Here is a 448,994-nt window from a genome sequence, read left to right on the forward strand (position 1 = left end):
TTACATTCCGAACCCGGAAGCTAAGCCTCACAGCGCCGATGGTACTGCAGGGGGGACCCTGTGGGAGAGTAGGACACCGCCGGACTTCTTTTAAGAAAAAGAGCCACCCAATGCTGGGTGGCTCTTTTTCGTTGTATGGCCATGTGAGAGCCGCCCGCTCAGCGCGCCAGCCGCGCCTCGAGCACGGATGCGGTGCCGTGCACGGCATCCGCCAGCGTCTCTTCCGTGACGTCGTCCCCGGCCCAGGTGACGGCGACGGCGGCGACCGGCCATCCGTTGTGATCGCGCACTGCGGCGCCGACCGAACGCAGGCCGTCGGCCACCTCGCTGTCTTCGGTGGCGTACCCTCGAGCGCGCGCCTCACGCAGCACCTCGCGGAGCTCGCGCGGCGTTCGCGGTCCCACGCCCGTGCGGTCGGGGAACGCCGAAGTGCTGGGGTACAGGGCCCGCACCTGCTCGCGGGGGAGCGCGGCCAGCATCGCTCGCCCGCTCGCGGTCAGATGCGCGGGCAACCGCACGCCCACGTCGGTCACCAGGGCCGGTCGTCGAGGTGCACGCTCCTCGACGATGTACAGCACGTCGCCCCCGCTCATCACGGCAAGGTGCGTGCTCTCCCCCAGTCGGTCGGAGAGGGCGGCGACGAGGGGGCGCCCCAGCCGGGCGAGCGGCTGTTGGCGGGCGTAGCCGCCGGCGAGCTCGAACGCGGAGGTGCCCAGACCCCACCGGCGGTCTTCGCGCAGGTGCACGACGAAGCCGTGCGTGGCCAGCGTTCCGAGCAGGTGATACACGGTCGATCGGGGTAGCGCGAGATCGCGTGCGATGGCCGATGCCGCAACCGGCGCCGGGCGCCCGGCCAGATACCGGAGGATTCGTAGCGTGTGCTCCGCCGCCGGCACCTGCGCGGGAGCGTCGGCCGCGGCATCCTTACTGTCTGGGATCACAGACACAGGATGTCATGTTCCGCTGTCGTGGGCGACCCCTCGGGTGTGGAATCGAAACATGAGTGAACTCGCCCCCGTGCTCGTCGGCGCCACCCCGCTGGCTCCCGCCGATGTCGTCGCCGTCGCCCGCCACGGCGCTCCCGTCGTGATCGCCCCCGAGGCGTTCGCTCGCGTCGCCGAGACCCGCGCCGTGATCGACGGGCTCGCCGCCGATCCGCACCCGCACTACGGCGTCTCGACCGGCTTCGGCGCGCTCGCTACCACCTTCATCGCCCCTGATCGTCGTCTGCAGCTGCAGGCGAGTCTCATCCGTTCGCACGCGGCGGGCACCGGCGCCGAGGTCGAGGCGGAGGTCGTGCGCGGCCTGCAGCTGCTGCGACTGCAGACCCTGGCTTCGGGGCGCACCGGTGTGCGGCCCGTGGTCGTCGAGACCTACGCGGCGCTGCTCAACGCAGGGATCGTCCCGGTCGTGCGCGAGTACGGCTCTCTCGGCTGCTCGGGTGATCTCGCCCCGCTCGCCCACATCGCGCTGGCGGCGATGGGGGAGGGCGACGTGCGCACGGCCGACGGCGCGCTGGTCCCGGCATCCGAGGCTCTGGCGTCCGCGGGCATCGAGCCGGTGACCCTCGTCGAGAAGGAGGGCCTCGCCCTCATCAACGGCACCGACGGGATGCTCGGGATGCTGGTGCTCGCGCTCCACGACCTCGAAGAACTGCTCCTCACCGCCGACATCGCCGCGGCCATGTCGATCGAGTCGCAGCTGGGCACGGATGCCGTCTTCGCCGCCGATCTCATGGCGCTGCGTCCGCAGACGGGACAGGGCGTGTCGGCGACGCACCTGCGCGCGTTCCTCGGCGACTCGCCCATCGTGCACAGTCATAAGGGGCCGGAGGACGGACGGGTGCAGGACGCGTACTCGCTGCGATGCTCACCGCAGGTGCACGGCGCCGCGCGCGACACCGCGGGCTACGCGGCGACGATCGCCGGACGCGAGCTCGCGAGCGTCATCGACAACCCGGTCATCACGCTCGACGGCCGGATCGAGTCGAACGGCAACTTCCACGGGGCGCCGGTCGCCGCCGTGCTCGACTTCCTCGCGATCTCGGTCGCCGACGTCGCCTCGGTCTCGGAGCGGCGCACCGACCGCGCGCTGGATCCGGCGCGCAACCACGGTCTCCCGCCGTTCCTCGCCGACGAGGTGGGCGTCGACTCCGGCCTCATGATCGCGCAGTACGCCGCGGCCGGCATCGTGTCGGAGCTCAAGCGCCTGGCCGTTCCGGCCTCCGTCGACTCGATCCCCTCCTCGGCCATGCAGGAGGACCACGTCTCGATGGGCTGGGCGGCCGCGCGCAAGCTGCGCCGCTCCATCGACGGCCTCGGCCGGGTGCTCGCGATCGAGATCCTCACCGGCGCGCGGGCCCTCGATCTGCGCGCGCCGTTGCAGGCCGGCCCCGCCACGGGGGCCGTGCGCGACCTCGTGCGCACGGTCGCCGCCGGCCCCGGCCCCGACCGCTTCCTCTCTCCCGACATGGAGGCCGTGACCGCTCTCGTGCAGTCCGGCGCCGTCGCCCGCATCGCAAAGGAGCACGCGAATGACTGACCAGAAGCCCACCCTCACCGACACGACGCGCACCGTCCGCGCCGCACGCGGCAATCAGCGCACGGCCAAGACCTGGGGCGCCGAAGCAGCCAAGCGGATGCTGATGAACAACCTCGACCCCGAGGTGGCGGAGCACCCGGAGAGCCTGGTCGTCTACGGTGGCACCGGTCGCGCCGCCCGCAGCTGGGAGGCGTACGACGCGATCGTGCGCACCCTCGACGAGCTCGAGCCCGACGAGACGCTGCTCGTGCAGTCGGGCAAGCCGGTGGGCGTCTTCCGCACGCACGAATGGGCGCCGCGGGTGCTCATCGCCAACTCGAATCTCGTGGGGGACTGGGCGACGTGGCCCGAGTTCCGCCGGCTCGAGGAGCTGGGTCTGCTGATGTACGGCCAGATGACGGCCGGTTCGTGGATCTACATCGGCACGCAGGGCATCCTGCAGGGGACCTACGAGACCTTCGCCGCCGTCGCCCGCTCGCTCGGCCGCGACTCGCTGCGCGGCACACTCACCCTCACCGGCGGCGCCGGGGGCATGGGCGGTGCGCAGCCGCTCGCGGTGACCATGAACGACGGCGCCGTGCTGATCGTCGACGTCGACGAGTCGCGTCTCGCCCGCCGGGTCGAGCACGGGTACCTCGACGAGTACACGACCGATCTCGACGCCGCCGTGGCGCGCGTGCTCGCCGCGAAGGATGCCGGAGAAGCGCTCTCGGTGGGGGTCGTGGGCAACGCCGCCGAGGTGTTCCCCGAACTCCACCGCCGCGGCGTGCCGATCGACATCGTGACCGATCAGACCAGTGCGCACGATCCGCTCGCGTACCTGCCCGTCGGCGTCTCCGTCAGCGACTGGAAGGCGGAGGCGGAGCGCGACGCCGAGGAGTTCACGCGGCGCTCGCGGGAATCGATGGCGGCGCACGTCGCCGCGATGGTCGCCTTCCAGGACGCCGGTGCCGCGGTCTTCGACTACGGCAACTCGATCCGTCGGGAGGCGGAGCTCGGCGGGTTCGACCGTGCGTTCGCGTTCCCGGGGTTCGTGCCGGCCTACATCCGGCCGCAGTTCGAGGAGGGTCGCGGGCCCTTCCGCTGGGCCGCGCTCTCGGGCGACCCCGAGGACATCGCGAAGACCGATCGGGCGATCGCCGAGCTGTTCCCCGAAGACACCGCGCTGCACCGCTGGCTCGACAAGGCCGGCGAGAAGGTGCACTTCGAAGGGCTTCCCGCCCGCATCTGCTGGCTCGGATACAAGGAGCGGCACCTCGCCGGTCTGAAGTTCAACGAGATGGTCGCCTCGGGCGAACTCTCGGCACCCATCGTGATCGGGCGCGACCACCTCGACGCAGGCTCCGTGGCCTCTCCCTATCGCGAGACCGAGGCGATGAAGGACGGCTCCGACGCGATCGCCGACTGGCCGTTGCTCAACGCGCTGCTGAACACCTCCTCGGGTGCCTCGTGGGTGTCGCTCCACCACGGCGGAGGCGTCGGCATCGGCCGGTCTCTCCACGCCGGTCAGGTGACGGTCGCCGACGGCACCGACCTCGCCGCCCAGAAGCTCGAGCGCGTGCTCACCAACGACCCCGGCACCGGGGTGATGCGGCACGTGGATGCCGGGTACGAACACGCCCGTGAGGTGGCGCGCGAGCGCGGCCTGAACGTCCCGATGCTCTGAGCTGTGCTTCCTGATTCTGAAAGGCTGACGCCATGACGACGCTCCTCACGAACATCGGCGAGTTGACGACGAACGTGCCGGCGGTGGGCCCTTCGATAGACGCAGGGACCCAGGTGGACGCGGCTGTCCTGATCGACGGCGACCGGATCGCATGGGTGGGGGCGGCGGCGGATGCTCCGACCGCCGACGAGATCGTGGATGCCGCGGGGCGTGCGGTCGTACCCGGGTTCGTCGACAGTCACAGCCACCTGGTGTTCGGGGGCGATCGGGCGGTCGAGTTCGAGGAGAGGATGGCGGGACGCACCTACGCGGCCGGCGGCATCCGCTCGACCGTGGCGGCCACTCGTGAGGCGAGCGACGCCGAACTGCGTGCGCGGGTGCGCGGATTCCTCGACGAGATGCTCGCGCAGGGCACGACGACCGTCGAGATCAAGAGCGGCTACGGGCTCAGCGTTGCCGACGAGGAGCGTCTCGTGCGTCTCGCCGCCGAGGTGACGTCCGAGGTGACGTTCCTCGGCGCGCACGTCGTGCCGGCCGAATACGCCGATCGGGGTGACGAGTACGTCGACCTGGTGACCGGTCCGATGCTCGACGCCTGCGCCCCGCACGCGCGGTGGATCGACGTGTTCTGCGAGACCGGGGCCTTCACCGTCTCGCAGTCGCGTCGCGTGCTCGAGGCCGGGATCGCCCGGGGCCTGGCACCGCGGGTGCACGCCAGCCAGCTCGGACCGGGGGAGGGCGTCGCGCTCGCTGTCGAGCTGGGTGCGGCATCCGTCGACCACGGCACCTACCTGACCGACGAGGATGTCGCGCTGCTCGCGGCATCCGACACCGTGCTCACCCTGCTGCCGGGCGTCGAGTTCTCGACCCGCCAGCCGTACCCCGACGCGCGCCGGCTGATCGATGCCGGCGTCACGGTCGCGCTCGCGTGCGACACGAACCCGGGGTCGAGCTTCACCTCGTCGATGCCGTTCTGCATCGCCGTCGCTGTGCGCGACATGGGCATGACCCCGGCGGAGGCCGTGTGGGCCGCGACGGCGGGCGGCGCCCGGGCGTTGCGCCGCGACGACATCGGGATCGTCGCCCCGGGGGCGCGGGCCGACCTCGTGCTGCTCGACGCGCCCACCCGCATCCACCTCGCGTATCGCCCCGGCGTGCCGCTCGTGGCGCGCGTGTGGAAGGACGGCGTCGCGATCTGAGCCGCCGTTTCAGGCGGTCAGACGGTCAGGGTCAGGAGGGCAGACGGTCAGGCCGTCAGCCCGGCGAGCAGTCGGCGCAGCCCGTAGTCGAACGCCTGGCCGACGTCGCCGCCGAGCCGGAACGCGCCCGACAGCTCCATCTGCAGGAATCCCGTCGCCCAGGCCGTGAACAGGCGCGCGGCGTCGAGGGCATCCGCCTCGCCGACGAGGGCGGCGGATGCGCGCAGCACGGGTTCGGACGCGCGATGCAGGGCGTCGACGGGAGCGGACGCCATGAACATCAGCCGGAAGCTCTCGGGATGCTCGTGGGCGAAGGCGCGGTAGACCTCGGCGAGGCTGGTGAGGTCGGTGCCCGCGGTGTCGGTGCCCGAGCGGTCGAGGCGCGAGCCGAGCTCGTCGATCGCTGCTTCGGCCACCGCGGTGAGGAGGGCATCGCGGTCGCGCACGCGCTTGTAGAGGGAGGGGGCGCGCACGCCGACCCGGGTGGCGACGGCCTGCATCGTGAGGCTCGCCGGCCCCGACTCCTCGAGGATCGCGCGCCCGGCGGCGACGATGGCCTCGGTCGAGGTGCGTTCGGGTGCCGGCATGGGCCCTCCTTGATAGCTATTGACAATAGCCATGATAGCTACGTATCGTAGCCTTCGCAATCGTCCGCCGATCGCACCCGTCCAGAAAGGACCCCCACCATGCTTCTCGCCCCGCACCTGCACCGTCTCGGCAACGACATCGTCGCCTCCTACCTGATCGACGCACCCGAGGGCATCACGCTGATCGATGCCGGACTGCCCGGCCACTGGCGCGATCTGCATCGCACCCTCGCCGAGATCGAGCGCCCGCTCACCGACATCCGCGGCGTCGTGCTCACCCACGGCGACAGCGACCACATCGGCTTCGCCGAACGACTGCGGCGCGAGGTCGGGGTGCCCGTGTTCATCCATGCCGCCGATGCGCACCGCGTGCGCACGGGCGAGAAGCCGAAGACCGCGATGGGGCCGGCGCGGCTCGGGCCGATGCTCGGGTTCCTCGGCTACGGGCTGCGCAAGAACGCCTTCCGCACACGCCATGTCGCCGAGGTCCGCGAGGTCGGCGACGGCGACGTGCTCGACCTGCCCGGCTCGCCCGTCGTGATCGGGATGCCGGGGCACTCGCCCGGCAGCATCGCCGTGCACGTCCCCCTCGTCGAGGCCGTCTTCGTCGGCGACGCGCTCACCACCCGGCACGTGCTCACCGGAAAGGTCGGTGCACAGCCCGCCCCGTTCACGGATGAGCCTGCCGACGCGCTCGTCTCGCTCGACCGGCTCGCCGGGGTGTCGGCATCGTGGGTGCTGCCCGGGCACGGAGCCCCCTGGCGCGGATCACCGGCCGACATCGCGGCAGCCGTGCGGTCAGCCGCCTGAGGCTTTCCTGTCTGGGGCTTTTCCTGTCTGGGGCGGGGGTTCAGCGCCCCGCGAGCACCGTCGCCGTGTCGCTGATCGTGATCTGCGGCGGGTAGAGACCCATCACCTGAACGGCGGCGGCATGGTTCTCGGCGGTCGACCCCGCACAGGCATCGGCCGCGAGGGTGACGTGGGCCCCGGCATCCGCGGCGGCCAAGGCCGTCGAGATCACGCAGCAGTCGGTGGAGACACCGGCCAGCACGATGTGCGCTCCGCGTCCGACGATCCGCTCGATCTCGACGCCCCACTTACCGAACGTCGGCAGGTCGAGCGTCGGCAGCGGTGACAGTGCGGATGCCTCGGGCACGAGAGCGAACAACGGGTCGGTCGGCGGCCGATCGGCGAACGGCCACGCGGTGAAGTAGTCACCCCAGGAGGTGGAGCGGTCGGCCGTCGGCATCCACCGCGTCACGAGCACGCGCTCGCCGAAGGACTCCGCGAGGGTCCGGATACGGGGCATCGCCTCGGCGAAGAACGGCGAACCCCATGCGGAGTCGGGCGCCGCGAAGATCGTCTGCGGGTCGATCACGACCAGCCAGGGCTGCTCCGTGGCGGGCGCTCCCGCTCCGGTTCCCACCGCCGACGTCGCCCCGGCCGAGGTGCTCACGCCTCCTGCCGCCGGATCTTGCCCGCGCGCGCGATGTAGGTCACGAGGAACGAGAGCACGAGAGCGAAGAAGACGCCGAGGTTGGCGTACGCCCACTCGCCCTCCTTGCCCCCGATCAGGAACAGCAGATAGCCCTGCCAGTTGTTCCACGCGGCATCCGCGGCGAAGTTGTTCACGACGAGACCCCAGCCGATGGCGCTGGTGATGACCATCGTGCCGATCGAGGTCCAGTCCCAGGCGCCGTAGCGGCCGCTCGCGTCGAAGAGCGCCTCTTCGTCGTAGTCCTTGCGGCGGCGCAGGATGTCGGCGATGAGGATGCCCGCCCACGAGGCCAGCGGAACACCGAGCGTGATGAGGAAGCTCTGGAACGGGCCCAGGAAGTCGGTCGCGAAGAAAACGACGAAGATCGTGCCGATCGTCAGGATGACGCCGTCGATCGCGGCGGCCGAGGGGCGCGGGATGCGGATGCCGAGGCTGAGTAGCGTGAGGCCCGAGGAGTAGATGCCGAGCACCGCGCCCGAGACGAGGGCGAGCACGGCGGTGAGCAGGAACGGCACGAGCACCCACAGCGGGAGGATGGTCGCGAGGGCGCCGATCGGGTCGGCCTGCACGGCGGCGAAGAGATCGTCGTTGGATCCCGCGAGCAGCAGACCGAACACCACCAGGATCACGGGCGCGACCGAGCCGCCGATCGTGTTCCACGCGACGATCGCCCCGTCGGACGCGGTGCGCTTCTGGTAGCGCGACCAGTCGGCGGCGATGTTGATCCAGCCGAGGCCGAAGCCGGTCATCACCATGACGAGGGCGCCGATGACCTGGCCGATCCCGCCGTCCGGGCGGGCGAGCACGGCCTCGAGATCGATGCTGGGCGCGGCGAGGATCACGTAGAGGATCGTCACGGCGCCGGTGAGCCAGGTGAGCACCGACTGCATCTTCATGATGGCGTGATAGCCGAGCACCGAGGCGCCCACGATGAGCGCCGCGACGATGACGGTCGCCGTGATCTTGAGCGCGATGCTGTCGCCGTCGCCGCCGAGTTGCGTGATGACGGTGGCGGTCGCGAGCACGGCCATGATGGCGAGGAACGTCTCCCACCCGATCGACGTCAGCCACGACACGATGCCGGGCACCTTCTGCCCGTGCACGCCGAAGGCCGCGCGCGAGAGCACCATGGTCGGCGCGGATCCGCGCTTGCCGGCGATCGCGATGAGGCCGCAGAGCAGGAACGACACCACGATGCCCACGATCGAGACGATCGTCGCCTGCCAGAACGAGATGCCGAAGCCGAGCACGAACGATCCGTACGACATGCCGAAGACCGACACGTTCGCCGCGAACCACGGCCAGAACAGGTCGCGCGGCTTCGCGGTGCGCTCGGACTCGGGGATGATCTCGATGCCGGCGCGCTCGATGAGGCCGGGCGGGTTCTGCGTCATCCCCTCATCCTGGCACCGGCCACGGACAGGCGGGCGAAAAAGACGACCTCGGGGGGGTCAGGACCGGAAGAACGCCTCGGCGGTGCGGGCGAGATCGTGCAGGTCCGAGACGCCGGCGAGCTCGCGCGCGGAGTGCATCGACAGGATCGGGATGCCCACGTCGACGGTGCGGATGCCGAGGCGGGTCGCCGTGATCGGTCCGATCGTCGAGCCGCAGGGCACGCCGTTGTTCGACACGAACTCCTGGGTCGGTACGCCGGCCCGCTCGCACCAGGCATGCCAGGCGGCGGCACCGAGAGCATCCGTCGCGTAGCGCTGGTTGGCGTTCAGCTTGAGGATCGGACCCGATCCGAGCACCGGCTGAACGACGGGGTCGTGCTTGCCGACGTAGTTCGGGTGCACCGAGTGGCCGACGTCGCTCGACAGGCACCACGACGATGCGAAGGCGCGGCGGCGCTCCGAGGCATCCGCTCCGAGCCCGTCGGAGATGCGCCCCAGGATGTCTTCGAGGAAGGGGCCGGCGGCGCCGGAACGCGAGTTCGACCCGAGCTCCTCGTGGTCGAAGGCTGCGAGCACCGCAATCGGGGCACCTGCCTCGGTCTCGTGCGCGGCGAGGGCGACGACGCCCGCGTGCACCGAGGCGAGGTCGTCGAGGCGACCCGAGGCGAAGAAGGCGTCGTCCTTGCCGAACACGGCGCCGCGCGCGGTGTCGGCGATCACGACGTCGTAGCCGCGGATGTCGGCGGCGTCGACTCCGGCGGATGCCGCGAGCTCGCCCAGCACGTCGGCCTCGCTCGGGTCGCCCAGCCCCCACACCGGCTGCGTCTCGACCTGCTTGTCGAGCGCGAGTCCGCTGTTCGCGGTGCGGTCGAGGTGGATGGCCAACTGCGGCAGGCGCAGCAGCGCGCCGGTATCGGCGAGCACGACGCGGCCGCCGGTCAGCGCGAGCCGTCCGGCGAGACGCAGCTCGCGGTCGAGCCAGGAGTTCAGCAGCGGACCGCCGTACACCTCGACGGCGGCCTGCAGCCAGCCCCGGGTGCCGGTCGTCGGCTGCGGCTTGAGCTTGAAACCGGGGGAGTCGGTGTGCGCGCCGAAGACGTGCACGGGCGTGGTGGGCGCGGCATCCGTCGGTACCACCCAGGCGATCGTCGCGCCGTCGCGCACCACGACGAAGCGACCGCCGGGCTGTGCGGGCCAGGCGTCCTCCTCGTTCAGGCGCGTGAAGCCCGAGTCCTCGAGGCGGCGGGCGATCTCGGCCGCGGCGTGATAGCTCGAAGGGGACGCGGCGACGAAGTCGGCGAGGTCCTCGGCGTGGGCGAGGGCGACCGGAGTGACGGGCATGGAGGGCCTTCCTGCAGACGGGCGTCCTTCGAGCGTACCCGCGGATGGTGCCGTATCCGATCGTTCACCGTGGGGGAGTAGGGTGCACCTCGATAGCGCCTAGGGTTCCGGGGTTCGCCCGACTGGTCCGAGCGGCGCCACGGTTCGTCTCCGCAGGCGAGCCGTCATCTGACCGGACAAAAGCCCGGAGGAACCCTGTTCGTCGCGCCCGCGGCGGCCGGAAGGGTTCCCGTATGTCCGCTCTCGCCTTCGCGCTCGTCATCGGAGCCGCACTCTCGCACGCCGCCTGGAACATCATCGCCCACGGCATCAGCCGCGCCGGTATGCCGTTCCTGTGGTGGGGAGCGGTCGGCAGCACGGTGGTGTGGGCCGGGGCGATCCCGTTCACGGGCGGGATCGGGGCATCCGATCTCGGTTCGTTCCTGCTGGGCGTCGGAGTCTCGGCAGTGCTGCACGTCGGCTACATGTTCGTGCTGCAGCGCGGCTACCAGGAGGGCAACCTCTCGACCGTCTACGCCACGGCTCGGGGCACGGGGCCGTTCCTCTCGGTGATCATCGCGGTTCTGCTGCTCGGAGAGCGTCCGTCGGTGGTGGCGTTGCTCGGAGTGGCGGCGGTGATCGCGGGCGTGGTCGCGATCGGTTTCGTCGACCGCGGGGGACGTGGCGATGCGCGACGTCGGATCGACCCCGCGCTGGTGTTCGGTGTTCTCACCGGTGTCGCGATCGCGATCTACACGATCTGGGATGCCCACGCCGTGCGCACCTGGGGTCTCTCGCCGGTGGCGTTCATGGTCGGAACGACGCTGCTGCAGGTGCCGTTCTACTCCCTGGCCGTCGGAGTGCGCGGACGGTGGGCGGCGGTGCGGATGCTCGGGCGAACCCAGTGGCGGCGCATCGTGGCGTTCGGGGTGCTGTCGCCGCTGTCGTACATCCTCGTGCTGACGGCGATCCAGATCGCTCCGGTCGCGCTCGTCGCGCCGCTGCGCGAGGTGAGTGTGGTGATCGTGAGCCTGTTCGGGGTGCTGGTGCTGCGCGAATCGCGCCCGTGGTGGCGGGTGGGCGCGTCGGCGGTGGTGGTCGCGGGGATCGTGCTGCTCGCAGTGTGAGGTGGTGCTTGTCCCCTCAGTTGGGTCCCTGGATTTTGTCGAAGGGTCCCGCCCCGCATGCACTCGTTCTGCACCGGTGCTGCGCTGTTCCGAGTTCTCCACCATTCGCGCCGATAGTGCCTGTGGCCTGGTCTTTTCGCGTCCGAATGTCGGTGGCCCCTGGTGGACTGAGTGACATGAACAGCACCGCCGAACTCCTGGACCGGGTCGCCACCGACCTGACCACGGTGCTGCGCGCAGATGTCGTGGCGGGGCTGTCGGATGCGGAGAAGATGCAGGTCCTCCGCGCCGCCGGCGAGGTCGCGAGGCGGGTCGACGCGGTGATCGTCGAGACGGTCGCATCGGTCGATCAACGCCCCGCCGGGTCCGGAGAACTCGCATTCTGCGGACGGTTCGGATGCCGGACGATGAACGAACTCGTCCAACGGGTCCTCCGAACGGACGCGGCCGGCGCGGCACGGGTCGTGAAAGCCGGGAAGATCGTGCGGCGGGAGTTGGACTTCTCGTCCGGGGTGCTGTTGCCTGCCCGCTGGCCGGCCCTGCGGGACGCGTTGCTGGACGGGGCGGTCGGGATCGCGGGGCTGCTCGCGGCGACCGGGCCGGTCGAGCAGGCCGGCGTCCGGATCGGTGCGGCGGACCGATTGCGGGCGGACGCCGAACTGGCCGAGTACGCGCGCGGATTCGTCGTCGTCGATGATGGTGATGCCGATGACGTCGACGATCCGGATGCAGCATCGGATGTGGAGGCGGGACCGCCCGCGACGCCCGAAGACCTCAAGCTCCTGTCGCGGGTGATCGTGACCTACCTCGACCCCGACGGCGCCGAACCCGCCGAAGAACGCGCGATGCGTGCGCGGGGAATCGTGCTCGGCCGGGTGAAGGGCGGAGTGATCCCGATCCGTGGATCCCTCCTGCCCGAGACGGCGGGGCAGTTGCAGCGCATCTGGGATGCGTACCTGAACCCGAAAGTCGACGGACCACCCGTCCCGGCGACCCCGCGATCAGAAGAGGGGATGGTGGGCGGAGTGAGGTTCGTGCCGACCGTTGACGACGCGCCGCTGTGTGGAACGAACGACTTCCTCGATGGTGATGCTCTCCCCTCCGGTGATCCCAGCGGGATGGTCGATGGCCGTTCCCGTGCGCAGAAGCAGCACGACGCCCTCGCCGCGGTCCTCGGCATCGCGGCCCGTCACGGTGACATGCCCTCCCTCGGCGGTGCCGCCCCGACCCTCGTGGTGTCGGTGACTGCGGAGGACTATGCGACCGGGCGGGGCTGGTCGCATGTCGACGGTGTGGATGATGCCCCTGTCTCCCTGTCGACCGCCCGGCACACCGCCTGCGGCGGCAGCATCCAACGCGTCACCTCCGACCCGGCAGGGCGCATCATCGGCATCGACACCACCGACCGGGTGTTCACCGCCCACCAACGTCGTGCGATCACGCTCCGCGATAGGGAGTGCCTCATCCCCGGATGTCACGTGCCCGCGAGCTGGTGCGAGATCCACCACGTCACCGAACACGCCCGCGGCGGCCCCACCAGCACCGACAACGGCGTCACCCTCTGCTGGCACCACCACCGCACCCTCGACACCTCCGGCTGGCACATCCGCATGCACAACGGCACACCCGAGATCCGCGGACCCGCCTGGTGGGACCCCCGCCAGAAATGGCGAACACCCCGCCCTGCATCACACGCCGCCGCCGCTGCCGCCACCGCTGCCGCCACCGCTGCCGCGACCGCTCCCGCGAATGCGACGGCGACCGCCAGCGCGACCGCGACCGCGAGACACCGGACACGAACGCCGATGCGCGCATGAGTACAGCTTGGCGACCGCGACCGCCTCCGGTCATCCGAGATCCGCGGCGAGCCCCGCAGCCACTCGGGCCCGGCCGCATCCTCAGTAGATGCTGATCACCAGGTGACGCTCGGCGTCGGCGGCCTGCTGGTGCACGCGCCGCAGTTCGGCGAAAGCATCCGTCAGCTCGGCCCGCAACTGCGCGGGGTCGTCGGTCCAGATGTTCGGGTAGACCCGCGCCGAGGCGAACGCCGCGAAATCGACCCTCGCGAGCGCCTCGTCGAGGTCGACCGCGTCGAGGGCTTCGATGATCGGCTCGAGCTCGTCATTCTCTGTGCAGCCGACGAAGTCGTCACCGCCGAACGCGTGCACGCCCACGATGGCCTCGCTCAGCGGGTCGTCCTCGCGCGGAGCGGATGCCGACACCCCCGTGAGCAGGAAGTGCAGACCGTCCCACATCTTGTCGACGTAGACCGTCGGCGCCCCCGTCTCTTCGAGTTCCTCGAGCGTCGAGAGCAACACCTCGGGCGACAGCGACACCAACCGATCGAGCGTGCCCTCATCGATCAGTGTGTATGCAGCCCTCATGCCCATCCGAACCCTCCCCGTTCGTCGCGGTACCGCTCCCAGCCTAGAGGGACGTCAGGCTCCGACCGCGCGCATGAAGTGCCCATCGGTCGAGATGCCCGAAGCGGCGACCGTGAAGCGCACGACCTCGCTGAGATACCGATCCTCGGACGCTTCGAAGATGCGCCCGTCCGCATCGCGCGAGGTGCGGCTCAGCCGCAGGATCGGTGTGCCCTGCGGTACCTGCAGCAGCGCGGCATCCTGCTCGTCCGCCGCGACGGCGTCGATCACGTGCTGCAGGCCCACGATCGGATGCCCCTGCGAACCCAGGTACTCGGTGATCGAGACCTCGTCGAGATCGACGTCGAACAACCGACGACCGGCGGCCTCGGTGTAGAACAGCCGCTCGAGCATCGTGGGGCGACCATCGAGCAGTCGCAGACGCACGACGCTGACGATCGTGTCCTCCGGCTCGACGCCGAGCGCCGCGGCATGATCACCGGCGCGTCGCAGGCTCAGCTCCTGGGTCTCGGCACCGGGCTCGACGCCCAGGTCGCGCGCCCACCGCGTGAACGGCACCGACACGTCGACGGCCTGGCTGGCCTTGCGTGCGACGACCCGCGCGGGTCGGCCGCGTCCCGTCTCGATCAGCCCCTCGCCGCGCAGGGCGGCGAGCGCGTTTCGGATCGGGCCACGCGAGGTATGCCACCGCTCGGCCAGCTCGGCCTCGGTGGGAACATCGTCGCCGGGGCGCAGGATGCCGGACGCGATCTGCGCGCGCAGATCCTCGGCGATCTGGGTATAGACAGCTTCTGCCACATAGGCATATTACTTGTCCACGCGGCCAAGTCCAGCCCCGCGATCGTGCAGAAGTCCGCCCGGGAACGCGCGGGTGAACGACCGTTGAACTCTGCCGAGTTAGGTATATTTCTCGCCCGCCGACCTGAGAGAGTCATCCGTGGATCACCCCTCCCACCTCTGAAAGGTCCTCATGAAGCTCCGTGCTCTCCCCGCTCTCGCGGGTGTCGCGTTCCTCGCCCTCGGCCTCGCCGCCTGCTCCGGCACCGCCGAGGCGACCGGCTCCGACACCGACGCGGCGGCGTCCTCCGCCTCCGGTTTCGCGGTCGACGAGAACACCCTCGTCTTCGGCGTCGTTCCCGACTCGGTCGACACCGAGACGAACTACCAGCCGCTCATGGACTACATCGCCGAGATCACCGGCAAGACCGTCGAGTACCACGAGTCCACCGACTACGCCGCGCTCATCGAGGCCGCCGTCGCCGGCAAGGTCGACGTCGCCTCGTTCTCCGGCTTCACCTACGTGACCGCCACCAACAACGGTGCGAAGCTCACCCCGATCTCCTCGATCGTCACCGAAGAGGGCCAGGAACCCGGCTACTACTCGCAGGCGATCGTCCCCGTCGACAGCGACATCGACAGCATCGAGGACTTCGCGGGCAAGAAGGTCTGCTTCGTCGACCCGTCGTCGACCTCGGGCTACCTCTTCCCCTCCTACAACCTGCTCGAGGCGGGCATCGACCCGAAGACCGACATCACCCCGGTCTTCGCGGGCAAGCACGACGTCAGCGTCCAGAAGGTCGGCGAAGGCGTCGAGTGCGAGGTCGGGTTCGCCGAGGACTCCGAGGTCGAGAAGTCGGATGCCGTGAAGGTCATCGACGAGACGATGGTGCCCGGCGCCCCGCTGGTGTACTCCTCGACCCTCCCGGACGAGGTCGCGCAGGAGCTCATCGACGGCCTCGCTGAGATCACGATCGACGACATCATCGCCGCGGGCATCGACGGCGCCGACACCGACGGGTTCCGCAGCGTCTTCCACGCCACCGAGCCGGTCGACGACGCGTACTACGACCTCATCCGCGACATCTGCACGGAGACCGAAGCGGAGCAGTGCAAGGCCTGACCCAGGTCTGCTGACCCGTCCGGAGCCGATCGGGACGCCCACCGTCCCGATCGGCTCCACTCCCACATCCACGATCACGCTCACGATCCCGACATCCGCAGGAGCCACGCCATGACCACGACCGACGACCTGATCCGCCTCGACGGCGTGACGAAGACCTTCGGGTCGACCACCGCCCTGAAGGATGCCTCGCTCCAGGTCTCCCGCGGCGAGATCGTCGTGCTGCTCGGCCTCTCCGGCTCGGGCAAGTCGACGCTCCTCCGCCACCTCGACGGCCTCGAGACCCCGACCTCCGGCTCGGTCGAGGTGCTCGGCTCCCAGGTCCCGGCCCTCCGGGGGCGTGCGCTGCGCACGCTGCGCAGCCGGGTCGGCTTCATCTTCCAGCAGTTCGAGCTGGTGCCCTCGCTCACGGTCCTCGAGAACGTGCTCACGGGCTCGCTCTCCGGCATCCGCGGTCCGCGACTGGGTCTGTGGGGCTACTCGAAGGCCGCGAAGCTGCGCGCTCTCGAACACCTCGACCGCGTCGGCATCCTCGACCGCGCCTACCAGCGCAGCGACACGCTCTCGGGCGGGCAGCAGCAGCGCGTGGCGATCGCCCGCGCCCTCATGCAGAAGCCCGACATCCTGCTCGCCGACGAGCCCGTCGCCTCGCTCGACCCCGAATCCAGCGACCAGGTCATGGCGCTGATCCGCGAGATCGCCGCAGACGAGGGACTCACGGTCGTGTGCAGCCTGCACCAGGTCGACCTGGCCATCTCGTGGGCCGACCGCATCGTCGGTCTGCGCCACGGCGAGATCGTGCTCGACACCCCCACCACCGACCTCACCAAGGCCGAGGTCATGGAGATCTACGGCCGCGTCGCGACATCGACCGCCGAGATCACCGCCGTGGCGATGGAACTGGCGGATGCCGCGACACAGGTGGCGGCCTCATGACGCTCCTCGCCGATCGGCCGTCGGGCACCTCGGGCACCTCGCACACCTCGGTCGCGGAACGCGCGCCGAAGCATCCGATCTCGCCCGAGCGCATCGCGGCCGGACTCACCCTGCTCGCCCTCGTCGTGCTCGGCGTGCTCGCCGTCGGCGAGGTCGGCATCTCGATCCCGGCGATGGTGGAGAGCTGGGGCAACGCCGAGAACTTCATGGCGCGCGTGGGTGGACTCACGTTCCCCGAGCCAGGCGACCTGCTCTGGCTGATCGCGCTGACGGTCGGACTCGTGCTGGTCGGCACCCTGCTCGCCGCGGTGCTCTCGGTGCCGATCGCGTACCTCGCGGCATCGAACACGACCCCCGGAAACGGCTGGCGCGCCGCCGCCCGTTTCGTCGGCGTGCTCACCCGCGCCCTGCCCGACGTCGTGCTCGCGATGGCGTTCGTGCTGATGTTCTCGCTCGGAACCCTCCCCGGCATCCTCGCCATCGGCATCCACTCGATCGGCATGATCTCGAAGATGTTCGCCGATGCGATCGAGCAGATCGACGAGGGGCCGCGCCTCGCGATCCGCGCCGCGGGCGGGTCGAAGCTGCAGGAGTTCACCGCCGGCGTCCTGCCGCAGGTGCTGCCGAGCTGGGTCGCGACGGTGCTGCACCGCAACGACATCAACCTGCGCGGGAGTGTCGTGCTCGGGTACGTCGGCGTCGCAGGTCTCGGACTCGAGATGTCGTACGCGTTCAAGGCGCTCGACTACGGCAAGGGCCTCGGCATCGCCCTCGTGATCTTCGTGCTCTGCATCGCGATGGAGATCGTCTCGAGCCTGGTGCGCGGCGCGATGCTCGGCCACGAGAAGCAGACCCGCTCGTGGATGGACCGGATCGTGCACCCGCGGCTCTCGCCCTCCGCCGCGGCCGGAGACAGCGCCTCCGGCGCCCGCCCGGCGTGGGCGACCAGCCCGCAGACCGCGGTGCGTCGCCCCTGGACCCGCCAGCGCGTGCGCAACACCGCCGCCGGTATCGTGGCCGTGCTCGTGGTGCTCGGCAGCGTGGTCGTCAGCGACATCACCTGGACCGACTTCCTCACCTTCTGGGCGAAGCTCCCCGAGACCGCCGCGAAGTTCTGGCCGCCCTCGTTCGGCAACTACGACGCGGCGTCCATGATCGAGGCCATGCGCGACACCGTCGCGATCGCGCTCGCCGCGACCGTGCTCACCCTGCTCCCGTCGCTGCTGCTCGGTTCGCTCGCCGCGAGCAACGTCGCCCCGAACGGGGGAGTGCGCGCCACCGCCCGGTTCCTGCTCGTCGGCATCCGCGGTATCCCCGAGCTGATCCTCGCGATCGTGCTCGTCGTCATCACGGGCCTCGGGCCGCAGGCCGGTGTGATCGCGCTCGCGATCGGCGGCATCGGTCTGCTCGGCAAGCTCATCGCCGACTCCTTCGAAGAGGTCGACCGCGGCCCCGAGCGCGCGCTGCGCGCCGTCGGCGCCACGCGCCTGCAGACCTACAGCTCGGCCACGGTGCCGCAGGGCATGCAGGCGCTCATCGGGCACAGCTTCTACATGCTCGACACCAACATCCGCGCGGCGACGATCCTCGGCATCGTCGGCGGTGGCGGCGTGGGCTACTACCTGCTGAATGCCAGCCAGGGATCGCGCTACGAGACCGTCACGGCGATCGTGCTGATGATCCTCGTCACGGTGCTCGTCGTGGAGGGGCTCGCGATGTGGATGCGCAAGGTGTTCAAATGAGCGGTGTTCACCTGAGTGGTGTTCACACGAGCGGGCGCTGCGACACCGCCGACCTCGTCGTCGTCGGCTCGGGGATCGTCGGCCTCGGTGCCGCCTACGCCGCAGCGCGTCGCGGGCTGCGCGTGATCGTCGTCGATCGGACGGATGCTCCCGCCGGCGCCACGATCCGCAACTTCGGGCACCTCTGCATCGGCGCCCAGGCCGGAGAGGCGCGTCGGTACGCGGACGCCTCCCGCCCGCTGTGGCTGCGGTTGGCGCGCGACGCCGGGTTCTGGCTGCGGGAGTCGGGCACGCTCGTCGCCGCGCGTCACGACGACGAGATCGCGGTGCTCGAGGCCGCTGCCCGCGACGGCGGGATGCGGATGCTCGACGCCGAAGAACTGCTGCGGCTCGCTCCGCTGCGCGCCGAGGCGGTCATCGGCGGCGCGCACATCGACACCGACCTGCAGACCGATCCGCGCAGCGCGGCGGCCGCGATCGTCCGCCACCTCGCGCGGCTCGGGGTGGACTTCCGCTTCCGCACCGCGGTCACCGCGGTCGCAGGGGAGCGCGTCGAGACGACGCGGGGCACGCTCACCGCTGCGCACGTCGTCGTCGCCGTGAACCACGACATCGACCAGCTCCTCCCCGAGATCGCCGAGCGGCGCGGGATCGAGCGGTGCGCGCTCGACATGATGCGGGCCGCGGTGACGCTGCGGCATCCGCTCTCGGCCCCGCTGCTCACGGGCTGGTCGCTCGTCCGGTACGGCCGCTTCGCGGGCACGCCGGAGGGCGCGCGCCTGCGCGAGCGCCTGCACGCCGAGCGCCCCGATCTCGCCGCCCTCGACCTCAATCAGATGTACACGCAGCTGCCCGACGGCACGCTGATCATCGGCGACTCGCATGCGACGGCCACCACGCCCGCTCCGTTCCAGCCCGAGGCGGCGTTCACGGCGTTCCTCGACGAGGCCGCCGCGCTGCTCGACATGCCGACGCCGCGTGTGCTCGAGCGCTGGCAAGGCGTCTACGCCAAGGCCGCCGGCGACTTCCTCGTCGAGCGCGGCGACGCCGGTGCACTCGTGCTCGCCGCCACCACCGGCATCGGCATGACGACCGGGCTCGGCCTCGCCGAAGAGAACCTCACCGCCGCCTTCGGGTGGACCCCCGCGATGGAAGGAACCCCTTGAACACTCCGCTCGATTCCCCCGTCCCCGTCGAGCTCGTCGTGCTCGACATGGCCGGAACCACCGTGCTCGACGACGGCGTCGTGGAGCAGGCGTTCCAGCGCGCCGCCGCACGCACCGGCGTCGCCGATCGGATGCCGTGGGCCGAGGCCCTCGATCACGTGCGCGTCACGATGGGGCAGTCGAAGATCGACGTGTTCACGCACCTCGCGGGGGGCGATGTCGCCGCCGCCGAGCGGGCGACCGCCGCGTTCGAAGACGCCTACGCCGAGATCGTGCGCGAGCAGGGTGTCAGCGAGATCCCCGGGGCCGCCGAGGCGATCCGCGGGCTGAAGGACGCCGGGCTGCGCGTCGTGCTCACGACGGGTTTCGCCCCGGTCACCCGCGACGCCCTGATCGACGGTCTCGGCTGGGGCGACCTCGTCGACCTCGCCCTCTCGCCGGTCGACGCCGGTCGCGGGCGCCCCGCTCCCGACCTCGTACTCACGGCCCTCCTGCGCACGGGCGCGTCGTCGGTCGCCGCCGTGGCGGTCGCCGGCGACACGGTCAGCGATGTCGAGTCGGGCATCCGCGCGGGTGCCGGATTCGTGGCGGGTGTGCTCTCGGGCGCGCACGACCGACGTGCCCTCGACGAGGCCGGAGCGGATGCCGTGCTCCGCGACGTCACCGGCCTGCGTGCGGCCCTCGCCGAGCGTGGCCTGCTGCCGCTCGTCACGAGCTCCTGAGGATGTGACGTCATGGGAACGATGCTGACCCGCCCACCCGGGCACCGGCGCGACGTGGCGCTGCGACCGGCGGCCACCGCGATGGTGTTCGTCGGAGAGGGGCAGCCCCACGAGACGATCGCCGTGCCGGGCGTCGCCCTCTCGGACGGCGACGTGCTGGTCGCGGTCGAGCTGTCGACCATCTGCGGATCCGACGTGCACACCGTGCAGGGGCATCGACCCGCCCCGGTGCCGCTGGTGCTCGGACACGAGAGCGTCGGCCGGGTGATCGCGCTCGGCGACGCCGGGGCGACGGCCACCGACGGCGCACCGCTGCGGATCGGCGACCGGGTGGTCTGGTCGATCACGGTGTCGTGCGCGAGCTGCGACCGGTGCCTGTGCGGCATGCCGCAGAAGTGCCGCACGCTCGGCAAGTACGGGCACGACCGCATCGGTGCGCACGGAGAGCTGACCGGAGCCTTCGGCAGTCACATGCAGCTGCGTGAGGGAACCACGATCGTGCGGGTGCCCGAGACGCTCCCGGCATCCGTGCTCGCTCCTGCCTCGTGCGCGACCGCGACGGCCTGGGCGGCCGTCGCCCGCGCGGCCAGGCATCGCGATCTGGACGGTGCGCGGGTGCGCATCCACGGAGCCGGCCTCGTGGGGCTGTCGGCCGCCGCGATCGCCGCCGAGCAGGGGGCGCTCGTCGAGGTGCTCGACCCGAACGACACGCGTCGCGCCCGTGCGCAGGAATGGCTGGCACCACGCGGAGCCCGGTCGCTGAGCGGGCGGAGCGAGACGACGGGCGGCGCGGTGTCGTCCGGTGCCGCCGGGACCCCCGAGCCCGACGTCGTGATCGAGGCATCCGGTCATGCGGTGGCCGAGGCCCTCGACGGGGTGGGTGTCGGCGGGATCGTCGTGCTCGTCGGCAGCGTGTTCCCCGCCGACCGGGTGCCGCTCGACGCCGAGAGCATCGTGCGCCGCCTCGTCACGGTCGCCGGCGTGCACAACTACACGGGCGCCGATCTCGCCGAGGCGGTGGCGTTCCTCGCCGGGCGCGGACGCGCCTATCCCTTCGCGGATGCCGTGGGCGCCGTGCGGCCTCTCGCCGCGATCGACGAGGCGCTCGCCGAAGCATCCGCCCCGGGAGCGCCCCTGCGCGTCGGACTGGTTCCGGTGCGGTGATCGCGCCGGCGGTCCGTCAGCGGTCCGCCGAATCCGGACCCGGCGTGCCCTCTGCGGGACCGTCGGGAGCCGCGGCGTCGTCGGGGCCCGCTGCCGCCTCATCGTGCGCGTAGTCGGGTCGCGGCGGCTGCAGCGGCTGGTCGTCGTACTCGCCGCCCTTGCGCCCACCGAAGGGGCGGCCGTGGTCGGCGAACTCCTCGCGGTGGTACACGAACGTCCACGGTCCGGCGGTGAAGCGTGCGCCCGTGCGCAGGGTCTCCGTGCTCGGTGCGGAGTGGGTCCCGTCGGCGTTGTCGCTCGCGTTGCGCTCGCCCTCGCCGTGGAGTTCGAGCACGTACTCGTCGCGCTCGTCGTGGGTGATCGTGGCGTGCACCGGATCGGTGTCGGCGAGACGCAGTTCGTTGCCCGCCGCCGAACCGATGCGCACGACGTCGACGTCGAGGAGGAACTCGGTGCGCTCGTCGTCTCGCGAGATGCGCAGCTTCGGTGCGCCCGCGCCCCACTCGGCGTGGGTCGTGGTGGGGGTGTAACCGTCGGTGCCTGAATCGGTCATCCGTCATCGCCTCCTCGGCAGGTTGGATCTCGACTCTAGGGTCGCGGGTCACCGCCGTCGCAGGGGCTTGACTTCGCCTCGGCGGGGTGCCACGTGACCCCGTATTCCGTGCAGCGAACGAGGAGGGCATACGCTTATCTCATGGGGTGATCCCGACGGCCGGGTCGGAGAACCGAAGCATCGCACCAAGGAGCACCTGATGGGGAAGTTCGTCTACGAAGGCGGAGTCAAGACAGAGATCGAGGACCGAGCGCTCACGCACCTGCAGCTCGTCATCACCGCGAAGCTGCGCCGGGGCGAGCCGTTCCCGTTCAGCTGGCGTGAAGACGCGAGCGTCGGCGGTGGACGCACGACCGTGTGGATCCAGCCGGCGAGCTCGTTGGTCTTCAAGTACTTCGGCAGCCGCCAGCCGTCGATCAACCGCGCGTGGATCGAGGCGCTCGCGTTCACCGCGAACGCGCCCAGCGGTCTCTACCTCGTGCCCGAGCCGGCCGAGAACGGCGAGGCCCCGACGACGACCGAGATCCCCGCAGCACCGTAGAGCTGAGCGCTCCGGGTCGGAGCATCCGCCTGTCAACCCCCTGGAAACGGGGAGGGGCTGACGGCATCGTCGGTACCTCGCGAGACGAGACCGACGATACGGAACCCCAGGTGACGAGATGACTGCTTCCCCGACCGACCCCCGACACGCCCACCGCGAGGAGGGGTTCCCGGCGCAGCAGCAGGATCAGCCGGGGCTCACCGGGCTGACGCTGCCCACCCCCGACCACGGGGAGTCGAGCTACGTCGGCCACGGCCGCCTCGACGGGCGGCGCGCGCTGATCACCGGCGGTGACTCCGGCATCGGCCGAGCGGCGGCGATCGCCTTCGCACGCGAGGGCGCCGATGTCGCGATCGCCCATCTCCCGGAGGAGCAGGCGGATGCCGACGACACGGTGCGCCTGATCCGCGACGCGGGGCGCACCGGCGTGAGCCTCGCCGGGGACCTCCGCAACGACGAGTTCGCGGCGGCGATCGTGTCGCACACCCGCGAGGCCCTGGGCGGTCTCGACGTGCTCGTGCTCAACGCCGGGTACCAGCACGACATCGACGGGTTCGAGACGCTCGACCCCGATCGGATGCGCCGGGTGTTCGAAACGAACCTGGAGGGGATGCTGCTCACTGCCCGCGCCGCCTTCCCCGACCTCGAGCCGGGAGCGAGCATCATCGTCACGGCCTCGGTCCAGGCGTACAACCCCTCACCCGGACTCATCGACTACGCGATGACGAAGGCCGCGCAGGTCGCGTTCGTGCAGGCGCTCGCCGAAGAGGCGGGACCCCGCGGCATCCGGGTGAACGCGGTGGCGCCGGGACCGATCTGGACCCCGCTGATCCCCGCCACCGGATGGGACGAGGAGCGCCTCGCGACCTTCGGTCAGGACACTCCGCTGGGTCGTGCCGGGCAGCCGGCGGAGCTCGCGGGGGCGTACGTGTACCTCGCCTCCGCGGAGTCGTCGTACACCTCGGGCATCGTGTTGCCGGTCACCGGGGGCAAGCACCTCTGACGTGAGCGCGGACGGCGCGGAGCTACGCTGGAGCAGTGCAGAAATCCGCGTCGTCCCGGACCCTGACGGGCGTCGCCCTCGTCATCGGTTCCTGCCTGTCGCTGCCCTTCGGGGCGGCCGTTGCTGCACAGCTCTTCCCGGTGCTCGGGCCCTGGGGCGTGACCTCGCTGCGCGTGGCGATCGCCGCCCTGCTCCTGCTCGTCATCGTGCGTCCGCGCCCCCGGCGCTGGACCCGGCAGCAGTGGACGGCGGCGCTGCTGTTCGGGCTCTCGCTGGCCGCGATGAACGGCTTCTTCTACGCCGCGATCGACCGCATCCCGCTGGGGCCGGCGGTCGCGATCGAGTTCCTCGGGCCGCTCGTACTCGCCGCGGTGCTCACCCGCCGGCTTCCGGATGCCGTCTGGGTCGGTGTCGCGGTGATCGGCATGGGGCTCCTCTTCGTCGACGGGGTCGTGGGCGCCGAACCGCTCGATCCGCTCGGCGTGGTGTTCATCCTCATCGCCGCCGGATTCTGGGCGATGTACATCCGCACGAGCGCGAAGGTCGGAGCGGTGATCCCCGGAAGCGGAGGGCTCGCGATGGGACTCGTCGTCGCCGCGGTGCTGCTGCTGCCGGTCGGCATCCCGACCGCGACCGTCATCGCCGCCGACCCGCAACTCCTGCTGCTGGCGGGAATCACCGCCGTGCTCTCGTCGGTGATCCCCTACAGCTTCGAGCTCGCGGCGCTGCGGCGCCTCCCGCAGCGCGTGTTCGGGGTGCTGCTGAGCCTCGAGCCCGCCTTCGCGACGCTGGCCGGCTGGCTCGTCCTCGGTCAGGATGCCTCGCCGCTCCGTCTCCTCGCGATCGCCCTCGTCGTCGTCGCGAGCATCGGCACGACCCTCGGCATCCGGCAGGCCCGGCGGCGGGCACAGGACACCGACTCCGGGACCGGTCGCGGGACCGGCTCAGAGACCGGCCCTGAGGCCGGCCCTGAGACCGGGGTGTTCACCGCGCCGATACCGCTGCCCGACTGACCGGTGCCGTGGAGCCGGCGGCACCCGCCGCGCCGGTCGTCGCGAGCGGGTAACGGCGACGCAGCAGCATCCGCTGGACGAGCGTCCACACCACCGTGACCGTCAGGTACAGCGCGGCGGCGAGCGGCACGAACACCGCGAACACGGCCGTCAGATAGTGGAGCGACCCGAACACGCGCTGCATCGCGGGCGAGTTCATCGCCGCGCCCATCGACGAGTCGTCGTCGACCGGAGCGGGGCGGAACACCCGGCGCGTGACCTCTGCGGTCGCGACGATCACGAGCAGCAGCGCCCCGAACACGAGGAACGTCGCAGGCGTCGCCGTGCCCCCGAACACCGCGGAGACGAGGCTCGTTCCCAGCGGAGCCCCGAACAGGTCGTGCGTCAGCAGGTCGTTCGGATGCCCGGCGATCTCGGGGCGGATGAACAGCGTGTACAGGATGCCGACGACCGGTGCCTGCGCGAGCACCGGGAGCATGCCCGCGAACGGCGAGGTCTTCTCGTCGCGGTAGAGCGCGAGCATCTCCTTCTGCAGCCGTTCGGGGTTCTTCTTGTGGCGACGCTGCAGTTCGCGCAGCTTCGGGGCCAGGCGGGTACGCGTCTGCTCGGCCTTGGCGGTCGAGAAGCCGACCGGGATGAGCAGGGAGCGCACGAGCAGGGTGACGAGGACGACCGCCAGGGCGGCGGCGGATGCCCCGGCGAGGGGGTCGAGCAGAGTGGAGAGCCCGGCGAGGGCGCCGTAGGCGGCGTCGAGCAGGGCGGCGAGGGGTGGGAAGGCGAAGAGGTCCATCGGAGTGTCCGTTCAAGAGGTCGGGAGGGGTCGGCGAAAGCCGCGTGGTCCCTCCCGTTCCCGGGCGGAGGACTACGCGGGGATCGCGACTCCCGGCGCTCGCGGACGCGGGTGACCGGCCGCATCGGGATCGCTCTGCGCGAGCAGCGCGGACGCGTCGATCGCGCGCCACGGATGCGGGGCGCGGGTGTCGACGGTCGTGCGGATGCTCATCGCGACGGCCAGCACGAGGGCCGTCACGGCGATGAGGGCGATGGCCACACCGAGGGCCGCGGCATCCGGCATCGCCACGAGACCGAGGGTCGCGAGCAGCACGCTCAGCATCCGCTCGATCCACTCACCCATGGTGCGAGGGTAGCACCGGGCCCTGTGGCGAGGGCGGGAATAGGCTCGGAGCATGACTGATCTGCGTGGTCTTGGTCCACAGAGCCTCGGTGAGCTTCTCGGTGTCGAGCATCCGATCGTGCAGGGGCCGTTCGGCGGGCTGTCGTCGGTCGCGCTCGCCGCCGCGGTGAGCGAGGCGGGCGGGCTCGGGTCGTTCGGCCTCTACGGGTACGACGGCGACCGCATCCGCACCGTCGGGGCCGAACTGCGCGCGGCCACGGCCCGCCCGTTCGCGCTCAACGTCTGGCTGCCCACCGGCGACGAGGTCGAACCGAACGCCCAGCACATGATCTTCGCCCAGGCGCTGCAGCCCTTCTACGACGCGGTCGGCATCGACACTCCCGCTCGGCCCGAGCGATACCTCGCCCCGCTCGACGAGCAGCTCGACGCGATCTGGGAGGTCGCGCCCGCCGTGCTCAGCGTGGTGTTCGGTGTGCCGAGCGCCGAGATGGTCGACGAGGCGCATCGCCGCGGCATCCGCGTCGTCGGAACGGCCACGACGGTGGCCGAGGCCGTGGCGCTCGATGCGGGCGGAGTGGATGCGATCGTCGCGACCGGGATGGAGGCGGCGGGGCACCGGGTCTCGTTCCTGCGGCCCGCGGAGGACTCCCTCGTCGGCACGTTCGCGCTCGTGCCGCAGGTCGCCGACGCGGTCTCGGTACCCGTCATCGCCGCCGGTGGAATCGCGGATCGTCGCGGGGTCGCCGCGGCGTTCGCGCTGGGAGCCGGCGGGGTGCAGGTGGGCACCGCGTTCCTCGCCACCGACGAGTCGGCGGTCACCGACGCGCACCGCGCGGCGATCCACGCGACGTCCGCCGACGAGACCGTGCTCACCCGCGCGATGAGCGGACGACTCGCGCGCGGTGCCCGCAACCGGGCCGTGCGCGCCATCGAGGCGAGCGGCACGATCGCCCCGTTCCCGATGCAGAACTGGCTGACGGGGAAGTTCCGCGCGGCGGCGGGGGAGCAGGGCCTCGGTGAGCTGCAGTCGCTGTGGATGGGGCAGGCCGCTCCTCTCGTGCGCCTCGGGACGGCGGACGAGGTGTTCGCCGAACTCCGGGCGGGCGTTCCGCGGGGGTGACCTCTGGTTCCTGGCCATGTACCTGGCTAGGATGGCGTCATGCCGGAGCACAACGTCTTGGATGCGCGCAACAGCCTCTCGCGCCTGATCGCCGAATCGCAGGCCGGTGAAGAGGTGGTCATCACCAAACGCGGAACCCCGGTGGCCCGCCTCGTGCCGATCGGCCCGGTCGATGCCGTGCGCAGCGGGCGCGTGCTCGTCGACTGGATCGAGGCGAACCGGTTGCCGGCGCGTTTGGCGACGGATGCCGCGGTGCTCGACGCCCAGATCGACGAGAACCGAGGTTCCTGGGAATGATCTACGTCGACGCCTGCATCCTGATCTACGCGCTCGAAGACACCGGCGCCCGCGGTGACGCCGTGCGCGCGGCACTGGCCGAGGTGGACGAGCCCGTGGCGTCGAGTCCGCTCGCGCTGCACGAGTGCCTCATCAGGTCGCTGCGCGAGCGCAACGTCGAGGTGCGCGACCGGTACCTCGCGCTGTTCGATCACCTGGTGATGATCGATCTGGATGCGACGGTGTTCGTCCGCGCGGCCGAGCTGCGGGCGGACTTCGGACTGAAGACGCCGGACTCTCTGCATCTGGCAGCCGCGCAACTCTCGGGTTGCACCGAACTCTGGACCAACGATCGACGCCTGGCAACGGCATCCCGCGGCCTCGCCGTCGATGTCGTCGGACGTCCCGTCGTCGAAGATCCCGTCGTCGAAGATCCCGTCGGCGAAGGTCCCGTCGTCGCTGGTTCCGGCGACGCTCGGTGAGGATCCCTAGAGGATGACCGTCGAGCGGCCGTGCACGATCACGCGGTCCTCGGCGTGCCACTGCACCGCGCGGGCGAGCACGAGGCGCTCGACCTCGGCGCCGCGGCTCTGCAGGTCGGCGGCCGACTCGCCGTGCGTCACGCGGGTGACGTCCTGCTCGATGATCGGCCCCTCGTCGAGGTCGGCCGTGGCGTAGTGCGCCGTCGCGCCGATCAGCTTCACGCCGCGATCCTTCGCCCGCGCGTAGGGGTTCGCGCCGATGAAGGCCGGCAGGAACGAGTGGTGGATGTTGATGACCGGGGCGCCGACGCGCTCGATGAAGTCGTCGGTGAGGATCTGCATGTAGCGCGCGAGCACCACCAGATCGACGTTGCCCTGCAGCAGCTCGAGCTGACGCGACTCCATGGTCGCCTTGTCGCCCGAGGGGATGTGCACGAACGGTACGCCGAACGACCGCACCGACTCGGCGAGGTCGGGGTGGTTCGAGATGACCATCGTGATGTCGATGTCGAGCTGGCCGCGCTGCGTGCGCCACAGCAGTTCCATGAGGCAGTGGTCGTACTTCGACACGAAGATCGCGACGCGCTTGCGGCGGGAGACGTCGTGCAGCGACCACTCCATCGAGAAGCGCTCGGCGACCTGCGCGATGCTCGCCTCGAGCGCGGGGCGGGCGGCGGCGAGGCCCGGCAGGTGGATGACGGTGCGCTGGAAGAAGCGGCCGCCCTCGGAGTCCGTCGAGTGCTGATCGAGCGAGATGATGTTCGCTCCGTGCTCGGCCAGTGCGTTGGCGACGGCCGCGACGATGCCGGGCTGGTCGTCGCACGCGATCAGAAGGCGAGCGGTATCGGGCTGTGACATGGCGTCTCCTCGGGGTGTGCATCGATTCTGCCGTGCGAGCGCCCCTCCCGACGAATCGCGCCCGTCACGAGCCACCGCTCGATAGCCTGGAGGGATGCATCCGACCGCTTCCGACCTGCTGACCCATGCGGTCGCCGACCTCGCGGGCGCCCCGAAGGAGGGACTCGGCGAGGAGCGCGACTCCCGGTGGCGGGGCAAGCGGATCGTGCGCGTCGGCGAGGCCTGGCACCTGGGCGTGCTGCTGCTCACCGACACGCACGCGCTCGCGACCGCCGAGGTGCTGCGTGCCGCCGATCCCGGTCGTCGCGGCTACACGGCCGAGTCGGCCCGCGAACGGGCGGAACGCCGTGCCGAAGCCCTCAAGGGCGGGTTCGACGAGGGCGAGGTCGTGCACGTCGGGTGGAGCGTGATCGACGTCGACGCGGTGGATGCCGGGGGCTCCTCCGGGCCGCTCGCGCTGGTGGACGGCATCCCCTCGGTGCGATGGAGCGCGGCCGGGGGCTTCATGCCCCTCGAGGCATACCTGCGCGAACGCGTCGAACTGCTGCGCGCGACGAGCTAGGCGCGCTCGATCGGCTCAGGCGCTCAGCGCGTGCGCTCGGCTCAGGCGAACGTCTCGGCGAAGCGACGCAGCAGCGCCGCGCCCTCGGTGACGGATGCCGACAGCACCTGTCCCTGCACGCGATCGAACTCCGCCGGGTCGAAGTACCCGGTCGTGCGGTAGAACGTCATGCGGTCCGCGAAGTCGCGCGGAGTGGGCTCCGGGTGGAACTGCGCGGCGTACAGGTGCGTGCCCACGCGATACGCCTGCACGGGGCAGTCATCGTTCGTCGCGAGAAGCTCGGCGCCCGCCGGGAGAGCGGCGGCGCTCTCCTTATGCGCGGTGAAGACGGTGAGCGCGGGCGCGCTCGGGCCGAACACCGGGTCGGCGGCTGCGGCATCCGTCGTGCGGATCACGGTCGCGCTCGCCGACTCGGGCGTCGAGGTGACGACCTCGCCGCCGAGCAGGCGGGTGACGACGCCGATGCTGAAGCAGGTGAAGAAGACCGCGGTCTCGGCGGCGATCGCGCGGCGGGCGATGTGCTCGAGGTCGGCTTCGACCCGCAGCTGTACCGGAGACTTCTCGGCGTCGGAGACATTGAACGGCGAACCGCCGACGACGATCCCGCGGTAGCCCCGCAGGCGCTGCGCGTCGAGCGGCTCGTCGAGCAGGTCGAGGCGATCCACGACGTCCACGCCGAGAGCACGCCGGAACGAGGCGTGCTCGGCATCCGCGGCCCCGACCTCGGGTCGCACGCAGACGTAGAGAAGCGAGGACATCAGAAGATTCTAACGAGCGCGCGGCGGCCGGGCGGTCGGCGGTGACTCACCGTGACGACTGCCCTCACCGTGACGACGGCCCTCACCGGGACGAGTGCGCCGTGCGGCCGCGGACGATGCCGACGAACGTCTCGACGTCGGGCGTCGTGCGCTCGCGCGCCCAGGCGAGGGCCACGGTCGAGGTCGGGCCGTCGACGAGCGGGCGGTAGTCGGCATCCTTGCGGTGATGCAGCCGTGCGAGCGACATCGGCACGACGACGGCGCCGGCACCGGTCGCCGCGGTGGCGATGGCGTCGGGGGTCGACAGCGGCGCAAAGCGCGGCGCGAGGGCGCCCGGTGCGTCGAGCGCGGGAAGGGTGTCGTCGGTGAGCGCGATGAGAACCTCGCCGGCGAGGTCGGCGAGGTGCAGGTCGTCGGCGGCGAGGAGATGCGACTCGATCGACGCGACGACCACGGGGACCTCGTCGTACAGCGAGATCACGTGCAGCGCGTCGAGGGTGTCCGCCCCGAGGGGCAGGCGCACGAGGGCGGCGTCGAGGTCGTCGATCGCGGCGTCCTGATCGGACACGGCGACCGGAACGACCTCGAGGGCGACGTGCGGCATCCGCAGCTTCCACGCGTCGATCCACTTGCCGGGGGTCGCGCCGGGGACGACGCCGAGGCGGAACGTGCGCGGCTCGTCGTTCTGCGCCACGGCGGCGTCGAAGACGACCTTCTTCGCCTGCGGGGGCTTCGTCGCATGCTTCGGCTGGCCGGGCCGGCGCTTCTGCTGCGGCGGCTTCGTCGTCTTCTGCGGCCGCCGCTGCGGTCGCCGTCCCTGAGTCGCCATGCGATCAAGGGTATCTGGCGGGAGCTCCCTCAGGCGGCGAGCCAGAGGCCCTTGCGATTGGTCGAGACCGTGAGGCCGGCCGCGACCGTCTCATCGTCGCCGATGCGTGCGCCTCGCACGATGCGTGCGCCGGCACCGATCTCGGTGCGGACGCCGATGTGCGCGCCGTCACCGACGGCTGCGCCCTCTCCGATGTGCGCGTGCGCCTCGATGTGCGCGCCGTCGCCGATCACGGCATCCGGTTCGATCCACGCGCCGCGCGCGATGGTGGCTCCGGCGCCGATGCGTGCGCCGGGTTCGATGTAGGCGCCGGCTTCGATGTGCGCCTTCGGGTGCACCTTCGCGCCGTGCGCGACGAGTCCTCGGCCGTTGGCGTGCTTGCGGTAACGCAGCGTGTCGCCTCGGTCGTTCTCGATGTCGACGTAGTTCTTGCCCACGATTCCTCCCGTGCTCCGGGGTCTTCCCCGGTGATAGCAATAACCACGGGGCTACGGGATTCATTCCCCGGTATGGAACCGGTCAGCGCTGGCACACGGGGCACCAGAAGGTGATGCGCTCGCGGGTCGGATCCGCGCCCTGCTCGCCCCTCCGGATGGGCGTGCCGCATCGACGGCACGGACGCCCCGCCCGGCCGTAGACCCACGTGCCCTGGCCCGGCCGATCGACGCCGGTGAAGGTGCGATTGCGGCGGTCGCGGTTGGCGCGGATCGTGCGCGTGCCGAGGCCGAGGAGAGCAGGGGCGTCGACCTCGGTGGCGGGGGTGGTCGGCAGGATTCCCCGGAGGAACAGGAGTTCCGCGGCGTACTCGTTGCCGAAGCCCGCCACGTTGCGCTGGTCGAGGAGGGCGACATGGATGCTGCGGGCATCCGCCGAGAGCCGCCGGGCGGCCTCCGCGGGGTCCCATTCGGCGGAAAGCGGATCGGGGCCGAGGTAGCCCACGAGATCGTCTTCGTCACGGGTCGGCACCAGCTCGATCTCGGCGATGTCGACGCCGACGGCCTCGTGCTCGGCGGTCGCGACGATCGCCCGCACCTTGAACGCCGGATGCCGCCACTTCTCACCCGGCCGGTAGACGAACCAGGCGCCGTCCATGCGCAGATGGGAATGCAGGATGCTGTCACCGATGCGCATCAGCAGGTGCTTGCCGCGCGGGTCGACGCCGTGCACCGTCTGCCCGGTGAGATCGGCGGTCGCGAAGCGCGGTACCCGCAGGTCGAACCGGGTCACGGTGCCGCCGGCCAACGCCTCGTCGAGGCGCCGCGCCGTGCGGAAGACGGTGTCTCCCTCGGGCATCAGTGCGGCCCTGGACGTTCGAGGAGACGACCGTTGCGTTCCTGCATGCTGCGGTTGCGTTCCTGCATGCTGCGGCTGAGCATCGTCGAACCGGCGACGGCGGCGGGCATGACCGCGACGGCGCCGCCGGGGATGAGGAAGCAGAGCTGGGTGGCGACGCCGAAGCCGAGCACGCGCGCACGACTGACGGCGAACAGGGCCGCGCGGTCGGCGGGGTCGAGGTCTCGGGCGTCGAACGCGCGCCCGGTGAGTTCGCGTGCGAGGAGGCGTCCCGACAGGATCACGCCGAGCACGGGGCCGACGAATCCTCCGACGAGCGGCAGGAGGCCGGCGACGAGCACGACGATGGCGATGAGAACGCCCAGCACCACGAGGCGCAGGCCCTCGCCGACAGTCGTCCAGAAGCTGCCGCCGTCGGCCGGGGGCGGGTCGCCGAGGTCGACTTCGACCGCGTGCCAGATGCGCTGGTAGAAAGGGTCGCCGATCGTGAGGGTCAGGGCCGTGAACACGGCGCTCGCGAGGAAGATGGCCGCGGCGACGATGACGAAACCGACCGCGGTGCGGAACAGCGACCGCCAGGGCTCGACCCAGCCGTCGGCGAACGGTGTGGCCCACGCCGTGATCGATCCCATGCCCAGCACGAGCGGGAGGATCGCGGCGATGAGGAGCACGAGCGCGATGACCGCCGGTACGAGCCCCAATGCCATGAGTCCGGGACGGGTGCGCCACACGGAGAACCCGCGCAGCAGGAGGCGGACGCCGGTGCTGAATTCTCGGATCATGACTCTCACAGTAGAGGGGGTGGGATGAGTGGGCGGTCGGGGTGTCGGCCTGCGGTCAGACCGCTTTGCGGAGCGTGAACCCGCGCGGGGTCGCGACGAACCCGGCCTCCTGCAGGGCGAGCGCGAGCGGGGTGCCGTACACGCCCTCGCCGTCGATCTTCTCGACCGTGAGGGTGTCGAGCCGGCGGGCGCGGGCGGTGCCGGCGAGATCGGCGGCGGCGGCGCGCAGCACCTCGGCGTCGTCGGTGAAGGACAGTACCGTGCGCCCGCCGCGCTCGAGGTACAGCACGAGGGCGCCGTCGACGATGACCACGAGTCCGCCGGCCTTGCGCCCGGGGCGATGCGAGACGCCCTCCCGGCGGGGCCAGCCGAGGGCCGCGCCGTAGGGATTCGCGGGATCGGTGGCGGCGAGGGTCACGGTCTTGCGGGGCGGCGGGTCGGCGAGGCCGGCGAAGGTGCGCAGTCGGTCGACGGTGGCGGATGCCGCGAACTGCGCCGCTCCGAGCTTCTCGATCACGTAGCCGCGGCGGCAATGCCCGGCCTCTTCGAAGCCGGCGAGCACCCGGTAGGCCTGTGCGAACCCGCCCGGCACTCCCTCCGCCTGCACGGCGCCGCGCGTCACGACACCGTAGCGGTCGAGCAGGAGTCCGGCGGTCACGGTCGCACGACGGGCGGGGTCGGTCTCGGCGTTGGGCAGGAGCGACCAGCGTCCGCCGATCGCCGTGGGGCGTGCGGGGGTGCGGCCGAGAGAGACGCCGCGGTAGGTGCGCGTGCGCGGGGCACGACGGGTCACCCGATGCGCCTGCGACCCGCCCGCGAGGAGCGAGCGGATCGGGGCGAACGTGTCGTTGGTGACGTGCCCCGACCAGGTGAGCGACCAGAGCGCCTCGAGAACCGACTGCTCGTTCTCGGCACCCGTCATCTCTTTGAGCTGCGCCGCGAAGTACGCACCGCCGATGCCGCCGGCGGCCCCGGGACTGACGGCCCCCTCGCGTGAACCCGGCCCGCCGAGTGCCCCGAGCAGGCGGGCTTCGAGTGAGTCGGCCGCGATCTCGGTGTCGGGCTCGGGCAGCGTGAACGGCGCGAGATCGGCGGGATGCAGCGATACCCACCCGTCGCGCCCCGGGAGCGTACCGTGCCCCGACCAGATGACCTCTCCCGAGGAGGTGAGCTCGTCGAGCATGCCCGAGGTGTAGTCCCGAACTCGGGAGGGCAGCACCAGCGATTCCCAGGCGCTTGCGGGGATCGGTACCCCGGCGAACTGCTCGATCACGGCGAGCACGCCGTCGATGCCCTCGAGCGGCCGGGCGAGATGCTGCCAGTCGGGCAGGAACCGCGCGTACGCCTCGGGCGAGACCGGTTCGACGCTGCCGCGGATGGCGGCCAGCGACCGCATGCGCAGGCGGCGCAGCACTTCGGTGTCGCACCACTCGAGGTCGTCCCGGGTGCCCGCCCCCGGCGCACCGGAAGACTCGGCGCTCGGGGCCGATGCCTCGGGCAGGAAGTACCCGCTCGTGAGGCGGCCCGCATTTTCGAGCCGCTGGAGCGTGTGCCGCGCGACGGCCGCGCCGAGGCCGAAGCGGGTGGCGACGGCATCCGTCGTGAAGGGGCCGTGCGTGCGCGCGTGACGCGCGACGAGGTCGCCGAGCGGATCGGCGAGCGGCTCGAGGAACGCGACCGGGATGCCGGTGGGGAGCGCCGCGCCGAGCGCATCGCGGAGGCGCCCGGCGTCTTCGATCGCCGCGATGCGCGTCACCCCGGCGATCGTCACGGGGATCGCGCGCCGGGACTGCACGAGGGCCTCGAGGTGGGCCGCGGCGACGGCCTCGTCGGCCTCGACCTCGTCGTCGGGTGCGAGCCGCGCGGCGACCTCGGCGGCGTCGAGCGGTCCCAGCAGCCGCAACAGATCGGCCGTGCCCTCGAGCCCCCGCGCGCGGCGCTCGGGGTCGAGGCGCTGCGCCTCGCGTTCGAACTGGGCGATGACCTCGGGGTCGAGCAGCTCGCGCAGCTCGACCGTGCCGAGCAGCTCGCCCAGTAGCGCGGGATCGACCGAGAGCGCGGCGGCCCGGCGCTCGGCGAGCGGTGAGTCGCCCTCGTACATGAACGCGCCCACGTAGCCGAACAGCAGGTCGCGGGCGAACGGTGAGGGCTGTGCGGGCTGCGTCTCGACGAGGCGGATGCGCCGGTCGGCGATGGAGGTCGCGAGCCGCCGCAGCGAGGGCAGGTCGTAGACGTCCTGCAGCACTTCGCGGAGCGTTTCGAGGATCACCGGGAACGTCGGATGCCGGCGCGCGACCTCGAGCAGCTGCGCCGAGCGCTGGCGCTGCTGCCAGAGCGGGGTGCGGCGGTTCGGGTTGGTACGGGGCATGAGCAGCGCGCGGGCGGCGCACTCGCGGAAGCGCGAGGCGAACAGCGCGGAGCCGCCGACCTCCTCGGTCACCAGGTGCTCGAGCTCGTCGGGGTCGAAGACGAACAGTTCGGCGCCGGGCGGTTCGGCCTCGGCATCCGGAATGCGCACGATGATGCCGTCGTCGCTCGCGACCGCCGATCCCTCGACACCGAGGCGTTCGCGCACGCGCGCGTTGATCGCCAGCGCCCACGGCGCGTGGACCTTCATGCCGTAGGGGGAGTGCAGGATCACGCGCCAGTCGCCGACCTCGTCGCGGCCGCGCTCGACAGTGAGCGTGCGATCGGTCGGGAGGGTGCCGGTGGCCTCCCGCTGCTCGCTGAGGTGGGCGAGCAGGTTGGCTCGGGCCTGCGCATCGAGCCCGGCGTCGATGAGGCGCTGCGCCGCCTTCTCGGGGGTCGCCGCCGACACCTCGCGCGAGAACGCGCCGAGCGCCTCGCCCAGCTCGAACGGGCGGCCGATGCCGTCACCGTGCCAGAACGGCACCTTGCCGGGCTGCCCGTAGGCGGGGATGACGTTCACGCGGTCGTGCGTGATCTCGGCGATCCGCCAGCTGGTCGTGCCGAGCGTGAACACGTCGCCCACGCGCGACTCGTAGACCATCTCCTCGTCGAGCTCGCCGACCCTGGCACCGGTGGACTCACCCGCCACGAACACCCCGAACAGTCCTCGGTCGGGGATCGTGCCGCCGCTCGTGACGGCGATGCGCTGCGCTCCCGGACGCCCTGTGAGGGTGCCGGCGTCGCGGTCCCAAACGAGGCGCGGGCGCAGCTCGGCGAACTCGTCGGACGGGAAGCGCCCGGCGAGCAGGTCGAGCGTCGCCTCGTAGGCCGAGCGCGGGAGGGACTGGAAGGGCGCCGAGCGGCGTACCGTCTCGAACCACTCCTCGACGCTGATCGCCCCCAGCGCGCTCGCCGCGACGGTCTGCTGCGCGAGGATGTCGAGCGGGTTGCGGGGCACCTGGATGGCTTCGATCTTGCCCGCGAGCATCCGCTCGGTCACGATCGCAGTGTGCAGCACGTCGCCCCGGTGCTTGGGGAACAGTGCCGCGCGACTAATCTCGCCGACCTGGTGCCCGGCCCGGCCGACGCGTTGCAGGCCGGATGCCGCCGACGGCGGAGCCTCGACCTGGATCACGAGGTCGACGGCCCCCATGTCGATGCCGAGCTCGAGGCTGCTCGTCGCGACGACGCAGCGCAGCACGCCCGACTTGAGCTCCTCCTCGACGAGCGCGCGCTGCTCCTTCGAGACCGAGCCGTGGTGGGCCTTGGCCAGCACGGGATCGGCGCCCGCGGTGGCGCCCGCCTGCGCCATCATCTGTGCCGGCACGGTCTGGTCGGGCAGCTCGACGCCGGTGCGCTCGGAGTAGATCTCGTTCAATCGACCGGTCAGGCGCTCGGCGAGGCGGCGCGAGTTCGCGAACACGATCGTCGAGTTGTTCTGCAGGATGCGGTCGACGATCGCCTCTTCGACGTGCGGCCACACCGATCCCGTCACCTCGGTGTATTCGGCATCCGCCGTGTCGCCGGGCCCGGTTGCTGAGCCCGACGAAGTACCCGGAGGCGGCGGCGGATTCGTCATGTCGTCCATCGGCACGACGACGCCCAGCTCGAAGGTCTTCGATGCGCGGGGCGCCACGATCTCGACGGGCGCCGAGCCGCCGAGGAAGCGGGCGACCTCGTCGATCGGACGCACGGTCGCCGAGAGGCCGATGCGCTGCGCGGGCGCCTCGGCGCCGTACGACGACCGCAGTGCGTCGAGGCGCTCGAGGCTCACCGCGAGATGGGCGCCGCGCTTGGTGGCGGCGACCGCGTGCACCTCGTCGATGATGACGGTGTGCACGCCGCGCAGCGTCTCGCCCGCGCGGCTCGTGAGCATGAGGTAGAGCGACTCGGGCGTGGTGATGAGGATGTCGGGCGGATCGGAGACCAGCTTCCGCCGGTCGCTCGACGTCGTGTCGCCCGAACGGACGCCGACGGTCACCGCGGGCGACGGGGCGCCGAGCCGCCGGGCGGACTGCCCGATGCCGACGAGCGGGGAGCGCAGGTTGCGCTCGACGTCGACGCCCAGCGCCTTGAGCGGCGAGATGTACAGGATGCGTGTGCGCGGGGCGTCGTCCTTCTTCTTCGCGGGTGCATCCGCCTCGGCCATGCGCTCGCGGAAGACGCTGTCGATCGCCCAGAGGAACGCCGAGAGCGTCTTGCCCGAGCCCGTCGGCGCGACCACGAGGGCGTGCTTGCCCGCGGAGATCGCGTCCCACGCGCCCGCCTGCGCCGGAGTGGGCGCGGGGAACGCACCCCGGAACCAATCCTGCGTCGGCGGGGTGAAGCGCTCGAGCACGTCACTCATACGTCCATCTTGGCCCGGGGCACCGACATGGGGCTCGACCGTTGTCGGAGGCGGGGCGCATGCTGTATCCATGGCGCACACCACGAACTACGTCGACACCTTCATCGAGGTCGCCGAGGACTGCCCGACGGAGCACGCGCAGGAGCCCCCCGCGACCGAGAATCCCACGATCGCCGCACTGCACTACCGCCTCCTCGCCGAGCAGCCGTACTCCCGCACGTCGGACGACGTGGTCTTCGAGACGTACGCCCTGCGCGCGGGGATCGCCGTCGATGACGCCGTCGAGCGCGCCCTGTTCTTCTCCGTGGGGCGCCCGTGCCTGCGTTCCTCGCCGCTCGGCAAGCGCTACGGCTGGGGCCTCCACCACGACGCCGACGGCCGTGTCGCGCTCGTCGCGCGCGAATCGGACGAGTATTCGCGCCGCGCCGCCGACCCCGCGATCTCCCACACGCGGGCGATGCGGAGCCGACGGGCCTGAGGCACTCTCACACCTCCTGCAGCATCCCCTCGCCGTCGATCTCGAGCGTGAGGTCGAGATCGAGACGAGCCAGGAACGCGTCGTCGTGACTCACGACGAGCACGGCGCCCCGGTAGGCCGTCAGCGCGTCGACGAGCTGGTCGACGGTGTCGAGGTCGAGGTTGTTCGTCGGCTCGTCGAGCACCACCAGCTGCGGTGCGGGATCCGCCAGCAGCAGCGTCGCCAGCGCGACCCGGAACCGCTCGCCTCCCGACAGCGCGGCCACCGGACGATCGGCCGTCGCGCCGCGGATGAGGAAGCGCGCGAGTCGGTTGCGCAGCTCCTTCTCGGGCACGTGCGGGGCGGCTGCGGCGATGTTGTCGAACACCGTGCGCGTCTCGTCGAGGCCGTCGACCCGTTGCGGCAGATAGCCGATGTGCTCGACGTGCGCCTCGGCATCCGCCCCTTCGCCTCGAGGCGCGGTCCCGGCGACCAGGCGCTCCAACAGCGTCGTCTTGCCCGCGCCGTTGCGCCCGATCAGCGCGACCCGCTCGGGCCCCTGCACCACCCACGATCTCTCCGCGTCGCCGATCGTGGCGATGCGGCGACTGCGCGAGACCTGGGGATCGGGCAGCTCGATCTTCATCGATGCCTCGGAGCGCACGCGGCGCCCCGCCTGGTCGAGGGCGGCGCGTGCGGCATCCTCCTTCGCCCCGACCTCCGTGCGCAGCTTGCCGGCCGACACCTCCGCGGCCATCTTCCGCCCGTGCGCGATGATCTTCGGCACGCGCTTCTCGACCTCGGCCTTGTGGGCGGTGCGCGCGCGGTGCGCGAGCTTGGTCTCCGCCTCGATGCGCTGGCGCTTCTCCTTGCGCATGACCTGGGCGGCATCGCGCTCGGCCTGTCGCGCGGCATCCTGCTCGGCGTCCAGCCACGCGCGCCATTCGGAGTACGGCCCACCGAACACGCTCAGCGTGCGGCCGAAGAGCTCGGCGGTGTCGTCCATCCCGTCGAGCAGCGAGATGTCGTGGCTGACGACGATCAGCGTGCCCTTCCACGCGGCGACCATCGCGGCGAGCTTCGCGCGGGCGTCGCGGTCGAGGTTGTTGGTGGGCTCGTCGAGGAGCGTGATCGGCGCGCGTCGCAGACGGATGCCGGCGATCGCCACGAGCACGGCCTCGCCGCCCGAGAGCTCGCCGACGCGACGGTCGAGGAACTCGGGCGAGAGCCCGGCCTCGGCGAGGGACGCCGCGGCTCGCGCCTCGATGTCCCAGTCGTCGCCGACCGCCTCGAAGTGGGCGGGGTCGACGTCGCCGGCCGCGATCGCGCGGACGGCATCGAGCGCCCCCGCGACCCCGAGCAGCTCGGCGACGCGTCGTTCGACGTCGAGCGTGAGCTGCTGCGGCAGGTACGCGACCTCGCCGGTGGTAGTCACCGTGCCCGCTGTCGGGTCGAGGTCTCCGGCGATGAGGCGGAGCAGGGTGGACTTGCCGGCACCGTTGCGGCCGACGAGGCCGGTACGACCCGAGCCGAAGGCGCCCGAGACGGAATCGAGGGCCGTGGAGCCGTCGGGCCAGGCGAAGGTGAGACGGTCGAGCGTGACCGATGCGTGAAGGGTGGGGGTTGACACGGGGTGTCTCCTGTCGAGTGCGAGGGTGCACTGACACCGGGCCTGCACGGCGGTCTCCTGTCGGGAGGGTCTCCTGCGCGGCGCCGTCGAAGGCGGGAGGAGAGCGGCCGTGGGAATCGGCGATCGTCGGGTCAGCGCGCGGAAAGAGGAGCGCGGAGGCGACGGATCAGATCAAAGGACTTCCAGACACGGCGGACAGGACGTGACGACGATACCCCCGGCGGATGCCGTCGTGCAACCCGGGCGTGTCGCGCCGGGTGCCGCGTGGTTCACTCCGCGGCGATGCCCTCGAGCCAGAGCGTGAGGAACTGGTGCACGTCGCCGAGCTCCTCCTCGGAGATGCTGTGCGTGAGCCCGGTGTACACCCGGCCCGAGAGCGTGGAGTGGTCGGGGAGCCACAGCGAGGTGTGTGTGATGAGCGCCTCGGGGATCACGTCGTCGGCCGATCCGCGGCCCCAGAACACCGAGGGGCGCAGTTCGCGCAGGGCCGCGTCGTGGGGCAGCTCGCCCGGGGCGACGTAGCCGCTCAGGGCGACGACGGCGCCGAGCCGCTCGGGGGCGAGGCGCAGGGCCTGGAGGGCGACGGCTGCGCCCTGCGAGAAGCCGAGGAGCGCCACGGACGGCGCGTCGGCGGCGGCGACCTCGAGCCACCGCAGGAACGCGCGGGCTGCGACCGTGATGTCTTCGGACCGGCGACCGTTCAGGCCCTCGATGGGGTACCAGGACCGGCCCGGCGTCGGGAACGGAGGGTCGAGGGGCGCGGCGACGGATGCCACGGCGACGCCCGAGGGCAGATACGGCGCCAGGCCGATGAGGTCGTGCTCGTCGGCGCCGTAGCCGTGCAGCAGCACCAGCAGCGGCATCCCCTCACGGTCGCCCGGCATCCACCGGGTCGCGGCGTCGTCGATCGTCAGCTCCTCGCTCATGCCGTCCATCCTGCCAGGGGCCGCCGACACCGGCTCGGCCGCCGACACCGGCCCGGCCATAGGGGAAGTCGGATGCTGCTGGTAGAAAGGACACATGGCGGTGCGCACACCTGATCCCGACCCCGAGCCCGACGACGACGGCCTCGGTGGCTTCGGTGACGGCGCGCCCCAGCCCCCCGCGCCCGACGCGAACCCCGGGTGGTTGAGCGACGTCGAGCTCGAAGAGGCGCGTCGGCACCTGCCGATGCTCTACGTCGAGGCGATCCCGGTGCGCACCGACGGCTCCGGCCAGGTGAGCGAGATCGGCATCCTGCTGCGCTCGACGCCGATGGGCGAGATGACGCGCACGATCGTCTCGGGTCGCGTGCGCTTCGGTGAGACCATCCGCGACGCGCTGTTCCGCCACGTCGAGAACGACCTCGGTCCGATGGCGTTCCCGCTGCTCCCGCCCCAGCCGCTGCCGTTCACGGTGGCCGAGTACTTCCCGATCCCCGGCGTGAGCGCCTATCACGACGACCGGCAGCACGCCGTGTCGCTGGCCTTCGTGGTGCCCGTCACCGGCACTTGCGAGCCGCGTCAGGACGCGCTCGAGGTCACCTGGTTCTCGCCCGAGGCAGCGGGTTCCGACGCGGTCTGGTCGGAGATGGAGGGCGGCCGCGGCACGCTCATCCGGCAGGCGCTGGCGAGCCTCGGCCTGTTGCGCTGAGAGCGCTGCTGCACTGAGCACGCTGCTGCGCTGCGGCGCTGCGGCGCTGTTGCGCTGAGCGCACGCGCCGAGGCGCCGCCCGGCGTCAGGCGGTGAGGCGCGCGAGCTCCGCGACGAACGCGTCGACGTCGTCCTCGTGGGTGTCGAAGCTGCACATCCAGCGCACCTCGTTGCGTGCGGCATCCCAGTCGTAGAAACGGAACGACTCGCGCAGGGCGTCGGCGACGCCGTCGGGCACGGTCGCGAAGACGCCGTTGGACTGCGTGGGCTGCGTGAATGCGACGCCATTGATCGAGCCCGCGGCGATGCCCTGCTCGATCTCGGACCGCAGGCGGGCCGCCATGGCGTTAGCGTGGCGCGCGTTGCGCAGCCACAGGTCGCCCTCGAGCAGTGCGATCAGCTGCGCCGACACGAAACGCATCTTCGACGAGAGCTGCATGTTGAACTTGCGCGAGTAGACCAGCCCGTCGGATGCCTCGGGGTTCAGCACCACCACGGCCTCGCCGAGCATGGCGCCGTTCTTGGTGCCGCCGAAGCTGAGCACGTCGACGCCGGCATCCGTGGTGAAGGCCGCGAGCGGCAGGTCGAGAGCGGCGGCGGCGTTCGAGAGGCGGGCGCCGTCGAGGTGCAGCTTCATGCCGCGCTCGTGCGCGTGGTCGGCGATCGTGCGGATCTCGTCGGCGGTGTAGAGCGTGCCGAGCTCGGTCGACTGGGTGATCGAGACCACCAGCGGCTGCGCGCGGTGCTCGTCGCCCCAGCCCCAGGCCTCGCGGTCGATGAGCTCGGGGGTGAGCTTGCCGTCGTCGGTCGGCACCGTGAGCAGCTTGAATCCGCCGATCTTCTCGGGGGCACCGCCCTCGTCGACGTTGATGTGCGCGGTCGTGGCCGCGATCACCGCACCCCAGCGGGGGAGCATCGACTGCAGGCCCGTGACGTTCGCGCCCGTGCCGTTGAAGACGGGGAAAGCCTCGGCGCGCTCGCCGAAGTGGGAGCGCACGACCTCCTGCAGGCGGGCGGTGTACGCGTCGCTGCCGTAGGCGCCCTGATGGCCGTCGTTGGCGGTCGCGATCGCGGCGAGCACCTCGGGGTGGATGCCGGAGTAGTTGTCACTGGCGAAGCCCCGGATCGCGGGGTCGTGCTGAATGGTCACCGACCCAGCCTATTCGCCCGGACCCGTATCGGATGTCGGTGGTCCTGAGTACCCTCGAACCCATGCAGCGGACCGCAGCGAACCGGGCGTTCCTCAACGTCCTCGTCAATACGCTGATCGCCAACGTGACGACCAGCTTCCTCTGGTTCGCGCTCACTTTCTGGGTCTACATCGAGACGCAGTCGGTGCTCGCCACGGGCGTCATCGGTGGCGCCTACATGCTGTTCGTCGCGTTCTTCGCGATGATGTTCGGCACGATCGTCGACCGGCACCGCAAGCACGCGGTGATGGTGCTCTCGAGCGTGATCTCGGCCGTGGCCTTCCTCGTCGCCGGTGTGCTCTACCTCTCGCAGCCCGAGGCGGCCCTGCTCGATCTGGGCGGCCCGTGGTTCTGGCTGTTCTCGGGGGTGATCCTGTTCGGCGGGGTGATCGAGCAACTGCGCAACATCGCGCTCTCGACCACCGTGACCCTGCTCGTGCCCGAAGAGAAGCGCGCCAATGCCAACGGTCTGGTCGGCACCGTGCAGGGCATCGCCTTCCTCGTCACGAGTGTGTTCTCGGGACTCTCGATCGGGTTCCTCGGCATGGGGTGGACCCTCGCGATCGCGATCGCCGCGATGGCGATCACCTTCGCGCATCTGCTCTTCATCCGCATCCCCGAGAGCGAGCCGCAGGCCGATCCCGAGGCGAAGAGCGCGGTCGACTTCCGCGGCAGCGTGCGTGCGATCCGGCAGGCGCCCGGCCTCTTCGCGCTCATCATCTTCTCGACGTTCAACAACCTCATCGGCGGCGTCTACATGGCGCTCATGGACCCCTACGGGCTCACCCTGTTCGATGCCCAGACCTGGGGCTTCGCCCTGGCGTTCGCGTCGACCGGCTTCCTCATCGGCGGCGGCCTGGTGGCCAAGTTCGGCCTGGGCAAGAAGCCGATGCGCACCATGCTGCTCGTCGTGATCGCGATGGGCTTGCTCGGCGCGGTGTTCATGCTGCGCGAGTGGTGGTGGCTGTACGTGCTCGGCATGTGGGCCTACATGGCGCTCGTGCCGCCGGTCGAGGCGGCCGAGCAGACCGTGATCCAGAAGGTCGTGCCGTTCGAGCGCCAGGGGCGGGTCTTCGGCGTCGCGGCGGCGATGGAGGCGGCGGCCGCGCCCATCACGGCGTTCCTGATCGCTCCGCTCGCCGAGTTCCTCATCATCCCCTACATGGACAGTCGCGAGGGCCAGCAGCAGTGGGGCTGGCTGCTCGGCGAGGGAGAAGCCCGCGGCATCGCCCTGATCTGCCTGTTCGCCGGGCTCATCATGGTGGTCGCGGCGACGCTCGCGTTCTTCACGAAGTCGTACCGCAAGCTCACGGTGCTCTACGCCGAGGCGCCCGCGCAGAGCATCCCCGACGAGGCGGCTACCCCGGGCGGCGGTGGCGACGGTGATGGCGCGGCGCAGGGCCGAACCCCGGACGCCCCGCCGATCGTCCCGGGGGCGTCGCAGCTCTAGCCGCGGGGATCGTGCCCCGCTCAGTCCAGGTCGATGACGCAGTCGTTCAGCTCGGCGGCATCCGCGTCCCAGAGGCCGACGATGCGCGGCGCCAGCGACTCCGGGTCGAGCGCCTTCGCGCGGAACACGACGGATGCCGCACGCAGCGGCTCTCCGCCATCCCGAGCCGTCTTCGCGAACCCCTGCGCGACGGCGCGCGTCCACGCCTCGCTCGCGGCCTTGACCGCCGCGTAGTTCGCTCCGCCGGCGAGCGGTCGCGCGACGGCGGTCGACGACACGATCGCGAAGCGTCCGGCATCCGATTCCCGCAGCGCCCCGTCGAACGCGCGGCTCGTGGCGCGCACGGCTTCGAGCGCGGGCAGCAGCGCCGCGAAGTCCTCGTCGCTCTGACCGGCGAGTCCGCCGCCCCCGCGCCACCCGCCCACGAGCGGCACGACGGCGTCGACCGCGACACCGTCGGAGACGAGTCGCTCCGCCAGCGCGATCATGTCACCGAGCGCGGTCGCATCGGCGACCTCCACGTGCGCTCCGGCATCCGCCAGCGGCTGCAGACGGTCGGCGGAGCGTCCGGTCGCGACGACGCGCATGCCCGCCGCGATCAGTGCGCGGCTCACGGCGAGGCCGGCGGCGCTCGTGGCCCCGGCGAGAACGATGGTCTTCATGTGCTCCACTGTCGCAAGAAACGGACCCTCGGAGAAAGGCTTCTGCGGTCGGTGCGGGCGGAATCATCCGCAGAACCCGCACCGACCGCAGAAGCAGGGCGCCCCAGCGTCACATCTCGTCCGCACTCAGCGTGCGGGAAGGATCAGTCGTCGGTGCCGCGGATTCCCACGGTCGACTCGATCACGGTCTTCATCTTCTTATCGAGCGCCTCGAAGAACATCGACAGCGGGAACTCGTCGTCGAGCACCGCGTCGGTGTAGCCCTTGGGGGCGCCCGCGAGGATCTCGTCCGACAGTCCACGTGCCCAGGCCGACACCGGGTGCGGCGTCAGCACCGAGCGGACGAGGTCGTAGGCGGCCAGCCAGTGCGCCGTCTTCGGGCGGTCGATCGAACGCCAGTACAGGTCGTCGATCGCGTCGCCGAGCGCGACGACGGCGTCGGGCACGCCCGCCCAGTCGAACGCGAGCGCCGTGTCGGTCCAGTGCAGCACGCCGCGCTGGTGCAGCCATGCGAACAGCAGCTGCCCGCCGAGGCCGTCGTAGTTGCGCACGCGCGACCCCGTGATCGCGAAGCGGAAGATGCGGTCGAAGATCACCGCGTACTGCACGAGCGGTGCGTGCTCGAGCATCTCGCGCTCGGAGTCGGTGAGGTCCTCGCCGGCCTCGCTGCGCGCGGTGAGTGCGCGCTCGATCTTCACCGACTCGCGGAACGCGGTCAGGTCGCAGCGCATCTCTTCGAGCGAGTAGAGGAAGAACGGCATCCGCTGCTTGATCATGAACGGATCGAACGGCAGGTCGCCGCGCATGTGCGTGCGGTCGTGGATGATGTCCCACATCACGAACACCCGCTCGGTGAGCGCCTGGTCGTCGAGCATCTCGGCGGCGCGTGCGGGCAGGTCGAGCTTGGTGATCTCGGACGCCGCGCGCGTGACGCGACGGTAGCGGGCGGCCTCGCGGTCCTGGAAGATCGCGCCCCAGGTGAACGAGGGGATCTCGCGCATCGCGACGGTCTCGGGGAACAGCACGGCCGAGTTCGTGTCGTACCCGGGCGTGAAGTCGACCAGGCGCAGAGAGACGAACAGCTTGTTGCCGTAATCGCCGGCCTCGAGCGCGCCGATGAACTCGGGCCAGATCGTCTCGACGATCAGGGCTTCGACGAGGCGGTCGCTCGACCCGTTCTGCGTGTACATCGGGAAGACGACGAGGTGACGGATGCCGTCGACACGGTGCTCCTGCGGCTGGAAGGCCATGAGCGAGTCGAGGAAGTCGGGCACGCCGAAGTCCCCGGCGGCCCAGCGGTCGAAGTCGACCACGGAGGCGGCGAGGTAGGCGGCGTCGTGCGGGAAGGCGGGGGCGAGCGCGCGGATGCCGGCGGTGATCGCGGCGACGAGCTCACGGGCCGTCGCGTGGTGCGCGGCGTCGGGGATCGATCCGTCCTTGATCTGCATCTCGCGGATCGCGACTGCGGCATCCTTGAGCTGTGCCCAGGCGGCGCTGGATTCCACGGAATGCGCCTGCATGGAGCCTGTCGAAGTGTCCTCGACGACCTCGGGTTCGCCGACGATGGCCTGAACAGCGGAACTGTTGGCGGAAATGATGGACATCGGGACCTCCGATCGGAGAATTAAACGGAAACTTTCCTGCATAAACGGAAAGCTAACGATATTCTTACACGCATGGATGACTCTGTCGACCGCGCGATCCTTGCCGAGATCTCCCGCGACGGGCGCGCCACGCTCTCGCAGCTGTCGGATGCCGTCGGGCTGTCGGTCTCGGCCGTGCAGTCGCGTCTGCGCCGCCTCGAGACGCGGGGCGTGATCACCGGGTACCGGGCGCTCCTCGACCCCGAGAAGGTGGGCACGCCGCTGTCGGCGTTCATCGAGATCACCCCGCTCGACCCCGCCCAGCCCGATATCGCGCCCGAGCAGCTCGAACACCTCGACGCGATCGAGGCGTGCCACTCGATCGCCGGTGACGCGAGCTACATGCTGTTCGTGCGCGTGGCCTCGCCCCGGGCACTCGAGGAACTCGTGCGCGACATCCGGCTCGCGGCATCCGTGAACACCCGCACGACCGTGGTACTGCAGACCTACTATGAGCATCGACCGATCATCCCGATCGCGCACGACTGACCCCTGAAGGAGACACCGATGTCGTTCCAGGCCTACCTCGACAAGGTCGAGACCCAGACCGGTCTCACGCCCCGGCAGTTCATCGCGCTCGCGAAGGAGCAGGGCTTCGACGAGACGACGAAGTCGACCGTCGTGCTGAACTGGCTCAAGGAGACCTACGGTCTCGGCCACGGGCACGCCCAGGCGATGGTGCACGTGATCCTCAAGGGGCCGAAGATCAGCTCCACGCACGTCGGCAAGGGCGGAGCGCACGGCGACAAGAGCGACGAGCTCTGGCTCGACGGCAAGGACTCGAACCCGAATCCCTGACCGCCCGGGGCGTCATCGGCTCGCACAGTAGGATTCCCTGCGTGGCAGCATCCTCGAAGCGCAAGACCTCCGCGCCCCGCAAGACGAACCAGACCCGCGTGAGCGGCAACCCGGCGAAGCGGGCGAGCGGCGACCCCGCGCGACAGACCGTGATCGACGCCGGACCCGTCACGCTCGGCGACTGGATCGGCGCCTCCCGACTTCGCACGCTGCCTCTCGCGATCGCCCCGGTGCTCATCGGCACGGGAGCCGCGCGCAGCACGGGCCCCGAGTTCCACTGGGTGATCGCTCTCGCATGCCTTGCCGTCGCCGTCTTCCTGCAGATCGGCGTCAACTTCACCAACGACTACAGCGACGGCGTGCGCGGGACGGATGCCGTGCGCGTCGGCCCCGCGCGCCTCACCGCGTCGGGCCGTGTGAAGCCGCGCACCGTGCTGATCGTCGGGCTGGTGTTCTTCGCGCTCGCCGCCGCGGCGGGCATCGCGATCGTGGTGCGCACCGAGCAGTGGTGGATGCTGGCCGTCGGCGCCGCGTGCATCGTCGCCGCCTGGTTCTACACCGGCGGCAAGCGCCCCTACGGCTACGCCGGTCTCGGTGAGGTGTTCGTGTTCGTGTTCTTCGGGCTCGTCGCGACCCTCGGCACCACCTGGGTGCAGATCTTCGACCTGCCGCAGCAGGCGTGGCTCGGGGCGATCGCCGCGGGACTGTTCGCCTGCGCGGTGCTGCTCGCCAACAACCTGCGCGACATCGACCAGGATCGCCTCGTCGGCAAGCGCACCCTCACGGTGCTCATCGGCCGCCGGACGACGCAGGTGCTGTTCACGCTGTTCGTGCTCGCGCCCTTCGCGATCGCGATCCTGCTGGCGCTGCTGTTCCCGATCGCGTGGCTCTCGCTGCTCGCCCTGCTCGCGGGACTCCCGGCGATCCTGATCGTCTGGACCTATCGCCAGCCCAAGGAACTCGTCATCGCCCTCGCGCTGACCTCGCTGACGTCACTGCTCTACGCCGGCGCCCTGTTCTGGGCGTTCGCCGGCTGAGCCCGGTTACTTCTCGTCGCGCGGCTCTTCGGCCCGCGGCTCGCTCTCGCCGTCGACCACCGCGTCCTCGGCGTCGGCATCCTCCTGGCCGGTCGATGCGCGCGCCTCGCGGCGCTCGACGATCGCCGCCGACGCCTCGGTGAGCGGGCGGCGCAGGAACAGCATCGAGATGCTCGTGCCGATCAGCGCGGCGAAGATCGCGGCGAGCCACCAGAACTCCCGGAAGATCGGGAAGAAGAACCAGAGGATCGCGAGCGGGACGAGGAACGCCAGCAGCCGCAGCACGGAGTAGACGAAGAAAGGTGCAGGCTTCACCCGACAAGTCTACGAGCGTTCGCCGGGGCGGACTCCTCCGCCGACCCTCACAGCCCGATGCGGGCGAAGGGGATGCCGCGCACGACCCGGTGCCGTGGATGCTCCCCGAGCGTCCACAGCATCCGCTCCTCCGGATCGAGCGCGAGATCCTCGCACCCGGCGGGCAGGGGCAGGGTGTGTCGGGTCAGGCCATCGCGCGTGCCGGTCCACAGCCGGCCGGGGGTCTTCAGCGCCGACTGCGACACGAGGATCCGGTCGCCCCACCGCACCGCGCCCTGCATGCGCGGGATGCCCGGCGCGAACCGCTCGTGAGCGACGAAACCGTCATCGATGCCCTCGGGGATCGTGAACTCGCCGATGCGTCCCTCGTCGTCGCGGAGGTACTCGCCGATCAGCACCCGCCGCAGCGGTGCGCCGTCGGCATCGAACGCGCGTCCGAGGAACGAGCACCGCAGGTCGATCGGATGCACACGCGTGCGCACCGCGACCAGCGCGGAGCGCGGCCACCATCGGCCGGCGATCCCGCGCACGCGCCGGGCGATAGGGCCGTGCACGCGGCGGATGTCGGACAGGTCGAACTCCCAGATCCCCCGTCCCGTCGCCGCAGCGAACAGCCGATCGCCGAACCAGGCGAGCCCGCCGGTGTGGATCTGCGCGGGCTGGAGGTCGCCCGCCTCGTCCTCGATCGCGAGTGCGATATCGACGTGCCGGGCCCGCTCGGTGTCGATCATCACGACGCGCGAGGCGAGATGATGGCCGGTCCGATCCTGGCGGAACCAGCTGACGGCGAGCGTGCGGCGTCCGTCGCGTTCACCGATGTCGATCCCCTGCGGATACCAGCGGGTCGTCCAGGCGCGCGCCGAGAGCCATCGCAGATCATGGGTCTCGCGGCGTCGTCGCAGCATCCGTCGACCGTTCGACCCGCGTGAGGAGAGCATCGCTCCATCGTCGCCGATGCGCGCGGCCCCGCCTACCAGGACACCCCGCGTTCACCCGCGCGTCGCCGGGCGGCAAGGAACGCCTGAGACGATTCCCGACCGACCGACCATCACTGGGAGTCCCGTGCGCAGTCCGCTCGTCACCGTCATCCTTCCCGCGAAGGATGCCGGCTCCTACATCGCGACCACGCTCGAGACCCTGACGCGCCAGTTCGACGACCCGGAGGCGCTCAAGCTCGTGGCGATCGACGACGGATCCGGCGACGACACCGGCGCACTCATGCGCCGCTACGCCGATCGGTTCCCGCACGCCGAGGTCATCCGCAACGACTCGGCCCGCGGGCTCGCGAGCGCCCGCAACCAGGGACTCGCGCACGTCGAGGGCGAGGCGTTCTGCTTCCTCGACGGCGATGACTGGATGCAGCCGCAGCGGCTCTCCGTGCTCGCGCGCCGGCTACGCGGGCTGGAGGCCGACTTCCTTCGCACCGATCACGTGACGGTGACGAATGCCGATCGCGCGCTCGTGCGCGCCCCGCACCCGTGGCGGGAGAAGGTCGTGCCCGCGCGCGACGCGATCCTGCCGGCGACCGAGAGCACGATGGTCGACTACCCGTTCGCGTGGGCGGGCATCTTCGACCGCCGGATCATCGATCGCGGGCTCGCCGCCTTCTCCGAGGGCCTGCACACGGCCGAGGATCGACCGTGGATCTGGCGGCTGCACCTGTCGGACGCCTCGTTCGCGGTGGTCGACGCCCCCGCGCTCCTGTACCGCCGCGGGGTGACGACCTCGCTCACGCAGGTGCGCGACCGGCGGCAGCTCGACTTCGCCCGTGCGATGGCCGAGGCCGTCGCGATCGTCGAGGCGGATGTCGAGGCCGCACGGTTCCTGCCGAAGATCACGTTCTCGTCCCTGGCGCTCAGCTCCCACCACCTCGTGCGCGCCCGGCGGATGCCGCGTGCGCTGCGCGGCGAGATGCGCGCGGGGATCGTCGAGCTGCTGGGGGCGCTGCCCGACGCCGAGGTGCGGAAGGCGGTACGCGAGCTGTCGGGACCGCGGCGCCGGGTACTGTCGCGGGTGCTGCGACGGGCGGGACACGACTCATGACCCAGATCTTCGCGCTGCACAGCGCTTACGGACTCGCGACCGTCGCCGCGGCCATCGACGAGGGGGTCCTCGGGCCGGGTCTCGGTGGAGCCGGCGGCGACCGCGTGCTGGTGCCGTTCGTCTCGGCACGGGTGCCCGAGATCGTGACCGGGATCGGTGCCGATCCCGCGCTCGCCCCGCTCCGCTCCCGCTTCGACCGGATCGAAGAGCTCGACACGCTGCTCGGCCCGCTGCATCCGAGCGGGTGGGCACCGGAACCCGCCGACCTGCCGCTGCTCGAGCGGCTGTTCACCCGGGCCTGGAACCTCGACGCCGATGATCTCGAGCTGTTCGTGCAGAGCCCGCAGGTCGCCCCGGCGCGCACGCTGATGTCGCTGTTCCCCCGCGCGCGGATCACGATCGTGGGCGATGGGCTCATGACCTATTCGCCGATGCGGGTGCCCCTCGGCCACGCCGTGAGCAGTCGGATCGTCCGGGTGCTGCACGCCGACGTCGTGCCGGGGGTCGCGCCTCTCGTAGGCTCCCCGGTCGCGGCATCCGTGCCCGTGCCCGTCGCCGCGTTCGGACGCGTGCTCGACGAGACCGACCTCGGGGAGCCCCTCGTCGACACGGCGGGGCATCCGCTCGACGACGGCGCCCCGACGGCGATCGTGCTCGGGCAGTACCTCTCGGTGCTCGGCCTGCTGAGCGCGCGCGAGGAGATCGCGCTGCAGCGCGACCTGATCGACCGGGCAGCGGCCGCAGGGCCCGCCCGCATCGTGTTCAAGCCGCATCCGGCGGCGCCGCCGCTGCAGACGGATGCCGTACGCGAACGCGCCCTCTCGCACGGTGTCGAGTTCGCGGTGTACCGGGGTCCGCTCGCCGCCGAGGTGCTCGCCCGCCGCGTCGATGCCCGTGCGGTGGTCGCGGCGTTCTCGACCGCACTCCCCACGGTCCAGGCCCTGCGCGGCACGATGATCGCCTCGGCGGGGGCGGCGATGCTGCTGCGACGCCTGCGCCCGTACGAGAACAGCAATCGGGTGCCGCTGACGATCGTCGACGCACTCACCCGCGAGGACTCCCCGTACGCCGATCCCGAGCTGCTGCAATTGCTCGTCGATGCGGTGGGCTACGCCATGCAGCCCGAGATCGCCGGGCACCTGCGCGAGCGCGCGGAACTGCTGCTGCGCGGCCTGGCGCCGGCGGAGCGCGAACGGTACTTCGCCCCCGAGCAGCTGCGCGACCTGCGCCTCCCCGGAGCGTCGCCCGAGGGTGCGGCGCGACGGATGCTGCGATCGGCCGGAGGCACCGGGCGTGTGGAGGAGCTGCGGTTGACGGCGATCGGGGCGCGGCGACGTGCGGGCCGGGTCTGGCGAGTGATGCGAGGGCGATGACATGAGCGATGACGCGAGCGATGACGTGAGCGATGCGACGACCGAACCGACGGCCGGGCTGACCGTCGCGATCATCCCCGCCCGGGGCGGGTCGAAGGGCGTGCCGCGCAAGAATCTGCGCACCGTCGGGGGAGTGCCGCTGGTCGTGCGCGCGATCCGGGCGGCGCGCGACGCCGCGGGCATCGACCTCGTCGTCGTCTCGACCGATGACGATGAGATCGCCGCCGTGAGCGCGGAGGCGGGCGCGCGGGTGGTCCGTCGACCCGCGGAGATATCCGGCGACACGGCGTCGTCGGAGAGCGCGATCCTGCACGCGGTCGACGAGATCGAGTCCGGGATCGAGGCCCGGCGCGAAAAGGTCGGGGTCATCGCGTTCGTGCAGGCCACCTCGCCGTTCATCCCGAGCGAGGCGCTCGCCGGAGCCGTCGCCGAGGTGCGTGCTGGCCGCGGCGACAGCGTGTTCTCGGCGCACGAGACCTACGGGTTCCTCTGGCGGCGGGAGGGCGACGGTGATGGCGCCCAGGCCACGGCCATCAACCACGAGGCCGCGCATCGCCCGCGTCGGCAGGACCGCGAACCGCACTACCTCGAGACCGGGGCCTTCTACGTCTTCCGTGCCGCGGCCTTCCGCCGTAGCAGGCACCGCTTCTTCGGCCGGATCCGTATCGCCGAGGTGCCGGAGTGGACGGCGATCGAGATCGACGACGAGCAGCAACTCCGCCTCGCCGACGCGCTCGCCGCAGTGCACGACCAGACCCAAGATGCCGCCGCACGCATCGACGTCCGCGCCGTCGTCACCGACTTCGACGGCGTGCACACCGACGACACCGCGATCATCGACGCCGATGGCGGGGAACGCGTGCGGGTGAGCCGAGAGGACGGCATGGGCGTCGCACTGCTCCGGCGCGCCGGCATCCCGATGCTGATCCTCTCGACCGAGCAGAACCCGGTCGTGCGCGCGCGGGCCGAGAAGCTGCGGGTGCCGGTGCTGCACGGCATCGACGACAAGGAGCAGGCGCTGCGCGCCTGGGCGGAGGGCGAAGGCATCCGCCTCGACGACATCGCCTACCTCGGCAACGACGTCAACGACCTGCCCGCGATGCGCATCGTCGGGTGGCCGGTCGCGGTGGCGAACGCGCACCCGCGCGTGCTCGCCGCCGCGCGCGTCGTGCTCACCCGCACAGGGGGAAACGGGGCCGTGCGCGAGCTCGTCGAACGGGTGTTGCCCGACTGACCGGTGCCGGTAACCCGGGCGTCGTCGGGTGTTCACCCCCGGGGCGTAGCCAGGAGGGGCGGGGGTTTTCCGCATCGCTCGACCACCGGAGGAACCATGACTGTCAGCATCGGATCGCGTGTGATCGGCGGCGGTCGCCCCGCCTACGTCATCGCCGAGATCGGCCTGAACCACAACGGCGACGTCGAGATCGCGAAGCGCCTCATCGACGTCGCGGCCAAGGCCGGTGCCGACGCCGTGAAGTTCCAGAAGCGCACACCCGAGATCTCCACCCCCGCGCACATGCGCGACGTGCCGCGCGAGACGCCCTGGGGCACCATGAGCTACCTCGACTACCGCCGCCGCGTCGAGTTCGGACGCGAGGAGTACATCGCGATCGGCGACCACGCCACGATGCTCGGCCTCGACTGGTTCGCCTCGCCGTGGGACGTTCCGAGCGTCGCCTTCCTCGAAGAGCTCAACGTGGTCGCCCACAAGGTCGCCTCGGCGAGCCTGACCGACACCGAGCTGCTCATCGCCCTGCGCGAGACCGGCAAGCCCGTCATCCTCTCGACCGGCATGTCGACGATCGAGCAGATCGACCGCGCGCTCGACACACTGGGCACCGACCGCGTGGTGCTGATGCACGCCACCTCCACCTACCCGCTGGAGCCCGAAGAGGCGAACCTGCGGGCGATCGCCACGCTGCGCGACCGCTACGCCGGGATCCCCGTCGGCTACTCCGGTCACGAGCGCGGCCTGCAGATCTCGCTCGCCGCCGTCGCGATCGGGGCGGTCGCCGTCGAGCGCCACATCACCCTCGACCGCACGATGTGGGGGTCGGACCACGCCGCCTCCCTCGAACCGACCGGTCTCGAGCACCTCGTGCGCGACATCCGCGTGATCGAGAAGGCCCTCGGCGACGGCGTCAAGCGCGTCTTCGACAGCGAGCTCGCCCCCATGGCGAAGCTGCGCCGCGTTCCCGCATGACCGACCTGCGCGCCGACGGTGCCGGAGGGCTGCGGGTCGTCGCGATCGCCGATGCCGACTCCTTCGTGAAGTGGTCGGCCTCGCTGCTCGCGGCGGTGCCCGGCATCCGTCCGCAGCTGCTGCTCGTGCGCACCCCGCTCACCGCGAGCGCGGCCCAGCAGCGCACGGCGCTCGCGGGCACCGGCATCCGTGAGTCCGATGTCGCGCGCATCGCCTTCCGCGAGGCCGAGGCCTGGCTCACCCGGCACGAGCCGGACGTCGTGGTCCTTGCGGGGCGCGCGCCCTTCGTGCGCCTGATGGGGCGCGTGATCGACGCGCTGCCCCAGCGTCCCGTCACCGTCTCCGGCCTGCCCGGCATGGCGATCCCCGCGCAGCGCGGCGCCCTCGACTATCGGCGCCACACCGACCTGCTGGTCGTGCACTCGCACCGCGAGCAGCGTGCCTTCGCCGAACTCGGACGCCGTATCGGCGTGCAGGTGCCGACGGCCCTCGCGACACTGCCGTTCGCCCGCGGCAGGGAGCGGATGCTGGCGGGCGATCGCGCGCGGGTGCTCGCCGCCGGAGCGGCGGGGCCGTCGGCGGCAGGCGCGGTGGCGGTGGCGGGCGTGGTGGCGGTGGCCGAGCGTCCGCGTTCCGCCGAGCCGGTGGCGCATCGGCCCCCGGCGACCGACATCGTGTTCGCGGCCCAGGCGATGGTTCCCGCGGAGCGCGCCGACCGCGAGAAGATCGCCGAGATGCTGATCCGCGCGGCCGAGGTCGACCCCACCCGCCGCATCGTGGTGAAGCTGCGCTCGCGACCGGGCGAGGCCGAGACGCATCTCGAGCGCGACTCCTACCCCGAGCTGCTCGCGGGCCGGATGCCGTCGAACCTCGTCGTCTCGTACGCGTCCATGGCCGAGGCGCTCTCGACCGCCGCCGGACTCGTGACCGTGAGCTCCACCGCTGCGATCGAGGCGGTCGCGCAGGGCGTGCCCGTGATCGCGCTCGACTCCTACGGGGTCAGCAAGTCACTGCTCAACACGGTGTTCGTCGGAAGCGGTCTGCTCGGCGGCGGGCGCGAGGTCGTGGGCGGCAGGTTCCGTCAACCGCACCCAGACTGGCTGCGCGACAACTACTTCCACCCGTCTAAGGAGTCGACGTGGTGGGAGCGCGTCGAGGAGCTCGTCGCGCTGCGGCGGGCGGGCGGTCTGCCGGCCCGGCGGGTGCCCGCACCCCGCGGCGGAAAGCTGCACGAGGCGTGGCACCGAGCGAGCGTGCTCGGCCGGGAGGATCGGTCGGTGAGGGGTGCGGTCGCGCTGGCGATCGGGGTGCCGGCGACCCGCCTGATCTCGGCGCTGCGCCGGGGACGCACGCAGGGCGGTGGGCGCACCTGGGCGGATGCCTCGACCGACTACACGCTCGAGCCGAGCCCGCTGCGCGACTCCATCCGGCGGTGAGGCACGCGGGTGTCGTGACACCGAGCGTTCGATGACCTCACGCGAAGTAGTCGGGTGTCACTTCGAGGAATGTCCTCGCTTTGCCGCGGACGCCCGGGTAACGTCAGTGCCATCGCGGCGATCCGGGCGGTCCCGGGCCTCAGCTCATATCTGATGGCGTTGCGGGTTCGACTCCCGCCGTCGCGTCCACTCCTCTCGACGGGACCCCGGGTCACTCCACCCGTTCGTCCAGCCAGTCGAACATCCGCTGCGCGGTGATCGTGCGGCCGAGCGGCTGGCAGTGCCCGTCGGCGCCCTCGGCGGCGGTGAAGTGCACGAGCGTCGAGACACCGGGTGTCAGGGCGGCGAGCCGATCGGCCTGGCCGGGCCAGAACTGCTCGTTCTCGGGGGAGAGGATCAGCAGCGGGGTCGTGATCTCGGCGGCGATGTCGGCGACCGAGTACTGACGTACGGCCTGGATCGTCTCGCCGTACCCCCGTGTGCCGTAGGGTCGTGCGCGGAAGCGCCAGGTGCGCGCCGTCTCGGGCGAGAGCTTGAGGCCGAGCTCCATCTCGCGGTCGAACTTCTCGACCTGCCCCTCGTCGAGCAGCTTCAGCAGCCCGTGCGGGAGGTGCCCGGTCCACGAGGTCGAGACGTCGACGATCCCCGGGTCGGTGATCGCGGCGGCGAAGCGATCCTCGAAGGCCAGGGCGCGCGCCACCCAGTAGCTGCCCTGGCTGATGCCGTACACGGCGATGCGCATCGCATCCACGCCGTCGAGGCGGGCGACCGTGTCGAAGACCGGGGTGAGCACGTGCTCCCAGTCGGGGCGGAACGGCACGTCCTTCTCGAAGAGCTCCGACTGCTGTCCGGGGCCGTCGAACACGAGCACGTTGTACCCGCGGCGCAGGGCGGGAGCGACGACGGCGGCGTAGAGGGAGGCGCGTGACCCGTCGCTGCCGTTGACGGCCACCAGGGTCGGGGGCGTCGCGCCCTCCGGTGCGGGTGCGGGGCGGAAGAACCACCCGGGCAGCGTCCCGCCGCCGCTGGGGATCGAGACGTCCTCGACCACGCTCGACGTGTGCGCCACGAATCCGCGCCACGCGGCCTCCTGCTTCGCGAACGTCGGCGACATCGCATCCGGGTCGGCGAGCGCGCTCGCCGCGTTGACCGCGACCCCGTAGTACGCCGAGGCGCGCAGGAAGGCGGATGCCGCGCTCACCGGGTGCCCCGCCTCCGCACTCGCGGATGCCGTGGCGACCGTGCGGTCGGCGAGCTCCTTCCAGGCGTCGAACCAGGCCTCGTGCTCGCCGTCGCGGATGCCCGCGACGGCGGCGAGGATCTCGCCCGGCTCGCCGGCGCCCTCCACGCTCGCGCCGAGCGCGCTGCGGATCTCGAAGTCGAAGTCGGCGCTCTCGGAGAACGCGCGGATGTGTGCGGAGTGGTGGGTCATGGGGGGACTCCCTTCCCCCTCCACTATCGGGCGTCGTCGACCTCGCTGACAAGGCGCGCCTCGATCGGCGCCCAGCCGCTCTCGAGAACGTGGAACCCGGCGTCGAGCGTCGCGAGCTGATCGTCGCTGTCGGTGACGAGCAGCTGGAGCTGCAGCACGAAGCGCGCGTAGACGCGGATCTCGGGGGTGGGCGCGGGGAGGTCGAACTCCTCGGCGATCACGTCGGAGAGCGCGTCCTCGTGGCGCAGCCACATCTTCGCGGCGTACTCGCGCAGCGCCGGGGTCTCGTTGAGGAAGTGCAGGAAGATGCGCGCGACGTCCTCGCCGTGCTCGTTCAGGTTCTCGCCGATCTCGACGGCGTAGAAGTCGCGGATCGCGCGGTTGATCGTGACGCCCTCCCCGCGCTCGCGCACGGCGCCGACGAGGCGGTCGCGCTGCTCGTCGTCTTCGTCGAAGACGAGCGCCTCCTTCTGCGGGAAGTGCGCGAAGACGGTGGTGGGGGAGACATCGGCCGCGTCCGCGACCTCCCGGATGCTGACGTTGTCGAAGCCGCGTTCGAGGAACATCATCGTCGCGACATCCGAGATGTTCTTGCGGGTCGCCGCCTTCTTGCGCTCCCGACGGCCGAGGGGGTTCGTTTCGGTCATGCCCTCACCATACCCCGAACTCGATACAAAACTGGCTTGACACCAAAACTGGTATGGATACACTTTCGGTATGACTTCACCTGTTCTCCTCACGGCGCGTGCCACGAACCGCGCCTGGATCATGCTCATCGTCCTGACGATGCTGACCGTCATCGGCATGACGGTCGTCCTTCCGGTGCTGCCGTTCGTCGTGCTGCAGTACGTCTCGCACGAGAGCGATCTCGCCATCTGGGTCGGGGTGCTCGAGGCGATCAACGGCCTGTGCGCCTTCCTCGTCGCCCCGTTCCTCGGCCGCCTCTCCGACCGCTTCGGCCGGCGGCCCGTCATCATCGCCGCCGCTTTCGGAGCTGCGCTCTCGATGGCGCTGTTCGGGATCGGCGGCGCTCTCTGGGTGCTCGTGCTCGCGCGCGTCATCCAGGGGCTCACCGCCGGTGACCTTCCCGCGCTCTTCGCCTACCTCGCCGACATCACCCCGCCCGAGAAGAGGGCGCAGCGCTTCGGTCTGCTCGGCGCGCTCTCGGGCATCGGCATGATGGTGGGCCCGGCGGTCGGCGGACTCCTCGCCGCGATCAGCCTGCAGCTGCCCGTGTTCGTGACCGCCGCCGTCGGCCTGACGATCGCGATCCTCAGCATCTTCCTGCTGCCCGAGAGCCTCGCGCCCGAGAACCGCATCGCACGGATCGCCGCCCGCGACGTGCAACCGTTCGCGGTCTTCCGCAACGCGTTCGCCCGCCGCGAGCTGCGCGGACTCCTCATCGGCTTCGCTCTTCTCGCCCTGCCGTTCGGGTTCTTCGTCAACAACTTCAGCGTGCTCGCCCTCGATGCGATCCAGTGGGGGCCCACGCAGATCGGGCTGCTCACCGCGGCCGTCGGCATCATCGACATCCTCATCCAGGGCGTGCTGCTCGGCATCCTGCTGCCCCGCATCGGCGAGCGCGGCGTGATCGTGAGCGGAATCGTCGCGCAGGCGATCGGCCTCGCGGGACTCGCGGTCGTCGCCTCGCTGCTCGCGCAGCCGTGGGTGTTCATCGTCGGCGCGCTGATGCTCGCCGCCGGGCAGGGCGCCGCGACCGCCGCGATGGACGGCGCGATGTCGAACGCCGTCGGCGATGACGAGCAGGGCTGGCTGGGCGGGGTGACGCAGTCGCTCAACGCCGCGATGGGCACGGTCGCCCCGCTCATCGCCGCCGCGCTCTACACCGGCATCAGCCACGCCGCGCCCTACTGGCTGGGCGTCGCACTGATGGTCGTCGCCGCGATCGTCGTCGGCCGCGCGCACATCGTCAACACCGCGAAGAAGGAGCAGCGCGGCGCGCTCGACGGGCAGATCGACGAGAAGGATGCCGCTGCCCCCGTGCCGATCGCGGGATGACACCGATCGCGGGATGATGGATGCCATGTCCACCTCTGCTCGCCCCGGCCTCCGGGTCTCGTCGGGTCTCACGATCCCCGAGTCCGAGCTGTCGTGGCGGTTCTCCCGCTCCTCGGGGGCGGGCAGGGCGTGAACACGGCGGACTCCCGCGTGGAGTTGGTGTGGGATGCCGTGAACTCCGCGCAGCTCTCTCCGGTGCAGCGGGAGCGGCTCCTCGAGAGGCTGGCCGGCCGGTTGGTGAACGGCGTGCTCACGATCGCGGCATCCGAGCACCGCGCCCAGCTACGAAACCGTGAGGCGGCGCGGGAGCGGCTGGCCGGGCTCGTCGCCGAGGCGATCCGGCCGCCGGCCCCGCCCCGCCGCCCGACGAAGCCCAGCCGCGGATCGAAGGAGCGGCGGCTGAAGGCCAAGCAGCGCCGCACCGATGTGAAGCAGCTGCGGCGGCGGCCCCGCGACGTCTGACCGTCCACAGCCGCCCGCGGGTGTGCGCGCTGCCTGCGATGATGGTCGCTGGCCCGCTCAGGGGGAGCGCGGTTCCGACCTTGGGAGTGACAGATGACCGAAGAGAACGACGCCGTCCAACCGCCCGAGCCGCCCGCCGCGCCACAGCCGCCGGCCGGACAGCAGCCGCCCGCCGGATACCCGGCTCCGGCTCAGCCGCCCTACGGTCAGGCTCCGGCCCAGCCGCCCTACGGTCAGGCTCCTTACGGTCAGGCGCCCACCGCCTACCCGGGGCAGCCCGCGTACGGTCAGACGCCGCCTTCCTACGGACAGGCTCCGACCGGATACCCGGTCCCCGGCTACCCGGTCCCCGGCTACCCGGCCCCCGGCTACGCCCCCTACGGCTACCCGCCGATCAGCGGTCGACGCTACTGGGCGCTGCTCTTCCTCGTCTACATCCCCTACGTCGGAGCGCTCGTCGCCGCGATCGTCGGGATCGTGCAACGGTCGTCCGCGACGCGCTCGCCGCATCCGATCGTGCGCGAGAACGCGCGCTGGGCGGCGAACTGGGCGCTCAGCTACCTGCTGTATCTCATCGCGCTCTTCGTCCTGCTCATCACGATCGGCGTCGGGACGGCGCGGCCGCGCTCCTACGATGAGTACGGCTACAGCTCCGGCGGTGACCCATCGGGCTGGATCGCCGTCCCGGGGCTGCTGATCATCGGGATCGGGATCTACTGCCTGGTCACCATCATCCGTGGCACGGTGATCTCCGAGCGGGTCGTGCACCGGCCGGCCCTGGCGATCCCGTTCTTCCGGGCCTGAGCCGCCGCGACGACACGACGCACGAACACGAGAGAGGACGCGAGCCGGGAAACGGCTCGCGTCCTCTCTCGTTTCTCGTTCGATTCGGGCGCGGTCAGTTCACGTCGCTGTCGGCGTCGGCATCCGCCCACCGCAGCGATGCGACCGGCTCGCGCACGGGTCGCTCCTCGCGGCGGTCGTCGGAAGCCTCGTACTCGTCATCCTCGATCAGCACTCGGGCGTCGGTGAGCAGAGCGGCGCGCGCGAGCGCCTCGGCGGCGCGGATGCTGCCGAGCACCTGCGTGTTCAGGCGCTGCGCGACGTCGGTCACCACCCACGGCGGCCCGTCGAGAGCGATCAGCGTGCGCTCGTCGTCGAGCAGGCGGCCGTCGAGCACGAGAGTGTCGACGCGGGCCTGCTGCAGAGCCTCGATCACCGCCGGGAAGCCTTCGGCGCCACCCGAGCCGTCGTCGGCCGCCGCGCGGTCGCGCACGTCCGCGATCTCCCGGCGGCGCCGCTCGTCGATCTCGTGGGCGATCGTGTCGTCGAGCGCCGTGCGATCGGCACCGTCGGCCCGGGTGTTCGCATCGACGTCGACGAGCAGCGCGCGCTCGTCGCCCGTGAGCTCCTCGGCCAGCAGCTGTCGTGCGCGCACGTCGCCCGACACCGCGACGAACGCGGGCCGCTCCTCGCGGATGAGTGCGCTCAGTGCGGCCGCGACATCCTTCTGGTTCTGCTTCCAGACGTTCTCGACGTAGTTCTGGTACTTCGCGTCTCCCAGGCCGCCCGTGCGCACCTTCGAGATCTCGTCGGTGTCACCCTCGATCTCGGTCTCGCGCTCGCTGCCGCCGCGTCCCGAGGTCTCGAGGCGGATGTCGGCGCCGTCGCGGCTCGTCTCGACGACGAGGTAGCGGGTCTCCGACGCCGTATGGCGCAGGAGGGGGAGGATCGACGGCAGGGCGCCGTGCTCGAGGCGCTCCGGGCCGAGGCGCGCTCCGATGAAGCTGCGATCGAGCACCGTCTCTCCGTCGCGGGCGATCACGACCCGGGCTGACGGACTCGGCAGGCCGTTGCGCTCGCCCAGTGCGGTCTCGATGGCCGCCGCGTCGTCTTCCGGCGCTCCGACCTCGTCGATCAACTGGTCGCGCACGGCGTGGTGGCGAGCGCCCTCCTCGACCTGCGGCAGCTCGCCGGTGCCGTCGACGTAGGCGGTGGTCCAGGGGCCCGAACCCTGCAGGATCTCGGTCAGCGTGTGTTCGCTCATGACTTCTCCTTCATCGGTCGTCGGTCCTCCCGACGCTAGGAAAAGACAGGGGAGAGGTCGACAGGGTTGACGAATCGGATGCCCGACGTTAGCCGCGCGCGCGGCCCCGGCGACGGGCGCGCCAGAGAGAATCCGGCTACTCCTTACCGCCGCGCACGAGCTCCAGCCCCGCCCCGGCGAACTGCCGCAGCGTCGCGTCGGGCAGGAACGCCCGGGTGAGTGCCCCACCGATGCGGGTGAGGTCGCTCTCGTCGCGGAACAGCAGGTACATGGTCTCGTAGCGGGGGTGGAACTTCTGCTTGAAGCGGTGCAGCGAACCGAAGCCGTACACCGGTTCGAGGGCCTCGGCGAGGCGGTCGCTCAGCGCGGCGATCATCCCGGCGTCCGGCGGATAGTCGTGGGCGAGCGGTGCGCCCGAGAGCGACATGATCTCGGCTCCCTCCTCGGAGAACTGCTTCGCCGATGCGCCGATCAGGTACTCCATGACGGGCGCGAACCCGCCCTCGCGGCGGCGCATCAGGTCGAGCGTCCAGCCGCGCACCGTTCCACCCGCGCCGTACACCGGCAACCACGACAGGAAGCCGTCGACGTCGCCGTTGGGGGCGAGCGCCAGGGCGATCCGCACCTCCGGGTCCTCGGCCTCCTCGAGCGTGCCGAGCGTGAAGCGCATCTCGGGCAGGTCCTTGTCGCCGACCCACGCCTCCGAGATCGCGCGCAGTTGCTGCTTCACGCCCCACGACTCGTCGCCGAGCCGCGTCATCCGGAACGTCATGTCCTCGCGACCCGCCCGGTTCAGCGAGGTCCGCACCGACGCCCACTGCTTGCCGGTGAACTCCAGGCCCGGCAGATCGACGATCGTGTCGTCGGCGACGACGATGCTGCGCCACGTCGACGGCACGGCGGCGAGGGTCGCGGCATCCGCACTGAAGAAGCACGGAACCATCCCCGCCTGCTCGGCCGCATGGATGAAGTCCGTGACCGCTTCGGCGCGCGCAACCGCGGGGCCGATCGGGTCGGCGAGCGCGAGGGCGACTCCGTTGCGGCGCTGGTACGCGACGATGCCGCCGGCCACCCGGGCGTAGCTGTTGCCCTCCCAGGTCGTCATCCACGACAGCGTGCCGCCGCCGTGCGCACGCAACTCGGTCTTGACGTCGTCGACGGTCGGGGCGGGCGGGATGCCGAGGGGTGAGCGCCGCTTGGCGCGGAACGCCCGCCGCACCCACACGAGGTAGACGAGCACGATCACCCAGAGGAAACCGTTGGCGAGGGCGAGCTCGGTCTCGCCGTCCCAGCGGATGTCGAGTTCGGCCTGACTGGTGAGGATGATCAGCGTCAGCACGAGGGCGGCGACGAGCACGTTGAAGATGCCCAGGAGCAGCGCCAGCACCCACGACCAGCGCCGTCCGCGGCGCAGACCGTTCACGAGCACGAGGATCACGACGAGGTCGATCGCGAGGTCGATGAAGCCGCCCGAAGCCGGGTCGGTGGGGCCGAAGGGGCCGTCGGTGGGCACCAGGGTCGTGATGATCTCGACCGCGCCGAGCACGAGGATCGCCATCACCGCGATGAGCCGCTGCTCCCGCACGGTCGTACGCCGCACGCGCAGCGAGCGGTCGACGACGAGGATCAGCAGTACGGCGAGCAGGTGCTCGAGGTCGGCGACCTTGCCCCAGAACAGCATGGCGACGAACACGAAGCCGAGCAGGATCAACCAGCCGCGCACGCGCCACGGCGGGCGGAACAGGCCGACGGCCGCGGCGATGCACGCCATGGTGCCGCCGGATGCCCCGACATCGAGCGCCTGAGCCTGCGCCGTCGCCCACGCCCACGGGAACTGCGAGAGCACGAACAGCAGGAGGGCGGTGGCGAAGATCGCGAACAGCTGCCCGATCGCGTAGTAGGCGACGGCGACGCGAGACCCGCGACGGTACTCGAGGTACGCCATGCCCCAGAACCCCGAGATCGTGAACACGTACACCCACGGCTGGTTCACGAAGAACGTGCCGGTGAGGGGCGTCCACCACTTGCCGTCGGCGAGATTGGGGAGCCCGTAGGCGACGGTCTCGAACAGCGCGGACTTCTCGAAGGGGGCCCAGAGTCCCTGCCAGACCACCCCGACGGCGAGGATCAGCACGACGAACGTCAGCGTCGCCGGCATCCGTCGAACGACCGAGAGCACCGAGGACCGCACGGGTGTCGACGAGGCGCTTCGCTCTGCGTGCATGCGCTCAGCGTAGCGAGCGGCACCCCTGCGGGTCTTCCTCCTTTCGGCGCGAGAGGGTTGGATGGGAGGCATGTCCCTCTCGCGCAGGACCGCCACCGCCGCACTCACGGTCGCGGCTTCCCTCGCGTTTGCCGGATGCGTTTCCCCGACCCCGACGCCCGTCCCGACACCCGAATCCGCCGAGTCCGACGCAGCGACGATCCTCACCACCGTCGTCGCCACGGGGCTCGACGCCCCCTGGTCCATCGCCTTCCACGGCGAGACGGCGCTCGTGAGCGAGCGCGACAGCGCGCGGATCGTCGAGGTCACCGTCACGGGCGGCACCCGCGAGGTGGGGCGCATCGACGGGGCGCGCGCGGGCGGGGAGGGCGGGCTCCTCGGCATCGCCGTGCACGACGATCAGCTCTACACGTACTTCACAGCCGACGCCGGCGACGGCGGAGCGACCGAGAACCGCATCGAGCGCCGCGATCTCCGGGGGGACCCGGGATCGCTCGCGCTCGGAGACCCCGAGACGGTAGTCGACGGCATCCCGGCCGCCGGCAATCACAACGGCGGCCGTATCGCCTTCGGCCCCGACGGGATGCTGTACGCCACGACGGGCGACGCCGGCGATCGCGAGAGCGCGCAGGATCCCGACGCGCTTTCGGGAAAGATTCTCCGCCTGACCCCCGAAGGCGGCGTTCCCGACGACAATCCGACCCCCGGCTCGGCGGTCTACACGCTCGGCCACCGGAATCCGCAGGGCATCGCCTGGGCGGCGGACGGCACGATGTACGCGAGCGAGTTCGGGCAGGACACCTGGGACGAACTCAACGTGATCGTCGCGGGCGAGAACTACGGCTGGCCGACGGTCGAGGGCATCGCCGACCGCGAGGGCTTCGTCGATCCCGTGCAGCAGTGGTCGCCGTCGACCGCGAGCCCGAGCGGCATCGCGGTGGCGGGGGGCCAGATCGTGATCGCCAACCTGCGGGGCGAGCGCCTGCGGATCGTTCCGCTCGCCGACACCGACACCGCATTCGAGCTGCACGGCGGCGAGTACGGACGCCTGCGCGATGCGGTCGCCGCCCCCGACGGGTCGGTCTGGGTGCTCACGAACAACACCGACGGGCGCGGCGACCCCCGCGACGGCGACGACCGCATCCTCCGGCTCGACCTGGGCTGAGACGCACGGTTCCCGCCCGCTCCGAGTGAGCGCTACTCGCCCCGGAGCACCCGACGCAGCCCCGCGATCTCGTCGTCGGTCATCCCACCGCTGCGCAGGTACCCGATCGCGTCGCCGTGCTCGGTGGTGATCCAGTCCAGCGCGGCCTCGATCGCGGGAGCCGGCGACTCGGTCGCGAGCGTGCGCAGGCGCGGCGTCAGCGGCACCCCGATCGCGGTGATGAGCTGCGTGAGCGAGGCGGCGAAGCCGCGCGCGAGGTTCGTGCCGGTCTGCGTGTAGTCCTCGACGATCGCCTCGCGCGGCACCCCGGCGACCGACAGCAGGATCGCCGCGGCCAGGCCGGTGCGGTCCTTGCCCGCCGTGCAGTGGAACAGCACGCCCGGCCGCGCGGTGCCCGCGGCGTCGAGCACCGCGCGCGCCACGGTCGCGAACTGCGGGGCGCTCGCCGCGAGGATCGCGACGTACAGGTCCTCCAGCGTCGGCACCTGATCGAGCACCGCCGCCATCTGCTCGTCCGTCAGCGCGTGCTGCCCGCTCGCGGGCAGCAGCTTCTGCACCATCTCGTCCATCGCTCCGCCCTGCACCGACAGCGGCACGAGCGTCACGCTGCCGTCGCCGGGCAGACGGTCGGCGGCGCGGGTGCGCTCGGCGTCGGTGCGCAGGTCGATCACGGTGCCGATGCCCAGGTCGGCCAGCGCCTGCAGGCCCTCGTCGGTCAGGCTCGCCAGCGCATCCGATCGGAACAGGATGCCGGGGGCGATCGTCGCGCCGTCGGCGGTGGCGATCCCCGCGAGTCCGCGGGCGTTGTGAGTGACCGTGAGAGCGGAGGAGATGTCCATGGTGGCGAGCGTAGCGAACCCCGCCGCGCGCTCCCGTCGCTACGCTCGGATCATGCCGACGAACGCCGCCACGCCTCCGGGGCTCCGGGCGTGGTCACTGGTTCGTTCCGCGGCGGCGACGGCCGTGCGGCTGGTGCGTCGCCGAGTACTGCTGGTCGTCGTGGTCGCCATCGCCGTGCAGGGGCTCTACGTCTGGGCAGTGCTGCCGCTGCTGCTCCGCCTGTTCCAGGTCGCGCTCGACGCGAGCGGCGTCGACGGACTGAGCCTGGCCGGCCTCCCCGCCCTCCTCACCAGCCCGCTCGCCGTGCTGGCGCTGCTCGTGCTCGCGCTCGTGGCGACGTTGTTCGCCCTCGTCGAGGTGAGCGTCTTCTCGGTCGTCGCCGATCTCTGCCTGCGGGGTGACGCGCCGACGGCGCCGGCGCTGCTGCGCGGACTCGGGCGGATGACGCGCCGGGTGCTGGGTCCGCAGGTCGCGCTGTTCGCGGGTTATGCGCTCCTGATCCTGCCGCTCTCGCACGTCGGCGTCGGCTCGACGGTGACCTCGCACATCGCGATCCCGCAGTTCATCAGCGGAGAGCTCACGAAGACACCCGTCGGCACCGTCGCCTACGTGCTGGTGGTCGCCGGGATCGTCTACCTCGCGCTGCGACTGGCGGCGACGGTCCCGGCCCTGGCCGGAGAGCAGACCACCGTGTGGGCGGCGATGCGGCGCAGTCTGGCACTCACGCGCCGCACGCAGGTCTTCGTTGCCCTGTTGCTGCTCGTCGTCGGCGCGGCGGCGGCCGCGGTCTTCCTCGCGGCGGCGCTGCTGGGCACGATCCCGGTCGCCCTGGCCTCGACGGCGGGCGAGGGACCCGGGGCCTCGGCGGCCGGGGCGATGCTCGCCGTTCTCGACCTCGTGCGCTTCGTCGTGACCGGATTCGTCGCGGCGTTCCTGGCGTTCTTCTTCGTCGCACTGGATCGCGGGAACGCGGCATCCGAGCGCGGTGGACCGGATCCGTCATCCGAGACCGCGGCGGTCGGTGCGCGGGTCCGCGACCGTCTGTCTCGGGTGCTCGCCGGTGCGGTGCTCGTCGTGTTCGCGGTGCTCGCCGTGCCGCCGACGGTGTTCGCGACGCTCGCGGCGGTGCCCGCCGATCCGCCGCTGGTGATCGCCCACCGCGGGTACACCGCGCTCGGCGTCGAGAACACGCTGTCCTCGTTGCGCGCGGCGTCGGATGCCGGAGCCGACGTGGTCGAGATGGACATCCAGGAGACGGCCGACCAGCGGTTCGTCGTCATCCACGACACCGACCTGCAGCGATTGGCCGGCGACCCCCGCGACGTGTACGACCTCGATGCCGACGAACTCGCGGCGACGGTCGTGCGGCAGGGCGACCTCGAGGACCGCATCCCGACGCTCGAGGAATACCTGCGCGAGGCCGACGACCTCGGTGTCCGCGTGCTCGTGGAGGTGAAGCCCCATGGGCACGAGGCCCCGGGATTCGCCGACCGCGTCGTCGACGCCCTGGAGCGTCTCGATCCCGAGCGACGGCACCTGGTCCAGTCGCTCGATCCGGCGCTCGTCGACCGGATCGTCGCCGCCGACCCCGAGCGCACGGTCGTGCTCGTCACCGGCTTTCAGATCGGCGACGCCCCGCGCACGCCCGCCGACGCCGTCGCGGTCGAGGACTGGTCGTACTCCGACGAGATGCTCGTGCGCCTGCGCGACGAGGGCAAGCGGCTCTTCGTCTGGACGGTCGACGACCCCGCCCTCCTGGAGGAGTACGCCGGTCGCGGCGTCGACGGCGTCATCACCGACCGCGTCGCCGAGGCGATCGCGATCCGCGACCTGCAGCAGACGGTCACGAACCCGGTGAGCCGATATCTGGCGATCGCGAGCCGGCGGATCGCCGTGTTCTGAGCCGCCGGCGCACCGCACGGTCCTTCGCCCGCACGGCGCGCCGCCCGGCACTCAGCCCCGAACGGCCCGGGCGACGGCCTCCTCGAGGTCGTCCCACTCCTGCAGCTGCACGTACCGGCCGTCGACGAAGAACGACGGGGTGCTGGTGATGCCGAGCGACTCGCCGTCGGTCTTGTCGGCCTGGATCCGGGCGAGCGTCGCGGGGTCGGCGATCGCGGCGTCGTAGGCCGCCATGTCGAGTCCGATCGACTCGGCCATCGTGCGGAACACTGCGGGCGTCTCGCCCGTCGCGTGACTCCACTCCTGCTGCGTCTCGAACAGCCGGTGGTACATGTCCTCGAAACGATCCTGCTGCGCCGCCGCCTCGGCCGCGAGGGCCGCCTGCGTCGAGTTGATGTGTCCCGGCAGCGGGAAGTACCGCACGACGTAGGTGATCTCGCCGTCGAACTGTGCGCGCACGTCTTCGACGATCGGGTAGAAGGCGCCGCACGCCTCGCACTCGAAGTCGAGGAACTCGACGACGGTCACGGCATCCGCCCCGCCGTCGTCGAGCACGTGCGAATCGGCCCGGGTGGTCTGCAGGGTGCCGTCGTCGGCGACGTCGGGCGCGGGCGCCTGCTGGGTGATGGCGTAGACGATGCCGGCGATCGCGAGCACGACGGCAAGGGCGAGGGCGATCAGCGTCGCCTTGACGGGCGTGGTCAGGCGGGGCTTCGGGGCGTTGCGGGAGGGGGTGGCGAACATGGGTGTCTCCAGACACAGGAAGAGGGACGGATGACGGACGAGGATGCCGCAGGCAGCGGCCGGGTCGACGCGTCGTCGCTCAGGTGCGGGAGATCGAGAGCTCGGTGAGGGTGAGGGCGGTGCGCGGCGGGTGGGGTCCGGCGCGCGGGGCGGCGACGGCGAGGGTCGCACGCGGGAGCAGGATGCCGGGGCCGCGCCGCAGCGTGCGCACGAGCAGCACGACGAGCGCGAGGAACCAGAGCACGACGAAGCCCGTCAGGGCAGCGGGTGAGGAGCCGTGCGAGGAGGAGGCATCGAGCGGCGCGACGTCGTCGTGGTGCGACGCTCCGGCTCCGGCATCCGACGCGGAAGCCCCGGACGCCAGGCAGAGCGACGCGTGCACATCGGCCTCGCCGTGCGAGGTCGACCAGGCGCCCACGACCAGCAGCAGGGCGAGGCCCAGCGCGGTGAAGAGGGTGGTCAGCGACCGGGTCGACGTCATGGTGCGCGAAGTCTAACAAGCGGTCCTCTGCACCCGCCGGGCCGCGAGTCCGCCGACCGCTTACACTGGAGGGGTGGCGAGACTACTGATCATCGGCGGCTTCCTGGCCGCCGTGTTCTGGGTGTTCAGCATCGTCGACTGCGCAGTGCAGCCGGCGACGCGGCACCGTGGCGTGCGCAAGGGCATCTGGATCCTGATCGTCGTGCTCCTCCCCGTCATCGGCGGGATCCTCTGGTTCGTGATCGGTCGGCGCCGCAAGAACGACCCCGGTCCCGCTCGCGTGATCGCCCCCGACGACGACCCGATGTTCCTGCGCGGCATCAGCAAGACCGAGCAGGACGCCCGCATCGCCCGTCTCGAAGAAGAACTCGCACGCCTCGATGCCGAGACGGATGCCGCGAACGAGGCGCAGATCGACGGCGACAACGACAGCGGCTCCACTCCCGGGCCGACGCCCGAGCCCCGCCCGTGACCCTTCCTCGTCCGGCCTCGTCGCCGGCGACGGATGCCGCGGCATCCCTCCTCGCCGATCTGATCGCCCACGGCGTGCGCGACCTCGTGCTCTCACCCGGTTCGCGCTCGCAGGCGCTCGCGCTCGCCGCAGTGCGTCTGGCCGACGCCGGCGACCTGCGCGTGCATGTGCGGATCGACGAGCGGGTGGCCGGCTTCACAGCTCTGGGGCTCGCCCGCGAGACCGGCGTACCGGCGGCGGTGCTGTGCACCTCGGGCACGGCGGCCGCCAATCTGCTGCCGGCCGCGATGGAGGCGTTCCACGCGGGCGTCCCACTGCTGCTGCTGACCGCCGATCGTCCGCCCGAGCTGCGCGGAATCGGCGCCAACCAGGCGACGACCCAGCCCGGCATGTTCGCATCCTGGGTGCGGGAGAGCGTCGACGCTCCGGTTCCCGGTGAGTCGGGGGCCGGGGATGACTGGTCGGGCCTCGCGGTCCGCGCGGTCGCGATCGCGCTCGGCGCGGACGCCCCGCACGGCCTTCCCGGGGTCGCGGGCCCGGTGCACCTGAACCTGCCCGCGCGCGAGCCGCTGTCGGGCGAACCGGTCGTCGTCCCCATCACGTCCGGCACGGCTCCGATGCCCGCACCGCGCGAGCCCGTCGTGCTCGCGCGCGGGCTCCGCACGGTCGTGATCGCGGGAGCGGATGCCGGGCCTGATGCCGAGGAGATCGCCCATGCCGGGTCGTGGCCGCTGATCGCCGAGATCGTATCGGGCGCCCGCTTCGGCCGTCATCTCGTGCACGGCTATCGCGCGCTGCTGCGCCGCGCGGATCTCGGCGGCGCCGTCGAGCGTGCGGTCGTGCTCGGGCATCCCACACTCAGCCGCGAGGTCGCGGCGCTCCTCGCGCGACCCGACGTCGAGGTGATCGCGGTGCGGCACGGCGGCGAAGAGCTCGACCTGAACCACCGCTCGCGGGCCGCGGCATCCGTCGTCGCCGCGCCGTCGGACGATGACGACCGTGCCGCCGATCGGACCTGGCTCGGCGCCTGGCTCGAGGCCTCGGCCGCGCAGGCCGTCGACCTCAGCGAGCGCGCTCCGGATCACGACGGTCTGGCCTCCACCGATTCCGCGACCCGTCGCGACGCCGTCAGGGCCGAGCTCGAAGCCGTGCGTCGGCCGCTCGACCGCGAACTGCTGGTCGACGCGGTGTGGCGGGCGACGTGGCCGCACGACCGGCTCGTGTTCGGGTCGTCGCGTCTCGTGCGCGTGGCCGATGCGGTGCTCGGTGGCAAGAAGGTGCCGGTGCACGCCAACCGCGGTCTCGCGGGCATCGACGGCACGATCGCGACCGCGACCGGCATCGCGGTCGCGAGTCAGGCCGGGGGAGCGGCGGGCGTGACCCGCGTGCTGCTCGGCGACCTCACCCTGCTGCACGATGTGGGCGCGTTGCTGCTGCCGCCCGACGAGACGGAGCCGCGTCTGCAGGTGATCGTCGGCAACGACGGCGGTGGCACGATCTTCGACGGGCTCGAGGTGGCGCAGGTCGCCCCGGCCGCCGACCTCGACCGCGCGTTCTACACGCCGCACCAGGTGCGCCTCGAGCACCTCGCCCTCGCTTACGGCTGGGAGTACCAGCGCGTGACGACCCGCACCGCGCTCGACCAGGTGCTCACCCGCTCGGTCGGCGGACGCCAGCTCATCGAGGTGCCGCTCGCGCGCTGAGGTTGCGCGCGCTGAGACACCGCTCGCACGCCGACTGCGGCATCATGAGCAGATGAACGCTCACCAGTGGACCGAGTCCCTCCGCGTCGGCGCCGGCTTCCGCCTCGACGACGTCGACGCCGAGAGCACCCCCGGCTATCACGGGCACAAGGCCGACGGCGCCCGCGACCTCGCCGAGGGGCTGGTCGCGCTGAACGACCTGCAGGAGCGCCTGTTCGCCGAGAGTCGCACCGGCACCGCGACGGATGCCGTGCTGCTCGTGCTGCAGGCCATGGATTCAGCGGGCAAGGGCGGCATCGTGCGGCACGTCGTGGGTGGCGTCGATCCGCAGGGCGTCTCGCTCGCGGCGTTCAAGGCCCCGACCGATGAAGAACGAGCGCACGACTTCCTGTGGCGCATCGAGAAGCGCCTCCCCGAGCCCGGGTTCATCGGCGTCTTCGACCGTTCGCACTACGAGGACGTGCTGATCGGCCGTGTCCGCGCCCTCGCGCCGCCGGAGGAGATCGAGCGGCGCTACGACGCGATCAACACGTTCGAGGCGGATGCCGCGGCGAACGGCATCCGGATCGTCAAGGTCATGCTGCACATCTCGCCCGAGGAGCAGAAGTCGCGGCTCCTGGAGCGCCTGGAGCGCCCCGACAAGCACTGGAAGTACAACCCCGGCGACGTCGACGAACGGCTCGTCTGGCCCGAGTACATGCGGGCGTATCAGACGGTTTTCGATCGCACCTCGACGGAGGTCGCGCCCTGGCACGTCGTGCCCGCGAACCGCAAGTGGTACGCGCGCCTCGCGGTGCAGGAGCTGCTGCTCGCGGCGCTGGAGGACATCGACCCGCAGTGGCCGGTCGCCGACTTCGACGTCGAGGTCGAGAAGAAGCGGCTCGCCGCGAGCTGAGCCCCGCGGGCGACTCTGAAACCGGCTCAGGCCAGCGCGTCGACCAACGGGCGGAACTTCACCCGGGTCTCGAGCAGTTCGGATTCGGGGTCGGAGCCGGCGACGATGCCCGCGCCCGCATAGGCGGTCACGGCGATGTCGTCTGCGGTCGCGGTGAACTGGGCGCACCGCAGCGCGATCGCCCACTCGCCGTTGCCCGCGGCATCCACCCATCCGACCGGGCCGGCGTAGCGACCGCGGTCGAAGGGCTCGAGCTCGCGGATCACGCCGATCGCGATCGTCGTCGGGGTGCCGGCCACGGCGGCGGTCGGATGCAGCGCCCCGACCAGGTCGAGTGCCGATTCGCCCTCGGCGAGCTCGCCCTCGACGTCGGTCGCGAGGTGGAAGAGGTTCGGCAGCTTCAGCAGGAACGGCTGCTCGCTCGCTGCCAGCGCGCGAGTGTGCGGGCGCAGCGAGGCGAGCACGCTCTGCACCGCGTACTGATGTTCGTCGAGATCCTTGGTGCTCGAGGCGAGGGCGGCCGAGGCGGCGGTGTCGGCGTCGGCATCCGCTCCGCGACCCGCGGTGCCCGCGAGCACGCGCGCGGTGACCGTGCGCTCGTGCACCGTGACGAGGGTCTCGGGGCTCGCGCCGATCAGGCCGTCGACGGCGAATGCCCAGGTGTCGGGGTAGCCCGTCGCCAGCGCGCGCACGAGACGGCGCAGGTCGGAGCCTGCGGGGATGCTGCCGGTGAGGTCGCGCGCGAGCACGACCTTGCTCAGCTCACCCGCGGCGATCCGGCCGAGCGCCTGGCGAACCGAGTCCTGATAGCCCTGGGGCGACTGCGCGCCGGGGCCGACGGTACCGGCCCAGTGCGGGCCGTACGGCTGATCGGCGACGGCGCTCGGGGCGGCACTCGGGGCCGTGCTCGGAGCGGCTGCATCCGCGTTCTCGTCGGCGTAGCCGATGGTCGTGCGCCAGAACCGGTCGCCGTGGCGTCCGATCACCTGAGAGGGGATGACGAGCACGCTGTCGTTCGCCGAGCGCTCGTCGAACGCGAGGGCACCGAAGGCGACGAGTCCGGTGCCGGGCAGGCCGACCGGGTCGTCGATGCGGGCAGTGGAGGCGAGGCGGCGCCAGGCGGTGGCGAGGGCGGCGCTGCGCAGTCCGGTCGCCCCGGCCCCGGTCGCCCCGGCCCCGGTCGCCCCGGCTGAGGCGCGCAGCTCGCGCAGGGGCTCGCCGACCGCCACGATGCCGTCGCCGCGGCGCAGCCAGGCGAGGGGGCGGGAGGGGGAGGCCGAGGCCAGGAGGTCTTCGATCGGATCGATCTCTCGGGTCTCCACGACCAGCGCGCTGCTCACGGCTCCAGCCTAATCTCTGCGTTCTAGGCTGAGCGCATGAGCGATGCCCGTCCCGTCGTGGGAACCCCGATGATCGTGCAGTGGCGCAAGTGGGACGGCTCGCCGCACTGGCGTCACGAGAGCGTGTACCTCGGGGCGGATGCCTGGGGCGACTGGGTGGGGCAGCCCGCCGGGTGGCGCAGCAGTCGTCCGGGGCGGGACTACCTCGCCGGTGGTCCGAACGTGACCCTGATCCCGCGTCAGGGCGAGTTCGCCCTGACGGTGAACCGCCGGCATTCGAAGGGCATGCGCATCTACGTCGACCTCGGCTGGGACGTGCGCTGGACGGACGACCCGCTGCTCGCGACGGGCATCGACATGGACTTGGACGTCGTGCGCGTCGAGGGTGAGCGCGGCACCTGGGTCGACGACCGCGACGAGTGGGCGGAGCACAGCGCGCGTTACGGGTACCCGGTCGAGATCATGGAGCGGCTGGAAGCGCTGGCGCTCGATCTCGAGGAGCGGGTGCGCGCGCAGGTGGCACCGTTCGACGACGCGACGGCGGATCGATGGCTCGACCTGCTCGAGTCTTTCGGATTCGATGCACAGACCCGACGCCTAGACTGATCGGGTGACCTCGAACGACCCCCGCAGCGAGCCCAACCGCGCCGATCTCGGCAAGGACCCCGCGCGCGTCAGCGGCATGTTCGACCAGGTCGCCGCCGGCTACGACCGCACGAACACCGCCATGACCTTCGGCAACGACGTGCTATGGCGCGCAGCGACGACGCGCGCCGTCGCGCCGAAGCCGGGGGAGCGCATCCTCGACCTGGGGGCGGGAACGGCGTCGTCGTCGGCATCCCTCGCCCGCAGCGGCGCCCAGGTGGTCGCGGCCGACTTCTCTCCGGGCATGCTCGCCGAGGGTGAGCGCCGCCACGGGGCGATGCGCAACCTCTCGTTCGTGCAGGCGGATGCCACGGCTCTCCCGTTCGGCGACGACGAGTTCGATGCCGTCACGATGTCGTACGCGCTGCGCAACGTCAACGAGCCGAAGCAGGCGCTGCGCGAGCTGTTCCGCGTGACCAAGCCGGGCGGGCGCCTCGTGATCAACGAGTTCTCCACGCCGCCCGCACCGCTCTTCCGCGGCGCCTATCGGTTCTACAACGCGCAGGTGCTGCCGCGGGTCGCCCGCGTCGCCGGCACCAACGGCGAGGCCTACGACTACCTCAACGAGTCGATCGCGGCCTGGCCCGACCAGAAGCGCCTGGCCGAGTGGATCCGCGAGGCCGGATGGATCGACGTCGCGTACCGCAACCTCACCTTCGGGATCGTCGCCCTGCACCGGGCGCGAAAGCCCCTCTGAGACGACGGTAGGCTGACAACGTGACTTCGAGCCCCGTAGCCCCGGGATCGCGACTGGCGAGCCGTCTGGGTTTCAGCGACCGTGTCTTCATCGGTCCTGCTGCGCGGCGCGTCGCGCGCGCGATCGAAGACGGGCTCGAGCTCGTCGAGACCGGATTGGCCGAGGACGTGCGCGTCGCCGATCCCCTCGCCGACGCCGCGAGCCGGTACCTGTACGAGGCCGGGGGCAAGCGCATCCGCCCCGTGCTCACGCTGCTCGCCGCCCAGCTCGGCGACGGCAACACCGACAAGGTGATCGATGTCGCCAAGGCGCTCGAGATCACGCACCTCGGCTCGCTCTACCACGACGACGTCATGGACGGAGCCGACCGCCGCCGCGGGGTTCCCGCCGCCCATGCCGTGTGGGGCAACAACATCGCCATCCTCACCGGCGACATCCTCTTCTCCCGGGCCAGCCAGCTCATGTCGCGTCTCGGAGAGCGGGCGATCCGCCTGCAGGCCGACACGTTCGAGCGCCTCGTGCTCGGGCAGATGCACGAGACGCTGGGAGCGCAGCCCGACGACGACCCGATCGACTTCTACATCCAGGTGCTCGCCGACAAGACCGGTTCGCTGATCGCCGCCGCGACGCAGGGCGGGGTGATCTTCTCGAACGCGCCCAGCGAGTACGAGGAGCCGCTGCGCGTCTACGGAGAGAAGATCGGCGTCGCCTTCCAGTTGCTCGATGACGTGATCGACCTGTCGGCCAAGCCCGAGGACACCGGCAAGGTGCCCGGCACCGACCTGCGTGCGGGAGTGCCCACCATGCCGTACCTGCTGCTGAAGGCGCAGGACGACGCGGATGCCGCCGACCTCGCCGCTCGCATCGATGCGGGCGTCGTGCGCATCGCCGACGGCGCGGACCCCGCGATCCTCGACGGTCCGCTCGCCGAGCTGCGCGATCACGCGGCCACGCAGAAGACCCTCGATCTCGCCCTGACGTGGACGCGCGACGCGATCGCCGCGCTCGCACCGCTGCCCCGGGGCACCGTGCGCGAGGCGCTGACGCGCTTCGCCGAGACCCTCGCCGAACGCTCCAGCTGACCGGCAGCCGCGTCCGAACGGGCGCAGCTGTGCGGCTCACGCGACGGCATACGAAAGGACCTCCATGACCAAGCTCAGACTGGCCATCGTCGGCGCAGGACCCGCCGGGATCTACGCGGCCGACCTGTTGCTGAAGGCCGAGCGCAAGTTCGACGTCTCGATCGACCTGTTCGAGCAGTTGCCGGCTCCCTACGGACTGGTCCGCTACGGCGTGGCTCCTGATCACCCCCGCATCAAGGGCATCATCAACGCGCTACGCGATGTGCTCGATCGCGGTGACATCCGCCTGTTCGGCAACGTGCGCTTCGGTGAGGACATCACCCTCGACGACCTCAAGAAGCACTACAACGCCGTGATCTTCGCGACGGGCGCGATCCGCGACACCTCGCTCGACATCCCCGGCATCGATGCGGTCGCGTCCTACGGTGCGGCCGACTACGTCAGCTGGTTCGACGGGCACCCCGACGTGCCGCGCGAGTGGCCGCTGGATGCGGCATCCGTCGCCGTGCTCGGTAACGGCAACGTCGCCCTCGACGTGTCGCGCATGCTCGCCAAGCACGCCGAGGACCTGCTCGTCACCGAGGTGCCCGAGAACGTCTACGAGGGCATGAAGGCCAGCGCGGTCACCGACGTGCACGTGTTCGGACGCCGCGGTCCGGCGCAGGTGAAGTTCACCCCGCTCGAGCTGCGTGAGCTCGGCGAGCTGCGCGACGTCGACATGGTCGTCTACGACGAGGACTTCGACTACGACGATGCCGCCAAGGATGCCGTCGCGAGCAACAAGCAGGTCATGGTCATCGACCGCATCCTGCAGTCGTGGCGCAAGCTCGACTCCGTCAACAACGCCGGCGGCACGGCATCCCGTCGCCTGCACCTGCACTTCTGGGCCCGCCCGGTCGAGGTGCGCACCGATGACAGCGGTCGCGTCGCGGCGCTCGTCTACGAGCGCACGCAGCCCGACGGCCAGGGCGGCGCGATCGGCACCGGCGAGATGCGCGAGCTGCCCATCCAGTCGCTGTACCGTGCGATCGGCTACTTCGGCTCACCGCTGCCCGGCGTGCCCTTCGACAAGAAGCACGGCGTGATCCCGAACCGCGAGGGGCAGGTGCTCGCGAAGGACTCGAACGACCAGGTCCCGGGCATCTACGCGACCGGGTGGATCAAGCGCGGACCGGTCGGCCTCATCGGTCACACCAAGTCCGACGCGATGGAGACCGTGCGTCACATCATCAACGACCAGGGGTCGTGGTGGCACCCGGAGGACCCCTCGGAGGAGGCCATCCCGGCGCTGCTCCAGGAGCGCGACGTGAAGTGGACCGACCTCGACGGCTGGCACCGCCTCGACGAGCACGAGATCGCCCTCGGTGCGCCGCACGAGCGGGCGCGCGTCAAGGTCGTGCCGCGCGACGAGATGGTGCGCGTCTCCCGCGGGGAGTGAGTCGCCCTCGGGGTGTGGGTCGCCCTCGGCTAGCCTGGCCGCATGGCTGACACCGGCTCCGCGCAGTGGGTCCCCGACGTCCTCGGCGACGAGTTCGAGCAGCTGACGCTGCCGCTCGTAGACGACGACCAGGGGCCGGTCGTGGCGACGCTGGTGCGCGCTCTCCCGGCATCCGTCGGGTGGTGGGAGCGTCTGCGGGGGCGGATGCCGGGGCGGATGCCGCTTCTCCACGACGTCGACGTGCTCTACGTGCACGGCTGGTCGGACTACTTCTTCCAGAAGCGCCTCGCGCGGTTCTGGACCTCGCGCGGTGCGCGGTTCTTCGCGCTCGATCTGCGCAAGTACGGGCGCAGCCTGCGCGACGGGCAGACGCCGGGGTACGTGACCGATCTCGCGACCTACGACGAGGACATCGCTGCGGCGCTGGATGCGATGGGCCGGGGATCGGATGCCGCGGCATCCGATCGGCGCCTCGTGCTGCTCGGGCATTCGACGGGCGGGCTGACGCTGAGCCTGTGGGCGTCACGGCATCCGGGGATGGCGGATGCCGTGATCCTCAACAGCCCGTGGTTGGAGTTCCAGTTCGCGGCGGCCCGCGCGGCGATCGCACCGATGGTCGAGCTGCAGGCGCGACTGCGCCCGCTCGATGCGGCGCCGCAGATCGATCTCGGCTTCTACAGTCGGGCGCAGGAGGCGGTGGCCGATCCCGACGATCCGATGGAGGTCGACCTCCGGTGGCGCCCGCAGCAGACCATGGCGGTGCACGCCGGGTGGTTGCACGCGATCCTCAGTGGGCATCGCACGGTCGCGGCGGGTCTGTCGATCACGGCGCCGGTGTGCGTGCTGTTGTCGGCACGGTTCGCGTCGCCGACGCGCTGGTCCGATGAGCTCACGCGGGCGGACACCGTGCTCGTGGTCGAGGACATCGCCCGCGCCTCGCTGCGGCTCGGGCCGTCGGTCACCGTCGAGCGGATCGACGGAGCGCTGCACGACGTGTTCCTCTCGGCGCACGACGCACGCGAGGACGCATACCGGCGGCTCGACCGCTGGGTGAGAGGCTGGCGAGCCGCTGGGTGACGGGAGGCGTCAGACGTAGTACATGGCGCGGGCGAGACGCTCGGCCCCGTCGCCGTCTCCGCGTTCCACCGCATCGCGGAAGTCGGCGTAGATCTGCGTCATGTGCGCGCGGTCCTCGACCGGCACCACCCAGGTGCGGAGGTTGCGGAACAGGGCGATGCTCGAGTCGTTGACGAGGGCGCTGTGCTGCGGGTTGCCCGCGCGATGGGTGAGGTACGAGAAGACCGCCCACCGGCTCTCGGACGTCTTCGCGGCATCGTCGAGCGTCGTGTGCAGCTGCTCGACGAGCCCCGCCAGGTAGGCGCGCTCCACGTCGGTCAACTTGGGCACGCCCATACGTGCGGAGACGCCCGCCTGGTAGCCCGCGAACTCGAGGGTGCCGAGCACGATCTCGGGTGTGACGAGCGTGACTTCGGTGTATCTGCTCGGGTACATCGTGACCAGTCCCAGGCGCTCGAGGCGCTGCAGGGCTTCGCGTACGGGCGTGCGTGAGACGTGGAGCTCGTCGGCGACGGTGACGTCGCGAATCCGGTAGCCCGGCTCCATCACCCCGTCGATGATCTGCTGGCCGATGTGGTGGAACACCTCGTCTGCGAGGAGCTGTTTGCCTTCGCCGATGTGTGTGGTTTCGATGCTGCTCATCGACTTACCCCCAGTAAGTTCGTCGTTGCACGACCGCAGGCGTCGCGCCTCCCGTTCGCGCGGTGCGCCTGCTGTCGTGCTGTCCTGCTGTCTGCTGTCTTGCTGTCGTGCGGTTCTGCTGCCTTGCGCGAGCGCCCCATACGCTCTCGCAGGAAACTACATCATGCACCTGTGCAGCCGCCGTGCCTATGTTTCTTGCGGTGACCTTGCGCTTCTCTCTCCTCTCGTTCGCCTCGCACGGGCCCGCGGATATCGCCGGTGCGCTCACGCACTCGGATACGGGTGCGTTTACGCACTCAGGTGCTGGTGCGTTCACGCGCTCAGACGCTGTCGGTGAACCTGACGGTGTTCTGCTCGGGTGGGTGGTCGATGTAGGTCGTTCCGGTCGGGCTGGTCCACGCGAGGTCGCCGGGTTGTCGGTGGTGGACACGCCACCGCGAGTGGTGTTTGAGCATGTGGTGTCGTCGGCAGAGGTGGGCGAGGTTGTCGGCGCAGGTCTCGCCGCCGCTCGAGGCGGCGTGGGTGTGGTCGATGTCGCATCGTCGTGCGGCGATGTTGCAGCCGGGGAAGCGGCAGCGTTGATCGCGGGCGCGGAGATGTCGGGTGAGTTGGTCGGTGGGGCGGTAGCGGTCGATGGCGAGGAGCGCGCCGGTGATCGGGTGCGTGAGCACCCGTTCCCAGCCCGTCGCCTGGCCTGCGAGGTGTCGTGCCGTGTCGGTGTCGATGGGGGAGCGGCCGTCGAGCTCTGCCGGGGGTGCCCCGGTGCGGCTGCCGCCGTTGTGGCCGCCGGTGTCGTCGTCCATGAGTGTGAGGACGGGCACGGTGACTTCCACTCGTGCACGGATCTCACCGAGCAGTCCGGTCTCGGTGTCGTGCCCGGCCGGAGCGCCGGTGAGTGCGATGTCGGCGAGCAGGTCGGCGCGCAGCTGGTCGGTCGTGCGCGGGGTGGGAGCATCCGCGGGCGACTCGATCGCCGGTCCACGGTCGCCGTTCATGGCCTTCGATGCTTTCGCCGCCTGTGCGCCTTGGCGGGTGATCGTGCGCGCCATCCGCGTGAGCCGGTCGTGGATGCCGTGGACGAGCACGGCGGGGCCGAGCATCCCGAGTTCGGCCATCCCGTCGTCGAGGTCCTTCACCCACACCCGCCGCAGTTCCCGGGCGTCCCGGTGACGTTCGGTCACCGTGCGGGCCTGGTACTGCTCCGCGATCCGCCGCGCCACCCGCCGCAACCTGTTCGGCGACTCGACCACCGCCGCCTCCACCGCGCGCGCCGCATACCGCGCCCGGTCGGCAGGGTCGTCGAGATGCGCGCCCGCGTCGACGATGACCCGGGCGTGGGCGGCACTGATCCGCCCCGCGCCCTGCGCCGCCCACACCTCGACGAATCGCTCGACCGTCCACGACGCCTCGTCCATCCGCCGTTCGATCGTGCGGTCGCTCACCCGCACCGCCGCCCCGATCTCCGCCGCCACCGCCCGCAAGGCGATATCGCCGTGATCCGGATGCGCCGCCCGTCGCGCGATATCGATCGCGACCCGCGAAGCCACCGCGAGCATCCCGTCACGCACCGCGAACAACCGAGCGATCGTCTCCTCGACCGCCCGCAGCGAGCCCACCAGATCGGCGATCATCGCCGTCTGGGAGTCCGTCGCATCGAGTACTTCCGTCATGAGAACAGCCCACCACACCCCACCGACATTCGAACAAAGATACGAGAATCCGCATTGATGGCGAACGACTGTCGGTGGCCCGTGGCAGGCTCCGGTGATGGACGAACTCACTCTGCGCCCGTGGGGCGCCGGCGACCTGCCGCTTCTTCAGCGGGCCAACGCGCCCGCGATGACGGCGCACCTGAACGGCTCCGAAAGCGACGCCCAGGTCGAAGAGCGCCATGCGCGTTATCTGCCCCTGAACGCATCGGGCGAAGCGCATATGTCGGTCATTCTCGACCGCGGAAGCCCGGTCGGATCGATCGGCTTCTGGCCCGTGCGCTGGCGCGACACCGACGCCTGGGAGGCAGGCTGGTTCGTCCTCCCCGAGGCGCAGGGGCGCGGGATCGCGGCGCGCGCGGTCGAGCTGATCATCGCGCAGGCGCAGGCGTCGACCGACCCGGGGGAGCGGCGGATGCTGGTGGCCTTCCCCGGCGTCGACAACGCCGCATCGAATGCTGTCTGCCGTCGCGCGGGATTCGCCCACGTCGGCTCGGTCGTCGAGGAGTTCCGTGGTGCGGCACTCGCAGTCAATGAGTGGGCCCTCGATCTCCGCGAGACGCACCCCGGAAACGCGTGAAGCCCCGCCGGAGCGGGGCTTCACGAACGGGTGACGGCGCGGTCAGCGGTAGTTGATGAACTGCAGGTCGACGTCGAGGTCGGAGCCCTTGAGCAGGGCGATGACCGACTGCAGGTCGTCGCGGCTCTTCGACTGCACGCGCAGCTCATCGCCCTGGATCTGGCTCTTGACGCCCTTGGGGCCCTCGTCGCGGATGATCTTGTTGATCTTCTTCGCGTTCTCCGAGGAGATGCCGTCCTTGAGCGTCGAGACGATGCGGAACTCCTTGCCGCTGGCGAACGGGTCGCCCGACTCGAGGCTCTTGAGCGAGATGCCGCGCTTGATGAGCTTGGACTGGAACACGTCGAGCACGGCCTTCGCGCGCTCCTCGGTGCCGGCGATGATGAGGATCTGCTCGCCGCTCCAGGCGATCGACGCGCCCGCACCCTTGAAGTCGTAGCGCTGCTCGATCTCCTTGCGGGCCTGGTTCAGGGCGTTCTCGGCCTCCTGGTGATCCACTTTCGAGACGATGTCAAAGGAACTGTCAGCCATACAGGGAGTGTACCGAGAGTGCGGATCCCGCGCCCCTCGCGTCCACCGCGCGGCGACACGCGGGCGCCTCGGCGTTGCTCCGCGTGCAACCGATACTTCGGTCGTAGCGTGAAGGCATGGCACGAGTCGGTGGACGCAACCTGGCGATGAGCTGGTTCGCGGGAGTGGTCTGCGCCGGTGTCGTCGCCGGGCTGGTCTGGCTCTCCCTGCCGATGATGCCCGTGCTCGCCGCGTTCGCCGGCGACACATTGCGATCGATTTTCCCCTGAGCGGGACCGTCGCTTCCCGAACGCGCCGGAGGGGTGAATGCCGACACGTCGGCACGCCTCCCGGAGCGTGTCCGCGGGCGGCGGTACCCTCGCACTGCACACTTCCGATGAGAGGCGCACCCCATGAGTGACCCCGAGGTTCCCCAGCCCGAGCGGCCGAAGGACGTCAACGACGTCCTCGACAGCGCGAACGAGGGTCTCGACGCCGCCGCCGCGGCCGGTGCCGACGTGCCCGCCGGCGACAACGCCGCGATCCATGACGCCGCGACCCGCGACAACGCCTCCAGTGCCGCCGTGCCCGACGCTGCGACGACGGATGCCGCGACCGCAGCCCCCGCGACCGAGCGCTCCGCCGCTCCCGTCGTCGACCCCGATCTCGCCGCCTTCGAGGCAGCCGAGCGCGACCACCCGGGCACGTTCTCGGCTCCGGTCGAGCGCCGAGATCCCGCCTACGGTGCCGAGGCGGCCGAGGCCACCGAGGTGATCGCCGCTCCCGCCGCGTACGTCGACGAGACGCCGACGGTGGCCGACACCGCTTACTCGTCTCGTGCCGATGCCGAGACCACGATCGTCCCGTCGGAGCCGGCGTTCGCCGCCGCTGCTTCCTCGCACCCGCAGCCGATCTTCGTGCAGGCTCCCGAGCCGCCGCGCGATCGCGGCAACCGCGGCACGGCCGGCGCGATCGGACTCCTCGCGACCCTCGCCTTCGCGGTGCTCTACCTGGGTGCCACGCTCGGGCTGGGCGCGCTCGCGGGCGACGTCGACGGCAACAATATCGGTCAGGCTGCTCTGGCTCCGCTGCAGACCGCGGGCTACTGGGTGCCGGTCGCCGTCTTCTTCCTCGGATTCTGGCTGCTCGGCGCGATCATCAACCGTGGTCGTTGGGGCCTCTGGGTCGTCTTCGGCATCATCGTCGGCGCGATCGCGTACGGCGGTCACCTCCTCGGCCAGCTCTTCCAGGCGCAGTTCTGGACCCTCACCGCGTCCGAGGGCGCCGACCTCATCGGCGGCCAGCTCCTCGCTCCGCTGGCGATCGTCGCCTTCGTGTTCGCCCGTGAGCTCACCATCTGGTTCGGTGCGTGGGTCGCCCGTAGCGGTGCCCGCAAGACCGAGCTCAACCTCGAGGCGCAGCGCGAGTACGAGCGCACCCTCGAGGCCGGTCCGACGCTGTCGAGGTAATGACGCACACGCCGATGCCGAACCCCCGTGGACCCGAGTCCGCGGGGGTTTCGCCTGTCCTGGCGGTGGTCTTCGCGACCATCGGCTTCTTCGCCCTGGCGATCTTCGGCCTCGGCGGGGTGAGCGTGCTCACCGACACCGACATCATCGCGACCCCGGGTCTCGGTCAGTGGCCGGGCATCGGCGGTATGGCCGCGGCGGTTCTCGCCTTCGCGCTGATGCTGTGGTCGGTGGTCCGTCGCCCGGGGCCGTCGTTCTTCTCGGCGCTCGTGATCGCGGTCGCCACCGCGCTCGTGCATCTGGCCGCGGTCTGGATCGCGGTGGCGAGCGTCGCTTCGAGCGCATTGCTCGCGACGGCGGTCGCCGGCGATCTGGTGCGCGGGGGAGCGAGTGCCGTGCTGCTGCTGGCCGCGGCGATCGGTGCCTGGGCGGGGATCGCCCTGCGGCGCACCCGTGCCCGGCATCCGCGCTGGCCCTGGGAACGCGACGACGACGCGGAGTGACGCCCGGCGATGACGCGCCGCTTTCCGGTCGTGTCGCCGCGAACGACCGTGCCGCGCGTACCCTGGTGGGGTGGAGCGCTCGTTGGAGACGCAGGTCGACCAGGCCGTCGAGGCCTGGTTGCGCTGGGTGCCGCGCTGGGAGCCGGCGACCCATCGCGGTCGCATCGCGCCCTGTCGTCGGTGCTTGGGTTCGCCGCTGCTGTCGGCCGCGGGGATCGGCGCGAACGTCCCCCACGGGGTGCAGCACGGCCTCTCGACGCGGTTGAAGACGATCGTCGATCATGCGGTCGCCGATTACACCGCGCGGAACCTCCCGATGCTGCAGCGCGAGCTCGACCAGCAGGCGGCGCGCAATCGTGCACGCAGCTACCGCCCCTCGGAAGACCTCGATCCCGAGTTCGACGGACTGCCGCTCGACCCCGATCCGGTCCCGGGCGCCCCGTTCCTCTTCACGATCGCCGGCCTCGCCGACGACGCCACCGAGGCTCTGCCGCCCCTGCCGCCGCTGACCGAGGAAGCCAAGGTGGCGCTCCGCCAGGAGGTCGGTCTCGCCGACGAGTACGCCAACATGGTGGGCCGGGAGATCTGCGGTCTGCTGCTGCGCCACCGCCTGGGGATCCAGGCCGCGATCTCGCAGCACATCGAGCCGCAGATCGAGGCGCTCCTCGCCGAGTTGACGCAGTCGCTCGACTCGCCCTTCGACGCGGACCCGAGTTAGCGGCGGCATCCGTACCGAAGCGCTTGCCGCCATTTGACCGGCACGTTACGCGCCATTACACTTGGTCAGGTGTGTGCACGTCTCGACGTGCGCGCTGGGCGCCGGCCCCATGGCCGGTCCGCCCCCACGGCATACCCACCACACCAAAGGCGCGTCTGTTCAGGCGTGCCGGTGGGTCATGATGTGAAACCCATCACGCTGTCACCGTGCAGCATTATGAGGAGAGAACGTGCCAACCATTCAGCAGTTGGTTCGCAAGGGTCGCTCGCCCAAGGTCACCAAGACCAAGGCACCGGCGCTCAAGTCGAACCCGCAGCAGGCCGGGGTCTGCACCCGCGTCTACACCACCACCCCGAAGAAGCCGAACTCGGCGATGCGCAAGGTCGCTCGTGTGAAGCTCCGCAACGGCACCGAGGTCACCGCGTACATCCCCGGTGAGGGCCACAACCTCCAGGAGCACTCGCTGGTGCTCGTCCGTGGCGGTCGTGTCAAGGACCTCCCCGGTGTGCGTTACAAGATCGTCCGTGGCGCCCTGGACACCCAGGCAGTCAAGAACCGTAAGCAGGCTCGTTCCCGCTACGGCGCGAAGAAGGGTTGAGTTAGATGCCTCGTAAGGGTCCCGCCCCCAAGCGCCCCGTCGTCAACGACCCGGTATACGGCGCTCCGATCGTCACCTCGCTGGTGAACAAGATCCTCGTCGACGGCAAGAAGTCGCTGGCCGAGTCGATCGTCTACGGCGCCCTCCGCGGTGTCGAGGCGAAGAACGGTCAGGATGCCGTCGCCACGCTCAAGAAGGCGCTCGACAACGTCCGCCCGACCCTCGAGGTCCGCAGCCGCCGCGTCGGCGGCTCGACCTACCAGGTGCCGGTCGAGGTCAAGCCGCACCGCGCGAACACCCTCGCGCTGCGCTGGCTCGTCAGCTACGCCAAGGGTCGTCGCGAGAAGACGATGACCGAGCGTCTCCAGAACGAGATCCTCGACGCGTCGAACGGCCTGGGAGCCGCGGTCAAGCGCCGCGAGGACACCCACAAGATGGCCGAGTCGAACCGCGCGTTCGCTCACTACCGCTGGTAAACAGCTCCGCCCGCTCCCAGCCCCGGCCGGGAGCGGGCACCCCCCTCTTCGCAGTACGACTGCCAGAAAGATAAGGACACTCCCGTGGCACAAGACGTGCTCACCGACCTGAGCAAGGTCCGCAACATCGGCATCATGGCGCACATCGATGCTGGCAAGACCACCACGACTGAGCGCATCCTGTTCTACACGGGTGTCAACCACAAGCTGGGCGAGACCCACGACGGTGCATCGACCACCGACTGGATGGAGCAGGAGAAGGAGCGCGGCATCACGATCACGTCTGCCGCCGTGACCTGCTACTGGAACAAGAACCAGATCAACATCATCGACACCCCCGGTCACGTGGACTTCACGGTCGAGGTGGAGCGCTCGCTCCGCGTCCTCGACGGTGCCGTCGCCGTCTTCGACGGCAAGGAGGGCGTCGAGCCCCAGTCCGAGACCGTGTGGCGTCAGGCCGACAAGTACAACGTCCCGCGCATCTGCTTCGTCAACAAGATGGACAAGCTCGGCGCCGACTTCTACTTCACCGTCGACACCATCATCAACCGCCTCGGCGCGAAGCCGCTGGTCATCCAGCTGCCCATCGGCGCGGAGAGCGACTTCATCGGTGTCGTCGACCTCGTCGAGATGCGCGCACTGGTCTGGGCGGGTGACGCCAAGGGTGATGTGACCATGGGCGCCTCGTACGAGATCCAGGAGATCCCGGCCGACCTCAAGGAGAAGGCGGACTCGTACCGTCAGCAGCTCCTCGAGACCGTCGCCGAGAGCGACGACGCGCTGCTCGAGAAGTTCTTCGGTGGCGAGGAGCTCACGGTCGCCGAGATCAAGGGCGCCATCCGCAAGATGACGGTCGCCTCGGAGATCTACCCGGTCCTCTGCGGTTCGGCCTTCAAGAACCGCGGTGTGCAGCCGATGCTCGACGCGGTCGTCGACTTCCTCCCGAACCCGCTCGACGTGGGTTCGATCGAGGCGCACGACCCCAAGGACTACGACACGATCATCGAGCGTCACCCGGACGCGAACGACCCGTTCGCTGCTCTGGCGTTCAAGGTCGCGGTGCACCCGTTCTTCGGTCGCCTCACCTACGTGCGCGTGTACTCGGGTTCGCTCGAGTCCGGCTCCGCGGTCATCAACTCGACCAAGGGCAAGAAGGAGCGCATCGGCAAGATCTTCCAGATGCACGCCAACAAGGAGATCCCGGTCCCCTCGGTCACGGCGGGCAACATCTACGCGGTCATCGGCCTGAAGGACACCACCACCGGTGACACCCTGACCGACCCGGCCTCCCCGGTCGTCCTCGAGTCGATGACGTTCCCGGAGCCCGTGATCGAGGTCGCCATCGAGCCGAAGACCAAGGCCGACCAGGAGAAGCTGGGTGTCGCCATCCAGAAGCTCGCCGAAGAGGACCCGACCTTCCGCACCGAGCTCAACCCCGAGACCGGTCAGACGACCATCAAGGGCATGGGCGAGCTGCACCTCGACATCCTCGTCGACCGCATGAAGCGCGAGTTCAACGTCGAGGCCAACGTCGGAAAGCCGCAGGTCGCGTACCGCGAGACGATCCGCAAGGCCGTCGAGAAGCACGACTACACGCACAAGAAGCAGACCGGTGGTTCGGGTCAGTTCGCGAAGATCCAGTTCACCATCGAGCCGATGGACCTGGACTCCGAGAACACGTACGAGTTCGTCAACGCCGTCACCGGTGGCCGCATCCCGCGCGAGTACATCGGATCGATCGACGCCGGTTTCCAGGACGCCATGAACGTCGGAGTCCTCGCGGGCTACCCGATGGTCGGCGTCAAGGCGACCATCGTCGACGGTGCCGCGCACGACGTCGACTCCTCGGAGATGGCGTTCAAGATCGCCGGCTCCATGGGCTTCAAGGAGGCGGCTCGCCGCGCCAGCCCGGCTCTCCTCGAGCCGCTGATGGCCGTCGAGGTCCGTACTCCCGAGGAGTACATGGGCGACGTCATCGGTGACCTGAACTCGCGTCGTGGCCAGATCCAGTCGATGGAGGATGCCGCCGGCGTCAAGGTCGTCCGCGCCCAGGTGCCGCTGTCCGAGATGTTCGGCTACATCGGCGACCTGCGCTCGAAGACCTCGGGTCGCGCCGTCTACTCGATGGAGTTCCACAGCTACGCTGAGGTTCCCCGCAACGTGGCCGACGAGATCGTCCAGAAGACCGCGGGCGAGTAACAACTTCTGGGAGCCGGGTTCCGGCCCGGCTCCCAGGTCCCCTACAACTTCACATTCCCTCTCTACTAAACTGAGATTCACACCCGTAGAGAACCGGTCGCAATCCAGTGCCCGGCATCCTCTACACGACGTCCTGAGGAGGACCCAGTGGCTAAGGCCAAGTTCGAGCGGACCAAGCCGCACGTCAACATCGGAACCATCGGTCACGTTGACCACGGCAAGACCACGCTCTCCGCAGCGATCTCGAAGGTGCTTGCTGACAAGTTCCCGTCTGACACCAACGTGCAGCGCGACTTCGCTTCCATCGACTCGGCGCCGGAAGAGCGCCAGCGTGGTATCACCATCAACATCTCGCACATCGAGTACGAGACCCCGAAGCGCCACTACGCGCACGTTGACGCCCCCGGCCACGCCGACTACGTCAAGAACATGATCACCGGTGCGGCTCAGATGGACGGCGCGATCCTCGTGGTCGCCGCCACCGACGGCCCGATGGCTCAGACGCGTGAGCACGTTCTGCTCGCCAAGCAGGTCGGCGTTCCGTACCTGCTCGTCGCGCTGAACAAGTCCGACATGGTCGACGACGAGGAGATCCTGGAGCTCGTCGAGCTCGAGGTCTCCGAGCTCCTCGCCTCGCAGGGCTTCGCCGAGGACGCTCCTGTCGTCCGCGTCTCCGCTCTCAAGGCCCTCGAGGGCGACGAGAAGTGGGTCCAGTCGATCCTCGACCTCATGGAGGCCGTCGACGAGAACGTGCCCGACCCGGTGCGCGACAAGGACAAGCCGTTCCTGATGCCCGTCGAGGACGTCTTCACGATCACCGGTCGTGGAACCGTCGTCACGGGTCGCGCCGAGCGTGGCACCCTGGCCATCAACTCCGAGGTCGAGATCGTCGGACTGCGTCCGACCGTCAAGACCACGGTCACGGGTATCGAGATGTTCCACAAGCAGCTCGACGAGGCCTGGGCCGGCGAGAACTGTGGTCTGCTGCTCCGCGGCACCAAGCGTGAGGACGTCGAGCGCGGTCAGGTCATCGTCAAGCCGGGTTCGGTCACGCCGCACACCGACTTCGCGGGCACCGCGTACATCCTGTCGAAGGACGAGGGTGGCCGTCACAACCCGTTCTACACGAACTACCGCCCGCAGTTCTACTTCCGCACCACCGACGTCACCGGCGTCATCACGCTGCCCGAGGGCACCGAGATGGTCATGCCCGGCGACACCACGGACGTCACGGTCGAGCTGATCCAGCCGATCGCGATGGAAGAGGGCCTCGGCTTCGCCATCCGTGAGGGTGGACGCACCGTCGGCGCCGGTACGGTCACGAAGATCATCAAGTAAGCATCTGCTTCCTGCACAAGGGGTCGGACCTTCGGGTCCGGCCCCTTTTGTGTTGCCCCGCAACCCCGAGAATCCGGTATCCCAAACCCCTCCCCTTATCCACTTGAATAAAACACGAAGTGTTGGATAGTGTGAATACCGCTATGCGAAAGCATGGCGAAGCAGGCATGTGTTCGAGCCCTAGGTCGAACCGGCGCTGCAGCGGCCAGGGAAACCCGAAGCTTCCCTGAGCCGCTGATCTGCGCGCGCCTGCCTGTGTCGGGGAGAGCCTGCGCGCCGGGGAGTGGCGCGCGGGATAAAGGGGAGTATCACCATGCGTCCGAACGAGCGTGCCGGTAAGCAGCATCGCGCCCGGAGACTGACGGCCATCACCGCCGTCGTCTCCCTGATCGCAGGAGCCTTCGCCGTCGGCGCGGGCGTGCAGATGGCTACCGCAGCCGACTGGGCACCGAGCCTCTCGGTGCAGAACGTCGATCCGGCATCCGCGGGCAAGGACTTCGTCCTCTCCGGCGAGAACGTCGGCTTCGACGTCGCCGTCTCGAATGCCGACGGAGGCAAGCAGTTCAACCTGAGTCTGCTCGCCATCGTGCCCGACTCGGTCTCCCTCGTCTCGGCGGGCGCGTTCGGTTCTCCGACCGTCTACCGGTCCGGCGACGTCCTTCCCAACCGCTCCCGCACGGCCGGCGCCGCTTCGCAGTCGTGCGCCGATCTCGGACTCGTGTCCGCGGCGCCCGGACCACTGTGCGCCGTGCCGACGGGCCAGCAGGTCTGGGTCTGGTCGAACGTCAACGATCTGCCCCAGGGCGGAACGGTGTCCTCCACGGTCACCGTCGCCCCGCTCGACGACGTGTACCCGGTCGGGGGCGAGGTCGCCTTCTCGATCCGCGCGTTCACGAGCAACGACCCGTCGCGTCTCCCCACGTTCGACGGTTCGCCGAGCGTCTCCCAGGTGGTCGACCACACCTCCGCCGCGGCATCCGGGAACGACACCGTCCCCGTCCAGGCCCTTCGTATCGTCAAGACCGAACCGAGTGTCGAGGACGAGCTGCTCCGCGGCGCGCACGACAGCGTCACCACCTACTCGCTCCGTGTCGAGAACACGACGCGCGGCGCCAGCGACGCGGTGACGGTCACCGACTACCTTCCCGCCGGACTCGAGTACCTCGGGCTCGCGAACGGCGACAACACCACGGTGGGCGTCGAGTACCCCGCATCCGGTCCGATCCGCGGCGGCGTCACCGCGGGCGAGACGGTCGACACCGTGCAGCTCTCCGCCGCCCAGGCGGCGGCACTGGGGCTGCCCGGCGCCGGTGTGTACACCAAGATCACCTGGTCGCTCGGCGACCTGCCCGCGGGTGCCACGCGCCAGATCCAGTACCGCGCGGCCGTGCCGCTCTTCGCCAACGCGCTGTGGACCGAAGGCTCCGCACCGACGCCCGAGAGCGGGGCGCAGGCGGCGAACCTCGACAACAACACCGGCGCGTCGACGCGCCACGGCGGCGAATCGAACCCCGCTTCCGGACAGACCATGCGCAACGTCGCCGCGGTCGCCGGCACCTACCAGGGCGTCGTCCTGGGTGGGAACGACGCTCTGCGTGCCGCGACCGACGACGATGACGAGATCATCGAGGCCGTCGACGTGCGTGTCGTGAAGAGCGTCGACGCGGGTCGCCTCTTCGAAACCGGCTCGGTGGCGACCTACTCGGTGAAGGTCGACGTCAGCGAGTACGTCGACGCCAGCGGCATCGTGCTCACCGACGTGATCCCCAACGGCCTGTGCCCCGCCTTCCCCCGCGACCCGTCCGGTGTCGCGCTCATGATCGACGGCCTCGAGGTCCCGCAGAGCAGCTGGAACTCATCGGTTCCCGGAGACGCCTGCAACTTCCCGACGACCGCGAACGGCGCGGAGATCTCGGACGAGCTCACCATCGTCTCCATCGACTACACCCGTTCGGACGGCACCTTCACCGTGCGCTTCTCGGTCGACGACATCGCGGCAGGAGACTCCGTCACCGCGCGCTACTCGGCGATGCAGCGTCCCAACTACAGCGGTGCGAACGGCGGCACGAGCTCGGGTGACCGGTTCCTCAACACCGTCACCGTCACGGCCCAGACCGACCCGATCGCGGCGATCGCGAACGACCCCGAACTGTCGCAGCGCGTCGGGGGAACCCGCTACGTCTCGGACGATTCCGCCGCGCTCATCACCTCGCACTTCACGGATCTCGACAAGACCGTGCTCGAGCGCGGCCAGAACCCCACTGACGCCGACGCCGTCTGGAGCAAGCAGGCGACGCAGCCGTTCTCGCCGGGTGACACGGTGTGGTACCGCGTCATCGTGCCGTTCGCGACGGGTATCGACACGCGCAACCCCGTGCTCAGCGACTACCTGCCCGAGGGCATCGCCTTCTCCGAGGCGCTCTACACCTACCGTGGCATCCCCGGCTTCACGAACGCCACGACCCCGGTCGCCATCGATGCGGCCGGATTCCCGACCGCGTACATCCCCCAGCCGGCCACGGACGCGACGTCGCTCACGTGGGAGTTCGGCTCCCGGAACCGCGATGGCAGCGGCGACCGCTTCATGCCCGCCGGCAGCTCGGTCACGGTCTACCTGCGTGCCGACGTCCAGGCGCAGTCGGCTTCGCCCGAGGAGGTCGACAACCCGCGCAATCAGGCGAAGTACCAGCAGGTCAACGTCGACGGAGAACTGTCGTTCCTCCGCGACGACGCCGGCATCGATCTCGACTGGGGCTCGACCCTGACGAAGGGCATCCGGGCGGTCAACGCGACCGTCAGCGGGCCGACGTTCGGTGCGCGCCCGGCCACGGCCCAGGTCGTTCAGGACGATCGCGTCGAATACCGCATCGACGTCACCGCGCCGCAGAACCCCACCACCGACTACGTCGTGTGGGACGTGCTCCCGGCCGGGGTGAAGAAGGCCGACGTCGGCTCGTTCACCGCCGAACTCTCGAACGGGGGCGTCGCGTCGCCGGTCGCCGCATCGGATGTGGATGCCGTGGCCTACGACCCGGGCGAGATCCCTGGGGGCATCGCACCGAGCAGCGCCTACGCCGACCGGTCGATCATCGCATGGACCGTTCGCGCCTCGGTCGCCGGGTCCACCCCGGCGGCGGACGGTGAGCCCGCAGTCGCGCGTGGGCTCTCCCTCGGATACACGCTCACCGTGCCCGCCGGCATCGCCGACGGCGGCGCTCCCGCGCAGCTCACGCAGAGCTACGTGAACACCGCCGGCATCGTGAGCTACGGCATCGAGAACTCCGCGACGAAGACCACGACGGTCGTCCCGCAGGCGGATGCCGGGGGCCAGCAACTCACGAACCGCACCCCGCAGGCCGGGGAGATCGAGGTGTCCGACATCGACACGGTCGACACCGCCGAGGTGCACCTGCCCGACGTCGCCGTGGCGAAGAGTCTCGTCTCGACGGAGGTGGGCCCGACGACGGGAACGCCGTACGGCGAGGTCGACCTCGGCGCGTCGACGCGCAATGCCGCCAACCAGATCGTGCAGGGCGAGCACGCGACCTTCGAGTACTCGATGACGATCCCCGCCCGCACCACGATCCGCGGTGCCGTGCTCTCCGACGGCGGCTCGCTGAGCACCGGTGGCGCCGGTGTCACCTATCAGTACGTCCCCGGCAGCGCGACCTTCTTCGATCCCTCGGGCGAGGAGCTCTCGATCGAGGACGGCACCGACACGTTCCAGACGGCGGAGACGGTCGGGAACACGCACGGCGTGCTCACCTTCCCGTCGACGTACACGAACAGCAGCACCGAGCCGCAGACCTTCCGGGTGCAGATCACCGCGTGGGTGAAGGATCGTGATGCCGCTCCGGCGAACGCCGCCGCACCGCAGATCGCCAACGGCACGCAGCTGACGAACACGGCGACGCTGAGCTTCCTCGACCCGAACGCGACGGGCGGCTCGCGCCTCACCCGCACCGCCAACGCACAGGTGCAGTTCATCGAGCCCGCACCCAAGCTGACCAAGACGGCATCCGCCGCGACGGTCGGTGCCGACGGCACGGTGACGTACACGCTCCGGGCCGAGAACGGCGCCAACCGCGTCTCGTTCTACGATTCCGTCGTGCTCGACTGCGTCCCGGCGGAGATCACCCCCAGCAACCTCTCCGCGACGGCCGGTGACCCGCGCATCGTCGGGGACTGCGCGATCGGAACGGGCAACGTCATCCAGCCGGGTTCCGGACCCGGAACGCTCATCGAGTGGACCATCCCGGTGATCAACGGCACCGGCCCGACCGGCGCCCCGACGCTCACCTACACCGGAACCGTCGAGACCCGGGCCGGCGGCGGTTCGACCTTCACCAACCGTGCCGAGCTCAAGGGATACACCCTGCCGCTCGCTGTGGGCGATGACACCGACACGTCGGACCGTCGCGGCACGGTCGCGGCGGTCAGCGCGGCGACGGTGCGGATGCCCGAGGCATCCATCGCCAAGACCGTCAGCCCCGGCACCGCACCGGTCGGCGATGTCGTGACGTACACGCTCACGACCACGCTCCCGGCGAGCACCAACTTCTACGACGTCGTGCTCACCGACCTCCTTCCCGTCGGTGTGGAGTACCTGCCCACGGGCACGCGCACGCAGACGACGAACTGGGCCGGTGCGCCGAACGCGCCGACGATCGGAGCGCCGACCCTGAACGGGCGTACTCTCAGCTGGAGCATCGGACCCGACGACATCACCGCCTGGTCTGCCACCCGCACCATCACCGTCACCTTCCAGGCGCGCGTGACCTCGAACGTCACCGCAGCGGCTCCGAGCAACACCGGCACGTTCTCGTGGAGCTCCGTCGACGGTTCGACGGTCCCCGCCGATCGCAAGTCGCCCACCTCGACCGCGACGGTGACCCTGCTCAATCCGAGCGTGACGATCGCGAAGGCCGTGAAGACGGCCGGAGCGGATGACTCGACGTACGCCGCGAGCAAGACCGGCGACCCCGACCGGACCTTCACCTACCGCGTGCGCGTCACGAACGCCACGGGCGCGGGCACGGCACCGGCCCACGGAATCGTCGTGACCGATCGCGTCGATGCCGGTGTGCGCATCGACACGGCGCAGGCGGCGTTCGCCGAGGCGACGTTCTCGGACGAGCAGGCGATCCAGGACGGACGCGGTGGCACGATCACGTGGACGCTCGCCGGCCCGCTCGGCAACACGAGCGGCAGCAACGTCCGCGATCTCGTCTACCAGGGCACGTTCGTCGCCTCCGCGTCGCTGCGCGCGGTCGCGCTCGACAACGCGGTGGCGGTGACGCAGTACTCGTCGGCCGCAACGGACGGCTGGATCTATCGTCCCGGCGGAACCCGCCCCGGCGGTGCGACCATCCCGACCACCAACACCACCGCCACCGCGAGCGTGACTCCGCTCTTCCCGAGCATCCAGCTGCAGAAGAGCGTCACGAACCCCGGAACGCAGGCCTTCGTCGGCGAATCGTTCTCGTGGAGCCTGCAGGCGCGTAACACCGGTGCGGGCTCGGCGCAGACGATCACACTCGTCGACACCCTGCCCAGGAACTGGCGATACGACGAGACGGTGACCCCGCGCATCAGCATCGGCGGTCAGTCCGCGATCTCCCTGGCCGCACCGGCGGTCACCACCGAGAACGACCGGCAGGTTCTCACCTGGGTCGTCGCATCGTCGACCACGGCCCCGCTCCTCCCCGGCACGACGGGGGGATCGACGGATGCTCAGCGCACCGTTCTGGTCACCTTCTCGGCGAAGCCGCTCGCGGAGGCGACCACGACGGCCGGTTCGAGCCTGGCGATCAACCACACCAACACCCTCTCGGGAACGGCGACGGACACGACGGGCGTGACCCGCAACGCGACGGGCATCTACGTCGGCGCGAGCGCTCAGGCCGATGCGCAGATCGCGCGCGCCGATCTGAAGATCGTGAAGCAGGCGATCGGTGGCGACGCGGACGGTGCATGGACCGCCGGCGACACCGTGCGTCCGGCTGCTGAGGGTCGCGCCGCGTACACGCAGCCGCAGTGGCGCATCACGGTCACGAACCAGGGGCCCGATACGGCGAACGGTCCGTTCCGCGTGACCGACGACGCCTCCCTCCCCGACGGCGTGACCACCGGTGCCTTCACCGCGCGGTACTACAGCGGTGCCGCCGACACCGTCGGCTCGGCGCTCAGCCTCACCGGGTTGGGTACGCCCGAATCGCCGTTCGTCGCCGGTACGACCGGCACGACCCTGAAGTCCGACGGCTCCGACCGGATCGTCCTGGTCGCGAACGTCACGATCCAGGCGCCCGCCACCGGCACGGCCGAGAACACCGCAGCCGTGACCGGCCGCACCTACGAGGCTCCGGCCGACATCGCGAAGGACAACGAGGCCACGGCCACGAAGCCCATCTCGAGCGCCGCCGATCTCGCGATCGAGAAGACCGTCAACACCGCAGAGGTGACGGCCGGACGCTCGATCACGTGGAGCATCCAGGTGCGCAACAACGGCCCCTCGGTGTCGGCATCGACGACCGACGAGAAGATCACCGTGACCGACACGATCCCGGAGGGGATCACCGGTGTGCTCGACCCGTCGGCCGGACTCACGGCGTGGACCGCCTCGGCATCCGACGGCTGGCCCGCCACCGCCGGTGACACGATCACCTGGACCTTCACGGGCACGCAGCTGGCCGTCGGTCCGGCGCAGGACCTCTCGCTGACCGGTACGGTGCTCGCATCGTGGACGCCCGACGACGGCGACATCGCCAACATGGCGACCGTCACCCCGGGTGCGACGACCGACCCGAACACGTCCAACGACACCGACGAGGTCACCGTCACCCCGGGGGATGCGACGACCCTCGCCATCACCAAGACGCGCGTCGTGAACGACGACGGCGTCTGGAAGGATGCCGCGCAGTTCGGCGGGCCGCTGCCCGCCGTCGTCGCCGGCGAGACGGTGAGCTACCGCGTCGTCGTGACGAACAACGGACCGGCGGATGCCCGCGACGTCAGCGTCGAGGACGAGGTGCCGAGCATGCTCGCCTTCGCATCCGTCGATGACGTGACGGGCACCTGGACCCGCGTGGCGGGCCCCGACAGCCACGACACGTTCACCGTCGACGGCACCGTGCCGGCGGCCGCGGGCGACAACACCCGCGCATTCGTCGCGACCTACACGGTCGATGCGTCGCTGGAGCCCGGCTCCGCGGTGGAGAACTGGGCGACCGCATCGGCGACCAACGCCACCAACGAACCGCGCGACGGCGACACGACGGATTCCGACCGTGTCGCGGATCTCGCGATCCTCAAGCAGGCGCTGGATGCCGAGGGCGTCGCCGTCGCCGAGGGGGAGACCCCGGAGGTGACCGCGGGAACGCAGACGCGATTCCTGCTGACCGTCACGAACGAGGGGCCGAGCTACTCGAGCGCGCCGATCACGATCGCCGACCAGCTCCCGGCAGGCCTCACGTACACCTCGTCGACCATCTCGATCGCGGGAGCCGAGGCATCCGCCGCAGCCCCCACGGTCTCGGAGAACGGCCGGTCGATCTCCTGGACCGCGCTGACCGAGGAGCAGACGCTCGAGGTCGGATCGACCATCGAGATCGTCGTCACGGCCGATGTGGCCGCGGACGTCCGCCCGCAGACGCTGGTCAACGAGGCCGACGTGACGGGTCCCGACGACTTCGATCCCGTGAACAACCACAGCGAGGCCGAGATCGACATCGTCACCCTCGCCGAGATGACGGTGCAGAAGGACGTCGCCGATGGTCCGTGGATCGCCGGCACCGAGGTCGAGTACACCATCACGGTCGACAACGAGGGCCCGTCCGTCGCGGACGCCTTCCTCGCCGACGTGCTGCCGACCGGCCTCACCCCGGTCTCGATCGCGGGCGAGGGCTGGACATGCGACGAGGATGCGCAGAGCTGCATCCGTCGCGGGCACCCGCTGGGGGAGAGCACGATCACGGTCGTCGCCCTCATCGAGTCGAACGTGCTCACGGGCTCCGAGCTGACGAACACGGCGAACCTGTCGTGGACCGACAGTCGCAGCACCTCGCCGCACTCCGACAGCGACGACGCCGCGATCGACGTCACCACGGATGCCGACCTCGGCCTCGTCAAGACGGCGGTCGACGCCGAGGGTGCCGAGATCACATCCGCGGTCGCGGGGGAGAGCGTGCGCTACCGGATCGAGGCCGAGAACGTCGGACCGAGCGATGCGGTCGGGCCGATCACGGTCACAGACGCGCTGCCCTCCGGCATCCGCTTCACCGGGCTGACCGGCGACGCCGCCGAGGCGTGGTCCGCGCAGGCCGACGAGGCCGACCCGCAGACCGTGACCTTCACGCTGCTGCCGGAGGACGCGGGACTCGTGAACGGTGCCGCTGCACCGTCGATCGAGTTCGAGGCCGCCGTCGACCCGTCGATCGCGCACGACACCGTGCTCACCAACACGGCATCCGTGTCGTCGGGCACGCCGGACTCGAACCCCGAGAACGACGGCGACTCCGCCGATCTCACGATCGCTCGCGAGGTGGATCTCTCGATCACGAAGACCCACGACGCCGCGGCCGTGCGCATCGGCGACGAGCTCGCCTTCTCGCTCGAGGTCCGCAACGCCGGTCCGTCCGAGGCGACGGATGTCGTCGTGACCGATGTCGTGCCCGCCGGGCTCGAGGTCACGACGGTCGTCGGCGACGAGGTCGGAACCGACTGGTCGATCGAGAGCATCGAACCGGTCGATGCGGAGGACGCGACGGCCGGGACCCGTGTGGTCGCGCGCTACGCGCTGCCCCTCGCGCCGGGCGAGACGGCATCCGTCCTGGGTGTGAACACGCGTGTGCTCGTCGCGGCATACTCCGAGGTCGTCAACGTGGCGGATGTCTCCGCCGCCGAGATCACGGAGGAGCACCCCGACCGCACCCCCGACGACAACCGTGCGTCGGACGTCGTGACGGTTCCGCCGATGTCCGCCCTGGTCGTGAGCAAGACCGCGGTCGGGGAATTCCAGGTCGGCAAGGCCGGGTCGTACGAGATCGTCGTGCGCAACGACGGTCCCACCGCCGACCCCGGGCCCATCACCGTGACGGATGCGCTGCCCACGGGGCTCTCGTTCGCCGGATCTCCCGATGAGGGAGTGCAGGTCGACGGTCAGGTCGTCACCTGGACGCTCGCGGAGGGCCTCGCCGTCGACGAGGAGATCACCCTCACGCTGCGGGTGAACGTGGGCGAAGCCGCGTATCCCTCGGTCACCAACGTCGTCACGGTCTCCTCGCTCAGCGAGCAGACCGAGGACGCCGTACTGACGGACGATGCGACCGTCGAGGTGACGGCGGCCGATCCGCTCGCCACGACCGGTGCCGAGATGGCCTGGGGCCTGCTCGCGATCGCCCTGCTGATGATGGTGTCGGGAGGACTGTTCGTCGCCGCGCGTCGACGCTCTTCCGCCGGCGCGTCCGTGCATGCAGAATGAGGGTGCCCGGAATCGATCCGGAGCACATGACCAGTAGGGGACGCACATGGGTATCGAGGACGCCGTCAACAAGGGCAAGGACTTCGTCGAACAGAACAAGGACAAGATCGCCGAGGCCGTGAAGAGCGAGCAGGCCGAGGACATCAGCGATAAGGTCTTCGACGGCGTCGCCGACTTCGCCAAGAAGATCGCTCCGGGTGCGTCCGAGAAGATCGACGAGATCCGCGACGCGGCCGACAAGCAGGTCGGCAACCAGTAGTCCATCGCGCAGGCAGTCCATCGCGCAGAGGGCGGTGATCTCCGGGAGGAGGTCACCGCCCTTCGTCGTTCGCTGTGATATTCCGGCGAATGCTCGCGCTGAGGTGCGCGGATGCGTAGAATTCAAGAGACCGCACTGGGGATAGGGCGGTCGGGGAGCCCGGAGGGGTCCGGTCTCCTGAAGCACGCGGTTCGTCCGCGTTCAACTGGGGAATGCGATCTTGGGGATCATCTTGCGACGTGCGCACTCGCTGCGCGCCTTCGTCACCCCGCCTGCACGGCGGCGTCATCGCCGTGCCCTCGATCGAGGATCTCGGCGTCCCTTCACGCCGGATTCCTCGCGTTCGGTGTGCCCCCTCGCACTGAACGCCCTCCCCGAACGGGGCGAGGCATGGGGATGCCTCGCCCCGTTCTCACCTCGCGGCTGAGGCTTCGGACGAGGCGCGACACGCCCGGGTTTGCGCAAGTGAAATACCCCGTGGCAGAATAGACAGGTTCGACATTTCGGTGCGCTCAGCGTGCACTGGATCACTGCCAGGGCAGTGCATAGACGGCGTCTCCTCTGAGAGATGCAGGGTTCTAGGCCGCGGGTAGCAGAACACACAACCCCGACACCTTCCTTTCGAGGTCTTCGCCGTGCGCGGCGGAGGTCGGGATGACAGCAGAACAGTGGTGCGCAGATCGACTCCCCGGAGTCGTTCGAGTGCCGAGGCGCGAACAGCGCCGACGTGCGTCCAATGCCCCTGAGCCACCGGGTTCAGGTCGGTAAGACGCTTAAAGAGAGTGAGCAGACAATGGCGGGACAGAAAATCCGCATTCGCCTGAAGTCGTATGACCACGAGGTCATCGACTCGTCGGCACGCAAGATCGTCGACACCGTGACCCGTGCGGGCGCGACCGTCGTCGGCCCCGTGCCGCTTCCGACCGAGAAGAACGTCGTGTGCGTCATCCGGTCGCCCCACAAGTACAAGGACAGCCGCGAGCACTTCGAGATGCGCACCCACAAGCGTCTGATCGACATCGTCGACCCGACGCCCAAGGCCGTCGACTCGCTGATGCGTCTCGACCTCCCGGCCGATGTCAACATCGAGATCAAGCTCTGAGGTTCGACATGGCTGACATCAACGCAAAGATTTCCAAGGGCATGCTCGGCACGAAGCTCGGCATGACCCAGGTGTGGAACGAGAGCGGCAAGCTCGTTCCCGTCACCGTCATCGAGCTCGCGCCGAACGTGGTCACGCAGGTTCGTACCCCCGAGAAGGACGGCTACAACGCCGTGCAGATCGCGTACGGCCAGATCGACCCCCGCAAGGTGAACAAGCCCCTCACGGCTCACTTCGAGGCCGCCGGCGTCACGCCGCGCCGCCACGTCACCGAGATCCGCACCGCGGATGCCGGCGACTACTCGCTCGGCCAGGAGCTCACGGTCGACGGCACGTTCGAAGCCGGCCAGCTCGTCGACGTCGTCGGCACGAGCAAGGGCAAGGGCTTCGCCGGTGTCATGAAGCGTCACAACTTCAAGGGCGTCTCGGCATCGCACGGTTCGCACCGCAACCACCGCAAGCCCGGCTCCATCGGCGCATCGTCGACCCCGAGCCGCGTCTTCAAGGGCATGCGCATGGCCGGCCGTATGGGTGGCGAGCGCGTGACCGTCCTCAACCTCACGGTGCACGCCGTCGACATCGAGAAGGGTCTGCTGCTCGTCAAGGGCGCCGTCCCCGGTGCTCGTGGCCGCATCGTCTACGTCCGCAACGCAGTGAAGGGTGCCTGATCATGGCTGACTCGACTCTCGCGCTCGACGTCCTCAAGGCAGACGGCAAGAAGGCAAGCTCGATCGAGCTTCCCGCCGCGCTGTTCGACGTCAAGACGAACATTCCCCTCATCCACCAGGTCGTCGTCGCGCAGCTCGCGGCGGCTCGCCAGGGAACCCACTCGACCAAGCGTCGCGGTGAGGTCTCGGGTGCCGGCCGCAAGCCCTTCAAGCAGAAGGGCACGGGTAACGCCCGTCAGGGCTCGATCCGCGCGCCGCACATGACCGGTGGTGGAATCGTGCACGGCCCCAAGCCGCGCGACTACTCGCAGCGCACCCCCAAGAAGATGATCGCGGCCGCCCTCCTGGGTGCGCTGAGCGACCGCTTCCGTGGTGACCGCATCCACGTCATCGAGTCCTTCGGGATCAACGGTGCGCCTTCGACCAAGACCGCGGTGAACTTCCTGAACACCGTCGCCTCGTCGAAGAACGTGCTCGTGGTCATCGAGCGCAACGACGACGTCACGCTGAAGAGCATCCGCAACCTGGACAACCTCCACGTGCTGACGTTCGACCAGCTCAACGCCTACGACGTGCTCGTCTCCGACGACATCGTCTTCACCCAGGCCGCTCTCGAGGGCTTCATCGCCTCGAAGACCGGCGCCAACCAGGAGGTCTCCGCATGAGCGAGCAGGCATCTGTTCTCCAGACGGCCCTGAACAAGGACCCGCGCGACGTCATCCTGAAGCCGGTCGTGTCCGAGAAGAGCTACGGACTCATCGACGAGGGCAAGTACACCTTCCTCGTCGACCCGCGCGCTTCGAAGACCGAGATCAAGCTCGCCATCGAGAAGATCTTCGGCGTCAAGGTCGCGTCCGTCAACACGCTCAACCGCGTCGGCAAGGCCCGCCGCACCCGCTTCGGCACCGGCAAGCGCAAGGACACCAAGCGCGCCATCGTGACCCTGAAGTCGGGCACCATCGACATCTTCACGGCAATCGGCTGATCCGGGGGATAAGGACAATCATGGCAATTCGCAAGTACAAGCCCACGACCCCGGGCCGTCGCGGCTCGTCGGTGGCTGACTTCGCCGAGATCACCCGATCGACGCCGGAGAAGTCGCTGCTGCGCCCGCTCTCGAAGACCGGTGGTCGTAACAACCAGGGCCGCATCACGACCCGTCACATCGGTGGTGGCCACAAGCGCCAGTACCGCGTCATCGACTTCCGTCGCAATGACAAGGACGGCGTGAACGCCAAGGTCGCTCACATCGAGTACGACCCCAACCGCACGGCGCGCATCGCGCTGCTGCACTACTTCGACGGTGAGAAGCGCTACATCCTCGCTCCGGCGAAGCTGAAGCAGGGCGACATCATCGAGTCCGGCGCGGGTGCCGACATCAAGCCGGGAAACAACCTCCCGCTGAAGAACATCCCGACCGGTACGATCATCCACGCGATCGAGCTCCGCCCCGGCGGCGGCGCGAAGATGGCACGTTCGGCCGGAGCATCCGTCCGTCTCGTCGCCAAGGATGGCAACTTCGCCCAGCTGCGTCTCCCCTCGGGCGAGATCCGCAACGTCGATGCGCGCTGCCGCGCGACCATCGGCGAGGTCGGCAACGCCGAGCAGTCGAACATCAACTGGGGAAAGGCCGGCCGTATGCGCTGGAAGGGCGTTCGCCCGACCGTGCGTGGTGTCGCCATGAACCCGGTCGACCACCCGCACGGTGGTGGTGAGGGTAAGACCTCTGGTGGTCGTCACCCCGTCTCCCCGTGGGGCCAGGCTGAGGGTCGCACCCGTCACGCCAACAAGGAAAGCGACAAGTACATCGTGCGTCGTCGTAACGCCGGCAAGAAGCGTAAGTAGGAGTAAGAGAAGATGCCTCGCAGTCTTAAGAAGGGCCCCTTCGTCGACGATCACCTGCTTCGCAAGGTGGTCGTGCAGAACGAAGCCGGCACCAAGAACGTCATCAAGACCTGGTCCCGCCGGTCCATGATCATCCCGGCCATGCTGGGTCACACGATCGCGGTCCACGACGGTCGCAAGCACATCCCTGTGTTCGTGTCCGAGTCCATGGTCGGTCACAAGCTGGGCGAGTTCGCGCCCACCCGCACCTTCCGCGGCCACGAGAAGGACGACAAGAAGGGGCGGCGCCGCTAATGGTCGAATCGATCGCACGCGTGAAGCACATCCGCGTGACCCCGCAGAAGGCTCGTCGTGTCGTCGCGCTCATCAAGGGCAAGCAGGCCCAGGAGGCTCTCGCGATCCTGAAGTTCGCGCAGCAGAGCGCCAGCGAGCCGATCTACAAGCTTGTCGCGTCGGCCATGGCCAACGCGCAGGTGAAGGCGGATCGCGACGGCGAGTACCTCGACGAGCAGGACCTGTACGTGGCCAACGCGTACGTCGACGAGGGCACGACGCTCAAGCGTTTCCAGCCTCGTGCACAGGGTCGCGCTTTCCAGATCAAGAAGCGCACGAGCCACATCACGGTCGTGCTCTCCACGCCGGAGGCGGCTGCGCCCGTTGCCGGTGACAGCAACAAGAAGGCGAGCAAGTAATGGGACAGAAGGTAAACCCGTACGGCTTCCGTCTCGGCATCACCACGGACCACGTGTCGCGCTGGTTCTCGGACTCGACCAAGGCCGGTCAGCGTTACGCCGACTACGTCGCCGAGGACATCAAGATCCGCAACCTGCTGAAGACGCAGCTCGACCGCGCCGGTGTCTCGAACATCGAGATCGAGCGCACCCGTGACCGCGTCCGCGTCGACATCCACACCGCCCGTCCGGGCATCGTGATCGGTCGTCGTGGAGCCGAGGCCGAGCGCATCCGTGGCGACCTCGAGAAGCTCTCGGGCAAGCAGATCCAGCTGAACATCCTCGAGGTCAAGAACCCCGAGGCCGACGCTCAGCTCGTCGCACAGGGCATCGCCGAGCAGCTCTCTGCTCGCGTGGCGTTCCGTCGTGCGATGCGCAAGGGTCTGCAGGGCGCTCAGCGCGCCGGCGCCAAGGGCATCCGCATCCAGGTCTCCGGCCGCCTCGGCGGCGCGGAGATGAGCCGGTCGGAGTTCTACCGCGAGGGTCGTGTGCCGCTGCACACGCTCCGTGCGAACATCGACTACGGCTTCTACGAGGCCAAGACCACCTTCGGCCGCATCGGCGTCAAGGTCTGGATCTACAAGGGCGACCTGACCGCGAAGGAGCTCGCTCGCGAGCAGGCCAACGCACCCAAGGCTCGTCGTGACGACCGTGGTGGCGACCGCCGCCGTGCCCCGCGCAACGAGGCACCTGTTGCAGAAGGAGCGTCCGCCTGATGCTTATTCCCCGTAAGGTCAAGTTCCGCAAGCAGCACCACCCCGGTCGTTCGGGTCAGGCCACCGGTGGCACGAAGGTCTCCTTCGGCGAGTACGGTATCCAGGCCCTCACGCCCGCTTACGTGACGAACCGTCAGATCGAGTCCGCTCGTATCGCGATGACCCGTCACATCAAGCGTGGTGGCAAGGTGTGGATCAACATCTACCCCGACCGTCCGCTCACGAAGAAGCCTGCCGAAACCCGCATGGGTTCCGGTAAGGGTTCGCCCGAGTGGTGGGTCGCCAACGTCAAGCCGGGTCGCGTCCTCTTCGAGGTCGCCGGTGTCGACGAGGAGCTCGCACGTGAGGCACTCACGCGAGCCATTCACAAGCTGCCGCTGAAGGCACGCATCATCAAGCGCGAGGAGGGCGACGCGTAATGGCGATCGGCACCAAGGAGCTCGCTCCGGCAGAGCTCGACACGTTCGAAGACCAGCGCCTCGTTGAGGAGCTGCGTAAGGCCAAGGAGGAGCTGTTCAACCTCCGTTTCCAGTCGGCCACCGGCCAGCTGGAGAGCCACGGCCGCATCCGCGCCGTCAAGCGCGACATCGCGCGCCTCTACACCGTGATCCGCGAGCGCGAGCTGGGCATCCGTGCGACGCCCGCTCCGGTCGAGGCTCCGGCCAAGAAGGCGTCCAAGTCGAAGGCGAAGAAGGCGGATGCCGCTGACGACGCCGTGAAGGAAGAGGCTGAGTGATGGCCACCAAGAAGGAAGCCGCCGTCGAGGCTGAGCACGCTGCTCACGATGTGCGCGATGCGGATGCCCGTGGGTACCGCAAGTCGCGTCGTGGCTACGTCGTCAGCGACAAGATGGACAAGACCATCGTGGTCGAGGTCGAGGACCGCGTGAAGCACCCGCTTTACGGCAAGGTCATCCGCCGCACCTCGAAGGTCAAGGCGCACGATGAGGCGAACTCCGCCGGCATCGGCGACCTGGTCCTGATCAACGAGACCCGCCCGCTCAGCGCCACGAAGCGCTGGCGTCTGGTGGAGATTCTGGAGAAGGCCAAGTGATTCAGCAGGAGTCCCGCCTCAAGGTCGCCGACAACACCGGCGCCAAGGAGCTGCTCACGATTCGCGTGCTCGGTGGCTCGAAGCGCCGCTACGCCGGCGTGGGCGACACCATCGTCGCGACGGTCAAGGATGCGATCCCGGGCGGCAACGTCAAGAAGGGCGACGTCGTCAAGGCGGTCATCGTCCGCACCGTCAAGTCCACGCGCCGTCCCGACGGCTCGTACATCAAGTTCGACGAGAACGCCGCCGTGATCCTGAAGAACGACGGGGAGCCCCGCGGCACCCGTATCTTCGGACCGGTCGGTCGCGAGCTTCGTGACAAGAAGTTCATGAAGATCGTCTCGCTGGCGCCGGAGGTTATCTAAGTCATGGCGAAGATCAAGAAGGGTGACCTCGTTCAGGTCATCACGGGCGCCAAGCCCGAGCGCGGCGGAGACCGCGGCAAGCAGGGCAAGGTTCTCGAGATCCTTGCCGAGCGCAACCGCATCATCGTCGAGGGCGTGAACTACGTCACCAAGCACACCCGCGTCGGCCAGACGCAGCGTGGCACCAAGACCGGTGGCCTCGAGACCGTCGAGGCTCCCATCCACATCTCGAACGTCGCACTCGTCGACCCCTCGACCAAGAAGCCGACCAAGGTCGGCCACCGGGTCGAGGAGCAGACCAAGGACGGCGTCAAGCGCACCGTTCGTGTGCGTTTCGCGAAGAAGTCAGGTAAGGACCTCTGATGGCAACCACCGACGCCGCGGTGGCTGGCAAGATCCAGCCCCGCCTGAAGGCGAAGTACAACGCCGAGATCAAGAAGGCGCTGCAGGAAGAGTTCGGCTACGCGAACGTCATGCAGATCCCCGGACTGGTCAAGGTCGTCGTGAACACCGGTGTCGGCGAGGCAGCTCGCGACAGCAAGGTGATCGACGGCGCGGTCGACGATCTCACCAAGATCACCGGCCAGAAGCCGATCGTCACGAAGGCCCGCAAGTCCATCGCGCAGTTCAAGCTGCGCGAGGGCCAGGCCATCGGCGCGCACGTCACCCTCCGCGGTGACCGCGCGTGGGAGTTCGTGGACCGCCTCGTCTCGCTCGCACTGCCCCGTATCCGCGACTTCCGCGGTCTCTCGGCCAAGCAGTTCGACGGCAACGGCAACTACACCTTCGGTCTCCAGGAGCAGAGCGTGTTCCACGAGATCGATCAGGACCGGATCGACCGTGTTCGCGGTTTCGACATCACCGTCGTCACCACCGCGAAGACGGATGACGAGGGTCGGGCACTGCTCCGTCACCTCGGCTTCCCGTTCCGCTCGGAAGACGCACAGGCGTAACACCGTCGACGGGCTCAGTGGTCATGTGTCACTGAGCCCGTCGATGTGTGCGTACAATTGAAGATTGCGTGTCATCGCAGGCCGTCTGTCGTGTAACGGCAGCCGGAACCTCATGAACAAAGGAAAACAACAATGACAATGACAGACCCGGTCGCAGATCTGCTGACCCGTCTGCGTAACGCGAACTCGGCGCACCACGATTCCGTGACCCTGCCGTCGAGCAAGCTGAAGACGCACATCGCCGAGATCCTCCAGCAGGAGGGTTACATCTCCGCGTGGGAGACCTCGGACGCCCGCGTGGGCAAGAACCTCACGCTGACGCTGAAGTACGGCCCGAACCGCGAGCGGTCGATCGCCGGCATCAAGCGCGTGTCGAAGCCCGGCCTCCGCGTCTACGCGAAGTCCACCGAGCTCCCGCGCGTCCTCGGCGGCCTCGGCGTGGCCATCCTGTCCACCTCCTCCGGTCTCCTCACGGACCGCCAGGCAGAGCAGAAGGGCGTGGGCGGAGAAGTTCTCGCCTACGTGTGGTAATTCGAAATGTCGCGTATTGGACGACTTCCCATCGACGTTCCCGCGGACGTGACCGTTTCGGTCACCGGCCGCGAGGTCGCGGTGAAGGGCCCCAAGGGTGAACTCACCCTTACGGTGGCCAGCCCCATCGAGGTCGCGGTCGAGGCGAACCAGGTTCTGGTCACCCGTCCCGACGACGAGCGCGAGTCGCGGTCGCTTCACGGCCTGACCCGCACGCTCATCAACAACAACATCATCGGCGTGACCCAGGGCTACACCAAGGGTCTCGAGGTCGTCGGCACCGGTTACCGCGTCCAGCAGAAGGGCGGCTCGGTCGAGTTCGCACTCGGCTTCTCGCACCCGGTTCTGATCGACCCGCCGGCGGGGATCACGCTCACGGTCGAGGGCACGAACAAGCTCACCGTCAGCGGTATCGACAAGCAGGCTGTCGGCGAGGCAGCTGCCAACATCCGCAAGATCCGTAAGCCCGAGCCCTACAAGGGCAAGGGCGTCCGCTACGCCGGCGAGAACGTGCGTCGCAAGGCCGGAAAGAGTGGTAAGTAACCATGGCTCTCAAGTCAAAGTCCGACGCCCGCGCGCGTCGCCACGCCCGCCTTCGCAAGAAGGTCGTCGGCACCGAGGTGCGTCCGCGCCTCGTCGTCAACCGTTCGGCCCGCCACGTCTTCGTCCAGCTGGTCGACGACAGCAAGGGTCACACCGTCGCGTCGGCATCGACGCTCGAGACCGACCTGCGCGGCTTCGAGGGTGACAAGACCGCCAAGGCCCGCAAGGTCGGCGAGCTCGTCGCCGAGCGCGCGAAGGCCGCCGGCGTTTCCGAGGCAGTGTTCGACCGTGGCGGCAACCGCTACGCCGGTCGTGTCGCCGCCATCGCCGATGGCGCCCGCGAAGGGGGTCTGGCACTGTGAGTGACAACAAGGAGAACGAAGTGACCGAAGCGGCTGCTGCCACTTCCGAGACGGCTGCCGGCACCACGCAGGCTGAGCCGACTCGCGACCAGCGCGACGGTCGTCGCGGTGGACGCGGTGACCGCAACCAGGGTGGCCGCGACCGCAACTCGCGCGACCGTGGTGACAACCAGTTCCTGGAGCGCGTCGTCACCATCAACCGCGTCTCGAAGGTCGTGAAGGGTGGTCGTCGCTTCAGCTTCACCGCTCTCGTGGTCGTCGGTGACGGCAACGGTCTGGTGGGCGTCGGCTACGGCAAGGCCCGTGAGGTCCCCCTGGCGATCTCGAAGGGTGTCGAAGAGGCCAAGCGCAACTTCTTCCGCGTTCCGCGCGTCGGCAGCACCATCCCGCACCCCGTGCAGGGTGAGGCTGCGGCCGGTGTCGTGCTGCTGCGTCCGGCTGCTGCCGGTACCGGTGTCATCGCCGGTGGTCCGGTCCGCGCCGTGCTCGAGTGCGCCGGTATCCACGACGTCCTGTCGAAGTCGCTCGGCTCGTCGAACACGATCAACATCGTGCACGCGACCGTCGCTGCCCTGAAGCAGCTCGAGGAGCCCCGTGCGGTCGCCGCACGTCGTGGCCTCGAGTTCGACCAGGTCGCACCGGCGCGTCTTGTCCGCGCCGAGGCCGAGGCCATCGCCGCACAGAAGGTAGGTGCCTGATGGCCGCCCGGCTCAAGGTCACGCAGATCAAGTCCAAGGTGAGCGAGAAGCAGAACCAGCGCGACACGCTGCGCAGCCTCGGTCTCAAGCGGATCGGTGACACCACCGTCCGCCCCGACGACGCGCAGACGCGCGGTTACGTCAAGACCGTCGCACACCTCGTCAAGGTTGAGGAGATCGACTAATGGCTGAGAAGAACGAGGCCGTCGAGGCCGAGAAGGCCACGAAGAAGGCTGCAGCTCCCAAGGCTGCCGCCGAGAAGAAGCCCGCCGCGAAGAAGGCTCCGGCCAAGAGCGCTGCGGCCGACGCCAAGGCTGAGGCTCCCGCCAAGAAGCCGGCTGCCAAGAAGGCTGCGCCGAAGGCGGATGCTCCGGCATCGCGTCCCGGCGTGCTGAAGGTGCACCACCTGCGTCCCGTCCCCGGATCCAACACCGCCAAGACTCGCGTCGGCCGTGGTGAGGGCTCGAAGGGTAAGACCGCCGGTCGTGGAACCAAGGGCACCAAGGCTCGCAACACCGTTCGCGTCGGTTTCGAGGGTGGGCAGATGCCGCTGCACATGCGCACCCCGAAGCTGCGCGGGTTCAAGAACCCGTTCCGCGTCGAGTACCAGGTCGTGAACCTGGAGAAGCTCGCGGAGCTCTACCCCCAGGGTGGCGACGTCACCATCAGCGACCTGGTCGCCAAGGGTGCGGTTCGGAAGAACGAGAAGGTCAAGGTTCTCGGAAACGGCGACATCGCCGTGAAGCTCACCGTCGCGGTCGACAAGGTCTCGGGTTCCGCCGAGCAGAAGATCGTGGCTGCGGGCGGTTCCGTCAAGTAACCACAGCAGGGAAGGGGTCGGAGATTCTCCGGCCCCTTCTGTGCACATGGATGCCGAGAACCGCGTTTAGGTTACTCTGGTCTTTCAGCCGCCCATCGGTTGCGGCAACCCCTTTCAGGAGGCACGTTCTTGTTTAGCGCCATCGCGCGGATCTTCCGCACTCCCGACCTGCGTCGGAAGATCGGTTTCACCCTGGCCATCATCGCCATCTACCGACTCGGCTCCAACGTTCCCGCTCCGTTCGTGAACTTCCCGAACGTCGAGGAGTGCCTCGCGGCCAACAACGGGACCGAGGGCCTCCTCGGACTGGTCAACCTCTTCTCGGGTGGCGCACTCCTGCAGCTGTCGATCTTCGCGCTGGGTGTCATGCCCTACATCACCGCGACGATCATCACGCAGCTCCTGCGCGTGGTCATCCCGCACTTCGAGGCGCTGCACAAGGAAGGCCAGGCCGGCCAGGCCCGCCTCACCCAGTACACGCGTTACCTCACCATCGCCCTCGCGCTCCTGCAGTCGACGACCCTCGTCACCGTCGCGCGCAGCGGCCAGCTGTTCGGAACGACCGATCTCGCGGCCTGCCAGAACCTGCTCACGAACGACGTCTGGTGGGCACAGCTGCTCATCATCATGGCGATGACCGCCGGTACCGGCCTCATCATGTGGTTCGCCGAGCTCGTCACCGAGCGCGGCGTCGGCAACGGCATGTCGCTCCTCATCTTCACCTCGATCGCCGCGACCTTCCCCGGCGCGATGAGCCTCATCTGGCAGACGAAGGGCTTCGAGGTCTTCCTGCTCGTGCTGCTCGTCGGAATCATCGTCATGGGTCTCGTCGTGTTCGTCGAGCAGTCCCAGAGACGCATCCCTGTGCAGTACGCCAAGCGGATGGTCGGACGCCGCACCTACGGCGGCACGAACACGTACATCCCGATCAAGGTCAACATGGCGGGTGTGATCCCGGTCATCTTCGCCTCGTCGCTGCTGTACATCCCGGCGCTGATCGCGCAGTTCAACACCCCGCAGGACGGCTCGACACCGGCCGCGTGGGTCACCTGGATCAGCACGTACTTCACCACGGGCAACCACCCGATCTACATGGCGGCGTACTTCCTGCTCATCATCGGATTCACCTACTTCTACGTCGCGATCACGTTCAACCCGGTCGAGGTCGCCGACAACATGAAGAAGTACGGCGGTTTCATCCCCGGCATCCGCGCGGGTCGTCCCACCGCCGAGTACCTCGACTACGTCCTGACGCGCATCACTCTGCCGGGCTCGATCTACCTGGGTCTGATCGCCCTCATCCCGCTGATCGCCCTGGCAACGGTCGGTGCCAACCAGAACTTCCCGTTCGGTGGCGCATCGATCCTCATCATCGTCGGTGTGGGTCTCGAGACGGTCAAGCAGATCGACGCCCAGCTGCAGCAGCGTCACTACGAAGGGCTCCTCCGATGACGGCATCCGCACGTCTCCTGATCGTCGGCCCGCAGGGCTCCGGCAAGGGCACGCAGGGTGTGCGCATCGCCGAGACCTTCGGCATCCCCGTGGTCTCGACCGGAGACATCTTCCGCGCCAACATCAAGGGCGGCACCGAGCTCGGCCAGAAGGTGACCGCGATCCTCGACCGCGGCGACCTGGTTCCCGACGAACTGACGGGCGAGATCGTCCGCGACCGTCTGGCGCAGGACGACGCCTCGAGCGGCTTCCTCCTCGACGGGTATCCGCGCAACACCGCTCAGGTCGGTCATCTCGAGGAGTTCCTCGCGGGCCGTGGCGAGTCGCTCGACGCCGTGATCCTCCTCGACGTGCCGCGTGATGAGAGCATCTCCCGCCTGAGCCTCCGTGCGATCGAGCAGGGGCGCTCCGACGACACCGAAGAGGCGATCGCCCACCGGCTCGACATCTACGAGCGTGAGACCGCCCCGATCATCGACGTCTACAGCGAGAAGGGCATCGTCGATCGCATCGACGGCGTCGGCTCGCTCGATGAGATCACCGAGCGCATCGTCGCCGCGCTCGACGCGCGCGGTCTGCGCGTCGCCGTCTGAGCGGCTCCGGGATGTTCCGCCGGTCGATCTACAAGACCCCGGCCCAGCTCCGATCGATGATCGAGCCCGGGCTGATCACGGCGGCGGCGCTCGACGCCGTCCGTCCGCTGATCCGCCCCGGGGTGACGACTCTCGAGCTGGATGCCGAGGCGAATCGCGTGATCCTCGCCCGAGGCGCGGAGTCGAACTTCCAGCTCGTACGCGGCTACCACCACACGATCTGCGTCTCGGTCAACGAGCAGGTCGTGCACGGCATCCCGGGCGATCTGGTGCTGCAACCGGGTGACATCGTCTCGGTCGACTGCGGTGCGCAGTACCAGGGGTGGAACGGCGACAGTGCGATCACGGTCGTCGTCCCCGACGAGACCCGCCCCGAGGTCGTCGCGAATCGCGAGGAGCTCTCGCGCGTGACGGAAGGGTCCATGTGGGCCGGCATCGCCGCGATGGCGACGGCCCGGCACCTGGGTGACCTGGGCGCCGCGATCCAGGGCTACATCGAGGCTCAGGGCCCGTCAGCCGTGTCGGGGGAGACCTACGGCATCCTGCGCGAGTACGTCGGCCACGGCATCGGTCGCAAGATGCACGAGGCGCCGAGCGTCTTCAACTACCGCACGCCCGACCCCGGCGCCGAAGTGAAGCCGGGCCTCGTGCTCGCGATCGAACCGATGGTCACCGCCGGCGGCGAGGAGACGTTCATCGAGGACGACGACTGGACCGTCTCGACCGTCGACGGCTCGGACGGCTCGCACTGGGAGCACAGCGTCGCCGTGCACGAGAACGGCCTCTGGGTGCTCACCGCGCCCGACGGCGGTGCAGCGGGCCTCGCTCCCTTCGGTGTGATGCCGGTCCCCGTCGCCTGACACCCCCGTCGCCCTCTCGTCTCACCGGCTGTCCCGGGCATCCGTTACGCAAGCGTGAGGTGCAGGCAAGGTTCCCCTCACACGAAGCCCATAGGCTGATGCAGGAAGATCACAGGGTACTTGCGTCCGCAATCACTGCGGCGAGACCGAGAGAAACGGAAGACAATGGCAGCGGCGAAGAGCAACACCAACTGGTTCGCGATCGGGGTGTCCGCAGCAGTCGTCGTCGTGCTCGTCGTCCTCGGCGGGCTCGTGGTGTTCCTGAACAACCAGGCCACGGCCCCCGGCGTCGCGCCCGAGGGTGGCAACGTCAACCAGGAGACCGGTGCGATCAGCTTCGGCGGCGGCGATGACGAGGTCGACGTGTTCGTCGACTTCATGTGCCCCATCTGCGGCGACTTCGAAGACGCGTACGGAGAGCAGCTGCAGGCCGCCGCGGCGAGCGACGACATCACGCTCAACATCCACCCGATCTCGATCCTCGACCGGTACTCGCAGAACACGAAGTACTCGACCCGCGCCGCGGGCGCCGCGTACTGCGTCGCCGAGAACGCGCCGGACTCGTTCCTCGACTTCTTCAACTTCATGTTCACCAACCAGCCGCAGGAGAACACTGCCGGCTACACCGACGAAGAGCTCGCGTCGTACGCCGAGCAGGTCGGGGCCGGCGTGGCAGCCGACTGCATCGCGGACGGCACGTACATGAACTTCGTGCGCGACCAGACCAACCAGCACGAGATCCAGGGCACGCCCACCGTCGAGATCAACGGTGAGCGTATCGAGAACGCCGACATCCAGTCGCGTTTCGCGCAGATCCTGCCCTGATCGGATCGACGACACGGCGAGGGCGGTCCCGTCACGGGGCCGCCCTCGCCGTGTGCACGACGGGCGACGCGCGGATGCCGACGGCTCAGGTTGCCGGATGCTCCGGCGTCGTCTAACATAGATCTTTGGTGCCTTGTGCACTGATTCGGCGTGTCCGTCGGCGCAGCACCAACAAACCAATCACCCACCGCAGATCGACCGGTCTGCAGAAGCGTCAGCGAGGCTATGGCTAAGAAAGACGGTGTCATCGAGATCGAGGGCGTGATCTCCGAGGCTCTTCCCAACGCGATGTTCCGCGTTGAGCTCAGCAACGGACACAAGGTCCTGGCAACGATCTCCGGCAAGATGCGGCAGAACTACATCCGTATCATCCCCGAGGACCGCGTGGTCGTGGAGCTCAGCCCCTACGACCTCACCCGCGGCCGTATCGTCTACCGCTACCGCTGATCGGTCGAGAAGTAACGGCCTGCCCCGCAGCGGGGCGGTACGAAGACAGCGAATAGGAAACATCATGAAGGTCAACCCCAGCGTCAAGCCGATCTGCGATCACTGCAAGGTGATCCGCCGCCACGGCCGCGTCATGGTGATCTGCAAGAGCAACCCGCGCCACAAGCAGCGCCAGGGCTGATCACTCTTCGGATCCGACACACAACTGAACACACGAACGGCAGGATCAGATCCCACGCGAGTGGGGGACACCTCGGGGCGGAGGCCCGGGCACCGATCCTGTTCCACACCTCCACAACACTCAGGAGAACCGCATGGCACGTCTTGCCGGCGTTGACATCCCGCGCGACAAGCGCGTGGTGATCGCCCTTACCTACATCTACGGCGTCGGCCGTACCCGCTCGGTCGAGATCCTCAAGGCGACCGACATCGATGAGAGCATCCGCGTGAAGGACCTCAGCGACGACCAGCTGATCGCCCTCCGCGACCACATCGAAGGCAACTACAAGGTGGAGGGTGACCTCCGTCGCGAGGTCGCCGCAGACATCCGCCGCAAGGTCGAGATCGGCTCCTACGAGGGCATCCGCCACCGTCGTGGTCTCCCGGTCCGCGGTCAGCGCACCAAGACCAACGCCCGTACCCGCAAGGGCCCGAAGCGCACCGTCGCCGGCAAGAAGAAGGCCCGCTAAGCGCGGCCCCAGGGACTAGGAGAACATTTTCATGGCTGCACCCAAGGCCGCCGCGCGCAAGCCGCGCCGCAAGGAAAAGAAGAACATCGCGCTGGGCCAGGCCCACATCAAGTCGACGTTCAACAACACGATCGTCTCGATCACCGACCCGACCGGCGCCGTCATCGCGTGGGCATCGTCGGGTGGCGTGGGCTTCAAGGGCTCGCGCAAGTCGACCCCGTACGCCGCAGGCATGGCAGCCGAGTCGGCTGCCCGCCAGGCCGCCGAGCACGGCGTCAAGAAGGTCGACGTCCTCGTGAAGGGTCCGGGCTCCGGCCGCGAGACCGCGATCCGCTCGCTCCAGGCCGCCGGCCTCGAGGTGGGATCGATCCAGGACGTCACCCCGCAGGCGCACAACGGATGCCGCCCGCCGAAGCGTCGCCGCGTCTGATCCGGCTCGCGAGCCGCTCGCCCCGTCCCGTTCTCTGAACGGTCGGGGCCGAGCGGCTCGCCCGCCCGTTCGCGGGCATCGACTTCCACAACTCAAGACCTCACCCACCACATGTCATATAGCGGTCATGTGATCGAAAGGAACACAGAGTGCTCATTGCACAGCGTCCCACACTCACCGAGGAAAAGATCGTCGAGAACCGGAGCCGGTTCATCATCGAGCCTCTGGAGCCCGGCTTCGGATACACGATCGGCAACGCGCTGCGTCGCAGCCTGCTGTCGTCGATCCCCGGTGCCGCTGTCACCAGCGTCCGTCTCGACGGCGTGCTGCACGAGTTCAGCACGATCCCCGGTGTGAAGGAGGATGTCACCGAGATCATCCTCAACATCAAGCAGCTCGTCGTTTCCTCGGAGCGCGACGAGCCCATCACCGCGTACCTGCGCAAGACAGGTGCGGGCGAAGTGACCGCCGCTGACATCTCGGCTCCGGCCGGTGTCGAGGTGCACAACCCCGAGCTCGTCATCGCGACGCTCAACGACACCGCGAAGTTCGAGCTCGAGCTCACGATCGAGCGTGGCCGTGGCTACGTCTCGGCGACGCAGAACCGCAACGAGTACGCCGAGGCCGGTCAGATCCCGATCGACTCGATCTACTCGCCGGTCCTCAAGGTGAGCTACCGCGTCGACGCGACCCGTGCCGGGGAGCGCACCGACTTCGACAAGCTCGTCCTGGACGTCGAGACGAAGAACTCGATCAGCCCCCGCGACGCCGTCGCTTCGGCTGCCAAGACGCTCACCGAGCTGTTCGGTCTCGCCCGCGAGCTGAACGTCGAGGCCGAGGGCATCGAGATCGGCCCGGCGCCGGTGGAGGCTGTGAACTCCAGCGAGCTGTCGATGCCGATCGAAGACCTCGATCTGTCGGTCCGCTCGTACAACTGCCTGAAGCGTGAGGGCATCAACACCGTTTCGGAGCTCGTCGCCCTCTCGGAGACGCAGCTCATGAACATCCGTAATTTCGGCCAGAAGTCGGTCGACGAGGTGCGCGACAAGCTCATCTCGCTCGGTCTGTCGCTCAAGGATTCGGTGCCCGGTTTCGACGGCGCCCACTTCTACGGCGGCAGCGAAGACGAGTCCTTCTGATACCCGACCTTTCTGACCAGGAGTTAGACGATTATGCCCAAGCCCACTAAGGGTCCCCGCCTCGGAGGCGGCCCCGCCCACGAGCGCCTGCTGCTTGCCAACCTCGCCGCTGCGCTGTACACCCACAAGTCGATCAAGACGACCGAGACCAAGGCCAAGCGCCTGCGTCCGCTCGCCGAGCGTCTCATCACCTTCGCCAAGCGCGGAGACCTGCACGCACGCCGTCGCGTGCTGTCGGTCATCGGTGACAAGGAAGTCGTGCACACGCTCTTCGCCGAGATCGCTCCGCTGGTCGCTGACCGCGAGGGTGGCTACACGCGCATCACCAAGGTCGGCAACCGCAAGGGTGACAACGCCCCGATGGCCGTGATCGAGCTCGTCCTCGAGCCCGTCACGCCGAAGGCGAAGTCGACCAAGAAGGCCGCTGCCGCCCCCAAGGCGGAGAAGCCGGTCGAGGAGGCTCCCGCCGAGGAGACCGCCGAGGTCGTCGAGGAGGCTCCCGCCGAGGAGGCCCCCGCAGCCGAAGACACCACCGAGGCGCCCGCCGCCGAGGAGAAGTCCGAGTAATCACTCGACTCGAGAGAAGCCCGTCACCGTGAGGTGGCGGGCTTCTCTCGTCGTGGGCCGCGATCATGGTGCCGACGTGATCGTGTCAACGTGCTCGCAGATCCTTGCGGAGGATCTTGCCCGATGTCGATTTGGGGATCGCATCGATGAACTCGACCTGCCGCACCTTCTCGTGGGGTGCGACGCGCTCGGCGACGTGCGCCATCACTCCCGCCGCGTCGATGTCCGCCCCCGCCTGCACCACGACGAAGGCCTTCGGCACCTCCTGACCGTCGTCGTCGGGTGCACCGATCACGGCGGCGTCCGCGATGGCGGGATGGTCCAGGAGCACCGCTTCGAGCACCGCAGGGGCGACCTGGTAGCCCTTGTACTTGATGAGTTCCTTGAGTCGGTCGACGATGCGGAAGACCCCCTCGGAGGTCACCGTGCCGACGTCACCCGTGTGCAGCCATCCGTCGTCATCGAGCATCTCGGCGGTCGCGTCGGGCCGGTTCAGGTACCCTTTCATCACCTGCGGTCCGCGGATCAGCAGTTCGCCGGGTTCGCTCGTCCCGCCCGCCGGCGCCTCCAGGTCGGCCCCGCTCTCGGGGTCGCGCAGTCGTGCTTCGGTGCCGCTGAGCAGCAGGCCGACGCTCGCCCGATCGATGTCGTCGCGGTCGTACGGGATGGCATGGGTGACCGGACTCGTCTCGGTCATGCCGTATCCCTGACAGACCGTGCAGTCGAGGCGGCGCGCGACGGCCGCGGCCAGGGAGCCGTCGAGGGGCGCGGCGCCCGAGAAGATCACCTTGACCGAGGAGAGATCGTACTCGTCGACGAGCGGATGCTTGGCGAGGGCGACCGCGATCGGCGGGGCGATGAACACCCAGGTCGTGCGGTGCTCGGAGACGACCCGGAGGAAATCGGCGAGGTCGAACCGCGGCATCGTGACAAGTGCAGCCCGTTGACGCAGGGCGAAGTTCAGCAGCACGGTCATGCCGTAGATGTGGAAGAACGGCAGAACGGCGAGTACGCGGTCGTCATCGGCGAGGGAGATCGTGGAGCGGCACTGGCTCACATTGGCGACGAGGTTGCGGTGCGTGAGCATCACGCCCTTGGGGCGCCCGGTCGTTCCGGATGAATAGGGCAGCACGGCCAGATGCTCGGCGGGGTCGAAGGACACGTCCGGCGCCGGATGCCCCTCTCCGAGCAGCGCTGCGAGCGACGGGTGGCCCTCGGCGCCGTCGAGGACGACGAGGTGCTCGGCGTCGATGCCGACCCTCTCGGCCGCCGCGCGGGCGCCCGGGAGCAGGGGGGAGACGGTGATCAGCCACTCGGCTTCGGCATCCGTGAGCTGGTTCGCGATCTCGTCGGGGGTGTACAGGGAGTTGATCGTGGTGGCCGTCGCACCGGAGCGCAGGATGCCGTGGAAGACCGTCGCGAAGGCGGGGGTGTTGGGGCACAGCACTCCGACCCGCGTGCCGACACCGACGCCGCGAACGGCGAGGGCGCCGGCGAAGAGCTGGATCTGCTCGACGAGGGTGCGATAGCTCGTCTCGGCACCGCTCGTCCCGTCGATGAGCGCGATCGCGTCCAGGCGCTGCTCGTCGAGATCGCCGAACAGGAAGTCGTAGACCGAGAGGGCCGGGACCTCGACGTCGGGGAGGGTGCTGCGAACCATGAGATCTCCTTCGATCCGTGCAGGGACGGCGTCGTCCCGGCGATTGGCATCAAGTGTCGCATAGGAGGGGACTGCGTCCCAGGGGTGTTCGAATCGGTGGTCGGACGCTCGCCCGAAGCGGTGTTCGGGCGGGAGTAGGCTGGCGGACGGTGCGGCCACGTCCCAGGGCCGCGGGAGAAGGAGAGACGTGAACGACGCGGCCACGAGACCGTTCCGCGGACCGCGGGCCTACACGACGTTCATCGGGATCGGCCTGCTCGCCGGGCTCCTCTCCGGACTCTTCGGGGTCGGTGGCGGCACGGTGATCGTCCCGTTGCTCGTGCTCCTGCTGCACTTCGACCAGCGCCTCGCCGCCGGTACCTCGCTCGCGGCAATCGTCCCGACCGCGGCGGTCGGTGTGATCTCCTACGCCGCCTCGGGTTCCGTCGCGTGGATCCCGGCCCTGATCCTCGCCGCGGGTGCCGTCGTCGGCGCCCAGATCGGCACCCGCCTGCTGCCGCGCATCTCGCAGACCGCTCTGCGGTGGGGCTTCGTGGGCTTCCTCGTGGTCGTGATCGTGAGCCTCTTCCTCGTGATCCCCTCGCGCGACGCCGTGTTCGAGCTGTCGTGGGGCACGGGGATCGCACTCGTGGCGGTCGGGGTGGGAACGGGCGTGCTCGCCGGTCTCATCGGCGTCGGCGGGGGAGTGATCGTCGTGCCGGTGCTGATGCTCGCTTTCGGCACGAGCGACCTCGTCGCCAAGGGCACGTCGCTGCTGATGATGATCCCCACGGCGGTCTCCGGCACGATCGGAAACCTGCGCACCCGCAACGTCGACCTGCTCGCCGCCGCCATGATCGGAGTCGCCGCCTGCACGACGACCGCTCTCGGCGCCTGGCTCGCGACGCTGATCGACCCGGGGGTCGGAAACATCCTCTTCGCGGCATATCTCGTCGTGATCGCCGTGCAGATGGCACTGAAGGCGATCCGGGGCCGCAAGAAGAAGGACTGACCGCACCTGCGAGCAGGGCGGCTGTCGGCGACCCTCGATAGGATCGAGGGGTGCCAGTGAACTCAGAACTGGTCGGCCGGGAGTTCCCGCCGACGCCCCCGTACCTCGTCGGTCGTGAGAAGGTGCGCGAGTTCGCTCGCGCCGTCTTCGCCGATGCTCCGCAGCACACCGACGTCGAGGCGGCCCGCGCGGCCGGCTTCGCCGACGTGGTCGCGCCCCCGACGTTCCCGATGGTCATCCAGGACCTCACGCTCCAGCAGCTCCTGGGCGCCGAGGACTCGGGCATCGTGCTGGCCCGTACGATCCACGCCGAGCAGCGCTTCGCGTACACGCGGCCGATCGTCGCGGGCGACGAGCTCAGCGCGCAGCTGCGGGTCACCGGCATCCGCATGATGGCCGGAAACGCGCTCATCACGAGCGAGGCCGAGATCACGGATGCCGCAGGAGCCCATGTCGTGACCGCGACCAGCGTGCTGCTGGTCGGAGAGGGGGAGTGATGGCGTACTCGATCGGAGACGTGATCGCCGAGCGCACCGTGCACCTGACGCGCGAGTCGCTGGTGCGCTACGCCGGAGCCTCCGGCGACTTCAACCCCATCCACTATCGCGACGACGTCGCGGCATCCGTCGGGCTGCCCGGCGTGCTCGCGCACGGCATGCTCACGATGGGCATCGCCTCGTCGGTGGTCGTCGCGGCCCTCGACCCGCAGACCCGCATCCTCGACTACGGCGTGCGCTTCACCAAGCCCGTCGTCGTCGATCCCGAGAACGGTGCCGACGTGCACGTGCTGGCCACGATCGGCGCCGTCGACGATACATCCGCGCGCGTCGACCTCAAGGTCACCTTCGGCGAGGCCACCGTGCTCGTCAAGGCGCAGCTGCGCATCGCCGTCTGATGGGCGACGCCGAGGCGCACGAGATCACGCCGATCCCGCTTTCCGCGCTCACCACCATCGCCACGGGCGGTGCGCCCGAACGGATGCTCGACGCGACGACCACCGAGGGGCTCGTCAGCGCGCTCCGCGAGACGTGGTCGAGCGGCGACGAGTGGTTCGTGCTCGGTGGAGGGTCGAACCTCTTCGTCGGCGACGAGCGGTTCGAGGGCACCGTCATCCGGGTGCTCACCCGCGGCATCGACGAGCTGCCCTCGCCGCACGAGGGTCGCATCCGACTGCGCGCCCAGGCGGGCCACGGCTGGGACGAACTCGTCGCGTACGCGGTCGAGAACGGCTACGCGGGGCTCGAAGCGATGAGCGGCATCCCCGGCACCGTGGGTGCCGCCCCCGTGCAGAACATCGGGGCGTACGGTCAGGAGATCCAGGAGACCCTCGTCGAGGTCGAGCTGATCGACGCGGCGACCGGCGAGATCTCGACGGTTCCCGCCGCCGAACTGGGCCTCGGATTCCGCACCTCGGTGCTCAAGCACCACTACGGCAGCGAGCCCGAGCGGCGTGCCGTGATCCTGTCGATCACGGTCGACCTGCTGATCGCGCGGGAGCGCATCGTGCGCGGCGAGCAGTTGCGCCGGGCGCTGACCCTCGGCGACGACGCACCCGTGCCGCTGTCGTGGGTGCGCGAGCGCATCCTCGCCACGCGCGCCTCGAAGGGCATGCTGTGGGATCAGGTCGATCCCGACACGCACGGCGTCGGGTCGTTCTTCCAGAACGCGATCGTCACCGAGACCGTCGCACGCGCGCTTCCGCCCGAGTGCCCGCGCTGGCCGGTCTCGCCCGACCTCGACACCGTCACGGTCATCCCTCTCTCCTCCTACGGCGGTCTCATCCCGGCACCGGCGCGCGAGGTGGCCGACGTGAAGGTCAGCGCCGCGTGGCTCATCGAGCAGGCCGGCATCCGCAAGGGATTCAAGCTGCCGCGTTCGCGCGCCTCGGTCTCGACCAAGCACGCGCTCGCCCTCACGAACCGGGGCGGTGCGACCGCCGCCGAGGTCGCAGAGCTCGCGCGCTTCATCCAGAGCCGGGTGCACAGCGAGTTCGGTCTCGTGCTGCAGCCCGAGCCGGTGCTCGTCGGCGTCGAGCTCTAGGCCCGTCGTGCTCGACTGGTTGATCGCCGAGTGGCAGCAGGTGCTCGGTTTCGTGACGGGGGCCGTCTGCGTGCTCCTGGCGGGGCTCCGCAACGTCTGGACGTATCCGATCGGCATCGCCAACAACGTCGTGCTGTTCGTTGTCTTCCTCGGAGCGGGCGTCTACGCCGCCGCCGGGCTGCAGGTCGTCTACCTCCTGATGGGCGTGCACGGCTGGTGGCGCTGGACGCGGGGTGAGGAACAGAGCCGCACGTACATCGCGAGCACTCCGCGTCGTGCGGTGCCGTGGCTGGTGCTCGCGGGGATCGCCGGCGCCGCCGTGCTGATCTGGGTACTGACGTCGTTCACCGACTCGGAGGTCGCGGTCGCGGATGCGCTCACGACCTCGGCGAGCCTCGTCGCGCAGTACATGCTCAACCGCAAATGGATCCAGAACTGGTTCGTCTGGATCGGCGTCGACGTCGTCATCATCGGCATCTCGATCGTCACCGGTCTGTGGGTCATCGCGGCCCTCTACCTGCTCTTCATCGGCCTGTGCGTGTTCGGCTACACCTCGTGGCGGCGAGTGGCCGCCGGGGAGCGCGACCGCGAGCGCGTCGAGGCGACCGCGTGACCCCGACGCCCCCGCGCCGCCAGGGTCACGGGCTCGTGATCGGCAAGTTCTATCCCTTCCACAGCGGGCATGCGCACCTCATCCGCGAGGCCGAGCGTCGCAGCGAGCGCGTCACGGTGCAGGTGCTCGGAGCATCGGTCGAGTCGATCCCGCTCGAGACGCGGGCCGACTGGATCCGCGAATCGCACCCCGGGGCGCGGGTCGTGGCGGCCATGGACGACGCCCCGGTGGACTTCGACTCGGATGCCGCGTGGCGCGAGCACCTCGCCGTGATCGAGTCGCTGCTCGACGAGCCCGTCGACACCGTCTACTCGTGCGACGCGTACGGCGGGGAGCTCGCGCAGCGCCTCGGAGCGCGCTGGGTGCGGATCGACGAGGGCCGACGGATCAATCCCGTGTCGGGCACGGCGATCCGCGCCGACCCCGCGGCGCTCTGGCACGAACTCGCGCCGGCCGTGCGGGCGTCGCTCACTCCGCGGGTCGTGGTGCTCGGCGCCGAATCGACCGGGTCGACGACGCTCGCCGAAGCTCTGGCCGTGCACCTCGGCACGCTGTGGGTACCCGAATACGGGCGGGAGCACTCCGAAGTGCGCGAGGGCGGCCTCGAGGCTCCCTGGCGCAGCGACGAGTTCGACCTGATCGTCGACCGGCAGATCGCCCTCGAGGACCGGGCGCTGCGCCGCGTGCCGCGCCCGGTGCTGGTGTGCGACACCGATGTGCTCGCGACCGCACTCTGGCACGAGCGCTACGTCGGCACGATCGCCGAGCGCCTGCACCGCGCCGCCGACCGGCACCGGCCCCTGCTGTACGTCCTCACGGGCGACGAGATCCCGTTCGAGCAGGACGGCATGCGCGACGGCGAGCACATCCGCCACGGCATGCAGCAGCGCTTCCGCGACGTGCTCGCCGCGCAGCCGGTGCCCTGGCTGGAGGTGCGCGGCGACGTGCCCGCGCGCGTGGAGGCCGCGGCATCCGCTCTCGAACCGCTGCTCGCCGCGCACCTGAGCTTCGCGATCCCGCTCGAGGCGCGCCCGATGGACGAGCAGCGCGCCCTGCAGCGGCGATCCGCGCAGGGGGCCGCGGGGGAGGCCTGAGCCGCCGCCCGTAGGATGATCGCATGTCCGATCGCTGGAGCCGCGTGTCCGCATCGCCCACCAACCCGGGAGCCGATCACGGCGTCGGGCAGATGACCGCCGAGGAGCTCTTCCGCCCGGCAGCGGCGGCGACCGCGGTGCCTCTCGACGAGAAGCTGCGTCAGGCGTACTATTGGATGGTCAACCGCGCCGTCATCTCGCCGTACTACGACATCGAGTTCTCGCACGGCGACCCGCTCTCGATCGCGCTCGGCGATGCCGATGCCCGGGTCTCGTTGCCCACGCAGGCATCCTTCTCGTCGAACGTGTTGCTGCCACTGCTCACCTTCGCGGTCGGTGGCAAGTGCCTGCTGATCGGTGGGCCGGGTCGCGGCAAGACGACGGTCGCCGTGCTCATGGGCGTGCTCGCCGGCACCGGTGCCGACGACGTGCGCAGGGCCGTGCAGCAGGGGCAACCGCAGCTCACGGTCAGCGACCTCGTGGGCATTCCGCTGCCGCGCGACCTCGTCGAGGCCGAGAAGCTCAGTGACATCCGCATCGCCTGGCGGGACTGGCTCGGCCTGCCGGTGAAGATCATCGACGAGTACAACCGCATCCCCACCAAGACGCAGTCGGCGCTGCTGACGATGGTCGCCGAGGGATACGTCGAGAGCCATGACCAGATGCGGCGCACCGCACCGCACGGCGGCGTCGAGAGCTGGTTCTTCACGGCGAACGACGACGCGGGTGGCGGAACGTTCCCGGTGATCCAGGCGCTCCGAGACCGCATGGACGTCACGGTGCAGGCCGCGGGCTTCAACAGCCGCTTCCTCGACGAACTCATCACGCGGGTCGAGGCGGGCGAGAAGCCCGAGGAGCACGTGCCGACCGAACTTCGATTCGACGCGGCCGAGCAGGAGCGGATGCGCGCCCTGATCCGCGCCGTGCCCATCCCCGACGGCGTGCGCCACCGCCTGCGGTTCTTCCTCAGCCACTTCGAGTTCGTGCAGCACGGCGGACGCCGCTTCGAGTACCGCACGAAAGACGTCGTGACCACCGCGGGTGGCAGCGTCGGCGAGGTCATCGAGGCGAACAGCGGGGCCGACCTCGAGGTCGACCTCGGCGCCCAGACGCGCAACGGCCTGTCGGTGCGCGCCCTGCAGACGCTCATCCTCTACGCGAAGGCGATGGCCTGGTTCCGGGGAGCGGATGCCGTCGAACTCGCCGATATCGCCGCGATCCTGCCCTTCGTGCTGCGGGGCAAACTGCTGCCCAACGACACCCACCCGCGCTTCGACGTGGGCGCCGAGCGCGAACTCGCCACCGACACGGTCAGCTGGTTGAACGATCTGTTCGTGCAGTCGTGCCGCCAGTACGACATGCTCGGACGTGATGCCGATGACCCGGTCGCCACGCTCCTCGGCGAGCTCGACCGCGGACTCGACGGCGTCTCGGCCCTCGACGTCTCGCGTCGGATCACGGCGATCGAAGCGCAGCTGCGCCGCATCGCCGGCATCGGCAAGCTCTACGGTCGCGACTTCGACGACGTGATCGCGCTCAAGTACCTTCACCAGCGCTACACCGCCTTCGCCCGCTGGCAGGAGACCCGCGGGTGATCCGCCGCCCGCTGCAGCTCGCGAACGCGCGGGACTCCTTCCCACCCGCGTCGCCGCCCGACCTGACGGCCGCCCGACTCGACATCGCCGCCGCGATCGAGGGCGTGCGTCGCGCGCACGGCGAAGTCGGGCTGTTCGTGCGGGCGCTCGCAGCGGGGTTCGCGGAGGATGCGGATGCCGCGGCCGATCGCGAGCGGGCCCTCGACCTCGTCGCGATCGCGGCGTGGCGGTCCGGCGCCCTGGCCCTGCGCACCGATGCGCTGACCCGGCTCGAACGGATCGAGGCTGCGGTCGAGCGGCGGGCGGCCGCCGCGACCCTCGGCATCGGCATCGAGCTGCTCGAAGCCTTCCTGCGCCGACAGTGCACCGACCGCTTCTGGTGGCCGGGACGCGCGGACGAGCGCGGCTACGTGCTCGCGACCGGCGGTTTCCGCGGAGTCGGCGGCGCCTGGATCCGTCCGCCCGACCGGGTCGTGCGCCTCGCGGATGCCGGAGCGTTCGCGTTCCTCGTCGCGGGGGAGTGGTGGCGTCTCGACGCCGACGTGTGGGGCGCGCGGTTGACGGTATCCGTCGAACCCGAAGCTGCGGCATCCGGACCTGCGGCATCCGATCCCGCGGCATCCGCACCCGCAGCCGACGGTGTGAGCGTCGTCATCGGCCCCGACACCCACCTCGCCTGGGTGCACGTGCGAGACGCCGCGTGAGGACGGGCAAGGTTCCCCGCGTAGCGGTCGATGAGACCGTGCGCGCGGCCTGGGAGCGCGCGCTCACGCTGTGGGGTGTGCGACTGAACGACCCGATCGTGCTGCCCGGTGCGCACGCGAAAGCCGGGGCGCCCGCCTGGTTCACCTTCCCGCCGTCGGTCTCGATCGACCCCGACTACCTCGCCGGCCGCGGCCTCGCAGACGAGCTCTGGAGCATGCTGGCGCACGAGGTCGGGCATCACGTGCTCGCCCCGAGCACCCGGATCGACGGGCTCAAGGTGCGGCACCAGATGGCACGGGCTCTCGCGGCGGTGTCGCAGCGTGCGCCCGCGGCATCCGACATCGGCCTGCTCGCCAACCTCTGGAACGATCTGCTCGTCAACACCCGGCTCGCGCAGTTGCAGCGGGCCGAGGCTGATGCCGCGGGCGAGGCGGGGATCATCCGTCTCGGGCGTGTGCTGTACCCCGCGCCCGCCGGCAGCGTCGACCGCCTGTGGTGGGTGTACTGCCGGGCCTACGAGATCCTGTGGCGGCTGCCGGCCGGCACGCTCTGCGCGGTCGACGCCCCGCCCGCCCCGCCGCCCGCCATCGCGCACGAACAGTTGCCGCCGCTCGACACGATCGCCGAGCGGCACCGCGAGAAGGAACGCATCCTGCGCGAGCGCAAGGCCGAGAGTGCGCGCATCGCTGCGGAGCTCGCGGGCGCCCGCACGACGAATCCCGTGGTCGACGCCGCGCTGGTCGCCGACGCCGTGCGCACGTTCGGCGCCGACCCGGTGTCGGGTGCGGTGCGATTCGGGGTGATCGCCGCGCCCTACATCGCCGAACGGCAGGATGCCGCACGCGAGGTACCCAGCGTCAGCGGGGTCGGCTGCGCGGCCGACGAGAAGGGGCCGAGCGCCGAGGAACTCGGGCGCATCCTCGCGGATCAGCGTCTGCGCGGCGACCTCCCGGCGCACCCGGGGGCTGTCGAGGCGGAGGCGCAGGAGGGCGACGACGCGTCGCCGCAGCCGGGGCAGCGCCTCGACGTCGCCCGCACGCTGGGGCTGTACTCCGGCCTCGATCAGGCCGAAGTGCTCGCCGCCTGGTATCGCACCGAGGCATCGAGCTGGGTGCGCCCCTACACGCGGCGCGCGCCGGCGCAGCCCGCCGGTGGCCTCCCCGGGCCGCTCGAGCTGTGGGAGACCGGAGACGCGATCGGCGACATCGACTGGGTCGCCACCCTGCGCGGTGGCCGCGTGATCCCCGGGGTGACCACGCGGCGCCGCTCGGAACTGGACGACGACCCGGTCGTGCGCGAGACGAGCATCGAGATCGACCTCTACATCGATTCGTCCGGGTCGATGCGCAACCCCCGCGCCGGGTCTCCGGCCGTTCTGGCCGGCACGATCCTGGCCCTCTCGGTGCTCCGCGGAGGAGGGCGCGTGCGGGTGACCAGTTTCTCGGCTGCCGGGCAGGTCGCCGGCATGGAGCGCGCCAGCCGCGACCCCGCCGAGATCGTCGGTGCCCTGTGCGTGTTCTTCGGCGGTGGCACTTCGTTCCCGCTCGATCTGTACGGCTCCCGGTACGCGGCTCTGCCGCGCGCGACCGACGAGGTGCAGCGCCACGTCGTCGTGCTCTCGGACGACGGCCTCGTGTCGATGTTCGGCGTCGGGAACGAACCCTTCGCCGGCGTCGCCCGCGCGGTGAAGGAGAAGCTCACCACGGGTACGCTCGTGCTCATGGACCGACTCCACCGCGTCTCCGACCTCGCCTGGCGCGACGGCTACGACGTGGTGTACCTGTCGAGCATGGACGACGCCCCGGCGGCCTGCGCCGCCCTCGCGGAGCGGTTGCATGGCTGAGAGGGACACGGGAGAGAACGAGCGGACGTCGACGGACGATCTGCTCGCAGCCTGGAGCGAACGATCCGGCGGCGAGCAGGAGGCGTGGGCTCGGGCTCGCCCCGGCCCCGCACTCGACGGGATCGCGGCCCGGCTCTCGGCCGTGCCGCAGATGTTCCTCGACGACCGCGTCTCCGTGCGCGCGCTCGCGGGCGACGTGCTCGGGATGGCGCCGGCCTGCGTGCCCTTCGCCGCCGACGAGCGCGTGCGGCGGGGTGCGGCGATCGCGCTCTGGATCATCGCGAGCGAAGAGCTCGTCGCCCCCTTCTCCTCCCCCGTGGGAGGGGGCGCCGCAGCGCTCGCGGTCGACGCGCTCGCGCTGCGGCTCGCCCCCGTCTCCGACCCGCTGACCTGGATCTCCGACGACGAGCGGCGCATCGAGGCGGCGCGCACCTTCCTGCTCTGGCGCGGGTACCTGCCGCAGGGCGAGGACGCGCAGACTGCCTCATCGCTCCTCGCCGCGGTCGACTCCCTCGCCCGTGACAAGGCGCTCGCCGACGCCTACGAGGGGCACCGGCATCGCGCCGAGATCGCCCGCAAGCTGCAGGAGGCGCGTCGCAAGGAGGCGGCGGCGCGGTACTCCAGTGAGTGACGCCGCGGGGCTCGGAATTCCCACCCATCCCCACGCTGTCCGTCCGGACGCCGACGATCCCGACACCGTCGATCCGCTCGCGCTCGCCGAGTACGCCCCCGGGGCGGCAGCGGTGCTCACGGATGCCGAACGCTGGCCGACCCTCGACGACGCGGGGGCCGCCCGCCTCGCCCGGTGGCGACGGCATCCGGACGCCCCGCGGTGGACGCACGCGACCGGTGACCGGCTGAGCGCTGCGCAGGTCGAGCGGGTGCGGCATCCGCTCCCGACGGAGGGGTGGCTCGCCGAGCACCTGACCGTCGTCCGCCGCACGCTGCGGCATCGGGCGATGCCCGCGGATGCCACGCTGGCCGAATATCCGACCACCCGACGCGCCGACCTCGTCGCCGACCTCGGCGCGCACGTGCCGCTCGACGCCGACCTCTCCCGGATGCTGCACGGTACGAGCTCGGGCTCGACCGGGGCCGCGCTCCTCATCCCCGACGACGTCGAGGAGGTCGCGCGCGGTTTCCACCTCCTGCGCGCGCTGGCCGCGCAGGAGGGCGTGACCCTCAGCGAGGACGGGGAGCGGATGGCGGTCGCGAACCTCGTCTTCCAGCGTCAGGCGTTCACCTACGTCTCGGTCATCAGCAGCTTCGCGCACCGGGCGATGGCCCGGCTCAACCTGCACGTGTCGGCGTGGCCGGATGCCGACGCCCGACGACGGTTCCTCGCCGACGCCGACCCGCAGATCCTCAGCGGGCATCCGACCAGCCTCGCCGAGCTCGTCGATGCGGGACTCGACGGGGTACTGCATCCGTCGGTGATCTTCTCGGGGGCGATGGCCCTGTCGGCCCCGCTACGCGCGCGGCTCGAGCGCGCGTTCGGATGCCCCGTGATCGACGTCTACGGCCTGCACGAGACCCGGCCGATCGCCGCGCGCGCCGACGACGGCCCGTTCCGGGTGCTCGATCGACGCGTGCTCGTCGAGGTGCTCGATCCGCGGCGCGACGTCGCGGTGGCCGACGGCGAGGTCGGTGAGATCACGGTGACCGCGGGGGAGAACCCACTGCTGCCCCTGGTGCGCTATCGCACCGGCGACTTCGGACGGCGCGTTCGACTGCCCGACGGCGGGGTGGGGATCGCCGATCTCGAGGGCCGCGAGAACACCCGCTTCCGCGCGGGCGACGGGTCGCTCGTCGCCAGCGTCGACCTCACCCAGCACCTGCAGGCGCACGGCGCCGAGGGCTGGTCGGTCGTGCAGGGCGACGACCGGGTCGTGCTCGCGATGGTCGCCGGGGGAGATGCGGAGGCCATCGAGGCGGCGCTCTCCGCGCTGCTGGCGGTGCCGGTCGAGGTCACCGCGGTGGCGCGGGTGATCGACCTCGGCGAGGGCAAGCCGCGTCGCTACCGCAGTACACTCGCGGGATGAGCGGACTCATCCCCTACCTCCTCTTCCCCGGCAACGCCGCGGAAGCCTTCGCTCACTACCAGGGCATCTTCGGCGGCGAGCTCCAGCTCTTCGACTACGCCGAGCTCGGCCGCCACGACGGCCCCGCCGACGCCATCGGGCACGGCATGCTGCGCGGGGTGGTCGAGCTCGCCGGGGCGGATGCCGGGGCCGACGACGACGCGGTGCAGATGGGCGGGATGTTCTTCTCGCTGCTGGGCACCGCGGATGCCGAGACCCTCACGCGCTGGTTCGATTCGCTCGCCGCAGACGGCCGGGTCATCTCGGCGCTGACCACCCGCCCGTGGGGCGACGTCGACGGGTCGCTCGTGGATCGCTACGGCATCCGCTGGTTGATCGGATACCACCCGGAGGAGTGAGCCTCCGCCCGGGTGGCACCGTCATGCCTCAGGAGGCGAACAGGCGCTGCAGGCGCTGGATGCCTTCGAGCAGTGCGTCGTCGCCGAGCGCGTACGACAGGCGCAGGTAGCCGCTCGGGCCGAAGGCCTCGCCCGGAACGACCGCGACCTCGGCCTGCTCGAGGATGAAGTCGGCGAGCTCGAGCGACGTGGTCGGGGTGACGCCGCCCCAGGTGCGACCGAGGAGGCCCTGCACGTCGGGGTACACGTAGAAGGCGCCGAGCGGGTTCGGCACGACGATGCCGTCGATCTTCGACAGCTCCGAGACGATGAGCCGGCGACGGCGGTCGAAGGCTTCGCGCATCTGCTCGGCCTCGGTCTGCGGTCCGTTGAGGGCGGCGATCGCGGCCTTCTGAGCGACGTTGTTGACGTTGCTGGTCAGGTGCGACTGCAGGTTGCCGGCGATCTTGATCGCGTCGGTCGGGCCGACCATCCAGCCCACGCGCCAGCCCGTCATGGCGTAGGTCTTCGCAACGCCGTTGACGAGGATCGTCTGGCCCGCGACCTCGGGGACCGCCTCGACGATCGAGACCGCCTTGGTGCCTTCGTAGGTGAGGTTCTGATAGATCTCGTCGCTGATGACCCAGATGCCGTGCTCGAGGGCCCACTCGCCGATCGCCTTCGTCTCCTCGGCCGTGTACACCGACCCGGTGGGGTTCGACGGAGAGACGAAGACGAGCGCGGTCGTGCGCGGGGTGCGGGCGGCTTCGAGCTGCGCGACCGTGACCTTGTAGTCCTGGTCGGCGCCCGCGAACACCTCGACGGGCGTGCCGTCGGCGAGACGGATCGCCTCGGGGTAGGTGGTCCAGTACGGCGCCGGCAGCAGCACCTCGTCGCCGGGGTTCACCACGGCCTGGAACGCCTGATAGACCGACTGCTTGCCGCCGTTGGTCACGATGACCTGGCTCGGCGAGACCTCGAGGCCCGAGTCGCGCAGCGTCTTGGCGGCGATCGCCTCGCGCAGCGCCGGCAGGCCCACGGCGGGCGTGTAGCGGTAGCTCGCGGGGTCGGCCAGGGCCTCGGCCGCAGCATCCACGATGAACTGCGGCGTCGCGAAGTCGGGCTCGCCGGCGGCGTACGAGATGACGGGCTTGCCCTCCGCCTTCAGTGCCTTGGCCTTCGCGTCGACCTTGAGGGTCGCGGACTCGGCGATCGCGGACAGTTTGCGGGAGAGAGGAGCGCGTTCGGTCACGACTACGAGCGTACTCGGGGGCGCGGGCGTTGTGCGGGCCGCGACGCGAGCAAGATCGTCGGTTCTTGACGTTGAGGCACCCGGTGAGGGGGTACAACACGCCCTAACGAGGCGTGCGCGCGAGGCGTGTCGTGACCCCTCACGAGAGTGGAGGAGGCTCAGAGCCCGTGGGCGATGGCGACGGCCTCGAGGGTGATGCGCCCGGCCTGCACGTTCAGGCCCTTCGCGAGCGACGGGTCATCGGCGGATGCCTGCGCCCACCCCTTCCCGGCGATCGCCGAGACGTAGGGGAGGGTCGCGTTCGTGAGCGCACGGGTCGCGGTCTCGGGAACCGCGCCGGGCATGTTGGCGACGCAGTAGTAGATGGAGTCGTGCACCGCGAAGGTGGGGTCGTCGTGGGTCGTGGGGCGCGAGCCCTCGAAGCATCCGCCCTGGTCGATCGCGATGTCGACGAGCACCGAGCCCGGCTTCATACCGGCGACCATGTCGTCGGTGACGAGCTTCGGGGCGGCTGCACCCGGGATGAGCACCGAACCGATCACGAGGTCCGCGGTCGCGAGCTCCTCGGCGATGTCGTAGCGGCTCGACGCGCGGGTCTGGAGCGCGCCGCCGTAGCGGTGCTCGAGATCGCGCAGGCGCGGCAGTGAGATGTCGAAGACCGTGACCTGCGAGCCCAGGCCCAGAGCGTTCGCTGCGGCGTGCTCGCCCGCGACGCCGCCGCCGATCACGACCGTCTTGGCGCGCGGGGTGCCCGCGATGCCGCCGAGCAGAAGCCCGCGGCCACCGTTCGAACGCAGCAGCGAGTACGAGCCCATCGTCACCGACAGGCGGCCGGCGATCTCGCTCATCGGCACCAGCAGCGGCAGGCTGCGGTCGGGCAGCTGCACGGTCTCGTAGGCGACGGCGGTCGTGCCGGCGGCGACCAGCGCCTCGGTCAGCGGGCGATCGGCGGCGAGGTGCAGGTACGTGAAGAGGGTGAGGTCGGGGCGCAGGAAGCCGTACTCCTGCGCGATCGGCTCCTTGACCTTGAGGAGGAGGTCGGCCGCGCCCCAGGCCTCGGCGGCGGTGTCGACGATCTCGGCACCGACGGCGCGGTAGGCGTCGTCATCGATGCGCGACCCGAGTCCGGCGCCGGACTGCACGAGCACACGGTGTCCCTCGTGCACGAGACGGTCCGCGCCCGCGGGGGTGAGCGCGACACGGTTCTCGTTGTTCTTGACCTCGGTCGGCACGCCGATCTTCATCGATACTCCACTGCTCGGGGGCGGTTGTTGCAGAACAGGATCGCAGAAACATCGGCGGGACAACAGATTCCGCGAAGATCATTCGTAGATCGTCCGAATCCTGAATAATGATTCACATGGAGACGTCTACCACCCCGGATCGCCCGAACACTCTTCGGGCGCCGGCGCTCGACCCGGTCGACCAGCGCATCGTCGCGCTCCTCGCGGAGGACGGCCGCATGACCAACGCCGAGCTCGCCGGCACGCTCGGCGTCGCCCCGTCGACGGCGCACGCGCGACTGCGATCGCTCATCGAGCGCGGCGTGATCACCGGGTTCCACGCGAGCGTCGACGAGCGGATGCTGGGCGCCGGACTCCAGGCCATCATCGGCGTGAGCCTGCGCCCGAGCGCGCGCCGCGAGAGCATCGTCGAGTTCGCCGACCGGGTGCGCGCGCTGCCGCAGGTGATCCAGGTGTTCTTCCTGGGCGGTGACGACGACTTCCTGCTGCACATCGCGGTGGCGGACTCCTCGGAGATGCGCGAGTTCGTGCTCGAGCACCTCTCGGCCCAGAGCAGCGTCGCTTCGACGCGCACGAGCATCGTGTTCGACTACCACCGCAACTCGGTCGCGGCCTCGTTCAGCTGAGCCGCGGCACGAGCTTTCATGTCAGGCGCCGAAGGCGCTGGGCAGGGCGCAGTAGTCCGCGAAGCGGCGGGTCGGGGCATCCGGGTCGGTGACGTCGACGATGACGGATGCCGCGGTGTGCGGCTGTTCGTCGCCGGCGAGCTGCCAGACGGTGAAGTTCCAGAGGCCGCGGGCGCTCGCGCTCACGAGTGCCGCGGGTCCGGAGACGACGAGCACGCGGTCGCCGCGGTCGGCGCGGAACGGCGCGATCACGTCTGCGCGCAGTGACGCCTCGTCACCATCGCCGGTGTGCGCCCGTTCGACCGTCTGGCCTGCCGCGGTGAGCGCCGTGGCGAGATCGTCGGCCGCGCGGCGCGAGCGCTCGGCATCCGCTCCCGCCACCGCGAGCAGGCGTCCGCCGCTCGGGTACAGGTGCAGGAACTCGCTCGCGATGTCGCCCCAGAACTCGGTCATGTCTTCAGGCTACGCCCGAGAGCGGATGCCGCGGGCGGTTCAGCCGCGGCATCCGCTCTTCCTCATCGTCAGGACGTCAGTCGAGGTACCGGGCGTAGGCGCCCAGCGTCAGGAAGGTGGGGAACTCCTCGCGCAGCGCGACCTCGCGGAAGATCTCCGCGGCGTCGTCGAACCGGTCCCCGGCACTGCGCGTCGCCTCGCGCAGCACGGCGGAGATGAGCTCCTCGACGTACTCGGCGGTGATCGCCGTGCCGTCCTCCGTGGTGCGGTCCTGGTGGATCCACTGCCACACCTGCGAGCGGCTGATCTCGGCGGTCGCGGCATCCTCCATGAGGTTGTCGATCGCCACCGCGCCCAGTCCTCGCAACCAGGCCTCGAGGTAGCGGATCGCGACCGACACGTTGTCGCGCACGCCCTTCGCCGTGATCGGTCGGCCGATGTGCAGGTCGATCAGATCGGATGCCTGCACGTGCACGTCGTCGCGCTGCCGGTCGACCTGGTTGGGCCGGTCGCCGAGCACCGCGTCGAACTCGGCCTGCGCGGTCGGGATGAGATCCGGGTGCGCCACCCAGGTGCCGTCGAAGCCGTCGCCGGCCTCGCGCTTCTTGTCGGCCGCGACCTTCTCGATCGCGCGCGCCGTGGCCTCGGGGTCGCGGCGGTTGGGGATCGAGGCGCTCATGCCGCCGATCGCGAAGGCTCCCCGCTTGTGACAGGTCTGCACGAGCAGCTCGGTGTACGCCCGCATGAACGGCACGGTCATCGTCACCTCGCTGCGGTCGGGAAGGACGAAGCGGGCGCCGCGTCCGCGGTAGTTCTTGATGATCGAGAAGATGTAGTCCCAGCGTCCGGCGTTGAGGCCCGCGCAGTGGTCGCGCAGCTCGTAGAGGATCTCGTCCATCTCGAACGCCGCCGGCAGGGTCTCGATCAGCACCGTGGCGCGGATCGTGCCGTGGGGGATGCCGATGTACTCCTCGCTGAACGAGAACACGTCGTCCCACAGCTTCGCCTCGTCGCTCGACTCGAGCTTCGCGATGTAGAAGTACGGGCCGCGCCCCGCCTCGATCAGCGCCTGCGCGTTGTGCAGGAAGTAGAGACCGAAGTCGACGAGCGACCCGGATGCCGCGGTGCGGCGCCCCGCGCGGTCGATGAACGCGATGTGCTTCTCGGGCAGGTGCCAGCCGCGCGGTCGCATCACGATGGTCGGTGTGCGCGCGGCGGTGACGCGGTACTCCTTGCCCTCGGGGGACGTGAATCCGAGCTCGCCGCGGATCGCATCGCGCAGCGACAGTTGGCCCTCGACGACGTTCTTCCAGGTGGGGCTCGTGGCGTCCTCCTGGTCGGCGAGCCAGACCCGCGCGCCCGAGTTCAGGGCGTTGATGGTCATCTTCGGGTCCGTCGGTCCGGTGATCTCGACGCGGCGGTCCTCGAGGCCGGGTCCGGCACCGGCGACGCGCCAGGAGGCGTCGTCGCGGATGTGCGCCGTGTCGGCCCGGAAGTGCGGGTCGTGCCCGTTGCCGATCTCGAAGCGGCGGCGCATGCGATCGGCGAGCCGGTCGTGGCGGCGGGACGCGAACCGGTGGTGGAGCTCGGTGAGGAACGCGATCGCCGCAGGCGTGAGGATCTCGTCGTAGCGGTCGTGCAGCGTGCCGGTGATCTCGATCGCCGGACCCTGCAGGGTCGTGGTGGGGGGTGTGATGGTCATGATGGGTCCTTGTCTCGTGGAGGGTGCTTCGACAGGCTCAGCAACCCAGTGAAGAGGGAGAGTCAGTGGAACTGCGCGGTCTCGGTGGAGCCGGCGAGGGCGAGGGTGACGCTGTCGGGGTTGAGCGCCGTGGAGATCACGTCGAAGTAGCCGGTGCCCGCCTCGCGCTGGTGCTTGGTGGCGGTGTAGCCATCGGCCTCGGCGGCGAACTCGGCCTCCTGCAGCTCGACGTACGCGCTCATGGCGCGATCGGCGTAGCCGCGGGCGAGGTCGAACATGGAGTAGTTCAGGGCGTGGAAGCCGGCCAGCGTGATGAACTGGAACTTATAGCCGAGATCGGCGAGCTCCTGCTGGAACGTCGCGATCTCGGCATCCGAGAGGTGGCGCTTCCAGTTGAAGCTGGGGGAGCAGTTGTAGGCGAGCAGCTTGCCCGGGAACTCGGCGTGGATCGCGGCGGCGAACGCGCGCGCCAGCTCGATGTCGGGCTCGCCGGTCTCGACCCAGAGCAGGTCGGCGTAGGGGGCGAACGCCAGGCCGCGGCTGATGACCGCGTCGATGCCCGGCGTCACCCGGTAGAAACCCTCGGGCGTGCGCTCGCCGGTGGTGAACGACTGGTCGCGCTCGTCGACGTCGCTGGTGAGCAGGTCGGCGGCGAGAGCATCCGTCCGCGCGATGATGACGGTCGGGACGCCCGCGACGTCGGCGGCGAGCCGCGCCGCGTTCAGCGTGCGGATGTGCTGCTGCGTGGGCACGAGCACCTTGCCGCCGAGGTGGCCGCACTTCTTCTCGCTCGCGAGCTGGTCCTCCCAGTGGATCGCGGCGGCGCCGGCCTGGATCAACGACTGGGCGAGCTCGTAGGCGTTGAGCGGTCCGCCGAACCCGGCCTCGGCGTCGGCCACGATGGGGGCGAGCCAGTCCTGTGTGATCTCGCCCTCGCCCGTCGCGGCTTCGGCATGCTCGAGCTGATCCTGGCGCAGCAGGGCGTTGTTGATGCGGCGCACGACCGCCGGCACCGAGTTCGCCGGGTACAGCGACTGGTCGGGGTAGGTCTGACCTGCGAGGTTGCCGTCGGCGGCGACCTGCCACCCCGAGAGGTAGATGGCCTTGAGGCCGGCGCGGACCTGCTGCACGGCCTGGCCGCCGGTGTAGGCGCCCAGCGCGCGGATGTAGTCCTCGGTGTGGAGCAGGTTCCAGAGATTCTCGGCTCCACGGTGGGCGAGCGTCGACTCCTCGCGGATCGAACCCCGGATGCGGATGACGTCGGACGCGGTGTACGTGCGCTCGACGCCGTCCCAGCGGGGATCGGTGTCCCAGATCTCCTGGAGCTCGGCGGCGGTCTGGACCTGGTCGCCGGCTCGCAGACCTGCGGGGCGGGGTGCGTGCGTCGTCATGGTGTCTCCTTCGGTCGATCCGGCGGCGGTGCCGGGTGGCGTGTGATCCACTGTGGGTGAAGAACGGATGGTTCGATGACGAGTTCGAGTGTGAAGATCAGGCGAAATTCTGTTTCTGTGACAGAATCGCCGTCATGGACCCTTCGACAGGCTCAGGGACCCCGGCGGGAACCGCAGAAGAGACCGACGCCCTCACGATCGGGCGGCGCATCCGTCGCCTGCGTACGGCGCGCGGGCTGACGCTCGACGACCTCGCGAGCGCCGTCGATCGCGCGCCGAGCCAGCTGTCGATGATCGAGACGGGCAAGCGCGAGGCGAAGCTCTCGCAGCTCCAGGCGATCGCGCGCGCCCTCGGGGTGACGCTCGATGCGCTGCTCGAGGGCGAGCCGCTCGACGAGCGCAGTGCCATCGAAATCGCGCTCGAGCGTGCGATGAAGGGGCAGACGTTCCAGGCGCTCGGCATCGAGCCCTTCCGCATCGCGAAGTCGATGCCGACCGAGGCGCTCACCGCCCTGCTCGCGCTGCACGGCGAGATCGACCGCCTCCGCGACGAGCGGGCGGCGACGCCGGAAGAGGCTCGGCGGGCGAACGTCGAGCTGCGCCACCTCATGCGCCGGCAGGACAACCACTTCGCCGACCTCGAGAAGAAGGCCGCCGAGATCCTCGACGCGGTCGGCCACCCGGGCGGCCCGCTCACCCAGCGCACGGCATCCGAGATCGCCGCCTACCTCGGCTTCACCCTGCACTACGCGCCGGACCTGCCGCAGACCACCCGCAGCGTCGCCGATCTCGCGCACGGGCGCCTGTACCTGTCGAGCAGCGTGCCGGCCAAGGGCGATGCCCGTACCGCGGTGCTGCAGGCGCTGTCGAGCCGTATCCTCGGGCACTCCGAGCCGCGCAGCTACGCCGAGTTCCTGCGGCAGCGGGTCGAGACGAACTACCTCACCGGTGCGCTGCTGATCCCCGAGGCGCACGTCGTGCCGGCGCTCCGCGACGCGAAGGCCCGCCGGGCGATCTCGATCGAGGACCTGCGCGACGCGTACTCCGTCTCGTACGAGACGGCCGCCCACCGCTTCACGAACCTCGCGACGCGGCACCTCGGCATCCCCGTGCACTTCCTCAAGGTGCACGAGTCGGGCACGATCACGAAGGCCTACGAGAACGACGACGTGAACTTCCCCGCCGACCGGCTCGGGGCGATCGAGGGCCAGATGTGCTGCCGAAAGTGGACCAGCCGCGTCGTGTTCGACGAGGACGACCGATTCAACCCCTACTACCAGTACACCGACACCGGCAACGGCACCTATTGGTGCACGGCCAGGGTCGAGGCGTCGAGCGAAGGGCTGCACTCGGTGAGTGTGGGCGTGCGCTTCGACGACACCAAATGGTTCGTCGGACGAGACACTCCGCACCGCGGCGTCTCGAAGCACTCGGTCGAGGTGTGCTGCCGCCGGGCCCCGGCCGACCTCGAGGAGCGCTGGCGCGAGAATTCGTGGCCGAACGTGAAGACCCCGCGTACGCTGCTCGCGACGCTCCCGACCGGATCGTTCCCCGGCGTCGACACGACGGATGTGTACGAGTTCCTCGAGGCGCACGCGCCGGAGTGAGCGGGTTCAGTCCCGCGCCGTCTCGAGCAGTGCCCACAGCTCGGCGCGCGCCGGGAACGACGACAGGTCGATGTCGAGCAGCGTGCCCGCCTGGGCGATGCGCGAGCGGAGGGTATGCCGGTGCACGCCCAGGGCGGTCGCGGCCTGCTCGGCGCGCGCGTCGTGCTCGAGCCACACCCGCAGCGAGTGCTCCAGCCCCGACCCGGTGTCGGTGTCGTGGGCGCGCAGCGGTGCGAGGCGCGACTCGGCGACCAGGCGCGCCTCGTCGGTGGCCAACGCCGACAGGATGCTCGAGCCGACGGCATCCGCGAATCGGGCGGCGCCCATCGTGCCCCGCTGGCGCAGCGCGGTGAGGGCCTGCGCGTGCGATCGGGAGAACGCGGCGTAGGAATCGGGTGCGGAGACGCCGATACGGATGCCGAAACGCGCCGCCAGTTCGTCGATGAGTGCGTCGTCGTCGGCCGCGACGCACATCGTCACGCCGTCGTCCGACTCGGCCAGGAACGATGCCACGCCGTGCTCGGTGCGCTGGCGCTCCCACCAGTCCACGAGGGCGGTGGCGGGAGCATCGCCGGAGACGGCGACGACGATCGGTGCGACGGGCAGCGCCCCGAGCACGCGCCGCGCGATCGACGGGTCATCGGTCAGCAGGGAGCGCAGCAGTTGGGAGTGCAGGCGGCGTCTGCTGCGCGCGAGCTGCTCGCTCTGCTCGAGTGCCAGCCCCGACATGGCGATGACCGAGGTGACGACGGCGCGGGCCTCGGAATCGAGGGCATCGATCTCGAGGGCGAGCACCCCGCGCAGGTGTCCACCGCGACCGATGGTCGAGAGCAGGAAGGTGCGATCGTCGATCGTGAGCGACTGCCCGGCCTCGAGCCCGCGGGCGAGTACCTCGGTCACGCGCTCGCCCAGGGCGTCGAGTAGCCGGCGGTCGACCGCGTCGCGCGCGGGGGAGTGCGCGAGGGCGCCCGCCGCGTCGAACATCCCGGCCCACACGCCCAGCCGACGGCTGAGTTCGGTGATGATCGCATCGAGTCCTCGGGGACGGAGGGCGGCCAGGGCGAGTCCGCGCTGCGCGTCGAGTGCCCAGGAGCGCCGAGCGTAGGCTCGCGCGGCGATGGCTTCGGAATGGGCGCGGGCGATGGCGATGAAGGGGGTGCGATAGGGCACCTCGAAGAGCGGGATGCCGTGCAGGGCGCAGGCCTCGACGAGGGCGTCGGGGATGCCGGACCGGTGCACCTCCGTGCCGAAGCCGAGACCCAGCACGCCGCGGTCGGCGAGCCGGGCGACGTACGCGCCGATGTCGGATGCCGCGTCGAACTGCGTGCCGGTGGTGAGGAGGGCGAGGTCGTCGGAGAGGAACGGGGTGGGGTCGGCGAGGTCCGAACTGTGCACCCAGCGCAACGGCTTCTCGAGGGCGCCGTCGCGGAGCGCGGCCGGTTGTGACACCAGGCGGAGGTCGAGATCGCGGCGACGGAGGAGGGCCTGCAGGGTGGGCTGATCGGCCATCGGGCACCTCTCTTATACGTCTCGGCGAAGTCTCGCCACCGATTGTACAGTCGGGTGAATGCGCGATGTCGGTGCCCGGTCGTACGCTCGCGACATGGCACTCCTCGACACCGCATCCCCCGTCGTCCCCCTCGGAGGACCCGAGCTCCCCCAGGAGCGTCGCCTGGTCACCGAACTGCCCGGCCCGCGTTCGGCCGAGCTCCTTGCCCGCAAGGCGGATGCCGTCGCCGCGGGTGTCGGCCACACGGTTCCGGTCGCCGCGGTCGCCGCGGGTGGCGGCGTGGTCGTCGACGCCGACGGCAACTCGCTCATCGACCTCGGTTCCGGCATCGCCGTGACCTCGGTCGGCAACGCGCACCCGAAGGTCGCCGCGGCCGTCGCCGCGCAGGCCGCGCAGTTCACGCACACCTGCTTCATGATCTCGCCCTACGAGTCATACGTCGGCGTCGCCGAGGCGCTCAACCGCATCACGCCCGGCGACTTCGCCAAGAAGAGCGCCCTGTTCAACTCGGGAGCCGAGGCGGTCGAGAACGCGATCAAGATCGCCCGCAAGTACACGGGCCGCCAGGCCGTCGTCGCCTTCGATCACGGCTACCACGGCCGCACCAACCTCACCATGGCGCTGACCGCCAAGTCGATGCCGTACAAGAGCGGTTTCGGCCCGTTCGCGCCCGAGGTCTACCGTGCACCGATGTCGTACCCGTTCCGCGACGGTCTCGAGGGCGGGGAGGCCGCGGCCCGTGTCCTCCTGCAGCTCGAGAAGCAGGTCGGCGCCGACAACCTCGCCGCCGTCATCATCGAGCCCATCCAGGGCGAGGGCGGGTTCATCGTGCCCGCCGAGGGCTTCCTCCCCGCGATCGCCGAGTGGTGCCGCGCGAACGGCGTCGTCTTCATCGCCGACGAGGTGCAGACCGGATTCGCCCGCACGGGCCATATGTTCGCGAGCGAGATCTTCGGCATCGAGCCCGACCTGATCACGACCGCCAAGGGCATCGCGGGCGGTCTGCCGCTCGCCGCCGTCACCGGCCGCGCCGAGATCATGGACGCATCGCATGCCGGTGGACTCGGCGGCACCTACGGCGGCAACCCGATCGCCTGCGCTGCGGCCCTCGCCTCGATCGACGTCTTCGAGAACGACGGAGTGATCGAGCGCGCCCGCGAGATCGGCGAGGTCCTCACCGCTCGACTGCTCGACATCCAGAAGAGCGACGCGCGCATCGGCGACGTGCGCGGACACGGCGCGATGATCGCCGCCGAGTTCGTCGACCCCGAGACGAAGGCACCGGATGCCGCGCTCACGGCCGCGGTCGCGAAGGCCGCCATCGCGCAGGGCGTGATCGTGCTCACCTGCGGCACCTACGGCAACGTCATCCGCTTCCTCCCGCCGCTCTCGATCGGCGACGAGTTGCTGAACGAGGGCCTCGACATCGTGGCGGCGGCGCTCGCCGCGGCGTAGGTCGACGGGCGCGTTTCGCGCCACCCGGAAAACGTCCGGCCGCGACCCTGATCGGGGGATTGGGGGTCGCGGCCGGCACTCTTCACCACCGATCACCCCGACAGATTCACCCGACAGTTTCATCCGACGAAGGAGTTGCAATGGCTGAGATCACGCGAGACGTCCTCATCATCGGCGCCGGCGCCGCCGGCCTCACGGCGGCGAACGACCTGCGCAAGGCCGGACTGTCGGTCGCCGTCCTCGAGGCGCGCGACCGCGTCGGCGGGCGTCTGTGGACCGACGTCATCGACGGCGCCATGCTCGAGATCGGCGGCCAGTGGGTCTCTCCCGACCAGCAGGCCCTCATCGACACGATCGACGAACTCGGCCTCGAGACCTACAGCCGCTACCGCGAGGGCGACAGCGTCTACGTCGGCCCCGACGGCACGACCTCGCGCTTCACGGGGGAGATGTTCCCCGTCTCGGCCGAGACCGAGAAGGCGATCGCCGAGATCACCGAGCGCCTCGATGCGATGGTCGCCGAGATCGACCCCGACCGTCCGTGGGCGCACCCGAAGGCCGCCGAGTGGGACGCCGTCACCTGGGACGCGTGGCTGCGCCAGCAGACCGATGACGACGAGGCCGTGCGCAACCTGGCCTTCGCCACCGGCTCCGCGATGCTCACCAAACCCACTCACGCGTTCTCGCTGCTGCAGTCTCTGCTGATGGCGGCATCCGCGGGTTCCTACTCGCACCTCGTCGACGCCGACTTCATCCTCGACAAGCGCGTCGTCGGCGGACTGCAGCGGGTGCCGATCCTGCTCGCCGAACGCCTGGGCGACGACGTCTTCCTGAACCAGCCCGTGCGCTCGCTCGAATGGGGAGCGGCCGGGGTGACCGCCACCACCGACGACCTCACGGTGAGCGCGCGCTTCGCGATCCTGGCGCACGCGCCCGTGCTCTACAGCCGCATCTCGTTCGTGCCGCCACTGCCTCGCCGTCAGCACCAGCTGCACCAGCACCTGTCGATGGGCTTCGTGATCAAGGTGCACGCCGTCTACGACCGGCCGTTCTGGCGCGAGCAGGGGCTCAGTGGAACCGCGTTCAGCCCGTACGAGCTGTCGCACGAGGCCTACGACAACACCAACCACGGCGATGAGCGCGGCACCCTCGTGGGCTTCGTCTCCGACGCGAACGCCGACGGCGTGTTCGAGCTCTCGGCCGAGGAGCGCAAGGAGCGCATCCTCGAATCGCTGTCGCACTACTACGGCCCCGAGGCCAAGAACCCGGTCGTCTACTACGAGAGCGACTGGGGCAGCGAGGAGTGGACGCGCGGCGCCTACGCCGCCAGCTTCGACATGGGTGGCCTGCACCGTTACGGCGCCGACCTGCGCGCAGCCGTCGGCCCGATCCACTTCGCCTGCAGCGACATGGCCGGTGCCGGGTACCAGCACGTCGACGGCGCGATCCGCATGGGTCACCTCGCCGCCGAGAACATCATCGACGCGGGTCGTGCCGGCACGGCAGCGAGCGGCGCATGACCTCCGCGATCGTCGTCGGCTACACGGCGACGGATGCCGGGGCCGATGCCGCGGCCCTCGGCGCACGCCTCGCGCGCAGCCTCGACGCGACCCTCCACCTGGTGATCGTGCTTCCCGCCGAGGGGACGCGCAGCCCGGTCGTCCCGCCCGAGCGGGCGTATGAGGACCACATCCGTGCGCAGGCGAAGCGCTGGCTGGAAGACGCGATCCTGCGCCTCCCGCACGAGGTGCACAGCCGCGGTCACGTGCGGATCGCCGAATCGTTCGCCGAGGGGCTCATCGCCGCCGGCGAGGAGTTCGACGCCCGCCTCATCGTCGTGGGCGCGGCCGCCGGCAGTCTCTTCGGGCGGCACCGTCTCGGCACCGTCGCCTCCGAGCTGCTGCACTCGTCGACCATCCCGGTCGCGCTGGCTCCGGCGGGCACGGCGACGCAGGACGACCACGTCCTGCCGCGCGTCACGGCGGCCGTCGGAACCCGACCGGGTGCAGAGCTGCTGCTCGACGAGGCGGCAGCGCTCGCCTCCGACGGAGGCGTCGACCTGCGCCTCGTCTCGCTCGTGCCCTTCGACGTTCCCCCGGGACTCGACACCGGCGCGATCCGCGTCGTCGGCGAGGAGCACGCCCACGAGGTGCTCACCCGGGCGAAGGACCGTCTTCCCGACACCCTCGGTGCCGTGGTGGAAGAGGCCCCCGGAGACAGCGTCGAGGACGCGGTCTCGAATCTCTCCTGGCTCCCCGGCGAGGTCGCTCTCGTCGGCTCCAGCAGGCTCGCACAGCCGCGACGTCTGTTCCTGGGCAGCACGGCGGCGAAGATGCTGCACGAGCTGCCCGTTCCCATGATCGTCGTCCCGCGCACGCGCGGGGAAGCAGGAGACCGCTGATGAGCAGCACGAATCGGGCGACGGAGCCCGAAGCAGTGACCACCGGCCTGTCGAGCAAGGGCCTGAGCGCCGGCACCATCGGGCTCATCGGAGCCGTCGTGATCGGCATCTCGTGCATCGCTCCGGCGTACACGTTCACCGCCGCGGTCGGCCCCACGGCATCCACCGTCGGTGCGCAGATCCCCGCGATCATCCTCGTCGGCTTCATCCCGATGCTCCTCGTGGCCTTCGGCTACCGCGAGCTCAACAACCGGATGCCCGACTCGGGCACGTCGTTCACCTGGGCCACTCGTGCCTTCGGGCCGTGGATCGGGTGGATGGCGGGATGGGGTCTCGTCGTCGCAACGATCCTCGTTCTCTCCAATCTCGCCGGCATCGCGGTCGATTTCCTCTTCCTCTTGATCTCCCAGATCACGAACAACCCGGCCATCGCCGACCTCGCGAGCGTCACCTGGATCAACATCGGCGTCTGTCTGCTCTTCATGCTCGGCGCGACCCTCGTGTCGTACCGAGACATGCAGACCACGCAGAAGCTTCAGTACTGGCTGGTGGGCTTCCAGCTCCTCGTACTGGTCTTCTTCGCCGGTGCGGCGATCGTGCAAGCCGTCAGCGGCAACGGCTTCGACTATCAGCCGTTCGATCTGAACTGGTTCAACCCGTTCGCGATCTCGTCGTTCAGCGCGGTCGCCGCCGGGCTCTCGCTCTCGATCTTCATCTTCTGGGGGTGGGACGTCACCCTCACGATGAACGAAGAGACCAAGGACCCCGAGAAGACCCCGGGTCGCGCGGCCACCGTCACGGTCGTCACGATCGTGACGCTGTACCTGCTGCTCGCCGTCGCGATGATCATGTTCGCCGGCGTCGGCACGGGTGAGCTCGGACTCGGTAACGAGGAGATCCAGGAGAACGTGTTCTTCCACCTCTCCGGCCCGATCCTCGGCCCTCTCGCGTTCCTGGTCTCGCTCGCCGTTCTCACGAGCTCGGCGTCGTCGTTGCAGTCGACGTTCGTCGGCCCCGCCCGCACGCTGCTCGCGATGGGGCACTACGGTGCCCTGCCGAAGTCGTTCGCGAAGGTCAGCCCCCGCTTCTTCACCCCCGGGTACGCGACCATCGTGTCGGCGATCGTGGCCTCGGCGTTCTACGCGGTCATGCGCGTCGTCAGCGAGAACACGCTGTGGGACACCATCCTCACGCTCGGCATGATGATCTGCTTCTACTACGGGATCACCGCGTTCGCCTGCGTCTGGTACTTCCGCAAGCAGTGGTTCGACTCGGTGCGCAACGTGTTCTTCACGTTCCTGTTCCCGCTCGTGGGCGGGGCGATCCTCGCCGTGCTGTTCGTCACGACGCTGATCGACTCCATGGACCCGGCCTACGGCTCCGGTGCCCAGGTCGGCGGCGTCGGGATCGTGTTCATCCTCGGCATGATCATCATCGTCGTCGGCATCGCGGTGATGATCTGGAACGCCGTCAAGCGCCCCGCGTTCTTCCGAGGGCAGACCCTCGGCATCGACGCCCCGCCGAGCCTCCGCCGCCGCTGACACCGACCCGCCTCCTCAGAGAAGCCTCCGCAGAGAAAGAGAACCATGACCACGCAGATCGCACCGGCCGAGCAGGCCCTCCTCGACAGCATCCCCACCGGCCTCTTCATCGGCGGCGAATGGACGGATGCCTCCGCCGGCGGCACCTTCGACGTCACCGACCCGTCCACCGGGGCCGTGATCCGCACGATCGCCGACGCGACGCCGGACGACGGCATCCGTGCCCTCGACGCGGCCGTCGCTGCACAGGCGTCGTGGGCGGCGACCGCGCCGCGCGTGCGCAGCGAGATCCTGCGTCGTGCGTTCGACCTCGTGCAGCAGCACAAGGAGGACCTGGCGCTGCTCATGACGCTCGAGATGGGCAAGCCGCTCGCCGAGGCGCGCGGAGAGGTCGTCTACGGCGGCGAGTTCCTGCGCTGGTTCAGCGAGGAGGCCGTGCGCATCAGCGGCCGCTACGGCATCAACCCCGAGGGCACCGGCCACATGGTGGTCTCGCAGCGACCCGTCGGTCCCTCGTTCTTCGTCACGCCGTGGAACTTCCCGTTCGCGATGGCGACGCGCAAGATCGCTCCCGCGCTCGCCGCGGGGTGCACCGTCGTGATCAAGCCCCCGGCACTCACGCCTCTCACGACCATCTTCTTCACGAAGCTGCTCGAAGAGGCGGGGCTCCCGAAGGGCGTCGTCAACGTCGTCCAGACCTCGAAGTCGAGTGCTCTCTCGGCGCCGATCATCGCCGACCCGCGACTGCGCAAGCTGTCGTTCACCGGGTCGACCGAGGTGGGGCGCAAGCTCATCGCCCAGGCCGCCGAGGGCGTGCTGCGCGTGTCGATGGAACTCGGCGGCAACGCCCCGTTCGTCGTGTTCGACGACGCCGACCTCGACAAGGCCGTGGAAGGCGCGCTGCTGGCGAAGTTCCGCAACATCGGCCAGGCATGCACGGCCGCGAACCGCTTCATCGTGCACGAGGACGTCGCCGAGGAGTTCGCCCGCAAGGTGACCGAGCGGGTCAATGCCATGAAGGTCGGCCGCGGCACGGAGGAGGGCGTGGCGATCGGCCCGCTCATCGACGAGGGTGCGGTGGCGAAGGCCTCGGAGCTCGTCGGCGATGCCGTCGAGCGGGGCGCGAAGCTGCTCGCCGGGGGCAAGGCGCTCGACGGCGTCGGCACGTACTACGAGCCGACCGTCCTCACCGACGTCGTCCCCGGCAGCGCGATCCTGCGCGAGGAGATCTTCGGGCCGGTGCTCGCGATCTCCACCTTCTCGACCGAGGAGGAGGCCGTGCGCCTCGCCAACGACACCGAGTACGGGCTCGTCTCGTACGTGTTCACCGAGAACCTGCAGCGCGGTCAGCGGATGATCGACGGCCTCGAGACCGGCATGATGGGTCTCAACGTGGGCGTCGTCTCGAACGCCGCGGCACCGTTCGGCGGCGTCAAGCAGTCGGGCGTCGGCCGCGAGGGCGGCTTCGAAGGCATCCACGAATACCTGTCCACCAAGTACACGCTGATCCCGGTCTCCTGACCGCTCGAGGAAGAGGACACGCCATGACCGACTACGCCGTCATCAACCCCGCCACCGGAGAGACGCTGGCGTCCTTCGACACCTTCACGGATGCGCAGATCGAGGAGGCGCTCGCCGCTGCCGACGAGGCGCACCGCGAATGGTCGCGCACCTCGACCGTCGCCGAGCGCGCTGCGCTCCTGCGCCGTGCCGCCGAGCTGCACCGCGAGCGCCGCGAAGAGCTGGCCGACGTCTTCGTGCGCGAGATGGGCAAGCCGCGCGAGGCGGCTCTGGGCGAGGTCGACTTCGCCGCCGACATCGCCGAGTACTACGCCGATCAGGCGGAGTCGATCATGGCCGACCAGCCGATCGCGATCCTCGGCGACGGGTCGGCGATCATCCGCCGCTCGTCGCTCGGGCCGCTCGTCGGCATCATGCCGTGGAACTTCCCCGCGTATCAGATCGTGCGTTTCGCGGCACCGAACCTGATCGTGGGGAACACGATCCTGCTCAAGCCCGCGCCCCAGTGCCCGGAGTCGTCGACCGCGATCGAGGCGATCTATCACGACGCCGGATTCCCGAAGGGCGCGTACCAGAACGTGCTCGCCACGAACGAGCAGATCGCGACGATGATCGCCGACTGGCGCGTGCAGGGAGTCTCGCTCACGGGCTCGGAGCGTGCCGGTGCTGCGGTCGCCGAGATCGCCGGACGCAACCTCAAGAAGGTGGCCCTCGAACTCGGCGGGTCCGACCCGTTCATCGTGCTGTCGACGGATGACCTCGACGCCACCGTGCAGGCCGGCGTCGATGCGCGTCTCGACAACAACGGTCAGGCCTGCAACGGCGCCAAGCGCTTCATCGTCGTCGACGGCCTCTACGACGCCTTCGTCGAGAAGTTCACGGCGGCGATGGCGGCGGTCGAAGCATCCGACCCGACTCTCGACGACACGGTCCTCGGACCGGTGTCGTCCGAGACCGCGGCCGAGAACCTGCAGAAGCAGATCGATCAGGCCGTCGAGCAGGGCGCGACTCTGCTGACCGGCGGCACCCGCGAGGGCGCGTTCTTCGCCCCGACCGTGCTCGCCGACGTCACGCCCGCGATGAACGTCTACCGCGAGGAGCTCTTCGGGCCCGCGGCAGTCGTCTACCGCGTCGCCGATGAGGATGCCGCGGTCGATCTCGCGAACGACACGACCTTCGGTCTCGGCTCCTACGTGTTCACGACCGATGCCGCACAGGCCGAGCGCGTGGCCGACAAGATCGAGGCCGGCATGGTCTACGTCAACCTCGTGCTCGCGGACAGCCCCGAGCTGCCCTTCGGCGGAGTCAAGCGCAGCGGCACGTCGCGTGAGCTCGGGCACCTCGCCGCCGACGAGTTCGTCAACAAGAAGCTCATCCGCATCGGCTGATCGCGCCCTCTCGCGAGAGGTCAAGAGACGCCGCCTTCCATCCCGGGAGGCGGTGCTTTCTGACTTCTGGCGGTCTCGCCCGCACCTCCCCGTGAGGGGTCGCAACACGCCGCAGAGTATGGCGCGCGAGCGGCGTGTCTCGACCCCTCACCTGCTCTCCACCGAACCTGAATCTCGCTTGTTCGGCACAGCGCCCGGGGTGTGGGGGCCTCGAGGAGCTCGGGACGTAGCGGGAAGAGGCACGATCGGCGGATGCGTCCATCCCCGCTCCCGGCACGTCTGCCCACCGCGTTCACCATCTCTGCAGCGCTCACCGAAGGAGTAACGCTCAAGCGGCTACGGGCGAAGGACCTCGCTCGGCCGTTTCACGGCACGCGGGCGCGGGGTGCGCTCGCGAACAGCCAGAAGCTACGACTCCTCCTCGAGGCGTTGCCCTCGCATGCCTTCGTGTGCGGTACGACGGCAGCGTTGCTCTGGGGGCTGCCGCTGCCGATGACGGAAGAGGCGGATGCCTGGGCGCGCCCGAGAATCGGAGTGGCTCGGGCCGAGACCCGGATCCGACGGGTCGGCGTCTCCGGGCATCGACTCGAGACGGAGGAGGACGATGTCCTCGTCGTCGACGGCATCCGTGTTCTGGCACCGGCTCGAATGTGGGTCGATGTGTCACGAGTCCTTTCGCTTTCTCACCTTCTCGCTTTCACCGACGCCGTCATCAGCAGGCGGCATCCGATCGCCACTCTCGATGAGTTGCTGGCCGTTCACCATCGGTTTCGGGGCGGACGCGGCGCGAGGTCGAGAGAACGCGCCCTGGAACTGGCCGACGATCGAGCCGAATCGCCACGCGAGTCGATGGTCCGTCTGATCCTGATCGAGGCTGGCCTCCCCACGCCGCAATGCAATGTGGAGATCCGGGACGGGCACCGCTTCGTCGCCCGGGTCGACATGTTCTATCCCGAGGCGCGCCTGATCATCGAATACGACGGCGACCACCATCGCGATCCCGACCAGTGGAGCCGCGACCAGATCCGGCGGGCGGAGCTCGAGGCGCTCGGGTACCGATATGTGTCCGTCACGCGGCGCGACTTCGACGATCCCGTCGCACTCGTGCGGCGCGTGCGGCGGCTGCTCGCGAATGCGTCGTGAGTAGTCAAGAAACGCCGCCTGGCGCTCGGGGAGGCGGCGCCTTCTGACCTCTCACCTTCCTCGTCGGAAGGCGCTTCCTGTGAGGGGTCACGACACGCCCCATGCTCCCGAGCGGATGCGGCGTGTTGTGACCCCTCACGGGCGCGCGCGTGGTCACCCGGCCCGACGGATGCCGAGTCCGCACTCGACACCCGACCAGGCTCCGCACACCGGGGCGGGCGTAGGGTCGAAGCATGGCCAATGTCGCTGAGAACATCGTCAAGACTCTGCACGCCAACGGGATCGACCGGGTCTACGGACTTCCGGGTGATTCGCTCAACGGATTCACCGACGCCCTCCGCAAGGACGGCACGATCCGCTGGGTGCACGTGCGCCACGAGGAAGCCGCGGCCTTCGCCGCCGCTGCGGATGCCGCCACCACGGGAGACCTCGCCGTCGTCGCCGGTTCCTGCGGGCCGGGCAACCTCCACCTGATCAACGGCCTGTACGACGCCAACCGCTCGCGCGTCCCGGTGCTCGCGATCGCCGCGCACATCCCGACGAACGAGATCGGCACGGGGTACTTCCAGGAGACGCACCCGCAGGAGCTGTTCCGCGAGTGCAGCGTGTACGTCGAGTACGTCGCCGACGCGAAGCAGATGCCGCGGCTGATGGAGATCGCGATGCGCGCGGCGATCGAGAAGCGCGGCGTGGCCGTGCTGGTGATCCCGGGAGACGTCGCCCTCGCCGAGATCGCCGACGACCGCAGCGTCGTGATCGAGCGCACCCGCCCGGTCGTCGTGCCCAGTGGCCCGGAGCTCGAGAAGGCGGCGACCCTGCTCAACGCCGCGAAGAAGGTCACGATCCTCGCGGGCGCCGGCGTCGAGGGAGCGCACGACGAGGTCATCGCCCTCGCGGACGCTCTCGGCGCCCCGATCGTCCATGCCCTGCGCGGCAAGGAGTTCATCGAGCACGACAACCCGTTCGACGTGGGCATGACGGGGCTGCTCGGATTCGCCTCGGGCTATCGCGCGATGGAGTCCGCCGACGCGCTCCTGGTGCTCGGCAGCGACTTCCCCTACGAGCAGTTCTATCCCGACAAGGCGACGACGATCCAGGTCGACATCCGCGGCTCGCAGCTCGGCAAACGACATCCGCTCGATCTGGGGCTCGTCGGCGACGTCCGTGCGACGGCCGAAGCGCTGCTCCCGCGCATCGCCCGCAAGGACGACCGCGGCCACCTCGATGACGCACTCGCGCACTACCGCAAGACGCGGGCGAAGCTGGACGACCTCGCGGTGCCGACGAAGCCGGGGCGTCCGATCCACCCGCAGTACCTCGCGAAGCTGCTGAACGACCACGCCACCGACGACGCCGTCTTCACCGCCGATGTCGGATCTCCCACCGTCTGGGCCGCCCGATACCTGCACATGACCGCGAACCGCCGCCTGATCGGCTCGTTCACGCACGGGTCGATGGCGAACGCGCTGCTGCACGGCATCGGGGCGCAGGTCGCGCACCCCGGCCGTCAGGTCGTCGCGCTCGCGGGCGACGGCGGACTCGCGATGATGCTCGGTGAGCTGATCACCCTCACCCAGAACCACCTGCCGGTGAAGACGATCGTCGTGAACAACTCCTCGCTCAACTTCGTCGAGCTCGAGATGAAGGCGGCGGGCTTCGTCACCTACGGGACCGACCTGAAGAACCCGAGCTTCGCGGCGATCGCCGAGGCGATGGGAATCTTCGCGCGCCGGGTCGAGAACAGCGAGGACCTGCCGGATGCCGTCCGCGAGGTCCTCGCACACGACGGTCCCGCGCTGCTCGATGTCGTGACCGAGCGCCAGGAGCTCTCGATGCCCCCGGCGATCGAGGCGGCGCAGGTCAAGGGCTTCGCGCTCTACGCCATCCGCACGGTCATGTCCGGGCGCGGGGACGAACTCCTCGACCTCGCCCGCGCGAACTGGCGCCAGTTCCTCTGACCCTCCGCTGCGCTCAGGGATCCAGGAACCTGGGTCCCTGAGCTTGTCGAAGGGCCCGCCCCGAAAGACTCAGCTCTCGACGAGTGCCCGCACCTCGGCAGCCTCGTCATGACGGCCGAGTCCTTCGAGCACGTCCCCGAGCTCGAGGGCGGCGACCTGACGCAGCTGCGGGAACTCCGCCCCGTGCTCGATCGCACTGCGGTACACGGCCACGGCGTCGGACCCACGCTCGTTCGAGACGAGCACGCGGGCAGCGAACAGCTCCGAGCCGCCCGCGGAGCCGACGTCTCCGATGGTCGCGAAGGCGTCGGCAGCGGTGAGCGCCGCGGCGACGGACTCGTCGATCCGGCCGAGCTGGGCGAGCGCGCGCCCGCGGGAGTCCGTGACGTCGGCGCGCAACCAGTCGGCCTCGTGCTCGGTCGCGAGGGCTGTGACCTCGTCGAAGAGTGCGAACGCCCGCTCGTCGCCGCGTCCGCCGTAGGCCTGCCCGAGATTGTGGAGCACGTCGGCCATCACGCCCACGGCGTCGGGTGCGCGACGAACGATGTCGGCGGCCGATTCGAGCAGCGCGAGCGCGTCGTCGTTCTCGTCGAAGCGGGCGAGGATCTTGGCCTGCTCGCTCATGGCGCTGGCCTGGTCCGCGAACTCCTCGCCCTGGCCGAACAGGTCGGCGGCGTAGCCGTACGCGCCGACGGCCTGGCCGAACTCTCCCGCCGTGGCGAGCGAGCGGGCGAGCAGCATCGCGGTCGCGGCACGCGAAGCGGGTTCGACCTCGGCCTTCTCCTCGCGCTCGAGAACCGAGCCGAACAGCTCGGCGGCCTCTTCCGCGTCTCCGGCCGCGAGCATCGCGCGCGCCATCCGGAAGTCGGCGCCCGTGGCATCCGCTCCCTCCTGTGCGGCGATGCGCGCGAGCACCCGGAACCGCGCGACGGCCTTCTCGGGTTCGCCGGCGTCCTCCCACAGCGAGCCCGCCAGCAGGTGCGCCGAGCCGAGCGCCCGCGTGGCCCCGAGGCCCGCGACCAGGCGGCAGACCTCGTCGGCATCGGCGGCGCCCTCGGCGAAGTCGCCGCCTCCGCCACGGATTCGGGCTCGCGTCTCGAGAGCGTGCGCCCGATGACCCGTGCTGAGATCGTCCTGCGCGATCAGTCGATCCAGCAGAGCGGATGCCGCTTCGGTGTCGCCCTTGTGCAGCAGTGCCGAGATCGCGACGAGCGTCGTCGTGTTCGAGAGGCGGGCGTCGTCGGCCTCTGCGAAGGCGCGTGCAGCCTGTTCGGCGAGGTTCAGCGCGGCGTCCGCGTCGGCGTCGTCGCCGCGCAGATGCAGCGATGCCCGACTGAGGGCGAGGTCGCCGCGTGACCACGCCGGCAAAGCGGCGCCGTCGGCGAGCTCACGGTCGAGGGCGGTGGCATTCTCGGGGGTGGCGAGCCCGAAGGTCGCGAGCCCCAGGCGCTCCTCGAGATCGGCCTGCTCGGCCTTCCCCGCCGCGCGCAGGGCGGCGACGCGCTCGGGCAGCAGCGGCCACGCCTCCTCGGCGCGATCGAGCGCGACGAGGATGCCGAGGCGCATCGACAGCAGGTGTGCGCGCTTCTCGGGGTCGGTGACATCGAGGGCGTGCGGGAGTGCGGCGAGGGTGCCCTGCTCGTCGCCGTACTGGGCGAGCTGCATCGCGCGCTCGTACCAGCCGTCGGCATCCGTCGGATCGACGGTGGCGGGCTGTGCGACGAAGGCATCCGAGCGGATCGGCACGTCGTAGCTCTCGCCGCCGAGCGCACGCATCCGCTCGAGCGTGCGGGCGTGACCATCGGTACCGTCCCGGCGGTCGAACTCCGCGCCGAGCCGCTCGGCGGTCGCCCAGGCGGCTGCGGCGAGGTCGGCGGCGCTCCACGTGCCGTCGTGCGCTCCGAAGAACGGCACGAGGGCTGCGGCATCCGCTCCCCGCACCGGGGTCTCGCCGTGGCCGGTCGCGGCGACGCGGTCGAGCGCGACCGCGAACGCGGCCAGCGCGGCGAAGTGCGCGTCGACGTTCAGGCCGTCGTGCGCGAGCCAGCCGATGTGCCGTTCGACGAGCGACAGCGCGCGCGCCTCGTTGCCGGTGATGGCGGTGAAGACGATGTTGTTCGCGACGATCCGGAGGTTGTCGGGGTTGTCCTTCGCGAGCCGGTAGCTGCGCAGGTGCGCGGTCTTGGCATCGTCACCGCGCCCGCTGCGCAGGTACGGCACCAGTACGCGCGACAGGGCGTGCTCGGGCTCCTCACCGCACGAGAACCCGCCCTCGATCATCTCTTCGACGAGGCGGATGGCGTCGGCATCCCGATCCGTCTCGGCGAAGAACCCGGCGAACTGGCTGCGCCCGCAGGCGTCGCAGTGGCTGTGGTCGTCGCGCGGCGTCGCCTCGAGCTGCACGCGCAGGGCCTCGGCATCGTCGAGGCGTCCGGCATCCCAGGCGTCTTCGAAACGCGCGGTGAGTACACCGCTGAGTCCGAGGTCGGCCGCGCGGTAGTGCGTCTCCATGTCGTCGAGCACCGCGGCGATCTGCTCCTGCGAGAACGCGGGGGACGAGCGCAGCGACGACGCCATCCACTTGAACTGCCACATCAGGTCGGCGCCGCCGTACTCGAGGTCGGCGGGGAATCGGCCGGGGTCGGCGTCGTGGCGCGCGAGGCACCAGGCGAAGGAGTTGAGCATGACGTCGGTCGCGCCGTTCATGTTCGCCGACGCCGTCTGCCGCATGCGCGCCTGGTACTCGAGCTGCTCATCGCCGATCTCCTGTGCGAGGGCGACGGCCTCGGCCACGAGCGCCTGCTCGGCGGGCCCCCAGGGCGTGCGGTCGATCTCTTCGACGAGCTGCGAGAAGCGCTTCTTCGGACGGGTCATGGTCATCTCCTCGATGGGGGATTCAACGGGTGGGGCCGTCGGCGTCGCCGTCGAAGGGGAGAGGATCCTCTTCGAGGCCGGCCGAGAGCGAGACGAGGTCGCTGAGAGCGGTGGTCATCAGCGTGCGGTCGGCGTCGCTGAGGGGGTGGTGCCCGGCGAGCAGGGCCTGGATGTAGAGCAGTTGGAGGGTGCGCGCGAACACGGCGTCGTCGTCGACGCGCACGAGGGCGCGCACGACGCGGTTCGACCAGTTCAAGCACAGGCGTGCGCTCAGGTCGTCGTCGCGGGCGGAGGACAGCGTCTGGTCGATCTTGTCGAGCACACCGCTCCAGAGCGAGCCGGTGATGCCCTTCGTGCGGCCGCGGTCGATCGCGCGCAGCACGTCCGGGTCGGCGACGTAGAGGCCGGTGAGATCGGGGCGGTCGATCGACCGCACCACGACGGCGCACGACGAGGCGGCGAGCACGGCGCTCGCCCGAGCCTCGAGGGCCACGGCGGCGTCGCGGTCGTCGAGCGGGGGAGGGTCGAGCCTGTCGAGCTCACCCGTGACGTCGACCTTCTCGATCGTCACGGCGGGGTAGAGATCCGGCAGCATGCGCACGAGGTCGGCGTCGTAGAGGTAGCCGCCGTTGACGAGCACCTCGGATGCCGGGGAGATGCCCGCGACCTGGCGGAACTCGTCGACCGACGACGCGTAGCGCACGTGCGGGTAGCGTTCGACGAGGTCGCCCAGCTGCATCGTGCCGTGCGTCGTCTCGACGGTCAGCCACCGGGTGATGAACCGGGCCAGCTCCTCGTCGTGACGTACGAGCGACTTGAGTCCGAGTTCGTGGATCGCGACGAACTGCGCCAGTCGGTGCGGCTCGCGCAGGCCGAGCTCGAGGATCCAGCGGCGGATGCCGGCGCCCAGCTGTTCGCGCACGCGTTCGAGCGCCGTGTCCTCGACGAGCGATTCGCGGCTCGCGGTGGGGGCGAGGCCGGTGGAGTCGATGACCGCGCGCACGAAGAAAGCCCAGTCGGGGAGCACGTCGGCTGCGCGCTCCGAGAGGAGCATCCGGCCGAGGTACATGCGCGTGGCCTGCCGCGCCCCGGGAGGGGGTGCGAAGGGCAGTACGTAGGCGAGGCCGCGCGTGCCGGTGGCGGGCTCGTGCAGCTCGATGACGTCGAGGGGTGCCGCGCCGAGCAGTTCACGGCCGTACTGTACGGCGGTCTCGGGGGTGCCGTCGAGGAACGGGGCCGGGTGCGTGATGTCGACATCGCCCGCTCCGGAGTCGATCGTGACCCGAACCGGGAGGAACTCGCCGAACGCGGTCGCGAGCTCGTTCACCGCGGCGGGGCGCAGCAGATCTCCCGCGTCGAAGCGCGGCACGAGGTGCACGCTCGTGCCGATCGGCAGCTCCTCGTCGATCTCGGCGACCTGGAAGGTGCCGTCGGAGCTGCCCGTCCACTCGACCGATGCGCCGCCCTTGGCGCTGCGGGAGCGGATGACGATGGTGTCGGCGACCATGAAGCAGCTGAGCAACCCTATGCCGAACTGGCCGAGGTAGTCGCTGCGGGGCAGGTCGAAGATGTCGCGCTTGGAGCTGCGGCCGACCGTGGCGAGCAGATCGGCGACCTCGGTGAGCGTGAGGCCCACTCCGTCGTCGCGCAGCACGAACTCGCCGTTCTCGGCGGTGAGCGGGGTGATGCGTATGTGTCCGCCCCCGCCGTCGACCTCTCGGCGGGCGGTGATCGCGTCGCGGGCGTTCTGCAGCAGTTCGCGCAGATAGACCCGGGGGCTGGAGTAGATGTGGCGGCTCAGAAGGTCGACGACGCCTCGCAGATCGACCTGGAACTGCTGCACATCCGCTGTCATCGACACCCCTCCCAGAGAATCCCCGCACCGAAGCCTACAAGAGGGGTCGGACGCCGCCCCGGTTCGGCGGGCGACGTCGGATGCCGTACACTGGGTGAGCAGTTTGTTCTCTGCATTCTTTCGCCGTGCCCCGGGTCGCTCCGAGACATTTCGTGAAAGGATGGGGAACACCCCGAGACCTCCCGGTCTCTAGGGCGGTAGCTCAATTGGCAGAGCAGCGGTCTCCAAAACCGCAGGTTGCAGGTTCGATTCCTGTCCGCCCTGCGCGTCAGCGCACGCTGACACACGAAAGGTACATTCAGGATGAGTCAGGACGAACCGCGCGGCGAGGTCATCGCGGCTGGCGCCGCCCGCGAGAAGAAGGGCAACCCCTTCTCCCGGTTCTTCGGAAGCATCGCCCTGTTCATCCGCCAGGTCATCTCCGAACTGCGCAAGGTCGTCACTCCGACCCGCAAAGAGCTGTTCAAGTTCACCGCGGTCGTGCTCGTCTTCGTCCTGATCGTGATGGGTATCGTCTACGGCCTCGACACGTTCTTCGCGTTCGTGACGCACTACGTGTTCGGTATCCCCGGCTGATGACACCCCCGCGGCTCGCGCCGCAGGCTGACCGACAAGTCTCCACGGCTCTCGCCGCGGTGAGTGGAAAGAAGCAACGTGTCTGAACGATATTCCGACGATGCCGACTGGGCACCTGCCGCAGAGCAGTCCAGCGAAGAGGACGAGGCCCAGGAGGGCAACATCCTGGCCGCGGAAGAGCGTGCATCCGAGTCGGCGGAGCACGTGGCCGTGCACGTCGAGGACGAAGACGGCGATGACACCGACGACGACATCGAAATCGAAGACCCGGAGGCGGACGCGATCGTGAACGACGCTCTCAACCTGGACGAGGCAGCGGAGTCCGAAGCCGCCGCCGAGGTCCTGAACGACGCAGTGGCCGAAGAGACGGCCGAGCTCGAGGCCGCCGAGGCCGACGAGGTCACCCCCTACGACGGGCCCGACGTGAACGGCGAGGAAGACCGCCCCGCCGCCGACGTCGAGGCCGACGAGGACTCCGAGGAAGACCCCTACGAGGCGTTCCGCCTCGACCTGCGGATGCTTCCCGGTAAGTGGTACGTCATCCACTCGTACGCGGGCTTCGAGCGCAAGGTGAAGGCGAACATCGAGCAGCGCAAGTCGACGCTCGAGGTCGAGGACGAGATCTACCAGGTCGAGGTCCCGATGGAGGACGTCGTCGAGATCAAGAACGGCCAGCGCAAGATGGTCACCCGCGTGCGCATCCCCGGCTACGTGCTGGTGCGCATGGAGCTCACGGAAGACACCTGGTCCGTCGTGCGCCACACCCCGGGTGTCACGGGCTTCGTGGGCAACGCCCACAACCCCACGCCGCTGCGCTTCGAAGAGGCCTTCAACATGCTGAAGTCGCTCGTCGAGGTCAAGGACGTGCCGACCGCCAAGAACATCGCGTCGAAGGGCGGCGTCGCCGTCGCCCGTCCGCTGCCGGCCGAGGTCGACTTCGAGGTCGGCGAGACCATCACGATCAAGGAGGGCTCGTTCGCGGGTCTTCCCGGTTCGATCAGCGAGATCAAGCCCGAGAGCGGCAAGCTCACGGTCCTCGTCTCGCTCTTCGAGCGCGAGACCCCGGTCGAGCTGTCGTTCGACCAGGTCACGAAGATGATCTGACCCAGGACTCCTTACGCAGAACGCCCCGCCGGTCCGTCCGGCGGGGCGTTCTGCGTTCGGTCGCTAGTCGCGATCAGCTGCGGCGACCATCGCGATGACGAAGTGCGCGACGCTGTCCTCGGGGCCGTTCTCCACCCGCTTGAACGCCTTGCTCAGCGGATTGGAGTAGTTGCCCTTCGGGCCGACGACCAGAAGGTCGAACGGAGCCCAGAGCGGCACGTCCTCCGGAGTCTTCACCCAGCGATGGCCGTGCTGGCGCACCATCACCTCGCCCACGTAGAACCCGGCGGCGAGCACGGTCTCCGCGACGGCGTCGCTGCCCGGTTCCTCGAAGTTCCCGAGCACGCCGTCCACCGTGCGCAGACTCTGGACCGAGTAGTCGAGGGTGATGCCGTCGATGTTCTGCACGGCGTCGGCGAACGTCTGCGCGTGGGCCGCGGCGAACTCCGCCTCGGGCGGATGCTGCAGGCGCAGACCGCGGCCGGAGAATGCGGGACCGCGCGGGGCAGTCGCTGCGGCGGGAGCCTGGCCGCGAGAAGCATCCGTCCCGGCGATCTCGGCGGCCAGTTCCGCCTCGAGGTCGCCGCGGATGATCGGCATCGCCGTCGTCGGCGGGGCCGCTTCGACGCGCGGTGCGGGCGGGGGAGTCGGGGTCTTCGGCTTGCGGCGGAACAGTCCCATGCGTGCTCTCCTTCTCGTGTCCGGTGCGGCACCGGACCTTTTCACCCTCCCATCCGCATCCGACTTCCGGCTGAGAACTCCCGCGCGTCGTCGGAGGTGCGAGCCGCGGCATCCATCCGGTAGACTTCTATGGTTTGTGCGCCGTTTCTGCGCGCGCGCGAACGTCACCGCTGTCCGGAATCGCCGGATCGCGGGAGAGCGGATGCATCCGGCATCCGTTCGAGGAAAGGAAGAGGAAATGGCACCGAAGAAGAAGGTGACCGGCCTGATCAAGCTTCAGATCAACGCCGGTGCAGCCAACCCGGCGCCGCCGATCGGGCCCGCGCTCGGTCAGCATGGCGTCAACATCATGGAGTTCTGCAAGGCGTACAACGCCGCGACCGAGTCGCAGCGCGGCAACGTCATCCCCGTCGAGATCACCGTCTACGAGGACCGCAGCTTCACGTTCATCCTGAAGACCCCGCCCGCTGCGGAGCTCATCAAGAAGGCCGCCGGCGTGCCCAAGGGCTCGGCGACCCCGCACACCGTCAAGGTCGCGAAGATCACCAAGGACCAGGTCCGTCAGATCGCCGAGACCAAGCAGGCCGACCTGAACGCGAACGACATCGAGGCCGCCTCGAAGATCATCGCCGGAACCGCCCGTTCCATGGGCATCACGGTCGAGGGCTGAGGAGAATAATCATGGCTAAGTCCAAGGCTTACAAGGCTGCCGTCGAGAAGATCGAGGCAGACCGTTTCTACACCCCGACCGAGGCAGTCGCCCTCGCGAAGGAGACCGGCTCGTCGAAGTTCGACTCGACCGTCGAGGTCGCGCTGAAGCTCTCGGTCGACCCCCGTAAGGCAGACCAGATGGTGCGCGGCACCGTCATCCTGCCCCACGGCACCGGTAAGACCGCCCGCGTCATCGTGTTCGCCACCGGCCCCGCGGCCGAGGCAGCGATCGCCGCAGGTGCCGACGAGGTCGGCGGCGCCGAGCTCATCGAGAAGGTCGCCGGCGGCTGGACCGCGTTCGACGCGGCCGTCTCCACGCCGGAGCTCATGGGCCAGGTCGGTCGTCTCGGTAAGGTCCTGGGTCCGCGTGGCCTGATGCCGAACCCGAAGACCGGCACCGTGACCCCGAACACGGCCAAGGCCGTCGAGGAGATCAAGGGCGGAAAGATCGAGTTCCGCGTCGACAAGCACGCCAACGTGCACTTCGTCGTCGGCAAGGCATCTTTCACCGCTGAGCAGCTCGACGAGAACATCGGCGCCGCTCTCGAGGAGATCGTCCGCCTCAAGCCGTCCAGCTCGAAGGGCCGTTACATCCAGAAGGGTGCGGTGTCGACCACGTTCGGCCCCGGCATCCCGCTGGACGTCAACTCCATCTGACGCTGAGTCACCGAAACGCCCCCGGGTCTGCCCGGGGGCGTTTCTGCGTCCAGGCATCCGTGCCCGATATACCAAAAACGCAACGCAACGTCATCGCCGGCCCGCCATCCCCTCGACTCCACGTACTGTGGGGGAGTCCCGTCGCGGACGCGTAAAATCGCACCCGCGCACCTTATGCCCCAGGAGGGTTCATGTCCCGTCGTCTCATCGCCGTCACCGCACTCGTCGTCGCCGCCGCGGCGCTCACCGCGTGCAGCGGTTCGAGCACGCCCGCCAGCACCTCGAGCGATGAGAGCTCGGCATCCTCCGACTTCGGTCTCGCGACGGAGGGAACGCTCACGGTCGGCACCGAGGGCACCTACCGCCCGTTCAGTTTCCACGACGACAACGGCGCGGGCGAGCTGACCGGTTACGACGTCGAGATCATCGAGGCCGTCGCCGACAAGCTGGGCCTCGAGGTGAAGTTCGAGGAGACCCAGTGGGACGCGATCTTCGCCGGCCTCGACGCGGGTCGCTTCGACGTGATCGCGAACCAGGTCACGATCAACGACGAACGCACGGCCAAGTACCTCTTCAGCACGCCGTACACGGTCTCGCCCGGCGTGATCGTGGTCGCCGATGACGACGACTCCATCTCGTCGTTCGCCGACCTCGAGGGCAAGACCACCGCGCAGTCGCTCACGAGCAACTGGAACGACCTGGCCACCGAGTCCGGCGCCAAGGTCGAGGGTGTCGAGGGCTGGGCGCAGGCCGTCGAGCTGCTGCGTCAGGGCCGCGTCGACGCGACCATCAACGACAAGCTCACCTTCCTCGACTACGAGACGACCAACAGCCCCACGGGCCTGAAGATCGCCGCCGAGACGGATGACGCGGGCGAGCAGGCCTTCGCTTTCACGAAGGACAAGGAGTCGCTCGTCGAGGCCGTCGACGCCGCTCTCGAGGAGCTGCGCGCAGACGGCACCCTCGCCGAGATCAGCGAGAAGTACTTCGGCGAAGACGTCTCGCAGTAACCGATGGAGAGCCCCTGGCAGCTGTTCCTGGATTCGCTCGGGCCGATCGCCCTGGCGGGTCTGACGGCGACGGTCCCGCTCGCGCTGGCGTCGTTCGCCCTGGGGCTCCTCATCGCGGTCGGCGTCGCTCTGATGCGGATCTCGGTGAACCCGATCCTCTCGGTGATCGCTCGGTTCTACATATCGGTGATCCGCGGCACCCCGCTGCTCGTGCAGCTGTTCGTGATCTTCTACGGCATGCCCTCGATCGGCATCACGATCGATCCGTGGCCGAGTGCGATCATCGCCCTCTCGCTGAACGTCGGCGGCTACGGTGCCGAGGTCGTGCGTGCGGCGATCCTCTCGGTGCCGCAGGGGCAGTGGGAGGCCGCGTACACGGTCGGCATGAACCGCACCCGCACGCTGACACGCATCATCCTGCCGCAGGCCGCGCGGGTGTCGGTGCCTCCGCTGTCGAACACCTTCATCTCGCTCGTGAAGGACACCTCGCTCGCGTCGCTGATCCTCGTGACCGAGCTGTTCAAGGTGGCGCAGCAGATCGCGTCGACCACCTACGAGTTCATGGTGCTCTACCTCGCCGCCGCGCTGGTCTACTGGGTGTTCTGCCTCGTACTGTCGTTCGGACAGAGCGCCCTCGAGAGGAGGCTCGACAGCCGTGTCGCCCACTGACCCGATCGCACTCCCGCCGCAGGCCCCGCAGGGCGAGGAGCTGCTCGCCGCCCGCGGGCTGCGCAAGAGCTTCGGCGACAACGAGGTGCTCCGCGGCATCGACCTGACCCTGCACCGCGGCGAGGTCGTCGTGCTCGTCGGCCCCAGCGGTTCCGGCAAGACGACCGTGCTGCGCGCGCTCAACGGCCTCGAGACCCCGGATGCCGGCACGATCGTCGTCGCCGGTGGACCCGAGATCGACTTCGCCCCGGACGCCCGCCCGAAGCCGCGCGTGCAGAAGCAGAAGCGCCTCGCCCTGCGCGACCGCTCCGCGATGGTGTTCCAGCACCACAACCTCTTCCCGCACCTCACCGTGCTCGAGAATGTGATCGAGGGGCCCTGGCGCGTGCAGGGCCGTCCGAAGGCCGAGGTCGTGGCCGAGGCGCGGGCTCTGCTCGACCGCGTGGGGCTCGCCGACAAGGCGGATGCTCGGCCCCACCAGCTCTCGGGTGGCCAGCAGCAGCGCGTCGGCATCGTGCGAGCGCTCGCGCTCAAGCCCGATCTGCTGCTGTTCGATGAGCCGACCAGTGCGCTCGACCCCGAGCTCGTGGGTGAGGTGCTGCTCGTCATCAAGGAGCTCGCCGACGAGGGCTGGACCATGGCCGTCGTCACGCACGAACTGAGCTTCGCCCGCGAGGCCGCCGATCACGTGCTGTTCATGGACGGCGGCGTCGTGGTCGAGCAGGGCCCGCCGGCCGAGCTCTTCAGCGCCCCGAAGCACGAGCGCACGCAGCGCTTCCTCACGCGCATCCTGCGTCCGCTCGACGGCATCTGAGCCGGCGGCATCCGAGCCGGCGGCGCAGCGCGCTCGGGCGCGCTCTCAGCCCAGAACGGGCAGCACGAGGCTGACGGCGAGGGCGATCATCACGACGGCGATGAGCGCGTCGAGGATCCGCCAGGAGCGCGGCGTCCGCAGCCAACGACCCAGGTAGCGGGCGCCGAACCCGAGGGCGGTGAACCACAGGATGCTGGCGGTCACCGCTCCGGCGGCGAAGAGCCAGCGCTCCTCGCCGTGCGTCGCGGCGATCGAGCCGAGCATCAGCACGGTGTCGAGGTACACGTGCGGGTTCAGCCAGGTGAGGGCGAGAACGGTGAGGATCACCGGCGCCAGGGCGGTGCGCGCGGCGGTGGCCGTGCCGCCCCCGGAGGGGGCCGTCTCGCCCGCGGGCTCCGAGGCATCCAGCGACTGGCCTTCCCCGCTCCAGGCGCGACGGGCCGCGAGGAGCCCGTAGGTGAGCAGGAAGAGTGCTCCGGCCCAGCGGGCGACGACGACGAGCCAGGGTGCGGCGGCGATCACGAATCCGAGTCCGGCGACGCCGGCGATGATGAGCGCGGCATCGGAGAGCGCGCAGATCACGACGACCGCGAGCACGTGCTCGCGGCGGATGCCCTGACGCAGCACGAAGACGTTCTGCGCGCCGATCGCGACGATGAGGGAGAGGCCGAGGCCGAGGCCGGAGAGCACCGAGAGCATGGTCTCAGCGTAGAAAGCGCGTCGATAAAGAACCAGCGCAGATTCCTTCAGAACCATTAGCATCGCTAACGTGAGGATCGATCCCGAACTGGCCGCCACGCTCGCCGCCGTCGCCGACGAAGGGACGCTCGACGCGGCATCCCGCGCCCTGCGGATCACCCCGTCGGCGGTCAGCCAGCGGGTGAAGACGCTGGAGCAGCAACTGGGGCGCATCCTGCTCGTACGCACCAAGCCCGTGCGGCTCACCGAGGCGGGGGAGTCGGTGGTGCGCCTCGCTCGCCAGATCGCTCTGCTCGAGCAGGACGCCCTGACCGGACTCGGCGTCGACGACGGCGTACCGACGAGCAGGCCCGTCATCCCGCTGGCCGTCAACGCCGATTCGATGGCGACGTGGTTCCTGCCTCCGCTCGCCCGCCTCTCGGAGCGGCACGGCGTCGACTTCGATCTGCATCGCGACGATCAGAACTTCACCGCGCGCCTGCTCGAGTCCGGCGATGTGATGGCCGCCGTGACGAGCGAGAGCGCCCCGGTGGCGGGTTGTTCGGTGTCGCCCCTCGGAGTGCTCGAGTATCGCGCGGCCGCGGCGCCCGGGTACGCGCAGCGATGGTTCCCGGACGGAGTGACGGCGGAGGCTCTCGCCGCGGCGCCCTTCGTCGACTTCGACCGCCGCGACACGCTGCAGCACGAGTGGCTGCGCACACGGGACGTCCCGCCCGAGGGCATCCCGCGGCACTACGTTCCGGCATCCCACGACTACGCGCGCGCGGTCGAACTGGGGCTCGGATGGGGGATGGTGCCGGCCGTGCAGGAGGCGGAGGGGCTGGTTCACCTCGGCGCCCCGGCGCTGCGCGTGCAGCTCTACTGGCAGCAGTGGAATCTGCGCTCCGCACTGCTCGACACGATCGCCGCCGAGATCGCCGTCGAGGCGCGGGCCGTCCTTCAGTCCTGAGCGGGGGACGGCATGCCGGGTGTGCCGCCCGAGGCGAGGGCGTGCAGGAGGCCGGTGAGGCTCTCGATGTCCTCGACCTCCCAGTCGGTGAGGGACTGCATCAGCATGCCCTCTTGAGGCTTGCGAGCGAGCGCGAGGCGCTCCTGCCCGTGCGGCGTGAGCCGCAGGATCGATGAGCGGCGATCGGTCGGATCGGCCGTGCGCTCGACGAGGTCGAGTTCCTCGAGCTCGCGGACGGTGCGGCTGGCCTGCCCCTTGTCCATCAGCATCCGCTCGGCGAGCATCGACACGGTCGCTTGCTCGCAGCGAGCGATCGTCGTGAACGCCTTGTATGCCCCGGGGAGCATGCCGGGGCTCACCCGGTTCGCGTTCTCCAGGATGAGGCGACGGAAGTGAGTGATCAGATCGCCGAACTCCGCCTCGAGGGCGCGGACCGCAGCGGTCCGCGCCTCCGAGGCGTCGATCGGGTGATCAGCGGCGGTCACCGGAGGCCGTTCCCGCCGAACCGCGGCCGTCGACGACGGTCAGAGTGCCGGTCGTCGCCGCGCCGGACAGGGCGACGGAGTCTGCGATCGCCGTCTCGCCGACGTTGTCGGTCGCCGCATCCGCCGATGCCCGTTCGCTCGTAGTCATCGTCGTCAGCGGCCGGTTCGGGAGGAACAGGATCGCGACGAGGCTGATGACGGCCAGCGGGATGCCGATGACGAAGGCGTTCGAGATCGCCTGGGCGTAGAAATCCTCGATGATCGAGCGCACGGGCTCGGGGAGCAGACGCACCTCGGGCAGCGTGCCGCCGGTGAGCTGCGCCGCGACGTCGGCGCCCTTCTCGCCGAGCTGCGCGATCGCGGCGCCCAGACGCTCCTTGCCGTCGGCGAACAGTCCGGTGAGCGAGTTCGCGAGCACCGCACCCATCACCGAGACACCGACGGTGCCGCCGAGGCTGCGGAAGAACGTGACGCCCGAGCTCGCGACGCCCATCTCGCTCGGCTTCGCGACGTTCTGCACGATCAGCACGAGGTTCTGCATCGTCATGCCGACGCCGGCACCCATGAGGAACATGTAGAGCGAGACGAGCGCGAAAGGCGTGTCGTAGTGCAGCGTCGACAGCGTCACGGAGCCGGCGATCAGCAGCACGGCGCCGAGGACCAGGTAGCCCTTCCACTTGCCGAAGCGCGTGACGAGCTGGCCGATCACCATCGACGAGATCAGCAGGCCGGCCATCATCGGCAGCGTCATGAGGCCCGCTTCGGTGGGCGTCGCGCCGCGCGAGAGCTGCATGTACTGCGCGAGGTAGACGGAGGTGCCGAACATCGCGACGCCGATCGAGATCGACGCGATGACGGAGAGCGTGAACGTGCGTCCGCGGAACAGCGTGAGCGGGATCAGCGGCTCGCGCACCTTCAGCTCGACGATGACGAAGGCGATCGCGGCGACGATCGCGCCGCCCACCATGAGCGCCGTCTCGGTGCTCCACCAGTCGAAGGTCGACCCGGCATTCGTGATCCAGATGAGGATCAGTGACACGGCGGCCGAGAGCAGCACGATTCCGACGTAGTCGATCGACGCCTTGCGGGTGCGCTCGGTCGAGATCTTCAGCGTGCGCTGCAGGATGATCAGCGCGGCGACCGCGAACGGCAGCGAGACGAAGAAGTTCCAGCGCCAGTTCGCGGCATCCGTGATCCATCCGCCCAGCAGGGGGCCGCCGACGGTGGCGACGGCCATGACGGCGCCGAAGAGACCCATGTACCGACCGCGCTCGCGGGGGCTGATGATGTCGGCCATGATGACCTGGCTGAGGGCGGCGAGACCGCCGCCGCCGAGACCCTGGATGGCGCGGAAGGCGATGAGGGTGTTCGTGTCCTGAGCGAAGCCGGCCGCGGCCGTCGCGCCGACGAAGATGATGATCGCGATCTGGATCAGCAGCTTTCGGTTGAACAGGTCGGCGAGCTTTCCCCAGATCGGCGTCGAGATCGCGGTGGTCAGCAGGGTGGCGGTGATGACCCAGGTGTAGGCGGCCTGGTCACCGCCGAGGTCGTGGACGATGACGGGCATCGACGTCGAGACGACCGTGGTGGCGATCATCGAGACGAACATGCCGAGCAGCAGGCCGGTGAGGGCCTCGAGCACCTGGCGGTGCGTCATCTTGGCGGGAGCGGAGTCCGTGGACATGCAGGACCTTTCGCAGTCGGAGAGTGTATGCCGCGACAGCTCTGGCGCGCACGAAGATGGTTGAACTTCGTCAACTATAGGACGGTGGTTGATGTTCGTCAACTATCGGTCGGTGCCAAGTCGCGAACGCGCAACGATCGGGACCGCCGGCGAAAGACCTCTTGAACGACCGTGCAGTCTCGGGAAGGATGGCCGAAACGCAACGGTGCGCGGCCTCTGAGGGGTGGCCATACGACGTACCGGAGCGACCGATAAGAATTCCTGAGGGGGAATCGCACATGGTTACGAAGGATCGGAAGCGCAAGACTCTGGCAGTACTGGCGGGCGGGCTCGTGCTCGGCGTCGGAGTGGCGGTGACGCTCGCGGCCTGGAACGACTCCGAGTTCGCGACCGGCACGTTCACCGCCGGCTCGTTCAATCTGCAGGGTTCGGTCGCCGGCGACGTGAGCGCCAGCTACAGCGACCACAACGTCGACACCGGGGGAACCGCGGCAACGCTCGCCTTCACGCTGCCCACCGGCGTCGTCGGCAACATGGCACCGGGGGACGCGGTCTACGCGGGCTTCTGGGTGCGGCTCGCCCCCGGCACGACGACGGGTGCGAACCTCTCGGCCGCCGGCACGACGACGGGCGCCGCCGCGACGACGAACTCCGGCAACCTGTCGTACCAGGTGTACCAGCTCGCCCCCGGCGCCACCTGCAACGCGGCATCCGCCACCGGCACCCCTGTCGCGACCGGGGCGACGATGGACGTGCAGACCGGCGTGACCGCGATGACGCTCACCAAGGGAGCGGATGCCGCGACGGCCGGAACGGCCGTGCAGCTGTGCTTCAAGGTCACGGCGGGGACGGCGCTCAAGCAGGGCGTCGCCACGACTACGACCTGGAAGTTCACGGCGACGTCGACGAGCTGAGTCCGTCATGCAGACCCGCAGAGCGATGCGGGAGGCGAAGCGACTCCGCTCCCGTCGGATACGAGCCGCCCTCGCGGGCGGGCTCGTGTTCGGCGTGGGGGCGGCCATGACGCTCGCCGCCTGGAACGACTCCGAATACGCGACCGCGACGTTCACCGCTGGACGATTCGACATCGTCGGCGCGACCGACGGGGCGACGTTCTCCAGCCATGCCACGGCCGGTGCGGCGGCGACGCTGAGCTTCGCGGTCGCGCCGACGGCCATGGTGCCCGGCACGACCACGTACGCGCTGTTCAGCGTGAAGACGGCCAATCCGTCCGGCGCGGGCACGCTGCAGCTGACGGCGGGGACGCCGAGCGGCACCGGGCTCGCCACGCATTTGACGTACGGGGTGCGCCTGGTGCCGACCGCGGCGACCCCGAGCCTGTCGTGCACGGCCGCGACGTACGCCGCGGCATCCGCCTCGACGTCCGTCGTCGTCGCCGACGGGTCGGCGCTCACGACGAATGGCGCAGCGACCGGCACCGTGCCGCAGGCGGTGACCGCGAACGGCGGCAACCAGCTGAACTACTGCGTCGCAGTGACGCTCCCGACGACTGCGCTCAACGCGGCGCAGGGGCTCACCATGACGCAGACCTGGCAGATCCAGGGAACATCCACCTGACCGCTCGCAGCGGTCGACCACGCGAGGAGGGGTGATGAGCACGCCGACGACGAGGAGGGGTCTGCGCGAGCAGGCGGTCGCGTCGGGTGCGCCCGCGATGGCACCCGCGCCCGCCGCGCCGCACCGTCGTGGCGGAGTCGGGCGGATGCTCGGCGACCTCGCGTTGTGGATCGCGGCTGCGGCCGGGGTCGTGTGCATCGTGCTCGTGATCCTCGCCATGACGGCCCAGATCACGCTCATCATGTTCCGCACCGGGTCGATGTCTCCGACGATCCCTGCCGGATCCGTGGCCGTCGTGCAGCGGGTGGATGCCGCCCAGGTCGAGGTCGGAGACGTCGTCACGGTCGACCGCGACGACGAGCTGCCCGTCACGCACCGCGTCACCTCGATCGAACCCGGCGCGAGCGAGTCCGAACGCGTCATCACGATGCGCGGCGACGCGAACGCCACCGACGATCCCTTCCCCTACACCGTGACCTCGGTGCGGACCGTGCTCTTCTCGATCCCGGGCATCGCGACCGTGATCGTCGGGATGGGCGACCCGTGGGTGCTCGGCGGCCTGACCGCGGGCGCCACGGTGCTCGTGATCTGGGCGTTCTGGCCGCGGTCGGGTTCGGCCGCGAACCGGAAGGAGGAGGGGCTCACATGAGGCGCCGACTCGCGATCCTCCTGCCGGCGCTCGCCGCCACCGGCATCCTCGCGGCTGCGCCCGGGATCCTGGCTGCCGCTCCCGCGTGGGCCGCGCCGACGACCGAGGTGATCCAGGGCCGCGTGCTGCGCCTCGTCTCGGTCGCCGACTGGTCGCAGGCGTCGCGGCTGCTCCCCGGGGAGCCGGTGCAGTGGGACGTCGCAGTGAGTGCGACCCCGCCCGATCCCGGCACCGTCACGATCGCCGTGAGCGCGGACGGAGACGCGCCGTTGCTGGTCGACGCGGCCCTCTGCATGCAGGAGTGGCAGGAGAGCGGATGCCCCGGCGGCGCCGAAGAGCTCGAGTCGGAGTGGAGCATCCCACGGGACGGCTCCGAGATCGCACTCGCCGCGTTCCCCTCCACCGACGTCGCGCACCTGCGGCTGTGGATCACTCTCGACGCCGACGACGACAACGGCATCACCGACGTGCGCGTTCACGCGCAGGGCGTGGGGGAGGCGGTGGTCACCGGACCCGGTGGCGATCCTCTTCCGGCAACGGGCGGGACGGTCGCGCCGTGGCTGATCGGAGCGGGCGTGGGGCTGGCCGTGGCCGGGATCGGCCTCGTGGTGCTGCGCCGGCGCGACGGTCGCAGCGCGCAGATCCCCGGAGGTGGCGCATGAGCGGGCGCGAGCCGGCCCGGAGGCGCAGCGGGAAGCGACGGCGGATTCTCGCGGGCATCCTGGGCCTGTCGATGCTCGCCGCCGGGGGGACGGTCGCGACGGCGCAGTCCACCGAGGCGCTGTTCACCGATACCGAGTTCGTCGCCTCCGGCACGTTCACGGCATTCCGAGTGCCGGTGCCGACGATCACCGGGTGCACGGCGGTGAACAACGCACTCGGCATCTTCGAGAGCGTCACGCTGGTGTGGACCTCGCCGTACCCGGTCAACGGCGTGCGGCTGACGCTGCAGCAGGGGGCGACGACCGCCGTCGTTCCGGCCGCGAACATCACGACGACCGGCCCTGTCGGCGGGGTGTACACGCACACGGCCTTCCTCAATCAGGGGCTCCTGGTGAGTCTGCTCGCGAACCTGCTCGGCAGTTCGACGACGATGACGGTCAACAACCTGCTCGCGGGCACATCGTGGGTGTCGGTCGGGGCAACCCGCACGCTCGCGGTCGGGGCCCTCGGGATCGGGTCGTCCTGCACGTAGTCAGGCGCGGACTCGCGGGTCCGTGCGTGGGCTCAGTCCGCGAGCGCGAGGGCGCGGAAGGCGTCGCGCTCGCGTAATTGCTCGCGGCGGCTGGCCGCGGCATCCGTCGTGCGGGTCGGCACCTGCTGCCCGGTCGTGCGGCGGTAGAGCTCGTCGATGAGGTCGGTCGCGAGGCCCACGAGCTTCGCGATCTCGCGGTCGTCGCGGTCGATCCACACGCAGCGCGGTTCGTCGTGGACGGGGGCGAAGTCGACGTGCTCCTCCCAGACGAACAGCGTGCGCTCGGCGCCCAGCACGTGCTGCTGCCACCACACCTGACGGAGGTAGGTGCGGGGGATGCCACGGAAGGCCTTGTTCGTGGTCTTGATCTCGGCGAGTTTGACGCGGCCGTCGGCGTCGACGGCGATGCCGTCGGGGGTCGCGAGGTGCCGATGCTCGACCTCGGCGCGGAACAACGCCGACGACGGCAGGATGCCGTGGGTCGCCGCGACCCAGGCGGCGATCTCGGGCTCGCGACGTCGACCGTGGTCGGTGTACGCGTTGCCGCCGAAGCGCGGTCCGCCGCCGAGTTTGGAGTCGGCCGCGCGCGCGATCGACCGCTCGGAGGTGAGTCCGGCGACGTCGGTCGCGGTGATGCCTCGTGACCGAGCCCGCAGCCAGGCAACGCGGTCGCGGGAGTCCGCGACGATGCGTGCGGCGAGTTCGGGGGTCACCCATCGAGCGTAACCCCGCCCTCCGACCTCCGCCCCCGCACACGCCGCCTCCCCTTGCCCCCGTCGAGATCCCCCTTTGCGTTCGAGGTATCCCTCTGCGTACGCCATGTAAGGGGGGATTTCGTACGCAGACGGGGAGTTCGGCCGAGGCATCCGGCCACGCTCCCTTTCTGCACAACGGCGCGAAACGACGGATGCTTCCGCATATGCTCCTCTGCGAGATCTCCGTCGATCACGCTGAGGCATCATCGCCGGATGCGACACGCCTCGATCCATGAACTGGATGCCCTGCTGATCAGCCGTCGGCAGTGGGAGCGCGCCGGTGGGAACACTCGGAGCATCCGAGTCGCCGTCGATGCGGGGCGGATGCATCGGCTCCGACGTGGCTGGTTCATGCACCGCTCGGACTGGGACGATCTGTGGCCGGAGTCGCGGCATCGGGCGGAGGTTCTCGCCGCCGCGCATTCATCGACGGGCCGGGGGCCTGTCTTCTCGCATCTTTCGGCCGCGGTCCTCTGGGGCCTTCCGCTGGTGCACATCGTCCCGGAACGCGTCCACGTCACTCTCGACGGATCGGTGCGCCACAGCATCCCCGGCCTCATGCGTCACCGCAGTGCACTGCCGTTCGATGACGTCGCAGAGATCAGTGGCGTGCGTTGCACCTCACTCCTGCGAACCGTCGACGACGTCGTTCGCACGGTGGCCCCCGAGGCTGCGCTCGCGCTGACGGATGCGGCACTCGCGACGAAAGGAGGGCAGCCCTGGGACTTCGATCTCCCCGCCGCAGAGGAGTGGGCCGATCAACTGCGCATGCGCGCCGCCCGGCCAGGGGCCCGCGGTGCCGTGCAGGCTCGCCAGATCGCCGATCTGGCGGATGGCCGCGCCCAGCTGCCGCTCGAGAGCATGACGAGATGGCGTCTGCACCAGCTGGGGTTCGAACGACCGCGGCTGCAGGTGCCGGTTCCGGCGGCGGGCGGCCGCACCTATTGGATGGATCTGGGCCTCCCACAACTGCGGACATTCGTCGAGTGCGATGGAGCGATGAAGTATCTCGACCCGGAGATGCGGGGCGGGCGGGGGTCCGACCGCGTGGTCCTCGACGAGAAGATTCGCGAGGACTGGGTGCGGGGTGCTACCGGATGGCGCGTCATCCGCGTCGGCGCAGAGGACATGCGCACCATCGACTCGGCGGCCGCCACCTTCCGCGCCTTCGGGCTTCACCCTCACCGCCGCCGCGAGCCGTTTGCCGCATTCGGTGAGGTCCCCCTATGAGGCCGAGATCCCCCCTAAAAAGCGGTCTGCAGAGGGGGATCTCGTCCCGAAACGGGGACCTCGGCGGGAGAAGGTGTTCTTCGCAAACCCCGCGATTTGGGGGAGCGGATGCCGTGGGGTACAGTTGAACCAACCGAAGACCGCTGGTCATCGATGAGCGCGCAAGCGCTCGCCGATCGAAGCTCTGCATCGCAGGGGCCCGCGCAGGTGTCACGATCTTTTCAGAGCTCCGTGCGCTTGCGCCGGAGCTCTTCTTGTTGTTGCGGGCGGTCCAGGTCGGCGCCCCACCACCGTGCGGCGCCTCGTACACACCAAGGAGTGACCATGGCGCAGAAGGATGCATCGGTCGCCGAGCTCACGAAGTCATTCGAGAACTCGTCCGCCGTCCTGCTGACCGAGTACCGCGGTCTGACGGTTGCCCAGCTCAAGGAGCTGCGCAACAGCATCCGTCAGGACGCTGAGTACGCCGTGGTGAAGAACACGCTGACCAAGCTTGCGGCCAACAAGGCCGGCATCACCGCGCTGGACGACGACCTCAAGGGTCCGTCGGCCGTCGCGTTCGTGCACGGTGACTTCGTCGCCACCGCCAAGGCTCTGCGTGACTTCGCCAAGGCCAACCCGCTTCTCGTGATCAAGGCCGGCATCTTCGAGGGCGAAGCCCTCACCGCCGACGAGGTCAACAAGTACGCCTCGCTCGAGAGCCGTGAGGTTCTGCTGGCGAAGGCTGCGGGCATGATGAAGGCGACGATGGGCAAGGCTGCCGCCACCATCGACGCGCTTCGCGAAAAGCTGGAGACCGCAGAGGCCGCGTAAGCGTCCGGCGATCTCGTCTACAAACCCCATCTATCTAGGAGATACATCATGGCGAAGCTTTCCACCGAGGAGCTGCTCGAGCAGTTCGCCGGCCTCACCCTCATCGAGCTCAACGAGTTCGTGAAGGCGTTCGAGGAGAAGTTCGAGGTCACCGCTGCTGCACCCGTCGCCGTTGCCGGCGCTGCGGGTGGCGCAGGCGCTGCTGAGGCTGAGGAAGAGAAGGACTCCTTCGACGTCATCCTCGAGTCGGCTGGCGACAAGAAGATCCAGGTCATCAAGACGGTCCGCGAGCTCACCTCGCTGGGCCTCGGCGAGGCCAAGGCCGTCGTCGACGGTGCTCCCAAGGCCGTGCTCGAGGGCGCGAACAAGGAGACCGCCGAGAAGGCGAAGGCTGCTCTCGAAGAGGCAGGCGCCACGGTTACCCTCAAGTAATCGCGTCTGAACGCTTCACGAATGCCCCGGCTCCGGCCGGGGCATTCGTGCGTTAACGGGGGCGTCAGCGCGGCGCGGCTGTCGATCCGCGCACCACGAGGGCGGATGCCGCGGCGAGCTGCTCGACCGCGGCATCCGGGTCGTCCATCCTCCGCGTCAGGAGGCGGACGGCGTCGTGGCCCTGGTCGCGCGGCGACTGGCGGATCGTCGTGAGGGCGAAGAGCTCGGCGTGCTCGTGGTCGTCGATACCGACGACACTGAGCTCCGTCGGCACGGCGATGCCGAGGCGCCGCGCGGCGATGATCGTGCCGATCGCGGCCTCGTCGCACACTGCGACGATCGCGGTCGGCCGGTGCCTCCGATCCCCGAGGAGGCCGACGGCCGCGGCGTAGCCTTCGGAGAGGGTGGGGCCCGATCCCGCCACGCGCGCCTCGTCGGCGATCCCTGCGGTGCCGAGGGCGGCGAGATAGCCGTCGATGCGCCTCTCGTCGCCGTAGCTGAGCGCCGCGGCATCCGTCGTCCCGCCGACGAAGGCGATCGCGGTGTGGCCCAGCTCGATCAGATGCTCGGTGGCGATGCGCGCAGCGGCGGCATCGTCGATCGAGACGGCGCTCGATCCCTCGCTGTAGGGTCCGACGCTGACGAGCGGGCGTCCTGTTTGCTGCAATCGCTCGAGTTCGTGGGCGCTGGGCTGGATGCCGACGGCGATGATGCCGTCGAAACGGCGGCGGGGGAGCACGCTCGAGAAGAGGCGTTCGCGGGTCTCCGACCCCTCGGGGACGCCGTAGAGGGCCAGGTCGTAGTCGAGCGCGAACAGCGCCTCTTGGATGCCGGAGAGGAGCTCGGCGAAGAACCAGCGGTCGACCGGGGGCATGACCACCCCGACGGTCTGCGTGCGCCCGGTGGCGAGGCTGGTGGCGGAGGAGTGCGCGACGTACGACAGTTCGGCAGCCGCCTGCTCCACGCGCTGACGTGTGTCGTCCGATACGTAGCCGCGTCCGCTGAGCGCCCTGCTCGCGGTGGCCTTCGAGACGCCGGCGCGTGCTGCGACGTCGGCGATCTTGCTCATCGGTCCTCCTCGACCAACTTCGGCATCGAGGGTTCTCTCCGGTGCTTCGACGCCGGCGCGCGGGGGGACGCGCCGAAGTCAGCGTAACCGGTGGAGCAGCGAAAAAGGAACCGGTTCCACACGAAAACAATGAGAGCGCTCCCATTCTGCATCCCGATATGCCTCGAAAGGATGCAATCTTGTGACCTTCCCCAGTTGTGCCGCGGGAGGAAAGGTCTGTAGGTTTACCTGGAATCGGTTCCCCAATGGTTGCGGCGATTGCTCCCTTGGGCGGACGATGATCCACCTGAAGAGGAGAAGTAAATGGCTTTGTCACAGCGATACCGCCTTCTTGCCCCGATCGCGCTCGTCGGAGCAGCGACCCTGGTCCTGGCCGGCTGCGCCGAGGGCGGCAGCGGCGACGGCGGTGGAGATGCGAAGACCACCGTCCGCATCTCCGGAGGCATCACGGGCGTCGAGGCCGACGACCTGAACAAGTCCTTCGAGCAGTTCACCGAAGACACCGGCATCACCGTCGAGTACACCGGCGACAAGGGCTTCGAGGGAAACATCGTGACCAAGGTCACGGGTGGCGACGCCCCCGACATCGCGATCGTCCCCCAGCCGGGTCTGCTCAAGACCCTCGTCGAGACCGGCAAGGTGAAGGCGGCCCCCGAGGCCGTCGAAGCCGCCGTCGACGAGAACTGGTCCGAGGACTGGAAGAAGTACGGCACCTTCGACGACACGTTCTACGCGGCGCCGATGCTCGCGAACCTCAAGGGCTACGTCTGGTACTCGCCGAAGCAGTTCGCCGAGTGGGGTGTCGAGGTCCCGACCACGTGGGACGAGATGCTCACCCTCACCCAGACCATCGTCGACACGACCGGCGCTCCCGCCTGGTGCGCCGGCTTCTCGTCCGAGGCGGCGTCCGGCTGGCCGGGCACCGACTGGATCGAAGACCTGGTGCTCCGTCAGTCCGGCCCCGAGGTCTACGACCAGTGGGTGGCCGGTGACGTCAAGTTCACCGACCCCGAGATCAAGGACGCGTTCGACGCGGTCGGCGAGATCCTGCTCAACCCGGAGTACGTCAACGCGGGCTACGGCGACGTGAAGAGCATCAACTCCACCGCCTTTGGCGACGTGGCCGCGACCCTGGCGAAGGGCGACTGTGCCCTGACCCACCAGGCCTCGTTCCTGTCGGCGAACTTCCTCGAGGCGCAGACCGCCGACGGAAACACGCCCGAGATCGGGCCCGAGGGCGACGTCTACGCGTTCATCATGCCGGGCGAGACCGCCGGCGAGGTCCAGGTCGAGGGTGGCGGCGAGTTCGTCGCCGGCTTCTCCGACGACGACGCGACCCAGCAGGTGCTCGAGTTCATGGCCTCGCCGGAGTTCGCCGACGCACGCGTGAAGCTCGGCGGCGTCATCTCCGCCAACAAGAAGGCCGACCCGAGCCTCGCCTCGAGCGAGTTCCTCACCGAGGCCATGGAGACGATGCAGAGCGACACCACCACGTTCCGCTTCGACGCGTCGGACCTGATGCCGTCGACCGTCGGCTCGGGTTCGTTCTGGAAGGGAATGGTCGACTGGATCGACGGTAAGGACACCGACACGGTTCTCTCCGACATCCAGGCAGGTTACGAGAACTGATCGTCTCGGTACGATCAGCGTGAGCTGAGCGGGGTCGGGCTCCAGAGCCCGGCCCCGCTCCTCCCATCCATTCGCCCGAGTACGCGGCAGTACTCAGAAGGGGACTCCCATGTCGCAAGCGACCATCGAGAAGTCCGTCGAAGCCGACGAACTTCCGGTGACGAGGCACGGCGCCGATCCGAAGGGGCGCGCGATCACGCGCGTCGTCCTCGCGGTCGGCTTCGTCGTGCTCGTCGCCCTCGCCCTCCTGCTCGTCTTCACCACCTCCACCGAAGAGTCCGCCCGCACCACCATCGGGTTCTCGCTCAACAGCTTCTTCGTGTCGCTCGGCGGCATGCACCCGCTCGTGCAGATCCCCGTGATCCTCCTCGTCTTCGGCGTGGTGGTGGGGATCATCCTGGTGCTCATCGAGTTCGCCCCGCGCCCCGGCCGCGGCTACTTCATCATGCGGCTGGTCGCCTGCCTGGTGATCCCGGTGCTCGCGTTCCTGCTGCTGCGCCCCTACCAGAACGCCGTGCTCTACGTCGTGGCGATCGCTCTTTTGGTCGGCGCGCTGCTCTTCTTCGCGGACTTCCGCGCACGCCAGGGTGCCGGCTACCTGTTCCAGCTCGTGCTGTTCATGGCACCGGCGTCGATCATGCTGATCCTCGGTCTCATCTACCCGGCGATCTCGACGATCTTCAAGTCGTTCTTCGACAAGACCGGCGCGAACTTCGTCGGCTTCGAGAACTACGTCTGGGTGTTCACGAACCCGGTCGGCACGTCGTCGGTCATCAACACGATCCTCTGGGCGCTGCTCGCTCCGGTGATCTCGGTCGTGATCGGACTCGCCTACGCCGTCTTCATCGACCGGGCGCGCGGCGAGAAGATCCTCAAGGTGCTCGTGTTCATGCCCGTCGCGATCTCGTTCGTCGGCGCCGGCATCATCTGGAAGTTCATGTACGACGCTCGCCAGGGCGACCAGATCGGTCTGCTCAACGCGATCGTCACGGCGTTCGGCGGCGACCCCGTGCAGTGGCTCGCCATCAAGCCGGTGCTCAACACGCTCATGCTCCTCATCGTGTTCATCTGGACGCAGACGGGCTTCGCGATGGTGATCCTTTCCGCCGCGATCAAGGCCGTGCCGATCGAGCAGATGGAGGCCGCCGAACTCGACGGCACCAACGCGTGGCAGCGGTTCCGCAACGTCACCGTGCCCGGCATCCGCTCGTCACTGATCGTGGTGCTCACCACGATCACGATCGCCTCGCTGAAGGTGTATGACATCGTCGCCGTCATGACCGGTGGTCGTGACGAGACGAGCGTGCTCGGTTTCGAGATGGTCAACCAGCAGCAGAGGTTCCAGAGCTACGGGCACTCCTCGGCGCTGGCCGTCGTGCTGTTCCTGTTCGTTCTGCCCCTGATCGTCTACAACGCCCGATCGATGGCCAAGCAGAGGGAGATCCGCTGATGAGCGCCACACAACTCGTCGTCACGCCCGACAACCGCACCAAGCGGCAGGTCGCCCGCGACACGCGCAAGAACGAGGCGATCGCGCACAAGAAGCTGACGTCGAAGGGCGCGACGATCGCCGCCGCGATCATCGCCATCTTCTGGACGATCCCGACCTTCGGCCTCTTCGTCACCTCGTTCCGTCCCGGTGCCGACACGCAGAACTCGGGCTGGTGGACGGTCTTCACGAACCCCGAGTTCACGCTCGACAACTACGTGCAGGCGTGGAACTCGGGCGGCACATCGACCACGCTCGCCTCGGCATTCGTGAATTCGCTCGCGATCACCATCCCCGCGACGGTGTTCCCGATCGTGATGGCGGCGCTCGCCGCGTACGCGTTCGCATGGATCGACTTCAAGGGTCGCAACATGCTGTTCGTGTTCGTCTTCGCGCTGCAGATCGTGCCGCTGCAGATGGCCCTCGTGCCGCTGCTGAGCCTGTTCTCGGACGGCCTGTCGATCAACGACGTTCCGATCTTCCCCGGCTTCGGTCTGAACGAGGTGCAGTACAGCTTCGCCCGTGTGTGGATCGCGCACGCGATCTTCGCACTGCCGCTCGCGACGTTCATGCTGCACAACTTCATCTCGGAGATCCCCGGCGAGATCATCGAGGCGGCCCGTGTGGACGGTGCCGGTCACGGTCAGGTGTTCTTCCGGATCATCCTGCCGCTGGCCGCTCCCGCGATCGCGTCGTTCGGCATCTTCCAGTTCCTGTGGGTGTGGAACGATCTGCTCGTCGCGACGATCTTCGCCTCGCCGGGCGCGCTGCCGATCACCCAGGCCCTCAACTCGTTGTCGGGCACCTGGGGCAACAAGTGGTTCCTGCAGTCGGCCGGAACCTTCATCTCGATCATCATCCCGTTGATCGTGTTCTTCGCCCTGCAGCGCTTCTTCGTTCGCGGCCTGCTGGCGGGCGCGACGAAGGGCTGAGCGAGCTCCGCTCCGGTTCCTGAGCGAGCGGAGCGAGACGAAGGACGGATGCCGTGGCGCAACACTCGAGCGCCACGGCATCCGTCGTTCTACGCTGAACCTATGAAGTACGCAGATTCGATCGTCGACCTCGTCGGCGACACGCCCCTCGTGAAGCTCCGGCACGTGACCGAGGGCGTGGACTGCACGGTTCTCGTGAAGCTCGAGTACTTCAACCCCGGCGGCTCGTCGAAGGATCGCATCGCCTCGCGCATCATCGACGCGGCGGAAGCGGCAGGGCAGCTCAAGCCCGGGGGGACGATCGTCGAACCGACCAGCGGCAACACCGGTGTCGGACTCGCGCTGGTCGCCCAGCAGCGCGGCTACGCGTGCGTGTTCGTGGTGCCCGACAAGGTCGGCGACGACAAGATCGACGTGCTGCGGGCCTACGGCGCCGAGGTCGTCGTGACGCCGACGTCGGTACCGGCCGACAGCCCCGAGTCCTACTACAGCGTGAGCGACCGGCTGGCGCGCGAGATCCCCGGCGCGTTCAAGCCCAACCAGTACGAGAACCCGAACGGACCCCGCAGCCACTACGAGACGACGGGTCCCGAGATCTGGCGCGACACCGACGGCACGGTCACGCACTTCGTCGCCGGCGTCGGCACGGGCGGCACGATCAGCGGCACGGGGCGCTACCTGCGCGAGGTGTCGGACGACCGCGTGCGCATCATCGGCATCGACCCCGAGGGCAGCGTCTACAGCGGCGGCACCGGGCGACCGTACCTCGTCGAGGGCGTCGGCGAGGACATCTGGCCCGGGTCGTACGACCCGGCGGTGCCGCACGAGATCGTCGCGGTGGGTGACGCGGAGTCGTTCGCGATGACCCGCCGTCTCGCCCGCGAGGAGGGCATCCTCGTCGGCGGGTCGAGCGGCATGGCCGTCGTCGGCGCGCTGCGCATCGCGAAGGACCTGCCCGCGGATGCCGTGATGGTCGTGCTCCTGCCCGACGGAGGTCGGGGCTACCTCGGCAAGATCTTCAACGACGGCTGGATGCGCTCCTACGGGTTCAGCGAGGTGGAGGAGGGCGAGACCGTCGCCGACGTGATCGCCGCCCGTGCCGCGCGCCAGGGTGACGCGATCCCGGATCTGGTGCACGCGCATCCGACCGACACCGTGCTCGAGGCGATCGGCATGATGACCGAGTACGACGTCTCGCAGCTCGTGGTGCTCAGCGCCGAGCCGCCCGTCATGATGGGCGAGGTCGTGGGCACAGTCGACGAGAAGGGGCTGCTCGACCTGCTGTTCCGCGGCGACGCGAATCCGGCCGACGCCGTGGGCGATCACGTGGGGGAGCGGCTGCCGCTCATCGGCATCCACGCGTCCGTCGCACAGGCGCGCACGGCGCTCGCCGACGCCGATGCGCTGCTGGTCACCGAGGGCGGCAAGCCGCACACCGTGCTGACCCGTCAGGATCTGCTCGCGTACCTCTCGAAGTGACGCGCGACGTAACAGGACCGGCGCCGCTCCGGAGCCCGCACGTAGGCTGAGGGGCATGTCCGAGCACTCCTTCGCCACCCGAGCCATCCACGCAGGTCAGGAACCCGATCCCCGCACCGGTGCGATCATCCCGCCGATCTACCAGGCGTCCACGCACGTGCAGGACGGCATCGGCGGCTTCCGCGAGGGCTACGAGTACAACCGCGCGGGGAACCCCACCCGGTCATCGCTCGAAACCCAGCTCGCGGCGCTCGAGGGCGGTGTCTCGGCACTGTCGTTCGCCTCGGGGCTCGCCGCCGAGGACGCGCTGCTGCGCGGCATCCTGAAGCCGGGCGACCACGTCGTGCTCGGGAACGACGTCTACGGCGGCACCTATCGCCTGCTCACCCGCGTGCTCGCGCCGTGGGGCATCGAGACGACCACGGTCGAGCTCGGCGACCTCGACGAGGTGCGCGCGGCGATCCGCCCCGAGACGAAGATCGTCTGGCTCGAGACGCCCAGCAACCCGCTGCTCAAGATCGTCGACATCGCGGTCGTCGCCGAGGTCGCGCACGCGGCCGGCGCCGTCGTCGTGGTCGACAACACGTTCGCCTCGCCGGCGCTGCAGCAGCCGCTCGCGCTCGGAGCCGACCTCGTCGTGCACTCGACCACCAAGTACCTCGGCGGGCACTCCGACGTGCTGGGCGGCGCGGTGGTGTTCGGCGACGACACCCACTTCGACGCGATCAAGTTCCAGCAGTTCGCCGTGGGAGCGGTGTCGGCCCCGCTCGACGCCTGGCTCACCACCCGCGGCATCAAGACGCTCGCGGTGCGTGTGCGGCAGCACTCCGAGAATGCCCATGCGATCGCCGAGTGGGCCGAGAGCCGTCCCGAGTTCGAGCGCGTCTTCTACCCGGGTCTCGCTTCGCACCCGGGCCACGACATCGCGGCCCGCCAGATGAGCGGCTTCGGCGGCATGCTGTCGCTCGCGCTCGCCGCAGGCCCCGCCGCTGCCAAGGCCTTCGCGGAGTCGACGGAGATCTTCCAGCTCGCGGAGTCGCTCGGCGGCGTCGAGTCGCTGATCGGCTACCCGCCGGACATGACGCACGCCTCGGTGCGCGGCACCGCTCTCGCGGTTCCGGAGAACGTCGTGCGCCTGTCGGTCGGCATCGAGGACGTGCGCGACCTGATCGCCGACCTCGAGCAGGGCCTCGCTCGCATCGGTTCCTGACGCGGGGTGTCGGAGCGCGAGACACCACATCCCTCGCGAGGCACCACGTGGGCCGCGGTGTCTTGTCTCTGTTGTGGTGTCTCGGCACGCCCGCGCGGGCGTGCCCGTAGAATGGGTGGCTGGGTCGAATCGATTCGACCGTCCGCCCTCGCTCCGAAAGGCCGTCGTGCCCGACGCTCCTCGCACCGACTCCGTCCCGACGATCCCCGCACACGCCACGCCCGAACGAACGGCGACCGGCAGCATCCGCATCCCCGCGTCGACGGGAGCGATCCGCACGCTCGGATCCAACCCGATCACCGCGCCGATCATGCTGCACCCGGGAGACTCGATCTCGAACGGCCGGCGCGCGCTGTACATCATCCTTCTCGGAGCGCTCACCGCCCTCGGGCCGTTCACGATCGACCTCTACCTCCCGGCGTTCCCGGTGCTCGAAGAGGACTTCCAGACGACCGCCGCGGCGATCCAGCTCACGTTGACCGGAACCATGATCGGCTTCGCGGTGGGGCAGTTGCTCGTCGGTCCGCTCAGCGACAAGATCGGCCGGCGACTCCCGCTCATCATCGTGACGGCGCTGCACGTGCTCGCAAGCCTCGCCGCCGCGTTCGCGCCCACGCTCGAGCTGCTCAGCGCCTCGCGCGTGCTCATGGGCATGGGCGCCGCGGCCGGCGGTGTGGTCGCGATGGCGATCGTGCGCGACCTGTTCGGCGGGCGCCGACTCGTGGTGATGCTCTCGCGCCTCGCGCTCGTCTCGGGCGTCGCACCCGTCGTCGCGCCGCTGATCGGCTCGTGGCTGCTGACGCTCATGCCCTGGCGCGGCATCTTCGGTGTGCTCGCGGCCTACGGCGTCGTGATGCTGATCTCGACCCTGATCTTCATCCCCGAGACCCTCCCCGCGGCCCGTCGTCAGGGCGGCGGCGCCACGGTGCTGCAGCGCTACCGCTCGGTGCTCTCCGACCGGGTGTTCCTCGGCGTGCTCGTGATCGGAGGCATGACCTTCTCGGGCCTCTTCTCGTACCTGTCGGCCTCACCGTTCCTGTTCCAGCAGACGCACGGGCTCGACCCGCAGCAGTACGGTCTGCTCTTCGCCGTGAACTCGCTCGGCGTCGTCGTCGGCGTGCAGACCGCCTCGCGCCTCGCCGCGCGCTTCGGCCCGCAGTGGGTGCTCGCGTACTCGACCTCGGTGCTGCTGCTCGCGGGCACCGCGATCATCGTGACCGACCAGCTCGGGCTCGGGTTGTGGGGCACCGTCATCCCGCTGTTCGTGTTCATGACCGCGTGCGGCTTCACGTTCCCGAACGTGCAAGTGCTGGCGCTCGACCGCCACGGGAAGGCGGCCGGGACCGCTGCCTCGATCCTCGGCGCCACGAACTTCGGCGTCGCCGGCCTCATCTCGCCGGTGGTCGGCTGGGTCTCGCACGACGCGGGCATCACGGCTACGACGATGGCCGCGGTGATGGCCGGGTGCGCGGCGATCGGCATCCTCGCGCTCTGGTTCGTCGTGCGCCCGCGCACCGTCGGCCTGCTCACTCCCTGACCCGGCGGGCGGGTCGTCCGATTTCCCAGGCTCGCTCCGACAGAATGGGGCGATGAACAGGCGGATGCTTCTGTGGTCGGGTGTCGGATGCGTCGCGCTGACCTTCGCGCTGGGAGCGCTGATCACCCTCGGGGTCGCGCACCCGTTCGTGTTCGACGCCTGGTGGAACGACGTGGTGGTGTCGTTCCGCTCGGACGCGGTCGTCGCCTTCGCCCACGCCCTCGACACGGTCGGCGGCGGGTGGGTCGCGGTGTATCTCGTGCCGCTCGTCGTGATCATCGCATTCCTACTCGCGCGTCGCTGGCGCTCGGGGATCTTCGCCGCGCTCGCATTCCTCGCGAGCGCGGGAGCGGTGCAGCTGCTCAAGCACCTCTTCGGGCGCGCGCGGCCGGAGGACATGCTGGTCCTCAGCGACTACGGGTCGTTCCCCTCCGGGCACACCGCGAACGCCGCGACACTCGCCCTCGTCTTCGCCGTGCTCTTCCCGAAAGTGTGGATCCGCATCGCGGGCGCCCTGTGGATCGTGCTGATGGCGCTGTCGCGCACCTTCCTCTCGGTGCACTGGGCGACCGACACGATCGGCGGCGCTCTGCTCGGGGCCGGGGTCGTGCTACTGCTGGCGGCGTGGCTGCTGCCGTGGGTGCGGCGCCCGGGCGCGGCGGAGCCGCCCGCCGATAGTCTGGACGACGCCCCACTCACCGACGCACCCACTCACTGAGGAGTCCCCGTGTCGAGCATCCGCCCGTACCGTCCGTCCGATCGCGCGTCGCTGTTCGACGTCTGCGTGCGCACCGCCGACGCGGGGGAGGACGCCACCGGTGCGTTCTCCGACGACGAGCTCTGGGGCCTGCTGTTCGCGGTGCCGTACGTCGAGCGCGACCCGAGCTTGGCGTGGGTCGTCGAATCGGACGACGGCCGCGTGATCGGGTACATCGTCGCGACCGACGACACGGATGCCTTCGAGCAGTGGTTCCGCGACGAATGGTGGCCACGGTTCGCCGACCGCTTCCCGCAGCCCGCGGAGCCGCAGACGCGCGAGGAGAAGATGCTCGCGTACGCCTACGGACGTCGGCCCGGCGCCGAGACGAACGCCGCTGAGTACCCTGCTCATCTGCACATCGATCTGCTGCCGGAGACGCAGGGGCAGGGCATCGGCCGCCGCCTCATCGAGACGCTGTTCGACGAGCTCTCGCGTCGCGGCGTGCGGGGTCTGCACCTGGGCATGGATCCGGCGAACACCGGCGCCGCCGCCTTCTACGAGCGCCTCGGCATGACGCCGCTCCCGGCCGCCCCGGGCGGGCAGAGCTACGGCGTGACCTTCGCGGGCTGAGGCTCTCTTCGCGAACGGGCGCGTGCGCGGAAGGTAGTGTCTCGCTGACGTCCGGGCTGGTCAACGCCCTGTGGCGGCGTCGATGGCACCCGTATCGTTCATGGTTCGTGACAGATCGGAGCTGGGCCATGAGCGATTCCCGCAACACGCAGGGAACCCCCGGGGCGAATGACGACGCAGGCGCCGAGTCGGGCGATGCGTCGGAGAACGGAGCTTCGGAGGAGACCGAGAAGATGCTCCGGGACGAGAGCACCGATGACGACGGTATGCCCCTCGAGAATCCCTCGGGGGGATGATGTCGACGTGGGCTGATCACCGCAGACATCGTCTCGGTGGACACGCCGCACCCCGGACACAAGAAGGGCCCCGCGCGAATGCGGGGCCCTTCTTCGTCATCTGGCGGTGACGGCGGGATTCGAACCCGCGGTTGCTTGCACAACACACGCTTTCCAAGCGTGCTCCTTCGGCCGCTCGGACACGTCACCAGGGAACAACTTGTCCATCCTATCCGATGCGGCAGATGCTCCGTGACGCGGCGTACGATCTTGAGGTGGCAACCCCCAAGATCGTCCTCTTCTACGTCTTCACCCCGCTCGCCGATCCCGAGGCGATCCGGGTGTGGCAGCGCGACCTCGGCGAAGCGCTGGGTCTGCGCGGACGGCTGCTGATCTCGGGCGACGGAGTGAACGGCACCCTCGGCGGCGATCTGCCCGCGCTCAAGAAATGGGCGCGCTCCTTCCGCGCGTACGCGCCGTTCAAGAACGCCGACATCAAGTGGAGCGAGGGCACCGGCGTCGATGCCGAGGGGCGCAGCCTCGACTTCCCGAAGCTGAGTGTGAAGGTGCGCGACGAGATCGTCTCGTTCGGCGCCCCGGGAGAGCTGAGGGTCGACGAGAACGGTGTGGTCGGCGGTGGCACCCGGCTGAGTCCGGAGGAGCTGCACGCCCTGGTCGCCGAGCGCGGAGACGAGGTCGTGTTCTTCGACGGCCGCAACGCGCTCGAGGCGCAGATCGGGCGTTTCCGTGGCGCGGTCGTTCCCGACACCGAGACCACGCGCGACTTCGTCGACCTGCTCGACTCGGGCGCCTACGACGACCTCAAGGGCAAACCCGTCGTGACCTACTGCACCGGCGGCATCCGTTGCGAGGTGCTGTCGAGCCTCATGACCGCGCGCGGGTTCGGCGAGGTCTACCAGCTCGAGGGCGGGATCGTGCGCTACGGCGAGAAGTACGGCGACGACGGCCTGTGGGACGGCTCGCTGTACGTCTTCGACAAGCGCGGATCGATCGACTTCTCCGACCACGCGGCCGTGATCGGGGAGTGCATCGGGTGCGGCGCCGCGACCTCGCGCACCGCCAACTGCCCCGACCTCTCGTGCCGCACGCAGTTCGTCGTGTGCGCGGACTGCGACCGCGTCGCCTGCGCGCTACACGCTGCGTGACGGACCCGACTCACGATCGGAACCGGCCGAAACACTAGGTCGCTGCGAGCGTGTCGACTCCGCGCGCGACGAAGAGCGAGCGCGGTACCAGGAGCGCCCGCGTGCGCGCCGGCGCATCGACGCTTCGGCGCAGATCGCGCAGCACGGTGCTCAGATCCGACGCGAGGTCGGCGGCGTCCGCTCCGGATCGGGCATAGGTCGCTCGCTCGACCGCGTCTGCCAGGCGTCCGATCGCCATCGCATCGACGCCACGTTCGCGGATCAACACCGCCGCACGCATCCGCGGCGAATCAGCATCCGACGGGGGGATGCCGAGATCGACGAGTGTGCTCCGTACCTCGGTCCACGCGGCGCCCGCGTCGCCGTCGCGCGCGCGATCCCGGCGACGGGCGCGCACGAGCGTGCGGATCAGCGCGGGCAGCAGCAACAGCACGATCGCGCCGAGAACGACGAACATCACCGGCGTCGGGTCGACCGTGCGCAACTCGCCCGAGGAGGAGCTGTTGTCTCCGGCATCCTGGCGGTCGACCTCCGGAGCCGTCGTCTGCTCGGCCTGCGGTGCGGCGGACTCCGGTGTACCCGACGGGGTGGTGCCCGAACCGGTGGAACCCGTCACCGCGGCGCGGAACTCGGTCGGCACGCCGAGCGAGGCCGTGGGCTCGAAGGGCACCCAGCCGATGCCCGGGAACAGCACCTCCGGCCAGGAATGCAGGCGATCGCTCGTGACCGAGTAGATCGACTCGTCGCCGCGCTTCTCGCCGGTGAGCGACCCTGGCAGGTACCCCACGACGATCCGGGTCTCCATCCCGAGGCTCTCCGCCATCAGGGCGAACGCGCCGGCGAAGTGCACGCAGTACCCCGAGCGCACGTCGAGGAACCGGGCGACGGCCTCGGCGCCCGTGCCGTCGAAGTCCTCCTCGACCGGGGTGTCGAGCGAGTACGTGAATTCGCTGCGGAACCAGTCCTGCAGAGCGAGCAGACGGTCGTAGTCGGTGCCCTCATCGGCGGTGACCTCGCGCGCCAGCTCGCCGACGACGGCGGGGATCTCGACGTCGTCGGTCTCGGCCGTGGACTCCGCCGCCGACGCCGCGCGGATCTGCTCGAGAGTGGGGTTCACACGCACCGAGGAGACCGTGTAGTCGGCGCCGACGGCATCCGCATTGCGCGAGACCAGCGTGCGGTTGTCGGGCATGACCCGCCACGCGCGGGGCACGCCCTGGATGTCGGTCGCGGGGTAGGGGACGGGCAACCACGAACTCGACATGCGGAGGATGCGGATCGAGGTCGTCGTCTCTGTCACCTCGACGTCCGCACTCCACTCGGGGTCACCGAACCCGTCGGCCTGCGACTGCAGGCCTCCGCGATCGGGCTGCCACACCTCTCCGTCGAAGTCTGAGAGGGTCGTGAGGCGCAGGTACGGAGCCGAGCCGCCCGCCGTCGCCACGGTCAGCACCTCGACGGGGTTGGGTTGACGCAGATCGTCGCCGAGTCGCAGCGATGCGTCGACCGTGATGCCCGTGCCGGTGCCGGTGAGCCCGGCGGCGAGCGGCAGACCGGGCGCGATGGCAAGGGTCACGGCGATGGCGGCGGCGCCGATGCCCACCGCGACGGATGCCGAGGTGCGGCGCGGCGTCTGCGGATCGGTGCGGGTGGCGTAGCGCAGCTGTGCGAGCACGAAGAGGGCGAACAGTACGAACCAGACCACGTTCGCGTCGCCGAGGGTGACGATCATCGGGATGGATCCGACGAGACCGACGAGGAGGATCGGGAGGATCGCCGCACGGGCGGCCGCGAGTTGGTCGAGCAGCACGGCGACGACCGCGAAACCGAGCGCCATCGTCGCGGCGAGCCCGCGCGAGGCGGCCAGCGGTGCAGAGCCGACCGCGACCTCCTGCCAGGCCGCTCCGGTCAAGGCGCCGAAGGCCGAGAGGGTGGCGGGTGAGGGGATGACTCCGAAGAAGGCGGTGTCGCCGGCCGTCACCTGGGTCACGAGCGCCATTGCGACCAGCAGCTGAACGATCAGGGTGCCGACATCTCGCAGCCATGCGCGGCGGTAGCGCAGCAGTACGCGCATCACGAGACCTGCGAGCGGGATGAGCGTGACCGCCGCGACGACCGCGAACGACCAGGCGCCCGCCTCGATCACCGAGGTGAAGGGCCACATCGCGACGAGGCCGCCGACCGCAGCGAGAACCGAGGGTGCGAGGATCGCCACCGGGGTCTCCTCGTCGCGGTGCCACGCGACCTTCGACCGGGAGCGCGCACGCGAGCGCGAACGGGACTGGCCGGAAGCGCTGCCCGGCACCTGCTCAGCCCGGAACATCGCCGACTCCGATCCGCTCCGGGAGGGCGTCCGCCCATGCCGCGGCCACGTCGTCGCCGAGCGGGGCGAACGACCAGCCATTGCGCGTCGCGGTCTCTGCCGCACCTTGCTCCGGGTCGGTGGCGAGCAGGATTCCGGCGGCCGCGCCGGCGGTGCGGAGCGTCGCGGCGTCGTCCTCCGACAGTCGGCCCGTGATGTACACCAGTGGGCCGGGAGGGGCGCCACCGATCAACGTCGTCACGTCGCGGTGGTCGCCGCGCGGGGCGATCAGCGCCAGGGCGACGAGCAGCGCATCGCGGTCGTCCTCATGGCCGCGCAGGGTGCCGAGCAGCACGCCCGCGCTGTCGATCACGTCGACTCCGTAGCCTTCGTCGGCGAGATGCACGGCCGACGAGGCGCAGAGCGAGACCGCGGCCTCGAACGCGGCATCCGCCTCGTCTCCCGGTCGATCCCACCGCTCGGCGCTGCGGTCGAGCACGACGATCGCATCGGGGCTCGACTCCTCCTCTTCCTGCCGCACCATGAGCTGCCCGCGGTGCGCGGTCGCACGCCAATGGATGCGGCGCATCGAGTCGCCCGGCAGGTAGAACCGGGGCGAGAGGTTGTCGGCGCCCTGGCCGAGACGCGTCGACGACGTGTGCGCCGTGCCCCCGGCCGCGCCGACGCGCACGGCGAGGGGCGCGAGCGCGAAGACCTCGGGCACGACCGTGACGGTGCGGGTCTCGCCGAACTCCTGCTCGCGCTGCGCGAGGCCGAAGGGATCGACGGTGCGCAGCACGAGCGGCCCGATCGGCCAGACGCCGCGACGCACGCCCGTGATGCGGTACCCGAGTTGCCCGGACTGCGTCGGATACTCGCCGCCGGCGTCACCGCTGACGGCGTCGGGCAGCGTGTCGTGCCACAGCGCGTGGGGCACACGCAGCGAGCGCAGGGCGAAGCGGATGCTGACGCGCGAGGTCTCCGACACCGTGAGCAGATCCGTCGAGACCTGTCGCGAGACGGTGCCCGTGCGCCGCGGCAGCCAGGCCATGAGCGCCGAGAAGCCGGTGAGGAGGGCGAGCAGGATGCCGATGTAGAGGAGGATCGGCGCGGCGACGAGGTTCGCCCCGATCACGCACAGCAGCGCCGCGACGAGCGCGCCCGCACCGCGGCGGGTCAGGGATCGACGGCGTCGCATCGCGCGCCTCAGACGCGGCTCGCGACGGGCACGCGCACGCGCTCGACGATGTGTGCGAGAGCCGTCTCGATGGGCTGTGCTCCCGCGCGGTGCGCACCGCGGGCGGGCAGCAGCCGGTGCGCGAACACCGGGATGAGGAGGGCGGTGACGTCGTCGGGGATCACGAAGTCACGGCCGTCGAGCGCGGCCCACACCTTCGCGGCACGGATCAGCTGCAGCGTCGCGCGGGGGCTCGCCCCGAGGTGCAGGCTCGGGTCGGTGCGCGTGGCCTGCGCGAGAGCGACCGTGTACTCCTCGAGCGCGGGCGCCACGTGCACGGCGCGGGCCCAGGCGATGAGCTGCGAGATCGAGCCGGCATCGGCGACCGCTGCGACGGCCGCGAGCGGGTTCACGACGTCGCGCTGGCGGATCATGAGGGCCTCGGCCGCGGCATCCGGGTAGCCCATCGAGATGCGCATCATGAAGCGGTCGCGCTGCGCCTCGGGCAGGGCGTACGTGCCCTCCATCTCGAGGGGGTTCTGGGTGGCGACGACGAGGAAAGGCGAGGGGAGCGGATGCGTCGACCCGTCGACGGTGACCTGGCGCTCCTCCATGGCCTCGAGCAGTGCCGACTGCGTCTTGGGTGAGGAGCGGTTGATCTCGTCGGCGATGACGATGTGCGCGAAGATCGCGCCGCGCTTGAACTCGAACTCACGGTCGACGGGGTTGTAGACCGAGACGCCGGTCACGTCGCCCGGGAGCAGGTCGGGGGTGAACTGGATGCGACGCACGGTCGCATCGACGCTGGCGGCGAGGGCGCGGGCCAGCATGGTCTTGCCGACGCCGGGCACGTCTTCGATGAGCAGGTGGCCCTCGGCGAGCAGGCAGATCAGCGCACTGCGCACCGCATCGGGCTTTCCGTCGATCACCTCTCCCACGGAGGCGAGGATCGCGGAGGTCTGGGCGGCGAACTGTTCGGCCGTGATCAGGGGGGAGTTGTCCGTCATGCGTTCCCTCTCGTCGGCGCTGCAGCGCGCGTTACTCGATCGTAACCCGCAGGGCATCCGCGTGGGGCTGGCAGATCGCTGTGCTTCCCCGGGCCGTCGACGCCCTCGGAAGTCTCAGCCCCAGACGCGGGCGCGGGGTCGTGCGACGTCGACACGGCCCTCGCTGCTCCGGGCGACGCGGAGCAGGGCGAGACCCTGCGCACCCTGCAGCTCGTGCAGCGTGCACATGCCGATGAGCTGCCGCCAGTGGCGCTCGAACACCTCGGCATCACCGCGCCGCCGCGCGATCGCGCGCGGCACCGGCAGGAGCGTGCGCCCCGGGGAGAGGCGGTCGGCGAGGCGTTCGAACAGGCGCGTGGACGCCGCGGCGCCGCGGTCGATCCGCAACAGGAAACGGGGAGTGCGCACCGCCGCGAACAGCTCTTCGACGGCATCCGTCACCACCTGACGATCCGCGGACGTGCCGCCCAGCTCGATGCGCACACGGGTGCGGTCGTCGTCGACGTGCGCGACGATGTCGGCGTCGTCGACGGGCCCGATCCGCCCCGCATCGCGGAGGGTGCGCGCGACGACCAGGGCCGCCAGCCGGTACACCTCGGCGGGGTGGCGGCGATCGCGCAGGCTACGCCCGAGCAGGGGGAGGAGCGTCGTCGCGGCGGCCAGCGCGCCGCCGGCCACGACGAGCGCGGCGCCGAGCGCCGGGTGCACCACGAGTCCCTGGCCCGCCAACACGGTGAGCAGCACGCCGACGCCGAGCGCCCCGCCCACGGCGGACGTCGCCCCGTCGGCACGCGCGACCTGGGCGCTGCGCAGCAGGGGAGCGGCCGCCGCGTGCCGCACCGTGATCTCGTCGCGCTCCCGCGACGTGTACGGCTCACCGATGCGCCATTCGGCGCGCGTGGTCGCCCGCGCAGGCCACGCGGCGCGCAGCAGATCGTCGACCCCGCGGATCGAGGCATCCGGATGTTTGTCGAGCACGGCCTCGAACTCCTGCGCCGCCGCCGAGGGCAGGGCGTGCGCGAGTCCGCTGACGATCCGGCCGTCTCGGTCGGCGTGCAGGCCCCACAGGTGCGAGTGCTTGCGGCGCAGACGATCCGGCTCGCTCGTGTCGTCGAGAGCGACGTCGGCGGGGATCAGACAGGCCACCGACCAGTTGTGCGCCACCTTCTCGGGCCACTCCGGATCGAGGCGCAGGGTGCGCCCCCGCAGCTGCTGCGTGGCGGATGACGTCGCGACGGCGGTGAGATCGATGAGCGTGTTCACGGCGGGGCAGTCCCATCCCTCACCGAGCAGGCCGCGGGTGCCCACGAGAACGCGCACCTCCCCGCGACGGATCAGCTCCGAGACCGCGGCGACGATACGTCCGCTGCCGGCGCCGGCCGCTCGTAGGTCGCTCGTGGCCCCGGCGGCGTCTCCGACGTCGACCGGCACGCCCAGCAGGTTCGTCAGCATCGGCGCGAGCGTCGCGGCGTCCTCGCCGCGCACGCGCAGGTACTGCGCGGTCAGCAGCACCGGCCGCAGCGTGGCGACCAGGGGGTCGGCGACGAGGGTGTCGAAGGTGCGCAGGGCCCCGGCCGCGGCATCCGCACCGCGTCGATTGCCGTGCGTCACGAAGTCGGTGACGACGACGGCACGGATGCGCTCGCCGTCGTCGCTCGCGAGCTCGCGGTGCAGGACCTCGACGGCCGCGGCATCCTTCGCCTCCGAGGATGCCAGCGTCGTCTCGACCGGGTTGCGGCCGCGGCGCAGCCCGCGATCGGTGAGCAGGTAGCCGAAGTCGGCGAGCGAGCGGCGCACGTGCTCCCACTGATTCGCCGCCGAGGGGTCGGCCAGCAGGCGCGCCTGCGCGAACCGCACGAGGACGGTGAGCAGATCGTCGGTCGTGCAGCGGTCGAGCAGCACGTGCGGGATGGCGGCGACGAGCGGATGCTGCGGCACGACCTCGCGCAGCACCACCGCGCACGAGCGAGTGAGGGCGAAGTCCGCGGAGAGCGCGCGGTCGATGCGGGCGAGCGGGTCGTCGTCGGCTGGTCCGCCCGCGGGCTGCAGTTGCTCCTCGAGAAAGGAGATGCCGTCTGCGGTCGACAGGACGTCGACGATCGTCGAGTGCAGCAGCGCCTCGTGCCGACGGATGAATCCGGCCTCGGCCGGTGTCGGCTCGGTGAGCAGCACGAAGTCGCGGTACGGCGCGAGGTGCCCCTCCTTCACCACCGCCGGGGTCGGGACCTCGTAGTCGACCTCACCGAGCAGCTGGCTGTAGTTCTCGTACTCCGTCTCGTCGTCGGGCGACGGCAGAGTGGCGGTGAGGCCGATCAGCAGCGGCTCGACACCCGTCTCGCGGATGCGCGCCGCGAGGTATGCGACGACCAGCGCCCAGTGGTCCAGCAGGTGGTGGCACTCGTCGAGCACGACCGTGCGCACCCCTGCGGCGACAAGGCGGTCGATGAGCGCCGTCGCGTTCGGATGCAGCACGCGCGCGAGTTCGGCGGGATTGCGCCGGGCGAACTGCGAACGCAACCGGCGCGTGCGACGACGGATGCCGGAGCGGTACTGCGCCGGGTTGTCGATCGCGAGCTCCGCGAGCCAGGTCGCGGCATCCGCTTCAGCCCGCCCCGCCTCGACCAGCTCCTCGGTCCACACCACCCGCGCCAGGTCGTCGAAGGGCGAGCCGTCGCCGGTGACGCCGAGCGCCTGGTACGTGAGAGCGGTGAGGTCGGCGATCCGTTCGGGGTCGTCCGACACGGTGTCGGCGTCGGGGGCGAGGTCGACGGCGGTGCGCAGCCACTGCTGGCGGATGGTGACGGTCGGGGCGAGCACGAGGGTCCGATGGCGTTCGCGGGCCGCGAGCAGCAGGCCCAGCAGGGTCTTGCCCGATCCGGGCGGGGCGACCACGTGCAGCGGGTCGCGTCCTCCGACCGGCAGGCGGGTGAGGACCTCGGCCTGATACGTGCGCAACTCGCCCGAGAAGATCCAGCCCGCGAGCGGGGTGGCGACGGGCTCGGGCGGCATGACCTCCCCAGTCTGTCAAAAGGTGGGCCCGCGCATCGGTTAGACTTGTCGACGGCTCTCCGCGTGGCGGCATCCAGGCCAATTCCCCCAGGGCGGAAACGCAGCAAGGGTAACCGGGCTCTGCTGGGTGCGCGGAGGGTCACTTTCTTTTTCAGCCTCCTCCGGGGCTGTCCTGTCAGGATCGTGATGTGACCGGCGCCACCACTCCTCCGCGGCAGAACGCTCTCTCGCGCTTCGCCTCTCCCGTGCTGCTCCTCGCCGCGATGTGGGCGATCCAGTTCGCCGACCAGCTCCTTCCCGGATCGTTCACCGGGTTCGGCATCCGTTCCTGGGATCCCGAGGGCCTGCTCGGCATCGTGCTCGGACCGCTGCTGCATGCGAACTGGGCGCATCTGATCGGCAACTCCGTGCCGTTCCTCGTACTCGGGCTGCTCGTCGCAGTCGAGGGCACCCGCAGATTCTGGACGGTGACCGCGATCGTCGCGGTCGTCGGCGGCCTCGGTACTTGGGTCTTCAACGCCCCGGGCACGGTGACGGTCGGGGCATCCGTGCTCGTGTTCGGCTACTTCGGCTACACGGTCGTGCGGGTCTTCGCGCCGGGCCGCGTCGCGCACCGCATCGGGTACGCCCTCATCGCGCTCGTCGTGATCGGCGTGTACGGGGCGACGATGCTCGCGGGCGTGGTGGGCGTGAGCCAGGGAATCTCGTGGCAGGCGCACCTGTTCGGGGCGATCGGCGGCGCGCTCGCCGTGTTCGTCGGGCGACGCGGGGGCTCCGCCGAGTGAGCGCGCCGCGGTCGCGCTCGCGCACACCCGCTCGACGCCGGAAGAAGCGTCGGCCCGCGGCCCGGCGCCGACCGGGCGTCCGCGCACGGGCCGCCCGGCGTCGGCGGCGGATGCTGGTGCTCCGGCGTGTGCTGATCGGGGTCGTCGCTATCGCGCTCTTCGCCGGGATCGCCGTACTCGTGCCGCTCGGGCTCGCGCACGAGAAGCCCCTCGCGATCTGCGCGAGCGATCCGCGCACGTACCCGTCGGCCGGGATCGAGGGGTGGCGCGGGGAGCAGCTCGAGAACGCCGCGACGATCATGGCGACGGCATCCGCCCTGGGGTTCGCGCGCGACGGGCAGATCCTGGGCGTGATGACCGCGATGGGCGAGAGCAGCCTGCGCAACATCGACTACGGCGACTGGGAGACGAGCGGATTCACGAACCCCGACGGCTCCCGCACCACGAGCATCGGCCTGTTCCAGCAGCAGGAGTGGTGGGGGAGCGTTGAGCAGCGCATGGATCCGGCCACGTCCGCGACGCTCTTCTACGAGCGGTTGGCGCGGGTGCCGGACTGGCCCGCGATGGACCCGTCGCTCGCGATCCACCGCGTGCAGATCAACCTCGACCCCACGTACTACTCGCGGTACGCGGCCGACGCGACCGCCGTCGTCGACGCGCTGTCGGCGCCGTGCTGACCTCCGGGCATCGAGTGGGGATTAACTCCGGTCCGCTCCCAGGGCGTGCCGAGTGAGGTTCGCCTAAGCTGGAGCCGTGGCGCGGAGCATCTACATCACCTCGGCCGAAGGTCATACCGGAAAATCGACGATCGCCCTCGGCGTGCTCGACGCGCTCATGCGGGTCACCCCGCGGGTCGGCGTGTTCCGGCCGATCGCGCGCTCGGTCACCGAGCGCGACGAGATCCTCGAGCTGCTGCTGGCCCACGACGGCGTGCACCTCGACTACGACGACTGCATCGGCGTCAGCTACGACGACGTGCGCCACGACCCGGAGCACGCGCTGTCGACGATCGTCGCGCGGTTCAAGGCCGTCGAGGCGCAGTGCGACGCCGTGGTCATCATCGGCAGCGACTACACCGACGTCGCCAGCCCCGCAGAGCTCGGCGTCAACGCCCGCATCGCCGCGAACCTCGGCGCCCCCGTGCTGCTCGTGCTGTCGGGGCGCGACCAGCAGCGCCAGGCCGAGCAGCTCGGGACGACGACCGCGCGGGTCCCGGCTGCGGTGGGGCAGATCGCCGCGCTCGCGCTCACGGAGCTCGAGCAGGAGCGCGCCGAGCTGTTCGCCGCGATCGTCAACCGTGCCGACCCCGCCGAGCTCGACGCGATCATCGAGGCGGTGCGCGGTGTGCGGCCCGAGAAGAGCACACCGGTCTGGGCGATCCCCGAGGACCGCACACTCGTGGCGCCGTCGATCCGCGGCATCCTCGCCGCCGTCGACGGCCGTCTCATCAAGGGCGACGAGGGGCGGCTGACCCGCGAGGCGCTCTCGATCGTCGTCGCCGGCATGTCGATGGTCAACGTGCTGCCGCGCATCACCGAGGAATCCGTCGTCGTGATCCCCGCCGACCGCACCGAGGTGCTGCTCGCGACGCTTCTCGCCGACGCCTCCGGCACCTTCCCCCGGGTCAGCGGCATCATCCTGAACGGGCCCTTCGACCTTCCCGAGCCCATCACGCAGCTGCTCGACGGGTTCCCCTCGACGGTGCCCATCATCGCCACCGATCTCGGCACCTACGACACCGCCGTGCGGGTCATGGGCGCACGTGGCCGGCTCTCCGCCGACTCGCGCGCACGGTACGACCGCGCGCTCGGGCTCTTCCAGACCCACGTCGACATCGCCGAACTCGCGACGGAGCTCGGGCTCGCCGAGTCGCGGGTCGTGACCCCGCTGATGTTCGAGTACGGGCTCATCGAGCGCGCCCGCGCCGATCGTCGGCGCATCGTGCTGCCCGAGGGCGGTGATGACCGCATCCTCCGTGCCGCCGCGACGCTGCTGGCCCGGGAGGTCGCCGACCTCGTGATCCTCGGCGACGAGGCCGCCGTGCGGGCGCGGGCCGTCGAGCTCGGCATCGACATCGCCGCGGCCCAGGTGATCAGCCCCACCGACCCCGAGTACGTCGCCCGGTTCGCCGAGGAGTACGCGCGACTCCGGGCGCACAAGGGCATCACCCTCGCGCAGGCCGCCGACACCGTGACCGACGTCTCGTACTTCGGCACGATGATGGTGCACCTCGGGCTCGCCGACGGCATGGTCTCGGGGGCGGCGCACACGACGGCGCACACGATCCGTCCCTCGTTCGAGATCATCAAGACGAAGCCGGGCGTGAACGTCGTCTCGAGCGTTTTCCTCATGGCCCTCGCCGACCGGGTGCTCGTCTACGGCGACTGCGCGGTGATCCCCGATCCCACGAGCATCCAGCTCGCCGACATCGCGATCTCGTCGGCCGCGACCGCCCGCCAGTTCGGGATCGACCCGCGCGTTGCGATGCTGTCGTACTCGACCGGCGAGTCCGGGTCGGGGGCCGACGTCGACAAGGTGCGCGAGGCGACAGCGCTCGTGCGCGAGCGCGCACCCGAGCTGCTCGTCGAGGGGCCGATCCAGTACGACGCGGCCGCCGATGCCGCCGTCGCGAAGGCGAAGCTCCCCGACTCCGCGGTCGCGGGGCGCGCCACCGTGTTCGTCTTCCCCGACCTGAACACGGGCAACAACACCTACAAGGCCGTCCAGCGCTCCGCCGGCGCGGTCGCGATCGGCCCGGTCCTGCAGGGACTCAACAAGCCGATCAACGATCTCTCGCGCGGCGCGCTGGTCGAGGACATCGTCAACACCGTGGCGATCACCGCCATCCAGGCGCAGGGAGAGACCGCATGAGCGCGATCCTCGTGATCAACAGCGGCTCGTCGTCGCTGAAGTACAGCCTCCTCGACATCGAGCGCGAGCACGAGCTCGCCTCGGGCCTCATCGAGAGGATCGGTCAGGACACCGGTGCGGCCTCGCACACGGTGCGACCCGACACCGATGCGGATGCCGTGCCCACGATGCTCGATGCGACGTACAGCGACGAGCGTTCGATCCCCGATCACCATGCGGCCTTCGCCGTGATGCTGGAGCAGTTCGCCGAGCACGGACCTTCGCTCGCCGAGCATCCGCCGGTCGCCGTCGGACATCGGGTCGTGCACGGTGGAGCCCGCTTCTTCGCACCGACCCTGATCGATGCCGACGTCGAGCGGCAGATCGAGGAGCTGTCGGTGCTCGCGCCCCTGCACAACCCGGCCAACCTCGCCGGCATCCTCGCGGCGCAGGCCGTCTTCCGCGGCGTGCCGCACGTCGCCGTCTTCGACACCGCGTTCCACCAGACTCTGCCGGCTGCCGCGTACACCTACGCGATCGACGCCGAGCTGGCGAAGCAGCATCGCGTGCGGCGCTACGGCTTCCACGGCACCAGCCACCAGTTCGTCAGCCAGTCGGCCGCGGCGTACCTCGGCCGCGATCTCGGCGATCTCCGCCAGCTCGTGTTCCACCTCGGTAACGGAGCGTCGGTCACCGCGATCGACGGCGGACGCTCGGTCGAGACGTCGATGGGGCTGACCCCGCTCGAGGGCCTGGTGATGGGCACCCGCTCCGGAGACCTCGACCCGGCGGCTCTGGTGCACCTGTCGCGTCGCGCCGGCCTGTCGATCAACGAGCTCGATGCGTTGCTCAACACCCGCAGCGGGCTGCAGGGCCTCGCGGGGCGCAGCGACATGCGCGACATCCTCGCGGGCGTCGATGCGGGGGAGGAGGCGGCGACCCTCGCCTTCGACGTCTACGTGCATCGGCTGCGCGCCTACGCCGGAGCGTACATCGCCCAGCTCGGCGGCGTCGACGTGATCTCGTTCACGGCCGGGGTCGGTGAGAACGCCGCACGCGTGCGCGCGGAGGCCCTCGCGACGCTCGGATTCGCCGGCGTCGAGGTCGATCAGGAGCGCAACGCCGAGCGCGGTCGCGGCATCCGGAGGATCTCCACGGATGCCTCGACGGTGACCGTTCTGGTGGTCCCGACGAACGAGGAACTGCAGATCGCCCGGCAGACCGCCGACATGCTCTGAGCGCACGCTTTCCACAGGGGTTACTCTGGGTCGCGGCTCCCCATTACGCTGTCATGGTGGCACGGAGGAGTGCCGAAACCCTCGACCTTCTCCCTGGAGGCTTCTGTGCCGGAAAACCTGCCCGATCTGCTCGCCGCAGAAGGGGTGCTGTTCGACCTCGACGGCGTGCTCACCCCGACGGCAGAGGTCCACATGCGGGCCTGGAAAGCCGTGTTCGACGACGTGTTCGCCGAGTGGGGCATCACGCCGGCCTACACCGACGCCGACTACTTCGACTACGTCGACGGCAAGAAGCGCTACGACGGCGTCGCGAGCCTGATGCACAGCCGCAACGTCGAGATCCCGTGGGGCGAGGTCGATGACCCGCCCTCGGCCGACACCATCTGCGGCATCGGCAACCGCAAGAACGACGCGTTCGCCGCCGAGCTGCGCCGTGACGGCATCGCCCCGTACCCGGGTTCGCTCGCGCTGGTCCAGCGTCTGCACGCGGCCGGGATCCCGCTCGGCGTGGTGTCGAGCTCGAAGAACGCCGAAGAGGTCCTCGCCGCGGCCGACCTCCGCTCGTACTTCCGCATCGTGGTCGACGGCGTCGTCGCCGAGCGCGACGGCCTCGCATCCAAGCCCGCCCCCGACATGTTCCGCGCCGGCGCGGTGGCGCTCGGCGTCGACCCCGCTCTGAGCGTCGCCGTCGAGGACGCGACCTCGGGCGCGGCGTCCGCATCCGCCGCCGGCTACGCGCACGTCGTCGGTGTCGACCGTGGCACCGGGGCCGACGCCCTGCGCGCCGCAGGCGCCACCGTCGTCGTCGACGATCTCGACCGCTTCCTCCCGACCACCCCGAACTCTGCACCGGAGACCACCGCATGATCGACCGCGACCGCTTCCCCGTCGACCCGTGGCGTCTCATCGAGACGCGCTACTCCGAGGAGGGCGTCGGGGAGACGCTCTTCTCCATCGGCAACGGATACCTCGGGCTCCGGGGCAATCACATCGAGGGCCGCGGTGCCCACGAGCACGGCACCTTCATCAACGGCCTGCACGAGACGTGGCCGATCCGTCACGCCGAGCAGGCCTACGGCTTCGCCGAGGTCGGCCAGACCATCGTCAACGCCCCCGACGCCAAGGTCATGCGGGTCTACGTCGACGACGAGCCGATCTCGTTCGACGAGGCGGACGTGCGCGAGTACCGCCGCACGCTCGACATGCGCACGGGCGTGCTCGAACGCCTCGTCGTGTGGGAGACGCCGTCGGGCAAGCGCGTGCGCATGCGCGACGAGCGCATCGTCAGCTTCGAGGAGCGCCACCTCGCGATCCTCCGCCTCGAGGTCGTCGTCGAGAACTCCGACGCCCCCGTCACGATCAGCTGCCAGATCCTCAACCGTCAGGACGGTGCGGGCGTGTACGCCGGCACCCCGACCCAGGCCCAGAAGCCGGGCTTCGACCCGCGCAAGGCCGAGAAGATCGCCGATCGGGTGCTCGAGCCGGGTGAGCACTGGCAGGACGGTCTGCGCTCGGCGCTGTCGTACCGCGTCGCCGACTCCGGCATGACCGTCGCCGTCGTCGCCGACCACATCGTCGAGACCGAGAACGAGTACAGCGCACGCGCGCTCGTCGAGGCCGACATCGCGAAGAACGTCTTCCGGGTTCAGGCCAAGGCCGGGGTTCCGATCACCGTCACCAAGCTCGTGAGCTACCACACCTCGCGCGGTGTGCCTCCGCGCGAGCTCGTCGACCGCTGCCGCCGCTCGCTCGACCGCGTCGCCGTCGAGGGCATCGAGACGCAGTTCCAGCGCCAGCGCGACTGGCTCGATGCGTTCTGGGAGCGCAGCGACGTGCAGATCGGCGGTCACGACGACCTGCAGCAGGCGACCCGCTGGTGCCTCCTCCAGCTCGCGCAGGCCGCGGCCCGCGCCGATGGCACCGGTGTCCCCGCCAAGGGCGTCTCGGGTTCGGGGTACAGCGGCCACTACTTCTGGGACACCGAGATCTACGTGCTCCCGTTCCTCGCCTACACGTCGCCGCAGTGGGCGCGCAACGCACTGCGAGCCCGGGTGCTGATGCTGCCGGCGGCCCGCCGGCGTGCGGCCCAGCTCAACGAGGCCGGGGCGCTCTTCCCCTGGCGCACGATCAACGGCGAAGAGGCCTCGGCCTACTACGCCGCGGGCACCGCGCAGTACCACATCAACGCCGACGTGAGCTTCGCACTGGGCAAGTACGTGCGCGCGACGGGGGACACCGAGTTCCTCCGCCGCGAGGGCGCCGACGTCGCGGTCGAGACCGCGCGTCTGTGGGCGACGCTCGGGTTCTGGCGCTCGGCGCAGGTCGTCGAGAACGCGGATGCCGCCGACGGTCTGCAGACCTTCCACATCCACGGCGTCACCGGTCCCGACGAGTACACCACCGTCGTGAACGACAACCTCTACACGAACGTCATGGCCCGCTACAACCTCCGTTTCGCGGCCGAGGTCGTGCGCGAGATCCGCGAGACGTACCCCGAGGACTACCGCGACCTCGTCGAGCGCACGGGTCTGTTCGAGGGCGAGGCGGAGTCGTGGGAGCGCGCCGCCGAGGCGATGTTCATCCCCTACAGCGAGAGCCTGGGCATCCACCCGCAGGACTCCCTGTTCCTCGAGCGCGAGGTCTGGGACCTGGCGCACACGCCGTCGTCGCAGCGCCCGCTCCTGCTGCACTTCCACCCGCTGGTGATCTACCGGTTCCAGGTGCTCAAGCAGGCGGACGTCGTGCTCGCGCTGTTCCTGCAGGGCAACCACTTCTCGCCCGAGGAGAAGCGCGCCGACTTCGACTACTACGACCCGCTCACCACGGGTGACTCGACGCTGTCGGCGGTCGTGCAGTCGATCCTCGCGGCCGAGGTCGGTTACCAGGACCTCGCGCTGAAGTACTTCGAGGAGTCGATCTTCGTCGACCTCCACGACCTGCACAACAACGCGGCCGACGGCGTGCACGTCGCCTCCGCCGGTGGCGTGTGGACCGCGCTCGTGTGCGGTTTCGGCGGCATGCGCGACTACGAGGGCGAGCTGAGCTTCGACCCGCGTCTGCCCGCGGCCTGGCCCTCGCTGACTTTCCCGATGAAGTGGAAGGAGTCCGAGGTCACGGTCACGATCACGGCCCACGAACTGCGTCTGCGGGTGCGCGCGGGTGCACCGGTGCCGTTCACGGTGCGCGGCGAGGCCTACATCGCGACCGAGGGTGAAGAGGTCGTCGTCCCGCTCGCCGATCAGGGCCCGCTGATCCCCGGTCGTCCGACGCTGCGTCAGTTCGCCGATGCCCGTCGTGAGGACGGAACGCGCCTCTCGGCATCCGTCCCGGTGATCACGACCTCGATCCCGGTGCTCGCACCGCCGGCGTGATCGCTCGCGGCAGGTGCGTCTCCGGACGCACCTGCCGCGATGTCCGTGGCACGCCGTAGGCTGTTGTGGTGACCACAGCCCTCTATCGCCGCTACCGCCCCGAGACGTTCGGCGAGATGATCGGGCAGTCCCAGGTGACCGATCCGCTCATGACCGCGCTGCGCGGCGACCGCGTCGGCCACGCCTACCTCTTCTCCGGCCCGCGCGGGTGCGGCAAGACCACGTCGGCGCGCATCCTCGCGCGCTGCCTGAACTGCGCCGAGGGGCCGACCGACGTCCCGTGCGGCACGTGCCCCAGCTGCGTCGAACTCTCTCGCGCCGGTGGCGGATCGCTCGACGTGGTCGAGATCGACGCCGCGAGCCACAACGGTGTCGACGACGCGCGCGACCTGCGCGAGCGGGCGACCTTCGCCCCCAGCCGTGACCGGTTCAAGATCTTCATCCTCGACGAGGCTCACATGGTGACGCCGCAGGGGTTCAACGCGCTGCTCAAGCTCGTCGAAGAGCCCCCGCCGCACGTCAAGTTCATCTTCGCGACGACCGAGCCCGAGAAGGTGCTCGGCACGATCCGCTCGCGCACGCACCATTACCCGTTCCGGCTCGTGCCGCCCGCGGCCATGCTCGAGTACGTCGAGAAGCTCTGCGTCGAAGAGGGCGTCGTGGTCGAGCAGGGTGTGCTGCCGCTCGTTGTTCGCGCCGGTGGCGGTTCGCCCCGCGACACGCTCTCGCTGCTCGATCAGCTCATCGCCGGTTCCGACTCGCCCGCGGGATCCGAGACGGTCACGGTCGCCTACGCGCGAGCCGTCGCCCTCCTCGGCTACACGCACGCCGCGCTCCTCGACGAGATCGTCGACGCTCTCGCGATCGCCGATGCGGCCACGGCGTTCCCTGCCATCGACCGTGTGGTGCAGACCGGCCAGGACCCGCGCCGCTTCGTCGACGACCTGCTCGAGCGCCTGCGCGACCTCATCGTGATCGCGGCCGTCGGCAACGGCGCGTCGGCGGTGCTCCGCGGCATCGCCGACGACGAGCTCGAGCGCATGCGCACGCAGGCGGCCGCCTTCGGCGCCGCACGTCTCTCGCGCACGGCCGACGTCGTCAGTGCCGCGCTCGACGACATGTCGGGAGCCACCTCGCCGCGACTGCACCTCGAGCTCATGGTCGCCCGTGTGCTGGCCGGGGGAGCGGATGCCGCGGCCGGTGCCGTGGCTTCCGGCGCCGCCGTCGCGCCCGCCGCAACCGCACAGCCTCAGGCTGCTCCGCGACCGTCGGCTGCACCTGCTGCTGCACCTGCACCTGCTGCTGCGCCTGCGGCAGCGCAGGCGCCCGCTCCGACGGCAGCTCCCTCCCCGGACGCGACGCCCGCGACGGCCGAGGTGGCTGCCGCCGCTGCACCGGCTGCTGCCGCCGAGCCCGTTACTGCCGAACCCATTGCTGCCGAGCGCGCGCACGCCGCCGCCGAGCCGGTTGCTCCCACCGCCGAACCCGCGCCCGCCGCCGCACCGTCCGGCCCGGTGACGTTCGATCGCATCGTCTCCGCGTGGCCGGCTGTGCTGACCCGCCTCGAGGGCATCAGCCGGTCGTCGTGGCTGGTCGTCACAGCGGTGCAGCCACTCGCCTACGACACCGAGTCCGAGGTGCTCACGATCGGGTTCGCGAGCCAGCACGATGTCGCGAAGTTCAAGGGAACGACTCCCGGCGCCGGCACGTCCGATCACCTGCGCACCGCGCTCCAGCAGGAGCTCGGTGTGGTCGTGAAGTACCGCCCGGCTCCGCTCCCCGCGGGGGGATCTCCGTCGTCCGGCGGCGCGCCGCGTTCGGGCGGATCCTCGGGGCCTGCCGGCGGCGCTCAGGCGCCGGCCGATCCCGCCCCGACGGAGCCTGCTCCTGCGGGGTCTTCCCGTACTCAGAGCCCGCGTCCCGCTTCCGCGTCCGCATCGGTGACCGAGTGGGCCGTCGCCACGATCCCGACCTCCGATGCGGCGCCCACCGCAGAGGCGGCGCCTCCTGCGCCCTCCCTGCCGGTCGACGACGAGCCCGAAGAGGTCGAGGCCGCGGCATCCGCTCCGGTCCCTCCGGCCGATGGCACGATCGATCGGGACGAGCCGCCGCTCCCGGGCGACGACGAGGTGCCATTCCCCGATGACGAGCCGCCGTACGACCCCTCGTACGAGCCGGCTCCGCACACGGCCCCGCCGGCACCGGTCGCCGCGTCGGCACAGGTTGCCTCCGTCGTCGCACCGTCTGCCGCACCCGCACCCGCACCCGCGAGCGCCCCGACGCGTGTCGCCTCGGCCCACGCCGCTCCGCGCGTCACCGAGCGTGCGCCGGCGCCCGGGGGAGTGCAGCGCTACGGTGAGGCCGTGATCCGCCAGGTGCTCGGCGCGACGTTCGTGCGCGAAGAGCCCTATGAGCCCCCGACGAGGTTCGCCTGATGTACGACGGAATCGTTCAAGAACTGATCGACGAGTTCGGGCGCCTGCCCGGCATCGGTCCGAAGTCCGCCCAGCGGATCGCCTTCCACATCCTGCAGACACCGACGTTCGACGTCGTACGCCTGTCGGAGCTGCTCAGCGACATCCGCACCCGCGTGCGCTTCTGCGAGGTGTGCGGCAATGTGGCCGAGCAGGAGCGGTGCGCGATCTGCCGTGACCCGCGCCGCAACCAGGCGCTCATCTGCGTGGTCGAAGACGCGAAGGACGTCGCGGCGATCGAGCGCACGCGCGAGTTCCGCGGGCTGTACCACGTGCTCGGCGGGGCGATCAGCCCGATCGCCGGCATCGGTCCCGACGACCTCCGCATCGCGCAGCTCATGAGCCGCCTCGCCGACGGAACGGTGCAGGAGGTCATCCTCGCCACCAATCCGAACCTCGAGGGCGAGGCGACCGCGAGTTACCTGAGCCGGTACCTCACCACGATGCAGATCACGGTCTCGCGCCTCGCCTCCGGGTTGCCCGTCGGCGGCGACCTCGAGTACGCCGACGAGGTCACTCTCGGTCGCGCGTTCGAGGGGCGGCGCGTGCTGTGACGATGCCTCGCGCGGCTCGGCGATGAACGCGCAGCACACCGGATTCTCGCAGCGCGGATGGCTGCTCTTCGGGGCGATGGCGCTGCTCTGGGGTGTGCCGTACCTCTTCATCAGCATCGCGGTGGAGTCGTTCTCGCCGCCCGCGATCGTCGCCGGTCGCACGCTCATCGCCGCACTCCTGTTGCTGCCCTTCGCCCTCCGCAGCGGCGCGCTGAAGGCGGCGTGGAAGCGCTGGCCCTGGGTGCTCGCCTTCGGCGCCATCGAGATGGCCGGACCCTTCGTGCTCCTCGGGCACGCGGAGATGACGCTGCCCTCGGGTATGACCGGTCTCCTCGTCGCGACCGTGCCGCTGTTCGCAGCCCTCATCGCGCTCGGCGGCGGTGACCGCGGAGTGCTCAGGCCCGCGCGATCCATCGGGCTGCTCGTCGGGTTCCTCGGTGTGGCGATCGTCGTCGCGGGTCCCGGCCTGTTCGGCGGCGAGGTCAGCCTTCTGGCCGCCGGTGAGGTGCTGCTCGTCGCGGTGCTCTACGCCACCGCCCCGTTCATCGTCGCGCGCAAGCTCACCGATGTGCCCTCGCTCGGAACGATCACGCTCTCGCTCCTCATGGTCGGCATCTTCTACCTGCCGATCGGCCTGCTCACCCAGCACGAGGTGCCGACCCTCCCCGCCATCGGTGCCCTGCTCGCCCTCGCGGTGATCTGCACCGCGGTCGCGTTCATCGCCTTCTTCGCGCTCATCCGCGAGGTCGGTCCGGTGCGCGCCCCACTGTTCACCTACGTGAACCCCATCGTCGCGATCGTGCTCGGTGCGATCGTGCTCTCCGAGCCACTCACCCCCGGGTTGCTGATCGGGTTCCCGCTCGTGATCGCCGGGTGCTGGTTCGCCGCCACCGGTGGACGGCTGCGGCCGGCGGCATCCGCTCTTCCTCCGCCCGCCGTTCCTTGATGCCCGTTCTCCTCCGGCCCTCCCGCGGCGTCACATGCGCAGCGGGGCATATGGCGCGATCGTAGAATGAGCGGTGGGCGGATCCGCCCGACATCCCCGGGAGTGAACGTGGCCCTCATCGTGCAGAAGTACGGCGGCTCATCCGTCGCCGACGCAGAGAGCATCAAGCGCGTCGCCAAGCGCATCGTCGACACCCGTCGTGCCGGTCACGACGTCGTGGTCGCGGTCAGCGCGATGGGCGACACCACCGATGAGCTCCTCGACCTCGCGAACGAGGTGGCGCCGATCCCGGCGCCGCGCGAACTCGACATGCTGCTCTCGAGCGGCGAGCGCATCTCGATGGCGCTGCTCGCGATGGCTATCCACTCGATGGGTTTCGAGGCGCGCTCCTTCACGGGCAGTCAGGCGGGCATGATCACCGACTCGCAGCACGGTGCCGCGCGCATCGTCGATGTGACGCCGATCCGTCTGCGCGAGGCTCTCGATGAGGGCGCGATCGTCATCGTCGCCGGATTCCAGGGCTTCAACCGCGACACCCGCGACATCACCACGCTCGGCCGAGGCGGCTCCGACACGACCGCCGTCGCCCTCGCCGCCGCCCTCAAGGCCGACGTCTGCGAGATCTACAGCGACGTCGACGGCATCTTCACCTCCGACCCGCGCGTGGTGCCGGGGGCGCAGAAGCTCGACCACGTCTCGAGCGAGGAGATGCTCGAGCTCGCGGCCAACGGGGCGAAGGTGCTCTACATCCGCGCCGTCGAGTACGCACGCCGTCACGGCGTGCTCATCCACGCCCGGTCGTCGTTCTCGTCGGCCGAGGGTACGTACGTTTTGGGCGAGGGCATGAAGAACCCCCGCGAAGCCGAGGGAGCAGCCATGGAAGAACCGATCGTCGCCGGCGTCGCCACCGACCTCAGCCAGGCCAAGATCACCGTCGCCGGTGTGCCGGACGTGCCGGGCAAGGCGGCGGAGATCTTCAAGATCGTCGCGAAGTCGGGCGCGAACGTCGACATGATCGTGCAGAACGTCTCCGCCACCGGGCGCACCGACATCTCGTTCACGGTTCCGAAGGCGGATGCCGCGGCGGCGCTGAAGGCTCTCGCCGGAGATCAGGCCGAGGTGGGCTTCCAGAACCTCGTGCACGACGACCAGATCGGCAAGCTCTCGGTCGTCGGCGCGGGCATGCGCACGCACTCCGGCGTCTCGGCCGTGCTCTTCGAGGCGCTGTCGGCCGGCGGCATCAACATCGAGATGATCTCGACCTCCGAGATCCGCATCTCGGTGGTGCTCCGCGGCAGCGACCTGCTCGAGGCCGCACGTACGGTGCACACCGCTTACGGGCTCGACGGCGACACCGAAGCCGTCGTCCACGCCGGCACCGGTCGCTGACCCGGCGCCCGGCCGTCCGGCTGCGCGATAGACTCGCCGGAACCCTGACATCGGCGCCAGGCGCGGCATCCGCATCCCGACGCCGCGCCTCGCGCCTCGTACGCAGTACCGCACGACGCCAAGGAACATCATGACCCACATCTCCGACTCAGGACTCTCCGTCGCCATCGTGGGCGCCACCGGCCAGGTGGGCACTGTGATGCGCGAGATTCTCGCCGAGAGGTCCTTCCCGATCCGCGAGCTGCGCCTGTTCTCGTCGGCCCGGTCGGCCGGCACGTCGATCGAGTACGGCGGCACGTCGGTGATCGTCGAAGACGTCGAGCACGCGGATGCCGCGGGCATCGACATCGCCCTCTTCTCGGCCGGCGCGACCGCCAGCCGCGCCTATGCGCCGCGCTTCGCCGCCGCCGGGGCCGTCGTGGTCGACAACTCGAGCGCGTGGCGCATGGACCCCGAGGTACCGCTGGTCGTCAGCGAGGTCAACCCGCACGCGATCGACGAGCGCCCCAAGGGCATCATCGCGAACCCCAACTGCACGACCATGGCCGCGATGCCGGTGCTGAAGGCGCTGCACGCCGAGGCGGGCCTCGAACGCCTCATCGTCTCGACCTACCAGGCGGTCTCGGGCTCCGGCCTCGCGGGTGCGCAGGAACTCCTCGGCCAGGTCGAGGGCGTGCTCGCCCAGGGAGACACCCTGCGCCTCGTGCACGACGGCTCGTCGGTCGACTTCCCCGAGCCCGAGAAGTACGTCGCCCCGATCGCCTTCGACGTCATCCCCTTCGCAGGCAACCTCGTCGACGACGGCGACAACGAGACCGACGAGGAGAAGAAGCTCCGCAACGAGAGCCGCAAGATCCTCGAGCTGCCCGATCTGCTCGTGGCGGGCACGTGCGTGCGCGTGCCGGTCTTCACCGGGCACTCGCTCTCGATCCACGCCGAGTTCGCGAACGACATCACGCCCGAGCGTGCCACCGAGCTGCTCTCCGCGGCGCCCGGCGTCGTGCTCGACGAGGTGCCGACGCCCCTGCAGGCCGCGGGCAAGGACCCGAGCTTCGTCGGTCGCATCCGCGCCGACCAGTCGGCTCCGAAGGGCAAGGGCCTGGTGCTCTTCGTCAGCAACGACAACCTGCGCAAGGGTGCGGCCCTCAATGCGGTGCAGATCGCCGAGATCCTCGCTGAGCGCCTGAGCGCCTGAGCGCCTGAGCGCCTGAGCGGGGCCGCGCGCCATAGCGCGACGGCATCCCCGCGATGCGGAAGCGGTCTGATCGGGTCGGCCCCGGTGGTCGGCCCGGTCGCGTCCGCGAACTAGACTGTCGTGGTGACCGAAACAGTCGATGTCGTCCTGATCGGTGGTGGCATCATGAGCGCCACCCTGGGTACTCTGCTGCACGAGCTGCAGCCGGAGTGGAAGATCGTCGCGTTCGAGCGACTCTCGGATGTCGCCCAGGAGAGCTCGAACCCCTGGAACAACGCCGGCACCGGGCACGCCGCCCTCTGCGAGCTCAACTACATGCCGCAGGGCACGGGTCCCCTCGACCCCGCCAAGGCCGTCTCGATCAACGAGCAGTTCCAGCAGAGCCGCCAGTTCTGGTCGTCGCTCGTCGACAAAGGCGTGCTCGACGCTCCCTCCACCTTCATCAACGCGACCCCGCACATGACGTTCGTGCGTGGTGAGAAGGACGTCGCGTACCTCAAGGACCGCTACGAGGTGCTCAAGAAGCAGCCCCTGTTCGACGGCATCGAGTACAGCGAGGACTCTCGCGTCATCAACAAGTGGGCGCCGCTGCTCATGCAGAAGCGTCGCAAGGGCGAACCCTTCGCTGCGACGCGCGTGCCCGCCGGCACCGACGTCGATTTCGGGGCCCTCACCCACCAGCTCTTCGACCACCTCACCGATTCGGGCGTCACGCTGCGCACGAACCACGAGGTGCGATCGCTCAAGCGGCAGAAGGACGGCACCTGGCTCGTCAAGTACCGCACGACGCTCGGCCGCACGCCGAACGAGATCAAGGCGAAGTTCGTCTTCGTCGGCGCGGGCGGATGGGCGCTCAAGCTGCTGCAGAACTCGGGCATCCCCGAGATCAAGGGCTACGGCGTCTTCCCGATCGGCGGCCAGTTCCTCAAGACCAGCAACCCGAAGATCGTCGAGCAGCACAAGGCGAAGGTCTACTCGCAGGCATCCGTCGGCGCGCCGCCCATGTCGGTGCCGCACCTCGACACGCGCGTGGTCGACGGCGAGGCCTCGCTGATGTTCGGGCCCTTCGCGACCTTCAGCCCCAAGTTCCTCAAGAACGGCTCGATGCTCGACATCGTCTCGCAGGTGCGCACGCACAACCTGTGGCCGATGCTGCGCGTCGCCTTCGCGAACCCCGACCTGATCACGTACCTCGTCGGCGAGCTCATGAAGAACCACCGCAAGAAGGTCGACAGCCTGCGCACGTTCATGCCGACGGCGAAGGACGAGGACTGGACGCTCATCGATGCGGGCCAGCGCGCGCAGGTCATGAAGAAGGACGCGAAGAAGGGCGGCATCCTGCAGTTCGGCACCGAGGTCGTCGCCGCGGGCGACGGGTCGATCGCCGGTCTTCTCGGTGCTTCGCCCGGTGCCTCGACGGCCGTGCCGATCATGCTCAACCTGCTGAAGACCTGCTTCCCCGACGACTACGCGGGCTGGGAGCCGAAGCTGCGTGAACTGATCCCGACGTTCGGCGAGCAGCTCAACAAGGATGCGGTGTTGGCGAAGGATTCGACGACGGCGACGGCGGCGACCCTCGGCATCAACGTCTGAGGTCGGCAAGTGGCGAAGCTCTACTTCCGCTACGGCGCGATGAACTCGGGCAAGTCGACCGCTCTTCTGCAGGCGGCCTACAACTACGAGGAGCGCGGGCAGCGGGTGCTGCTGGCCAAGCCCGCGATCGACACCAAGGGCGCGTCCGAGATCTCGAGCCGCCTGGGGATGACGCGCGAGGTGGACTTCCTCATCGCGCCCGGTGACGATGCGAAGCAGCTCTTCCTCGCGCGCCGCGACGACGCTCGGGCGCACGCCGACGACATCGCGTGCCTGCTCATCGACGAGGCGCAGTTCCTCACCCCGGAGCAGGTCGATGACCTCTTCCGCATCGCGGTCGAGGAGGGCATTCCGGTGCTCGCCTACGGCATCCGCAACGATTTTCTGACGCACGCCTTCCCCGGATCCGCTCGTCTGCTGGCGATCGCGCACTCGCTCGAGGAGCTCAAGACCATCTGCCGTTGCGGCCGGAAGGCCGTGTTCAACGGTCGGGTGATCAGCGGGCGCTTCGTGTTCGACGGAGACCAGGTTGCGATCGATGAGGGGGCCGACGGCCAGGCCGCTCCCGAGGTGACGACCTACGAGTCGCTGTGCGGCACCTGCTACCTCCAGGAGTCCGGCGGGCGCCTGGGCTGAGCCCCCCTCCTGCCGTCACTCGGGGGAGCGGTGATTCGTGTACCCGCGTTGCGTGGTCAGACCACACCGCGTAGAGTGTGGTCAGACCACAGCGCGGACCACCGATGGCCGCGCGCGGTGAGACCCAGGAGAGAGCGGATGGCGGAGCAGCCGGTGCGCGCATGGCGAGTAGTGCTCGACCACATCGAGCGCGACCTCCTCGAGGGGCGTCTGAACCCGGGCGACCGGCTCGCCTCCGAGCGTGACCTCGCCACCGACCTGGGCGTGGGCCGCTCCAGTGTGCGGGAGGCTTTCCGCGTGCTCGAGGTCATGGGGCTCATCCGCACCGCGACCGGCTCCGGCCCCCAGGCGGGCGCGATCGTCATCGCGACGCCTACCGGGGGCATGTCGCAGCTCCTGCGGTTGCAGGTGGCCGCACACGGCTTCCCGCTGGCGGATGTCGTCGCGACCCGACTCGTGCTCGAGGATGCCACCGTGCACGCGCTCGCCACGGCGCACGACCGCGACACCGCCGCCGCCCATCGGATGCTCGCCGCCATGGATGCTTCCGGTCTCACCCCCGCGGAGTTCCTCGCGCTCGACGCCCAGCTGCACCTCGCTCTCGCCGAGGCCAGCGGCAACACCGTGATCGCCGCGATGATGGCCGGACTCCGTTCGTCGATCGAGTCGTACGTGCAGGCCGGTGCCGCATCGATCCCCGACTGGGACGTCATGGCCTCGCGCCTCCGGGAGGAGCACCGCGCCCTCGTCGCGGCGATCGACGCCGGCGATGCGGCATCCGCCCGTGCCCTCGTGCATGCGCACATCACCGGCTACTACACCGCTGCGGGCCTGACCCGCAGTGCCTCGACCGACACGACCCCCGACACCACTCCCGAACACTGAGAGGACCACCATGGTTCAGCGCCAGGTGCCCAAGCCCGCCGAACTCTTCGACCTGATGAAGTTCAAGAAGCCCGAGTTCAACGGGCGCAAGCGTCGCCTCGACGCCGCGCTCACGATCGACGACTTGCGCCTGATCGCGAAGCGCCGCACGCCGAAGGCGGCGTTCGACTACACCGACGGTGCGGCCGAGGGGGAGCTCTCGCTCACGCGCGCGCGCCAGGCCTTCCAGGACGTCGAGTTCCACCCCGGCATCCTGCGTCCGGCGCCGACCGTCGACACGAGCGTCGAGATCCTCGGCGGCCCGTCTGCGTTGCCGTTCGGCATCGCTCCGACCGGCTTCACCCGGCTGATGCAGACCGAGGGCGAGTCCGCCGGTGCCGGTGCGGCGGCCGCCGCCGGTATCCCGTTCACGCTGTCGACGCTCGGCACGACCTCGATCGAGGGCGTGAAGCAGGCCAACCCGCACGGGCGCAACTGGTTCCAGCTCTACGTCATGCGCGACCGCGAGATCTCCTACGAGCTCACCCGCCGGGCGGCCGCCGCCGGGTTCGACACGCTCCAGTTCACGGTCGACACCCCGGTCGCCGGGGCCCGTCTGCGTGACAAGCGCAACGGCTTCAGCATCCCGCCGCAGCTCACCCTCGGCACGATCATCAACGCGATCCCGCGCCCCTGGTGGTGGTACGACTTCCTCACCACCCCGAAGCTCGAGTTCGCCTCGCTGAGCACCACCGGCGGCACCGTCGGCGAACTGCTCGACGCCGCCATGGACCCGACCATCAGCTACGACGACCTCGCCGTGATCCGCGACATCTGGCCCGGCAAGATCGTCATCAAGGGCGTGCAGAACGTCGAGGACTCCGTGCGTCTGCGCGATGCGGGCGTCGACGGCATCGTGCTCTCGAACCACGGCGGGCGCCAGCTCGACCGCGCCCCGATCCCGTTCCACCTGCTGCCGAGCGTGCGCCAGGCGGTCGGTGACGACTTCACCGTCATGATCGACACCGGCATCATGAACGGTGCCGACATCGTGGCCGCCGTGGCCCTGGGCGCGGACTTCACGCTCATCGGACGTGCGTACCTCTACGGTCTGATGGCCGGCGGCCGCCAGGGCGTCGACCGCACGATCGCGATCCTGCGCAGCGAGATCGAGCGCACGATGCGTCTGCTCGGCGTCTCGACGCTGGCCGAGCTCGAGCCCGGGCACGTCACCCAGCTGCAGCGGCTCGTGCCGGTGGCTCGCCCCGCCGCCGAGGCAGTGGTGCGCTGACGCGGCATCCGTTCTGTCGAACGACGAAGCGCCGTCGTGCCCCGCTCAGGTCTGGGGTGCGACGGCGCTTCGTCGTGGAGGCCAAGGGATGAGCATCGAGGTGGTGCGGCGGTACTCGGCGTACGCGGGGTACTTCGCGGCGGTGATCGACTCGGTGAAGATCGTCGAGCCGATGAACAGGACCGAGAGCAGCGCGGCACCGACGATCGTCGGGTTCAGCGCACCCCCGACGGCTCCCGCGCCTGCGGCGACCGCCGCGCTCGCGCCCAGCGCGTAGAACGCCCACCACTGCGCCTGCTCGAAGAAGAAGTTGGGATGGCGGCTGTAGCGGAAGAGCCCGGTGGTCGCGAAGCCGGGGGAGAGGGTTCCGCCGGCGGCCTTCTTGCGCTGATGGAAGACCCACTGCTGCTGGTCGGCGATCGTCTCACCGGCGAGGAAGGCGAGGAAGGCGGCGATGAACAGCACGTCCCAGCCGGTCATCGCGGACGGATGCCGGGCGGCCACCATCGCGGGGAGCGTGATGAGCACGAGCAGGGTCATCTGGTAGGCGATGATGAAGAACAGGTTGAAGAGCTGGAACTGCCAGGGGCGCATGCGTCCGCGCAGGATCGCCCAGCGGTAGTCCTCCATGCCGGTGTAGCCGCCCTTGCGGGCGAAGTTGAACGTGAGGCGTGCGCCCCAGGCCGTGGCGAGGACTCCCATCGCGACGAGCCGCGCCGACCCGTCGCCCTCGGCGAAGGCGACACCGACGAAGATCCAGACGTACGCGACCGGCACGATCGACCACGCACGATCGACCCAGGAGGTGTCGCGGGTGATCAGCGACAGCACCCAGCAGACGAGGCTGGCCGCGGCCGCCACGATGATGACGATGAGCAGAGCGTCCATGCCGCCATGCTAGGCCCGGAGCGGGCGGGACGGGCGGATGCCGGTGACGGCGGGTCAGAGGGTGGGGAGGAGAGCGTCGAGCTTGTCGGCCGTGTCCTCCCAGCCCTCGACCGCGACCGAGGGCACGCCGATCGCGAGCACGGGGTAGTCGTTGCCGCCCTCGTCGAGACGGTCACCGTAGAACAGCATGTCGGTGAGCGGGATGCCGGTGAGGTCGGCGAGGCGCGTCATCCCGAACGCCTTGTCGATGCCGGCGCGGGTGATGTCGATCGACGTCGACCCGCCCGAGCGCACCTCGAGGCCGGGGAGGCGGGCGGCGACGGCGTCGCGCAGTGCGGCGCGCTTCGTGCCCGACGGGTCCCACACGTGCTTGGCGTCGCTCGGCGCGCGTTGTCCGAGGGCCGAGAAGGTGATCTGCGAGCCACGGTCCTCGAGGATCTCGCCCCAGGGCTCGGCCTCCCACAGGTCCAGGCGCTCGGCCTCTTCCCGCAGGGCGGTGAGGGCGGCCGACTTCTCGTCGTCGGTGAGGTCGTGCGCGTAGACGGTGGCGAACTCCGTGCCGTCATGGCGCAGGTAGCGGGTGCCGCAGGTGGGCAGGAGGTGCAGTCGGCCGAGCGCAGCGGCATCCGCATCTTTCAGCTGTGCGATGACCTGCGTGCGGAACTGCGTCTCGTTGCCGCCCGAGATGATCGCGACGTCGACCCGGTGCAGCAGGGCCTGCAGCAGGCTGGCGATACGTGGTGTGATCGCCGCCTTCGAGGTGGCGAGCGTGTCATCGAGGTCGAAGGCGACGAGAGAGGGCGCGGTCATGATGCTTCCAGCCTACGAGAGGGCGGGGGTGAGGTGAGCGCGGCGGCGAGAAGTGTGGACAACACGGCCAGGACGACACCGATGGTCGCCCCGGTCGAGTTCGCGATCACGTCGGAGACGGTCGCCGCGCGGTGCGGGAGCGCCAGCCGCTGGAACACCTCGATGCCGATCGAGATCGCGGGACCGACGAGGAAGGCGAGGCCCCAGACCGGGCGGGGGAGCAGGACGAACGCGAAGATGCCGACGGGCACGAAGACGAGGACGTTCGCGAGGATCTCGAGGCGGGTGAAGTCGAGTGACGCCCAGCCGAGGCGGTGCGCGGTCGACAGCACGAGGTCGAGCAGGTTGGGCAGGCGCTGCTCGACGCGCGACGGTGTGAGCGTGAGTGCGACGAGCCCGGCGAGGAACGGGATCCCGAGGCCCAGGGCCCAGGCGCGCGTGAGGCGACGAGGAGGGGGGAGGAGCGAGCCCATGCCGTCCCTTCGATCCGTGGCCGGGGAACAGAGAAGGCCGCCCCGCAGGGCGGCCTTTCCGGTGTTACTGGTCGGGGTGACAGGATTTGAACCTGCGACCTCTTCGTCCCGAACGAAGCGCGCTACCAAGCTGCGCCACACCCCGTTTTGCAACCCTCCGAGTCTACAAGGAAAAGTCGCGAGCGCCCAATCGAGCGCTCAGGCCCGCGCGGTGAGCGTGAGCAACGTCGCCTCCGGCCGGCAGGCGAAGCGCACCGGGGCGTAGATCGAGTGCCCGCAGCCCGCGCTGACGTTCAGCGGCACGGCGCGGTCGCCGTGCGTCCACGTGCTCAGTCCCTTGGCCTGCTTCAGGGGGATGTCGCAGTTCGCGACCAGAGCGCCGAAGCCGGGGAGGCACACCTGGCCGCCGTGCGTGTGGCCGCCGAGGATCGCATCGGCGCCGAGGTCGATGAACCCGTTGAGCACCCGCTGGTAGGGCGCGTGCGTGACGCCGAGCACCGGCGTGCCGGTCGGTGCCGGGCCGAGCGACGCGATCGCGGCGGGCAGATCCTCGAGGCGGTCCCAGTCGCGGTGGGCGTCGTTCACACCGAAGAGGTCGATGTCGCGCCCTCCGACCGAGAGGCGCGCCGCGGTGTTGTTCAGGTCCGTCCACCCGAGGTCGTCGGTGAAGTAGCGATCCATCGCATCGGTGTCGAGCAGGCGCGGGGCGCTCGTGTGCTTCGACGGGCCGGTGAAGTACTTGAGCGGGTTGCGCGGCGAGGGCTCGTTGACGTCGTTCGAGCCGTGCACGAAGACGCCGGGGATGCCGGCGAACGGATCGAACGCGCGACGGATGCCGTCGAGCCCCTCGCGGTGCCCGAGGTTGTCGCCGGTGTTCACGATGAGGTCGGGCTTCAGCTGGGCGAGCGAGGCGAGCCAGTCCTGCTTACGGTGCTGCCAGGGCGCCATGTGGGCGTCGGAGAGGTGCAGGATGCGCAGGGGAGCGGAGCCGGGCGGCAGAGCGGATGCCTCGACCTCGCGCACCGTGAACAGGTAGCGCTCGATGCCGATGCCCCAGACCGCGGCTGCAGCGCCCACGGCCCCCACCGCGCCGAGCGCGATGAGGGCCGGGTGCACCGAAGAGGTGCGGGTCACTCGCAGACCACGGTGACGGTCGTGGTCTTGCTCGCAGCACTGCCCGGGGCCGGGTCGGTGCTGATCACCTTCTTGCCGCCGCCGTTGCAGGAGGCATCGAACTGCAGCGACTCGAACCCGGCGGCGAAGAGGGAGGCCTGGGCGGCGCTTCGCGACTTGCCGATCAGGTCGGCCGGGACCGTCGTGGCCTGTCCATTGCTGGGCGAGATCGTCACGGTCGCACCACTCGGCGCCTGCCCGGACGGATCCTGCGCGGCGACGATGTTGGTCGCCTGCGAGCCGTCGACGGGCGCTCCCACCGACACCGAGAATCCGGCGCCCTCCAGGGCAGCGGTCGCCTCTTCGATCGTCATGCCGACGACGCTCGGAACGTCGGTGAGGATCTGACGAGAGAGGTTGGGGTCGGGCTGCGGGAAGGCGTTTCCGCCGTAGACGTCGTTCGCAGCGGCCTGCGCAGCCTTCGCGATGGGGTAACGGATCTCGTTGAGGAGCCCGCCCTTCTGCGAGGGCACCTGGAAGATGTCGGCCTGGCCCTTCCACCGTCCGGCCCATACCGCGGTCGCGACGTTGGTGCTCGACTCGATCATCATCGTGCCCTCGCGGTTGTGCGTTCCGGTCTTGCCGATCAGCGGCGTGCCGTCGAAGGGGTTGCCCCTCGAGCCGGTGCCGCCGCCCGCCATGACGCCCTGCAGCGCGAAGGCGGCGGTCGCGGCGACCTCGGGGGAGATCACGCCCTCCTTGCACGCCACGGGTGGGATCGGGTGCTCGGTGCCGTCGGCGTTCAGAACCTTCTCGATCGCGCGCGGGGCGCAGTAGGTGCCGCCGTTCGCGACGGTCGCGTAGGCCGCCGCCATCGCCATCGGCGAGATGTTCTTCGACCCGAGCACGTCGTAGGGCGCGTTCTTCTCGGTGACCTTCTCGCCGGTGCCGAAGGTCACACCCATGCGGTCGGCGACCTTGTTGATGTCGCAGATGTCGAGCTTCGCGGCCATGGCGAAGTACCCGCTGTTGAGCGACTGCGCGGTGAAGTTGAGCACGTTGCTCGTGTATCCGCGGTTGCCGCCGAAGTTACCGATCTCCGACGTGTCGACGGTCTGCGTTCCGCCGCACACGTTCATCTTGAGATTCTTCTGAACGGCGCCGTTGAGCGTCTCTCTCACGGAGTGCCCCTTCTCGAGCCAGTCGATGAGGGTGAAGAGCTTGTAGGCCGATCCGACCGGGAAGCCGTCGGAGTTTCCGTGGACGCGGTCGCCCGCGAACACGATCGAGGTGAACGCCTGGTCGTCGGTCACCGTCTCGCTGAACGTCGTGTTCTGCGTCATCGAGATGATGTTGCCGTTCGTGGTGTTGAGCGAGACGCCGGTGGCGCCGAAGTACTGGTTGTCCATGTTGCCGGGGGCGTTGTCGGCCATGGCCTGGGCGGCCGGGCCCTGCACACGCAGGTCGAGTGTCGTGTAGATCTTCAGACCGCCGCGGCGCAGCAGCTCGCTGCGGTCCTGGCGGGTCTCGCCGAAGATCGGGTCGTTCTCGATGATCGACTTCGCGTACTGGCAGAAGTACGCGTTCTGGCCGGCGGTCGCGCACCCCTGCACGGTCGGCGTGATCGCGGGCTCGATGGGCGAGTCGTATGCCTCGTCGTGCTCGGCCTGGGTGATCTTGCCGTCGGTGAGCATGCGGTCGAGCACGTAGTTGCGACGGTTGAGCGTGTCGGCGTAGCCGTCCTCAGCGGAGTTCTGCCCTTCTGCGCGGTCGATGCGCAGGTTGTTCGGGTTCTGCACGATGCCGGCCAGCGTGGCGGCCTGGGCGATCGTGAGGTTGGATGCGGATGCCGAGAAGTAGTACTTGGCCGCGGCCTCGATGCCGTAGACCGTTCCGCCGAAGTTGGCGATGTTGAGATAGCCGAGCAGGATGTCGTTCTTCGACGAGACCTTCTCGATCTGGATGGCGTAGCGCATCTCCTGCAGTTTGCGCTCGATGCCGTCCGCGCCCTTGGCGTTGGTCGCGTCGAGCCAGCACTGCTGCAGGTCTTCCGAGTACGTCTCCGAGGCCGTGTCGGCCTTCTGCTCGCACTCCTGGATCTGCACGTTCTTCACGAACTGCTGCGTGATCGTCGAGGCTCCGCGACTCGAGGTCTTGCGCAGGTTGTCGATCACGGCCTTGACGGTGGCTCCGAGGTTGACGCCGCCGTGGCTGTAGAAGTTCTTGTCCTCGCTCGAGAGGATCGCGTTGATGAGCGTCGGCGAGAGCTGCTCGTACGTCACCGGCACACGGTTCTGCTCGTAGAACGAGGCGAGCGCGATGTTCTCCCCGGTGTTCGGGTCGGTCGCGTAGATGGTCGACTGCTCCATCGGCGCGTTGACGTCGAGGTTCGCGGGGAGTTCTTCGAACAGCGTCACGGCGCTGTTGCCGGCGATGCCGGCCATCGCGAGAACGGGCGTGACGCTGGTGGTGACAAGAAGGCCGGCGACGGCGCTCAGACCGACGAGCCCGAGCAGACCGCCGAGCACGCCTTTCACCGTACGGTTCTTTTGAGGCATACGCTTGATCGTAGGGGAGTTCCCTGAATACCGCCTTTGACGGGCCCGCGTTCGTCCGCCGCGCCCGCACGACGATTCGATGGAGTGCCATGACCACGTGGGAATACCTCACCACGCCGCTACTGATCCACAACACCGCGGCGATCCTCAACAACTGGGGCAAGCAGGGCTGGGAGCTCGTCCAGGTGGTGCAGGGTCCCGAGGGTGGACTCGTCGCCTACTTCAAGCGCCCCGTCACGCAGGACGGCTCCAACGAGACCGGCCTCGCGGCCGCCGCCCAGGCCGCCCGCCAGTTCGAGGGCGGTGCCGCGTGAGCATCTCCGCCCGCCTCGCCGAGCTCGGCATCGAGCTGCCCGCCGTCGCCGCCCCGGTCGCCGCCTACGTGCCGGCCGTCGTGCACGCAGGGCTCGTCTACACGTCCGGCCAGCTCCCGTTCACCGATGGGGCTCTTCCCGCGACCGGCAAGGTCGGCGCGGCGGTCGACGCCGCCGACGCCCAGGCCTACGCCCGTACCTGCGCGCTGAACGCGCTCGCCGCCGCCGCGGATGCCGCGGGCGGTGTCGACCGGATCGCCGGCGTCCTGCGCGTCGGCGGGTTCGTGGCATCCGTTCCCGAGTTCTCGGGTCAGCCCGGCGTCATCAACGGGGCGAGCGAGGTGCTCGGCGAGATCTTCGGTGACGCCGGCCGTCACGCCCGCGCCGCCGTCGGCGTGCCCGTGCTGCCGCTCGACAGCCCCGTCGAGGTCGAGGTCACCTTCCTCCTCGCCTGAGCATTCTTGTCCGCTATCGGGAGGCGAGAAACCTGGTGAACGACTCTCGTCATCGCGGAGCGGACCCCCGAGAAACTACTTCACCTGCGACGAGATGATCGTCATGACGGCGGTGTCGGCCAGCGTCGTCGTGTCGCCGACCTCGCGCCCCTCGGCGACGTCGCGCAGCAGGCGGCGCATGATCTTGCCCGAGCGGGTCTTGGGCAGCTCGCCCACGATGTAGACGTCGCGCGGGCGCGCGATCGCCCCGATCTGCTCGCCGACCCACAGACGCAACTGCTGGGCAAGACCTGCGGGGTCGTGGGCCGAGAGGTAGCTCTCCTTGATGATGACGAAGGCGACGACCGCCTGCCCCGTCGTCTCGTCGGATGCGCCGACCACGGCCGCCTCGGCGGTGGCCTCGTGGGCCACGAGCGACGACTCGATCTCGGCCGTCGAGAGGCGGTGGCCCGACACGTTCATCACGTCGTCCACGCGCCCGAGCAGCCACAGGTGACCATCGTCGTCGAGACGCGCGCCGTCACCGGCGAAGTAGTAGCCCTTGTCCTCGAACTTCTCCCAGTAGGTCTCGCGGAAGCGCTCCGGGTCGCCCCAGATGCCGCGCAGCATGCTCGGCCAGGGTTCCGTGACCACGAGCAGGCCGCCGTTGCCGTTGCCGACTTCCTGACCCTGCTCGTCGACGACATCGATGCGGATGCCGGGGAGCGGCACCTGCGCCGAACCGGGCTTCGTGGCGGTGACGCCCGGCAGCGGCGAGACCATGATCGCACCGGTCTCGGTCTGCCACCACGTGTCGACGATGGGGGCGCGGTTCCCGCCGATGACCTCGCGGTACCACATCCACGCCTCGGGGTTGATGGGCTCGCCCACCGATCCGAGCACGCGTAGCGACGAGAGGTCGAACTTCTGCGGGACGCTGCGCCCGATCTTCATGAACGAGCGGATGGCGGTCGGGGCGGTGTAGAAGATCGACACCTTGTACTTCTCGATGATCTCCCACCAGCGCCCGGGGTGCGGGGCATCCGGGGTTCCTTCGTAGATGACCTGCGTCGCTCCGTTCGCGAGCGGGCCGTAGGTCACGTAGGAGTGCCCGGTGATCCAGCCGATGTCGGCCGTGCACCAGTAGACGTCGCTGTCGGCGTGCAGGTCGAAGACGTACTTGTGCGAGTACGCGGCCTGCGTGAGGTAGCCGCCCGAGGTGTGCAGGATGCCCTTCGGCTTTCCGGTGGTGCCGGAGGTGTAGAGGATGAAGAGCGGGTTCTCGGCGGGGAAGGCCTCGGCGGTGTGCTCGGCGGACGCCGCGGGCACGGCCTCGTGCCACCACACGTCGCGTCCGTCGACCCAGTCGACCTCGTTGTCGCCGCGCTTCACGACGAGCACGTGCTCGACCGTGAGCTGCTCGCCGTCACCGCGGTCGCTCAGCGCCTGGTCGACGGCGGGCTTGAGAGCCGAGACGCGACCCTTGCGGTAGCCGCCGTCGGCGGTGATGACGACCTTGGCGCCGGCATCGTCGATGCGTGCACGCAGGCTGTCGGCGCTGAAACCGCCGAAGACCACCGAGTGAATGGCGCCGAGGCGCGCGACCGCGAGCATCGCGGCGACGGCTTCGGGGATCATCGGCAGGTAGATGGCGACGCGGTCGCCCTGGCCGACTCCGAGATCGGCGAGCACGTTGGCCGTGCGTTTGACCTCGTCGGTCAGCTCGGCGTAAGTGATGCTGCGGCTGTCGCCGGGCTCGCCCTCCCAGTGCAGGGCGATGCGGTCGCCGTTGCCCTGCTCGACGTGGCGGTCGAGGCAGTTGTAGGCGACGTTGAGTTCGCCGTCGTCGAACCATTTGGCGAACGGCGGTGCTGACCAGTCGAGAACCTGGGTGAACGGCGTGTGCCAGTGCAGCAGTTCGCGCGACTGGTCGGCCCAGAAGCCTTCGCGGTCGGTGGCGGCGCGCTCGTAGAGCTCAGGGGAGGAGATCGACTGGGCGACGAACTCCTCGGACGGCGGGAACTGACGGTTCTCATCGAGAAGGTGGTCGATCTGACTGCTCATCGGCAGACGCTCCTTTGCGGCTGGGGTCGATCCCGGGTGGTGCGTCCGGGACAGGGCGAATCTAGTCTCGCCCACGGGGGATCAATACTGCCGAAAGTCGGTAGTCGCGTCGGTTTTGTCAGGACGGTTGCCTTGCGTACACTCGACCTCAGCCGAATACTCATTCCGGCCTTGGCGCGCCCGATTCCCCCGATCGGTGCCCGCCCCTGGCGGCACCTCATTCCCCCCGTGAGGTGCCGCCTTTCTCGTTTCAGGAGAGGCGTCGCGATCGGTTCTGCACGGCACCGCGATGACGCGGGTTCTGCACAGCGGCCGCATCCGTGGAGAGACGGGGTCCCACCCGTTGCCTAGCGTCGGGGCATGGCCGATCCGTTCATCCTCCAGCCCCGGGGCGCAGAGACTCCGCAGGGTGCTTCCTCGCCATCCGATCCGGCGCCGCTGCGGATCGATCCCGCGTTCGGGATGCTGGCCGAGCACTGCGCCGATGACGCCGTCACCGATCTCTTCGTCAACGGCGACGGAGGGCTTTTCCTCGACCGGGGTGAAGGCGCCGAGCGCGTCCCCTCGTGGCGGGCATCCGAGCGCGAGGTCCGCGATCTCGCGGTCGCGCTCGTCGGGCTCGGAGGGCGTCATCTCGACGATCAGTCGCCGTGCGTCGACGTGCGGCTCGATTCGGGCATCCGCGTGCACGCCGTGCTCGCCCCCGTCGCGGCGAGCGGAACCGCGATCTCGATCCGCATCCCCCGGGTGCGCGCCGCCGACCTCGATGCGCTCGCGGCGCTCGGCTGCTTCGACGCGCGGACGCAGCGGTGGCTCACGACGCTGGTGCGCGAGCGGGCGAATCTGCTGATCACCGGCGGCACGGGCACGGGCAAGACCACGCTGCTGTCCGCGCTGCTGTCGGAGGCCGCGGACTCCGAGCGTTTGGTGACGATCGAAGACGTCGCCGAACTGCAGCCGCGGCATCCGCACCATGTCGCGCTCGAAGCGCGGCAGGCGAACCTCGAAGGCGCGGGAGGGATCAGCCTGGCGCGCCTTGTGCGGGAGTCGTTGCGCATGCGACCGGACCGGCTGATCGTGGGCGAGTGCCGGGGCGAAGAGATCCGCGAACTGCTCACCGCGCTCAACACCGGCCACGACGGCGGGGCAGGAACCCTGCATGCGAGCGGACTGACCGACGTGCCGGCGCGACTGGAAGCGCTGGGGGCGCTCGCGGGAATGGACGCCACGGCGCTGGCGCGGCAGACCGTGAGCGCCTTCAGCACCGTGCTGCACCTCGTGCGCGATCCCGGCGGGACCAGGCGCATCGCACAGGCCGGGGTGTTCGCGCTCGCGGACGACCGGTTGACGATCGAGGAGGTGCGGCCATGGTGAAGAAGCGAATGCGCGGCGGGGCATCCGATGCGGATGCCGCGACCTCGGTCCAGACGCTCGCCGTGCTCTTGCAGGCGGGGGCCATGCCGACCGTCGCCTGGCGGCATCTCGCCGAGACCGGTGACCGCCACGCGATGGCCATCGTCTCGCGTATCGACGCCGGTGAGCCGATCGCCGCCGCGATCGAGGCGGAGGGCGGAGTGTGGGTGGACCTCGCCGCGGCGTGGGAGATCGCGACCACGGTGGGCGCACCGCTCGCCGAGGTGCTGCGCACGCTCGCCGAGACGCTGCGCGACGCCGCGTCCGCGGCCGATGACGTGCGCATCGCCCTCGCCGAACCCGCCGGCACGGCGCGACTGCTGCTGTGGATGCCGCTCGCCGGTCTGCTCCTGGGGTTCGCGCTCGGCTTCGACACGATCGGCGTGATCACTCGAAACCCGATCGGAGCCGCCTGCGTGGTCGTCGGGGGAGGGCTCGTGCTCCTCGCGAGAGCCTGGACGGGGAGCCTGCTGCGGCGGGCGCGTCCGTCGCCAGGGACGCCGGGCATGCGCGCCGAGCTCGTCGCCGTCGCCCTGGCGGGCGGAGCCTCGATCGACCGGGCGCTGGGGCTCCTCGACAAGGTGGGCGCGGTCGCGCACGAGGGAGAGGACCGCGTGCCCGACGTGCTCGAACTTTCACGCGCGGCCGGCGTTCCCGCCGTCGAGCTCCTCCGGGCGTCGGCAGCTCAGGAGCGGCACGCGTCGCGGGTCGAGGGCAGGTTGCGCGCATCGCGCCTCTCGACACGGCTGCTGCTCCCGCTCGGCGTCTGCACGCTTCCGGCCTTCCTGCTGCTGGGCGTCGCGCCGATGCTCCTCAGCGTCCTGACCTCCACGCCGCTCCCGATATGAGCGGTACGACGACGCGACCGCGTCACACCAGAAAGAAGGAACACCATGAACCCACTTCCCCCTCTCGACCGACGTCGGGCCGCATCGCTGTTCGGCGACGAATCCGGCGCGGCGACCGCCGAGTACGCGATCACCACGATGGCGGCCGTGGCGTTCGCGGGGCTGCTCGTGATCATCATGCGCTCCGACGAGGTCCGCGGCATCCTCACCGACCTGGTCCGCCGGGCGCTGACCGTGGCGTGATGCCGCGATTCCGATTCGTGCGGCTCGGCGGCGATCGGGGATCGGTCGCCGCCGAGTTGGCCCTCGCTCTGCCGACGGTCGTGCTCGTGCTCGCCCTCGGTGCCGGAGCGCTCGGCGCCGCAGCCCGACAGGTGTCCCTGCAGGATGCGGCGGCCGATGCCGCACGTCTCCTCGGGAGAGGCGAAGATGCGGGGCGCGCCGCCGATGCCGTGGGGCGTGCGGCGCCCGGAGCCACCATGTCCTCCTCGAACTCGGGTGACCTCGTCTGCGTGACGGCGCACGCCGAGGTGGCCGTCGGGAATCTCCTCACCGTGCCGCTGCGGGCGTCGAGCTGCGCGTTGGCGGGCGGCCTCTGATGGCCGGATCCGCGCTCGCCACCGGCGTTCTGATCGCAGCGACCGGCCTCGCGCTCGGGCTCGCGGCCGTGGGAGGTGCGGCCGTGACCGCGCAACGCGTCGCGGGCGCGGCGGACGCGGCGGCGCTCGCCGCGGCCGACGCCGTGAGCGGCGCGGTGATCGTCGCCGAAGACCCCTGCGCGGTCGCTGCGCGGGTCGCCGAGGCGGCGGGAGCGACCCTCACCGGATGCTCGATCGAGGGCTTCGTGGCGACCGTGCAGGTGGAGTCGGCGTACGCTGGACTCGCTGCCGTCTCCCGAGCCCGCGCTGGGCCACCCGCGGGCGAATGACGGCGGAACGTACTCCCTCACTGCGAACCACCCGATTGGTGGGGTGTGTATGGTGTGCTTCGAAGAAAGGACGCACCCTTGGCTGAAGGCAAGAAGCTCGTCATCGTCGAGTCCCCGACGAAGATGCGGTCGATTCAGGGATACCTCGGCGACGGCTACGAGGTGCTCAGCTCCGTCGGTCATATCCGCGACCTCGCCGACAAGCGGGACATCCCGGCGGCCGACAAAGAGGCGTACGGCAAGTACTCGATCGACATCGACAACGGGTTCGACCCGTACTACGTCGTGTCCGACCGCAAGACGAAGACCGTCGCCGAGCTCAAGCGTGCGCTCAAGACCGCCGACGAGCTCCTGCTCGCCACTGATGAGGACCGCGAAGGCGAGGCGATCGCCTGGCACCTGCTCGAGACCCTCAAGCCCAAGGTCCCCGTCAAGCGCATGGTCTTCCACGAGATCACCAAGGACGCGATCCAGGCCGCGGTCGGCAACACCCGCGAGCTCGACCATGCGCTGGTCGACGCTCAGGAGACCCGACGCATCCTCGACCGCCTGTACGGCTGGGACGTCTCGCCCGTTCTCTGGTACAAGGTCAAGACCGGCATCTCGGCCGGCCGCGTGCAGTCCGCCGCCACCCGCCTGATCGTCGATCGGGAACGCGAGCGCATGGCGTTCGTGTCGGCCGAGTACTGGGACGTCGACGCCGCGGCCGCTGCGACCGGCACCTCATTCCGCATCCGCCTCGTGCGCGTCGACGGGGGCCAGCTCGCCCGCGGTACCGACTTCGACGATCGCGGTTCCCTGAAGAAGGCCGTCGTCGTCCTCGACGAGGCCAAGGCGCACGCGCTCGCCCAGGCCGTGGAGTCGGCCGGTGCCGGCACGGTGACCAAGGTCGAGGCCAAGCCCGGCACTCGCAGCCCCTATGCCCCGTTCACGACCTCCACGATGCAGCAGGAGGCGGGACGCAAGCTCTCGATGGGGGCGAAGCAGGCGATGAGCGTCGCCCAACGCCTCTACGAGAAGGGGTACATCACCTATATGCGTACCGACTCCACGTCGCTGAGCACCCAGGCGGTGCAGGCGGCGCGGAGTCAGGCGGTCTCGCTCTACGGCGACTCGGCGGTGCCGCTCAAGCCCCGCGTCTACAAGTCGAAGAGCAAGAACGCGCAGGAGGCGCACGAGGCGATCCGTCCCTCGGGCGACACATTCCGCACCCCCGCGTCGCTGTCGTCAGAGCTCGACCGCGACGAGCAGCGCCTCTACGACCTCATCTGGAAGCGCACCATCGCCAGCCAGATGGCCGACGCGAAGTACGAGACGACGACCGTCACGATCGCGGTGAACGCCTCCGGGCAGGTCGCGGAGTTCACGGCATCCGGAACCGTCTACACGTTCAAGGGCTTCCTCGAGGCGTACGAAGAGGGTCGCGACGAGAAGCGCGGCGATGCGGATGCCGCCGAGAACCAGTCGCTCCCGGCCGTCGCCGTGGGCGATGAGCTGTCGGTCTCCGAGGCCGAGGCCAAGGGCCACCGCACGACCCCGAAGCCGCGGTACACCGAGGCATCGCTCGTGAAGGTGCTCGAGGAGAAGGGCATCGGGCGTCCCTCGACGTTCGCGACGATCCCCGAGACGATCCTCGATCGCGGCTACGCGGTCAAGCGCGGCCAGGCGCTCGTGCCGACCTGGCTCGCCTTCAGCGTCGTGCGACTGCTCGAAGAGCACTTCGCCGAATTGGTCGACTACGACTTCACGGCCTCGCTCGAAGACGATCTCGACACGATCGCGCGCGGCGAGCAGGACCGCGTCGAGTGGTTGAAGGGCTTCTACTTCGGTTCCGACGCGCACGTCGGCCTGCGCAAGGTCGTCGACAACCTCGGCGAGATCGATGCGCGAGCGCTCAACTCGACGCCGATCACCGACACCGCGACCCTGCGTTTCGGCAAGTACGGCCCCTACCTCGAGGTCGCCGACCCCGAGAACCCCGAGGCCAAGCCGCGCATCGTCAACGTTCCGGAAGACCTCGCGCCCGACGAGCTCACGGCCGAGAAGGCGCAGGAGCTCATCGACGCTCCGGTCGCCGGCGACCGCGTGCTCGGGGAGAACCCCGAGAACGGGAAGATCGTCGTCGTCAAGGACGGACGCTTCGGCCCCTACGTACAGGAGAACGACCCGGTGTCCGAGGACGCCGCGGTCGACGAGACGACCGGTGAGGTCGTCGAAGCTCCGAAGAAGCGGGGAGCGAAGAAGGACGCCGCGCCCAAGCCGCGCACCGCGTCGCTCTTCAAGTCGATGTCGGTCGACGCGATCGATCTCGACACCGCATTGCAGCTGCTCACACTGCCGCGCGTCGTCGGCGTCGACCCCGAATCGGGCGACGAGATCACCGCGCAGAACGGCCGCTTCGGTCCGTACCTCAAGAAGGGCGCCGATTCGCGCTCCCTCGAGAGCGAGTCGCAGATCTTCGACGTGACCCTCGAGCAGGCGCTCGAGATCTACAAGCAGCCCAAGTACGGTGCCCGTCGGGCCTCCAGTGCGCTGGCCGAATTCGACGCCGACCCGGTCAGCGGCAAGCCGATCCGCATCCGCGACGGTCGCTTCGGCGCCTATGTGACCGACGGGGAGACGAACGTCACGATCCCGCGCGGCCAGAAGCCCGAGGACATCACGTTCGAGATCGCCGTGCAGATGCTGGCCGACAAGCGCGCGAAGGGCCCCGCTCCCAAGCGTGGCTCGCGGACGGCAGCGAAGAAGGCTCCCGCGAAGAAGGCCCCGGCGAAGAAGGCCCCGGCGAAGAAAACCGCGGCCAAGAAGGCTCCGACGGATGCCGAGAAGTCGGCCGCACGGTCGGCAGCGGCGAAGAAGGCAGCGGCGACGCGCGCCGCGAACGCCGCAGCGAAGAAGGCCGGTTCGTGACCGCAGGTCGCGGTCGCTGGATCACGCTCGAAGGCGGTGACGGCTCGGGCAAGACCACGCAGTCCGATCTGCTCGCCTCATGGCTGTCGGATGCCGGTCACGAGGTGGTGCGCACGCGCGAGCCCGGCGGGTCGGAGGTGGGCCAGCTGATCCGCGACATCGTGCTGCACCACCGGGGCGATATCGCGCCGCGCGCCGAGGCCCTGCTGTACGCGGCAGACCGAGCGCACCACGTCGCGACGGTCGTGCGCCCCGCGCTCGAGCGGGGCGACATCGTGCTGCAGGATCGCTACCTCGACTCGTCCGTCGCCTACCAGGGGGCGGGCCGCGTGCTCGATGCCACCGAGATCCGCGACCTGTCGCTCTGGGCTGCCGAGGGGGCGCTGCCCGATCTCACGGTGCTGCTCGACCTCGATCCGCAGACCGCGCGTGCCCGGCTCGACTCGGCCGACAAGCCGTTCGATCGGCTCGAAGCCGAGAAAGCCGAGTTCCACGGCCGTGTGCGCGATGCGTACCTGTCGCTCGCCGCCGCCGAACCGGAGCGCTTCCTCGTGATCGACGCCTCCTCGCCGGTCGACGTGATCGCCGCGGAGATCCGCGCACGGGTCGCGTCGTTCCTGGCCTGAGTCGCGTCTTCTGCTCAACCGCCCGATCGCATGCGGTCGGTGTCGGCGGTGCCGATTAGGCTGAGTGCATGCCCGAGACCATCGCCGCCCCTTTCCCGTGGGCCGATGTGTGGGGGCAGGATGCCGCGGTCGAGACTCTGCGCGACGCGGCATCCGATCCGTCGGCGCTGTCGCATGCCTGGTTGATCACCGGCCCGCCGGGGTCCGGGCGTTCCACCCTCGCGTACGCCTTCGCTGCGGCGCTGATCGCCGACCGGCCCGACGACGAGGCGGCCATGCGGCAGGTTCTCGCGGGCACTCACCCCGATGTGACGGCGCTGCGCACCGACAAGGTCATCATCACGATCGCCGAGGCGCGCGCCCTGGTCGAGCGCTCCTACTTCGCTCCCTCTGCCGGGCGTTATCGCGTCATCGTCGTCGAGGACGCCGATCGCATGGTCGAGCGCACCTCGAACGTCCTGCTGAAGGCTCTCGAGGAGCCGCCCGAGAAGACCGTCTGGATCCTCTGCGCCCCCAGCGAAGCCGATCTGCTCCCTACCATTCGTTCGCGCGTGCGCTCGCTGCGCCTTCGCGAGCCCGACGTCGCCGACGTCGCGCGGTTGATCAGTCTGCGCACGGGAGTCGACGAGGTCGTGGCCGAGCAGGCCGCCCGCCACTCCCAGCGACACATCGGCATGGCGCAGCGACTCGCCACCGACGAGGCCGCCCGCCGGCGCCGTGACGACACGCTCCGCTCCGTGATCGGCGTGCGCGGCGTGGGAGACGCGGTCGAGGTCGCCGGGCGCATCATCCAGGCCGCCACCGAAGACGCGAAGGCGCTGACGGCCGAGCGCGACGCGGCCGAGCGCGCGAATCTGTTGCGCATGGTCGGCGTCGCGGAGGGGCAGGCCGTTCCGCCGGCACTGCGTTCCCAGCTCTCGGCGCTCGAGGACGACCAGAAGAAGCGCGCCACTCGCAGCCTGCGTGACGGCATCGACCGTGTGCTCACCGACATGCAGTCGCTCTTCCGCGACGTCGTGATGCTGCAGTTCGGTCGCCCCGACGAGCTGATCAACCGTGAGCTCCGGGCCGAGCTCACCGCGCTCGCGGAAGCGTGGCCCGAGACCCGTACGCTGGTCGTGCTCGACCACCTCGCCGACACCCGGCAGTCGCTGGAGCGAAACGTCGCACCGCTGCTCGCCCTCGAGAGCTTGCTCGTGACCATCACGAGCGGGAGGACACCGTGAACATCCGCAAGACTTCCCGTATCCGGCGCGCCGCCGCGCTCGTCGCCGGCCTCGCCGTCGCCGCCGTGGCCCTTTCCGGCTGCCTCTACTCGATGATCCCCGAGCAGTCGGCGACGCGCCCGTCGGCGACCGGCGCGCCCGACACCGATGGCGTGTCCGAAGAGCTCCTCCCGTTCTACTCGCAGGAGCTGACCTGGGAGTCCTGCGGCGGAGCCGGCTTCGACTGCACGACGGTCACCGCGCCGCTCGACTGGGAGAACCCCGCCGAGGGCGAGATCGAGCTCTCCATCATCCGGCACCAGGCCGAGCAGACCCCGATGGGCTCGCTGCTCACCAACCCCGGTGGCCCCGGCGCGAGTGGCGTCGCCCTCATCCGCGACAGCCTCGACTACGCGGTCGGCGCCGATCTCATCGAGAATTACGACGTCATCGGCTTCGATCCGCGCGGCGTGGGCGAGTCGACGGCGGTGCGCTGCTTCGACGCGGCCGAGATGGACGCCTACCTCTACGACGTTCCGACCTCGCCCCGCGGCAGCGCGGAGTGGGAGGCCGAGCTCACCGAGCGCAACACCGCGTTCGCCGAGGCGTGCGACGCGAACAGCGACGGGATCCTGCCGTACATCACGACGATCAACGCCGCGCGCGACATGGACCTGATCCGCGCGGTGCTCGGCGATTCGCAGCTCAACTACCTCGGCTACTCGTACGGCACCTTCCTCGGTGCGACCTATGCGAACCTCTACCCCGAGAAGGCCGGCCGCCTCGTGCTCGACGGCGCGATCGACCCGTCGGTGCCCGGGCTCGAGGTCGGAGCGACGCAGGCGCTCGGATTCGAATCCGCGCTGCGCGCGTACATGCAGGACTGCCTCGATTCCGGGAGCTGCCCGTTCAACGGCTCGGTGGACGACGCAATGGCGGATCTCGGGGCGCTGCTCGCGAGCGTCGATCGCACGCCGCTCGAGAACGGCGACGGACGGATGCTCGGAGCCGACTCGCTCATGACGGGCATCATCGCGGCCCTCTACTCGCAGGACAGCTGGACGTTCCTCACGCAGGCACTCGACGAGGCGCTGCAGGGAGACCCGGCGACGGCGTTCGTGCTGGCGGACTTCTACAACAGCCGTGAGGCCGGGTCGTACACCGACAACTCGACCGAGGCCTTCCGTGCGTACAACTGCATGGACTACCCGGTCGAAGACGACCCTGCCGCCGAGGCGGCGACCACGAAGAAGATCGAAGAGGGTGCGCCGACCATCGCCCCCTACTGGACCGGGCCCGACTCGTGTGAGGTGTGGCCCTACCCGCCCACGGGGACGCGTGGCGAGATCACGGCAGAGGGCGCCGGACCCATCCTCGTCATCGGCACGACCAACGACCCGGCCACGCCGTACGAATGGTCGGAGGCGCTCGCGGACCAGCTCGACGAGGGTGTGCTCATCACTCGCGTGGGCGAGGGGCATACCGGCTACAACAAGGGCAACGGATGCGTCGACAACGCCGTGGAGGCCTTCTTCCTCGACGACGTGGTGCCCGAAGACGGCCTCCGCTGCGAGTGACGTCCGCGACTCACCTGCGTGACACGCGCGTGAGTCACGCTCGATTCGCGAGCGAGCGCGAGACAGGGTAATATCGGTGATCGCGCCGGTTCGCCCGTCGCACGCCGCTTTAGCTCAGTCGGCAGAGCATTTCACTCGTAATGAAAAGGTCGTCAGTTCGATTCTGACAAGCGGCTCCGACAGCCCCCGTGATGCGAAGAACATCACGGGGGCTTTCCCGTTCCCGGCGGCGTACGCTCGAATCATGAGCAGAGCGCTTCTCATCGTCGACGTCCAGAACGATTTCACCGAGGGCGGTGCCCTCGCGGTCTCGGGCGGTGATGCCGTCGCGGCCGCGGTCTCGGCGTACCTCGCCGCCCACGCCGGCGACTACGACGTGATCGTCGCCTCGCGCGACTGGCACGACCCCGAGGGGGACAATGGCGGGCACTTCGCCGAGAGTCCCGACTACGTCGATTCCTGGCCGGTGCACTGCGTGGCGGGCACGCCGGGTGCCGAGTACGACCCGCTGCTGGTGACGGATGCCGTCACCCACCACGTGCGCAAGGGACAGGGGCTGCCCGCCTACTCGATGTTCGAGGGCGTCACGGACTCCGGAGAGACGGTCGGGGCCGTGCTGACGGCGGCCGGGGTGATCAGTGCCGATGTGGTGGGGATCGCCACGGATCACTGCGTCCGAGCATCCGCTCTCGATGCCGTCGCCCACGGGGTGCGCGTGCGGGTGCTCACCGATCTTGTCGCGGGCGTCGGGGCAGATTCGAGCGAGGCGGCGCTGATCGAGCTCGCCCACGCCGGTGCCGAGCTCGTCGCGAGTGCCGAGGCGTGACCCGCAGCGTCCTGCTGCTGCGGGCCGTGAACGTCAGCGGCCGCAATCGCGTGCCGATGGCCGAGCTGCGTTCGGCGTTGACCGACGCCGGGGTGCTCGAGGACGTGTCGACGTACATCGCGAGCGGCAACATCGTATGTCGGCATCCGTCCGATCCGGTCGCGGCCTGCGCGAGCGTGCGGTCGCTCATCCACGACGAGTTCGGGGTCGACACTCCCGTGATCCTGCGCACGCACGACGCGCTCGTGCGAGCCCTCGCGTCGCAGCCGTTCGCCGATCCGGTCGACAAGCTCCTGCACGCGATGTTCCTGGAGGGTGCTCCGCAGAAGGGCGCGGTCGCGGCGCTGCGTGAGCGTCTGGTGCCGGGAGAGGAGATCGCCCTCGTCGGGCACGATCTGTGGATCTCCTACGCCGAGTCCGGCGTGCATGCGTCGAAGCTCACGAAGCCCGTTCTCGATCGCGAGCTCGGAGTCGCCGGCACGGCGCGGAACCTGCGCACCGTGAAGAAGCTCGTCGAACTCACGGCGTGAGGGTCGGCGATTCTCCGATGCTGCGGCTCATCGCGATCGGCGGCAGAGCGGCCGACGACGCGCTCGACGGGCGCAGATCGACGCGACGTGCTGCGCACGCTCCGCATCGCACGTAGACGACGATGCCCTCGCTCGTCGAGTGGCGGGACTCGGTGAGCCAGGAGTGCTCGTGCGCCACCGGGGCGGTGGTCGGCCGGGGGATCGGAAGGGTGTTCGTGGAGGTCATGAGACCAGCGTGATGTAATGGCCTTATGCATCTCAACCCTTACGGCGAGTACGCAGTTCTTCTGGCGACCTCACTCGCCAACGACTGGCCGGCCGACCGTGCCGGGATCGAGGAGCGCACGATCGAGATGGGCATGACGATGACGTTTCCGCCCGCCGACGACGACCATGCCCGCGTGCGCGACGTCATCGACGACTGGCTGCGGATCGTCGACGAAGCCGATCCCGATGCGCGCGCAGAACTCCTCAACGCCCAGCTCGCGGAGGCGGCGGCATACCCGCGGCTCACGAACCACGACGGAGAGGGATGGCACCTCCACTATCGCGACGACGTCCCCTCGCTGCCGTACGTGCTGCGGGCGATCATCAATCTCGGCACCTCGCTCCACCTGGTCACTCGCGGCATGAGAAGACTCGGTCGATGCGCGGCATCCCCGTGCACAAACGTCGTCGCCGACGTCACCCGCAACGGTCGCCAACGATTCTGCTCGGTGCGATGCGCGAACAGGGCCGCGGTACGGCGGCATCGCGCCCGGGGAGGTGCCTGATCCTGCCCACGGCGGCATCGCGCCCGGGGAGGTGCCTGATCCTGCCCCGGGCGCGATGGTGATGGTGGTCAGGCGGTCTGGCCCTCGTGGCGGCCCTCGCCGATCTCCTCGACGACCTTCGCGTTGAACGCCGGCAGGTCGTCGGGGGTGCGGCTCGACACGAGTCCCGCGTCGACGACGACCTCCTCGTCGACCCAGGTCGCTCCGGCGTTGCGCAGGTCGGTCTTCAGGCTCGGGTAGCTGGTGAGCGTGCGCCCGTCGACCACACCGGCCTCGATGAGGATCCAGGCGCCGTGGCAGATGACTCCGACGGGCTTGTGCTGCGCGAAGAACTCCTTGGCCAGGGCGACGGATGCTTCGTCCAGCCGCAGATGGTCGGCGTTCACGACACCACCCGGCAGCACCAGCGCCTCGAACTCGTCGGCGCTCGTGTCGCCGGAGATGAGGTCGACCGTCTGCTCGTGGCCGTTCTTGCCGGTGATGCTGCCCGCCGCCGGGGCGATCAAGGTGGCGCTCGCTCCCGCGGCCGTCACCGCCTCCCACGGGCTGGTCAGCTCGCTGTCCTCGAAGCCGTCGGTCGCCAGGAATGCCACGCGGTTTCCGGTGAGAGTCGCCATGGTCGTCGTCCTTTCAGGGGGGGGGAAGTGGATGCTCCGACTCTGCCGCGAGGGGCGGATGCCGTGAAGGGGGTGGCCAGTGCGCGACGAGGGTGATAGCGCGCGGCGGCGTGGAGGGTCTCTCCCGACCGGTGAACGGTGAGGGGAATGCGGTGGGCCCCGTGGGGCTCGAACCCACGACCCGCGGATTAAAAGTCCGATGCTCTGCCAACTGAGCTAGAGGCCCGTGCTCCCAGTCTAGGGCGCAGAAAGAGGGCCGTTGACGACACAGCTATCGTCAACGGCCCTCCTGTTACCTCAGGTCATCCCTCCCCGGATGATGTGAGGCCTCGTGCCGGGGTCCAGTCGGCACTCTCCCGCTCTTACTGAGCCGGGGGCATCAGAACCGTGTCGATGAGGTACACGGTCGCGTTGGCGGTCTGCACGCCACCGCAGATCACGTTGGCGCCGTTGACCATCAGCTCGTCGCCGCTGCCGGTGACCTCGAGGTCGGCACCGTTGACGGTCGGGTGCGTGCCCACGATCTCGTCAGGGGTGATCTGGCCGGGGACGACGTGGTACGTCAGGATCGAGCTCAGCGTGTCGCTGTCGGTCTTGAGTGCCTCGATCGTGGCGGGGTCGATCTTCGCGAATGCGTCGTCGACCGGAGCGAAGACCGTGAACTCGTCACCGTTGAGCGTGTCGACGAGGTCGACGTCGGGGTTGAGCTGACCGCTCACCGCTGCGGTGAGGGTGGTGAGGATCGGGTTGTTCGACGCGGCGACCGCGACCGGGTCCTTCGACATGCCCTCGACGGAGCCGGCGCCGTCCGGAACCTGCTCGGCGTACGCGGCGCAACCGGGGCCGACGAGGTTCGCGGCCGGGTCCATCTCCATAGGCTCGGACGACTGCGAGCTCTCGGGCGCCATGGGCTCCTCGGACTCGGTGGTGGTGTCGCCGCTGCCCATCGAACATGCGGAGAGCAGGAACGCGCTCGCCACCGTGAGCGTCAGTGCTGCGGTGACCTTCTTCTTGGTGCTGAACATTTCAAGCTCCTTCAGACATTCTCGCCGCGGCCTCTCCGTGGCGTTGACAGGTGTTCGGAACCCCTCGCCGATCGGATGGGAAGAATTCGAAACTTCTTCGAGATCCGTCCGGATCGGGTGCGCCCGATCCGACCGGGCCGCGAGTGCGGACAGCATCCGACGGAAAAGAGCACGCGCGCGAGCGTGACGGGATCGTGATGCAGTCCGTGTGGCGCGGAATCCTGTTGGAATCCGCGCGAATTCGCCGTTTTCAGGCGTCGGATGCAGAGTCGGAGGGCTGGAATACGGCATGCTTGTGGAGATGGTCATCGATGGGATGGATGTTCCCGAGGACGGGACGGCGCGGGATGCCGTCGCCGACCTCCTCGTCGCCGTCGCCACCGGAGACCAGCGGGCCTTCGCAGAGCTCTACGACCTCCTCTCGTCCCGCGTGTTCGGCCTCATCCTCCGGGTGCTCGTGAACCGCTCTCAGAGTGAAGAGGTGCTCCAGGAAGTCTTCCTCGAGATCTGGCAATCCGCTTCGCGCTTCGCTCCGAACAAGGGGCAAGGACGAACATGGATCATGACGATGGCGCACCGCCGAGCGGTGGACCGCGTGCGATCCTCGCAGTCCAGTTCGGATCGAGATGTCCGGGCGGGACTACGGGACATCGGCGTGGCCCACGACAGCGTGGCGGAGCAGGTCGAGTTGAGCATGGAAGGGGAGCGCGTCGTCGGCGCACTCTCCGGCCTACCCGAGGCTCAACGTGAAGCGATCGTCCTCGCCTACTACGGCGGTTACAGTCAGAACGAGATCGCGGCGCTCCTGGGTGCGCCGCTGGGGACGATCAAGACACGGATGCGGGATGGACTCACCCGCCTCCGCACGGCAATGGGGGTGATGGCATGAACGAGAAGGACTTCGCAGAACTCGCGGCTGGCGCCGCCCTGCATGCGCTCTCCCCTGAGGACGAGGCGCGCTTCCGTCGTACCCTCGACGAGCACCCCGAGTGGGAGCGCATCGTCGAGGCGGATGCCGCCACCGCCGCCACACTCTCGGCTCCGTTCACCGGCGACGTGCCGCGGCCCGACATCCGTGCCGCGCTGCTCTCCCGGATCGCGCAGACGCCGCAGGACGGCCGTGCGGACGACGAGCAGGCCGCGCCCGCCGCGGCGCCTTCCGACGCGACCGACACCTCGACGGTCGACAGCATCCGCCCGCCCCGCCGGTGGTCGCGGGCGATCTTCGCGCTCGCCGCGTGCCTCGCACTCCTGGTCGGCGTCGGCATCGGTTCCGTCGCGCTGAACGACTACCTCAACCGCCCGGCGAGCGTCGTGGCCCTCGAGCAGATCACGGGAGCGTCGGATGCCGCGCAGGCGAGTGTCACGCTCGACGACGGCACCACGGCCACGGCCCACTGGTCGGCGTCGCTCGGCTCCGCCGTGCTCGTGACCGACGGCCTCGCGGCTCCGGCCGACGGCAAGACATACGAGATGTGGTTCGTTCGCGGGGAGACCCCGGTGCCGGCCGGCGTGTTCGACGCCGATGGCACCACGGCCACCGCCGTGCTCTCCGGCTCGATGCACGAGGGCGACATCATCGCCGTCACGGTCGAGGAAGAGGGCGGTTCGCCGAGCGGCCTGCCCACGACCGACCCGATCATCGCGATCCCCACCGCCTGAGCGTCGCCGATCGCGCGTACCCTGGTGGGATGCCCGAGCAGCACCACCGCCCCGTGCGACGCCCCTCCGCCTCCTTCGACAACCTCGTGGGAGCGCATGATCCCGCCGAGGAGACGCGCATCGCGCACGCCACGGCATCCGCCCTGCTGGCGCGGGTGCGCGCCGATGAGAGCGGTGTGAGCGCCGATCGCCTCGTGGCCTTCACTGCCGAACACGGGATCGACGAGATCGCGGAACTGTGGTCGAAGGCGCCCTCGCGCACCCTGCCCGGCGCGCTCTGGCGGCTGTACCTGTTGCAGTTGGCGATCCACACCGATCCGCAGACCTCGGCGCTGCTGTACGAGCGCGGACGCGTCGAGCTGCCCTCGGTCGATGCGGCGATCGCCGGGGCACCGGTACCGGCGAGCCCGGAGGAGATCGTCGCGCTGGTCGACACGATCCTGCGCGGAGCGTTCCGCGGCGACTTCGCGGTGGCGCTCGAGCGCGCGGCGGCGTTCTGCCGTGTGCAGGCATCCGGGGCGACGCACACGGCCGACGACTACGAGGCGACCGAGCCGGGGAGGGCCAGCGAGCTCACGACCCGAGCGCTGCGACTGAGCAGCTATGCGCAGGACCTCTCCGCGGCGAGTGTGCTGTGGCGGTCGGGCGCACTGGCCTGAGCGGGCGAGCGCGGCCCGGAGGGAGAATCCCGGGCAAGAAGAAGACCGGGCCGCAAGAACGCCTCTCGGCGGAAGGCCGCTCGCAGCGGCGAAAAATGGAGCCCGGGGTTATGCGGCCCGGCCTGTACCAGTGTAACGCGAGACGAGCGAAGGTATTCCCGGCGCTCTAGGCTCGGATCATGAACCGGCGCTTCGCACTCATGATCGATCCCGTCACCGCGGACGAGCGGCGCTCCGACTACGGCGACACGTTCACCCACGTCGACGCGACCGCTCCCGCCCTCAGCGTGGGCGAGCTGAGCACGCAGCGCGGCGACGGGGTTTTCGAGTCGATCGGCGTGGTCGACGGCCACGCGCAGGAGGTCGTGCCGCACCTCGAGCGTCTCGCGCACTCCGCACGCCTGTGCGACCTGCCCGCGCCGAACCTGTCGCAGTGGCGGCAGGCGATCGATCAGGCCGCCGCCGAGTGCGGCGAGGGCGAGGCCGTCATCAAGCTCATCCTCAGCAGGGGAGTGGAGCACGGCCCGACGCCCACGGCATGGGTGACCGCGGCCCCGGCGGCGGACTTCCGCGCCGTGCGCGAGAACGGTGTGCGCGTGGTGACCCTCGACCGCGGGTACGACCTCGGCGCCGCCGAACGGGCGCCGTGGCTGCTGTTGGGCGCCAAGACCCTCTCGTACGCCGTGAACATGGCCGCACTGCGCGAGGCGCACCGCCGGGACGCCGACGACGCGATCTTCCTCTCCAGCGACGGGTTCGTGCTCGAGGCGCCGACCGCCTCGCTGATCCTGCGGTTCGGTGACCGTTTCGTCACACCGGCCCCGAACGGCGGCATCCTGCACGGCACCACCCAGCTGAGCGTCTACGAACACCTCGCCGCGCGCGGATTCGAGGTCGGGTACGACAGGATCCCGGCATCCGACCTTCCCCGAGCGCATGCCGCGTGGCTCGTGTCGAGCGTGCGTCTCGCGGCGGCGATCACCGCCGTCGACGGTGTCCCGCTGCCGGTCGACCAGGCGCTCACCGACGAGCTGAACACCTACCTGCTCTCGCCCCGCGACTGAGGCGCGCACCAAGTCCCATCGCCCGTCACGGAGCACAACTTCGGAGATTCGGGTCGACACGCCGCGGAACGGATGCCCCGCCCCGGCGTGTCGCTACAGATCTCCGAAGTTGTGCGGGAATGAGTCGACCACGGAAGCCTGAGCGGCATCAGGGACGGCGGGACATGGTGCCGACGATGGCGCGTTCGACGAGGTCCCAGTCGTGGACGATCATCGCGTAGTCGAACCTCAGCGTGGCATGTCCCCAGGAAGCGGCGTTCGCATCGCGCACGAGATCCTTGTGGCGGTGGGAGGGCGCCTCGTGGTTCGCGCCACCATCCGCTTCGACGATCAGCCACCCGTCGATGAGCAGATCCACCCGCCCTGTAGCCACGACCCGAAGCTGCGTGCGAATCTTCCATCCGTGCGCACGGAGACGCAACCGCACGAGCGATTCCAAGCCGCTATCCGAATCCGAGCGGGAGAACTCGACGAGCCTGCGCCCCCGCGCGTTGAGCGTGCGGCGCAACCAACGAAGGCCCGCGTCGTCGATGAACCCCTGACGGCGGGCTGATTCAAGGGCGACGAAAAAGGCCTCGTCGCCGCGGCATCGATGGATCTGCACCAGCAACCGCGGAACGGTCGGGAGATGGAAGGGTGTTCCGCGCGGCGCGTCATCCCAGTGCACGATGCAATCGCATGCGGGATCATCGTGCAAGTACTGATGTTGATCACTCTGGATCCAGACATGCACGGCCGGAGTATCGAGCACCCAGAGCCCCAGATGCCGCGCGGCCGACTCGCATCCCAAGGTCCCTCCGTGCGCTGCCGCGGTGACGACGTCGCTGCAGGCATCCGCACTCGCGTACACGCCGCGCCGTACGCGGCAGAGTCGGCCGGAATCCATCAATCGTTCGATCTCACCGCGTCGCAGGGTTTCTCGGAGCGAGCGATACGCCCAGATCTGCTGGCCAACTCTCGTGCACATCAGCCGAGCGTGCCGCACCACACGAACTCCGCCGCGCCCCCAGCACGCGTCTCGGGGAGAACTCGCCAACGCGAGAGCCGGTGCAGCAGAACTCCGCTCCGCACAACTTCGGAGATCGGCCGAGACACGCCGAGCGGGCGGATGCTTCGCCCGGCGAGTCGCCTCGAATCTCCGAAGTCGTGCGGGGCCGGGGAGGGGCGGGCACGCGACAGGGCTCGGCGACCGAAGTCCCCGAGCCCTGCCAGACGGCCGACGCGTCAGATCATCCGAAGCGACCCGAGACGTAGTCCTCGGTGGCCTGCACGGACGGGGTGGTGAAGATCGACGTGGTGTCGTCGTACTCGATCAGCTTGCCGGGCTTGCCGGTGCCGGCGATGTTGAAGAACGCGGTCTTATCGGACACGCGGGATGCCTGCTGCATGTTGTGCGTGACGATGACGATCGTGAACTCGTTCTTGAGTTCGCCGATCAGCTCCTCGATCGCGTACGTCGAGATCGGGTCGAGGGCCGAGCACGGCTCGTCCATCAGCAGCACCTCGGGCGAGACGGCGATCGCGCGGGCGATGCAGAGACGCTGCTGCTGTCCACCCGAGAGGCCCGAACCCGGACGGTCGAGGCGGTCCTTGACCTCGTTCCACAGGTTCGCGCCGGTGAGCGACTTCTCGACGAGGTCGTCCTGGTCGCTCTTCGACATGCGGCTGTTGTTGAGCTTGACGCCCGCGAGCACGTTCTCCTTGATCGACATCGTGGGGAACGGGTTGGGGCGCTGGAAGACCATGCCCACCTGGCGACGCACGAGCACCGGGTCGACGCCGGGGCCGTAGAGGTCCTTGCCGTCGAGGAGCACCTCGCCCTCGACGCGAGCGCCGGGGATGACCTCGTGCATGCGGTTCAGGGTGCGGAGGAACGTGGACTTGCCGCAGCCGGACGGACCGATGAACGCGGTGACGCTGCGCGGCTGGATGTCGAGGGAGACGCCCTCCACGGCGAGGAAGTTGCCGTAGTAGACGTTGAGGTCGTTGACTTCGATGCTCTTGGACACGTGAATTCCTGTTCTGAGTGGTCGGGCGCTCAGCGGCCGGAGGTCTTCGGGGCGAACAGCTTCGCGACGAGGCGCGCGAGCAGGTTCAGCACCATGACGATGAGGATGAGGGTGAGAGCAGCGGCCCAGGCCCGGGCGAGCGACGCGTCGGGGTTCGTGCCCTGATTCATGTACTGGTTGTAGGCGAACACCGGCAGGGTCATCATCTGACCATTGAAGATGTTCGTGTTCAGGCTCTGCGTGAACCCGGCGGTGAGCAGCAGCGGGGCCGTCTCGCCGATCACGCGCGAGATCGCGAGCATGACCGAGGTCGTGATGCCCGCGATCGACGTCGGGAGGACGACCTTGAGGATCGTCAGCCACTTCGGCACACCGAGCGCGTACGACGCCTCGCGGAGCTCGTTCGGCACGATCTTGAGCAGCTCCTCGCTGCCTCGCACGACGACCGGCGTCATCAGCACGGCCAGGGCGAGGGCGCCCATGATGCCCATCGAGATGCCCGGCTTGAAGATCAGCGCGAAGACCGCGTAGATGAACAGACCCGCGACGATCGAGGGGATGCCGGTCATCACGTCGACGAAGAACGTGATCGCCTTCGCGATCTTGCCGCGACCGTACTCGACGAGATAGATCGAGGTCATGAGTCCGATCGGCACCGCGATGACCGTCGCCGTGAGGGTGATGAGCAGCGTGCCCCAGATCGCGTGGACGATACCGCCGCCGTCGCCGATCACGTTGCGCATCGAGTAGCTGAAGAATTCAGCGTCGAAGCGCTCGATGCCGTTGGAGACGACCGTCCACAGCAGCGAGATCAGCGGCAGCAGCGCGATGAGGAACGCGGTCGCGACGAGCGCCGTCATGAGGCGGTCGACGGCCTTGCGGCGGCTCTCGACGATCGAGGAGATGACCGTGATGAGCACCATGTAGAGCAGGAGCCCGACGATCACGGTTCCGGTGATGTTGAAGTCCGCGAGCGAGCCGACCGAGGTCACCGCGAAGACAGCGGCGCTGACGGCGAGGGACCCGCCGAGCAGGGCCCACGGGGCCCACTTGGCCAGCTTGCCCGCGGTGAGCGCCGCGGCCGGTGCCGAGGCGACGGCGGTCGGGGTGGGGGTGAGGACGGTCATGTCAGTTCGCTCCCGAGAACTCGGCGCGGCGGGCGACGATCCATCGCGCCAACGCGTTGACTGCGAAGGTCACGATGAAGAGGATGAGGCCGGTCGCGATGAGCGTGTTGACTCCGGTGCCGTGCGCCTCGGGGAAGGCCAGGGCGATGTTGGCGGGGATCGGCGTCGGGTTCGTCGCGGTGAGCACGAGGAAGCTGACGACGGCCGAGGGGGAGAGCACCATGGTCACGGCCATGGTCTCGCCGAGTGCGCGGCCGAGGGCGAGCATCGCCGCCGAGACCATGCCGCCGCGGGCGAAGGGCAGAACGGCCATCCGCACCATCTCCCAGCGGGTGGAGCCGAGCGCGAGCGCGGCCTCCTCGTGGAGCTTCGGCGTCTGCAGGAAGACCTCGCGGCAGATGGCAGTCATGATCGGGATGCACATCACGGCCAGCACGAGGGATGCCGTGAGGATCGTCTTCCCCGTCGACGACACCTGACCGCCGAAGAACGGCACCCAGGAGGCGTTGGTGTTCAGCCAGGCGTAGATCGGCTGGAGGAGGGGGGCGAGCACGAGGCCGCCCCAGAGGCCGAAGACGACCGAGGGGACCGCGGCGAGCAGGTCGATCACGTAGCCGAGGAACGCGGCGAGGCGACGGTGCGCGTAGTGCGAGATGAAGAGCGCGATGCCGATGGAGATCGGTGCGGCGATGATCAGAGCGATGAACGAGGCCCAGAGCGTTCCGAAGACGAGGGGCCAGACGTACACCCAGAAGGATTCGCCCTTGAGGATGTGGTTGTCGGTGGTGTCGAGCTGGAACGCCGGGATGCTCTGGATGATGAGGAACGCGGCGACCAGCGCGAGGACGACGAGGATGATGATCCCCGCTCCGAGCGCGGTACCGGAGAAGACCCGGTCGCCGAGACGCTGCTTGGCCTTGATCGGTGCGGGCGGCGCTACGGGCGCCTGCGCGGTCGTGCTCATGGTCTCCCTGTTTCGGGCGGGGCTGGGCGGGTGGAACGGGGCCTTACCGGGCGAGGCCCCCGCGTCCGCTCGGGACGCGGGGGCACCGCCATCAGTCGATCGGCTGGATCAGCCGACCTGGATCAGGTCGATCGCGGCCTGGACCTGCTCGCGCAGCGAGTCCGAGATCGGGGCGCTGCCGGCGTTGTCCGCGGCAGCTTCCTGGCCCTCGGCGCTGGCGATGTAGGTGAGGTACTCCTTGACGAGCTCGGCGACGTCGGTGTCCTCGTACTGCTCGCACGCGATCAGGTAGCTGACCAGGGCGATCGGGTACGAGCCCTCGGCAGCGGATGCCGGGTCGACGTCGAAGACGAGGTCTCCGGCGCCACGGCCCTCGACGAGCGGCGAGCCCTCGACGAGCGCGGCAGCAGCCTCGGCGGAGTAAGCGACGAAGTCGCCGCCCACGCCGACGTGCACCTGGCCGAGGTCGCCGACCTGCGAAGCGTCGGCGAAGCCGATCGCACCGTTGCCGGCGGTGATGGCCTGGACGACACCCGAGGTGCCCTGAGCGGCTTCGCCGCCCTCGATCGGCCAGACGTCAGCGGCCTCGTAGGTCCAGACGTCACCGGCGGTCGCCGAGAGGTACTTGGTGAAGGTCTCCTGCGTGCCCGAGGGGTCGGAGCGGTGGACCGGCGAGATCGCCAGGTCGGGCAGCTCGACCCCGTCGTTCAGCGCCGCGATCTCGGGAGCGTTCCAGTTGGTGATCGTGCCGGCGAAGATGCCCGCGATCGTGGCGGCGTCGAGGTTGAGCGTGTCGATGCCCTCGATGTTGAACGCCACGGCGACCGGCGAGATGTAGAGCGGGACCTCGACGATGTCGTCGGTCACGCAGGCGCCGAAGCCGCCGGCGGCGATCTCCTCGTCGTTGAAGGCGCGGTCGGAGCCGATGAAGTTGCTGCCGCCCTCGAGGAAGTTCTCGCGGCCGGTGCCGGAGCCGGTGGGCTCGTAGTTGACGGTGACGTCGGGGTTCGCGGTCTGGAACGCGGCGACCCAGGCCTCCTGCGCAGCGGTCTGCGACGACGCGCCGGTGGCGTCGATGGTGCCGGAGAGCGTGGACTCGGAGGGGGCGTCGGACGAGCCGCCGGTGCCGCCTTCGTTCGCGGCGCAACCGGCCAGGGCGAGAGCAGCGACGGCGCCGATGGCGCCGATGCGAGCGATTCGGGAGATCTTCACTGTGGATCCGTTCGATCGTGGGAGGGTTGAGGCCCGGTGCAGGGCACACAGTGACGCTAAGCGCGGCGGTTAACGAGACTCTCCCGCGCGGGTGAACGGAAGGTGAACGGCAGTCGACTCTCTGGGGTGCGAACCCCGGAATTCCGGGCCGCGTCAGACCTTCGGAATGTGCGTCTCGATCGAGATGATGCCGGATCCGGGGTTCGTGGCCGAGAGGTGCACCACCGAGAACGCCGCCGGTTCGAGATCGGCCGCGCTGCTGAGATAGGAGCCCTGGATCGTGCCGGTCGCGAGCGCGATCTCGGAGAGGAGACCGGGCAGGACAGGTCCGTGGCTGCAGAGCACGGCGGGCTTGCCGGAGCGTACGCGTCGCCCGACCACGGAGCGCAGATCGGAGTTCCCGTCCTCCCAGGCGTCCTGGCTGAGGAGCTCGGTGCGCACGGCCTTGCGATCGAGCGCCTTGGCGAGCGGCTTCACGGTCTCGACACACCGGACGGCGTCGCTGGTCACGATCTTCCGCACGCCGAACGCACGCAGGGGACCGACGATCGATTTCGCCTGACGGCGCCCGCGCTCGGTGAGGGGGCGCTCGGCATCCGCTCCGTCCCATTCGGAACGGGACAGTGCTTTCGCGTGCCGGAGCACGATCAGGGGGAACGTGCGCAGCGCACCGTCGTCGACCAGCCGGGCGAAGAAGTCGATGATCTCGAGATCGATCGGATAACTGAGGCGTTCGCGGGCCTTCTTGACGCTGACCCACTCGAGTGCGGCGATCTCACGGTTCGGCACGAAGGTCGACGCGCGGATCGCCTCGTCGGTCGCTTCGGCGGCCCAGTAGTGCACGACCTTCTGCTTCATCGACGCGAGGTTGTAGCGGCTCACGCCGACGGGTACGCCGAGCGAGACGCGGATGCCGGTCTCCTCCTGCACTTCGCGCACGGCGGTCTCGGCGAGCATCTCGCCGGGATCGACCTTGCCCTTCGGGAGCGTGACGTCACGGTACTTCGTGCGATGGATGAGGAGGATGCGCAGCTTGCCGTCGACGATGCGCCAGACGACGGCACCGGCCGCGTAGACAGCCTTGTCCGTCCACTTCGACCGCTCTGCGAAGGTCTGTCCGACCGTCATCGAACCGCCCGCGCACGCCGGCGTCGCTGGATCTGACCCATGGTCTTATCCTGCAGGTCGATCAGCGGCTTGCCGTCGGCATCCGCGGCGTGGCGCTCCCAGACGCCGGCCGCACCGAGGTGCCAGGAGCTCGTTCCCGGGTTCATCGCGAGGTCGAAGAACGCCAGGAGCTCCTTCAGATGCGCGGGTTCGGTGACGCGGACGAGCGCCTCGACGCGTCGGTCGAGGTTGCGGTGCATCATGTCGGCGCTGCCGATGTAGATCTGCGGATCGCCGTCGTTCTCGAATGCGAAGATCCGCGAGTGCTCCAGGTAGCGACCCAGGATGCTGCGCACCGTGATGTTGTCGCTGATGCCGTCGAGATCCGTGCGGAGGCTGCAGATGCCGCGCACCCAGACGTCGACCTTCACGCCCGCGACGCTCGCGCGGTAGAGCGCGTCGATGATCTCCTCGTCGACCATGGAGTTGACCTTGATGCGGATGTGCGCCGGCTTGCCGGCGACGGCGTTGGCGCGCTCGTGGTCGATCTGGCGCACGAGTCCCTTGCGCAGGTGCAGAGGAGCGACGAGCAGACGCTTGAACTTCTTCTCGATCGCGTAGCCGCTCAGCTCGTTGAAGAGGCGGGTGAGGTCCTTTCCGACCTGCGCGTCCGCGGTGAACAGCCCGAAGTCCTCGTAGATGCGGCTGGTCTTCGGGTTGTAGTTTCCCGTGCCGACGTGCGAGTAGTGCTGGAGCTTGCCGTCTTCCTCGCGGATCACGAGGGCGAGCTTGCAGTGGGTCTTGAGTCCGACCAGGCCGTACACGACGTGCACGCCGGCCTTCTCGAGCTTTCGCGCCCAGACGATGTTGTTCGCCTCGTCGAATCGGGCCTTGACCTCGACCAGGGCGAGCACCTGCTTGCCCGCTTCGGCGGCGTCGATCAGCGCCTGCACGACGGGGCTGTCGCCCGAGGTGCGGTAGAGGGTCTGCTTGATGGCGAGCACGTGCGGGTCGCGGGCCGCCTGCTCGAGGAACGCCTGCACGCTCGTGGTGAACGACTCGTACGGGTGGTGCACGAGAACGTCTGACTTGCGGATCGCCTTGAACATGTCGGCGCGTGTACTGCTGTCGCCGGGCTGGAACGCGACGGCCGTGGTCGGCACGTGCGGCGGGTACCGCAGATCGGGGCGCTCGACGCGCGAGAGTCCGAAGAGGCCGCGCAGATCGAGCGGCCCGGGGAGGCGGTAGACCTCCTGGTCGGTGATATCGAGCTCCTTCACGAGAAGCTCGAGGGTCACGTCGTCCATGTCGTCGGTGATCTCGAGGCGGATCGGCGGGCCGAATCGGCGGCGCAGCAGCTCGGCCTCGAGCGCCTGGATGAGGTTCTCGCTCTCGTCCTCCTCGATCTCGACGTCTTCGTTGCGGGTGAGGCGGAAGGCGTGGTGGTCGAGCACCTCCATGCCGGGGAAGAGGTCGCCGAGGTGGTTGGCGATGAGCTCTTCGAGGCGAAGGTAACGGGAGATCTCGCTGTTGCCCGGCACTTCGACGAAGCGGGGCAGCATGGGCGGCACCTTCAGTCGCGCGAACTCCTGGCGACCGGTGCGCGCGTTGCGGATGCGGATCGCGAGGTTGAGCGACAGCCCCGAGATGTAGGGGAAAGGATGCGCCGGGTCGACCGCGAGGGGCATGAGCACCGGGAACACCTGGGCCTGGAAGTACTCGGTCAGACCCGCGCGCTCGTCGTCGGTCAGCTCGTCCCACTCCGTGATCTCGACGCCGGCGTCGGCGAGGGCCGGGCGCACGAGTGACGTCCAGGCATCCGCGTGCCGCAGCTGCAGCGCATGCGCCTCGCGCGAGATGTCGGCGAGGGCGTCGGAGGGGGAGCGGCCGATGTTGGTCGGCACGGCGAGGCCGGTGATGATGCGCCGTTTGAGGCCGGCGACGCGCACCATGAAGAACTCGTCGAGGTTGCTGGCGAAGATGGCCAGGAAGTTCGCTCGCTCGAGTTCGGGGAGAGTCGGGTCCTCGGCCAGCTCGAGCACGCGCTGGTTGAACGCGAGCCAGCTCAGCTCGCGATCGAGGTACCGGTGGTCCGGGAGGAGCGCGTCGGGGGCCTCGACGGCATCGAAGTCGTCGTCTTCTGCGTCGCCGAGACCGGCATCGACGAGTGCGGGATCCATCATGGGGTACATCTAAGCACCGAGAGGTGACACGTGCGTGAACGGATGCCTTCGGTTACCGCGAGCCGACCAGGGTGTCGTCCTCGTACACGTTGAAGCGGTAGCCGACGTTGCGGACGGTTCCGATGATCTGATCGGCGTCGCCCAGCTTGGCGCGCAGGCGCCTCACGTGCACGTCGACCGTGCGCGTGCCGCCGAAGTAGTCGTAGCCCCAGACCTCGCTGAGCAGCTGCTCGCGGGTGAACACCCGCGAGGGGTGCGTGGCGAGGAAGTGCAGGAGCTGGAATTCCTTGTAGGTGAGGTCGAGCGGCTTGCCGTGCAGCTTGGCGGAGTAGGACTGCTCGTCGATCGTGACGCCGGAGGCCTGCACGCGCGTCGGGGCCGCGGCATCGTCTCGCCGCGCGATCGCGAGTCGCAGACGGGCGTCGGTCTCTGCAGGGCCGGCGGTCGACAGCAGGACGTCGTCGATGCCCCAGTCGCCGGAGACGGCGCTCATGCCGCCTTCGGTGACGATGAGGAGAAGGGGTGCTTCCTGCCCGGTCGCGCGCAGCAGGCGGCACAGCGACTTGGCGCCGGCGAGATCGGTGCGGGCGTCGACGATCACGATGTCGTACTCGGGCGCGCTCACGAGCCGTGCGGGCTCTGCCGGGATCTGACGGACGGTGTGGCTGAGCAGTTCCAGGGCGGGCAGGACCGGCTCCTCGGCAGGAGCATTCGTCAAGACCAGGATCTGGGGCACACGTACTCCTTCACCGGCGCGCGGGTGTACGCCGTGCGGCAATAATACCGGGGCCGATGAGTGAGAATGGACGCATGACCCAACCCGCACTCGCTCCGCGCAGCCCGCTCGTCGGCGTGGTCGCCGTCTGGGCGGTCGCTCTGGTGGGCGCCGTGGCGATCGGCATCCTGGTCGGTGAGGAGTGGCGCATCCCGTGGATGCTGGTGGCCTTCGGCGGCGCCGTGCTGCTCTCGTTCGCCGTGCAGCTCTGGTACGGCCGCACCGAGGGATTCATCTTCCGCGTGGCCGGGAGCGTCATCGGGGCGCTGCTTCTCATGGGCGTGATCTCGGTCGGATTCGGGCTCGCCGCCCTCGCCACCGCCTCCGCCTGACAGTCCCGCCCGCGCGCGGTAGTGTAGGAGCCATGGATCTCATGGCGCTCGAACTCTTCTTCATCGGCCTGCTGGGTCTGGCGAGCCTCGCGATCGTCTTCGTCTCGGCGGTCGTGCTGCGCAACCTCTTCCGCGGCCAGCGCTGAGCCGATCGTGCTCGAGCTTCCCACCGACCTTCCGGCCGACCTCGCTCCGCTCTCGTGGCTGATCGGCGTCTGGGAGGGAACCGGGGTCATCGACTACCCCGTCGGAGATGAGCAGCTGCAGGGCGAGTTCACGCATCGCGTGAGCTTCAGCCACGACGGCGGCCCCTTCCTCAACTACTCCGCCACCGCCACCTTCCTCACCGAGGAGGGATCCCCGGCCTCCGCACTACTGGCCGAGACCGGTTTCTGGCGTCTCGCGCGTCCGGCGACGGACGCGGATGCCGGCCCGGCACTGCTTCCCCCGACCGCGGAGGTCGTCGCCCGCACGGTCGACGACGTCGAAGAACTGCGCGCCGAGAGCGGTGGTTTCCCGATCGAGGTGTCGCTCGCTCACGCCGACGGTGCGCTCGAGCTGTACCTGGGCGAGATCAACGGTCCGCGCATCGACATCGCGACGGATGCGGTCGTGCGAAGTGCCGGAGCCAAGGTGCACACCGCCTCTTCCCGGATGTACGGCCTGGTAGACGGCCACCTGCTCTGGGCGTGGGACATCGCCGCGCTGGGCACCCCGCTGCGTTCGCACGCCTCCGCGCGGCTGGCCAAGGTCTGACGTGGGCGGATTCGCCGACATCGACGGTGCCGTCTCCGACGGAGCGGTGATCGCGCACTTCGGCGACGCGTTCCGCGAGCAGCGCCGTCTCGCCGAGGGGACGGCCTTCGCCCCGCTCGGCGATCGGGTCGTGATCGAGGTCGCAGGGCCCGAGCGTCTGAGCTGGCTCGACTCGATCACCTCGCAGTCGGTCGGTCGTCTCGCTCCGGGAGAGAGCACCGAGTTGCTGATCCTCGACCCGCAGGGGCGGGTCGAGCACGCGGCCGGAGTCCTCGACGACGGCGCGTCGACCTGGCTGCTGACGGATGCCGGTGACGCCGAGGCGCTCGCCGGATGGCTGACCCGCATGAAGTTCCGTGCACAGGCGACCGTCGGCGTCCGCCCGGACCTCGTTCCGGTCGGATTCATCGACGGCGGCGCGATCGCGCCCGTGGCATCCGCTGCGGCGGCCGCACCGGCCGGTGTGCCGCTGATCTGGGCCGACCCGTGGCAGCACGTGGCGGCTGGTGGGCATCAGTACGCCGAGGTCGCAGCGCACCCCGCTGCCGACTACGCGTGGCGCGTCGCGCTGCTTGCGACCGACAGCGCCGACGCCCTCTCCGTGTCGGCCGATCGTGACGCGCTCGCCGGGCTCCTGGCCGCGGAGGCGCTGCGCATCGCCGCCTGGCGTCCGCGCTGGGCCACCGAGGTCGACGAGCGCTCCCTGCCGCACGAGTCCGACTGGATCCGCAGCGCGGTGCACCTGAACAAGGGTTGTTACCGCGGGCAGGAGACGGTCGCCAAGGTGCACAACCTCGGGCACCCGCCGCGGCGCCTGGCCGCGCTGCAGCTCGACGGCAGCGACGCGGTGCTGCCCGAGGCCGGGGCATCCGTCTTCGCGGGCGACGACGAGGTCGGGCATCTGACCTCCGTGGCCCGGCACTTCGAGGACGGCCCGATCGCGCTCGCGATCCTGAGCCGCCGCGCCCCGATCGGCGACCTCGTCGTGCGAGCGGACGGCATCGAGATCGCGGCTTCTCAGCAGGTGATCGTCCCCGCGGATGCCGGTGCGACGGCCGATATCCCGCGTCTCACCCGACTGTCCCGTCGCCCGTCGGCACCGGACCCCCGCGCGCAGGTCTAGCGCGAGCTCTCGGCGACCCGCTCAGGTCGCCGGTGCGACCGCCGTCCACGGCAGCGTGAGTTCGCCGAGCCGCCATCGGGTTCGCCCGCCGAGGACCGGCCACCCCTGGGCGCGCAGCGCGCTCGCCGCGGCGAGGAAGCGCTGGGTCGCTCCGAAAGTCGACAGCCCCGCCGCCCGATCCCATTCCCGGTCGAGGTCGACCAGGAGGGCATGGATCCGTTCGCCGGGCACGTTGCGGTGGATCAGCGCCTTCGGGAGGCGCTCGGCGACGATGCTCGGACGCTCGAGATCGGCGAGCCGGAGAGAGAGGGTGAAGCGCAGGGGAGTGGCGTCGGGGGCGACGTCGATCCAGCTCGCGATGCGCCCGATCTCGTCGCAGGTGCCCTCGAAAAGCAACCCTCCCGGGGCCAGACGCGACGTCATGCGCGCCCAGGCATCCGGAACGTCCTGCTCGTCGTACTGGCGGAGCACGTTCATCGCCCGGATGGCCGCTGCGCGGCGTCCGGCCGGCAACGGCACCTCGAACCCGCCGCGATCGAACGAGACGGGAAGATCCTCGGCGAACGGCGTGCGGCCCGCGCGTACCTCGGCGAGTTGCGCCTCGGCGCTCGCGACGCGCGCCGGATCGATCTCGAGCCCGCGCACCTCGACGTCGGGCCGCACGCGCACGAGGCGGGTCGCGAGCTCGAACGCGGTCACTCCGCTCGCCCCGTACCCGAGGTCGACGACGAGGGGATCGGATGCTTTTCGGAGGGCGTCGCTCGCGGCGATCCAGCGATCGTTGCGCCGCAGTCGGTTGGTCCCGGTGGTACCGCGCGTGGGCCTGCCGAGGGGAGATGACGCCATGTCTCCATCCTTCCAGCATCCTGTTCGGTCGCACCGTCCGGGCGGATAAACTGACGACATGACTGCGAAGCGCACCCTCATCCTGCTCCGTCACGGCCGGAGCGAGTGGAACGAACTGAACCTCTTCACCGGCTGGGTGGATGTCCGCCTCAACGAGCAGGGGCAGAAGGAGGCGCGCCGCGGCGGCGAGCTGCTCGCCGAGTCCGGCATCCTGCCCGATGTGCTGCACACCTCGCTGCTGAGCCGCGCGATCCAGACCGCGAACATCGCCCTCGACGCCGCCGACCGCCTGTGGATCCCGGTGACGCGCTCGTGGCGTCTCAACGAGCGTCACTACGGTGCGCTGCAGGGCAAGGACAAGGCGCAGACGCTCGAGGAGTTCGGTCCCGAGCAGTTCCAGCTGTGGCGTCGCTCGTTCGACGTGCCGCCGCCCGTACTCGACGACGACAGCGAGTTCAGCCAGGTGCACGACGTCCGCTACGCGGGCATCGACGGCGAAGTGCCGCGCACCGAGTCGCTCAAGCTCGTCATCGATCGCCTGCTCCCGTACTGGGAGAGCGCGATCGTCCCCGATCTCGACGCCGGCAAGACCGTGCTCGTCACGGCGCACGGCAACTCGCTGCGCGGTCTCGTGAAGCACCTCGAGGGCATCAGCGACGACGACATCGCCGAGCTCAACATCCCCACCGGCATCCCGCTCGTCTACGAGCTCGATGAGAACAACGTACCGACCGGTCCCGGCCGCTACCTCGACCCCGAGGCCGCCGCCGCCGGTGCCGCTGCGGTCGCCGCGCAGGGCAAGAAGTAACCTCCACGCACGACACGACGAAGCCCCCGGCGCTCAGGCGCCGGGGGCTTCGTCGTGGAGGATGCCCGCGTCAGGCGTGACCGAGCTCCTGCTGCTCGACGGCAAGGGCGATGTCGTCTTCGGCGACGGCCCAGTCGCCGGTCGACAGGTAGACGTACTTCTTGGCGACGGCGACCGCATGGTCGGCGAAGCGCTCGTGGTAGCGGCTGGCGAGCGTGGCGTCGACGGTCGCGGTCGCCTCGCCCTTCCAGTTGTCGCTGAGCACCTTCTCGAAGACGCTGGCGTGCAGCTCGTCGATGTCGTCGTCCGCGTTGCGGATCGCGTCGGCGAAGCGGAGGTCCTGCGTGCGCAGCAGCTCGGAGAGCGTGCGGGCGACCTCGACGTCGAGCTCGCCCATCTTCACGAAGGTGCCTTTGAGGCCCTTCGGGATCGCGCGCTCCGGGAAGCGGAGGCGCGCGAGCTGGGCGATGTGCTCGGACATGTCGCCCATGCGCTCGAGGGAGGCGCTCACGCGCAGGGCCGTGACGACGATGCGCAGGTCGCGGGCGACCGGCTGCTGGCGGGCGAGGATCTCGATGGCCTGCTCGTCGAGGGCGACGGCGAGCTCGTCGATCTTGGCGTCGTCGGCGATGACCTCTTCGGCCAACGCGACGTCGCTCGTCGCGAACGCACGGGTCGCCTTGTCGATCGAGACCGTGACGAGGTCGGCGATCTCCACGAGGCGGGACTGCAGGTCCTCGAGGGACTGGTGGAAGACTTCGCGCATGGTGGGGCGCAACCTTTCATGTGAATCTCGACTGGTGTCAGCGCGAGACGGCGGGGTCGTCCGCACGGGAGGAGCAGGACCGCGCTCCCGCACAGGCCCGAAGCGATTGTCTGCTCCGAAGGTTAACGAACGGTGCCCAGCACGTGAATAGTACTTCTCTCGTTGGCTCTGTGGCCCGGAAACCCGCCGGAGAGAGGGTGAACGCACTCTACGCTGGAGACATGACCGAGACGCAGATCGCCTTGATCGCCCTGGCCGTCGGGCTGGCGATCGGCATCGGGCTCTCGCTCCTCCTCGCCTGGGCGTACCGGGCACGGGCCCGCGTCGCCGAGGAGACGTCGAACGCAGTTCCCGAGGGGATCGTCGACGTGCTCGCGAGCATGGACGACGCGGCGTGCGTGGTCGATACCTCGGGACTCGTCCTCGCGGCGTCGGCCGCCGCCTCTCGGTTCGGGATCGATGTGGGCTCGACGCTCGACAATCCGGAGTTGCGTCTGCTCGTGCGCGGCGTGCGCTCCGACGGCGGCACCGCGACGGAGTCGATGCGCATCACCCGCGGAGGCCTGAGCCTCGACCCGCGACTCGTCTCGGCGCGTGCGAGCGTGCTCGGGCCCCGTCTGACCTTGCTGATCATCCGCGATGTGACGGAGCAGGAGCGTCTCGACCAAATGCGCCGTGACTTCGTCGCGAACACCAGCCATGAGCTCAAGACCCCGGTGGGCGCGGTGACGCTGCTCGCAGAGGCGATCGAGTCGGCCGCCGACGACCCGGCGCAGGTGCGCATCTTCGCGTCCCGCATCTCGGCGGAGGCCGGTCGTCTCGCCCAGCTGACGGGGCGCATCATGAGCCTCTCCCGGCTCCAGGCCGACGACGGCCTGGGCGATGTCACCCCGGTCGCGATCGACGAGGTCGTCGCGAAGTCCATCGAGGCGCACGTCGTGCAGGCGGATGCCGCGGGAGTGGAGATCACCCGTGGCGGCGACCGAGGGATCTGGGTGCGCGGCGACGCGCAGATCCTCGTCGAGGCCGTCGGCAATCTGATCGTGAACGCGATCGTCTACTCGCCGAGCGGATCTCGTGTCGGCGTGGGCGTGCGTGCCGAGGAGGGTGTCGTGGAGATCGCGGTGTCCGACCAGGGCATCGGCATCGCCGAGACCGATCGCGAGCGCATCTTCGAACGGTTCTACCGCGCGGACGAGGCGCGCTCGCGGCGCACCGGCGGCACCGGCCTCGGCCTGTCGATCGTCAAGCACGCCACGCAGCGGCACGGCGGGGAGGTGCGCCTGTGGTCGCGCCCGGGGCGCGGTTCGACGTTCACGATGCGGCTTCCCCTGATCGACGCACCGCCGAAGGCGGAGAGCGGCAAGAAGAGCAAGAAGAAGCGCGAGCGCAAGGCCGCCAAGGCCGGTGTCGCTCGCGTCAGGAAAGGTGATCTCGCATGACCCGCATCCTCCTCGTCGAAGACGAACCCGATCTCGCCGACCCGCTGGCCTACCTGTTGCGCCGGGAGGGCTACGAGGTCGAGATCGCCGAGGACGGCCCGACGGCCCTCACGGCGTTCCGTGAGCGCGGTGCCGACATCGTGCTGCTCGACCTCATGCTGCCGGGGATGCCGGGCACCGAGGTGTGCCGTCAGATCCGTTCGTCGTCGGCGGTGCCGATCATCATGCTGACGGCCAAGGACTCCGAGGTCGACATCGTGGTGGGTCTCGAGCTCGGGGCCGACGACTACGTCACGAAGCCGTACTCCTCGCGTGAGCTCCTCGCTCGCATGCGCGCGGTGCTGCGCCGGGTCGTGCAGGCCGACAGTGAGCTCGACGAGCGCGTGCTCGACGGTGGTCGCGTGTCGCTCGACATCGACCGGCACACGGTGTCGGTGGCGGGGCAACTGATCAACATGCCGCTGAAGGAGTTCGAACTGCTGGAGGTGCTGATGCGCAATGCGGGCCGCGTGCTCACCCGCGGTCAGCTGATCGACCGGGTCTGGGGCAGTGACTACTTCGGCGACACCAAGACGCTCGACGTGCACATCAAGCGCATCCGCTCGCGCATCGAGGTCAACCCCAGCGAGCCGGTCATGCTCGTCACCGTGCGGGGTCTCGGTTACCGCTTCGAGGCCTGAGGCGCCCCCTCGCGGTGAATGCAGAGAAGGCCGGCTCCCGAGGGAGCCGGCCTTCTCTGCGAGCGGAGGTCAGTTCTCTTCGGGAACGAGATCCGCGTAGTAGGGGAGGCCGCCGTCGAGCACCGGTACGGCCGTCTTCACGCCGGTGGAGTCGCCGGACTGGAAGTGGATCTCGACCGTGGAGCCGGGCATCGAGTCGAGGCCGACGATGCGCAGCGGCTCGGCGTCGGCGCCGAGGCTGATGCGGTCTCCGGCAGGAACGGTGATGGTGAACGCGTCGTTGCCGGCGAAGGCGATCGTGATCGTCGCCCGCTCGTCGGTCGGGTTCACGAAGGCGCCGATGAGGTTGCCCACCGTGCCGTCCTCGTTCGCGACGATGAACACGTTGCGCGCGTCGATCGGGCCGTCCGCGTCGGAGACGTTCACGCCGTCCGAGGCGGCGTACTCGATCTTCGTCGCCTGCGGCGAGATGAACGTGCATCCGGTCGCGCCGAGAAGAACGACGGCGCTGAGGGCAGCAGACGCAACAAGGCGCGATTTCACGGGTCCTCCTGGGGTACGACGGGATATCCGCATCCATTCTACGGGTACGCGGACCGCGCCTCGGGACGAGGGGGCGCAAACCTTAGCGCATAACCCCTGTGGTATCCTTGAGGTTGCCGAAAGGATACGTTTTTATGCTTTTTGAGGTTGGCGAGACCGTCGTCTATCCGCACCATGGCGCTGCGACCATCATCGAGGTCAAGGAGCGCATCATCAAGGGTGAGGCGAAGAAGTACCTGAAGCTCAATGTGACGCAGGGCGATCTGATCATCGAGGTTCCTGCCGAGAACGTCGACCTGGTCGGTGTGCGCGACGTGATCGGCAAGGAGGGCCTCGACCACGTGTTCGAGGTTCTGCGCGCTCCGTTCACCGAGGAGCCCACCAACTGGTCGCGCCGCTACAAGGCGAACCTCGAGAAGCTCGCCTCCGGCGATGTGATCAAGGTGAGCGAGGTCGTGCGCGACCTGTGGCGCCGTGACCAGGACCGCGGTCTGTCCGCCGGAGAGAAGCGGATGCTGGCGAAGGCTCGTCAGATCCTCATCTCCGAGCTGGCGCTCGCGGAGAAGACCGACGAGGACAAGGCGGGCGCGATGCTCGACGAGGTCCTCGCGTCCTGATCCGAGTTTCCCGAAGGGGGCGGATGCTTCGGCATCCGCCCCCTTCGTCGTTCGCGGCAGGCGGTAGCGTGAAGACGTGACTCTGCTTCCCGTGCCGCACGTCGCGGTCATCGTCGTCGCCGCCGGATCCGGTACCCGCCTGGCGGCGGGTGCGCCGAAAGCCCTCGTCGGCATCGACGGGCGTTCGATCCTGCGCCACGCCCTCGACGGCGTGTTCGCCGCCGCCCCCGCGCAGGTGATCGTCGTCGCGCCCGCGGGCTTCGAAGGCGACGCCGAGACCGAGGTGCGCGAGGCCGCAGGGGATCGCGTCGACCTCGCACGGGTCGTCGTGGGAGGAGGCACGCGCCAGGAGTCCGTCGCGGCGGGGATCGCGGCGCTCTGGGGCGATGTGCGCACCGTGCTGGTGCACGACGCCGCCCGTGCGCTGACCCCGCCCGCACAGATCGACGCCGTCGCCGCCGCTGTCGCCGACGGCACCGGCGTCATCCCCGCGCTCCCCGTGATCGATACTCTCAAGCGGGTCGACGGCGACAGCATCGTCGCCCCGGTCGATCGTTCCGAGCTCGCTGCGGCGCAGACCCCCCAGGGCTTCCCGCGCACCGCGCTCGAGGCGGCGTACGACGCGGCGCGCGCCGCGGGCATCGAGTACACCGACGATGCGGCACTGTTCGCCGCCGCGGGGTACGCCGTCCGGCATATCCCCGGCGACGCCCGCGCGTTCAAGATCACCACGCCCGACGACCTCGACCGTGCACGCAGGCTGCTCGCCGAGGAGCCTGCGCTGCCCCTCCGCGTGCCGGCATCCGCCCCGAACCTGCCGCGCGTCGGTCTCGGTACCGACGTCCATGCGTTCGGCGGAGCGGGCGACCTCTGGTTGGCCGGACTGCCGTGGCCCGGAGAGCCGGCGCTCTCGGGGCACTCCGACGGCGACGCGGTCGCGCACGCGATCGTCGACGCACTGCTCGGCGCTGCCGGCCTCGGTGACATCGGTGAGCACTTCGGCACCGCGCACCCCGAGTACGCGGGCGCGCATGCCGCGGTCTTCCTGGCGCGCACCCGCGAACTGCTCGGCGAGGCGGGCTTCGTGATCGGCAACGTCTCGGCGCAGTTCCAGGGCAACCGTCCCCGCTTCAGCGCGCGTCGCGCCGAGGCCGAGCGGGCGCTCTCGGATGCTCTCGGCGGCGCCCCTGTGTCGGTGACCGCGACGACCACCGATGCGCTCGGCTTCCCGGGGCGTGGGGAGGGGATCGCCGTGACCGCGGTAGCTCTGGTCTTCCCGGTTTCGGCGCGCTGACCCGCCCACCGGGCCTGCGCGTCACTCCCGCGGCGCGCGGGGGCGGGCCGAGTAGGCTTGAGCGGTGACTCTCCGCCTCTACGACACCCGTGCGCAGGACCTGCGCGACTTCGTGCCGCTCGATCCCGGAAACGTCACGATGTACGTCTGCGGTCCGACCGTGCAGTCCGGCCCCCACATCGGGCACGTCCGCGCGGCGCTCAGCTTCGACCTGCTGCGCCGGTGGCTCGAGAAGCGGCACGGCCGGGTCACCTTCGTGCGCAACGTGACCGACATCGACGACAAGGTACTCGCGAACGCCACCGAGACCGAGCCCTGGTGGGGCCTCGCCTATCGGATCGAGCAGGAGTTCGCCGCCGCCTACGCCGGCATCGGCATCCTGCCCCCGACCTATGAGCCGCGCGCCACGGCATCCGTCCCGCAGATGCAGGAGCTCATCGCGCTGCTGATCGAACGCGGCCACGCCTACCCGGCCGCCGATGGCTCGGGCGACGTGTACTTCGACGTGCGCTCGTGGGACGAGTACGGCGCACTGACGCACCAGTCGATCGACGCGATGGAGGCGGCCGAGGACGCCGACCCCCGAGGTAAGCGCAACCCCCAGGACTTCGCCCTCTGGAAGGGCTCGAAGACCGACGAGCCCGCGGATGCCCGGTGGGTGTCACCCTGGGGTGAGGGCCGGCCCGGCTGGCACATCGAGTGCTCGGCGATGGCGAAGCGGTACCTCGGACCGGAGTTCGACATCCACGGCGGGGGACTCGACCTGCGCTTCCCGCACCACGAGAACGAGCTGGCCCAGTCGACGGCCGCGGGCGACGCGTTCGCGCGTTACTGGGTGCACAACGGCCTGGTCACCGTGAACGGGCAGAAGATGTCGAAGTCGCTCGGCAACTTCACGCTGGCCGCCGACGTGCTCGCCGCCCGCGATCCGCTGGTCGTCCGTTACGCACTCGCCGCCGCGCACTACCGATCGAGCCTCGACCTCACGGAGTCGTCGTGGACCGAGGCCGAGGCCGCACTCGGACGCATCCGCATCTTCCTCGAACGGGGCGAGCGGCTCGCGAAGCCGGGCTGGGGGCAGGCGAAGGAAGGGCTCCCGCAGGAGTTCGTCGAGGCCATGGACGACGACCTCTCGGTACCCCGGGCGCTCGCCGCGATCCATACCAGCATCCGGTCCGGAAATGCGCTCCTCGACGCGGGCAAGTACGATGAGGCGAGGCAGGACGTGATGGACGTCATTCAGATGACGCTCGTCCTGGGGATCAATCCGCACTCTCCGCAGTGGAACGGCACCGGCGGGGGAGCCGAAGCCGCCGCACTGGACGCACTCGTCCAGACGATGATCACCCAGCGCGCACAGGCGCGTGCCGACAAGGACTGGGCGGCAGCCGATCGCATCCGTGACGCGATCGCAGCCGCAGGAATCACGCTGGAGGACACTCCGGCCGGAACTCATTGGAGTATCGATGGCTAAGCCACAGCGCCCCGGCGCGAACAAGGGCAACAAGAAGGGCCCCACCAAGGGCACCGGTGGTCTCGGGCGCAAGGCGCTCGAAGGACGCGGACCCACGCCGAAGGCCGAGGACCGCGCCTGGCACCCCGCGGGCAAGCGCAAGGCCGCGGCCGAGCGCTATGCCGCATCCGGCGGCAAGGGCAAGCCCGGCGGCCGTCAGACCGGGGGAGGGAACCCCAACCGTTCCGCCCGCGCGAAGGACAACACCACCGAGACCGAGAGCGTCACCGGTCGCAACTCGGTGCTCGAGGCGCTGCGCGCGAAGATCCCGGCGACGGCGTTCTACATCGCTCAGCGAGTCGAGATGGACGACCGCGTCAAGGAGATGCTGTCGATCGCGACCCACCGCGGCATCCCGGTCATGGAGGTCACCCGTCAGGAGCTCGACCGCATGGCCGGCTTCGACGGCGTGCACCAGGGCGTCGCGATCAAGGTGCCGCCGTACGAGTACGCGCACCCGCAGGACCTGCTCGAGAAGGCGATCGACAAGGGCCAGGTTCCCCTGTTCGTCGCCCTCGACGGCATCACCGACTCCCGCAACCTCGGGGCGATCATCCGTTCGGCCGCCGCATTCGGCAGCCACGGCATCATCCTGCCCCAGCGCCGTTCGGCCGGCGTGAACTCGGCCGCCTGGAAGACGAGCGCCGGTGCCGCCGCACGCCTGCCCGTCGCGCTCGCGACGAACCTGACCACGCAGCTCAAGGAGTTCAAGAAGCAGGGCGTCTTCATCCTCGGCCTCGCCGGGGACGGCGACGTCGACCTGCCCGCGCTGGAGCTCGCCGATCGCCCCGTCGTGATCGTCGCCGGTGCCGAGGGCAAGGGGCTCTCGCGCCTCGTCCGCGAGACCTGCGATCAGATCGTCTCTATCCCGATCTCCACGGCCACCGAGTCGCTGAACGTCGGCATCGCCACCTCGGTCGCCCTGTACCAGGTCGCGACCATCCGCTCCACGAAGTAGTCGCCGCAGCATCCGAAGGGAAGAGCCCGCATGAGCCGTATCGTCGTCCTCGGAGGGACCGGTTACGCCGGTCGTCACATCGCTGCCGAGGCGGTGAGCCGCGGCCACGAGGTCGTCGCGGTCTCGCGCTCGGTGCCGACGGATGCCGTGGAGGGCGTCGCGTACATCCAGGGCTCCGTGCTGGATCTCGCGCCGCTCGCCGGCGCGTTCGCGGGAGCGGATGCCGTCGTCTCTGCGCTCTCACCGCGCGGGGACATGGAGAACCGCGTGCTCGACGCGCTCGAGGGCGTGGCCCGACAACTCAGCGGAACCGGAACCCGCCTGGGCGTCGTCGGGGGAGCGGGCGGCAGCCTGGTCGCCCCCGGTGGCCCGCGCCTGTTCGATCAGGGCTTCCCCGAGGAGTACAAGCACGAGGCGCAGGTCGGGATCGATTCGCTCGCGTTCCTCGAGAGCACGGATGCCGCGCTCGACTGGTTCTTCGTGCACCCCGCCGAGGTCTTCGGGCCCTGGGCCGAGGGCGAGCGCACCGGGCACTACCGCGACGGTGGCGATGTGATCGTGCGCGATGCCGACGGCAAGTCGTACATCTCGGGTGCGGACTTCGCGGTCGCGATCGTCGACGAGATCGAGCAGGGCAACCACCACCGCGAGCGATTCACCGTCGGCTACTGACCGCGAACGGGCGCCGCGCCCCGCGCGGCCGGCGCCGCGGCGCGATCAGACCAGGTCGCGCCAGTCGATGTCGCCGTCCTCGTCGTCGTCGGTCGTGCGCGTGGCACCGGTGATGACCGGAAGGCCCATCGTCTCGGTGGGGGGACCCATGATGGTCGCCTCGTCGCGGCGGTGGCGCAGCACCTCGTTGATGTAGCTCGTCAGCACCTCGGCGAGGGGCACGGGGCGACCCTGCGCCTGCGAGAGGTACCACCGGTGCTCGAGCACCTGGTGGAACACCTCGGCCGGCTCGAGCTTCGCGCGCAGGTCGTAGGGGATCGCCCGCACGACGGGCTCGAAGACACGGGTCAGCCACTCGTGGGCGTACATCTCCTCGTCGGCCCACTGCTTGGTGGAACGCGCGCGGAACTCGTCGAGGTCGTTGAGCAGGCGACGGGCCTGGTTCTCCTCGACGTCGAGGCCGGTGAGGCGGATGAGTCGGCGCTGGTGATGGCCGGCATCGACGACCTTCGGCTGGATCTCGACGACCGCGCCGTCGGACGTGGTCGTCATCGACATCTCGTCGATGTCGAAGCCGAGGGCGTTCAGCCGTTCGACGCGCTCGGTGATCCGCCACGTCTCGGATGCCGAGAAGGAGTCCTGTGCGGTCAGCTCGGCCCAGAGCGACCGGTACGAGGAGACGATGCCGTCGGCGATCGCGACCGCGTCGACACCGTTCTCGAGTCGCCCGCCGGCGGCGAGATCCATGATCTCGCCGGCGATGTTCGTGCGGGCGAGGTCGAGGTCGTAGGCGCGCTGCCCGTCGGTCAGCCCCTCCTCGTGCAGCTCACCGGTCTCGGCGTCGACGAGGTACGCGGCGAACGCGCCGGCATCGCGGCGGAAGAGCGTGTTCGACAGCGACACGTCGCCCCAGTAGAAGCCGACGTTGTGCAGGCGCACCAGCAGCAGGGCGAGTGCGTCGACGAGTCGCGTGGCCGTGTCGGGGCGCAGGACGCGGGTGAAGAGCGCGCGGTAGGGCATCGAGAAGCGCAGGTGCGAGGTGACCAGGGCGGCCGGGAGCGGTTCGCCGTCGGCATCCGTTCGTCCGGCGATCACGGCGACCCGGTCGACGCAGGGAACGTCGAGGCGGGCAAGGTTGCCGAGCATCTCGTACTCGCGGCGCGCCATCTCCTCGGTGGTCTCCTTCACCGCGACGACGCGGCCGGAGAGGTCGGCGAAGCGCACGAGGTGCCGCGACAGACCCTTGGGGAGCGAGACGATGTGCTCGGAGGGCCAGCGGGCGAGAGTCGTCGACCAGGGGAGGCCGAGGAGGCCGGGGTCGACGGTGCTGGCGGTGATGCGCAGCGATTCCTGCATGGCGCTCCTGGGAAGTCGGGGTGGACGCAGACGCGGCGCGGGCGACCGAAGTCGACCCGCGCCGCGAGTGGTGTGTGCGATCAGGCCGAGACGACCGGAGCCGTGTTCAGGCGGCTTCCCGACTCGAGGTCGAACGCGTGAACGTGGCCCGGGTTGGCGGCCAGGGTGACCGTCTCGCCGGCGTTCGGGTGGTTGCGACCGTCGACGCGCGCGACGAGGTCGGTGCGCTTGCCGTTGATGTCGGTGTGGCCGTAGAGGTAGCCGTCGGCGCCGAGCTCCTCGACGAGGTCGACGACGACCGAGAGGCCCTTGCCGTCGGCCGGGCCGACCGTGATGTCCTCGGGGCGCACGCCGACCGTGACCTGCGTGCCGTTCGCACCGGTGACCGCGTCGCGCTCGAGCGGGACGACCTCGGTGCCGAAGCGCACTCCGCCCTCGGCGAGGTCCGCCGTGAACAGGTTCATGGCGGGGGAGCCGATGAAGCCGGCGACGAACACGTTGTTCGGCTTCTCGTACAGGTCGCGCGGCGTGCCGACCTGCTGCAGGAGGCCGTCCTTGAGCACCGCGATGCGGTCACCCATGGTGAGGGCCTCGGTCTGGTCGTGCGTGACGTAGACCGTGGTGACGCCGAGACGGCGCTGCAGCGACGCGATCTGCGTACGCGTCTGGACGCGGAGCTTGGCGTCGAGGTTCGACAGCGGCTCGTCCATGAGGAAGACCTGGGGCTGACGCACGATCGCGCGACCCATGGCGACACGCTGACGCTGACCACCAGAGAGGGCCTTCGGCTTGCGGGTCAGGTACTCCTCGAGGTCGAGTAGCTTGGCGGCCTCGAGCACGCGGGTGGCACGCTCTTCCTTGCCGACGCCGGCGATCTTGAGCGCGAAGCCCATGTTCTCGGCGACCGTCATGTGCGGGTACAGCGCGTAGTTCTGGAAGACCATCGCGATGTCGCGGTCCTTCGGCGGAACGTCGGTGACGTCGCGGTCGCCGATGAGGATGCGGCCCGCGTTGACCTCTTCGAGGCCGGCGAGCATGCGGAGCGACGTGGACTTACCGCAACCGGAGGGTCCGACCAGGACGAGGAACTCGCCGTCGGCGACCTGGAGGTCGAGCTTGTCGACGGCCGGGCGGGTGCCGCCCGGGTAGAGGCGGGTGGCCTCGTCGAAAGTCACAGATGCCATTGTGTTTCTCCTTCACCGGCAGGTACGTGCCGGACGATCCGTAGTGATGGATGCGGCGGTTCGACCCGCCGTGACCCCTCATTGGGTCGCACTCAGTATGACATGGACCGCGGCATCTGGGTATTTCTCAGGTGCGATGGTTAGCATCGAATCCGGCCGTGCAACGCGGCGATCGTCGCCTATCCGATATCCGATGATCGGGGCCACCCTGCCCCCGTGAGATCTTCAAGAGGAACGATGTCGAGCGACGAAACGCCGAACGTCCCCACCCCTCGCAATTCCCGCGAGGCTGTGCGGGAGAAGGCACAGCGAGTGCATGCGCAGCAGTCCCGTGCGCGCATCATGCGACGGATCATCATCGGGACCCTCGCGGTGGTCGCCGTCGGCGCGATCGGTACCGCGGTCACGCTCGCGGTCTCGGCGCAGGTCTCCAAGCCCCAGCTCTCGCCGACCGGCATGGACGGAGACGGCGTCGTCGTCTCCGAGCTCTCGGCGTCATCGGCATCCGACGCGGGGACGGCCGCGCCCACTCCCGACCCCTCCGAGGCCGAGGCTCCCGCCGAGCCCACGGCCGAGCCGACCTCGGTCGAGAAGGTCGACATCCACATCTACGTGGACTACCTGTCGGACGACGCCGGTGAGTTCGAGCGCGCCAACGCCCGTCAGCTCACCAACTGGATCAGCGAGGGTGCGGTCACCGTGACCTACCACCCGGTCGCCCTGCTCACCGCGAGCTCCAACGGCACCAAGTACTCGCTGCGGGCCGCCGCCGCGGCAGCCTGCGTCGCGACGCACTCGCCCGCACAGTTCTACGCCTTCAACCACGACCTGCTCGACGACCAGCCCGAGGTGAACACCGACGGTCTGTCCGACAGCGAACTGGCGGATCTCGCGGGTGCCGTCGGCGTCGACAACACGAAGACGGTGCGCAACTGCATCCAGGACGGCGACTACCTGACCTGGGCCAAGGAAGCGACGACCCGTGCTCTCGAGGGGCCGCTCCCCGGCTCCGATGACCTCGTGCTCGCCTCGACGCCGATGATCGTCGCCAACGGCGAGGCCTACGTCGGCGCGCTCGACGACCCGGCCGAGTTCTCGCAGTTCGTGCTCACCGTCGCCAGCGACGCGTACTACCAGGCGACCCCGACCCCCACGCCGACACCGACGGAGACTCCGGCCGAGTAAGTCGGAAGCCCGAGAGGTCGGGAGACCTCCGCCACCATCGCTAAGCTGGTGGCACCCGCCGACTTGGCGCAATTGGTAGCGCACCGTACTTGTAATACGGGGGTTACGGGTTCGAGTCCCGTAGTCGGCTCTCAGATCTGAACATTTTCCGTCCCCTTCACGAGACCACGACTGATGACGCAGCCGCAGTACCGGACCCGTGCCTCGCGACGGCAGAGCATCCGCGCCGACATCCAGGGCCTCCGCGCCGTGGCTGTTCTCCTCGTGCTGCTGTTCCATCTCTGGCCGAACCGGGTCACCGGGGGATACATCGGCGTCGACGTCTTCTTCGTGATCAGCGGGTTCCTCATCACGGGGCATCTGGTCCGGGACTTCCAGAAGAACGGTCGGATCAGTCTGACCCGTTTCTGGTCTCGCCGCGCGATCCGTCTGCTCCCCGCGAGCCTCGTCGTGATCGTCACCTCGCTCCTGGCGGTGCTCGTGCTGGTTCCGGCGAGCCAGATCGTGCAGTTCGTCACCGAAGGAGCGGCGAGCGCGGCGTACGTCGTCAACTGGGTTCTCGCGGCCTTCAGCGTCGACTACCTGGCGGCCGACAACCTTCCCTCGCCCTTCCAGCACTTCTGGACGCTCTCGGTCGAGGAGCAGTTCTACATCCTCGTGCCGCTGCTGCTGGTGGTCGCCGCGGCCATCACGCGCAGCCACTCGCTGCGCACCTTCCGCATCGTGCTCGGGAGCGCAGCGCTCCTGTCGCTCGGCTACGGCATATGGCTCACCGCCACCACGCCCGCCGTCGCCTACTTCTCGACGTTCACGCGCGCGTGGGAGTTCCTCGCCGGCGCTCTCCTCGCTCTCATCCCGATCGCCCTTTCGCGCGGCGCATCGGCGGTGGTCGGCACCCTGGGCGTCGCGGGAATCATCGCCTCCGCGTTCCTGCTCGACTCCGCGGACGCGTTCCCCGGCTGGATCGCTCTGCTCCCCGTACTGTCGACGGTCGCCGTGATCGCGGCGGGTTCCTCATCATGGGTCGACCGCGCATCGCGGTTCCGCCCGGTGCTGTGGCTGGGAAACATCTCCTACTCCCTGTACCTGTGGCACTGGCCGCTCATCGTGCTCGTCCCCTACGCGACGGGTCGGCCGCTCAGCACGACCGACAAGATCTTGATCGGAATCGCGTCGATCGCCCTCGCATGGCTGTCCTACCGCTTCGTCGAGTCGCCGGTGCGATTCAGCCCACGGCTCGACCGCGCGCGCCGGCCCGGTTTCGTGTTCGTCGCGATGGCCGCGTCGATCGCTCTCATAGCGGGAGTGAGCTTCGGTGCCGGCGCGTACACGAACGTGAAGGTGGAGGCCGCGAACGAGGCGGCGCAGGCGATGATCGCCGATGGCGCGAACAGCGAGTGCTTCGGCGCCGGTGCCGTCGACCCGACTCGCGACTGCCCGCCGGATCCGCTCGGAGACGCGCTCATCCCCGACCCTGCGGCTCCGGGCACCGACACCAACCGCGTCGAATGCTGGACCGGCGTCGACAGTGCAGCGGTCAACGTCTGCAGTCTCGGGCCGGAGTCCGGATACACCCGCACGCTCTTCGCGGTCGGCGACTCGCACAACAGCACCCTGATCGACACCTATGAGACGATCGCCGAGGAGATGAACTGGCGGATCGATCTCACCGGTCACAACGGGTGCTACTGGACCGCTCGGGAGCAGGACGACCCGAACCTCGGACATCGCCAGAACTGCACCGACTGGAAGGCGAACATCACGGACTGGCTCGACGAGCGACCGGTCTACGACGGCATCTTCACCATGCATGCCTCGTCACGGTGGCAGGCCATCCCGGTCGACGGTGAGACTCAGAACGAGGCGACGGCGAACGGCATGAGCGAGGTCTGGGCGACGCAGACGGAGCGTGGCGCGAAGATCCTCGCGATCCGCGACAATCCGGTGCAGCGCGATGATGTCAAGGCGTGCATCGACATGAACCGCGACGATCCGAACTCGTGCGCGCTGCCGCGGGACGAGGCGCTCGCCTGGTACGACGGGTCGGAGGATGCCGTGGCGGCCACGCCGGGTGCGACCCTCATCGACTTCACGTCGATCCTGTGCAACGACTCCGTGTGTCCCGTCGTCATCGGCAATGCCGTCGTATACAGCGATCGGGACCACATGACGGGGGAGTTCGCGCAGACCCTTGCGCCGTACATCGCGGATGCCGCGAGCAAGGCATTCGGAGACTGAGTCAGGTCGCGCTCACTCGTGCGGGTGTTCTCCGCGCAGCAGTTCCGCCCGCTGATCGTCGACGCCGCTCGGGATCGTCTCGCCGTAGGTCGTGACGTCGGGGCCTGCAGAGGTCTTCTCGATGCCGCAGACGGCCGCGCCTTCGTTGCCGTCGCGATCCGTCGGGACGACCACGAACCAGGTCGTCTGCTCGGCCAGCCACTCGACGGTGCCCCGGTCGCTCGCGTACGTCGCGCCGTCCGCGTACGCATCGACCTTCTCGACGCACAGCTGCACGAGCTCACCGTCGGTGGGGTCGGCAGCGGCCGGGGGCGACGAGGGAGCGGGCGCCGTGGACGGGCTCGACGACGGAGTGGGTGTGGCCGTGGAGGTGGGCGCGGTGGTTGCCGTTCGCGTCGGAGCCGGTGTCGCCGACGAGGCGGGGATCGGAGTTCCCGTGCAGCCGGCGAGCAGCGCGACGAGAGCGATGAGGGGGACCACGGCAGAACGGCGCATTCCTGAATGCTATTTCACGGTGATCACGGACTGCGCGTTGGTCGCCGTGTCGCACGTCGTGATCCGCCAGACGTCGGAACCCGCATCATCGACCCGGGCCATCTCGATGATGAGAGGGCTGGGCCACTCCTCGCCCGAGCGGTCGGCCGCCGTGTACGCACTCGTTCCGGCCGTCTGCTCCGCCTTCGTGAGGGTGACGTCGCGGCTGGCGAACACCTCGAGGGTCCGCACGTCGGCGAGCGTCTCCCGCCCCGCCGCGGGGTCGTCGACCCGCTCGCCGAACGCATCCGTCCGGCCGCTCGCGCTGCGGATGCGCCACGCCCACCGCTCATCGATGTACTCCAGCCGCAGGCCGACGACGGAGCCGCCGACGGCCTCGGATTCGCTCGGCAGGGATTCGAGGAAGTCCGTCGGCCAGGTGAACTCCGCGGGCATGCACGTGCCGGGGTAGTTCTCGCCCACCGCAGCGGGCGGGTCGGGGACGGATGCCGCGCACCCGCCGAGCATTCCGGCGAGTGCGACGGCGAGGATGGCGACGGATGCTCGGCGCAGGATATGCATGCGGTGAGAGTATCCCGAATCGGAAATACGCCACGGGATTCGTCGGTTGCGCCGAGTATGACTCGTATCGGAAACAGTGACCTTGATGTCTTCCCGCTCTCGCTCGGCGGCAACGTGTTCGGCTGGACGGCCGACCGCGACACGTCCTTCGCGGTTCTCGACGCCTTCGTGGCGGGCGGCGGCGACTTCGTCGACACCGCCGACGGCTACAGCGCCTGGGTGCCCGGCAACTCCGGTGGCGAGAGCGAGACGATCATCGGCGAGTGGTTGGCCTCGCGCAAGCCGCAGGGCATCACCGTCGCCACGAAGGTGAGCACGCACCCGGAGTTCCGTGGGCTCGCCGCGACGAACATCCGCAAGGCCGCCGAGGCATCGCTGGCGCGCCTCGGCGTCGACGCGATCGACCTCTATTACGCGCACTTCGACGACGAGAGCGTGCCGCTGGAGGAGACCGTCGGAGCCTTCGGTCAGCTCGTGGCCGACGGCCTCGTGCGCAACGTCGCCGTCTCGAACTACTCCGGCGACCGCATCCGCGAATGGGTCGAGATCGCCCAGCGCACGGGGGTCGCCCTGCCCGTCGCCGTGCAGCCGCACTACAACCTCGTGCACCGCAACGACGTCGAGAACGACATCATCCCGGTGGCCGAGGAGTTCGGCCTCGGACTCGTGCCCTACTACTCGCTGGCGAGCGGCTTCCTCACGGGCAAGTACCGCTCCACCGAGACCGCGGGGCAGTCCTCGCCTCGCGCCGAAGGCGCGGCGAAGTACGCGACTCCCGCCGGTCTGAAGATCATCGATGCCCTCGAGGAGATCGGCTCCGCGCACGGAGCCTCGATCGCCGCGACGTCGCTGGCCTGGCTCCGCGCGCAGCCGACCGTCGTCGCCCCGATCGCGAGTGCCCGCACGGTCGAGCAGGTTCCCGACCTCCTCGCCGGCGCCCGCCTCGAGCTGAGCGCCGACGAGGTGCAGACGCTCGACCGCGTCTCGGAGTGGACCCCCGCGCACGCCTGAGAGGCCACCGGCATCCTCACCAGAGGAAGGTGACGCCGACCGCGGCCGCGACACCGATGGCCGCGGTCGGCCACCAGAACCATCGTCGACGCGCGGGGAGGAACGGGAGCGAGCGACCGCGCAGCACGAGCAGTCCGACCGCTGCCAACGTCGGCGCGAGAGCGACGCCCCACACCCAACCGCCGACCGCGAACCATGGGCCGCTGTGCCAGAGCAGCAGGAGCCCGGCGAGCGCCCAGACGAGGTCGCTGAGCGAGGGGAGCAGCGCTTTCGCTCGGAGGGCCCGGAGCAGCGCGACGACGCCGAGCACCAGCGCAATGCCGAAGACCGACCATCCCAGGATCAGATACGGCTCGGCTGGGCCGGGGATCGGCGCACCCGAGAGATACGACATCGCGACGAAGTCGACGGTAGCGACGGTGTTCGACAGGGCGATGAAGGCCGTGCCGGCGTCGCGGTCCATCGTGAGGATCGTGCGGAAGCCCGCTGTGCCGCCGTTGTGCCAGGTCTGAGTTCCGGCGCCGTCGAAAGACGGAGAGGTGATCCAGCCCCAGCCGATCTCGCCCTCCGCTCCCAGGGGAGCTGTCGGATCGAGTGCGGCTGCGCCCGGCGCCGAGCCGTCGAGGTTCGCCCGCGCCCAGATCGCCAGGTCGGATGCCGTGGTGAACGTCGACGACCCCGCCGGAAGATATCCCTCCCCCCACCAGCGCGGTGCGGGTGTGCCGTTGAGGAGGAAGCCCGGAACCGCATCGGCCGGCACCTCCGCGGCCGTCGCGGCGACCGTGGTGTGCTCCATCCCGAGCGGACCGGTGAGGCGCTCGTCGAGCAGCGTCGCGTAATCGTCGGCGCCGGCCGTCTCGACGAGCGCGGTTCCGAGGAGCGAGACGGCGAAGTTCGAGTAGACGGCGCCCTGGTCGGGATCGACGGGGGCGATGGCCGCGTCGGCGATGAGCTGCGCCGTGGTCGACGACGCGTAGGCGTTGTCGTTGAGGATCAGGCTCGTCACCGCGCCGTCGGCGGCCGTCGCGCCCAGACCGGGGAGTCCGGAGGAATGCTGCGACAGGGACGCCAGGGTGACGTCGCCGGCGGCCGTTCCTTCGAGGGCCGTGAGGTGCTGCGCGAGGCGATCATCGGGGGCCACCTCTCCGCGTTCGATCGCGTCGGCGAACAGCGCTCCGGTGAAGGTCTTCGTGATCGAACCGAGTTCGAACACGGTGTCGGGCCCGGGCGCCCCCGGGGTTGCGGGATCGGCGTCGCCGAGACCCGCGAAGACGACGCCGTCCGGATCGATCTCCGCGACCGACAGCGAGCGGAATCCGTCGAGGCCTCCGGGCAGAGTGCGGATGCTCTCCGCCAGGGCCTCGTCACCGATCCAGACCGAGCTCACGGTCTGCTGCTGCGGCCCGACGGCCGCGCCGAGGGCGACAGCCGCGATCGCGGCAGTCGCCAGGAGGCCGAGCACGGGGCCGGGGGAGCGTCGCGCGGGCGACGTCGACGCCGCTGTCGTGGTGTGATCGGCGAGTGCGGGGGTGGGGGAGGTCACGGTGCGGCTGCTCCTCAGCTCGAGGCGATCATGGTCAGGACGAGGAGCGGCACGACGCGCGCCCCCGGCACCTCGTAGAACCCGCGGCGCGGGGAGGACAGCCACCCCGCGCTCACGAGCTGGCGGAGGTGGTGGTAGAGCTGGCCGGACGAGGCGAACTGCTCCAGTTCGAGCAGCTCAGCGGTGGTCTGGGTGCCGGCGAGGATGACGCGCACGAGCTCGAGACGCACCGGATGCCCCAGCGCTTCGAGGGGACGAGCGAGTTCGCCCCAGTCCTTGCCGAGGAGCTCTTCCGCGTAGAGGCCGTACTGCCAGCGGATGGGCCCGGCGGGCACCTCGACGGCACCCGCCATCATCACCGCGCCGGGAGCCCTGCGTCCGAGTTCATTGACGAACCAGAGCGGATCGGCGGCGGGGTCCGATGTCGCAGCCCCCGGTTCAGGCGCCGCGGTCGAGGTGTCGGCCGACGGCTCCCCGACTTGCGCCCTCAACCGCTCGAGTTCGCGTTCGAGGGCGTCGACCCGGCTTTCGATCGCGTGCAGCGCGTCACGTTCCATGGCTACGACCGTAGCAATAGTTCGTAATTACGGAGAAATCGAACTTCTGTACTCAGCTGAACAGCACGATCACGTACACCGCGAAGACCGCGAGGTGCGCGGCCCCATGCATGGCCGTCACCCGCTTCGCGGCGAACGTCGTCACCGAGAGCAGCAGGGTCACGCCCAGCATCAGGAGGTTCGCGGGCGATTCGGCGAGCACCACGGCCTGACCGGTGAGGATGCCGATGACCAGCACGGCGGGGATCGTGAGCCCGACCGTCGACACGAGCGCACCGTGGCAGAGGTTCACGACCCGCTGCGCCTCGCCGCCGAGGGCGGCGCGCACCGCGGTGAGGGACTCGGGCAGGAATACGATCGCCGCGATCAGCACGCCGGCCAGCGCAGCAGGCGCACCGAGCCGACCGAGGGCGTCGTCGAGGAGCGCCGCCATGTCGTGCGAGAGCAGCACGATCGGGGTGACGGTGACCACGAGCAGGACGAGGCGCACGAGGACTTCGGTGCGGTGCTCGGCGAGAATCTCGCGGATGCCGGTGCGCGGCGCCGGTGCCGCGGCATCCGTCCGTCGCCGCAGGCGTTCGTCGACCTCGGTGAAGTCGCCCGCCTGCGCCCCCATCTGCCGGAACAAGAAGAACGCGTAGATCCCGAGGGTCAGGATCACGATCGGGATCTCCTGACCGAGCGTGTACGAGCCGTCGCGGCCGATGAGAGCCGGCAGGGCGAACGCGAGCGCGACGAGCACCACGAGCATCGCCAGATAGGCCGAGGCGCCCGTGCGGTTGTGCGCCATTCCTCGATGGCGGAGCCCGCCGAGGAGAAGAGCGAGACCGATCACGAGGTTCAGGATGATCATCGCGACGGCCATCACCGAATCGCGGGCGATCGTGGCGTGCTCGCCCGGCCCGAGCATGACGGCCGAGATGAGGATCACCTCGATCAGCACGATCGACAGGGTGAGCACGAGCGATCCGTACGGGTCGCCCAGGCGATGGGCGAGGGCCTCGGCCTGCTTCACCACGCCGAACGCGCACACCAGGATCACTCCGATGATCACCCCGAGGGCGACGATCAGCAGGGGGACGGCGACGGGCGCCGCGAGCAGGGGATGCGCCAGCAGCACGACGAGATAGGCGCCCCAGCCCAGGGCGATTCGGGCGATGTCGGGTCGTCCGACGAACTGCTTCACAGCGGTGGGGATCATCATCCGGTTCCTTCACGGGGCCGTCCCCGGGTGATGACGCGAACCGGGTCGTCCCGGCCGCAGCGTGCGCCGTGCACGCCGATGATTCTACCGGCTCTCCCCGACGGATTCCTGGGCAGATCTGTGCTGCTCGCCCGTTGCCGCATCAGGCGAGTACGCCGCTTCAGGCCATTCCGGCCGGTGCAGGCCTGTGCTCGCAGGATCGCCTGATCCGGCCGGTACCGCCGACCTCCTACTCGCCCCCGTCGTCGTCGCTGCGCAGGTGCGCGATGTGCGCCGCGTGCCGCTGCAGATGGTTCGGCGAGCGGCGCACGAAGAACCAGGCGACGACGAGCAGCGCGAACCAGATCGGCGTCACGAGCAGGGCGGTGAGGGTGTCGGGCTGGGTGGTCAGGGCCCAGAGGATGAAGACGAAGAACGCCAGCACGACGTAGACCATGAAGACGCCGCCCGGCATCCGGAAGGCGGAGGTCGCGGCCTTCTCCGGACGCCGGCGGCGGTAGACGACGTAGCTGAGCAGGAAGATCGTCCACACGAACATGAAGCACACGGCGGAGACCGTCGTCACCATGTCGAAGGCGGTGCCGATGTCCTCGCCCGCGTAGAGCAGCACGACGCCCGACAGCAGCAGGATGCAGGAGAGGAACAGCGCGTTCTGCGGCACGCGGCGTTTCGACAGGCGGCCGAAGAGCTTCGGGGCGTCGCCGTCCTGCGCGAGCCCGAAGACCATGCGCGAGGTGGAGTAGATGCCGGAGTTGGCGCTCGACATCGCCGAGGTCAGGACCACCAGGTTCACGACGGTCGCAGCGATGCCGAGACCGGCCAGGGCGAACATCGCGATGAAGGGGCTCTCGCCGGCGACGTACTCGGTCCAGGGGGTCACCGCCATGAGCACGATGAGGGCGCCGACGTAGAAGAGCAGGATGCGGATCGGGATCGCGTTGATCGCCTTGGGCAGGTTCCGCTTCGGGTCCTTCGTCTCGGCCGCCGCGGTGCCGACCAGCTCGATCCCGACGAACGCGAAGACCGCGATCTGGAAACCGGCCACGAAGCCCATGAACCCGTGCGGGAACATGCCGCCGTGGCTCCAGAGGTTCGCGAACGACGCGGTACCGGCGTCGTGCTGGAAGCCGGTGAAGATCATCACGAGACCGGTGACGATGAGCGCGACGATCGCCACGATCTTGATCAGCGCGAACCAGAACTCCATCTCGCCGAAGGCGGCGACCGTGGGGAGGTTCAGCGCGAGCAGGATGACGACCACGGCGACACCCGGGATCCACAGCGGGATGCCGGGGAGGAGGGTGTTCGTGTACCCCGCGATCGCGATGACGTCGGCGACGCCCGTCACCACCCAGCAGAACCAGTACGTCCAGCCCGTGAAGAACCCGGCCCACGGCCCCAGCAGGTCGCTGGCGAAATCGCTGAACGACTTGTACTTGAGGTTCGACAGCAGCAGCTCGCCCATCGCGCGCATGACGAAGAAGAGCATGAACCCGATGATCATGTAGACGAAGATCACCGAGGGGCCGGCCACCGAGATGGTCTTGCCGCTGCCCATGAAGAGCCCGGTCCCGATCGCACCGCCGATCGCCAGGAGCTGGATGTGGCGGTTGCTCAGCGCTCGCCGGAGGTGCTGTTCTTCGTCGGTACTCTGCACGGTCACCCGATGCAGAGTAGCCGACGAGAACGGGTCACTCCGAAGCGACACCCGTGCGACGCAGCGCCAGGGCACCGAGCGCGAGGAGCGCGAGTGCGACGAGCGCGACCGGCCCTGCGGGGAAGTCCGACCCCGTCGTGGCGAGCGCGTCACCGGCCCCCGATCCTGCGCCGGGGCCCGATCCGGCACCGCTGTCGCCTCCGCCATCACCGCTGCCGCCGTCGGCGACCGCGGCGAGCACGGTCACCGCGAGTTCGCCCGTACCCGAGGCCGCCGTGGCGGTCAGGGTGTGCGCGCCGGGTGTGACGGATGCCGGAGGAACGACGACCGTGCGTGCCGTGCCGTCGGCTCCCGCGGTGAGAGTCGCGAGGCGCACCGGGTCGGAGTTCAGCACGAGCTCGATCTGCTCGCCCTCCGCGAAGCCCGAGACGGTGATCTCGGAGGGCGAGCCGATTCGAAGGGTGCCGCCCGTGACCGCGATCCGCTTCTCGGTGAACGCCGCACCGAACGACAGCTCGACGGTCTGCGAGGGGAAGAGCTTGAACTCGACGGGCGAGAGGTCCTGCGCCTCGGTGCCGTCGCCGTAGATGTCGACCGTTCCCGAATCGAGCAGCAGGCGCACGGAGGTTCCGTCGGCGAGGTCGCGCACGCCCGCGATGCCCTCGTAGGAGCCGGGCCAGTTCTCGAGCCCGAGCGTGCCGGATGCCGCGACCGGGGCGTCGTCCAGCGAGCCGGACCACCCGAAGAGGGCGAAGCGGCCGGTGTCGTCGGCGCTGCCGCCGACGATCAGGTAGTCACCGGACTCGGCGCGGGCCACGTCGCGGATCGCGCGTCCGCCGAGGTCGAGGAGGATCGGGTCGCCGACGACGGCATCCGCGCCAGCGACGACGTCGGCGATGTCGGCGATGGGCACGATGAGCGCATCCGCGTCGTCGCCGACCTCGGGCGAGCGGAAGCCGAGCCACAGCGTCGTGCCGTCCGGCGCGATCGCCGCTCCCTCGATGTTGAGCGAGTCGGGGCCTTCAGCCGAGACGCCCGGCTGGGTGGCCGCGAGGAACCCGAAGCGGTCGGCGCCCAGGCCGTGCTGGTCTTCGTGATCCCAGGCGACGAGCGCGTCACGCAGCACGTTGCGGTAGCCGACGAAGGAGAGCGTCGCGTTCGCGCCGGATCCGGAGATCTGCGTCTGCAGCACGATGTTGCGATCGAGGCGCACGTTGCCGCTGCGGGTGTTGCCGGTCGATCCGATCCAGAAGACCTGATCTCCGGCCTGGGCGACGGCCTCGAAGTCGTGGGCCTCGCCCGCGCGTTCGAACTCGATGCGGTCGCTGAAGTCGAAGGCCGCGACGGCCTCCCCGCCCCGCTCCGAGAACAGGCGGATCGCGTTCGAGTCGTCGTCGGCCGCGAAGAAGAACCCGTCACCGGCGTCGATCGCGGCGGAGGCATCCGACATCCCGAAGTGCCCGCGGGCGTTCTCGTCGGCGAAGGCCGGGGCGACGCGGTAGGGGAGCTGCGAGATCGCGGTGCGCCCGTCGTCGGTGCGCAGGTGGACGGTGAGCACGGCGCTACCGGTGGCCGCGGGCGTCGCCGCGAGCCGGAACGATCCGTCTTCGGCGACATCGAGACGGATGGCCTCGTCGGGCACCACGGTGGGGTTGCTGCTGGTCACGGTCGCCGTGACGGCCTCGCCCGCGGCATCGGAGATCACGCCGGTGGCGACGGGATTGGTGCGCTGTCCGAGCACTGCGGCGAGGGCGCTGCCGGCGCCGCCGGGGACGCGCACGTCCCACGACAGGGTCGGCTTCGCGAGGATGGGACCTGCGGCATCCGTTCCCGGCTCGAACCCGGGCGCGAAGGCGACACCCCGGAAGGCGGTCTGCGGCGCGGCCGTCGCGAGGACGTCGGTCTGCGCGGTGAACGCGGCGTCGTCACCGGTGTCGACGATGCGCACGATCTCGTTGCCCTGGTTGAGGCCGCGCACGGCGTACAGCACCGAGTCGTCGCCCGCCTGGCGCGCCTCGAGGCCCCAGAAGTCGCCCGGCAGGGTCTCGACCCAGGTCCAGGTGGCGCCGGTCCGGCGGTACTTGGCGATACCTTCGCCCGCACCCTCGGTGTAGCCGACGTAGAGGTGGTCGCCGGCGAAGGCGAAGTCGTGCGCGACGGATGCGCCGACCGGCGCCGCGGCCACGAGCGTGAGCGGTGCGCCCGCGGCGGTCGGGATGCCGGTGCCGACCGTGTTGAGCCCCGAGAACCCGCTGCGGTCGCTCGTGAGGTAGAGCTGTCCGTCGTGGATGTCGACCACGCGACCGTTGTTGAGGTTGCTGCTGCCGGAGACGACGGCGGTGGGGTCGGACCCGCCGGCCTCGACCGTGAGCACGCCGCCGGCGGGAGCCGTGGAGTCGCCGCCGTGACCGCCCGCCCAGTAGCGGGTGCCGTCGATCGTGGCGGTGCCGCGGATGTGGCGCAGCGAGAATCCTCCGGCGAGCGTCGTGGCGGTGTCGACGTCGCCCTCCGACCCGATCCGGGCGATCACGCGCAGCGTGGCTGGGGCAGCCGTGTCGTTGAGTGAGCCCGATCCCGGGGCCGCGTCGTATCCGCCGAGCGTCACGTAGCGGTGGTCGGCCGACTGCTGCAGCGCACCCTGCTGGTCGCGGTTCGCCCCGAGGGTGAACGCGTGCTGGTCGCCGGCGGCCGCCGTCGGCAGCGCGATCGTGTCGCCGAGCTCGCCCTGCCCGTCGAGGAGCTGGATCGTGACCGGAACCGCGTCGTTGCCGGTGGTCACGCCGTCGCCGACCACCGAGACGGCGAGCTGGTCGGCGACGGCATCGGCGGCGACGGCCGCCTGCGGGGCGACGATCGCCGCGCTCGCCGCGACGAGCGCGGCGAGGCCGAAGGAGAGGGAGCGGGGGATGGGCACGGCGAGTACCTCCGGTCGGGGGTCGGGTAGATCCGACACAAACGGAAGCGGAAGAACGGATGCCGACGCGGGGGTGAACGGCAGGCGAACAGCGCACCGGGAACATGACGGATGTCATCCGCACCGCGTGACATCGACCTCCGGTGCGGGCCGTGCGCGCGGCGCTTCACTGGGAGCATGAGCCAGTCCCTCGTCGCCCCCGCCGATCGCCCTCCCGCAGACTCCGCGCCCGCCGTCGATCTCACCGGCATCGTCCGCCGCTTCGGGCACGGCGCGAATCGGATCGTCGCGGTCGATCACGTCGACCTCCGCATCGAGCGCGGTGAGGTGGTCGCTCTGCTCGGCCCGAACGGCGCGGGCAAGACCACCACGATCGACGTGCTCCTCGGACTCTCCGAACCCGACGAGGGCACGGCGCGCGTGCTCGGCACGCATCCGCACCGCGCGGTCACGGCGGGGCGCCTCGCCGCGGTGCTGCAGACCGGCGGACTGCTCTCCGATCTGACCGTGCGCGAGACGATCTCGGTGGTCGCCGGGCTGCACGGCGCCTCCGGTCGCATCGCCGAGGTCATCGATCGCGCCGACCTCACCGCGATCGCGCGTCGCCGCGTCGGCAAATGCTCGGGTGGCGAGAAGCAGCGCGTGAAGTTCGCGCTCGCGCTGCTGCCGGACCCGGACGTGCTGGTGCTCGACGAGCCGACCGCGGGGATGGACGTCACCGCCCGTCGCCGCTTCTGGGAGGCGATGCGGGCGGATGCCGACGCCGGCCGCACGATCGTGTTCGCCACCCACTACCTCGAAGAGGCCGAGCAGTTCGCGCGGCGCACGATCGTCATGAATCACGGCCGTGTGGTCGCCGATGGCGCCACCGCCCGCCTGCGCGCGTCACTGGGCGGCCGCATCGTCTCGGCGACGATCCCCGGCGGGATCGCTGCGCTCGCCGCGGAACTCCGCGCCGACGCCTCCGTCGCCGAGGTGTCGAACGACGCCGATCGGCTCACGGTGCGCGCCGAGGCATCCGATCTGCTCGCCGGACGGCTGCTGTCGCTCGGTGCCTGCGATCTCGAGATCACCGCTCCCACCCTCGAATCCGCCTTCACCTCGCTCACGGAGGACCCGTCATGACCACGCTCGTCGCCCCCGCGCTGTACCGCACCGAACTCGTGCGGCAGATCCGCAACCCGTACACGCTCGCCTTCACCCTGGCGATGCCGGTGGCCATGTATCTGCTCTTCGGCGCGAGCATGTCCTACGCCTCGCAGAGCGTGGGCCAGGCGAACGTCTCGTTCTACGTGATGGTGTCGATGGGGGCGTACGGCACGGCCACCGCGATGAGCTCGCTGTGCTCGCTCGCCGCCTCCGAGGTCGGACAGGGGTGGGGGCGTCAGCTCGCGCTCACCCCGCTCTCGACCGCGGGATACGCGGTGACCAAGGTGCTCGCCGCGGTGTCGTTCTCGGCCCTCGCCGTGGTCTTCGTCTATGCCGCCGGCCTCGCGACGGGTGCCGAGGCATCCGACACCTGGCGCTGGTTCGCTGCCGCGGGGATCACCCTGGGGCTCGGCCTGATCTACGGACTGTTCGGACTCGGCGTCGGCCTCGCCTTCAACTCCGACTCGGCCGCCGCTCTCGCGTCGATCTCGATCACCTTCTTCGGTTTCTTCGGGAACGTCTTCATCCCGCTCGACGGCGTGATGCTCGACATCGCGAAGTGGACCCCGATGTACGGCTACGTCGCGCTGGTGCGCTGGCCGGCCACCGACGGCACCCTCGTGGCGGGTGGGGCCGACCCGCTCTGGGCCGTGCTGCTGAACGTCGTCGTCTGGGCCGTGCTGTTCGCCGCGCTCGTGCGTCTCGGCGTGATGCGCTCGCGCAGCCGTCGTTAGGCTGGGCCGATGACCACCGAGGCTGCCGCGACCCCGGCGCACACCGGCCCCTGGGAGCGCTGGGGATGGTTGATGGCCGTCGTCTGGATGGTCTTCCTCGTCTACCCGGTGCTGGCGCTGCTCGCCTCGGATGCCGCGAGCGGATGGGTCGTGCTCGGATGGGCGGGACTCGTGGCATTCGCCACCGTGTACGTGATCGGATTCGTCATCGGGATGCGCTCGTCGTGGGGACGACCGCGCCCGATCGTGCGCACGCTGTTCTGGGTGCAGATCGCGTGCGCGCTCGCGACGATCCCGGCGATCGAGACGAACGCCCTCAGCTTCCTGCCGTACCTCATGTCTTACGCCAGCTACGGACTGCGGGGTGTCTGGCACTGGGTGACGACCCTCGCGGGCATCGCGATCGCCGCGACGACGATCGTCGCGACGGGGCGGTTCGGCGACCACTTCCAGATCCTCGTCATCGTGCTGCTCATCGCGGTCGTGAACACCGTGAACACCTGGTTGATCTCGCGCTCGGTCGACGCCGACAAGGTGCGGATGGATCTCGCCACCAGCGAGGAGCGCACGTCGATCGCCCGCGACGTGCACGACCTGCTCGGGCACACCCTCACGGCCGTGAAGCTCAAGGCCGAGCTCGCCGAACGTCTCGTCGACCAGGACCCCGAGCGTGCGAAGGCCGAGCTCGTGCAGATCGTGCACCTCACGGGTGAGGCGATCGCCGGCGTGCGCAGCACCGTCACCGGCATCCGCAGCGTCGCGCTGGCGGAACAGATCGACGCGAGCACGGTCGCACTCGAGTCGGCGGGACTGCACGTCGACGTCGAGGGCGACCCGTCGGCGCTGTCGCCCGCGCAGGCCCTGCCCGCCGGGTGGATCGTGAGGGAATCGACCACGAACATCCTGCGCCACGCGGAGGCCCGACGGGTGCGGATCACGATGGCTCCCGGGGTGATGGCCATCGAGGACGACGGACGCGGCGCTCGCGGACCCGCGGGCAACGGCCTGCGGGGCATGGCCGAACGCGCCGCGGCGGCCGGTGCCGTGCTCGCCGTGGAGGATGCCCCGACGGGCGGGACGAGAGTGAGCGTGACCTGGTGAGCGATCCGATCCGGCTGTTGCTCGTCGACGATCAGGCCCTCGTGCGGGGCGCGATGGGTGCGCTGCTCGAGCTCGAGGACGATCTGACGGTCGTCGCCGAAGCCGCCGACGGTGCCGAGGCGGCGGACAGGGCCGCGCAGGCGCAGCCCGACGTGTGCCTGATGGACATCCAGATGCCCGGCATCGACGGCGTCGCCGCGACGCGCGCGGTGTGCGAGGTGAGTCCGTCGACGCGCGTGCTGATCGTGACGACCTTCGCGCGCCCGGGGTATCTGCGTCAGGCTCTGGACGCCGGGGCGAGCGGCTTCATCGCCAAGGACACCCCGGCCGCCCAGCTCGCCCACGCCGTACGACGGGTGCACCAGGGGCTCCGCGTCGTGGATCCCGCGCTCGCCGAGGCCTCACTGTTCGAGGGCGCCAACCCGCTGAGCGAGCGAGAACAGCAGGTGCTGCGGCTGTCGGCCGACGGGCGCGCGATCGCGCAGATCGCCGCCGAGGTGTTCCTGTCGGCCGGGACGGTGCGCAACCATCTGTCGTCCGCGATCGGGAAGACGGCGACCGAGAACCGTGCACAGGCGGCCCGCATCGCCCGGGACAAGGGCTGGATCTAGGACCCCTGGATCTCGGGGGCGGGTCTCGCGAAAAGCTCGGGATCGACGGGCCGCTGCGCACGGGGCAGCTTCTCGACGACCAGCAGGTACGACTCGGTGACCAGCTCGGTCACGAGCCCCGGTTCGAGCGAGGGACCCGGGCGCAGCGAGATCCAGTGCCTCTTGTTCATGTGATAGCCCGGAACGATGTCGGCGAACGTCTCGCGCAGCGCGACCGCGTCGTCGGGATGCGACTTGACGGTCACCCGGCCCGTGCCGTCGAGGGGGAGCAGGAGAAAGACACGTCCGCGCACCTTGTAGACGTCCCACTCCGGTCCGAAGGGGTTCGTCAGCTCGGCACCGGGCAGTTCTTCGGCGCGTTCGGCCGCCGTGGCGGTGAGGGCATCGGCATCCATCGTCAGAACAGCCGATCCGAGCCCTTGTCGTCGGATCGCGCCGTGACGGCGACGCGATCGTCGAGGGATGCCGCCGCGAGCAGCGCCTCGTCGATGAGCTCGCGATCGCCCTGGGCGGTGAGCCATTCGTGGGCGAAGGCGGTCGGGATGAGGACCGGCATGCGGTCGTGCACGTCGACGAGATGGGCGGGCGCGGGGCGCATCACGATCGAGTAGCAGGTGAACCATTCGCCGTCAGCGGTGCGGCCGCGCTGCGTGACGGCCGCCATGCCGAACAGGGTGCCCCCGCCCATGCCGAACTCGTGCCACACGCGCTCGGGCTTCTTCATCTCGAACCAGCCGGTCGCCGGCACCAGCGCGCGGGTCTTGAGCGAGCCGGGGCGCTCCTGCAGACGCTCGGAGCGGGTGTTGATCGAGGGGAACTTCGCGGGTTCGCCGTTCACGAGGAATCCCCACCACGCGGGCTCCAGCGCGGTCTGGCCGTCGGCATCGACGACCACGGGATTGAGGTTGCGGAGGTTCTTGCCGGTCGGGCGCAGGGTCTCACCCGCGTTCTGCTGCGCCCACTGGCGCAGGCCGTCGAGCACGTCGGCGTCGGCCTCGGCCAGCAGCTCGGCGTCGGTGAATCGGGGATCCAGTCCATAGCTCGCGCACATGCCCACAGGCTAGTCCGGGCCACCGACATCCGTCAGGGGCGCGAGGGCGAATCCGGTACCGTGAAACGAGTGACTCCGACCCGTTCGCTCCCCGCGCCGCTCGCGATCGGCGGCGCCGTGGCGATCGGCGTCATGACCGCGATCCAGGCGCGCATCAACGGCGTCCTCGGTATCCGTCTGGGCGATGGCGTCGTCGCCGGCCTCGTCTCGTTCGCCGTCGGCACGGCCGTCCTGGCCGTCATCGTCGCCTCGCTCCCGTCCGGGCGCGCGGGCATGGGCAGGCTCGTCGGCGGCATCCGAGGGAGGAAGATCCCGCCGTGGATGCTCCTCGGCGGCGCCTGCGGCGCCCTCACCGTTTCTACGCAGGGGCTCACCGCCGCCGTGCTCGGGGTCTCGCTGTTCACCGTGGGCGTGGTCGCGGGCCAGACCCTGCACGGGCTCGTGCTCGACCGGATCGGCTTCGGTCCTGCGGGCGTCGTGGCCGTCACCATGGGACGCGTCGCCGGTGCCGCGCTCGCGCTGGTGGCCGTCGGGGTCTCCCTGGGCGGTGACGTGCTGCGCACCGCTCCGCTGTGGATGCTCGTGCTCCCGTTCGCCGCCGGAGTGGGCATCGCCTGGCAGCAGGCCGTCAACGGGCGGCTGGCGCAGCGCGTGTCGTCGCCGATGGTGGCGACCATGACGAGCTTCATCGCCGGGACCCTCGTGCTCGCCGTCGCCGCCGCGATCAGCGTCGCCGCTCAGGGAGCGCCGCACGCGCTGCCCGCCGAGCCGTGGCTGTACACGGGCGGCTTCCTCGGCGTCGTCTACATCTTCCTCGGGGCGTTCCTCGTGGCACACACCGGCGTGCTGCTGCTCGGACTCGGCTCGGTGCTGGGGCAGCTCGTCGCTGCGGTCGCGATCGACCTGATCTGGCCCACCGAGGCGGGGCCCGCGAGCTGGCAGATCGTCACGATGGTGGCGATCGCCGCGGCATCCGTGCTCGTGGCGGTCGTGCGCCGTCGGCGCTGACTACTTCGCTTTCTTCTTTTTCTTCGTCGCGTTCTTCTTCGCGGACTTGTCGTCCGTGGTCGCGCCGTCCGACGGCATCCGCGTCAGCAGTGCATCGGCATCGACGGGCGTACGCCGCCCCGGTGACTTCGCCGGCTTGTCGCCGACGTAGAGCCACCCCAGCAGCACCTCGTTCTTCGCCAGTCCGTGCGCCCGCGCGACCGCCTTCGACCGGGTGTATCCGCCGGTGCGCCAGAACACGCCCCACCCGGCTTCGTCGAGCAGCAGGCTCAGCGTGTGCGCGACACCGGAGGCGACCGCCTCCTGCTCCCACACCGGCACCTTGTGGTTCGTGCGATAGCTGCCGACCACCGCGATCAGCAGCGACGCGCGCAGCGGCTTGGTCGACGGCTTCTTCTCGCCCTCGGCCTTCGCGATCGCGGCGCCCAGGGCGAGCCGGTCGTCACCGCGCAGCTCGATCAGTCGCCACGGCCGCAGCGACGAATGGTCGGCCACGCGCCCGGCGGCGGCGATCAGCGGAAGGAGCTCCTCGCGGGAGGGCGCCTCCTCGGTGACCTTCGACCAAGACTGCCGCGAGCGGACGGCGTCGAGCGCGCTCACGCCTCGGGGGCCTCGGGAGTGAAGTTCATCGCCAGCGAGTTCATGCAGTAGCGGTCGCCGGTCGGGGTGCCGAAGCCGTCGGGGAAGACATGGCCCAGGTGCGATCCGCACGTCGCGCACCGCACTTCGGTGCGGACCATGCCGAGCGAGGTGTCCTCGATGAGCTCGACGGCCTCGGGGCGGATCGACTCGTAGAAGCTCGGCCAGCCGCAGCCGGAGTCGAACTTCGTGCCGCTCTGGAAGAGCTCGGCGCCGCATGCGCCGCAGGTGTAGAGGCCGGCGCGTCCCTCGTCGAGCAGCTCGCCGGTCCAGGCGCGCTCGGTCGCCGCCTGGCGCAGCACGGCGTACTGGTCGTCGCCGAGCTCCTTGCGCCACTCGTCTTCGGTCTTTTCCACGCTGTACGACATGAGTCCTCCTGGGGTCCTCTCCATTCTCCCCTGTCGCGGGGCGCCGGGCTGCGTGCATCCACAATGGAGGGATGACGGATGCTGTTCGCGAGCGCTACGCGCGCTTCGCCGAGAAGGAGGCGCCCGGTCGCAGCGCGCTGTACGCGGAGTGGGCGGCGGGCGTCGCCGGCGACGGCCCGGTGCAGGACGTGCTCGCGCGCATCCCCGAGAACCGGCGTCAGCCGCCGCTGGTCTTCGCGGTGACCCGCCTGCTCGGGGCGTCGCTCGACGGATACCCCGTGTGGCGGGAGTTCGTGCTCCGCACTGCGGATGCCGTCGTCGCCGAGTGCACCGCGCGATCGCTGCAGACCAACGAACCGCTCCGCCTCGCGGCGCTCCTCCCGGTGCTGTCGGAGATCGACGGACCGATAGCGCTGCTCGAGATCGGGGCATCCGCGGGTCTCTGCCTGTACCCGGATCGCTACTCGTACCGCTTCATCGGGCCCGACGGCGAGGTGCGGGTGGCGCTCGACCCGCCCGACGGGGTCTCGCCGGTCGTGCTCGACAGCCGGGTCGAGGGTGAGCTTCCCGAGCTGCGGCTACCCGAGATCGTGTGGCGCGCAGGGATCGATCTCGCGCCGCTCGATGCGCGCGATGTCGACGACCGTCGGTGGTTGCAGGGGCTCGTGTGGCCGGGGGAGAGCGGCCGCGAGCAGCGGATCGCGGCGGCGCTCGACATCGCTGCCGCCGATCCGCCGCTGCTCGTCGCCGGCGATGCACTCGAACGCCTTGATGCTCTCGTCGCCCGAGCGCCGGTCGGGGCGACTCTCGTGATCACCACTCCCGGCGTGCTCGTGCATATCCCGCGCGCGGCCCGCTCGGCCCTGGTCGACCGCATCCGGGCTCTGCCGGCGCGGTGGGTCACGATCGATCCACCCGGACTCCTCGACGTCTGGGAGCCGCCGATCGACGCCGACGTGTGGCCCGGGTTCGCCGTCGCGCTCGACGGCCGGGTGCGCGCTGCGGCCGACCCGCTCGGCGCATGGTGGGAGTGGCGCGGCGCCGAGTCACCGTGCGCGCCCTAATCTGGGCACATGATCGGTGACCTCACGGAGCGCGACCGCGCGATCCTCGCGCTGGAGACGGTCTGGCCCCGGCACGGCGGTGCAAAGGAAGAGGCCATCCGGGCGCAGCTGGGTATGAGTGCGGCGCGCTACTACCAGCTCCTCGGCCGGCTCATCGAGTCGGATGCCGCGCTCGAGTTCGATCCGATGCTGATCCGCCGGTTGCGCCGTCTGCGCGATGCGCGCGTCGTGCGTCGTTCGGCACGCACCCCCGGTTTCGTGGGCTGACCGCGCTCTCGGATAGCATCGTGGGGTGTCCAAGCCCACCCGTGATCGTTTCGACGACGTCCCCCGCTCATCCGGCCGCGTCGGGGCGCACCGCGCCGAAGCGCCGGGCATGAACGGTTGGGTGGTGCTGCTGTGGTCGTTCGTCGCCGCCCTCGTGCTCATCATCGTCGGCATCTTCGGCTCGCTGGTGGTGATGGGTCGCATCGACCTCTTCCCCGAAGCGGTGCCGACCGCCGAGCCGACTCCCGTCGAGACGGGTGTGCTCGACACGACGTTCGAAGTCACGATCCTCAACGCGACGCCCGATGAGGGACTCGACGAGCAGATGCGCGAGACGTTGCTGAACGCCGGGTTCACCACCGTGTATGCGAGTGACAGCGGCAGCCAGGACTTCGAGACCACGACCGTGTACTACGTCGACGAGGCCGATCGTCTCGCCGCGCTCGGTGTCGCCGATCTCATCGGGGGAGCGGAGATCGAGCAGAGCGACTTCTACGCCGACCTGAACGACGGCGAGGCGAAGCAGCTCACGATCGTCGTCGGTCTCGATCGCTCCGCCACGGCTCCCGAGACTTCTGCCGAGACGCCCGCTCCCTGAGACGCGTCGGGCACCCTCCGTCCGCGGCTTGCACTCGCAGGGGTCGAGTGCCAGAATGGCGTTAGCACTCTCTCACTCTGAGTGCTAAACCCAACGTCTACGTCCAGGAGGGACGAAAAAACTCATGGCAAAGATCATTGCTTTCGATGAGGAGGCCCGCCGCGGCCTCGAGCGCGGCCTCAACATCCTCGCCGACGCCGTCAAGGTGACCCTCGGTCCGCGTGGCCGCAACGTCGTGCTCGAGAAGAAGTGGGGCGCCCCCACGATCACGAACGACGGTGTGTCCATCGCCAAGGAGATTGAGCTGGACGACCCGTACGAGAAGATCGGCGCGGAGCTCGTCAAGGAGGTCGCCAAGAAGACCGACGACGTCGCCGGTGACGGAACCACCACCGCCACGGTCCTCGCTCAGGCTTTGGTCCGCGAGGGCCTGCGCAACGTCGCAGCCGGCGCCGACCCGATCTCGCTCAAGCGGGGCATCGAGAAGGCCGTTGCCGCGATCACCGAGGAGCTGCTCGCCAGCGCCAAGGAGATCGAGTCGAAGGAGCAGATCGCCGCCACGGCATCCATCTCCGCCGCTGACCCCGCGATCGGCGAGCTCATCGCCGAGGCGATCGACAAGGTCGGCAAGGAGGGTGTGGTCACCGTCGAGGAGTCGCAGACCTTCGGCACCGAGCTCGAGCTCACCGAGGGCATGCGCTTCGACAAGGGCTACCTGAACCCGTACTTCGTCACGGACCCCGACCGTCAGGAAGCGGTCTTCGAAGACCCCTACATCCTGATCGCGAACCAGAAGGTCTCCAACATCAAGGACCTCCTGCCCATCGTCGACAAGGTGATCCAGGACGGCAAGGAGCTCGTCATCATCGCCGAGGACGTCGAGGGCGAGGCTCTCGCGACTCTCGTGCTCAACAAGCTCAAGGGCATCTTCAAGTCGGTCGCCGTCAAGGCTCCCGGCTTCGGCGACCGTCGCAAGGCGCAGCTGCAGGACATCGCGATCCTCACCGGTGGTCAGGTCATCACCGAAGAGGTCGGCCTGAAGCTCGAGAACGCCACGCTCGACCTGCTGGGTCGTGCACGCAAGGTCATCGTCACCAAGGACGAGACCACGATCGTCGAGGGTGCCGGCGAGGCCGAGCAGATCGAGGGTCGCGTGACGCAGATCCGCCGCGAGATCGAGAACACCGACAGCGACTACGACCGCGAGAAGCTGCAGGAGCGCCTGGCGAAGCTCGCCGGTGGCGTCGCCGTCATCAAGGCGGGCGCGGCTACCGAGGTCGAGCTCAAGGAGCGCAAGCACCGCATCGAAGACGCCGTCCGCAACGCGAAGGCAGCCGTCGAGGAGGGCATCGTCCCCGGTGGTGGCGTCGCGCTCATCCAGTCGGGCACCAAGGCTCTCGACGCTCTGTCGCTCACGGGCGACGAGGCGACCGGTGCGAACATCGTCCGCGTGGCGATCGAGGCTCCGCTGAAGCAGATCGCGCTGAACGCCGGTCTCGAGCCGGGCGTCGTGGCGAACAAGGTCTCCGAGCTCCCCGCGGGCCAGGGCCTCAACGCCGCCACGGGCGAGTACGTCGACATGTTCGGCGCCGGCATCATCGACCCGGCGAAGGTGACGCGCTCCGCGCTGCAGAACGCCGCGTCGATCGCCGCGCTGTTCCTCACCACCGAGGCCGTCGTGGCCGACAAGCCCGAGAAGGCGTCCGCTCCGGTCGGCGACCCGTCGGGTGGCATGGACTTCTGATCCATCGCGCATGGCAGAACGCCCCCGGCTTCGGCCGGGGGCGTTCTGCGTTCCCGTGGACGACGGGGAGGAACCGCCGTCCACGGGAGGTCGGTGTCGGCCGACGGGTGTCGGCCGACGGACGTCAGCGGAACAGGCTGGCGGAGTACTGGTCGGCGTCGCTGTACTGCATCGCGGCCGAGCCCAGCGAGGTGCCGATCGAGTCGAGCACCTGCTCGACCTGCAGGGCAGCGGTGCGCCACTGCTCCGCGCACCCCTGGAACGCGGTCGAGGCGCTGCCCACCCACGACGACTGCAGCTGCGTGAGCTGCGCCATGAGGGTGGTCGATTCGGACTGCAGGCGCTCCATGGTGGCGCGGGCGGCGCTGTTCGCTGCCTGGACTGCTTCGGTGTCGACGGTGAAGACGGACATCTGGATTCTCCTTCGTGATGGGAGTTCCGAGATTAGGTCGAGCATCCGCCCGTCCGTCCCCGCGATGCGCGTGCTCGACGGCGTCCCGGAAGACCCTGCGCGATCGCCCGTCCGTGCAGGACGAGTGTCGGGCGCGACGGGGCGGGTGCCGGGCCGGGCGGGGCGTGTGCCGGGCGCGGCCGTGTCAGAGATCGAGTGGCTCGAGCGGCTGCGTGTCCTCGAGCAGGTGCGCGGGGGTCGCGCGCGACGGCGCGAGAGGAAGGGTCACGGTGAACGTGGCACCGCCGCCCGGGGTCTCCGAGACGGCGACGTTGCCGTTGAGCGCTTTCATGATCGACGCGACGATCGCCAGGCCCAGACCCGAGCCGCCGGTCTCCCGTGCGCGCGACGTGTCGGCGCGCCAGAAGCGCTCGAAGATCTGCTCGCGGATCTGCGGCGGGATGCCCTCGCCGTGGTCGACGATCGCGATGCTCGCCGTACCCTTCACTCGGTTCGCGTCGACGACGATCTCGATCGGGCCGTCCTCGGGCGAGAACCGGCGTGCGTTGCCGAGCAGGTTCGTGACGACCTGCCGCACCTTGTTCTCTTCGCCGAGCACGATCGGGGGTGTGCGGACCGGGGTGTCGGGGGTCTCCGAGAAGTCGATCGCGGGGATCTGCTCGGTCGGCGTCGGCGTCGAGCGGGGGCGCCGTCGCAGGCGCGAGAGCGCCGCACGGGAGAGTCCCCGAGGGGGAGGCGGCGGCGCGGGCACCGAGGCGATGCGCACGCTCGCGGTGTCGCTCGTCTCCGCCGTGCGGTCGATGACCGTCACCACACGTCCCGGAGCGGCCGCGCGCAGGTCGAGCGCGGCGTCGCGCGCCACCGGGCGCAGGTCGAGCGCGGCGATCTCCGGCTCGCGCTCCTCGTCGAGGCGGGCGAGGGCGAGGAGATCCTCGACGAGCACGCCCATCCGGATCGCCTCCTTCTCGATGCGCTCCATGGCGCGGGCGGTGTCCTCGTCGCCCTGGATCGCGCCCATCCGATACAGCTCGGCGTAGCCGCGCACGCTCACCAGCGGCGTGCGCAGCTCGTGGCTCGCGTCTCCGATGAACCGGCGCATGTGCCGCACGGTGCGCTCGCGCTGCGCCAGCGAACGGTCGACGCGGTCGAGCATGGTGTTGATCGCGGTGTTGAGCCGGCCGACCTCGGTCGTCGGCTCCAGATCGGTGAGTCTCTGGCTGAAGTCGCCCGCGGCGATCGACATGGCCGTCGCCTCCACCTGGCCCAGACGGCGGAAGGTGAGGGTGACGAGCCCCCGCGTGGCGAGGGCGGCGATCAGGATCGTGATCAGGGCGATCGTGATGTAGATGCCGAAGTACTGCGAGATGATCCGGTCGGCCTCGTCGAGCGGCATCGCGACGAGCTGGATGCGCAGGGCGCCCCCGTCGGCGGGGATGATCGCGACGGCGCTGCGGTAGACGCTGCCGTCCTTGCCGAGGAGGTCGGTCACCTCGTCCTCGTTCGCCGCGGCATCCTGCGGGGAGTACGACGAGGGGAAGAGCGGGGCGGATTCGAGCGGCATCGCCCCGGACGACGCGAGCAGGTCGCCATCCGCGTTGTAGATCGCGACGGCGAAGTCGCGCGGGGTGTCGCGGGGCGTCAGCGTCTCACCGTCGTCGGCGAGCACGAAGTAGCGGTCGGCGAGGTTGCTCGACACCAGGGCGGGCAGCTGCGCATCGATGTTCAGCACGAGCGCATTGCGCAGCACCGGGACGGTGCCCACGCCGGCGACGAGCAGCCCGAGCGCGAGGATCGCGACGGTGACGCCCGTGACCTTGGCGCGCAGGCTTATCCGCCGCCACCATGCGGTGACCGCATCCGGCTTGTGCGCCATGCGGTCCTCCCGGTGCGGCGTGGTTCTGGTCGAGCGGGCTCGGGTCAGGCGGACTTGCCGACCTTGAGCATGTAGCCGAACCCGCGCTTGGTCTGGATGAGGGATTCCTCGGTGTGCGGATCGATCTTGCGGCGCAGGTACGAGATGTAGCTCTCGACGATGCCCGCGTCGCCGTTGAAGTCGTACTCCCACACGTGGTCGAGGATCTGGGCCTTCGACAGCACACGGTTCGGGTTGAGCATGAGGTAGCGGAGCAGCTTGAACTCGGTCGGGCTCAGCTCGATCGGCTCCTTGCCCACGTGCACGTCGTGCGTGTCCTGATCCATCGCGAGCTCGCCGGCACGGATGATCGACTCCTCGTCGGCCTGCATCGTCCGGCGCAGGATGGCCTGGGCGCGTGCCACGATCTCGTCGAGGCTGAAGGGCTTCGTGACGTAGTCGTCTCCGCCGGCGTTCAGACCCTCGATCTTGTCGTCGGTGCCGTCCTTCGCCGTGAGGAAGAGGATCGGGGCCGTGAACCCGGCGCCGCGCAGACGCTTGGTGACGCTGAAGCCGTTCATGTCGGGCAGCATAACGTCGAGGATGATGAGGTCGGGCTCCTCCTCGAGCACGGCCGAGATGGTGGCGGCGCCGTTGGCGACCGTCTTCACCTGGAACCCCGCGAAGCTGAGGCCCGTGGAGAGCAGGTCACGGATGTTCGGCTCGTCGTCGACGACAAGGATGCGCGCAGCAGTCATGACCCCATTATGGTGACTCCGCCGATGCTCTGGCTGATTATCTGCCGGTGCGCCCCGTCGATCAGCGGTCAGCGAACGATGCGGCGAGGTCGTGTGCGTCGAGGATCGTGTAGCTGTAGCCCTGCTCCGCGAGGAACCGCTGACGGTTCTGCGCGTAGTCCTGGTCGATCGTGTCGCGGGCGATCAGCGTGTAGAAGCTGGCCGTGTGACCCGACTGCTTCGGGCGCAGCAGGCGACCGAGGCGCTGGGCCTCCTCCTGGCGCGATCCGAACGATCCGGACACCTGGATGGCGACGGATGCCTCGGGCAGGTCGATCGAGAAGTTCGCGACCTTCGACACGACGAGCAGCTCGATCTCGCCCTCGCGGAACTGGCGGTACAGCTCCTCGCGCTCGTCGACCGGCGTCGCACCGGTGATCTGCGGCGCATCCAGCGCCTGCGACAGCGTCTCGAGCTGGTCGAGGTACTGGCCGATCACGAGGATCCGCTCGCCCGGATGCTTCGCGATCAACTCACGCACGGCGCTGATCTTCGCCGGCGCCGAGGCGGCGAGGCGGTAACGTTCGTCGTCGGTGGCGGCGGCGTATTCGAGCCGGTCGTCCGGCGGCAGGTCGACGCGCACCTCGTAGCAGGCGGCGGGGGAGATGAAGCCCTGCGCCTCGATCTGCTTCCACGGCGCGTCGAAGCGCTTGGGACCGATCAGGCTGAAGACGTCGCCCTCGCGTCCGTCCTCGCGCACGAGCGTGGCCGTCAGCCCGATACGGCGTCGCGCCTGCAGGTCGGCGGTGAGCTTGAACACCGGCGCGGGCAGCAGGTGGACCTCGTCGTACACGATCAGACCCCAGTCGAGCGCGTCGAGGAGCGCGAGGTGCGCGTACTCGCCCTTCCGCTTGGCCGTGAGGATCTGGTACGTCGCGATCGTGACCGGCTTGACCTCCTTGGACTGGCCGGAGTACTCGCCGATCTCCTCGGGCGTGAGGCTGGTGCGCTTGAGCAGTTCGTCGCGCCACTGGCGTGCCGACACCGTGTTCGTGACGAGGATGAGCGTGGTCGTCTTGGTGGCCGCCATGGCGCCGGCGCCGACGATCGTCTTCCCCGCGCCGCAGGGGAGCACCACGACCCCGGAGCCGTCCTTGGCGAAGGCGTCGACGGCATCCTGCTGGTAGGGGCGGATCTTCCAGGAACTCTCGGCGAGGTCGATCTCGTGCGGTGTGCCCGGCGTGTACCCGGCGAGGTCCTCGGCCGGCCAGCCGATCTTGAGGAGCTCCTGCTTGATCTGGCCGCGGGCCCAGGCGTCGACGACGAAGGTCTCGGGGGTCGGGTGGCCGATCAGCAGCGGCTGGATGCGCTTGTTGTGCGCGACCTGCGACAGCACGGCGGGGTCGGAGGAGCGCAGGATCAGCACGCCCTCGTCGTCGCGCTCGATCACCAGACGGCCGTAACGGTTGACCGTCTCCTTGAGATCGACGGCCACCGAGGGAGGCACGGGGAAGCGCGACCAGCGGTCGAGGGTCTCGAGCATGTCGTCGGCGGTGTGCCCGGCGGCACGCGCGTTCCACAGTCCGAGGCGCGTGATGCGATACGTGTGGATGTGCTCGGGGGCGCGCTCGAGCTCGGCGAAGATCGCGAGTTCGTGACGCGCGCTCTCGGCATCCGCGTGGGCGACCTCGAGCAGCACGGTGCGATCGCTCTGGACGATCAGGGGGCCATCAGACATAGCAGACAATCCTACCCGCGCCCGGCTGTACGGGGCGCCTACGGGGCGACGATCGTCGCGCTGAGGATGCTCGACACGGGCAGGGTGCGCTCGACGTCGGCCGCTCGGTCGCGACCGCGCAGGCGTCCGCCGCCGAGCCCGGTCGCTTCGAGCAGGAGTTCTCGGCTCGATCCGTCGGGCATGCCGACGGTCACGCGCAGCACCGCACGGGCGCGGACGGCCGCATCGAGTTCGCGGTCGAGCCAGGCGGCATCCGCGTCGGGTCCCTGTCGAGAGCGCAGGCGGGCGATCAGCGGGGCGTAGTCGACGACGGCCGCTGCCGCTCCGGATGCCGTTCGCGGCGGATGCCGGTCGCCGATGAGGGGCGCGCCGTCGGCCCCGATCAGCGTGGCCGGGTACCGGGCATCGGTGAGCGCCCAGTAGACCGTGTCGCGACCGACCTTGCTGGTGAGGGACCCGACGTGCGCGGTCAAGCCGAGGGGGCGCAGACTCTGGTCGACGGCCATCGCGTCGATGAGGTTCCGGTCGTCGCTCTCGATGCGCGTGCGTCCGGTCTCATCGTCGGTCGAGACGCGCACCAGCCCGTGCCGCTGCGCGGTCTGGGCGATGAGGTAGGCGAGCGGCTGGGGGATACCGGTCAGCGAGATGCCGCCGAGGAAGTCGAGGATGCCCTGCTCGCTCTCGCCGACGACGAAGGCGTGCGCGATCGACTCGGCGGTGAAGCGGTACGAGGAGGCCTGCGCGGCGGACTCGCGGGCGGCGATCGTGCGCAGCCGCACGTCGAGCGCGGGAGTGAGCGGTCCGGGGGCGATCGCCGTGAGGTCGTTCTGCAGGAAGATGCGATCGACCTCCGCGGGGAGCAGCACGGTGAGCTCCGAGGTGTCTGCCGGGCCGCCTTCCCGCAGCGACGTCGCCCACGCGGGCTCGCTGCCGTTCTCGGCGACGAGTCCGAGCAGGCGGGCCGTCTCCCGCAGCGCATGGCTGCGGTCGGGCCAGGCGGGGTCCCAGGGGTGCGCGTCGATCCAGTTGTCGGTGGCGATCCATCCGCCGTTCGGGGTGCGCACGCCACGGGGGAGCGCGTCGCGGAACGACGTGGCGAGCCTCGTCCAGCGATCGGATGCCGAGGAGCGCAGCCAGCCGTCGCCGTCTGCCGTCACGCGCAGACGGCGCTCGGCCGCGGTGGCGAGCCCGGCGTCGACCGCGATCGACACGAGCGCGTCCACCAACTCGACCGCGATCCCCGCGTCGGCGAGCTGGCGCTTCTCGGCAGCGCTCACCGTGCCGCTCGCGAGGAGGGAGAACGGTGCATCGCGGGTGATCATCAGCAGGTCGGCGAGAACGGCGACCGTGGTGAAAGCGCGCTCGGCGGCATGCGCCGCCGCAGGTTCGGAGGGCTGCCGCAGCGATGCTTCGAGCGGCACGGGGATGGGACGCCCCTCGAGTGCCGTGGCGAGCTCCGGCCAGGTCGAGCCGTCGGGAGCCAGCAGTGCGAGGGCATCGAGGGCGTCGCGCTGAGTGCCGGCATCGCCCTCGTCGTGCGCACGCAGCAGCGCCGCCGCCTCATCGGAGGTGAGCCGGGGCAACGCTTTGGCAAGGGACGACGGATCCAGCAGCGCCTCGGCGGCGTCGAAGAAGTCGTGCCATCCGGGATCGGCGCGCACGCCGCGCGCGGCGAAGAGCCGGATGAGGTCGTCGTCGCCCGCCGCAGCCAGGCGATCGGCCAGCGGTCGTGCGTGCGTGCTCATGACGAGGCCGCTCTCAGGGTCGCGATGCGCGACCCTTCCGGATGAAGCTCATGGTCAGCAGCGTGATGATCATCGCGAAGGCGAGGGGGAGGCCCCAATAGGGGATGAAGGCGATGACGGGCCAAGCGCCGTGGCCGAACGCCTTCTGATCCATGCCGAGCGCGGTTCCGATGATGATCGCGAAGAAGCAGACGACGGACGCCGCGGCGATGCCGAGGGCCGTGAAGGCCAGGATGCGATCCACTCGGCGGATCGGAACATCCGGCTGGGAGTTCTGCGTACTCATCGGTCTCACACTACCCGCACCCGGGCCCTCGAGATCTCGCGGCCGGTGACCGGTAGGCTGGAGGGGGTCGCGCACGTGCGCGGCTGTCTTGTTCTGCACCGATTCAGCGAGGTTCTCCCATGCCCACCGGCAAGGTCAGGTTCTACGACGAAGACAAGGGCTTCGGCTTCATCGCATCCGATGATGGCCAGGACGTCTTCCTGCATGCGTCGGCGATGCCCGCCGGCACCGCCGTCAAGGCGGGCGCCCGCGTCGAGTTCGGCGTCGCCGACGGTAAGCGCGGTCTGCAGGCGCTTTCGGTTCGCGTGCTCGAGGCTCCCGTCAGCCTCGCGAAGGCCAAGCGCAAGTCGGCAGACGACATGGCGATCATCATCGAGGATCTCGTGAAGCTGCTCGACGGCATCGGCGGCGATCTGCGTCGCGGCCGCTACCCGTCCTCCTCCCACGGTCGCAAGATCGCGGCCGTCCTGCGCAAGGTCGCTGATGACCTCGAAGCCTGACGCCGACGCGCGTCTCATCGATGCCCACGACCTCGCGCTCGCCGCGCTGCGCGAGATCACTCCGGCCAACACCATCGGCCCCGCCGCCGGCTTCCTCCCCGAGGAGGACGGCTCGGTCTCGCTGCGCTTCGAGAACCGGCTCGCCGGCTACCCCGGTTGGTACTGGATCGTGACGGTCGCACGGGTCGACGACGAGGACCCGACGGTGCTCGAGGTCGAGCTGCTGCCCGGTGACGGTGCGCTCCTCGCGCCCGACTGGGTGCCGTGGGCCGAACGCCTCGCCGACTACCGCGCGCACCAGGTCGAGCTCGCCGAACAGGCGGCCGCCGCCGGTGACGATGCTGCCGCCGCGATCGACGGTGCGGACGACGAGGGTGACGACGATCTCGACGAGGACGATCTCGAGGACGACGAGCCGGACATCCTCCACGCCGGCGACCTCGACGGCGTCGACATCGACGAGCTCGACGACGAGGCGGATGACGACGACTCGGAAGAGGACGACTCCGACGAGGAATCGGATGACGATTCCGACGACGACGATTCCGACGACGAGGACTCCGACGACGAGGAGTGATCCTCCCCGGCATCCGGGGAGGGGCGCGGGCTCCGTGCCCGCGCCCGCACCTCAGGACGCGGTGTTCGCGAGCACGAAGTCGAGCGCGCGGGTGAGCTGGCGCACGTCGTCCGGCTCGATGGAGACGAAGGTCGCGACGCGCAGCTGATTGCGCCCGAGCTTGCGGTAGGGCTCCGTGTCGACGATCCCGTTGGCGCGGAGCGTCTTCGCGATCGCCGCCGCGTCGATGCTGTCGTCGAAGTCGATCGTGACGACGACGGGGGAGCGGTGCGCCGCCTCCGTGACGAAGGGCGTCGCGACCTGGGAAGCCTCTGCCCAGTCGTACAGCACGCCCGAGGACTCGGCGGTGCGAGCGGCAGCCCAGCTCAGGCCGCCGTTGTCGAGGATCCACCGCAGCTGGCTGTCGAGCAGGTGCAGGGTCGTCAGCGCCGGGGTGTTGAGCGTCTGGTTCAGGCGCGAGTTGTCGAGCGCGTTCTTCAGGCTCAGGAACTCCGGGATGTACCGATCGGATGCCGCGATCCGCTCGATCCGCTCGATCGCCGCCGGCGAGGCGACGGCGAACCACAGTCCGCCGTCGGACCCGAGGTTCTTCTGCGGCGCGAAGTAGTAGAGGTCGGCCTGCGTGGCGTCGAAGTCGATGCCGCCCGCGGCGCTGGTCGCGTCGATGACGGTCAGTGCCCCCTCGGAGGCGACGCGCTCGACGGGAACGGCCACGCCGGTGGAGGTCTCGTTGTGCGGCCAGGCGTAGACGTCGACGCCGTCGACGATCTGTGCGGTCGTCGCCGATCCGGGCTCGGCCTTGCGCACGTCGGGGGCGTCGAGCCAGGGAGCTCCTGCCGCGGCGGCGAACTTGCCGCCGAACTCACCGAAGACGAGGTTCTGGCTGCGGCGCTCGATGAGACCGAAGGCCGCCGCGTCCCAGAACGCCGTGGATCCGCCGTTGCCGACCAGGATCTCGTATCCCTCCGGGGCGCGGAACAACGCGGCGAGCTGCTCGCGCACGCTGCCCACGAGGTTCTTCACGGGCGCCTGGCGGTGCGAGGTGCCGAGGATCGACGCTCCCGCGGTCACCAGAGCCTCGAGCTGCGCGGGGCGCACCTTCGAGGGTCCGCAGCCGAAACGGCCGTCGACGGGCAGGAGGTCACGCGGAATCTCGATCGCCATGCGTAGATTCTACGGGGGCGCGCGTGGCGTGTTTCACCGTGCGCGGGCCCGATGTCCGTGCGGGAATGTAGGCTTGCCTAAGAACCTCGGAGGGCCAGAACATGACGGATCTGATCGACACCACGGAGATGTACCTCCGCACCATCCTCGAACTCGAGGAGGAGAACATCGTCCCGCTACGTGCGCGCATCTCCGAGCGCCTCGGCCACTCGGGCCCCACGGTCTCACAGACCGTCGGCCGGATGGAGCGCGACGGTCTCGTGATCGTCTCCGAGGACCGCACCCTCGAGCTCACCGACGCCGGCCGCCGCAAGGCCGTCGACGTGATGCGCAAGCACCGCCTCGCCGAGCGCCTCCTCTCCGATGTGATCGGACTCGACTGGGCGTTCGTGCACGAAGAGGCCTGCCGGTGGGAGCACGTCATGAGCGAGCAGGTCGAGCGTCGTCTCGTCGAGCTCCTCGGGCACCCGACCGAGTCGCCCTACGGCAACCCGATCCCCGGACTCGACCAGCTCGGCGACCTCCCGGCGCGCACTTTCGACGAGGGCGTCATCGGCCTCGTGCAGAAGCTGAACGCGGCGGGTGAGCCGATCGACGGCACCGTCCGGCGCCTCGCCGAGCCCGCGCAGGTCGACCCCGAACTGCTCGAGCAGCTGCGCGATGCGGGTGTCATGCCCGGTGCGCGCGGCGACTTCCGCTTCAACGAGGGCTACGTCCTCATCCAGATGGAGGGCAAGGAAGACGGGCTCGAGCTTCCGGTCGAGCTCGCCTCGCACATCTTCCTCGTGGGGGAACCCGCCTGAAAATGGCTCCTGAACTGGCTCTCCGAGGATTGCCAGGTTCACAGGGTGACATGATCGTTATCTTCCGGTAACCTCGGTCGAGTCGTCGGCGAAGCCCGCAGACGATCAACCGCGTCGGTTGCCTCCCAGGCTCGTCGTCGATGCGGTGAGAAACGCACAACGTACCCGAGATACACACGTGCCACGAGAGCAGAGTGCCGACGAGCCAGCGCTACCCGAGCGCGCAGGCGCTGGAGGATGTTTTGGTCGCAGACAACGAATTGCCCGTGAAGAAATCTGAAGACCGCACTATCGCCCGCCGTACCGGCGGGAAGACCGGCGCCCGCTCCATCGCGAAGCCGATCCGCTCGGTGGCCATCTTCGCGGCAGTCGGTGCCCTCGTCGCCGCCGTCGCCCTCCCCGCCTACGCCGCCACCAAGCCGGCAGAGGCGGCCACCACCGTGCAGCAGCTCGCCGCCGTCGACGCGCAGTCGCTCGTCGTGGCGTCCGAGGCCACCGCAGCACCCCTCGATCGCGGAACCTTCACGGCGACCACGCCGGAGGAGATCGAGAAGAAGAAGGCCGAGGAAGCCGCGGCTGCGCGTGCCGCCGAGGCGGCCAAGGCCGCCGCTGCCTCCACCAGCACCAACTTCAACACCGCGGGCTATGCTCTCGTCGCGCCCGGCTCGGGCGAGGTCCGTTACCCGCTTCCGCTCGGCTCGTGGAACGTCAGCCGCACGGTCGGCGGCGGTCACAACGGCGCCGACATGCTCGCCCCCGCGGGCACTCCGATCTACGCGGCCGCTGCCGGCGTCGTGCGCGCCTCGGCCGAGAGCATCGGCGGATACGGCGTCTGCATCATGCTCGACAGTGTCATCGGCGGCCAGCGTGTGCAGACCACCTACGGTCACATGATCTACGGCTCGCGTCAGGTGCAGCAGGGCCAGACCGTCGAAGCCGGCCAGCTCATCGGCTACGTCGGAAGCACCGGTCGTTCGACCGCCAACCACCTCCACTTCGAGGTCTGGGTCAACGGCGGACTCGTCGAGCCCATCGGTTGGCTCGGCGCCAACGCCGGCTGACCTGTCACCCGCTGACCCGCCCCCCGACCTCTCCGAAACCGTTCGGGCGAGGGGAACACGCCCGAACGTTCACCGGCTGTTTCGCCCTGCACCCTCTGCAATGGGTTAGCCTGAACCCGTCGTCGAACTGACGGGAGAAGCCGATGGACACGAAGCCGAGTATCCGCACCATGGATGCCCTCGGTCGTCACGTCCTCCGGCATTGCCCGCAGGGACGCCGCGGTTCCTCCGCGCGCAAAAGGCGCTGTCTCTAGACAGCGCCTTTTTTCGTCCCTGCGATCGTTCCTCCTCCAGCACGACGTCGTGTGAGTCGAGAGTGCCGGGAAGCCGTCCCGGCGGATCGAGAGGATGACGAATGCGCACACTTGTCCTGAACGCGGGCTACGAGCCCCTGGCGATCGTGTCGTTCAAGCGAGCCCTGGTGCTCGTGATGAACGACAAGGCCTCCGTGATCGAACGTATCGAAGGGGACCCCGTCTGGGGGAGCCGCGGTGCCTACGACCGCCCGGCGGTGATCATCCTCTCGCGCTACGTGCGCGTGCCGAACAGCAGACGCGTGCCGGTCACCCGTCGCGGCGTGCTGCGCCGCGACAATCACCGGTGCGGTTACTGCGGCAAAGCGGCATCCACCATCGATCACGTGATGCCGCGTTCGCGTGGCGGAGCCGACTCTTGGGAGAACCTCGTCGCCTGCTGCCTGCGCTGCAACAACGTGAAGAGCAATCGCACGCCGCAGGAGATGCGCTGGGAGCTGCGGTTCGTCCCTCGCCCTCCGCACGGCACGGCGTGGACCGTACGCGGCACCGAGCGCAGCGACCCGCGGTGGGAGCCGTACCTGGCGCTCGCGGCCTGAGCCCGCGCGGCAGAGAAGCGCCTCAGACGACGCGGCTCAGAGGAAGTAGTCGAGCGTGAGCTTCGCGAGGATGCCGATCGAGCCGAGGACGATCCCGATGATCGCCATCGTCGTGTGGGCGCCGTTCGTGGCCAATCCCTGACGACGTGCCGTCGACTGCGCGCGCAGGGTGAACACGCCCATCCCGATGCCGATGAATCCGGCGATCCAGGGCAGGACGATGATCGAGACCGCTCCGGCGACGACCGAGATGATGCTGCTGGTCTGCGGTGACGTCTGCTTTCGCCCCGCGGGCGCGGGGGCCTGTCCGGGATAGCCGTAGGGGGCGACCTGCTGCGGGGGCTGGACCGGCTGCGGGGGTGTCGAGTACTGCGGCACGACCGGGGGTGCGTACTGCGGCGCGGGCGGCGGTTGGTAGCCGAGCGGGCTGGCCGTGGGTGCCGGGGGAACGGGCGGGACCGACGCGGCCGGCGGGACGCCCGGGCCCGGTGCGGGCGGCGGAGCGTACGGGTTCTGCGTCGGATCGGTCATCGTCGTGTCCCCACTCGTCGTCGGATGATCAGCGTGCCCTCGACAGGATTCGAACCTGCGACCTGCCCTTTAGGAGAGGGCTGCTCTATCCTGCTGAGCTACGGGGGCCTGGTGTCCAGTCTAGCGACCGGATACGACAGGCCCCCGAGGTGCAGTGGAGGCTCGGCGGAGTGTCAGTCCAGGCCCTGGCGCCACAGCTTCGACGGCCACCAGATCTTCTTGCCGATGTCGTAGGCGAGAGCGGGCACCAGCAGCGAGCGCACGATGAACGTGTCGAGCAGCACCCCGAACGCCACGATGAACGCGAGCTGCACGAGGAACAGGATCGGGATCACCGAGAGCGCGGCGAACGTCGCGGCCAGTACGAGACCGGCCGAGGTGATGACGCCGCCCGTGATCGACAGGCCGCGCAGCACGCCCTCGCGCGTGCCGTGCGCCAGCGACTCCTCGCGCACACGCGTCATCAGGAAGATGTTGTAGTCGATGCCGAGGGCGACGAGGAAGACGAAGCCGTAGAGCGGCACGGCGGGGTCGGCACCGGGGAAGTCGAAGATGCCGTTGAAGACCAGCGCCGAGACGCCCATCGCGGTGCCGAACGACAGCACCGTCGTGAGGATCAGCAGCACGGGCGCGAGGATCGAGCGCAGCAGCATCATCAGGATCAGCATGATCACGACGAGGATCACCGGGATGATGAGGTTGCGATCGTGGATCGACGCGTCGTTCGTGTCGATCGCCGTGGCCGTCACACCGCCGACGAGGGCGTCGATGCCGGTGAGCTCGGCGCGCAGGGAACGCACGGTCTCGGCTGCGGCATCCGAATCCGCGGCGTCGGTGAGCGTCGCCTGCGGCAGCACATCGCCCGAGATGACCGTCGGGTCGGGGGCGGGGGTTCCGGGAGGGCCGACCGCGACGATGCCGTCGGCCGTGATGCTCGCGGTTCCACTGGGGGAGTCGGATGCCGTCACCGCGACGCTGTCGACGCCGTCGTTCGCGAGCAGTACGTCCGCGGCATCCTGCAGCGAGTCCTCGGCGACGATCACGTAGGCCGGGCTGCCGGAGCCACCCGGGAAGTGCTCACCGAGCGCCGCCTGGCCGTCGCGCGCCTCGGACTCGCCGAGCACGAGATCGGACTGCGGCACGCCCACCGCGTTCAGCTGAGTGATGCCCGCCGCGCCGGCGAGCAGCACCAGCGTCGTGACGATCCAGATCACACGCGGGCGACGGGTGATGACCCCCGCGAGGCGCGCCCAGAGGCCCGTGGTGCGCATGCCGTGCTCCTCGGCGACGACCTCCGGCTCGAACCGCGGACGTCGCGGCCAGAAGACCGCGCGGCCGAAGAGCAGCAACAGGGCGGGCAGCAGGCTGAGCGCGGCGAGCATCGCGAACACGATGCCGATCGCCGCGACCGGACCGAGGGTGCTGTTCGACTTGAGATCGCTCAGCAGGAGGCACAGGAGACCCGCGATCACCGTTCCGCCGGAGGCGACGATCGGCTCGAACGACCCCTTCCACGCGGCCATGACGGCTGTGCCCTTGTCCTCTGCGATGCGCAACTCCTCGCGGAAGCGCGCGACGAACAGCAGCGCGTAGTCGGTCGCGGCGCCGATCACGAGGATGAAGAGGATTCCCTGGGTCTGACCGCTCAGCAGCAGGATCTCGAACTTCGCGAGCCACCACACCACCAGCAGGGCGACGCAGAGCGCGAAGAGGCTGGTGGAGAGCACCACGAGAGGTAGCAGGAACGAGCGGTAGACGAGCACGAGGATCACCAGCACGGCGAGCAGGGCGACACCCAGCAGGAGCCCGTCGATGCCCGCGAAGCCGGCGGCGAGGTCGGCCGTGAATCCGGCGGGGCCGGTGATGTACACGCTGACCCCGTCGGGTGCGGAGGAGCGCAGCTCGTCGCCGAGCTCGACCGTCACGTCCTTCAGCTCCGCGTCTCCGCTGATCGGGATGAACGCCTGCACCGCGTATCCGTCGTCGGAGACGAGCGCGGGCGAGACGTCCTCGCCGATGCCGTCGAGTGAGGGGGTGTCGGCGACGGCATCCGTGATCGTCGAGATCTCGGCATCCGTCAGCTTCGTTTCGGACGTGAACACCGCGATCGCGGGGATCTCGTCGCTGTCGCGGAACTCACCCAGCAGCTCCTGCACCTGGGTGGCGTCCGCCGACTCGGGGAGATACGTCGTCTGATCGTTGGAGGAGACCTCGTCGACCTTGCCGAAGAGCGGACCGCCGAGCGATGCGCCCACGAGCCAGACCAGGATGAGCGCGACCGGCAGGAACACGCGCACCCAGGAATGGCGGCGCGAGCGTTCGCGGATGGTCGGCGTCGTGGCGCGGTCGGAGAGGGGCATGGTCGGGCCTTTCGGGTGGTGCGGGTGCTGCGAGAGGACGGTCAGGAGACCCAGGCGAGGATGAGGATCATCGTCGCGAGGAAGCCGGCGAAGTAGTTGAGGAAGATGAAGCGGCGCCAGGCCCGGTTGGTCGCGCCGGAGTCGTCATCGCTCACGCGCCACCAGGGCGCGGCGTTGATCAGATAGGGGAGCGCGAGCAGAGCACCGAGTGGCCCCGGCCAGGCCGTCAGCAGCATCAGGATGCCGGCGAGCGCCCACAGCCCCAGCGAGAGGCGCACGGTCGCGGCGGCACCGATCACGGTCGCCACCGAGCCGATGCCCGCTTCGCGGTCGGGGCCGACGTCCTGCACCGCGCCGAACGCGTGCGCCGCCATGCCCCAGAGGAAGAAGGCCACGAGCACGAGCACGATGTCGCGTGAGACGCCCGACCCCGCCAGGGCCAGTCCGACGATCGCCGGGGTCACGAAGTGCAGGCTCGATGTCACCGAGTCGAGGAACGCGCGCTCCTTGAAACGCAGGCGCGGCGCCGAATACGCGACCACCGCGAACACGCTCACCGCGAGCCACACGGTCGACGCGGCATTCCCCACCACGACGAGGTAGATCAGGAACGGGATGTTCGACGCCGCCGCCGCCCACAGCGTCGGACGGTGCATCCGCGGGGCGAGGAGTGCGCCCTCGATGCCGCCCTTGCGCGGGTTGGCGAGATCCGAGGCGTAGTCGAACACGTCGTTGATCCCGTACATGGCGAGGTTGTAGGGGATCAGGAAGTACACGAACCCGATCACGAGCGTGAGGTCCAGCTCGCGCGTCGTGAGCAGATACCCGGCGGCGAACGGGAACGCGGTGTTGATCCAGCTGATGGGGCGCGAGGAGAGCAGGATCTGCCCGAGGTCGCGGGCGAGCGACGGGCGGGCGGCGGGGGCGCTCATGCGCGGGTCCTGTCAGAGGAAGGGGCGCCGTCCACGGTTTCGCCCGGAGCGGTGCGCCGCGAGCGGAGCAGCGCCCACAGCGCCGGCAGAAGCACAGCGCCGGCGAGCGGATACGCGAAGTCCTCGATCGGGGCGAGGCCGATGTGCACGCCGAGAAGCTGCGTCCCGGCGTAGTGGAAGAGCTCGCTCGCGATCATGATCGTGTCGAAGACCGCTGTCAGCGTGAGCAACACGAGGACGGTCAGGGCGACGGCACCGGCGTGCGGCCCCCGACCGCGGGCGAGGAGCGTCAGGGCGATCGCGAGCACCACGGCGGCACCGAGGAACCACGCGGCGAGCTGCAGGTAGGTCATCGCGCCTCCTCGCTGCGCGCCGGACGAGCGCGGCCACGTGTGAGCAGGCGCGCCGCCCCGGTGTAGACGACCATGGTGCAGATCACCAGGAACGTGAGGAAGACCGGCTCCTCGAGCGGCATCTCGGGAGCGAGCACGATGCCGGTCGCGATCGCGCTCTCGCCGCGGTAGAAGATCCCGGTGACGATACCGAAGACGTCCCAGATCAGGAAGAACGCGAGACCTGAGATCGTGACGACGGTCGCCGCGACCGCATCGCGCCAGAAGAACAGTCGGAAGCGCCGGTCCAGCAGCAGCATGCAGCCCGTCGATACCAGCAGGGCCGCCAGGTACACGAAGCCCATCAGCGCGCCGTCGATTCACGAGGAGCGCGCGCGGGCGTCGGCAAGGGGCCGGCGGAGTGGTCGCCACGGATGCGCTTGAGCACGATCTCGGCGCTGATGAGGCACATCGGCACGCCGACGCCCGGTGCCGTCGTGGCCCCGGCGTAGTAGAGGCCGCGCACCCGTTTCGAGGCGTTCTGCGCGCGAAACATCGCGCTCTGCGACAGGATGTGGGCCGGACCCAGCATCCCCCCGCTCCACGAGTGGTAGTCGTCGCGGAAGTCGGCAGGGCCCTTGGTCTCGCGCACCACGATCCGCTCGCGCAGGTCGGGGATGCCCGCCCACGTCGAGACGAGGTCGATCGCGGCATCGGCGGCCCGCTCGATCGTCGCCGATCCTGCGCCGTCGGCACCCCCGTGACCGAGGTCGGGGTCGGCGGGGATCGGCACGAGGATGAAGAGGTTCTCGTGGCCTTCGGGTGCGACCGCATCGTCGGTCGCGCTCGGGCGGCAGACGTAGGTCGAGGCGGGGGAGGGGATGCGCCGCTCGGACCCGAAGATCGCGTCGAAGTTCGCATCCCAGTCGTCCGTGAAGAACAGGGAGTGATGGGGGAGCTCCGGGAGTGCACCGCGCACTCCGAGCATGACGAGCACCGCGCCCGGGCCGCTCGTGCGCCGCGTCCACCAGGACTCGGGATAGCTGCGCTGCTCGGCGGGGAGGAGCGCCGTCTCGGTGTGGTGCAGGTCGGCACCGGACACCACGATGTCGGCGTCCTCGACGTGGCGTTCGCCCGCGGCATCCGTCCATTCCACACCGGTCGCCCGCGTCGCCCGACCGCGGCCGGTGGTGCGGATGCCGGTGACCTCCGCCTCCGTCACGATGTCCACGCCCGCCTCGCGGGCCAGCGCCTCGATGCGCTGGGCGACGCCCCAGAACCCGCCCTGCGGGTAGCTGACGCCCTCGTCGAGATCGAGCGCGCTCATCAGGTGGTACATCGCGGGGGCGCTGCGCGGATCGGTGCCGAGGAAGACCGCCGGGTATCCGAGGATCTGCCGGAGCAGCGGGTCGCGGAACCGTCGGCCCGCGAAGGACTGAAGCCGAGTGCCGAGGAGGGAGAACAGCCGCGGCGCGGCCTTCAGCACCTCGCCGGTCGTCAGCGTCGTCAGCCGGGTGAAGGGGTTGTAGAGGAAGTACTTCTCGGCCATCGACGTCGCATGGTGGGCCGAATCGAGGTAGTCGGACAGGGCGCTCGCTGCACCCGGCTCGCGCGACTCGAACAGCCGGGCGACGGCGTCGCGCCCCGCCGGCACCGTGACCTCCGAGGTCACCGCATCGCCCTGCGGCTGGCGGAACACGCGATACCCGGGGTCGAGCGGCACGAGGTCGAGCTGTTCGGCGGCCGACGTGCCCATCATCGCGAACCAGTGGTCGAACACCTCCGGCATCAGGTACCAGGAGGGGCCGGTGTCGAAGCGGAAGCCGTCGCGCTCGATGCTGCCGGCCCGCCCGCCGATCTGCGCGTTCTTCTCGAGGACCAGCACCTCGTGGCCGTCACGCGCGAGCAGGCCGGCCGTCGCGAGGCCCGCGACGCCTGCTCCGATCACCACGACCCGGCTCATCGGGGCTCCACCGCGGTGACGAGCACGGAGCGCGCGGCGAGCAGTGCCTTCAGCGGGTCGGGCACGCGTACGCGCCGTCGGTAGAGGTCGTCGACCGGGGTCTTCGCGACGCGTCGGGTGAGCGCGGCGAACAGGGCGAGGGCGCTGCGCACGGCGGCGCGCGCATCCTTCGGGAGCAGCGGGATCGAGGCGCGGGCATCGTCGAGCTGCCTCTCGACGGTCGCGACCCAGGTGTCGCGGTCGGCGTCGGTGAGACGTTCGGAGGTGCCGAGGTAGCTGCGGCGCAGTCGGTCGGTGTCGTCGGCGAGATCGCGCAGGAAGTTCACGTTCTGGAACGCGGCGCCGAGCTGGCGTGCGCCGTGCTCGAGCGTCTCGCGCTGCGCGGGCGTGCGCTCGGCGTCTCGCAGGAACACGCGCAGGCACATCAGGCCCACCACCTCCGCGGAACCGAAGACGTACCGCGCGTGGGCATCGGCGTCGTACGAGGCCGCGGCATCCGCCGTCGGGATGTCGGCGCGCATCGAGTCGAAGAACGGCTGCGTGAGGTCCTCCCCGATTCCGCACGCGCGCGCGGTCTGCGCGAAGGCGTGCAGGATGAGGTCGCTGCTGTACCCGGTGCGCAGAGAGCGGTGGGTCTCGGCGATGTACGACGTCAGGGCGTCGGCCTGCGCCCCGGCGTCGAGTCCCGCCTCGGCGGCCACGCCGTCGACGATCTCGTCGGCGATCCGCACCATCGCATAGATGTTGCGGATGTGCTGACGGTGTCGGGGGCCGAGCAGTTTCGTGGCCATGCCGAACGACGTCGAGTAGGCGCGGATCACCCCGGCGGTGGCGATCTCGGCGGTGCGGCTGAACCGGCGCAGGGACTCGTCGCCCCCGGGCGCGGCGGTCACGATGCGCGCCCCTGGATACGCGCGATCAGGGTGCGGATGCTGTCGACGACATCGCCCGAGACGATGTGCGCGGACTCGATGTCGACCGCGACCGCGGATGCCGCGGCGAGTTCGTCGGTCACGAGGCCCTGTACGAATCGTTCCGCGCCGCAGTCGCGCAGGTGCTCGCGGATGCGCACGGCCCCGTGCTCGTCGAGAACCGCAGAGCCGAAGTGCTGTCGGATGTGGGGCCACGCGGTCGTCATCCGCGCGTACGCGATGATGGCCGTCTCCTTGCCCTCGCGCAGGTCGGAGAAGGCGTCCTTGCCGTGCACCTCGTGGTCGCCGAACACGCAGAGCAGGTCGTCCTGCAGCTGGAAGGCAAGACCGAGATGGCGGCCGATCATGGCGAGGTCGTCTTCCAGCTCGACCGAGGCGCCGGCGAGGATCGCCGCCGCGCGCAGGGGGAGCGAGAACGAATACGTCGCCGTCTTGTAGGTGCTCATCTCGAGGATCGTACGGAGCTCGGGTTCGATGATCCCGTCGCCCAGGCCGACGTCGATGTGCTCCCCGGCGACGGTCTCGACGATGGTGTGCTCGACCAGATCGAGCAGACGCAGGCGCGCGGCGGTCGAGACGCGAGCGCGGGCGAAACCGAGCACCGAGGTCGCCAGCAGCAGATCACCCATCAGGATGGCGCTCGAACGGGCCCAGTGGAGCTCGGAGTCCTCGCGTCCCCGGCCCGTGGCCGCGGCGAGGGTGCCGATCAGGTTCGGCTGCCGCCGGCGCACGAGATCGCCGTCGATCACATCGTCGTGCAGGAGGAAGGCATAGTGGAGCAGCTCCACCTCCGCCGCGATCTCGATGGCCGTCGTCTGGTCGACTCCCGCGCCGGATGCCGTCAGCGCCCGATGCATCTCGAGGAGCAGGCGGGGACGGATCATCTTGCCGCCCATGGCGTGAGCGGCGGCGGCGCGCCAGAGCGCGGCGAACGGCTCTCCGTAATTCTCCGCGGCCGTTCCCCGCTCGAGGAAGCGCTGACGCAGCGCTTCCTCGACCCGGATCCCGAGTTCGTCCTGTGTCGCGACGGCCGCCATGATCAGAGTGCGCCGCTCTCTCGGAGTAGCAGGAGCTGTTCGACGAACCAGGGGCTGAAGGCGAAGGGCGTTCCGGCGACGGCCGCGGCGACGTCGGCGGCATCCGCCCACGCCCATTCCGCGACCTCGTCCACGTGGGGCGAGAGATCGCCCTCGAGTCGGGCGACGTAGACGGGGCACACCTCGTTCTCGACGATGCCGCTCGCGTCGACCGCGCGGTACCGGTAGTCGGGGAGCGCGAGGCGCAGGTCGACGACGCTCGCGCCGAGTTCTTCGTGGGCACGGCGGTGCACGGCATCCGCGATCGCCTCACCGGGGCGGGGGTGCCCGCAGAAGCTGTTCGTCCAGACGCCCGGCCACGTCTTCTTGCCGAGCGCGCGACGGGTGACGAGGATCTTCCCCCGCTCGTTCAGGAGGTGGCAGGAGAACGCGAGGTGCAGAGGGGTGTCGGTGGTGTGGACGTCGCTCTTCGGCAGGGAACCGATCGCGGTTCCGTTCTCGTCGAGAAGGGTCACGTCGTCCATGGCGTCCTCTACAGGTCATTTCACTAGCTTGGCGAGTAATTAACTTAGCATGAAATAGATCGTTGTGTAACATGATCGCATGGACACTGCACCCGGCACTACCCCGAAGACGGGGTCGCCGGTCGACGGTTCGCGATCGGATGCCGCGGCCGACGGGCTGAGTCACGCGGCGATCTACGACGTCGAGGCGAGCGACCCGCGCGGTGCGCTCATCGATCGCACGGGTGTCGCGCCGGAGGATCTGCAGCAGATCGCTCTCGTGATGGGGGCGCTCGGAGAGTTGCGTGAGGCCGAGCAGAAGCTGTCGCGCGCATCGCGTCGCTATATGCAGCTCAACGAGACCGACATGCGCGCGCTGCATTACCTCATCGTGTGCGCCAATCGGCACGCGATCGCGACGCCGGGTGGCATCGCGCAGCATCTGGCGATCTCGACCGCGTCGACCACCAAGTTGCTCGACCGTCTCGAGAAGGGCGGGCACATCGTGCGCTCGCCGCATCCGACCGACCGTCGGGCGCTCGCGATCACGATCACCGAGGAGACCCGGCACGCCGCGATGCAGACGGTCGGTCGTCAGCAGGCGAAACGGTTCTACGCCGCGGCCCGACTCGCGCGCGAGGAGCGCGCGGTCGTCATCCGCTTCCTCGAGGACATGACGCAGGAGATCGCCCTGCCCGATGAGGCGTGGGCGACCGATCACAACGAATGAAGGCTCCCCCGGAGGAGAGCCTTCATTAATTTCGTTCGTGCGCGATCAGTGCGCTTTGTTGTATGCCTCGATGACGGGCGCGGGAATTCGTCCGCGCTCCGAGAGCGAGTATCCGTTGTCATTCGCCCAGGCGCGGATGGCCGCGACCTCGGGGTTGCGCGCGGGGCGCTTACGGGCGGAGCCCGAGGAGCTGCGCGGGGAGCTCGCGGAACCCGCACGACGCCCGGCGGAGATGTAGGGCTCGAGTGCCGTGCGGAGCTCCGCGGCGTGCTCCGAGTTCAGGTCGATCTCCCACGCGGTGCCGTTGAGGGAGAAATGAACGGTCTCTCCTTCGCCGATCTCCAGGACGCTGCCGTCGATATCGTCGACCAGCTGATGCACAATTCGTCTCGCCATGTGTGGGACATTACTCGTCATATTGAACGGGGGCAAACAATTCCGCGGCGTTTCCTTTTGCGTACAGCAATGAATGCAACCGGAATTCCGGTGTGATTTAAGCGTTCAGGGCAGGAGTCCCGCGCGCCGGGCTCGGGCGACAGCGGAGTGCCGGGTCGACGCGTCGAGTTTCGACATGGCGGTGCCGAGGTAGGCCTTCACCGTTCCCTCTCGGAGGCCGAGCTGCGTCGCGATCTCGGCATTCGTGGCACCGAGAGCGGCGCAGGAGAGGACGTCGGTCTCGCGCGGGGAGAGGCGAACCACGGGCGACGGGCCCGTCGAGGTCGGTACGTGCTCACCCGAGAGGGCGAGCAGGCGCCCTTCGACGCGAGCGAGTCGGGCGCGAAGCTCGTCGTCGTCGATCGAGGCCGCGATGCTCCGGAGATCGGCGAACGTCTCGCGCAACTGCTCCTGCTGACCGGCCTGCAGAGTGGCGGATGCCGGGGCGCCGGCGCGCAGTCGGCGCTCGACCTCCTCGCGGATGCGCAACTCGTCGGCGACCGACTGTGCGACCTGCATGGCCGGGGCGGTCGTCACCCCGCCGATCTGCTCGTCCTCCCAGGCGCCCGCGTAGAGCACCCCGCGGGAGCGCCCCGCCACGACGATCGGAACCGCCAGGAGGGTGCGCAGCCCCTCTCCGAGCACGAAGACGTCGTAGTCGTGCGTGATCTGCTGAGAGGAGCCGTAGTCGCTCGTCATGCGCGGACGGAGCTCCATCATGGCTCGCCCTCCGAGCCCCCGCTCGGGCCGAACCCGCAGCCCGTCGAGGCTACGGGTGCGGTTACCGACGATCGTCGTCACGTGCACGACACCATCGTCGAGGAGGCCGCCGAAGGCCACGGGGAAGCGGGTGCGGCGGGCGAGCTCCCGCACGGCGCGGGCGATGAGCTCGGTGTCGGATTCGGCTCCGGTCGGAGTGCTCACGGCCACCTGCCTTCCGTGTGACGGCGCCGTTCCCGCCACGCCGCGAGATTACCACCGACGCCCTTCCGGCGCGGGTCCCGACGGCCTACTCGGCGGGACCCGCGCCGATCCTGTTCGCGCTAGGTGCCCGGCCCGCCGGATTCGAGGTCGAGGAGGAACCGCTTGCGTTCGGGGTGCGCTCCGTAATGCCCGGGAGAGCCGTCGGAGCGGATGACCCGGTGCACGGGCACGATGACCGAGAACGGGGTGACGCGGCACGCCGTGCCCACGGCGCGGGCCGCGCCCGGGTGGCCGGCGAGGACGGCGACCTCGCCGTAGCTCAGGGTCTCGCCCCACTCGATCGCGCAGATCGCCTCGAGCGCTCGCCGATGGAAGCCGTCGACGAGGCGCCAATCGAGGGAGAGATGCTCGTCGAACCGGATCGGTGCGCCGTCGAAGTACCGGCCGAGGAGGTCGGCCAGCTCGTCGGCCGCGCCCGGATCGGGCTCGGGGATCTCCCGCAACTCCCGCGTGACGTTCTCGAGGAGCCACGGGACCGAGGGGTCGTCGGACTCGGACAGATCGAAGCGCACGATGCCCTCGTCGGAGAACACCGCGAGCGCATCGCCGAAGGGCGTGGGGGCGAAGTCGTAGCGGAAGGTCATGCGTCCATCCTGACGCCCGCCGACCGCCTGCCGGGTGGCGCGGTCCACGAACGGGGGAGAGCCCCACTCGACGCACGACGGTGCAGAAGGAGTTCGCCGCGGCATCCTCGACCGGAATTCCGCGAAACCCGCCCGGGATACCGGGCGTCGCGCCCGGCGCGCTTAGTGTGTGAGATGTGTGGCGACGGGAAGGCAAGACGGTAGAAGACGCGGGAGCGGCGCTCGCCGTGACCCTCGGCGACCTTCGGGCCTCGTCGACCGGTGTCATCGTGACCCACGCCGCCGAAGGCGAGCGCTCTCGACTCCGCGGAGAAGCGGCCGATCTGGGTGGCCCCTCGCCGTTGACCAGCTTCCGCGACGGAGCCGAGTCCGGCATCGACATCTCCAAGGCGCACCCCGGCAGCCTGCCGCAGTTCATCACCGGCAAGTCGACGCTGCTGTCGAACCTCTTCCGCGACGAGGTCGGTCTGCGCACCGCACGTCTCGCTGCCGAGCGCATCACCGCGAAGAACACCGAGCTGCGCACCGTGCGCGGCATCGAAGCCGTGCACCTCGCCGTCGGCGTCGCCCGCTGGCGTATCGGGGGAGCGGTCTTCGCCGCCCCCGTGCTGCTGCGCCCGCTCGCGATCCGCCGCCACCACTCCGACTACGAGCTGAAGCTGCAGGGGGCGTTCGAGGTCAACCCCGAACTCGTCCGCATCGCCCGCGAGCACTTCGGCATCTCGATCGACGCGTCGACCCTGGCGTCCCTCGCCTACGACGGCGGGATCTTCAAGCCCCAGCCGGTCATCGACAGTCTGCGTGCGATCACCCGCACGATCGACACGTTCTCGGTCGAGCCGCGCCTGGTGGTGTCGACCTTCGCCGATGTCGCCGGCTCCATGTCGCGCGACACCCGCACGCTCGACCACCAGGTGCTCAACGCCCTCGCCGGTCACGTCGGTGACCGCGAGCAGGTCAGGGCCCCGCGGGCCACGCCGCACTTCACTGGTCCGGACGACCGCGCCCCGGCATCCGACACCCTGCTGCTCGATGCGGATGCCGAGCAGGAGGCCGTGCTCTCACGGATCGCGGCGGGCCACTCGCTGACCGTCGCGACGCTGCCCGGCACCGGCGGCACGCAGACCGTCATCAACGCGCTGGGCGAGCTCGTGCGAGCGGGCCGCCGCGTGCTCGTCGTGTCGGCCCGTCGTTCCACGCTCGACGGCGTGCGCCACCGCCTCTCGGGCATCGGTCTCGACAGCCTCGCGATCTCGCCGGCGAGCGTGCGCCGCGACCTCGTTCGCGCCATCGGTCGCAACGAGAAGGCGAGCGCTCCCAAGGTCGGCGAGGTCGACGACGCGCTCGTGCGGCTGCGCACGGTGCTGCGCGACTACCGTCACGCGCTCACCTCTCCCGTGCCGGGGATGGATGCCTCCGTACTCGAGGCGACCCGTCACCTCACCCGTCTCGCCTCGCTGCCGACGCCGCCGTCGACCACGGCGCGACTCAGCAACGAAGCCCTGCGGCGTCTCGCCGGGGATCGCGGGCCGGCCGCGGCCGCCCTCGCCCAGGCCGCACGTCTTGGCGAGTTCCGCTTCGGTCCCGACGATTCGCCCTGGTACGGCGTGACCTTCACCACGACCGAGGCCGCACGGGCCGCGCACGACCTGGCGGGCCGCCTGCACTCCGACAGTGTTCCCGCGCTGCTCGAGCGCGGCTACGAACTCATCGCCCAGACGCACATGCGCCCGTTCTCGACCATCGACGAGCTCGGCGACTACCTGCGACTGCTCGAGGGCATCCGCGACTCGCTCGACCGTTTCAGCCCGACCGTCTTCGAGCGCCCCCTCGGCGAGCTGATCCAGGCGCACGGCTCCCGTCGCGATGCGCCCGGGATGTCGTCGGCGAACCGCCGCCGACTGCGTCGCCTGGCGAAGGAGTACGTGCGCCCGGGCGTGCACGTCACCGAGATGCACGAGGCACTGCTGCGTATCCAGGCCCAGCGCACGCAGTGGCAGCGATGCGTCGACGCGGGTGTCGCCCCCGAGATCCCACTGGGGCTCGGCGAGGTCGCGGCCGCCTGGCAGCGCGTCGAGGCCGAGCTCGCCGAACTCGACGCCGCTCTCGGCCGCCGCGAGCCGCTGGCGACCCTGCCGGTGGCGCGCCTGGTGCGCACGCTCGCCGGTCTCGCGGCGAAGTCCGACGTCTTCGAGAACCTCGTCGAGCGCGCCGAGCTGCGCGACGAACTCGCCCTCCTCGGCCTCGAGCCGCTGCTCACCGACCTCTCGGTACGCCATGTCTCCGAGTCGCGCGTGGGCGACGAGCTCGAGTTCGCCTGGTGGCAGTCGCTCCTCGAGCGCGCCCTGCAGGACAACCGTGCCCTCCTCGGCGCGAACACCGCGGTCGTCGATCGTCTCGAGCGCGACTTCCGTCTCGTCGACGAGGCGCACGCCGCGATGGCCGGACCTCTGCTGGCCTGGCAGCTCGCCAACCAGTGGAAGATCGCGATCGTCGACGAGCCGCAGGAGTCCGCGAACCTGCGCCGTGCGCTGACGCAGAGCGCGACGACGTCCGCCGAGGTCGTGAGCGCCGCCCCGACGCTGGTCTCCACGCTCGCTCCGGTCTGGATCTCGTCGCCCTACCTCGTTCCCGAGATCCCTGACTCCGTCGAGTTCGACGCGGTGCTCCTGGTGGATGCCGCGGCGATCAACCTCGCCGAGGCCGCCCCCGCGATCCGTCGTGCCCGCCAGGTCGTCGCGTTCGGAGACCCGGTGACCCAGCGCCCCTCGCCGTTCCAGATCGCCGTCGACCCGGATGACCTCTGGGAGCCCGAGGTCGAGTTCGACGAGACCTCGGTGTTCGAGCGCCTCTCGGAGCTGCTCCCGGTGATGACGCTCACCCGCAGCTACCGCGCCGGGGGAGAAGATCTCGCCGAGCTCATCAACGATGCTTTCTACGGCGGCGAGATCGTGTCGCTGCCCTGGGCCGGGTCGTACCTCGGTCGCGGAAGCCTCACGGTCGACTACGTCGAGGGCGGCACGGGAACCCCCGACCCGATCTCGGGTGCGGTCGAGAGCCCCGACGCCGAGGTCGCCCGTGTGGTGACCCTCGTGGTCGAGCATGCCGTGCACCGCCCGTCCGAGTCGCTCATGGTCGTGACCGCCAGCGCCCGCCACGCCGAGCGCGTGCGCGCCGCCGTCACGGCAGCCTTCGCCGGTCGCTCGGACGTCGCCGACTTCGTGGGGCGCGACACCGCCGAGCCCTTCGCCGTTCTCACCCTCGAGCAGTCCGTGGCCGAGAGCCGCGACCGCGTGATCTTCTCGCTCGGCTTCGGCCTGACGAAGCACGGCCGCGTGCTCAGCGATTTCGGTGATCTCTCGACGCCCGACGGCGAGCGACTGCTGACGGTCGGCATGACGCGCGCCCGCCGTTCCATGGTGATCGTGTCGTCGATCCGGCCGTCCTCGTTCGACGATGGACGCCTCGAGCACGGGGCCGCGACGCTCATGTCGATCCTCGGCGGCCTGGCCGCCCGTGCCCGCGACGCGCGCCTCGAAGACCTCGCCGACCCGTTGACCCTCGCGCTCGCCCGCGAGCTGCGCCGGCTCGGAGCATCCGTCGACGTGGACTACCGCGGTCTGCTGCCGCTGGTCGCGCAGCACGGCGGCAAGGCCGTCGTGATCGAGTGCGACCCGGAATCGCGCGGCGACTCGCTGCGCGAGACCCTGCGTCTGCGCCCGCACGTGCTGCGCCGACTCGGCTGGCACTACGTGCGCGTGCACGCCTTCGACCTCTACAGCGACCCGGCCACGGCGGCGACGCGGATCGCCTCGGTGCTCGGCATCTCGCCGTCGACCGCGCGCGCCGAGAACGACACGCAGCCGCTCGACCTCGACGACGGCGCGAACGGCTGACCGAGCGGATGCCTGAGGATGCCTCCTCGGAGGATGCCGAATCGGATGCTCCGCGGCAGCGCGTCGAGCGTGTGCCGGGTTCCCGCCGCGCGCGCCTGACGCCGGTGGCGGGGAGCGATCCCGACCCCGAGAGCGGTCCCGAATCGGTCGCGACAGACCGGAAGCGGCGCCCGAACGGCCCCGCGGGTCCCAACGACGACCGCATGATGCAGGACGTCCCGCCCCACTACTGAGCGTTGTGCGACGCTGCGGAGCGGAACGGGACGTCCGGTGCGGCTGCGGTTGCAGCGAGGGGCGTGTCCGTCAGTCGCGGGCGTTGCTCTTCGCGAGCAGGTCGCGGATCTCGACGAGCAGCTCGGCCTCGGTCGCGGCGGCCGGCTCCTCCTCGGGCTGCTCCGCGGAAGTGCCCTTGCGTGCCTCGACGTGGGCCTTGAAGGTGTTCATCGGCAGGACGAACACGAAGTACACGACGAGGGCGACCGCGAGGAAGCTGATCACGGCCGAGATGAGGTCGCCGAGCGGGAACGTGACCGTGTCGCCGTAGATGTTGGTGACCTGCGGGCCGAAGCCGCCCATTGCGTCGGCCTTGAAGAAGAGGGCCACGAGCGGGTTGATGACACTGGCGACCACGGCGTTGACGATCGCGGTGAACGCCGTGCCGATGACGACGGCGACCGCGAGGTCGATGACGTTGCCGCGGAGGATGAAGTCCTTGAATCCTTTGAGCATGCGAACCTCCGAGTGGTGGGGATCAGGATGAGGTCGGGCTCGACGCGGGCGCGGGGGCGCTCGTGCTCGTCGACTCCTTCTTCGATGATGTCGAAGCATCCGATGATCCGCCACTCTTGGCCCGCGAGTCCGTGCGATAGAAACCGGAGCCGTTGAAGGTCACGCCGATCGATCCGTACTGCTTGCGCAGGGCGCCGCCGCACTCGGGGCAGACGGTGAGCGACGCGTCGGCGAAGCTCTGCACGGCGTCGAAGCGGTGGCCGCACGACGTGCAGGCATAGGCGTAGGTGGGCATGGTGTCCTCAGGGGGTCAGCGTCGCGTCTGCGACAGGGAGAGGGTCTGCGTCGGCGTCACGATGCCGTCGACCGGCTGGTCGTGCACCTCGCGCGGCAGGGAGTCGAGTATCTCGGAATCATAGATGACCGCATATACGGGCGGGCATTTCTCCATCGACCCGATGGTCTTGTCGAAGTATCCGCGGCCCCAGCCCATGCGCATGCCCGAGCGATCGACCGCGGCGGCGGGCACGATCATGAGATCGACGTCGTTCACGGCGATGGGGCCGAGCACCTCGCCGGTCGGTTCGGGCAGGCCGAAGAGCCCCTCGGCGACGTCGTCGTCATCGTTCGCGACGGCCCAGTCGAGCAGTCCGTCGGCGCGGGTGACGGGGAGGAGCACGCGGATGCCGCGGCGCACCGCCCGGGTGACGAACTCGCGCGTGCCGGGCTCGACGGTCGCCGAGAGGTAGCACGAGATCGATCGCGCACCGAGGCTCTCGACGAGTTCATCGAGGCGTTCGCCGATCGAGGAGGCGGCGGCGTCGCGTTGCGCGTCGGAGAGGAGCGCCCGGCGTTCGCGGAGCTCGGCGCGCAGTGCGCGCTTGGCGTGCTCGACCTCGTTCGACATGGCTCAGAGTCTACGCGGCGCCCACCGGTAGGCTGTCGGGATGGGTACACAGAAGTTCAAGGCGGTCATTCCTGCGGCAGGCCTGGGGACGCGCTTCCTGCCGGCGACGAAGGCCATGCCGAAGGAGATGCTCCCGGTCGTCGACAAGCCGGCCATCCAGTACGTGGTCGAAGAGGCGGCGGATGCCGGGATCGACGACATCCTCGTCATCATCGGGCGCAACAAGAACGCGATCTCCAACCACTTCGACTCGGTGCCCGAGCTCGAGGTCAAGCTCATGGAGAAGGGCGACCACGGCCGCCTGGAGCGCGTCGTGCGATCGAGCGACCTCGCCGACATCCACTTCGTGCGCCAGGGCGAGCCGAAGGGCCTGGGCCACGCCGTGCTGCGCGCCCGCACCCACGTCGGTGACAGCTCCTTCGCTGTGCTGCTCGGTGACGACCTCATCGACGAGCGCGACCCGCTCCTGACCGAGATGCTGGCCGAGCACGAGCGCTCCGGCGCCGCGGTCATCGCCCTCATGGAGGTCGACCCCGCGAGCATCCACCTCTACGGCACCGCCGCGATCGAGGAGATCGAGGGGTCCGACGCCGTGCGCGTCACGGGTCTCGTCGAGAAGCCCGCCCGTGAGGACGCCCCCTCGAACTTCGCGGTGATCGGGCGCTACGTGCTGCCCGCCTCGATCTTCGACATCCTCGAGCGCACCGAGCCAGGCAAGGGCGGGGAGATCCAGCTGACCGACGCGCTGCAGGAGATGGCGGCGGATGCCGACGGCCCCGGTGTGGTCGGCGTGGTCTTCCGCGGTCGTCGGTACGACACGGGTGACCGCGTCGAATACATCAAGGCGATCGTGCAGTTGGCTTCCGACCGCGACGACCTCGGCCCCGAGCTGCGTCCCTGGCTGAAGGAATTCGCCGAGCGCCTCTAGGCCACGGGCGGGTCGGGCGCGAGATGATGGATCTCATGGCGGGCATGCGACACGGATCGATCGAGCTGCGCCTCGTGCGCACGAAGGATGCCCGCGTGCTCCAGCAGGAGCTGCTCGCGAATCGGTCCTGGTTGCAGCCGTGGGAGGCCACCGTGCCCTACGGCTCGGTGTCGTTCGACATGCGCCTGAGCATCCGTCGTCTGCTCCAGCAGTATCGCGACGGCGCCGGATACCCGTTCGTCATGGAATACGACGGCGAGGTCGCCGGTCAGCTGAACGTGTGGGGGGTTTCGCGCGGATCGCTCTGCTCGGCGACGATCGGGTACTGGGTCAGCGAGAAGTTCGCGGGCAAGGGCATCACGCCCACCGCGGTCGCGCTCGCGACGGATGCGTGCTTCGTCGAGTACGGCCTGCACCGTATGGAGATCTGCATCCGCCCCGAGAACGCGGCGAGCCTGCGGGTGGTGCAGAAGCTCGGTTTCCGTTACGAGGGGCTGCGCCGTCGGTACATCCATATCGACGGCGATTGGCGCGACCACTACGCGTTCGCGCTGACGAAGGAGGACGTGCCGCAGGGGGTGCTGGCGCGCTGGTTGAGCGGTCAAGTTCCCCCGGATGCCGCAACGATCCCTCCCTCAGACCGCCTCTCGGTCTGACGACACGCCGACTCCGGCGATATCTCTGGTCGCGACACGCGCCCGGCTCTCGGCCCGGGCACGGTTGTTCCCTTACCGTTATCGATATGGACGGGCCGGTGCTGAGCGGGGGAGTGATCGTGCTCGTCGCCGTGCTCCTGTGGATGCTCTATCTGCTGCCCTCGTGGCGTGGCCGTTTCCAGTACAACGCCGCCGAGCGCAACGCCGTACGCCTGAACCAGGCCCTGCGGATCCTCGCCGAGACGAGCGAGACCCCCGAAGAGGTGCGCGTCGAGCTGAGCGCTCGCACCGCGCTGGCGCAGCAGAAGCTCGCCAAGCGCGTGCAGTCCGAGCGCGAGTCCGCAGAGCTCGAATCGCTGCGTGCCGAACTCGCGGCGACGCGGGCCGATCCGGTGATCCGTCAGGCGCGTGCGCGCCGTCGGGTGCGGATGCTGTCGACCGTCGCCGCGCTCGTCGGGGTGGTGCTCGCGGGACTCGGCGTGTGGCAACTGCTCGCGACCGGAGTGTCGACCCTGCTGTGGGTCGGCGGATCTCTGGCCCTGCTCGGCGCGATCGCGCTGCAGCGGATGGCCGCCGTCGCTGGTCGAGTCGCCCGTGCGAGTCATGTGGTCGCCGAGGCGCCGCGAGAGCGCGTCGCGCCCGAGATCCACGACCAGGGTCGTGCGACGTGGACCCCGCGTCCCCTGCCCGAGCCGCTCGTCGCGGTCGCCGGATCGCGGGCGCAGACCGCCCGCGCCGAGATCGACGCGCAGGAGCAGCTCCGCAAGGCCGCACGGCTTGCGGAACTCCGCGCCCGCGCCGAGCAGATCGCCGCCGAGCAGGCCCCGGCGCCCGTCCGGATTCCCGCCCCGCGTCCGGCTCCCGCGGCCGAGGCCTCGCCCTACGCGAAGATGGGCTTCGTCGACGACGCCGAGATCGAAGCGCACGTGCGGGACATGCTGGCCCGTCGCGCGGCCGGGTGATCGCGACGTCCGAGGTGGGGTCGGCGTCGTGATAATGTTGATCTCCGTAAGGGCCTATGGCGCAGTTGGTAGCGCGCCTCGTTCGCATCGAGGAGGTCAGGGGTTCGAATCCCCTTAGGTCCACCACGACAGAAAGCCCCGGGTTCTCCCGGGGCTTTCTGCTTCTCCTCAGCGCGCGGCGAGGCCGGCGAGCAGCTCCAGCACGCACAGCGCGGCGAGGCGCACGGTGCGGGCGTCGTCGGCATCCGCGGTGGCATCGACCTCGGCGAGGTCGGCGCTGACGACGCGAGGGTCGGCGGCGACGGCGCGAGTGAGGGCACGCAGCTCCCACGCCTGCAGGCCTCCGGGCACGCTCGCGGGGCAGCCGGGGGCGACCGACCGATCGCAGACGTCGACGTCGATATCGAGGTGGACGCGGGCATCCGCTCCGGCACCGGCGATCTCGAGGGCCTCGGTCACGACGTCGTCGATACCGCGGCGGCGCACCTCGTCGAGCGTGATCACCCGGATGCCCCAGTCCGCTGCCCGGCGGGCATAGGCGACCGAGTTCGCGAAGTCTGCGATGCCGATCTGCACGATGCGCGTCGGGTCGATGCGCGCGGTGTCGAGCGTCGAGAGCACGGGGACGTCTTCGACGAGTCGGCGCACGGGGGTGCCGTTCGAGACGCCGTCGCGCAGGTCGAAGTGCGCGTCGAAGGTGATCAGCCCCGTCGCCCGGGCGCCCAGCGCCACGGGGTAGGTGAGGGAGTTGTCGCCGCCGAGCGCGATGACGAACGACTCCGAGAGCTCCCGCACCCGCGCGATGACGGATGACTCGCCCTCGTCGCCGTCCGGCTCGTGCACGTCGTCGGCGTCCGCGATGCGCAGCACCTCGTTCAGGTCGATCGCCGGCGGGCCCATCAGCGCCGTGCCGTAGCGGGGGAGCGCGTCGCGGATGGCGGCCGGAGTCGCCCCGGCACCCGTGGGCGAGAGCGACGTGCGCCAGACCGGAACGCCCAGCAGCACGGCATCCGCGTCGTGAACGTCTTCGGGGGAGGGCCAGGATCCGGCGCGCGGCCAGAGGGGATCGTGCGAGAGGGCCATGTCAGACTCCGGGGATCAGGGCGTGGGCGATCGAGAAGATGGCGAGGCCGGCGAGAGCACCGACGAACGTGCCGTTCAGGCGGATGTACTGCAGGTCGCGGCCGACCATGAGTTCGATCTTCTCGGTCGTCTCGGCCGGGTCCCAGCGTTCGACGGTGTCGGTGATGATCGAGGCGATGTCGTGGCGGTAGCGGTCGACGAGGAAGACCGCGGCATCCGACACCCAGGTGTCGACGCGACGCTGGAGCGCGGCATCCGTCGTCAGGCGCTTGCCCACCTCCTGCAGAGCCTGCACGGCCCGGCGGCGCAGCCCGCTCTCGGGGTCGGCGAGGGCCGTGAGCAGACCGTTCTTCGCGGTGTTCCACGCCTCGGCGGCCAGCGCGCCGACGCGGGGGCTGTCGAACAGCGACGCCTTCGCGTTCTCGAGCTTCGCGCGGGTGGTCGGGTCGTTCTGCAGACTGTCGGCGAGGCGTCCGAGGTAACCGTCGATCGCCAGACGGGCCGGATGCCGGGGGTCGGCCTGCACGGCCTGCACGAACTTCACGGCCTCGTTGTAGACGGTGTCGTCGACGAAGCGGTGTGCGAGGCGCGGCACCCACGAGGGCAGGCGACGGGAGACGAGTCCCGAGAACGACTCGGCGTTCGCCTCGAGCCAGCGCCCGATGCTGTCGGCGGCGAGGTCGACCGCACCATGGTGGGCGTCGGCCTCGACGATCTTCTCGAGCCAGGCGCCTGCGGGCGGACCCCACTCGGGGGAGACGAGATGCTCGCGCGCGAGGTCGGAGATGAGGTCGCGCACGTCGTCGTCGCTGAGGCCGTTGAGGATCGCGGTGGCGATCGTGGCGCCCTCGGCGCCGACCCGCTCGGCGTGCGGCGTCTCTCGCAGCCACTCGCCCGCACGCTGCGCGATCGCGGTCGACGACAGCTTCGTGCGCACCACGCTCGCCTCGAGGAAGTTCGTCTCGACGAACTCACCCAGGCTGCGGCCGATCTCGTCCTTGCGGCTCGGGATGATCGCGGTGTGCGGGATGGGAAGGCCCAGCGGGCGGCGGAAGAGCGCGGTCACCGCGAACCAGTCGGCGAGGGCACCCACCATTCCGCCCTCGGCCGCGGCGCGCACGTACCCGAGCCAGCTCATCCGCTCCTGGAACGCGAAGGCGAACACGAACACGACGGCCATGAAGATCAGTGCCCCCAGGGCGACCGCCTTCATACGGCGCAGCGCGCGGAGACGGACCTGATCGGCGGGCGAGAGCATCGCCATCGGTGTGCGCGGCATGAAGGCATCCTTTCACGGACCCGACGCCGTGACCCGGGGTAACCTCGATGCGTGATCGAAGACATCAAGAAGCGCGCCCTGCACCGCACCGCCATCCTCGAGGGGCAGCTCCGCGGGGTCGCCCGGATGATCGAGAGCGAGGACTACTGCATGGACATCATCACGCAGTCCCGCGCGATCCAGAAGTCGCTCGAGTCCCTCAACCGGTTGCTGCTCGAGAATCACCTGCGCACCCATGTGACGCACATGTTCGAGGCGGGCGGGGAGGAGCGCGACCAGGCCGTCGCCGAGCTGCTCAAGGCGTTCGACTTCGATTCGAAGTAGCGCTCCCCACCGCTCACGGCTTGCCGTCGAAGACCTCGCCCTCCATCGCGTCGTAGCCCTCGGCCTGCGGGTCTCCGTGCGAGCCGCCCGAGAGCGCGTACTCCTCTTCGGGGGAGAGCACGAGGCGGTGCCGGAAGAACAGCCCGAATCCGAGCAGGATGACCGCGTACACGATCGCGATCGCGATGATCGCCGGGCCGAAGGTCGGGTTGAGCAGGAAGCCGACGAAGATGAGCGCCGCGATGACGAGCGCGATGACGGCGCCGGGGATTCCCCAGGGGCTGACGTACGGGCGATCGACGTTCGGGAACTTCTTGCGCAGGATGATGAACGACACGAGCTGCAGCCCGTAGGCGACGACGGCGCCCCAGACCGCGATGTTCAGCACGATCGCCCCGGCCACGGTGCCCGCGCCCTCGGAGTCGACCGCGGTGAGCACGTCGAGCACGATCAGGGCGACGAAGCCGATCGCGGCGCCGACCGTGAGGGCTACCCACGGCGTCTGGCGCTTGCCCGTCAGCGAGAGGAAGCGCGGGTAGTACCCGGCGCGCGACAGCGAGTACATGTTGCGGCCGTAGGCGAACATGATGCCCTGCAGGGAGGCGAGCAGACCGATCAGCGCGAACAGCGCGAGCACGGCGGCGAGCTGGTCGCCCACGATCGCGCGGAAGCCGTCGAGCAGGGGCTCTCCTGCGGTGCCGGTCGCCTCGGCGCCGATGACGCCGGTGTTGAGGAACAGCACCAGGAGGCCGGTGACGATGAGCGTGCCGCGAGCCCAGAACCCGGCCTTCGGGATGTCACGGGTGGGGTTGTGCGACTCCTCGGCCGCGAGCGGCAGCTCTTCGATGCCGAGGAAGAACCACATCGCGAACGGGAGCGCGAACAGGATCGGCAGGACGCCGTGGGGGAGGAAGGCCGACTGGCCCTCATCGGGGACGATGTCCCACAGGGCATCCCACGAGAACGCACCGGAGAACAGCGCCATGAGGGAGAAGACGAGGATGATGCCGATCGAGATCACCGACACGACGATCGCGAAGCGGAACGAGATCGCCGCTCCCGCGGAGTTCAACGCGATGAAGACGACGTACAGGATGAGGTACCAGACCCATCCGGGGAGCTCGAGACCGAGCAGTTCGCTCGTGATCCCATTGGCATACGATGCCGAGAAGTAGACGATCACCGCCGTGGTCGCGACGTACTCGATCGTCTCGGCGGCTCCGGTGACGAGACCGCCCCACGGGCCCATGGCCGAGCGGGCGAAGGAATAGGCGCCGCCGGTGTGCGGCATCGCGGCCGCCATCTCGCCGATCGCGAAGATCATGCCGTAGTACATCGCCACGAGAATGACGAACGCGATGAGCATCCCACCGAAGCCCGCGAAGTCGATACCGAAGTTCCAGCCCGAGAAGTCGCCCGAGATGACGGCGGCGACCGCGAGGCCCCAGAGGCCCCAGACGCCGGCCGATCTCTTCAGCGTGCGCTTCTCGAAATACTCACTCCCGGCACGTGTATAGGTCGCTCCGGCGACCTTGCGGGATTCATTGCTCTGCCCAGACATACGTTCTCCGCTCACTCGCATGCAGGCGCCGGGTGCACCTTGCGGACGATTGTGACAGTCAATGGTGGTTTCGTCTACCTTTAAACGTCGAGGTGATCTACTCTGAGGGCGAAGCCGGTCGGCCGATCGCTTCACCGCAGGAGAACGGAGCGTCAGATGTCGGGAAACCTGAGCATCGAACAGCTGGACGCCGGCATCGCCGCCGGCGAGATCGACACCGTGATCGTGGCCTTCGCCGATGCGCAGGGGCGCCTGGTCGGCAAGCGCGTCTCGGCCCGCCTGTTCCAGGAGGACATCCTGTCGCACGGCGCCGAAGCCTGCGACTACCTGCTGTCGGTCGATGTCGACATGAACACCGTCGACGGCTACGCGATGTCGGGATGGGATCGCGGCTATGGAGACATGGTGCTGCGACCCGACGCCGAGACGCTCCGCAAAATCCCCTGGCTCGAGGGGACGGCGCTCGTGATGGCCGACCTCGTCTGGCAGAACGGCGAGCCCGTCGGCCCCTCGCCCCGGGCCATCCTCGACCGTCAGCGCGACCGCCTCGCCGAACGCGGCTGGACCGCGTACTCGGGCACGGAACTCGAATTCATCGTGTTCGAGGACACCTACCGCGAAGCGTGGGCACGCAAGTACGAGGGGCTCACCCCCGCGACCGACTACAACGTCGACTACAACCTGCTCGCGTCGACCCGCATGGAACCGCTTCTGCGCGACATCCGCAACGGCATGGACGGTGCAGGCCTGTACTGCGAGGGCGTCAAGGGCGAGTGCAACCTCGGCCAGCAGGAGATCGCGTTCCGCTACGCCGAGGTGCGCGAGACCGCCGATCAGCACGCCATCTACAAGAACGGCGCGAAGGAGATCGCCCAGCAGCACGGCCAGTCGCTCACCTTCATGGCGAAGTTCAACGAGCGCGAGGGCAACAGCTGTCACATCCATCTGTCCCTGCGAGATCACTCGGGCGCTCCGGTGATGGCCGGTGACGGCGAGCACGGATTCAGCCCCGTGATGGAGCACTGGATCGCCGGCATCCTGGCGACGCTGCGCGAGTTCACCCTGCTGTTCGCCCCGAACATCAATTCCTACAAGCGCTTCGCGAAGGGCAGCTTCGCCCCGACGGGGGTCGCGTGGGGCATCGACAACCGCACCTGCGCCCTGCGCGTCGTCGGATCCGGCTCGGGTCTGCGCGTCGAGAACCGGGTACCGGGCGGAGACGTGAACCCCTACCTCGGCATCGCGGCGATCATCGCCGGCGGGCTGTACGGCATCGAGAACGAGCTGCCGCTGCCGGAACGCTTCACCGGCAACGCCTACGAGGCGGGCGTCGACCACCTGCCCACGACGCTGCGCGAAGCCGCACAGCTCTTCCGCGAATCGACGATCGCGCGGGCGGCGTTCGGCGACGACGTGGTCGAGCACTATCTGAACCAGGCGCGCATCGAGGTCGAGGCCTACGACGCGGCCGTCACCGACTGGGAGCGCATCCGTGGCTTCGAGCGCCTCTGACCCCGCGCCGCTGATCGGCATCACGACCTACCTGGAGCGCGCGCAGCAGGGGGTGTGGGACGTGCGAGCGGCGTTCCTGCCCGAGCAGTACCTCACGAGCGTGACGTCGTCCGGCGGCATCGCTCTGCTGCTACCGCCGCAGGATCCGGATGCCGCGGATGCGGCCATCGCGGGAATGGACGGTCTCGTGCTCTCGGGCGGCGCGGACGTCGCCCCCGAACTCTACGGTGAGCAACGGCATCCGCTGACCGATCCCGCCCGGGTCGATCGCGACGCGTGGGAACTCGCGCTGTTCCGCGCGGCCGAGCGCCGCGGCATCCCGGTGCTCGCGATCTGCCGGGGTCTGCAGCTCGTGAACGTCGCGCGTGGAGGCACGCTGCAGCAGCACCTGCCAGAATCGCTCGGCACCGAGAGGTACCGGATCGGCGGCGGCGTGTTCGCCGAGAACGCCGTCGAGGTCGAGGTCGATACGGCGCTCGCCGGGATCCTCGGCGAGACCGACATGCGCGTGCACAGCTACCACCACCAGGGGGTCGCCCGGTTGGGCGACGGGCTCGTCGCCGCCGCGCACTCCGACGACGGTCTCGTGCAGGCCTTCGTCGATATGGCAGGCGCCCACGTCGTCGGCGTGCAATGGCACCCCGAGGAGAACGCCGAGGACCGGCGTCTCTTCGCCGATCTCGTCACACAGGCCCGCGCGTTCGCCGCGCGGCGGAAGGAGGACGCACGATGAGCGCGTTCACGGTCATCAACCCGTCGACGGGCGCGGCGATCCGCGAGATCGCCCGCGCCGATGTCGGAGAGACGGATGCCGCGATCGCGCGCGCCGTGTCCGCGCAGCGCCGGTGGGCGGCGCTCGCCCCCGTCGCCCGCGCCGATGCGCTGCGGGCGTTCGCGCGCGCCGTCGAGGGGGCCGCCGAGGAGCTGGCGCAGCTGGAGGTGCTCAACTCCGGGCATCCGATCGGCTCCGCCCGTTGGGAGGCGGGTCATGTCGCCCAGGTGCTCAACTACTACTCCGCCGACCCCGAGCGACTCTCCGGTCGCCAGATCCCGGTGGCGGGCGGGCTCGATGTCACCTTCCACGATCCGTACGGCGTGGTCGGGGTGATCGTCCCGTGGAACTTCCCGATGACGATCGCCGCGTGGGCCTTCGCGCCGGCGCTCGCCGCGGGTAACGCCGTGGTGCTGAAGCCCGCCGAGCTGACGCCGCTCACGGCGATCCGCCTGGGCGAGCTCGCTCGCGAAGCGGGCCTTCCCGAGGGGCTCTTCGAGGTCGTGACCGGGTCGGGTTCCGTGGTGGGGCAGCGTCTCGTCGAGCATCCGGACGTCCGCAAGGTGGTCTTCACCGGGTCGACCGAGGTCGGCATCGAGGTCGCGGCCGGCTGCGCGCGGGCGCTCAAGCCGGTCACGCTCGAACTCGGCGGCAAGAGCGCCAACATCGTCTTCGCCGACGCCGATCTCGAGAAGGCCGCCGCGGCCGTCCCGGGATCGGTGTTCGACAATGCGGGGCAGGACTGCTGCGCGCGCAGCAGGCTCCTCGTGCAGCGTTCGGTGTACGACCGATTCCTCGAGCTGTTGGAGCCGGCGGTCGCGGCCTGGCGGGTCGGTGACCCGTCGAGCGCAGACACCGACATGGGACCGCTCATCTCGGCCGGTCACCGCGACACGGTCGCGGGCTTCCTCGACGGCACGGACATCGCGTTCCGGGGGAGTGCGCCGGAGGGGGATGGATTCTGGTTCGCACCCGCCGTGGTGCTGGCCGACCCCGCCGATCGCATCGCGCAGCAGGAGGTGTTCGGTCCGGTCGTCGCGGTCATGCCCTTCGACGACGAGGCCGACGCGATCCGTCTCGCGAACGACACCGCCTACGGACTCGCCGGTTCCCTCTGGACCGAGAACCTCGGCCGCGCCGTCCGCGTCTCGCGCGGCGTGCAGAGCGGCGTGCTGTCGGTGAACTCGCACTCCTCGGTGCGCTACGCGACGCCCTTCGGCGGCATGAAGGCCTCCGGACTCGGACGCGAGCTGGGGCCGGACGCCGCGGAACACTTCACCGAGACCAAGAACGTCTTCTTCGCGACCGACTGAGCGCGACCCAGACCCCATCGATCACCTGCAACGGAGAAACACACATGAGCATCGATCTGACACAGCGTCTGAAGGACCGCGTCGCCATCATCACCGGTGGAGCGAGCGGCATCGGCTTCGCCACCGCCCAGCGCTTCGCCGCCGAGGGGGCGTTCGTCGTCATCGCCGACGTCGATCCCGCCTCGGGCGAGAAGGCGGCCGCCGAGGTCAATGGGGCCTTCCGTCCGGTCGACGTCGCCGACCAGACCAAGGTCGACGCGCTGTTCGACGGCGTCGCTGCGGAGTTCGGGCGCATCGACATCGCCTTCAACAACGCCGGCATCTCGCCCGCCGACGACGATTCGATCGAGACGACCGAGCTGCCCGCCTGGGACCGCGTGCAGGACGTGAACCTCAAGAGCGTGTACCTGTGCAGCCGCGCCGCCCTGCGACACATGGTGCCCGCGGGCCGCGGGTCGATCATCAACACCGCCTCGTTCGTCGCGCTGCTGGGCTCGGCGACCTCGCAGATCAGCTACACCGCGTCGAAGGGCGGCGTGCTCGCGATGTCGCGTGAACTCGGCGTGCAGTTCGCGCGACAGGGCGTGCGGGTCAACGCGCTCTGCCCCGGTCCGGTGAACACCCCGCTGCTGCAGGAGCTGTTCGCGAAGGACCCCGAGCGCGCGCAGCGGCGCCTCGTGCACGTGCCGATGGGGCGCTTCGCGGAGCCGTCCGAGCTCGCGGCCGCCGTCGCCTTCCTCGCCTCCGACGACTCGTCGTTCATCACCGCCAGCGCCTTCGTCGTCGACGGCGGCATCACCAACGCCTACGTCACTCCGCTGTGAAGCGGGATCATGTCGCTGTGACAGGCTGAGAATCATGAGCGTTCCCCCTTCCGACGGCGATCTCGTCGAGGTGCGCCGGGCGGTGTACCGCCCGCTGCGCCGCGGGAACGCCCTCGAGGACGCGGTCGCTCGTCTCGTGCAGACCATCCGCCTCGGCGTCGTCGCTCCGGGGGAGTCGTTGCCTCCGGAGCGTGAGCTCGCGGCATCCTTCGGGGTGAGCCGCGACACGGTGCGCGAGGCCATCCGCGAGCTCGCCGACACCGGCTATCTGGTGCCGAAGCGTGGGAGGTACGGCGGCACCTTCGTCGCGGATCCGCTGCCCGAGCCCTCGGATGCCGGCGCCGTGACCGCCGCCGAGATCGACGACGTCCTGGGACTCCGGCGCGTGCTCGAGACCGGTGCCGTGCGGGCGGCCGCGAGCCGGACGCTGGATGCCGCGACGCGGGCGGATCTGTGGGCGCGACACGAGTCGGCCGTGCCCGCCGGTCCCGAGGAGTACCGCCGACTCGACACGCTGCTGCACCTGGCGATCGCCGAGGCCGCGGGCATCCCGTCGCTCGTGGCGCTCGTCGCCGAGAACCGGGCCGACGTCAACGCCTGGCTCGACACCTTCCCCCTCCTGCCGCGCAACATCCAGCACTCCGGAGAGCAGCACGAGCGCATCGTCACGGCGATCCTCGCCGGGCGGCCCGACGTCGCCGAGGCCGCGATGCGCGACCATCTCGCGGGTTCCGAGGCGTTGCTGCGCGGCTTCCTGATCTGAGGCCCGTGGCTGATCTGAGGCCCGGGCCGATCGGCGACCCGCGCAGCAGCCGACTCAGCGCGCCGCAGCCGCGTCGGCGACGTGCAGCGCTTCGTCGATCACGGCGAGGCCGCGCACCAGGTCGTCCTCCGAGATGATCAGCGGCGGCGCGACGTGCACACGGTTGAAGTGCACGAACGGCCAGACGCCGCCCTTCTTGGCAGCGGCGGCGAAGGCACCCATCGGTGCGGCATCCGCTCCCGAGGCGTTGAACGGCACGAGCGGTTCGCGGGTCTCGCGGTCGCGCACCAGCTCGATCGCCCAGAAGAGTCCGCGCCCGCGCACCTCGCCGACGCTCGGGTGGGATTCGGTCCAGCGGTGCAGGGTCGGTTCGACGATGCGCTCGCCCAGATCGCGCACGCGTTCGAGGATGCCGTCGCGACGGAACACCTCGAACGTCGCGACACCGGCCGCGCACGCGAGCGGATGCCCGGAGTAGGTGAGTCCGCCCGCGAACGGCATCTCGTCGAACGCCGCGGAGATGCGATCGGAGATCACCACGCCACCCAGCGGCACGTAGCCGGAGTTGACGCCCTTCGCGAAGCTGATCAGGTCGGGCGTCGCGTCGAACGCATCGATGCCGAACCACTCGCCGAGGCGGCCGAACCCGACCATCACCTCATCCGCGATGTAGACGATGCCGTAGCGATCGCACAGCTCGCGCACGCCGGGAAGGTACCCGGGCGGGGGCACGAGCACGCCGTTGGTGCCCACGACCGTCTCGATGATGACCGCCGCGATCGTGGCCGGGCCCTCGAGCTGGATCGTCTGCTCGAGGTGCGCGAGCGCGCGCTCGGCCTCCTGCTCGGGCGTCTCGGAGTGGAAGGGCGACCGGTACAGGTACGGGCCGAAGAAACGCACCGTGCCGTTGTCGACGCCGTCGTTCGCCCAGCGCCGCGGGTCGCCGGTGAGAGAGATCGCGGTGGAGGTCGACCCGTGGTAGCTGCGGTACATCGAGAGCACCTTGCGGCGGCCGGTGAACTGGCGTGCCATGCGCACGGCGTACTCGTTGGCCTCGGCGCCGCCGTTGGTGAAGAACACCTTCTGCATGCCCGCGGGTGCGACCTCGGAGATCAGGCGGGCGAGCTCGCCGCGCACATCGTTCGCCATCGACGGCTGGATGGTCGCGAGGCGGCCCGCCTGCTGCTGGATCGCCGCGACCAGATCCGGATGCTGGTGGCCGAGGTTGAGGTTCACCAGCTGGCTCGAGAAGTCGAGGTAGGCGTTGCCCGCGTAGTCCCAGAACGTCGCCCCCTCGCCCGCGGCGACGGGCAGAGGATCGATCAGGGCCTGTGCGCTCCACGAATGGAAGACGTGCCCGCGATCGTCGGCGCGCACCTGCGCCTCGGCATCCGGCGCGGGCAGGACGTGGCTCGCGCCGTGGCGTTCGGTGAAGTTCGTCATCGGTCGTGCTCCTCGATCAGTGGTTGCTCGGGAAGCCGAGATCGATCTGCGACGGCGTGTGGTCGGGCCAGCGCGTCGTGACGACCTTCGACCGGGTGTAGAAGTGCACCGACTCGGGGCCGTAGATGTGCGAGTCGCCGAACAGCGAGTCCTTCCAGCCGCCGAACGAGTACGCACCGATCGGCACGGGGATCGGCACGTTGACCCCGACCATCCCGACCTCGATGTCGAACTCGTACTGACGCGCCGTGCCGCCGTCCCGCGTGAAGATCGCGGTGCCGTTGCCATAGGCGTTGGCGTTCACCAGCGCCACGGCATCCGCGTAGGTGTCGACGCGCACGACCGACAGCACCGGGCCGAAGATCTCGTCGTCGTACACCTTCGTGCCGGGGGTGACGTGGTCGATCAGGCTGACGCCCAGGAAGAAGCCGTTCGAATCGAACTCGTGCGCGGTGCCGTCGACGACGACCGTCGCGCCCTCGGCCGCCGCTCCCGTGACGTACGAGGCGACCTTGTCGCGGTGCTCGCGCGTGATGAGCGGTCCCATCTCGCTGGCGGGATCAGTTCCGTCGCCGATCGTGAGTCCGTCGATGCGGGAGGCGATCGCCGAGACCAGGTCGTCGGCGACGTCGCCGACGGCGACGAGCACCGACACGGCCATGCAGCGCTCGCCGGCCGAGCCGTAGGCGGCGGAGACCGCGGCATCGGCCGCCGCGTCGATGTCGGCATCCGGCATCACGACCATGTGGTTCTTCGCGCCGCCGAGGGCCTGCACGCGCTTGCCCGCGGCCGAGGCGCGCTGGTAGATCGAGCGCGCGATCGGGGTGGAGCCCACGAAGCTGACGGCCGACACGGTGGGCGACTCGAGCAGAGCATCGACGGCTTCCTTGTCGCCGTGCACGACGTTGAGCACGCCGTCGGGGAGGCCCGCCTCCTGGAAGAGCTTCGCCAGCCACACGGCGGCCGACGGGTCCTTCTCACTCGGCTTGAGCACGACCGTGTTGCCGCAGGCGATCGCCGAGGCGACCATCCACAGCGGCACCATCACGGGGAAGTTGAACGGCGTGATCGCGGCGACCACTCCCACCGGCTGCTTGACCGAGTGCACGTCGACGCCGCGTGAGACCTGCTCGCTGCGCTCGCCCTTGAGCAGGTGCACGAGACCGGCGGCGAATTCGACGTTCTCGATGCCGCGCGACACCTCGCCCGCGGCATCCGAGAGCACCTTGCCGTGCTCGGCGGTGACGATCGCCGCGAGCTCGGGCGTGCGCTCCTTGAGCAGCTGGCGCAGCCGGAAGAACACGTCGGCGCGCTTGATCAGGCTCGTCTCGCGCCACGCGGGTGCGGCGGCCGCAGCGGCGGCGATCGCGCCGTCGACCTCGGCGGTCGACGCGAACGCGACCTCGCGGGCCACCTCGCCGGTCGCGGGGTTGAAGATCTGGCCGGTGCGGACCGCCTCGGCGGTCTCCGAACCGTTGATGACATGACGGACGACGTCCACAGTGCTCCTGAGGGGTGTGAAGGGAAGGGGAGAGGGGTTGCTCAGAGAACGGTCTGCGCGCGGGTCAGCACGTCGCGCAGGATCTGCTCGATCTCGCGGAACTCGGCCGGGCCCACGGTCAGCGGCGGCGCGAGCTGGATCACGGGATCGCCGCGGTCGTCGGCGCGGCAGTAGAGACCGGCCTCGAACAGTGCGGGGGAGAGGAAGCCGCGCAGGAGGCGCTCGGACTCGGCGTCGTCGAAGGTCTCGCGCGTCGCCTTGTCCTTCACCAGCTCGATGCCGAAGAAGTAGCCGTCGCCGCGCACATCGCCCACGATCGGCAGATCGCTCAGCTTCTCGAGCTCAGCGCGGAAGAGCGGCGAGTTCTCGCGGACGCGGGCGTTGAGACCCTCCTCGTCGAAGATCGCGAGGTTCTCGAGCGCCACCGCCGCCGAGACCGGGTGACCGCCGAACGTGTAGCCGTGCGGGAACGACAGGTCGCCCTTCGAGAAGGGCTCGTAGATGCGGTCGCTGACGATCGTCGCGCCGATCGGCGAGTACCCGCTCGTCATGCCCTTGGCGCAGGTGATCATGTCGGGCACGTAGCCGAGTCCGGTACAGGCGAAGGTGTGACCGAGGCGCCCGAACGCGCAGATGACCTCGTCCGAGACGAGCAGCACGTCGTGCCGGTCGCAGATCTCGCGCACCCGCTGGAAGTAACCGGGAGGGGGCGGGAAGCAGCCGCCGGAGTTCTGCACCGGCTCGAGGAACACCGCGGCCACGGTGTCGGCGCCCTCGAAGAGGATCATCTCCTCGATGCGGTCGGCGGCCCAGCGGCCGAAGGCCTCGAGGTCGTCGGCGGGCGCGCCCATCTCGGCCGCCCGGTAGAAGTTGGTGTTCGGCACCCGGAATCCGCCGGGGGCGACCGGCTCGAACATCGCCTTCATCGCCGGGATGCCGGTGATCGCCAGGGCGCCGTGCGGGGTGCCGTGATAGGCGACGGAGCGCGAGATCACCTTGTGCTTGGTGGGCTTGCCCTGCAGCTTCCAGTAGTGCTTCGCGAGCTTGAGCGCGGTCTCGACGGCCTCACCGCCGCCGGTCGAGAAGAAGACGCGGTTGAGGTCGCCGGGTGCCTCGTCGGCGAGGCGGTCGGCGAGTTCGATCGCCGCCGGATGCGCGTACGACCACAGCGGGAAGAACGCGAGTTCGGATGCCTGCTTCGCCGCGGCTTCGGCGAGACGCTGCCGCCCGTGACCGGCGTTGACGACGAAGAGGCCGGCGAGCCCGTCGAAGTACTCCTTGCCCTTCGCGTCCCAGATGCGGTGGCCCTCGCCCTTGACGATGATCGGCACGCCGGAGGTGGCCATGGTCGACTGGCGCGTGAAGTGCATCCAGAGGTGGTCCCGGGCCTTCGCCTGGAGTGCGGCCTCGGCCTCGGGTGAGAATGCGGTGCTCATCTGGTCCCCCAGTTGTAGAGCTGCTTCTGCAGCTTGGCGTAGATGAAGGTCTCGGTCGACAGCACGCCGTCGATCGGTCGGATGACGTCGTTGATCAGGGAAAGCAGGTCCTCGTCGTCCTCGCAGACGACCTCGGCGAGCACGTCGAAGGCACCGACGGTGATGACGACGTAGTCGATCGCCTCGATCTCGGCGACGGCCTCGGCGACGCGGCGCGCATCGCCGGAGACGCGGATGCCGATCATCGCCTGGCGGTGGAATCCGAGCTGCATGGGGTCGGTGACCGCGACGATCTGCATGACCCCGGATTCGGTCAGTCGCTGGACGCGTTGGCGCACGGCCGCTTCGCTCAGGCCGACGACGCGGCCGATGTCGGAGTACGAGCGACGCCCGTCGTCCTGGAGCAGCTCGATGATCGTCTTGGAGACGGCATCGAGGGGGGACTGCTTCTTCGAGGAGACCATGGTGCGATCCTCGCACCCGAGATCGGTCATTTCAACCGATTTCGCAGGATCCATTCATTCAATCTGCGAATTCGGCAGGAAGTGTCAGGTTTCGCGGGGGCCGAGCCAGGCGCTCGCCGCCGTCGCGTGGGCGGATTCGGGGTCGGAGGGGTGGAAGGCCCCGGCGAGGACGTCGCGGTAGAGGCGCGAGAGTTCGTTGCTCGAGAAATACGAGCCTCCTCCGGCCACGAGCATCGCCTCGTCGACGACCTGCTTCGCGGTCGTGATCGCGCGATGCTTGAGCCCCGACAGGAGTGTGAACCAGCGGGCGCCGTGATCGAAGCGCTCGTCGACGTCGCGGGCGAGGGCGTGGATCTGCGGCGGGAGCGCGTCGTAGGCGAGACCCATGTCGGCGATCCGCCAGCGGATGTCGGGGTCCTGGCTGTACACGGCGCCGGTGCTCTTCGAGCGGCGCCGATGGGCCGTCTCGACCGCGAGATCGAGTGCGCGGCGGGCGAGGCCGGTGTAGACCGAGGCCAGCAGCACCTCGAAGACGCTGAAGATGCCGAACACGATCGGATCGGGGTTCGGTCCCGGATCGATGCGCCGCACGACGTGCTCGGCCGAGGCCACTGCCCCCGTCAGGCGAGTGGTGCGACTCTGGGTGGCGCGCATGCCGAGGGTGTCCCAGTCGTCGCCGGTGACGACGGCATCCGTGCGCTCCACGAACGCGAAGACGAGCTTCGGGGCGTCGGCGCTGGTCGTGTCGAGGCCGTGCAGCCCGAGCTTCGTCCACACCGGTGCGAGCGAGGTGAAGATCTTCGTGCCGGTGAACGTGTAGCCGCCGTCGGCGGTGGGCACGGCATCCGTGTCGCTGCCGAAGAGCACGAGGTCGTTGCCTCCCTCGCTGATGCCGAAGGCGAAGACCTCGCCCGCCACGGCGCCGTCCTGCACGAACTCGAGCCCGGGGACGCCGCGGTCCGAGAACACCTTCGCGACACCCGTCCAGACGAGGTGCATGTTGATCGCCAGCGCGGTCGCCGGTGCGGCCGTGGCGAGGCGCTGCTGCAGGATCGCCGCCTCGGCGAGCCCGAGTCCCGCACCTCCGCGGTCGGCCGGGACGAGAATGGCGAGGTACCCGGCGGCACGGAGCTCATCGAGATCCTGCTGGGGGAACGTGTTCTCGCGATCGTGGATCGGTGCGCGCTCGCGGATCCGCTCGAGCAGATCGTCGGGCAGGAAGGCAGCCGGGTCGAAGGCGCTCATGCCAGAGCCTCCCGGAGCTGTCGGATCGATTCCTCCGGCTTGTCGCGGTGCAACGAGTGCCCGGCCCCGTCGACGATCGACATCGTCACGAGCGGGTTCCCGCTCAGCACCTCGGTCGCGATCTCCCCGGTGAAGAGGCTGTATACCTCGGGATCCGAGGCGATGACGTGCGTGGGAACGGTGAGGCGCGCGGCATCCGCTCGCACGTCCCAGGGCGTGTTCTGCACGCTGGTCTGCTCGACCGCCCACGCGCTCGCCCGACGCACCGCATCGACCTTCAGCTCCCAATCCTGCGGATGCCAGTGCGGATGCTCCTGCTGCACGACCTCGATCCGCTGATCCGCGAAGGCGCGCTCCTGGCTCTTGCGCACGATCTTCGCGTCGCGGCCCTCGACGAAGATCGCGGGATCGAGCAGGATCAGTCGGCGGGTCCAGTCCGGGTCGGATGCCGTGGCCACCGTGCTGGAGGCGCCGCCGAGCGAGTGGCCGATGACGGCATCCCACGGGCCATCGCCCGGAGGCCGCACGATCCCGAGGTCCGCGGCGTAGGCGGTCACGGAGTAGTCGAGCGCTCGCGGTGCATCGCCGTGGCCGCGCAGGTCGACGGCGGTCGCGTGCCACCCGGACTCGGCGAGGGCTTCGCCGAGGCGCCACATCAGGGCGCCGGACGACCCCAGCCCGTGCACGAGGAGCGCGTGGCGGTCGGCGGTCGGATCGCCCCAGGAGAGGCGGGGGAGCGTGAGCGGTGCGGCCATGCCCTCAGCCTAGAACCGCGGCGGGAGAGAGTCTCCGTCGGGTGTCGATCGCCGTCATCCGAGCGGCGGCAGGTCTCCGTGGGTACGGAGCACACGCGCGGCGGCGGCATGCCCGGCGGAGAGTCGGTCTTCGAGTTCCGCGCCATCGAGCGTCGCGGCGAGGAAACCCGCGGCGAAGGCGTCGCCGGCTCCGACGGGTTCGACGACGTCGACGCGCGGAGCGGGCACGAACACCGGCTCCTCGCCCGCGGCGAAGGCGGTCGCGCCGACGTCGCCGTCCTTGACGACGAGGAGGGCGCAGTTCGGCAGATGGGCGCGCACATCGGCGGCGGTCGCGGTGCCCCAGAGGCGTTCGGCCTCGTCACGACCCACGAAGACGATGTCGGCGGCGTCGGCCAGGCGGGTCAGGGTGGTCTGCGCGTCGGTCATCGACCACAGCGCCCGGCGATCGTTCACATCGAAGGAGACGACGGCCCCCGCCTCGCGGGCGTCGGCGTACAGGCCGTCGACCATGGCGCGGCACGAGGGGGAGAGCGCGGGCGTGATGCCCGTCGTGTGCACGATGCGCACGCCCCGAAGTCGGTCGACGGCGAGGAATCCGGCGTCCATGCGAGAAGCGGCCGACCCTCGGCGGTAGTAGTAGACCGACGAGGACTCGACGCCCGGGTCCTTGAACATGACGCCGGTGGGAGCATCCGCGTCCTTCTCGGCCCAGATCTCGACCCCGCGCCGCCCGAGCTCGCCGGTGATGCGCGCGCCGATCGGGTCGTCGCCGAGGCGAGATGCCCAGACGGCCCGATGCCCCGCGGCGACCAGGCCGACGGCGACGTTGCCCTCGGCGCCCGCGATGCCGAGGGCGGCGGTCTCGGTCTCGGCCAGGGGAGCGCCCAGCGCCGTGACGAGACCCATGGACTCGCCGACGCAGACGACCTCGGGCGCGGACGGAGAAGAGGGGAGCGTGCTCATGAGGGGGTGACCGCCAGGGGTTCGGTGTCGGGATAGGGGCTCGCGTCGCGATGACGCAGGTCGGGGAGGGCGCGGACGAAGACGATCGAGACGATCAGCCCGAGCGCGGCGAAGAGGACGGCGGCGAAGTAGGCGCCGCGGGCGTCGGTGGCGTCGACGAGGAAGCCGGCCACCGCGGAGCCGGCCGCGGCGCCGATGAGCTGGCCGGTGCCCGCCCAACCGAACGCCTCGGCGGTCTCGCTGAACTTGACGCTCGCGGTCGTGATCGCGAACAGCACCGCGAGGGCCGGGGCGATGCCGATGCCGGCGAGGATGAGCGTGCCACCGAGCCAGAACACGTTGAGCGAGACCATCGTCAGGGCGAGGCCGACCGTCACGATCGTCAGGCGGCGGGCCATCGCCCACGGTCCGATCGGGATGTGCCCGAACGACAGGCCGCCCGCGAGGCTGCCCACCGCGAAGACCGCGAGCACGAGCCCTGCCTCGAGGCTGCCGTGCTCGAAGGTCGCGACCACGCCCACCTCGACCGCGGAGCACGCGCCGATGAGGAGGAAGCCGATCATGGTGGCCATGAGCACGGGGGGCTTGAGCACCACCTTGCCGAGCGCGCTGCGGCTGCGCGGGATGCGCACGCGCCCGACTTCGGGGGAGAGGATGAACCACGAGCCGCCGCCGACGAGGAACACCGCCACGAGGAGCAGACCCTGCGTGGTGCCGACCTGGGTCGAGACCAGCGTGATGACCACCGGGGCGAGGATCCAGATGATCTCCTGCAGCGACGCGTCGAGGGAGAAGAGAGGAGTGAGCTGCTTGGCGTTGACGAGCTTGGGGTAGATCGTGCGCACCGCCGACTGCACGGGCGGTGTCGAGAGCCCGGCGATCAGTCCGAGCGCCATGTAGCCCGGCAGGCTCAGGGGGAGCAGGGCCAGGCAGAGCACGGCGACGACGCAGACCGAGAGAGTGAGGGTGAGCACGCGACGCATGCCCCACGCGCCCATCCATCGGCTGGTCACGGGGCCGGCGACGGCCTGTCCGACGCTCGTCGCGGCGAGCACGAGGCCCGCGGCGCCGTACGACCCGGTCTGCTGCTCGACGTGCAGCAGGATCGCGAGCGAGGACATGCCGTTGGGGAATCGCGCTGTCAGCTGAGCCGCGATCATGCGCGCCACTCCGGGCGTGCGAAGAAGGTCCTGATATCCCGCCACCACACAACGGTACCGGCAGCCACGGACGCTGCGGGACGGTCTGATGCCGGGGTCGCGGCGACACGCCGACGACACGCCGAGGAGCAGTTTCCACAGGAATCCGAATGTCGGAGGCCCGGCGTAGCGTGCGACCTGTGGATGGATCTCTCACAGGTGCCTCCCAGCCGCGATTTCTCGCGGTTCGGGAGCTCTGCGCCCGCCCCTCCGCCTGTGGAAGAAACGGTGGAGAACCTGTGTTGTATCTGGGGAGAGCGGTGGAAAAACTACACGAATGTAACTACTACCCCTTGTGGTCACTCCGAGTGTCCGTCCCTATATGTAGTATTGAACTCCCGGCGGAGGACTGCCGGCCACACAACGATTCTGAGGGGAAACAGATGTCGATCACGGTCTACACCAAGCCTTCCTGCGTCCAGTGCAACGCGACCTACCGCGCCCTGGATGCCAAGGGCATCGAGTACGAGATCCACGACCTGTCGGAGGACCCGACGGCCCTGGAGCAGGTCAAGGCGCTGGGCTACATGCAGGCGCCGGTCGTCGTCACCGACGAGGACCACTGGTCGGGCTTCCGTCCCGACAAGATCGACGAGCTCGCGACCCGTCTGGCCTGATCGGGCAGCCGCGCAGCGGGGTGAGAGAGCGAATCGACGCATGAACGCCATCGCGACCGCAGCACCGCTCCTCGTCTACTTCTCGAGCGTGTCCGGAAACACGGCGCGCTTCATCGAGAAACTGGGCCTTCCCGCCCGACGTATCCCGCTCCACCGGAACGACGGAGAGCTCGTCATCGACGAGCCCTACGTTCTGGTCACCCCGACCTATGGCGGGGGCGAGGGGCGAGGCGTCGAGCGGGGCGCCGTGCCCAAGCAGGTGATCCGGTTCCTCAACGACGAGCGCAACCGTCGTCACATCCGCGGAGTGATCTCCGCAGGCAACACCAACTTCGGCGAGGCATTCTGCCTCGCCGGCGACATCATCAGCCGCAAGTGCCACGTGCCTCACTTGTATCGGCTAGAAATCTTCGGCACACAGGACGACGTGGATCGCGTCAGCGACGGATTGGAACGAGTGTGGGCAGCGCAGTTGACGAGCAGACCGTGACACAGCAGGCGGCGTTCAAGATGAACCAGGCGTACGAGGGGCTGGACTACCACGCCCTGAACGCGATGCTGAACCTCTACGACGCGAACGGCAAGATCCAGTTCGACGCCGACAAGCGTGCGGCGCGGGAGTACTTCCTGCAGCACGTCAACCAGAACACGGTCTTCTTCCACTCCCTCAAGGAGCGCCTCGACTACCTGGTCGAGAAGGAGTACTACGAGCCGGCCGTGATCGAGCAGTACTCGCTCGAGTTCATCCAGAAGCTCAACGACCTCGCTTACGGCAAGAAGTTCCGCTTCGAGACGTTCCTCGGCGCCTTCAAGTACTACACGAGCTACACGCTCAAGACGTTCGACGGCAAGCGCTACCTCGAGCGCTTCGAGGACCGCGTCGTCATGACCGCCCTCGGACTCGCCGACGGTGACGAGAAGCTCGCCGTCGCCCTGGTGGAGGAGATCATCTCCGGCCGTTTCCAGCCGGCGACGCCGACGTTCCTCAACGCGGGCAAGGCGCAGCGCGGCGAGCTCGTCAGCTGCTTCCTGCTGCGCATCGAAGACAACATGGAGTCGATCGCCCGCGGCATCAACTCGGCGCTGCAGCTCTCCAAGCGCGGCGGCGGCGTGGCGCTGCTGCTCTCGAACATCCGTGAGGCCGGCGCCCCGATCAAGCAGATCGAGAACCAGTCCTCGGGCATCATCCCCGTGATGAAGCTGCTCGAAGACAGCTTCAGCTACGCCAACCAGCTCGGTGCCCGTCAGGGCGCGGGTGCGGTGTACCTCAACGCGCACCACCCCGACATCATGCGGTTCCTCGACACCAAGCGCGAGAACGCCGACGAGAAGATCCGCATCAAGACCCTCTCGCTGGGTGTCGTCGTTCCCGACATCACTTTCGAGCTCGCCAAGAACGGCGAGGACATGTACCTCTTCTCGCCGTACGACGTCGAGAAGGTCTACGGCGTGCCCTTCGGTGACATCTCGGTCACCGAGAAGTACCGCGAGATGGTCGACGACTCGCGCATCAAGAAGACCAAGATCAACGCTCGCGAGTTCTTCCAGACCGTAGCCGAGATCCAGTTCGAGTCGGGCTACCCGTACATCATGTTCGAGGACACGGTGAACAAGGCCAACCCGATCAAGGGCCGCATCAACATGTCGAACCTCTGCAGCGAGATCCTGCAGGTGAACACGCCGACCACGTACAACGACGACCTGTCGTACGACCAGATCGGCAAGGACATCTCCTGCAACCTCGGCTCGATGAACATCGCGCTGTCGATGGATGCCGACGACCTCGGTCAGACCGTCGAGACGGCGATCCGTGCGCTCAGCGCGGTGAGCGACCAGAGCCACATCCGCTCGGTCCGTTCGATCGAAGACGGCAACGACCGCTCGCACGCCATCGGCCTCGGCCAGATGAACCTGCACGGCTACCTCGCTCGCGAGCACGTCTACTACGGCTCCGAAGAGGGCATCGACTTCACGAACATCTACTTCTATACGGTGCTGTTCCACGCGCTGCGCGCCTCGAACAACCTCGCGATCGAGCGCAAGCAGGCGTTCGACGGCTTCGAGGACTCGACGTACGCCTCGGGCGCGTTCTTCGACAAGTACATCGACCAGGAGTGGGTGCCGGCGACCGAGAAGGTCAAGGAGCTCTTCGCGGGCAAGCACATCCCGACGCAGGCCGACTGGGTGGCGCTGAAGGCGTCCATCCAGGAGCACGGCATCTACAACCAGAACCTGCAGGCGGTGCCGCCGACCGGCTCGATCTCGTACATCAACAACTCGACGTCGTCGATCCACCCGATCGCGTCGAAGATCGAGATCCGCAAGGAAGGCAAGCTCGGTCGCGTCTACTACCCGGCGGCGTTCATGACGAACGACAACCTCGAGTACTACCAGGACGCGTACGAGATCGGCTACGAGAAGGTCATCGACACGTACGCCGCGGCGACGCAGCACGTCGACCAGGGCCTGTCGCTGACGCTGTTCTTCAAGGACACCGCCACGACGCGCGACATCAACAAGGCGCAGATCTACGCATGGCGCAAGGGCATCAAGACGATCTACTACATCCGTCTGCGTCAGATGGCGCTCGAGGGCACCGACATGACCGAGTGCGTCTCCTGCATGCTCTGACACTTCGACAGGCTCAGTGACCCAAACGATCGAGAAACGACGAACATGACTCCTCACCCTCCGCTCAAGCTGGTCGACAGCGTGCAGGCGATCAACTGGAACCGCATCGAAGACGACAAGGACCTCGAGGTCTGGAACCGTCTGGTGAACAACTTCTGGCTGCCCGAGAAGGTGCCGCTGTCGAACGACATCCAGTCGTGGAACACGCTCACCCCCGAAGAGCAGCTGCTGACGATGCGCGTCTTCACGGGTCTCACGCTGCTCGACACGATCCAGGGAACCGTGGGCGCCGTGTCGCTCATCCCCGACTCGATCACCCCGCACGAAGAGGCGGTGTACACCAACATCGCGTTCATGGAGTCGGTGCACGCGAAGAGCTACTCCTCGATCTTCTCGACGCTCGCGTCGACGAAGGAGATCGACGAGGCGTTCCGGTGGTCGACCGAGAATCCGAACCTTCAGAAGAAGGCTCAGATCATCATGGACTACTACCAGGGCGACGACCCGCTCAAGCGCAAGATCGCCTCGACCCTGCTCGAGTCGTTCCTGTTCTACTCGGGCTTCTACCTGCCGATCTACTGGTCGTCGAAGGCGAAGCTGACGAACACGGCCGACCTCATCCGCCTCATCATCCGTGACGAGGCCGTGCACGGCTACTACATCGGCTACAAGTTCCAGAAGGGTCTCGAGAACGAGACCCAGGAGCGCCGCGACGAGCTGAAGGACTACACCTTCTCGCTCCTCTACGAGCTCTACGACAACGAGGTGCAGTACACGCAGGATCTCTACGACGGTGTCGGGCTGACCGAGGACGTCAAGAAGTTCCTGCACTACAACGCCAACAAGGCGCTCATGAACCTCGGCTACGAGGCGATGTTCCCGTCGACGGTCACGAACGTGAACCCGGCGATCCTGTCGGCCCTGTCGCCGAACGCCGACGAGAACCACGACTTCTTCTCGGGTTCGGGTTCCTCCTACGTCATCGGCAAGGCCGAGGCGACGGAAGACGACGACTGGGACTTCTGAGGTCCTGTCAGCGGCGCGGTCCGCTCGGCGATCATCTCGCCTGATCGGTTCCGGCGCGCTCGTGATCGGTTCAGGCGCGCTCGCCGGCAAGGCGAGCGCGCCGCTCCTCCTCGCGTTTCGAGTAGGTGGCGGCGCGGATCGAATCGTCCGACTCCAAGCCGGTGCCCAGTGCCCCGCCGAGCGTCGCGGCCGACGCGACGAACCAGGTGAGCACGAACAGGTCGGGAAGCGCGACGGCGCGACCGAGGGCGTCACTCATCACCGCCGTATCGAGGACGAAGAGGGCCCAGGCGAGGTTCACGGCGTACAGGGCCAGATAGCAGATGACGATCCCCACGGTCAGAGTCAGAATCGTCGAGGTGTTGTAGAGCCGGGATCTCGCCCGCGACGCGGGCGAGTCGTCCTCGGGGCGGTCCCAGAGCTCGCCGTCGATCACGATCCAGGCGATGAGGATAGCGATGGAGGCGACCATCGCCGCCGCCAGGCGCCAGCCCGACAGGGAGATCGCGAGCGACCACACCGTCGGTTCGATCGTCGCCACGGCGCCAGTCGCCAGGGCCGCGACCAATGCCGACTTGAGTCCCGCGGCGAGCATCCACGGGCGGTTCGCCAGCACCATGCCCATGAGCAGGCGCCCGCGGGCGCTGATCCGGGGGAGCGGCAGGCGTTGATCCTCGCGCGTGGCGGGTTCGGCCATCTCATCCATGAGCCCTCGCACGGCCTGGCGTGCTCGCGCGTGCACCCTCACACCGCCCAGAGCGGGCAGTGACAGCACCGCGGACCGGCGCCGCGCGTCGATCGCCGCCAGCAGATAGCGGCCGTCGTCGGCGCGCAGCGGGAGTTCGGTGACACCGACGACGAGATCCCACCCGTTCTGCTCGGCGTGCTCGCCGAGCCGAGCCACGGCGACGTCGACATCTTCGGATCCGAGGGTGAACGGTTCGCTGACGAGTTCGACCGTCCAGCCGACGGCCTCGGCGGTGATCGGCGGCGCGAGGTCGGTCATCCGACGAGCCACGGCCGTGGGCGAAGCCGGATCTGCGACGAGCCCTACGCGCAACGGCTCCATTTCCGAAACATACACCCGCACCGCGCCGGGGCGGCAAGACTGAATAAACGTTCAAAGTAAATTGCGGATGACGTGTGGCGCACTTCTCTCATTCGACACTTCCTGTCCAATAGGGTGAGCTGACCGAAATATCGCGGGGGATTCTAAAGAACGCGATGTGCCGGTGGTGCGCGCATCGGTATCCGACAGATGCGCGTAATGAACGGGCAGTCCCGGCGTCTCTTGAAGAGGAGCGTTGATGGGACGCTGCCCACCTTCACCCAGGGGAGAGCGCCAGTGAGCGTCAAGAAAATGTCGGCCTTCGCCGGCGCGGCAGCACTGTTGGCCATGTTGTTCACGGGAGTCGCGGCGGCCCCGGCATCCGCCGCTCCGATCGAGTCCAGTTGCGGGTATGCCAACCCGGACGGGGGCGGGAAGTTCCCCGACTCGATCTGTTGGCTCGATTTCGCCGGTTACGACTCGGCTGTCGGCCTGACGGCAGAAGGCCAGCAGTTCGAGATGTCGCTCGGCGCCTACGACGTGTCGTACACGGTCACCGAGCGCCCGGTGCCCGGGTGGACATCGCGAGCGGTGACGGCGGCACCCGCAACAACTCCTCCCTTCGTCGTCGGAGTACCCGGCTACTACAACGGCATCCCGGGAAGCCCGTTCCTCTATTCATCGGCCGGCCAGCCCAATGGCGGCGTTCAGATCAACATCACCAATTTCCAGGTGTCGCTGAACGGTACTCCGGTGACGGGCTACGACCTCGTCACGGCGGCACCGGAGACGACGGATGCCGCGACCGGCTTCCTCGGCGAGTTCATCAACTGGTCCTCCAACACTCCTCTCACCCTGATCGACAGCTATCCGACGATCACGACCGGGGGCGGATGCACAATGCCGTTGAACGGCAACGGCACAGCGAACGTCTGGTGCTACCCGGGTGCTGCGGGATCATCCTCGGCATACGGGTCGATCCTCGCCGCGCCGTCGGCGACATCGATCTCCGGCACTCTCTACATGTACTCCCGTGGGGAGCGCGAGGGTCTCGGCTTCGGCATCCGCACCGCGAGCGTCTCGGTCGACAAGCAGGTGGTCGGCCGCGTCGATCCCGCCGACTCCTTCGACCTGAGCGTCGCTTCGAGCGAGGGTCCGCTCCTGGCGACCGCGTCGACGGGCGCCTCCGATTCGGCGTCGACCGACGCCGTCCCGGTGATCCCGAGCGGCCCGCTCACCCTCTCCGAAGCGTCGGCGGCGGGGTCGCCGAGCCCGGTGGACTACTACGACGCCGACTGGGCGTGCACGAACGCGAACGCGGCCAGCACCACGGTGCTGCCGGATGGCGCCGACACGAGCCAGCAGCTCACCCTGGTCGCCGGTGACGCCATCGACTGCACGGTCACGAACACCGCGAAGGCGGCATCGCTCGGCCTGGTGAAGTCTGTGACTCCGACCACCGCGGGCGTCGGGGACACGGTCGTCTACGACTTCGCGGTCACGAACGAGGGCGACCTCCCGGTCGACGGCCTCGCGATCGACGAGACGGCGTTCTCGGGTTCGGGCGAGCTCGGCGAGATCGTCTGCCCCGTCACAGCTCTGGCGGTGGGCGAAAGCACCACGTGCCAGGCGCCCTACGAGATCACGCAGGCCGATGTCGACGCCGGTGGTGTGAGCAACGAGGCCGTCGCGACGGCGCTGATCGCCGACACCACGGTGTCGTCGGCATCCGCGGCGTCCACCGCGCTCGTCGCGGTCGAGGGTGAATCCGCCCTCGCCGTGACCAAGACGGCATCGGTATCGACCGCCGCGGTCGGCGACGACGTTCTCTACACGCTCACCGCGACGAACGCCGGCGCCGTGACCCTCTCCGATGTCACGCTGACGGACACCGACTTCTCGGGATCGGCTCCGCTGGGTGACCTCGAGTGCGACACGACCGCACCCGTGACGCTCGCCCCCGGCGATGTGCTCACCTGCACCGTGTCGTACGAGGTGCGCGCCGCCGACGTCGGCACGCTGACCAACGGTGCCGCGGGTTCCGCGGTGGACCCCGATGAGAACCTCCTCACCGGATCGGCATCCGCGGCCGTGACCGTCACCGTGCCGGCTGCTGCCGCCGTCGGAGGGAACGCGGCCGGCCAGGCAGGCGCCGGCCTGGCCATCACCGGCGGCGATCTGCCCTGGTACGCCGCGGGGTTCGGACTGATGCTGCTGCTCGCCGGAGCGGCGACGATGGCTGCGCGACGCGCACGCCGCAGCTGATCCGCAGCCGACACCTGGCGCAGCACGGGGCGGGCTTGATCCTAAGCTTGTCCCGTGCTGCGCCGTCCGCTCTTCTGGGGAGTCGTCCTCCTCGCCGCCGCCCTCGCCGCGACCCTGGCCGGCGACGACCTGAGCTTCTTCCCCTTCCTCCTCATGCTGGTCGGCGGGTGGTGCTTCGGCTTCGCCTTCGTCGGCCTCACACTCCGGATGCCGCCCCGCACGGGCGTCCCCCTTCACGTCGGAGTCGCCATCGTGCTGGCCGCGCTGATGATCGTCGTGGTCGAGTTCGCCGGGCCCTGGCTCGCGACGCTCCATGAGCCGGTGCGCGGGGTCGTGGTGGTACTGCAGATGGCCGCGATCCCGGCGGCCGGATGGATCTGGCTCGGCCTGCTCTCGCGCGTGACCTCGGCAGTGAGTCGTCGCGATGCCGCGAAGCGTCCGGCTCCCGTTCCCCGCACCTGGGAACGGGCGGAGAGCGGGGACGGCTCGGAGCTGCACGTCGACGCGGTCGAGATGCGCATGCGCGCGCTCACCCTCGCGATGATCGGGATGATCGTGCCGGCCGGACTCGTGGCGTTCGCGCTGATGGTCGTGTTCGACGACCTCGCGATGCGGCTGGGCCCGCGCATCGTGATCATCGCGCTGGGCCTGCTCGTCGGGTTGCCGGTCTACTTCGCGTTCACCTCGGTCGCACGGCGTCGATCGTTGCCGTCCGTCATCGCCTTCGGGAACGACGAGCTGCGCGTCACCGTCGGCTCGGTGCCCCATCGCATCCGCTATCGCGATGTCGACCACCTGCTCTGGAGACCGCGCAGCGACTACGCGCGCATCGAGGTGCGCGCCGACGACGTCGACCTGTCGCTCCTCCTCGGGCTCGTCAAGCCTCCGCGCGGGGTGGAGCGCGGGCTGCCGGACCTGCCGAAGCGCGTGTTCCGACGACTGGAACTCGCCGGTCTCGCGGTCGATCGATCGCGTCGCGACGAGGTCGTCACGTTCAGCCGACCGGGTACGCGCTCGTCTTCAGCACCCGCGCGAGATGCGCGGCGTTCCGCGACGCGGTCGTGATCGTCTCCACGACCTTCTCGGGCGTCTCATCGAGGTCCTTGTAGTCGACGCCCTGCATGGCCTCGCCGTTCCAGTAGACCGATGCCTGCGCGGGGACCGTGTAGCCGACGTCGTTGAGCGACTGGAAGAGGATCGCCGCGATGTGGTGCGCACCGTCCTCGTTGCCCACGATGCCGGCGATCGCGACCTTGTCGAACAGGATCGGCCGTCCCGCGGCATCCGTCTCGGCGAGTTCGGCATCCAGACGTTCGAGCACCCGCTGCGCGATGCTCGAGTGCTGCCCCATCCAGGTCGGGGTCACGAGCACGAGGATGTCGGCGGCGAGCACCTTCTCGCGGAGGGCCGGCCACTCGTCTCCGTCACCCATGTCGGTCTCGACGCCCGGCTTCACCGCGAGATCGACGGCACGCACCAGATCGCCGGTGACGCCGTGGTCGGCGAGCGCGTCGAGGATCTGGGTGGCGAGGAGATCGGAGCTCGACTCGGCGGGGGAGGGCTTGAGCGTGCAGGTGATGGCGAGGGCGGTGAGCGAGGTGTCCATGATGACGAGTAGATCAGCGGATGCCGCGCATGCGAAGGGGCTTCCGCGGATCGGTGCCCTGCGCTACGCGCGGTAGGCTGGAGGGGCGGCCGCTACGACAGGAGATCCCGTGATCCTCAGCTTCATCTTCTTCCTGATCCTCTTCCTCGGAGGGATCTACCTCATGGCCTTCGCGCAGACCGCCGAGGACTACCAGGCGATCATCTTCGTCGCGGGTCTCCTGATCACGATGCTGTCGCTCGCCTTCATGATGCGCGAGCGCGGTTCCGCCACGCGCCGCAGCAAGAACTGGTCGGGTCCGTCCACCGACTGACCGCGTTCAGCGGCAGAAGTCCTCACGGCCGGCGCGACAACCGCATCTCGAGGTTCGCGCGCACGGCCGGCCACTCCGGCTCGATGATCGAGTATTCGACGCTGTCGCGGAGTGCGCCGTTGCGGTAGCGCGACATCGCGCGCATCACGCCGTCCTGCTTGGCGCCCAGGCGTTCGATCGCCGCACGGGACTGGAAGTTGACCCACTGGGTCGTGAGCCCGACGCGGAACACGCCGAGCGTCTCGAACGCGTGGCGCAGGAGCAGCAGCTTCGACTCGGCGTTCGTGCCGGTGCCGTGGGCGGACGGGCGGTTCCAGGTGTACCCGATGTGCAGGCGCGGCACGTCGGCGGCGAGGTCGTAGTACGACGTGAGGCCGAGCACGCGACCGCTCGCGTCGACGGTCACGAACGGGATCATCTCGCCCTTCTCGCGCAGAGCGATCCGGCGATCGATCTCGGCGGCGACCCCGTCGGGTGCCGGCACCGAGGTGTACCAGGCCGTCTTCCAGAGATCCTTCTCTTCGACGGCTTCGATGAGGGCGTCGCGGTACGACGTCTCGAGCGGGCGCAGCTCGACGAGCCGGCCGCTGAGCGTGACGGGCGCGGGAGGAATGAGGAAAGCCATGCGGCCATTCAACCAGCGCGGTACCGTCGTTCACGCCGTGCGGCCCAGGAGCGCCTGGTAGGCGGCGACCAGTTCGACGGTGACGTCGAGTTCGAACGCGAGACTCGCCGGATGCGCCCCGCGGAGATGCTCGGCGGCGGCGTACGCCTGTGGGGAGATGAGGAGGCGTGCGGCCCAGGCATCCGCCTGACGCTCCTGGCGCGCCCGCAGATGCGCATGCGTCGTCGGCGTGTGGCGGAGTGTCGCGTGCCCGAGTTCGTGCGCGAGGACGCTGCGGGTGGTGCGGGCGCTCATGCCGGGTGCGACGCGGATGATGCTGTGCGCGGGGTCGAAGCCGCCGCGCGTGGCCCCGGGGCGTTCGACGATGCGCAGCCCGCGCTCCTCGGCGAGGCGGAGGAGCTGCGGGTCCATGTCGTTCCTACGAGTAGAGGTCGTCGGTGTCGCGATCGTGCGGGAGGGGGGAGTCGAAGGCGACTTCAGGGACATTCTGGCCGAGGGGTGCGACATCGGGGCGGCGATGCAGGGGAGTGATCGTCGCCGGAGCGCTCGCGATGTCGGCGCTCAGGCGCTCCTCCGCGCGGGCGAGCACGAGGTGAGGGGCGACGTTGATGATCGCGCAGACCGTGTAGACGACCGGCACGGGGATGGCGCGTTTGCCGGTGACGTAGTTGTCGAGCGCGCTTCTCGCGACTCCCGCATCGCGCGCCATGGCGGCGATGCTGCTTCCTGCGGCGGCGATCTCGGCCCGCAGCTGACGGCCGACGGCCGCGTTGAACAGCTCCGCTGATGTCTTCACACGAGTCACGATAGCACCGCGATGGATGCAGTATGCCGTCATATTGGACACGCGCCGTGTTGCGTGTCGCCAATCGGGAGGATACTGTCTACGTGTGACGGCAGATGATCGACAATTGGTGGCATCCGCGATCGTCTCCGCCCTGCGTGAGAGTCAGCGTTCGAAGAGATGGCTCGCGGAGCACTCCGGCATCGCCTACTCCACCCTACGTCGCAAGCTCGACGCGCAGGCCGACATCAGCGTCGTCGACCTCGCACGCATCGCCGAGGCACTGGATCGTTCACCGGCATCCCTCCTCCCCGACCTGCGCTCGGGCCGCTGACCACTGACGCGGGTGCCCGCCGCCGCGATATCGTGGCGCCATGAAGACCGTGCCTTTCGGAACCACCACCGCACCCGCCGTCGTCGCCGGGATGATGCGCATCGACGACAAGGACGACGCCCACATCCGGGCCCTCTACGACACGGCACGCGCCGCCGGGATCGACTTCTTCGATCATGCCGACATCTACGGCGGACGCATGCACCACTGCGAGTCCCGGTTCGCCGCCGCGCTGCGCCTCACCGCCGCCGAGCGCGACGAGATCGTGCTGCAGACAAAGTGCGGCATCGTGCCCGACAAGGGGATGTTCGACTTCTCGTACGAGCACATCATCGCGCAGGTCGAGGGATCTCTGCGTTCGCTGCGCACCGACCGCATCGACGTGCTGCTGCTGCACCGCCCGGACGCGCTGGTCGAACCCGAGGAGGTCGCGCGCGCGTTCGACGAGCTCGAAGCCTCGGGCAAGGTGCGCGCATTCGGGGTGTCGAACCACACGCCGCGCCAGATCGACCTGCTGCGCACCGCGGTGCGCCAGCCCTTCGTCGCGAACCAGTTGCAGCTGTCGATCACGCACGCCCCGATCATCGCCCAGCCGATCGCGATGAACATGGCGGCCGAGGAGCAGAGCATCGTGCGCGACGGCGGCGGGATCGTCGAGTACTGCCGCATCAACGGCATCACGATCCAGGCGTGGTCGCCGTTCCAAGGCGGCTTCTTCACCGGCGTCTTCCTCGGCAACCCGCAGTACGCCGAGCTGAACGCGGTCATCGACCGTCTCGCTGCGGCCCACGGCGTGACGCCGATCGCGATCGCGACGGCGTGGATCGTCCGTCATCCGGCGCGGATGCAGGTCGTGCTCGGCACCACGACGCCCGAGCGGGTGACGGATGCCGCGGCCGGGGCCGACGTCGAACTCACCCGCGAGGAATGGTACGAGCTGTTCCGGGCTGCCGGGCACCTGCTTCCCTGATCTACTCTGAGTTCATGTCGTTCCTGTTCACGATCATCACCATCGCGCTGACGATCGGCGCGGTGATCGACATCGTGCGACGCGAGGATTCGCAAGTGCGGTTCCTGCCTCGCTTCGTCTGGCTCATCGTGGTGATCCTGCTGCCGCTTCTCGGAGCACTGCTCTGGTTCGGCCTCGGTCGCGAGTACGGCGACGCCGGGATCGCGATCCCGCGTCTGCGGCGGGCTCCTCGCACGGCCCCGTCGGCGGGCACCACGGCACCCCCGGCACCACCCCGCGACACCCGGACGACCGAGCAGCAGATCGCCGACCTCGACCGCGAGATCGAGGAATGGCGCCTGCGCGAGGAGATCGAGAAGCGCAAGCACGAATCCGGTGAACACGGGGAAGGCCTCTGACATGGCAAAACGGGCCGTCATCGGCGGCGGGAGTGGATTCGTCGGCACGGCGCTGACGCGGGCGCTTGAGGCCGACGGGTACGCGGTGAGCGTGATCGGCCGCCACGGCCCGGACGCCCGCTGGGACGACCCCGCGTCGATCCGGCGCGTCGTCGACGGCGCGGACCTGGTCGTCGGCCTCGCGGGCAAGAGCATCAATGCGCGGTTCACCGATCGCAATCGCGAGGAGATCCTCCAGTCGCGCATCGACACGACCCGAGCGCTTCACGACGCCATCGCGGGAGCCGAGCATCCGCCCGCCGTCTGGATGAACGCGTCCAGCGCGGCGGTCTACCGCTACGCGCTCGACCGGGCGCAGACCGAGGCCGACACCGAGCGCGACACCGGCTTCCTGCCGGACGTGACCCTCGCCTGGGAAGCGGAACTGTTCCGGAGCGAGTTGCCGGCGACGAGGCGTGTCGCGCTGCGGATCACTTTCGTGGTCGGCGACGGTCCCGCGCCGGCTCTGCTCTTCCGCCTCGCTCGTTTCGGGGTCGGCGGGCCGCAGTTCGACGGCTGGTGGTTCCCGCACCGGCGCTATCGCGGCATCGGCCCGCACGCGACCGAGCCGCGGCATCCGCTCGGGCGACGATCCCGCGGGCATCAGCGGTTCAGCTGGATACACATCGACGACCTCGTGGGAGCGGTGCGGTTCATCCGCGACGACGCGCGCATCTCGGGTCCGGTGAACATGTCGGCGCCGGGCGTCGTGGAGAACCGCGGACTGATGCGGGCGCTGCGCCGCGTCGTCGGCATGCCGATCGGTCTTCCCGCGTGGCGGTTCATGCTGGAACCGGCGATGTGGGTGCTGCGCGCCGAACCCGATCTTGTGCTCAACAGCCGGTGGATCGCTCCCGGAGTGCTCGACGACGCGGGTTACGCCTTCGCCTTCCCCGAGCTGGAGCCGGCGCTGCGCGACGTGCGCGAGAAGGATTCGCGGACCGCGCCTTCGAGCTCCGGATAGGCGAAGGCGAAACCCGCGGCCGTCAGCTTCTCGGGGATGACCCAGCGGCTCTTCAGGACCAGCTCGGTCTCGGTGCGGATGCCGATCGCGCCGAGTTCGAGCATCCATCGTGGCAGGGGCGGTCCGAAGCCGACGCCGAGCACCCGGCGCACGGTGGCCATGAACCCGGCGTTGTCGGACGGGTTCGGGGCGGCGGCGTTCACCGGGCCCTCGATCGAGGGGGTGACCTCGAGGAAGTCGATGATGAGGGCCACGTCGTCGACGTGCACCCAACTGAACCTCTGCGTGCCGTGGAGCGCTCCCGGGAAGTGGCCGGTGCCGGCGGCGCGGCGGGCCCGGCTGACCGGCCAGCGTCCGTCGTGCTGCGCGCCGCCCAGCCCGAGTCTCGCCAGGCGTTCGAGGGGACCGAGTACACCGCCGTGCCCGAGCACGATGGCGCTGCGCAGCGCGACCCGTCGGGTGCGCGGCAGATCGTCGGCGAACAGAGCGCGCTCCCAGGCCTTGGCGACCTCGACGGAGAATCCGGCGCCGATATCCCCCGACGACTCGGTCATCGGGCGGTCCTCGGCATGGCGGTAGATCGTCGCGGTCGAGGAGTTGACCCACAGGGGCGGCGGGTTCGCGGCGCGGGAGATCGCCGAGCTCAGTGACGCCGTGGTCTCGAGACGGGATCGGAAGATCTCCGCCCGGTTCTCGGGCGTGTAGCGGCAGTTCACGCTCTTGCCTGCCAGACCGATCACGAGTGACGCGCCGTCGACGGCGCGGTCGATCGCACGCTGGTCGCCCCAGGCGATGTCGGCGCCCGATCGCGAGATCGTGATGACCTCGCGCCCGGCGGATCGCAGGCGCGGGATGAGGTGCCGGCCCATGAATCCCGTGGAGCCGCCGATCACGACGGGGCCCGCGGGGACGGGCACGGAATCCGTCACGGGGTATCGCTCTCGATCGTGTAGTCGAATTGGCCGGTGTACTCGTAGACCCGCCCGAGGAGCGGAACGTCGATCGTCATGTTCACGTGGTGCTGCTGCCGGCCCTCGTCCCAGCGCTCGACGAGGCCGATGCGCGGGCGCAGGAAGCGCGGCGCGGCGATCCGCAGTCGCCCGAACCGCATCCCGACTCGGCGGATGGTGAGCACGACCGCTCCGTCCTGCACGTCGATGTCGAAGGTGGTGACGACCGTGCGGTGCGGGCCGATCTCGTTGCGCAGGATCCGGTTCGCGCCGAGCGCCACCGTGTCGGGCATGATCCACGTGCGGCCGGGGAGGTCGAAGTACCGCACCGCGACGGCGGTGCCGCGGATCGTGCGGTTCTCGATGCGGAACGGCACGTCGCGCTCCCATCCGGCGAAGGCGACGCCCAGGGCTTCCGCGATCCGGAAGACGGGCCAGAGCCAGCGATGGTGGGACCCGGCGCGGGTGAAGACCCCGGTGCCGATGCCGACGTGGCCGTCCGGGATCGTGCGGAAGTACCAGGCGGTCTTCGGGTGGAGCTCGGAGGAGCGGGCGCCGAGCGCGCGCTCATAGGGCGATGCGGAGGCGGATTCCGGCGCTGTCACCCGGCCACACTATCGGGACGACGCCGCGACACGCGCGTCGACATTCGCGGGGGAGAGCACCTCGCGGGCGACCATGATCGCGGCTCCCAGCACTGCGGCGCGCTCCCCGGTCGGGGACTGCACGATGGCGAGGTGCTGTGTGGCGAGGGGAATCGAGCGGCGGTAGACGACTTCGCGGACGCCGGCCAGCAGGTGCTCGCCGGCTCGGGCGATGCTGCCGCCGAGGACGACGATCGAGGGGTTCAGCAGGTTCACGACCGTGGCGAGCACCTCGCCGACGTCGCGCCCGGCCTGGCGCAGTGCCTCGATCGCCGCGGTATTGCCCGCCCGCACCAGTTCGGTCACGTCGCGGCTGGTCTCGGCGTCGATGCCCTGCGCGCGCAGCGACGCGGCGATCGCGCTGCCGCTGGCGAGGTCCTCGAGGTCGCGCTCCTCGTCGGCGGCGTGCGTCGACTCGGCGGAGTGCGGCACGCGCACGTGCCCCATGTCGCCGGCCGAGCCCTGTGCGCCGCGCTGCAGCTGGCCGCCCGCGATGATGCCGGCACCGATGCCGGTGGCGACCTTGACGAAGATGAGATCGGTGGTGTCGGGGAAGCTGGTGGTCTGCTCGCCGAGGGCGAGGACGTTCACGTCGTTGTCGACGAGCACCGGCACGTCGAAGGTGCGCTGCACGTAGCCGGGGATGTCGAAGCGGTCCCAGCCCGGCATGATCGGCGGGTTGTAGGGGCGACCGGTGGAGTGCTCGACCGGGCCGGGCACGCCGATCCCGACGCCGACGAGCGCGCTCGTCGGCGTCTCGAGGTCGGAAAGGAGGGACTCGGCTTCGACGAGCATCCGATCCAGCACCGGCTCGGGCCCGCCGGCGATGTCGAGCGGATGCGTGGTGGAACCGAGGATCCTGCCGCCGAGGTCGGCGATGGCGATCGTGGCGTGGGAGGCGCCGAGGTCGACGGCCAGCACGAGGCCCGCGCGCGGGTTGAAGGCGACGCGCGACGGGGGTCGCCCACCGGTGGACGCGGCCTCGCCCGCGGCGACGAGCAGCCCGGCGGAGAGGAGAGCATCGACGCGCGCCGACACGGTGGAACGGGCGAGGCCGGTGAGGTGCACGAGGTCGGCCTTGGTGCGCGCCTGACCGTCCAGCAGGAGCTGGAAGATGTCGCCCGCGCCCGTGGAGGCGTTCGGGAGGTTGCGTTCCGCATCACTCATAGGGGTCAGTAAATCACAGGACTTCCGCCCCTTAGTAGAACGAGATCTGACGATCGAGAAAAATCTTTTGACGAAGATCTAGCAAAAGTAGGGAGACTCGTGTCAGAATCATCGACATGACAACGGACGTCACAGCTACCGGCGTCGGGACGATCCGATCCGGATTCCTCGGCGGAGGATTCATGGCCCAGGTGCACAGCCGCGCAGCACGCGCCGCCGGTGCCGCCACCGCAGTGCTCGCGAGCTCCTCGCGGGAGCGAGCCGTCACCGCCGCCCAGGACCTCGGGATCGAACGCGCCGCCGATGATCTCGCCGAACTCCTCACCCAGGACGTGGACGTGGTGCACGTGTGCACCCCCAACGCCACCCACGCCGCCTTCGCCCTCGCGGTGATCGAGGCCGGCGTGCACGTGATCTGCGAGAAGCCGCTCGCCACGCACGTCGACGACGCCCGTGCACTCGCGGCCGCGGCCGCCGAGCGCGGCGTGGTCGCCGCGGTTCCCTTCGTCTACCGGTATCACCCGATGGTGCGCGAGGCCCGCGCCCGCGTCGCCGCCGGTGAGATCGGCGATCTCCTCACCGTGGACTGCGGGTACCTGCAGGACTGGATGCTCCTGCCCGGTGACGACGACTGGCGCGTCACCTCCGCCGACGGCGGACCCTCGCGCGCTTTCGCCGACATCGGCTCGCACCTGTGCGATCTGCTCGAGTTCGTCGCGGGGGAGCGGATCGTGCGCCTCACCGCCCGCACCCGTCGCGTCTACGCCGAGCGTGGCGGGCGTGCCGTCACCAACGAGGACGCCGTATCGATCCTCGTCGAGATGGAGTCGGGCGCGATCGGCACCCTGCTGATCTCGCAGATGGCCGCCGGCCGGAAGAACTCGCTCACCCTCGAACTCCACGGTGCGCAGGCCAGCATCCGCTTCGACCAGGAACGCCCGGAGGAGCTGTGGATCGGCGAGCGGGATGGCAGCCGTCACCTCTTCCGTGACCCGCAGACCGCGCACCCCGGGGTCGCCCGGTTCTCGACCGTGCCGGCCGGCCACGCGCAGGGCTACCAGGACGCCTTCAACGGTTTCGTCGCCGACGCCTACGCGGCCATCCGTGGTGAGGCGCCCGACGGCCTGCCCACTTTCGACGACGGTGTGCGCGCCGCTCAGCTCACCGAGGCCGTCCTGATCGCCGCCGACGAGCAGCGCTGGGTCGACACCCCCGCACTCTGATCCCCGGCGCCCCACCTCTCCTGATTCAACGCAGAACAGAAGGAACACAGATGACTGACAACTTCGACCTCGTGATCGTCGGCACCGGTCCGAACGGTGCGATCATCGCGCAGCAGGTGCACCAGCAGATGCCCGAGGCGACGATCCTGGTGCTCGAGGCCGGCCGTGAGATCACCTCGGTGCCGGGGGAGCACCTCGTCGAGGCCGACGAGAGCGCGATGAACGCCTCGTACGACGACCTGATGCGTCGCGCGCGCCAGATCGAGTACGTCAAGGACGCGGTCTCGATGAGCGCGATCGACGGCGACGGATGGGATCCCGAGTCCTCGGGCGTGTTCCCCGCCGCGTTCTTCGGGCACAATTTCGCGGCCTTCCCCGGGGCATCCGTCGCCTGGAACATCGGCGGGATGGGCGTGCACTGGACCGCGGCGACCCCCTGGCCCTACGCCGAGGAGATCCCCGGCTTCCTTCCGCGTGCGGAATGGGATGCCGACCTCGAGACGGCGCGCGGCCTGCTGCGCACCTACGTGGGGCCCCTCGTCGCGGGCGTGCCGAACCCGTTCGAGCAGCCACTGTTCGCGGCCCTCCGCGAGGCCGTGCCGAGCCCCGATCCCTCCCGCGAGTTCGGGTACATGCCCATGGGCGGCGTGCCGCGCGTCGGTGAGCCCTTCGCCCGCACCGGCCCCCGGGACATCGCGCCGTTCGTCTTCGACGGCAGCGAGCCGAACGTCACGCTCCGCAGCGGCGTGCTGGTGCACCGGATCGAGCACGACGGATCGCGCGTCACCGGACTCTCCTACCGCGACCTCGTCACCGGCGAGGAATCGACCGCGCACGGAACGCAGGTGCTGATCGCGGGCGACGCGCTGCGCACCCCGCAGCTGCTCTGGGCCTCCGGCATCCGTCCCACCGCCCTCGGCGCCTACCTCAACGAGCACGCGACGATCGACGGCGAGGTCGACATCGACGCCTCGCGCTTCGGACTGACGGATGCCGACATCATCCAGCCGCCCGCGGGGGAGCCGTTCATCGGCTCGTTCTGGAGCCCGTCGATCGGTGCCGCCCGCCCCGCGCACGGCCAGCTCATGGAGCGCGAGTTCGAGGGGCGCCACAAGCTCAGCGTCGGATGGTACTGCGCCACCGAGATCCGCGCCGAGAACCGCATCGAGTTCTCCGACGAGCTGACGGATGCCCTCGGCATGCCGCACATGACCGTTCACTTCTCGTACTCCGACGCCGACCTCGAGGAGATCCGCCGAACCCAGGAGGTGCAGCGGACGGCAGCGGCTGTGATCGGGGACTTCCCGACCGAGGACCGCGAGGTGCAGCCCCCCGGGGCTTCCCTGCACTACACCGGCACCGTCCGGATGGGCCCCGATGACGACGGCACGAGCGTCGTGGACACGGATGGTCGTGTCTGGGGTTTCGACAACCTGTATCTCGCCGGCAACGGCGTGATCCCGACCGCGCTGACGTGCAACTCGACGCTCACCGGAGCCACGCTCTCGGTGCGCATCGCCCGCGCGGTCGCCGCTTCCCTCTGACCCTGCAGTACCCCTACCCACCAAGGAGATGATCGCGATGCACTTCCACACCACTTCGCGACGACGGGCGACGATGCTCGGAATCGCGCTGGTCACGTCCGGCGCCCTGCTGCTCACCGGCTGCGGCCGCAGCGGCGACAGCGGCGGCGACGCCGGCGCATCCACGAAGGTCGACGACGAGCCGGCCACCGGAACCCTCGAGATCTGGACGCAGGGTGCCGATGGCGCCGAGCTGCCCCAGATGTTCGAGGAGTTCAAGAAGGACAACCCCGACGTCGAGATCAACATGACGCAGATCCCGGAGGCCGAGTTCGCATCGAAGATGACCGCGGCGATCACCGCGGGCACCGTTCCCGACCTGATCTACGCGTTCACCGAGACGCAGTCGTCGCTGATCTCGACCGGAGGATTCGACGCCGTGCCCGACGGTCTCGTCGACCCCGACGACTTCTTCGAGGTCATCTGGGACAACTCGGTCTACGACGACGTGGCCTACGGTGTGCCGTGGTACGCCTACGCCGACATGGTCATCTACCGCACCGACCTGGCCGAGGCGGCGGGTGCCGAGGCCCCCACCGACTGGGACAGCCTGCGCACCTTCGGTGAGGATCTCAAGGCCTCCGGTGTCGAGTGGCCGCTCGCGCTCTACGCGGCCTACGACTCGTACACCGCCCGTCAGCTGCTGACCTTCGCGAAGCAGAACGGCGGCGGGTTCATCTCCGATGACCTGTCGACGTGGACCATCAACTCGCCCGAGAACGTCGAGGCGCTCGAGTACTGGGCGGGCCTGATGGCAGACGGTCTGGCCTCGCCCGACGGCCCCGCGTTCCTCGACACCGTCTCGTGGTCGACCACGGGCAAGAACGCCGCGATCATCGACGGCGGCCCCTGGTTCGTCGGTTGGTTCGACGACGCGAACGGCGAGGGCTGGGCGGACGAGCACCTCTCGCTCTCCACGATGCCGGTCGGCCCCGACGGGGACGCCGCCACCACGGTCGGCGGCGGCAGCTGGTTCGTCCCCTCGGACTCCGAGAACAAGGACGCGGCGTGGAAGTTCGCCCGCTTCATGTCGGAGCCCGAGAGCCAGGTGAAGTGGTTCGAGATCTTCAAGAACATGCCCGCAGTGAAGTCGGCGTGGGAGGACCCGACGCTCGCCGACGACCGTCTGCTCCAGACGGTCGAGGCCGGCCTCGAGACCGGTGTCACCCTGCCGAAGGTCTCGACCTGGAGCCAGGTCGGCACCGTGATCGGGGAGCAGATGGAGAAGGTCGTCCGCGGCGGGATGTCGGCGCAGGACGCTCTCGACGAGGCCCAGGCGCAGGCCGAGGCCATCGGAACGGGCAACTGACCCCGATCATGTCCACCACTGCGACCCGCACCATGGTCACCTCGGGGGCGTCCTCGCGACGCCCCCGGGGGACCGGTCCTCGACGGATCAGGAAGGTGCACGAGGGATCGCGGGCCGAAGCCACCACCGCGTGGCTGTTCCTCGCCCCGTTCCTCGCGATCTTCCTGCTCTTCACCGGCATCCCCGCCGTCCTCGCCATCGGGGCGAGCCTGACCGACATCAGCGCCCGCGACATCCGCGATCCGTTCAACGTGAACTTCACCGGATTCCAGGGCTTCATCGACATCATCAACAACCCCGGATTCCAGAGCGCGTTCCTCAACACCGTGATGTTCGTGGTGATCTGCGTGCCGATCAGCATGGCCCTCGGTCTCGCCCTGGCGCTCATGCTCAACAACGGCATCCGTCGCCTGCGCAACTTCTTCCGGGCCGCGGCCTACGTGCCGGTGATCACCAACATCGTCGCAGCCGCCGTCATCTGGCAGTACGCATTCTCGATCACGGGGCCGGTGAACACGACCCTCGCGGATCTGGGACTCGGAGCACCCAACTGGCTCGGCGAGCCGGGCTGGGCCGTCACCACCGTCGTGATGATGGGCGTGTGGCGCACGACCGGGACCTGCATGATCCTCTTCCTCGCCGGCCTGCAGGCCGTGCCGGAGGAGATCTACGAGGCCGCGGCCACCGACGGGGCGGGCGCCTGGCGCCGGCTCTGGTCGATCACGCTGCCGCTGCTGCGCCCGACGACCCTGCTCGTCACGGTGCTGCAGACGGTCTCCTTCCTCAACATCTTCGAAGAGCCGTACCTGCTCACCAAGGGCGGCCCGCTCGGATCCACCAAGTCGATCGCCGTCTGGGTGTACGAGCAGTTCGGGTTCGGCAACGTCTCCGCCTCGATGGCGGGTTCGGTGCTGCTGCTCGTGCTCGTCGGAATCGTCGCGATCGTCCAGTTCAGAATCCTGAGGCCGAAACATTGAAAACTCTGTCTCCGACGCGTCAGGCGCTGAACTACACGGCGCTCACCGTCATCACCGTCTTCATGCTCCTGCCCTTCGTCTGGGTGTTCTTCGGATCGTTCAAGACGCAGGCCGAGTTCCTCGGCAACCCGGGGGCGTGGTTCCCGGAGTCCTTCCAGATCCAGAACTACATCCAGCTGTTCGCCGACCGCGGCTTCGGCACCTACATGCTCAACAGCATCGTGGTCTCGAGCGTCGCGATCGTCGGCAACGTGCTCTTCAGCGCGATGGCCGGATATGCGCTCGCGAAGCTGCGGTTCCGCGGACGCGGGCTCGTGTTCCCGCTCGTGATCGCCTCGATGATCGTGCCGTACGTGGCCCTCTTCGTGCCGCAGTTCGTGATCGTCGTGCAGATGGGCCTGGTGAACTCACTCATCGCGATCATCCTGCCGGTGCTCGTGCTGCCGTTGTGCGTCTTCATCATGCGCCAGTTCGCGCACGGCGTGCCGTTCGAGCTCATGGAGGCCGCGCGTCTGGACGGCGCGGGGGAGGGCCGGATCTTCTTCCGGGTCTTCCTGCCGCTCACGGGGCCCGGCCTCGCGACCGTCGCGATCCTGTCGTTCCTCACCTCGTGGAACAACTTCCTCTGGCCGCTCGTCGTCGCCCAGTCGCAGGACACCTACACCGCGCCCGTCGGACTCTCCGTCGCGTCGCAGGCCTCCAACACCATCTCGTTCGGCCTGCTGCTGGCCGGTGCGATGGTCGTGCTGCTGCCGATCCTCATCCTGTTCCTCTTCCTGCAGAAGTACTTCATCCAGGGCGTCGCCGCCACCGGTCTGAAGTGACCGCCGCGTCGTGACCCCTGCAGCGACCCCCTCGAAAGGACCCCTCCCATGGCCGTGAAGGACCTGAAGTTCGCCCTCAACGCGATCCAGTGGATCAACGTGAAGGAGGACCCGGAAGACCTCGAGAGCGCGAGTCTGTGGCGCTTCGCCGACCCCGCGTTCGTCGCCGAGTACCCCGATGTGCTCCGCGAGATCCGACAGGCCGGGTTCGGGGCCACGATGATGGAGGTGCTCGACACGCAGACCCTGCAGAACTACGCGGCGATGGTGCGGGAGTCGGGTCTGACCCTCGCCCCGGGGTACGTGCAGGTTCCGCTGGCGAGCGATCACGGCGGAAGGCTCGAGCGCGGCACCTTCGAGCGCATCCACTGGTTCGATGCCGTGCGACGCAAGGCCGAGGAGTCGAACTACTTCGGGATCGGCACGATCTTCCTCGCCGCCGAGGTCGACCAGACGGCGATCCGCTGGCAGAAGCCGGCCATCGGCGCCGACTTCTCGCAGGATCGCCTCGATGAGCTCACCGATCTGATCGACGAGGCCGTCGACGTGCTGAACGCCGAGGGCGTGAAGCCCGGCCTGCACAACCACGTCGGCACCTGGATCGAGACGCAGCACGAGTACGAGCACGTGCTGAACGCGATCGACGCGCAGCGCCTCGGCGCGGCCTTCGACATCGGTCACCTGGAGTGGGCCGGTATCAGCGCGAAGGACACCATCGCGCGCTGGGCGGACCGCGTGCAGGATCTGCACCTGAAGGATCTCGACCTCGAACTCGCTCGGCGAAGCCGCGAGGAGGGGCTGAGCTACGAGCGGGCGACCGACCTCGGGCTCTACCTCGAGCCCGGGCTCGGGCAGGTCGACCTCCGAGGCACGCTCGCGCAGCTGCCCGAGGGCTGGGACGGCTGGGTGATCATCGAGGTCGATCGCGCCAGCATGGACCCGGTGGCCAGCGCCCACCACACGGCCCGCTGGGTCGCAGAGATCACGGAGTGACACGATGACACTCACCAGGGACCACTTCTCGCTCAACACCCTCCAGTGGATCACCGTCTCGCTCGGCGACTCGACGGGCGACCCCGGCAGCGTCGGATGGGAGTTCGACCGCCCGAGCTTCCTCGCCCGCCAGCCGATCGTGCTCGGTCAGGTGCGCGACGCCGGGTTCTCGTCGGTCATGCTCGAGGTGCTGCCGACCCAGACCCTGCAGGCGTACGCCCGCGTCGTCGCGGACTCGGGGCTGAAGGTCACGCCGGGCTACGTGCACATCGGACTCCCCGAGGAGTTCGGGCGCGATCACACGGGTGACGACGAGGCGCACTTCCGCTGGTTCGACGGCATCCGTCGGCGTGCCGAGGAGTCGCTGTACCTGGGGCTCGACCGCGTGTTCCTCGCGGCCGACATGGCCCCGGGGCGTCCGCGCATCGACGAGGCCGCGGCATCCGGCCATGCCTTCGACGCCGCGCGACTCGATCGGGTCGTGAACGTCATCGGCGAGGCGGCGGAGGTGCTGACGGCCGAGGGCGTGACGCCCGCGCTGCACAACCACGTCGGCACGTGGATCGAGACCGAGGCCGAGTACGACCACGTACTCGGCGCGATCTCGCCGTCGTTGCTGGCCGCCGGGCCCGACATCGGGCACCTCGCCTGGACCGGCACGGATGTCGTCGCCTGGGTCGCCGCGCATGCCGACCGCATCTCGGACCTGCACGTGAAGGACATGGACCTCGTGCTCGCGAAGACCGCGCGCGAGAAGAAGACGCCCTACTTCGACGTCATGGCCGAGCGCTTCTTCCTCGAGCCCGGACTCGGCGACGTGCCGATCCGCGAGGCGCTGGCCGAGCTGCCGGACGATTTCGGCGGTACGGTTCTGATCGAGGTCGACAAGCCCAGCATGGAGCCGTTCGAGAGCGCGAAGACGAGCTGGGCGTGGATCGCCGAGAACTACCCCGTAGCGCCAACGGAGGCACATCGATGAGCACGCATCCCGTCACCCTGTTCACCGGCCAGTGGGCCGATCTGCCGTTCGAGGAGGTGGCCCGGCTCGCCGCCTCGTGGGGCTACGACGGACTGGAGATCGCGGCATCCGGAGACCACCTCGACCTGCAGCGCGCCGACGAGGACGACGCCTACGCTGCCTCCCGCCTCGAGATCCTCGACCGTCACGGCCTGCAGGTCTTCGCGATCTCGAACCATCTCGCCGGTCAAGCGGTGTGCGATGCGCCGATCGACTTCCGCCACCAGGCGATCCTCCGCGACTACGTGTGGGGCGACGGCGAGGCCGAGGGCGTGCGTCAGCGTGCCGCCGACGACATGAAGCGCGCCGCGCGCGTGGCGCGCAAGCTCGGGGTCGACACCGTGGTCGGGTTCACCGGCTCGTCGATCTGGCCGTACGTCGCGATGTTCCCGCCGGTGCCCGAGTCGGTGATCGACGGTGGCTTCGAGGACTTCGCCGCCCGCTGGAACCCGATCCTCGACGTGTTCGACGCCGAGGGCGTGCGGTTCGCGCACGAGGTGCATCCGAGTGAGATCGCGTACGACTACTGGTCGTCGGTGCGGGCGCTCGAGGCGATCGACCACCGGGCGGCCTTCGGTTTCAACTGGGACCCCTCGCACATGATGTGGCAGAACATCGATCCGGTGGGTTTCATCGTCGACTTCGCCGACCGCATCTACCACGTGGACTGCAAGGACACCCGGCTGCGCCCGCACAACGGCCGCGCGGGCGTGCTCGGCTCGCACCTGCCCTGGGGCGACCCGCGCCGCGGCTGGGACTTCGTCTCGACAGGGCACGGCGACGTGCCCTGGGAGGACTCCTTCCGCGCGCTCGACGCGATCGGGTACGCGGGTCCGATCTCGATCGAGTGGGAGGATGCCGGCATGGATCGCCTGCACGGCGCAGCGCAAGCCGTCGAGTACGTGCGATCGCTGCTGTGGCCGAAGCCCACGGCCTCGTTCGACGCCGCGTTCAGCAAGCAGTGAGCGGGCGAGGACGGTGACGGTTCGGATCGGCATCCAGCTCTACTCGGTGCGGGACGCTCTTCGCCGCGACCCCGAGGGCACCCTCGCGCGGCTCGCCGAGCTCGGGTTCACGCGCATCGAGGGAGCCAACCACGAAGCGCTCACCGATCCGGGCATCGGTTTCGGCATCACGGCCGAGCGTCTGCGCACCGCACTCGATCGCAACGGCCTCCAGCTCGTCGGCTCCCACATCAACCCCCTCGACCCCGAGATCCTCGGGCCGGTGCTCGACTTCCACGCGAGTATCGGAAACCCGGCCATCGCCTGCGACATCGAGTTCTACCCCTACGGCGACGTCGACTACGTCAAGCGCCGCGCCGACGTGTTCACCCGCGTGGGGGAGATGTGCGCCGAGCGGGGGATGGTCTTCGCGTACCACAACCACTTCCAGGAGTTCCAGGAGTTCGCGGGCACGACTGTCTACGAGACGGTGCTCGAGAACACCGACCCCGAGCTCGTGAAGATCGAGATGGACACCTACTGGATGTACCGGGCGGGGCAGGATCCGCTCGAGTGGATACGTCGGTACGGAGACCGGGTGATCTTCTCGCACCAGAAGGACTTCCCGGCGGGGCTCGACGAGCCGCTGAACCTCTTCGACGGTGTCGTGGAGAGGGATGCCGTGATCGACATGAATCTGTTCGAAGAGGTGAAGAACGAGGCAGCCTTCACCGAGATCGGCACCGGCATCCTTCCGATCCAGGGCATCATCGACGCGCTGGATGCCCTGCCGTCATTCCGCTTCCTGCTGCTGGAGCAGGACCACAGTACCCTCGACGAACTGGAATCGGTCGCCCGCAGTCGGGCGGCGTTCGACCGGTACACGAACATCAGCTTCTCGGCATGAACGCGCGGGCATGAGCTCCTGGCGCGATCGGTTCACGCGCGAAGCCCTGACCCGCTCCTTCTCCGCACTGCGCGTGCGCGACTACCGCCGGTGGAGCATCGCGCAGCTGCTGTCGGCGGCGGGAGGGGCGGCATCGCAGATCGCGATCGCGTGGCTCGTCGTCGAGCTCGGCGGTGACGGGCTCGCGCTCGGCGCCGTGACGGCGTGCATGATGGTGCCGACGCTCGCCCTCGGCCCGTTCATCGGAGTGCTCGTGGATCGCCACTCGCGGCGCTCGGTGCTGCTGGTGACGGCCGTCGCGCAGATGGCGGTGGCCGCCGTGCTGGCCGCGCTCGCCTTCGGCGGTGCGCTCGAGATCTGGATGCTGATGGCGCTCTCGCTCGCGCACGGCCTCGCGTTCGCCGCCGACAATCCGGCCCGTCAGCTGCTGGTGCTCGACCTCGTCGGACGAGAACGGGTCACGAGCGCGGTGAGCATGAACGAGGTCATCATCAACGGCGCCCGAGTGCTGGGCCCCGCGGTGGCGGGGGTGCTGCTCGTCTTCGCGGATGCCGCCTGGTGCTTCGTCGTGAACGCCGTGGTGTTCGTGCCGTCGATCATCGTGCTGCTGACGCTGCGGGTGCGGCCTCGGTCCACATCGGCGCCGGTGGTCGAGGACTCGGCCGCGCCCGCCCCTCCGTCGACGGGTGCCTGGCGGTTCGTGGCGCACTCTCCGGCGGTGCGGCAGACGCTCCTACTGGCCGTGTGCGCGGCGGCCGGGTACAACATCGCGGTCGTGATCCCGTTGATGGTCGCGAACGTCTTCCGCGCCGACGGCGGCACCTACGGGCTGCTGGCCGTCGCTTTCGGCCTGGGCGCGCTGCCCGGCGCATTCCTCTCGGCCACCGGACCCACGACGCCGCGCGGCGGCGAGGTGCGGATGCTGGCGGCGCTGATGGGCCTGGCGGTGCTGCTGTCGGCCGCGGCGCCCACGCTGCCGCTGCTGTTCATCGGTCTCGCCGTGGTCGGGGCGATCGTGATGTGGTTCATCGCGCGCGCCAACGCGCTCGTCATGCTGTCGACCCCGACGCCGATCCGCGGCCGTGTGATGGGCATCTGGGCCATGGCGCTGCCGGGGTCGACGGTCGTGACCGGCGTGCTCGTGGGCGCGCTCGCACAGTTCACCGACCCGCGCCTCGCCTGCGCCGTCGTCGGCGCGGTCACGGTCGTCGTGGCCGCCCTCTCGTGGCGCGCCCTCGGGCGTCACGACGGGAGCGGCAACGGAAGCGGTGACGAGGTCAGTCGCGCAGTCTGACCAGGCGCTCGTGACCGGTCTCTTCGAGCTCGGCGATGTCGTCGCGGGACTTCAGGAAGTCCGAGAACGACCGGTAGCCGAGTCCCTTCTCGCTGAACGACGGATCCATGCGGCGCATGTGCGTCTTGACGGCCGAGCTGTGCAGCCACTCGTCGGCATCCGCCTTGTCGTGCCCCAGGCGCAGCGCGCGCTCGAGCAGCTGCGTCGCCTCGTTCTGCGGGTCGATCACGGGCTCGGGTGGCGGTGCGGCCGGTGTCGACTTGGCCCGACGCGAACGCGTGCTCTTCTTGACCGTGTCGGTCGGGGCTTCGGCTGCGGTCTCGGCTTCGGCCTCGGATCCGGCCGCCTCGGCGGGAGCGGCGACGGCCTCGGCCACCGGAGCGGCCTTCACGGGACGGTGCACGCCGGGGAGCGAGTCGTAGGCCTCGAACTCGTCGCAGGCCGCGGCCAGGGACTTCGCCGTGGAACCTGCGACACCGACGCCGATCACGTACCGACCGAGACGCTTGCAGCGCTGGGCGAGCGGGACGTAGTCGCTGTCGCCCGCGACGATCACCACGTGCGTGAGATCGGGCAGGCGGAACATGTCTTCGACCGCATCGACCGCGAGACGGATGTCTGCCCCGTTCTTCGCGTAGGCGGCGGCCGGGAACAGCTGCACCAGGTCGACCGCGCGGGCGACGAGCTGCGAGCGGTAGACCGCGTTCACGGGCGACGACCAGTCCGCGTAGGCGCGGGTGAGCACGAGGGTGCCGAAGGAGGCGGCGTAGTCGATGATCGCGCCGACCTCGATCATCGCGAGGCTCAGGCGCTCGGCGACCTCGGGATCGTTCGGGTTCTCGCTGATGCGCTGACGGTCCTTGCCGTAGGCGTTGCGACCGTGCACCCGGTCGTACCAGGAGATGACGATGTTGTCGAAGTCGAGGTAGACCGCGACGCGGACGTCCGTCGTCTCGGCCATGCTCAGGCCTGCTCGTCGTTCGACTCGCCGGGGTAGCGGACGCCGATCTGACGGCGGATCTCGTCGAGTGCGCCCATGATCGCGACGGACTCGGCGAGCGGCAGGATGTCGCCGGCGAGGTTGCCCTCGCGCACGAGGCGCTCGGCGGCGAGAGCCTCGAACTGCATGCCGCGGCCGCCGGCCTCGGGGTCGAGACGCCCGTCGAACTCCTCAAGCACCGTGCCCTCGGGGTCGATCACGCGCAGCACCGACGGCGACCAGAAGAAGCGATCGATCTCGATGCGGGCCTTCGTGCCGAGGATCGTCGCGCGGTTCGGGCCGGCCGTGCGCGACGACGACAGGGTCGTCGAGACGGCGCCGCCCTCATGGGTCATCACGGTCGCGACCTCGGTGTCGGCACCGGTCTCGATCAGACGGGCGACGGCGTGCGTCGTGGTCGGGGCGCCCAGGATGTCCCAGACGAAGGAGATCGGGTAGATCGCCAGGTCGAGGAGGGCGCCCCCGCCGAGCTCGAGCGCGTTCAAGCGGTGCTCGGGGTCGGAGGGCAGCAGCTGCGTGTGGTCGGCGGTGACCGAGCGCACTTCGCCGAGCGTGCCTTCGGCGACGATCTCACGCGCGCGGATCATGTGCGGCAGATAGCGGGTCCACATCGCCTCGGTCGCGAGTAGACCCCGCTCGGTGGCGAGGGCCTGCAGGTCGGCGGCCTCGGCCTGGTTCAGCGTGAAGGCCTTCTCGACGAGCACGTGCTTGCCGGCCTCGAGCGCCAGGCGCGCGTTCGCGTGGTGCATCGGGTGCGGGGTCGAGACGTAGATGATGTCGACGTCGGGATCGGCGACCAGCGCCTCGTAGGAGGGGTGGGCGTGCGGGATGTCGAAGCGGGCGGCGAAGGCATCCGCCGATTCCTGCGAACGCGACCCCACGGCCACCAGGTCGAGACCCGCGGCGCGCAGGTCGGAAGCGAACGAGCCGGCGATGCCGCCCGTCGCGAGGATTCCCCATCGAAGACCAGTCATGTCCCCAGCGTAGAGGGTGCCTGCGACACCGCGGGCGTGCGGGGCGTATGTCGGTCTGTTGCGCCCCGTGACCCGCGGCTTCACCGATCGAGCAGGGGGCGATCCGCGCTCCTACCGTGGCGGCATGACCGAACCACTCATCATCGGCGCCATGGTGCGCACCCTCGGCGCCTACCCCTCCGGCTGGCGCCACCCCGGCGCCCATCGCGACCCCGCGGGCGACGCCGCGGTGCTCCGACGCATCGCCGAGCTGGGTGAGGAGGCGGGCCTCGACTACCTCTTCTTCGGCGACTGGCTCGCGACCGGGCCCGATCTGGAGTTCCGCGACCCCTACCTGCTGGCGCGCATCGATCCGTTGAGCGCGGTGCTCTTCCTCGCCGGGGTCACCTCCCGGATCGGGCTGATCGCCACGGTCAACACGACCTACGCCGACCCCTATGCGACGGCCAGGGCGCTCGCCTCGCTCGACGTGCTCACCGGGGGTCGCGCCGGGGTGAACCTCGTCACCGGCGTCGAGCCGCGGGCGGCCGGCAACCACGGCCGCGACGCGCACGCCGACAACGAGAACCGCTATGACCGCGCCGAGGAGTTCGTCACGGCGCTCGACCGGCTGTGGGACTCGTGGAGCGCCGACGCCTGGATCGCGGATGCCGATCGCGGCGTGCTCATCGACCCCGACGGGCTCCGCGAGGCCGGGGTCGAGGGGGCGCACGTGCGCGTGACCGGCCCGCTGAACGTCGCGCGGCCCCCGCAGGGGCGCCTGCCGATCGTGCACGCGGGCACCTCGCCGCGCTCGCGCGCGCTCGCTGCGACCGAGGCCGACCTCGCCCTCATCGCAGCTCCGTCGCTGGCCGATGCGGTGGCGACGCGCACGGGCCTCCGGCTGCTCGCGGCCGAGGCCGGACGGTCACCGGAGGCGGTGCGGGTCATCGCCCCGGTGCTGCCCGTGGTGGGGGAGACGGATGCCGAGGCCCAGGCCATCGTGGTGCGGTTGCTCTCGCTCGTCCCGCTGGCCGAGGAGCATCAGCGCGAACGTCCCGCGTTCCCGGCGAACCGATCGGTCGCCGCCTTCGCGGATGCGCTCGGCGTCGCGGCCGACGATCCGCTCCGGTCCGCGGCCTTCGACGCCCCGGTGACGGCCGCCGACGCCGAGCGACTGGGCGAGGGGGGAGCGGCGCTGATCGAGCGCCTCGCCCGCATCGCCCGGCTCACGGTGGACGGGGCTCTTCGCGGCACGTCGCTCACCTGGCGGCACCTGGTCGCGGCGCACGCCGTGCCCGGTGCGTTCGTGGTGGGGAGTGCGGCATCCGTCGCCGACCACTTCGAGACGTGGCGCGATGCCGGCGCCGCCGACGGCTTCAACGTGCTCTCGGCCTTCCAGCCGGCGCAGTTCGAGGCGTTCACGCGTCTCGCGGCCCCCGAACTGCGCCGTCGCGGGCTGCTCGGACGCGAGGGATCGACCCTCCGGGAGCGCCTGAGTGTTACCCCGCGAGTCGGGTCGAGTCGGCTCGTGTCGAGCGGTGTCGACGCGTGACCCCGCCGCCGCACGGCACTGATCGCTCTGCCTAACGTGAACCCCATCCCGCACCGCACACCCCTCCGGAGGACCCTCGCATGACACGTCGCATCACCCGCGTCGCCGCCCTCGTACTCCCGTTCGCCCTCGCGGCGAGCCTCGTCGCCTGCTCCTCGTCGCAGGCCCCGTCCGACGTGCCCATCGAGGCGGGCGACCCCGTCGAGGGAGGCACGCTCACCTACCTCGAGCACCAGGCGTACACGAACCTCTACCCGCCGCAGGCCGGCTTCTACCCCAACGGCGGCATCGTCAACAACATCGCCGCCCGCCTCACATGGCAGAACCCCGAGACGCTCGAGATCGAGCCGTGGATCGCGGCCGACTGGACCGTGAACGACGACGCCACCGAGTACACCTTCGATCTCAAGCCCGACGTGACGTTCTCGGACGGCACCCCGGTCGACGCCGCGGTCGTGGCGAAGAACTTCGACACCTACGGCCTCGGCGACGCCGATCGCGGACTCACGATCTCCGAGGCGATCAACAACTACGCCAGCAGCGAGGTCGTCGACGACGACACCGTGACGTTCCGCTTCACGGCGCCGTCGCCCGGATTCCTGCAGGCGACCTCGACGATCAACTCGGGGCTGCTGTCGTCCGACACGCTCGACGGCACGATCGAGGACTTCGGGGCGGGCAACGCCGCCGACATCGTCGGCGCGGGCCCCTTCACCGTCTCGGACGAGAAGCTCGGCACCGAGTACACGCTCGCCGCGCGCGAGGACTACGCCTGGGCGCCGGAAAGCGCCGAGAACCAGGGTCGTCCCTACCTCGACGCCGTGCACGTGCTCATCACCCCCGAGGATTCCGTGCGCATCGGCTCACTGCTCTCGGGTCAGGCCGACTACGTGCGCTACGTGCAGGCGTTCGACGAGGACCGCGTCGAGGCCGCGGGTTTCACGCTCTACGCCCCGCAGACCCGCGGCGTGAACAACTCGATCGCGCTGCGCCCCGAGAACCCGCTGCTCGCAGACATCCGCGTGCGCCAGGCGATCATCGCCGGCGTCGACGCGCAGGAGGTCGTCGACACGCTCTTCACCGAGAACTACCCGGTGGCGACGTCGGTGCTCTCGTCGCAGGCGCTGGGCTACAAGGACGAGTCGGAGCACTACGCGTACGACCCCGAGAAGGCCGAGGAGCTGCTCGACGAGGCCGGGTGGGAGCCCGGAGCCGACGGCATCCGCGAGAAGGACGGCGAGCGCCTGTCGATCACCGTCTACGAGGCCAAGCCGCAGCCGCTGTCGAAGCAGTCGCTCGAACTGGTCGGCCAGCAGCTCGCGAAGATCGGCGTCGAACTGACCGTCAAGCCCGGCGACGCCGGCACCTACGCCGAAGACACGCGCGACCCGCTCAAGACCGGCTTCTACCACTCGATGGTCGGCCGGGCCGATCTCGACGTGATCAAGAGCCAGTACTTCACGAAGAACCGCGACGTGCTGATCTCGCAGGACGCCGAACTCGACGCGCTGCTGCTCGCGATCGCCTCCGAGCCCGACGCCGACGAGCGCGTCGCGGCCACCGAGGCCGCGCAGGACTACATCGCCGAGCAGGCGTACGTGATCCCGCTGTTCGAGGAGCCGCAGGTGTACGGCGCCGCCACCTACGTGCAGGGCGTGGACTTCGAGTCCGTCGCCCGTCCGACGTTCTCGGGCGTCTGGCTGCAGGAGCACTGATGACCTTCGTCCTCCGACGAGCCGGGCAGGCCGCGATCGTTCTGATCGCGGCCTTCACGGCCACCTTCTTCCTGCTGCAGCTGCTGCCGGGCGACGCGATCCTGATCAAGTTCTCGGACCCGAGCCTCGGGCTCTCTCCCGAACAGCTCGACAGCATCCGCGCCACCTACGGGGCGGACCTGCCCTGGTGGGAGCAGTACCTGCACGCGGGACTGGGGTTCCTCGCGGGGGACTTCGGCTATTCGACCCAGTTCGGCACCCCGGTGCTGACGATGCTCGCCGAGGCGCTGCCGCAGACGCTGCTGCTCGCCTCGCTGGGCCTCGTGGTCGCGCTGCTGATCGCGGTGCTCGTCGCGGGCCTGTCGTCGCTGTCGCCGTTCGGGTGGCTGCGCGACGGTCTGCGACAGGTGCCGGGGCTCTTCGTCGCGGTGCCGGTGTTCTGGCTCGGCATCCTGCTCATCCAGGTCTTCTCGTTCGGGCTCGGCTGGGTGCCGGTCGTAGGTGCGGATCCGGTGAGCGGCCTGATCCTTCCCGTGCTCACGCTCGCGGTGCCGATCTCGGCTCCGCTGGCGCAGGTGCTCGTGCGCGCGATCGATCAGGTGCAGGCGCAACCCTTCATCACGGTGGTGCGCGCCAAGGGGGCGCCGCCTGTGTGGGTGCTCACGCGCTCCGTGGCCCGCAACGCCGCTCTGCCGGTGCTCACGATCGCCGGCGTGCTGTTCGGTGAGTTGGTCGGCGGGGCGGTCGTGACCGAAACGGTGTTCGGCCGCTCGGGCGTCGGCCGGCTCACCGAGCAAGCCGTCGCCAACCAGGACATCCCGGTGCTGCAGGGCGTCGTGCTGCTGTCGGCGCTCGGGTTCGTCATCATCAGCTTCGCCGTCGACCTCGTCACGCCGCTCATCGATCCGCGGCAGCGACGAACGGCCCGCACGCGGCCGCGACGGGCATCCGCCGCGTCGCCGGCCGCGCCCTCCCCGACCACCCAGGAGGTCCCCGCATGACCGTCTCCGTCTCGCCTCCCGATACAGAGAACGCCGATACAGAGAACGCCGACACGGAGAACGCCCTCATCGAGCAGACGGCCGAACAGACGGATGCCGCGGCCCCCGAATCCTCGCGGCGACGCCGACGCTGGTCACCGCGCGCGCGTCCGTGGGGGCTGTACCTCTCGTTCCTCGTCGTCGCGCTCGCCGTGCTGTGGGCCGTGGTGCCCGGGGTCTTCGCGCCGGGCAGCCCGATCGATGCGGTGCCGGCCGACAAGCTGCTGCCGCCGAGCGCTGCGCACTGGTTCGGCACCGACACCCTCGGCCGCGACCTCTTCGGCCGTGTCGTGCACGGCGCCGTCCATTCGCTCTCCGGCGCTCTGATCGCGGTGACCGTCGGCCTCGCCCTCGGCACCCTCATCGGTGCGGTCGCGGGGGCGCTGGGCGGAGTGATCGACGACATCCTCATGCGGGTCGTCGACGTTCTCCTCGCGATCCCGGGCCTGCTGCTCTCGCTGTCGGTGATCATCCTGCTCGGGTTCGGCACCGTGAACGCGGCCATCGCCGTGGGTCTCGGCAGCGTCGCGGCGTTCGCGCGTCTCATGCGCGCCGAGGTCGCGCGAGTGCGCCGCACCGAGTACGTCGAAGCCGCGTACGGCAGCGGCGGCACCTTCGTCACCGTGCTGCGGCGGCACGTGCTGCCCAACTCGCTCACCCCGATCGCCGCGCTCGCCGCCCTGCAGTTCGGCACCGCGATCCTCGCGATCTCCACCCTCGGCTTCCTCGGCTACGGCGCCCCACCGCCCACCCCCGAGTGGGGTCTGCTGATCGCCGAGGGCCGCAACTACGTCGCGACCGCCTGGTGGCTCACCGCGCTGCCCGGCCTCGTGGTCGTGGCCGTCGTGCTCAGCGCCAACAGGATCAGCCACCGGCTGGGAAGGAACGTCCGATGAGTGCGTCCGCTGTTCTCTCCGTGCAGGATCTCACGGTCGGCTACGGCGCCCGCGAGGTCGTCCACGGCGTCTCGTTCGAGATCGCCGAGGGTGAGACCCTCGCCCTCGTGGGCGAGTCGGGATCGGGCAAGTCCACGACCGCGCACGCGATCCTGGGTCTGCTCCCCGCCGGGGGACGGGTCGACGGCGGCAGCGTACGCCTCGGCGAACTCGAGATCGCCGGCTGGAGCGACCGTGCCCTGCGCGGCATCCGCGGTCCGGAGATCGGTCTCGTGCCGCAGGATCCGGTGACCTCGCTCGATCCGGTGCGTCCGATCGGTGCGCAGGTCGAGGAGATCCTGCGGCTGCACGGCCACCGCGATCGCCGGGCCCACCGCGCGCGGGTGATCGAACTGCTCGACCGGGTCGGCATCGACGATCCGGCGCTGCGCGCCCAGCAGTACCCGCACGAGCTCTCCGGCGGCATGCGGCAGCGCGTGCTGATCGCGACGGCGATCGCCCTGCGACCCCGACTGCTGATCGCCGATGAACCGACGAGTGCGCTGGATGCCACGGTGCAGCGCCGTGTGCTCGACCTGCTCGACGAGCTGCGCGAGGAGGAGGGCACCAGCATCCTGCTCGTCACCCACGACCTGGGTGTCGCGGCCGATCGCGCGCAGCGGATCGTCGTGCTCAAGGACGGCCGCATCGTCGAGCAGGGTGCGAGCGGGCGGGTGCTGGAGGCGCCGACGGATGCCTACACCCGCCAGCTCCTCGCCGACGCTCCCGCGTTCACGACGGGCTTCCGGCGCCCCGAGGCGCCGCCGTTCCTGCGCGATGCGGCGGCGGTCGCGGCCGAGAAGCCGTATGCGATCGTGGCCCAGAACCTGGTCAAGGAGTTCCGGGTGGCGGGGCGGGAGCGCTTCTGCGCCGTCGACGACGTGTCGTTCCGGGTGCGCAAGGGCACCACGCACGCGCTGGTGGGGGAGTCCGGCTCCGGCAAGACCACGACCGCGCGCCTGGTCACGCGGTTCCTGCAGCCGGATCACGGCACGATCGAGGTCGACGGCGTGGATGTGACCGATGCGTCACGGGAGCGCCTGCGGGCGCTGCGCCGGCGCATCCAGCTCGTCTACCAGAACCCGTTCGCCTCGCTCGATCCGCGGCAGCGCGTGGTCGACATCGTCGCCGAGCCGCTGCAGAGCTTCCGCGTGGGCAGCAGTGCCGAGCGGCGGGAGCGAGCCCTCGCCCTGCTCGATCGGGTCTCGCTGCCGCAGGATCTCGCGCAGCGCCGACCGAGCGAGTTGTCGGGCGGTCAGCGCCAGCGCGTCGCGATCGCCCGCGCGCTGGCGATCGACCCCGAGATCGTCGTGCTCGACGAGGCGGTCTCCGCTCTCGACGTCACGGTGCAGGCCCGCATCCTCGAGCTGCTCGCCTCGCTGCAGAGCGAGCTCGGGCTCACCTACCTCTTCATCTCGCACGACCTCGCGGTCGTCCGCCGCATCAGTCACACGGTCTCGGTGATGCGTCACGGGCGCATCGTCGAGGAGGGCGCGACCGAGGAACTCTTCCACGACCCCCAGCACGACTACACCCGGGAACTGCTCGCCGCGGTCCCCGGCAGAACGGAGGTGCCCGCATGACGGCATCCGCTCCCACCGTCGCCTTCTTCACGCGGCTGCTCGACGATGCGCCACCGTCCGAGCGGTACGCGCTCGCGACCGCGCAGATCCAGCACGCGGAACGGCACGGGATCGGCCGCGCCTGGGTCGCCCAGCACCACTTCCACGCCGCGGAGGGCGGGCTGCCCTCGCCGCTCGTGTTCCTCGCGCACGTCGCCGCGCAGACCGCGCGCATCCGCCTCGGAACCGGAGTGGTGACGCTGCCGTTGGAGGATCCGGTGCGGGTCGCGGAGGATGCCGCCGTCGCCGATCTGCTCTCGGGCGGGCGGGTCGATCTCGGTCTCGGCAGCGGCGGCACCCCGTCGTCGTTCGTGCCCTTCGGGGAGGACGTGCGCGCGAAGGCCGCCACCTACGACCGCAAGCTCCAGGTACTGGTCGACGCGCTGGAGGGGCGCGACGTCGGTGCGGGCAACGCGATCTATCCCGACACCTCCACGCTCGCCGAACGCGTCTGGCAGGCGACCTTCTCGGCCCCCGGTGGTCATCGCGCCGGCATCCGCGGGCACGGACTGCTGCTCTCGCGCACCCAGCCGCGCTCGGCGGAGGCGCCGCATGCGCCACTGTCGGCGCTGCAGGATCTGATCATCGACACCTATCTCGCCGCGCTGCCCGACGGCGTCGCCCCGCGCATCACGGCGTCGCGCACGGTGTTCGTCGCCGACGACCGTGCCGAGGCGCTGCGCTTCGCCGAGGTCGGGCTGCGCCGCGCCGCCGAGGGGTTCCGCGCGCAGGGGCAGAGGATCCCGGGCGACAGCCTCGACGAGCTGATCACGTCGCTCGACACCCACCTCGGCACGCCCGAGCAGGTGGCCGAGTCGCTCGCCGCCGACACCACCCTCGCCCGGGCGACCGAGGTCGCCTTCCAGGTGCATTCCGTCGATGCCCCGCACGAGCACGTGCTGCGCTCGATCGAGCTCTTCGCGGGCGAGGTCGCCCCGGCTCTCGGCTATTCCGTGTCCCAGACGCTCACATCCCACACACTCGAGGAGAACAAATGACTCAGGACGTCGTCGACCGGATCGTGGGGGTGACGCCGGAGCTGGATGCTCTGCGACGCCGTCGCCCCGTCACCCGCGATCAGCTGCAGGCGAGCTTCGATGCGCTGTTCGCACCCGTCTCGGATGCGGAGGTGTCACAGGCCGAGCGCGAGATCGTCGCGGCGTTCACGACGGCTCTCGCCGGCGCCGACCCGACGGCGGCGTTCTACGCCGCGCGGGCACAGGAGGCGGATGCCGAGCGCTCGGCGGTCGCGCTCGCCGAGGCCGCGTCCGCCGCGGTCACGGGTCCCTTCGGCGCGTACACCGAGCTGGGTCTGCAGTCCGAGAACACCGATGGATCGCGCTACACCCCGTTGGATGCCGCGGTCGCCGCTCTCGGGGAGCGCCTCGCCGCGGCCCTCGCGCACGCGCACCTGCTCGTGCTGCGCCCGCGCGAGGCCTCCGGAGACGACCTGGGTCGTCTCGTCGAAGCGGGGTGGTCGGCCGACGGCATCGTCACCCTCTCGCAGCTCGTCTCGTTCCTCGCGTTCCAGCAGCGCGTCGTCACCGGATTGAAGGTTCTCGCATGACATCTCCGACCTCTGTCGATGCTCGTACGGCCAGCCCGTTGCGGCACGCCGATTCGCCGCATCCGCACGCGTTCACGCGCGCGAACGTCGGGTGGACACCGCATCTCGCCCCGCTCGCGGTCGAGGAGCTGACCGATCGACACTACGAGGGTTTGGTCGATGCGGCGCGCGCGAAGAACGACTACTTCCGGCTGCTCGCGCGTGATCCCGAGGTGCTCAAGGCCCGCACGCTCGTCGACAACGACATCTTCTACAACGTCGCGGAGGGGTTGCCGCGCGCCGATCGCGAGCTCGCCGCGACGGCCACCTCGCGTCGCAACGGGTGCGTCTTCTGCGCCTCGGTGCACTCCCGCTTCGCAGCGCACCACGGCAAGCGTCCCGACGATGTCGACCTTCTGCTCGACGAGGGCGTGGGGGCGGATCTCGGGGAGCGGTGGAACGCGATCGTCGCGGCATCCGTCGCGCTGACCGACACCCCCAGCTCCTTCGGGGTGGCCGAGGTCGAGCGGCTGCGCGCCGTGGGGCTCGACGATCTCGAGATCGCCGACGTCATCCACGGCGCGGCGTTCTTCAACTGGGCGAACCGCCTGATGCTGTCGATCGGCCGGGCGGTCGCGCCGAGCGACTGAGGTCAGACGGCCGTGGCGGCGTCAGTTTGCAGGACGGGATGACAGATGTCGGACATTTTCACGAGATATGTCCGACAACTGTCCTCCCGTCCTGCAGTTTGCGCGTTCCCTGCCTACGGCACCAGCACGATCTTGCCCGCGACGTGCGCCTCGACGAGCTCGTGGGCCCGGGCGGCCTCGGCGAGGGGCAGTTCGGGTCCGAGCTCGATCACGAAGTCGCCGCTGGCGAGGAGTTCGATGGTCTTCGGCAGCGCCTCGGCGCGCCAGGCCTGCTCCTCGTCGGTGAGCGGGACCGGCGAGCCGCCCGAGAAGGCGCGGATGCCGAACGACGCCGCGTCCGGTCCGCGAACGATCGTGCCGATGCGGTCGCGGTCGGCGACGAGAGCGAGTGACACCTCGATGGCCTCGTCGGTGCCGGCGCCGTCGAACACGACGGTGACGTCGGACGGTGCCGCCTCGCGCACACGCTCGAGCAGGCCGTCGCCGTAGGCCACCGGGATCGCGCCGAGGTCGCGCAGCTGTTCGTGGCGCGCGGGGCTGGCGGTCGCGATCACGGTCGCGCCCCACGCCACGGCGAACTGCACGGCGGCCTGGCCGACGGCGCCCGAGCCCGCGTGCACGAGCAGCACGTCGTCGGGTCCCACGGCGAGCGAGCGCAGCACCTGGTAGGCGGTGCCGGCGGGGATGCCGATGCCGGCGCCCTCTGCGGCTGTCACCGAGTCGGGCAGGAGGGCGAGGTTCTCGGGGCGCACGAGCAGGGCGGACGCGTAGGTGCCGTGGGCGTCGCGGATCGCGACCCGGTCGCCGACGGCGAAGCCTTCGACGCCGTCGCCGACCTGATCGACGACGCCGGCGCCGTCGAAGCCGACCGGGCGGGGCTCGGTGATGGGCGGCGAGGGGCGGCGTCCGCCGCGGATCTTCGCGTCGATCGGGTTGACCCCCGCGGCCTCGATGCGCACCACGATCTCGCCGGGACCGGCGAGGGGATCGGGCACCTCGGTGAGGTGGAGGACGTCGGGGGAGCCGATTTCGGTGTAGACGATCGCGCGAGCCATGGATTCAGGCTACCCGGCGCCAGTTTCCCGCCCTACTTCCCCGCCAGCGCCTTCATGATGCGCTGCGGCGACACCGGCTGCGCGGTGCCGAGGCGCTGGGCGAAGACGCTCACGCGGTACTCCTCGAGCAGCCACCGGGTCTCGACGAGCGACGGAGCGGCACCGCGGGGGAGCGGGATCGTGCCCCCGGCATCCTCGTAGGCCTTCGCCATCCGCTCGTACTCGGTCATGCGGGTGCGGTCCTTACCGGGCTCCGACGAGAGGGTCTTCAACCGGTCGACCATGCCGCTGAGGTATCGGGGGAAGTGCGCGATCCGGTCGACCCCGGCGGCCGACACGAAGCCCGCATGCAGGAGCCCGCTCAGCTGCGTGCGGATGTCGTTCAACGGCCCGAGGAGCGCGAGAGAGTTCTGCGACTTGATGCCGCGTTCGACGTCGCGCGACTGCGTGAGGATGCGGGCGACGAGTGAGACGCACGCGAACAGCTCGTCGACGAGCGCGGCCGACACGGCATCCCGCACTCGCCCGAACTCGGCTTCGGTGCGCACGATGCCGACACCGCCGGTCGCTGAGCCTGTCGAAGCGTCGATCACCTTCCTGGCCACCGCCGCACGGCAGTCCTCGATGAGCGCGGCCGCCGACGGGTACGGCGAAGCCGCGAGGGCGAGCTTCTCCTGACTGGTGAGGTGCTGCTGCACGTACGACGAGGGCGACGGCACGGCCAGCAGCACGAGGCGCAGCACGCCGTCGCGGGTGGCGTCGGCCGCGGCATCCGCCGACGACTCCACGCGCACCGCGACGCTCTTACCCTCGTCGACGATCGCGGGGTAGCCGCGCACGACGCCACCGGCGACGCGCGTGTCGAGCACCTCGGGAAGGTCGCCGAACGTCCAGGCGGTGAGACCCGCCTGCTCGATCGGACCCCGAGCGGATGCCGCGGCCACCGCCTCGGAACCGCCCTGCCCGCGCGGCCCGCGTTCGGGCTTCGCGATCGAGCGTGCGACGCTGCTGCGGGCGCGATCGGAGAGATCCGCCTGCAGGGTCGAGAGATCACGGCTGGACCCGGCCACGCGCCCGCGTTCGTCGACCGCGCGGAAGTTCATGCGCAGGTGCGCGGGCACACGCTCGTCCTCGAAGTCGGCGGCCGAGACGAGCTGGTTCGCGAGCGGCTGGATCAGGCGCGCGAGCGCCTCCTTCAACGACCTGCTCGGGCGGCCGTCGTGGTCCTCGGGGCCCTGACCCGCGAGCTCGGCGCCGAACTTGTCGGCCCAGTCGGCGGCGGGCGCGACGTGGCGGCGGATCGCCTTGGGCAGCGCACGCAGCAGGCCCGTGATGAGTTCGGCGCGCAGACCCGGCACCTGCCAGTCGAAGCCGGTGTCCTCGATCTGCGCGAGCAGGGCGAGCGGCACGACCACGCTCACGCCGTCATCGGCGGCGCCCGGCTCGAACCGGTAGGCGAGGCCGAGCACCTGGTCGCCCTGCGTCCAGCGGGTGGGGAACTCGCTCTGCGAGGCTCGCCCGTCGTCGTCGATCAGGTCGGCCTCGCGCATGACGAGGAGCTTCGGCGTCGAGGCCAGCGCCTCCCGCCACCAGGTCTCGAACGATCGCACGTCGAAGACCTCGGCCGGGATGCGCTCGTCGTAGAAACGGAACACCGCCTCGTCGCCGGCGAGGATGTCGCGGCGGCGTTCGCGCTCCTCGAGCTTCTCGAGTCGCTTGCGCAGCTCGGCGTTGCTGCGCCAGAACGCGCTCACGCGCTTGTCGATGCGGCTCGGATCCCACTCGCCCTCGACGAGTGCGTGCCGCACGAACAGCTCGCGTGAGGCGGCGCGGTCGATGCGGGCGAACTGCACGCGTCGACGCGGGATGATCTCGAGGCCGAACAGCGTCACCTTCTCGTAGGCGACGGCGGCGCCGGCATCCTTCGACCAGTGCGGCTCGGTGACCTGACGCTTGGCGAGGTCGCCGGCGAGCGGTTCGGCCCACGCCGGATCGATCGCGGCGACGGTGCGGGCGAAGGTGCGCGAGGTCTCGACGATCTCGGCGGCGATGACCGCGCGCGGGCTCTTCTTGCGCAGACCCGACCCCGGGAAGATCGAGAAGCGGATGCCGCGCGCGCCGCGATACTCCGCGATGCGGCGCCCCTTGTCCTTCGCGGGTGCATGCGTCTTGCCGGCGGGGGCGGTGCGCTCGTCGAGCAGGCCGATCTGCGAGAGGAGCCCCGAGAGGATCGCCCGGTGGATCGCATCGGGATCGCTGCTGCCGTCGCCCTTCGGCTCGGCGCTCTTCACCAGCGTCTTGAGCTGGCGGTGCACGTCGAACCACTCCCGCACGCGCACGTAGTTGAGGTGCTCGGAGCGGCAGAGGCGGCGGAACGCGCTGGATCCGAGTTCGCGCTGCTGCTCGCGCAGGTGGTTCCAGAGGTTGAGCAGGGTGACGAAGTCGCTCGTCGGGTCGACGAAGCGCGCGTGCAGTCGGTCGGCCTCCTCGCGGCGCTCCTCCGGTCGCTCGCGGACGTCCTGGATCGTCATGCCCGAGACGATCGGCAGTAGATCGTGGGTGACGCCGTGTCGCCCGGCCTCGATCAGCATGCGGGCGAAGCGCGGGTCGATCGGCATGCGCGAGATGTCGCGGCCGATGCGCGTGAGGTGCGGGGACCCGTCGCGCCGCGACGGTTCGACCGCACCGAGTTCGGTGAGCAGGTCGAACGCCGCCTTGACACCGCGCGAGTCGGGCGGGGTGAGGAAGGGGAAGTCCGAGATGTCGCCGAATCCGAGCGACAGCATCTGCAGGATGACGGAGGCGAGCGAGGTGCGCAGGATCTCGGGCTCGGTGAACTCCGGCCGCTTGGCGAAGTCGTCCTCCGAGTACAGGCGGATCGCGATGCCGTCGCTCGTGCGACCGGCGCGACCGGAGCGTTGGTTCGCGGATGCCTGTGAGATCGCCTCGATCGGCAGGCGCTGCACCTTCGATCGGTTGCTGTAGCGCGAGATGCGGGCCGTGCCGGTGTCGATCACATAGCGGATGCCGGGAACCGTGAGGCTCGTCTCGGCGACGTTCGTCGCGAGGATGACGCGGCGGCGCACACCCGCGACCCGACTGCGCTCGAAGACGCGGTGCTGTTCGGCGGCGGAGAGGCGTCCGTAGAGGGGGAGCACCTCGGTGGGGGAGCGGTCCTTCGAATACGCGCCCCGCACGGCGTCGGCGGCGTCGCGGATCTCGGCTTCGCCGGGGAGGAACACCAGCACGTCCCCGGGCTCCTCGCGGTCGAGTTCGCGGAGGGCCGCGACGATCGCGGAGACCTCGTCCTCGGGCCCTTCGACAGGCTCAGGGACCCATGAAGGGGCATCCGTCTCGTCGTCGCCGTCGGCGACCAGCGGACGGTAGCGGATCTCGACCGGGTAGGTGCGGCCGGAGACCTCGATGATCGGCGGAGTAGCGCCCGGGCGCGAGAAGTGCTTCGCGAAGCTCTCGGGGTCGATCGTCGCCGAGGTGATGATCACTTTGAGGTCGGGGCGTTCGGGCAGGATGCGCGCGAGGTAGCCGAGCAGGAAGTCGACGTTGAGGGAGCGCTCGTGCGCCTCGTCGATGATGATCGTGTCGTAGCGGGTGAGCAGCCGGTCGCGGTGGATCTCGTTGAGCAGGATGCCGTCGGTCATCAGCGCGATGCGGGTGTCGTCGGACACCTTGTCGGTGAAGCGCACCTTGTAGCCGACGAGGGTGCCCAGCTCGACCTGGAGTTCTTCGGCGACGCGCTCCGCGATCGTGCGGGCGGCGAGACGTCGCGGCTGCGTGTGCGCGATGCGCTCGCGCCCCAGTTCGAGGGCGATCTTGGGGAGCTGCGTGGTCTTGCCCGAACCCGTCGCACCGGCCACGATCACGACCTGGTGGTCGCGGATGGCGTCGGCGATCTCCGCCCGGGCCGCGCTGACGGGCAGCTCCGGGGGGAAGGAGATCACGGGAGAGGACATAGCCCTTCATCGTATGCCGACCTCGACCCCCTACGATGCATCGGGTGACCACCGTTCCGCCTTCCCTCAGCGCTCCCGTGCGCTGGTTCCGCGAGTTCGGCCGCCCGCCGCGCATCCTCGGCCTCGACGTGGCCCGCGGCCTCGCGATCCTCGGCATGGCCGGAGCGCACATCGGCGAGACGTCGACGTTCGACTGGCTCGACCCGGCGACCTGGACCGACCTCGTGCACGGGCGCTCCTCGATCCTCTTCGCCGTACTCGCGGGGGTGTCGATCGCCCTGATGACCGGTCGCAGCGCGCTGCCCGACCCCGCCCGGTTGCCCGGCATCCGTCTCGGGCTCATCGGCCGCGGTGCCGTGATCTTCCTCATCGGCCTCGCCCTCGAGTTCCTCAACACCCCGATCGCGGTGATCCTCACCCTCTACGGGCTGCTCTACGTCGCCGTCCTCCCGTTCCTGCGGTGGAAGCCGTGGCAGCTGCTGCTCGGCGCCGGCGTGCTCGCGCTCGCGGGGCCCGCGCTGCTCGCGCTGCTCGGTGCCGTCACGCTGAATCCTTTCGGGGCGGGCATCGGTTTCGTGCTGTACGGCAGCTACCCGATCACGGTGTGGATGGCGTTCGTGCTCGGGGGCATGGCGCTCGGGCGCCTGCACGTCGCGACCGTGCGCACCGCGGTGATCGCCCTGGCCTGCGGCATCGCACTGGCGATCGTCGGCTACGGTCTCGGCGCCGTCGGGAGCGATGTCGTGCGCGGCTTCGAGTCGGGCTCGTCGTTCGAAGATCCGCCCGCGTCGGGGTGGCCCGGCTACGCCGACGCGCTCGCACAGGCCGATCCGCTCGGGGCGCTGCTGCACGCGGTCTTCGCCGTCGAGCCGCACAGCGGTGGCACCGCCGAGATCCTGGGCTCGGGGGGTTTCGCCCTCGCCGTGATCGCTCTGTGCCTGCTGCTCAGCCGTCCGCTGCGCTGGCCGCTGCTGCCGATCGGCGCGCTCGGGTCCATGCCCCTGTCGGCATACAGCGGGCACGTACTGGCGATCGCACTGATCACCGGCCCCGGCGGGTACTACACGAGCAACGTCTTCTGGGCCGTGCTCGCGGTCGGGATGCTGCTCGTCACCACCGCCTGGTCGATCTTCGTCGGGCGGGGTCCGCTCGAGCGCCTGGTCGGTTTCGCCGCGCGCGGAATGGCGGCGGTGCCGGCCCAGCCCGACATCACGCGTCCTAGGCTGGATGCATGACGATTCCCTCTCTCGAACTCAACGACGGCACGTCCATCCCCCAGCTCGGCTACGGCGTCTTCAAGGTGCCGGCCGACGAAACCGAGCGCGCCGTGAGCGAAGCGCTCGAGATCGGCTACCGCCACATCGACACCGCAGCGATCTACGGCAACGAAGAGGGCGTCGGCGCCGCGATCGCCGCATCCGGCATCGCCCGCGACGAGCTCTACATCACCACCAAGCTCTGGAACGACCGCCACCACGACGAGGAGCCGCGCGCCGCGATCGGCGAGAGCCTCGACAAGCTCGGTCTCGAGAACGTCGACCTGTACCTGGTGCACTGGCCGACCCCCGCCAAGGACGACTACGTGCACGCGTTCGCGAAGCTCATCGAGCTGCGCGCGGCGGGCCTCACCCGCAGCATCGGCGTCTCCAACTTCCTCGTGCCGCACCTCGAGCGCGTGGTGTCCGAGACCGGCGTCACCCCCGCCGTGAACCAGATCGAGCTGCACCCGGCCTACCAGCAGCGCGACGTCGTGGCCTGGGCCGACGCGCACGGCATCAAGATCGAGGCCTGGGGCCCGCTCGGCCAGGGCAAGTACGACCTGTTCGGCACTCCGGCGGTCGCCGATGCCGCGGCAGCCCACGGTGTCACCCCCGCACAGGCGGTGCTGCGCTGGCACCTGCAGAAGGGCGTCATCGTGTTCCCGAAGTCGGTGCGCGCCGAGCGCCTTCGCGAGAACCTCGACGTCTTCGGGTTCGAGCTGACGGATGCCGAGATCGCCGCGATCGACGCCCTCGACCCGCTCGACGGCTCGGGCCGCGTCGGTGCGCACCCCGACGACGTGAACTGATCCCGTCGCGGATTCGACAGGAATCCACAGATGACGCCCCGTGTCGCCGCCCCGCGACACGGGGCGTCTTCGTGGGTACCGTCGAGGACATGACAGCTCCCTACCGCGTCGTCGCCGTGTCCGGGTCGCTCCACGAGCCCAGCAAGACGACCGCCCTCATCCGCGCGATCGCCGCCGCCGTGGCCGAGCGCACGCCGGTCGAGGTCGAGGTCATCGAGCTCACCGACATCGGACCCGACCTCGCGGGCGCGCTGAGCCGCGATCAGCTGCCGGCGCGGGTCGAGGAGAAGCTCGTCGCGATCGAGCAGGCCGATCTGCTGATCGTCGGCAGCCCCGTCTACCGTGCGTCGTTCACGGGACTCTTCAAGCACCTGTTCGACTTCGTGGGCCAGTACGAGCTCGTCGGCAAGCCGGTGCTGTTGGCGGCGACGGGCGGCGGCGAGCGCCACGCCCTCATCATCGAGCACCAGCTGCGCCCGCTGTTCGCGTTCTTCCAGGCGCTCACGCTGCCGATCGGCGTGTACGCGAGCAACACCGACTTCGACGGCTACGAGATCAACTCCGACGTGCTGCGCTCGCGCATCGACCTCGCCGCCGAGCGCGCACTGCCGCTCGTGAACTACGCGGCCTCGCAGCCCCTCGCCGCTCTCGCGATCTGACGCCGTCCCGGAGACGCCGCTGCGCAGGGCGCGTAGCGTGAGGGCATGACCAACCGGCTCGCCGACACGCTCAGCCCCTACCTCCGCGCGCACGCCGAGAACCCCGTCGACTGGTATCCGTGGGGTGAGGAGGCGTTCGCCGAGGCGCAGCGCCGCGATGTGCCGCTGATGATCTCGATCGGGTACTCCACGTGCCACTGGTGCCACGTGATGGCGCGCGAGTCCTTCGCCGATCCCGAGACGGCGTCGATCGTGAACCGCGACTTCGTGGCGGTGAAGGTCGATCGCGAGGAGCATCCCGAGGTCGACGGGGCGTACATGGCCGCGGCATCCGCCTTCACCCAGAACCTCGGCTGGCCGCTCACCGTCTTCGCGACCCCGCGTGGGCGCACGTTCTTCGCGGGCACCTACTGGCCGCCGGCGTCCCGCCCGCCGATGCCCTCATTCCGCGAGGTGCTCGCGGCGGTGCAGGAGGGGTGGACGCAGCGCCGGGCGCAGGCCGAGGAGTCGGCGGATGCCGTGATCGAGGCGCTCGCGCGCGCCGCCGAGACGACGCCCTCGGACCTGCCCGATGCCGCGGCGCTCGCGGGCGCGGCTTCGGCGATCGCCGACCGCGAGGACCCGCAGCACGGCGGTTTCGGGGGAGCGCCGAAGTTCCCCGTCGCGACGGTGCTGCGGTTCCTGCAGGCGCCGCTCGTGCGTCGTGAGAACGTGGCGGCGACGGAGGCGGGGAGGCGGGCGCTCGCCGCGATGGCCGCGAGCGATCTGCGCGACGACGTCGAGGGCGGGTTCTTCCGCTATGCGACGCAGCGCGACTGGACGGTGCCGCACTACGAGCGGATGCTCACCGACAACGCGCAACTGCTGGACGTCGCGCTGGACGACGGCGACGAGCCCACCGTGCGCGGGGTCGCCGGCTTCCTCATCGACGTCCTCGGGCGGGAGGGCGGCGGGTTCGGAGCCGCCCAGGACTCCGAGTCGTGGATCGACGGCGAGCGCAGCGAGGGCGGTTATTACCTCCGGGATGCCGCCGGGCGCCGCGGTGTCGAGCCCCCGGCCGTCGACGGCAAGGTGATCACGGGCTGGAACGGCCTCGCGATCGGCGCGCTCGCCCGAGCAGGTGCCGCTCTGGGCGAGGCATCGTGGGTCGACGCCGCCCGGCGGGCCGCGGATGCCGTGCTCACCACCAACCGCGATGCGAGCGGTGCCCTCGTGCGCGCGTCGCTCGACGGTGTGTCATCGACGGCCGTCGCGACCCCTTCCGATCTCGGTCTCCTCGCCGACGGTCTCTTCGAGCTGGCTCTCGCCACGGGGGAGGCGGAGTGGGCGATCGCCGCGCAGGGCATCGTCGATCTCGCCCTCGACGGCATCGCCGGCGATCCGCTGCTGAGCGCGCAGGGGATCGCCTCGTCGCCCGATCAGACCGACGGTGACCTTCCGTCCGGCACCGCGGCACTGGCCCAGGCCGCGCTGACCGCCTGGCGCCTCGGGGCGGGGGAACGGTATCGCGAGGCCGCCGCCTCCGTGGTGCACGCGTACGCGGCATCCGCCCTGTCCCAACCGTTCGCGCACGGCAGCCTGCTGCGCGTCGCGGCCGGGCTCGTCGATCCACCGCGGCAGATCGTGGTGGTCACCGACGATCCGGCGGGCTCACTCGCCGTCGCCGCCCGCCGTGCGGATGCCGACGTGGTCGGCGTCGTGTCTCCGACACAGGCCGAGGCGTTCGCCGCGGCCGGGTTCGAGCTCTTCGCCGGGCGCTCGGGCACGGAGGGCGTGGCCTACGACTGCCGTGGCTTCGTGTGCCTGCTGCCGGTGAGCGAGCCCCACGAATTGTCGCGCGAGAGGGTCGCCGTCTAGGGTGGCGCGGTGACCGACTCCGCCCACGCCACCCCCTCCACCGCGTCGACCTCGTTGAAGCCGGGGCTGACGCGCCGTCAGATCTCGATGATGGGGCTCGGCAGCGCGATCGGCGCCGGTCTCTTCGTCGGCTCGGGGCAGGCGATCGGTCTGGCCGGTCCCGCGGTGCTGGTCTCGTACCTCGTGGCGGGTTCCATCGTCGTGCTGGTGATGGCGATGCTCGCCGAGATGGTGGCCGCGCGCCCCAGTTCCGGCGCCTTCAGCTCGTACGCGCAGGATGCGATGGGGCGCAGCGCCGGCAGCGCGGTCGGGTGGATGTACTGGATCCAGCTCGTGGTCGTGATCGCCGCCGAGGCGACGGGCGCCGCGGGGATCGTCGCGGGGTGGGTGCCGGCCGTGCCCGCTTGGGTGTGGGTGCTGCTGTTCGTCGCCGCGTTCACCGCCATCAACCTCTTCGCGGTGAGCGGCTACGGACGGTTCGAGTTCTGGTTCGCGGCGATCAAGGTGACCGCGATCATCGTGTTCCTCGTGATCGGCGTCTGCGCGATCCTCGGGCTGTTCCCCGGGGTGCCGGCAACCGGCATCGCGCATCTCTTCGACGAGGGCGGCTTCGCCCCGAACGGCGCCGCCGGCATCGCCGCGGCCCTGCTCATCGTCGTCTTCGCGTTCGGCGGCACCGAGCTCGTCGCGATCGCCGCGGCGGAATCGGCTGATCCCGGCCGCAGCATCCGCCGGATCGTGCGCCAGGTGCTCGTGCGCATCCTCGTGTTCTACCTCGGCTCGATCTTCGTGATCGTCGCCGTGCTGCCGTGGAACACCCCGGCAGTGCTCGACGGGCCGTTCTCGGCGGTGCTCGCCACCCTGCGCCTTCCCGGCGTCGACCTGGTGATGTCGATCATCGTCGTGGTCGCGCTGCTGTCGGCCATGAACGCCAACATCTACGGCGCCTCGCGCATGGTGTTCTCCCTGGGGGAGCGCGGACTCGCGCCGCGCGCGCTCACGCGCACCACCGTGAAGGGGGTTCCCCGGATCGCTGTCGTCGCCTCGGTCGTCTTCGGCTTCGTGGCCGTCGGGCTGAACTGGGCGTTCCCCGACGTCGTGCTCCCGGTGCTGTTGAACGTGGTCGGCTCGACTCTGCTCGTGACGTGGGCGGCCGTCGCGGTGTCGCAGATCATCCTGCGTCGCCGCGCCGAGCGCATGGGCGCGGAGCTGCCGATCCGCATGTGGGGCTTCCCCTGGCTGTCGTGGCTGTGCGTCGCCCTGATCGCCGGCGTCGTCGTGCTCGCGGCGTTCGATGCCGCGGCCCGCACGCAACTGCTGCTCACGGCCGGGCTGACGCTCGCGCTCTGGGTCGTCGCGCGCCTGGCGGGCAGGCGCTGATCCGATCCCTCGGGGTCACACCCAGCCGGGCAACCAGTTGTGCACGAGCCAGAACGGGTACGGCACGCTCAGGCCGACCCAGGACGGCAGGAAGAAGATCGACGCCAGCACGGCGAATACGAGGAAGACGATCACGGTGCGCTCGCCGGACTGCCGTCGGTGCAGCGGATCGTCGCGTCGACCGGCGATCGTGCGCAGGGTCAGCGCGAGCGCGATCACGAGGAACGGCATCATGACGACCGTGTAGAACTGGAAGATCGTGCGCTCGGGGAACATCAGCCACGGCACGTACGTCACCGCGAGGCCGACGAGCGGGATGCCGATCTCGGCGCCGACCGGCTGCCGGAGCACCCAGCCGCGCACGAGCCGGTAGAGCAGGTAGACGGATGCCGCGACGCCGGCGTACCAGATCAGCGGGTTCGGGATCGAGGAGATCACCGCGATGCAGTGGTCGGTGCCGCAGGGTCCGGGGTCGCTGTCGACCCACACCGCGGTGGGGCGCAGGAGGAACGGCCACTCCCAGGCGGGACTCGCGTACGGGTGCCCGCGGGTGAGCCCGACGTGGAACCCGAGCATGGACTGGTGGTAGTTCCACAGCGCGATCAGCGGATTCGGGTCGCTCTGCCGGTCGTACCCTCCCGCGGTGACCAGCCATCCGGTCCAGCTGACGAGGTAGGTCGCGAGCGCGGGGAAGACCAGCAGCACGAAAGAGACCGGACCCTGCCGGAAGACCGCATCGGACGGCCAGACGACGACGCCCGCGCGGCGCCGTGCGAGGGCATCCGTCACGACGACGTACAGGCCGAAGCCCGCGAGCGCGTACAGGCCCGACCACTTCACGGCGGAGGCGGCGCCGAGGGCGACGCCCGCCGCGATCAGCCAGGGGCGCCGCCACAGGATCGGACCCCACAGCGGCTCGGGTCTGTCGGGATCGCCGCGTTCGAGCAGCGGGATCGTGCGGCGCCGGTCGAGCAGCACGAAGAGGACGCCGAGCAGCACGAAGAAGGTCAGCGGGCCGTCGAGCAGGGCGATGCGGCTGAGCACGATGCTCAGGCCGTCGATCGCGAGCAGGAACCCGGCGACGGTCGCGACGACGGTCGATCCGGTCAGCACACGTGCGATCAGGTAGACCACCAGAACCGAGGCGGTGCCGAGGATGCCGGTGGCGAGACGCCAGCCCAGGCTGTCGTCGGGTCCGCCGGCGGCCATGCCCAGGGCGATCAGCCACTTGCCGAGCGGCGGGTGGACGATGAACGAGCCCTTCTCCGACAGGGGGAGATCCTGGTTCGCGACGAACGCCTCGTTCGCGTTCTCGCCCCAGGTGCCCTCGTACCCGAGCGTCCACAGCGACCAGGCGTCCTTGACGTAATACGTCTCGTCGAAGGCGAGCTCGTGCGGATGCCCGACGTTCACCAGTCGCAGGAACGCGGCGAGCAGGGTCACGGTGAACGGCGCGAGCCACTTCAGGATGCTGTTCCACTCCGGATCGAGCAGCAGGCGGGCGCGGGTTCGCCCCCACCAGGTCGTGCGCTCCGCGTGTGCGGGCAGGTGCTCCGACAGGGGAGGAGCGGGCTCGGGCGAAGTCACGGGTACAGCCTAGGCTGGGCGGGTGATCATCCTCGCTGCGACCCCGATCGGAAATCTCGGCGACGCCTCTCGCCGCCTCATCGAGGTGCTCGAGAACGCGGAGGTCGTCGTGGCGGAGGACACGCGCACCACGCAGAAGCTGCTGAAGGCGCTCGAGATCGCCAACCGACCGCGCCTGATCGCCCTGCACGATCACAACGAGAAGCAGAAGGCCGCCGAGCTCGCGACCCTCGCGATCGAGACCGACGTCGTCGTGATGAGCGATGCGGGCATGCCGACGGTGAGCGACCCCGGTTACGGGCTCGTCGCCGAGGCGGTCGCCCAGGGCGTCACGGTCACCGCGATCCCCGGGCCGAGCGCGCCGCTGATGGCCCTCGCAATCTCGGGTCTGCCAACCGACCGGTTCACGTTCGAGGGGTTCCTGCCCCGCAAGCCCGCCGAGCGCCGCACCACGCTGCGGGCACTCGCCTCCGAACCGCGCACGATGGTGTTCTTCGAGTCGCCGGCCCGTCTCGCCTCGACGCTCGCCGACATGGGTGCGGCCTTCGGCGACGACCGGCGCATCGCGGTCTGCCGCGAACTCACCAAGTTCTACGAGGAGGTGCGTCGGGGAACCGCCGCCGACCTCGTCGCGTGGGCCGAGGGCGGCGTGAAGGGCGAGATCGTCGTGGTCGTCGAGGGGGCGCCGCGTCGCGATGCCTCGCCCGAGGACGCGCTCGCGCAGGTGCAGCGGCTCGTCGCCGACGGCATCCGCCTGAAGGATGCCGCCTCCGAGGTCTCCGGGCTCACGGGGCTGTCGTCGCGCGATCTGTACCAGGCGGCGCTCGCCGCGAAGAAGGGCTAGCCGACCGAATGTCGGATGCGGTGGGGTCGGACGCGGAGATCGCCGCGGCGTACTCCGTGCGCGCCGAAGAGTACGTGCGCGTGCTGGGTGACATCGAGCAGCTGGATGCCGCGGATCGCGCGACCATCGGGGCCTGGCGCGACTCCACCACGGGAACGCTGCTGGATGCCGGCAGCGGGCCGGGGATCTGGACACGGTTCCTCGGCGAGGGTGGCGATGGCCACCCACGCGACGCATGGGGCCTCGACGTCACCGAGGCGTTCGTCGCCTCGGCCAGGGCGCGCTTCCCGGACACGACGTTCGCGGTCGGGTCGTTCCGGGATATCCCCGCAGCGGACGCCTCGCTCGGCGGCATCCTCGCCTGGTACTCGCTGATCCACACCCCGCCCGTCGAGGTGCCCGCCGTGCTGGCGGAGTTCGCGCGGGCGCTCCGTCCCGGCGGGAGCCTGCTGATCGGCTACTTCGACGGGCCGGCGCGCGAGCCGTTCGCGCATCAGATCGCCATGGCCTATTTCTGGTCGGCCGACACGCTCGGCGAGATGCTCGCCGACGTCGGCTTCACCGTGGCGTCCGCCGAGCGCCGCGATCGATTCCCCGGTGAGGCGAGCACCCGCTCGCACGGTGCACTGACCGCGGTTCGCCGTCGCGGCTGATTCGGAAAACCCCGTTGATCTAGAAGGTTCCGCCGGGGTAGACGTCGTCCGGCAGGATGAAGCAGGCCGAACCGCCATCGATCTGGATCGTGTCTTCACCGAGCTCGCCGACGAGGTAGCCTTCGGCCGATGACGGCGAGGTGAGATGCAATTCGTAAGCGCCGCCGCCATCCGTCCTCGTACTGATCTCGAAACGAGGGTCGTCGGTGAACGTGTGTTCGATGGCGCGCACTACCTCGTCGATGTCGGTGCCGGGGGCCACTGTGACGGTGGTCACGCCCTTCCACCGGTAGCTCGGGGCTGCAACTGACGCAAGCGGCCAGGGCGAGCGCCGCCAGCAGCCCTGCAGAGGCTTTCCTCCGGTTCATTCGTCGGCGCGATGGGCCTAGCGAGCGCCCGTACGGTGCGCTGACCGCGGTGCGGAAGAGCCGCTGAGTCAGAAGGTGCCCCCCGGGTACACGTCGTCCGGCAACGTGAAGCATTCCGAACCCGAGTTGATGACGATCGTTCGCTCGTCAGCCGCGCTGACGATGTAATTGGCAGCGGTGGTGGGCGACATCAGCTGAACGTTGAAGGCCCCCGTCGGGCCGACCCAGTTCCGCGACTCGAAGCGCTCGTCGGATGTCATACGCGTCTCGAGATTTCTGATGAGGAGTTCCGCATCGGATTCGGCCGAGAGAGTCACCGTCGTCGATCCGTTCCAGCTGTGCTGCGTCTTGTCGCATGACAGCAGCACGCCCTTCGGTTTCTGCACCACATCGACAACCGATCCCGCGGGGATCGTCGAGGCGATCTCGAGCTCCATGGCCTGTGCATCTGCTTTCGCCGTTTCCAACGTCACGCTGTTCTCCTCATTCCGGTCATGCGTCCCCGGCACGCACCCCGTCAGCACCACCATGAAGAAGACCACTCCGACTACAGCGATACTTCGCACACGCGATCTCATTGGTTCACCAGCGCAGTCATGTCGATCAGAGCCTTCTTGTTGTCGTCGCTGTCACTGGCGACCAGATTGTGGTTGTCGATCAGGATCCCGACGTCGTCGATCGGAACATACACCCCTGGGTATCCGCTCGACGACACCGACGCCGAGTCGGCCAGCCGGTCATCGTCCGGTCCTACGTAAAAGTCCCCGTGGTCGAATGCCGGGTGTTCGCGCGGTGTGTTCCCGCCCCAGACCACGCCCATGTCCTGCCCGGTCTGCAGCAGGTCGTGGTAGGAGAGGTCGGTGTAACTCGTGTTCCGGTCTGGCTTCCACTCCTCGAGCATGCCTGCGCCGGAGAGGGAGATCACCTTGTCGTACTGCGCGCCGGCGACCTCGGAACTCGTCACGTTCGCGAGTCCCCAACTGTGTCCGATGGCGTTCTGTTCCGCGGACCCGAGGAGGGGATCGGATCGCATGCCGGCCTCGAATCGAGCGAGCTGCTGTCCCGCCGCTGCCGCGCGATCGGGATCGTTCGCCTCTCCGATGCGCAGCATGTTCATTCCGCCGACTTCCGCGTTCTCCCCGGGGAACAGCCCGTCCTTGTACACGAAGGCCACCGTTCCGGGCACCTGGTCCGCGAGGTAACGGGCGACCTGTTGCACACCGCCGCTGTAGAAGTCGCCGAGACTCGTGAAGGTGCCGGGTACGTACGTGATCACCCGCTGCGTCTCGGGCGTCGGTGTGCCGATCATCTCCACGATGCGCGACGACTCCCGATCGTAGAGATAGAGCTGCACCGGGTTGTCGTCGTTCAGTACCTGTTTCAGATAGGCGATCTCGCTGCGCAGGAAAGCGGCTCGTTCGTCGGAGATCCCCGCAACGGCGAGGTCCGCTTCCGCCGCAGCGATCCAATCCGGCACGTTGAGGCGGTTGGCGGCGACTCGGACCGAGGCGGGGATGCCGTCCAGGGCGCCGATGATCTCCGGATGAGCACTCAAGATCTCGTCCTGCAGGTCCGGACGGGACATCCAGAGGGCGAGGACGTCCTCCGGCGTCGAGGCCCCGAGGAGTGCGTCGAGGAAATCCCTCGCCTCGACCGTCACCAGCACGCTGTCGGCGCCGACCAGAGCGCGAACCGCGGCGTCGTAGGCTTCGTCCCACGCCGCGAAATGCCGTTCGTACTCGGCCCAGAGTTCGTTCAGCTCCTCTTCGGATCGATCCCGCGCCTCGATGCAGTCGGCAGCCTCGTCCTCTGCCTTCTGAAGTGCCTTCGAATCGTCGACCCGAGAGGCTGCCAGTGCCCCTCGACCAGCGCTGTCAGCTGCACGCCCGAGTGTCTCCCATTCGGCGTGTGCGGTCTCGATCTGCTCGATCAGAGCGTTCGCCTTCTGTGCATGCTCGTCATGCGCTCGGGCATATGTGCTCAGGACCTCCGCAAGCGACTGCGCGAGCGCGACATCGGGACCGATCACCGACAGGATCTCGGTGGCGTCGTCGCGCGCCCCGGACACCGCCTTCCCGACACCGGCGATGCCGGTCGCGCGCGCCGCCGCCGAACGGAGAGAACTCAAGTGCTCGGCGGAAACGTCGAACTGATCCACCCAACGCGACATCGTGCCCACGTCGCCATCGATCTTCTCGAGCGGATACCCGCGGTTCGGCGAAGTGAGACTCATGGCTGTTCCTGACCCGTGAGCTCGACGTCGAGGTCGGAGTAGCGGTCGGTGATGTTCGTCATCGTCGTTCGCAGCGCCGCGCTCGCCTCCTGATGGGCGAGTGTCGCATCGCGAAGCACGTCGATCTGACGGGAGAGTGCCGATCTCAGCTCATAACGACCGATCGGCGCAGCGACCCCGGAGTCGTCGACCGCGAGATTCGAGGCATCCGTCTGCAGGTCGAACGCTGCATCGGCGAGATCCGTCGCCACTTCGTGCAATTGGTCGTAGAACACCTGTACGTCGGTCACGAAGTCCCCCCGGACAACTCTGCGATCTGCACATCTGCTGCGCGATGTGCAGATGAGAGCATAGCCGTTCCGGCGCACCTCGCCGGGTACCCTGGCCTGACGCCCCGGCGCAGGGGCACGAATCCCCAGGACGGAGCAACACATCGTGAGCAGGTCCGTGACCGTCTACGACGTCGCCGCGCACGCCGGCGTCTCGATCGCCACGGTCTCCCGGGTGCTGCGCTCGCCGGATGCCGTCCGCCCGGCGACGCGCGAACGGGTTCACGAGGCGGTCTCCGAACTCGGCTACGTGCCCAGCGGCAGTGCGCGCGGGCTCGCCGAGCGGCGCACCGGGGTGCTGGGACTGTACTTCCCGGGGTTCGACGCGGCCGAGGAGGCCCCGGACCTCGACGTCTTCGTGGAGGACCCGGCATCCGTCCCTCCGTTCACCCTGGCGCACGATGACGGCGAGGTGCACCCGACGTCGCTCTTCCTCGACGAGGTGCTGCGCGGGGCCGAGCTCGAGGCGTGGAAGCGGGGCTTCGTGCTCATGATCGGAGTGGGCCGTGACGACCCCGACCGCTCGACGGTGCGCGACATGGCGGGTCGCGTCGACGGACTCGTGGTGCTCGCGCGGAGCGTGCCCGACGCCGTTCTCGCGCGCCTCTCGCGGCGCATCCCCGTCGTCGTGCTCTCGGGTCCGCCGCGCGGCGACGACTACGACCACGTGACGGTGAGCAACGCCGAGGCGATGGGCGAGCTCACCCGGCACGTGCTCGCGCAGGTGCCGGAGGGCGCGCGGGTGGCCTTCCTCGCAGGCCCCGAGGACTCGCCGGACGGTGGGCAGCGGTGGGAAGGATTCTCGCGTGCCGTGCGCGACGCGGGCATCGGGGCGGATGCCGTGACCGTGGTGCGCGGCGACTTCACCCGGGAGTCCGGACGTATCGCGACGGGCGAGCTGCTGGCCGGGGGAGCCCCGGATGCCCTCATCGCGGCCAACGACCAGATGGCTCTGGGCGCGATCGACGTGCTCCGCGACGCCGGGTTGCGGGTGCCGGAGGACGTGCTCGTGACCGGTTTCGACGGCATCGAGGCGGCGGCGCTCTCGCGGCCCGCGCTGACGACTATCCGGCAGCCGATGATCGACCTCGGACGCGCGGCCGTGCAGGTGCTCGCGCGTCGGTTGGAGCATCCGGATGCCCCGCCCGCGGTCGTGCGCCTGCCCCTGCAGATCCTGCTCCGGGAGAGCTCTCAGCGCCCCTCCTGACCCCTGCGCACACGGCGTCGTGATCGTGTCAACCCCTTGCATTCTCAAAATGTATGCGCTTACAGTAGCTACTCGAGGGGCCACCGGGTCCCTCCATGACGACGACGACATGAGGTGGACGCGTGGCGAAGACGCACATGCTCCGACGCTGGCGCAGGACGGCGGTGGTCGCGCTCGCGGCGGCGGCCGTGGCGCTGAGTGGATGCAGCATCCAGATCACATCCCAGCCCGATCCCACGATCGGCGACGACACGATGCTCATCAACGCCGACCACGGAAACCCGTTCTTCACCCGGAACTTCAACCCGTACCTGACGAACACGCGCACGGCGTCGCGCTGGATCTACGAGCCGCTCATCCTGGTGAACCCGCTCGACGGCGAACTGAACCCGTGGCTGGCGACCGAGTGGTCGCAGCCCGACGCGAAGACGATCGTCATGACGATCCGCGACGGCGTCGAGTGGAGCGACGGCGAGCCGCTCACCCCGGATGACGTCGCGTTCACGTTCCAGCTGCTGAAGGACGAGCCCACGCTCGACATCAAGGGCGCCTGGCAGCACATCGAGAGCGTCGAGACGCAGGGGAACGACGTCGTCTTCCACCTGCTGAGCGAGGACGCCCCGTCGCTGTCGATCATCGGCCTCACGATGATCGTGCCCGAGCACCTCTGGTCAGACGTCGAGGACCCGGGCACCTATCGCAACGAGGAGCCGGTCGGCACCGGGCCCTTCGTGCTCGGGAACTACAACGACCAGCAGTACTCGATGGATCGCAACCCCGACTACTGGCAGGCCGACTCGATCGAGATCGAGCACATCGTCCTGCCCGCCACGAACAACCAGCTCGACACCGTCAGCCGCGGATACGACTGGGCCTACGCCTTCATCTCCGACGTGGAGGGCACGTGGGGCGCGGCGAGCGAGCACAACTCCTGGTGGTTCCCGCCGGGTGGGGTGATCGCCCTGATGCCGAACCTCGAGGCCGCGCCCTTCGACGACGTCAACGTGCGGCGCGGCATCGCCCTCTCGCTCGACCGCGAGGAGATCGCCGAGACGGCATCCGAGGGATACATGGAGCCCGCCGGCCAGACCGGCCTCATCCTGCCCAACCAGGAGGAGTACCTCGACCCGTCGATCCCCGACTCCGGCATGATCACGCAGGACACGGATGCCGCGCTCGCGGCGTTCGAGGAGGCCGGGTACACGCTCGACGGCGATCGTCTCGTGGGCCCCGATGGGGCGCAGCTCGAGTTCGCGCTCACGACCGCGAACGGCTTCACCGACTGGACCCGCGCGGCCCAGAGCGTGCAGAGCCAGCTCGCCGCCGTGGGCGTGAAGGTCACGCTGAAGCTGCCGCAGCCGGCCGGGTATCAGAGCGCCATCAGCAACGGCGACTTCGAGATGGCGATCGGCGGCATGGGCAACGGCGACGCCTACCAGGCCTACAACAACCTGCTCTCGAGCGAGTTCTACGTGCCCTCCGGGGAGCCGACCGCGAACAACTTCGAGCGCTACCGCTCGGACGAGGCGGATGCCCTGCTGCTCGAGTACCGCGAGACGGTCGACCCCGACCGGCAGGCCGAGATCGTGCGCGAGCTGCAGAACATCGTCTACGACGAGATGCCCGTGATCGGCCTCTACTACGGCGGAATCTGGGGTCTGTTCAGCGACGCCAAATTCACCGGATGGCCGAGCGCGGACGACCCGTACATGATCCCGCAGAACTACGACTCGGCGCCGCTCATGATCTTCACGAAGCTCAAGCCCGTGAAGGAGGACGACCGATGAAGTACCTCCTGCAGAAGCTCGGCCTGTTCGTGCTCACGCTGTGGGCCGCGATCACCCTGAACTTCTTCCTGCCGCGGCTCATGCCCGGCTCTCCCGCCGACGCGGCGATCGCGAAGCTCTCGCAGAACGGGCCGGTGTCCGACGCGACCCGGGCCGCCATCGAAGCCCAGCTCGGCGTGCCGGGCGGATCGCTGTGGGACCAGTACGTGGCCTACCTCGGTCAGGTCGCGACGCTCGACTTCGGCGTCTCGTACACCTTCTATCCGCAGTCGGTGGCGAGCATGGTCTCGACCGCGCTGCCGTACACGATCGGACTCGTCGGGATCGTCACGATCCTCGCGTTCGTGATCGGTACGCTCATCGGCGTCGCGGCCGCTTGGCGCCGCGGCACCTGGCTCGACTCGCTGCCGACGCTGACGGGCTCGTTCCTCAGCACGTTCCCCTACTTCTGGACGGCGCTGCTGCTGCTGTTCTTCCTCGGGTACGTGCTGCACTGGTTCCCGACGACCGGCGCCTACTCGGCGACGACGACCCCGGGGTTCACCCTCGAGTTCATCGGCGATCTCGCCCGGCATGCGGTGCTGCCCGCGCTGACGATCCTGCTCACGTCGCTGGGCGGATGGATCATCGGCATGCGCAACGCGATGATCAACACGCTCGGCGAGGACTACATCACCTTCGCCGAGGCAAACGGGCTCCACGGGCGCACGATCGCCGTGCGGTACGCGGCGCGGAACGCGATCCTCCCCAACCTCACCGGTTTCGGGCTCACGCTCGGCGGCGTGGTGGGCGGGTCGATCCTCGTCGAGCAGGTGTTCGGCTATCCCGGCATCGGGTATCTGCTCTTCAACGCCGTGATCGGGCAGGACTACCCGCTCATGCAGGCGCTCTTCCTGATGATCACCGTGAGCGTGCTCATCGCCAACTTCCTCGTCGACATCCTGTACGGCGTACTGGATCCAAGGACCCGCCGATGACTTCCACCATGAACGTCAAGATCCCCTCCGCTCGCATCGCGCAACCGAGCCGCTGGCGCTCGGTCGGCCGCATGGTCGGCACGCTGTGGTCGAACGGCAAGGCCCGCATCGGGCTGTGCCTGCTCGCCTTCTTCGTGCTGGTGGCCGTGTTCGCCCCGCTCCTCGCTCCCTACGGAGCGAAGGAGAACGGCTTCGAACGCAATGCGGATGCCTCGGCCGCGCACTGGCTGGGCACCACCGCGGCCGGAGAGGACGTGCTGAGCCAGCTGATCTACGGCGCGCAGATCAGCCTGCTGGTCGGCTTCGCCGCCGGCATCCTCTCGACCATCGTCGCCGTGCTGATCGGTCTCAGCTGGGGCTACATGCGCGGGTTCTCGGGCGAGGTCGTCGGCTTCGTCGTCAACCTGTTCCTGGTGATCCCCGGCCTGCCCCTCATGATCGTGATCGCCGCCTACCTGCAGAACGGCGGCATCCTGATGATCATCGCGGTGATCGTCATCACCGGTTGGGCGTGGGGAGCGCGCGTGCTGCGCAGCCAGACGCAGTCTCTGCGAGGCAACGACTTCGTGGCCTCGGCGCAGTTCTCGGGCGACAGTCCGGCACGCATCGTGTTCCGCGAGATCCTGCCGAACATGACGTCGATCATCGCCGGCACGCTCTTCGGGGCGGCCACGGCGGCGATCCTCGCGGAGGCGGGTCTGGAGTTCCTCGGGCTCGGCGACTCGAGCATCGTCAGCTGGGGCACGATGCTCTACTGGGCGCAGAACTCCAACTCCCTGCTCACGGGCCAGTGGTTGCTGCTGTTCGCCCCCGGTCTGTGCATCGCGCTGCTCGCGCTGAGCCTCACACTCATCAACTTCGGCGTGGACGGAATCTCCAACCCGCGCCTGCGGGAAGGGAAGGGGCGATGACCGCCATGACCGTGTCCGAGACGACCGAGACACCGATCCTCCTCGACGTCGAGCAGTTGACGGTGGAGTACGCCTCTCCCGGCGCCGAACCGGTGCAGGCCGTGCACGACGTGTCGTTCACGCTCAGGCAGGGCGAGTTCGTCGGGTTGGTCGGCGAGTCCGGGTCGGGCAAGTCGACGCTCGGCTTCGCGTTGACCCGGCTGCAGAAGCCTCCGGCGCGCATCAGTGGGGGACGGATCCTGTTCGACGGCAAGGACATCCGCGACCTCGACGCCGAGGGGCTGCGCCGTCAGCGTCAGGGCGGGTTCGCGATGGTGTTGCAGTCGGGCATGAACGCGCTGAACCCGGTGCGCACCGTCGGCCACCACTTCGACGACATCTTCGCCGCGCACGGCCACGTGCCGCGCGACGACCGCGATGCCCGGGCGCGCGAGCTCGTCGCGAAGGTGGGGCTCGACCCGGCCGTGCTCGCGCGTTATCCCGGCGAGCTGTCGGGCGGGATGCGCCAGCGCGCCTCGATCGCCCTCGCCCTGTCGCTCGAACCGCAGCTGATGGTGTTCGACGAGCCGACGACCGCGCTCGACGTGCTCGTGCAGCACGCCGTGATGGACACGATCCGCGACCTGCAGCGCGCGGAGGGATTCACGGCGATCCTCATCAGCCACGATCTCGGCATCGTGCTCGAGGCCACCGACCGCGTGATGGTCATGCATGAGGGCCGCATCGTCGAAGACGCGGCGAGCGCCGACATCCTGCACTCCCCGCAGGACGAATACACGCGCATGCTCCTCAGCCACTACGCCGATCCGCGCGCGAAGACGATCGAGATCCCCGGGTTCGTGGACGCCGGTACCCGTCGTCGCGAGGGGCGCACGCGCACCGACGTGACCGAGACGCTGCCGACGGTGTCGCAGCGCGACACGCGACGGGCGGATGCCGCGATCGTCGTCGACGGCGTGAGCAAGCGCTACCCCGCTCCGCGTCGCGGGCAGGATGCCGTCACGGCGGTCGACGACGTGTCGTTCCGGCTGGAGCCGGGGGAGGCCCTGGCACTCGTCGGTGCCTCGGGCTCGGGCAAGTCGACGATCGCGAAGCTGCTCACCGGCATCGAGAAGCCGACCGCGGGCACGGTGCGCTTCGGCGAGACCGACGTCGCGTCGCTACGGCGCCGGGGTCTGCGCGATCTGCGCAAGGACGTGCAGATGGTCTTCCAGGATCCGTACGCCGCGCTCAACCCGCTGCACACCGTCGAGTACGCGCTGAGCCGGCCGATCCGCAACTACACGCCGCTGCGCGGGGTGGAGGCGCGCGCCCGGGTGCTCGAACTGCTCGAGACGGTCGGGCTCACCCCCGTCGAGCAGTTCGCGGCCAAGCTGCCGCACCAGCTGTCGGGCGGTCAGCGCCAGCGCGTCGTGATCGCGCGGGCTCTCGCGAGCGATCCGCAGGTGCTGATCGCCGACGAGCCGGTGTCGATGCTCGACGTCTCGCTACGGGCCGGTGTGCTCGCCCTGCTCGAGGATCTGCGCGAGCGCTGGGGCATCAGCATGCTCTACATCACGCACGATCTGCTCAGCGCCCGCCTCGTGACCGAGAACATCCTCGTGCTCAACCGCGGGCGGGTCGTCGAGCGCGGCGAGACCTCGCAGGTGCTGCAGCATCCCGAAGATCCGTACACGGTCGAGCTGCTCGATGCCGTGCCCAACCCCGCGCGCTCGCGCTGAGACCCACAAGACCCCTCATGAAAGGAGCATCCGTGCTCGCATTCCCCGACGGCTTCCTCTGGGGCGCCGCGACCGCCGCCCACCAGGTCGAAGGCAACAACACGACCAGCAACTGGTGGCGCATGGAGCACGCGCCGGACTCGCCGATGGTGGAGCCATCGGGAGACGCCGCCGACCACCTGCACCGTTATCCCGAGGACATGCGTCTGCTCGCCGACGCCGGGCTGAACTCCTACCGGTTCTCGCTGGAGTGGGCGCGGATCGAGCCGGAGCGCGGGTTCGTCTCGCGTGCGATGCTCGACCACTACCGGCGCATGATCGACACCGCTCGCGAGAACGGGCTCGACCCGACGGTCACGCTGATGCACTTCACGGTGCCGGAGTGGTTCCAGCGCGACGGCTTCTGGCGCGCCGACGATGCGGTCGACCTCTTCTCGCGCTACGTCGAGACCGTGCTGCCGATCCTCGACGGCGTGCGGTACGTGTGCACGATCAACGAGCCGAACATCGCGGCGATGCTCGCGGGCGGTGAAGACGCATCGAACCTCGTGGCCTACGGCCTTCCGAACCCCGATCTCGCGGTCGCCGACACCCTGCTCGATGCCCACCGCCGCGCTTCCGAGATCGTGCACACGGTTTCGGGCGCGCAAGCGGGGTGGACGATCGCGACCCAGGCGTTCCACTCGACCGGCGAGCCCGGCGCCGACGAGATGCTCGCGCAGTACGGGGACCCGCGCGACCACTGGTACCTCGACCAGTCCGCGGGCGACGACTTCGTGGGCGTGCAGGCGTACACCCGCACCTTCATCGGTCCGGAAGGGCCACTGCCGGTATCGCCCGACGTCGAGACGACGCTCACGGGGTGGGAGTTCTTCCCCGAGGCGTTGGAGCTGGGCGTGCGCAGCGCCTGGGAGCGCAGCGGAGGGGTGCCGGTGATCGTGACCGAGAACGGCATCGCGACCGCCGACGACACCCGACGCATCGCCTACACGCAGGGGGCGCTGGAGGGGCTGCACCGGGCGATCTCCGACGGTATCGAGGTGCGCGGCTACCAGCACTGGAGCGCGCTCGACAACTACGAGTGGGCGAGCGGTTTCGCGCCGACGTTCGGGTTGATCGCCTTCGATCACGAGACGTTCGCGCGCACCCCGAAGCCCTCGCTCGCATGGCTCGGTGAGGTCGCGCGCCGGAACGCTCTCTGAGTCCCGCGGGCCCGGGGCGGCGTACCATCGGGAGATGACGCAGGCGACGCCGCAGACGCTCGATGATCGGGAGCCTCGTGCCCGTGAGGATCGGGCACGAGGTGACCGCGTCCGCGCGGCGTCCGCCGGGCTCGCCGCCGCCGGTCTCGGCGTGGGCGTCGCGGAACTCGTCGCCGCCCTCATCTCCCCGGAGGCGAGTCCGTTCGCGGTCATCGGCGGCGGTCTGATCGATCTCGCACCGGCCTGGGCGAAGGACACGGCGATCGCGCTCTTCGGAACAGCCGACAAGGTCGCCCTGCTGGTGGGTATCGGGGTGGTTCTCGCCGCGGTCGCAGCTCTGGCCGGCGTGGTCGAACGGCGCATCTCCGGCCTCGGGGCGACGATGTTCGGCGTCCTGGGCGCGGTGGCGGTGCTGGTGGCGCTGACGCGAGCGAACCCGGGCCCGTACGCGTGGGTGCCCGGAATCGTCGCGGGCGGGATCTCGGCGTTCGTCCTGCGGCTGCTGATCCGCCGACTCCGTCCGATCGTCGGCGCCGCGCCCGACCCTGACGATCGGCGCCGCTTCCTGCTGTGGACGGGCGGCGTCGCGGCCGCGGGCGTGATCTCCCTGCTGATCGGCAATGCGGCCCGTGGGGCATCGCGATCCCTCGAGGCGGTGCGGAAGGCTCTCACGCTGCCGAAGCCGACGACCGCGGCGGCGGCGGTGCCGAGCGGTGCCGAGCTCGATCTGCCGGGCCTCGCCCCCGTCATCACGCCGACCGAGCTGTTCTACCGGATCGACACCGCCCTCGTGGTCCCGCGCGTGGACCCCGCCGACTGGACGCTCCGCATCCACGGGATGGTCGATCGTGAGGTGGTGGTCACCTGGGACGAGTTGCTGGCGCTGCCGATGACCGAGTCGTACGTCACGCTCTCGTGCGTGTCGAACGAGGTGGGCGGCTCGTTGATCGGCAACGCCCGCTGGCTCGGCCATCCGCTGCGCGAACTGCTCGCCCGTGCCGGCGTGCAGTCCGACGCCGACATGGTGCTCTCGACCTCGGCGGACGGGTTCACCGCCTCGTCGCCGATCGAGGCGCTCACCGACGATCGCGATGCGCTCCTGGCGATCGGTATGAACGGCGCCCCCTTGCCCCTGGAGCACGGCTTCCCCGCGCGGATGGTGGTGCCGGGGCTCTACGGATACGTATCGGCGACGAAGTGGGTGACCGAGCTCGAGGTCACGCGCTTCGACCGGGCGATGGGGTATTGGACCCCGCGCGGATGGTCGGACCACGGCCCGATCAAGCTGCAGTCGCGCATCGACGTGCCGCGTGGCGGACGGATGGTCGTTGCGGGGGAGACGATGATCGCGGGCATGGCCTGGTTTCCGCACACGGGTGTCGCGGGCGTCGAGGTGCGCGTCGACGGCGGGTCGTGGCAGGCTGCCGACCTCGCGGCCGGGATCTCCGACGACACCTGGGTGCAGTGGAGCATGCCGTGGTCGGCGCAGGTCGGTGAGCACAGCATCGAGTGCCGGGCGATCGGTGCCGACGGCGACACGCAGACCGACCAGCGCGCGGCTCCCGCACCCGACGGCGCCCAGGGCTGGCACCGCGTCGACGTGACGGTGGGACCGGCGTAACGTCGCCCTGCGGGCACCTAGAATTACTCCATGCCCGCAGGCGAATCGTTCTACATCACCACGCCCATCTACTACCCCTCCGATGTGCCCCACATCGGTCACGGGTACACCTCGGTGGCGGTCGACACGCTCGCGCGCTGGCACCGCCAGGCGGGCGACGACACCTGGATGCTGACGGGCACCGACGAGCACGGCCAGAAGATGCTGCGTGCGGCCGCGGCGAACAACGTCACCCCGCAGGAGTGGGTCGACAAGCTCGTCACCGAGGCGTGGTTCCCGCTGCTCAAGACGCTCGACGTCGCCAACGACGACTTCATCCGCACGACGCAGGAGCGTCATGAGGAGCGCGTGAAGAAGTTCGTGCAGGCGATCTACGACCGCGGCTACATCTACGCCGGCGAGTACGAGGCGCTCTACTGCGTGGGCTGCGAGGAGTTCAAGCCCGAGTCCGAGATCCTCGACGGCACGGGTCCCTTCGAGGGACTGAAGGTCTGTGCGATCCACTCCAAGCCCCTCGAGCTGCTGCAGGAGAAGAACTACTTCTTCAAGCTCAGCGAGTTCCAGGACCGTCTGCTCGAGCTCTACAAGGAGCAGCCCGACTTCATCCGCCCGGAGTCGGCGCGCAACGAGGTCGTCTCGTTCGTGCGCCAGGGTCTCAAGGACCTGTCGATCTCGCGGTCGGCGTTCGACTGGGGCATCGAGGTGCCGTGGGACGACGCGCACGTCATCTACGTGTGGGTCGATGCGCTGCTCAACTACGCGACCGCCGTCGGATACGGCGACCCTTCGACAGGCTCAGGGACCCAGACGGAGTTCGACCGGCGCTGGCCGGCCTACCACGTGGTCGGCAAGGACATCCTGCGCTTCCACGCCGTCATCTGGCCGGCGATGCTGATGGCCGCGGGCGTCGAGGTGCCCAAGGGCGTCTTCGCGCACGGCTGGCTGCTGGTCGGCGGCGAGAAGATGTCGAAGTCCAAGCTCACCGGCATCGCGCCGACCGAGATCACCGACGTCTTCGGCTCCGACGCGTACCGCTTCTACTTCCTCTCCGCGATCGCCTTCGGTCAGGACGGCTCGTTCTCGTGGGAGGACCTTGCGGCGCGCTATCAGGCCGAGCTCGCGAACGGCTTCGGCAACCTCGCCTCGCGCACGACCGCGATGATCGAGAAGTACTTCGAGGGGATCGTGCCGCCCGCGGGCGCGTACACCGAGAAGGATCTCGCGATCCAGCAGATCGTGGCGGATGCCGCGACGAAGGCGGATGCCGCGATCGAGCAGTTCCGCATCGACGAGGCGATCTCGTCGATCTGGAAGATCGTCGACGCGCTCAACGGGTACATCACCGAGAACGAGCCGTGGGCGCTGGCGCGCGACGAGGCGCAGCGCGAGCGGCTCGGCACGGTTCTCTACACGTGCGCCGAGGGTCTGCGCGCGCTCGCCGTGCTGCTGTCGCCGGTGATGCCGCAGTCGACCGAGAAGCTGTGGGAGGCACTCGGCGCCGGAGACGACCTGGGGCGCCTGCAGGATCAGCCGATCCGCGAGGCGGGAGCCTGGGGCAAGCTTCAGCCGGGCACGAGCGTCAACGGTCTCGCGCCGCTGTTCCCGCGCGTGGAATCCGCGGTCTGAGCGCCCGCGTCATTCCATGACCTACGTGCAGCAGCGGGACGGCGACGGGCGCAAGGATCTGCGGTATCCGGCGGCTCCCGAGCCGCTCGCGGTGCCGGTGTACGACAACCACGCGCACCTCGACATCGTCGACGGCGATGAGCCGCTGTCGCTCGGCGAGCAGCTCGATCGGGCGCAGGCGGTCGGGATCGCCGGCGTCGTGCAGTCCTCGGGCGATATCGAGTCGTCGCGCTGGGCGGTCGATGCCGCGGCATCCGATCCCCGCGTGCTCGCCGCGGTCGCGATCCACCCGAACGACGCACCCACCTACGCCGACGAGGGGCGCCTCGACGAGGCCATCGCGGTGATCGACGAGCTCGCGGCGCACCCGCGCACGCGGGCCGTCGGCGAGACCGGGCTCGACTTCTTCCGCACCGAGCCCGAGCGTCGCGATCCGCAGCACGCCTCATTCGAGGCGCACATCGCGATCGCGAAGAAGCACGGCATCGCGATGCAGATCCACGACCGCGATGCGCACGATGCGGTGCTCGAGACGCTCACGCGGGTCGGGGCGCCCGAGACGACCGTGTTCCACTGCTTCTCGGGAGACGACGCGATGGCCCGCGTCTGCGCCGACGCCGGGTACTACCTGTCGTTCGCCGGCAACGTGACGTTCAAGAATGCGCAGAACCTGCGCGACGCGCTGAAGGTCACGCCGCTCGACCGCATCCTGGTCGAGACGGATGCCCCGTTCCTCACCCCTGTGCCGCTGCGCGGGCGGCCGAACGCGCCGTATCTCGTGCCGATCACGGTGCGCTTCATGGCCGCCGAGCTCGATCTCGAGGTCGATGAGCTCTGCGCGCGGATCGCCGCGAACACGCTGCGTGTCTACGGCTCGTTCGGCTCCTGAGCCGGGTCGTCCTGTGAGACCGGTTTCGCGCTGACGATCGCGCTGATCGGTTTCCAGACGAACAGCAGGGTCAGCGCCGCTCCGGCGAAGGCGAACCACCACGGGGCCGTGAGGCCCCAGATCTCGGCGATCACGCCGCCGAGTGCCTGGCCGATCACCATGCCCCCGAACACGCCGACCATGTTCACCGAGGCGACGCGGCCCTGCAGTTCGGCGGGCACGAGCCGCTGGCGCACGGTGGTCGAGATCGTGCCCCAGACGAAGGCGTAGGCGCCGAAGAAGAACATGATCACGAGCGCCACCCACCCCACGGTGGTGAGCGCGAAGGCCAGGTGCATGAGCACCTCGAGCGTCAGCACGATGCGCATGAGGGTCGCGAACGAGATGTGCCGCTCCAGCCACCCGAAGCTGAGCGTCGCGAGAATGCCGCCGACGGCCGAGGCGGTGGTGAGCGCTCCGTAGCCCACCGCGCCCATGTGCAGGTGCTCGGTCGCGTAGAGCACGAGCACACCCCAGGGGGCGGCCCAGGTGACGTTGAAGAGCAGGATGATGAGCACCAGCATGCGCACCGGAGGGTTGCCCCACAGCCACCGCAACCCCTCGACGATGTCGGTGTGCACGGGAGGGTGCGCGGTGGCGCCGCCGTCGGCGCTCGCGCGCGGGGGCACCGGGGTGCGGGCCAGGCGCGAGATCAGCACGACGGCCGCGAGCACGCAGACGATCTCGACGAGGAACGGCCAGGCGCTGCCCGCCGCGAAGAGGAAGGCGCCGAGCGGCGGGCCGGCGAACTGGTTGGCCACGAGATAGCCCGCCTGGAGCCGTGCGTTGCCGATGCCGAGATCAGCGGGCTGCACCAGCATCGGCAGCAGCGTGCTGCCCGCGGTGTCGACGAAGACCTCGGCCGTGCCGTACAGGAAGGCCACTGCGAGCACGATCCAGATGTTGGCGGTGCCGGTGAGGAGGAAGACGCACAGGGCGGCGAGCACGACGGCGCGCGCGGCGTTGGCGAGCATCACCAGTCGCCGCCGGTCGAATCGGTCGGCGATCGCTCCCGCGTGCAGGCCGAACAGCAGCCACGGGAGGAACTGCAGGATCGCTCCCGCGGCGACGAGGATCGGCGACGAGGTCATCGAGGCGATCAGCAGGGGAGCGGCCGCGAGAGCGACGCCGTCGCCGACGTTGCTGGTCCACGATGACGCCAGCAGCCACCGGAAATCGCGTCCCATGCGGCGCGGGGCGACGAGTTCTCCGAGGGTGGGCACTCACCGAGAGTACTGGCAGCCGGGGACACCGCTCGCGGTAGGGGAGAATGGAGCAATGACCGTCACCCTGCTCGGCGCCACCGAGATCCGCCGCCTCGCCGCCGAGCTCGACGTCACCCCCACCAAGAAGCTCGGCCAGAACTTCGTGGTCGACGCGAACACGGTGCGCAAGATCGTGCACGCCGCCCGCGTGCAGCCGGGGGAGCGCGTCGTCGAGGTCGGACCCGGCCTCGGGTCGCTGACGCTCGCGATCCTCGAAGCGGGGGCGAAGGTCACCGCCGTCGAGATCGATCACCGACTCGCCGCCCGCCTGCCGCAGACGGCCGCGGAGCGCGGCGTGCCCGAGGGCATGCTGACCGTGGTGGACGCCGATGCTCTGCGCATCACCGAGCTGCCCGGCGAGCCGACGGTGCTCGTCGCCAACCTCCCGTACAACGTCTCGGTGCCGGTGCTGCTGCACTTCCTCGAGAACTTCTCGTACCTGGAGCGCGGGGTCGTGATGGTGCAGGCCGAGGTCGCCGAGCGTCTCGCCGCGAAGCCGGGGTCGAAGATCTACGGTTCCCCGAGCGTCAAGGCCGCCTGGTACGGCGAGTGGAAGCTCAGCGGAAACGTCTCGCGCCAGGTCTTCTGGCCGGTGCCCAACGTCGACAGTCTGCTGGTCGGCTTCGACCGCTCCGAGGGTGAGCGGGGGAGCGAGGACGAGCGCCGTCGTACGTTCAAGATCGTGGATGCCGCGTTCAACCAGCGCCGCAAGATGCTTCGACAGGCACTGTCGGGGATCTTCGGCAGCTCGGCCGCGGCATCCGAGGTCCTGACCGCCGCCGGCGTCGCGCCGACCGCCCGGGGCGAGGATCTTACGGTGGATGACTACCAGAGGATCGCCGCGCAGGCCGCAACGACTAATCTGGCACCGTGACCGACTCCCCCCGCTTCAGCCCGAACGTTCCCGAACTGCACCGCCCGTACGTCGCCGCCGAAGGCCGCTACAGCGAGTTCGCCTATCGCCAGGTCGGCTCGTCCGGCCTGTACCTCCCGCCGATCTCGCTCGGCCTGTGGTGGAACTTCGGCGACAACATCCCGCTCGACAACCAGCGCGCACTGCTGCGCCACGCGTTCGACCGCGGCATCACGCACTTCGACCTCGCCAACAACTACGGCCCGCCCTACGGCTCGGCCGAGAAGAACTTCGGGCGCATCTTCGCCGAGGACTTCCGCCCGTACCGCGACGAGCTCATCATCTCGTCGAAGGCCGGGTGGGACATGTGGCCCGGGCCCTACGGCGACTTCGCGAGCCGCAAGTACATCCTGGCCAGCGCCGAGCAGTCGCTCACTCGCATGGGCCTCGACTACGTCGACATCTTCTACTCGCACCGCGTCGACCCCGTGACGCCGATCGCCGAGACCGTGGCGGCGCTCGACACCCTCGTCCGCCAGGGCAAGGCGCTCTACGTCGGCATCTCCTCGTACAGCGCCGAGCGCACGGCCGCGGCCGTCGCCGTCGCGAAGGAGCTGGGAACCCCGCTCGTCATCCACCAGCCCGCGTACTCGATCCTCAACCGCTGGGTCGAGGACGGCCTCGACGACACCCTCACGCAGAACGGGCTCGGCGCGATCGCATTCACGCCGCTCGCGCAGGGGCTGCTCACCGACAAGTACCTCGGCGACGGCACGGCCGATCGTGCACAGAAGCGCGGCTCGCTGCCCGAGGGGCGTCTGAGCGACGAGGCCGTGCAGACCCTGCGCGACCTGAACGAGGTGGCGAAGGAGCGCCGGCAGTCGCTCGCCCAGCTCGCCCTGCAGTGGACGCTGCGCAACCCGGTCGTCGCCTCGGCGCTGATCGGTGCGTCGCGCGTCTCTCAGCTCGATGAGAACATCGCCGCGGTGAACGGCCCGGAGTTCACCTCCGAGCAGCTCGCCCGCATCGACGCCCTCTCGGGCACGGTCGACGTCAACCTGTGGGCCAAGTCCTCGGAGCTGTGAGCCGATGAGCTCTGCCGCGTCCGTCGATCGGGTGCACGTCCGCGCCCCGGGGAAGATCAACGTCTTCCTCGGGGTCGGCGGGCGCCACGACGACGGGTATCACGCCCTCGCGACCGTCTTCCAGGCGGTGTCGCTGTACGAGGACGTGATCGCACGCGCGGCCGGCGATTTCTCGGTGACGGTCAGGGGAGCGGACGGGATCGGCGGCGACGCGGATGCCGTTCCGCTCGACGACCGCAACCTGGCGATGCGCGCGGCGAAGCTGCTCGCCGCCGCCGCCGACTACCACGGCGGTGTGGCGCTCGAGATCCGCAAGAGCGTGCCCGTCGCCGGCGGCATGGGCGGGGGATCGGCGGATGCCGCGGCTGCCCTCGTGGCGTGCGATGCGCTGTGGGGCACCGGCTTCTCGCCCGCGCGGCTGCACGAGTTGGCCGCGCGTCTCGGGGCCGACGTGCCCTTCGCCCTGCATGGCGGCACCGCCGTCGGAACGGGACGCGGCGATCAACTCAACCCGGCGCTCGCCCGCGGCCGGTTCGACTGGGTGCTCGTCACCAGCGACGAAGGCCTCTCGACCCCCGTCGTATACGAGCAGCTCGATCTGCTCCGCGAGGAGGAGGGGGCGCTCGCCGACGATCCGCCGCTGAGCCTCGACGTGCCGATCCCCGTGCTGCAGGCGCTCCGGTCAGGTGATGCGGTGCAGCTCGCGGCGAGCCTGCACAACGATCTGCAGGCGGCGGCGGTGCACCGCCGCCCCGACCTCGAGGAGACGATCCGGCGCGGCATCCGCGCGGGTGCGCTCCACGGCATCGTGTCGGGCTCCGGGCCCACCGTGGCCCTCCTGTGCGGCGATCCGGAGTCGGCGCAGGCGGTGCAGACCTCGCTGCAGCAGGCCGGTCGCGAGGCGCTCCACGTGCACGGCCCTGTGCCGGGCGCGCGCATCCTCGTCTGACCCGATTCCCGACCGGTGCTCCGCCCTCGCGCTAGGCGCTTTTGCGCGCCGAGGGTCATAATGTACGTACGATGTGACCGTGCACATAAGGGTGCACATGCAAGGAGGCCGTGATGTCCACTGCCTCCGAGCGCGCCCGGATGCCCAGCATCCGCGATGTCGCCCGTCTCGCCGGCGTCTCGCACCAGACCGTTTCGCGTGTGCTCAACGATCATCCGAGCATTCGCCCCGAGACGAAGGCGAAGGTGCTCGACGCGATCTCGGTGCTCGACTACCGCCCGAACCTCGCTGCCCGTGCGCTCGTCACGAGTAAATCGAACATGCTCGGCGTGCTCTCGGCCACGATCGGGGAGTTCGGGCCGACCTCGTCGATCGCCAGTATCGAGGATGCCGCGCGCGAGGAGGGGTACTCGGTCTCGACCCTCAATCTCGCGGCGACCACGCCCGAGGCCATCGGCAGCGCGGTGCGTCAGCTCGCGCGAGAGCAGGTCGACGGCATCGTCGTGCTCGCCCCGCAGGTGCGCGTGTTCCACGTGCTGCGGGGGATGGCGGTCGACTTCCCGTTCGTGACGCTGCAGACCGCCTCGGGATCGGACGGGGTGAGTCTGTCGGCGGATCAGGTCGCCGGTGCGCGAGCCGCGACCGAACACCTCATCCGTCTCGGGCACAGCGACATCCTGCATCTGGCCGGTCCGCAGGACTGGATCGAGGCGGAGTCGCGCATGCGCGGGTACCTCGACGGACTGCGCGAGGCCGACCTGCCGACGTTCCCGCCGATCCGCGGCGACTGGACGGCGGACTTCGGCTACTTCGCGGGGCAGGAGCTGTCGCGCCGGCGCGACTTCACGGCGGTGTTCGCGGCGAACGACCTCATGGCGATCGGGCTCATGCACGGGTTCCGCGATGCCGGGGTGCGCGTACCCGACGACATCAGCGTCGTCGGGTTCGACGACGTACCGGTGGCCGCGCACGTGGCGCCGACCCTGACCACGGTGCACCAGGACTTCCCCGAACTGGGGCGTCGCGCGGTGAAGATCCTGCTCGCGCAGATCCGTGGGGAAGAGGCTCCGGAGTTCGGGCCCGTGCAGACCACGGTGCGCGATCGCGAGTCCGCGGGGCCGCACGCGCCGCGCAGGTCACGGTAGCGACACGAAAACTCGCGCCGGACTTGACAGGCCCGGTATGCCGGAGTTGTATGTACCAATGTGAACGGTCACATCGAAGGTGACCGCACGTCGCGAGGAAGATCCGTGAGCACCACAGCAACGTTGCCTACCGTGTCTGGCCCCATCCTGGAGATGAAGAACATCACCAAGGAGTTCCCGGGGGTCAAGGCTCTCGCCGACGTCTCGATCACTGTCCGCGCCGGTGAGATCCATGCGATCTGCGGCGAGAACGGTGCCGGGAAGTCGACGCTCATGAAGGTGCTGTCGGGGGTGTACCCGTACGGCACCTACGACGGAGAGATCCTGCTCTACGGCGAGGAGCAGCGCTACAAGGACATCGCGGCGAGCGAGGCCGCCGGCATCGCGATCATCCACCAGGAGCTGGCGCTCATCCCCGAGCTCTCGGTCACCGAGAACATCTTCCTCGGCAACGAGATCCGCCGCTTCGGCACGATCGACTGGCAGGCGCAGACGAAGCGCGCCACCGAGCTGCTCGCCCGCGTGGGTCTCAACGAGGACCCCGACGTGCAGATCAAGACCCTCGGCGTCGGCAAGCAGCAGCTCATCGAGATCGCCAAGGCGCTCAACAAGGACGTCAAGTTGCTCATCCTCGACGAGCCGACCGCCGCACTCAACGAGAACGACTCGCAGCACCTGCTCGACCTGATCCTCGGACTCAAGGCCAAGGGCATCGCGTCGATCATGATCAGCCACAAGCTCAACGAGATCGAGCAGATCGCCGACGAGATCACCATCATCCGCGACGGACGCACCGTCGAGACCCTCGACATCTCGCGCGGCGAGATCAACGAGGACCGCATCATCCGCGGCATGGTCGGACGCTCCCTCGAGAGCCGCTACCCCGACCGCACACCCGAGATCGGCGAGGTCTTCTTCGAGGTCAAGGACTGGTGGGTGCAGCATCCGACCGTCTCCGAGCGCATGGTCGTCAAGGGCTCCAGCCTCAACGTGCGCCGCGGCGAGGTCGTCGGCATCGCCGGTCTCATGGGCGCCGGGCGCACCGAGTTCGCGATGAGCATCTTCGGCCGCTCCTACGGCACGTTCCTCGGCGGAACGATGGTGAAGGACGGCCAGGAGATCTCGCTCCCCGACGTCGCCTCGGCGATCAAGCACGGCCTCGCCTACGTCAGCGAGGACCGCAAGGCGCTGGGTCTCAACCTCCTCGACACGATCAAGCGATCCGTCGTCGCCGCCAAGCTCTCGAAGATCGCCAAGCGGGGCGTCGTCGATTCGCGCGCCGAGTATGCGGTCTCCGAGCAATACCGCAAGGCATTGCGCATCAAGACCCCCTCCGTCGAGGAGGGCGTCGGCAAGCTCTCCGGAGGTAACCAGCAGAAGGTGGTCCTCGCCAAGTGGATGTTCACCGACCCCGACCTGCTCATCCTCGACGAACCGACTCGCGGAATCGACGTCGGAGCGAAGTACGAGATCTACGCGATCATCAATGAGCTCGCCGCGCAGGGCAAGGGCGTCGTCGTCATCTCGAGCGAGCTACCCGAGCTTCTCGGCATCTCCGACCGCATCTACACCGTCTTCGAAGGTCGGGTCACCGACTGCATCCCGGCCGACCAGGCGACACCCGAGGCACTCATGCGCAGCATGACCTCCGCGACTCAGAAAGCATCCGCATGACCACCGAATCCACCCCCGCGAAGAGCGGATTCCATTTCAAGGACATCACGAAGATGTTCGGAGGCGGCGGCACCTCGACCCTCCGCCAGTTCGGGATCCTCGGCAGCCTGATCGTCATCATCGTGTTGTTCGAGATCCTGACGCTCATCCGCAACGGTCCCAGCGGGGCGACGCTGACCTCGGGCAACCTGATCAACGTCATCAACCAGTACTCGTTCATCCTGATCCTCGCGATCGGCATGGTGATGGTCATCATCATGGGCCACATCGACCTCTCGGTCGGGTCGGTGGCCGCGTTCACCGGCATCATCGTCGCGAAGTCCATGCAGGACTGGAGTCTGCCCTGGCCACTCGCGATCCTCCTCGGACTCGCCGTGGGTGCCGCCGTCGGCGCCTGGCAGGGTTTCTGGGTCGCGTACGTCGGAGTGCCTGCGTTCATCGTGACGCTGGCTGGCATGCTGCTCTTCCGCGGCTGGCAGCAGCTCATCGGCGACTCGCAGACGATCCCGGTGCCCAAGGGCTTCCAGATCATCGGAACGGGATATCTGCCCGAGGTGGGCCTGCCACTGCCGTTCAACGTGCCCACGATGCTCCTCGCACTGCTCGCGGTCGCGTGGCTGGTCTTCTGGGAGATCCGCACGCGGCGCGTCCAGCACAAGATGGGCTCCGACAGCGCGCCCCTCTGGGTGAGTGTGACCAAGGTCGTGCTGCTGTCGCTCGTCGTGCTCGTCGCCGCCTGGATGTTCGCCACCGGCCGTCCCGGCACGAGCTTCCCCGTTCCGGGGCTGATCCTCCTCGCCCTCGTCATCGTCTACACCTTCATCACGAGCAAGACCGTCTTCGGCCGTCACATCTACGCCGTCGGTGGCAATCGTCAGGCCGCTCGTCTGTCGGGCGTGAAGGACCGCTGGGTCGACTTCTTCGTCATGATGAACATGTCGATGCTCGCCGCCCTCGCCGGCATGATCTTCGTCGCCCGCTCGCAGGCCTCCGGCCCCAACGACGGAACCGGCTGGGAGCTCGACGCGATCGCCTCGGTCTTCATCGGTGGCGCGGCCGTCGCCGGCGGTATCGGAACCGTGATCGGCTCGATCATCGGTGGACTCGTGATGGCCTTCCTCAACAACGGCCTCGCCCTGCTCGGCCAGGGCTCGGACGTCGTCGCCATGGTCAAGGGCATCGTGCTCCTCCTGGCCGTCGGCATCGACGTCTGGAACAAGCAGCAGGGTCGGCCGTCCATCATCGGCTTCATGACCCGCCGCTTCGGCCGTCAGGTGGATCCCGCCACCGAGACCTTCGAGCCCAACAAGACCTACCAAGCCCCACCCGTCGACAAGACGAGCGGAAAGTAGGGGTCGGATCGCGTGGCCCACGCGCGTTCAGGCCTTCACACACCAGAGAAAGAGATCACATGAAGAAGATCCTTGTTACGGCGACAGCGCTTGTCGTCGCGGGCGCCTTCGCCCTCACCGGCTGCTCATCGGAGCGCGGCGGTGACACCGGATCCGGCGGCGAAGAGGCCACCAGCGGCTTCGAGGCGGGTTCGACGATCGGTGTCGCACTCCCCGACAAGACGTCGGAGAACTGGGTGCTCGCCGGAAAGCTGTTCACGGACGGACTCGAGGAGGCCGGTTTCAAGGCCGACGTGCAGTACGCGCCGTCGAGCAACACGGTCGCCGAGCAGCAGAACCAGATCCAGGCCATGGTCACCAACGGTGCCAAGGTCATCATCATCGGTGCGAACGACGGCAAGCAGCTGGCGACGCAGGTGCAGGCGGCCAAGGATGCCGGCGCCTACGTCATCGCGTACGACCGCCTCATCGAGAACACCGAGGCCGTCGACTACTACGTGGCCTTCGACAACTTCAAGGTCGGTCAGCTGCAGGGCCAGGCGCTCCTGGATGGTCTCGAGGCGAACGCGGGCCATGCGGCTCCGTACAACATCGAGCTCTTCTCGGGTGCCGCGACGGACGCCAACTCGGCCGTGTTCTTCGACGGTGCGATGGACGTCCTCCAGCCCAAGATCGACGACGGAACGCTGAACGTGGTTTCGGGTCAGACCGCGATCGCTCAGACCGCGACCGAGGGATGGCTTCCCGAGAACGCCCAGAACCGCATGGACACGCTCCTGACCGGTTCGTACAGCGGTGACACCGTCATCGACGGCGTCCTGTCGCCGAACGACACGCTCGCCCGCGCGATCATCACCTCGGTGCAGCAGGCCGGCAAGCCGGTTCCGGTCGTCACGGGTCAGGACTCCGAAGTCGAGTCCGTCAAGTCGATCATGGAGGGCATCCAGTACTCCACGATCAACAAGGACACCACGCTGCTCGTGGCGCAGGCCATCAAGATGGTCGGTCAGCTGCAGAAGGGCGAAGATGTCGACGTGAACGACACCGAGTCCTACGACAACGGCGCCAAGATCGTCGATTCGTACCTGCTCGACCCGGTCATCGTCACCAAGGACAACGCCGCCGAGGCGTACGCCAACGTTCCGAGCCTGCTCGAGATCGTCGAGTCGTACCAGTAAGCGTTCTCCGAATTCAACGACGAGCCGTCCGCCCTCCGGGTGGGCGGCTCGTCGGCGTGAGGGGCGGGGCCAAATGTGGAGGAAACTCACTGCCGGAAGAGCTCTGTCCTCATACGTGGGTGCCATGTCGGTACACATGGTGATATTTTCGGCCGCCGGATTTCTCCCCATTTTTGACGGGTTGACAAAGGCTTTACCGGTTGGAAATCTACCGATGGTCAACCGCGGTGAAAGCGGTGATCCGCACAAAGAGGTGAGATCGGAGGAATCATGAGTAAGAAATCATTGATTGGCTGGGGGGCCGCCGTCGTCGTCGCATTGTCGACCTTGGTCGCGCCGAGCGCCGCCAGCGCACAGAGTGAACCGGCCGCTGTCCAGGCCCCTGCGTCTGCTGCCGTACAGCCCGCGTCAACTGGTCAATACGAGTACATCTGTCTCGGCACCGACGGGTCATCGTATTCCATGGCGAGCGGGGCACCGCTCAGCGATTGCAAGGGGTCCTACCTTCAGAAATACATCAATGGACAGCAGGTGGATAGCATCAGCCTCTCCGGAAATGGAGAAGTGGCAAGCGTGCCTGCGGATAAAGTCCAATGCGTCATTTGGCTCGGGAAGACCGCGGGCGGAATGGTGCTCGGCATCGTCGTCATGGGGGCTGGACCGTTCACGCTCGCCGGTTTCTTGTCCAAGGTCGCACTGGGCGCCCCCAATTGCACCGCCTGATCTTATGATCCATCGATGACTCAAAAGCGTCATCGAGACGCACGAACCGCCCGGGTCATCCGACCCGGGCGGTTCGTACGTCCGATTCGTGCGTCTACGTTCAGTCCTCGGCGACCTGCAGCGCGAGCTCGCAGAACATCGACTCCGCCCACGAGAACCAGGGGCGGCTGAACACGGCGGGGTCGTCGACGTCGATGCTCTCGTGCACGTGGCCGGTGCCGGCATCCGTCTCGGCGATCATGCGCAGCAGGCGGATGCGGTCGTCCGGAGCGCCGACGAGGCCCTCGACGGCGAGGGCGATCGGCCAGACGCGCCCTTCGCGGGTGTGCGGGCTGCCGATGCCGCGGAGGGCGGTACCCGCGAACCAGTACGGATTCGCGGGGCTCAGTACGACGCGGCGCGTCGCCTCCCAGATGTCGCGGTCGATCACCTCGGGGGCGATCAGCGGGAGCGACAGCAGCGAGGGGGTGTTCGCGTCGTCCATGACGAGCACGCCGCCGAGTCCGTCGACCTCATAGGCGTAGATCGGATCTCCATCGGGCCCGTCGACGATCCCGTGCGCGCTCACGCCGGCTCGCAGCTCGCCGGAGAGGGCGAGCGCGTCGGCGGCGAGCGCCTCGTCGTGGAGCACCTCGCGAGCGATCTCGGCGAGGGCGCGCAGCGCCTGGGCGGCGAAGAGGTTGGCGGGAACGTTGTACCCGTAGGTGCAGGCGTCGTCGGAGGGGCGGAATCCGCTCCAGGTCATCCCCGTGTGCGCGACGGCAGAGCCGCGGCCGCCGCGGGGGAGCGTCTCGGTGGGGATCTCGGTTTCGCGCTCGAACCGGTAGGCGGACTCCTCGTGGTGCTGCTCGGCGCGGAGCTGATCGACGATCACGCGGAGGACCGCGTGCGTGCCGTCGTCGAACACCGACGTGCGTCCGGTGCGCCGCCAGAGCGTGTGGGCCAGCGAGAGCGGGTAGCAGAGGCTGTCGACTTCGTACTTCTGCTCCCAGACCTCGGGGTCGTCGCAGACGTCGTCCGGGTCGTAGTGGGCGCCGGTGGGACCGTCGTTGAACGCGTTGGCGTAGGAGTCGTGCGCGAGGAATCCGAACTGCCGACGCACCACGCCCTCGACCAGGTCGGCGAGCTGCGGGCTCCGGTCGAGGAAGCGGAGGTACGGGGTGAGCTGCGTCGTGGAATCGCGCAGCCACATCGCCGGAATGTCACCGGTGATGATGAAAACCCGCCCGTCCCGGTCGATGCCCACCGTGTCGGTGAGCGTGCGCAGCAGCGCGGCCTCCACGAGGTCGCCGATGCGCTGCCCGCTCGCTTTCCGCACGCCGTCGGCGGCGTCCGCGATCAGAGTCCGCGTGCGGGCGTCGGGTGCGAAAGCCGTCAGCTCATCCATCCGGTGCGGCCCTCCTCGTCGGTGATGCGGATCGTGAGCGCGTCGTCGATGGGATCGTGCGCGGATGCCGTCCACGCGACGATCTCGGCGGGCACGGCCTCGGGGCGGCCGCCGGCCCAGGAGCCGAGAGCGTCGAGGTCGAGGTCGAGCGAGGCGGTGGTACGGCCTCCCGCGGCGACGGTCACCCGCGTCACCGTCAGCAGCGTGCGACGGCGCGGACGGATGCCGCGCTCGTGCCGACGCCCGTAGAGCGGGACGGCGAGGGAGACCTCGGATGCCGAGGAGTTCACGACGTCGACGAGGACCGTGAGACGCTCGCCCCGGCTCAGAGCGGCGGTCGAGATGGTGCGGGACTCGACGGGATCGGTGGGACGTACGCGGACCTCGACCGTCGCCGGTGTGCCGGTGCCGAAGAGTGCGCCGGCGGGATGGCGTGCATCGAGGTAGCCGCGCGCGGTCTCGCGGCGCTCGTCGTGCGCGACCGGCAGCACTCCGTCGGCGGAGGGGAGCGTCGCCGGCAGCAGGCCTCCGCCCACGCCGGTCGTCAGGGCCTGGGTGATCGCTTCTCCGCCGCCGGGGCCGGGGAAGGGGGCGAGGACCACCGCATCCGAGAGCGCGATCACGTCGTCGAGCGGACGTGGGCGTCCATCGATCACGACCGCGATCACCCGCGCGGCGTCCGACGTACGGGCCGCACGGAGCAGCGCGAGTTGCGCGTCGGGCAGCCCGAGGCGCGCGAGATCGACGCCCTCTCCGTTGGTGGTGTCGGGGGCCGGCGCATCGATCGCGCCGTTGTCGGCGAACTCGTCGTCGTAGCCGCGGCGGCTCGTTCCGCCGAGTACCACGAGCGCGACGTCGGCGCCCTCGAGGGCCGCGCGCACGGCATCCCGGGCCGCTGCGGGATCGTCGAGTTCGCCGCGATGCGTGGAGCCCTGAGCGACGCGCACCCGCTGCCCGCCGTATCGCGCGACGAGCGCGGAACGCACCGTGGAGGAGGTCGGGTCAGGGGTCGGGCGCGGGGGCGTGTAGTCGCCGAGCTGGGCGTCGAGGTCGGAGGCGTTCGGTCCGAGGAGAGCGATCACCGGGCCGGCATCCGCGGGATCTCCCACAGGCGGAAGCGGCAACGCCCCCGCGTCGTGCACGACGACGACGGACTGCGCGGCGGCCCGCGCGGCGAGAGCGAGGAACGCCCGCTCGCGTTCCGGATCGACGGGCGGTGCCGGCGGGGCGTCGTCCGGATGGATCGTGCCGGACTCCCCGAGCAGACCGAGCCGGTGCTTGAGGGCGAGCACGCGGTCGGCGGCTCGCGTGACGACCGCCTCATCGAGGATGCCGCGCTCGACGGCCTCCTCGACGTGCGTGAACGCCTCGTCCCAGAGGCTCAGATCGACACCCGCGTCGAGCGCGATCGCCGCGGCCGTCGCCGGATCGGGGGAGCTGTCGCGCAGGCGATCGATCGCGGTGCCGTCGGCCATCACGAGGCCGTCCCAGCCCCAGTCCTCGCGCAGGGTGCCGGTCAGCAGCTCGCGACTCGCGCTGCAGGGGATGCCGTCGATGTCGTTGTACGCGGCCATGAAGCCGGCGACTCCGGCGCGTGCGGCGGCGTAGGCCGGGCGCAGATGGATCTCGCCCAGCTCCCGGCGCCCGATCGGTGCGCCGGAGCCGTTGCGGCCTCCGATGCCCGCGCCCTGCGCCGCCAGGTGCTTGGCGACGACGGCGACGCGGTCGGGGGCGATGCGATCCGTGGCGGTCCGATTCGTGGCGATCCGGGTGCCCGGGGCCGCGGCATCCGTTCCCTGCATCCCGCGGACCGTCGCCTCGACGAGCAGGGCGGCGAGCGCGGGATCCTCGCCGAAGCACTCCTCTGCTCGGCCCCAGCGCGGGTCGCGCAGTACGTCGAGCCCCGACACCAGCGCGACGTGCGTGCCGCGCGCCCGGGTCTCGGCCGCGACGTGCGCCGCGAGCTCCCGGGTGAGGTCGGGATCCATGCCCGCGCCGAGTGCCAGGTTGACGGGGAGGGTCGTGCCGCCGAGAGCCATGAGGCCGTGCGGCACCTCCTCCACGAACAGCGTCGGCAGGCCCGCGCCGTGCGTGACGATGTGCTCCTGCACGGCCAGGTAGGCCTCGGCGCTGCGCTCGGGCGGGATGCCGTTGCTCCAGCGCACCTGCGACCACGGGTCGGCGCGCAGCACCCCGTAGATCGCGCCGATCCCGCCCCAGCGATCGACCTCGCGGCGCAGGACGTCGGTGATGCGGGGGGCGCCGTCGACCCAGCGCACGGCCTCCCAGCCCTTGAGGCGCTGATTGATCTGGCCGACCCGTTCGCGCAGCGGGAGCGAAGCGGAGGTCTTCATCCCGCGATCGCCGCTCATCCCTTGATCGCCCCGGAGACCAGCGCCTTCTGCATCTGCTTCTGCAGCACGGTGTAGACGAGGTAGACGGGCAGCAGGGTCAGGAGTGTTCCGGCCATCAGCACACCGTAGTCGGTTCCCGCGTCGACCTTGAGGGTCGGCAGCGCCACCTGGATCGTGCGCTGGGCGGTGTCGGGGCCGATGAGGATGAGCGGGTAGAGGTAGGCGTTCCAGAACGAGAGGAAGTTCAGCAGCAGCACGGTCGCGATGCCGGGGATGCAGATCGGCAGATACACCTGTCGCAGCACCTGCAGCGTGGTCGCGCCGTCCATGGACGCGGCTTCCTCGAGTTCGCGCGGGATGGTGCGCATGAAGGCGGTGAGGATCACGATCGACAGGGGGAGAGCGGTCGCCGGGAGCAGCAGCACCACGAACGTGCGCGTGTGGAACAGGCCGAGCGACGCCGCGAGCAGGAAGGTCGGGAACAGGGCGGCGAACGAGGGGATGAGGAAGCCGAGGCTGAAGACCGTCTCGATGATGCGGCCGATGCGGCCCGTCGCGCGGGCCAGCGCGAACGCGGCGGGGAGGGCGAGGAGAAGGGTGAGGATCAGCGCCGCCACGGTGGTGAGCGCGGAGTTCGCGACCGCCAGGCCGAGATCGGCCTGGCGCATCGCGGTCTCGAAGTTCGAGAAATCCCAGCTCGAGGGGAGCGCGAGGGGCGACTCGAAGATCTCCTCGTTCGTCTTGAACGACGAGGTGATGAAGTAATAGAAGGGGATGATCAGGATGGCCGCGTACAGCCAGGCGAGGGTTCCGCTCGTGAGGGATCCGACCCGATCGCGGAGGGGGAGGACGGTGCGTGATGCCATGGGTTGCTCCTTCGTCCGGTCAGTGGGTCGCGCGCAGCGTGCGGCGGATCAGCCACATGCCGAGCAGTCCGAGGATGAACAGGATGACGCCGACGGCCTGGCTGTAACCGAGGTTCGTCTCGACGAACGCCTTGCTGTAGATGAGGTACGACAGCGTCATGGTCGAGGTGCCGGGGCCACCCTGGGTGAGCAGCAGCACGGTCTGGGCCGAGTTGAACAGCAGCGACAGGAACTGCAGCATCGTCACGACGCCGATGAAGTCCTGCGCGATCGGCCAGTACATGCGCCAGGCCACGCGCCAGTCGCCGGCGCCGTCGACGCGGGCGGCCTGCACGATCTCGGTGTCGACGCCGTCGAGGCGTGCGGCGATCAGCACCGCCGAGTAGCCGATGCCGCTCCAGAGCTCGACCGCGATGATCGCCCCGAGCGCCGTGCTCGGGTCGGCCAACCAGGCGTTCCCTCCCAGGCCCAGGGGAGCGAGGATGCCGTTGATCAGGCCGTCCGGGTTGAGCATGGCGTAGAAGACCATCGCCGTCGCCGGGGCGGAGATGAGAGCGGGGATGAAGAGCAGGTAGCGCAGCACGCGGTGGCCGCGCGGCTTCTGCACGACGTAGAACGCGAGCAGGAACGCGAGGACGATCATGATCGGCAGGCCGACGACGATCTGGATGGCGGAGTTGCCGAGCGCGGCCCAGAAGGTCGCGTCGGAGAACACCGCGCGGAAGTTGTCCCAGCCGGCGAAGGTCGGGGTCTCGAGCATCCCGGGCCAGCGCAGGAACGAGATCACGAAGATCGCGACCACGGGTCCGATCATGAACACGGCGTACCAGATGAGCGCGGGCAGGGCGAGGCCGGGGAACCGCTCGCGCAACGACGAGCGTCGGGGACGCCGGTTCGGGGGCAGGGCGGTGACGAGCTGTTCGGTGGTGGGGGCGGGGGCGAGCGCGGTCATGGTGTCCTCTCGGGCATGGTGTCCTCTCGGGCCCTCAGGCCGCGGCGTAGGCCTTCTCGAACGTGTCGATGATCTGGTCGGCGGATGCTCGGCCGTAGGCCATCGCGGTCGCGCGGATCATCGGCTCGAAGACGGCGTCGGGGATGAGCAGGTCGGGCAGCATCACCGGGGTGACCTGATCGGTCGTGAGCTGCGACGCCTGCGCCACGAGGGGGAAGTCGCGGCTGACCACATCGGTGATCCGGCTCATGTCGCGGCCGGAGCCGAGGATGAATTCGCTCGTGACCTCGGGCGTGTAGAGGTTCTGGATGAAGGGCTTGAGCAGATCGAGCTTCTCGGCGCCGTTCGCACTGATCCAGATGCCGTGGCCGTTGAAGCTCTGGATGACCGTGGGATGGGCGACGACGCCACCGCGCGACGGGGCGGGCCAGCCGCCGACCGTGACTTCGGCCGCGCGCTCAGCGGGCACGAGGGCGAGGGCCGACGACATCGCCGGGACGATCGCCGCCTTGCGGGTGTTGAACTGGGTGAGTTCGGAGTCGGACGTGTATCCCTGCACGTTGTCGACGAACACGCCCGCGTCGCGCAGCTCGACGAAGTGCTCGACGCCGGCCACGGCGCCCGGGAACTCCGACAGCTTGCCGGAGGAGAACGCCGTCTTCGCCTCGTCGCGGGTGAGGAAGCCCTGCAGGATCTGCAGGAACATCTTCTGGCCGCTCCAGTCGGAACCGCCGACGGTCACCGGCCCGATGCCCTTCGAGCGCAGCGCGTCGGCCACGGCGATCAGCTCGTCGGAGGTGGTCGGGATGCCGACGCCGGCCTCGTCGAGGAGCCCGGTGTTGAAGGAGACCGGCCAGTTGGTGCGGGTGAACGGGAACGCGCGCAGGTTGCCCTCGGCATCCGTCCACTCCTCGAGCGCCTCGGGGATGATCTTGTCGCGCAGGCCCCACTCGTCGAGCAGGTGCTGCACCGGGATGGTGGCACCGAGGCGGGTCCAGGAGAGCGTGCGGCCCTGGAGGTTGACCATCGCGATGTCGGCCTCCTTGCCCGCCAGTGAGCTGGTCTCGAAGACGATCGGCAGGTCGGAGCCGTTCTTCAGCAGGGCGACGGGCCGATCGTTCGCCCGCGAGTAGGCGGCGACGACATCCGAGAACACCTGGGCGCCCGAGACGGCGCCGCTGAGCTGGGTGTGCACGGAGATGGAGCCCGCCGCGCTCGATGTCGGCATGAGGGGGCCGCATCCGGTGAGCAGGGGGATCATCACGCCACCTCCGATCACCGCCCCGAGAAAGGTGCGCCTGCTGATGCCTTCGGTCATGAGCCCTCCTGAGAGCTGCAGTGCTACGGATGGATGATGTCGCGGCGCTCTTGTAAAGCGGTACACGTCAACGTGCGATTAATGTATACCGCTTTACAACGGGCGGTCAACACCCTAATCTCGGTGGTGTGAGCGAGAAGGTGATGAACGAGAAGAAGCCCGCCCGCGCGACGATCGCCGCGGTGGCCGCGCGCGCCGGGGTGTCTCCCTCCGCCGTGTCGCACGTGTTCAACGGGCGTCCGAACGTGTCGGCGGCGACGGCTGCGCGCATCCGTCAGGCGGCCGACGAGCTGCACTGGCGCCCCAACTACGCGAGTCGCAAGGTGAGCGGTCAGGGCGGACGCAGCCTCGGCCTCGTGATCGCCCGCTCGGGTGACACATTCGAGCGCGATCCCTTCTTCATGCGACTGATCGCGGGCCTTACCGAACCTCTCGCCGAGATCGGATGGTCGCTCTCGCTCACCCTCGTGCGCGCCGACGACGAGGAGCGCGTCTACCGCGAGTGGTGGAGCGAGCAGCGCGTGGACGCGTTCCTGCTCGTCGACCTCCGCGACGACGACCCCCGCATCGGCTTCGTTCGCGAGCTCGGTGCGCCCGCTGTGCTGCTCGGAGCACCCGTCGACGACGTCGTGCCGGCCGTGACCGTGCACGACGATGCCGCGTACGAGGAGGTGCTCGCGCACCTGCACGGTCTCGGCCACCGCGTGGTGGCTCGCGTGAGCGATTCGCCCGGTCTCGTGCATGCCCGCGACCGTGATCGCCGATTCATGGATGCCTCCGAGAAGCGCGGAATGACACCGCTCGTCCTGCGCTGGGAGCGCGAGGCGTCCGATCCGGTGGCCGAGCTGCTGGCGCGCGCCGGAGCGACCACGGCTCTGCTCGTCGACAGCGAGGCGCTCGCGGCGGAGATCGTCGCGCATGCGCCCGAGATCGGCGTGCGGGTGCCCGAGCAGCTGTCGGTGATCGCGTGGGAGGACTCCTGGGTCTCGAGCCTGGTGCGTCCGCGGTTGACCGCACTCGACGCCCCCGTCGAGGAGAGTGCCCGAACCGCCGTCTCCTTGCTGGCGCAGCTCGTCAACGGCGGGGACGTCGAGTCGCAGACCGTGTCGGCGCGGCGCCTGATCGTTCGCGAGTCGAGCGGCCCGGCGCCGACGGATGCATGACCCGCGCACCCGGATACTTCCTGCCCACGATCGAGAAGGACCACAGATCAGTGACTGACAACACCCCACGTGCTGACACACCGCGTTTCGGAGCGAACTACACCCCCTCCCAGGACTGGATGTTCCAGTGGATGGGGATCGACGCCGATGTCGTGCGCGCGGACTTCGAGGCGCTCGCCGGGCTGGGGCTCGACCACGTGCGGGTGTTCCCGCTGTGGCCCGTGCTCCAGCCCAACCGGACGCTCATCCGCCGCAAGGCGCTCGACGACATCGCTCTCGTCGCCGACATCGCGGCCGAGTTCGAGCTCGACATCGCTGTAGACGTGATCCAGGGGCACATGTCGGGCTTCGACTTCGTGCCGGCGTGGCTGGTCAACTGGCACGACGGCAACATGTTCACCGATGAGAAGGCGATCCAGGCGCAGGCGGCGCTCGTCGCCGCGGTCTACGACACGGTGCGCGACAAGCCGAACCTCATCGGTCTGACGCTCGGCAACGAGCTCAACCAGTTCCAGCTGCCCAACCCCGCCGCGATGCCCGCCGACAGCGCGCAGATCACGCACTGGCTCGAGAGCCTGCTGGGTGCGCCGCGCGATCGCGACCCGCGTCACCTCATCGCGCACAGCGAGAACGACCACCTCTGGTATCGCGACGGGCATCCGTTCCTGCCCGAGCACGCGTCCCGTCTCGGTGACGTCACGACGGTGCACTCCTGGATCTTCAACGGCACCGCGGCGCGCTACGGCGGCCTCTCGTCGCCGTCGGTTCGCCACGCCGAGTGGATGATCGAGCTCTCGAAGGCGTTCGCGACCGATCCGCAGCGCAAGGTGTGGCTGCAGGAGGTGGGAGCGCCGTCGATGAACCTCGCAGACGACGAGATGCCCGAGTTCGCCACGCGCACGGTCGAGGCGGCGCTGACCACGGAGAGCCTCTACGGCATCACGTGGTGGTGCTCGCACGACGTGTCGCGCTCGCTCGGGGACTACAAGGATCTCGAGTACTCGCTCGGACTGCTCGACACCGAGAACGTCGTCAAGCCGCTGGGGCGGCGATTCGCGGAGCTGGTCGCGGGCGCGCGGGCGGAGGCTGCGGGTGCCGGTGACTCTCCGGCTGTGCCGAGGACCGTGGGCGTCGTGATCGACGTGGACGGCGACGACCTTCCTCTCTCCCGCACCGACCTCGCCCCCGGCGGACGGGTGTTCGAGCGCTGGCACGAGCTGCGGGAGCAGGGCGTGCCCGTGACCGTGGTCACCTCGCGCATCGCTCAGGACGCCGCGGCCCTCGCCGCTCGCGGAATCGACACCGTCGTCGAGGTCGCGCAGCGCGCCTGAAGGCAGCGCCCGCTGAAGGCAGCGCCCGCTGAAGGCGGCGCGTGAGGGCCGTGCGCGTGAGAACAGTACGCCTGAGGGCCGTGCGCGTGAGAACAGTACGCGTGAGGGCCGTGCGCGTGAGGGCAGCGATTCACTTGCGGTCGGTGAACCTGACCGTGTTCTGTTCGGGCGGTCGGTCGACGTAGGTCGTTCCAGTCGGACTGGTCCAGACGAGGTCGCCGGTGGTTCTGGGGGTCTCGTCCGTTTCTCCGCCCTCGCGATCGGGCCCGACGTCGTCCTCGCCGGGGCGTCCGTGTTCGACACGCCACCGCGAGTGGTGTTTGAGCGTGTGGTGTCGTCGGCAGAGGTGCGCGAGGTTGGTGGCGCAGGTCTCACCGCCGTCGGACGCGGCGTGGGTGTGGTCGATGTCGCATCGTCGTGCGGCGATGTTGCAGCCGGGGAAGCGGCAGCGTTGATCGCGAGCCCGGAGGTGTCGGGTGAGCTGATCCGACGGGCGGTAGCGGTCGACGGCGAGGAGTGCGCCGGTGATCGGGTGTGTGAGCACCCGTTCCCATCCGGTCGCGTCGCCTGCGAGGAGGCGTGCGGTGCGGGTGTCGATGGGGGAGCGGCCGTCGAGCTCTGCCGGGGGTGCGCCGGAGGCGCTGCCGCCGTTGTGGCCGCCGGTGTCGTCGTCCATGAGGGTGAAGACGGGGACGGTGACCTCGACCCGTGCGCGAATCTCGCCGAGCAGTCCCGCCTCGGTGTCGTGCCCGGTCGGCGCGCCGGTGAGTGCGATGTCGGCAAGGAGGTCGGCGCGCAACTGATCCATCGTGCGGGAATCGGAACCCACGCCTGCGGTGGCGTCGGTGATATCCGCCGCAGCATCCGCGTCGGGAGCGGCCGGCAGCGACATCGGCCTCGGCGCCGGCGCGGTCCCGGGCTTCGCCGCCTGCCCAGCCCGCCCGTTCTCGAGCGTGATCGTGCGCGCCATCCGCGTGAGCCGGTCGTGGATGCCGTGGACGAGCACGGCGGGGCCGAGCATCCCGAGCTCTGCCATCCCGTCGTCGAGGTCCTTCACCCACACCCGCCGCAGTTCCCGCGCATCCTGGTGACGTTCGGTCACCGTGCGGGCCTGGTACTGCTCCGCGATCCGCCGCGCCACCCGCCGCAACCTGTTCGGCGACTCGACCACCGCCGCCTCCACCGCGCGCGCCGCATACCGCGCCCGGTCGGCAGGGTCGTCGAGATGCGCGCCCGCGTCGACGATGACCCGGGCGTGGGCGGCACTGATCCGCCCCGCGCCCTGCGCCGCCCACACCTCGACGAATCGCTCGACCGTCCACGACGCCTCGTCCATCCGCCGTTCGATCGTGCGGTCGCTCACCCGCACCGCCGCCCCGATCTCCGCCGCGACCGCCCGCAAGGCCATATCGCCGTGATCCGGATGCGCCGCCTGCCGCGCGATATCGATCGCGACCCGCGAGGCCACCGCGAGCATCCCGTCACGCACCGCGAACAACCGAGCGATCGTCTCCTCGACCGCCCGCACCGAGCCCACCAGATCGGCGATCATCGCCGTCTGGGAGTCCGTCGCATCGAGTACTTCCGTCATGAGAACAGCCCACCACACCCCACCGACATTCGAACATATGGACGAAGAATCATCACCCACCCGGCCGGAGGTTCCCCACAGCACCGCACCGCAGCTCTGGGACGACCTCACATGTCCGGCGGGCGCAGTCGCCTCTACCGTGGCTTCCCTCAGCGGTATTCAGCGGCATCCGATGAACGGGAAACGACATATGAGATTCGACCTCCGCCGACTGCTCGGCCTCCCCACCGCGATCGCGCTCACGGCCGGAGCGACTCTCGCGCTCGCCGCCGCCGGCGCACCCGCATCGACATCCCCACACGTCGCCGCCCCAGTCGCCTCGGCCCAAGTCGCGGCAGACACCCCCGACGACTTCATCCGCGACGTCCAGACGTGGACGACCACCTCCGCAGCCGGGCGCGACTACAAGATCTCGGTCGCGCTGCCGGCGAACTACGTCGAGACCGGCGATCCGTACCGGGTCCTCTACGTCACCGACGCGAACGCCGAGTTCGGAACAGCCGTCGAAGCCGCACGGCTGAACGCCCCGGGCACCCTGGTCGTGGGCATCGGTTACGACGATCCCGGCCAGGGCTTCGCGGCCTCCGGGGTGCGCCGCACCCTCGATCTCACCCCGACCGAGATCACGGCCGACGTGCCGACCGGCGGCGCTCCCGAGTTCCTCGGATTCCTACGCTCCGAGCTCGTTCCGCAGATCGAGAGCGAGTTCCACGCCGACCCCGCCGACCGCGCCCTCATGGGCCACTCCTTCGGCGGTCTCTTCGCCACCTATGCACTGCTCCACAACGACGGACTCTTCCACCGGTTCGTCATCGCGAGCCCGTCGATCTGGTGGGACGACCGCACGATCCTCGACATGGAGGCCGCCTACGCAGACTCCCACGACGCCCTCGACGCCCGCGTCTTCCTGTCGGTCGGAGAGCTCGAGGAGACCACCTCCGGATTCCCGATGACCAGCGACATGACGAACTTCGCGCGCACCCTCCACGGACGCCACTACGACGGGCTCGAGCTCGGCGCCACGGTGTTCGCCGACGAGACCCACCTCTCGGTGATCGGAGCGGCGTTCAGCCGCGGTCTGCGATTCATCTACGCGGCGCCCGGCACCGAGATTCCGGGCACGACGCTCCCCGCGCAGCAGGACGTCGCCCCGCAGATCGTCACGCAGCCGTCGGATGCCGAGATCCCCGAGGGCGCGACCGCGACCTTCACCGCCACGGCGACAGGGACCCCCGAACCCACCGTGATCTGGCAGACGCAGCTCCCGGATGCCGGCGACTGGGTGACGATCCCGGATGCCGCCGCCCCCACCCTCACGATCGACGCCGTCCCGGCATCCGCCTCCGGCACCCGCTATCGCGCGGTCTTCACCAACTCCGTGGGCGAGTCCGCGACCGGGCCCGCCACCCTCACAGTGACGGCCACGCCGGAGGAGCCCGCGACTCCGTCCGCCGACGACCTCACCGACGACAACCGCGGCTCCGTCACCGCACCGGCCACGGTCGCCCAGGGCGCGCCCTTCGATCTCTCGCTCGGGACCGACCTCGCCGGCGCAGCCGTCGACGTCTACCTCTTCTCCGATCCCATCCACCTCGGTACGCTCACGGCCTCGGCCGCCGGCGTCGTGCAGGCGATCGTTCCGACGGATGCCGCGCTCGGGGCGCACCGCGTCGCCGTCTACGCCACCGACGGCGCCCTCATCGGCTGGGCACCGGTCGAGGTCGTCGCGGCCCCGGCCGGCGGGGCGACCGCTCCGGACGATCGGCTGGCGAACACGGGATCGGACGCCGGAGCCATGGCGCCTATCGTCCTCGCCGCGACCGTCGCGGTGGTCCTCGGAGGAGGGGCGGCACTGTTCGCCCGGCGACGCCCCAGCGTCCACTGACCCCCGTCCACCCGGTTACCCTGGACAGTGACATGGCACATCTTCTGGGGGCCGAGGCCCTGCACCTCGAATATCCGACGAGGGTCGTCTTCGACTCCGTGACGCTCGGCATCGAGGAGGGGGATCGCATCGGCATCGTCGGCCGCAACGGCGACGGCAAGTCGAGCCTGCTCGGCATGCTCGCGGGCATCAAGGAACCGAACTCGGGCCGCGTCACAGTTCGCGGCGGAACGACGATCGGTGTGCTCGATCAGGCCGACACCCTGCCCGATGACCTCACGATCAGTCAGGCCGTCGTGGGCGACACCCCCGAGTACGAATGGGCGGGTGACGCACGCACCCGTGACGTCATCGAGGGGCTGCTGACCGACCTCCCGTGGGATGCCGAGATCGGCTCCCTCAGCGGAGGTCAGCGCCGCCGTGTCTCTCTCGCCCGCCTGCTCACCGGCGACTGGGACGTCATCGCCCTCGACGAGCCCACCAACCACCTCGACGTCGAGGCGATCACCTGGCTCGCCGGGCACCTCAAGAAGCGCTGGGCCACCAACTCGGGCGCCCTCATGGTGGTGACGCACGACCGGTGGTTCCTCGACGAGATCTGCACCGAGACCTGGGAGGTGCACGACCGCATCGTCGAGCCGTTCGAGGGCGGGTACGCGGCGTACATCCTGCAGCGCGTCGAGCGCGACCGCATGGCCGCCGCCACCGAGGCGAAGCGCCAGAACCTCGCCCGCAAGGAGCTCGCGTGGCTGCGCCGCGGAGCGCCCGCGCGCACGAGCAAGCCCAAGTTCCGCATCGACGCCGCCAACGAGCTCATCGCCGACGTCCCCGAGATCCGCGACAAGGTGTCGCTGCAGTCGCTCGCAGTGTCGCGCCTCGGCAAGGACGTCGTCGACCTCCTCGACGTGGGGGTGACGTACCCGACGGTCGACGGCGGGGAGAAGACGGTGCTGCGCGACGTCGAGTGGCGCATCGCACCGGGCGAGCGCACCGGCATCCTCGGCGTCAACGGCGCGGGCAAGTCCACGCTGCTCGGCCTCATCTCGGGAACCGTCGAGCCGACGGTCGGCCGCGTCAAGCGCGGCACGACCGTGAAGGTGCAGACGCTCACGCAGCGCCTCGACGAGCTCGACCAGTACTGGAACGACCCGGTGCGTGTGATCATCTCGGGCTTGCGCACCTCGTACTCACTGGGCGCCGGGTCGAAGGCGCAGGACCTCACACCGGGGCAGCTCCTCGAGCGACTCGGATTCTCGTCCGCCCAGCTCTCGACGCCGGTCAAGGACCTCTCGGGTGGTCAGCAGCGTCGCCTGCAGCTCCTGCTCGTGCTCCTCGACCAGCCGAACGTGCTGATCCTCGACGAGCCCACCAACGACCTCGACACCGACATGCTCGCCGCGATCGAGGATCTCCTCGACTCCTGGTCGGGCACGCTCCTCGTCGTCAGTCACGACCGGTACTTCCTCGAGCGCGTCACCGACCAGCAGTTCGCGATCCTCGACGGGCACCTGCGTCATCTGCCCGGCGGCGTCGACGAGTACCTGCGTCTGCGCCACCTCCAGACCTCGAACGCCGACAAGGGGCAGGCGGTGAAGGCCGCGACGGCCACGGCCGCGGCGACGGCATCCGCTCTCGACGGCGCCGCCCTGCGCACCGCGCAGAAGGAGGTCTCCTCCCTCGAACGGCGCATCCAGAAGCTGACGCAGCAGGTGGATGCCGCCAAGCACGCGCTCGCGGAGCACGACCAGGCCGACTACGCGGGACTCGGCGACAAGATGGCGAAGATCAGCGCGCAGGAGGCCGAGATCGAAGAGCTCGAGCTGCGCTGGTTCGAGCTCACCGAGCAGATCGGCTGACGCCTGCCCGACCCGCATCCGAACCGGGCGCGCGAACCAGGGACCAGCAGTACCTGGTGATCTCGGTGCTGCGGGAATACCTTTGCCTTGCGACGCGCTGTGCTCTGGGCGGGGTCTGACGCCGGCCGGTGTCGCACAGCACGATTCTGCGGCACCGGGAGGTACACATGGAAGGACTCGAGGTCACGGTCCTGCTCGGACTCACGATCCTCGTCGGCACTCTGATCGCACCGCGGGTGCGGCTGGCACTGCCGCTGGTGCTGGTCGTCTTCGGGCTTCTGCTCGGCTTCGTTCCGGCGCTGCGCGAGGTGCAGCTGCCGCCCGAGACCGTGCTGCTGCTGTTCCTGCCGGTGATGCTGTTCTGGGAGAGCCTGACGACGTCGCTGCGGTCGATCCGCCGTGACTTCCGGTACATCCTCCCGATGAGCACTCTCCTGGTCGTCGCCTCCGCCTTCGCGGTCGCCGGCGTCGGGGTGCTGTTCGGGATGCCGTGGGAGATCGCCCTCATCCTCGGTGCCGCCGTCGCCCCGCCGGACGCCACCGCGGTCGCCGCCCTCGGACGCCTGCTGCCGCGGCGCATGTTCATGAAGCTGAAGGCCGAGAGCCTCACCAACGACGGCACCGCGCTGGTGCTCTACGCCATCGCGGTTTCGCTCGCCGTCGGCGGCCAGGTCACCCCGTGGTCGGTCACCTGGACGGTGTTCGTCTCGTACGTGGGCGGGATCGCCGCCGGCGTCGTGATCGCGATGCTCGGTGTGCTGGTACTGCGCCAGTCGAACCGCACGGCGGTCATCAACGTCACGATGCTGCTCATCCCGTTCTCCGCGTTCCTCGTCGCAGAGCTGATCCACGCGTCGGGCGTGCTCGCCGTGGTCGTCGCGGGGCTCATCGCCTCCTACGTCTCGCCGCGGGTCACGACGGCATCCTCCCGCCGCCAGTCCGACGCGGTCTGGCCCTTCGGGGTGTTCCTGCTCAACGGCGCACTGTTCATCCTCATCGGACTCGAAGTGCAGTACGTCGTGCACGAGATCTCGGCCGCGATGATCGGCTGGCTCGTGCTCACCTCGATCGCCGTGTGGGCGACGCTCGTGGTCGTGCGCTACCTCTTCCAGTTCTTCACCGGATTCTTCCAACGCCCCGCCACCCGACCGCCGCGGGGCCTGCGCGCCCGGTCGCGCGTGGTCTCGACGGTCGCCGGTATGCGTGGGGCGGTCTCGCTCGCGATCGCCCTGTCCGTGCCGACGAGTCTCGCCGAGGCGTCGTCGGGACGCGACGAGGTCGTGTTCGTCACGGCCGGGGTCATCCTGCTCAGCCTGCTCGTGCAGGGCCCGCTGCTGCCCGCGGTCGTGCGGTGGGCGCGGATGCCCGTCGACCACGCCGAGCAGGAGGAGTACGAGCTCGCCGAGCGCGCGATCTCGGGTGCCGCGCTGTCGGCGCTCGACGACCTCGCCGTCGAGCACGGCGTCGGTCAGGAGGTGCGCGACCGCGTGCGCTCCGAGGGCTACCAGATGCTCGAGCTCGCCAATGCGAAGGCGCTCGCCCGCGAGCAGGCGCTCGTCGACGCGGAGGCGCGCGAGCTCGACGCGCTGCTCGACACCCCCGACACGACGGTGGCCGACGCCACGGCATCCGATGCCCTCGACGACGCACTCGGCGTCGGGGGAGTGACGGATGCCGTCGATGGCACCACCCTGCAGATGATCGCGACCTCCACCGATGTCGACGTGCTGCAGCGCTCGCCGCTCGTGCGCCACGAGGAGCACACCCGGCTCAAGCTCGCCCTCCTCGACCGCAAGCGCGAGGTGCTGATCGGCCTGCGCCGCTCCGGCACCGTCGACGACATCGTCGTGCGCCGGATCGCCGCACGCCTCGATCTCGAGCAGGTGCGCCTGCAGGGCATCGAGGAATTCGACTGACCGACACGCGCGGCCGTCGGGCCCGGTGACGCTGTGTGACAGTCGATTCCGTGCCCAGGGCCGCACCTGCCTAACGTATGGGAGTCCCTGAGAGAGGAACTCGCACACATCATGTCTCGTCGTACCACGTCCATCATCGCCGCGCTCGCCGCGGTCCCGCTCTTCGTCGCGCTCGCCGGGTGCGCCACGTCCACCGATGCCGGCTCCGACTCGGGTTCGTCCGAGAACGAGGTCGTCAAGATCGGCGTCGTCGGCAAGGGCGACCCGCAGTGGCCCGCCTTCGTCGAGGCCGCTGAGGAAGAGGGCATCACGGTCGAGCTCGTCGACTTCGGCTCCTACGAGCAGCCGAACCCGGCGCTGACCGAGGGCGAGATCGACCTCAACCAGTTCCAGCACATCGTGTACCTCGCCGGCTATAACGAGGACTCGGGCTCCGACCTCACGCCGATCGGCTCCACCGCGATCTACCCGCTGGGCCTGTACTCGAAGAAGTACGACGACGTCGACAGCATCCCCGAGGGCGAGACCGTCGCCGTTCCGGACGACGCCTCCAACCAGGCGCGCGCCCTGCTCGTGCTCCAGTCGGCCGGCCTCGTCGAGCTCAAGAGCGGCGGCACGATCTTCTCCGACCTCGCCGACGTCGACACAGACAAGTCCAAGGTCAAGGTCACCGCGCTCGAGGCCGCCCTCATCCCGACCTCGCTTCCCGATGTCGCCGCGGCGATCATCAACAACGACTTCGTCGAGGACGCCGGTCTCACCTTCAGCGACGCGATCGCCCAGGACGACCCGGAAGACCCCAACGCGCTGCCGTACGTGAACATCTTCGCCGCCCGCGCCGAAGACGCCGACAACGAGACCTACCTCAAGCTCGTCGAGATCTTCCAGACCGACGAGGCCGTCCAGGCCGGACTCCTCGAGTCGTCGGGTGACACCGCGGTGCCGTTGCAGACGCCGGTCGCCGACCTCGTCGCCTCGCTCGAGAAGGTCCAGAAGGACACCGCAGCGAACAAGTGATCACGGCGGGGTCACCCCGCCTGATGCGAGAGAATCGGGTGGCGCCTCGTGCGTCACCCGATTCGTCGTTTCCCGACATCCCACCCTCCGGAGCATCCATGCCGATCGTGAGCCTGACCAACGTGTCGAAGGCCTATCCCTCCCGCGTGCCGGGAGACACCGAGATCATCGCCGTCGACGACGTGACCCTGTCGATCGAGAAGGGCGATGTGTTCGGCATCATCGGGTACTCGGGGGCCGGCAAGTCGACCCTCGTGCGCCTGATCAACGCCCTCGAGCCCGCCACGGGCGGCACGATCCTGGTGGACGGCGTCGACATCACCTCGCTCTCCGAGAGCGCACTGCGCAAGGTGCGCGGCGGTATCGGCATGATCTTCCAGCAGTTCAACCTGTTCTCCTCGCGCACGGTGCGCGCGAACGTGGCCTATCCGCTCAAGCTCGCGGGCTGGTCGAAGGCCGACATCGAGGCCCGGGTGACCGAGCTGCTCTCGTTCGTCGGGCTGTCGGACAAGGCCAAGGCGTACCCCGAGCAGCTCTCCGGCGGGCAGAAGCAGCGCGTCGGCATCGCCCGCGCCCTCGCCACGGGCCCTGCGATCCTGCTCGCCGACGAAGCGACGAGCGCGCTCGACCCGCAGACCACGCACGAGGTGCTCGATCTGCTCAAGCGCGTCAATCAGGAGCAGGGCGTCACGATCGTCGTCATCACCCACGAGATGGACGTGATCCAGACGATCGCCACGAAGGTCGCGGTCATGGAGAACGGGCGCGTGATTGAGCAGGGCGATGTCTTCGACGTCTTCTCCGCCCCGCAGAATCCGGCATCGCAGCGTTTCGTGGGCACGGTGGTCAAGGGCATCCCGTCGCCGGCCGAACTGTCGGTGCTGCGCGAGCGCCACCGCGGGCGCCTGGTCACCTTCTCGTTCCGCGACGGCGACTCGTCGCAGGCTCAGGTCTTCCTCGACCTCGCCGCTGCCGGCCTCGACTTCGAACTCGTCTACGGCGGCATCAACGACATCCGCGGACGCGCCTTCGGCCACCTGACCCTGGCGATCCGCGGCGAGAGCGCCGCGATCGATCGTGCCCTCGCGGCCATCGCCGAACGCGTCGAAGTGACCGAGATCGCCCGAGAGGAGGCCCGCTGATGGATCGTCTGCAGGAACTGATGCCCGAATTCTGGGCTGCCGCACTCGAGACGCTGTACATGACGTCGTTCGCGCTCGTCCTCGGCGGCGTGCTCGGACTCCTCATCGGCGTCATCCTCTACGTGACCCGCCCCGGCGGACTGCTGCCGAACCGTGCCGTGTCGATGCTGGCGAATCTCGCGGTGAACATCTTCCGCCCGATCCCGTTCGTCATCTTCATGGCCGTCGCGCAACCGTTCGCGCGCGTCGTGGTGGGCGTCGGTATCGGCACCACGGCCGGAGCCTTCATCATCGCCCTCGCCGCGTCGTTCGCGATCGGCCGCATCGTCGAGCAGCACCTCGTCTCGGTCTCGCCCGGGGTCATCGAGGCGGCGCGTGCGATGGGCGCCGGTCCCCTCCGCATCCTCTTCACCGTCGCGATCCCCGAGTCGCTGGGCCCGCTCATCCTCGGCTACACGTTCATCGTCGTCGCCCTCATCGACATGACCGCGATGGCTGGCCTGATCGGCGGCGGAGGCCTCGGAGCGTTCGCGCAGATCTACGGGTTCCGTCAGTTCGAGCCGGTCGTGATGTGGGCGGCGATCGCCCTCATCGTCGTGTTCGTGCATCTCGTGCAGATGCTGGGCACGCGCCTGGCGCGCAAGATCATGCGTCGCTGAGCGCGCCCGTCAGCCGCCTGCAGGGGTTGCCGCCGCGTCGTCGGCAGGAGCCTCCTGCAGGTGCCGACGCGTCGTGAACACGCGCTCGTCGCCCGAGAGCGGGTCGGTGAAGCTCAGCTCGCGCGCGAGCAGCTGCATGGGCCGGGCGAAGTCGTCTGGCGCCTCCGGGCGCAGCTCGGGATAGAACGGATCGTTCAGGATGCCGGCGCCCAGAGCCGCGAGATGCACCCGCAACTGGTGCATCTTGCCGCTGTGGGGGCGCAGCAGCGTGTGCACGACCCGGTCGTCGGCACGGATGAGCTCGATCAGCGTCTCCGAGTTCGGCTCGCGCTGGTCGTCGACCCGCACGCGCAGCTCGCCGCGGTGCTTGTCGATGTGGGTGCGGTACACGAGGGGGAGCGGATGCCCCGCCAGGGCCGGGTGCTCGGGATCCCAGCCCTCGGGGCGGGCAGACACCGCCTCGTAGGTCTTCTGCACTCGGCGGGTCTCGAAGAGCACCTGGTAGGCACCGCGCGTCGCGGGGCGCGCGGAGAACATCAGCAGGCCGGCCGTCGCACGATCGAGGCGATGGATCGGGGCGAGGTCGGGATTGTCGAAGAGGTTGCGCAGCCGCACCAGTGCGGAGTTCTGGAGGAACTTACCGCCGGGAGTCGTGGGGAGGAAGTGCGGCTTGTCGACCACGACGAGGTCGTCGTCGCGGTGGAGCACCTCGATGTCGAACGGGATGACGCTCTCGACCGGGGGCTCGCGGTAGTACCAGACGAACTCCACGCTCCCCAGGGGCGCATCGCGCGGGACCGCGCGGGCGTCGATGTCGACGATCTCACCGCGGTCGAAACGCACCCGCAGCAGCTCCGGCTCGATGTGGAAGAAGCGCTCCACCATGTAGTCGGCGATCGTCGGCCACGGACCGGTGAGCGGCACGTGCAGGCGCGTCGCGCCGACGCCGTCACGCACGGGCAGAGGGGAGGGCATGCCCATCAGCACACCCCGCTCACGCGTCGAAGCTCAGGCTCAGCTTGCGCAGCAGCCCGGCCAGCCGATCGCGATCGCCCCGTGAGAGAGCCTGCAGCAGGTCGGCCTCGACGTCGACGAGACGTGTGATCGCGGCATCCACCCGCATGCGCCCGTCGTCGGTCAGCGTGACCAGGATGCTCCGGCCATCGCCGGGATCGGCTTCGCGTCGCACCAGGCGACGGCCCACGAGGCGGTCGATGCGGTTGGTCATCGTGCCGCTCGACACGAGCGTCTGCTGCAGCAACTGCTTGGGGGAGAGCTGGAACGGCGCCCCCGCACGGCGCAGCGCCGAGAGCACGTCCCACTCCCAGGGCTCGAGGTCGCTGCGGCGGAAGACGTCGCGGCGCGCACGGTCGAGGTGACGCGAGAGCCGGTCCATGCGGGAGAGCACTTCGAGGGGCGAGAAGTCGAGGTCGGGGCGCTGGGTGTTCCACGCCCCGACGATCCGATCGACCTCGTCCGTTGCGCTCATCACTCCATTATCGCGCCCGAGGGCTCCGACTGCGTGTCGTCGCCGAGCTCCACGGTCATGAACGTGCTGTGCGGGTCGGGCTGGTAGTCGCCGAACGGGGCGCACTCCACGAAGCCGGCCCGCGCGTACAGCGCGTGCGCCGGGCGGAAGAACTCCGCGCTGCCGGTCTCGAGCGAGATCCGTCGGATGCCGCGGCGATGGGCGTCGGCGAGGAGGGCGTCGAGCATGGCCCGCCCCAGTCCCTCTCCTCGGCGGGCGGGCTCGGTGCGCATCGACTTGAGCTCCTCATGCCCCTCGGCGAGCGGAGCGAGCGCTCCCGTCGCGACGAGATCGTCGCCGTCCCGTGCCACGAACAGGCGCACGCCCGGGGCGAGGAGCCGATCGAGCGACAGCGCGTGCTGGCTCTCGGCCGGCGCGGTGCCGGCCATGTCGTCGTGGTGCGCGAGGAGGAACGCGGCGAGGCCGGGGGTGGGGCCCGCGACGCGGTCGATCAGGATGCTCATGGTCGAAGCATCCCAGAGCCGTGTTTCACGCCGATGTCGGCGTGGCAGAATGAGCGGGCGGCTTTCCTCGCGGAGGCCGCGGTCCGCCGTGGTGTAATGGCAGCACGACAGCCTTTGGAGCTGTGAGGTCTAGGTTCGAGTCCTGGCGGCGGAGCATGACGGAGAACAACCTCGCGATCGTCGTCCTCGCCGCAGGGCAGGGCACGCGCATGAAGTCCCGGCTGCCGAAGGTGCTGCACCCGATCGGCGGTCGCCCGCTCGTCGGCCACGTGCTCACGACCGCCGCCCGGCTCGGCGCCGCGCACGTCGAGGTCGTCGTGCGGCACGAGCGCGACCAGGTCGTCGCGGCCCTCGCGAAGGACTACCCGGACGCGGTGTTCATCGACCAGGACGACGTGCCGGGCACCGGCCGCGCCGTGCAGGTCGCGATCGACGCGCTCCCCGGCGACTTCACGGGCGACGTGCTCGTGCTGTCGGGAGACGTCCCCCTGCTGGAGGCCGACACGCTCAGCGCCCTCATCGAGGGCCACCGAGCCGCCGCCGCCGCCGCGACGCTGTTGAGCGCTCGTCTCGACGATCCCACCGGATACGGCCGCGTCATCCGCGACGCGGACGGCACCGTGCAGCGCATCGTCGAGCAGAAGGACGCAACGGCCGCCGAGGCCGCCGTCACGGAGATCAACGCCGGCGTCTACGTCTTCCGCGCCCCCGAACTGCGCAGTTTCCTCGCACAGGTCGGCCAGGACAACGCGCAGGGCGAGATGTACCTGACCACCGTGATCGAACTGCTGCGCGGTGCGCAGCACCGGGTCGCGGCCGAGATCGCGGTCGACACCGCATCGACGTTCGGCATCAACGACCGCATCCAGCTCGCCGAGGCGGGACGCGTGCTCAACGCCCGGATCGTGCGCCGCTGGCAGCGCGAGGGCGTTACGGTCGTCGACCCGGCCACGACGTGGATCGACGACGACGCGCAGCTCGCCCCGGACGTCACGATCCTCCCGAACACGCACATCCTGCGCGCCACGACGATCGCCGAGGGCGCGATCATCGGCCCGGACACGACCCTCGTCGACTGCGAGGTCGGCGAAGCCGCGATCGTGCGCCGCACCGATGCCACCCTCGCGGTGATCGGTGCCGAGGCGACCGTCGGCCCGTTCTCGTTCCTGCGCCCCGGCACGATCCTGGGCGCGAAGGGAAAGATCGGCGCCTACGTCGAGACGAAGAACGCCGAGATCGGCGAAGGCAGCAAGGTGCCGCATCTGTCGTACGTGGGAGACGCCACGATCGGCCGGGGAGTGAACCTCGGCGCGAGCACGATCACGGCCAACTACGACGACGTGAACAAGCATCGGACGGAGATCGGCGACGAGGTGCACACCGGGTCGCACACGGTGCTCGTCGCGCCCGTTAGGCTTGGTGCAGGCGCGAAGACCGGCGCCGGCGCGGTCGTCCGCAAGGATGTTCCGGCCGGTGCACTGGCCATGACCGTCGCACCCCAGCGCAACATCGAAGGCTGGGTCGAGAAGAACAGAGCAGGGACGGGTGCGGCGGATGCCGTGGCCCGAGAGCGAGCGGCGGAATAGGCAGGCCATGGCCCGGAAGAAGAAGACGGTCGATCTGGATCGCGACAACGGGGTAGCCCCCGGCATCATCGCGAAGACCAAGAAGCGGCTCGTCGTCGCGGGCGGGCGCTCGCACCCCGAGCTCACGGCGGCCGTCGCCGAGGCCCTCGGCACCGAGATCGCCCCGGTCGAGCACCGCACCTTCGCCTCCGGCGAGATCTACGCGCGCTTCGAGGTGTCCATCCGCGGCGTCGATCTCTTCCTCGTGCAGACCTTCGGCGAGCCGGTCAACGAGTGGCTCATGGAGACGCTCATCATGATCGACGCCGCCAAGCGCGCCTCGGCCAAGCGCATCACGGTCGTCGCCCCCTACTATCCGTATTCGCGTCAGGACAAGAAGGGCCGCGGTCGTGAGCCGATCAGCGCCCGTCTCGTCGCCGACCTGCTCAAGACCGCCGGCGCCGACCGCGTCATGAGCGTCGACCTGCATGCTGCCCAGATCCAGGGCTTCTTCGACGGTCCCGTCGACCACCTCTTCGCCAAGCCGGTGCTGCTCGAGTACTTCGAGCGCACGCTCTCGGCCGAGGACCGCGAGATCCTCACGGTCGTCTCTCCCGACATGGGCCGCGTGCGCGTCGCCGACACGTGGTCCGACAGCCTCGGCGCCCCGCTCGCGATCATCCACAAGCGTCGCGACCCGAAGGTCGCGAACCAGGTCTCCGTGCACGAGATCGTCGGCACGGTCGACGGCCGCACCTGCCTCCTCGTCGACGACATGATCGACACGGGTGGCACGATCGTCAAGGCCGCGCAGGCGCTCAAGGCGGCGGGCGCGCACCGCGTGATCGTCGCGGCGACGCACGCGATCTTCAGCGACCCGGCATCCGATCGTCTGCAGGACTCGTCGATCGACGAGGTCGTCATCACCGACACGATCCCGCTCACCGAGTCGCGTCGTTGGGACAAGCTGACCATCCTCCCGATCGCGCCGCTGCTCGCGCGCGCGATCCACGAGGTCTTCGAGGACGGCTCGGTCACGAGCATGTTCGGCGGCGACGCGTAGGCCCATAGCCTCCGCCTCGACACGGCACAGCGGGCACATAGCCACCCTTCCTACGCTCGGATCATCGACACCGCATTCGCGGAGGGTCGACGACACCGAGCCGGGAGGACCACCATGATCCGCACGACCGTACCGACTTCCGTCCGCAAGGGTTCCGCCCTCGTGGGCATCGCCGGACTCCTCGTCCTGGCCGGGTGCGCGACCACGCCCACCGATACCGGTGGGACGACCGACAGCACCTCCGGCGCGGACGGCACGACCGGCTCGGAGTCCTCCTCGGGCTCCGACGCGTCGTCGTCGTACGCCGACGGCACCTACACGGCGGAGGGGTCGTACCAGACCCCCGAGTCTGTCGAGACGATCTCGGTGACCCTCACCCTCGCCGATGGCGTCGTCACCGATGTCGAGGTGACCGGTGACCCGCAGGCCCGCGAGACGGAGCAGTACCAGGGCGCGTTCATCGACGGCATCTCCGAAGAGGTCGAGGGCAAGGCGCTCGACGACCTGAACGTCAGCCGCGTGGCCGGCTCCTCGCTGACCAGCGGTGGGTTCAACGCGGCCGTGGACGACATCAAGGAGCAGGCCGCAGCCTGACCCCCGACCTGGTGATCTGGCGATGGTGATCTGGCGATTCGAGGCGATCGGCACGCGCTGGGAGATCGAGTCGGCCGACGAGCTGTCGGCGGACTCCCGCGCCGCCGTCGATGCCGTGATCGAGCGCTTCGACCGGGAGTGGTCGCGGTTCCGCCCCGACTCCGATGTGACGCGTCTCGCGCGCGAGGGCGGCATGCTGGCGTCCAGCGACGCGGGCGCGATGCTCGATGCGTACCGAGAGTTGTCGGACGCGACCGCCGGAGCGGTCAATCCGCTCGTGGGCGAGAGCCTCGAAGCCCTCGGTTACGACGCCTCCTACTCGCTCACCGCCGGGAATCCGGTGATCGCCCCGGTCGACTGGACCCAGCGGCTGCGCTGGACGACGGGCACCGCCGCCGTCGCCCATCCCGCACTGATCGACGTCGGTGCGCTCGGCAAGGGGCGACTCGTCGACCTCGTGCGCGATGCGTTGAGCGACGTGCCGGGCGACCTGATCGTCGACGCCGGCGGCGACCTCGCGGTGCGCGGTGCCGGCGCGGATGGGTCCGGGGCGGATGGGCCCGGCGTGCGCATCGGCCTGGAGCATCCGTTCGATCCGTCGCGGGCGATCGGCGTCGCCACGATCCGTGACCAGGCTCTGTGCGCCTCGGCCATCAACCGCCGGGCCTGGGGCGACGGACTGCACCACGTGCTCGACGCCCGCACCGGCATGCCGGTGCGCACCTGGGCGGCGACGTGGGCGATCGCGCCCGACGCCATGACTGCGGATGCCGTCGCCACCGCGCTCTTCTTCGACGGCGGCCCCGAGCTCGCCGCCCGCTGGGGCGTCGAGTGGGTGCGCATGAGCACCGACGGCCGCGCGCAGCGCTCACCCGGATGCCCCGTCGAGATCTTCACCCCCACCCCCACCCGTTCGCCCCGATAGGGAAGAGTCGAGCTCATGAACCGTTCCTTCACCGCCGCCCGGCAGCGCGTCCTGGCACTGCTGGGGGCTCTGTCGATGTATCGACTGGTGCTGTTCGCGCTCGTCGCCCTCGCCGTCATCGCGCTCGGCCTGTCGGCGCTCGGAATCATCGTCTCGCCCACCCCGATCGAGATTCTGGTGTCCTTCCTCGTGCTCGCCGTCGTGATCTCGGGCGTGGATGCGCTGGTGCAGCGGTTGCTCCGCCTGCCGTGGCGCATCGAGTCGTCGCTCGTGACCGCGCTGATCCTGCTCTTCGTCCTGCGCCCGGGCGTCGAGGTGCAGGCGATCCTCGGTCTCGCCATCGCGGGCGCCGTGGCGAGCCTGTCGAAGTACCTGATCGCCTGGCGCGGACGCCACATCCTCAATCCCGCCGCCTTCGGCGCCGCCGTCGTCTCGATCGTCGGATCGTTCGGCGCGTTCTCGTGGCTCGGCACCTCGGCGTCGTGGTGGGTCGGCACCCCGTCGCTCACGATCCCGGTCGTGCTGCTCGGCCTCGCCGTGCTGTGGCGCACCGAGAAGGTGCGAATCGTGCTGCTGTTCCTCGTGATCGCTCTGGCCACCTCGGTGCTGCGCCAGTTCGTGCAGGCGCAGCAGGCCGGCCTCGATGCCGATCTCGGCACCGCGTTCTCGTTCGCGCTGCTGCAGTCGCCGTTCCTCTTCCTCGGGGCGTTCATGCTCTCCGAGCCGCTGACACTGCCGCCGCGTCGTTGGCAGCAGTTCGCGGTCGCGGCGGTCGTGGGCGTGCTGGCCGGCTGGCCGATCTCGGTCGCCGGACTCTTCACGCTCGGCCAGGAACGGGCACTCCTCATCGGCAACCTCGTGGCCTTCGCGTTCGCGGTGCGCGGTTCGGTGCGCCTGGTGCTCGAGAAGCGCCGGTTCGTCACGCCGACCGCGCAGGAGCTGACATTCCGCGCGAAGGGCAAGGTGTCGTTCCTGCCCGGGCAGTACCTCGAGCTCGACGTGCCGCATCACCGCCCCGACGCGCGGGGCACGCGCCGCGAGTTCAGCATCGTCTCCTCTCCGGCCGACCTCCCGACGCTGCGCATCGCCTACAAGAACGGTGACCAGCAGCATCCGTCGTCGTACAAGCGCGCCCTCGCTGCCGCCGAACCGGGCACGACGCTCGCCGTCACCGGCACCTGGGGCGATTTCCTGCTCCCTCGCGGAGAGGGCCCCGTGCTGATGGTGGCCGCCGGAATCGGCGTCACGCCGTTCGTCTCGCAGCTCCGGCAGCTGCAGGCGCAGGGGATCGAGCGCGACATCGTGCTCGTGTACGTCGCGGCGGAGGCCGCCGAGCTCGCGTTCCGCGACGAGCTCGCCGCGATGGGTGCGCGTGTGGTCGTCTTCACCCGCGACCAGCCGCAGGACCTCCCGCCGCACTGGACCTGGGCGCACGGCATCCGTCTCGACGCCGACGGCCTCGACCGCTTCGTGCCCGACATCGCCGACCGCCATGCGTTCATCTCGGGTCCGCCCCGCCTGATCGCCGACCTCGCGCCCGCCCTGCAGCGCGCCCGCGCCCTCACGACCGACGCCTTCGCCGGATACTGACCCGCGCCGGTGCGGCCGACTGCAGGGAGGCCTGTGTCTGCAGGGAGGAATGACACGTGCAGGGAGAATGAGCGGTTTTCTCCCTGCACGTGTGTTTCCTCCCTGCACGCGGCGGGGTCTCGGGCGTCCGGTCCGTGGCCCTTCGCGCCTCATCGCGTACCGCCCGCTCGCACGAGCGCGCTCACGATCGCGGCGGACACCACGGGCCAGTCGTGCACGATCAGCGCGTAGTCGAAGCGCAGGGACTCGTAGCCGAGCGCGGATGCCGCAGCGTCACGGCGCAAGTCACGGTGCCGCGCGGCACGGCCATCGTGATGCTCGGCGCCGTCCGCTTCGAGGATCAGCCGGCCCCCGATCACGAAGTCGACCCTGCCGACGCCGGTAATGGATATCTGGCACTCCAATCGGATGCCGAGGATGTGGAGTCGAAGGCGCAGGAGGGACTCCAGGCCGCTGTCGGCATCGCTCCGAGCCAGGTCGACCAGCCATCGCGCGGACGCGGGGAGTCTCGATCGCAGGCGGGCGAGCGAGGTGACCTTGCGCTGACGAAGGGCGGACTCGAGCGATGTGAAGAAAGCCTCGTCGCCGCGGCAACGGTAAAGATGCAGCAGGACTTCGTCGACCGGAGCGCCGAAGACGGTCGCACCGGCGTGCCAGTGGCTCACGCATTCGCACGTGACGTGATGGACTCGGCCTTTCGCGCCGAGCCAGACGTGGAGCCCAGGATCGTCGTCGAGACACCACACACCGTGCATCCGTGGTGCTGCGGTACAGGTCACGGCGCCGCCGTGCGCGGCGGCGGTCACGATGGCGGACGGCGTCTGGGGCGTCGCGAAGACGCCCTGACGAACGCGCGTCGATCCGCCATGATCCCCGCACGTGCAGGGAGAGTGACCCGGAACCACCTGCAGGGTAATTTCACACGTGCAGGGAGAGAACGCCCGTTTCTCCCTGCACGTGTCGTCCGCCCCTGCGCGTGGCAGGGCACGAGCGGCCCCGCCGCCCGCCACCCGACCTCTACGCCTCGCTCGCCTCCGACGGCTTACCCGCCGACGGCTCACCCTCGGCCCCCGCGCTCGCGGGGTTCCGGGGCAGGCGCACCGTGAACGTCGTGTCTCCGGGCTCGCTGGCGACGGAGAGGAAGCCGCCGTGCCCCTCGACGATGGCCTTCGCGATCGCCAGCCCCAGACCGGTGCCACCCGTCTGGCGGGCGCGCGAGCTGTCTCCCCGCGCGAAACGGGCGAAGAGCTCGTCGCGCACGACCGGGTCGATGCCGGGACCGTCGTCGTGCACGCGCAGCACCGCCTCGTCGTCCTCTTGCGCGACCGACAGCGTGATCGTCGTACCGGCGGGGGTGTGCGTGCGCGCGTTGGCGAGCAGGTTCGCGACCACCTGGTGCATGCGTCCGCTGTCGCCGACGATGACCACGGGTTCGTCGGGGGCCTCGATGCTCCAGTGATGCTCGACCGCGGTCGGCCGCGCATCCGCCAGGCTCTCGAGCGCCAACTGCGTGAGGTCGACGGTGCCGTAGACGAGCTCGCGCCCCTCGTCGAGGCGTGCCAGCAGCAGCAGGTCCTCGACCAGACGCGTCATCCGCAGCGACTGCGCCTGGATGCGCTCCAGTGACGTGGTCGTGCCCTCGATCGCCTCGGGCCCATGCGCCTGCCCGAGCGCCCGCAGCGAGAGCTCGGAGTAACCGCGGATCGACGCGAGGGGAGTGCGGAGCTCATGGCTGGCGTCGGCGACGAAGCGTCGCATCCGCTCCTCGTTCTTCTGGCGCGCGGCGAGCGAGGTGTCGACATGATCGAGCAGCTTGTTCAACGATGCGCCGACGAGCCCCGCCTCGGTGCGCGGATCGGCCTGAGATGCGGGGATCCGCTCGGTGATCGACACCTCGCCGCGGTCGAGGGGCTGGTTGGCCACGCGGGTCGCGGTCGCGGCGACGGCACGGAGCGGGCGGAGTCCCACCCGGATCGTGATCGCCGTGGTGAGGGCAAGCAGGATGAGGCCGCCGATGGTCGCGAGCGCGATCACGGTGAGCAGCGCGGTGAGCTGATTCTGGATCGCCTCGCGGGGGAGGCCCGTCACGACGACGACGCCCGAGGGGCCCGTGGATGCGGTCACCCGGTAAGAGCCGAGGCCCTCGATCGTGACGTTGGCGACGTGCTGGCCGTTCAGGGCATCCGCGAGCTGCACGAGCTGCGCCGACGTGAGCGTATCCGTCCCGCCCTCGAAATCCTCCGTGGAGCTCGGCACCACGACGCCGTCGATTCCCGTCGCCGGGTTCTGGATGGCCACGAGGAGCCCGGGTTCGCCGCCACCGCGCCCGATGATGTTCTGGGCGGTCACGAGGTCGGGAGAGACCTGCTTGATGATCCGCGACACCGAATCCGCGTAGCCGTAGATCCTCTCGTCGAGCTGTCGTTCGAGAGTGCTCCCCAGCGTCGCACTGGTGATCACGGCCACGATCACGAGGATGAGCGACACGAACCCGATGACGGCGGTCATCAGCCGCGTCTGCAGGCTCATCGGCCGACGCGTCATCCTCGTCTGGCTCACTGCGGGGCCTTGATCATGTAGCCGACGCCGCGCACGGTGTGCAGCAGGGGAGTGCGTCCGGCGTCGATCTTCTTGCGCAGGTACGAGATGTAGAGCTCGACCACCGAGGATTTGCCGCCGAAGTCGTAGCTCCACACGCGGTCGAGGATCTGCGCCTTCGAGAGCACGCGTCGCTCGTTCCGCATGAGGTACCGCAGCAGCTCGAACTCGGTCGCGGTGAGCTCGATCTCGGTGCCGTCGCGCACGACCTCGTGGCTGTCCTCGTTGAGGGTGAGATCGGCGACCCGCAGGATCGACTGTCCGTCATCGGCCATCGCGTGGCCGGTACGGCGGATGATCGCGCGCAGACGGGCGATCACCTCTTCGAGACTGAAGGGCTTCGTGACGTAGTCGTCGCCGCCGGCGGTGAGGCCCGCGACGCGATCGCCGACGGCATCCTTCGCCGTGAGGAAGAGCACGGGGACCAGGCTCCCGGATTCGCGCAGGCGCCGCAGCACGGCCATCCCGTCGAGGTCGGGCATCATGATGTCGAGCACGAGGGCGTCCGGCTCGAACTCGCGGGCGACCTGGAGCGCCTCCATGCCGGATGACGCGGTGCGCACCTCCCACCCCTCCATGCGCAGGGCCATCGCGAGCAGGTCGGTGAGCATCTGCTCGTCGTCCACCGCGAGGATGCGCAGCGGGGTGCCGTCGGGGCGGCGCAGGTCGGGGAGATCACTGGTCATGCATCCATTCTGCGGAACCTCCTATGGGGTTTCTATGGAACCCGCTATGCATAGCCTGTGAAGACCGGATGCCGTCATCCCCGGCTTCCGTCATCCCCGCCCTGCCATCCATAGCCTCTTCATCACCTCGCCCTCGAATCCGCATAGACCGCGTTCCTAACGTCGTCTCTGGCACCGCGACCTCCGCGGCAGAAGGAGAGAGATGTACGGAACATATCTGCGGCGCGAACTCGCGGGCCGCAAGAAGCAGACGACGATCGTCGCGATCGGCCTCGCGATCGCGATCGGCCTCGTGATCATCGTGAACGCCCTCACCGCGGGCGTGCGGGACGCGCAGGCGCAGGCCCTCGAGTCCGTGTACGGCGTCGGCACCGACCTGACCGTCACCGGGGCGGCGGCCGAACCGGGGGAGGGCGGAGGCCCGCGCTTCGAGTTCGACGCCGACTCCGGCGAGACCGAGGGCGACACGACCACCCTCAACCAGTCCACGCTGAGCACCGACTTCATGCGCGGCACGCTGGAGGCCTCGGTGCTCGACACGGTCACGTCGACCGAGGGCGTCTCGGCCGCGACGGGCGCGTTGAGCCTGACCAACTCCACCTTCTCGGGCGAACTCCCGAGCGGCGGGTTCGGGCAGCAGGACGGCACGACGCAGGGCGAGCAGGGGCAGATGCCCGCCGAGGGGCAGGCCCCTCCGCAGGGTGGTTCCGACGGCGCGGGTGGCGGCGCGTTCGGCGTCGACTCCTTCACGGTGCTCGGCATCGACCCGGCGGCCACGGCGATCGGACCGCTCGCCTCGGTCGAGGTCAGCGACGGACGCGCGCTCGACGCCGACGACAGCGGAGCGCTCGTCGCCCTCGTCGACAGCACGTACGCGACCACGAACGACATCGCGGTCGGCGACACGATCGACGTCGCGGGTTCCGATGTCGAGGTGGTCGGCATCCTCACCTCCACCTCGGATGCCGCCGACACCGCGGCGAACGTCTACCTGCCCCTCGACACGGCGCAAGACCTCTCGGGCGCCGGCGACGTGATCTCCACCGTCTACGTGCAGGCCGATTCGGCGTCGTCGATCGACGCCGTGCAGGCGGCGCTGACCGACGAGCTGCCCGATGCGACCGTCACTTCGCAGGCCGAACTCGCATCGAGCGTCTCGGGCTCGCTGTCGAGCGCGACGTCGCTCATCACCAACCTCGGCACGTGGCTCTCGATCATCGTGCTGGCGGTCGCCGTGCTGCTGTCGGTCCTGCTGACCCTCTCGGGCGTCGGACGCCGCACGCGGGAGTTCGGCACCCTGAAGGCGATCGGCTGGTCGAACGGCCGCGTCGTGCGCCAGGTGGCCGGGGAATCCATGGTGCAGGGACTCATCGGTGGAGCGGTCGGCCTCGTGATCGGCATCGCCGGGATCGTCGTGATCAACATCATCCGGCCGACCGTTGCCGCAGGATCCGCCGCCACCGAGGGTGCGCAGGGCGGCCCCGGCGGCATGGGCGGACCGACGGGTGGCGGAGGGATGTTCCAGACCACCCAGGCGGCCGACATCGTGCTGCAGGCCCCCTTCACCCCGTGGGTGCTCGTCGCCGCGGTCGGCCTCGCGGTGCTCGGCGGCCTCGTCGCCGGAGCCTTCGGGGGCTGGCGCGCCGCCCGCCTCAGCCCGGCCGAGGCTCTGCGGTCGGTCGCGTGATCGCGCCGCCCTCGACACCCACGACAGACCAGGAGAAGAAGATGACCATCACCGACACCACCGCCACCGCTTCGGAGACGGATGCCGCGGCTCCGCTGTACCGCGCCACCGGCGTCACGCGCACCTACGCCCAGAAGGGGCGGACGGTGAAGGCGCTGACCGGCGTCGACCTCGAGATCGGCACGGGCGAGTTCGTCACGATCCAGGGGCCGACCGGCGGGGGCAAATCCACCCTGCTGCAGTTGCTCGGGGCGCTCGACCGCCCGTCGTCCGGCTCCCTGACCCTCGGAGGCACCGAGCTCGCCTCGGCCTCGTCGAAGGAGCTCAGCCGCATCCGCGCCGAGGAGATCGGGTTCGTGTTCCAGGGATTCAACCTGATCCCCACGCTCACGGCCGCCGAGAACGTCGACATGGCGCTCGAACCTACCTCCCTCGACAAGGCCGAGCGGCGCCGCCGCGTGACCGAGGCGCTCGAACACGTGGGGCTCGCCGACCGCGGCGATCACCTGCCCACCGAGCTCTCCGGGGGTCAGCAGCAGCGGGTCGCGATCGCGCGGGCGATCGTCAAGCGCCCGCGCGTGCTGCTGGCCGATGAGCCGACGGGAAACCTCGACGAGAGCATGCGCGATGAGATCCTCGCGCTGCTCGAAGGGCTCTGCGCCGAGGGCATCACGATGATCGTCGTGACGCACGACTCGGCCGTCGCCCGCCGCGCCACCCGGCGCCTGCGGCTCACGAAGGGAACTGTGCAGGACATCACGAAGTAGCGCTGATGCAGAAGGGCCCCGGCGTGATGCCGGGGCCCTTCGTGTGAGTCAGCGCGAGGTCAGTGGGTGTCCTCTGCCTCGATCTCGGTGCGGTCGCCCGACCACTGCGTGTGGAAGGTGCCTTCCTTGTCGATGCGCTTGTAGGTGTGGGCGCCGAAGAAGTCGCGCTGCCCCTGCACGAGGGCGGCGGGCAGGCGGTCGGCGCGGATGCCGTCGTAGTACGACAGTGACGACGAGAACGCCGGAGCCGGGATGCCGGCCTGTGCGGCGGTCACGACGACGCGACGCCAGGCGGCCTGGCCGCGGGTGAGCGCCTCGGCGAAGTACGGTGCGGTCATGAGCACCGGGAGCTCGGGGGTCTCGGCGTAGGCGTCGGCGATGCGGTTCAGGAACTGCGCGCGGATGATGCAGCCGCCGCGCCAGATCTTCGAGATCGCCCCGAGGTCGATGTTCCAGCTGTACTCGGCGGCGCCGGCACGGATCTCGTCGAAGCCCTGCGAGTACGCGACGATCTTCGACGCGTAGAGCGCGAGGCGCACGTCCTCGATGAACTGCTCGGTGTTCTCGGCCGAGACGGTGAATTCCTCGTCGGGGCCCGGGAGGGCGCCGGCGACCGCGCGCTGCTCGGGGTGCGACGAGAGCGAACGGGCGAAGGTCGCCTCGGCGATGCCCGAGACGGGAACGCCGAGCGAGAGGGCCGTCTGCACGGTCCATGCCCCGGTGCCCTTGGCGCCGGCCTGGTCGAGGATGACGTCGACGAGGGGCTTGCCGGTCTCGGCGTCGACCTGGCGGAGCACCTCGGCGGTGATCTCGATCAGGTACGACTCGAGCTCGCCCTTGTTCCACTCGGCGAAGATGTCGGCGATCTCGGAGGGGCTCTTGCCCGTGCCGCGACGGATGAGGTCGTAGGCCTCGGCGATGAGCTGCATGTCGGCGTACTCGATGCCGTTGTGCACCATCTTGACGAAGTGACCGGCGCCGTCGTGGCCGACGTGCGTCACGCAGGGCTCGCCCTCGGCGATCGCCGCGATGGACTTCAGGATCGGGCCGAGGGTGACCCACGACTCGTCCGAGCCGCCGGGCATGATCGAGGGGCCGGTGAGGGCGCCCTCCTCGCCACCGGAGATGCCGGCGCCGACGAAGTTGATGCCGGTCTCGCGCACCGCCTTCTCGCGACGGATCGTGTCGGGGAAGTACGCGTTGCCGCCGTCGACGATGATGTCGCCGGGCTCGAAGACCTCGACGAGCGAGTCGATCACGGCATCCGTCGGTCCGCCGGCCTTGACCATGATGATCGCAGTGCGCGGCTTCTGCAGCGAGTCGGCGAACTCCCGGTAGGACTGCGCCGGGATGAAACCGGCCTCGGGGTGCGCATCGAGAAGGCTCTGGGTCTTCTCGTAGCTGCGGTTGAAGATCGCCACCGTGTTGCCCTCGCGGCTGGCGAGGTTGCGGGCGAGGTTCGACCCCATGACGGCGAGTCCGACGACTCCGATGTTGGCTGATGCTTCGGGCACAGAAGGCTCCTCGATCGTGAAGAAGGGTTGTTCTCAGCGTATCGCTGTCACCGGGGGCCCGTGCGCGTGTGTCTCGGTTTGCGTCGGCGGCCGGGCGGACCCCCGTCTGCGGGCCTCTACGCTGGATGCAGACGGCGTCTTCGAGGAGGAATCAGCGTGGTGCACAGCGGAACCAGACTGCGAGCGGTGGTAACGGTGCCGTTGCCCGAGGAGCAGTGCCGACTGATCGAAGAACTCGAGCCCCGGTTGGAGGTCGTGCGCGACCATTCACTCGTGCATCCCGCACGCTGGCCGGCCGATTGGTCGGGGGACCCCGACCACGTCCGCACCGCCGAGCAGCAGGCGTCGTTCGACGCGATGGTCGACTCCGCCGATGTCCTCTTCGGCATCCCCGACGTGGACGCGGAGGCCCTCGCCCGCACCGTGCGTGCGAATCCTGCCCTGCGCTGGGTGATGACGACGGCCGCGGGCGGAGGATCGTCGGTCAAGGCGGCGGGTCTCGACCGCGCCGAGCTCGATCGCGTCGTCTTCACGACGAGCGCGGGCGTCCACGGCGGTACGCTCGCCGAGTTCTCGGTCTTCGCGGTGCTCGCCGGGGCGAAGGGACTTCCGAGGCTCCTCGACGACCAGCGCACCCGCACCTGGCCGGACCGCTGGCAGATGCGGCAGCTCGACGAGATGACCGTGCTGGTCGTCGGTCTCGGCGGTATCGGCGCGGAGTGCGCGCGCCGCTTCCACGCGCTCGGCGCCACGGTGTGGGGCACGACCCGTTCGGGGGAGCCGGTGGAGGGCGTCGACCGTCTGATCCCGCTCTCCGAGCTGACGGATGCCGTGGCCCACGTCGACGCGATCGTCGTGACTCTGCCGGGCACCGAGCAGACCCACCATCTGATCGGCGCCGACGTGCTCGCCGCCGTCAAGTCCGGCGTGATCCTCACCAACGTCGGTCGCGGAACGGTCGTCGACGAGGCCGCGCTCCTGCCCGCTCTCGACGACGGGCGCGTGGCGTTCGCCGGCCTCGACGTGTTCGAGCAGGAGCCCCTCGCCGAACAGTCGCCGCTGTGGAGCCACCCCCGCGTGCTCGTGAGCCCGCACACCGCGGCGATCAACGCGAACGAGGAGGAGCGCATCGCGCGCCGCTTCGCCGACAACGCCTCCCGTCTGCTCGACGGTCGACCGCTGCGCGCGGTCGTCGACACCGTCGAGTTCTACTGAGCGGGATTCTCTTGAGCGCGTTCGACGGAGGAGGAGTCCGATGACCGTGCGAATCATCGTGATGGGGCCGAGCGGCTACGGCACGTCGACCGTGGGCCTGGCGCTCGCCGCGGGCCCTCGAGGCGGATGACCGCATCGTCATCCCGTGCTCGGCGCTGCGTCGTGTCTACCGCGATGCGATCAGGGCGGAGTCGCCGGGTGCCTTCTTCGCCGAGCTGACCGTCGACAGGGGGCGTTGGAAAGCGCATGCGCGCGCGGGTGGACCATTTCATGCCGGCCGCGCTGCTCGACTCGCAGTTTTGCGACCCTCGAGCCGCTCGAGGAGGACGAACGAGGGACGCGCGTCGAACCTGCGGGCATCGACCGCAGCGTGACGCTGATCGAGGTGGCGTTCGGGGAACCGACCGCCCGAGGCGTCAGTCCTTGCGGTAGCCGGAGCGGCCGAGCGAGAACAGTGCCGCGAAGCTGGCGACCAGGGCGCCGACGGACATCGCGCCGATGACCCAGAGGAGGACGTGCGAGAAGAAGGCTCCATCGAGCATGAGGGGTCTCCGTGATCTGCGAGAGGGCGGACGGTGTTCCCAGCCTATCGGGTGATCCGGTACCATTGATCGAGTACCTCGGCGAGGGATGGTTGCGCGCGTGCGCGAACGTCCGTTATCGACGCGGCGATGCGAGTCCCCGGTGGCTTTCCTCACGTGTCCATGTCGAGAACACGACAACACACAGACCACCGCGCGGCGCAATCGCTGCGTGCCCCGAAGGAGAACCTCATGTCTGAAGACACCAAGGTCCAGGCCGAGCTGCGCAACAGCTTCGGCAAGGGCTTCGCCCGCCGTCTGCGCGCCGCCGGCAAGATCCCGGCCGTCATCTACGGCCACGGCACCGAGCCCGTGCACGTCGCTCTGCCCGGCCACCAGGTCTCGCTCATCATCCGTCGCGCCAACGCGCTGCTCGAGCTCGACATCGAGGGCACGCCGCAGCTCGCCCTGGTCAAGGACGTCCAGAAGGACCCCGTGCACCAGATCATCGAGCACATCGACCTCCTGGTCGTGAAGAAGGGCGAGAAGGTCGCCATCGACGTGCCGATCGTCGTCACCGGCGAGTCGGCTCCCGGAACGATCGCCAACCTCGACGCGACCACGCTGTCGATCGAGGCCGAGGCCACGCACATCCCGCAGAACGTCGAGGTCTCGGTCGAGGGCCTCGAGGACGGCACGCACATCACCGCTGCCGACGTGAAGCTCCCGAAGGGCTCGACGCTGCTGACCGACGCCGAGGTGCTCGTCGTCGCCATCTCGATCCCGGCTCTCGAGGTCGAAGAGGACGAGGCGCCCGCCGAGGGCGAAGAGGCTGCCGCCGAGGAGCCCGCCGCGGAGTGATCTCCGGCTGAATCACCGAAAGAGGGGGCGCGATCCGATCGCGTCCCCTCTTTCGTACCCCGACCGGGCAGCCGTCGCGCGCCCGTGCGAGAGGATGAGGACATGACTTCCCCCTGGCTGGTGGTGGGGCTCGGCAACCCGGGTCCGCGCTACGAAGCGACCCGTCACAACATCGGTCAGATGGTGGTCGACGAGCTCGCCGCGCGCCGTAACGAGAGCTTCCGCGAGCACAAGGGCGGAGCGCGCGTCGTCGAGACCTGGCTCCGGCCCGGTGCCGACAAGATCGTGCTCGCCAAGCCGAACACCTTCATGAATGTGTCGGGCACGCCCGTGGCGGCCCTCGCACGCTTCTACTCGGTGCCGGCGGAGCAGATCGTCGTCGTGCACGATGAGCTCGACATCCCCTTCGACACCGTGAAGTTGAAGACCGGCGGGGGGCATGGTGGTCACAACGGCGTGCGCGACATCGCGCGGGCGATCACCACTCCCGAGTTCCCGCGTGTGCGGGTCGGGATCGGGCGCCCCGTCGGGCGCCAGGATCCGGCGGACTGGGTGCTCTCGCCGTTCGGTAAGGACGAGAAGCCGAACCTGCCGATCCTCGTCTCGGATGCCGCGGACGCGGTCGAGCTCCTCATCGGCGAGGGGCTCCTCGCCGCCCAGCAGAAGCACCACGCGCCGCGCTGAGGTGCAGGGCGCGGAGTCGTTCAGCGCAGGGTCGTGTAGCTCAGAGCGCGTCAGCTGTAGAGGCCGATGCCTCCGGCTGCGGCTCCGGCGCCGAGCGCGACTCCGGCGATGAGGAAGAAGATCGCGGGGGCCACGACGGCGACGATGAGTGCGCCGATTCCCTGGCCGCGACCGCGCTTGCGGGCGATGGCGATGATGCCGAGCACGATCGCGGCGATGCCGAGGATCGTGCCGGCCCAGAACGAGATCTCCGCCCACAGCACCTGGTCTCGGGCGGGGGAGAGGACGGCGAGCGACGAGAGGTCGTCACTGTTGAGGCGCACGATCGCTTCGGGCACGCGTCGGCCGACCTCGTACGAGGCGAACGCCGCCACGATCGGGGCGACGACGGCGGCGACGAGGGCGAAGACGAGGGACAGCGTACCGGTCAGCTTCGACGGCCGAGGCGCCGGGTCGGGAACGGTGTACGCGCCGCCGGGCGCCGCGTATCCGCCGACCGGCACCTGATAGGCCCCGGGAGGTGCGGTGTATTCGGGTGCGGTGTAGCCGGGCGCGAGAGGAACGGGCGGTACCGCTGACCCGTACGCCGCCGGAGCGTGCGCGGGCGGTGCCGGCGGTGCGGCCGGTGGTGCCGGGGGCACGGATCCGTAGGGCGGAGGCAGCTGGGGATCGGTCACGAGGTCATCCT

428 protein-coding genes, 10 tRNA genes, 1 rRNA gene, 1 other RNA gene and 1 pseudogene are annotated in these 448,994 nt (G+C 69.7%); 284 read left to right on the forward strand and 157 right to left on the reverse strand.

All coding sequences use genetic code 11. The annotated features are described in order from the left end of the window. Positions 1-85: ribosomal RNA gene (rrf, locus tag ACIQTT_RS13875) — 5S ribosomal RNA — on the forward strand; the annotation flags it as partial. Between the two features lie 73 nt (positions 86-158). On the opposite strand, the gene ACIQTT_RS13880 is transcribed toward rrf, so the two are convergent. Next, on the reverse strand, positions 159-947 hold the full coding sequence (locus ACIQTT_RS13880; protein WP_402791231.1) for an IclR family transcriptional regulator: 789 nt from the start codon (positions 945-947) through the stop codon (positions 159-161). Positions 948-999: 52 nt separating this feature from the next. Between ACIQTT_RS13880 and hutH the strand changes: the two genes are divergently transcribed. Genes hutH through hutI form a run of 3 tightly spaced genes read left to right on the forward strand, consistent with a single transcriptional unit; the run spans position 1,000 to position 5,406 of the window. Then, a complete protein-coding gene (gene hutH, locus ACIQTT_RS13885) occupies positions 1,000-2,541 on the forward strand; it encodes a histidine ammonia-lyase (RefSeq protein WP_402791234.1) in 1,542 nt (513 codons plus the stop codon). Further along, positions 2,534-4,207 (forward strand): urocanate hydratase, encoded by a 1,674-nt coding sequence (gene hutU, locus ACIQTT_RS13890; RefSeq protein ID WP_402791237.1) that lies wholly within the window; start codon positions 2,534-2,536, stop codon positions 4,205-4,207. The genes hutH and hutU overlap by 8 nt, the downstream gene beginning before the upstream one ends. A gap of 32 nt (positions 4,208-4,239) precedes the next feature. Next, positions 4,240-5,406 carry an imidazolonepropionase gene (gene hutI, locus ACIQTT_RS13895; RefSeq protein ID WP_402791240.1) on the forward strand — a complete coding sequence of 389 codons (1,167 nt, stop codon included), beginning with the start codon at positions 4,240-4,242 and terminating at the stop codon, positions 5,404-5,406. Positions 5,407-5,453: 47 nt separating this feature from the next. Here the strand turns inward: hutI and ACIQTT_RS13900 are convergent, their stop codons facing one another. Then, positions 5,454-5,993, reverse strand: coding sequence for a TetR/AcrR family transcriptional regulator (locus ACIQTT_RS13900; RefSeq protein WP_402791242.1), 540 nt, complete (start codon positions 5,991-5,993; stop codon positions 5,454-5,456). A 99-nt stretch (positions 5,994-6,092) separates the two neighbouring features. On the opposite strand from ACIQTT_RS13900, the gene ACIQTT_RS13905 reads away from it, so the two are divergent. Beyond that, on the forward strand, positions 6,093-6,803 hold the full coding sequence (locus ACIQTT_RS13905) for an MBL fold metallo-hydrolase (RefSeq protein ID WP_402791245.1): 711 nt from the start codon (positions 6,093-6,095) through the stop codon (positions 6,801-6,803). Positions 6,804-6,843: 40 nt separating this feature from the next. Here ACIQTT_RS13905 and ACIQTT_RS13910 read toward each other — a convergent pair whose 3' ends face one another. From ACIQTT_RS13910 to ACIQTT_RS13920, 3 genes are read right to left on the reverse strand one after another with little or no spacing between them, the layout of a single operon-like run. Next, complete coding sequence (locus tag ACIQTT_RS13910; RefSeq protein ID WP_402791248.1) at positions 6,844-7,449, reverse strand: cysteine hydrolase family protein; 606 nt, start codon at positions 7,447-7,449, stop codon at positions 6,844-6,846. Further along, a complete protein-coding gene (locus ACIQTT_RS13915) occupies positions 7,446-8,885 on the reverse strand; it encodes a purine-cytosine permease family protein (RefSeq protein ID WP_402791251.1) in 1,440 nt (479 codons plus the stop codon). The genes ACIQTT_RS13910 and ACIQTT_RS13915 overlap by 4 nt, the downstream gene beginning before the upstream one ends. Before the next feature lie 57 nt (positions 8,886-8,942). Then, complete coding sequence (locus ACIQTT_RS13920) at positions 8,943-10,226, reverse strand: M18 family aminopeptidase (RefSeq protein WP_402791254.1); 1,284 nt, start codon at positions 10,224-10,226, stop codon at positions 8,943-8,945. Positions 10,227-10,459: 233 nt separating this feature from the next. On the opposite strand from ACIQTT_RS13920, the gene ACIQTT_RS13925 reads away from it, so the two are divergent. Both ACIQTT_RS13925 and ACIQTT_RS13930 read left to right on the forward strand, forming a co-directional pair. Continuing rightward, positions 10,460-11,332: an EamA family transporter gene (locus tag ACIQTT_RS13925; RefSeq protein ID WP_402791256.1), complete on the forward strand. Its 873-nt coding sequence runs from the start codon at positions 10,460-10,462 to the stop codon at positions 11,330-11,332. Between the two features lie 176 nt (positions 11,333-11,508). Beyond that, positions 11,509-13,149 carry a DUF222 domain-containing protein gene (locus ACIQTT_RS13930; protein ID WP_402791259.1) on the forward strand — a complete coding sequence of 547 codons (1,641 nt, stop codon included), beginning with the start codon at positions 11,509-11,511 and terminating at the stop codon, positions 13,147-13,149. A gap of 81 nt (positions 13,150-13,230) precedes the next feature. Here ACIQTT_RS13930 and ACIQTT_RS13935 read toward each other — a convergent pair whose 3' ends face one another. After that, positions 13,231-13,716 (reverse strand): YfbM family protein, encoded by a 486-nt coding sequence (locus ACIQTT_RS13935; RefSeq protein WP_402791262.1) that lies wholly within the window; start codon positions 13,714-13,716, stop codon positions 13,231-13,233. Between the two features lie 54 nt (positions 13,717-13,770). Then, complete coding sequence (locus ACIQTT_RS13940; RefSeq protein WP_402791264.1) at positions 13,771-14,514, reverse strand: GntR family transcriptional regulator; 744 nt, start codon at positions 14,512-14,514, stop codon at positions 13,771-13,773. Between the two features lie 172 nt (positions 14,515-14,686). Between ACIQTT_RS13940 and ACIQTT_RS13945 the strand changes: the two genes are divergently transcribed. From ACIQTT_RS13945 to ACIQTT_RS13970, 6 genes are all read left to right on the forward strand, one after another. Next, on the forward strand, positions 14,687-15,616 hold the full coding sequence (locus ACIQTT_RS13945; RefSeq protein ID WP_402791267.1) for a phosphate/phosphite/phosphonate ABC transporter substrate-binding protein: 930 nt from the start codon (positions 14,687-14,689) through the stop codon (positions 15,614-15,616). A 111-nt stretch (positions 15,617-15,727) separates the two neighbouring features. Then, positions 15,728-16,552 carry a phosphonate ABC transporter ATP-binding protein gene (gene phnC, locus ACIQTT_RS13950; RefSeq protein ID WP_402791270.1) on the forward strand — a complete coding sequence of 275 codons (825 nt, stop codon included), beginning with the start codon at positions 15,728-15,730 and terminating at the stop codon, positions 16,550-16,552. Next, positions 16,549-18,294 carry a phosphonate ABC transporter, permease protein PhnE gene (phnE, locus tag ACIQTT_RS13955; protein WP_402791273.1) on the forward strand — a complete coding sequence of 582 codons (1,746 nt, stop codon included), beginning with the start codon at positions 16,549-16,551 and terminating at the stop codon, positions 18,292-18,294. The genes phnC and phnE overlap by 4 nt, the downstream gene beginning before the upstream one ends. Then, entirely contained in the window at positions 18,291-19,460 is a 1,170-nt protein-coding gene (locus ACIQTT_RS13960) for a TIGR03364 family FAD-dependent oxidoreductase (protein ID WP_402791276.1), read from the forward strand. The genes phnE and ACIQTT_RS13960 overlap by 4 nt, the downstream gene beginning before the upstream one ends. Then, positions 19,457-20,182: an HAD family hydrolase gene (locus ACIQTT_RS13965; RefSeq protein ID WP_402791279.1), complete on the forward strand. Its 726-nt coding sequence runs from the start codon at positions 19,457-19,459 to the stop codon at positions 20,180-20,182. Before ACIQTT_RS13960 ends, ACIQTT_RS13965 begins: the two co-directional genes overlap by 4 nt. A gap of 12 nt (positions 20,183-20,194) precedes the next feature. Beyond that, positions 20,195-21,346, forward strand: coding sequence for an alcohol dehydrogenase catalytic domain-containing protein (locus tag ACIQTT_RS13970; protein WP_402791282.1), 1,152 nt, complete (start codon positions 20,195-20,197; stop codon positions 21,344-21,346). Positions 21,347-21,362: 16 nt separating this feature from the next. On the opposite strand, the gene ACIQTT_RS13975 is transcribed toward ACIQTT_RS13970, so the two are convergent. Next, positions 21,363-21,899 carry an FHA domain-containing protein gene (locus tag ACIQTT_RS13975; RefSeq protein ID WP_402791285.1) on the reverse strand — a complete coding sequence of 179 codons (537 nt, stop codon included), beginning with the start codon at positions 21,897-21,899 and terminating at the stop codon, positions 21,363-21,365. A gap of 199 nt (positions 21,900-22,098) precedes the next feature. Between ACIQTT_RS13975 and ACIQTT_RS13980 the strand changes: the two genes are divergently transcribed. From ACIQTT_RS13980 to ACIQTT_RS13990, 3 genes are all read left to right on the forward strand, one after another. Further along, a complete protein-coding gene (locus tag ACIQTT_RS13980; protein WP_247625244.1) occupies positions 22,099-22,440 on the forward strand; it encodes an ATP-dependent DNA ligase in 342 nt (113 codons plus the stop codon). Between the two features lie 118 nt (positions 22,441-22,558). Next, a complete protein-coding gene (locus ACIQTT_RS13985; protein ID WP_402791288.1) occupies positions 22,559-23,443 on the forward strand; it encodes an SDR family oxidoreductase in 885 nt (294 codons plus the stop codon). A 35-nt stretch (positions 23,444-23,478) separates the two neighbouring features. After that, complete coding sequence (locus ACIQTT_RS13990) at positions 23,479-24,456, forward strand: EamA family transporter (protein ID WP_402791291.1); 978 nt, start codon at positions 23,479-23,481, stop codon at positions 24,454-24,456. On the opposite strand, the gene ACIQTT_RS13995 is transcribed toward ACIQTT_RS13990, so the two are convergent. Together ACIQTT_RS13995 and ACIQTT_RS14000 are read right to left on the reverse strand one after the other, a co-directional pair. Next, positions 24,428-25,246, reverse strand: coding sequence for a YidC/Oxa1 family membrane protein insertase (locus ACIQTT_RS13995; protein ID WP_402791294.1), 819 nt, complete (start codon positions 25,244-25,246; stop codon positions 24,428-24,430). The two genes, ACIQTT_RS13990 and ACIQTT_RS13995, sit on opposite strands and share 29 nt — an antisense overlap. A gap of 72 nt (positions 25,247-25,318) precedes the next feature. Next, entirely contained in the window at positions 25,319-25,591 is a 273-nt protein-coding gene (locus tag ACIQTT_RS14000) for a DUF6412 domain-containing protein (protein ID WP_402791296.1), read from the reverse strand. 52 nt (positions 25,592-25,643) lie between these two features. On the opposite strand from ACIQTT_RS14000, the gene ACIQTT_RS14005 reads away from it, so the two are divergent. The 3 genes from ACIQTT_RS14005 to ACIQTT_RS14015 are packed head-to-tail and all read left to right on the forward strand — an operon-like array spanning position 25,644 to position 27,469. Beyond that, entirely contained in the window at positions 25,644-26,711 is a 1,068-nt protein-coding gene (locus ACIQTT_RS14005; RefSeq protein WP_402791299.1) for an NAD(P)H-dependent flavin oxidoreductase, read from the forward strand. Between the two features lie 39 nt (positions 26,712-26,750). Further along, positions 26,751-27,008 (forward strand): type II toxin-antitoxin system Phd/YefM family antitoxin, encoded by a 258-nt coding sequence (locus ACIQTT_RS14010; protein ID WP_402791302.1) that lies wholly within the window; start codon positions 26,751-26,753, stop codon positions 27,006-27,008. Then, positions 27,005-27,469, forward strand: a complete 465-nt coding sequence (locus ACIQTT_RS14015) for a type II toxin-antitoxin system VapC family toxin (protein ID WP_402791305.1) — start codon at positions 27,005-27,007, stop codon at positions 27,467-27,469. Before ACIQTT_RS14010 ends, ACIQTT_RS14015 begins: the two co-directional genes overlap by 4 nt. 6 nt (positions 27,470-27,475) lie before the next feature. Here ACIQTT_RS14015 and purU read toward each other — a convergent pair whose 3' ends face one another. After that, positions 27,476-28,327: a formyltetrahydrofolate deformylase gene (purU, locus tag ACIQTT_RS14020; protein WP_402791308.1), complete on the reverse strand. Its 852-nt coding sequence runs from the start codon at positions 28,325-28,327 to the stop codon at positions 27,476-27,478. Between the two features lie 94 nt (positions 28,328-28,421). On the opposite strand from purU, the gene ACIQTT_RS14025 reads away from it, so the two are divergent. Further along, the gene (locus ACIQTT_RS14025; protein ID WP_402791310.1) at positions 28,422-28,889 is read left to right on the forward strand and encodes a glutaminase; all 468 of its coding nucleotides are present in this window, start codon (positions 28,422-28,424) and stop codon (positions 28,887-28,889) included. 41 nt (positions 28,890-28,930) lie between these two features. On the opposite strand, the gene ACIQTT_RS14030 is transcribed toward ACIQTT_RS14025, so the two are convergent. From ACIQTT_RS14030 to ACIQTT_RS14055, 6 genes are all read right to left on the reverse strand, one after another. After that, positions 28,931-29,647 carry a GMP synthase gene (locus tag ACIQTT_RS14030; protein ID WP_402791313.1) on the reverse strand — a complete coding sequence of 239 codons (717 nt, stop codon included), beginning with the start codon at positions 29,645-29,647 and terminating at the stop codon, positions 28,931-28,933. A gap of 82 nt (positions 29,648-29,729) precedes the next feature. Beyond that, positions 29,730-30,476, reverse strand: coding sequence for a LysR substrate-binding domain-containing protein (locus ACIQTT_RS14035; protein ID WP_402791316.1), 747 nt, complete (start codon positions 30,474-30,476; stop codon positions 29,730-29,732). A gap of 29 nt (positions 30,477-30,505) precedes the next feature. Beyond that, the gene (locus ACIQTT_RS14040) at positions 30,506-30,913 is read right to left on the reverse strand and encodes a DapH/DapD/GlmU-related protein (protein WP_402791319.1); all 408 of its coding nucleotides are present in this window, start codon (positions 30,911-30,913) and stop codon (positions 30,506-30,508) included. Positions 30,914-30,995: 82 nt separating this feature from the next. Continuing rightward, positions 30,996-31,769, reverse strand: coding sequence for a DNA-formamidopyrimidine glycosylase family protein (locus ACIQTT_RS14045; RefSeq protein ID WP_402791322.1), 774 nt, complete (start codon positions 31,767-31,769; stop codon positions 30,996-30,998). Beyond that, positions 31,769-32,551 carry an EI24 domain-containing protein gene (locus ACIQTT_RS14050; protein WP_402791325.1) on the reverse strand — a complete coding sequence of 261 codons (783 nt, stop codon included), beginning with the start codon at positions 32,549-32,551 and terminating at the stop codon, positions 31,769-31,771. Before ACIQTT_RS14050 ends, ACIQTT_RS14045 begins: the two co-directional genes overlap by 1 nt. A 55-nt stretch (positions 32,552-32,606) precedes the next feature. Next, entirely contained in the window at positions 32,607-37,307 is a 4,701-nt protein-coding gene (locus ACIQTT_RS14055) for an ATP-dependent helicase (RefSeq protein ID WP_402791328.1), read from the reverse strand. A 70-nt stretch (positions 37,308-37,377) separates the two neighbouring features. Between ACIQTT_RS14055 and ACIQTT_RS14060 the strand changes: the two genes are divergently transcribed. After that, the gene (locus ACIQTT_RS14060) at positions 37,378-37,785 is read left to right on the forward strand and encodes a DUF6157 family protein (protein WP_402791331.1); all 408 of its coding nucleotides are present in this window, start codon (positions 37,378-37,380) and stop codon (positions 37,783-37,785) included. A 7-nt stretch (positions 37,786-37,792) separates the two neighbouring features. Here ACIQTT_RS14060 and ACIQTT_RS14065 read toward each other — a convergent pair whose 3' ends face one another. Both ACIQTT_RS14065 and ACIQTT_RS14070 read right to left on the reverse strand, forming a co-directional pair. Then, positions 37,793-39,394 carry an ABC-F family ATP-binding cassette domain-containing protein gene (locus ACIQTT_RS14065; RefSeq protein WP_402791334.1) on the reverse strand — a complete coding sequence of 534 codons (1,602 nt, stop codon included), beginning with the start codon at positions 39,392-39,394 and terminating at the stop codon, positions 37,793-37,795. Between the two features lie 269 nt (positions 39,395-39,663). Beyond that, a complete protein-coding gene (locus ACIQTT_RS14070; RefSeq protein WP_402791337.1) occupies positions 39,664-40,320 on the reverse strand; it encodes an alpha/beta hydrolase in 657 nt (218 codons plus the stop codon). A 94-nt stretch (positions 40,321-40,414) separates the two neighbouring features. Here ACIQTT_RS14070 and ACIQTT_RS14075 point away from each other — a divergent pair, with 94 nt between their 5' ends. Beyond that, on the forward strand, positions 40,415-41,026 hold the full coding sequence (locus tag ACIQTT_RS14075; protein WP_402791340.1) for a DUF4916 domain-containing protein: 612 nt from the start codon (positions 40,415-40,417) through the stop codon (positions 41,024-41,026). 85 nt (positions 41,027-41,111) lie between these two features. On the opposite strand, the gene ACIQTT_RS14080 is transcribed toward ACIQTT_RS14075, so the two are convergent. Further along, positions 41,112-42,176 (reverse strand): threonine aldolase family protein, encoded by a 1,065-nt coding sequence (locus tag ACIQTT_RS14080; RefSeq protein ID WP_402791343.1) that lies wholly within the window; start codon positions 42,174-42,176, stop codon positions 41,112-41,114. Between the two features lie 62 nt (positions 42,177-42,238). Here ACIQTT_RS14080 and ACIQTT_RS14085 point away from each other — a divergent pair, with 62 nt between their 5' ends. Beyond that, positions 42,239-43,666, forward strand: a complete 1,428-nt coding sequence (locus ACIQTT_RS14085; protein WP_402791346.1) for an MFS transporter — start codon at positions 42,239-42,241, stop codon at positions 43,664-43,666. Positions 43,667-43,686: 20 nt separating this feature from the next. Here ACIQTT_RS14085 and ACIQTT_RS14090 read toward each other — a convergent pair whose 3' ends face one another. Together ACIQTT_RS14090 and ACIQTT_RS14095 are read right to left on the reverse strand one after the other, a co-directional pair. After that, a complete protein-coding gene (locus ACIQTT_RS14090; protein WP_402791349.1) occupies positions 43,687-44,328 on the reverse strand; it encodes an SDR family NAD(P)-dependent oxidoreductase in 642 nt (213 codons plus the stop codon). Positions 44,329-44,471: 143 nt separating this feature from the next. Further along, positions 44,472-45,932, reverse strand: coding sequence for a DUF6421 family protein (locus ACIQTT_RS14095; RefSeq protein WP_402791352.1), 1,461 nt, complete (start codon positions 45,930-45,932; stop codon positions 44,472-44,474). Between the two features lie 72 nt (positions 45,933-46,004). Here ACIQTT_RS14095 and ACIQTT_RS14100 point away from each other — a divergent pair, with 72 nt between their 5' ends. The 3 genes from ACIQTT_RS14100 to ACIQTT_RS14110 are packed head-to-tail and all read left to right on the forward strand — an operon-like array spanning position 46,005 to position 47,806. Next, positions 46,005-46,460 (forward strand): Lrp/AsnC family transcriptional regulator, encoded by a 456-nt coding sequence (locus ACIQTT_RS14100; RefSeq protein WP_247634062.1) that lies wholly within the window; start codon positions 46,005-46,007, stop codon positions 46,458-46,460. An 18-nt stretch (positions 46,461-46,478) separates the two neighbouring features. Then, on the forward strand, positions 46,479-46,769 hold the full coding sequence (locus ACIQTT_RS14105) for a DUF4287 domain-containing protein (RefSeq protein WP_247634063.1): 291 nt from the start codon (positions 46,479-46,481) through the stop codon (positions 46,767-46,769). Positions 46,770-46,810: 41 nt separating this feature from the next. Further along, positions 46,811-47,806 carry a 1,4-dihydroxy-2-naphthoate polyprenyltransferase gene (locus tag ACIQTT_RS14110; protein WP_402791357.1) on the forward strand — a complete coding sequence of 332 codons (996 nt, stop codon included), beginning with the start codon at positions 46,811-46,813 and terminating at the stop codon, positions 47,804-47,806. Between the two features lie 6 nt (positions 47,807-47,812). Here ACIQTT_RS14110 and ACIQTT_RS14115 read toward each other — a convergent pair whose 3' ends face one another. Beyond that, positions 47,813-48,121 carry a DUF4229 domain-containing protein gene (locus tag ACIQTT_RS14115; protein ID WP_402791360.1) on the reverse strand — a complete coding sequence of 103 codons (309 nt, stop codon included), beginning with the start codon at positions 48,119-48,121 and terminating at the stop codon, positions 47,813-47,815. 47 nt (positions 48,122-48,168) lie between these two features. Beyond that, complete coding sequence (locus tag ACIQTT_RS14120) at positions 48,169-49,059, reverse strand: hypothetical protein (protein ID WP_402791363.1); 891 nt, start codon at positions 49,057-49,059, stop codon at positions 48,169-48,171. 124 nt (positions 49,060-49,183) lie between these two features. On the opposite strand from ACIQTT_RS14120, the gene ACIQTT_RS14125 reads away from it, so the two are divergent. The 6 genes from ACIQTT_RS14125 (at position 49,184) to ACIQTT_RS14150 (ending at position 55,365) form a co-directional block, all read left to right on the forward strand. After that, the gene (locus ACIQTT_RS14125) at positions 49,184-50,164 is read left to right on the forward strand and encodes a glycosyltransferase family 2 protein (protein WP_402791366.1); all 981 of its coding nucleotides are present in this window, start codon (positions 49,184-49,186) and stop codon (positions 50,162-50,164) included. After that, entirely contained in the window at positions 50,161-51,537 is a 1,377-nt protein-coding gene (locus tag ACIQTT_RS14130) for a polysialyltransferase family glycosyltransferase (protein ID WP_402791369.1), read from the forward strand. The genes ACIQTT_RS14125 and ACIQTT_RS14130 overlap by 4 nt, the downstream gene beginning before the upstream one ends. A 1-nt stretch (position 51,538) precedes the next feature. Next, on the forward strand, positions 51,539-52,771 hold the full coding sequence (locus ACIQTT_RS14135) for a cytidylyltransferase domain-containing protein (protein WP_402791372.1): 1,233 nt from the start codon (positions 51,539-51,541) through the stop codon (positions 52,769-52,771). A 96-nt stretch (positions 52,772-52,867) separates the two neighbouring features. Then, positions 52,868-53,740: an N-acetylneuraminate synthase family protein gene (locus ACIQTT_RS14140; protein ID WP_402791375.1), complete on the forward strand. Its 873-nt coding sequence runs from the start codon at positions 52,868-52,870 to the stop codon at positions 53,738-53,740. Further along, entirely contained in the window at positions 53,737-55,176 is a 1,440-nt protein-coding gene (locus ACIQTT_RS14145) for a DUF6716 putative glycosyltransferase (RefSeq protein ID WP_402791378.1), read from the forward strand. The genes ACIQTT_RS14140 and ACIQTT_RS14145 overlap by 4 nt, the downstream gene beginning before the upstream one ends. A 113-nt stretch (positions 55,177-55,289) precedes the next feature. Further along, positions 55,290-55,365, forward strand: a tRNA-Met gene (locus ACIQTT_RS14150). Positions 55,366-55,387: 22 nt separating this feature from the next. Here ACIQTT_RS14150 and ACIQTT_RS14155 read toward each other — a convergent pair. After that, positions 55,388-56,608, reverse strand: coding sequence for an alpha/beta hydrolase family protein (locus ACIQTT_RS14155; protein ID WP_402791381.1), 1,221 nt, complete (start codon positions 56,606-56,608; stop codon positions 55,388-55,390). 23 nt (positions 56,609-56,631) lie between these two features. Then, entirely contained in the window at positions 56,632-57,255 is a 624-nt protein-coding gene (locus ACIQTT_RS14160) for a TetR/AcrR family transcriptional regulator (RefSeq protein WP_402791384.1), read from the reverse strand. A gap of 70 nt (positions 57,256-57,325) precedes the next feature. Between ACIQTT_RS14160 and ACIQTT_RS14165 the strand changes: the two genes are divergently transcribed. The 3 genes and pseudogenes from ACIQTT_RS14165 to ACIQTT_RS14175 all read left to right on the forward strand — a co-directional run bounded on the left by ACIQTT_RS14165 (position 57,326) and on the right by ACIQTT_RS14175 (position 59,893). After that, positions 57,326-58,627, forward strand: a complete 1,302-nt coding sequence (locus tag ACIQTT_RS14165; protein ID WP_402791386.1) for an MFS transporter — start codon at positions 57,326-57,328, stop codon at positions 58,625-58,627. 25 nt (positions 58,628-58,652) lie between these two features. Next, a pseudogene (gene arfB, locus ACIQTT_RS14170) lies at positions 58,653-59,089 on the forward strand (alternative ribosome rescue aminoacyl-tRNA hydrolase ArfB). A 93-nt stretch (positions 59,090-59,182) separates the two neighbouring features. Continuing rightward, positions 59,183-59,893 carry a DUF4870 domain-containing protein gene (locus ACIQTT_RS14175; protein WP_402791389.1) on the forward strand — a complete coding sequence of 237 codons (711 nt, stop codon included), beginning with the start codon at positions 59,183-59,185 and terminating at the stop codon, positions 59,891-59,893. 94 nt (positions 59,894-59,987) lie between these two features. On the opposite strand, the gene ACIQTT_RS14180 is transcribed toward ACIQTT_RS14175, so the two are convergent. Next, positions 59,988-61,136: a Vms1/Ankzf1 family peptidyl-tRNA hydrolase gene (locus tag ACIQTT_RS14180; RefSeq protein ID WP_402791392.1), complete on the reverse strand. Its 1,149-nt coding sequence runs from the start codon at positions 61,134-61,136 to the stop codon at positions 59,988-59,990. A 136-nt stretch (positions 61,137-61,272) separates the two neighbouring features. Next, entirely contained in the window at positions 61,273-63,360 is a 2,088-nt protein-coding gene (locus ACIQTT_RS14185; RefSeq protein WP_402791395.1) for a bifunctional lysylphosphatidylglycerol flippase/synthetase MprF, read from the reverse strand. Positions 63,361-63,430: 70 nt separating this feature from the next. Between ACIQTT_RS14185 and ACIQTT_RS14190 the strand changes: the two genes are divergently transcribed. Continuing rightward, the gene (locus ACIQTT_RS14190; RefSeq protein ID WP_402791398.1) at positions 63,431-64,525 is read left to right on the forward strand and encodes a PQQ-dependent sugar dehydrogenase; all 1,095 of its coding nucleotides are present in this window, start codon (positions 63,431-63,433) and stop codon (positions 64,523-64,525) included. A gap of 32 nt (positions 64,526-64,557) precedes the next feature. Here the strand turns inward: ACIQTT_RS14190 and ACIQTT_RS14195 are convergent, their stop codons facing one another. Further along, on the reverse strand, positions 64,558-65,364 hold the full coding sequence (locus tag ACIQTT_RS14195; RefSeq protein ID WP_402791400.1) for a tyrosine-protein phosphatase: 807 nt from the start codon (positions 65,362-65,364) through the stop codon (positions 64,558-64,560). Here ACIQTT_RS14195 and ACIQTT_RS14200 point away from each other — a divergent pair. Next, a complete protein-coding gene (locus ACIQTT_RS14200; RefSeq protein ID WP_402791403.1) occupies positions 65,363-67,267 on the forward strand; it encodes a glycerophosphoryl diester phosphodiesterase membrane domain-containing protein in 1,905 nt (634 codons plus the stop codon). The two genes, ACIQTT_RS14195 and ACIQTT_RS14200, sit on opposite strands and share 2 nt — an antisense overlap. A 51-nt stretch (positions 67,268-67,318) precedes the next feature. Here the strand turns inward: ACIQTT_RS14200 and ACIQTT_RS14205 are convergent, their stop codons facing one another. Next, entirely contained in the window at positions 67,319-68,011 is a 693-nt protein-coding gene (locus ACIQTT_RS14205; RefSeq protein ID WP_402791406.1) for a DsbA family protein, read from the reverse strand. A 79-nt stretch (positions 68,012-68,090) separates the two neighbouring features. After that, positions 68,091-68,492 (reverse strand): hypothetical protein, encoded by a 402-nt coding sequence (locus tag ACIQTT_RS14210; protein WP_402791409.1) that lies wholly within the window; start codon positions 68,490-68,492, stop codon positions 68,091-68,093. A 73-nt stretch (positions 68,493-68,565) separates the two neighbouring features. Here ACIQTT_RS14210 and ACIQTT_RS14215 point away from each other — a divergent pair, with 73 nt between their 5' ends. From ACIQTT_RS14215 to ACIQTT_RS14225, 3 genes are read left to right on the forward strand one after another with little or no spacing between them, the layout of a single operon-like run. Next, entirely contained in the window at positions 68,566-68,964 is a 399-nt protein-coding gene (locus ACIQTT_RS14215; RefSeq protein WP_402791412.1) for a PLD nuclease N-terminal domain-containing protein, read from the forward strand. Further along, positions 68,961-70,667, forward strand: coding sequence for a 2-succinyl-5-enolpyruvyl-6-hydroxy-3-cyclohexene-1-carboxylic-acid synthase (menD, locus tag ACIQTT_RS14220; protein ID WP_402791415.1), 1,707 nt, complete (start codon positions 68,961-68,963; stop codon positions 70,665-70,667). Before ACIQTT_RS14215 ends, menD begins: the two co-directional genes overlap by 4 nt. Before the next feature lie 52 nt (positions 70,668-70,719). After that, positions 70,720-71,562, forward strand: coding sequence for a PPK2 family polyphosphate kinase (locus ACIQTT_RS14225; RefSeq protein ID WP_402791418.1), 843 nt, complete (start codon positions 70,720-70,722; stop codon positions 71,560-71,562). Positions 71,563-71,588: 26 nt separating this feature from the next. Here ACIQTT_RS14225 and ACIQTT_RS14230 read toward each other — a convergent pair whose 3' ends face one another. Continuing rightward, entirely contained in the window at positions 71,589-72,902 is a 1,314-nt protein-coding gene (locus ACIQTT_RS14230; protein ID WP_402791420.1) for an isochorismate synthase MenF, read from the reverse strand. Positions 72,903-72,938: 36 nt separating this feature from the next. Here ACIQTT_RS14230 and ACIQTT_RS14235 point away from each other — a divergent pair, with 36 nt between their 5' ends. The 5 genes from ACIQTT_RS14235 (at position 72,939) to ACIQTT_RS14255 (ending at position 77,841) form a co-directional block, all read left to right on the forward strand. Continuing rightward, positions 72,939-73,508, forward strand: coding sequence for a hypothetical protein (locus ACIQTT_RS14235; RefSeq protein WP_402791422.1), 570 nt, complete (start codon positions 72,939-72,941; stop codon positions 73,506-73,508). Positions 73,509-73,512: 4 nt separating this feature from the next. Further along, positions 73,513-74,244 carry a class I SAM-dependent methyltransferase gene (locus ACIQTT_RS14240; RefSeq protein WP_402791425.1) on the forward strand — a complete coding sequence of 244 codons (732 nt, stop codon included), beginning with the start codon at positions 73,513-73,515 and terminating at the stop codon, positions 74,242-74,244. Between the two features lie 20 nt (positions 74,245-74,264). Beyond that, on the forward strand, positions 74,265-75,326 hold the full coding sequence (locus ACIQTT_RS14245) for a polyprenyl synthetase family protein (RefSeq protein WP_402791428.1): 1,062 nt from the start codon (positions 74,265-74,267) through the stop codon (positions 75,324-75,326). Positions 75,327-75,390: 64 nt separating this feature from the next. Beyond that, positions 75,391-76,764 (forward strand): FAD-dependent oxidoreductase, encoded by a 1,374-nt coding sequence (locus tag ACIQTT_RS14250; protein ID WP_402791430.1) that lies wholly within the window; start codon positions 75,391-75,393, stop codon positions 76,762-76,764. 42 nt (positions 76,765-76,806) lie between these two features. Next, the gene (locus ACIQTT_RS14255) at positions 76,807-77,841 is read left to right on the forward strand and encodes an alpha/beta hydrolase (RefSeq protein ID WP_402791433.1); all 1,035 of its coding nucleotides are present in this window, start codon (positions 76,807-76,809) and stop codon (positions 77,839-77,841) included. A gap of 9 nt (positions 77,842-77,850) precedes the next feature. Here the strand turns inward: ACIQTT_RS14255 and ACIQTT_RS14260 are convergent, their stop codons facing one another. Both ACIQTT_RS14260 and ACIQTT_RS14265 read right to left on the reverse strand, forming a co-directional pair. Then, positions 77,851-78,483: a GntR family transcriptional regulator gene (locus tag ACIQTT_RS14260; RefSeq protein WP_402791436.1), complete on the reverse strand. Its 633-nt coding sequence runs from the start codon at positions 78,481-78,483 to the stop codon at positions 77,851-77,853. Positions 78,484-78,803: 320 nt separating this feature from the next. Beyond that, positions 78,804-80,153, reverse strand: a complete 1,350-nt coding sequence (locus ACIQTT_RS14265) for a DUF222 domain-containing protein (protein WP_402791439.1) — start codon at positions 80,151-80,153, stop codon at positions 78,804-78,806. Between the two features lie 97 nt (positions 80,154-80,250). On the opposite strand from ACIQTT_RS14265, the gene ACIQTT_RS14270 reads away from it, so the two are divergent. Then, on the forward strand, positions 80,251-80,772 hold the full coding sequence (locus ACIQTT_RS14270; protein ID WP_402791442.1) for a GNAT family N-acetyltransferase: 522 nt from the start codon (positions 80,251-80,253) through the stop codon (positions 80,770-80,772). A 42-nt stretch (positions 80,773-80,814) separates the two neighbouring features. Here ACIQTT_RS14270 and ACIQTT_RS14275 read toward each other — a convergent pair whose 3' ends face one another. Further along, positions 80,815-81,303 carry a YajQ family cyclic di-GMP-binding protein gene (locus tag ACIQTT_RS14275; RefSeq protein WP_402791444.1) on the reverse strand — a complete coding sequence of 163 codons (489 nt, stop codon included), beginning with the start codon at positions 81,301-81,303 and terminating at the stop codon, positions 80,815-80,817. Positions 81,304-81,419: 116 nt separating this feature from the next. Between ACIQTT_RS14275 and ACIQTT_RS14280 the strand changes: the two genes are divergently transcribed. From ACIQTT_RS14280 to rplQ, 40 genes are all read left to right on the forward strand, one after another. Beyond that, positions 81,420-81,572 (forward strand): hypothetical protein, encoded by a 153-nt coding sequence (locus tag ACIQTT_RS14280; protein WP_402791447.1) that lies wholly within the window; start codon positions 81,420-81,422, stop codon positions 81,570-81,572. 123 nt (positions 81,573-81,695) lie between these two features. Continuing rightward, positions 81,696-82,751 (forward strand): ABC transporter, encoded by a 1,056-nt coding sequence (locus ACIQTT_RS14285; RefSeq protein WP_402791450.1) that lies wholly within the window; start codon positions 81,696-81,698, stop codon positions 82,749-82,751. Continuing rightward, a complete protein-coding gene (locus ACIQTT_RS14290; protein WP_402791453.1) occupies positions 82,751-83,254 on the forward strand; it encodes a hypothetical protein in 504 nt (167 codons plus the stop codon). Before ACIQTT_RS14285 ends, ACIQTT_RS14290 begins: the two co-directional genes overlap by 1 nt. A 70-nt stretch (positions 83,255-83,324) precedes the next feature. Next, positions 83,325-83,972, forward strand: coding sequence for a spermidine/putrescine ABC transporter substrate-binding protein (locus tag ACIQTT_RS14295; protein ID WP_402791456.1), 648 nt, complete (start codon positions 83,325-83,327; stop codon positions 83,970-83,972). Positions 83,973-84,201: 229 nt separating this feature from the next. Next, positions 84,202-84,570, forward strand: a complete 369-nt coding sequence (gene rpsL / locus ACIQTT_RS14300) for a 30S ribosomal protein S12 (RefSeq protein ID WP_017201609.1) — start codon at positions 84,202-84,204, stop codon at positions 84,568-84,570. 5 nt (positions 84,571-84,575) lie between these two features. Beyond that, a complete protein-coding gene (gene rpsG, locus ACIQTT_RS14305; RefSeq protein WP_017201608.1) occupies positions 84,576-85,046 on the forward strand; it encodes a 30S ribosomal protein S7 in 471 nt (156 codons plus the stop codon). Positions 85,047-85,130: 84 nt separating this feature from the next. Further along, positions 85,131-87,245: an elongation factor G gene (gene fusA / locus ACIQTT_RS14310; protein ID WP_402791460.1), complete on the forward strand. Its 2,115-nt coding sequence runs from the start codon at positions 85,131-85,133 to the stop codon at positions 87,243-87,245. Positions 87,246-87,392: 147 nt separating this feature from the next. Further along, on the forward strand, positions 87,393-88,583 hold the full coding sequence (gene tuf, locus ACIQTT_RS14315; protein ID WP_042538710.1) for an elongation factor Tu: 1,191 nt from the start codon (positions 87,393-87,395) through the stop codon (positions 88,581-88,583). 313 nt (positions 88,584-88,896) lie between these two features. After that, entirely contained in the window at positions 88,897-98,061 is a 9,165-nt protein-coding gene (locus ACIQTT_RS14320) for an isopeptide-forming domain-containing fimbrial protein (protein WP_402791464.1), read from the forward strand. 46 nt (positions 98,062-98,107) lie between these two features. Then, complete coding sequence (locus tag ACIQTT_RS14325) at positions 98,108-98,320, forward strand: hypothetical protein (protein WP_402791467.1); 213 nt, start codon at positions 98,108-98,110, stop codon at positions 98,318-98,320. 793 nt (positions 98,321-99,113) lie between these two features. Next, the gene (rpsJ, locus tag ACIQTT_RS14330) at positions 99,114-99,422 is read left to right on the forward strand and encodes a 30S ribosomal protein S10 (RefSeq protein WP_030147986.1); all 309 of its coding nucleotides are present in this window, start codon (positions 99,114-99,116) and stop codon (positions 99,420-99,422) included. A gap of 8 nt (positions 99,423-99,430) precedes the next feature. Further along, complete coding sequence (rplC, locus tag ACIQTT_RS14335; protein WP_402791470.1) at positions 99,431-100,090, forward strand: 50S ribosomal protein L3; 660 nt, start codon at positions 99,431-99,433, stop codon at positions 100,088-100,090. Between the two features lie 2 nt (positions 100,091-100,092). After that, on the forward strand, positions 100,093-100,755 hold the full coding sequence (rplD, locus tag ACIQTT_RS14340) for a 50S ribosomal protein L4 (protein WP_402791473.1): 663 nt from the start codon (positions 100,093-100,095) through the stop codon (positions 100,753-100,755). Next, positions 100,752-101,075 (forward strand): 50S ribosomal protein L23, encoded by a 324-nt coding sequence (gene rplW / locus ACIQTT_RS14345; protein WP_247625179.1) that lies wholly within the window; start codon positions 100,752-100,754, stop codon positions 101,073-101,075. The genes rplD and rplW overlap by 4 nt, the downstream gene beginning before the upstream one ends. Before the next feature lie 20 nt (positions 101,076-101,095). Further along, the gene (rplB, locus tag ACIQTT_RS14350; protein ID WP_402791477.1) at positions 101,096-101,935 is read left to right on the forward strand and encodes a 50S ribosomal protein L2; all 840 of its coding nucleotides are present in this window, start codon (positions 101,096-101,098) and stop codon (positions 101,933-101,935) included. A gap of 12 nt (positions 101,936-101,947) precedes the next feature. After that, a complete protein-coding gene (rpsS, locus tag ACIQTT_RS14355) occupies positions 101,948-102,229 on the forward strand; it encodes a 30S ribosomal protein S19 (protein WP_046013408.1) in 282 nt (93 codons plus the stop codon). Next, positions 102,229-102,627 (forward strand): 50S ribosomal protein L22, encoded by a 399-nt coding sequence (gene rplV / locus ACIQTT_RS14360; RefSeq protein WP_402791480.1) that lies wholly within the window; start codon positions 102,229-102,231, stop codon positions 102,625-102,627. The genes rpsS and rplV overlap by 1 nt, the downstream gene beginning before the upstream one ends. Next, positions 102,627-103,382 (forward strand): 30S ribosomal protein S3, encoded by a 756-nt coding sequence (gene rpsC, locus ACIQTT_RS14365; protein WP_149422506.1) that lies wholly within the window; start codon positions 102,627-102,629, stop codon positions 103,380-103,382. Before rplV ends, rpsC begins: the two co-directional genes overlap by 1 nt. Then, positions 103,382-103,801, forward strand: a complete 420-nt coding sequence (gene rplP, locus ACIQTT_RS14370; RefSeq protein WP_017829203.1) for a 50S ribosomal protein L16 — start codon at positions 103,382-103,384, stop codon at positions 103,799-103,801. Before rpsC ends, rplP begins: the two co-directional genes overlap by 1 nt. After that, the gene (gene rpmC, locus ACIQTT_RS14375) at positions 103,801-104,118 is read left to right on the forward strand and encodes a 50S ribosomal protein L29 (RefSeq protein WP_050722500.1); all 318 of its coding nucleotides are present in this window, start codon (positions 103,801-103,803) and stop codon (positions 104,116-104,118) included. Before rplP ends, rpmC begins: the two co-directional genes overlap by 1 nt. Next, positions 104,118-104,435, forward strand: coding sequence for a 30S ribosomal protein S17 (gene rpsQ / locus ACIQTT_RS14380; RefSeq protein WP_045264643.1), 318 nt, complete (start codon positions 104,118-104,120; stop codon positions 104,433-104,435). The genes rpmC and rpsQ overlap by 1 nt, the downstream gene beginning before the upstream one ends. After that, a complete protein-coding gene (rplN, locus tag ACIQTT_RS14385) occupies positions 104,432-104,800 on the forward strand; it encodes a 50S ribosomal protein L14 (protein WP_045253838.1) in 369 nt (122 codons plus the stop codon). Before rpsQ ends, rplN begins: the two co-directional genes overlap by 4 nt. Positions 104,801-104,803: 3 nt before the next feature. After that, a complete protein-coding gene (gene rplX, locus ACIQTT_RS14390; RefSeq protein ID WP_247625174.1) occupies positions 104,804-105,163 on the forward strand; it encodes a 50S ribosomal protein L24 in 360 nt (119 codons plus the stop codon). Next, a complete protein-coding gene (gene rplE / locus ACIQTT_RS14395; protein ID WP_402791486.1) occupies positions 105,163-105,753 on the forward strand; it encodes a 50S ribosomal protein L5 in 591 nt (196 codons plus the stop codon). Before rplX ends, rplE begins: the two co-directional genes overlap by 1 nt. 132 nt (positions 105,754-105,885) lie before the next feature. Then, positions 105,886-106,284: a 30S ribosomal protein S8 gene (gene rpsH / locus ACIQTT_RS14400; RefSeq protein ID WP_402791489.1), complete on the forward strand. Its 399-nt coding sequence runs from the start codon at positions 105,886-105,888 to the stop codon at positions 106,282-106,284. 6 nt (positions 106,285-106,290) lie between these two features. Beyond that, positions 106,291-106,827: a 50S ribosomal protein L6 gene (rplF, locus tag ACIQTT_RS14405; protein ID WP_402791492.1), complete on the forward strand. Its 537-nt coding sequence runs from the start codon at positions 106,291-106,293 to the stop codon at positions 106,825-106,827. 2 nt (positions 106,828-106,829) lie between these two features. Continuing rightward, positions 106,830-107,189: a 50S ribosomal protein L18 gene (gene rplR / locus ACIQTT_RS14410; protein WP_247625170.1), complete on the forward strand. Its 360-nt coding sequence runs from the start codon at positions 106,830-106,832 to the stop codon at positions 107,187-107,189. Positions 107,190-107,209: 20 nt separating this feature from the next. Then, positions 107,210-107,887, forward strand: a complete 678-nt coding sequence (gene rpsE / locus ACIQTT_RS14415) for a 30S ribosomal protein S5 (RefSeq protein WP_282185367.1) — start codon at positions 107,210-107,212, stop codon at positions 107,885-107,887. Next, positions 107,887-108,072 (forward strand): 50S ribosomal protein L30, encoded by a 186-nt coding sequence (rpmD, locus tag ACIQTT_RS14420; RefSeq protein ID WP_017201575.1) that lies wholly within the window; start codon positions 107,887-107,889, stop codon positions 108,070-108,072. Before rpsE ends, rpmD begins: the two co-directional genes overlap by 1 nt. Beyond that, a complete protein-coding gene (gene rplO, locus ACIQTT_RS14425) occupies positions 108,072-108,707 on the forward strand; it encodes a 50S ribosomal protein L15 (protein WP_402791497.1) in 636 nt (211 codons plus the stop codon). The genes rpmD and rplO overlap by 1 nt, the downstream gene beginning before the upstream one ends. A gap of 129 nt (positions 108,708-108,836) precedes the next feature. Continuing rightward, entirely contained in the window at positions 108,837-110,159 is a 1,323-nt protein-coding gene (secY, locus tag ACIQTT_RS14430) for a preprotein translocase subunit SecY (protein WP_247625168.1), read from the forward strand. After that, positions 110,156-110,752 (forward strand): adenylate kinase, encoded by a 597-nt coding sequence (locus ACIQTT_RS14435; protein WP_402791501.1) that lies wholly within the window; start codon positions 110,156-110,158, stop codon positions 110,750-110,752. The genes secY and ACIQTT_RS14435 overlap by 4 nt, the downstream gene beginning before the upstream one ends. Positions 110,753-110,763: 11 nt before the next feature. Then, positions 110,764-111,612, forward strand: a complete 849-nt coding sequence (gene map / locus ACIQTT_RS14440) for a type I methionyl aminopeptidase (protein ID WP_402791504.1) — start codon at positions 110,764-110,766, stop codon at positions 111,610-111,612. A 165-nt stretch (positions 111,613-111,777) separates the two neighbouring features. Continuing rightward, positions 111,778-112,437 (forward strand): DsbA family protein, encoded by a 660-nt coding sequence (locus ACIQTT_RS14445; RefSeq protein ID WP_402791507.1) that lies wholly within the window; start codon positions 111,778-111,780, stop codon positions 112,435-112,437. 225 nt (positions 112,438-112,662) lie between these two features. Further along, on the forward strand, positions 112,663-112,884 hold the full coding sequence (infA, locus tag ACIQTT_RS14450) for a translation initiation factor IF-1 (RefSeq protein WP_017201569.1): 222 nt from the start codon (positions 112,663-112,665) through the stop codon (positions 112,882-112,884). 64 nt (positions 112,885-112,948) lie between these two features. Next, a complete protein-coding gene (gene rpmJ / locus ACIQTT_RS14455) occupies positions 112,949-113,065 on the forward strand; it encodes a 50S ribosomal protein L36 (RefSeq protein ID WP_005050492.1) in 117 nt (38 codons plus the stop codon). 133 nt (positions 113,066-113,198) lie between these two features. Beyond that, the gene (gene rpsM / locus ACIQTT_RS14460) at positions 113,199-113,573 is read left to right on the forward strand and encodes a 30S ribosomal protein S13 (protein ID WP_017201568.1); all 375 of its coding nucleotides are present in this window, start codon (positions 113,199-113,201) and stop codon (positions 113,571-113,573) included. Between the two features lie 31 nt (positions 113,574-113,604). Then, positions 113,605-114,003: a 30S ribosomal protein S11 gene (gene rpsK, locus ACIQTT_RS14465; protein ID WP_376180669.1), complete on the forward strand. Its 399-nt coding sequence runs from the start codon at positions 113,605-113,607 to the stop codon at positions 114,001-114,003. A gap of 149 nt (positions 114,004-114,152) precedes the next feature. After that, positions 114,153-115,142, forward strand: coding sequence for a DNA-directed RNA polymerase subunit alpha (locus tag ACIQTT_RS14470; RefSeq protein ID WP_247625164.1), 990 nt, complete (start codon positions 114,153-114,155; stop codon positions 115,140-115,142). Positions 115,143-115,175: 33 nt separating this feature from the next. Continuing rightward, positions 115,176-115,709 carry a 50S ribosomal protein L17 gene (gene rplQ, locus ACIQTT_RS14475; RefSeq protein WP_402791512.1) on the forward strand — a complete coding sequence of 178 codons (534 nt, stop codon included), beginning with the start codon at positions 115,176-115,178 and terminating at the stop codon, positions 115,707-115,709. Between the two features lie 85 nt (positions 115,710-115,794). Here rplQ and ACIQTT_RS14480 read toward each other — a convergent pair whose 3' ends face one another. Further along, positions 115,795-117,369 (reverse strand): AMP-binding protein, encoded by a 1,575-nt coding sequence (locus ACIQTT_RS14480; RefSeq protein ID WP_402791514.1) that lies wholly within the window; start codon positions 117,367-117,369, stop codon positions 115,795-115,797. Positions 117,370-117,556: 187 nt separating this feature from the next. Between ACIQTT_RS14480 and ACIQTT_RS14485 the strand changes: the two genes are divergently transcribed. Genes ACIQTT_RS14485 through ACIQTT_RS14540 form a run of 12 tightly spaced genes read left to right on the forward strand, consistent with a single transcriptional unit; the run spans position 117,557 to position 128,690 of the window. Continuing rightward, positions 117,557-118,360, forward strand: coding sequence for a sulfite exporter TauE/SafE family protein (locus tag ACIQTT_RS14485; protein WP_402791516.1), 804 nt, complete (start codon positions 117,557-117,559; stop codon positions 118,358-118,360). Between the two features lie 50 nt (positions 118,361-118,410). Then, positions 118,411-118,857, forward strand: a complete 447-nt coding sequence (locus tag ACIQTT_RS14490) for a MaoC family dehydratase N-terminal domain-containing protein (RefSeq protein WP_402791519.1) — start codon at positions 118,411-118,413, stop codon at positions 118,855-118,857. After that, entirely contained in the window at positions 118,857-119,255 is a 399-nt protein-coding gene (locus ACIQTT_RS14495; protein ID WP_402791522.1) for a MaoC/PaaZ C-terminal domain-containing protein, read from the forward strand. The genes ACIQTT_RS14490 and ACIQTT_RS14495 overlap by 1 nt, the downstream gene beginning before the upstream one ends. Then, positions 119,255-120,400, forward strand: a complete 1,146-nt coding sequence (locus ACIQTT_RS14500; RefSeq protein ID WP_402791525.1) for a UDP-N-acetylmuramate dehydrogenase — start codon at positions 119,255-119,257, stop codon at positions 120,398-120,400. The genes ACIQTT_RS14495 and ACIQTT_RS14500 overlap by 1 nt, the downstream gene beginning before the upstream one ends. 7 nt (positions 120,401-120,407) lie before the next feature. After that, positions 120,408-121,013 (forward strand): nicotinamide riboside transporter PnuC, encoded by a 606-nt coding sequence (gene pnuC / locus ACIQTT_RS14505; RefSeq protein WP_402791528.1) that lies wholly within the window; start codon positions 120,408-120,410, stop codon positions 121,011-121,013. After that, positions 121,010-122,107, forward strand: a complete 1,098-nt coding sequence (locus ACIQTT_RS14510; RefSeq protein ID WP_402791531.1) for an AAA family ATPase — start codon at positions 121,010-121,012, stop codon at positions 122,105-122,107. Before pnuC ends, ACIQTT_RS14510 begins: the two co-directional genes overlap by 4 nt. A 23-nt stretch (positions 122,108-122,130) precedes the next feature. Continuing rightward, complete coding sequence (locus ACIQTT_RS14515; RefSeq protein WP_402791534.1) at positions 122,131-123,702, forward strand: AAA family ATPase; 1,572 nt, start codon at positions 122,131-122,133, stop codon at positions 123,700-123,702. Next, positions 123,699-124,406 (forward strand): potassium transporter Kef, encoded by a 708-nt coding sequence (locus ACIQTT_RS14520; RefSeq protein ID WP_402791537.1) that lies wholly within the window; start codon positions 123,699-123,701, stop codon positions 124,404-124,406. The genes ACIQTT_RS14515 and ACIQTT_RS14520 overlap by 4 nt, the downstream gene beginning before the upstream one ends. Further along, complete coding sequence (locus ACIQTT_RS14525; protein WP_402791540.1) at positions 124,403-126,250, forward strand: VWA domain-containing protein; 1,848 nt, start codon at positions 124,403-124,405, stop codon at positions 126,248-126,250. The genes ACIQTT_RS14520 and ACIQTT_RS14525 overlap by 4 nt, the downstream gene beginning before the upstream one ends. Beyond that, on the forward strand, positions 126,243-126,881 hold the full coding sequence (locus ACIQTT_RS14530; protein WP_402791543.1) for a phosphohydrolase: 639 nt from the start codon (positions 126,243-126,245) through the stop codon (positions 126,879-126,881). The genes ACIQTT_RS14525 and ACIQTT_RS14530 overlap by 8 nt, the downstream gene beginning before the upstream one ends. Next, entirely contained in the window at positions 126,874-128,292 is a 1,419-nt protein-coding gene (locus ACIQTT_RS14535) for an AMP-binding protein (RefSeq protein ID WP_402791546.1), read from the forward strand. Before ACIQTT_RS14530 ends, ACIQTT_RS14535 begins: the two co-directional genes overlap by 8 nt. Next, complete coding sequence (locus tag ACIQTT_RS14540; RefSeq protein ID WP_402791549.1) at positions 128,289-128,690, forward strand: VOC family protein; 402 nt, start codon at positions 128,289-128,291, stop codon at positions 128,688-128,690. The genes ACIQTT_RS14535 and ACIQTT_RS14540 overlap by 4 nt, the downstream gene beginning before the upstream one ends. 28 nt (positions 128,691-128,718) lie before the next feature. Here the strand turns inward: ACIQTT_RS14540 and ACIQTT_RS14545 are convergent, their stop codons facing one another. After that, on the reverse strand, positions 128,719-129,921 hold the full coding sequence (locus tag ACIQTT_RS14545; protein WP_402791552.1) for a pyridoxal phosphate-dependent aminotransferase: 1,203 nt from the start codon (positions 129,919-129,921) through the stop codon (positions 128,719-128,721). Positions 129,922-130,079: 158 nt separating this feature from the next. Further along, complete coding sequence (ald, locus tag ACIQTT_RS14550) at positions 130,080-131,165, reverse strand: alanine dehydrogenase (RefSeq protein ID WP_402791555.1); 1,086 nt, start codon at positions 131,163-131,165, stop codon at positions 130,080-130,082. A gap of 107 nt (positions 131,166-131,272) precedes the next feature. Here ald and ACIQTT_RS14555 point away from each other — a divergent pair, with 107 nt between their 5' ends. Continuing rightward, positions 131,273-131,791 (forward strand): Lrp/AsnC family transcriptional regulator, encoded by a 519-nt coding sequence (locus ACIQTT_RS14555; protein ID WP_402791558.1) that lies wholly within the window; start codon positions 131,273-131,275, stop codon positions 131,789-131,791. A gap of 21 nt (positions 131,792-131,812) precedes the next feature. Here ACIQTT_RS14555 and ACIQTT_RS14560 read toward each other — a convergent pair whose 3' ends face one another. From ACIQTT_RS14560 to aceA, 3 genes are all read right to left on the reverse strand, one after another. Beyond that, a complete protein-coding gene (locus ACIQTT_RS14560; protein ID WP_402791561.1) occupies positions 131,813-132,244 on the reverse strand; it encodes a hypothetical protein in 432 nt (143 codons plus the stop codon). 76 nt (positions 132,245-132,320) lie between these two features. Further along, on the reverse strand, positions 132,321-133,946 hold the full coding sequence (gene aceB, locus ACIQTT_RS14565; protein ID WP_402791564.1) for a malate synthase A: 1,626 nt from the start codon (positions 133,944-133,946) through the stop codon (positions 132,321-132,323). Positions 133,947-134,008: 62 nt separating this feature from the next. Continuing rightward, entirely contained in the window at positions 134,009-135,337 is a 1,329-nt protein-coding gene (aceA, locus tag ACIQTT_RS14570; RefSeq protein WP_402791567.1) for an isocitrate lyase, read from the reverse strand. Between the two features lie 134 nt (positions 135,338-135,471). Here aceA and ACIQTT_RS14575 point away from each other — a divergent pair, with 134 nt between their 5' ends. Then, positions 135,472-136,944: a helix-turn-helix domain-containing protein gene (locus ACIQTT_RS14575; protein ID WP_402791570.1), complete on the forward strand. Its 1,473-nt coding sequence runs from the start codon at positions 135,472-135,474 to the stop codon at positions 136,942-136,944. Positions 136,945-136,950: 6 nt separating this feature from the next. On the opposite strand, the gene ACIQTT_RS14580 is transcribed toward ACIQTT_RS14575, so the two are convergent. Continuing rightward, entirely contained in the window at positions 136,951-138,453 is a 1,503-nt protein-coding gene (locus ACIQTT_RS14580) for a PucR family transcriptional regulator (RefSeq protein WP_402791573.1), read from the reverse strand. Between the two features lie 94 nt (positions 138,454-138,547). Here ACIQTT_RS14580 and gabT point away from each other — a divergent pair, with 94 nt between their 5' ends. The 8 genes from gabT (at position 138,548) to poxB (ending at position 149,861) form a co-directional block, all read left to right on the forward strand. After that, on the forward strand, positions 138,548-139,909 hold the full coding sequence (gene gabT / locus ACIQTT_RS14585) for a 4-aminobutyrate--2-oxoglutarate transaminase (protein WP_402791576.1): 1,362 nt from the start codon (positions 138,548-138,550) through the stop codon (positions 139,907-139,909). Positions 139,910-140,049: 140 nt separating this feature from the next. After that, complete coding sequence (locus ACIQTT_RS14590; RefSeq protein WP_402791579.1) at positions 140,050-141,429, forward strand: flavin monoamine oxidase family protein; 1,380 nt, start codon at positions 140,050-140,052, stop codon at positions 141,427-141,429. Then, on the forward strand, positions 141,426-142,310 hold the full coding sequence (locus tag ACIQTT_RS14595; RefSeq protein WP_402791582.1) for a universal stress protein: 885 nt from the start codon (positions 141,426-141,428) through the stop codon (positions 142,308-142,310). The genes ACIQTT_RS14590 and ACIQTT_RS14595 overlap by 4 nt, the downstream gene beginning before the upstream one ends. Beyond that, positions 142,310-143,851, forward strand: coding sequence for an APC family permease (locus ACIQTT_RS14600; RefSeq protein WP_247625135.1), 1,542 nt, complete (start codon positions 142,310-142,312; stop codon positions 143,849-143,851). Before ACIQTT_RS14595 ends, ACIQTT_RS14600 begins: the two co-directional genes overlap by 1 nt. Positions 143,852-143,896: 45 nt before the next feature. Continuing rightward, positions 143,897-145,372: an NAD-dependent succinate-semialdehyde dehydrogenase gene (locus ACIQTT_RS14605; protein ID WP_402791585.1), complete on the forward strand. Its 1,476-nt coding sequence runs from the start codon at positions 143,897-143,899 to the stop codon at positions 145,370-145,372. Positions 145,373-145,395: 23 nt separating this feature from the next. Further along, a complete protein-coding gene (locus ACIQTT_RS14610; RefSeq protein ID WP_402791588.1) occupies positions 145,396-146,760 on the forward strand; it encodes an NAD-dependent succinate-semialdehyde dehydrogenase in 1,365 nt (454 codons plus the stop codon). A 468-nt stretch (positions 146,761-147,228) separates the two neighbouring features. Then, complete coding sequence (locus ACIQTT_RS14615; RefSeq protein WP_402791591.1) at positions 147,229-147,903, forward strand: endonuclease domain-containing protein; 675 nt, start codon at positions 147,229-147,231, stop codon at positions 147,901-147,903. A gap of 233 nt (positions 147,904-148,136) precedes the next feature. After that, positions 148,137-149,861: a ubiquinone-dependent pyruvate dehydrogenase gene (poxB, locus tag ACIQTT_RS14620; RefSeq protein ID WP_402791593.1), complete on the forward strand. Its 1,725-nt coding sequence runs from the start codon at positions 148,137-148,139 to the stop codon at positions 149,859-149,861. Between the two features lie 69 nt (positions 149,862-149,930). Here the strand turns inward: poxB and ACIQTT_RS14625 are convergent, their stop codons facing one another. Together ACIQTT_RS14625 and ACIQTT_RS14630 are read right to left on the reverse strand one after the other, a co-directional pair. Then, positions 149,931-152,735: a hypothetical protein gene (locus tag ACIQTT_RS14625; protein WP_402791595.1), complete on the reverse strand. Its 2,805-nt coding sequence runs from the start codon at positions 152,733-152,735 to the stop codon at positions 149,931-149,933. A 22-nt stretch (positions 152,736-152,757) separates the two neighbouring features. Further along, positions 152,758-154,590, reverse strand: coding sequence for an HSP90 family protein (locus tag ACIQTT_RS14630; protein ID WP_402791597.1), 1,833 nt, complete (start codon positions 154,588-154,590; stop codon positions 152,758-152,760). A 191-nt stretch (positions 154,591-154,781) separates the two neighbouring features. Between ACIQTT_RS14630 and ACIQTT_RS14635 the strand changes: the two genes are divergently transcribed. The 3 genes from ACIQTT_RS14635 (at position 154,782) to nusG (ending at position 156,270) form a co-directional block, all read left to right on the forward strand. After that, a tRNA-Trp gene (locus ACIQTT_RS14635) sits at positions 154,782-154,854 on the forward strand. A 39-nt stretch (positions 154,855-154,893) separates the two neighbouring features. Then, positions 154,894-155,166, forward strand: coding sequence for a preprotein translocase subunit SecE (gene secE, locus ACIQTT_RS14640; RefSeq protein ID WP_247625129.1), 273 nt, complete (start codon positions 154,894-154,896; stop codon positions 155,164-155,166). Between the two features lie 78 nt (positions 155,167-155,244). Then, the gene (nusG, locus tag ACIQTT_RS14645) at positions 155,245-156,270 is read left to right on the forward strand and encodes a transcription termination/antitermination protein NusG (RefSeq protein ID WP_402791601.1); all 1,026 of its coding nucleotides are present in this window, start codon (positions 155,245-155,247) and stop codon (positions 156,268-156,270) included. A 63-nt stretch (positions 156,271-156,333) separates the two neighbouring features. Here the strand turns inward: nusG and ACIQTT_RS14650 are convergent, their stop codons facing one another. Next, entirely contained in the window at positions 156,334-156,951 is a 618-nt protein-coding gene (locus ACIQTT_RS14650; RefSeq protein WP_402791604.1) for a hypothetical protein, read from the reverse strand. A gap of 238 nt (positions 156,952-157,189) precedes the next feature. On the opposite strand from ACIQTT_RS14650, the gene rplK reads away from it, so the two are divergent. From rplK to ACIQTT_RS14675, 5 genes are all read left to right on the forward strand, one after another. Then, the gene (gene rplK, locus ACIQTT_RS14655) at positions 157,190-157,621 is read left to right on the forward strand and encodes a 50S ribosomal protein L11 (RefSeq protein WP_056312763.1); all 432 of its coding nucleotides are present in this window, start codon (positions 157,190-157,192) and stop codon (positions 157,619-157,621) included. 11 nt (positions 157,622-157,632) lie between these two features. Continuing rightward, entirely contained in the window at positions 157,633-158,319 is a 687-nt protein-coding gene (rplA, locus tag ACIQTT_RS14660; protein ID WP_402791607.1) for a 50S ribosomal protein L1, read from the forward strand. Positions 158,320-158,510: 191 nt separating this feature from the next. Beyond that, positions 158,511-159,329, forward strand: coding sequence for an amino acid ABC transporter substrate-binding protein (locus ACIQTT_RS14665; protein WP_402791610.1), 819 nt, complete (start codon positions 158,511-158,513; stop codon positions 159,327-159,329). Between the two features lie 3 nt (positions 159,330-159,332). Further along, a complete protein-coding gene (locus tag ACIQTT_RS14670; protein ID WP_402791612.1) occupies positions 159,333-159,998 on the forward strand; it encodes an amino acid ABC transporter permease in 666 nt (221 codons plus the stop codon). Then, complete coding sequence (locus ACIQTT_RS14675; RefSeq protein ID WP_402791615.1) at positions 159,985-160,812, forward strand: amino acid ABC transporter ATP-binding protein; 828 nt, start codon at positions 159,985-159,987, stop codon at positions 160,810-160,812. The genes ACIQTT_RS14670 and ACIQTT_RS14675 overlap by 14 nt, the downstream gene beginning before the upstream one ends. 45 nt (positions 160,813-160,857) lie before the next feature. Here ACIQTT_RS14675 and ACIQTT_RS14680 read toward each other — a convergent pair whose 3' ends face one another. Then, the gene (locus ACIQTT_RS14680) at positions 160,858-161,511 is read right to left on the reverse strand and encodes a LysE/ArgO family amino acid transporter (protein ID WP_402791618.1); all 654 of its coding nucleotides are present in this window, start codon (positions 161,509-161,511) and stop codon (positions 160,858-160,860) included. 70 nt (positions 161,512-161,581) lie between these two features. On the opposite strand from ACIQTT_RS14680, the gene ACIQTT_RS14685 reads away from it, so the two are divergent. After that, complete coding sequence (locus ACIQTT_RS14685) at positions 161,582-162,460, forward strand: LysR family transcriptional regulator ArgP (RefSeq protein WP_402791621.1); 879 nt, start codon at positions 161,582-161,584, stop codon at positions 162,458-162,460. On the opposite strand, the gene ACIQTT_RS14690 is transcribed toward ACIQTT_RS14685, so the two are convergent. Both ACIQTT_RS14690 and ACIQTT_RS14695 read right to left on the reverse strand, forming a co-directional pair. Beyond that, positions 162,451-162,945: a MarR family winged helix-turn-helix transcriptional regulator gene (locus ACIQTT_RS14690; RefSeq protein ID WP_402791624.1), complete on the reverse strand. Its 495-nt coding sequence runs from the start codon at positions 162,943-162,945 to the stop codon at positions 162,451-162,453. The two genes, ACIQTT_RS14685 and ACIQTT_RS14690, sit on opposite strands and share 10 nt — an antisense overlap. Next, on the reverse strand, positions 162,932-164,629 hold the full coding sequence (locus ACIQTT_RS14695) for an MDR family MFS transporter (RefSeq protein WP_402791627.1): 1,698 nt from the start codon (positions 164,627-164,629) through the stop codon (positions 162,932-162,934). The genes ACIQTT_RS14690 and ACIQTT_RS14695 overlap by 14 nt, the downstream gene beginning before the upstream one ends. Positions 164,630-164,907: 278 nt before the next feature. On the opposite strand from ACIQTT_RS14695, the gene ACIQTT_RS14700 reads away from it, so the two are divergent. From ACIQTT_RS14700 to ACIQTT_RS14720, 5 genes are read left to right on the forward strand one after another with little or no spacing between them, the layout of a single operon-like run. Then, entirely contained in the window at positions 164,908-165,543 is a 636-nt protein-coding gene (locus ACIQTT_RS14700) for a SipW-dependent-type signal peptide-containing protein (protein WP_402791630.1), read from the forward strand. 7 nt (positions 165,544-165,550) lie between these two features. After that, the gene (locus ACIQTT_RS14705; protein WP_402791633.1) at positions 165,551-166,207 is read left to right on the forward strand and encodes a SipW-dependent-type signal peptide-containing protein; all 657 of its coding nucleotides are present in this window, start codon (positions 165,551-165,553) and stop codon (positions 166,205-166,207) included. 34 nt (positions 166,208-166,241) lie between these two features. Continuing rightward, positions 166,242-166,856, forward strand: a complete 615-nt coding sequence (locus ACIQTT_RS14710) for a signal peptidase I (protein ID WP_402791636.1) — start codon at positions 166,242-166,244, stop codon at positions 166,854-166,856. Next, positions 166,853-167,518 (forward strand): LPXTG cell wall anchor domain-containing protein, encoded by a 666-nt coding sequence (locus ACIQTT_RS14715; RefSeq protein WP_402791639.1) that lies wholly within the window; start codon positions 166,853-166,855, stop codon positions 167,516-167,518. The genes ACIQTT_RS14710 and ACIQTT_RS14715 overlap by 4 nt, the downstream gene beginning before the upstream one ends. Further along, positions 167,515-168,051: a hypothetical protein gene (locus ACIQTT_RS14720; protein ID WP_402791642.1), complete on the forward strand. Its 537-nt coding sequence runs from the start codon at positions 167,515-167,517 to the stop codon at positions 168,049-168,051. The genes ACIQTT_RS14715 and ACIQTT_RS14720 overlap by 4 nt, the downstream gene beginning before the upstream one ends. 32 nt (positions 168,052-168,083) lie before the next feature. On the opposite strand, the gene ACIQTT_RS14725 is transcribed toward ACIQTT_RS14720, so the two are convergent. Then, positions 168,084-168,764: a YqaJ viral recombinase family protein gene (locus ACIQTT_RS14725; RefSeq protein ID WP_402791645.1), complete on the reverse strand. Its 681-nt coding sequence runs from the start codon at positions 168,762-168,764 to the stop codon at positions 168,084-168,086. A 255-nt stretch (positions 168,765-169,019) separates the two neighbouring features. On the opposite strand from ACIQTT_RS14725, the gene ACIQTT_RS14730 reads away from it, so the two are divergent. From ACIQTT_RS14730 to rplL, 3 genes are all read left to right on the forward strand, one after another. Further along, positions 169,020-170,036: a hypothetical protein gene (locus ACIQTT_RS14730; protein ID WP_402791648.1), complete on the forward strand. Its 1,017-nt coding sequence runs from the start codon at positions 169,020-169,022 to the stop codon at positions 170,034-170,036. Positions 170,037-170,360: 324 nt separating this feature from the next. Further along, a complete protein-coding gene (rplJ, locus tag ACIQTT_RS14735; protein WP_247625112.1) occupies positions 170,361-170,849 on the forward strand; it encodes a 50S ribosomal protein L10 in 489 nt (162 codons plus the stop codon). Between the two features lie 48 nt (positions 170,850-170,897). After that, entirely contained in the window at positions 170,898-171,281 is a 384-nt protein-coding gene (rplL, locus tag ACIQTT_RS14740; RefSeq protein WP_247625111.1) for a 50S ribosomal protein L7/L12, read from the forward strand. A gap of 64 nt (positions 171,282-171,345) precedes the next feature. Here the strand turns inward: rplL and ACIQTT_RS14745 are convergent, their stop codons facing one another. Continuing rightward, the gene (locus tag ACIQTT_RS14745) at positions 171,346-172,350 is read right to left on the reverse strand and encodes a LacI family DNA-binding transcriptional regulator (protein WP_402791653.1); all 1,005 of its coding nucleotides are present in this window, start codon (positions 172,348-172,350) and stop codon (positions 171,346-171,348) included. 303 nt (positions 172,351-172,653) lie between these two features. Between ACIQTT_RS14745 and ACIQTT_RS14750 the strand changes: the two genes are divergently transcribed. From ACIQTT_RS14750 to ACIQTT_RS14790, 9 genes are all read left to right on the forward strand, one after another. Next, positions 172,654-173,979 carry an ABC transporter substrate-binding protein gene (locus ACIQTT_RS14750; RefSeq protein ID WP_402791656.1) on the forward strand — a complete coding sequence of 442 codons (1,326 nt, stop codon included), beginning with the start codon at positions 172,654-172,656 and terminating at the stop codon, positions 173,977-173,979. Between the two features lie 109 nt (positions 173,980-174,088). Then, a complete protein-coding gene (locus tag ACIQTT_RS14755; RefSeq protein WP_402791658.1) occupies positions 174,089-175,429 on the forward strand; it encodes a carbohydrate ABC transporter permease in 1,341 nt (446 codons plus the stop codon). Further along, positions 175,429-176,400: a carbohydrate ABC transporter permease gene (locus ACIQTT_RS14760; RefSeq protein ID WP_247625107.1), complete on the forward strand. Its 972-nt coding sequence runs from the start codon at positions 175,429-175,431 to the stop codon at positions 176,398-176,400. The genes ACIQTT_RS14755 and ACIQTT_RS14760 overlap by 1 nt, the downstream gene beginning before the upstream one ends. 102 nt (positions 176,401-176,502) lie before the next feature. Next, positions 176,503-177,879, forward strand: coding sequence for a cystathionine beta-synthase (locus ACIQTT_RS14765; protein ID WP_402791660.1), 1,377 nt, complete (start codon positions 176,503-176,505; stop codon positions 177,877-177,879). A 55-nt stretch (positions 177,880-177,934) separates the two neighbouring features. Continuing rightward, entirely contained in the window at positions 177,935-179,089 is a 1,155-nt protein-coding gene (locus ACIQTT_RS14770) for a cystathionine gamma-synthase (protein WP_402791663.1), read from the forward strand. Between the two features lie 166 nt (positions 179,090-179,255). Then, the gene (locus ACIQTT_RS14775) at positions 179,256-180,626 is read left to right on the forward strand and encodes a multidrug effflux MFS transporter (protein ID WP_402791666.1); all 1,371 of its coding nucleotides are present in this window, start codon (positions 179,256-179,258) and stop codon (positions 180,624-180,626) included. A 52-nt stretch (positions 180,627-180,678) separates the two neighbouring features. Next, positions 180,679-181,344, forward strand: coding sequence for a phosphatase PAP2 family protein (locus ACIQTT_RS14780; protein ID WP_402791669.1), 666 nt, complete (start codon positions 180,679-180,681; stop codon positions 181,342-181,344). Between the two features lie 9 nt (positions 181,345-181,353). Beyond that, positions 181,354-181,956, forward strand: coding sequence for a GNAT family N-acetyltransferase (locus ACIQTT_RS14785; protein WP_402791672.1), 603 nt, complete (start codon positions 181,354-181,356; stop codon positions 181,954-181,956). A gap of 128 nt (positions 181,957-182,084) precedes the next feature. Continuing rightward, the gene (locus ACIQTT_RS14790) at positions 182,085-182,252 is read left to right on the forward strand and encodes a hypothetical protein (protein WP_402791675.1); all 168 of its coding nucleotides are present in this window, start codon (positions 182,085-182,087) and stop codon (positions 182,250-182,252) included. A gap of 101 nt (positions 182,253-182,353) precedes the next feature. Here ACIQTT_RS14790 and ACIQTT_RS14795 read toward each other — a convergent pair. Further along, positions 182,354-182,441 (reverse strand) — tRNA-Ser (locus tag ACIQTT_RS14795). Positions 182,442-182,506: 65 nt separating this feature from the next. On the opposite strand from ACIQTT_RS14795, the gene ACIQTT_RS14800 reads away from it, so the two are divergent. Beyond that, a complete protein-coding gene (locus tag ACIQTT_RS14800; protein WP_402791678.1) occupies positions 182,507-183,397 on the forward strand; it encodes a rhodanese-related sulfurtransferase in 891 nt (296 codons plus the stop codon). Positions 183,398-183,431: 34 nt separating this feature from the next. On the opposite strand, the gene ACIQTT_RS14805 is transcribed toward ACIQTT_RS14800, so the two are convergent. The 4 genes from ACIQTT_RS14805 to ACIQTT_RS14820 form a co-directional block, all read right to left on the reverse strand. Continuing rightward, positions 183,432-185,720, reverse strand: a complete 2,289-nt coding sequence (locus ACIQTT_RS14805; RefSeq protein ID WP_402791681.1) for a transglutaminaseTgpA domain-containing protein — start codon at positions 185,718-185,720, stop codon at positions 183,432-183,434. Further along, complete coding sequence (locus tag ACIQTT_RS14810; RefSeq protein ID WP_402791685.1) at positions 185,707-186,897, reverse strand: DUF58 domain-containing protein; 1,191 nt, start codon at positions 186,895-186,897, stop codon at positions 185,707-185,709. The genes ACIQTT_RS14805 and ACIQTT_RS14810 overlap by 14 nt, the downstream gene beginning before the upstream one ends. 8 nt (positions 186,898-186,905) lie before the next feature. Next, a complete protein-coding gene (locus ACIQTT_RS14815; RefSeq protein ID WP_247625097.1) occupies positions 186,906-187,883 on the reverse strand; it encodes a MoxR family ATPase in 978 nt (325 codons plus the stop codon). Positions 187,884-187,997: 114 nt separating this feature from the next. Then, the gene (locus tag ACIQTT_RS14820) at positions 187,998-190,892 is read right to left on the reverse strand and encodes a DEAD/DEAH box helicase family protein (protein WP_402791689.1); all 2,895 of its coding nucleotides are present in this window, start codon (positions 190,890-190,892) and stop codon (positions 187,998-188,000) included. A 50-nt stretch (positions 190,893-190,942) separates the two neighbouring features. Between ACIQTT_RS14820 and ffs the strand changes: the two genes are divergently transcribed. The 16 genes from ffs to ACIQTT_RS14900 all read left to right on the forward strand — a co-directional run bounded on the left by ffs (position 190,943) and on the right by ACIQTT_RS14900 (position 210,078). Beyond that, positions 190,943-191,039, forward strand: an RNA gene (gene ffs, locus ACIQTT_RS14825) — signal recognition particle sRNA small type. A gap of 41 nt (positions 191,040-191,080) precedes the next feature. Further along, positions 191,081-191,677, forward strand: coding sequence for a rhomboid family intramembrane serine protease (locus ACIQTT_RS14830; protein WP_402791692.1), 597 nt, complete (start codon positions 191,081-191,083; stop codon positions 191,675-191,677). 110 nt (positions 191,678-191,787) lie between these two features. Continuing rightward, positions 191,788-192,354: a hypothetical protein gene (locus tag ACIQTT_RS14835; RefSeq protein WP_402791695.1), complete on the forward strand. Its 567-nt coding sequence runs from the start codon at positions 191,788-191,790 to the stop codon at positions 192,352-192,354. A gap of 76 nt (positions 192,355-192,430) precedes the next feature. Then, positions 192,431-194,548, forward strand: coding sequence for a phosphate acetyltransferase (pta, locus tag ACIQTT_RS14840; protein WP_402791698.1), 2,118 nt, complete (start codon positions 192,431-192,433; stop codon positions 194,546-194,548). Then, a complete protein-coding gene (locus tag ACIQTT_RS14845) occupies positions 194,545-195,765 on the forward strand; it encodes an acetate/propionate family kinase (protein ID WP_402791701.1) in 1,221 nt (406 codons plus the stop codon). The genes pta and ACIQTT_RS14845 overlap by 4 nt, the downstream gene beginning before the upstream one ends. A gap of 105 nt (positions 195,766-195,870) precedes the next feature. After that, on the forward strand, positions 195,871-196,632 hold the full coding sequence (locus ACIQTT_RS14850; RefSeq protein ID WP_402791704.1) for a beta-phosphoglucomutase family hydrolase: 762 nt from the start codon (positions 195,871-195,873) through the stop codon (positions 196,630-196,632). Beyond that, positions 196,629-199,136, forward strand: coding sequence for a glycoside hydrolase family 65 protein (locus tag ACIQTT_RS14855; protein ID WP_402791707.1), 2,508 nt, complete (start codon positions 196,629-196,631; stop codon positions 199,134-199,136). The genes ACIQTT_RS14850 and ACIQTT_RS14855 overlap by 4 nt, the downstream gene beginning before the upstream one ends. A 68-nt stretch (positions 199,137-199,204) precedes the next feature. Continuing rightward, entirely contained in the window at positions 199,205-201,571 is a 2,367-nt protein-coding gene (locus ACIQTT_RS14860; protein ID WP_402791710.1) for a DNA polymerase III subunit gamma and tau, read from the forward strand. Further along, positions 201,571-202,164: a recombination mediator RecR gene (gene recR / locus ACIQTT_RS14865; protein WP_402791713.1), complete on the forward strand. Its 594-nt coding sequence runs from the start codon at positions 201,571-201,573 to the stop codon at positions 202,162-202,164. Before ACIQTT_RS14860 ends, recR begins: the two co-directional genes overlap by 1 nt. A 22-nt stretch (positions 202,165-202,186) precedes the next feature. Continuing rightward, positions 202,187-203,110, forward strand: a complete 924-nt coding sequence (locus ACIQTT_RS14870; RefSeq protein ID WP_402791715.1) for a DMT family transporter — start codon at positions 202,187-202,189, stop codon at positions 203,108-203,110. A gap of 108 nt (positions 203,111-203,218) precedes the next feature. Continuing rightward, positions 203,219-204,499 (forward strand): aspartate kinase, encoded by a 1,281-nt coding sequence (locus ACIQTT_RS14875; RefSeq protein WP_247625086.1) that lies wholly within the window; start codon positions 203,219-203,221, stop codon positions 204,497-204,499. A gap of 130 nt (positions 204,500-204,629) precedes the next feature. Beyond that, positions 204,630-205,694: an aspartate-semialdehyde dehydrogenase gene (locus ACIQTT_RS14880; protein ID WP_402791719.1), complete on the forward strand. Its 1,065-nt coding sequence runs from the start codon at positions 204,630-204,632 to the stop codon at positions 205,692-205,694. Positions 205,695-205,859: 165 nt separating this feature from the next. Next, on the forward strand, positions 205,860-207,287 hold the full coding sequence (mqo, locus tag ACIQTT_RS14885; RefSeq protein WP_402792571.1) for a malate dehydrogenase (quinone): 1,428 nt from the start codon (positions 205,860-205,862) through the stop codon (positions 207,285-207,287). Positions 207,288-207,296: 9 nt separating this feature from the next. Continuing rightward, positions 207,297-207,923 carry a thymidine kinase gene (locus ACIQTT_RS14890; protein WP_402791722.1) on the forward strand — a complete coding sequence of 209 codons (627 nt, stop codon included), beginning with the start codon at positions 207,297-207,299 and terminating at the stop codon, positions 207,921-207,923. A gap of 138 nt (positions 207,924-208,061) precedes the next feature. Next, positions 208,062-208,808: a FadR/GntR family transcriptional regulator gene (locus ACIQTT_RS14895; protein WP_402791725.1), complete on the forward strand. Its 747-nt coding sequence runs from the start codon at positions 208,062-208,064 to the stop codon at positions 208,806-208,808. Between the two features lie 10 nt (positions 208,809-208,818). Next, positions 208,819-210,078: an alpha-hydroxy-acid oxidizing protein gene (locus tag ACIQTT_RS14900; protein WP_402791728.1), complete on the forward strand. Its 1,260-nt coding sequence runs from the start codon at positions 208,819-208,821 to the stop codon at positions 210,076-210,078. Between the two features lie 45 nt (positions 210,079-210,123). On the opposite strand, the gene ACIQTT_RS14905 is transcribed toward ACIQTT_RS14900, so the two are convergent. From ACIQTT_RS14905 to ACIQTT_RS14930, 6 genes are all read right to left on the reverse strand, one after another. Then, positions 210,124-210,966 (reverse strand): DUF1295 domain-containing protein, encoded by an 843-nt coding sequence (locus ACIQTT_RS14905; protein ID WP_402791731.1) that lies wholly within the window; start codon positions 210,964-210,966, stop codon positions 210,124-210,126. 54 nt (positions 210,967-211,020) lie between these two features. Then, a complete protein-coding gene (locus tag ACIQTT_RS14910; protein WP_402791734.1) occupies positions 211,021-211,776 on the reverse strand; it encodes an HAD-IIB family hydrolase in 756 nt (251 codons plus the stop codon). After that, positions 211,773-212,249, reverse strand: a complete 477-nt coding sequence (locus tag ACIQTT_RS14915) for a VanZ family protein (RefSeq protein ID WP_402791737.1) — start codon at positions 212,247-212,249, stop codon at positions 211,773-211,775. The genes ACIQTT_RS14910 and ACIQTT_RS14915 overlap by 4 nt, the downstream gene beginning before the upstream one ends. A 68-nt stretch (positions 212,250-212,317) precedes the next feature. Next, positions 212,318-212,394: transfer RNA gene (locus ACIQTT_RS14920), tRNA-Pro, on the reverse strand. A gap of 53 nt (positions 212,395-212,447) precedes the next feature. After that, positions 212,448-213,383 carry a metallophosphoesterase gene (locus ACIQTT_RS14925; protein WP_402791740.1) on the reverse strand — a complete coding sequence of 312 codons (936 nt, stop codon included), beginning with the start codon at positions 213,381-213,383 and terminating at the stop codon, positions 212,448-212,450. Next, the gene (locus tag ACIQTT_RS14930; protein ID WP_402791743.1) at positions 213,380-215,920 is read right to left on the reverse strand and encodes a transglycosylase domain-containing protein; all 2,541 of its coding nucleotides are present in this window, start codon (positions 215,918-215,920) and stop codon (positions 213,380-213,382) included. The genes ACIQTT_RS14925 and ACIQTT_RS14930 overlap by 4 nt, the downstream gene beginning before the upstream one ends. Positions 215,921-216,009: 89 nt before the next feature. On the opposite strand from ACIQTT_RS14930, the gene ACIQTT_RS14935 reads away from it, so the two are divergent. After that, positions 216,010-216,234, forward strand: coding sequence for a DUF4177 domain-containing protein (locus ACIQTT_RS14935; RefSeq protein ID WP_247625076.1), 225 nt, complete (start codon positions 216,010-216,012; stop codon positions 216,232-216,234). Then, a complete protein-coding gene (locus ACIQTT_RS14940) occupies positions 216,231-216,689 on the forward strand; it encodes a RidA family protein (protein ID WP_247634167.1) in 459 nt (152 codons plus the stop codon). Before ACIQTT_RS14935 ends, ACIQTT_RS14940 begins: the two co-directional genes overlap by 4 nt. 75 nt (positions 216,690-216,764) lie before the next feature. Here the strand turns inward: ACIQTT_RS14940 and acs are convergent, their stop codons facing one another. After that, entirely contained in the window at positions 216,765-218,732 is a 1,968-nt protein-coding gene (acs, locus tag ACIQTT_RS14945; protein WP_402791747.1) for an acetate--CoA ligase, read from the reverse strand. 360 nt (positions 218,733-219,092) lie between these two features. Between acs and ACIQTT_RS14950 the strand changes: the two genes are divergently transcribed. From ACIQTT_RS14950 to ACIQTT_RS15005, 12 genes are all read left to right on the forward strand, one after another. Next, positions 219,093-220,106, forward strand: a complete 1,014-nt coding sequence (locus tag ACIQTT_RS14950) for a TadA family conjugal transfer-associated ATPase (protein WP_402791750.1) — start codon at positions 219,093-219,095, stop codon at positions 220,104-220,106. After that, positions 220,100-220,993: a type II secretion system F family protein gene (locus ACIQTT_RS14955; protein WP_402791753.1), complete on the forward strand. Its 894-nt coding sequence runs from the start codon at positions 220,100-220,102 to the stop codon at positions 220,991-220,993. Before ACIQTT_RS14950 ends, ACIQTT_RS14955 begins: the two co-directional genes overlap by 7 nt. Positions 220,994-221,038: 45 nt before the next feature. After that, complete coding sequence (locus ACIQTT_RS14960) at positions 221,039-221,236, forward strand: DUF4244 domain-containing protein (RefSeq protein ID WP_402791756.1); 198 nt, start codon at positions 221,039-221,041, stop codon at positions 221,234-221,236. After that, complete coding sequence (locus ACIQTT_RS14965) at positions 221,236-221,592, forward strand: TadE family type IV pilus minor pilin (protein WP_402791759.1); 357 nt, start codon at positions 221,236-221,238, stop codon at positions 221,590-221,592. The genes ACIQTT_RS14960 and ACIQTT_RS14965 overlap by 1 nt, the downstream gene beginning before the upstream one ends. After that, on the forward strand, positions 221,592-221,921 hold the full coding sequence (locus tag ACIQTT_RS14970; RefSeq protein ID WP_402791762.1) for an Rv3654c family TadE-like protein: 330 nt from the start codon (positions 221,592-221,594) through the stop codon (positions 221,919-221,921). Before ACIQTT_RS14965 ends, ACIQTT_RS14970 begins: the two co-directional genes overlap by 1 nt. Positions 221,922-221,999: 78 nt before the next feature. Further along, positions 222,000-224,831 (forward strand): type I DNA topoisomerase, encoded by a 2,832-nt coding sequence (gene topA / locus ACIQTT_RS14975; RefSeq protein ID WP_402791764.1) that lies wholly within the window; start codon positions 222,000-222,002, stop codon positions 224,829-224,831. After that, the gene (tmk, locus tag ACIQTT_RS14980) at positions 224,828-225,457 is read left to right on the forward strand and encodes a dTMP kinase (RefSeq protein WP_402791767.1); all 630 of its coding nucleotides are present in this window, start codon (positions 224,828-224,830) and stop codon (positions 225,455-225,457) included. The genes topA and tmk overlap by 4 nt, the downstream gene beginning before the upstream one ends. Before the next feature lie 68 nt (positions 225,458-225,525). Continuing rightward, positions 225,526-226,683: a DNA polymerase III subunit delta' gene (locus ACIQTT_RS14985; protein WP_402791770.1), complete on the forward strand. Its 1,158-nt coding sequence runs from the start codon at positions 225,526-225,528 to the stop codon at positions 226,681-226,683. Next, positions 226,680-228,239, forward strand: coding sequence for an alpha/beta hydrolase (locus tag ACIQTT_RS14990; RefSeq protein WP_402791773.1), 1,560 nt, complete (start codon positions 226,680-226,682; stop codon positions 228,237-228,239). Before ACIQTT_RS14985 ends, ACIQTT_RS14990 begins: the two co-directional genes overlap by 4 nt. A gap of 103 nt (positions 228,240-228,342) precedes the next feature. Beyond that, positions 228,343-228,415, forward strand: a tRNA-Thr gene (locus tag ACIQTT_RS14995). 68 nt (positions 228,416-228,483) lie between these two features. Next, positions 228,484-229,065, forward strand: a complete 582-nt coding sequence (locus ACIQTT_RS15000; protein ID WP_402791776.1) for an isochorismatase family protein — start codon at positions 228,484-228,486, stop codon at positions 229,063-229,065. Further along, the gene (locus ACIQTT_RS15005) at positions 229,062-229,595 is read left to right on the forward strand and encodes a DUF1697 domain-containing protein (RefSeq protein ID WP_402791778.1); all 534 of its coding nucleotides are present in this window, start codon (positions 229,062-229,064) and stop codon (positions 229,593-229,595) included. The genes ACIQTT_RS15000 and ACIQTT_RS15005 overlap by 4 nt, the downstream gene beginning before the upstream one ends. Here the strand turns inward: ACIQTT_RS15005 and ACIQTT_RS15010 are convergent. After that, the gene (locus ACIQTT_RS15010; RefSeq protein ID WP_402791781.1) at positions 229,585-229,821 is read right to left on the reverse strand and encodes a hypothetical protein; all 237 of its coding nucleotides are present in this window, start codon (positions 229,819-229,821) and stop codon (positions 229,585-229,587) included. The genes ACIQTT_RS15005 and ACIQTT_RS15010 overlap by 11 nt on opposite strands. 25 nt (positions 229,822-229,846) lie before the next feature. Between ACIQTT_RS15010 and ACIQTT_RS15015 the strand changes: the two genes are divergently transcribed. Further along, positions 229,847-230,368, forward strand: a complete 522-nt coding sequence (locus ACIQTT_RS15015) for a CGNR zinc finger domain-containing protein (protein ID WP_402791784.1) — start codon at positions 229,847-229,849, stop codon at positions 230,366-230,368. A 68-nt stretch (positions 230,369-230,436) separates the two neighbouring features. Here ACIQTT_RS15015 and ACIQTT_RS15020 read toward each other — a convergent pair whose 3' ends face one another. The 3 genes from ACIQTT_RS15020 to ACIQTT_RS15030 form a co-directional block, all read right to left on the reverse strand. Continuing rightward, positions 230,437-230,985, reverse strand: coding sequence for a type 1 glutamine amidotransferase domain-containing protein (locus ACIQTT_RS15020; RefSeq protein ID WP_391478850.1), 549 nt, complete (start codon positions 230,983-230,985; stop codon positions 230,437-230,439). A gap of 153 nt (positions 230,986-231,138) precedes the next feature. After that, positions 231,139-231,211: transfer RNA gene (locus ACIQTT_RS15025), tRNA-Lys, on the reverse strand. Positions 231,212-231,347: 136 nt separating this feature from the next. Further along, positions 231,348-232,010, reverse strand: coding sequence for a fasciclin domain-containing protein (locus tag ACIQTT_RS15030; protein WP_402791787.1), 663 nt, complete (start codon positions 232,008-232,010; stop codon positions 231,348-231,350). A 289-nt stretch (positions 232,011-232,299) separates the two neighbouring features. On the opposite strand from ACIQTT_RS15030, the gene sigK reads away from it, so the two are divergent. The 4 genes from sigK (at position 232,300) to ACIQTT_RS15050 (ending at position 235,395) form a co-directional block, all read left to right on the forward strand. Continuing rightward, complete coding sequence (gene sigK, locus ACIQTT_RS15035) at positions 232,300-232,899, forward strand: ECF RNA polymerase sigma factor SigK (protein WP_402792574.1); 600 nt, start codon at positions 232,300-232,302, stop codon at positions 232,897-232,899. After that, positions 232,896-233,672 (forward strand): anti-sigma factor domain-containing protein, encoded by a 777-nt coding sequence (locus ACIQTT_RS15040; RefSeq protein WP_402791789.1) that lies wholly within the window; start codon positions 232,896-232,898, stop codon positions 233,670-233,672. The genes sigK and ACIQTT_RS15040 overlap by 4 nt, the downstream gene beginning before the upstream one ends. A gap of 29 nt (positions 233,673-233,701) precedes the next feature. Further along, positions 233,702-234,331 (forward strand): DNA-directed RNA polymerase subunit beta, encoded by a 630-nt coding sequence (locus ACIQTT_RS15045; RefSeq protein ID WP_247625035.1) that lies wholly within the window; start codon positions 233,702-233,704, stop codon positions 234,329-234,331. Between the two features lie 179 nt (positions 234,332-234,510). Further along, positions 234,511-235,395, forward strand: coding sequence for an aminodeoxychorismate lyase (locus ACIQTT_RS15050; RefSeq protein ID WP_402791793.1), 885 nt, complete (start codon positions 234,511-234,513; stop codon positions 235,393-235,395). Between the two features lie 148 nt (positions 235,396-235,543). On the opposite strand, the gene ACIQTT_RS15055 is transcribed toward ACIQTT_RS15050, so the two are convergent. From ACIQTT_RS15055 to ACIQTT_RS15090, 8 genes are all read right to left on the reverse strand, one after another. Beyond that, positions 235,544-236,128, reverse strand: a complete 585-nt coding sequence (locus ACIQTT_RS15055) for an endonuclease domain-containing protein (protein WP_402791796.1) — start codon at positions 236,126-236,128, stop codon at positions 235,544-235,546. A 496-nt stretch (positions 236,129-236,624) separates the two neighbouring features. Then, complete coding sequence (gene pstB, locus ACIQTT_RS15060) at positions 236,625-237,404, reverse strand: phosphate ABC transporter ATP-binding protein PstB (RefSeq protein WP_247625033.1); 780 nt, start codon at positions 237,402-237,404, stop codon at positions 236,625-236,627. A 29-nt stretch (positions 237,405-237,433) separates the two neighbouring features. Further along, positions 237,434-238,531 (reverse strand): phosphate ABC transporter permease PstA, encoded by a 1,098-nt coding sequence (gene pstA / locus ACIQTT_RS15065; protein ID WP_402791799.1) that lies wholly within the window; start codon positions 238,529-238,531, stop codon positions 237,434-237,436. Position 238,532: 1 nt separating this feature from the next. Next, entirely contained in the window at positions 238,533-239,495 is a 963-nt protein-coding gene (gene pstC, locus ACIQTT_RS15070; RefSeq protein WP_402791802.1) for a phosphate ABC transporter permease subunit PstC, read from the reverse strand. A 108-nt stretch (positions 239,496-239,603) separates the two neighbouring features. Continuing rightward, on the reverse strand, positions 239,604-240,707 hold the full coding sequence (locus ACIQTT_RS15075; protein WP_402791805.1) for a phosphate ABC transporter substrate-binding protein PstS: 1,104 nt from the start codon (positions 240,705-240,707) through the stop codon (positions 239,604-239,606). 153 nt (positions 240,708-240,860) lie between these two features. Further along, positions 240,861-241,835 (reverse strand): NUDIX domain-containing protein, encoded by a 975-nt coding sequence (locus ACIQTT_RS15080; protein ID WP_402791808.1) that lies wholly within the window; start codon positions 241,833-241,835, stop codon positions 240,861-240,863. Then, positions 241,832-243,997: an RNA degradosome polyphosphate kinase gene (locus ACIQTT_RS15085; protein WP_402791811.1), complete on the reverse strand. Its 2,166-nt coding sequence runs from the start codon at positions 243,995-243,997 to the stop codon at positions 241,832-241,834. Before ACIQTT_RS15085 ends, ACIQTT_RS15080 begins: the two co-directional genes overlap by 4 nt. A 52-nt stretch (positions 243,998-244,049) precedes the next feature. After that, the gene (locus ACIQTT_RS15090) at positions 244,050-244,733 is read right to left on the reverse strand and encodes a response regulator transcription factor (RefSeq protein ID WP_336642104.1); all 684 of its coding nucleotides are present in this window, start codon (positions 244,731-244,733) and stop codon (positions 244,050-244,052) included. A gap of 74 nt (positions 244,734-244,807) precedes the next feature. On the opposite strand from ACIQTT_RS15090, the gene ACIQTT_RS15095 reads away from it, so the two are divergent. The 3 genes from ACIQTT_RS15095 (at position 244,808) to ACIQTT_RS15105 (ending at position 246,983) form a co-directional block, all read left to right on the forward strand. Then, positions 244,808-245,104, forward strand: coding sequence for a hypothetical protein (locus ACIQTT_RS15095; protein WP_402791816.1), 297 nt, complete (start codon positions 244,808-244,810; stop codon positions 245,102-245,104). Positions 245,105-245,257: 153 nt separating this feature from the next. Further along, positions 245,258-245,860: an FABP family protein gene (locus ACIQTT_RS15100; protein WP_402791818.1), complete on the forward strand. Its 603-nt coding sequence runs from the start codon at positions 245,258-245,260 to the stop codon at positions 245,858-245,860. 1 nt (position 245,861) lies between these two features. After that, a complete protein-coding gene (locus ACIQTT_RS15105; protein ID WP_402791821.1) occupies positions 245,862-246,983 on the forward strand; it encodes a YgfZ/GcvT domain-containing protein in 1,122 nt (373 codons plus the stop codon). A gap of 21 nt (positions 246,984-247,004) precedes the next feature. Here ACIQTT_RS15105 and ACIQTT_RS15110 read toward each other — a convergent pair whose 3' ends face one another. After that, positions 247,005-247,829: a class I SAM-dependent methyltransferase gene (locus ACIQTT_RS15110; protein WP_402791824.1), complete on the reverse strand. Its 825-nt coding sequence runs from the start codon at positions 247,827-247,829 to the stop codon at positions 247,005-247,007. A gap of 58 nt (positions 247,830-247,887) precedes the next feature. Here ACIQTT_RS15110 and ACIQTT_RS15115 point away from each other — a divergent pair, with 58 nt between their 5' ends. Continuing rightward, complete coding sequence (locus tag ACIQTT_RS15115; RefSeq protein WP_402791827.1) at positions 247,888-248,637, forward strand: phosphoglyceromutase; 750 nt, start codon at positions 247,888-247,890, stop codon at positions 248,635-248,637. A gap of 70 nt (positions 248,638-248,707) precedes the next feature. On the opposite strand, the gene phoU is transcribed toward ACIQTT_RS15115, so the two are convergent. Then, complete coding sequence (phoU, locus tag ACIQTT_RS15120; protein ID WP_402791830.1) at positions 248,708-249,403, reverse strand: phosphate signaling complex protein PhoU; 696 nt, start codon at positions 249,401-249,403, stop codon at positions 248,708-248,710. A gap of 221 nt (positions 249,404-249,624) precedes the next feature. Between phoU and ACIQTT_RS15125 the strand changes: the two genes are divergently transcribed. Both ACIQTT_RS15125 and ACIQTT_RS15130 read left to right on the forward strand, forming a co-directional pair. After that, a complete protein-coding gene (locus ACIQTT_RS15125) occupies positions 249,625-250,845 on the forward strand; it encodes a sensor histidine kinase (RefSeq protein ID WP_402791833.1) in 1,221 nt (406 codons plus the stop codon). Beyond that, positions 250,842-251,525, forward strand: a complete 684-nt coding sequence (locus tag ACIQTT_RS15130; protein ID WP_402791836.1) for a response regulator — start codon at positions 250,842-250,844, stop codon at positions 251,523-251,525. The genes ACIQTT_RS15125 and ACIQTT_RS15130 overlap by 4 nt, the downstream gene beginning before the upstream one ends. A gap of 69 nt (positions 251,526-251,594) precedes the next feature. Here ACIQTT_RS15130 and ACIQTT_RS15135 read toward each other — a convergent pair whose 3' ends face one another. After that, positions 251,595-252,068, reverse strand: a complete 474-nt coding sequence (locus tag ACIQTT_RS15135) for a DNA modification methylase (protein ID WP_402791839.1) — start codon at positions 252,066-252,068, stop codon at positions 251,595-251,597. 134 nt (positions 252,069-252,202) lie between these two features. Here ACIQTT_RS15135 and ACIQTT_RS15140 point away from each other — a divergent pair, with 134 nt between their 5' ends. The 5 genes from ACIQTT_RS15140 (at position 252,203) to ACIQTT_RS15160 (ending at position 257,122) form a co-directional block, all read left to right on the forward strand. After that, entirely contained in the window at positions 252,203-252,685 is a 483-nt protein-coding gene (locus ACIQTT_RS15140; RefSeq protein ID WP_247625017.1) for a CarD family transcriptional regulator, read from the forward strand. A 76-nt stretch (positions 252,686-252,761) separates the two neighbouring features. Then, positions 252,762-253,979 (forward strand): 2-C-methyl-D-erythritol 4-phosphate cytidylyltransferase, encoded by a 1,218-nt coding sequence (ispD, locus tag ACIQTT_RS15145; RefSeq protein ID WP_402791842.1) that lies wholly within the window; start codon positions 252,762-252,764, stop codon positions 253,977-253,979. A 64-nt stretch (positions 253,980-254,043) separates the two neighbouring features. After that, positions 254,044-255,453, forward strand: coding sequence for a cysteine--tRNA ligase (gene cysS / locus ACIQTT_RS15150; protein WP_402791845.1), 1,410 nt, complete (start codon positions 254,044-254,046; stop codon positions 255,451-255,453). Continuing rightward, positions 255,446-256,450, forward strand: a complete 1,005-nt coding sequence (rlmB, locus tag ACIQTT_RS15155; RefSeq protein ID WP_402791848.1) for a 23S rRNA (guanosine(2251)-2'-O)-methyltransferase RlmB — start codon at positions 255,446-255,448, stop codon at positions 256,448-256,450. The genes cysS and rlmB overlap by 8 nt, the downstream gene beginning before the upstream one ends. Positions 256,451-256,480: 30 nt before the next feature. Continuing rightward, positions 256,481-257,122: an NAD(P)-dependent oxidoreductase gene (locus ACIQTT_RS15160; protein WP_402791851.1), complete on the forward strand. Its 642-nt coding sequence runs from the start codon at positions 256,481-256,483 to the stop codon at positions 257,120-257,122. A gap of 45 nt (positions 257,123-257,167) precedes the next feature. Here the strand turns inward: ACIQTT_RS15160 and ACIQTT_RS15165 are convergent, their stop codons facing one another. After that, positions 257,168-258,478 carry a DUF4032 domain-containing protein gene (locus tag ACIQTT_RS15165; RefSeq protein ID WP_402791854.1) on the reverse strand — a complete coding sequence of 437 codons (1,311 nt, stop codon included), beginning with the start codon at positions 258,476-258,478 and terminating at the stop codon, positions 257,168-257,170. An 80-nt stretch (positions 258,479-258,558) separates the two neighbouring features. Then, the gene (locus tag ACIQTT_RS15170; protein ID WP_402791857.1) at positions 258,559-259,662 is read right to left on the reverse strand and encodes an ABC transporter ATP-binding protein; all 1,104 of its coding nucleotides are present in this window, start codon (positions 259,660-259,662) and stop codon (positions 258,559-258,561) included. A gap of 237 nt (positions 259,663-259,899) precedes the next feature. Between ACIQTT_RS15170 and ACIQTT_RS15175 the strand changes: the two genes are divergently transcribed. The 3 genes from ACIQTT_RS15175 (at position 259,900) to ACIQTT_RS15185 (ending at position 263,085) form a co-directional block, all read left to right on the forward strand. After that, entirely contained in the window at positions 259,900-260,847 is a 948-nt protein-coding gene (locus tag ACIQTT_RS15175) for a DsbA family protein (protein ID WP_402791860.1), read from the forward strand. 57 nt (positions 260,848-260,904) lie between these two features. After that, positions 260,905-260,977, forward strand: a tRNA-Thr gene (locus tag ACIQTT_RS15180). 44 nt (positions 260,978-261,021) lie between these two features. Next, entirely contained in the window at positions 261,022-263,085 is a 2,064-nt protein-coding gene (locus tag ACIQTT_RS15185) for an acyltransferase family protein (RefSeq protein WP_402791863.1), read from the forward strand. 12 nt (positions 263,086-263,097) lie between these two features. Here the strand turns inward: ACIQTT_RS15185 and ACIQTT_RS15190 are convergent, their stop codons facing one another. Next, positions 263,098-263,580, reverse strand: coding sequence for a hypothetical protein (locus ACIQTT_RS15190; protein WP_402791866.1), 483 nt, complete (start codon positions 263,578-263,580; stop codon positions 263,098-263,100). Positions 263,581-263,589: 9 nt separating this feature from the next. Next, positions 263,590-264,141, reverse strand: a complete 552-nt coding sequence (locus ACIQTT_RS15195; RefSeq protein WP_402791869.1) for a hypothetical protein — start codon at positions 264,139-264,141, stop codon at positions 263,590-263,592. A 57-nt stretch (positions 264,142-264,198) separates the two neighbouring features. Here ACIQTT_RS15195 and ACIQTT_RS15200 point away from each other — a divergent pair, with 57 nt between their 5' ends. Beyond that, complete coding sequence (locus ACIQTT_RS15200; protein ID WP_402791872.1) at positions 264,199-265,152, forward strand: aldo/keto reductase; 954 nt, start codon at positions 264,199-264,201, stop codon at positions 265,150-265,152. A 16-nt stretch (positions 265,153-265,168) separates the two neighbouring features. Here the strand turns inward: ACIQTT_RS15200 and ACIQTT_RS15205 are convergent, their stop codons facing one another. The 5 genes from ACIQTT_RS15205 to ACIQTT_RS15225 all read right to left on the reverse strand — a co-directional run bounded on the left by ACIQTT_RS15205 (position 265,169) and on the right by ACIQTT_RS15225 (position 273,027). Next, positions 265,169-266,695, reverse strand: coding sequence for a serine hydrolase domain-containing protein (locus ACIQTT_RS15205; RefSeq protein WP_402791874.1), 1,527 nt, complete (start codon positions 266,693-266,695; stop codon positions 265,169-265,171). Positions 266,696-266,709: 14 nt separating this feature from the next. After that, the gene (locus ACIQTT_RS15210; RefSeq protein ID WP_402791876.1) at positions 266,710-267,252 is read right to left on the reverse strand and encodes an ArsR/SmtB family transcription factor; all 543 of its coding nucleotides are present in this window, start codon (positions 267,250-267,252) and stop codon (positions 266,710-266,712) included. A 52-nt stretch (positions 267,253-267,304) separates the two neighbouring features. Beyond that, positions 267,305-268,453 (reverse strand): calcium:proton antiporter, encoded by a 1,149-nt coding sequence (locus ACIQTT_RS15215; RefSeq protein WP_402791879.1) that lies wholly within the window; start codon positions 268,451-268,453, stop codon positions 267,305-267,307. Between the two features lie 232 nt (positions 268,454-268,685). Then, positions 268,686-270,119, reverse strand: coding sequence for a D-serine/D-alanine/glycine transporter (gene cycA / locus ACIQTT_RS15220; protein WP_402791882.1), 1,434 nt, complete (start codon positions 270,117-270,119; stop codon positions 268,686-268,688). A 28-nt stretch (positions 270,120-270,147) separates the two neighbouring features. Further along, positions 270,148-273,027: a hypothetical protein gene (locus ACIQTT_RS15225; RefSeq protein ID WP_402791885.1), complete on the reverse strand. Its 2,880-nt coding sequence runs from the start codon at positions 273,025-273,027 to the stop codon at positions 270,148-270,150. Between the two features lie 177 nt (positions 273,028-273,204). Between ACIQTT_RS15225 and ACIQTT_RS15230 the strand changes: the two genes are divergently transcribed. The 4 genes from ACIQTT_RS15230 to ACIQTT_RS15245 are packed head-to-tail and all read left to right on the forward strand — an operon-like array spanning position 273,205 to position 276,622. Continuing rightward, complete coding sequence (locus tag ACIQTT_RS15230; protein ID WP_402791888.1) at positions 273,205-274,152, forward strand: ABC transporter ATP-binding protein; 948 nt, start codon at positions 273,205-273,207, stop codon at positions 274,150-274,152. After that, complete coding sequence (locus ACIQTT_RS15235; protein ID WP_402791891.1) at positions 274,149-274,910, forward strand: ABC transporter permease; 762 nt, start codon at positions 274,149-274,151, stop codon at positions 274,908-274,910. Before ACIQTT_RS15230 ends, ACIQTT_RS15235 begins: the two co-directional genes overlap by 4 nt. 9 nt (positions 274,911-274,919) lie before the next feature. Next, positions 274,920-276,011, forward strand: coding sequence for a sensor histidine kinase (locus tag ACIQTT_RS15240; RefSeq protein WP_402791893.1), 1,092 nt, complete (start codon positions 274,920-274,922; stop codon positions 276,009-276,011). Next, positions 276,008-276,622, forward strand: coding sequence for a response regulator (locus ACIQTT_RS15245; protein WP_402791896.1), 615 nt, complete (start codon positions 276,008-276,010; stop codon positions 276,620-276,622). Before ACIQTT_RS15240 ends, ACIQTT_RS15245 begins: the two co-directional genes overlap by 4 nt. Here ACIQTT_RS15245 and ACIQTT_RS15250 read toward each other — a convergent pair. Both ACIQTT_RS15250 and ACIQTT_RS15255 read right to left on the reverse strand, forming a co-directional pair. Next, complete coding sequence (locus ACIQTT_RS15250) at positions 276,619-277,017, reverse strand: MmcQ/YjbR family DNA-binding protein (RefSeq protein WP_402791899.1); 399 nt, start codon at positions 277,015-277,017, stop codon at positions 276,619-276,621. The genes ACIQTT_RS15245 and ACIQTT_RS15250 overlap by 4 nt on opposite strands. A gap of 2 nt (positions 277,018-277,019) precedes the next feature. Next, complete coding sequence (locus ACIQTT_RS15255) at positions 277,020-277,673, reverse strand: SOS response-associated peptidase family protein (protein ID WP_402791902.1); 654 nt, start codon at positions 277,671-277,673, stop codon at positions 277,020-277,022. Between the two features lie 69 nt (positions 277,674-277,742). Between ACIQTT_RS15255 and ACIQTT_RS15260 the strand changes: the two genes are divergently transcribed. Then, positions 277,743-278,681: a DMT family transporter gene (locus tag ACIQTT_RS15260; protein ID WP_402791905.1), complete on the forward strand. Its 939-nt coding sequence runs from the start codon at positions 277,743-277,745 to the stop codon at positions 278,679-278,681. On the opposite strand, the gene ACIQTT_RS15265 is transcribed toward ACIQTT_RS15260, so the two are convergent. Continuing rightward, positions 278,682-279,281 (reverse strand): nitroreductase family protein, encoded by a 600-nt coding sequence (locus ACIQTT_RS15265; protein WP_402791908.1) that lies wholly within the window; start codon positions 279,279-279,281, stop codon positions 278,682-278,684. It lies immediately after the preceding gene. Then, positions 279,278-279,688, reverse strand: coding sequence for a peptide-methionine (R)-S-oxide reductase MsrB (gene msrB, locus ACIQTT_RS15270; protein WP_247624993.1), 411 nt, complete (start codon positions 279,686-279,688; stop codon positions 279,278-279,280). Before msrB ends, ACIQTT_RS15265 begins: the two co-directional genes overlap by 4 nt. Before the next feature lie 71 nt (positions 279,689-279,759). On the opposite strand from msrB, the gene ACIQTT_RS15275 reads away from it, so the two are divergent. From ACIQTT_RS15275 to groL, 4 genes are all read left to right on the forward strand, one after another. Then, entirely contained in the window at positions 279,760-280,752 is a 993-nt protein-coding gene (locus tag ACIQTT_RS15275; protein WP_402791912.1) for a DUF2332 family protein, read from the forward strand. A gap of 9 nt (positions 280,753-280,761) precedes the next feature. After that, a complete protein-coding gene (locus ACIQTT_RS15280; RefSeq protein ID WP_402791915.1) occupies positions 280,762-281,019 on the forward strand; it encodes a DUF3263 domain-containing protein in 258 nt (85 codons plus the stop codon). 25 nt (positions 281,020-281,044) lie between these two features. Further along, a complete protein-coding gene (locus ACIQTT_RS15285; RefSeq protein WP_402791918.1) occupies positions 281,045-281,617 on the forward strand; it encodes a LytR C-terminal domain-containing protein in 573 nt (190 codons plus the stop codon). A 124-nt stretch (positions 281,618-281,741) separates the two neighbouring features. Beyond that, on the forward strand, positions 281,742-283,361 hold the full coding sequence (groL, locus tag ACIQTT_RS15290) for a chaperonin GroEL (RefSeq protein WP_402791920.1): 1,620 nt from the start codon (positions 281,742-281,744) through the stop codon (positions 283,359-283,361). Positions 283,362-283,485: 124 nt separating this feature from the next. Here groL and ACIQTT_RS15295 read toward each other — a convergent pair whose 3' ends face one another. The 6 genes from ACIQTT_RS15295 to ACIQTT_RS15320 all read right to left on the reverse strand — a co-directional run bounded on the left by ACIQTT_RS15295 (position 283,486) and on the right by ACIQTT_RS15320 (position 290,131). Continuing rightward, positions 283,486-283,773, reverse strand: a complete 288-nt coding sequence (locus ACIQTT_RS15295) for a WXG100 family type VII secretion target (RefSeq protein ID WP_247624988.1) — start codon at positions 283,771-283,773, stop codon at positions 283,486-283,488. Positions 283,774-283,957: 184 nt separating this feature from the next. Continuing rightward, on the reverse strand, positions 283,958-285,646 hold the full coding sequence (locus tag ACIQTT_RS15300; protein ID WP_402791923.1) for a sensor histidine kinase: 1,689 nt from the start codon (positions 285,644-285,646) through the stop codon (positions 283,958-283,960). 44 nt (positions 285,647-285,690) lie between these two features. Continuing rightward, complete coding sequence (locus ACIQTT_RS15305; protein WP_247624986.1) at positions 285,691-286,383, reverse strand: response regulator transcription factor; 693 nt, start codon at positions 286,381-286,383, stop codon at positions 285,691-285,693. A gap of 61 nt (positions 286,384-286,444) precedes the next feature. Continuing rightward, entirely contained in the window at positions 286,445-288,100 is a 1,656-nt protein-coding gene (locus ACIQTT_RS15310; protein WP_402791928.1) for a DNA repair helicase XPB, read from the reverse strand. 38 nt (positions 288,101-288,138) lie between these two features. Continuing rightward, complete coding sequence (locus tag ACIQTT_RS15315) at positions 288,139-289,845, reverse strand: helicase-associated domain-containing protein (RefSeq protein WP_402791931.1); 1,707 nt, start codon at positions 289,843-289,845, stop codon at positions 288,139-288,141. Positions 289,846-289,858: 13 nt separating this feature from the next. Beyond that, positions 289,859-290,131 carry a multidrug ABC transporter ATPase gene (locus ACIQTT_RS15320; protein ID WP_402791934.1) on the reverse strand — a complete coding sequence of 91 codons (273 nt, stop codon included), beginning with the start codon at positions 290,129-290,131 and terminating at the stop codon, positions 289,859-289,861. Positions 290,132-290,250: 119 nt separating this feature from the next. Here ACIQTT_RS15320 and ACIQTT_RS15325 point away from each other — a divergent pair, with 119 nt between their 5' ends. Next, positions 290,251-290,631 (forward strand): cold-shock protein, encoded by a 381-nt coding sequence (locus ACIQTT_RS15325; RefSeq protein ID WP_402791937.1) that lies wholly within the window; start codon positions 290,251-290,253, stop codon positions 290,629-290,631. After that, positions 290,615-291,208 carry a DUF3027 domain-containing protein gene (locus ACIQTT_RS15330; protein ID WP_402791940.1) on the forward strand — a complete coding sequence of 198 codons (594 nt, stop codon included), beginning with the start codon at positions 290,615-290,617 and terminating at the stop codon, positions 291,206-291,208. Before ACIQTT_RS15325 ends, ACIQTT_RS15330 begins: the two co-directional genes overlap by 17 nt. A gap of 51 nt (positions 291,209-291,259) precedes the next feature. On the opposite strand, the gene serC is transcribed toward ACIQTT_RS15330, so the two are convergent. Continuing rightward, positions 291,260-292,372 (reverse strand): phosphoserine transaminase, encoded by a 1,113-nt coding sequence (gene serC, locus ACIQTT_RS15335; RefSeq protein WP_402791943.1) that lies wholly within the window; start codon positions 292,370-292,372, stop codon positions 291,260-291,262. Between the two features lie 101 nt (positions 292,373-292,473). Between serC and ACIQTT_RS15340 the strand changes: the two genes are divergently transcribed. From ACIQTT_RS15340 to ACIQTT_RS15350, 3 genes are all read left to right on the forward strand, one after another. After that, positions 292,474-293,175: an iron dependent repressor, metal binding and dimerization domain protein gene (locus ACIQTT_RS15340; RefSeq protein WP_402791945.1), complete on the forward strand. Its 702-nt coding sequence runs from the start codon at positions 292,474-292,476 to the stop codon at positions 293,173-293,175. Between the two features lie 266 nt (positions 293,176-293,441). Beyond that, positions 293,442-294,236 carry a M23 family metallopeptidase gene (locus tag ACIQTT_RS15345; protein WP_402791948.1) on the forward strand — a complete coding sequence of 265 codons (795 nt, stop codon included), beginning with the start codon at positions 293,442-293,444 and terminating at the stop codon, positions 294,234-294,236. Between the two features lie 355 nt (positions 294,237-294,591). Beyond that, entirely contained in the window at positions 294,592-295,089 is a 498-nt protein-coding gene (locus ACIQTT_RS15350; protein WP_247624977.1) for an HNH endonuclease, read from the forward strand. Between the two features lie 36 nt (positions 295,090-295,125). On the opposite strand, the gene ACIQTT_RS15355 is transcribed toward ACIQTT_RS15350, so the two are convergent. The 10 genes from ACIQTT_RS15355 to idi all read right to left on the reverse strand — a co-directional run bounded on the left by ACIQTT_RS15355 (position 295,126) and on the right by idi (position 303,700). Further along, a complete protein-coding gene (locus ACIQTT_RS15355; RefSeq protein ID WP_402791951.1) occupies positions 295,126-295,620 on the reverse strand; it encodes a hypothetical protein in 495 nt (164 codons plus the stop codon). A 34-nt stretch (positions 295,621-295,654) separates the two neighbouring features. Next, positions 295,655-295,728: transfer RNA gene (locus ACIQTT_RS15360), tRNA-Arg, on the reverse strand. 65 nt (positions 295,729-295,793) lie between these two features. Continuing rightward, complete coding sequence (locus tag ACIQTT_RS15365) at positions 295,794-297,980, reverse strand: MMPL family transporter (RefSeq protein ID WP_402791954.1); 2,187 nt, start codon at positions 297,978-297,980, stop codon at positions 295,794-295,796. Between the two features lie 41 nt (positions 297,981-298,021). Then, positions 298,022-298,912, reverse strand: coding sequence for a prenyltransferase (locus tag ACIQTT_RS15370; RefSeq protein ID WP_402791957.1), 891 nt, complete (start codon positions 298,910-298,912; stop codon positions 298,022-298,024). Continuing rightward, positions 298,909-299,265: a lycopene cyclase domain-containing protein gene (locus tag ACIQTT_RS15375; protein WP_402791960.1), complete on the reverse strand. Its 357-nt coding sequence runs from the start codon at positions 299,263-299,265 to the stop codon at positions 298,909-298,911. Before ACIQTT_RS15375 ends, ACIQTT_RS15370 begins: the two co-directional genes overlap by 4 nt. Continuing rightward, the gene (locus ACIQTT_RS15380) at positions 299,262-299,609 is read right to left on the reverse strand and encodes a lycopene cyclase domain-containing protein (RefSeq protein ID WP_402791963.1); all 348 of its coding nucleotides are present in this window, start codon (positions 299,607-299,609) and stop codon (positions 299,262-299,264) included. Before ACIQTT_RS15380 ends, ACIQTT_RS15375 begins: the two co-directional genes overlap by 4 nt. After that, positions 299,609-301,207, reverse strand: a complete 1,599-nt coding sequence (crtI, locus tag ACIQTT_RS15385; RefSeq protein WP_402791966.1) for a phytoene desaturase family protein — start codon at positions 301,205-301,207, stop codon at positions 299,609-299,611. Before crtI ends, ACIQTT_RS15380 begins: the two co-directional genes overlap by 1 nt. After that, positions 301,204-302,100 (reverse strand): phytoene/squalene synthase family protein, encoded by an 897-nt coding sequence (locus tag ACIQTT_RS15390; protein ID WP_402791969.1) that lies wholly within the window; start codon positions 302,098-302,100, stop codon positions 301,204-301,206. The genes crtI and ACIQTT_RS15390 overlap by 4 nt, the downstream gene beginning before the upstream one ends. After that, complete coding sequence (locus ACIQTT_RS15395; RefSeq protein ID WP_402791972.1) at positions 302,097-303,176, reverse strand: polyprenyl synthetase family protein; 1,080 nt, start codon at positions 303,174-303,176, stop codon at positions 302,097-302,099. The genes ACIQTT_RS15390 and ACIQTT_RS15395 overlap by 4 nt, the downstream gene beginning before the upstream one ends. Positions 303,177-303,178: 2 nt before the next feature. Continuing rightward, positions 303,179-303,700, reverse strand: a complete 522-nt coding sequence (gene idi, locus ACIQTT_RS15400) for an isopentenyl-diphosphate Delta-isomerase (protein WP_402791975.1) — start codon at positions 303,698-303,700, stop codon at positions 303,179-303,181. Positions 303,701-303,779: 79 nt separating this feature from the next. Here idi and ACIQTT_RS15405 point away from each other — a divergent pair, with 79 nt between their 5' ends. Next, on the forward strand, positions 303,780-304,409 hold the full coding sequence (locus ACIQTT_RS15405; protein WP_402791978.1) for a MarR family winged helix-turn-helix transcriptional regulator: 630 nt from the start codon (positions 303,780-303,782) through the stop codon (positions 304,407-304,409). Positions 304,410-304,454: 45 nt separating this feature from the next. On the opposite strand, the gene ACIQTT_RS15410 is transcribed toward ACIQTT_RS15405, so the two are convergent. From ACIQTT_RS15410 to ACIQTT_RS15420, 3 genes are all read right to left on the reverse strand, one after another. Beyond that, the gene (locus tag ACIQTT_RS15410) at positions 304,455-304,805 is read right to left on the reverse strand and encodes an Lsr2 family protein (protein ID WP_402791981.1); all 351 of its coding nucleotides are present in this window, start codon (positions 304,803-304,805) and stop codon (positions 304,455-304,457) included. A gap of 105 nt (positions 304,806-304,910) precedes the next feature. Beyond that, positions 304,911-305,768 carry a LuxR C-terminal-related transcriptional regulator gene (locus tag ACIQTT_RS15415; protein WP_402791984.1) on the reverse strand — a complete coding sequence of 286 codons (858 nt, stop codon included), beginning with the start codon at positions 305,766-305,768 and terminating at the stop codon, positions 304,911-304,913. A 119-nt stretch (positions 305,769-305,887) separates the two neighbouring features. Then, positions 305,888-306,412: a methylated-DNA--[protein]-cysteine S-methyltransferase gene (locus ACIQTT_RS15420; RefSeq protein ID WP_402791987.1), complete on the reverse strand. Its 525-nt coding sequence runs from the start codon at positions 306,410-306,412 to the stop codon at positions 305,888-305,890. A 176-nt stretch (positions 306,413-306,588) separates the two neighbouring features. On the opposite strand from ACIQTT_RS15420, the gene ACIQTT_RS15425 reads away from it, so the two are divergent. Both ACIQTT_RS15425 and ACIQTT_RS15430 read left to right on the forward strand, forming a co-directional pair. Continuing rightward, complete coding sequence (locus ACIQTT_RS15425; RefSeq protein WP_402791990.1) at positions 306,589-310,308, forward strand: AAA family ATPase; 3,720 nt, start codon at positions 306,589-306,591, stop codon at positions 310,306-310,308. 8 nt (positions 310,309-310,316) lie between these two features. After that, a complete protein-coding gene (locus ACIQTT_RS15430; RefSeq protein WP_402791993.1) occupies positions 310,317-310,541 on the forward strand; it encodes a hypothetical protein in 225 nt (74 codons plus the stop codon). A gap of 70 nt (positions 310,542-310,611) precedes the next feature. On the opposite strand, the gene mscL is transcribed toward ACIQTT_RS15430, so the two are convergent. Genes mscL through ACIQTT_RS15445 form a run of 3 tightly spaced genes read right to left on the reverse strand, consistent with a single transcriptional unit; the run spans position 310,612 to position 311,944 of the window. Beyond that, a complete protein-coding gene (gene mscL / locus ACIQTT_RS15435) occupies positions 310,612-311,037 on the reverse strand; it encodes a large conductance mechanosensitive channel protein MscL (protein WP_247624962.1) in 426 nt (141 codons plus the stop codon). 22 nt (positions 311,038-311,059) lie between these two features. After that, positions 311,060-311,332 (reverse strand): FmdB family zinc ribbon protein, encoded by a 273-nt coding sequence (locus tag ACIQTT_RS15440; RefSeq protein WP_400444100.1) that lies wholly within the window; start codon positions 311,330-311,332, stop codon positions 311,060-311,062. A gap of 15 nt (positions 311,333-311,347) precedes the next feature. Next, positions 311,348-311,944, reverse strand: coding sequence for a 5-formyltetrahydrofolate cyclo-ligase (locus ACIQTT_RS15445; RefSeq protein ID WP_402791997.1), 597 nt, complete (start codon positions 311,942-311,944; stop codon positions 311,348-311,350). A gap of 40 nt (positions 311,945-311,984) precedes the next feature. Between ACIQTT_RS15445 and galU the strand changes: the two genes are divergently transcribed. The 4 genes from galU (at position 311,985) to ACIQTT_RS15465 (ending at position 314,616) form a co-directional block, all read left to right on the forward strand. Then, a complete protein-coding gene (galU, locus tag ACIQTT_RS15450) occupies positions 311,985-312,872 on the forward strand; it encodes a UTP--glucose-1-phosphate uridylyltransferase GalU (protein ID WP_402792000.1) in 888 nt (295 codons plus the stop codon). A gap of 44 nt (positions 312,873-312,916) precedes the next feature. Continuing rightward, on the forward strand, positions 312,917-313,528 hold the full coding sequence (locus tag ACIQTT_RS15455; protein ID WP_247625270.1) for a GNAT family N-acetyltransferase: 612 nt from the start codon (positions 312,917-312,919) through the stop codon (positions 313,526-313,528). A gap of 86 nt (positions 313,529-313,614) precedes the next feature. Next, the gene (locus tag ACIQTT_RS15460; RefSeq protein WP_402792003.1) at positions 313,615-314,490 is read left to right on the forward strand and encodes a hypothetical protein; all 876 of its coding nucleotides are present in this window, start codon (positions 313,615-313,617) and stop codon (positions 314,488-314,490) included. A 50-nt stretch (positions 314,491-314,540) separates the two neighbouring features. Then, positions 314,541-314,616, forward strand: a tRNA-Ala gene (locus ACIQTT_RS15465). Between the two features lie 42 nt (positions 314,617-314,658). On the opposite strand, the gene ACIQTT_RS15470 is transcribed toward ACIQTT_RS15465, so the two are convergent. Next, positions 314,659-315,573: an arginase family protein gene (locus ACIQTT_RS15470; RefSeq protein ID WP_402792006.1), complete on the reverse strand. Its 915-nt coding sequence runs from the start codon at positions 315,571-315,573 to the stop codon at positions 314,659-314,661. 1 nt (position 315,574) lies between these two features. Further along, positions 315,575-316,852: a DUF445 domain-containing protein gene (locus tag ACIQTT_RS15475; RefSeq protein WP_402792009.1), complete on the reverse strand. Its 1,278-nt coding sequence runs from the start codon at positions 316,850-316,852 to the stop codon at positions 315,575-315,577. A 51-nt stretch (positions 316,853-316,903) separates the two neighbouring features. On the opposite strand from ACIQTT_RS15475, the gene ACIQTT_RS15480 reads away from it, so the two are divergent. Continuing rightward, the gene (locus tag ACIQTT_RS15480) at positions 316,904-317,176 is read left to right on the forward strand and encodes a metal-sensitive transcriptional regulator (RefSeq protein WP_247624953.1); all 273 of its coding nucleotides are present in this window, start codon (positions 316,904-316,906) and stop codon (positions 317,174-317,176) included. Positions 317,177-317,189: 13 nt separating this feature from the next. Here ACIQTT_RS15480 and ACIQTT_RS15485 read toward each other — a convergent pair whose 3' ends face one another. Next, positions 317,190-318,737, reverse strand: coding sequence for an amino acid permease (locus ACIQTT_RS15485; RefSeq protein WP_402792013.1), 1,548 nt, complete (start codon positions 318,735-318,737; stop codon positions 317,190-317,192). 156 nt (positions 318,738-318,893) lie between these two features. On the opposite strand from ACIQTT_RS15485, the gene ACIQTT_RS15490 reads away from it, so the two are divergent. The 5 genes from ACIQTT_RS15490 to ACIQTT_RS15510 are packed head-to-tail and all read left to right on the forward strand — an operon-like array spanning position 318,894 to position 323,921. After that, entirely contained in the window at positions 318,894-320,249 is a 1,356-nt protein-coding gene (locus tag ACIQTT_RS15490; protein ID WP_402792016.1) for a glutamine synthetase family protein, read from the forward strand. Then, positions 320,230-320,982 carry a gamma-glutamyl-gamma-aminobutyrate hydrolase family protein gene (locus ACIQTT_RS15495; RefSeq protein ID WP_402792019.1) on the forward strand — a complete coding sequence of 251 codons (753 nt, stop codon included), beginning with the start codon at positions 320,230-320,232 and terminating at the stop codon, positions 320,980-320,982. The genes ACIQTT_RS15490 and ACIQTT_RS15495 overlap by 20 nt, the downstream gene beginning before the upstream one ends. Further along, positions 320,979-322,334 (forward strand): aldehyde dehydrogenase family protein, encoded by a 1,356-nt coding sequence (locus ACIQTT_RS15500; RefSeq protein ID WP_402792022.1) that lies wholly within the window; start codon positions 320,979-320,981, stop codon positions 322,332-322,334. Before ACIQTT_RS15495 ends, ACIQTT_RS15500 begins: the two co-directional genes overlap by 4 nt. 44 nt (positions 322,335-322,378) lie before the next feature. Next, positions 322,379-323,158: a 3-oxoacyl-ACP reductase gene (locus tag ACIQTT_RS15505; protein ID WP_402792025.1), complete on the forward strand. Its 780-nt coding sequence runs from the start codon at positions 322,379-322,381 to the stop codon at positions 323,156-323,158. A gap of 34 nt (positions 323,159-323,192) precedes the next feature. Then, complete coding sequence (locus ACIQTT_RS15510) at positions 323,193-323,921, forward strand: FadR/GntR family transcriptional regulator (protein ID WP_402792028.1); 729 nt, start codon at positions 323,193-323,195, stop codon at positions 323,919-323,921. Positions 323,922-323,975: 54 nt separating this feature from the next. Here the strand turns inward: ACIQTT_RS15510 and ACIQTT_RS15515 are convergent, their stop codons facing one another. From ACIQTT_RS15515 to ACIQTT_RS15550, 8 genes are all read right to left on the reverse strand, one after another. Next, the gene (locus ACIQTT_RS15515; protein ID WP_402792031.1) at positions 323,976-325,364 is read right to left on the reverse strand and encodes an aspartate aminotransferase family protein; all 1,389 of its coding nucleotides are present in this window, start codon (positions 325,362-325,364) and stop codon (positions 323,976-323,978) included. Positions 325,365-325,380: 16 nt separating this feature from the next. Next, entirely contained in the window at positions 325,381-326,865 is a 1,485-nt protein-coding gene (locus ACIQTT_RS15520; protein ID WP_402792033.1) for a CoA-acylating methylmalonate-semialdehyde dehydrogenase, read from the reverse strand. A gap of 41 nt (positions 326,866-326,906) precedes the next feature. Further along, positions 326,907-328,301, reverse strand: coding sequence for an aspartate aminotransferase family protein (locus ACIQTT_RS15525; RefSeq protein ID WP_402792035.1), 1,395 nt, complete (start codon positions 328,299-328,301; stop codon positions 326,907-326,909). Next, the gene (locus ACIQTT_RS15530; protein ID WP_247624943.1) at positions 328,298-328,765 is read right to left on the reverse strand and encodes an Lrp/AsnC family transcriptional regulator; all 468 of its coding nucleotides are present in this window, start codon (positions 328,763-328,765) and stop codon (positions 328,298-328,300) included. Before ACIQTT_RS15530 ends, ACIQTT_RS15525 begins: the two co-directional genes overlap by 4 nt. 84 nt (positions 328,766-328,849) lie before the next feature. Then, on the reverse strand, positions 328,850-330,010 hold the full coding sequence (locus ACIQTT_RS15535) for an acyl-CoA dehydrogenase family protein (RefSeq protein ID WP_402792039.1): 1,161 nt from the start codon (positions 330,008-330,010) through the stop codon (positions 328,850-328,852). Further along, positions 330,007-330,765, reverse strand: coding sequence for an alpha/beta fold hydrolase (locus tag ACIQTT_RS15540; RefSeq protein ID WP_402792042.1), 759 nt, complete (start codon positions 330,763-330,765; stop codon positions 330,007-330,009). Before ACIQTT_RS15540 ends, ACIQTT_RS15535 begins: the two co-directional genes overlap by 4 nt. Positions 330,766-330,819: 54 nt before the next feature. Further along, positions 330,820-331,731 (reverse strand): sugar kinase, encoded by a 912-nt coding sequence (locus ACIQTT_RS15545; RefSeq protein WP_402792045.1) that lies wholly within the window; start codon positions 331,729-331,731, stop codon positions 330,820-330,822. After that, on the reverse strand, positions 331,728-332,936 hold the full coding sequence (locus ACIQTT_RS15550; RefSeq protein WP_402792048.1) for an MFS transporter: 1,209 nt from the start codon (positions 332,934-332,936) through the stop codon (positions 331,728-331,730). The genes ACIQTT_RS15545 and ACIQTT_RS15550 overlap by 4 nt, the downstream gene beginning before the upstream one ends. A gap of 377 nt (positions 332,937-333,313) precedes the next feature. Here ACIQTT_RS15550 and nrdH point away from each other — a divergent pair, with 377 nt between their 5' ends. The 4 genes from nrdH to nrdF are packed head-to-tail and all read left to right on the forward strand — an operon-like array spanning position 333,314 to position 337,204. Continuing rightward, positions 333,314-333,547 (forward strand): glutaredoxin-like protein NrdH, encoded by a 234-nt coding sequence (gene nrdH / locus ACIQTT_RS15555; RefSeq protein ID WP_247624938.1) that lies wholly within the window; start codon positions 333,314-333,316, stop codon positions 333,545-333,547. 40 nt (positions 333,548-333,587) lie between these two features. Beyond that, positions 333,588-334,037 carry a class Ib ribonucleoside-diphosphate reductase assembly flavoprotein NrdI gene (gene nrdI / locus ACIQTT_RS15560; protein ID WP_247624937.1) on the forward strand — a complete coding sequence of 150 codons (450 nt, stop codon included), beginning with the start codon at positions 333,588-333,590 and terminating at the stop codon, positions 334,035-334,037. A gap of 20 nt (positions 334,038-334,057) precedes the next feature. Then, positions 334,058-336,178 (forward strand): class 1b ribonucleoside-diphosphate reductase subunit alpha, encoded by a 2,121-nt coding sequence (gene nrdE / locus ACIQTT_RS15565; RefSeq protein WP_247625269.1) that lies wholly within the window; start codon positions 334,058-334,060, stop codon positions 336,176-336,178. A gap of 45 nt (positions 336,179-336,223) precedes the next feature. Then, positions 336,224-337,204, forward strand: a complete 981-nt coding sequence (nrdF, locus tag ACIQTT_RS15570; protein ID WP_247624936.1) for a class 1b ribonucleoside-diphosphate reductase subunit beta — start codon at positions 336,224-336,226, stop codon at positions 337,202-337,204. Between the two features lie 70 nt (positions 337,205-337,274). Here the strand turns inward: nrdF and ACIQTT_RS15575 are convergent, their stop codons facing one another. Then, complete coding sequence (locus ACIQTT_RS15575; protein ID WP_402792051.1) at positions 337,275-338,210, reverse strand: hypothetical protein; 936 nt, start codon at positions 338,208-338,210, stop codon at positions 337,275-337,277. A gap of 339 nt (positions 338,211-338,549) precedes the next feature. Between ACIQTT_RS15575 and ACIQTT_RS15580 the strand changes: the two genes are divergently transcribed. Beyond that, on the forward strand, positions 338,550-340,517 hold the full coding sequence (locus ACIQTT_RS15580; RefSeq protein WP_402792053.1) for a hypothetical protein: 1,968 nt from the start codon (positions 338,550-338,552) through the stop codon (positions 340,515-340,517). Between the two features lie 54 nt (positions 340,518-340,571). After that, a complete protein-coding gene (locus ACIQTT_RS15585; RefSeq protein ID WP_402792056.1) occupies positions 340,572-341,582 on the forward strand; it encodes a hypothetical protein in 1,011 nt (336 codons plus the stop codon). Here ACIQTT_RS15585 and ACIQTT_RS15590 read toward each other — a convergent pair. After that, the gene (locus ACIQTT_RS15590; protein ID WP_402792059.1) at positions 341,512-342,123 is read right to left on the reverse strand and encodes a flavodoxin family protein; all 612 of its coding nucleotides are present in this window, start codon (positions 342,121-342,123) and stop codon (positions 341,512-341,514) included. The two genes, ACIQTT_RS15585 and ACIQTT_RS15590, sit on opposite strands and share 71 nt — an antisense overlap. A 109-nt stretch (positions 342,124-342,232) precedes the next feature. On the opposite strand from ACIQTT_RS15590, the gene ACIQTT_RS15595 reads away from it, so the two are divergent. Beyond that, a complete protein-coding gene (locus ACIQTT_RS15595; RefSeq protein WP_247624931.1) occupies positions 342,233-342,436 on the forward strand; it encodes a hypothetical protein in 204 nt (67 codons plus the stop codon). Between the two features lie 22 nt (positions 342,437-342,458). Here ACIQTT_RS15595 and ACIQTT_RS15600 read toward each other — a convergent pair whose 3' ends face one another. Genes ACIQTT_RS15600 through ACIQTT_RS15610 form a run of 3 tightly spaced genes read right to left on the reverse strand, consistent with a single transcriptional unit; the run spans position 342,459 to position 343,857 of the window. Then, a complete protein-coding gene (locus tag ACIQTT_RS15600) occupies positions 342,459-343,061 on the reverse strand; it encodes a GNAT family N-acetyltransferase (protein ID WP_402792062.1) in 603 nt (200 codons plus the stop codon). 30 nt (positions 343,062-343,091) lie between these two features. Next, positions 343,092-343,472: an ImmA/IrrE family metallo-endopeptidase gene (locus tag ACIQTT_RS15605; RefSeq protein WP_402792065.1), complete on the reverse strand. Its 381-nt coding sequence runs from the start codon at positions 343,470-343,472 to the stop codon at positions 343,092-343,094. 7 nt (positions 343,473-343,479) lie between these two features. Beyond that, on the reverse strand, positions 343,480-343,857 hold the full coding sequence (locus tag ACIQTT_RS15610; protein ID WP_402792068.1) for an XRE family transcriptional regulator: 378 nt from the start codon (positions 343,855-343,857) through the stop codon (positions 343,480-343,482). A 94-nt stretch (positions 343,858-343,951) separates the two neighbouring features. Between ACIQTT_RS15610 and ACIQTT_RS15615 the strand changes: the two genes are divergently transcribed. The 4 genes from ACIQTT_RS15615 to ACIQTT_RS15630 are packed head-to-tail and all read left to right on the forward strand — an operon-like array spanning position 343,952 to position 346,550. Continuing rightward, positions 343,952-344,179: an XRE family transcriptional regulator gene (locus tag ACIQTT_RS15615; RefSeq protein ID WP_247624927.1), complete on the forward strand. Its 228-nt coding sequence runs from the start codon at positions 343,952-343,954 to the stop codon at positions 344,177-344,179. A 40-nt stretch (positions 344,180-344,219) separates the two neighbouring features. Beyond that, complete coding sequence (locus ACIQTT_RS15620) at positions 344,220-345,149, forward strand: aldo/keto reductase family oxidoreductase (protein ID WP_402792071.1); 930 nt, start codon at positions 344,220-344,222, stop codon at positions 345,147-345,149. Positions 345,150-345,163: 14 nt separating this feature from the next. Next, on the forward strand, positions 345,164-345,547 hold the full coding sequence (locus ACIQTT_RS15625) for a PLDc N-terminal domain-containing protein (RefSeq protein ID WP_402792074.1): 384 nt from the start codon (positions 345,164-345,166) through the stop codon (positions 345,545-345,547). Position 345,548: 1 nt separating this feature from the next. Continuing rightward, positions 345,549-346,550, forward strand: coding sequence for an epimerase (locus tag ACIQTT_RS15630; RefSeq protein ID WP_402792077.1), 1,002 nt, complete (start codon positions 345,549-345,551; stop codon positions 346,548-346,550). Here ACIQTT_RS15630 and ACIQTT_RS15635 read toward each other — a convergent pair. The 3 genes from ACIQTT_RS15635 to ACIQTT_RS15645 are packed head-to-tail and all read right to left on the reverse strand — an operon-like array spanning position 346,463 to position 349,311. Beyond that, a complete protein-coding gene (locus ACIQTT_RS15635; RefSeq protein WP_402792079.1) occupies positions 346,463-347,479 on the reverse strand; it encodes an epimerase in 1,017 nt (338 codons plus the stop codon). The two genes, ACIQTT_RS15630 and ACIQTT_RS15635, sit on opposite strands and share 88 nt — an antisense overlap. Beyond that, positions 347,476-348,105: a DUF4166 domain-containing protein gene (locus tag ACIQTT_RS15640; RefSeq protein ID WP_402792082.1), complete on the reverse strand. Its 630-nt coding sequence runs from the start codon at positions 348,103-348,105 to the stop codon at positions 347,476-347,478. Before ACIQTT_RS15640 ends, ACIQTT_RS15635 begins: the two co-directional genes overlap by 4 nt. Before the next feature lie 9 nt (positions 348,106-348,114). Continuing rightward, the gene (locus ACIQTT_RS15645; protein ID WP_402792085.1) at positions 348,115-349,311 is read right to left on the reverse strand and encodes an ROK family protein; all 1,197 of its coding nucleotides are present in this window, start codon (positions 349,309-349,311) and stop codon (positions 348,115-348,117) included. Positions 349,312-349,427: 116 nt separating this feature from the next. Here ACIQTT_RS15645 and ACIQTT_RS15650 point away from each other — a divergent pair, with 116 nt between their 5' ends. From ACIQTT_RS15650 to ACIQTT_RS15695, 10 genes are all read left to right on the forward strand, one after another. Continuing rightward, positions 349,428-350,534: a Gfo/Idh/MocA family protein gene (locus tag ACIQTT_RS15650; protein WP_402792088.1), complete on the forward strand. Its 1,107-nt coding sequence runs from the start codon at positions 349,428-349,430 to the stop codon at positions 350,532-350,534. Positions 350,535-350,584: 50 nt separating this feature from the next. Beyond that, complete coding sequence (locus ACIQTT_RS15655; protein ID WP_402792091.1) at positions 350,585-352,078, forward strand: GMC oxidoreductase; 1,494 nt, start codon at positions 350,585-350,587, stop codon at positions 352,076-352,078. 37 nt (positions 352,079-352,115) lie between these two features. Next, positions 352,116-353,426, forward strand: coding sequence for an extracellular solute-binding protein (locus ACIQTT_RS15660; RefSeq protein ID WP_402792094.1), 1,311 nt, complete (start codon positions 352,116-352,118; stop codon positions 353,424-353,426). A 95-nt stretch (positions 353,427-353,521) separates the two neighbouring features. Further along, complete coding sequence (locus ACIQTT_RS15665) at positions 353,522-354,403, forward strand: carbohydrate ABC transporter permease (RefSeq protein ID WP_402792097.1); 882 nt, start codon at positions 353,522-353,524, stop codon at positions 354,401-354,403. After that, positions 354,400-355,227, forward strand: a complete 828-nt coding sequence (locus ACIQTT_RS15670) for a carbohydrate ABC transporter permease (RefSeq protein ID WP_247624917.1) — start codon at positions 354,400-354,402, stop codon at positions 355,225-355,227. The genes ACIQTT_RS15665 and ACIQTT_RS15670 overlap by 4 nt, the downstream gene beginning before the upstream one ends. A 48-nt stretch (positions 355,228-355,275) precedes the next feature. Continuing rightward, the gene (locus tag ACIQTT_RS15675) at positions 355,276-356,220 is read left to right on the forward strand and encodes a sugar phosphate isomerase/epimerase family protein (RefSeq protein WP_402792100.1); all 945 of its coding nucleotides are present in this window, start codon (positions 355,276-355,278) and stop codon (positions 356,218-356,220) included. Positions 356,221-356,224: 4 nt separating this feature from the next. Continuing rightward, positions 356,225-357,199 carry a sugar phosphate isomerase/epimerase family protein gene (locus ACIQTT_RS15680; protein ID WP_402792103.1) on the forward strand — a complete coding sequence of 325 codons (975 nt, stop codon included), beginning with the start codon at positions 356,225-356,227 and terminating at the stop codon, positions 357,197-357,199. After that, positions 357,196-358,203 carry a sugar phosphate isomerase/epimerase family protein gene (locus ACIQTT_RS15685; RefSeq protein WP_402792105.1) on the forward strand — a complete coding sequence of 336 codons (1,008 nt, stop codon included), beginning with the start codon at positions 357,196-357,198 and terminating at the stop codon, positions 358,201-358,203. Before ACIQTT_RS15680 ends, ACIQTT_RS15685 begins: the two co-directional genes overlap by 4 nt. Before the next feature lie 13 nt (positions 358,204-358,216). Continuing rightward, on the forward strand, positions 358,217-359,089 hold the full coding sequence (locus tag ACIQTT_RS15690) for a sugar phosphate isomerase/epimerase family protein (protein WP_402792107.1): 873 nt from the start codon (positions 358,217-358,219) through the stop codon (positions 359,087-359,089). Positions 359,090-359,099: 10 nt separating this feature from the next. After that, the gene (locus ACIQTT_RS15695; protein ID WP_402792109.1) at positions 359,100-360,383 is read left to right on the forward strand and encodes an MFS transporter; all 1,284 of its coding nucleotides are present in this window, start codon (positions 359,100-359,102) and stop codon (positions 360,381-360,383) included. Here ACIQTT_RS15695 and ACIQTT_RS15700 read toward each other — a convergent pair. Both ACIQTT_RS15700 and ACIQTT_RS15705 read right to left on the reverse strand, forming a co-directional pair. Continuing rightward, entirely contained in the window at positions 360,367-361,344 is a 978-nt protein-coding gene (locus tag ACIQTT_RS15700; RefSeq protein ID WP_402792111.1) for an NYN domain-containing protein, read from the reverse strand. The two genes, ACIQTT_RS15695 and ACIQTT_RS15700, sit on opposite strands and share 17 nt — an antisense overlap. A gap of 2 nt (positions 361,345-361,346) precedes the next feature. Continuing rightward, on the reverse strand, positions 361,347-362,357 hold the full coding sequence (locus tag ACIQTT_RS15705) for a Gfo/Idh/MocA family protein (RefSeq protein ID WP_402792114.1): 1,011 nt from the start codon (positions 362,355-362,357) through the stop codon (positions 361,347-361,349). A 124-nt stretch (positions 362,358-362,481) separates the two neighbouring features. On the opposite strand from ACIQTT_RS15705, the gene ACIQTT_RS15710 reads away from it, so the two are divergent. From ACIQTT_RS15710 to ACIQTT_RS15745, 8 genes are all read left to right on the forward strand, one after another. Next, on the forward strand, positions 362,482-363,891 hold the full coding sequence (locus tag ACIQTT_RS15710; protein WP_402792116.1) for an NtaA/DmoA family FMN-dependent monooxygenase: 1,410 nt from the start codon (positions 362,482-362,484) through the stop codon (positions 363,889-363,891). 80 nt (positions 363,892-363,971) lie between these two features. After that, complete coding sequence (locus ACIQTT_RS15715; RefSeq protein ID WP_402792118.1) at positions 363,972-365,606, forward strand: TIGR04028 family ABC transporter substrate-binding protein; 1,635 nt, start codon at positions 363,972-363,974, stop codon at positions 365,604-365,606. Next, entirely contained in the window at positions 365,606-366,607 is a 1,002-nt protein-coding gene (locus tag ACIQTT_RS15720; protein WP_402792120.1) for an ABC transporter permease, read from the forward strand. The genes ACIQTT_RS15715 and ACIQTT_RS15720 overlap by 1 nt, the downstream gene beginning before the upstream one ends. Beyond that, the gene (locus ACIQTT_RS15725; protein ID WP_402792123.1) at positions 366,604-367,542 is read left to right on the forward strand and encodes an ABC transporter permease; all 939 of its coding nucleotides are present in this window, start codon (positions 366,604-366,606) and stop codon (positions 367,540-367,542) included. The genes ACIQTT_RS15720 and ACIQTT_RS15725 overlap by 4 nt, the downstream gene beginning before the upstream one ends. Beyond that, positions 367,539-369,164, forward strand: coding sequence for a dipeptide ABC transporter ATP-binding protein (locus ACIQTT_RS15730; protein ID WP_402792126.1), 1,626 nt, complete (start codon positions 367,539-367,541; stop codon positions 369,162-369,164). The genes ACIQTT_RS15725 and ACIQTT_RS15730 overlap by 4 nt, the downstream gene beginning before the upstream one ends. Further along, entirely contained in the window at positions 369,161-370,201 is a 1,041-nt protein-coding gene (locus ACIQTT_RS15735) for a putative FMN-dependent luciferase-like monooxygenase (protein WP_402792128.1), read from the forward strand. The genes ACIQTT_RS15730 and ACIQTT_RS15735 overlap by 4 nt, the downstream gene beginning before the upstream one ends. After that, a complete protein-coding gene (locus ACIQTT_RS15740) occupies positions 370,198-370,770 on the forward strand; it encodes a CMD domain protein (protein WP_402792130.1) in 573 nt (190 codons plus the stop codon). Before ACIQTT_RS15735 ends, ACIQTT_RS15740 begins: the two co-directional genes overlap by 4 nt. Continuing rightward, positions 370,767-371,399 (forward strand): alkylhydroperoxidase domain protein, encoded by a 633-nt coding sequence (locus ACIQTT_RS15745; protein ID WP_402792132.1) that lies wholly within the window; start codon positions 370,767-370,769, stop codon positions 371,397-371,399. Before ACIQTT_RS15740 ends, ACIQTT_RS15745 begins: the two co-directional genes overlap by 4 nt. A 113-nt stretch (positions 371,400-371,512) precedes the next feature. Here ACIQTT_RS15745 and ACIQTT_RS15750 read toward each other — a convergent pair whose 3' ends face one another. Both ACIQTT_RS15750 and hrpA read right to left on the reverse strand, forming a co-directional pair. Further along, positions 371,513-372,454 (reverse strand): zinc-binding alcohol dehydrogenase family protein, encoded by a 942-nt coding sequence (locus tag ACIQTT_RS15750; protein WP_402792134.1) that lies wholly within the window; start codon positions 372,452-372,454, stop codon positions 371,513-371,515. Between the two features lie 32 nt (positions 372,455-372,486). After that, positions 372,487-376,425 carry an ATP-dependent RNA helicase HrpA gene (hrpA, locus tag ACIQTT_RS15755; protein ID WP_402792137.1) on the reverse strand — a complete coding sequence of 1,313 codons (3,939 nt, stop codon included), beginning with the start codon at positions 376,423-376,425 and terminating at the stop codon, positions 372,487-372,489. Between the two features lie 44 nt (positions 376,426-376,469). On the opposite strand from hrpA, the gene ACIQTT_RS15760 reads away from it, so the two are divergent. From ACIQTT_RS15760 to ACIQTT_RS15780, 5 genes are all read left to right on the forward strand, one after another. Continuing rightward, the gene (locus tag ACIQTT_RS15760) at positions 376,470-377,660 is read left to right on the forward strand and encodes a heparan-alpha-glucosaminide N-acetyltransferase domain-containing protein (RefSeq protein ID WP_402792140.1); all 1,191 of its coding nucleotides are present in this window, start codon (positions 376,470-376,472) and stop codon (positions 377,658-377,660) included. After that, complete coding sequence (locus ACIQTT_RS15765; protein ID WP_402792141.1) at positions 377,657-378,493, forward strand: aldo/keto reductase; 837 nt, start codon at positions 377,657-377,659, stop codon at positions 378,491-378,493. The genes ACIQTT_RS15760 and ACIQTT_RS15765 overlap by 4 nt, the downstream gene beginning before the upstream one ends. 89 nt (positions 378,494-378,582) lie before the next feature. Further along, positions 378,583-379,152, forward strand: a complete 570-nt coding sequence (msuE, locus tag ACIQTT_RS15770; RefSeq protein ID WP_402792143.1) for an FMN reductase — start codon at positions 378,583-378,585, stop codon at positions 379,150-379,152. A gap of 45 nt (positions 379,153-379,197) precedes the next feature. Continuing rightward, positions 379,198-381,009 carry a thioredoxin domain-containing protein gene (locus ACIQTT_RS15775; protein WP_402792146.1) on the forward strand — a complete coding sequence of 604 codons (1,812 nt, stop codon included), beginning with the start codon at positions 379,198-379,200 and terminating at the stop codon, positions 381,007-381,009. A 9-nt stretch (positions 381,010-381,018) separates the two neighbouring features. Beyond that, positions 381,019-382,389 (forward strand): amino acid permease, encoded by a 1,371-nt coding sequence (locus tag ACIQTT_RS15780; protein WP_402792148.1) that lies wholly within the window; start codon positions 381,019-381,021, stop codon positions 382,387-382,389. A gap of 15 nt (positions 382,390-382,404) precedes the next feature. On the opposite strand, the gene ACIQTT_RS15785 is transcribed toward ACIQTT_RS15780, so the two are convergent. Beyond that, positions 382,405-383,976, reverse strand: coding sequence for a dolichyl-phosphate-mannose--protein mannosyltransferase (locus tag ACIQTT_RS15785; protein ID WP_402792150.1), 1,572 nt, complete (start codon positions 383,974-383,976; stop codon positions 382,405-382,407). Between the two features lie 22 nt (positions 383,977-383,998). On the opposite strand from ACIQTT_RS15785, the gene rsmI reads away from it, so the two are divergent. Beyond that, on the forward strand, positions 383,999-384,820 hold the full coding sequence (gene rsmI / locus ACIQTT_RS15790) for a 16S rRNA (cytidine(1402)-2'-O)-methyltransferase (protein ID WP_402792152.1): 822 nt from the start codon (positions 383,999-384,001) through the stop codon (positions 384,818-384,820). Between the two features lie 8 nt (positions 384,821-384,828). Next, positions 384,829-385,473 (forward strand): class I SAM-dependent methyltransferase, encoded by a 645-nt coding sequence (locus tag ACIQTT_RS15795; protein ID WP_402792155.1) that lies wholly within the window; start codon positions 384,829-384,831, stop codon positions 385,471-385,473. 19 nt (positions 385,474-385,492) lie between these two features. Here the strand turns inward: ACIQTT_RS15795 and ACIQTT_RS15800 are convergent, their stop codons facing one another. The 4 genes from ACIQTT_RS15800 to ACIQTT_RS15815 all read right to left on the reverse strand — a co-directional run bounded on the left by ACIQTT_RS15800 (position 385,493) and on the right by ACIQTT_RS15815 (position 388,364). After that, positions 385,493-385,750, reverse strand: a complete 258-nt coding sequence (locus tag ACIQTT_RS15800; protein ID WP_402792158.1) for a hypothetical protein — start codon at positions 385,748-385,750, stop codon at positions 385,493-385,495. Between the two features lie 159 nt (positions 385,751-385,909). After that, complete coding sequence (locus ACIQTT_RS15805; protein ID WP_402792161.1) at positions 385,910-386,371, reverse strand: hypothetical protein; 462 nt, start codon at positions 386,369-386,371, stop codon at positions 385,910-385,912. A gap of 44 nt (positions 386,372-386,415) precedes the next feature. Further along, a complete protein-coding gene (locus ACIQTT_RS15810; protein WP_402792163.1) occupies positions 386,416-387,999 on the reverse strand; it encodes a hypothetical protein in 1,584 nt (527 codons plus the stop codon). Positions 388,000-388,070: 71 nt separating this feature from the next. Beyond that, positions 388,071-388,364, reverse strand: a complete 294-nt coding sequence (locus tag ACIQTT_RS15815; RefSeq protein WP_402792165.1) for a hypothetical protein — start codon at positions 388,362-388,364, stop codon at positions 388,071-388,073. 145 nt (positions 388,365-388,509) lie between these two features. On the opposite strand from ACIQTT_RS15815, the gene ACIQTT_RS15820 reads away from it, so the two are divergent. From ACIQTT_RS15820 to ACIQTT_RS15860, 9 genes are all read left to right on the forward strand, one after another. Then, positions 388,510-389,610 carry a LacI family DNA-binding transcriptional regulator gene (locus ACIQTT_RS15820; RefSeq protein ID WP_402792167.1) on the forward strand — a complete coding sequence of 367 codons (1,101 nt, stop codon included), beginning with the start codon at positions 388,510-388,512 and terminating at the stop codon, positions 389,608-389,610. A 122-nt stretch (positions 389,611-389,732) separates the two neighbouring features. Next, the gene (locus tag ACIQTT_RS15825) at positions 389,733-391,397 is read left to right on the forward strand and encodes an ABC transporter substrate-binding protein (RefSeq protein WP_402792169.1); all 1,665 of its coding nucleotides are present in this window, start codon (positions 389,733-389,735) and stop codon (positions 391,395-391,397) included. Further along, positions 391,394-392,374 carry an ABC transporter permease gene (locus ACIQTT_RS15830; protein ID WP_247634278.1) on the forward strand — a complete coding sequence of 327 codons (981 nt, stop codon included), beginning with the start codon at positions 391,394-391,396 and terminating at the stop codon, positions 392,372-392,374. The genes ACIQTT_RS15825 and ACIQTT_RS15830 overlap by 4 nt, the downstream gene beginning before the upstream one ends. Further along, positions 392,371-393,285 (forward strand): ABC transporter permease, encoded by a 915-nt coding sequence (locus ACIQTT_RS15835; RefSeq protein ID WP_402792172.1) that lies wholly within the window; start codon positions 392,371-392,373, stop codon positions 393,283-393,285. Before ACIQTT_RS15830 ends, ACIQTT_RS15835 begins: the two co-directional genes overlap by 4 nt. Further along, positions 393,282-395,006: an ABC transporter ATP-binding protein gene (locus tag ACIQTT_RS15840; RefSeq protein WP_402792174.1), complete on the forward strand. Its 1,725-nt coding sequence runs from the start codon at positions 393,282-393,284 to the stop codon at positions 395,004-395,006. The genes ACIQTT_RS15835 and ACIQTT_RS15840 overlap by 4 nt, the downstream gene beginning before the upstream one ends. Positions 395,007-395,038: 32 nt before the next feature. Further along, positions 395,039-396,208, forward strand: coding sequence for a glycoside hydrolase family 1 protein (locus ACIQTT_RS15845; protein WP_402792177.1), 1,170 nt, complete (start codon positions 395,039-395,041; stop codon positions 396,206-396,208). 34 nt (positions 396,209-396,242) lie between these two features. Continuing rightward, positions 396,243-397,829: a molybdopterin-dependent oxidoreductase gene (locus tag ACIQTT_RS15850; RefSeq protein WP_402792180.1), complete on the forward strand. Its 1,587-nt coding sequence runs from the start codon at positions 396,243-396,245 to the stop codon at positions 397,827-397,829. 30 nt (positions 397,830-397,859) lie between these two features. Then, positions 397,860-399,455 carry a methionine--tRNA ligase gene (gene metG / locus ACIQTT_RS15855; protein ID WP_402792183.1) on the forward strand — a complete coding sequence of 532 codons (1,596 nt, stop codon included), beginning with the start codon at positions 397,860-397,862 and terminating at the stop codon, positions 399,453-399,455. A 16-nt stretch (positions 399,456-399,471) separates the two neighbouring features. Further along, positions 399,472-400,344 (forward strand): TatD family hydrolase, encoded by an 873-nt coding sequence (locus ACIQTT_RS15860; protein WP_402792186.1) that lies wholly within the window; start codon positions 399,472-399,474, stop codon positions 400,342-400,344. On the opposite strand, the gene ACIQTT_RS15865 is transcribed toward ACIQTT_RS15860, so the two are convergent. Beyond that, positions 400,323-401,606 (reverse strand): MFS transporter, encoded by a 1,284-nt coding sequence (locus tag ACIQTT_RS15865; RefSeq protein WP_402792189.1) that lies wholly within the window; start codon positions 401,604-401,606, stop codon positions 400,323-400,325. The genes ACIQTT_RS15860 and ACIQTT_RS15865 overlap by 22 nt on opposite strands. A gap of 55 nt (positions 401,607-401,661) precedes the next feature. Here ACIQTT_RS15865 and rsmA point away from each other — a divergent pair, with 55 nt between their 5' ends. From rsmA to ACIQTT_RS15905, 8 genes are all read left to right on the forward strand, one after another. Next, positions 401,662-402,522: a 16S rRNA (adenine(1518)-N(6)/adenine(1519)-N(6))-dimethyltransferase RsmA gene (gene rsmA / locus ACIQTT_RS15870; RefSeq protein ID WP_402792192.1), complete on the forward strand. Its 861-nt coding sequence runs from the start codon at positions 401,662-401,664 to the stop codon at positions 402,520-402,522. After that, positions 402,519-403,586 carry an aldo/keto reductase gene (locus ACIQTT_RS15875; RefSeq protein ID WP_402792195.1) on the forward strand — a complete coding sequence of 356 codons (1,068 nt, stop codon included), beginning with the start codon at positions 402,519-402,521 and terminating at the stop codon, positions 403,584-403,586. The genes rsmA and ACIQTT_RS15875 overlap by 4 nt, the downstream gene beginning before the upstream one ends. A 4-nt stretch (positions 403,587-403,590) precedes the next feature. Further along, a complete protein-coding gene (locus ACIQTT_RS15880; RefSeq protein WP_402792198.1) occupies positions 403,591-404,535 on the forward strand; it encodes a 4-(cytidine 5'-diphospho)-2-C-methyl-D-erythritol kinase in 945 nt (314 codons plus the stop codon). Positions 404,536-404,648: 113 nt separating this feature from the next. Further along, entirely contained in the window at positions 404,649-405,680 is a 1,032-nt protein-coding gene (locus ACIQTT_RS15885) for a LacI family DNA-binding transcriptional regulator (protein ID WP_402792201.1), read from the forward strand. A gap of 153 nt (positions 405,681-405,833) precedes the next feature. Then, complete coding sequence (mmsA, locus tag ACIQTT_RS15890; RefSeq protein WP_402792579.1) at positions 405,834-407,354, forward strand: multiple monosaccharide ABC transporter ATP-binding protein; 1,521 nt, start codon at positions 405,834-405,836, stop codon at positions 407,352-407,354. Then, positions 407,351-408,706 (forward strand): multiple monosaccharide ABC transporter permease, encoded by a 1,356-nt coding sequence (mmsB, locus tag ACIQTT_RS15895; protein WP_402792204.1) that lies wholly within the window; start codon positions 407,351-407,353, stop codon positions 408,704-408,706. The genes mmsA and mmsB overlap by 4 nt, the downstream gene beginning before the upstream one ends. Positions 408,707-408,765: 59 nt before the next feature. Next, positions 408,766-409,884, forward strand: a complete 1,119-nt coding sequence (locus tag ACIQTT_RS15900; RefSeq protein ID WP_402792207.1) for a substrate-binding domain-containing protein — start codon at positions 408,766-408,768, stop codon at positions 409,882-409,884. A gap of 270 nt (positions 409,885-410,154) precedes the next feature. Further along, complete coding sequence (locus ACIQTT_RS15905; RefSeq protein ID WP_402792210.1) at positions 410,155-410,607, forward strand: hypothetical protein; 453 nt, start codon at positions 410,155-410,157, stop codon at positions 410,605-410,607. 100 nt (positions 410,608-410,707) lie between these two features. On the opposite strand, the gene ACIQTT_RS15910 is transcribed toward ACIQTT_RS15905, so the two are convergent. The 5 genes from ACIQTT_RS15910 to ACIQTT_RS15930 are packed head-to-tail and all read right to left on the reverse strand — an operon-like array spanning position 410,708 to position 417,484. Further along, the gene (locus ACIQTT_RS15910) at positions 410,708-411,994 is read right to left on the reverse strand and encodes a glycoside hydrolase family 125 protein (RefSeq protein WP_402792213.1); all 1,287 of its coding nucleotides are present in this window, start codon (positions 411,992-411,994) and stop codon (positions 410,708-410,710) included. After that, on the reverse strand, positions 411,982-414,348 hold the full coding sequence (locus ACIQTT_RS15915) for a glycoside hydrolase family 3 protein (RefSeq protein WP_402792216.1): 2,367 nt from the start codon (positions 414,346-414,348) through the stop codon (positions 411,982-411,984). Before ACIQTT_RS15915 ends, ACIQTT_RS15910 begins: the two co-directional genes overlap by 13 nt. A gap of 14 nt (positions 414,349-414,362) precedes the next feature. Next, positions 414,363-415,214 carry a carbohydrate ABC transporter permease gene (locus tag ACIQTT_RS15920; protein ID WP_402792219.1) on the reverse strand — a complete coding sequence of 284 codons (852 nt, stop codon included), beginning with the start codon at positions 415,212-415,214 and terminating at the stop codon, positions 414,363-414,365. Positions 415,215-415,233: 19 nt separating this feature from the next. Next, positions 415,234-416,166: a carbohydrate ABC transporter permease gene (locus tag ACIQTT_RS15925; RefSeq protein WP_402792222.1), complete on the reverse strand. Its 933-nt coding sequence runs from the start codon at positions 416,164-416,166 to the stop codon at positions 415,234-415,236. A gap of 34 nt (positions 416,167-416,200) precedes the next feature. Continuing rightward, entirely contained in the window at positions 416,201-417,484 is a 1,284-nt protein-coding gene (locus ACIQTT_RS15930; RefSeq protein WP_402792225.1) for an ABC transporter substrate-binding protein, read from the reverse strand. Between the two features lie 128 nt (positions 417,485-417,612). On the opposite strand from ACIQTT_RS15930, the gene ACIQTT_RS15935 reads away from it, so the two are divergent. After that, entirely contained in the window at positions 417,613-418,647 is a 1,035-nt protein-coding gene (locus ACIQTT_RS15935) for a LacI family DNA-binding transcriptional regulator (RefSeq protein WP_402792228.1), read from the forward strand. A gap of 50 nt (positions 418,648-418,697) precedes the next feature. Beyond that, a complete protein-coding gene (locus ACIQTT_RS15940) occupies positions 418,698-419,978 on the forward strand; it encodes a glycosyl hydrolase (RefSeq protein ID WP_402792231.1) in 1,281 nt (426 codons plus the stop codon). 130 nt (positions 419,979-420,108) lie between these two features. Here ACIQTT_RS15940 and ACIQTT_RS15945 read toward each other — a convergent pair whose 3' ends face one another. After that, complete coding sequence (locus tag ACIQTT_RS15945) at positions 420,109-421,569, reverse strand: DUF222 domain-containing protein (RefSeq protein WP_402792234.1); 1,461 nt, start codon at positions 421,567-421,569, stop codon at positions 420,109-420,111. A gap of 190 nt (positions 421,570-421,759) precedes the next feature. Here ACIQTT_RS15945 and ACIQTT_RS15950 point away from each other — a divergent pair, with 190 nt between their 5' ends. The 6 genes from ACIQTT_RS15950 to ACIQTT_RS15975 all read left to right on the forward strand — a co-directional run bounded on the left by ACIQTT_RS15950 (position 421,760) and on the right by ACIQTT_RS15975 (position 430,044). Then, complete coding sequence (locus ACIQTT_RS15950; RefSeq protein WP_402792237.1) at positions 421,760-423,454, forward strand: alpha/beta hydrolase-fold protein; 1,695 nt, start codon at positions 421,760-421,762, stop codon at positions 423,452-423,454. 32 nt (positions 423,455-423,486) lie between these two features. Further along, entirely contained in the window at positions 423,487-425,310 is a 1,824-nt protein-coding gene (locus tag ACIQTT_RS15955; protein WP_402792240.1) for an ABC-F family ATP-binding cassette domain-containing protein, read from the forward strand. 167 nt (positions 425,311-425,477) lie between these two features. Further along, positions 425,478-427,226 carry a Na+/H+ antiporter gene (locus tag ACIQTT_RS15960; RefSeq protein ID WP_402792243.1) on the forward strand — a complete coding sequence of 583 codons (1,749 nt, stop codon included), beginning with the start codon at positions 425,478-425,480 and terminating at the stop codon, positions 427,224-427,226. A 111-nt stretch (positions 427,227-427,337) separates the two neighbouring features. After that, on the forward strand, positions 427,338-428,243 hold the full coding sequence (locus tag ACIQTT_RS15965) for a MetQ/NlpA family ABC transporter substrate-binding protein (RefSeq protein ID WP_402792246.1): 906 nt from the start codon (positions 427,338-427,340) through the stop codon (positions 428,241-428,243). A 98-nt stretch (positions 428,244-428,341) separates the two neighbouring features. Continuing rightward, complete coding sequence (locus ACIQTT_RS15970; protein WP_402792249.1) at positions 428,342-429,385, forward strand: methionine ABC transporter ATP-binding protein; 1,044 nt, start codon at positions 428,342-428,344, stop codon at positions 429,383-429,385. Next, positions 429,385-430,044 carry a methionine ABC transporter permease gene (locus ACIQTT_RS15975; RefSeq protein WP_247624862.1) on the forward strand — a complete coding sequence of 220 codons (660 nt, stop codon included), beginning with the start codon at positions 429,385-429,387 and terminating at the stop codon, positions 430,042-430,044. Before ACIQTT_RS15970 ends, ACIQTT_RS15975 begins: the two co-directional genes overlap by 1 nt. Positions 430,045-430,053: 9 nt before the next feature. Here the strand turns inward: ACIQTT_RS15975 and ACIQTT_RS15980 are convergent, their stop codons facing one another. The 3 genes from ACIQTT_RS15980 to ACIQTT_RS15990 are packed head-to-tail and all read right to left on the reverse strand — an operon-like array spanning position 430,054 to position 432,036. After that, positions 430,054-431,019: a pseudouridine synthase gene (locus ACIQTT_RS15980; protein WP_402792252.1), complete on the reverse strand. Its 966-nt coding sequence runs from the start codon at positions 431,017-431,019 to the stop codon at positions 430,054-430,056. 19 nt (positions 431,020-431,038) lie between these two features. Continuing rightward, a complete protein-coding gene (locus ACIQTT_RS15985) occupies positions 431,039-431,533 on the reverse strand; it encodes a MarR family winged helix-turn-helix transcriptional regulator (RefSeq protein ID WP_402792255.1) in 495 nt (164 codons plus the stop codon). Next, entirely contained in the window at positions 431,533-432,036 is a 504-nt protein-coding gene (locus ACIQTT_RS15990; protein ID WP_402792258.1) for a GNAT family N-acetyltransferase, read from the reverse strand. The genes ACIQTT_RS15985 and ACIQTT_RS15990 overlap by 1 nt, the downstream gene beginning before the upstream one ends. 82 nt (positions 432,037-432,118) lie before the next feature. Between ACIQTT_RS15990 and ACIQTT_RS15995 the strand changes: the two genes are divergently transcribed. From ACIQTT_RS15995 to ACIQTT_RS16020, 6 genes are all read left to right on the forward strand, one after another. After that, positions 432,119-432,190, forward strand: a tRNA-Gln gene (locus ACIQTT_RS15995). A gap of 1 nt (position 432,191) precedes the next feature. Beyond that, positions 432,192-433,622: a bifunctional UDP-N-acetylglucosamine diphosphorylase/glucosamine-1-phosphate N-acetyltransferase GlmU gene (gene glmU / locus ACIQTT_RS16000; protein ID WP_402792261.1), complete on the forward strand. Its 1,431-nt coding sequence runs from the start codon at positions 432,192-432,194 to the stop codon at positions 433,620-433,622. 7 nt (positions 433,623-433,629) lie between these two features. Beyond that, entirely contained in the window at positions 433,630-434,664 is a 1,035-nt protein-coding gene (locus ACIQTT_RS16005; protein ID WP_402792263.1) for a ribose-phosphate diphosphokinase, read from the forward strand. A gap of 114 nt (positions 434,665-434,778) precedes the next feature. Further along, a complete protein-coding gene (locus ACIQTT_RS16010; RefSeq protein ID WP_402792266.1) occupies positions 434,779-435,258 on the forward strand; it encodes an FMN-binding protein in 480 nt (159 codons plus the stop codon). 22 nt (positions 435,259-435,280) lie between these two features. Then, on the forward strand, positions 435,281-436,183 hold the full coding sequence (locus ACIQTT_RS16015) for an FAD:protein FMN transferase (protein WP_402792269.1): 903 nt from the start codon (positions 435,281-435,283) through the stop codon (positions 436,181-436,183). 15 nt (positions 436,184-436,198) lie between these two features. Beyond that, positions 436,199-437,773 (forward strand): FAD-dependent oxidoreductase, encoded by a 1,575-nt coding sequence (locus ACIQTT_RS16020; RefSeq protein ID WP_402792272.1) that lies wholly within the window; start codon positions 436,199-436,201, stop codon positions 437,771-437,773. A gap of 149 nt (positions 437,774-437,922) precedes the next feature. Here ACIQTT_RS16020 and ACIQTT_RS16025 read toward each other — a convergent pair whose 3' ends face one another. From ACIQTT_RS16025 to ACIQTT_RS16035, 3 genes are all read right to left on the reverse strand, one after another. Next, complete coding sequence (locus tag ACIQTT_RS16025) at positions 437,923-438,438, reverse strand: endonuclease domain-containing protein (protein WP_402792274.1); 516 nt, start codon at positions 438,436-438,438, stop codon at positions 437,923-437,925. Between the two features lie 352 nt (positions 438,439-438,790). Next, positions 438,791-440,302, reverse strand: coding sequence for a sensor histidine kinase (locus tag ACIQTT_RS16030; protein WP_402792276.1), 1,512 nt, complete (start codon positions 440,300-440,302; stop codon positions 438,791-438,793). 26 nt (positions 440,303-440,328) lie between these two features. After that, positions 440,329-441,057 carry a response regulator transcription factor gene (locus tag ACIQTT_RS16035; RefSeq protein ID WP_247624850.1) on the reverse strand — a complete coding sequence of 243 codons (729 nt, stop codon included), beginning with the start codon at positions 441,055-441,057 and terminating at the stop codon, positions 440,329-440,331. Between the two features lie 202 nt (positions 441,058-441,259). On the opposite strand from ACIQTT_RS16035, the gene ACIQTT_RS16040 reads away from it, so the two are divergent. Next, positions 441,260-442,744, forward strand: a complete 1,485-nt coding sequence (locus tag ACIQTT_RS16040; protein WP_402792279.1) for an ABC transporter permease — start codon at positions 441,260-441,262, stop codon at positions 442,742-442,744. A 41-nt stretch (positions 442,745-442,785) separates the two neighbouring features. Further along, positions 442,786-443,511 carry an ABC transporter ATP-binding protein gene (locus ACIQTT_RS16045; protein WP_402792282.1) on the forward strand — a complete coding sequence of 242 codons (726 nt, stop codon included), beginning with the start codon at positions 442,786-442,788 and terminating at the stop codon, positions 443,509-443,511. 59 nt (positions 443,512-443,570) lie between these two features. On the opposite strand, the gene gndA is transcribed toward ACIQTT_RS16045, so the two are convergent. Then, positions 443,571-445,025, reverse strand: a complete 1,455-nt coding sequence (gene gndA / locus ACIQTT_RS16050) for an NADP-dependent phosphogluconate dehydrogenase (RefSeq protein WP_402792285.1) — start codon at positions 445,023-445,025, stop codon at positions 443,571-443,573. A gap of 186 nt (positions 445,026-445,211) precedes the next feature. Here gndA and ACIQTT_RS16055 point away from each other — a divergent pair, with 186 nt between their 5' ends. Further along, complete coding sequence (locus ACIQTT_RS16055; protein ID WP_402792288.1) at positions 445,212-446,240, forward strand: D-2-hydroxyacid dehydrogenase; 1,029 nt, start codon at positions 445,212-445,214, stop codon at positions 446,238-446,240. 416 nt (positions 446,241-446,656) lie between these two features. Here ACIQTT_RS16055 and ACIQTT_RS16060 read toward each other — a convergent pair whose 3' ends face one another. After that, a complete protein-coding gene (locus ACIQTT_RS16060) occupies positions 446,657-446,782 on the reverse strand; it encodes a hypothetical protein (protein ID WP_402792291.1) in 126 nt (41 codons plus the stop codon). 231 nt (positions 446,783-447,013) lie between these two features. On the opposite strand from ACIQTT_RS16060, the gene ACIQTT_RS16065 reads away from it, so the two are divergent. Both ACIQTT_RS16065 and pth read left to right on the forward strand, forming a co-directional pair. Next, a complete protein-coding gene (locus ACIQTT_RS16065) occupies positions 447,014-447,622 on the forward strand; it encodes a 50S ribosomal protein L25/general stress protein Ctc (protein WP_247624845.1) in 609 nt (202 codons plus the stop codon). A gap of 102 nt (positions 447,623-447,724) precedes the next feature. Beyond that, positions 447,725-448,306, forward strand: a complete 582-nt coding sequence (gene pth, locus ACIQTT_RS16070; protein ID WP_402792294.1) for an aminoacyl-tRNA hydrolase — start codon at positions 447,725-447,727, stop codon at positions 448,304-448,306. Positions 448,307-448,356: 50 nt separating this feature from the next. On the opposite strand, the gene ACIQTT_RS16075 is transcribed toward pth, so the two are convergent. Beyond that, on the reverse strand, positions 448,357-448,983 hold the full coding sequence (locus tag ACIQTT_RS16075) for a hypothetical protein (protein ID WP_402792297.1): 627 nt from the start codon (positions 448,981-448,983) through the stop codon (positions 448,357-448,359). Between the last annotated feature and the right edge of the window lie 11 nt (positions 448,984-448,994).

Source organism: Microbacterium sp. NPDC090225 (assembly GCF_044772365.1).
GTDB lineage: Bacteria > Actinomycetota > Actinomycetes > Actinomycetales > Microbacteriaceae > Microbacterium.

Coding starts and splice junctions, on each gene's coding strand:
- hutH (WP_402791234.1), top strand. CDS start 1,000: ATGAGTGAACTCGCCCCCGTGCTCGTCGGCGCCACCCCGCTGGCTCCC.
- hutU (WP_402791237.1), top strand. CDS start 2,534: ATGACTGACCAGAAGCCCACCCTCACCGACACGACGCGCACCGTCCGC.
- hutI (WP_402791240.1), top strand. CDS start 4,240: ATGACGACGCTCCTCACGAACATCGGCGAGTTGACGACGAACGTGCCG.
- ACIQTT_RS13900 (WP_402791242.1), bottom strand. CDS start 5,993: ATGCCGGCACCCGAACGCACCTCGACCGAGGCCATCGTCGCCGCCGGG.
- ACIQTT_RS13905 (WP_402791245.1), top strand. CDS start 6,093: ATGCTTCTCGCCCCGCACCTGCACCGTCTCGGCAACGACATCGTCGCC.
- ACIQTT_RS13915 (WP_402791251.1), bottom strand. CDS start 8,885: ATGACGCAGAACCCGCCCGGCCTCATCGAGCGCGCCGGCATCGAGATC.
- ACIQTT_RS13920 (WP_402791254.1), bottom strand. CDS start 10,226: ATGCCCGTCACTCCGGTCGCCCTCGCCCACGCCGAGGACCTCGCCGAC.
- ACIQTT_RS13925 (WP_402791256.1), top strand. CDS start 10,460: ATGTCCGCTCTCGCCTTCGCGCTCGTCATCGGAGCCGCACTCTCGCAC.
- ACIQTT_RS13930 (WP_402791259.1), top strand. CDS start 11,509: ATGAACAGCACCGCCGAACTCCTGGACCGGGTCGCCACCGACCTGACC.
- ACIQTT_RS13935 (WP_402791262.1), bottom strand. CDS start 13,716: ATGAGGGCTGCATACACACTGATCGATGAGGGCACGCTCGATCGGTTG.
- ACIQTT_RS13945 (WP_402791267.1), top strand. CDS start 14,687: ATGAAGCTCCGTGCTCTCCCCGCTCTCGCGGGTGTCGCGTTCCTCGCC.
- phnC (WP_402791270.1), top strand. CDS start 15,728: ATGACCACGACCGACGACCTGATCCGCCTCGACGGCGTGACGAAGACC.
- phnE (WP_402791273.1), top strand. CDS start 16,549: ATGACGCTCCTCGCCGATCGGCCGTCGGGCACCTCGGGCACCTCGCAC.
- ACIQTT_RS13960 (WP_402791276.1), top strand. CDS start 18,291: ATGAGCGGTGTTCACCTGAGTGGTGTTCACACGAGCGGGCGCTGCGAC.
- ACIQTT_RS13970 (WP_402791282.1), top strand. CDS start 20,195: ATGGGAACGATGCTGACCCGCCCACCCGGGCACCGGCGCGACGTGGCG.
- ACIQTT_RS13975 (WP_402791285.1), bottom strand. CDS start 21,899: ATGACCGATTCAGGCACCGACGGTTACACCCCCACCACGACCCACGCC.
- ACIQTT_RS13980 (WP_247625244.1), top strand. CDS start 22,099: ATGGGGAAGTTCGTCTACGAAGGCGGAGTCAAGACAGAGATCGAGGAC.
- ACIQTT_RS13985 (WP_402791288.1), top strand. CDS start 22,559: ATGACTGCTTCCCCGACCGACCCCCGACACGCCCACCGCGAGGAGGGG.
- ACIQTT_RS13995 (WP_402791294.1), bottom strand. CDS start 25,246: ATGGACCTCTTCGCCTTCCCACCCCTCGCCGCCCTGCTCGACGCCGCC.
- ACIQTT_RS14000 (WP_402791296.1), bottom strand. CDS start 25,591: ATGGGTGAGTGGATCGAGCGGATGCTGAGCGTGCTGCTCGCGACCCTC.
- ACIQTT_RS14005 (WP_402791299.1), top strand. CDS start 25,644: ATGACTGATCTGCGTGGTCTTGGTCCACAGAGCCTCGGTGAGCTTCTC.
- ACIQTT_RS14010 (WP_402791302.1), top strand. CDS start 26,751: ATGCCGGAGCACAACGTCTTGGATGCGCGCAACAGCCTCTCGCGCCTG.
- ACIQTT_RS14015 (WP_402791305.1), top strand. CDS start 27,005: ATGATCTACGTCGACGCCTGCATCCTGATCTACGCGCTCGAAGACACC.
- purU (WP_402791308.1), bottom strand. CDS start 28,327: ATGTCACAGCCCGATACCGCTCGCCTTCTGATCGCGTGCGACGACCAG.
- ACIQTT_RS14025 (WP_402791310.1), top strand. CDS start 28,422: ATGCATCCGACCGCTTCCGACCTGCTGACCCATGCGGTCGCCGACCTC.
- ACIQTT_RS14030 (WP_402791313.1), bottom strand. CDS start 29,647: ATGTCCTCGCTTCTCTACGTCTGCGTGCGACCCGAGGTCGGGGCCGCG.
- ACIQTT_RS14035 (WP_402791316.1), bottom strand. CDS start 30,476: ATGGCGACTCAGGGACGGCGACCGCAGCGGCGGCCGCAGAAGACGACG.
- ACIQTT_RS14045 (WP_402791322.1), bottom strand. CDS start 31,769: ATGCCCGAGGGAGACACCGTCTTCCGCACGGCGCGGCGCCTCGACGAG.
- ACIQTT_RS14050 (WP_402791325.1), bottom strand. CDS start 32,551: ATGATCCGAGAATTCAGCACCGGCGTCCGCCTCCTGCTGCGCGGGTTC.
- ACIQTT_RS14055 (WP_402791328.1), bottom strand. CDS start 37,307: ATGAGTGACGTGCTCGAGCGCTTCACCCCGCCGACGCAGGATTGGTTC.
- ACIQTT_RS14060 (WP_402791331.1), top strand. CDS start 37,378: ATGGCGCACACCACGAACTACGTCGACACCTTCATCGAGGTCGCCGAG.
- ACIQTT_RS14070 (WP_402791337.1), bottom strand. CDS start 40,320: ATGAGCGAGGAGCTGACGATCGACGACGCCGCGACCCGGTGGATGCCG.
- ACIQTT_RS14075 (WP_402791340.1), top strand. CDS start 40,415: ATGGCGGTGCGCACACCTGATCCCGACCCCGAGCCCGACGACGACGGC.
- ACIQTT_RS14085 (WP_402791346.1), top strand. CDS start 42,239: ATGCAGCGGACCGCAGCGAACCGGGCGTTCCTCAACGTCCTCGTCAAT.
- ACIQTT_RS14090 (WP_402791349.1), bottom strand. CDS start 44,328: ATGAAGACCATCGTTCTCGCCGGGGCCACGAGCGCCGCCGGCCTCGCC.
- ACIQTT_RS14095 (WP_402791352.1), bottom strand. CDS start 45,932: ATGTCCATCATTTCCGCCAACAGTTCCGCTGTTCAGGCCATCGTCGGC.
- ACIQTT_RS14100 (WP_247634062.1), top strand. CDS start 46,005: ATGGATGACTCTGTCGACCGCGCGATCCTTGCCGAGATCTCCCGCGAC.
- ACIQTT_RS14105 (WP_247634063.1), top strand. CDS start 46,479: ATGTCGTTCCAGGCCTACCTCGACAAGGTCGAGACCCAGACCGGTCTC.
- ACIQTT_RS14120 (WP_402791363.1), bottom strand. CDS start 49,059: ATGCTCTCCTCACGCGGGTCGAACGGTCGACGGATGCTGCGACGACGC.
- ACIQTT_RS14130 (WP_402791369.1), top strand. CDS start 50,161: ATGACCCAGATCTTCGCGCTGCACAGCGCTTACGGACTCGCGACCGTC.
- ACIQTT_RS14135 (WP_402791372.1), top strand. CDS start 51,539: ATGAGCGATGACGCGAGCGATGACGTGAGCGATGCGACGACCGAACCG.
- ACIQTT_RS14140 (WP_402791375.1), top strand. CDS start 52,868: ATGACTGTCAGCATCGGATCGCGTGTGATCGGCGGCGGTCGCCCCGCC.
- ACIQTT_RS14145 (WP_402791378.1), top strand. CDS start 53,737: ATGACCGACCTGCGCGCCGACGGTGCCGGAGGGCTGCGGGTCGTCGCG.
- ACIQTT_RS14155 (WP_402791381.1), bottom strand. CDS start 56,608: ATGACCCACCACTCCGCACACATCCGCGCGTTCTCCGAGAGCGCCGAC.
- ACIQTT_RS14160 (WP_402791384.1), bottom strand. CDS start 57,255: ATGACCGAAACGAACCCCCTCGGCCGTCGGGAGCGCAAGAAGGCGGCG.
- ACIQTT_RS14165 (WP_402791386.1), top strand. CDS start 57,326: ATGACTTCACCTGTTCTCCTCACGGCGCGTGCCACGAACCGCGCCTGG.
- ACIQTT_RS14175 (WP_402791389.1), top strand. CDS start 59,183: ATGACCGAAGAGAACGACGCCGTCCAACCGCCCGAGCCGCCCGCCGCG.
- ACIQTT_RS14180 (WP_402791392.1), bottom strand. CDS start 61,136: ATGAGCGAACACACGCTGACCGAGATCCTGCAGGGTTCGGGCCCCTGG.
- ACIQTT_RS14185 (WP_402791395.1), bottom strand. CDS start 63,360: ATGCACGCAGAGCGAAGCGCCTCGTCGACACCCGTGCGGTCCTCGGTG.
- ACIQTT_RS14190 (WP_402791398.1), top strand. CDS start 63,431: ATGTCCCTCTCGCGCAGGACCGCCACCGCCGCACTCACGGTCGCGGCT.
- ACIQTT_RS14200 (WP_402791403.1), top strand. CDS start 65,363: ATGGTGGCGAGCGTAGCGAACCCCGCCGCGCGCTCCCGTCGCTACGCT.
- ACIQTT_RS14195 (WP_402791400.1), bottom strand. CDS start 65,364: ATGGACATCTCCTCCGCTCTCACGGTCACTCACAACGCCCGCGGACTC.
- ACIQTT_RS14205 (WP_402791406.1), bottom strand. CDS start 68,011: ATGTTCGCCACCCCCTCCCGCAACGCCCCGAAGCCCCGCCTGACCACG.
- ACIQTT_RS14210 (WP_402791409.1), bottom strand. CDS start 68,492: ATGACGTCGACCCGGTCGCTGACCACCCTCTTCACCGCGCTGGGCCTC.
- ACIQTT_RS14225 (WP_402791418.1), top strand. CDS start 70,720: ATGAACGCTCACCAGTGGACCGAGTCCCTCCGCGTCGGCGCCGGCTTC.
- ACIQTT_RS14235 (WP_402791422.1), top strand. CDS start 72,939: ATGAGCGATGCCCGTCCCGTCGTGGGAACCCCGATGATCGTGCAGTGG.
- ACIQTT_RS14250 (WP_402791430.1), top strand. CDS start 75,391: ATGACCAAGCTCAGACTGGCCATCGTCGGCGCAGGACCCGCCGGGATC.
- ACIQTT_RS14255 (WP_402791433.1), top strand. CDS start 76,807: ATGGCTGACACCGGCTCCGCGCAGTGGGTCCCCGACGTCCTCGGCGAC.
- ACIQTT_RS14260 (WP_402791436.1), bottom strand. CDS start 78,483: ATGAGCAGCATCGAAACCACACACATCGGCGAAGGCAAACAGCTCCTC.
- ACIQTT_RS14265 (WP_402791439.1), bottom strand. CDS start 80,153: ATGACGGAAGTACTCGATGCGACGGACTCCCAGACGGCGATGATCGCC.
- ACIQTT_RS14270 (WP_402791442.1), top strand. CDS start 80,251: ATGGACGAACTCACTCTGCGCCCGTGGGGCGCCGGCGACCTGCCGCTT.
- ACIQTT_RS14275 (WP_402791444.1), bottom strand. CDS start 81,303: ATGGCTGACAGTTCCTTTGACATCGTCTCGAAAGTGGATCACCAGGAG.
- ACIQTT_RS14280 (WP_402791447.1), top strand. CDS start 81,420: ATGGCACGAGTCGGTGGACGCAACCTGGCGATGAGCTGGTTCGCGGGA.
- ACIQTT_RS14285 (WP_402791450.1), top strand. CDS start 81,696: ATGAGTGACCCCGAGGTTCCCCAGCCCGAGCGGCCGAAGGACGTCAAC.
- ACIQTT_RS14290 (WP_402791453.1), top strand. CDS start 82,751: ATGACGCACACGCCGATGCCGAACCCCCGTGGACCCGAGTCCGCGGGG.
- rpsG (WP_017201608.1), top strand. CDS start 84,576: ATGCCTCGTAAGGGTCCCGCCCCCAAGCGCCCCGTCGTCAACGACCCG.
- ACIQTT_RS14320 (WP_402791464.1), top strand. CDS start 88,897: ATGCGTCCGAACGAGCGTGCCGGTAAGCAGCATCGCGCCCGGAGACTG.
- ACIQTT_RS14325 (WP_402791467.1), top strand. CDS start 98,108: ATGGGTATCGAGGACGCCGTCAACAAGGGCAAGGACTTCGTCGAACAG.
- rpsJ (WP_030147986.1), top strand. CDS start 99,114: ATGGCGGGACAGAAAATCCGCATTCGCCTGAAGTCGTATGACCACGAG.
- rplC (WP_402791470.1), top strand. CDS start 99,431: ATGGCTGACATCAACGCAAAGATTTCCAAGGGCATGCTCGGCACGAAG.
- rplD (WP_402791473.1), top strand. CDS start 100,093: ATGGCTGACTCGACTCTCGCGCTCGACGTCCTCAAGGCAGACGGCAAG.
- rplW (WP_247625179.1), top strand. CDS start 100,752: ATGAGCGAGCAGGCATCTGTTCTCCAGACGGCCCTGAACAAGGACCCG.
- rplB (WP_402791477.1), top strand. CDS start 101,096: ATGGCAATTCGCAAGTACAAGCCCACGACCCCGGGCCGTCGCGGCTCG.
- rpsS (WP_046013408.1), top strand. CDS start 101,948: ATGCCTCGCAGTCTTAAGAAGGGCCCCTTCGTCGACGATCACCTGCTT.
- rplV (WP_402791480.1), top strand. CDS start 102,229: ATGGTCGAATCGATCGCACGCGTGAAGCACATCCGCGTGACCCCGCAG.
- rpsC (WP_149422506.1), top strand. CDS start 102,627: ATGGGACAGAAGGTAAACCCGTACGGCTTCCGTCTCGGCATCACCACG.
- rplP (WP_017829203.1), top strand. CDS start 103,382: ATGCTTATTCCCCGTAAGGTCAAGTTCCGCAAGCAGCACCACCCCGGT.
- rpmC (WP_050722500.1), top strand. CDS start 103,801: ATGGCGATCGGCACCAAGGAGCTCGCTCCGGCAGAGCTCGACACGTTC.
- rpsQ (WP_045264643.1), top strand. CDS start 104,118: ATGGCCACCAAGAAGGAAGCCGCCGTCGAGGCTGAGCACGCTGCTCAC.
- rplX (WP_247625174.1), top strand. CDS start 104,804: ATGGCGAAGATCAAGAAGGGTGACCTCGTTCAGGTCATCACGGGCGCC.
- rplE (WP_402791486.1), top strand. CDS start 105,163: ATGGCAACCACCGACGCCGCGGTGGCTGGCAAGATCCAGCCCCGCCTG.
- rpsH (WP_402791489.1), top strand. CDS start 105,886: ATGACAATGACAGACCCGGTCGCAGATCTGCTGACCCGTCTGCGTAAC.
- rplF (WP_402791492.1), top strand. CDS start 106,291: ATGTCGCGTATTGGACGACTTCCCATCGACGTTCCCGCGGACGTGACC.
- rplR (WP_247625170.1), top strand. CDS start 106,830: ATGGCTCTCAAGTCAAAGTCCGACGCCCGCGCGCGTCGCCACGCCCGC.
- rpmD (WP_017201575.1), top strand. CDS start 107,887: ATGGCCGCCCGGCTCAAGGTCACGCAGATCAAGTCCAAGGTGAGCGAG.
- rplO (WP_402791497.1), top strand. CDS start 108,072: ATGGCTGAGAAGAACGAGGCCGTCGAGGCCGAGAAGGCCACGAAGAAG.
- ACIQTT_RS14435 (WP_402791501.1), top strand. CDS start 110,156: ATGACGGCATCCGCACGTCTCCTGATCGTCGGCCCGCAGGGCTCCGGC.
- map (WP_402791504.1), top strand. CDS start 110,764: ATGTTCCGCCGGTCGATCTACAAGACCCCGGCCCAGCTCCGATCGATG.
- ACIQTT_RS14445 (WP_402791507.1), top strand. CDS start 111,778: ATGGCAGCGGCGAAGAGCAACACCAACTGGTTCGCGATCGGGGTGTCC.
- infA (WP_017201569.1), top strand. CDS start 112,663: ATGGCTAAGAAAGACGGTGTCATCGAGATCGAGGGCGTGATCTCCGAG.
- rpmJ (WP_005050492.1), top strand. CDS start 112,949: ATGAAGGTCAACCCCAGCGTCAAGCCGATCTGCGATCACTGCAAGGTG.
- rpsM (WP_017201568.1), top strand. CDS start 113,199: ATGGCACGTCTTGCCGGCGTTGACATCCCGCGCGACAAGCGCGTGGTG.
- rpsK (WP_376180669.1), top strand. CDS start 113,605: ATGGCTGCACCCAAGGCCGCCGCGCGCAAGCCGCGCCGCAAGGAAAAG.
- rplQ (WP_402791512.1), top strand. CDS start 115,176: ATGCCCAAGCCCACTAAGGGTCCCCGCCTCGGAGGCGGCCCCGCCCAC.
- ACIQTT_RS14480 (WP_402791514.1), bottom strand. CDS start 117,369: ATGGTTCGCAGCACCCTCCCCGACGTCGAGGTCCCGGCCCTCTCGGTC.
- ACIQTT_RS14495 (WP_402791522.1), top strand. CDS start 118,857: ATGGCGTACTCGATCGGAGACGTGATCGCCGAGCGCACCGTGCACCTG.
- ACIQTT_RS14500 (WP_402791525.1), top strand. CDS start 119,255: ATGGGCGACGCCGAGGCGCACGAGATCACGCCGATCCCGCTTTCCGCG.
- ACIQTT_RS14515 (WP_402791534.1), top strand. CDS start 122,131: ATGTCCGATCGCTGGAGCCGCGTGTCCGCATCGCCCACCAACCCGGGA.
- ACIQTT_RS14530 (WP_402791543.1), top strand. CDS start 126,243: ATGGCTGAGAGGGACACGGGAGAGAACGAGCGGACGTCGACGGACGAT.
- ACIQTT_RS14540 (WP_402791549.1), top strand. CDS start 128,289: ATGAGCGGACTCATCCCCTACCTCCTCTTCCCCGGCAACGCCGCGGAA.
- ald (WP_402791555.1), bottom strand. CDS start 131,165: ATGAAGATCGGCGTGCCGACCGAGGTCAAGAACAACGAGAACCGTGTC.
- ACIQTT_RS14555 (WP_402791558.1), top strand. CDS start 131,273: ATGATTCACATGGAGACGTCTACCACCCCGGATCGCCCGAACACTCTT.
- ACIQTT_RS14560 (WP_402791561.1), bottom strand. CDS start 132,244: ATGACCGAGTTCTGGGGCGACATCGCGAGCGAGTTCCTGCACCTGTAC.
- aceB (WP_402791564.1), bottom strand. CDS start 133,946: ATGACCATCACACCCCCCACCACGACCCTGCAGGGTCCGGCGATCGAG.
- aceA (WP_402791567.1), bottom strand. CDS start 135,337: ATGACGACGCACGCACCCCGCCCCGCAGGTCTGCGAGCCGGCGACCAG.
- ACIQTT_RS14575 (WP_402791570.1), top strand. CDS start 135,472: ATGGACCCTTCGACAGGCTCAGGGACCCCGGCGGGAACCGCAGAAGAG.
- ACIQTT_RS14580 (WP_402791573.1), bottom strand. CDS start 138,453: ATGGCCGATCAGCCCACCCTGCAGGCCCTCCTCCGTCGCCGCGATCTC.
- gabT (WP_402791576.1), top strand. CDS start 138,548: ATGGCACTCCTCGACACCGCATCCCCCGTCGTCCCCCTCGGAGGACCC.
- ACIQTT_RS14590 (WP_402791579.1), top strand. CDS start 140,050: ATGGCTGAGATCACGCGAGACGTCCTCATCATCGGCGCCGGCGCCGCC.
- ACIQTT_RS14595 (WP_402791582.1), top strand. CDS start 141,426: ATGACCTCCGCGATCGTCGTCGGCTACACGGCGACGGATGCCGGGGCC.
- ACIQTT_RS14600 (WP_247625135.1), top strand. CDS start 142,310: ATGAGCAGCACGAATCGGGCGACGGAGCCCGAAGCAGTGACCACCGGC.
- ACIQTT_RS14605 (WP_402791585.1), top strand. CDS start 143,897: ATGACCACGCAGATCGCACCGGCCGAGCAGGCCCTCCTCGACAGCATC.
- ACIQTT_RS14610 (WP_402791588.1), top strand. CDS start 145,396: ATGACCGACTACGCCGTCATCAACCCCGCCACCGGAGAGACGCTGGCG.
- poxB (WP_402791593.1), top strand. CDS start 148,137: ATGGCCAATGTCGCTGAGAACATCGTCAAGACTCTGCACGCCAACGGG.
- ACIQTT_RS14625 (WP_402791595.1), bottom strand. CDS start 152,735: ATGACCCGTCCGAAGAAGCGCTTCTCGCAGCTCGTCGAAGAGATCGAC.
- ACIQTT_RS14630 (WP_402791597.1), bottom strand. CDS start 154,590: ATGACAGCGGATGTGCAGCAGTTCCAGGTCGATCTGCGAGGCGTCGTC.
- secE (WP_247625129.1), top strand. CDS start 154,894: ATGAGTCAGGACGAACCGCGCGGCGAGGTCATCGCGGCTGGCGCCGCC.
- ACIQTT_RS14650 (WP_402791604.1), bottom strand. CDS start 156,951: ATGGGACTGTTCCGCCGCAAGCCGAAGACCCCGACTCCCCCGCCCGCA.
- rplK (WP_056312763.1), top strand. CDS start 157,190: ATGGCACCGAAGAAGAAGGTGACCGGCCTGATCAAGCTTCAGATCAAC.
- rplA (WP_402791607.1), top strand. CDS start 157,633: ATGGCTAAGTCCAAGGCTTACAAGGCTGCCGTCGAGAAGATCGAGGCA.
- ACIQTT_RS14665 (WP_402791610.1), top strand. CDS start 158,511: ATGTCCCGTCGTCTCATCGCCGTCACCGCACTCGTCGTCGCCGCCGCG.
- ACIQTT_RS14670 (WP_402791612.1), top strand. CDS start 159,333: ATGGAGAGCCCCTGGCAGCTGTTCCTGGATTCGCTCGGGCCGATCGCC.
- ACIQTT_RS14680 (WP_402791618.1), bottom strand. CDS start 161,511: ATGCTCTCGGTGCTCTCCGGCCTCGGCCTCGGCCTCTCCCTCATCGTC.
- ACIQTT_RS14695 (WP_402791627.1), bottom strand. CDS start 164,629: ATGTCCACGGACTCCGCTCCCGCCAAGATGACGCACCGCCAGGTGCTC.
- ACIQTT_RS14700 (WP_402791630.1), top strand. CDS start 164,908: ATGGTTACGAAGGATCGGAAGCGCAAGACTCTGGCAGTACTGGCGGGC.
- ACIQTT_RS14705 (WP_402791633.1), top strand. CDS start 165,551: ATGCAGACCCGCAGAGCGATGCGGGAGGCGAAGCGACTCCGCTCCCGT.
- ACIQTT_RS14710 (WP_402791636.1), top strand. CDS start 166,242: ATGAGCACGCCGACGACGAGGAGGGGTCTGCGCGAGCAGGCGGTCGCG.
- ACIQTT_RS14715 (WP_402791639.1), top strand. CDS start 166,853: ATGAGGCGCCGACTCGCGATCCTCCTGCCGGCGCTCGCCGCCACCGGC.
- ACIQTT_RS14720 (WP_402791642.1), top strand. CDS start 167,515: ATGAGCGGGCGCGAGCCGGCCCGGAGGCGCAGCGGGAAGCGACGGCGG.
- ACIQTT_RS14730 (WP_402791648.1), top strand. CDS start 169,020: ATGCGACACGCCTCGATCCATGAACTGGATGCCCTGCTGATCAGCCGT.
- rplJ (WP_247625112.1), top strand. CDS start 170,361: ATGGCGCAGAAGGATGCATCGGTCGCCGAGCTCACGAAGTCATTCGAG.
- rplL (WP_247625111.1), top strand. CDS start 170,898: ATGGCGAAGCTTTCCACCGAGGAGCTGCTCGAGCAGTTCGCCGGCCTC.
- ACIQTT_RS14745 (WP_402791653.1), bottom strand. CDS start 172,350: ATGAGCAAGATCGCCGACGTCGCAGCACGCGCCGGCGTCTCGAAGGCC.
- ACIQTT_RS14750 (WP_402791656.1), top strand. CDS start 172,654: ATGGCTTTGTCACAGCGATACCGCCTTCTTGCCCCGATCGCGCTCGTC.
- ACIQTT_RS14755 (WP_402791658.1), top strand. CDS start 174,089: ATGTCGCAAGCGACCATCGAGAAGTCCGTCGAAGCCGACGAACTTCCG.
- ACIQTT_RS14760 (WP_247625107.1), top strand. CDS start 175,429: ATGAGCGCCACACAACTCGTCGTCACGCCCGACAACCGCACCAAGCGG.
- ACIQTT_RS14765 (WP_402791660.1), top strand. CDS start 176,503: ATGAAGTACGCAGATTCGATCGTCGACCTCGTCGGCGACACGCCCCTC.
- ACIQTT_RS14770 (WP_402791663.1), top strand. CDS start 177,935: ATGTCCGAGCACTCCTTCGCCACCCGAGCCATCCACGCAGGTCAGGAA.
- ACIQTT_RS14780 (WP_402791669.1), top strand. CDS start 180,679: ATGAACAGGCGGATGCTTCTGTGGTCGGGTGTCGGATGCGTCGCGCTG.
- ACIQTT_RS14790 (WP_402791675.1), top strand. CDS start 182,085: ATGAGCGATTCCCGCAACACGCAGGGAACCCCCGGGGCGAATGACGAC.
- ACIQTT_RS14805 (WP_402791681.1), bottom strand. CDS start 185,720: ATGTTCCGGGCTGAGCAGGTGCCGGGCAGCGCTTCCGGCCAGTCCCGT.
- ACIQTT_RS14810 (WP_402791685.1), bottom strand. CDS start 186,897: ATGCGACGCCGTCGATCCCTGACCCGCCGCGGTGCGGGCGCGCTCGTC.
- ACIQTT_RS14815 (WP_247625097.1), bottom strand. CDS start 187,883: ATGACGGACAACTCCCCCCTGATCACGGCCGAACAGTTCGCCGCCCAG.
- ACIQTT_RS14820 (WP_402791689.1), bottom strand. CDS start 190,892: ATGCCGCCCGAGCCCGTCGCCACCCCGCTCGCGGGCTGGATCTTCTCG.
- ACIQTT_RS14835 (WP_402791695.1), top strand. CDS start 191,788: ATGCTGGTGCTCCGGCGTGTGCTGATCGGGGTCGTCGCTATCGCGCTC.
- ACIQTT_RS14845 (WP_402791701.1), top strand. CDS start 194,545: ATGAGCGCGATCCTCGTGATCAACAGCGGCTCGTCGTCGCTGAAGTAC.
- ACIQTT_RS14855 (WP_402791707.1), top strand. CDS start 196,629: ATGATCGACCGCGACCGCTTCCCCGTCGACCCGTGGCGTCTCATCGAG.
- recR (WP_402791713.1), top strand. CDS start 201,571: ATGTACGACGGAATCGTTCAAGAACTGATCGACGAGTTCGGGCGCCTG.
- ACIQTT_RS14870 (WP_402791715.1), top strand. CDS start 202,187: ATGAACGCGCAGCACACCGGATTCTCGCAGCGCGGATGGCTGCTCTTC.
- ACIQTT_RS14880 (WP_402791719.1), top strand. CDS start 204,630: ATGACCCACATCTCCGACTCAGGACTCTCCGTCGCCATCGTGGGCGCC.
- mqo (WP_402792571.1), top strand. CDS start 205,860: ATGAGCGCCACCCTGGGTACTCTGCTGCACGAGCTGCAGCCGGAGTGG.
- ACIQTT_RS14895 (WP_402791725.1), top strand. CDS start 208,062: ATGGCGGAGCAGCCGGTGCGCGCATGGCGAGTAGTGCTCGACCACATC.
- ACIQTT_RS14900 (WP_402791728.1), top strand. CDS start 208,819: ATGGTTCAGCGCCAGGTGCCCAAGCCCGCCGAACTCTTCGACCTGATG.
- ACIQTT_RS14905 (WP_402791731.1), bottom strand. CDS start 210,966: ATGGACGCTCTGCTCATCGTCATCATCGTGGCGGCCGCGGCCAGCCTC.
- ACIQTT_RS14910 (WP_402791734.1), bottom strand. CDS start 211,776: ATGACCGCGCCCTCTCTCGTCGCCTTCGACCTCGATGACACGCTCGCC.
- ACIQTT_RS14915 (WP_402791737.1), bottom strand. CDS start 212,249: ATGGGCTCGCTCCTCCCCCCTCCTCGTCGCCTCACGCGCGCCTGGGCC.
- ACIQTT_RS14930 (WP_402791743.1), bottom strand. CDS start 215,920: ATGCCTCAAAAGAACCGTACGGTGAAAGGCGTGCTCGGCGGTCTGCTC.
- ACIQTT_RS14935 (WP_247625076.1), top strand. CDS start 216,010: ATGACCACGTGGGAATACCTCACCACGCCGCTACTGATCCACAACACC.
- acs (WP_402791747.1), bottom strand. CDS start 218,732: ATGAGCAGTCAGATCGACCACCTTCTCGATGAGAACCGTCAGTTCCCG.
- ACIQTT_RS14950 (WP_402791750.1), top strand. CDS start 219,093: ATGGCCGATCCGTTCATCCTCCAGCCCCGGGGCGCAGAGACTCCGCAG.
- ACIQTT_RS14955 (WP_402791753.1), top strand. CDS start 220,100: ATGGTGAAGAAGCGAATGCGCGGCGGGGCATCCGATGCGGATGCCGCG.
- ACIQTT_RS14960 (WP_402791756.1), top strand. CDS start 221,039: ATGAACCCACTTCCCCCTCTCGACCGACGTCGGGCCGCATCGCTGTTC.
- ACIQTT_RS14965 (WP_402791759.1), top strand. CDS start 221,236: ATGCCGCGATTCCGATTCGTGCGGCTCGGCGGCGATCGGGGATCGGTC.
- ACIQTT_RS14970 (WP_402791762.1), top strand. CDS start 221,592: ATGGCCGGATCCGCGCTCGCCACCGGCGTTCTGATCGCAGCGACCGGC.
- ACIQTT_RS14985 (WP_402791770.1), top strand. CDS start 225,526: ATGCCCGAGACCATCGCCGCCCCTTTCCCGTGGGCCGATGTGTGGGGG.
- ACIQTT_RS15000 (WP_402791776.1), top strand. CDS start 228,484: ATGAGCAGAGCGCTTCTCATCGTCGACGTCCAGAACGATTTCACCGAG.
- ACIQTT_RS15010 (WP_402791781.1), bottom strand. CDS start 229,821: ATGACCTCCACGAACACCCTTCCGATCCCCCGGCCGACCACCGCCCCG.
- ACIQTT_RS15015 (WP_402791784.1), top strand. CDS start 229,847: ATGCATCTCAACCCTTACGGCGAGTACGCAGTTCTTCTGGCGACCTCA.
- ACIQTT_RS15020 (WP_391478850.1), bottom strand. CDS start 230,985: ATGGCGACTCTCACCGGAAACCGCGTGGCATTCCTGGCGACCGACGGC.
- ACIQTT_RS15030 (WP_402791787.1), bottom strand. CDS start 232,010: ATGTTCAGCACCAAGAAGAAGGTCACCGCAGCACTGACGCTCACGGTG.
- sigK (WP_402792574.1), top strand. CDS start 232,300: ATGCTTGTGGAGATGGTCATCGATGGGATGGATGTTCCCGAGGACGGG.
- ACIQTT_RS15040 (WP_402791789.1), top strand. CDS start 232,896: ATGAACGAGAAGGACTTCGCAGAACTCGCGGCTGGCGCCGCCCTGCAT.
- ACIQTT_RS15045 (WP_247625035.1), top strand. CDS start 233,702: ATGCCCGAGCAGCACCACCGCCCCGTGCGACGCCCCTCCGCCTCCTTC.
- ACIQTT_RS15050 (WP_402791793.1), top strand. CDS start 234,511: ATGAACCGGCGCTTCGCACTCATGATCGATCCCGTCACCGCGGACGAG.
- pstA (WP_402791799.1), bottom strand. CDS start 238,531: ATGACCGTCCTCACCCCCACCCCGACCGCCGTCGCCTCGGCACCGGCC.
- pstC (WP_402791802.1), bottom strand. CDS start 239,495: ATGAGCACGACCGCGCAGGCGCCCGTAGCGCCGCCCGCACCGATCAAG.
- ACIQTT_RS15080 (WP_402791808.1), bottom strand. CDS start 241,835: ATGACGGTCGGACAGACCTTCGCAGAGCGGTCGAAGTGGACGGACAAG.
- ACIQTT_RS15085 (WP_402791811.1), bottom strand. CDS start 243,997: ATGATGGATCCCGCACTCGTCGATGCCGGTCTCGGCGACGCAGAAGAC.
- ACIQTT_RS15095 (WP_402791816.1), top strand. CDS start 244,808: ATGACCCAACCCGCACTCGCTCCGCGCAGCCCGCTCGTCGGCGTGGTC.
- ACIQTT_RS15110 (WP_402791824.1), bottom strand. CDS start 247,829: ATGGCGTCATCTCCCCTCGGCAGGCCCACGCGCGGTACCACCGGGACC.
- ACIQTT_RS15115 (WP_402791827.1), top strand. CDS start 247,888: ATGACTGCGAAGCGCACCCTCATCCTGCTCCGTCACGGCCGGAGCGAG.
- phoU (WP_402791830.1), bottom strand. CDS start 249,403: ATGCGCGAAGTCTTCCACCAGTCCCTCGAGGACCTGCAGTCCCGCCTC.
- ACIQTT_RS15125 (WP_402791833.1), top strand. CDS start 249,625: ATGACCGAGACGCAGATCGCCTTGATCGCCCTGGCCGTCGGGCTGGCG.
- ACIQTT_RS15130 (WP_402791836.1), top strand. CDS start 250,842: ATGACCCGCATCCTCCTCGTCGAAGACGAACCCGATCTCGCCGACCCG.
- ACIQTT_RS15140 (WP_247625017.1), top strand. CDS start 252,203: ATGCTTTTTGAGGTTGGCGAGACCGTCGTCTATCCGCACCATGGCGCT.
- rlmB (WP_402791848.1), top strand. CDS start 255,446: ATGGCTAAGCCACAGCGCCCCGGCGCGAACAAGGGCAACAAGAAGGGC.
- ACIQTT_RS15160 (WP_402791851.1), top strand. CDS start 256,481: ATGAGCCGTATCGTCGTCCTCGGAGGGACCGGTTACGCCGGTCGTCAC.
- ACIQTT_RS15165 (WP_402791854.1), bottom strand. CDS start 258,478: ATGCAGGAATCGCTGCGCATCACCGCCAGCACCGTCGACCCCGGCCTC.
- ACIQTT_RS15170 (WP_402791857.1), bottom strand. CDS start 259,662: ATGGCATCTGTGACTTTCGACGAGGCCACCCGCCTCTACCCGGGCGGC.
- ACIQTT_RS15175 (WP_402791860.1), top strand. CDS start 259,900: ATGTCGAGCGACGAAACGCCGAACGTCCCCACCCCTCGCAATTCCCGC.
- ACIQTT_RS15185 (WP_402791863.1), top strand. CDS start 261,022: ATGACGCAGCCGCAGTACCGGACCCGTGCCTCGCGACGGCAGAGCATC.
- ACIQTT_RS15190 (WP_402791866.1), bottom strand. CDS start 263,580: ATGCGCCGTTCTGCCGTGGTCCCCCTCATCGCTCTCGTCGCGCTGCTC.
- ACIQTT_RS15195 (WP_402791869.1), bottom strand. CDS start 264,141: ATGCATATCCTGCGCCGAGCATCCGTCGCCATCCTCGCCGTCGCACTC.
- ACIQTT_RS15200 (WP_402791872.1), top strand. CDS start 264,199: ATGACTCGTATCGGAAACAGTGACCTTGATGTCTTCCCGCTCTCGCTC.
- ACIQTT_RS15210 (WP_402791876.1), bottom strand. CDS start 267,252: ATGGAACGTGACGCGCTGCACGCGATCGAAAGCCGGGTCGACGCCCTC.
- ACIQTT_RS15215 (WP_402791879.1), bottom strand. CDS start 268,453: ATGATCCCCACCGCTGTGAAGCAGTTCGTCGGACGACCCGACATCGCC.
- ACIQTT_RS15230 (WP_402791888.1), top strand. CDS start 273,205: ATGAGCCAGTCCCTCGTCGCCCCCGCCGATCGCCCTCCCGCAGACTCC.
- ACIQTT_RS15235 (WP_402791891.1), top strand. CDS start 274,149: ATGACCACGCTCGTCGCCCCCGCGCTGTACCGCACCGAACTCGTGCGG.
- ACIQTT_RS15240 (WP_402791893.1), top strand. CDS start 274,920: ATGACCACCGAGGCTGCCGCGACCCCGGCGCACACCGGCCCCTGGGAG.
- ACIQTT_RS15250 (WP_402791899.1), bottom strand. CDS start 277,017: ATGGATGCCGATGCCCTCACCGCCACGGCGGCCGAACGCGCCGAAGAA.
- ACIQTT_RS15255 (WP_402791902.1), bottom strand. CDS start 277,673: ATGTGCGCGAGCTATGGACTGGATCCCCGATTCACCGACGCCGAGCTG.
- msrB (WP_247624993.1), bottom strand. CDS start 279,688: ATGTCGTACAGCGTGGAAAAGACCGAAGACGAGTGGCGCAAGGAGCTC.
- ACIQTT_RS15275 (WP_402791912.1), top strand. CDS start 279,760: ATGACGGATGCTGTTCGCGAGCGCTACGCGCGCTTCGCCGAGAAGGAG.
- ACIQTT_RS15280 (WP_402791915.1), top strand. CDS start 280,762: ATGATCGGTGACCTCACGGAGCGCGACCGCGCGATCCTCGCGCTGGAG.
- groL (WP_402791920.1), top strand. CDS start 281,742: ATGGCAAAGATCATTGCTTTCGATGAGGAGGCCCGCCGCGGCCTCGAG.
- ACIQTT_RS15295 (WP_247624988.1), bottom strand. CDS start 283,773: ATGTCCGTCTTCACCGTCGACACCGAAGCAGTCCAGGCAGCGAACAGC.
- ACIQTT_RS15300 (WP_402791923.1), bottom strand. CDS start 285,646: ATGGCGCACAAGCCGGATGCGGTCACCGCATGGTGGCGGCGGATAAGC.
- ACIQTT_RS15305 (WP_247624986.1), bottom strand. CDS start 286,383: ATGACTGCTGCGCGCATCCTTGTCGTCGACGACGAGCCGAACATCCGT.
- ACIQTT_RS15310 (WP_402791928.1), bottom strand. CDS start 288,100: ATGTCTGATGGCCCCCTGATCGTCCAGAGCGATCGCACCGTGCTGCTC.
- ACIQTT_RS15315 (WP_402791931.1), bottom strand. CDS start 289,845: ATGAGCACGCACGCACGACCGCTGGCCGATCGCCTGGCTGCGGCGGGC.
- ACIQTT_RS15320 (WP_402791934.1), bottom strand. CDS start 290,131: ATGAGTACGCAGAACTCCCAGCCGGATGTTCCGATCCGCCGAGTGGAT.
- ACIQTT_RS15325 (WP_402791937.1), top strand. CDS start 290,251: ATGCCCACCGGCAAGGTCAGGTTCTACGACGAAGACAAGGGCTTCGGC.
- ACIQTT_RS15330 (WP_402791940.1), top strand. CDS start 290,615: ATGACCTCGAAGCCTGACGCCGACGCGCGTCTCATCGATGCCCACGAC.
- serC (WP_402791943.1), bottom strand. CDS start 292,372: ATGGCGATCGAGATTCCGCGTGACCTCCTGCCCGTCGACGGCCGTTTC.
- ACIQTT_RS15340 (WP_402791945.1), top strand. CDS start 292,474: ATGACGGATCTGATCGACACCACGGAGATGTACCTCCGCACCATCCTC.
- ACIQTT_RS15350 (WP_247624977.1), top strand. CDS start 294,592: ATGCGCACACTTGTCCTGAACGCGGGCTACGAGCCCCTGGCGATCGTG.
- ACIQTT_RS15355 (WP_402791951.1), bottom strand. CDS start 295,620: ATGACCGATCCGACGCAGAACCCGTACGCTCCGCCGCCCGCACCGGGC.
- ACIQTT_RS15365 (WP_402791954.1), bottom strand. CDS start 297,980: ATGCCCCTCTCCGACCGCGCCACGACGCCGACCATCCGCGAACGCTCG.
- ACIQTT_RS15370 (WP_402791957.1), bottom strand. CDS start 298,912: ATGAGCGCCCCCGCCGCCCGCCCGTCGCTCGCCCGCGACCTCGGGCAG.
- ACIQTT_RS15375 (WP_402791960.1), bottom strand. CDS start 299,265: ATGACCTACCTGCAGCTCGCCGCGTGGTTCCTCGGTGCCGCCGTGGTG.
- ACIQTT_RS15380 (WP_402791963.1), bottom strand. CDS start 299,609: ATGGGCTTCGTGTACCTGGCGGCCCTGCTGGTATCGACGGGCTGCATG.
- crtI (WP_402791966.1), bottom strand. CDS start 301,207: ATGAGCCGGGTCGTGGTGATCGGAGCAGGCGTCGCGGGCCTCGCGACG.
- ACIQTT_RS15395 (WP_402791972.1), bottom strand. CDS start 303,176: ATGGCGGCCGTCGCGACACAGGACGAACTCGGGATCCGGGTCGAGGAA.
- idi (WP_402791975.1), bottom strand. CDS start 303,700: ATGGACGACGTGACCCTTCTCGACGAGAACGGAACCGCGATCGGTTCC.
- ACIQTT_RS15405 (WP_402791978.1), top strand. CDS start 303,780: ATGGACACTGCACCCGGCACTACCCCGAAGACGGGGTCGCCGGTCGAC.
- ACIQTT_RS15410 (WP_402791981.1), bottom strand. CDS start 304,805: ATGGCGAGACGAATTGTGCATCAGCTGGTCGACGATATCGACGGCAGC.
- ACIQTT_RS15420 (WP_402791987.1), bottom strand. CDS start 306,412: ATGACCTTCCGCTACGACTTCGCCCCCACGCCCTTCGGCGATGCGCTC.
- ACIQTT_RS15430 (WP_402791993.1), top strand. CDS start 310,317: ATGCCTGAGGATGCCTCCTCGGAGGATGCCGAATCGGATGCTCCGCGG.
- mscL (WP_247624962.1), bottom strand. CDS start 311,037: ATGCTCAAAGGATTCAAGGACTTCATCCTCCGCGGCAACGTCATCGAC.
- ACIQTT_RS15440 (WP_400444100.1), bottom strand. CDS start 311,332: ATGCCCACCTACGCCTATGCCTGCACGTCGTGCGGCCACCGCTTCGAC.
- ACIQTT_RS15445 (WP_402791997.1), bottom strand. CDS start 311,944: ATGTCGAACGAGGTCGAGCACGCCAAGCGCGCACTGCGCGCCGAGCTC.
- galU (WP_402792000.1), top strand. CDS start 311,985: ATGGGTACACAGAAGTTCAAGGCGGTCATTCCTGCGGCAGGCCTGGGG.
- ACIQTT_RS15455 (WP_247625270.1), top strand. CDS start 312,917: ATGCGACACGGATCGATCGAGCTGCGCCTCGTGCGCACGAAGGATGCC.
- ACIQTT_RS15460 (WP_402792003.1), top strand. CDS start 313,615: ATGGACGGGCCGGTGCTGAGCGGGGGAGTGATCGTGCTCGTCGCCGTG.
- ACIQTT_RS15470 (WP_402792006.1), bottom strand. CDS start 315,573: ATGGCCCTCTCGCACGATCCCCTCTGGCCGCGCGCCGGATCCTGGCCC.
- ACIQTT_RS15475 (WP_402792009.1), bottom strand. CDS start 316,852: ATGCCGCGCACACCGATGGCGATGCTCTCGCCCGCCGATCAGGTCCGT.
- ACIQTT_RS15485 (WP_402792013.1), bottom strand. CDS start 318,737: ATGTCTGGGCAGAGCAATGAATCCCGCAAGGTCGCCGGAGCGACCTAT.
- ACIQTT_RS15490 (WP_402792016.1), top strand. CDS start 318,894: ATGTCGGGAAACCTGAGCATCGAACAGCTGGACGCCGGCATCGCCGCC.
- ACIQTT_RS15500 (WP_402792022.1), top strand. CDS start 320,979: ATGAGCGCGTTCACGGTCATCAACCCGTCGACGGGCGCGGCGATCCGC.
- ACIQTT_RS15505 (WP_402792025.1), top strand. CDS start 322,379: ATGAGCATCGATCTGACACAGCGTCTGAAGGACCGCGTCGCCATCATC.
- ACIQTT_RS15510 (WP_402792028.1), top strand. CDS start 323,193: ATGAGCGTTCCCCCTTCCGACGGCGATCTCGTCGAGGTGCGCCGGGCG.
- ACIQTT_RS15515 (WP_402792031.1), bottom strand. CDS start 325,364: ATGACGAACTTCACCGAACGCCACGGCGCGAGCCACGTCCTGCCCGCG.
- ACIQTT_RS15525 (WP_402792035.1), bottom strand. CDS start 328,301: ATGAGCACCGCATTCTCACCCGAGGCCGAGGCCGCACTCCAGGCGAAG.
- ACIQTT_RS15530 (WP_247624943.1), bottom strand. CDS start 328,765: ATGGTCTCCTCGAAGAAGCAGTCCCCCCTCGATGCCGTCTCCAAGACG.
- ACIQTT_RS15535 (WP_402792039.1), bottom strand. CDS start 330,010: ATGAGCGCCTTCGACCCGGCTGCCTTCCTGCCCGACGATCTGCTCGAG.
- ACIQTT_RS15540 (WP_402792042.1), bottom strand. CDS start 330,765: ATGGCCGCACCGCTCACGCTCCCCCGCCTCTCCTGGGGCGATCCGACC.
- ACIQTT_RS15545 (WP_402792045.1), bottom strand. CDS start 331,731: ATGAGCACGCTCCCCTCTTCTCCGTCCGCGCCCGAGGTCGTCTGCGTC.
- nrdH (WP_247624938.1), top strand. CDS start 333,314: ATGTCGATCACGGTCTACACCAAGCCTTCCTGCGTCCAGTGCAACGCG.
- nrdI (WP_247624937.1), top strand. CDS start 333,588: ATGAACGCCATCGCGACCGCAGCACCGCTCCTCGTCTACTTCTCGAGC.
- nrdE (WP_247625269.1), top strand. CDS start 334,058: ATGAACCAGGCGTACGAGGGGCTGGACTACCACGCCCTGAACGCGATG.
- nrdF (WP_247624936.1), top strand. CDS start 336,224: ATGACTCCTCACCCTCCGCTCAAGCTGGTCGACAGCGTGCAGGCGATC.
- ACIQTT_RS15575 (WP_402792051.1), bottom strand. CDS start 338,210: ATGACCGACCTCGCGCCGCCGATCACCGCCGAGGCCGTCGGCTGGACG.
- ACIQTT_RS15590 (WP_402792059.1), bottom strand. CDS start 342,123: ATGGACACCTCGCTCACCGCCCTCGCCATCACCTGCACGCTCAAGCCC.
- ACIQTT_RS15600 (WP_402792062.1), bottom strand. CDS start 343,061: ATGGCTTTCCTCATTCCTCCCGCGCCCGTCACGCTCAGCGGCCGGCTC.
- ACIQTT_RS15605 (WP_402792065.1), bottom strand. CDS start 343,472: ATGGACCCGCAGCTCCTCCGCCTCGCCGAGGAGCGCGGGCTGCGCATC.
- ACIQTT_RS15620 (WP_402792071.1), top strand. CDS start 344,220: ATGAAGACCGTGCCTTTCGGAACCACCACCGCACCCGCCGTCGTCGCC.
- ACIQTT_RS15625 (WP_402792074.1), top strand. CDS start 345,164: ATGTCGTTCCTGTTCACGATCATCACCATCGCGCTGACGATCGGCGCG.
- ACIQTT_RS15630 (WP_402792077.1), top strand. CDS start 345,549: ATGGCAAAACGGGCCGTCATCGGCGGCGGGAGTGGATTCGTCGGCACG.
- ACIQTT_RS15645 (WP_402792085.1), bottom strand. CDS start 349,311: ATGAGTGATGCGGAACGCAACCTCCCGAACGCCTCCACGGGCGCGGGC.
- ACIQTT_RS15650 (WP_402792088.1), top strand. CDS start 349,428: ATGACAACGGACGTCACAGCTACCGGCGTCGGGACGATCCGATCCGGA.
- ACIQTT_RS15655 (WP_402792091.1), top strand. CDS start 350,585: ATGACTGACAACTTCGACCTCGTGATCGTCGGCACCGGTCCGAACGGT.
- ACIQTT_RS15660 (WP_402792094.1), top strand. CDS start 352,116: ATGCACTTCCACACCACTTCGCGACGACGGGCGACGATGCTCGGAATC.
- ACIQTT_RS15675 (WP_402792100.1), top strand. CDS start 355,276: ATGGCCGTGAAGGACCTGAAGTTCGCCCTCAACGCGATCCAGTGGATC.
- ACIQTT_RS15680 (WP_402792103.1), top strand. CDS start 356,225: ATGACACTCACCAGGGACCACTTCTCGCTCAACACCCTCCAGTGGATC.
- ACIQTT_RS15685 (WP_402792105.1), top strand. CDS start 357,196: ATGAGCACGCATCCCGTCACCCTGTTCACCGGCCAGTGGGCCGATCTG.
- ACIQTT_RS15695 (WP_402792109.1), top strand. CDS start 359,100: ATGAGCTCCTGGCGCGATCGGTTCACGCGCGAAGCCCTGACCCGCTCC.
- ACIQTT_RS15700 (WP_402792111.1), bottom strand. CDS start 361,344: ATGGCCGAGACGACGGACGTCCGCGTCGCGGTCTACCTCGACTTCGAC.
- ACIQTT_RS15705 (WP_402792114.1), bottom strand. CDS start 362,357: ATGACTGGTCTTCGATGGGGAATCCTCGCGACGGGCGGCATCGCCGGC.
- ACIQTT_RS15710 (WP_402792116.1), top strand. CDS start 362,482: ATGACCGAACCACTCATCATCGGCGCCATGGTGCGCACCCTCGGCGCC.
- ACIQTT_RS15715 (WP_402792118.1), top strand. CDS start 363,972: ATGACACGTCGCATCACCCGCGTCGCCGCCCTCGTACTCCCGTTCGCC.
- ACIQTT_RS15720 (WP_402792120.1), top strand. CDS start 365,606: ATGACCTTCGTCCTCCGACGAGCCGGGCAGGCCGCGATCGTTCTGATC.
- ACIQTT_RS15725 (WP_402792123.1), top strand. CDS start 366,604: ATGACCGTCTCCGTCTCGCCTCCCGATACAGAGAACGCCGATACAGAG.
- ACIQTT_RS15730 (WP_402792126.1), top strand. CDS start 367,539: ATGAGTGCGTCCGCTGTTCTCTCCGTGCAGGATCTCACGGTCGGCTAC.
- ACIQTT_RS15735 (WP_402792128.1), top strand. CDS start 369,161: ATGACGGCATCCGCTCCCACCGTCGCCTTCTTCACGCGGCTGCTCGAC.
- ACIQTT_RS15740 (WP_402792130.1), top strand. CDS start 370,198: ATGACTCAGGACGTCGTCGACCGGATCGTGGGGGTGACGCCGGAGCTG.
- ACIQTT_RS15745 (WP_402792132.1), top strand. CDS start 370,767: ATGACATCTCCGACCTCTGTCGATGCTCGTACGGCCAGCCCGTTGCGG.
- ACIQTT_RS15750 (WP_402792134.1), bottom strand. CDS start 372,454: ATGGCTCGCGCGATCGTCTACACCGAAATCGGCTCCCCCGACGTCCTC.
- hrpA (WP_402792137.1), bottom strand. CDS start 376,425: ATGTCCTCTCCCGTGATCTCCTTCCCCCCGGAGCTGCCCGTCAGCGCG.
- ACIQTT_RS15765 (WP_402792141.1), top strand. CDS start 377,657: ATGACGATTCCCTCTCTCGAACTCAACGACGGCACGTCCATCCCCCAG.
- msuE (WP_402792143.1), top strand. CDS start 378,583: ATGACAGCTCCCTACCGCGTCGTCGCCGTGTCCGGGTCGCTCCACGAG.
- ACIQTT_RS15775 (WP_402792146.1), top strand. CDS start 379,198: ATGACCAACCGGCTCGCCGACACGCTCAGCCCCTACCTCCGCGCGCAC.
- ACIQTT_RS15795 (WP_402792155.1), top strand. CDS start 384,829: ATGTCGGATGCGGTGGGGTCGGACGCGGAGATCGCCGCGGCGTACTCC.
- ACIQTT_RS15805 (WP_402792161.1), bottom strand. CDS start 386,371: ATGGTGGTGCTGACGGGGTGCGTGCCGGGGACGCATGACCGGAATGAG.
- ACIQTT_RS15830 (WP_247634278.1), top strand. CDS start 391,394: ATGAAGTACCTCCTGCAGAAGCTCGGCCTGTTCGTGCTCACGCTGTGG.
- ACIQTT_RS15835 (WP_402792172.1), top strand. CDS start 392,371: ATGACTTCCACCATGAACGTCAAGATCCCCTCCGCTCGCATCGCGCAA.
- ACIQTT_RS15840 (WP_402792174.1), top strand. CDS start 393,282: ATGACCGCCATGACCGTGTCCGAGACGACCGAGACACCGATCCTCCTC.
- ACIQTT_RS15850 (WP_402792180.1), top strand. CDS start 396,243: ATGACGCAGGCGACGCCGCAGACGCTCGATGATCGGGAGCCTCGTGCC.
- metG (WP_402792183.1), top strand. CDS start 397,860: ATGCCCGCAGGCGAATCGTTCTACATCACCACGCCCATCTACTACCCC.
- ACIQTT_RS15860 (WP_402792186.1), top strand. CDS start 399,472: ATGACCTACGTGCAGCAGCGGGACGGCGACGGGCGCAAGGATCTGCGG.
- rsmA (WP_402792192.1), top strand. CDS start 401,662: ATGACCGTCACCCTGCTCGGCGCCACCGAGATCCGCCGCCTCGCCGCC.
- ACIQTT_RS15880 (WP_402792198.1), top strand. CDS start 403,591: ATGAGCTCTGCCGCGTCCGTCGATCGGGTGCACGTCCGCGCCCCGGGG.
- ACIQTT_RS15885 (WP_402792201.1), top strand. CDS start 404,649: ATGTCCACTGCCTCCGAGCGCGCCCGGATGCCCAGCATCCGCGATGTC.
- mmsA (WP_402792579.1), top strand. CDS start 405,834: ATGAAGAACATCACCAAGGAGTTCCCGGGGGTCAAGGCTCTCGCCGAC.
- mmsB (WP_402792204.1), top strand. CDS start 407,351: ATGACCACCGAATCCACCCCCGCGAAGAGCGGATTCCATTTCAAGGAC.
- ACIQTT_RS15900 (WP_402792207.1), top strand. CDS start 408,766: ATGAAGAAGATCCTTGTTACGGCGACAGCGCTTGTCGTCGCGGGCGCC.
- ACIQTT_RS15905 (WP_402792210.1), top strand. CDS start 410,155: ATGAGTAAGAAATCATTGATTGGCTGGGGGGCCGCCGTCGTCGTCGCA.
- ACIQTT_RS15910 (WP_402792213.1), bottom strand. CDS start 411,994: ATGGATGAGCTGACGGCTTTCGCACCCGACGCCCGCACGCGGACTCTG.
- ACIQTT_RS15915 (WP_402792216.1), bottom strand. CDS start 414,348: ATGAAGACCTCCGCTTCGCTCCCGCTGCGCGAACGGGTCGGCCAGATC.
- ACIQTT_RS15920 (WP_402792219.1), bottom strand. CDS start 415,214: ATGGCATCACGCACCGTCCTCCCCCTCCGCGATCGGGTCGGATCCCTC.
- ACIQTT_RS15925 (WP_402792222.1), bottom strand. CDS start 416,166: ATGACCGCGCTCGCCCCCGCCCCCACCACCGAACAGCTCGTCACCGCC.
- ACIQTT_RS15930 (WP_402792225.1), bottom strand. CDS start 417,484: ATGACCGAAGGCATCAGCAGGCGCACCTTTCTCGGGGCGGTGATCGGA.
- ACIQTT_RS15945 (WP_402792234.1), bottom strand. CDS start 421,569: ATGACGGAAGTACTCGATGCGACGGACTCCCAGACGGCGATGATCGCC.
- ACIQTT_RS15950 (WP_402792237.1), top strand. CDS start 421,760: ATGAGATTCGACCTCCGCCGACTGCTCGGCCTCCCCACCGCGATCGCG.
- ACIQTT_RS15955 (WP_402792240.1), top strand. CDS start 423,487: ATGGCACATCTTCTGGGGGCCGAGGCCCTGCACCTCGAATATCCGACG.
- ACIQTT_RS15960 (WP_402792243.1), top strand. CDS start 425,478: ATGGAAGGACTCGAGGTCACGGTCCTGCTCGGACTCACGATCCTCGTC.
- ACIQTT_RS15965 (WP_402792246.1), top strand. CDS start 427,338: ATGTCTCGTCGTACCACGTCCATCATCGCCGCGCTCGCCGCGGTCCCG.
- ACIQTT_RS15970 (WP_402792249.1), top strand. CDS start 428,342: ATGCCGATCGTGAGCCTGACCAACGTGTCGAAGGCCTATCCCTCCCGC.
- ACIQTT_RS15975 (WP_247624862.1), top strand. CDS start 429,385: ATGGATCGTCTGCAGGAACTGATGCCCGAATTCTGGGCTGCCGCACTC.
- ACIQTT_RS15980 (WP_402792252.1), bottom strand. CDS start 431,019: ATGCCCTCCCCTCTGCCCGTGCGTGACGGCGTCGGCGCGACGCGCCTG.
- ACIQTT_RS15985 (WP_402792255.1), bottom strand. CDS start 431,533: ATGAGCGCAACGGACGAGGTCGATCGGATCGTCGGGGCGTGGAACACC.
- ACIQTT_RS15990 (WP_402792258.1), bottom strand. CDS start 432,036: ATGAGCATCCTGATCGACCGCGTCGCGGGCCCCACCCCCGGCCTCGCC.
- glmU (WP_402792261.1), top strand. CDS start 432,192: ATGACGGAGAACAACCTCGCGATCGTCGTCCTCGCCGCAGGGCAGGGC.
- ACIQTT_RS16005 (WP_402792263.1), top strand. CDS start 433,630: ATGGCCCGGAAGAAGAAGACGGTCGATCTGGATCGCGACAACGGGGTA.
- ACIQTT_RS16010 (WP_402792266.1), top strand. CDS start 434,779: ATGATCCGCACGACCGTACCGACTTCCGTCCGCAAGGGTTCCGCCCTC.
- ACIQTT_RS16015 (WP_402792269.1), top strand. CDS start 435,281: ATGGTGATCTGGCGATTCGAGGCGATCGGCACGCGCTGGGAGATCGAG.
- ACIQTT_RS16020 (WP_402792272.1), top strand. CDS start 436,199: ATGAACCGTTCCTTCACCGCCGCCCGGCAGCGCGTCCTGGCACTGCTG.
- ACIQTT_RS16030 (WP_402792276.1), bottom strand. CDS start 440,302: ATGAGCCTGCAGACGCGGCTGATGACCGCCGTCATCGGGTTCGTGTCG.
- ACIQTT_RS16035 (WP_247624850.1), bottom strand. CDS start 441,057: ATGACCAGTGATCTCCCCGACCTGCGCCGCCCCGACGGCACCCCGCTG.
- ACIQTT_RS16040 (WP_402792279.1), top strand. CDS start 441,260: ATGTACGGAACATATCTGCGGCGCGAACTCGCGGGCCGCAAGAAGCAG.
- ACIQTT_RS16045 (WP_402792282.1), top strand. CDS start 442,786: ATGACCATCACCGACACCACCGCCACCGCTTCGGAGACGGATGCCGCG.
- ACIQTT_RS16060 (WP_402792291.1), bottom strand. CDS start 446,782: ATGCTCGATGGAGCCTTCTTCTCGCACGTCCTCCTCTGGGTCATCGGC.
- ACIQTT_RS16065 (WP_247624845.1), top strand. CDS start 447,014: ATGTCTGAAGACACCAAGGTCCAGGCCGAGCTGCGCAACAGCTTCGGC.
- pth (WP_402792294.1), top strand. CDS start 447,725: ATGACTTCCCCCTGGCTGGTGGTGGGGCTCGGCAACCCGGGTCCGCGC.